Here is a 454,073-nt window from a genome sequence, read left to right as displayed (position 1 = left end):
GAGCCGCTGTGCCGCAGCGCGACCAACCGGGCGGGCAGCGGCTCCGGGACCGGGTCGCGCCGGGTGGCGCCGAGCGCGTACAGCTCGAACTGGTGCTCGGGGAGGCCCCGGGTCAGCCGATCGCACCAACCGCCTTCGGCACTCCTGGCAGTGGGGAAGGCACTCTCGGTGAGCAGAGCGATGCGCATGGAGACCTCCAGGGACGGTGCGATGCGGACAAGTGCGAGGCGGACGGCGGTGCGTGCGGGCACGGCCGTGGAGCCGGGCGGTGCCCGGCGGACGGCGCGGCATGGGGCCGCCGCCCGGCAGGCGGCGGTATGGCCGGGCCGGGGGCTCCCCCGAAGCAGGCCCCGACGTCTGTTCGGCCCGGCGAGACGAAACTACGACCGGGCACTGACAGTCAGTCGGCCGTACGGGCGGCTACCACCCGAAGGAGTGAAGCGGAGAAACCCCCCGCCTCCTGCGGCGTTACCGGCCCTCCGGCGCCGGGCGGTGACCCCGCCGCGCCTCGCTCGTTCCCCCTCAGGGACCTGACGCGGGCCGACCGGCCCGCCCTCCCGCTCCGGAGGTGCACCATGCCCGACCCGCTCCGACCGCGCGCCGCACTGCTCCTGCTGTGCGCGGGGCTGTGCCTCACCGCGCTGCTGGCCGGCTGCGCCGCGGGCGCGGGCGTGCGGACGCAGGGGCTGCGGACGCACGGGGTGTGGCGGAGCCGCCCGGTGCAGGGCGCGCCCGCCGCCCAGGGGAGGCCGTCGCCACGGGTGCTGCCCGCGCAGCCCGCGCCGGTGCGGATGCTGGCCGTGGCCTACGGCCCGGCACAGGCGCCCGCCACTGCCGCCCGGACCGCTCCGGCGGCGGTCCGCCGACCGGCCCCGGCACCGGGGCGCCCGGCGGCGCCGGTCGGTCGGCAGTCGGCCCGCCGGGCCCGGCAGCCGCGAGCCCCGCAGGCCGCGCCGGTCGACCCGCCCTCGGCGCGTCGCCTGCCGATCGGGTCTTCCGCGCCGCGACCCGCCGCGGTGGACGTCTGCCGGCTCGGCGCACGCTACGGCGGCTGGCCCGCAGGCAGCCCCGAGGCAGCCACCTGCCGCTCGGTCTACGGCTGAGGCGCTGCGGATGCGGCGCTACGGCTGAAGCGCTAGGGGTGCGGCGCGGCGGATGCGCGCTACGACTGCGCAGCTGCGGCACTGCGGCTGAGGCGCTGCGGCTGCCGCGCTCCGGGTGAGGCGACGCCTGCGCCGCTGCGCCTGCGGCGCTACGGCAGGCCCGCTACCGTGGGCTCGGCCGGAGCCGGGCCGGACGGCTCGGCGGCGACCGCCGTGCCGGCCACCAGCTCGCGGAAGGCCCCGGCCACCAGCTCCGGGTACTCCATCATCGCCACGTGCCCGGCCTCCGGCAGCACCATCAGCCGGGAGTCGCGGAACGCCTGGGAGGACCGCCGGGCCATCCGGTAGGAGACCAGCTTGTCGCGCAGCCCGTAGACCAGCAGCACCGGCGCGGTCACCTGCTCGGCCTGCCGCCACAGCGCCTGCGGGCCGCGCTCGGTGTACGCCCGGACGATGCCGCGCGCCGACCGCACCAGCACGTCCATGGAGTACGGCAGCGCCATCCGCCGCCGGTATTCGGCGGCCATCTCGGCCCGGCGCTGGGCGTCGATGGTGCCCGGGTCGCCGTAGCAGAGGTTCAGCAGCGCCTCGGTCTGCTGCTCCGCCGGGCGCCCGTCGGTGAGCCGCCCGAACAGGGCCGGGACGCCGGGCACGGCCAGCAGCGCGGTCGGCAGCGCCGAGGTCTGCGGCGGCACCTCCGGCAGGGCGGGCGAGACCAGCGTCAGCGTCCGCACCAGGTCCGGGCGGAGCGCGGCCAGCCTGGTGGCCACCGCGCCGCCGAGGGAGTTGCCGAAGAGGTGCACCGGGCCGCGCCCGGACAGCTCCAGGTAGTCGACCACGGCCCACATGTGCGCGGTGACCGAGAGGTCGCCGTCGTCGGGCGGCGGTGACTGGCCGAATCCCGGCAGGTCCAGGGCGTGGCCGTCGACGTCCCCGGCCAGCCGGTCCATCAGCAGCGTCCAGTTCTGGGACGAGCCGCCGAGGCCGTGGACGAACAGGGCCGGGGGCAGTCCGGGCCGCTCCGGCGGCATCGCCTCGACGGCCAGCGGGCAGCCGGGGACGGTCAGCCGCTGCGGTGCCCGGACGGGCTGGGGTGCTTCAGGCAGTCCGCTCATGCTCATGGGGTCGATGTTATGACCGCGCGGCCCGGGGAAGGTTCTTCTACGCTCGGAGCGCGAGCAGGTCGCCTGCTTCGTCCGCCGGATCCCGGGAGGTTGTACAGCCATGAGCGATCCCGAGTCGATCATCGAGGAAGCCGACGTACCCGAAGCCGCCGCGGAGCCCGGGGAGGTCGTCGAGGACGACCGGGGCGACGACGAACCGATCGACGAGGTCGAGCTGGAGGTCCCGGTCGCGGACGCGGTGGAGCAGCATCGGGTGGTGCGAATCGACGAGGACGAGTACCGCTGACCGCCTTTTGCCGGTTCTGCACCACTATGACGCGCTCTGCCCCGGCTCTCCTTGTGGACACCGCACAACACATCCCCGAGACTTTCTACCGGCGACCAGGAGTCCACGGGATTACCGACAAGTACGATGGCTCCGGAAGCACCACCCGCACGGCCTCGGCTGCGCGTGGCCTGGATCCGGGGGTGTCGCGGGGTGACCTGCAGTCAGCCGCCGGCCGTGGCCGCGTCTGCGCCGGAGCCCCACAACCGTGAGTGAGGAGCGCCGTGACGGCTATCCAGGACACGGACGAGCGCCCGCGCCCAGGCAAACCCACGACAGGCCGCCTGCCGCGGAGCGCGCGCCGCAACCAGCTGCTGGGGGCGGCGCAGGAGGTGTTCGTCGCCCAGGGCTACCACGCCGCGGCGATGGACGACATCGCCGAGCGTGCGGGTGTCAGCAAGCCTGTTCTCTACCAGCACTTCCCGGGGAAGCTCGAGCTGTACCTGGCCCTGCTGGACCGGCACTGCGAGGCCCTGGTCGACGCCATCCGCGCGGCGCTGGAGGCCACCACCGACAACAAGCTGCGGGTGCTGGCCACCACCGAGGCGTACTTCGCCTACGTGGCGGCCGAGTCCGGCGCCTTCCGGCTGGTCTTCGAGTCCGACCTGACCAACGAGGACGCGGTGCGCGAGCGCGTCGAGAAGGTCACCCGGGAGACCGCCACCCTGGTCAGCAAGGTGATCGCGGAGGACACCGACCTCCCCGAGGAGGAGGCCATGCTGCTGGCGGTCGGCGTCTGCGGGCTGTGCCAGATCACCGCGCGCTTCTGGCTGGCCCAGGGCGGCAGCATCCCCAGCGACGAGGCGGTCCGGCTGGTCTCCAGCCTGTCCTGGCGCGGGCTCAAGGGCTTCCCCATGCACGGCGGCGACCCCGCGGCAGGGCACTGACACCGTAAGGTGGGCCCGTACGGCGCGATCAGTCGCGCATGGATCACCAGCTACACGCCTTGAGGGGCCGGAGGGACGAAGCCGTGGAGGTCAAGATCGGCGTGCAGAACGCGGCTCGGGAGATCGTTCTCGAGAGCTCGCAGTCTGCGGAAGAGGTCGAGAACGCGGTCGCCGCGGCGCTCGAGGGCAGCTCCAAGCTGCTGAAGCTCGTCGACGAGCACGGGCGCAAGGTCCTGATCCCGGCCGAGCGCCTCGCCTACGTGGAGATCGGCGAGCAGGCCGCGCGCAAGGTCGGCTTCGGCGCGATCTGAGCTTCGGCTGCGCACACCGCCACGGCCCCGTACCCCCTCGCCGGGGGCGCGGGGCCGTCGCCGTACCCGACGCCCGCGCGAGTCGCCCCCGGGATACCCCCCGGGGGGTGGAATCCGGCCGGGCGGCAGCCGCGATCGCGCCGCACCGCATGAGCCGGGCCGACCCTGGGTACGTCCTGAGTGTTCGCCGAAGGCGGCTACCAGGCGGACCCGAGACGGGAGGAAGCAGCGCTCATGGCATGGGACTTCGTCACGTTCGCCCTGGTCGGACTGGTCGTCGGAGCGGGGGCGGCGATGCTGCTGCCCCGGCTGTTCCGGGCCCCGCGCACCCTGACGGTGCTGACCGGGGTGATCTCCGCGCTGCTCATCGGCGGGCTGACGAGGATCGTGCTGGGCGCGGACAGCCTGCTCGCCAGCTCGCTGGTCGCCCTGGTGGGCGCGGGCCTGCTGGTGTCCGTGCTGGCCCGGCCCGACCAGCGGTCGCACCCGCTGCACCGGGCGCCGAGGCGTCCGCACCACGCCTGACCTCCGACGACGACCGCCCGCCGGTCACACAGGTCAGCAAGGCGGTCAGGACGCCGGACACCCGGCTCAGGACGCCAGACCCAGCGCGGCCATGCGCTTGGTGTGCGCCTCGGTGATCCGGTTGAACATCTTGCCGACCTCGACCAGGTCGAAGCCGCGCACCTCGGTGCCGCCGATCAGCAGGTTCGACAGCGCGTCGCGCTCGGCGACCACCCGCTGTGCCTGGCTGAGCGCCTCGCCCATCAGCCGCCGGCCCCACAGCGCCAGCCGCCCGGCGATCCGCGGCTCGGCCTCAATCGCCTGGCGGACCTTCTCCACCGCGAATTCGGCATGGCCGGTGTCGGACATCACCGCCAGCACCAGCGAGCGGGTGTCGTCGTCCAGCCGGGCCGCAACCTCGCGGTAGAAGTCGGCCGCGATGGAGTCGCCCACATAGGCCTTGACCAGGCCCTCCGGCCAGTCGGCGGGGGCGGTCATGCGGTGGAAGGCGTCCAGCGGCTCGGCGAACGGCTGCATGGCCTCGGTGGCGTCGGCGCCGATCCCGACCAGCCGGTCGTGCAGCTGCTGGTAGTGGTGGAACTCGGCGGCGGCCATGCCCGCCAGCGCGGCCTTGTCCTCCAGCGACGGCGCCAGCTTGGCGTCCTCGGCGAGCCGTTCGAAGGCGCTCAGCTCGCCGTAGGCCAGGGCGCCGAGCAGGTCGAGGACGGCCGCGCGGTACTGCGGATCTGCGGCGCAGGTCTCCCAGTCGCCGATCGAGGGGTGCGCCTCCCCGGCGCGCCGGGCGTCCTTGCTGTGCTGCGGGGTCTCCATACGCGGCACCTTAGTCGGCCCGGACGGGGTTGCGGCCACCCGCCGCCGGGGCAGCGAATCCCCGCCGTGTATCGCACGTCACGTGTTCGATGAATCGCTTGACGGTATGGTGGTAGTGAGGACCGGCGTATACGCCTCCAGGCGCGCACCCGCTTCCTCACGCAGACGGATGCCCGGTCGGTGGAACGATCGGCTCCGACCGACCCAGCCCTTCCGATCCGGGGACGGACCACGAAGGGCCCGCAGTGGCCGAGCGAGGGCCGCCGCAGACCGCACCTACGCGGTCCCGCGCCGGGCCTCCCATCATTGGCCTCTCGCAGCGCCGCCCGAGCGTCCATGTGTGACATGGGACGACAGGGCCGGTGCGCGGGACGGCCCGCGAGGACGCCGGTCGCGGTCAGCGCGCCCGTACGTGCGACATGTACGGGTGCCCGGCCGCCCCCCGCCCGGCCGCCCACACCGGAAGAGGCATCGCCCTGACTACGTTCCGAGACCTCGGGATTCTTTCCGAGACCGCAGAAGCCCTCGAGGCTGTTGGTATCACTTCACCCTTCCCGATCCAGGAGATGACCCTCCCGGTGGCCCTGAGCGGCCACGACGTCATCGGCCAGGCCAAGACCGGCACCGGCAAGACCCTGGGCTTCGGACTTCCCATCATCGACCGGGTCCGGGTCGCCGCCGACGTGGACGCCGGCCGCTGCACCGCCGCCGAGCTGACCACCACCCCGCAGGCGCTGGTGGTCGTGCCGACCCGCGAGCTGTGCACCCAGGTCACCAACGACCTGCAGACTGCCGGCAAGGTCCGCAATGTGCGGGTCCTGGCCATCTACGGCGGCCGGGCCTACGAGCCGCAGGTCGAGGCGCTGCAGAAGGGCGTCGACGTGGTCGTCGGCACCCCCGGGCGGCTGCTCGACCTGGCCCGGCAGCACAAGCTGGACCTCTCCGCCGTCCGCATCCTGGTGCTGGACGAGGCGGACGAGATGCTCGACCTGGGCTTCCTGCCCGACGTCGAGAAGATCATGACCATGCTGCCGACGCGGCGCCAGGCCATGCTGTTCTCGGCCACCATGCCGGGCCAGGTCATCAGCCTCGCCCGCCGCTACATGAGCCAGCCGACGCACATCCGGGCCACCGCGCCGGACGACACCGGCGCCACCGTCGCCGCCGTCAAGCAGTTCGCGTTCCGCGCGCACTCGATGGACAAGGTGGAGACGGTCGCCCGCATCCTGCAGGCCGAGGGCCGCGGCCTGGCGATGATCTTCTGCCGGACCAAGCGCACCGCCGCCGACGTCTCCGACCAGCTCACCCAGCGCGGCTTCGCCGCCGGGGCGGTCCATGGCGACCTCGGCCAGGGCGCCCGCGAGCAGGCGCTGCGCGCCTTCCGCAACGGCAAGGTGGACGTGCTGGTCTGCACCGACGTCGCCGCCCGCGGCATCGACGTCGAGGGCGTGACCCACGTCATCAACTACCAGTGCCCCGAGGACGAGAAGACCTACCTGCACCGCATCGGCCGCACCGGCCGCGCGGGCGCCTCGGGCACCGCGGTCACCCTGGTGGACTGGGACGACGTCCCGCGCTGGGGCCTGATCAACAAGGCGCTGGAGCTGGGCCTGGCTGAGCCGGAGGAGACCTACTCCACCTCGCCGCACCTGTTCGAGCTGCTGAACATCGCCCCCGGCACCAAGGGCGTGCTGCCGCGCGCCGACCGCACCCGGGCGGGCCTGGGCGCGGAGCAGATCGAGGACCTGGGCGAGCCCGGCGGACGCGGCCCGCGCGGCCGTGGCGAGAGCCGCACCGAGGGCCGCGGTGACGGACGCCGTCCGGCCGCCGCCCCCGCGGCGCCCGCCGAGGAGCGTCCGCGCCGCGAGCGCCAGCGCCGCCGCACCCGGGGCGCGGGCGCCGAGGCCGCCGCCCCGGCCGTGGTCGAGGCATCGTCGGCGGAGGCCGCAACGGTCGAGACCGCCGTGATCGAGAACGCCGTGATCGAGACCGCTGTGGCCGAGGCCCCGGCGGCACCGCGTCGCCGCCGCCGTGCGGCGGAGCCGGCCGAGGCGGTCGAACCGCTGGTGGCCGCCGTGGAGGCCGCGCTCGCGCCGGTGGCCCTCACCGAGCCGGAGGCCGAGGCCCCCGCGCCGCGCCGCCGCCGCCGCGCTGCCAAGGCCGTGGAGGCCGTGGACACCGTGGACGCGCCGCTGACGGCCGCACCGGCCGCCGAGGCCGCCGCCGAAGCGCCCGTGGCCGAGAGGAACGCGCCGCGTCGCCGCCGCCGGGCCGCCGAGGCGGTCGTAGTGGTCGAGGCCACCGGCGTCGAGAGCGTCACCGTCGACAGCGTCGTCGCCGTCGAAAGTGCCGCTGTGGCCGAGCCGTCGGCCGAGTCGGAGGCTGCCGCGCCGCGTCGCCGCCGCCGCCCGGTCAAGGCCGCCGCGGAGGCCGTGGAGTCGGCCGCGGAGGCCGGCGCCGTCGAGCCCGCGCCGGTCGCCCCGGCCGAGCCGGAGGCCGAGGCCGCCGCACCGCGCCGCCGCCGTCGCGCCGTCAAGGCCGCCGAGTCCCCGGCCGCCGCCCCGGTCGAGGCCGTGGCCGCAGCCGCGCCGGTCGCCCCGGCCGAGCCGGAGGCCGAGGCCGCCGCGCCGCGCCGCCGTCGTCGGGCGGCCCGTCCGGAGGGGGCTGCGGCCGAGGCCGTGGCCGCCCCGGCGGAGGTTCCGGCGCCGCGTCGGCGCCCCGCGCCGGCGGCCAAGGCGTCCGTGCCCGCCCCGGCGGAGACCGAGGCCGCGCCGCGTCGGCTGCGCCGCAGCGAGCGGCTGGCCGCGGCGGCTGCCGCGCAGGCCGCCGCCGAGAGCGCGACCCGGCGCTGACCGGTAGGAACAGGCACGACGGCGGGGCCGGGCGGACAGCCCGGCCCCGCCGTCGTGTCGTTCCCGGGCCATCCGCCCGTCACGGCGGATGGTTAGGCTCGGCCCGCACCCCGCAGAACGCCGGAGGAGAACGCCCCGATGAGCACGCCGCCCTTCCTGACGCTGCCCGCCTCGGCCCGCAGTGTGCGGCTGACCACCGCCCGCGGCGGGTTCGCCGCGCTGCGCAGCAGCCCGTCCGCCGGCCCGGTCCGCGGGACCGCCCTGCTGCTGCCGGGGTTCACCGGCAGCAAGGAGGACTTCATCGCGCTGCTGGAGCCGCTGGCCGCGGCGGGCTTCGAGGTGGTCGCGGTCGACCAGCGCGGGCAGTACCAGACCGGCGGCCCGGACGAGGACGCCGCGTACACCCTGGGGGCGCTGGCGCTGGACCTGCGCGCGGTCACCGACGCGGTCGGCGGCGGGCGTCCGCTGCACCTGCTCGGCCACTCCTTCGGCGGGTACGTGGTCCGGGAGGCGCTGCTGCGGGCCGCCGCCGACAGCGACCGGCTGCCCTGGGACTCGCTGACGCTGATGAGCACCGGCCCGGGCGCGGTCTGCCCGGACGAGGCGGGCCGGGCCGAGCTGCTGGTCTCGGTGCTGCCGCCGGTGATGGAGCTGGAGGCGGTGTGGCAGGCCATGCGGCAGATGGAGCAGCAGGCGGGCACGCTGCCGGTGACCACCCCGGAGGTGACCGACTTCCTGCACCGGCGCTGGCTGGCCAACGTCCCGGCGGCGCTGCGGGTGACCGGGCGGCAGCTGACGGTCGAGCCGGACCGGGTGGAGGCGCTGGCCGGGGTGGCGCTGCCGAAGCTGGTGCTGTCCGGTGAGCGGGACTACGCCTGGCCGGTCGAGGAGCAGCAGAAGATGGCGCAGCGGCTGGGCGCGGGCTACGCGGCCGTCCCCGGCGCGGGCCACTCCCCCAACGCCGAGCAGCCCGCCCGCACCGCGGCGGAGCTGGTGGACTTCTGGCTGTCGGTCAGCTGACGCACCGCCACCCGCCGGGACGGTCGGAGTTGCGACCGGGACAGGTAAGTGGCGCGACAATAATCGTTAGCTTCGGTAATGTTCTCGGCGTCGGTATCCCTCTGCCCGGCAATCTTTTTCCCCCGCGTGCACCCCGTGTACCTCCCTCTCTCCCCTCGGGCCCGCCCGACACACCGGTTTTACCGCCGGGCAACGTCGACGAAGCAGCAGCGCCGCACAGTCGACGGTGGAGGAGCAGGCACGGGTGCGACGCCATGCACCGCCCACTCCTCGTAAGAGGTCAGGAAGGGAGAGGCCCATGCATTTCGAGGTCATGCGCCTGGACGCCGACGGCACCACGACGGACCCGCTGATCGCGGACGCGGAGACGGTCCGCGCCATGGTCGAGGACGCCGCCCTCACCGGCGAGCGTCTCTACATTCGCCCGCACGAGGTGTCGTGACCCCCTAGCGGGGCCCCGGCCGGCCCGGCCGGCACGCAGGACGGACACCACGGAGACACCACGGAGCGGTGGCAGGGCGGGACCTGACGGTCCCCCGGGCCGCCGCTCCTCGCGTTCCGCCCGCCCGCCGGGCCGTGAATCGAACGCCCCGCCGGGCGGGTGATCGTCCTTGACGCCGGGGTCGGGAGGGAGGACCGTGGTCGTCTATGAGGGGCGAGCCCAGTTGCCCAAGGTGCGGGGGCCGTGTCCGCGCCCCGGGCCTGTTCACCGATACGTGGCAGTGCGACGCGCACGGCGCGGTCCATCCGCTGCAGCCCGTCGTCCCGCCGAGCGTGCAGGCGCTGGGGGTGGCGGTCGCCCGGGCCGAGGTCCCGGTGTGGATGCCCTGGCCGCTGCCGGTCGGCTGGCTGTTCACCGGGATCGCGCACGCGGGTGACGACCTCTCCGGTGCCCGGGCCACCGCGGTGGCCTGCTCGGGGCCGGGGCCGCTGGGCGGTCCCGGGGAGCTGATCCTGGTGGCCGAGGAGATCGGCGTGGGCCTCGGCGCCCGCTTCGCCGGGCTGTCCGGGGCCGATCCGGGGGATTCGCTCGCCTTCGACCAGCCGCCGCACGCCAAGGTGCACGCCACCGGGCGCCCGACCGCGCTGTGGCACGTCCCGGACGTCCCGGACGACCGGGCCGTCTTCGTCGGCGAGGCGCGCGGGCTGTGGCTGTGGGCCGTGGTCTGGCCGGAGCGCTCGGGCCTGCTGATGTACGACGAGCTGGTGCTGACCGACCTGCGGGACGCCGGGGCCGAGCTGGACCTGATCCCCTGCGGGGCGCTCTCCCCCCGGCTGATCGGCTGACGCCGCCGCCCCCGGCTACGCTGCCGGGAGCAGCCGCCGACCCGAGGAGCCCCGCCCGTGCGCATCGACCTGCACACCCACAGTTCCGCCTCCGACGGCACGGACAGCCCGGCCGAGCTGGTGCGCAACGCCGCTGCCGCCGGGCTGGACGTGGTGGCGCTGACCGACCACGACACCGTCGCCGGTCATGCCGGGGCGGTCGCCGCGCTGTCCGGGCCGGAGCTGGCCGGGAGCGGGCTGACCCTGGTCACCGGCGCGGAGCTGTCGTGCGTGGTGGGCGGCATCTCGATGCACCTGCTGGCCTACCTCTTCGACCCGCAGGAGCCGGAGTTCGCCCGCGAGCGCGACCTGGTGCGCACCGACCGGTTCCGGCGGGCGGAGGCCATGGTCGAGCGCTGCCGGGAGTTGGGGGCGCCGATCACCTGGGAGCAGGTGCTGCGGATAGCGGGCGACGGCGCGGTCGGCCGCCCGCACGTGGCCAGCGCGCTGGTGGAGGCGGGGGTGGTGCCGGACGTGGACTCGGCGTTCACCGGGCAGTGGCTGGCCAACGGCGGCCGGGCGGACGTGCGCAAGCACGAGCTGGACCCGTTCGAGGCGGTCCGGCTGGTGCGGGCCGCGGGCGGGGTGCCGGTCTTCGCCCACCCGGGCGCGGTCAAGCGCGGGCGGACCGTCTCCGAGCAGGTCATCGCGGAGCTGGCGGCCTCGGGGCTGGGCGGGATCGAGGTGGACCACATCGACCACGACGGGCCGACCCGGGCCCGGCTGCGCGCCCTGGCCGCCGAGCTGGGGCTGCTGACCACCGGCTCCAGCGACTACCACGGCGAGCGCAAAACGGTGCGGCTGGGCGCGCACACCACCGCGCCCGAGGTGTACGAGGCGCTGGTCGACCAGGCGACCGGGGCCAAGCCCCGGAGCGCCTGACGCTGTATCCGGATTCGCCCGTCCTTAAACCCTATGAGCTGGTAATCTCTGCCGACTTCAGTGGGCCGTACCACGGCCGGACGCACTGGACATGCAGTCAGATCATCATCAGATGGGGGAAGATCAGTGGCGATTCGTCGTGCCAAGCAGAAGCAGCAGGTTATTGAGAAGCTCTCGCAGTCCGCACCTCCCGGGGAGACCTTCATCGCCTGCGTGCACGTCGAGACCGGCCCGAGCCCCTGGCTCAACGCCATCTTCGACGAGATCGGCCCGCTCGGGCTGATCGTCGCCTTCACCCGCAAGTTCTACTTCCTGACGCTGACCAACACCTCGGTCGTGGTCAACTCGGCCAGCCGCTGGACCAACCGGCCCGGCGAGGTGGTCGCCGTGTACCCCCGGCACGAGCTGCCGGTCAGCAAGGTGAACCGGGCGATGGTGTGGAGCAGGCTGCACCTGCACCTGCCGAACCGGCCCAAGCCGACCCGGCTGAACGTGCACCGCTACTGGCGCGACGAGCTGGACCAGCTGCTCGCCGTGCTGCCGCCGCACGCCTTCGCCGACGGCCGGATCCCGGCGCAGGCCCAGGCCGCCGCGCAGCAGGGCACCCGCGTCTGACCGGGGCTCAGTCGGCTCAGTCCAGCGGTACCGAGCGGCGCAGCGGATCCCGCAGGTCCGCTCCGTACCGCAGCCAGCGCTCCTGCAGTTCGGCCGCGCCGTGGACGCGCTTGTGCGCGGCCTCGTTGGGAGTCATCGGCAGCAGCGGCAGGAAGCGCACCGGCTCGGCGGGCTCGGGGAGGGCGACATCCTCCACCAGCCCGCCGGGCTCGGCGACCAGGAAGCCGGTGAAGGGCGCCCCGGTCCACACCGGGCCGCCCAGGTCCAGCGAGCCGCCCGGGGCCACGATCACGCCCTCGACCTGGGGCGAGGCCGCCAGCGTGGCCAGCGGGCGGAGCACCTCGTCGCGGCCGCCGCGCACGGTCAGCAGCAGCTCCGCGCGCGGCCCGCGGACCGGGTCGGCGACCAGCTCGTTGGGGTCGGCCATGGGGGCGGCGGACATGCCCAGGGTGGCGTAGCGGACCAGCCCGTCGCCGGTCAGGAAGCGCAGCACCGCGATCCGGTCCGCGCCGACGAAGGTGACCGAGGCGCGGGCGTCCGGCTCGCCGAAGGTGCTGACCAGTCGGGCTTCGACGGCGGCGAGGACTTCATCGGCGGACATGGTCCCCCACCCTACGACCTGTTGACGCCGGTCACGACCGGCGGTTGCCGCGGACGACCACGACCAGCCCGGCCAGGATGACCGCCACCGCCGGGTAGACCGCGACCGGCGGCAGCTGCCCCAGCCAGACGGCGGCGATCAGGGCCGCGCCGGGGGTCTCCAGCAGGATCGCGGTGGACACCATGGACGGTCCCAGGGTGCGCACCACCCGGTTGCTGAGCGAGTGGCCGAGGAACTGCGCGCAGGCGGTCAGCAGCACGATCTGCAGCCAGGCGGTGCCGCTGAAGCCGGTCAGCGCCGTACCCGAGGCCAGGCAGGCCACCAGCAGCAGCACCGCCGTGGTGGTGTAGCAGACGAAGGTGTACGCGGTGGTGCTGACGGTCCGCCGGACCTCGCTGCCGAGCAGGAAGTAGCCGGACGCGGCCACACCCGCGCCGAGCGCCAGGCCGTCCCCGGCCAGGTTGCGCGGCGAGAGCGAGAAGTCCACGCCGGTCAGCACCAGCACCCCGGCGAAGGCCAGGGCGGTGCCGATCCACACCGTGCGGGGCGCGCGGTGGCCGCGCAGCCGCAGGATCACCGTGGTCCACAGCGGGGTGGTGGTGCACAGCGCGGTGGAGGAGGCGATCGAGGTCATCCGCAGGCTGGGCAGCCACAGGGCGAAGTGCAGGGCCAGGAAGGCCCCGGCGGCCAGGGCCAGCAGCAGCGTCCGGCGGTCGGTGGTGACCAGTCGGCGCAGCTCCGGACGCTGGCGCAGCAGCGCGATCGGCGACAGCAGTCCGGTGGCGATGCAGTTCCGCCAGAAGGCGATGGCCAGCACCGGCGCGGCGGTGGCCGAGATCAGCGGGGCGGAGAAGGCGACGCCGGAGACGGCGAGGGCGAGCAGCAGGAAGTCGGTCCGGGGCACCGCCGACAGGTCCGGGTGGACGGCGGTCGCCTCGGACGTCACCGGGGCGGTGGCGGCGGCGGACGGCGGCATGGTGCTCCTCGACGGCGGCGGAGGCCCAGTAAGGGGCGTCTTGATGGTACGAGACTGACGATCACGGCGGGAAGATGGACCGAGGGGTGGACGCGTACGCTCAGCCCCATGACTGAGGTGAGCGCGGAGCGGCTGGACCGGGCCCTGGTGGAGGAGTCGGCCAAGAAGTCCGGCCTGGTCTGGGTGGGCGCCGGGGCGGGGCGGCCCGGCGGCGACCGGCCGGTCTGGCACATCTGGCACGACGGCGCGGTGGTGCTGGTCGGCGACGGCGCCGAGCAGCCGCTGCACGGCTGGGCGGCGGGCGACACGGTCACCGTGACCGTCCGCAGCAAGGACTCCTGGGGGCGGCTGGTGGCCTGGCCGGCCCGGGTGGAGGAGCTGGCGCCGCAGACCCCGGAATGGGCCGCGGCGGTGCAGGAGCTGAAGGCCAAGCGGCTGAACTCGCCGGACCACGACACGGTGGCCGAGCGCTGGGCCCGGGAGTCGCGGGTGCTGCGGCTGGTCCCGGCGGGCGGCACCAGCCAGCGGCCGGGGGCGCTGCCGGACGACGCGCACACGGCCGTCCCGGTGCAGACGCCCGCGACCACCCGCAAGCCGGTCCCGGCGGCCCTGCCGAAGCTGCTGTTCGGACGCGGGCGGCGGCGCCGGGGCGGGCAGCCGGGCGGCAGCTGACCGGGGGCGGCGAGCGTCCGGCGCGCGGGCCGGGGGCCGGTCGAACGTCCATGCGTGCGGCGCGGAGGCCGGGGCAGGAGTCCGGTGGGACCGCCGCCCGGCAGCCCCGCCGGTGCCCTGCGGGCCTGGCCGGGACCGACGGGCCGTGACACCGGTAGCCTGTGCGCATCCGGTCGTGCAGCGGAGCGGTCCGGAGCAGCCTCCACCTGGAAGGGCCACATGAGCGCAGCGTCCTCCCGCGTTTTCATCTCCCACCTGGCCGGGGTGCCCGTGTTCGACCCCAACGGCGACCAGGTGGGGCGGATCCGCGATCTGGTGGTCAACCTGCGCCTGGGCGGACGGCCGCCGCGGGTGGCGGGCTTCGTCGTCGAGGTGGTCAGCAAGCGCCGCGTGTTCCTGCCGATGAACCGGGTCACCAGCCTGGAGTCCGGCCAGGTGATCACCACCGGTGTGATCAACATGCGCCGCTTCGAGCAGCGCTCCAGCGAGACCCTGGTGCTGGGGGAACTGCTGGACCGCCGGGTCGAGTTCAACGCCGACGGCCCCGGCGGCGAGGCCGGTGAGATCGTCACGGTGCTGGACGTCGCCATGACCCAGACCCGCAACCGGGACTGGGAGATCGACAAGGTCTTCGTCGAGCGCGGCAAGCCCGGCCGGCTGCGCCGCAAGGGCGAGACGCTGACCGTGGACTGGTCCGCCGTCACCGGCTTCGCGCTGCGCGAGGAGGACCAGGGCGCGGCCAACCTGCTGGCCACCTTCGAACAGCTGCGCCCGGCCGACCTGGCCAACGTGCTGCACCACCTGTCGGCCAAGCGCCGCTCCGAGGTGGCCGCGGCGCTGGACGACGAGCGGCTGGCCGACGTCATGGAGGAGCTGCCCGAGGACGACCAGGTGTCGATCCTGGGCGCGCTGCACCAGGAGCGCGCCGCCGACGTGCTGGAGGCGATGGACCCGGACGACGCCGCCGACCTGCTCTCCGAGCTCCCGGAGAACGAGGCCGAGCGGCTGCTGCAGCTGATGGAGCCGGAGGAGGCCGCGCCGGTCCGGCGGCTGCTGAGCTACGCCGAGCACACCGCGGGCGGGCTGATGACCACCGAGCCGGTGGTGCTGGAGCCGGACGCGACCGTGGCCGAGGCGCTGGCGCGGGTGCGCAACGCCGACCTCAAGCCGGCCCAGGCCGCCCAGGTGTACGTCTGCCGCCAGCCGACCGAGACGCCCACCGGCCGGTACCTGGGCCTGGTGCACTTCCAGCGGCTGCTGCGGGAGCCCCCGTACACGCTGCTGGGGGCGATCGTCGACGGCGACCTGGACCCGCTGTCGCCCGGCACCGAGCTGCCCCGGATCACCAGCTACCTGGCGACCTACAACATGGTGGCCGCGCCGGTCGTGGACGACACCCAGCACCTGCTGGGCGCGGTCACCGTGGACGACGTGCTGGACCACATCCTGCCGGAGGACTGGCGCGAGTCCGCCCTGCACGGGGGCCTCGGCGACGAGCCCGACGACACCACCGAACGCAACGGCCCGGACCACCTGGACGACCGGGACGACACCAGCGACGACCGAGCCCAGGAGGTGGCCGCCGATGGCCAGTGACCGCCGCGACCGCGAGCAGCGGCAGCGCGAGGCCGTGTCCCCGCGCGCGCCCGAGCGGGAGGAGCGCCGCCGCAGCCGGCTGGACCAGCCCCAGCGCCGCCGCGCCCGGATGACGCTGCCCAACCCCGACTCGGAGGCGTTCGGCCAGCTGTCGGAGCGGATCGCCCGCTTCCTCGGCACCGGCCGGTTCCTGGTCTGGATGACCGTGGTGGTGCTGATCTGGGTGGGCTGGAACGTCCTGGTCCCGCCCGGTCTGCGGTTCGACTCCTACCCCTTCATCTTCCTGACCCTGGTGCTGTCGCTGCAGGCGTCCTACGCCGCCCCGCTGATCCTGCTGGCGCAGAACAGGCAGGACGACCGGGACAAGGTCAACATGGAGCAGGACCGGGCCCGGGGCGAGCGCAACGTCGCCGACACCGAGTACCTGACCCGCGAGGTCGCCGCGCTCCGGCAGGGCCTCGGCGAGGTCGCCACCCGCGACTTCCTGCGCTCGGAGCTGCAGAGCCTGATCAAGGAGCTGGAGAACCGCCCGCACGGCGAGCCCCAGGAGGAGCGCGTCGGCCGGCTCTGAGCCCGCCGGACGGCCGCGGGCGCGGCCGGCTGTGAGCCGCCCCACTCCGCGGACCGGTCGGTGCGCCCCGCGCCGCGCCGTACCATTCACTGCATGGCTTCTGACACGCAGACGACGGCACTGGAGGAGTCCGTACGCACGGCCCTCGGGACCGTGCAGGACCCGGAGATCCACCGGCCGATCACCGAGCTGGGCATGGTCAAGTCGGTCGAGATCGACGCGGCGGGCGCGGCCCGGGTCGCCGTCTACCTCACCGTCTCCGGCTGCCCGATGCGGGAGACCATCACCAGCCGGGTCACCGAGGCGGTCGCGGCGGTGCCCGGCATCACCTCGGTCGCGGTCGAGCTGGACGTGATGAGCACCGAGCAGCGCCAGGAGCTGGCCGCCATGCTGCGCGGCGGCAAGGCCGAGAAGGAGATCCCGTTCGCCCAGCCGGGCTCGCTGACCCGGGTCTACGCGGTCGCCTCCGGCAAGGGCGGGGTCGGCAAGTCATCCGTAACGGTGAATCTCGCCGCGGCGCTGGCCGCCGACGGCCTGAAGGTCGCCGTGGTGGACGCCGACATCTACGGCCACAGCGTGCCGCGGATGCTGGGGGTGGACGGGCGTCCGACCCAGGTCGAGAACATGATCATGCCGCCGTCGGCGCACGGCGTGAAGGTGATCTCCATCGGCATGTTCACCCCCGGCAACGCCCCGGTGGTGTGGCGCGGGCCGATGCTGCACCGCGCCCTCCAGCAGTTCCTCGGCGACGTCTACTGGGGCGATCTGGACGTGCTGCTGCTGGACCTGCCCCCGGGCACCGGCGACATCGCCATCTCGGTGGCGCAGCTGGTCCCCAACGCCGAGATACTCATCGTCACCACCCCGCAGCAGGCCGCGGCCGAGGTCGCCGAGCGGGCCGGGACGATCGCGCTGCAGACGCACCAGACCATCGTCGGCGTCATCGAGAACATGTCCGGCATGCCCTGCCCGCACTGCGGCGAGATGGTGGACGTCTTCGGCACCGGCGGCGGGCAGACCGTCTCCGAGGCGCTGACCAAGGCCACCGGGGCCCGGGTGCCGGTGCTCGGCAGCATCCCGATCGACGTGCGGCTGCGCCAGGGCGGCGACGAGGGCAAGCCGGTGGTGCTCAGCGACCCGGAGTCGCCCGCGGGTGCGGCGCTGCGCGGCATCGCCGGCAAGCTGTCCAACCGCCAGCGCGGGCTCTCCGGGCTGTCGCTGGGCATCACCCCGCGGAACAAGTTCTAGGAATATCCGACCATTGGTCGGCCGGTCGGCACCGGGCCGAATTCAGGAAACTGTCAGCCCGGATACCTACCGTGCTCTTACCGCACGGGTTACGGTGAGCGCCGAAAAGTAAGGAGACCGCGCGCAGTCAGCGGTCCACCCCCCGGAAGCGAGTCCCTCCCCCGATGACTTCTGCTCCGCACAACACCGCCGCCTCGACCGAGGGCCGCAGCTACACCGACCGGCTGGTCGCCCTGGAACGGGTCGGCTTCAAGCGGCTGCTGCCGACCCAGGCGCCGTACCGCTGGAACCTCCGCCGACTGCGGCTCGGCCGCGTCCTGGACGTCGGCTGCGGCCTCGGCCGCAACCTCGCCAACTGCGATCCCGGCAGCGTCGGCGTGGACCACAACGCCACCTCGGTGGCGACCGCCCGCTCGCGCGGGCTGAACGCCTTCACCTCGGACGAGTTCCCCGACTCGCCCGAGGCCCGGCCCGGCTCCTTCGACAGCCTGCTCTGCGCCCACGTGCTGGAGCACATGGACCCGCAGCTGGGCCGGGACGTGCTGACCTCCTACCTGCCGTACGTGCGGCCCGGGGGCTCGGTGGTGCTGATCACCCCGCAGGAGGCGGGCTACGCCTCGGACGCGACGCATGTGCACTTCATCGACTTCGACGGGCTGCGCGAGGTCGCCGCCGACGCCGGGATCGAGGTGCGGCGCAGCTACTCGTTCCCGTTCCCGCGCAGCGCCGGGAAGCTGTTCCGCTACAACGAGTTCGTCCTGGTCGGGGCGCTCACCGAGCAGCCCTGACCGTAGGCCGCCAGGTCGGTCACCGTGGTGAACCCCAGCGCGTAGGCGCTCACCCCGCGCCCGTAGGCGCCGAGGTGGACGCCGGGCGCCTCGCCCGCCAGCACCCAGCCGTACTCGGACTCCCGGTAGCGGAAGGGCTGCGGGATGCCGTTGACCGGCAGGGTGAGCGGTGACCAGCCGGGGCCGCGCAGGTCGTCGGCCAGCTCCCAGGCCAGCGCGGACTGCTGGTCCAGCCAGGCCCGGCGCATCTCCCGGCCGAGCGGCGCCTGGTGGGTGGCGGCCAGCAGGCCGGAGCCGGCCAGCCAGGCGGCGGAGGCCACCGAGGTGGCCTCCAGCATCCCGGTGCCGTCGCCGAGGCGGCGCGGGGGGCGGGCGCCCACGGTGACGACGACGGCGAAGCGCCGGTTCTCGCTCAGGTCGGGTGTGCCGGTCCGGCCGACGGAGCTGCCGCGGGGGAAACAGTCGCGGGTCGGCTCGTCACCGTGCCCGATGGAGCCGTAGTCGACCCGGCCGTCCGGATCGACGACGACCGGCGTCAGCCAGCGCCGGCCGCTCCAGCCGTCGTCCAGGCTGTACCAGGGAAACTCTGCCCGCAGATAGCCGTCGGCCAGGTCGGACGTGTCCGGCCCGGCCGACGTGGTGTGGCTGGTGGTGCCCATCCCGGCCCTCCTGTGCTGGCGTGGTGACGCTCAGCACAATAGCGGTCACAGGATCGGCCCGGCCGGACCGACGATCGTCTGATCAGGTCGCGTCGAGGTCGTACGGCGTGGCCTCGCCCGCGGCCAGGGGCGCGGCGACGGCGCCGGCCGGCTTGTCCAGCTGAACCTTGCCCAGCGGGTCGCGCTGGGCGGAGCGGACCGCGGCCGTGGCACTGGCCGCGTCCTTGGAGAAGCCGTTCTTCAGCTCCTGCAGCTCGCCGAGGCCGAAGTCGTCGCCGTGGGCCGCGAGCTGCTTGCGCACGAAGGTCTTCGGGTTCAGGTCCTCGAACTCGAAGTCCTTGAACTCCGGGCCCAGCTCCTTGCGGATGTCCGCCTTGGCGCTCTCGGAGAACTCGCGGATCTTGCGGATGAACCCCATCGCCTCCGAGACCAGCTTGGGGAGCTTGTCCGGACCGAAGATGACCACGGCCAGGATCACCAGCGCCACCAGCTTGATGGGGCCTATGTCGAAGAACACCGTGTAGCTCCCCTGGAAGATGAGAACGGCAGCCCGAGGGCACACCGAGCACCGTATCCGACCAGAGTAATCGCCCCAGGTGTCCGCGAGACCGTACGGCGGCGACGATATGGCCGTGAATTCCCCCGGCAGAGCTGGAGGAAGCACCGGAAAACGGTCACGCCACGCCGTCGGCGGGCGTCCCGCGCACCGCCCGCAGCCGCACCGGGACGACCAGCTCCGCGCCCGCCCGCTGCACCGTGAGCCGGGCCGGGGCGTCCGGGGCGCGCCCGCGTACCAGCGCCACCAGGTCGTCCGCGCTGCCCACCGGCGTCCCGTCGACGGCGGTGACCACGTCGCCGGGGTGCAGCCCGGCGACGGCCGCGGCGCTCCCCGGGGTGGTCCGCAGCACCCGGCCGCCGCCCTGGTAGCCGGTGTCCAGCAGCACGCCCAGCGCCGTCCGGGTGACGGGCACGCCGTCGATCAGCTGCTCGGCGACCCGCATGGCCTGGTCGATCGGGATGGCGAAGCCGATGCCGTCGCTCCCGGCCTCGTCGTCGGCGCCGTACGGGTCGGCCGCGTCGGGATCGGCCGAGCGGATGGCGGTGTTGACGCCGACGACCTCCCCGGCCGAGTCCAGCAGCGGGCCGCCGGAGTTGCCCGGGTTGATCGCCGCGTCGGTCTGCAGCGCGTCCAGGTAGGCCGGGCCGCCGGAGCCGGTGGCCGCCATGGTCACCGGCCGGTCCAGCGAGCTGACGATGCCCGAGGTGACGGTCGAGCGCAGGCCGAAGGGGTCGCCGATGGCCAGGACCGGATCGCCGACCCGCAGCCCGGCGGCCGAGCCCAGCGCGATCGGGCGCAGCCCGGTGACGCCGTCCACCTGGATCACCGCCAGGTCGGCCACCGGGTCGCGGCCGACCACGGCGGCCGCGTGCTGCTGGCCGCTGGTGAAGACCACGGTGATCCGCCCGGGCCGCCCGAGCGGGGCGACGACGTGGTTGTTGGTGAGGATGTGCCCCTTGCCGTCGAGCACCACGCCGGTGCCGGTGACGCTGTCGGAGCCGTCGCTGACATGCAGGTAGACCACGCCCGGCAGGGCGGCCTGGACGACGTCGGCGGTGCTGTCCGGGCCGAGGTGCCGACTGGCCCCGGGGACGGGCTGCAGGGTGATCCGGCCGCCCTGCTGCTGCCCCTGGACGACCGCGCCCACGCCGCCGCCCAGCAGCCCGGCGCAGACCACCACCGCCAGGGCCCCGAGAGCGGTCCTCAGCGCCGGGTGGCGCGCCGCGCCGGAGCCCCGGGCCCGCCCGGGCCCGGCGAACCCCCCGGGGCTGCTGCCGCGCCGCCCAGGGCCGTGCGGGGGCCGGCGTGCGGGGGGCCGGCGTGCGGGGGCTGGTGTCCGGCGCGGCGGCCGGGCGGCCCGGCGGCAGGGCGAAGCCGGGGCCGTGCCCGACCGGGCCGTCGGGGTGGCTCCAGCCCCGGGGGCCGATGCCGCCACGGCTGCCGCCGTCACGGCTGTGGCCGTCTCGATCTTCGCCGGACATTCGGACGCCGCCCTCCACCGCACCTGAGAGTGGGTCGATTCAACCAGGCCCGGGCCGTCCGGCCCACCACCGGCGGCGTCAGCGGGTCCGGCCGCCGACCAGCGGCAGGGTGGGTGACGAGGGGCTGGGCGTGGCCGTCGGCGACGCCGCGCCGTGCTGGGCGTCCAGGGCGTTGGCCAGGTCGGCGGCGCTGCCCGCGTTCAGCGGCGCGGCCACCATGCGGCTGTTGGTACGGCTGCCGAAGTCGGGGAACTGCCCGCCGCCGGCGGTGCTGGAGTCGGCGACCGGGGCGACGTTGCCGTAGGGCTCCTCCACCGGCGTGCCGGAGGCGGTCACACCGGTGACGGCGCTGCCCAGGGCCACCGCGGCGACCGAGAACGCCCCGGCCGCGGCGAAGGCGAAGCGGCGGCCACGGGCCAGCGAACCGGCCGTGGCACTGCGGACCGGCTCGGCCGGCCGGTCCGGTCTGCGCATCGGGTCGTCCATGGCGTCCATCCGGGCCGCGATCGGCCGAGGCCCACCGCGAAAGGGCATGGACCGCTCGGCTCGCGGGTCCACCCCGGGCACCGGGTGCTCGGCGCCCAGCGCGCCCCGGCCGAAGAGTCCGCTGCCGAAGACCGCGCCGCCGCTGCCCAGCGAGTTGCCGCCGAACACGCCGCGCACGATCTGGCCGCCTCCGCCGCCGCTCGGCGGGGCCCCGCGGTCCTCGTCGGACTCCATCGAGATCGCCATCAGCCGGGAGAGCAGCGGGCCGCTCGGGCCGGGTGCCGCCGCCGCCTGCAGCCTGCTCTTGAGCCGGCGCTCCTCCTCGGCCCGGGCGAGGCAGGCGGCGCAGGTCGCCAGGTGCGACAGCACCCGCTCGCGGGCGTCGTGGTCGAGTTCGCCGTCGACGAAGGCGGCCATCCGCTCGCCGAGGTGCTGATCGGCGGCGGGGACGCCGGGAGCCGTGCGGGTGACCCGCAGCTCCACGACGACCTCGGGCTGGCGGGCGCGACGAGGCCGCTCCGTCACGAGGACCGCCTCCGTTCCGTCAGCTCGTCGGCAGGCCCGGCGGCGCCGTTGGCGGTGGCCAGAGCGGTGCCCTGGGCGTCGTCGGCGGCGTCGGCGGACGCGCCGCGGCGCTCCCGGCCCTCGTGCGCGCCCGGCGCCCGGTGCTGCAGCGAGGCCCGCAGGTGGGCCCGGCCCCGGTGGATGCGGCTGCGGACGGTGCCCAGCTTCACGCCCAGGGTCGCGGCGATCTCCTCGTAGGAGAGGCCCTCGATGTCGCAGAGCACGACCGCCGCGCGGAACTCCGGCGCGAGGGTGTCCAGCGCCTGCTGCACGTCGGCGTCGAAGTGGGTGTCGTAGAAGTGCTGCGCCGGGGAGGGCTCGCGGCTGGGCAGCCGCTCGGCGGCGTCCTCGGCGAGCGCGTCGAAGCGGATCCGCTGCTTGCGGCGGACCATGTCCAGGAACAGGTTGGTGGTGATCCGGTGCAGCCAGCCCTCGAAGGTGCCGGGGGTGTAGGTGGACAGCGAGCGGAACACCCGGACGAAGACCTCCTGGGTGAGATCCTCGGCGTCGTGCTGGTTGCCCGTGAGTCTGTAGGCAAGCCGGTAGACCCGCGCGCTGTGCGTCTGGACGATCTCCTCCCAGCTGGGGGGAGTCCACGTCGGGGTAGCGCCGTCCTCGTCGAAGGAGGCGGTGTGCGTACTCTGCGCTTGCTCGGGCTGTGGCTCACTCATCACGGGCTTCGGCGTCAGGTCTGGCGCGTGGCCGCGAAAGTGCCGCGAACGGGCGCCCCCCTCGACCACACCTCCTCGATCGACTCTTCTGCCAAGCAGAGCCACCACCATAGCCGCCTCGCCCGTTAGTTCCGGATAAAAGCCAATCACCGTACAACCCCACCTGCGGCTATGCACACCGCGGGGGTTTCGCCCGGGGAGCCCCGGGCACCTTACCCATCCGTCACAACGGTCCACGGCCACGCCGGGTTCCGCCGCTACCCACTAACCTGTGGCCTGAAATGTCGACTCACGACGCGGCGGACACCGCGCAGGCAACGGACTAAGGGGCAGCCATCGCCGGCTACGGGCAGTCGGACGCGGGTCTCGCCGACGCCTATGCCCTGGAGGACGACGCACTGCACCTGGCCCGGGCCCAGTCGGATCTGGCCGCCGTACGGCCGGTCTCCCCCGGCAGCGGGGCGGCGCTGCGGCTGCTGGCCGCCGCCCTGGACGCCAAGGCCGTGGTCGAGATCGGCACCGGCGCGGGCGTGTCGGGGATCTGCCTGCTGCGCGGCATGCGCGCGGACGGGGTGCTGACCACCGTCGACATCCAACCCGGGCTGCAACGCCAGGCCCGGGAGGCGTTCACCGCGGCCGGATTCCCCTCCGGGCGCGCCCGCTGCATCCCCGGCCCGGCCCTGGACGTCCTGCCCCGGCTCGCGGACGGCCAGTACGACCTGGTGTTCTGCGACGGCGACCCGGCCGAGGGCCCGGAGTACCTCGCTGAATCGTTGCGCCTGCTGCGCCCGGGCGGGATGGTCTGCTTCGAGGGCGCGCTCAGCGCGCTGGACGCCGACTCCTACGACGACCGGGCGCACGCCGCGCGGGCACTGGTCAGCACGGTGCGGGAGCACCCGGGGCTGCTGAGCGTGCTGCTGCCGGTCGGCGACGGCCTGCTGTGCGCGCTGCGCCGGTGACGGCGGGCCGCGACGGCCCGGAAAACAAAACGAGTGCGGCCCTGGGCCCGCTCCCCGTCGAAGCGGGATGCGAGCCCAGAGCCACACTCGGTACGGCGTCTGCGCCCGTACCAGGACCCGGAGGGGGTCGTTCAGCCGAAAACCTTCTTCAGCGCATCGCCGAGCGCGTCGGCCTCGTCCGGGGTCAGTTCGACCACCAGCCGCCCGCCGCCTTCGAGCGGTACTCGCATGACGATGCCCCGCCCCTCCTTGGTCACCTCGAGCGGGCCGTCGCCCGTCCGCGGCTTCATGGCCGCCATGCTCGTTCCCCTTCCTGCGAACCTGCTTGCCGACGCACCCACGGCCCGTCCACCGCAGGTATCGAACGCATTGATCGGACCCCAGTATCCCGCATCGGGGCACCTGATGACCAACATCACTGCTCCCTCCCGCCCCAGAACACCCAGCACGGCCGTACCGGAGCGGTTTCCGACCGCTCCTCAGTTCCCTTTCGGCCGTTCCCCGCTCCACCCGCGGCGCCCTGTGCGCGCGGCGCACCCGGGCGTCCGCCCGGACTCTGACGTGGCCTACGTCACACCACCCCGCTCCCGGTCGATCCGTCATGCTGAGACCGGGACTACTGATCAGTAATAGGAGATGCGCATGGCCGACAGCGTTCTGTACGAGCTGACCGACGGGCTCGCCGTGGTCACCATCAACCGGCCGGAGGCGATGAACGCGCTGGACACGGCGACCAAGGTGGGGCTGCGGGACGCCATGGCCACCGCCAAGCAGGACCCGGAGGTCCGGGCGGTGCTGCTGACCGGCGCCGGGGACCGGGCCTTCTGCGTCGGCCAGGACCTCAAGGAGCACCTGGGCAAGCTGGTGGAGGCCCGGGAGGGCGGCGAGGGCGCGCTGACCACCGTCCGCGACCACTACAACCCGCTGGTCACCGCCATCGCCTCGATGCCCAAGCCGGTCGTGGCGGGCATCAACGGCGTGGCCGCGGGCGCCGGCGCGGGCCTGGCCTGGGCCTGCGACTTCCGGATCCTGGCCGACCACGGCGGCTTCAACACCTCCTTCGCCGGGGTGGCCCTCAGCGCCGACTCCGGGGCCTCGTGGACGCTGCCCCGGCTGGTCGGCCAGGCCAAGGCCGCCGAGCTGCTGATGTTCCCGCAGACCGTCCCGGCCGCCGACGCGCTGGCGCTGGGCCTGGCCCACCGGGTGGTCCCGTCCGCCGAACTGGCCGCCACCGCGCTGGCCTTCGCCCGCACCCTGGCCGAGGGCCCGACCGTGGCCTACGCCTCCATCAAGGAGTCGCTGGCCTACGGCACCTCGCACTCGCTGGTGGAGACCCTGGCCAAGGAGGACGAGCTGCAGACCCGGGCCGGGAAGTCGGCCGACCACTGGATCGCGGTGCAGGCGTTCCTCGCCAAGGAGAAGCCCCGCTACACCGGGGCCTGAGCCGCGCCGAGCCCGAGCCGCGCCCGGTCCGAGCCGGGCGCGAGCGCTCCGGCGCCTCAGACCGTGACGTGGCAGTCGGCCAGGTGGTCGTCGACCAGGCCGCACGCCTGCATCAGCGCATAGGCCGTGGTCGGGCCGACGAAACGCAGTCCGCGGCGCTTCAGCTCCTTCGACAGCGCCGTGGACTGCGGCGTCACCGCCGGGACGTCGGCCAGGGCGCGCGGGCGGCGGGCGGCGGCGCGGTCCGGGGCGAACGACCAGACCAGCTCGTCCAGGCCGCCGTCCAGCTCCAGCACGGCCCGGGCGTTGGCGATGGTCGCCGCCACCTTGGCCCGGTTGCGGATGATGCCCTCGTCCGCCAGCAGCCGCTCCACGTCGGCGTCGCCGAAGCCGGCCACCACCGCCGGGTCGAAGCCGGCGAACGCCCGGCGGAAGCCCTCGCGGCGGCGCAGGATGGTGATCCAGGACAGCCCGGACTGGAACGCCTCCAGGCTGATCCGCTCGTACAGCGCCCGCTCGCCGTGGACCGGGCGGCCCCACTCGTCGTCGTGGTAGGCCAGGTAGTCCTCGGCGGACAGCGCCCAGGGGCAGCGCAGCAGCCCGTCCGGACCGGCCAGTGCGGCGCTCACGCCTGCTCCGGGCCGGACTGCGGCTCCTGCGGCGGCGCGGCGGGCCCGGACGGCGAGGGCGCGGCGGGGGCGCTCGCGGGGGCCGTGCGCTCGTCCTGCGGGGCGTCCAGCGCGGCCGCCAGGGCGGTCTCCAGCTCGGCGATCCGCACGTCCCGGTGGGACAGCTCGGCGCCGAGCCGGTCCAGCACGTCGTCCACCTCGTCCATCCGGTAGCCGCGCAGGCCCATCGGGAAGCGCAGCCCGTCGACGTCGGCCCGGTTCAGCGGGCGGTCCAGCGGCAGCCGGGCGGACAGCCGGTCCCGCTCGGCCTCCGGCAGCGAGCCGCCGCCGCCCAGCGCGACCAGCGCGGCGGCGCCCACCACGAGCACGATCACGACGAGGATCAACCAGAACACAGCCCACCACTCCCAGCTCCCGGTGGGGGATCATGAGTACGCCCCACAGCAGTGAATCACCATCATGGCGTACGTACCTTGGAGGACGCATGGCTCTCGTACTCGGACCGCGGACTTTCGCCGCGGACGAGCCGGTCATCATGGCCATCGTGAACCGCACCCCGGACTCCTTCTTCGACCGGGGGGCGACCTTCGCCGACGACGCCGCCTTCGCCGCGGCCGAGCGGGCCGTGGCCGAGGGCGCGGCCATCCTGGACATCGGCGGGGTCAAGGCCGGGCCGGGCGAGGAGGTCGACACCGAGGAGGAGCTGCGCCGGACGGTGCCGTTCGTCGCCGAGCTGCGCAAGCGCCACCCCACCACGGTGATCAGCGTGGACACCTGGCGGCACGAGGTCGGCGAGGCCGTCTGCGAGGCCGGCGCGGACCTGCTGAACGACGCCTGGGGCGGGGTGGACCCTGTGCTGGCGGAGGTCGCCGGGCGGTACCGGGTCGGCATCGTCTGCACCCACGCGGGCGGCGCGGAGCCGCGTACCCGGCCGCACCGGGTCGGCTACCAGGACGTGATGGCGGACATCCTGGAGCGGACGCTGGCGCTGGCCGAGCGGGCGGTGTCGCTGGGGGTGCCCCGGGAGTCGGTGCTGATCGACCCCGGCCACGACTTCGGCAAGAACACCCGGCACTCGCTGGAGGCCACCCGCAGGCTGCCGGAGATGACGGGGACCGGCTGGCCGGTCCTGGTGTCGCTGTCCAACAAGGACTTCGTCGGCGAGACCCTGGACCGGCCGGTGGGCGAGCGGCTGCTGGGCACGCTGGCCACCACCGCGGTGTCGGCGTGGCTGGGCGCGCAGGTCTACCGGGTGCACCAGGTCGCCGAGACCAGGCAGGTGCTGGACATGGTCGCGTCGATCAAGGGCACCCGGCCGCCGGCGGTGGCCCGGCGCGGACTGGCCTGACCGCCGGGCCTCCTCACCGCCGGGCCGCCGGGGCTACTCGGGGTTGTGCGCGGGCTGGAGGTGGTGCTTGCCGTTGCGCCGGGCCGCCTCGGCGAGGATGTCCATGGCCTCCTCGACCGAGTCGGTGAGCCGGAACAGCTCCAGGTCGTTGGCGGACGCCTTGCCGTCGGCGACCAGGGTGTTCCTGATCCAGTCCACCAGCCCGGACCAGTAGTCCACGCCGAACAGGATCACCGGGAACCGGGTCACCTTGTGCGTCTGGACCAGGGTGAGCGCCTCGAACAGCTCGTCCAGGGTGCCGAAGCCGCCCGGCAGCACGATGAAGCCCTGGCTGTACTTGACGAACATGGTCTTGCGGACGAAGAAGTAGCGGAAGTTCAGCCCCAGGTCCACGTACTGGTTCAGGCCCTGCTCGAACGGCAGCTCGATGCCGAGACCCACCGAGATGCCGCCGGCCTCGTGCGCGCCGCGGTTGGCGGACTCCATGGCCCCGGGGCCGCCGCCGGTGATCACCGCGTACCCGGCGTCCACCAGGGCCCGGCCGATGCTCACCCCGGCCGCGTACTCCGCCGAGCCGACGGCGGTCCGCGCGGAGCCGAACACGCTGACCGCCGGGCCGAGTTCGGCCAGGGCGCCGAAGCCCTCGACGAACTCGGACTGGATGCGCATGACCCGCCACGGGTCGGTGTGCAGCCAGTCGGAGTCCTGTGCCGAGTCCAGCAGCCGCTGGTCGGTGGTCCCGGTGTCCACCTGGTCGCCGCGGAGCAGCACCGGGCCGCGCCGCTTCTCCGCCACCTTCCTCATGCCCGGCCGGATGGCCTCCGGGCTGTGGCCGTTCACCTTGTCGTCAGTCATACCTAGGGAGCGTACGACGGTCGGCGGCGGCCGGGTGGGATCTTTATCGCCGCAGCCAGTCGGCGATCCGCCGCTCGCACTCGGCGACGGCCGCCAGCGAGCAGTGCTCCTCCCGGGTGTGGGCCAGATTGGGGTCGCCCGGGCCGTAGTTGACGGCGGGCACGCCCAGCTCGGAGAAGCGGGCGACGTCGGTCCAGCCGAACTTGGGGTGCGGGGTGCCCCCGGTGGCGGCGATGAAGGCGGCGGCGGCCGGGTGGGCCAGGCCGGGCAGCGCACCCGGGGCGAAGTCGGTGACGGCGACGTCGAATCCGGCGAAGACCTCGCGCACGTGCGCCTCGGCGGACTGCCGGTCGCGGTCGGGCGCGAAGCGGTAGTTGACCGTGACGGTGCAGGCGTCCGGGATGACGTTGCCGGCCACGCCGCCCTCGATCCGGACCGCGTTCAGGCCCTCGTGGTACTCCAGGCCGTCGATGTCGACCAGCCGCGGCCGGTAGTCGGCCAGCCGCTGGAGCACCGGCGCGGCCTTGTGGATGGCGTTCTCGCCGAGCCAACTGCGGGCGGAGTGGGCGCGGTGGCCGCCGGTGGTGACCTCGGCCCGCATGGTGCCCTGGCAGCCGCCCTCGACCTGGGCGTTGCTGGGCTCCATCAGCACCGCGAAGTCGGCCGCCAGCCAGTCGGGGTGGTTGCGGGCGAGCCGGCCGAGGCCGTTGCGGGCCGCCTCGACCTCCTCGCAGTCGTAGAACACGAAGGTCAGGTCGCGGTTGGGGTCGGTGACGGTGGCGGCGATCCGCAGTTGGACGGCGACGCCGGCCTTCATGTCGGAGGTGCCGCAGCCGTACAGCAGGTCGCCCTCGACCTTGGAGGGCAGGTTCCCGGCGATCGGGACGGTGTCCAGGTGCCCGGCCAGCAGCACCCGCTCGGCGCGGCCCAGGCGGGTTCGGGCGACGACGGCGTCCCCGTCCCGGTCCACGGTGAGGTGCGGCAGTCCGCGCAGGGCCGTCTCCACGGCGTCGGCGAGGACCCGCTCGCCGCCGCTGACCGAGGGGATGTCGACGAGCAGGGCGGTGAGCTCCCCGCCGGACAGGGAGAGGTCCAGCTCGACGGCGGAGGAGGGGGCGTCGGTGGCGAGGCTTCGTGTCATGAGCAGCCAGCCTACGGCGGTCCGGGGCGGGTGTGTCGGACACGTGGCGAGCGGCACAGAACCGCCGGGCGCGACTCGCCCGTCCGAGTGGATAGGGTTCAGCGACTGCGACGCGGAAGGAGAGCCCGGTGGGTCTGACGGAGATGATGAGTTCCGGCGTCGACGCGCCGGTCCGCCGCCGCCGTCGCGCCCTGCTGGGCTGCCTGCCGCTGGTCCTGCTGCTGGTGCTGGCGGTGGGCATCGGCTTCTACCTGAGCGACCACCCCGACCTGGTGCCGGTGCCGATCGCCGAGGGCTGCACGGCCACCAGCCCGGACGGCATCGTCAACCTGGGCGTCCAGCAGACGGACAACGCCGGGACGATCTCCGCGGTCACGGTCGCCCGGAACCTGCCGGAGCAGGCCGCGACCATCGCGCTGGCGACGGCCATGCAGGAGTCCAAGCTGCAGAACCTCAGCGGCGGCGACCTGGACTCGATCGGGCTGTTCCAGCAGCGGCCCTCGCAGGGCTGGGGCCAGGCGTCGCAGATCGCCGACCCGGTGTACGCGACCGACCGGTTCCTGGACCGGCTGGTGGCCGTTCCCGGCTACACCGAGCTGCCGCTGACGGTGGCGGCGCAGGACGTCCAGCACAGCGGCTACCCGGACGCGTACGCCCAGCACGAGGCGGATGCGACGGTGCTGTCCGGGGCGCTGACCGGGCGCGTCCCGGAGGCGCTGACCTGCCAGGTGAACAGCGTGGGCACGGCGGCTTCGCCGGCGGCCGGGGCGGCGGCGGTGTCGCAGCGGCTGGCCAGGGAGTTCGGCTCGGTGGCGCGGACGAAGGTGCTGCCGCTGCCGGCCGACCCGGCCGCGGGCTCCCCGGCCTCGGCCTCGCCCTCGCCGTCCGCCGCGGTGGTGCAGGCGCAGCTGACGGTGCAGGCCCGGTCGGGGCTGACCGGCTCGGTGCAGCGCGGCTGGGCGGTGGCCTCCTGGGCGGTGGCGCACTGCCAGGACCTGCACATCGCCTCGGTGCGCTACGCGGGCCAGCAGTGGACCGCCTCGGAGTCCACCCAGGGGTGGCTGCCGCTGGTGGCGCCGAGCGGTTCGGCCTCGGCCCCGGTGCCCGGCTCCTCCGCTCAGGAGTCCGCAGATTCGGGTGTCAGTTCGTCGGCGGTGCTCATTTCGGTGGCCGCCGAATAGCCCTGCCGCGTCCCCCGTGCGGGTTATCCGGTACGGCTCGCGGTTGACGCTTCCGGGTGGCGCCGGGGCGGCCGGACGGCCGGACCCCGGAGTGGTCGGGAGAGCCGGACCGGCCTTGGAAAACGGGCGGAGAAACAGTTTTCCGGCGCGGACAGGGCGGCCCGTTTCCTGCTGGTTTGTCCTGAAAAAGATTATGCGATCTTTGGGAAGTCTTTACCTTGATCGGCCGCAACCTTCTTGCTCCTGGAGCGGTAATCACCACGTCCGCCCGGCGGACCGGTCCTGTTCCCACCTCCACCTAGGAGCTTCATGTCTCTCCCCCTCTCGCGCCGGATCGCCCAGGCCGCGTTCGTGGTCGCCGCCGGAGCGGTCCCGGCCGTGCTGGCAGGCTCGGCCTCGGCGGCCAGCATGCTGCCGGCCGTGCCCGACCTCGGTGCGGTCAGTCAGCCGGACGGCGGCAACCTGGGCGGCAACCTGCAGAACGCCACCCACCAGACCGGCCAGCTGGCCGGCGCCGGCGCCTCCAGCACGGTCGGCGCGGCGGTTCCCGCGGTCGCCGACGCGACCGGCGCCACGGCGTCCAAGGCCCTCCCGGCGACCGACGGCGTGGTGGGCGGCGCGACCCGGCAGCTGGGACAGGTCACCGGCAACCCGACCGGCTCCCTCGGCGGCGTGGGCGGCCTGACCCGCTCCATGCCCGCCCCGGCCGGCGTCTCCCTCCCGGCGGCGGCCCCCGCCGCCGCGCCCAGCAGCCCGCTGTCCTCGCTGCCGCTGGCCGGCAGCCTGCCGCTGAACCAGGTCGGCGGCCTCAGCGGCGCCGCCACCGGCGCGGCCCCGGCCCAGCGGCTCGGCGGCCTGCCCGGCCTGGGCGACACCTCCGGCCTGACCAACGGCCTCGGCGGCCTCGGCGGCCTGACCCACGGCCTGCCCGTCGGCGTCTGACACCCCGGCCGCCGCAGGGCGGCGGAACGCGGGTGGGGCCGGGAGCGACGTCCGCTCCCGGCCCCACCCGCGTCCGCGCCCGAGGGCGCCGCGTCAGCCGCCGAGCCGCTTGACCGCGGCCGCCACCCGCTCGTCGGTGGCGGTGAGGGCGACCCGGACGAAGTCCCGCCCGGCCTCGCCGTAGAACTCGCCCGGCGCCACCAGCACGCCGTGCCCGGCCAGGTCCGCGACCGTGTCCCAGCAGGGCTCGTCGCGGGTGGCCCACAGGTAGAGGCTGGCCTCGGAGTGCTCGATCCGGAAGCCGTAGCCCTCCAGCGCGCCGCGCAGCGCCTCGCGTCGGGCGGCGTAGCGGGAGCGCTGCTCGGCGACGTGCGCGGTGTCCCCGAGCGCGACCGCCGTGGCCGCCTGCACCGGCGCCGCCATCATCAGCCCGCTGTGCTTGCGCACCTGCAGCAGCTCACCCAGCACCTGCGGATCACCGGCCAGGAAGGCCGAGCGGTAGCCCGCCAGGTTGGAGCGCTTGGACAGCGAGTGCACCGCCACCAGGCCGCTGTAGTCGCCGTCGCAGACGTCCGGGTGCAGCACCGAGACCGGCTCCGCCTCCCAGCCCAGCTCCAGGTAGCACTCGTCGCTGACCAGCAGCACCCGGTGCTCGCGCGCCCAGGCGACGGTGCGCCGCAGCTCGGCCGCGCTCAGCACCCGGCCGGTCGGGTTGGACGGCGAGTTCAGCCACAGCAGCCGCAGCCCGTCCGGGTCCGCCTCCCAGGGCTCGTCGTAGACGGCGTGGTCCGCACCGGCCAGCCGCGCGCCGACCTCGTACGTCGGGTACGCCAGCCGCGGGTAGGCCACCCGGTCGCCCGGGCCCAGGCCCAGCTGCGCGGGCAGCGAGGCCACCAGTTCCTTGGAGCCGACCAGCGGCAGGACGTGCCGGTGGGTGATCCCGGTCGCGCCCAGCCGCCGCTCCACCCACGCCACCAGGGCGTCGCGCAGCTCGGCCGTGCCCCACACGGTCGGGTAGCCGGGGCTGTCGGCGGCGGCCGTCAGCGCCGCCTGGACCAGCTCCGGCACCGGGTCGACCGGCGTGCCGACGGAGAGGTCCACGATGCCGTCCGGATGCCCGGCGGCGGTGGCCTTGTACGGCTCCAACCGGTCCCAGGGGAACACCGGAAGCAGCTCGGAAACGCGGCGCGCCGCCCCTCCGGGGAGAGGCAGCGCGGCGGTGCGGTCGTGCGCGTCGTTCACGGAACGATCACTGGTTCTGCGGCGGCAGGGCCGCGATGAACGGGTGGTCCTTCTCGATCAGACCGAGCTTGGAGGCGCCACCGGGCGAGCCGAGGTCGTCGAAGAAGTCGACGTTCGCCTTGTAGTAGTCCTTCCACTCGTCCGGGGTGTCGTCCTCGTAGAAGATGGCCTCGACCGGGCAGACCGGCTCGCACGCCCCGCAGTCCACACACTCGTCGGGGTGGATGTACAAGGACCGCTGGCCCTCGTAGATGCAGTCGACAGGGCATTCCTCAATGCACGCCTTGTCCTTGACGTCGACACAAGGCTGCGCGATGACGTAGGTCACGCTGAACTTCCTCCTCGTAGGGGCTGGCATTCGCGCAGGGAAGCGCGGCGTCGTCGATGCCCGCCCCTAGTATCGCCGTTTCAGGGCGGCGAATGCACCGGAGGTGGCGGGTATGGCGGACAACACTATCGGACGTGGTCGGGCGGAGGTCCAGATCACCCGCGCTGACCTGGGCCGACGCGTGTCGGTCCGGCGGATCTCGGGGGTGTCGCAGGGGCGTCCGGTCTTCGCTGACGTGGTCGGGCTGCTCACATCATGGGACGAAGGGGTGCTCGTGGTGGTGGACCGCCACGACACGGCCGTGTCGATCGCGGAGGAGACCCTGGTCGCGGCCAGGGCGGTGCCGCCCGCGCCGGTCCGGCGCGGGCGCGGCGCGGTCGCCGCGCACCTGGCCGTCGACCCGGACGAGCTCCAGCGGATCGCCGGGCGCGGCTGGCCGGGCGCCGAGAGCGAACCGCTCGGCGGCTGGACCCTGCGGGCCGCCGGGGGCTTCACCAACCGCGCCAACTCGGTGCTCACCGCGGGCGACCCGGGGCTGCCGCTGGAGCAGGCACTGGACCGCGCCACCGCCTGGTACGCCGCCCGCGGGCTGCCGGCCGCGCTGCAGGTCCGGACCGACGACCCGTTGGACGCCGAGCTGGCGGCGCGCGGCTGGGGCGTCCGGGCCGCCGCGCTGACCCAGACCGCGCCGCTGGCCCCGCTGGTGGACGACGCCGCCGCGGCCGCCGCCGGGGTGCGGCTGGACCGGCAGCCGGGCCCGGCCTGGCTCTCCCGCTACCGGCGGGTCACCGGGCCCGACCTGGCGCCGACCGCGCTGGCGGTGCTCACCGGCGGGCCCTCGGTGTGGTTCGCCACCGTGCCCGGCGCCGAGGGCGAGCCGCCCGCCGCCATCGGACGCTGCGCGGTCGACGGCCGCTGGGCCGGGCTGGCCGCGCTGGAGGTCGCCCCCGGGCAGCGCCGCCGGGGGCTGGCCACCGCCGTCACCGCCGCGCTGGCCCGGGCCGCCGCCGACGAGGGCGCGGACCTGGTGTACCTCCAGGTGGAGCCGGACAACGCGGCCGCGATCGCACTGTACGAGCGGCTCGGCTTCCGCACCCACCACCGCTACCACTACCGGCGTCGGCCCGGGGCGTAACGGCCCCCGGGAGCCGTGTCCGGGGCCGATGCGTCCTCGGCGGGGCGTCCGCCGCATAGAATCCCCCGCGATGACCGAGGAGAGCAGGGAACGGTTCGCCGCCGAGGCGCGGGCGCAGTCGCCCGACCCGGTGCTGCTCTGCCTGCTCATGGGCTTCGAGGCGGATCTGGGCGGCGCCGACGCCGCCGGGTCGCTGGACGCCGGGATGGCCCCCAGCCTGAACGCCCTGGCCAAGCTGACCGCACTGGCCGCCGCCGACCTGGCCGCCGCAGGCTGCCTGCCCGGCCAGGCCGACCGCCCCGGCGGCGGGCCGCCGCCCGCGCAGGCCGCGGCGCTGCTGGCGGGCGCCCTGGCCGGCGCCGCCGACCTGCGCGGCGGGCCCGCCGCCTACCGGCGGCTGGAGTCCTCGCTGCTGCACCAGGTGCTGCGGACCGGCCGGGGCCTGCCGATCCTGCTGTCGGTGGTCTGGATCCACGTCGGCCGCAGCCTGGGCCTGCCGGTGTACGGGGTCGCCCTGCCCGGCCACTTCGTCGTCGGCGTCGGCGAGCCGGAGGGCGAGCACGTCCTGGTCGACCCGTTCCGCGGCGGCCGACCGCTGACCCGCGAGGACGCCGAGGCGCTGGTGGCCGAGGCGGGCTACCCGCTCGATCCGGAGATGCTGCGCCCGGCCGAGCCGGTGGACATAGCGCTGCGCGTGCTGACCAACATTCGCAGCTGGGCGGCGGCCCGCCCGGAGCACGCCCGCACCCAGCTGTGGGCCGCCGAGCTCTCGCTGCTGCTGCCCCGGCACCCGGCGCAGCTGCGGCTGGAGCGCGGCGAGCTGCTGGTGCGCACCGGCAGCTTCCTGGAGGGCGCGGCCGAGATGGAGTCCTACGCGACCATCCTGGACGCCTTCGACCCGGAGTCGGCGGCCCGGGTCCGGCTGGAGGCCCGGGCCGCCCGGCACCGGCTCAACTGACCCCCGGGGCCCGGGCCCGGCGCGGGAGGGCCTAGAGCCAGCCCTTCTCCCGGGCGATGCGGACCGCCTCGGTGCGGTTGCGGGCGGCGGTCTTCTGGATGGCCGCCGACAGGTAGTTGCGGACGGTGCCCTCGGACAGGTGCAGGGCCCGGGCGATGTCGTGGTTGGCGGAGCCGTCCGCCGCCGCGGCCAGCACGTCGCGCTCGCGCGAGGTCAGCGGGTTGGCGCCCTCGGCCAGTGCGGCGGCGGCCAGCGTCGGGTCGATCACCCGCTCGCCGCGCAGCACCCGGCGGATCGCCTCGGCCAGCTCGGACGCGGGCGCGTCCTTGACCAGGAAGGCGTCCGCCCCGGCCTCCATGGCCCGGCGCAGGTAGCCGGGGCGGCCGAAGGTGGTCACCATCACGATCCTGGTGGCGGGCCGCTCCCGGTGCAGCCGCGCGGCGGCCTCGATGCCGGTCAGCCCCGGCATCTCGATGTCCAGCACCGCGACCTGGACGTCCCCGGCCTGCGCCGCGGCCACCACCTCGTCGCCGCGCGACACCTGGGCCACCACGTCGATGTCGCCCTCCAGGCCGAGCAGGGCGGCGAGGGCTTCGCGGACCATGCCCTGGTCCTCGGCGAGAAGAATTCTGATCACGGGTGCACGGTACCGGCCAGCGGACCCCCGGCAGGAGCGGCCGCCGGGGCCCGCAGCGGCACCGAGGCCCGGACCCGGAAGCCCCGGCCGCGCGGCCCGGGCCCGGCCTCCAGCGCGCCCCCGGCCAGGGCCAGCCGCTCGACCAGCCCGTTCAGGCCGTTGCCGGGCTCGGCCCGGCGGACGCCGACGCCGTCGTCCAGCACCTCCAGCCGCAGCGAGCGGGAGCCGTCGTCCACCAGGAACTCGGCGATCCGGATGGTGCAGTTCCGGGCGCCGCTGTGGCGGATGATGTTGGTCACCGACTCGCGCAGCGCCCAGCCCAGCGCGCCCTCCTCGTCCGGGCCCAGGCCCGGGTGGCCGTCGGCGACGGCCGGGTCGGCGTCCACGGCGATGTCGGCGGCGGTCAGCGCGCTGCGGACGGCGGCGATCTCCACCGCCAGCTTGGGCCGCCGGTAGCCGCCGATGGCCTCGCGGACGTCGACCAGCGACTGCCGGCTGACCCTCTCGATGTCGGCGACCTGCGCCCGGGCGTCCTGGTAGCGCTCCTGGTCCAGGAAGCGCGAGGTCAGCTCGGACTTCAGGGTGATCAGCGAGAGCGAGTGGCCGAGCAGGTCGTGCAGGTCCCGGGCCATCCGCAGCCGCTCGTCGGAGGCGGCCAGGGCGGCCACGGCGGCCCTGGCCTCGCGCAGCTCCTGCATGGTCCGGATCATCCGCTGCAGGCCGGACATGGCCGCGCCGCCCAGGAAGGCGCTGAGGGCGGCGCTGGCGGTGGCGTAGACGCTGGGCGCCGGGCAGGTGGCCCCGACCACGATCAGGAAGCCGGTCACCGCCGCGACGCCGGGCAGGGCGTACTGGGGCAGCAGTGCGACGCCGGTGGCGATAGCGGTGTAGCTGAACAGCGTCAGCCAGTTGCTGCCCAGCAGGTAGCAGGCGGCGGTGGCGACCGCGAACATGCCGCCCAGCGTGCCCAGGTTGACCGGGTTCCAGGGGGTGTTCTGCCCGAGGGCCTGGCGGCGCAGCACCAGCGTCGCGTAGAGGCCGAGGAACACCGCCAGCAGCGTCCAGCCGGCGACCAGGACCGGTGCCGGGTGCCGGGTGCCGACCAGGTCGCCGATGGGGTAGGCCAGGTAGACCATCCACAGCGACATCCAGCACAGCTTCACCACCCGCTGGCGGTGGTTCTCCGGGGGCTGGCCCATCCGCAGCGCGCCCAGGTCCTTCAGGTCCATCGGGCCTCCTCCTCTCGGTACCGGCAGGACGGCGCCGCGGCCGCCGGGAGCGGTCGGCTCCCCGGCGGCGCGGCGGCCCCGGTCAGGACTCCCTGCGGTCCCGCTGGTACAGGAAGGCGGCGAGGGCGCCGAAGGCCAGGGCGTAGGCGAGCACTGCGGCAATTGTGCCGGTTCCCACCGACGCCCCGGTCTGGGCGACCCGGCCCAGCTGGTTGTAGAGCGCGACCGGCGTCCACTTGGCGACGTCGCCGAAGCTGCCGGTGATCTGGAAGTAGGTGCCGCCCAGCATCAGCAGCAGCATGTAGACGATCATGATGATCGGCTGGATGGAGTCCGGGGCGGCCGAGTAGCCCAGCGCCACGCCGAGGGCGGCGAAGACGAACCCGCCCAGCCACAGGGTGAGGCCCAGCAGCAGCCACTCGGAGGCGGCCAGCCGGACGCCCTCGGCGTAGCCGACCGCGAAGACCACCAGGATCGAGGGCAGGGTGGCGGCGGCGGTGGAGGCGATCTTGGCGACCACGTAGCCGTAGCCGGGCAGCGCCGTCAGCCGCAGCTGCCGGGCCCAGCCGCTCTTGCGCTCCAGCGCGATCCTGGTCGCGTTGGTGGTCATCGAGGCGGAGACGGTGCCCAGAGTGGCCATGGAGACCATGAAGTACGCCTTGACCGACACCCCGGCCAGCGAGTCGACCGTGCCGTAGGCGCCGATCATCACGGTGTACAGCACGGCCGGGAGGATCAGGGTGAAGACCAGGTAGCGGCGGTTGCGGAGGACCCTCAGGATCTCCAGCTTGATCAGGGTGGTCATCGCACGGTCTCCTTGCCGAACGCGGCGGCGGACTGGTCGGCGGCGTCCTGCTCGCCGGTGATGGTGATGAACGCCTGCTCCAGGCCCACGCCGGTGACCTCCAGGCCGCGCGGGTAGAACCCGGCGCGGTAGATCGCGGCGACGGTGGCGTCGGCGTCGTTGCTGTTGATCCGGACGGTGTGGCCGCTGACGTCCAGCGAGGTCAGCTCCGGCAGCCGGCGCAGCAGCTCCGGATCGCCGCCGTCCTGCGGGTGCAGGTCGAAGGAGATCTTGCGCAGCCCGGCCCGGGCCTTGATCTCCGCCGCCGTGCCGTCCGCGATCAGCCGGCCCTTGTGCACCACCAGCACCCGGTCGGCGATGGAGTCCGCCTCCTCCAGGTAGTGGGTGGCGAACAGGACCGTCCGGCCGGCGTCGGCCTGGGCCCGCATCACCGCCCAGAACGCCTGGCGGGCCGTCACGTCCATGCCGGTGGTGGGCTCGTCCAGGACGATCAGGTCGCTGTCCCCGGCGGTGGCCAGGGCGAAGCGGACGCGCTGCTCCTGGCCGCCGGACAGCCGGTCCACCATCCGGTCGGCCAGATCGGTGATCCCGGCGGTGCGCAGCACGTCGTCCACGGCGTAGCCGCGCGGGTGGATGTCGCAGGCGAAGGAGACCAGCTCGCGGACCTTGACGTCGGGCATCAGGCCGCCGCTCTGCAGCATGACGCCGACCCGGCCGTCCAGGATGGCCTGGCGCGGGGTGCCGCCGAACAGCGTGACACTGCCGGAGGTGGGCTCGCGCAGGCCCAGCAGCATGTCGATGCTGGTGGACTTGCCCGCGCCGTTGGGGCCCAGGAAGGCCACGGTCTCGCCCGGGTGCAGGGTCAGGCTGACGTCGTTGACGGCCTTGACCGCCCCGAAGTGCTTGCTCACGTTGCGGAAGGCCGCGACCTCCCCGGAGCCCCGGCCCCGGGTGCCGGCCCCCGTACGCGCTTCTGTGGACGTGCTCATCGCTGCTGCTGCTCCCTCGGTTCCGTCCTCGTCCTGCTGACAGTCACCACAGTGGCCCACCCGGCCGGGGCCGGGGCAGTGCCGCCGCTCCTGTGCCCGGCATGACGGATGTCATGGGTGATTGAGTGAACGTCGGATCACAGGGTGGTCGCTGCGGGGCTGCTGGGGCCCCTGGGCACAGGCGGGTGGACTAGCCTCTGCGGGTTCGCACCACATTCCGATGGGGGAAGAGACGATGGAACCGCTCGAAGCCGACGACCCGCGCCAGGCCGGTCCGTACACCCTGCTCGGTCGGCTGGGCGCGGGCGGCATGGGAGCGGTGTACCTGGGACGCTCGGCCGGCGGGCGGACCGTGGCGGTCAAGCTGGTGCGCCGGGAGTTCGCCGCCGACGAGGACTTCCGCGCCCGCTTCCGGCGCGAGGTCGAGGCCGCCCGCGCGGTCTCCGGCGCGTTCACCGCCTCGGTGGTGGACGCCGACACCGAGGCCGCCCTGCCCTGGCTGGCGACCACCTTCGTCCCCGGGGTGCCGCTGAGCGCGGCCGTCCGCCGGCACGGCGGCTTCGCCGAGCCGGTGCTGCGCGCGCTGGGCGTCGGCCTGGCCGAGGCGCTGCAGGAGATCCACCGGGCCGGGGTGATCCACCGCGACCTCAAGCCCGCCAATGTGATGCTCGCCGCCGACGGCCCGCACGTCATCGACTTCGGCATCAGCCGGGCCGTCGAGGGCGCCGCGCTGACCTCGACCGGCTTCGTCGTCGGCTCCCCCGGCTTCCTCTCCCCCGAGCAGGCGATGGGCAACCAGGTGGTGCCCGCCACCGACGTGTTCGCGCTCGGCGCGACCCTGGCCTTCGCCGCGCACGGCAACGGCCCCTTCGGTGACGGCCCGACACCCGCCCTGCTGTACCGGGTGGTCAGCCAGGAGCCGGACCTGTCGGCGGTACCGGAGGCGCTGCGCCCGGCCGTCCGCGCCTGCCTGGCCAAGGACCCGGCCAACCGGCCCACCCCGGCGCAGCTGGTGGCCGCGCTCAGCGAGAGCGCCCCCGACTTCACCGGCGGGTGGCTGCCGCCGGCCGTGCTGGCCGACATCGCCGCGGCCGGAGCGGTGCTGACCGGCACCGCCGCCGCCCCTGCCCCGGCCGCCGCCCCGGCGCAGGTCCCGCAGTCGGCGCCGCAGGGCTTCGGGCCGCCGACCCCGGCGCCGTTCCCGGCCCCGCAGTACCCGCACCCGCAGCAGGGCCGCCAGCCGCAGCAGGGCTACCCGACGCCGCCGCCGTTCGCCCCGCCGGCCTACCCGCCCGCGTACCCGCAGCAGCCCCAGCAGCACCCGCAGCAGCCGCAGTTCGGACCGGCCACGCCGCCGCTGCCGTTGACGCAGCCCGGCGGGGGCGGCTCCGGGCTGAGCCGCCGCGGGCTGCTGGGGCTGATCGGCGGCGGGGTGGTGGTGCTGGGCGGCGCGGCCACCGCGTTCGCGCTCAGCGGCAGCGGCGGCGGGAAGCCGACGCCCGCGCCCACCACCAGCGGCAGCGCCACCGGTACGCCCACCGCCGCGCCCAGTACCGGCGCGCCCGCGCCCACCGGCGGCCCCGGCACCGCTCCGGCCGGGCCGGTCACCCCGGTGACCGCCCCGGGCACCCTGGCCGGGCCCGCCGCCAAGGCGCTGTGGACGCAGGTGCTGAACGACACCGTGTGGAACCTGGCCGTCGGCTCCGGCACGGTCGTCGCGGTCTGCACCCAGTCCACCAAGGGGCTGAAGACCGCCGACGGCAGCTCGCAGTGGCGCGGCACCGCCGACAACGAGAGCGGCACCATCTCCACCATCCCGCTGATCGTCGGCGACACCGCCTACCTGGTCGGCAGCAACTCCGACGGCAACGAGGCGCTGCTGGTGGTGGATCTGGCCTCGGGCGACACCAAGTGGCAGGTGGTGCTGCACGAGGAGGGCTGGGAGCTGGAGGGCGCGTACGGGATCAGCGGCGGCAACCTGCTGATGACCGCCAACACCACGGTCGGCGTGGGCGTCAACGGCCTGTGGGCGGTGGACATCAGCACCCACCAGTCGGTGTACACCAGGACCGGCTCGTACATCGGCTCGCTGGTGGTGCCGCCGACCGGCAGCACCGTGGTCAGCTTCAACGAGATCGGCGACAACGGCGCGGTCAGCGGCATCGACGCCACCACCGGCGACCGGACCTGGACCGCGACGCCGCAGGGCGCGACCTTCGGCGGCACCGGCGCGGTCGACTCCTGCCTGGTCGACGGCGTCGTCTACACCGGCGGCAACGACGTCAACGCCTACCGGGTGGCCACCGGCGCGCCCGCCTGGCAGGGCGTCAGCTACAACCCGGACGACCTGGGCTACAACTCCCCGGTCGGCGACGGCCAGGGGCGCTGCTTCGTCACCGCCGACTCCACCCTGTACTGCTTCCGCCCCTCGGACGGCTCCAAGCTGTGGTCCACCTCCGGGGTGAACAGCTTCATCATCGACAAGCCGATGCTGACCGCCAACGGCATGGTCTACCTGGCGGACAGCAAGGGCGTGCTGTACGCGGTGGACGCCGCCACCGGCGCCTGCGCCTGGTCGTACACCAACCCGGCGGCCACCACCTCGGACAACCTGGCGCTGGCGGCCGACAGTTCGGGCGTCTACTACGGCGTCGGCACCCAGGTGGTCGCGCTGCCGGTGCGCTGACACGGGTGGCGGCGGCGGCCACCGGATGCCGGTGACCGCCCCACGGGCGTCCGTACGGGACGGCGTCCGGGCGGCTCAGCCGCGCAGCGAGCGGCGCAGGAAGTCCACCTGGAGCAGCAGCAGGTTCTCCGCGACCTCCTCCTGCGGGGTCATGTGGGTGACCCCGGACAGCGGCAGCACCTCGTGCGGGCGGCCCGCGGCCAGCAGCGCCGAGGACAGCCGCAGCGAGTGCGCGACCACCACATTGTCGTCGGCCAGGCCGTGGATCAGCTGGAGCGGGCGGCTCAGCTTGGCGGCGTCCTCGATCAGCGAGTTGGCCGCGTACACCTCCGGGCGGGCGGCCGGATCGCCCAGGTAGCGCTCCGTGTAGTGGGTGTCGTACAGCTCCCACTCGGTGACCGGGGCCCCGGCGACGGCGGCGTGGAAGACGTCCGGGCGGCGCAGCACGGCCAGCGCGGCCAGGTAGCCGCCGTAGGACCAGCCGCGGATGGCGACCCGGGCGAGGTCCAGCGGGTACTCCCCGGCCAGCGCCTGCAGGGCCTCGACCTGGTCGTCCAGGGTCGCCCCGGCGAAGTCGAAGGCGATGGACTTCTCCCAGGCCGGGCTGCGGCCCGGGGTGCCCCGGCCGTCGGCGACGACGACCGCGAAGCCCTGGTCGGCGAACCACTGCGAGGTCAGGTGCAGGTTGTGCAGGGCCAGCACCTGCCGGGCGTGCGGGCCGCCGTACGGGTTCATCAGCACCGGCAGCAGGCCGTCGCGCTCCCGGTCGTAGCCGGTGGGCAGCAGCACGGCGGCCGGGATGCGGCTGCGTCCGGCCAGGGTCAGCACCGGGCGGGCGGTGATCACCGGCGTCTCGGCGTAGGAGGCGATGACCGCGACCTCCTTGCCGTCGCGCAGCACCGCGGCCCGGGAGCCGGGCCGGTCCAGGGCGGCCGAGACCAGCACCGTGACCGACCCGGAGCGCACCGCGGTGTGGTGGCCGGGCTCGCCGGTGAAGCGGCTGACGCCCTCGTCGGAGACCCGGTACAGGTGCACCTCGCCGACCTCGGGGCGGTCGGCGGCCTCCCCGGCGGAGGCGCTGATCAGCACGTCGTCCGCGCCGACGTCCAGCACCGCGTGCACGTGCAGCCCGGCGGCGGTGAGCACCCGGGTGCCGACCACCAGGCTGCGGACCCCGGCCTCGTCGGAGATCCGCACCAGTCGGCCGCCGCCCGGGGTCCAGGCCGGGACGCCGCTGAAGAGGTCCAGCCAGACCGGGTCCTCCTCGGCGTGCAGCGGGGTGGTCACCCCGTTGGCCGGGTTGACCATCAGGAACAGCTGGCTGCGCTGGTCCCGGGCCTGCACCAGGATCACCGGGGAGCCCCCGGCGGACCAGTGCGCCCGGGCCAGGTACGGGTACGCCGCGCGGTCCCACTGGACGTCCACCCGGCCGCCGTCCAGGCCGAGCACGGCCAGCGTGACCTCGGCGTTGGGGGTGCCCGCGCGCGGGTAGGCCACCTCGGCGGCCGGGCGCTCCGGGTTGGCCGGGTCGGCGATCCACCAGCGCTGCACCGGGGAGTCGTCCACCCGGGCGGCCAGCAGCCGGTCGCCCTGCGGCGACCACCAGTAGCCCCGGTTGCGGTCCATCTCCTCCTGGGCGATGAACTCCGCCTGCCCCCAGCTCACCCCGGGCGCGTCGGGGACTGCCAGGGCCCGGTCGCCGGAGCCGTCGGCGGCGATCACCCGCAGCTCGCCGCCGGGGGTGGTGTAGGCGATCCGGCTGCCGTCCGGCGAGGGGCGCGGATCGAGCACCGGACCGGCGGCGGGCAGCTCACGGGCGGTGTCGCCGGGCAGCAGCCCGGCGGTGAACAGCCGCCCGGAGAGGGCGAACGCCGCCAGCCGGACGTCGCCGTCGGTGGCGTAGCCGACGACCCCGGAGGAGCTCTCCCGGCTGCGCTCGCGCCGGGCCCGCTCCTGCGGGGTCAGCTCCTCCCCGCCGCCGCCCAGCAGGGCGACCGGGTCGGCGGCGACTCGCTCGGATGGCTCACCCTGCTCCGGAAGGTCGAGCACCTGGAGCAGGTTCGCCCGTTCGGCTCCACCGCCCGAGCGCAGGAAGACCACTCGGCGGCCGTCCGGAGCGACGGTGAAGGAGCGGGGCGCGCCCAGCGTGAACCGCTGGGTGCGCGAGTGCTGGCGGGGGAACGAGATCTCCGTGGTCATCCTTCGACCCTAGCCCGGGTCCGAGCGGGCAGGAAGATCCATTCGAAACGCTTCACGCAATCCGCTCGCCCGTTCAGTCGCGTCCCCGGGAGTGGTGGCGGTCACCGAGCGTGCGCCGCGTACGCGCTGGGCGTGCGCCGACGCACCGGCCTATGCATGATGACCGGGAGTGACCCCGTGGTCACCGCCTGGGTATCGACCAACGCTGTTCCGAACCGGGCCCGCCCCGGCACCGATACCCGCCCCGCCCCTTCGGTCGGCCGTCCCAGCCGTACCGCTGCTGAGAGGTGAGTCGATGATTCTGCCGATTTCCGCCGCGTTCCTGATGCTCGTCGTCGTGGTCCTCCTGGTCCGGCGCTCCGGTCTGAAGATCTGGCACGCCCTCGCCTGTGCGCTGCTGGGCTTCTACCTGGCCTCCTCCTCGATCGCGCCGTCCATCCACACGCTGACGACCAACGTCGCGGGGATGCTCTCCGGCATCAAGCTCTGAAGCGTCAGCCGACAGTCACGGCACGTACGCTGAAGCCATGACTGCCCTGCCGCCCGGAACCCCCTCGGCCGCCCGCCGACTGCTGCTCGTCCACGCCCACCCGGACGACGAGTCGATCGGCAACGGGGCCACCATGGCCCGCTACGCGGCTGAGGGGGCTCACGTCACCCTCGTCACCTGCACGCTCGGTGAGGAGGGTGAGGTGATCGGCGCGGAGCTGGCGCACCTGGCGGCGGACCGGGACGACACCCTCGGCGGGCACCGCCGCGGCGAGCTGGCCGCGGCCATGCGCGAGCTGGGCGTCGCCGACCACCGGCTGCTGGGCGGCGCGGGGCGCTACCGGGACTCCGGGATGATGGGCGTCGACAGCAACAAGCGCCCGGACTGCTTCTGGCAGGCCGATCCGGACGAGGCGGCCGGGCACCTGGTGGCCGTGGTCCGCGAGGTCCGCCCGCAGGTCCTGGTGGCGTACGACCCGGACGGCGGCTACGGCCACCCCGACCACATCCAGGCCCACCGGGTCGCCATGCGGGCGCACGAGCTGGCCGCCGACCCGGCCTACCGGCCGGAGCTGGGCGAGGCCCACGAGGTGCCCAAGGTCTACTGGACCTGCCTGCCGCGCCCGCTGGTCGAGGCGGGCCTCGCGGAGCTGCGCGCGGCCGGGGCGGACTCCCCCTTCGCCGGTGTCGCCGCCGTCGGCGACCTGCCGGGCGTGGTCGAGGACGCCCAGGTGGACGCCGCCGTGGACGGCACCGCCCACGCCGGGCGCAAGAGCGCGGCGATGCGGGCGCACGCCACCCAGATCACGGTGGACGGCCGCTTCTTCGCGCTCTCCAACGGCCTGGGCCAGCCGCTGCCGGTCACCGAGTACTACCGTCTGGTGCACGGCCAGGCGGGGCCGCGCGACCAGGACGGCCGGGAGGACGACCTGTTCGCCGGGCTCGGCCGCGCGGCCGCGACCACGGCCCGGCAGGCCCCGGAGCGGGAGGAAGCCCGATGACGCACTCCGACAACAGCGTGGGCCGGGCCACCGTGCCCGGGCCGCGCTCGGCCTCCCCGCGCCCGCCCGCGCCGGCGTACCCGATGGGGACGCAGGGCCGGGGCGCCGCCTACGTGCTGCTGGCCGTGCTCGGCGTGGCCGTCGGTACGGCCGGGGTCTTCGTCCAGCCGCTGTGGTTCCCCGGCGGGCTGCTGCTGGCCCTGGCCGGGCTGGCCGCGCTGTGCTGCGGCGGCCGGGTGCTCACCGGCACCCGGGCGGGCGGGGCGCTGCCCGCGCTGGGCTGGTTCGCGGTGCTGCTGATCTCGCTGACCCAGCGTCCGGAGGGGGACTTCCTGCTCGTGGCGGATGCGGGTACCTACGTGTATCTGTTCGGTGGCATGATGCTGTGCGTGATCTGCGCCACCGCGCGCGGTCTCCCGCGATGGCTCCAGTCCGGCCCGCGTCGCTGATCCGATCGGCCGCGGGCGGCTGGAAAGCGGACGAACAGCTGATTTCGGCAGGCGGTCCAGGGCGGATGCGGGCCCAGTAAGGTAGTGCCCGCAGCGCGGGGGCGCACCATTTCGCCTAGGACGCACGATCCACGACCGCGCCCCGCCCCTCAGGCGGTGGAGCGAACCGGAGCAGAGCCAGTGAGCCGAGAAACTGACAACCCGTCGCCGACTCCGCCCCGCCCCAGCGGCGGCGCGTATCCGTCGGGGACGCCGCCCTACGGGATGCCCAGCGACCCTGCCTTCTCACGAGCCGGACAGCCGCAGCAGCAGGAGCCGGTCGCCGAGGAGCCGCGTACCGAGCAGACCCTGACCACGCGTATCCGGATCAACATCCCGGGCTCGCGGCCGATCCCGCCGGTGGTGGTGCGCAGCCCGCTGGGCGGCGACCGCCCGGAGGGCGAGGGCGGCGCCGAGGCCGAGGCCCCGGCGGAGCAGGGGGCCGTCCCGCCGCCGCTGCCCAAGCGCCGGCACCGGTCGGACGCGTCCGGCTCGCCGGTGCTCGGCGTGATGGAGGGCAGTGGCGCCGCGACCCCGCCCGACCTGCCGCCCGAGTGGCAGACCCAGGGCGGGCCGACGGCACCGGCCGCGCCGGGCGCACCGGGCGCACCGGCGGCGGACTCCGAGGCCACCCAGGAGACCTCGGGGACCTGGTTCGTGCCCCGGAAGAAGGGCCGCCCGGGGCAGGGCCCGCAGACCCCCCAGGACCCGGCGCAGCAGTCGCCGTTCGAACCGCCGTTCCAGGGCCAGGGCCAGGGCCAGGGCCAGAGCCAGGGCCCGGCGCAGCCGCAGGCCCCGGCGCAGCCGCCGGTGCAGCCGCAGGCCCCGGCGCAGTCGCCGTTCGAGCCCGCGCCGCAGCCGCCGTTCGAGCAGCCGTTCGAGCCGCAGTACCAGGCGCCCCAGGCGCCCTACGAGCCCACCTTCGAGCAGCCCCTGCCGCCGCAGCCACAGCCGCAGCAGCAGCCCGCGCCGCCGCAGCCGCCGTTCGACCAGCGGTTCGAGGCGCAGTTCGCCCCGCAGCCGGACGCCTTCCCGTTCGACGGGACCGGCTACCGGCCCCCGGCGGACCCCTTCGCCCACCAGCCGTTCACGCCCGCCGACCCGGAGCGCACCCAGCAGACCCCGCTGCCGCCGCAGCCCCCGCAGGCGGGGGCGCCCCAGTCGCCGGAGCGCACCCAGGCCTTCCCCCCGTTCCCGGGCTTCACCGGCGGCCTGGCCGCCGGCGCCGCCGCCGCGGCGGCCGCCGCCTCCGGCGCGCCCGCCCGGCCCGCCGAGGGCGACGCCTTCGAGGCCACGGCCGCGCTGCCGCTGTTCCGGGACGACCCCGCCGCTCCCCCGGCCGCCCCGGGCCGCGGCGCGCCCCAGGAGGCCCCGCGCCCGAACGGCCCGGCCAAGTCCGCCGCGGGCAGCCCGCGCGCGCCCAAGCCGCCCAGGCCGGCCGGCAAGAAGCCCGCCGCCCCCGCCGACGGGGCCGCCACCGGCACGCTCAGGATCCCGGTCGCCGCGCCGGTCGCCGCCGGCTACGCGGGCGGCACCGGCGGCGCCGGTGCCGCGCCGCGCAAGCCGGAGCCCGGCACGGCCGCCGAGACGGCCCCGGCCAAGGGCAAGCGGCCCGCCCGCGGCGGCCGCGCCCGCAAGCTCGCGGTGACCGGCATAGTCGTCATCGCCCTGGCCGGGGCGGTCGCCTACGGCGCGGGGCTGATGCTGAACCAGGCGGACGTGCCCAAGGGCACCACCGTGCTGGGCTACAACATCGGCGGCGACACCCGCGACAACGCCGTGAACACCCTCAACGGCACGGTGGGCAAGCTGGCCGCCGAGCCGCTGCGGCTGTCCGTCAACGGGAAGGCGGTGTCGCTGGCCCCGGCCATGGCGGGCCTGACCGTGGACACCACCGCCACCGAGCAGTTGGCCGCCCGGCACAGCTACAACCCGGTCACCGTGATCGAGTCGCTGTTCGGCGGCGCGCACCCGGTCTCCCCGGTGGTGGTGATCGACCAGGACAAGCTGCGCTACGCCCTGCAGCAGCTCTCCAGCGGCTCCGGCAGCGCCCACGAGGGCAGCGTCCACTTCGACGAGGACGGCACGGTGGTGACCGTGCTGCCGCAGTCCGGCCAGGGGCTGAACGTGGACGCGGCGGTGTCCGCCGTCCAGCAGGCGTACCGGGCCCGCTCCGACGGCGCGCCCGACTCCGTCGTCCAGCTGGCCCTGACCGCGGCCCAGCCCAAGGTGTCGGCCGCGGCGGTGCGCAACGCGGCGTCCACCATCGGCGCCTGGGCGATGAGCCACCGGTTCACCGTGAAGATCGGCGCGGATTCCGAGGAGTTCGGCCACAACACCTTCAGCAAGGCGCTGACGCTGCAGGCCGACGCCTCCGGCGCGATGGTCCCGGTCTTCGACCTGGGCAAGCTCAGCGCGGTGTACGGGCCCTCGTTCGCGGGCGCGCAGGTCGAGCACAACGGCGTCCTCGGCCCGGTCACCCCGCAGGACATCGCCTCGGCGCTGACCCAGCTGCTCAGCAAGCCCGGCGGCCCGACCAGCATCACCCTCGGCAGCGGCGGCTGACCGGCGCGGCACGCACGTGGGGCCCCGGGCGGATCGCCCGGGGCCCCCACGTGGTTCCGGCGGCCGAGACGCGCTCAGCCGCCGGAGTCAGCTCACTTCATCCAGCCGATCTTGGTGTAGTCGGTGGTGGCGAAGCCGAAGGCGCCCCAGTTGGCCAGCTTGGGGTTGGCGGCCTCGAGCTCCGGGCGCTGGTACAGCGGCAGGTTGACGGCCAGCTGCCACAGCTGGGCGTCGGCGGCGTTGATGTCCGAGATGTAGGCGGTGTGGTCGATCTCGGTACCGGCCTTGACCATCAGCTGGTCGATGGACGGGCTGCCGATGCGGGAGTAGTTCTGCCCGATGTTGCCCTTCACCGGCGACTGGAAGCTCGCCTGCGAGTTGGTCAGCGGGAAGAACGGGATGGCGCCGATGCCGCTGAAGATGGTCATGTCGAAGCTGCCGGCGGAGACGTCGTTGAAGAAGTCGTCCGTGGAGTCGACCTGGGTGTCCACCTTGATGCCGACGTTGCCGAGCATCGCGGTCATGGCCTGGGCCTCGGTGGTGGCCGTGGGCACGCCGGACGGGATGGCCAGGCGCAGCTCCAGGGTCTTGCCGCCCTTGGTCAGGTACTGGCCCGAGCCCTTGGTCCAGCCCGCGGCCTTGAGCAGCGCCGACGCCTTGGACGGGTCGAACGCGCCCAGACCGGCCGAGTTGTCCTGGTAGCCGGCGGCGTTGTTGACCAGGAAGTGGTTGTTCAGCGGCTTGATCGGCCAGGGCAGGCCGCTCAGGTCGGCCTCACCGATGGCCTGCCGGTTGATGGCGAGGAAGACCGCCTGGCGGACCTGCTCGTCGGAGAGCATCGGGCTGGCGCCGTTGAGCAGCAGCTGGCGCAGGTTGGGGCCACCGGCGACGCGGATGGAGGTGCCCTTGACCTGGACGGCCTGCTTGTAGGCGGAGACGTCCGGGCCGATGTCCTCGAGGTCGATCTCGCCCGAGGCGAAGGCGCCGGGCATGGCGCTGTCGTCCAGGGTACGGAAGTTGATGCTGTCCAGCACCGGCTTGGTGCCCCACCAGTTGGAGTCGCGGACGACCGTGACGACCTTGGTGGTGGCGTTCAGCGAGCCGAGCTTGAACGGGCCGGCGGTGACCGGGATCGCGTTCTGGTAGGCGGTGTTGAACTTGGCCGGGGTGTTCATCTCCTCGCCCGGGTACAGCAGCGAGAACAGGCTCTGCCAGTCGGCGAAGGGCTGCGAGTAGGTCACCACGGCCTGGGTCGGGCTGGTGCCCTGGACGACCGAGGAGATCTGCGAGTACCCGGCGCCACCGGCGATGGTGCTGTACTTCGGGTTGGTGCCGTTCTGGACCTGCCAGTTGACCTGGAAGTCCTTCCAGGTGATCGGCGTGCCGTCGGACCAGTGGGCCTTCGGGTTGATGTTGTAAGTGGTGACCTGCTTGCCGTTCACCAGCTGGTTGGTGACGCTGGTCAGGTAGTCCGGGTTGGGCGTGAGCTTGTTGTCCGCGGTGCTGATGAACAGGCTCGGCATCATCGACGCCATGGTCTGCTGGATCGACTCCTCGTTCTGCGAGGAGGCGTTCAGGTTGTTCCACTGGGTCGACCACTGGTCTTCGGGCCAGTTGAGCGTCCCGCCCTGCTTCAGAGACGAGACCGCCTGCGGGTTGATCTCATTGAGCGTCGCCACGGGGGCCGATGTCGGCTGGGACTTGGCCTTGCTGCCGCCGCTGCTGCTGCAGGCGGAGGCGCTCAGGACGAGACCGGCCGACAGCGCTGTGGCTGTGGCCATCTTGACGAAACGACGGGACATCGGGTCCTCCCCAGTAGGTGATTCGGTGTGAGGGTGCTTACGCCGTGCGGCCTCGGCCGCACGTGGATCAGACGGTCTCCAGCGCCCCTGCGTAGTGGCAGGCGGCGACATGGTCCGCAGCGATGACCGCGGATTCCGGGTCCTGTGTGCGGCAGCGCTCGGCCTCGCCTTCGGTGAGGCCGATGAACTTGGGGCACCGGGTGCGGAAGCGGCAGCCCGAGGGGACGTTGGCCGGGCTCGGCAGGTCCCCCTCCAGGATGATCCGCTGGCGCGCCCGCTCCTTGCGCGGGTCCGGGAGCGGGACCGCGGAGAGGAGTGCCTGGGTGTACGGGTGCGAGGCCCGCTCGAAGACGTCCTCGGCGTCGCCCGACTCGACGATCCGGCCGAGGTACATCACCGCGACCCGGTCGGCGATGTGACGGATCACCGAGAGGTCGTGGGCGACGAACAGGTAGCTGAGGCTCAGCTTGGCCTTCAGCTCGTCCAGCAGGTTGATCACACCGGCCTGGATGGACACGTCGAGGGCCGACACCGGCTCGTCCAGGACGATCAGCTTGGGCTCCAGGGCCAGGGCCCGGGCGATGCCGATGCGCTGGCGCTGGCCGCCGGAGAACTCCGAGGGGTAGCGCTCGGCGTGCTCGGGGAGCAGGCCGACCAGCTTCAGCAGCTCGGGGACGCGGGCCTGGACCCGGTCCTTGCTCCAGCCGTGCGTGCGCATCGGCTCGGCCAGGACGTCGCCGACCGGCATGCGGGCGTCCAGCGAGGCCATGGGGTCCTGGAAGACCACCTGGACGTCCCGGCGGATCTCCTTGCGGGCCTTGCCGCGCAGCGTCCGGGTCTCCTTGCCGAGCACGGTGACCGAGCCGACCTGCTTGGTGGGCAGCTCCAGGATCTCCAGCAGGGTGGTGGTCTTGCCGCAGCCCGACTCGCCGACGAGCGCGAAGGTCTCGCCCTCGCGGATGTCGAAGCTGAGGCCGTCGACCGCGCGGACGGTGCCGACGGTGCGCTTGAAGACCGAGCCCTTGAGCAGCGGGAAGTGCTTGGTGAGGTTGTCCACCCGGAGCACCTCGGGGCGGGCCGCGCGGTCGCCCTGGGCCTCCCAGGCGGGCAGCTCGGGGGTGGGGAACATGCCCTCGCGGGGGATGCCGTCCGAGGCGCCGATCCGGGCGGAGAGGTGGCAGGCGCTGGCCCGGTCGTCCGCGCCGCCGATGGACAGCAGCTGCGGCTCCTCGTGGGCGCAGCGGTCCACCGCGATCGGGCAGCGGGCCCGGAAGGGGCAGCCCACGGGCAGGTCCACCATGGACGGCGGGTTGCCCTCGACCGGCGTCAGCGCCTTGGAGGCGTCGCCGTCGAGCCGCGGGATGGCTCCGAGCAGGCCGATGGTGTACGGCATCTGCGGCTCGTAGAAGAGGTCCTCGGACAGCCCGGTCTCGACCGGCTTGCCGGCGTACATGACGGTCACCTTGTCGGCGACGCCGGCGACCACGCCGAGGTCGTGGGTGATCATCAGGATGGCCGCGCCGGTGACCTGCTGGGCCTTCTTCATGACCTCCAGCACCTGGGCCTGGATGGTCACGTCGAGGGCGGTGGTGGGCTCGTCGGCGATCAGGACCTTGGGGTCGTTGGCGATCGCCATGGCGATGACCGCGCGCTGGCGCATGCCGCCGGAGAACTCGTGCGGGAAGGCGTCGATCCGGCGGCGCGGGTCGGGGATGCCGACCAGGTCGAGGAGTTCCAGCGCCCGGTTGCGGGCGGCGGCCTTGTCCAGGTCCTGGTGGATCTGCAGGGCCTCGATCAGCTGGGCGCCGATGGAGAAGACCGGGGTGAGCGCGGACAGCGGGTCCTGGAAGACCATGCCGATGTCCTTGCCGCGGATCTTCGACATGGCACCGTCGGAGAGCCCGAGCAGCTCCCGGCCGTCGAGCTTGATCGAGCCGCGGACGTCGGCCCCGGTGGGCAGCAGGCCGAGCACGGCGGTGGCGGTGACGGACTTGCCGGAGCCGGACTCGCCGACGATCCCCATCGTCTCGCCGGCCCGCAGCGAGAAGTCGATCCCGCGGACCGCCTTGACCGGGCCTGCCTCGCTCGGGAAGGAGACGTACAGGTCACGGACCTCCAGAACGGGGGCGTCGGAGGTGGTGAGGGAGTGGTGGAGCGTCACGAGGCGAGTCCTTCCTCGGCACGAGCGGTGTTGCTGAGCAGATCGTTGGTGGCGGCCGGTTCGTCCCCGGTGAGGCTCTTGGCCTTCTTGGTCTTGGCCTTGGCGCTGACCGAGGTCGGGTCGAAGGCGTCCCGCAGGCCGTCGCCGATGAAGGCCACGCACAGGCCGAGCAGCACCAGGAAGCCGGCCGGGAAGAAGAACATCCACGGCGAGGTGGAGGCGTCCGGGGTGCCGTTGGAGATGAGCGTGCCCAGCGAGACGTCCGGGGGCTGCACACCGAAGCCGAAGTAGGACAGCGCGGTCTCCGACAGGACGATGGAGCCGACCTGGATGGTGGCGTCGATGATCAGGATCGAGGCCACGTTGGGCAGGATGTGCCGGAAGATGATCACCATCGACGGGACGCCCATGTAGCGGGCGGCCAGCACGAACTCACGGTCCTTCAGGGTCTGCGTCATGCTGCGGACCACGCGGGCGGTGATCATCCAGGCGAAGGCCGCCAGCACGATCACGTAGACCAGCCAGGTGGTCTTGGCGAACTCCGGCGACATCACGGCGATGAGCAGGAAGCTCGGGACGACCAGCATCAGGTCGAGGATCCACATCAGGATCCGGTCGGTCCAGCCGCCGAAGTAGCCGGCGGAGGCGCCGACCACGGCGGCGATCAGGGTGGTCAGCGGACCGCCGATCAGACCGATCACCAGGGACTTCTGCAGGCCGCGCATGGTCAGCGCGAGCAGGTCCTGGCCGGAGGGGGTGGTGCCGAACCAGTGGGTGGAGTTCGGGGCGGTGCCCAGGCTCATCCAGTCGTTCTGGGTGTACTTCCACTGCAGGAACATCGGCAGGATGTAGGCGCAGAACACCAGCGCGACGATGATGGCCACGCCGATCAGGGCGAGCCGGTTGCGGGCGAAGCGGCGCAGCACCAGCGAGCTGCGTCCACGGCTCTTGCGCGGCTCGGGCGCGGTGGCGGCCGCTGCGGGGGACAGGGCGGTCATCGGAAGGTCTCCTCGGTACGGGCGGTCAGGTCGGTCACGGCGGGCTTCAGGTACGGACCCGCGGATCGAGCGCCGCGTAGACGATGTCGGAGAGCAGTCCTGCGACCAGGACCAGGCCGGCGGTGAAGATGCTCACGGCGGCGACCGAGTTGATGTCGTTGGTGGTGATGGAGCTGACCAGCCACTCGCCCATGCCGTGCCAGCCGAAGATGTACTCCACGAAGGTGGCGCCGGTGAACAGCAGCACGACGTTGTAGACCAGCAGTGGCATGACCGGGATCACGGCGGTGCGCAGGCCGTGCCGGATGATCGCGGTGCGGCGCGGCAGGCCCTTGGCCCGGGCAGTGCGCAGGAAGTCGCTGCCGAGCACGTCCAGCATGGTGCTGCGCTGGTAGCGGCTGAAGATGGTGACCTGGATCAGCAGCAGCGTGATCGTCGGCAGGATCAGGTGTTCCATGTTGTTGAAGATGATGGCGACGGTGCCGTGCTCACGCGGGTCGTACATGCCCGTGTACTGGATGGGCGCGCCGAACTGGTCGTCCAGGTACTTCAGCGAGACCGCGACGACCGGGGTCGGGGTGGCGATCAGCGCGTAGGAGAGGACGGTGGAGACCCGGTCGGAGAGCTGGTACTGCCGCATCGCGTTCCAGGCGCCCATCAGCACGCCGAGGACGCAGGCCAGGATGGTCGAGATGAGCAGCAGCTCGGTGCTGACGAAGATGCGCTGGCCCATCTCGGTGGAGACCGGGCCGCCCTGGATCGTCTGCCGCAGGTTGCCGTGCAGCACCAGGCCGGTCAGCCAGTTCCAGTAGCGCTGGTAGATCGGCATCTGCGGGTCGACGTTGTAGCGCGCGAGGATCGCATAGACGGAGCTGAGCGACGGCTGCGGATGCTCGCTCAGGAAGTTCACCTTGGGTTCCAGCGTGACCGAGGCAAGGAAGTAGGTGCCACTGGCCGCGATGAACACCAGAACCAGATAGTTCATCAGGCGCCGCAGTAGAAATCGCCCCATACCGTGTTCCCTCGTCCGCTCGAGCGCGCCGATCCGTCACGAGTCGGCGCAGCATCCCAACCTGGCCTCCGCTCGCGTGTGGTTCGACGGCGGAGACGGGGTACCCCCGTTCCCGATGGCAAATCCACCGGAGCCCGCCAACCGGTAGGTCGGCTTGATCCCAAATCATGGCGGCCATTGGACGGCGTGACTACGGCTCATTGATGAAGTTTCAGTAACGCAGGTCCCCGGGCGGTGTTTGCTGGCATCTGAGATTCCAGCGAATCAACGCCGGACTGGCCCGTTTATGTCCGTGTTTGACCGTCCGTTATGTGGACACACTGACGCCCTAGAGCGGACAGAATACGATGCGTCACAGCCTCGCCGCGAAAGATTCCCTGCCCTGGCACCCCGACGAGTGGTGCCAGGCGGCGGGTTTTCCCGGCACTCGTCGAACAATGCACGGCCGAGTGGTGCCGGGACTCGCTATCCGGACCCGCACCGACCACCGGCCGCACGTGCACGTGTTTCCTTTTCGGTAATGGCCGAAACCGCTCGCATCACTTACCGGCCATGGAAATATCGGACACCGACACAGTGCGGGGTCGGATAGCCTGCGCAGACCTCGGCGGACCTCGGCGGACAGCACGGAGCGCCGCGCACCGGGGGGTGCGCGACGCTCCGTGATTAACCTGATGTGTTCGCGTCAGTAAAGACCGGCGTCAGGCGGCGCCGACGATATCCACGTCCTCGGCGAAGTGGCAGGCCGACTCGTGCGCGGCGGCCGTGGGCAGCCCCAGGAACACCTGCGGCACCGCCAGCAGCGGCTCCTGCTGCGCGCAGAGCTCCTGCGCCTTCCAGCACCGGGTGCGGAAGCGGCAGCCCGACGGCGGGTTGGCCGGCGAGGGGATGTCGCCGGAGAGGATGATCCGCTCCCGCCCCTCGCGCCCGGACGGATCCGGCACCGGCACCGCCGACAGCAGCGCCTGGGTGTACGGGTGCGTGGGGTGCTCGTAGATCTCCTCGTCGGAGCCGATCTCGACCATCTTGCCGAGGTACATCACCCCGACCCGGTCGGAAATGTGCCGGACGATGGAGAGGTCGTGCGCGATGAACATGTACGACAGGTTGAACTCGTCCTGCAGCCCGCCCAGCAGGTTCACCACCTGGGCCTGCACCGAGACGTCCAGCGCCGAGACCGGCTCGTCGCAGATGATGATCTCGGGCTTCAGCGCCAGCCCCCGGGCGATGCCGATGCGCTGGCGCTGCCCGCCGGAGAACTGGTGCGGGTAGCGGTTGATGTACTCGGGGTTGAGCCCGACCACGTCCAGCAGGTCCTGCACGGCCTTGCGGCGGTCGCCCTTGGGGGCCACCTCCGGGTGGATCTCGTACGGCTCGCCGATGATGTCGCCCACGGTCATCCGGGGGTTGAGCGAGGTGTACGGGTCCTGGAAGACCATCTGGATGTTGCGGCGGATCGTCTTCAGCGCCCGGCCGCTCACCCGGGAGATGTCCTCGCCCTTGTAGAGCACCTGGCCGGAGGTGGCCCGCTCCAGGTTCATCAGCACCTTGGCCAGGGTGGACTTGCCGCAGCCCGACTCGCCGACGATGCCCAGGGTCTCGCCCTGGTACAGGTCGAAGGAGACGCCGTCCACCGCCTTGACCGCGCCGACCTGCTTCTTGAAGACGATGCCCTGGGTCAGCGGGAAGTGCATCTTGAGGTCCCGGACCTGCAGCAGCGGCTCGCCGCGGGCCACCGACTGGTGCAGCGCCGCCTCGATCCGGGCTTCCGCGGGATCAGTGGTGTGGTCCTCAGCCATGGAGGACCTCCTTCCAGAAGTGGCAGGCGCTGCCGCGACCGGGCAGCTCGCGGCCGTCCTCCTCGGTGACCGGGTACAGCGGCGGGATCTCGGCGCTGCAGATCTCCTGCGCCCTCGGGCAGCGCGGGTTGAAGGCGCAGCCGGAGGGGATGCGCAGCAGGTTCGGCGGCAGGCCCTTGATGGCGAACAGCTCCTGGCCCTTCTGGTCCAGGCGCGGGATCGACCGCAGCAGGCCCTCGGTGTAGGGGTGCGCGGGCCGGGCGTACAGCTCGTGCACGGGGGCGGTCTCGACGATCCGCCCGGCGTACATCACGGCGATCTTGTCGGCGACGTCGGCGACCACGCCGAGGTCGTGGGTGATCAGGATCAGCCCCATGTTGTACTCGCGCTGGAGCTCCGCCAGCAGCTCCATCACCTGGGCCTGGACCGTGACGTCCAGCGCGGTGGTGGGCTCGTCGGCGATGATCAGGTCGGGCTCCAGCGCCAGCGCCATGGCGATCATGACGCGCTGGCGCATGCCGCCGGAGAACTGGTGCGGGTACTGGTTGACCCGCTCCCTGGCCCCGGGGATGCCGACCCGTTCCATCAGCTCGACGGCCTTGAGCTTGGCGTCCTTGCGGCTGGTGCCCTTGTGCACCCGGTACATCTCGCCGAGCTGGTTGCCGACGGTCAGCACCGGGTTCAGCGAGGACAGGGCGTCCTGGAACACCATGGCCATCTGCGAGCCGCGGATCCTGCGCCGCTCCTCCTTGCCGAGCTTCAGCAGGTCGCGGCCCTTGAACATGATCTCGCCGCCGGTGACGAACCCGGGCGGGCTGTCCAGGATGCCCATGACGGCCTGCGAGGAGACGGACTTGCCGGAGCCGGACTCGCCCAGGATGGCCAGCGTCTCACCGGCCCGGACGCTGTAGTTGACCCCGTTGACGGCCTTGGCCACGCCGTCCCGGGTGCGGAACTCCACGTGCAGGTCGCGGACCTGCAGCAGCGGGGCGTCCTGGGTGTCGGCTGTCATCTCGCGTGCGGAGACTGCAGTACTCACGTTTCCGCCTTTCTCAGCGAAGCTTGGGGTCGAGGGCTTCGCGCACCGCGTCGCCGAGCATGATGAAGGCCAGAACCGTGATGCTCAGGGCGGCCGCGGGGTAGAACAGCATGTGCGGGGCGTTCCGGAAGGAGCCCGAGGCGTTGGAGATGTCGATGCCCCAGGAGACCGCCGGCGGCTTCAGGCCGACGCCGAGGAAGCTCAGCGTCGCCTCCAGCGAGATGTACGTGCCCAGCATGATCGTGGCCACGACGATGATCGGGGCCACCGCGTTCGGCAGGATGTGCCGGACCATCAGCCGTCCGCTGCCGGCGCCCAGGGCCCGGGCGGCGGTCACGTAGTCCTGCTGCTTGGCGGTGATCACCGCGCCGCGCGCGATGCGCGCCACCTGCGGCCACCCGAACAGCGACAGGAACGCCACCAGCACCCACACCGAGCGGCTGGGCACGGCGGAGAGGAAGACGATCGCGCCGAGCAGCAGCGGGATGCCGAAGAAGATGTCGGTGATCCGCGACAGCAGCGCGTCCCACCAGCCGCCGTAGAAGCCGGCCAGGCCGCCGAGGACGGCGCCGAGCAGCACCGTGCCCAGGGTGGCGAAGACGCCGACGGTGATGGAGTCACGGGCGCCGTGGATCACCCGGGAGTACACGTCGCAGCCCTGGGTGTCGAAGCCGAACGGGTGGCCGGAGGCGGCGCCCTGCTGGGAGTTGGCCAGGTTGCAGGAGAGCGGGTTCACCGAGGTGAACAGGCTCGGGAAGATCGCCATGACGATCAGCACCAGGATCACCAGCGAGGAGACCCAGAAGATCCAGTTGCGGCGCAGGTCGCGCCAGGCGTCCTGCCACAGGCTGCGCGGCTTCTCCCGATCGGTGACGTCCGGGTCCTGCGAGGACTGCATCGGCGTGACGCGCAGGTCCTCCTCGTCGACCAGGGCGTGGGCCTCCATGGAGCCCACCCCCTGCCCGGCGTCGTTGCTGGGGAAGGCGCTGTACAGCTCGTTGCTGCTCGGGTGACCGGGCTGGGGGAACTCGGGCTGGTGCGGACCGGACGGGTTCTGGGACTGGTCAGACATACCGGATCCTCGGGTCCAGGACCGCGTAGAGCAGGTCGACGAGCAGGTTGGCGATCAGGTAGATGATCACCAGGATGGTCACGAAGCCGACCACGGTATCCGTGTTCTGCTGCTGGATGCCCTGGTAGAGGAAGTAACCGACACCTTGGATGTTGAAGATGTTCTCGGTGATCAGGGCGCCGCCCATGAGCGCGCCCAGGTCGGTGCCGAGGAAGGTGACCACCGGGATCAGCGAGTTGCGCAGCAGGTGGTTGACGACGACCCGGCGGTGCGGCAGGCCCTTGGCGACGGCGGTGCGCACGTAGTCGGCGCGGACGTTCTCGGCGACCGTGGTCCGGGTCAGCCGGGAGACGTAGGCCAGCGAGGTGGAGGCCAGCACCAGGCCCGGCACGATGAGCTCGTTCCAGGGGGCCCCGTAGGAGACCGAGGGGCTGATGATGTGCCATTTGACACCCAGCAGGTACTGCAGCACGAAGCCGATCACGAAGATCGGGATCGAGATGATCACCAGGGTGAACAGCAGCACGGAGGTGTCCACGAACCGGCCCCGGCGCATGCCGCTGAGCACGCCCAGGGTGATCCCGAAGATCATCTCGATCAGGAAGGCGACCGTGGTCAGCTTCAGCGTGGTCGGGAAGGCCGAGAACATCAGCTGGGTGACAGGGGTGCCGTTGAACGACGTGCCGAAGTCGCCCTGGAAGACGCCCGCCATGTAGTGCAGGTACTGCGCCCACAGCGGGCGGTCGAGCCAGAGCGAGTGCCGCAGCTGGTTGGCGACCGCAGGGTCCACGGCCTTGCCCTGGAACAGGGCGGCGATCGGGTCGCCCAGGCTGTAGACCATGTAGAAGATCAAGAACGTCGTCCCGATGAACACCGGGATCATCTGGAGCAGGCGTCGGATGACGTAGCGCCCCATGCGGCCTCCTGGAGTGGATGCGGGCGGCAGTCGGGGAGGAGGCCCCGCGGCTGCCGCCCGCCTTACGGTGAGCTGCTTACTTCTTGACGGCCCAGTAGACGGGGTTCTTGAAGCCGTCCATCTGCACGTTCGACACGTTCGACGAGTAGCCGGCCACGTTGTTCGAGTACCAGAGCGGGGCCACCGGCAGGTCCTTGGCCAGCTGCTGCTGGGCCTGCTGGAAGTCGGCGTTGGCGTCGGCCGTGCTGGGGGCCGCGTTGCCCTTGGTGATCAGGCCGTCGAAGGTGGCGTTGCTGTACTTCGAGTAGTTGTCCGGCGCGTTGGTCGTGTACAGCGGCTGCAGGAAGTCCACGGCCAGCGGGTAGTCCTGGCCCCAGCCGGTCCGGAACGGGCCGGACATCTGGAAGGCGCTCATCTTGTTCAGGTAGTCGTTGAACGTGGTGGTCGGCGCGCCCACGCAGGCCTTGGTGTTGCCCAGGACGTTGTTGATGCTGTTGCAGATGGCGTCGACCCAGGGGCCGTTGCCGCCGTCGGCGTTGTACGCGATGGTCATCGAGCCGCCCGGCACGCCGCCCGCGGCGTTGATCATCTGCTTGGCCTGGGTCGGGTTGTAGGTGCAGGCCGCGCCGCACAGACCGGCCTTGTAGCCGCCCTCGGCGCCCAGCGTCGGGGAGGTCCAGTCGGTGGCCGGGGTGACCGAGTTGAAGAGGATCTTCGAGGCCACGGCCTCGCGGTCGATCGCCTCGGAGACGCCCTTGCGCAGCTCTGCGCCGTTCGGGCCGTTCCACGCCTTGTCGTACATCGGGAAGGACAGCGTGACGTTGGCGCCGGTCGGCTCGTTGATGATCCGGCCGTCGAGGTCCGACTTCATGTTGGGCAGGTCGGTCGTGGGGATGGTGTCGTCCACGTCCAGCTTGCCCGACTGGAGGTCGGCGTAGGCCGAGGTCGGGTTGGTGTAGACGACCAGGTTGATGCCCTTGTTCATGGGCTTCTCGGTGCCCATGTACGTCGGGTCGGGCACCAGGCTGAGGTTGGCGCCGGCCGTGTAGCCGCCGCTGACCGTGTACGGGCCGTCGCCGACGGGGTTCTTCTCCCAGGCGGTCGGGTCCTTGAAGAACGCGGCGGGCAGCGGGTCGTAGGCCAGGAAGCCCAGGGTGCGCGGCCAGGTGGAGAACTTCGAGGTGAGCGCCACGGTGAAGGTGTTGTCGTCGACGACCTTCAGACCGGACATGGTCTTGGCGGTGGGGTTGCCCTTGGCCGGGGCGACCGCGTCGTAGCCCACGATCGAGGAGAAGTAGCTGGAGTTCAGCTGCTGGTTGCTGGAGAGCGCGGTGTAGTTCCAGGCGTCCACGTACGAGGAGGCGGTGACCGGGCTGCCGTCGCTGAACTTCCACCCCGGCTTCAGCTTCACCGTGAAGTTCTGCTGGTCGGTCGTGGTGATCGACGCGGCGTTCTGCATGATCGTCGCGTTGGTCTTGGGGTCGTAGGAGATCAGCCCGGTCAGGATGCTGGTGACGACCTTGCTGCCGTTGATCTCGGCGGTGTTGCCGGGGGTCAGCGGCTTCTGAGGAGTCCCCCAGATCGCCGAGACCACGCCGTTTCCGCCGGACCCCGCTGAACTGCTGCTGCTACTGCCGCAGGCGGTGGCCACAAGGGCGATGGCAGCCGCCCCGACGACGTACGTGGCTCGCTTGGCTCCACGCATATGAACGCGCCTCCTCAGACGTGCTGTGCATCGAACGAGCGCCGCGCTTCCGTCCCGGAAGACACGGCGCCGACCGGTGATCCGATCGTCACTTTTCCTACTATCGGTCACCGAGAGCGATGCTTATGGCCATATTAGATTTCGGTTTGATCACACGCCTGTGAGTGACGTCTCGCAACCCGGGCGTGTCCATGTGGGTGCAAGAGCGATGGAAACGGACACTCTTCTCCCGCACAGCACATGGTGTCACCGATATCCGTACACCTCAGGTCTGACACCCGTCCGACCTGCGACTACCCAACGTCACCCCCCTGGGCAGCAAAAAACCGCCGCCCGACCCCCCGGTCGGGGGTGTCGGGCGACGGTCGGCGGGGTCCGCGGGGCGGGTCAGCCCTTGTTGCGGCCCCGGTTGCGGCCACGGGTGGCGGCGTCCAGGACCACCTTGCGGATGCGCACGGTCTCCGGGGTGACCTCGATGCACTCGTCCTCGCGGCAGAACTCCAGCGACTGCTCCAGCGAGAGCTTGCGCGGCGGCACCAGGTTCTCGGTGGTGTCGGAGGAGGCCGCACGCATGTTGGTGAGCTTCTTCTCCTTGGTGATGTTGACGTCCATGTCGTCGGCGCGGGAGTTCTCGCCGACGATCATGCCCTCGTACACCTCGGTGGTGGGCTCCACGAAGAGCACACCGCGCTCCTGCAGGTTGATCATGGCGAACGGCGTCACGGCGCCGGCGCGGTCGGCCACCAGCGAGCCGTTGTTGCGGGTGCGCAGCTCGCCGAACCACGGCTCGTGGCCCTCGAACAGGCTGTGCGCGATGCCGGTGCCGCGGGTGTCGGTGAGGAACTCGGTACGGAAGCCGATCAGGCCGCGGGCCGGGACCACGAACTCCATCCGGACCCAGCCGGAGCCGTGGTTGGTCATGGTCTCCATGCGGCCCTTGCGGGTGGCCATCAGCTGGGTGATGGCGCCGAGGTACTCCTCGGGGCAGTCGATGGTCATCCGCTCGACCGGCTCGTGCAGCTTGCCGTTGATCTCCTTGGTGACCACCTGCGGCTTGCCGACGGTCAGCTCGAAGCCCTCCCGGCGCATGGTCTCCACCAGGATGGCCAGCGCCAGCTCGCCGCGGCCCTGGACCTCCCAGGCGTCCGGGCGCTCGGTCGGCAGCACCCGCAGCGAGACGTTGCCGATCAGCTCGCGGTCCAGCCGGTCCTTGACCAGGCGGGCGGTGACCTTGTGGCCCTTGCCGCCCTTGCCGACCAGCGGCGAGGTGTTGGTGCCGATGGTCATCGAGATGGCCGGCTCGTCCACCGTGATCAGCGGCAGCGCGATCGGGTTCTCCAGGTCGGCCAGGGTCTCGCCGATCATGATGTCCGGGATGCCGGCGATGGCGCAGATGTCACCGGGGCCGGCCCACTCGGCCGGCTTGCGGGTGAGCGCCTCGGTCATCAGCAGCTCGGTGATCTTGACCTGCTTGATCGAGCCGTCCCGCTGGATCCAGGCCACCTGCTGGCCCTTGCGGATCTCGCCCTCCTCGACCCGACACAGGGCGATGCGGCCGAGGAAGTTGTCCGCGTCCAGGTTGGTCACGTGCGCCTGGAGCGGCGCGCCCTCGGTGTAGGTCGGGGCCGGGACGTGGTCCAGGATGGTCGAGAAGAACGGCTCCAGGCTCTCGCTGTCGGCCGGGACGGTGCCGTTCTCCGGCTTGGTCAGCGAGGCCACGCCGTCCCGCGCGCAGGCGTAGACGATGGGGAACTCGATCTGCTCCTCGGTCGCGTCCAGGTCCAGGAACAGGTCGTAGGTCTCGTTGATGACCTCGTCGATCCGGGCGTCCGGGCGGTCCGTCTTGTTGATGCACAGGATGACCGGCAGGTTGGCGGTCAGCGCCTTGCGCAGCACGAAGCGGGTCTGCGGCAGCGGGCCCTCGGAGGCGTCGACCAGCAGCACGACGGCGTCGACCATGGACAGGCCGCGCTCGACCTCGCCGCCGAAGTCGGCGTGGCCGGGGGTGTCGATGATGTTGATGGTGATCACGTCGCCGCCACCCTTGGGGTGGTACTTGACGGCCGTGTTCTTGGCGAGAATGGTGATGCCCTTCTCGCGCTCCAGGTCGTTCGAGTCCATCATGCGCTCGTCGAGGTGCTGGTGAGCGGCGAAGGCACCCGCCTGCTTGAGCATGGCATCGACCAGGGTGGTCTTGCCATGGTCGACGTGGGCGACGATGGCGACGTTGCGGATGTCATTACGCGTGGGCATGCGGAGTACGGTTCTCCCGAATCGAGGGTCGTGGTATCCGCCGCCTCGGTCCGCCGGCTCTCCCGAGCCGTCAGCGCCACCTGCCGCCGGTCCACCTGCCGGGCACCACATGCCACGGCTTACCCCCATGGTACGGGGCCCGCCGCGTCGGCACCGACTCGGTCCACGGGCGCGCCCCTGCTCGGCGTCCCGCAGTGATGCAGGTCACACTCCGAGCAGGGGCGGCGCAGGCCGTTCCCGGCGGGCCCTCAGAGCCCGGAGGCGGAGGCCGCGGGGCGCCCGGCGCCGCCCGCCTGGGGGGCGGCCGGCAGCGCGGTGAAGCCGAGGTCCTGGAACCGGGGGGTGGCGAAGCCGAAGGCCCCGGCGTTGCTGACGGTGTCGCGGACCGCCACCAGCTGCGGGTGCTGGAACAGCGGGACGGACGGCGACTCCTGCCAGATCCGGGTGTCGGCCTCGTCGGTCAGCCGGGCGGCCGTGCCGCCGTCCAGCGCGGACTCGGCCCGGGCCAGCAGCTGGTCGATCTCGTCGGTGCCGGTGCCGGAGAGGTTCTCGCCCTCGTTCACCGTGCCGTCCGCGGCCACCGCCGGCTTGGCGAACAGCGGGACCTCGTCGGCGACCGGGAACCGCGAGGCCGGCCAGGTGAACAGGGCCAGGTCGTAGTCGCCGGAGGCGACGTGGTCGGAGAAGAAGGACGCCCCCGGCACCGCGTCGGTCACCACCGGCACGCCCAGCCCGGCGAGCCGGGCCGTGAGCAGCGCCGCGACCTGGGCGTCCACGGCCGATCCGGCCCGGGTGACCAGCTTCAGCGAGAGCGGCCGGCCGGCCTTGGTGCGGGCCGCCGTCGCGCCGCCGTGCGCCGGGGTGCGCCAGCCGTCGGTGTCCAGCAGGGCGGCGGCGCTGCCGGTGCCGGAGTCCAGGGCGTCGCTGTCGTCCTGGTAGCCCTGCTGGTCGGCCATGACCAGGTGGTTGCCGAGCGGCACGGCGGGCAGGCCCAGCGGCTTGAGCACGGCGTCGGCGAGCTGCTGCCGGTCCACCGCCTCGGCGACCGCCCGGCGCAGCTGCGGATCGGCCAGCGGGCCGCTGCCGCCGTTGAGGGTGAGCGCCAGGTAGGCGGGGGCGGAGGCGCGGTGCAGCGCGACTCCCGGGATCGACTGGACCTGGGTGTAGGTCTGCGACTCGGCGGAGAGGGCGGCGTCGGAGGCGGCCGAGGTGCTGATGCCGGTGCCGCCGTCCTCGACCGCGGTGCTGACGTCGGCGATGTCCAGCCGCCCGGCGCGCAGCGCGTCGGCGCGGGCGCCGGGGGCGACGGCGGTGAAGGCGATCGCGTCCAGCTTGGCCCGGTCGCCCCACCAGCGCGGGTTGCGGACCACGGTGACCGCGCCGGACTGCTCCCCCTTGAGGGTGAACGGCCCGGCGTCGGCGGCCAGCGCGGTGCGCGCGCCGTCGTTGAAGGCGGCCGGGGTGGACGTCACGGCGGCCGGGTAGAGCGGGCTGAACAGGCGCTTCCACGGGGCGTACGGTGTGCTGAAGGTCACCTGGACCTCGGTGCGCGAGGCTCCCTGGCGGACGCTGCTGATGCTGTCGTAGCCGTCGGTGCGGGCGGTCCGGTAGCCGGAGTCGCGGCCGCGCAGGGCCTGCCACTGGGCGGTGAAGTCGGCGGCGGACAGGGCCCTGCCGTTGCTCCACACCGCCTTGGGGTTGAGGTGGTAGACGACGGTCTGCGGCTTCCGGGAGGTGAGCTCGACCCCGGTGAGGTAGTCCGGGTCCGGGGTGGCGCGGGCGTGCGCGTCCAGGGTGAACAGGGTGGGCAGGACGGCCTGGTCGACCAGGGCGGTGGTGTCGGTGGCGTCCGGCTGGTAGTCGTTCAGCGTGGTCGGGACGGCGTCCACGGCCCAGCGCAGGGTGCCGCCGGTGACGATCCGGCCGCGGTCGGCGCTGACCAGGTCGGCCGAGGTCGGCGCGGGGCCGCCGCCCGAGCAGCCGGTGAGCGCGGTGGCCGCGAGCGCGGCCGCCAGCGCGCCCGCGGTGAGGGCGGACGTCCGGCGGCGGCGCCCGGTGGGCCTGCCGTGAGAGCTGCTGGACACAGGGACCTCCGCGCGCCGGGTGCGATCCGCACCTATGAGGGTTGTGATTCCCGCCCACTGAAGGACACCTCGCGGGCGCAGCAGCGCAGACACGGCCACCCGGATGCGGCGCATCACCCGTTCGGGGCAGCGGGAGCGCCCGGCGAGGGGCGCGCGGAGCGCGAGAAAACGCGCCAATCCTGTTCGCCCCCTTCCCAAGCTCCTGTGATCGGGGACACACTCGCTTCCGCGCAACATCCCTGACGCAGCATCAGAACCTTGATCGCCCGACCGCGCGGAGGTGAGCACAGCCATGCCCGCATCAGCGAGTCCCCTGGCCGAGGCCCGGAACCGGCTGGACGCACTGGACCGTGCCGTCCGGCTGGCCCAGCGACGGCTCGGCAGCGGCCTGGAGGTGCGCCGGGTCCGGGCCGACCTCGACCACCTGCGCGAGAGCCTCGCGCTGCTGTGCGAGTCCATCGCCAACGGTGCCGTGCCCGGCCCGGCGACGGAGGTGGTCGAGATCCCCGACACGCCGTACGACCCGGAGATGTGGCGCGGCATCGACGACGAGGGCATCGGCTGCCGCCACACCTAGCCGCACCCGGCCCCTCCCGGCCTCATCCGGCCCCGCCGGGGCGGCACCGGGAGACCCACCGACAGCAGTCGCAGGAGGACGAGGAAAGCGTGACCACCGAGATCCGGCCCCCGGACAGTCGACAACCGGCCGGGCGGGGCGTGCACGCCCCCGGCCGGGCCGCCATCGCCGCCCGCCACCTGCGCACCGACCGCTGGTGGGTGCCGCAACTGGCCACCGCGCTGGGCCTGCTGGCCTTCGTCGTGTACTCCACCTGGCGGGCCTTCTGGGGCCTGCACACCTCCTACGCGGCGCCGTACCTGTCGCCGTTCTACTCCCCCTGCCTGGCCGCGAACTGCCCGAAGATCCCGGACGGCGCCGACTGGGCGCTGTTCGGCAGCTGGTGGCGGATCTCCCCGGCGCTGCTGGTGCTGGTCTTCCCGCTGGGCTTCCGCGGCACCTGCTACTACTACCGCAAGGCGTACTACCGGTCGTTCTGGTCCTCTCCCCCGGCCTGCGCGGTGGCCGAGCCGCACGCCTCGTACAGCGGCGAGACCCGGTTCCCGCTGATCCTGCAGAACCTGCACCGGTACTTCTTCTACTTCGCGGTGCTGGTCGCCGGGGTGCTCAGCTACGACACCGTGCTGAGCTTCCGCAACGCCGCCGGGCAGTGGGGCCACGCCGGGCTGGGGACGCTGGTGTTCCTCGCCAACATCGTCCTGATCTGGGCGTACACGCTCTCCTGCCACTCCTGCCGGCACATCGTCGGCGGGCGGCTGAAGCACTTCTCCAAGCACCCGGTTCGCTACCGGCTGTGGAGCCTGGTCGGGCGGCTCAACGCCCGGCACATGCAGCTCGCCTGGGCGTCGCTGATCAGCGTCGGAGTCGCCGACCTCTATGTCTACCTGCTCGCCAGCGGCGCTTTCAGCGATCCGCGCTTCTTTTAAGTCACCAGTGAGGACGTCGAATGACCGAGGTGGAGCGCCACTCGTACGACGTGGTCGTCGTCGGCGCCGGAGGTGCGGGGCTGCGCGCGGCGATCGAGGCCCGCGAGCAGGGGATGCGCACGGCGATCATCTGCAAGTCGCTGTTCGGCAAGGCCCACACCGTGATGGCGGAGGGCGGCATCGCCGCCAGCATGGGGAACGTCAACTCCGACGACAACTGGCAGACGCACTTCCGCGACACCATGCGCGGCGGCAAGTTCCTGAACCACTGGCGGATGGCCGAGCTGCACGCCAAGGAGGCCCCGGACCGGGTCTGGGAGCTGGAGACCTGGGGCGCGCTGTTCGACCGCACCAAGGACGGCCGGATCTCGCAGCGCAACTTCGGCGGCCACGAGTACCCGCGCCTGGCCCACGTCGGCGACCGCACCGGCCTGGAGCTGATCCGCACCCTGCAGCAGAAGGTGGTGTCGCTCCAGCAGCAGGACTTCACCGAGTACGGCGACCACGAGGCCAGGATCCGGGTCTTCCAGGAGTACACCGTCACCCGGGTGCTGAAGGCGGTGGACTCCCGCGGCGGCGAGCGGGTCAGCGGGGTCTTCGGCTACCAGCGCGAGTCCGGTCGGTTCTTCACCATCGAGGCCCCGGCCGTGGTGCTGGCCACCGGCGGCATCGGCAAGTCCTTCAAGGTCACCTCCAACTCCTGGGAGTACACCGGGGACGGCCACGCGCTGGCGCTGCTGGCCGGGGCGACCCTGGTGAACATGGAGTTCGTGCAGTTCCACCCCACCGGGATGGTCTGGCCGCCCTCGGTCAAGGGCATCCTGGTCACCGAGTCGGTGCGCGGCGACGGCGGGGTGCTGCGCAACAGCGAGGGCAAGCGCTTCATGTTCGACTACATCCCGGACGTGTTCCGGGAGAAGTACGCCGAGACCGAGGCCGAGGGCGACCGCTGGTACACCGACCAGGCCGGCAACCGTCGCCCGCCGGAGCTGCTGCCCCGGGACGAGGTGGCCCGGGCCATCAACTCCGAGGTGAAGGCCGGGCGCGGCACCCCGCACGGCGGGGTCTATCTGGACGTCTCCACCCGGCTCCCGGCCGAGGAGATCCGCCGCCGGCTGCCCTCCATGCACCACCAGTTCAAGGAGCTGGCGGACGTCGACATCACCGCCGAGCCGATGGAGGTCGGCCCGACCTGCCACTACGTCATGGGCGGCGTGGAGGTGGACCCGGACACCGCCGCCTCACGGGTGCCCGGCCTGTACGCGGCCGGGGAGGTCGCCGGGGGCATGCACGGCTCCAACCGGCTGGGCGGCAACTCGCTCTCCGACCTGCTGGTCTTCGGCCGCCGGGCCGGGCTGCACGCCGCGCTGTACTCGGCGGCGCTGGCCGAGCGGCCCGCCCTGGACGAGGAGCAGATCACCGCCGCGGCGGCGGAGGCGGTCGCGCCGTTCGAGGGCTCCGGGGCGCAGGGCCCGGTGGAGAACCCGTACACGCTGCACCAGGAGCTGCAGCAGTCGATGAACGACCTGGTCGGCATCATCCGCCGGGAGGGCGAGATGGCCGAGGCGCTGCAACGGCTGGCCGAGCTGCGGGAGCGCGCCGACCGGGCGGTGGTCGAGGGCCACCGGCAGTTCAACCCCGGCTGGCACCTGGCGCTGGACCTGCGGAACATGCTGCTGGTCTCCGAGTGCGTCGCCCGCGCGGCGCTGGAGCGCACCGAGAGCCGGGGCGGGCACACCCGCGAGGACCACCCGGCCATGGACCACGAGTGGCGGCGGGTCAACCTGATCTGCTCGCTGGCGGAGAAGCCCGGCGCCGAGGCGCAGATCAGCGTCCAGCGCAAGGCCAACCCGCCGATCCGGGCGGACCTGCTGGACCTCTTCGGCCTGGACGAGCTGCGCAAGTACCTGACCGAGGCGGAGCTGCCGGCCACCGGCGTCCCCGCCCCGCGCGCGGCCTCCGCGCCCGACACCTCCACGGCCGGCGGCAGCGCTGCCGCCGACGCCCCGACGGGAGCCGACCAGTGAGCTACCAGGCCAACTTCCGCGTGTGGCGCGGCGACTCCTCCGGCGGCGGTCTGGAGGACTACACGGTCGAGGTCAACGAGGGTGAGGTGGTGCTGGACATCGTGCACCGGCTGCAGGCCACCCAGACGCCCGACCTGGCCGTCCGCTGGAACTGCAAGGCCGGCAAGTGCGGTTCGTGCAGCGCCGAGATCAACGGCAGGCCGCGGCTGATGTGCATGACCCGGATGTCCACGCTGCCGCCGGACGAGCCGGTCACCATCACGCCCATGCGGACCTTCCCGGTGCAGCGGGACCTGGTCACCGACGTCTCCTTCAACTACGCCAAGGCGCGCGAGGTCCCGGCGTTCGTGCCGCCGGAGGGGCTGGGCCCGGGCGAGTACCGGATGCAGCAGGCGGACGTGAACCGCTCGCAGGAGTTCCGCAAGTGCATCGAGTGCTTCCTGTGCCAGGACACCTGCCACGCGGTCCGGGACCACGAGGAGAACAAGGCGGCGTTCTCCGGCCCGCGCTTCCTGATGCGGATCGCCGAGCTGGACATGCACCCGCTGGACGCCGCCGAGGAGAACGGCCTGGACCGCAAGCGCACCGCGCAGGAGGAGCACGGCCTCGGCCTGTGCAACATCACCAAGTGCTGCACCGAGGTCTGCCCCGAGCACATCAGGATCACCGACAACGCGCTGATCCCGCTGAAGGAGCGCGCCGCCGACCGCAAGTACGACCCGCTGGTGTGGCTGGGCTCGAAGATCGGCCGCCGCCGCTGATCGCGGCCCGGGCGGCGCGCGCCCGGGGCGGAGCCGGTACGTCCGGCCCGGCCCCGGGCGGCTCAGCGCGCGGCGGGCAGCGGCAGTTCGAACCAGACCGTCTTGCCGGTCGGCGTCCGCCGCGAGCCCCAGCGGTCCGCGAGCATGCTGACCAGCTGCAGCCCGCGCCCGCCCTCGTCGGTGTCGCGGGCCCGGCGCTGGCGCGGCTGGGCGTAGCCGTTGTCCCACACCTCGCACACCAGCGTGGTGTCCCGCAGCAGCCGCAGCCGGATGTCGCCCCGGCCGTGCCGCAGCGCGTTCGTGGCCAGCTCGCTGACCAGCAGCTCGGTGGTGTCGATCAGGTCGTCCAGGCCGCGTGACAGCAGCCAGGCGCAGGCCAGTTCGCGGGCCCGGGCCACCGACGTCGGCTCCGAGGGCAGCATCCAGTCGCCGACGGCGTCGTCCGGCAGCGCGTGGACGCGGGCCATCAGCAGCGCGATGTCGTCCTCGCCGTGGTGCGGGTCGAGCGCGGTGAGCAGGTGGTCGCAGAGGTTCTCCAGCTGCCGCGGCGGCCCGGACAGGGTGGTCCGCAGCGCCGACAGGCCCTCCTCCAGCTGGTGCTTGCGGGACTCCACCAGGCCGTCGGTGTACAGGCCGAGCAGGGCGCCGTCCGGGATGTCGACGGTGACCTCCTCGAACGGCTCGCCGCCGACGCCCAGCGGCAGCCCCGGCGGGACGTCCAGCATCAGCGCGTCCTCGCCCGGATTGACCAGCACCGGCGGCAGGTGCCCGGCGTTGGCGAAGGTGCAGCGCCGGGTCACCGCGTCGTACACGGCGTAGACGCAGGTCGCCAGGTACAGCTCGTCCAGGCCGGAGTCCGGGTCGGAGTCCGGGCTGGTGCCGTCGCTCAGGCCGCGGGCGATCTCGTCCAGGGCGGTCAGCACCTCGGCCGGGTCCAGGTCGAGCATGGCCAGGGTGCGTACCGCGGAGCGCAGCTGACCCATCGCCACCGCCGCCCGCAGGCCCCGGCCCATGACGTCGCCGATGACCAGCGCGGTGCGGTTGCCGGGCAGCTGGATGACGTCGAACCAGTCGCCGCCGACCTCGGTGCCGCTGCTGCCGGGGCGGTAGCGGCAGGCGATCTCCAGGCCGGACGCGGCCGGGCTGCCCGGGGGCAGCAGGCTGCGCTGCAGGATCAGCGCCCGCTCGTGCTCGCGCCGGTAGAGCCGGGCGTTGTCGATGCACACCGCCGCGCGGGCGACCAGCTCGGTGGCGATGGCGACGTCCCGCGAGTCGAACGGCTCGCTGCCCTTGGTCCGCGAGAGCTGGACCAGGCCCAGCACGGTGTCCCGGGCCACCATGGGGACGATGACGGTGCCCTGGATCATCGGATCCGGGTCGGGGTTGCCCGGCGAGTTCAGCGTGACGCTCCGGCCGGTGCGCAGCGCCTTGGCGTACGGGGAGTACGGCGGGTAGCAGAACGCGCCGCCGACCTCCGCACGCGGCCCCGGCAGCACCGACTGCACGCCGGGCACCGGGTGGTAGCCGACGGTGCTGGCAGAGGCGACCCGGCGCAGCTCGCCCGCGCCGTCGGTGCGCACCGAGGGGTGGCTCGGGCCCAGGTCGGTGTCGGCCAGCACCCCGCTGTAGAGGTCCACCGTGGCGATGTCGCAGAAGCCCGGGACGGCCACGTCCAGCAGTTCCTTGGCGGTGACCTCCAGATCCAGGGTCGAACCGATGTGCGCCCCGGCCTCGTTGAGCAGCGCCAGGCTGCGGCGGGCGCTGGCGGCCTCGCGCTCGGCGCGCTGCCGCCCGGTGACGTCCACCACCTGGCCGGCCACGCCCATCGTCCGGTCGTTCGAACTCAGCAGCCGGTACAGCGAGATGGACCAGCGGCGGCGGCCCGGCTTGGACGGGACGGTGCCGTTGAAGCGCAGGTCGACGACGGGCTCACCGGTCTCCAGGACGGTGTGCAGGGCCTGCAGCAGCCGCTCCGCGTCCGGGCGCGGCAGCAGGTCGGCGGCGGTCAGGCCGTGCAGGTCGGCCGGGGTCACGCCGAGGCCCTCGGCGAAGCTCTCGTTGACGCGCTGGACGGTCAGCTCCCGGTCGAACAGCACGAAACCGGTGGGGGCCTGGCCGAAGACCGCCTCCGAGGCGGCCAGATCGGTCTCGATCCGGCGGAGCTTGCGCAGGTCGACGGCCATGCAGACGACGCCGCTGCGGCCGTCCTCGCCGCGGGCGGGCATCAGGTACAGCTCGGCGACGCCCTCGGTGCCGTCGCTGTCGCGGTAGGGGGCGGTGCCGACCCACTCCTGCCCGGCGAGGATCTCGGTCATCCGGTCGCGGCCGCGCCGCCACAGCTCGCGGGGGGCGAAGGTGGTCACCGGGTCGCAGCCCACCGCCTCCTCGGCGGGGACGTCGAAGAACTCCGCGGCACGGTCGCTCCACTGGCTGATCAGGCCGTCGGGACCGATGGCGAAGGCGGCGACGCGTATGTAGTCGTAGATCGACCCCGGCTCGCCGTGGCCCCACTCGGCCGGAACGGCCCGCGCCTCGGCGGCCGCCGCGGCGTCGGCCCCGGCTGCGGCGTCGGCGTCCGCTTCCGTCCGGGCGTCGGGCGCTTCGGCCCGCGCGCCGTCGGGTCCGGGCGCGGCGTCGGGTCCGGGCGTGGCGTCCGGTGCGGGCGCACCGCCCTCACCGTCCGGCCGCTGCCCCGGCTCGGGCGCGGGGCCCGAGCGCGGCTCGGGTACTGCCTCGTGCGCGGGAGCGGGCGCGGCCGGGTCGAGCGCCGGGCCCGTTCCGGTGCCCCATGACGCCCTGTGTGTCGGCATGTCACTCAACTGCCCGACTCCTCCAGCCTTCGGCACCTGGATGTCGCCTGCTCCGAGTATTCATCATCTCGGCGCGACCGCACACGTCCCAGGGGTACACAACATCAAATCGAGGTAATGAATTGCCGTTCCCACCTCGTCGGACCGCGCCGGACCTCCCGTCCCTCCCCATCGGTCGACGGCCGTCGGATTCGGAACCCTACGCCTCAACTTGCCGGAGCGGGAGGGGCGGACGGCAGGCTCTGCTCGAACCAGACCACCTTCCCGGCGCCCTCGACCCTGGTCCCCCACCGGTCGGCGAGGCTGTGCACCAGCTCCAGTCCGCGCCCGCCCTCGTCGGTCCGCGCCGCCTGCCGCTGCTGCGGCGGGTCCGGCAGCGGGTCGGAGACCTCGACCAGCAGCATCCGGTCCTTCAGCAGCCGCAGCCCGATCGGCGCCTGCGAGTAGCGGACGGCGTTGGTGACCAGCTCGCTGACGAGCAGCTCCGCCACGTCCGAGAGGTCCGGCACGCCCCAGCCGGTGAGGGTGGAGCGCACCAGCCGCCGGGCCCGGCTCGGCGCGGAGGGGTCGGCGGTCAGCGTCCACTGCGCCTGGTGGGCGGAGGCGGCGGGCTCGGCCCGGCCCAGGCGGGCCAGCAGCAGCGCCACGTCGTCCGGCTCCTGCCCGCGCTCCAGGGTGTCCAGGATGCGCTCGCAGGTGTCCTCGATGGTTTCGACCGGCTGGTCCAGCACGTCGCACAGGCGTTTGGTGCCGACGTCGATGTCCTCGGTGCGGGACTCCACCAGGCCGTCGGTGTAGAGCAGCAGCAGGGTGTTCTCGGGCACGGTCAGCGCGACCGACTCGAACGACACCCCGCCGACGCCCAGCGGGGTGCCCGAGGGCAGCTCCAGCAGCCGGGCCGGCTCGCCGGGGACGGCCAGGATCGGCGCGGTGTGGCCGGCCTTGGCCAGCGTCAGCTGCCGGGTCAGCGGGTCGTAGACGGCGTAGACGCAGGTGGCGATCAGCGCCTCGTCCGGCCCCTGGGCCAGGTCGTCGGCCAGGTCGTGGACGTGCTGCAGCACCGCCTCCGGCGGCAGGCCGAGCCCGGCCAGGGTGCGGACGGCGGTGCGCAGCCGGCCCATGGTCGCGGCGGCGCGCAGCCCGTGGCCCATGACGTCGCCGACGACCAGCGCGGTCCGGCCGTCCGGCAGCGGGACGACGTCGAACCAGTCGCCGCCGACCTCCGTGCCGCTGCTGCCCGGGATGTAGCGGTAGCCGACCTCGACGCCGGGCGGCCGGGGCACGGTCTGCGGCAGCAGGGTGCGCTGCAGCATCAGCGCGGCGGCGCGCTCGCGGGCGTACAGCCGGGCGTTGTCCAGCGAGGCGCCGGCCCGGTCGGCGATCTCGTCGGCGAAGGCCATCTCGTCCCGGTCGAAGCCCTCGCGCCGCCCGGCCCGGCACAGCAGCATGAAGCCGAGGACGATGCCGCGCGCCCGCAGCGGCACCACCAGCATCGAGTGCAGCCCCAGCTCGTAGGCGGCCTCCAGCCGGGGATCGTCGGCCTCGGTGCCCTCCTCCAGCGCCTCCAGCGAGTCCAGCAGCTCCGACACGCCGGTGCCCAGCACCCGGGCGAAGACGGTGCCCTCGGTCAGTGGCACCCGGTCGCCGAACCGGATCACCGCCTCGGCCACCGGATTGCGGGTGATCCCGCTGGCGCCCATCAGCAGCATCGGCATCACCTGCTGGTGCGGGTGCCGGGGCAGGTCGTCGCCGTCGCCGACGGCCTGCAGCAGCACCACGCCGGAGTAGTCGGCCAGGGTCGGCACCAGCGCGTCGGCCAGCTCCTGGGCGATCCGGCCGGCGTCCAGCAGATCGCCGATGCGCGCGCCCAGCTCGTTGAGCAGCGCCAGGCGGCGGCGGGCGTACTCGACCTTGGCGACCGCGCGGTAGCGGTCGGTGACGTCCATGATGGTACCGGTGATCCCGATGATCTGACCGGCGCGGTCGTGCAGCCGGGCGTAGGAGATCGAGCGGAAGCCCGGATTGAAGGGGTGCGGCCCGGCCACGGTCAGGTCCACCACCGGCTCGCCGGTCGCCATCACCTGCCGCTGGATGGCGGTGACCTCGTCGGCGGACGCCTCGGGCAGGGTCTCCCCGGCGGTGCGGCCGAGGTGGTCCTCCAGGGCGACCCCGTTCATCCGGGCCAGGGTCTCGTTCACCCGGACGTAGCGCAGCTCGCGGTCGAAGACGGCGATGCCCAGCGGCGACTGCTCGAACAGGGCGTCCTGCACCGCCAGGTCGTGCTCCACCGCCTGCAGCCGGGCCAGGTCGGCCAGCCGCACCAGCAGGAAGGTCATGCCGTCGCCGTCCACCAGCCGGGACAGCCGGGCGTCCAGCGTGATCAGACCGTCCCGGCTGTCGCGCAGCACCACCGAGCCGCGCCAGCCGCCGCCGCCCAGCACCTGGTCGACGATCTCCTGCATCCGGGGGCCCTGGGGGGCGTCGTCCGGCTCGGGAGCGGCCTCCGCGCCGGGGCCCTCCGGTGCGCCGGTGCCGCCGTCCGCTGCGGAGTCGGGGGCGGCGTCGGGGGCGGAGCGCTTCTCCCGACCGAAGAACTCGGCCAGCTTGCGGCCGATCAGCAGCTCACTGGGCCAGCCGAGCAGTTCCTCGGCGGCCGGGCTCCACAGCACGATCCGCCCGGTGGTGTCCAGGACGACGATGGCCACGCGGACGGCGTCCAGGATGCTGTCCGGCGCCGGATCGGCCCCCGGGGGCGATAGCTCGCGCTCCGGCTCCGGATATCCGCCCGCCGCCGGTGCGGATGCAGGAGCGGCCGGGAACGGGGCCGGGGGGCGGCTGCGGGCGCCGGGCGCGGGTGCGAACAGGTCGGGAACGGGCGGGACGCCGCCCGCTCTGCCGGGGCGCGCACGGTTCGCGGCACTGCGTCGCAGCCGCGCACGTGCAGCGGCGCTCGGCTTTCGGCGTGGCTCCCTCACGTATGTCCCCAGTCCCGGGTGATGGGCAGCTACTCGGAGTGAACAAGCACATACTCACATACCCGATCAAAGCTGCCCCTACCCTGGCGTAAAGGTCAAGTCGGGAGCAAGGCCGCCACGTACGGCAGGGCGAAACGGTCCTGGTCCAGCCAGTCCACGTCGGAGAGCTCGGCGGCGGTCAGCCAGCGCAGCTCGGAGTGGTCCTGAAGCGGCTCGGGAGTGCCGGAGAGCAGCTCCGCCGTCCAGATGTGCAGCTCCAGGCCGACCCGCACCGGCCAGGCCCCCGGAATCCGGGCCACCGCCCGGGCCCGCACGCCCAACTCCTCGTGCAGCTCCCGCTCCAGCGCCTGCGGCGGGGTCTCCCCCGGCTCGGCCTTGCCGCCAGGGAACTCCCAGCGCCCGGCGGTCTCGGCCGGGGCGCTGCGCCGCGCGGCCAGCACCCGGCCCCGGTGCAGCAGCGCGCCGCCCACCACGATCCTGCTCCCCGCGCCGACGACTGCCCCGCCGGTGTCGGTCCCGCCTGTATCCGTCACGGACAGCAGCCTAGGCCGGGCGGGACCGGCGCCGGGCCCGCCTCCATGGGGGCGAGGCGGGACCGGCACCGTTCGGACGCTATCGAGCCGAGGGCACCTGGCGGTTCCCGCGCCGTTTCGTTCCGGTGACAGCGCGCGGCTGTGGCATCGAACGCAAAGGTGATTCCGCCGATCCGGCGCGGCGACCGCCCCGAGCTGGTCGAATGGCAGCCATGACTGCCACTGCCCAACAGGACCGCGCCCGCCTCTTCCGCTCCCTGCACACCGCCTCGGCCCCGCTCGCCCTGGCCAACGCCTGGGACGCCGCCAGCGCCCGCCTCGCCCAGCAGGCAGGCGCGCCCGCCGTCGCCACCACCAGCGCCGGGGTCGCCTGGGCGCTGGGCTCGGCCGACGGCGACCGGATCGGCCGGCAGGACGCCGTCGCGCTGGTCGCCCGGGTGGCCTCGGTGGTGGACGTGCCGGTGACGGCGGACATCGAGAGCGGCTTCGGCGCCACCCCGGCCGAGCTCGCCGAGACCGTGACCGGCGTGATCGGCGCCGGTGCGGTGGGCATCAACCTGGAGGACTCGCGCCACGGCGACGGCGGCCCGCGGCTGCGGAACGCGGCCGAGCAGAGCGAGCGCATCGCCGCCGCCCGCGCGGCGGCCGAGGCCACCGGCGTTCCGCTGTTCATCAACGCCCGCGTCGACACCTACATCCGCGCCGCCGGGGAGCCGGAGACCCGGATGCAGGACGTGCTGACCCGCGCGGCCGCCTACCTGGCGGCGGGGGCGGACGGGATCTTCGTCCTCGGCGTGTCCGACCCGGCCACCATCGCCGGGCTCGCCGAGCTGATCACCGGTCCGTTGAACATCCTGGCCCGGCCCGGCCTGCCGAGCGTGGCCGAGCTCGGACGGCTCGGCGTGGCCCGGGTCAGCCTCGGCGACACCGTCGCCAAGGCCGCCTACACCCTCGGCTACCGCGCCGCCGCCGAGCTCGCCGCCCACGGCACCTACACCGTCCTGGCCGACGCCCTCGCCCACCCCGATCCGGTCGACCTCAACGCCCTGCTCCGCTGATCCACCCCCGGCCGATCAGGCCAGGTGGCACGTTCACGACAAAAATGAGCACGACCGTCCGTATACTTTTTCTCGGCCCTGTAGGGTGCTCGAAAAAGTATATGAACGGTCGTGCTGTGACCTCACGGCTCGATCGCCCTCCGTGCCCGACGCCCCGAAGGGACACCGATCGACGTCATGCCGAGCGAACAAGCACGTGGAGAAGCCGCCGACCCGTACTGCCTGCGGGTGGGCGAGGCGGCGGAGCTGCTGGCGGGCCACCCCTGGCGCCGCTTCGTCGTCCTGGGCGACAGCGTCGCCGAAGGGCTCGGGGACGCCGTACCGGGCTACCCCGACGAGCCGTGGGCGGACCGGATCGCCCGGGAGCTGACCCAGCAGCAGCCGGAGCTGGTCTTCCTGAACCTGGGCCGGAGCAACACCCTGGCCGCCGACGTCCGGGCCGGGCAGCTGGAGGCCGCCCTGGAGTTCGCCCCCGATCTGGCCCTGGTGACCTGCGGCGGCTACGACGTGCTGCGCCCGGCCTTCGACGCCGCCCGGGTGGAGGACGAGATCGAGGCCATCGTCTCGGCGCTGGCGGCCACGCAGTGCGACGTGATCACCGTGGGCATCTTCGACGGGTCGCGCTCGCCGCACATGCCCGAGCGCTTCCGCGCCGGGATGGAGCAGCGGCTGCAGGAGCTGGCAGCGGCCACCCTCCGGGTCTCCGACCGGCACGGCACCATCCACGTGGACCTGACCGGACATCCGACCGCCAGCAGCGCGGATATCTACAGCGCCGACGGCATCCATGGGAACCGGCGCTGCCACGCCATATCCGCAGCCGAAGCGATCCGCTCCCTCGGTGCGCGTCTGGCCGCCTCCGGAAAGGAGCTCGACCAATGACCGTCCACGACACCCGCACCCCGGACCTCGGCGCCGACCAGTCCGACGCCGCCGACCCCGCTCCCGCTCCCGCTCCCGCGATCGACCCCGCCTCCGACCCCGCGCTCGACGAGCGTGCCCCCTCCATCGCCGACCGGGCCGCCCTGTTCGGCGTGCTGACCGGCGGCTGGACCGCCCAGTGCCTCTACGCCCTGGCCAAGCTCGGCGTGCCGGACCTGCTCGCCGCCGGACCGCGCCCGGTCGAGGACCTCGCCGCCGAGTGCGGCGCGGACCGCCGCGCGCTGCGCCGGGTGCTGAACGCGGTGACGGCCGCGGGCCTGTTCCGCGAGACCGCGCCCGGGACGTTCGCGCTCACCCCGGTCACCCGGCTGCTCTGCCGGGACGCCACCCGCTCCAGCCGCCCCTCCGCGATCATGTTCGGCGAGGAGGTGTACCAGTCCTTCGGCGCGATCATGCACACCCTGCGCACCGGCGAGCCCGCGTTCGAGCAGCTCTACGGCAAGGGCTTCTACGACTACCTGGACGACGACCCGCAGCTGACCGCGGTGTTCTCGGCGGCGATGGGCAACGCCGCCGTGCCCGCCGCCCTGGCCGGCTGCGACCTCAGCGGCCTCGGCACGGTGGTCGACGTCGGCGGCGGCGACGGCGGCCTGCTCGGCAAGGTCCTCACCCGGCACCCCGCCGCCCGCGGCATCCTGGTGGACCTGCCCGAGGCGGTCGAGCAGGCCCGGGCCAAGCTGACGGCCGCCGGGCTCGACCAGCGGGTGACGGTCGCCCCCGGCAGCTTCTTCGACCCGCTGCCGACCGGCGGCGACGTCTACACGCTCTCCCGGGTGCTGCACAACTGGGACGACGAGCAGGCCGTCGCCATCCTGCGGCGGGTCCGCGAGGCCGTGCCCGACCACGGCCGACTGCTGGTGTTCGAACGCCTGGAGGGCCGGACGCCCGACCCGGCGCGGGCCGCCCAGGCGCAGCTCATCGATGTGCTGATGCTGGTCATGCTCGACGGCCGGGACCGGACCGAGGAGGAGTACCGGGGCCTGCTGGACGCCGCGGGCTTCGAGGTGCGGTCGGTGCGGGCCGCGCCGCTGCACTCGTCCAGCACCGAGAGCGTCCTCGAGGCGACGCCCAGATAGCCCGCTCGGCGGCCCGGGCGCAGACCGTCCGTCCGGGCCCCGCGTCCAGCTCTGAGCCCAGGCCCCGCGCCGGCCCGTCCCCGGCGCGGGGCCGCAGCGGGGACGCCCGCCCGCGCGCCCGCTGCGTCCGCCCCCGGCGTCCGCTCGTAGGGCCCCGGTTTCCCCGTCCAGTCCCACGGTCCCGTCGGCCCCGCCGTGCCGCGCGACCTGCTGCCAACGGAGGTCAGCCATGCCCAGCCACACTCCCGCTCCCCCGCCCGCGACGCCCGAACGGCTGCTGGTGGTGAGCGTCGGGCCGCGGGCCGAGTTCCACGACGTCGTGGAGACCGCGCTGGCCGCCGCCCAGCGTCCGGCCCCCGGCTCCGGCCTGCCGCCCGCGACCCATGAGGCCGACGAGGACCGTCAGCCGGACGCCTGGACGGAGACCGTGCGGCGGGCCCGCCGGTTCCTGGACCGCGCGCTGGTGGAGCAGGTGGAGCAGGTTCGGGCCGACTCCCTGGCGGAGGTGGCCGCGCTGCTGGGCAAGGCGGCCGCCGCCGAGCCGGGGCCGCACTGCCGCAAGGACACCCTGGCCCTGCTGCTGGTGGATGCGGCCCCGACCGGCGCCTCCGGCGGCGACGGCGCCGACTCCGTGGCGGAGGCGCTGGCCGAGCTGCGCACGGAGCTGCCGGAGGCGGTCACCGCCGACCTCTCCGCGTACACGGTCCACGTCTACGAGGAGCCCGACCCGGCCGTGCGGCTGGCCCGCCCGTACACCTCGCGGCAGCTGCCGACCGAGCCGTGGCTACTGGCCGCCGATGTGGTCCGGGCGCTCACCGACTTCGTCCAGATCCGGCACTCCGCCGCGTCCATGCGCTCCACGGCTCGGGCACCGCGGCTGATGGGGCAGGCGCTGCACGCCTTCCTGAGCGAGCGGGCCGGATCGTCCTGGGGCCTGCACTACTACACCGGTTCGCGGGTGTCCGGACTGATCAGCGAGCTGGAGCGGTCCGCCGAGGCGGCCGGGAACCCGGTGCTGCGCGGCCCGAGCGAGCACGCCCTGGCCTGCGGCGCGCTCGCCCGCTGGCAGCTCGACCGGACGCCGTTCCTGATCGTCGTCACCAACGGGATGATCGACGAGTTCAAGGGCACGCTGGCCAACCTGCGCGAGAGCCGGGCCAGGGGCTTCATCGTCTGCGCCGACTCCGAGCCGGACGCCTGGTTCCCGTTCCAGGGCACGGTGCACGTGGCCGAGGACTCCCGGGAGGTGCTGCGGGCTCGGCGGATCCGGCACCACTTCCTGGACGACACCGCGCGGCTGGACCAGGACCTCGCCGAGGCCTTCGCCTCCTACGAGGCGGACGAGGGCCCGGTGGTGCTGCTGGCCACCGCCGCCGCGCTGGACTTCCCCGCACCCGCGCCCGCATCCGCGCTCGCACCCGCGTCTTCGGCGACGACCGCCCCCGGCACGGGCGTCCGCCCCCGCCTCCAGGTCGACGAGTCGCAACTGACGCCGGTGCTGAGGATGCTGGAGCGTGAGCCGATCCGGTTCCTCTGGCAGTGCGGCCAGTTGGACGCCGAGGAGCGCGAACTCACTTACCGCATAGCCCGCTTGACCGGGGTGGCGCTGACCGACTCGCTGACCCGTCCCGGATCGGTCGCCCGCTACCACGACGGACGGCGGGTCGAGGAATACCTCGGCACCTTCGGCATGTACGGCACCTCCGCGCGCGTCCACGACTACCTGCACCTGGACGGGCGGCTGCGGTCCAAGCGGGACCAGTCGCTGCTGTTCCTCAAGAGCCGGATCGCCGAGGCGGCCACCCCCTTCGCGCCGCGCGCCCTCGAACGCTCGCTGCACATCGTCCAGGTCACCGACGAACCGGCGCACGCCGCGCCGTTCGCCGACCACCTGGTACTGGGCGACGCCCGCGACTTCCTGCGGGAGATCGCCGACCGCGTCCGACCCGAGCCCGAAGTGCTGGCGCTGCGCCGCACGGCGCTCGCCGCGACCGCCGACAGCCCCTCCGACCTGCTGCACCAGCTGCCGCTGCGGCCGATGAGCGTCAACTACTTCTTCCACCGGCTCGGCGAGCTGCTCGACGACCTGATTGTGCGTCAGGGATACCGCTACACCGGCCTGTTCGACGTCGGCCGGGGCGGCATCTCGGCCGTGCGCAACCTGCCGCGCACCGGCCCGGGCTTCTCCGGCTGGTACGGCCGGGCGTTGATGGGGGACGCCCTGCAGGCCGTGCCCGCCGTGGCGCTCACCCGCGAGGAGAACGTGCTGGCCTTCGTCGGCGACGGCGCGGCCTCGCTCGTCCCCGACATCCTGCCCACGCTGGTCCAGGAGTCCGTCCAGTACGGGCGGCGTCCGGCCGGAAACCTCAGCATCTTCCGGCTGGTGGACGGCGGCCACTCGATCATCCGCACCTACCGCGAGACCCAGTCCGGGGCCACCGCCGACCGCCAGACCCAGGTGCTGCACCTGCTCGACCCCGAGTGGCAGCGCAGCCACGGCCCGCTCACCCTCACCCACCGCCACCTCGATGACGTCCAACCGGAGCCCCTGCGCGACCAGTTGCTCCAGCCCGGCGCGGTCAACCTCTACTCGGTGCTGCTCGCCCACAACAACGAGGGCGACGGCATGAGCCCGGCCGCCGCCTTCGGCTGGCAACGCGACACCCTCCCCGAAGCCGCCTTCACCATCGCCCGCCGCACCCGCCCCCACACCTGACCCCGCCCGAAATCCAGCCCGCGGCCTGCCCGGCCGGCTCAGGCGGCGAAGACCAGTGCGCGGAAGGCGTTGCGGATGTCGGTGAGGGGCTGGCGGTCGCGGGTGAGGTAGACCTTGTTGGTGAGCAGCGCGGCCCAGCGGCGGCGGGTCGGGGAGACCCACATGCCGGTGCCGGTGAAGCCGTAGTGCACCCAGATGTCGTCGGCGGGCGCGGTGCCGGGGGCCGGGTGCCAGAACAGGCCGCGGGCGGGCTCCAGTTCGCCGGTGTGGACGGCGAAGGTCTCGGTGATCCAGGCGGGGCCGAAGCCGGGGTCGGCGCCGGAGGCGGTCGGGTCCAGCAGGTGCCGCAGGAAGCGGCCGAGGTCGCCCAGGTCGGTGAAGACCCCGGCCACGCCGCTGACGCCGCCCAGCAGCCGGGCGGAGGGGTCGTGGACGGTGCCGCGCAGGCGCACGCCGGTGACCGGGTCGCGCTCGGTGGGCGCGCAGCCGTCCGCGAGGTCGGCGGGCAGCGGGCCGAAGCGGGTGCGGTGCATGCCGAGCGGGGCCCAGATCCGCGCCGTGGCGGCCTGGTCGAGCGGCTGCCCGGCGAGGTGCTCGACCAGGTAGCCGAGGATGAGCGCGGCCCGGTCGGTGTACTCGACGGCCGTCCCGGGCGGCCGGTGCAGCTCGGCGTGGAGCACCCCGGCCCGGATCGCGGCGGGGTCGGTGCCGTACCGGGCCTCCAGTTGGGCCCGGGGCAGCACCCCGGCGGTGTGGGACAGCAACTGACGCGCGGTCACCGCGCCCAGCGCGGGCCCGGCCTCCGGCCAGTACGCCCCGAGCCGCGCGTCCACGTCGAGCAGCCCGTCCTGCCACAGCGCGCCCGCGCAGGCCCACACCGCGAGGATCTTGGTGAGACTGGCGACATCGAACAGGGTGTCCAAGCGCATCCCCCGCTCCGGCCGCTCCGGATCGGGCACCCCCACCACTCCCTGGTCACCCACCCCGTCCGCGGTGCCATGCCCCCACACCGCCCCGGGGTACACCTGCCCGATCACCCCACCGTCCAGCAACTCCCGGATCCGGCCCGCCCTGGCAGCCATGCTCTCCCCGTCCGACGCCCGATGGACCCGCCCCCGAGCCTAACGACGCCCCCCGACAAGCGCGATACACCGCACACCGCGCCGCGCGAGCCCGCTGCCCGGCCCCACCCAGGGATCAGCCCGCCGAGCGGCCGGTCGGCGGCCCGGCGGGCTGATCATCGGCGTCGTCAGACGTTGAAGCGGAACTCGACCACGTCGCCGTCCTGCATGATGTAGTCCTTGCCCTCGATGCGGGACTTGCCCTTGGCGCGGGCCTCGGGGATGGAGCCGCAGGCGACGAGGTCGTCGTAGGAGACGATCTCGGCCTTGATGAAGCCCTTCTGGAAGTCGGTGTGGATGACGCCGGCGGCCTCGGGGGCGGTGGCGCCCTTCTTGATGGTCCAGGCGCGGACCTCCTTGGGGCCAGCCGTGAGGTAGGTCTGCAGGCCGAGGGTCTCGAAGCCGACACGGCCGAGGGTGGCCATGCCGGCCTCCTCCTGGCCCATGGACTGGAGGAGTTCCAGGGCCTCGTCGTCGTCCATGCCGATCAGCTCGGACTCGATCTTGGCGTTCAGGAAGATGGCCTCGGCCGGGGCGACCAGGGTGCGCTGGGCCTGCTTGAAGTCCTCGTCCATCAGCTCGTCCTCGTCCACGTTGAAGACGTAGAGGAAGGGCTTGACGGTGAGCAGGTGCAGTTCGCGGACGGACTCCTTGTCGAAGCCTGCCTCGAAGAGGGTCTTGCCGGACTCCAGCACCTTCTGCGCGGCCTCGGCGGCCTTGAGCAGCGCCGCCGACTCCTTCTTGAGCCGGGACTCCTTCTGCAGCCGGGGGATGACCTTCTCGATGGACTGGAGGTCGGCCAGGATCAGCTCGGTGTTGATGGTCTCGATGTCGTCCTTGGGCGAGACCTTGCCGTCGACGTGGACCACGTCCGGGTCCTGGAAGGCGCGGATGACCTGGCAGATGGCGTCCGACTCGCGGATGTTGGCGAGGAACTTGTTGCCCAGGCCCTCGCCCTCGCTGGCGCCGCGCACGATGCCCGCGATGTCGACGAAGTCGACGGTGGCGGGGAGGATCCGCTGCGAGCCGAAGATCTCCGCGAGGACGGCGAGGCGCGCGTCCGGGACGCCGACGACGCCGACGTTGGGCTCGATGGTGGCGAACGGGTAGTTGGCTGCCAGCACGTCGTTCTTGGTCAGGGCGTTGAACAGCGTGGACTTGCCGACGTTCGGCAGACCGACGATTCCGATCGAAAGCGACATGTGGCGGGATCCTGGAGGGGAGGCGAGACGGGCGGACGGTTCCCCAGTCTACGGAGGTCCACCGGCGGCCCCGACCGCCAGGGATCGGCGCCGGGTGGCGGTCAAGCGGGTGACAGCGGACAATCCCCGGCGTGTCCGTCACCACGGGTGACGTTCATCCGACCGTACGTTGGTCCTGTGGAGCACCGACGCAGGTTTGACGAACGCCCCGCCGTGATGGCGGCCCCCGGCGTGCCCAGCCCGGCGCGCTCCCTGGAGCCCAGCCACGGCCACACCCCGGGAGCCCCCGGGCTGCGGGCCCGCGGCGACGGACGCCCGCAGCCGCGTCCCGGCGGCGGGCGGACACCGCACCGGCTGACCGCCGTCGGCGGCGCGGTGGTGACGCTCGGCGGCACGTTCGCCGGCGGCGCGCTCGACACCTGGCTGTTCGGCGGCTCGGGCGTGCTGATGGGCCTGGTCTACGTCGTGGTCTGCTTCCAGGTCGCGGTGCGGGTACGCCCGGTGGACCTGGCCGCCGCACCGATCAGCGGCCCGATCGCGTTCGCGGTCACGCTGGGCGTCCTGAACGGCCCGGCGAACGGCGGCGTGATCGGACGGCTGATCGGTCTGGCGACCTCCCTGGCGCTGCAGGCGGGCTGGCTGTTCACCGGGACGGCGGTCTCGGTGGTGATCGCCGTGGCCCGCCACGTGGCGCTGGGCCGCGCCCGCAAGCGGACGGCGTGAGCCGGACCGGACCTCAGCCCAGCTGGGCGGCGGCCATCGCCGCGCCGACGATGCCGGCGTCGTTCTGCAACTGGGCCGGCACGATCTCCGCGCGCAGCGGCTTCAGCAGCGGCAGGAACTTGTCGGCCTTGCGGCTCACCCCGCCGCCGATGATGATCAGCTGCGGCGAGAACAGGCCCTCCACCATGGCGAAGTAGTCGTCCAGCCGCTCCGCCCAGTGGTGCCAGCTCCAGTCGTGCTCCTCCTTGGCCGCCGAGGACGCGTGCTTCTCCGCGTCCTTGCCGTTCAGCTCCAGGTGGCCCAGCTCGGTGTTGGGGACGAGCACGCCGTCGCTGAACAGCGCGCTGCCGATGCCGGTGCCCAGAGTGAGCATCAGGACCACGCCCTTGCGTCCCTTGCCCGCGCCGTAGGCGACCTCCGCCATGCCGGCCGCGTCGGCGTCGTTCACCACCGCGACCGGCAGGCCGAGGGCGTCGGAGAAGCGGGAGCGGGCGTCCAGGCCGATCCAGCCCTTGTCGACGTTGGCCGCGGTGCGGGTGTGCCCGTCCACGATGACGCCGGGGAAGGTGATGCCCACCGGCCCCTTCCAGTCGAAGTGGGTGACGACCTTCCGCACCGCCTCGACCACGGAATCGGGTTCGGCCGGATGGGGGGTGAGCACCTTGAGCCGTTCCTGGGCGAGCTTTCCCTGATCGAGGTCGGCGGGCGCGCCCTTGATCCCGGAGCCGCCGATGTCCACGCCAAAGACGTTCACGTCCTGATACCCCTGTTCGTCGTTGAACCAGCTGTCGAACCAGCTACCGCCAACGTAGGGCCTACCCCGAGATCGCGCTTTACTTTCCTGCGGCCTCGGCGCGCAGGTCCCGGCGCAGCTCCTTGGGCAGCGAGAACTGCAGGTGCTCCTCGGTCGAACGGACCTGCTCGACGTCGTCGAAGCCGCGCTCGGCCAGCCACTCCAGCACGCCCTCGACCAGGATCTCCGGCACCGAGGCGCCGCTGGTCAGGCCGACCGTGGAGACGCCCTCCAGCCATGCCTCGTCGATCTCGTCGGCGAAGTCCACCAGGTGCGCGGCCTTGGCGCCGGCCTCCAGCGAGACCTCGACCAGCCTGACCGAGTTGGACGAGTTGCGCGAGCCGACGACGATGACCAGGTCGGCCTGGCCGGCGATCTGCTTGATGGCGACCTGCCGGTTCTGCGTGGCGTAGCAGATGTCGTCACTGGGCGGGCTGGTGAGCAGCGGGAAGCGCTGCTTGAGCGCGCCGACGGTGGCCATGGCCTCGTCCACCGAGAGGGTGGTCTGCGACAGCCACACCACCTTGGACTCGTCGCGGACCTGGACGTTGGCGACGTCCTCGGCGCCGTCCACCAGGTGGGTGCGCTCGGGCGCCTCGCCCATCGTCCCGACGACCTCCTCGTGGCCCTCGTGGCCGATCAGCAGGATGTCGTAGTCCTCCTCGGCGTAGCGCAGCGCCTCCTTGTGGACCTTGGTGACCAGCGGGCAGGTGGCGTCGATGGTCGCCAGCCTGCCGCGCTTCGCCTCGTCGTGGACGGAGGGGGCGACGCCGTGCGCGGAGAACACCACGATGGAGCCCTCGGGGACCTCTTCGGTCTCGTCGACGAAGATGGCGCCCTTCTTCTCCAGGGTCTGCACCACGTACTTGTTGTGGACGATCTCCTTGCGCACGTAGATCGGGGCCCCGTACTGCTCCAGGGCCTTTTCCACGGCGATGACGGCACGGTCGACACCGGCGCAGTAGCCGCGCGGCGCGGCGAGCAGGACACGGCGGGGAGCGGTAGCAGCAGGCATGTGCCCAGCCTACCGGCCGGGGCCGCGCACGCCCGGGGCCGCCGGGAGGAACCCGCGCGGCGCGGCCGCCGCGCGCGGGCGGATCAGCGGGCGGCCGGGGTGTCGCAGGCGGGGGCTACGCTCGGGCGTATGCCTCTGGACAGCTCCGCCGAAGCAGCGATCCCGGTCGGCCGGGTCTCCCGACTCATCGGCGGCTGGGTCAGCCGTCTGGGCGCGGTCTGGGTGGAGGGGCAGATCACCCAGCTGAGCCGGCGGCCCGGCGCGGGCGTGGTGTTCCTGACCCTGCGTGACCCCTCGGAGGACGTCTCGCTGGCGGTCACCTGCTACCGCGCGGTCTTCGATCCGGTGGCGGACCTGGTCGGCGAGGGCTCGCGGGTCGTCGTCCACGCCAAGCCGGAGTGGTACGGGCCGCGCGGGACGCTGTCGCTGCGCGCCGCCGAGATCCGGCTGGTCGGCCTGGGCGATCTGCTGGCCCGGCTGGAGCTGCTGAAGCGCACCCTCGGCGCGGAGGGGCTGTTCGCCGCCGAGCGCAAGCGTCCGCTGCCGTTCCTGCCGCAGTGCGTGGGGCTGGTCACCGGCCGGGCCTCGGCCGCCGAGCGGGACGTGCTGCAGAACGCCCGGCGGCGCTGGCCCGCCGTCCGCTTCGAGGTCCGCAACGTGCCGGTGCAGGGGGTGCGGGCGACGGCGGAGGTGATCGCGGCCGTGCAGGAGCTGGACGAGCACCCGGACGTGGACGTGATCATCGTCGCCCGGGGCGGCGGCAGCGTCGAGGACCTGCTGCCGTTCTCGGACGAGCGGCTGGTGCGGGCCATCGCGGCGGCCCGGACGCCGGTGGTCAGCGCCATCGGCCACGAGCCGGACCAGCCGCTCCTCGACTACGTCGCCGACCTGCGCGCCTCGACCCCGACCGACGCCGCCAAGCGGGTCGTCCCGGACGTCCGCGAGGAGCTGGCGCGGGTGCACGGGCTGCGCGACCGGGCCCGCCACGGCATCCGCCACCGGCTCGACCGGGAGCAGGGCGGCCTGGAGTCGCTGCGCAGCCGCCCGGTGCTGGCCGCTCCGCGGCGGATGGTGGACGAGCGCGCCGCCGAGGTGGCCGCGCTGCTGGAGCGCTCCCGGCGGACCCTGGACCACCGGCTGGACCGGGCCTCGGGCGAGCTGGCGCACACCCTGGCCCGGGTGGTCGCGCTCTCCCCGGCGGCGACGCTGCGCCGCGGCTACGCCGTGCTGCAGCGCGAGGACGGCGCGGTGGTGCGCGATCCGGTCCAGGTGGCCGCCGGGGAGGCGCTGCGGGCCCGGGTGGCCGAGGGCGGCTTCACGGTGACGGTGGCCGCCGACCCGGCGTAGCGGCGGGCGCGGCGCGGCCGGAGGCGGCCGGACGCGGCGGGGTTGTCAGCGGCCGCCCCTACGCTGGGTGCCATGACGAAAAAGCCGGACAGCGTGGTGGCCGCGTCGGCCGTGGACGACGCCCTGGGCTACGAGCAGGCGCGGGACGCGCTGCTGGAGGTGGTGCGCAAGCTGGAGACCGGCGGCACCTCGCTGGAGGAGTCGCTGGCGCTGTGGGAGCGCGGCGAGCAGCTGGCCAAGGTCTGCGAGCGCTGGCTGGACGGCGCCCGGGCCCGGCTGGACGCGGCGCTGGCGGAGGGCGAGGGCCCGGAGACGGCCGAGGAGGAGGACGCGTAGCCGGCACGCAGGAGGGCGGCACGTGACGTACATCACTCAATGGCGTACAGCTTTGGAAATAGTTGAAACTTCATCTAAGTTGAACGAGGCAAGCGGCACCAGCGCCGCTCCGGATTCCACTGAGGTGTACCCATGACTGTTGCAGACGCGCTCGTGCTCGACGCCGCCGCCCAGGACCTGCTTTTCCGCGAGGCCCGTACCGCAAACACCTTCACGGACGAGCCGGTGACCGACGAGCAGATCCAGGCCGTCTACGACCTGGTCAAGTACGCGCCGACCTCGATGAACATGTCGCCGCTGCGCGTCGTCCTGGTCCGCTCGGACGACGCCCGCGCCCGCCTGGTCTCGCACATGGCCGACGGCAACAAGGAGAAGACCGGCAAGGCCCCGCTGGTCGCCATCCTCGCCGCCGACCACGAGTTCCACGAGGAGCTGCCGAAGCTCTTCCCGCACTTCCCGCAGGCCAAGGACCTCTTCTTCGCGGAGCGCCCGGGCCGTGAGGCCGCCTCCACGCTGAACGCCACCCTTCAGGTCGCCTACTTCATCCTGGGCCTGCGCGCGGCCGGCCTGGCCGCCGGCCCGATGACCGGCTACAACGCCGACGCCATCAACAAGGACTTCTTCCCCGACGGCGACCACTCCGTGCTGGCCGTCGTCAACATCGGCAAGCCCGGCGAGAACGCCTGGTTCCCGCGCAGCCCCCGGCTGGAGTACGACGAGGTCGTCAGCACCGTCTGATCCGGCCCCGCTCCGCCCCGCGGACGCACAGTGCCCCGACCGGGACCACCCGGTCGGGGCACTGCCGTGTCCGCACGTGTTCGCGCTGCCGTGTCCGCGCTGCGGCGGCCGTAGCGGGCAGCCGGTCAGCTGCTCCTGAGCGTCGCGGCGAAGGCGTCCATGGCGGCGAAGGACTCGGTGCCGGTCACCACCGTCGTCACCTTCGGCGTCTGCAGCACCAGCGCGCGGTAGTCGCTGCCCTGGTAGTGGCTCCAGGTCACGCCGTCGATGGTGCTGACGCCGGCGACCTTCACGCCGCCGGTGGTGACACCGGCGATGAAGTCCGACGCACCGCCGTTGCTCTGCTGCACGGAGACGTACTGCCGGCTGGGGTCGATGTAGCCGAGCGTCCAGACCGCGGCGTGCGGGTCCGTGCCGTTGTAGTCCACCGCGGTGGCGGTCCAGCCCTTGGGCAGGCCGACCGGCGCCAGCACCGGATAGGGCGCGACACGCCGGGCCGAGGCCACCGACGAGCCGATGCCGCCCTCGACGGCGTGCACGCCGTTGCCGCCGGAGTGCGGGATGAAGTAGTAGATCACCAGGCCCGCCAGCATGACGGCGGCCAGGGAGAGCACCATGTCCCTGACCGACTTGGCGCCCATTCCCGGGCGCTTCTGGGTGGTGGTGGGGGCCGTCCCGGCCTGCGCTGCCGCGTTCTGAGTTGCCACGCGTCCATGGTGGCCCATGGCCCCTCCGCGCCCGGGCACCGGGGGGTACGTGCCGCGCGCCACAGACATTTCCGCAGGTGGAAGATACGATCACAGGACCCTCATCCGGCCGTCGTCGTACAGAGAGGTACGGGACCGATGACCGAGCACCACCAGCACCACCAGCACAACCTGCCTTCTTCCCTGGAGGTCGCTCCGGAGGCGCCTGACCGCAACCTCGCCCTCGAGCTGGTCCGCGTGACCGAGGCCGCCGCCATGGCGGCCGGTCGCTGGGTCGGCCGCGGCGACAAGAACGGCGCGGACGGCGCCGCCGTGCGCGCCATGCGCACCCTCGTCCACACCGTGTCGATGAACGGCGTCGTCGTCATCGGCGAGGGCGAGAAGGACGATGCGCCCATGCTCTTCAACGGGGAGCGGATCGGCGACGGCACCGGCCCCGAGTGCGACGTCGCCGTGGACCCGGTGGACGGCACCACGCTGACCGCCAAGGGCATGCCCAACGCCGTGGCCGTCCTGGCCGTGGCCGACCGGGGCACCATGTTCGACCCGAGCGCCGTCTTCTACATGGACAAGCTGGTCGCCGGAGCGGAGGCGGCCGGACAGGTCGACATCACCGCCCCGGTCGAGCACAACGTCCGCGCGGTCGCCCGGGCCAAGGGCTGCGCGCCCGAGGACGTCACCGTGGTCGTGCTGGACCGGCCCCGGCACGAGAAGCTGGCGGCGGAGATCCGCGCCACCGGCGCCCGGATCAAGTTCATCTCGGACGGCGACGTCGCCGGTGCGGTCATGGCGGTGCGCGAAGGCACCGGCGTGGACCTGCTGCTCGGCGTCGGCGGCACCCCCGAGGGCATCATCGCGGCCTGCGCCATCAAGTGCCTGGGCGGCGTGATCCAGGGCCGGCTGTGGCCCAAGGACGAGGCCGAGCGGCGCAAGGCGCTGGACGCCGGGCACGACCTGGACCGGGTCCTGCACACGGACGACCTGGTGAGCGGCGAGAACGTGTTCTTCGTGGCCACCGGCATCACCGACGGCGAGCTGCTGCGCGGGGTCCACTACAAGGCGGAGACCGCCACCACCAGCTCGCTGGTGATGCGCTCCAAGAGCGGGACGATCCGCCGGATCGAGAGCGAGCACAAGCTGTCGAAGCTGCGGGCGTACAGCGCCATCGACTTCGACCGCGCCCGCTAGCCGACCGGTCGGACGCCAGCCGACCGGTGGGACCGCCGCCGCCGGATGACGTGTGCGGAAACGTTCATGCCGGAACGTTCATGCCGAAACGTTCATCCTGCGGCGGCGACCTGGCTGCCGACCCGCGCCGCCTCCCGGAGCTCCTGCTCCCGGCGGCGGCGCCGGGCCAGCACCACCCGGCGCTCGGCGGCGGTCAGCCCGCCCCAGACGCCGTACGGCTCCGGCTGCAGCAGCGCGTGCTCCCTGCACTCCAGCAGCACCGGGCAGCGCCCGCACACCCGCTTCGCCTGCTCCTCGCGGGACAGCCGCGCCGCCGTGGGCTCCTTGGACGGCGCGAAGAACAGCCCCGCCTCGTCGCGGCGACAGGCCGCGTTCGAATGCCAGGGGGTGTCATCCGCAGAACCGGTTCGTACCGGGACGTGTGGACGGTTCGCGTCCAGACGGGCTTCTATCGGATGAAGCACAGCTCACTCCTGACGACAGGCCTGGGAGGGGTCCACACCGCCGTACGACCCAGCACTCCGCTGCCGCGCGGCGAGGCGATGTGAGCCAGGATCTACCCCGCCGACGAACCATCCATGCCTGACGCCCGCAATCCGATGAACGGACCGTCAGACCTTCTAATCCTCAAGGCGCTTGCGCAGCGCGGCCTTCAGCTTGCTCGGCCGCTTCTGCTTCGCCTCGACCCCGCCGAACACGCAGACCGACTTCACCGTCACCACCGGCCCGGCCGGATCGGTGCCCTCCTGCTGCTTGATGTCGGACCCGCCGAAGATGCCTATGCCGCCGCCGCGCAGGGTCACGTGCTCGGGCACCCTGATCTCCACCCCGCCGAACACCGCCGTGCAGTGGATCACCAGCTCCGGCTCGTCGAAGACCGCGTCGGACAGGTCGATCTCCACCCCGCCGAAGACCGCCACCGCCTTGATCCAGGCCCCGGCCCGGAACCGCCCGCGGCGCTCCGCCCCGCCGAAGACCGCGATCATCCGCGGGTCCTCCTGGCGCGCCGAAGGGTCCGCCTCCGGCGTCCGGAACACCGGCTTCGCCGGTGCCGGGGCCGCCGCCTGATGCACCTGGCCGTGCGTCGGCAGATCCCGGGTCAGCGGCACCAGCTCGCCCAGGGTCTTGGCCGCGTAGACCGAGTCCACCCGCTCCGAGTGCTCGTCGGCGGTCAGCCTGCCCTCCGCGTACGCCTCGCGCAGCGCCTCGGCCACCCGCTCGCGGTCGGCGTCGGAGGCCCTCAGCTCCAGTGCGGGGTCCGCGTACGGCTTCTTCAGGGGATCCGGAAGGGATGAGTTGTCCACAGCGTGAGGATAGTCACCCGGGTACTTGCCGGGACAGCCCCGGCCCGGGGCCCACGACCCGGCCCGGACTGCATACCCTGAACGGTGCGCGCCGACGACGACGCCCCCGCCCGACCCGTGAGGAATGCACTCATGCCCGACTTCGCCTACACCGACCTGCTCCCGCTCGGCGCGGACCCCACCCCGTACCGGCTGCTCACCACCGAGGGCGTGAGCACCTTCGAGGCGGGCGGGCGGCGCTTCCTGCAGGTCGAGCCGGAGGCCCTGCGGCTGCTGGCGGCCGAGGCGATGCACGACATCTCGCACCTGCTGCGCCCCGCGCACCTGCAGCAACTGCGCCGCATCCTGGACGACCCCGAGGCCAGCCCCAACGACCGCTTCGTCGCCCTGGACCTGCTGAAGAACGCCAACATCGCGGCCGGCGGCGTCCTGCCCATGTGCCAGGACACCGGCACCGCCATCGTCATGGGCAAGCGCGGCCAGAACGTCCTCACCTCCGGCGCGGACGAGTCGGCGCTCTCCCGGGGCATCTTCGACGCCTACACCAAGCTCAACCTGCGCTACTCGCAGATGGCCCCGCTGACCATGTGGGACGAGAAGAACACCGGCAGCAACCTGCCCGCCCAGGTCGAGCTGTACGCCACCGACGGCGACGCCTACAAGTTCCTGTTCATGGCCAAGGGCGGCGGCAGCGCCAACAAGTCGTACCTCTACCAGGAGACCAAGGCGATCCTCAACGAGGCGTCGATGATGGCCTTCCTGGAGGCCAAGATCCGCTCGCTGGGCACCGCCGCCTGCCCGCCGTACCACCTGGCCATCGTGGTCGGCGGCACCAGCGCCGAGTTCGCCCTGAAGACCGCCAAGTACGCCTCCGCGCACTACCTGGACACCCTGCCCACCGAGGGCTCCGCGAGCGGCCACGGCTTCCGCGACGTGGAGCTGGAGGCCCGCGTCCACGAGCTGACCCAGAAGATCGGCATCGGCGCGCAGTTCGGCGGCAAGTACTTCTGCCACGACGTCCGGGTGATCCGCCTGCCCCGGCACGGCGCCTCGCTGCCGGTCGCCATGGCCGTCTCCTGCTCCGCCGACCGGCAGGCGCTGGCCAAGATCACCGCCGAGGGCGTCTTCCTGGAGCAGCTGGAGACCGACCCGGCCAAGTACCTCCCGGAGACCACCGACGAGCACCTCGACGACAACGTCGTCCGGATCGACCTCAACCGGCCGATGTCCGAGGTCCGCAGCGAGCTGTCCAAGCACCCGGTCAAGACCCGACTCTCGCTCACCGGCACCCTGGTCGTCGCCCGCGACATCGCCCACGCCAAGATCAAGGAGCGGCTGGACGCGGGCGAGGGCATGCCGCAGTACCTCAAGGACCACCCGGTCTACTACGCCGGCCCGGCCAAGACCCCCGAGGGCTACGCCTCCGGCTCCTTCGGCCCCACCACGGCCGGGCGGATGGACTCCTACGTCGACCAGTTCCAGGCCGCCGGCGGCTCCATGGTGATGCTCGCCAAGGGCAACCGCTCGCAGCAGGTCACCGACGCCTGCGCCAAGCACGGCGGCTTCTACCTCGGCTCCATCGGCGGCCCGGCCGCCCGGCTGGCGCTGGACTGCATCCGCAAGGTCGAGGTGCTGGAGTACGCCGAGCTGGGCATGGAGGCGGTCTGGCGGATCGAGGTCGAGGACTTCCCGGCGTTCGTCGTCGTGGACGACAAGGGCAACGACTTCTTCGCCAACCCCGGCGACGACCAGCCGCTGATCACCCGCATCCCGGTCCGCGGCTGACCGCCCGCAGCCGACCGTCCCCGACTGACTGTCCCCGACGATGACCCTGCGCCCCGGCCTCGACCACGAGGGCTGCTTCCTGCGGGAGGGCTCACTGAGCCGCGTCCCCGCAGCGTTCGCCCCCGTGGTCGAGGCCGTCCGCGCCCGGATCACCGCCGCCTTCGGCCCGCCGGGCGGCCCCCGCCTGCACAGCGCCTACCTGTACGGCAGCATCCCGCGCGGCACCGCGATCCCCGGCGTCTCGGACCTGGATCTGCTGCTGGCGTTCCGTCAGGAGCCGTCCGAGGACGACAGGTCGGCCGTCCGGGCGCTGAACGCCGAGGTGGACGCGGCGTTCCCGCAGATCGACGGCGTCGGCACCCTCGCCTACGGCGTCGACACGCTGCTGAGCGAGCTGGAGCGCAACGACCTCGGCTGGTTCGTCTCCCGGCTGTGCACACCGCTGCTCGGCGACGACCTGTCCGACCGCCTGCCGCGCTACCGGCCCACCTCCCTGCTTGCCCGGGAGACCAACGGCGACCTCGCCGAATTCCTCCCCCGCTGGCGCGCCCGCGCCACCGCCCCCGACGCCACCGAGGCCGACCTGCTGGCCCTCTCCCGAGGGGCCTCCCGCAAGACCGTCCGCACCGGCTTCACCCTGGTCATGCCCCGCTGGAACGGCTGGACCAGCGACCTCTCCCGCTCCGCCGAGGTCTTCGCCCAGTACTACCCGGCCCGCGCCGCCCAGATGCACGCAGCCGCCCGCACCGCCCGCACCCCGTCCCCCGACCGCGCCGCCCTCGCCACCCTCACCGACGACCTAGGCCCCTGGCTCGCCACGGAATACACCACCCTCCACGGCACCAAGACCCCCCGGCCCTATCCGACCTGACCGGCTCAGAGCCGGAGCAGATAAACATGCACGGCGTAGAGCCCGCCCACCTCGGCCGCCTGCAGATGTCCCGCGACCGCCTGCCCGCCGTCCAGACCGCAGGTGACACGGATATTCGGAACACCGTCCACGATCTCTCCGTTGCCGGAGAGTTCGGCGAAGCGTCCCGAAGTGAACACGGCCTCGCGCGGGTGGTCGGCCCTCATGGTCGACACGGTGAAGGAGCACACGGCGCCGACCACGGAGACGACGGCCGCGTCGGCGATTCCCCGCTCGGCCACTGCGACGGTGAGCGCCTCGACCAGATCGCCCCTCTGAGCCAAGCTGATCAGCTCCACGCCCGCCCCCGTTCACGGCCGCTCGTGAGGCACGCGCTGCGCCCCATCCGCCCCGGTTTTGACTGTTCCCCGCACTGCCCCAGGCCAGAGCATAAGTGAACCCCCTTCTGCCGGTGCAGCGTTGTTCATTCCGGGGGACGGCTATAGGCGTCCAGGGTGGCCTTGGAGGTGGAGGTGTCCCGAAAGACCAGTTCCCAGGGTCCGGTGTTCACGTCGAAGTCCTTGCCGAAGCCGACCCACTTGCCGGACATGCGGCGCCCGGTCGGGTCCACCAGGAGCTGGACCGCGCCGTGGTAGCGCGCGCCCTGGTAGTAGCCGTTGGCTGCTGTCTGTTCGGTCCAGGTTCCGGTGACGACATTGAGGTCAACCGTCAGATCCAGCGACAGCGGGGAGTCCGCGTTGCTGGACGCTCCCGCCAGTGAGCGGCCGGTGAGGCGGTTCCCGTGCTGGTAGAGCACGACGTAGTGCCTGCCCTCGTAGCTGCCGTCTCGGCCGGACGAGAAGAACTCGTAGCGGCTGAGCCAGATGCCGTTGAAATTAAGGGAGTTGGGAAAGACCGCAGGCTGCGGGGAGGCAGCCGGGACAGGCGTGATGCCGTCCTCCCCCGGGGCCAGGTCATGGCCTCCGCTTCCGTCGCTGCTGACCCGCGCCATCGGTGCAGGCGGGGCGAAGCCGAGGGACTCCACCGGGAGGCCGGTCACGCCCTCAAGAGCCCGGGTGTAGACGGGGCGTGGGAAACGGCTGATGCCCGCCTCCCAGCGCTGCACCAGCCGCTTGGAGGCGTCGTTCGGCTGCCCGACCGACAGCCCCCAGTCCCTCAGTGCCTTGGCGAGATCGTCCTGGCTGAGGCGCAGGCTCACCCTGACTGCGCGCAGGGTGTCGTTCGGCGTCGTCATAGCATCCACCCTAGGGAACATCGGGCTCCTATGACACCGAATTGACGCCTTCGAGTGACGCCCAGCCGACGTCTCGCATGCCGTCGCACTGTCCGAATCCCGGCCTAGATCCTGATAGTCCGATATCGGATGGTTCGGCAAGGAGCATCGCATGGCAGAGACCGTGGACCGGACAGAGCAGCCAACCGAGTTGCACGGGACGGCGTCCCGTCTGTGGGCGCGGCATCGGGCGTCGGTGCCTCGGATCAGGCAGGAGCTAGTGACCGTGCTGCAGGTCTGCGGATACGGACAACTGGTGGAGACAGCCGCGCTGTTGACCACCGAGCTGGTGACCAACGCGGTGGTGCACGGCCGGGCTCCGGGGGGCGGGGGATCGGGGTGCGGTATGTGCTGTCGCAGGGGACGGTGCGGGTGGAGGTGTCGGACGCGTGCAGCGCGGTGCCGGTGGTTCGCGGGGCCGATGAGCCGGAAGTGGCCGACGGCGGGCGGGGGTTGGTGCTGGTGGAGGCGCTGGCGCAGGCGTGGGGGGTGGAGCTGCTGACGCACGGTATCGGGAAGACGGTGTGGTTCGAGCTGGTGGACCGGTGAGACGAGCCAGCCCTGTCAAAGGAAGTTGACGACCAGCCAGACGACGGACGTCACCAGGGCGAGCCCGGCGCAGACCATGCCGGTCACCAGCAGGACGGTGCCGACGAGGTCGATCGTGTCGGCGACGCCGTCGAAGACCCAGCCGAGGGCCAGGACGCCAAGTCCGAGCAGGGTCGCCAGCAGGAAGACCAAACCGGCTGCGAAGGCGGCCTTGGGGCCGTCGGGGATGTAGATCTGGTTCTCCGGGCCGCGCAGGACGGCGTAGGTGGCGCCGGTGCTGAGGCTGCCGTCCTGGTAGTAGGCGGGGTCGATGACGGTGTGGCCGTCGTCGGAGTCGTAGCGGCCCGAGCAGGTCGTGGTGTTGCCGCTGGTGTCGTCCTCGGTCACCTGACACCCGGTCACGGTGAAGCTGCCGGGCTGTCCGGACCAGCCGGCCTCGGAGAGGAAGTTGCGGACCGTCCACAGGCCGCCGAAGGCCGCCCCCGCCAGCAGCACCGCGACCCACAGCAGGGCGGCTGCGGCCCTGACGCGGTTTCCAGGCATCGTCGGCTCCCCCGTCGCCGGTCCCGTGCTCATGGCGTACGACGTTCGATGCGCACGCCGGAGTTCCCGCAGCGCGGGCCGACACGCCCGGCGGGCGCGCAGCGGGGGCAGGAGGGGAACAGAGGAGAGGCTGCTGTCGCTGTCGACACTGGAGGTATGGACCATGAGTGAGTTCCGGATCGAGCACGATTCGATGGGCGAGGTGCGGGTGCCCGCGCGGGCCAAGTGGGGGGCGCAGACGCAGCGCGCAGTGGAGAACTTCCCGATCTCCGGCCAGCGGCTGGAGTCCGCGCACATCGCCGCGCTGGCGCGGATCAAGGCGGCGGCGGCGACGGTGAACGCCGGACTCGGGGTGCTGGACAAGGCGACAGCGCAGGCCATCGCCGAGGCGGCCGAGGAGGTCGCCGAGGGCCGGTGGGACGCCGAGTTCCCGATCGACGTGTTCCAGACCGGCTCGGGCACCTCGTCCAACATGAACACCAACGAGGTGATCGCCGCGCTGGCGAGCGAGCGGTTGGGACGACCGGTCCATCCCAATGACGAGGTCAATGCCAGCCAGTCGTCGAATGACGTCTTCCCCAGCTCCATCCACATCGCCGCCACGGCAGCGGTCACCGGGGACCTCGTCCCCGCACTGGAGCACCTCGCGGCGGCGCTGGAGCGCAAGGCCGAGGAGTTCGCCACGACGGTGAAGTCGGGGCGGACGCATCTGATGGACGCCACGCCGGTCACCCTCGGACAGGAGTTCGGCGGGTACGCCGCGCAGGTCCGCTACGGCGTGGAGCGGCTGCGGGCGACGCTGCCCCGGGTCGCCGAACTGCCGCTGGGCGGAACCGCCGTGGGCACCGGCATCAACACCCCGCCCGGCTTCTCCGCCGCCGTCATCGCCGAGGTCGCCCGGGTCACCGGGCTGCCGCTGACGGAGGCCCGCAACCACTTCGAGGCGCAGGGCGCGCGGGACGCGCTGGTCGAGCTGAGCGGGCAGCTGCGGACCGTCGGCGTCGGCTTCACCAAGATCGCCAACGACCTGCGCTGGATGGGCTCCGGCCCGCGCACCGGCCTGGGCGAGATCAACCTGCCCGACCTGCAGCCGGGCTCCTCGATCATGCCGGGCAAGGTCAACCCGGTCATCCCGGAGGCCGTGGTGATGGTCGCCGCGCAGGTCACCGGCAATGACGCGGTGGTCGCGGCGGCGGGCGCGGCCGGCAACTTCGAGCTCAATGTGATGCTGCCGGTGATCGCCCGCAACCTGCTGGAGTCGATCCGGCTGCTGGCCAACGTCGCCCGGCTGCTCGCCGACCGGACCGTGGACGGCATCACCGCCAACACCGACCGGCTGCGCGAGTACGCCGAGTCCTCCCCCTCCGTGGTGACCCCGCTGAACCGCTGGATCGGCTACGAGGAGGCCGCCAAGACCGCCAAGCAGGCCCTGGCCGAGCGCAAGACCATCCGCCAGGTGGTCCTGGAGCGCGGCTACGTCGACCAGGGCAAGCTCACCGAGGAACAACTCGACGCCGCCCTGGACGTCCTGCGGATGACCCACCCATAGCCCGCCGTCGGCAACGGCCCCGGCCTGGAATCAGGCCGGGGCCGGGCGGAGCCGTAGGACAGCGGCGGCCGTCAGGCGGCGTGGAGGGCGGTGTCCATGGCGGCGGCGAGGCGGAGGTGGGGGAGGGCCTCGGCGGGGCGGCTCTGGCGCTGGAGGGTGCGGCCCAGCATGAAGTGGGCGTACGCCTCGACCGGGTCGCGCTCCAGGATGCGCCGCAGCTCGGCCTCCGCCCGGCCCAGCTGGGCGGAGTGGTAGTACGACCGGGCCAGCAGCAGCCGGGCGGCGGTGTTGGCCGGCTCCTGGGCGACGACCCCGACCAGGATCAGGGCGGCGTCGCTGTACGCCTTGGAGTCGAAGAACAGCTGGGCCCGGGCGTACTCCGCGGCGAGGGTGGGGCTGGAGGAGTGCATGTACACGTCCGGTTCCTCTCGTTGCGGCCGAAACTGCGGTGGATGGCATGGACAACCATCCGTGCGGTAGCGGCATTCCCGGGCCCGAACGCGCCGCAGCGGGACGCGCCGCAGCGGGGGCGCGGGCGGCGTCAGCGGGCGCGGCCGCGGGGCTTGAGCGGGACCGGGGGGAGCGGCGGGGCGAGCAGGCGGGCGCCCTGGTAGCCGTGGACCTCGCCGAAGGAGCCGGCGGACGGGCTGTTCCAGGCGTCGCGGGCCTCGGCGATCTCCTCGCCGGTGCGGGCCACGAAGTTCCAGAACATGACGATCTTCTCCTCGAAGGGCTCGCCGCCGAGCAGCAGCAGGCTGCTGTCGGTGACGGCGCGCAGCGGCAGCCCGGTGCGGCCGCAGCCGAGGTACAGCAGCGCGCCGGGCTCGACCCGGACGCCGTCGACGTCGGCGGCGCCCGCCATGGCCAGCACCGCGTACTCGAAGTCGGGGTCGAGCGGGAGCCGGGCCGAGGCGCCCTCGGCGAGGGTGAGGTCCGCGCCGACCAGCGGCGAGTAGGTGGCGCCGGGCGAGAGTGCGCCGTCCAGCTCGCCCAGGATGACGGTGGCGTGCAGGCCGGGGGCGGCGACCTCGGGCAGCACCGGGTGGTGCTCGAAGTGCGGCTCGGTGTGCCGGTGCTCGCCGGGGAGCGCGACCCACAGTTGCGCGCCGTGCAGCAGCGGGCCGTGGTCGCGCGGGGACTGCTCGGAGTGCGCGATGGCGCGGCCCGCCGTCATCAGCCCCAGCTCGCGCGGCCGGACAGTGGCCACGCTGCCGACGCTGTCGCGGTGCTGCACCTGGCCGTCGTGCAGCCAGCTGACGGTCTGCAGCCCGGTGTGCGGGTGCGGGGCCACCTGCATCCCGGGCTCGTCGGTGATGTCGTCCGGGCCGTAGTGGTCGACGAAGCACCAGGCGCCGATCATGCGGCGGCCGAGGTTCGGCAGCAGCCGGCGGACCACGGTGCTCTCACCGAGCGGGACCTGCTTGCCCGTCAGCAGCTCGTGCACCGGCGTGCCCGACACGTCCTGCCGCCCGCCGCAGACCCGCGCCTGCGGGGCGGTCTCAAGGTTGCTCATGGTCACGCACCCTATGCGAGCAGCACGGTGAGCCACCGCAGGCTCTCCAGCTCCCGGGCGCCGAGGACGACCGCTGCTCCCGGCCGGTCCTGGACGGTCTGCATGGCGTGCAGCACGTCGGCGAACGGTTGCACCCGGAGCGATTCGGCGACCTCCATGGCCTCGTCGTCCTCGCCCGCCTCGATCAGCCCGCCGAGGTCCCGGAGCATCGACCGGCAGCGGACGAACGCCTTGGCCCGTCCGCGTTCGAGGGACGGCCGGGCCAGTCCGAAAACCTCGATGGTGGCCTGCCCCTTGGGCGTCCGGGCCTGGTACTCCCCCGTGCGCAGGACGAGTTGGAGGTGCAGTGCGGGGTCCTCACTGGTCGGGTCGACCAGCAGGCAGTGGCCCTCCGCGTCCACCGGGAAGCGGTCGCGCTTGTGGTTGCTGTTGCAGTGGGTGCAGGCCAGCAGATGGTTCATCCAGGCGAACGCCTTGAGCGGGGCAAGGCTGAGCGGCTCGAAGTGGTCGATGGAGGATCCCTGGCTGTCGCCGCAGTACATGCAGCGCTGGACGCCCGGCGCCATGCCCTCCAGCACCTCTCGCAGTTGGCGTCGTAACACATCGGCGTTGGACCAGGCGCGACGGGCGCGGTCGCCGGACGCGCCCTGGCGGGAAAGGGCGGTGGTGCGAGCGGCCAAGCGGCGCTGCAACTCCCTTTCCAGAGGCGGACGCCGGAGCGGGATCACCGGCCGCGCGCCAGTCGGCCGGCCACCTCGTCGACCCGGGCGCTGAGGGAGCTGTTGAGTCTGCTGCTCAGCGCCTCGTACTCGGCGAGCTCGTCCCCGGAGGCGTCGCCGCTCAGCACCCGGCCCTCCAGATCGCCGATCCGACGGCGGGCGTCCTCGGCGACCGCCGAGTAGGGGGTCTCCAGGCCGAACAGCTCCGACATGATCGCGTCGTCGCCACTGCCGTAGACGACCCTTCGGTACAGCTCCTCGTCGACGACCTCGGGGGCGGTGCCGTCGGTGGCGGAGCCGAGGCGGATGAGGCCGCCGGGGTCGGCGGCCTGGCAGATGTAGGGGCTGTGGGTGGTGACGACGAACTGGACCCGGGGGAAGCGGGAGGTGAGCCAGTAGCCGATCCGCTGCTGCCAGGTGACGTGCAGGTGGGCGTCGACCTCGTCGATCAGGACGATGCCGGGGCGGACGACGGCGACGTGGCCGTCGTGGCGTCCGAACCAGGTGCCGGGGTCGTCCTGGGCCAGCTCCCAGACCAGGGAGACGGCGAGGGCCACGGCGGTGCGGACGCCCTGGCTCATCTCGGCGAGCGGGAACTCGCTGCCGTCGGCGGCCCGCACCGAGAGCCCGTCGGAGGAGACCCCGGCGACCTGGAGGCCGTCCGGGAGCAGGCCGTCGGCGAGCAGCGCGATGACCGCGTCCCTGGTCTCCTGCGCGCCGGTGTTGCCCTCCAGGCTGCGGTGGTCCAGGTCCACGAGCCAGGCGACGCCCTCGGTCAGGGCGGCGTCCTCGCTGAAGAGGCTGGTGAAGGCGCGGCCGTCCCGGCGGGCGTTCTCGGACATCCGGCGGAAGGGGCCGAAGCCCGAGACCGTGCCGAGCAGGGCGAACTCCCATTCGGGGTCGGAGAACGGGCCCGCCGGGGCGCCGTCGGCCGTCGGCGCCGACCCGGTGCGCTCCCAGACGACGTTCGGCCGGATCTGCTCCCGCCCGGGGGTCACCACCCAGGTGCAGGTGACGTCGATGTCGCCCTGCTCCGCGCAGGAGTCGATCCGGCCGCTGACGGTGGCGGCGGCGTCCCCGGTCCCGGCGAGGGTCAGCTCGATCCGGCCGGGGTCGGCCGAGCGCCAGGAGGGGAGGTCGGGGACGAGCGGGTACGCCTGGGCCGGGGAGAGCAGGGCGACGGCGACGGCCTGGAGCAGGCTGGTCTTGCCCGAGCTGTTGCGTCCGGCCAGGACGGTCCAGCCCGCGTGGCTGCCGTCCGGGCGGGTCAGCGTGAGATCCACCGCCCGCGAGCCCCGGAAACCCTTGATGCCGTCGATCCGTACACGCGACAGGTACACCTGCGCCACCTCCTGTCAGCAGACTAGCCGCACCGGCAGGGCCTGGAGGGCGTCGCGGAGGGCGGCGGCGAGGCGGTGGTACTCGGGGGTGCGGGCGGAGCCGGGGCGGTGGGTGAGGCCGATCCGGCGGCCGGGGGCGGGGGCGGCGAAGCGGGTGGTGGCGAGCCGGTCGGAGCGGCCGGTCTCGACCGCGACGGCGGCGGCCGGGAGCAGCGTCACGCCCAGACCCCCGGCGACCAGCTGCACCAGGGTGGGCAGCCCGGCGGCGCGGGTGCCGCCGGGGGCCTCCCGGCACAGCTCCAGGGCCTGGTCGCGCAGGCAGTGGCCCTCTTCGAGCAGCAGGACGTCCAGGTCCAGCAGCAGGTCGCGGGGGACGCCGGTGCGCCCGGCGAGCCCGTGGCCGGTCGGGGTGACCAGGACGAAGTCCTCGTCGTACAGCGGGATGTCGGTCATCCCGGGGCCGCCGGGGAGGGCCAGGACCAGGACGTCCAGCCTCCCGGAGCCGAGGCCGTCGAGCAGCCGGGCGGTGCGCTCCTCGTGGATGTGGAGTTCCAGCTCGGGGTAGCTGTCGCGGGCCAGCCGGAGCACGGTCGGCAGCAGGTAGGGGGCGACGGTGGGGATGACGCCCAGGTGCAGCGGGCCGGTGAAGGGCAGCCGGGACGCCTCGACCTCCTCGGTGAGGGCGTGCAGTCCGGCGAGCACGCCGCGCGCGTGGTCGGCGACGCGCTCCCCCAGCGGGGTGATGATGACCTTGCGGGTGGTGCGCTCGACCAGCTGCGCCCCCAGTCCGTCCTCCAGCGCGGCGACGGCCCCGGACAGGGCGGGCTGGCTCATTCCGATCGCGGCGGCGGCGTCGCGGAAGTGGCGGTGCTCCACGACCGCGACGAAGGCCCTGAGCTGGGCGGGCGTGGGAGTGCGGGCCTTGCTGATAACTTCCTCCGATCAATGGGATCCAGTGTAGCTATTTCACTGATCAGTACGCGATGTGTCACGGTAGGGCAGTCTGCGGCCCCTGGCGACCCCGGTGAGACCCGGACGAAACCCCTCAATCAGAACCAAGAAGGAGCGAACGTGCTCACCATCGGTGACAAGTTCCCCGCGTACGACCTGAACGCCTGCGTCGACCTCGACGCGGACCGGGCCTTCGCCCAGATCAACCACAAGTCCTACGAGGGCAAGTGGCGGATCGTCTTCTTCTGGCCGATGGACTTCACCTTCGTGTGTCCCACCGAGATCGCCGCCTTCGGCAAGCTGAACGAGGAGTTCGCCGACCGCGACGCGCAGGTCCTCGGCGTCTCCGGCGACTCCGAGTACGTGCACCACGCCTGGCGCAAGGACCACAAGGACCTGCGCGACCTGCCCTTCCCGATGCTCGCGGACGTCAAGCACGAGCTGATGCGGGAGTGCGGCGTCGAGGGCGAGGACGGCACCGCGCAGCGCGCCGTGTTCATCGTGGACCCCAACAACGAGATCCAGTTCGTCATGGTCACCGCCGGTTCCGTGGGCCGCAACCCCAAGGAGGTGCTGCGGGTGCTGGACGCGCTGCAGACCGACGAGCTGTGCCCGTGCAACTGGAACAAGGGCGAGACCACGCTCGACCCGGTCGCCCTGCTCGCGGGCGAGTGACGCGGTGGCTCTCGATGAACTCAAGGCCGCGCTGCCCGAGTACGCCAAGGACCTGAAGCTGAACCTCGGCTCGGTCGTCGGCAACTCCGACCTGCCGGCCCAGCAGCTCTGGGGCATGGTGCTGGCCTGCGCGATCGCCTCGCGCGGCGAGCGGGTGCTGGCTGAGCTGGAGCCGCAGGCCAGGGCGGAGCTGAGCCCGGAGGCGTACACCGCGGCCAAGTCCGCCGCCGCGATGATGGCCATGAACAACGTGTACTACCGCACGCTGCACCTGCTCTCCGACAAGGAGTACGGGACGCTGCGGGCCGGGCTGCGGATGAACGTCATCGGCAACCCGGGCGTGGAGAAGGTCGACTTCGAGCTGTGGTGCCTCGCGGTCTCCGCGATCAACGGCTGCGGCCAGTGCCTGGACTCGCACGAGCAGGTGCTGCGCAAGGCGGGCGTGGAGCGGGAGACCGTCCAGGCCGCGATCCGGATCGCCTCGGTGGTCCAGGCCGTCGCGGTGACGCTGGAGGCCGAGGGACGCCTGCCCGCGCAGGCGTAGCAGTAGCCGACAGCGCCGGGCCCAGGCCCCGACCCCCGGGAGTTCAGCTCTCCGGGGTCGGGGCCTCGCCCGTGTCGGCGGCGGTGGCGCGGGCCTCGGCCTGGGCGGTGAGCAGGGCGACCCGGACGTCCTCGCCCGCGCGCTGGCGGGCCTTGAGGTAGCCGACGGTGGTGTTGGTGACCGCGACCAGCGGGACGGCGACGATGGCGCCGCCGATGCCGCCGATGATCGAGCCGACCGTGACCGACAGCACCACCGCGATGGGGTGGACCCGCACCGCGCGGCCGAGGATCAGCGGCTGCAGCAGGTGCCCTTCGATCTGCTGCACGGCCAGCAGCACCACCAGCACCATCGCCGCGGTGAAGACGCTCTTGGTGACCAGCGCGATCAGCACCGCGATCGTCCCGGTGACCAGCGCGCCGACCAGCGGCACGAACGCGCCGAGGAAGATCAGCACGGAGACCGGCAGCGCCAGCGGCACCCCGAGCAGGAAGATGCCGATGCCGATGGAGACCGAGTCGATGAAGGCGACCAGGACGGTCCCGCGGACGTAGGCGCTCAGCGTGGACCAGGCCCGGGGGCCGGCGCCGGCCATGGCGATCCGGGCGGTGGGCGGGAACAGCTTCAGCAGCCAGCCCCAGATCCGGGCGCCGTCGTAGATCAGGAAGAAGGTGCAGAACGCGGCCAGGAACACCCCGGTCACGATCTCGATGACGATGCCGACGGTGGAGAAGCCGAAGGAGGTGATCTGGTCGCTGTTGGAGCCCACGGCGTTCTGCAACTGCTTGACGAACTGGTTGATCTGGGTGTCCGTCAGGTGCATGGGGCCGTGCGTCAGCCAGTCGTGGATCTGCGCGATGCCGGACTGGACCTTGGTGGTGACCTCGCCCAGGTTGGTGCTGACCTGCCAGCCGACGAACCAGCCGACCAGCCCTATCCCGATCAGGCCGCCGACGAAGGTGACCGCGGCGGCCAGGGCCCGGGGCAGGCCGAGGCGCTGCAGCCGGGAGACGGTGGGCTGCAGCAACGCGCTGATGAGCAGGGCCGCGACGAAGGCGAAGGCGACGATGCGCAGCGTCTGCACAACCTGGAACAGGACGTACAGGCCCGCGCCGACGATCAGCAGCCGCCAGATGATCTCGGCGGAGACCCGCAGGCTCCAGGGCACGGCCTCGCTGGGGCTGGTCGCCAGGGCCGGGAAGGCCGGGCCGCCGTGCGGATCGGAGAGCACGGGCGCGGGGTGCACCGGCGGCGGGTCGTTGCGGTGCTCGGCCTGGTGGATGTCGTGCTCGGCCGCCCGGCGGCCGCGCTCCAACCGCTCGGAGATCCGCCGCGCGGCGGAGGCCCCCCAGGCCCTGAGTCCCTCTCGCCCCTCGCCCGACATCGCCGTTCGCCCCTTCGCCCCGCCTCGGTGCTGCGCGTACTTCTCGCACCGAACGGTACCGGTAGGGGACGACCGCACCGGGGACGGCCCACCGCTTGGACGGCCCGGCGGCGACCCGGCCCGTCGGATTATCCGGTCATTATTATCGAAATCGGGTTTACCCCTCGGAACACGGGGGGACGACCACCCGTGAGGCCGCCCCGCACACAGCGGCCGTTCCGTGGGAGAGATAGGAAGCCCCCGATCGGACAGGGATCGGGGGCTTCCACACGTTTCCGGGCCGTGAGGCCGGGCACGAGATATTCAGTGACGGCAGTACCGGGCCGCCGTCACGGGCACCGGGCGTCCTGGTGAACCGGGCGCATCGGTACCGGATGTCCTAGTACCAGCTGTGCGCCTGCCAGAACGACCAGGCGCCGCACGGGCTGCCGTAGCGGGAGTCCATGTAGCTGAGGCCCCACTTTATCTGCGTGGCCGGGTTGGTCCGCCAGTCGGAGCCGGCCGAGGCCATCTTGTCCCCGGGCAGGGCCTGGACCAGGCCGTACGCGCCGGAGGCGGCATTGGTCGCGGTGTAGTTCCAGCCGCTCTCGCGCGTGACGATCTCGCTGAAGCAGCCGAACTGGGTGGCGTTTCCTATGATCGACTCGGCCAGGGCCTGCACCGTGCCGGGGGCGTAGGTCTGCGCCAGCTGGGTCCGGCTCGCCGCGGCGGCGTTGGCCGCGGCCTTGGCGTCCGCCTTGGCCTTGGCGATGGCGGCGGCCTTGGCGGCTGCTGCCTTCTCGGCGTTGGACTTGGCGGTCGCCGCGTGGGCGGCGGCGAGGCGGGCGGCCTGGTCCGCGGCCTTCTGCGCGGCGGCGGTGGCGTCCGCCTGCTGCGCGTTGGCCTGCAGGGCGAGGTTGTCGCTCACCGTCTGCGCCTCGGTGCCCGAGGGGACGTCGGCAAGGAGGGTGCTTCCTGCGACGTCGGTCGCCGAGGCGGCCGACGCTGGGGTTGCATGGGCAACGCCGACCACAGCTCCTACAGCAGTGACGGCGGTGGCGGAAGCCACAGCCACACCTCGAACCGAGATCCGGTTCACACGGTTTCCTTCCAGCGTCGTCCGTGTGGTGACCTCACGGACGAACCCTGCCCCTGGCGCTGGCCTCCCCCTGCACTGGTCACGGGAGACGCGGGCCCGTACGCCCCGGTGGGAACGGGACGCTGGTGGTTCTCGGGCGGCGTACGGCCTGTATGCCGTTTTCAGTTGTGGTGACTCGCACACACCGTCATCGACTCGATGACGCCGTTCACCCTTGCGGGTGCCCAATCACGCCGTACGCGGGGCCTGACAGAACCCACACCATGCCCGACGGGGACGCGCGGACGCAATTCTCAGTTGCGTGGCGAAGCTCACATGGCGTACGAGAGGGAAAGATGTGCGATTGCCCTACTGAAACATCGCTGGAATGGTTACGATCGGACAACTTTGCCTGCGCCCGGCGGTACAAGTCGCGTCATACCGCCGGAAATCGGGGCATCCCCGGCGACGGACGCGGAACTGCCGGTCCAGGCCGAACCAGGACCGGCAGCCGTTCCCGCGCACGTCAGCCGGGGATGTCCTCCAGCATCTCGGTCACCAGCGCCGCAATCGCCGAACGCTCCGAGCGCGTCAGGGTGATGTGCGCGAACAGCGGATGACCCTTGAGCTTCTCCACCACCGCGACCACCCCGTCGTACCGGCCCACCCGCAGGTTGTCGCGCTGCGCGACGTCGTGGGTGAGCACCACCCGGGAGCCCTGGCCGATTCTGGACAGCACCGTCAGCAGGACGTTGCGCTCCAGCGACTGGGCCTCGTCGACGATCACGAAGGCGTCGTGCAGCGAGCGGCCCCGGATGTGGGTGAGCGGCAGGACCTCCAGCATGCCCCGGGCCAGCACCTCCTCGATCACGTCCGGCGTGGTCACCGCGGAGAGGGTGTCGAAGACCGCCTGGGCCCAGGGGCTCATCTTCTCCGACTCGGAGCCGGGCAGGTAGCCCAGCTCCTGGCCGCCGACCGCGTAGAGCGGGCGGAAGACCATCACCTTGCGGTGCTGGCGGCGCTCCAGGACCGACTCCAGGCCCGCGCACAGCGCCAGCGCGGACTTTCCGGTGCCGGCCCGGCCACCCATCGAGATGATCCCGATCTCCGGGTCGAGCAGCAGATCCAGCGCGATCCGCTGCTCGGCGCTGCGGCCGCGCAGTCCGAAGACCTCCCGGTCGCCGCGCACCAGCCGCACCCGGCCGTCCGGGGTGACCCGGCCGAGCGCCTTGCCGCGCTCGGAGGTCAGCACCAGGCCGGTGTGCACCGGCAGGTCGCGGGCCTCGGGCAGGTCCACCCCGCCGCCGCCGTGGTCGGCACCGCCGAACAGGGAGTCCACCTGCTCGCCGGAGACCGCCAGCTCGGCCATCCCGGTCCAGCCGGAGGTGATGGCGAGCTCGGCGCGGTACTCCTCCGCGAGCAGCCCCACCGAGCTGGCCTTGACCCGCATCGGCAGGTCCTTGGAGACGACGGTGACGTCGTACCCCTCGGCCTGGAGGTTGCGGGCCACCGCCAGGATCCGGCTGTCGCTGTCCCCGAGGCGGTAGCCCGCCGGGAGCACGGACGGATCCGTGTGGTTCAGCTCGACCCGGATCGTGCCGCCGATCTCGCCCACCGGGATAGGGGCGTCGAGACGGCCGTACCGGATCCGGTAGTCGTCCAGCAGGCGCAGCGCCTGCCGGGCGAAGTAGCCGAGTTCCGGATGGTGCCGCTTGGCCTCCAGCTCGGTCACCACGACCACCGGGAGCACGACTTCGTGCTCCTCGAAGCGGGTCATGGCGACCGGGTCGGCCAGCAGCACGCTGGTGTCGAGGACGTACGTGCGCCGGTCATGCAAACTCCGGCGGCTCTTGGAGCTGACCACAGGGCCTCCCGGGCGGATGACCTGCTGTCATCCGCGGCTCACCGCTCCCTTGCGGCCCCGTTGGCCGAGGTCACGGTCTGCTCTGGGTATTCCCATGCGCCCCGGAACCCATGCCATCCGACCCGAACTGAAGCCTCATCATCATCAGCCGTTCAGACAAGCAGGCGATCGGCCCGCCGCAGGAGGGGTCGGCGACAGGTTTCAGCCACCGAAGCGGCGCTGCCGGGCCGCGTAGTCGCGCAGCGCGCGCAGGAAGTCGACCTTGCGGAAGGCGGGCCAGTAGGCCTCGCAGAAGTAGAACTCGGAGTGGGCGCTCTGCCAGAGCAGGAAGCCGGACAGCCGCTGCTCGCCGGAGGTGCGGATGACCAGGTCCGGGTCGGGCTGGCCGCTGGTGTAGAGGTGCCGGGCGATGTGCTCGACGTCGATCATCTCGGCCAGCTCCTCCACCGAGGTGCCCAGCGCGGCCTGTTCCTGCAGCAGCTTGCGGACGGCCTCGGCGATCTCGTGCCGACCGCCGTAGCCCACGGCCACGTTGACGACTATCCCGCTGCGGTGCGCGGTGGCCTCGTCGGCCGCCTTGAGCACCTCGGCGGTCTGCGGCGGCAGCAGGTCCAGCGCGCCCACCGGGTGCACCCGCCAGCGTCCGTCGGCCACCAGGTCGCGGACGGCCTGCTCGATGATGCCGAGCAACGGGACGACCTCCTCCTGCGGGCGGGTGAGGTTGTCGGTGGACAGCAGCCACAGCGTGACCACCTCCACGCCGGTCTCCTCGCACCAGCCGAGGAAGTCGGGGATCTTGTCGGCGCCGCTCTGGTGGCCGTCCACGGTGGACATCCCCGCGGCGCGGGCCCAGCGACGGTTGCCGTCGAGCATCACGCCGACGTGGCGGGGCACTCTGCTCCTGTCGAGGTGGGCTTCCACGCGCCGTCCGTAGAGGCCGTACGTCAGCTGCCGAAGCACCGGCGTACGTCGGATCACCGCGCCCAGATCCATGTTCCTACTCGCCCCTCTGCCTACTGCTCGCCCGAGGGCACACCCTACTCCCGGGGTATGAGAGACATGACAAGCAACTGGTCACGAGTATTGTTCACTGGACATACAAAAGTCGGACCAACCCGCTGTGAGAGGTGTGCCCCGATGATCCCAGCTCCGTACCGGGCCGCAGAGAACCGCTACGACGGCACGGCACAGGCCGGCGCCATGGCCTACCGCCGGACCGGGCGCAGCGGGCTGAAGCTGCCCGAGATCTCGCTCGGCCTGTGGCACAACTTCGGCGACGACAAGCCGCTGGAGACCCAGCGGGCGATCCTGCGCCGCGCCTTCGACCTCGGCGTCACGCACTTCGACCTGGCCAACAACTACGGCCCGCCGTACGGCGCGGCCGAGGCCAACTTCGGTCGGCACCTGGCCGCCGACTTCCGCCCGTACCGGGACGAGTTGGTCATCTCCACCAAGGCCGGGTACGACATGTGGCCCGGCCCGTACGGGGAGTGGGGCTCGCGCAAGTACCTCACCGCCAGCCTGGACCAGTCGCTGAGCCGGATGGGCCTGGACTACGTCGACATCTTCTACTCGCACCGCTTCGACCCGCAGACCCCGCTGGAGGAGACGATGGGGGCGCTCGCCTCCGCCGTCCAGCAGGGCAAGGCGCTGTACGTCGGCATCTCCTCCTACAGCGCGGAGAACACCCGCAAGGCCGCGGCCATCCTGCGCGGGCTCGGGGTGCCGCTGCTGATCCACCAGCCCTCCTACTCGATGCTGAACCGCTGGATCGAGGAGGACGGGCTGCTGGACGTCCTGGCCGAGGAGGGCGCGGGCTGCATCGGCTTCGCGCCGCTGGCCCAGGGCATGCTCACCGACCGCTACCTGCACGGCATCCCGGAGGGCTCGCGGGCCTCGCAGGGCAAGTCGCTGGATCCGGCGGCGCTGACCGAGCAGACCCTGTTCAAGCTGCGCGCCCTGAACGACATCGCGGCCAAGCGCGGCCAGTCGCTGGCGCAGCTGGCGCTGAAGTGGCTGCTGCGCGACGAGCGGATGACCTCGGCGCTGATCGGCGCCTCCTCGGTGGCGCAGCTGGAGGCCAACATCGCCTCGGTGCAGGGCGAGCCGCTGTCGGATGAGGAGCTGGCCGAGATCGACCGCTACGCGACCGACGCGGACATCAACATCTGGTCGGCGTCCAGCGAGGACTGAACAACCGGGCAGACCACCTACGGGAGATGGCTCCCGTAGGTGGTCTGTACCTTTTACTGGTGAACCTTTCGTCCCAAAACCCACTCTGACCTGCCCACTTGCAACCCTGTCAGAGAATTAAGAGGAGCTTAAGCAGCAGCAAGAACTCTTGACAGCTCTATTGGTCTAGGCCAACTTGTGGGGCAGGCTTCATCCGCTGTCTTCCCCCTCCCCCACATGAGGACAGGTCTATGAGATCCCCACGCCGTCTGGCCGGCACCGTCACCGCCTGTACCACCGCAGTCGGCCTCGGCCTCGCCGGGCTCGTCGCCTTCACCGGCGGGGCCAACGCCGCCACCAGCAGCAACCTGGTCGTCAACCCCGGCTTCGAGACCGGTGCGCTCACCAACTGGACCTGCGACGCCGGCACCGGCAGCGTCGTCAGCTCCCCGGTCCACTCCGGCTCGTACGCCCTGGCGGGTGCGGCGACCAGCAGTGACGACGCGCAGTGCAGCCAGACCATCAGCGTCCAGCCGAAGTCCACGTACGCGCTGAGCGCCTGGGTCCAGGGCAGCTACGTCTACCTGGGCACCAGCGGCGACGGCGGCACCGACGTCAGCACCTGGTCCAGCAACAGCGCCTGGAACCAGCTGAGCACGTCGTTCACCACCGGCGCGACCACCACCAGCGTCACCATCTACCTGCACGGCTGGTACGGCCAGGGCACCTACAACGCCGACGACGTGGCGCTGACCGGCGCCGCGGGCTCCAGCCCCAGCCCCTCCGCCCCGGCCTCGTCCTCCCCCACGCCGACGCCGACGCCCACCAAGTCGTCCAGCCCGACGCCCACCCCGACGCCGACGCCGACCAAGTCGTCCAGCCCGACGCCGACGCCCACGCCCACCCCGACCTCCCCGCCGAGCGGCGGCAGCGGCAAGCACTGGGTCACCGGCTACTGGCAGGACTTCGACAACGGCGCAACCGACCAGACCATCGCCGCCGTCAACCCGGCCTACAACATCATCGCGGTGGCCTTCGCCACGGCCGACTCGGCCAACGACGGCGGCATCACCTTCTCGCTGGACCCGACCCTGGTGAGCAAGCTCGGCGGCTACACCACCGCGCAGTTCGAGGCGGACATCGCGGCCAAGCACGCGGCCGGCGACAAGGTCGTGCTGTCGATCGGCGGCCAGGACGGCACCATCAGCGTCAGCAGCTCCACCGCCGCCACCAACTTCGCCAACAGCGCCTACGCGCTGATGCAGCAGTACGGCTTCGACGGCGTCGACATCGACCTGGAGAACGGGATCAACCCGACCTACATGTCGCAGGCGCTGGAGTCCCTGGCGTCCAAGGCCGGCTCGGGCTTCGTGCTGACGATGGCCCCGCAGACCATCGACATGCTGAGCGCGAGCTCGGACTACCTGGCCACCGCGCTGGACGTGAAGAACATCCTGACCATCGTCAACACCCAGTACTACAACTCGGGTTCGATGAACGGCTGTGACGGCGGCGTCTACTCCGAGGGCAGCGTCGACTTCATCACCTCGCTCGCCTGCACCGCCATCCAGGCGGGCCTGAGCCCGAACCAGGTCGGCATCGGCGTCCCGGCCTCGCCGAGCGCGGCCGGCAGCGGCTACGTCGCCCCGAGCGTCGTCGAGAACGCGCTCAACTGCCTGGCCAAGGGCGCCGACTGCGGCACCTACAAGCCGACCACCCTGTGGCCGACGATCGGTGGCGTGATGACCTGGTCCACCGCCTGGGACGCCAGCAACGGCAACCAGTTCGCGCTGAACGAGGGCGCCTTCGTCCACGCCATGCCGTAACCGGGCCCGGTTCGAACCGATCCGGCACCTGCACCTGTACCTGCACCGGGCCCGGCGTCCTCCGCACCGCGCGGGGGGCGCCGGGCCCGGCCGTGTCCGCACACACGCGCCGGGTTTCGTCCGGGGCCGGGTCAGGGCGCGGTGACCGCCAGGGCGTCGATCTCCACCAGCAGCCCGGCCGGCAGGCCGACGTAGACGGTGGTGCGGGCCGGGTAGCCGCCCTCCGGCAGGACCGTGCCGAACCAGGCGTCGTACACCTCGTTCAGCTCGGCGAAGTGCGCGGTGTCGGTGAGGTACACCCGCATCATGATGACATCGGCCCAGCCGGAGCCGCCGGCCTCCAGCACCGCCTGCACATTGCGCAGGGTCTGCTCGATCTGCTCGGCCAGGCCGGGCCCGACCGGCAGGCCGGTCGACGGCTCGAACCCGACCTGCCCGGCGACCTGCAGCAGACCGCCCTTGGCGACGCCCTGGGAGAATCGGGCCACGGGCACCGGGGCCCCCTCGGTACGGACGACATTCCTGCTCATGGATGGGGCTCCTTCGCATCGGCGGACTGTACGGACGCACGACGGTGCGGCAGGATATGCAATCACCGTTGCGCAGTACGCAATGATGCTGCACACGGCCGGCATACCGCACCTCGCCTCCCGGGAGCGTCATGGACACCGCAGCCCTCCAGCAGCTCGGCAGCACCGTCGTCGACTGGCGGTTCAAGGGGCTGCCGCCCCGGTACGAGGGCCGGACGGTCGCGGAGCTGACAGCGGCACGGGCCGACCTCTTCGCCGACGGCTTCACCACGCCGGTGCTGACGCTGGACTCCGAGGCGCTGCGGCACAACCTGGAGCTGATGGCACGCTGGACCGCCGAGCACGACCTGGCCTTCGCCCCGCACGGCAAGACCCCGATGGCCCCGCAGCTCTTCGAACGCCAACTGGCCCTCGGCGCCTGGGGCATCACCGCCGCCATGCCCGTCCACGTACGCATGTACCGGGCGTTCGGCGTGCAGCGGATCTTCCTGGCCAACCAGCTGCTGGACCCGGCCGCGCTGGCCTGGCTCTCCGCCGAGCTGGACGCCGACCCCTCGTTCCGCTTCGTCTGCTACGTGGACTCGCTCCGCGGCATCGAACTGATGGAGGACGCGCTCCAGCAGGCCGGGGCGCAGCGTCGGGTGGACGTCGTGGTCGAGCTGGGCGCGGACGGCGCCCGCACCGGCGCGCGCGGCGTCGAACAGGCCCTGGAGCTGGCCGCGGCCTCCGCCGCCTCGCAGCGGCTGCGCCTGGTCGGCGCCGCCGGGTACGAGGGCACCATCAGCGTCGCCGACGACAGCCGCGGCGAGGTCGTCCGGTGGCTGGCGCAGCTGGTGGAGCTGGCCCGCCGGGCCGACGCCGCCGGGCACTTCGCGGACGCCGACGAGATCATCGTCAGCGCGGGCGGCAGCGAGCACTTCGACCTGGTCGCCGCCGCGCTCACGGCCGAGGCGCTGCCGCTCGGCCGCCCGGTGCTGCGGCTGCTGCGCAGCGGCGCCTACATCACCCACGACCACCTGCACTACGCGCGGATCACCCCGCTGAAGTCCGCCGCCCCGCAACAGCAGCTGCGCCCGGCGCTGCGGCTGTGGGCGCAGGTGGTCTCCCGCCCCGAGCCGGGCCTGGCCCTGCTGAACGCCGGCAAGCGGGACCTCCCCTACGACCTGGGCATGCCGGTGCCGACCCTGGTCCGCACGGCCGACGGGGAGTTCCGCGAGGCCAAGGGGCTGGGCGTCACCAAACTGGCCGACCAGCACGCCTTCGTGGCCGTCGAGCCCGGCGCGGAGCTCGCGGTCGGCGACTGGGTCGCGCTGGGGCTGTCGCACCCCTGCACGGCCTTCGAGAAGTGGCAGCTGATCCCCGAGGTGCAGGCCGACGGCACGGTCGTCGACTACATCCGCACCTTCTTCTGATGCGGCCGCTCCCGCCGGAGCCCGCCGCGGACGCGGTGCTGCGCGGCGCGCTGGTCGCGGACGGCTCCGGCGGCGAGCCGTACCGCGCGGACGCGGTGGTCCGCGACGGCCGGATCGCCGGGATCCACCGCGAGGGCGACCCCGGCCCGCGCCCCGGCCGCCCCGGCGGCGGCATCGACGCCGACGGGCTGGTCCTGGCCCCCGGCTTCATCGACATGCACGCCCACTCCGACCTGGCCCTGCTGACCGACGCCGGGCACGAGGCCAAGGCCGCCCAGGGCGTCACGCTGGAGGTGCTCGGCCAGGACGGCCTGTCCTACGCCCCGGTGGACGACCGCACCCTGGCCGGGCTGCGCAGCCAGCTCGCGGGCTGGAACGGCGATCCGCAGGGCCTGGACTGGTCCTGGCGCAGCGTCGGCGAGTACCTCGACCGGCTCGACGCCGGCCCGCCGGGGCACGACGGCATGGCGGTCAACGCCGCCTACCTCGTCCCGCACGGGACGCTGCGGGCGCTGGTGCTGGGCTGGGAGGACCGCGCCGCCACCCCGGCCGAACTGCTGCGGATGCGGGAGCTGCTGGCGCAGGGGCTGGCCGAGGGCGCGGTCGGGATGTCCGCCGGGCTGACCTACTCCCCCGGCATGTACGCCGGGACGGACGAGCTGGTCGCGCTCTGCCGCACGGTCGCCGAGTACGGCGGCTACTTCTGCCCGCACCACCGCTCCTACGGCGCCGACGCCCTGGCCGCCTACGCCGAGACCGTCGACATCGCCCGCCGCTCGGGCTGCGCGCTGCACCTGGCCCACGCCACCATGAACTTCGAGACCAACCGGGGCCGGGCCGGGGAGCTGACCGCGCTGCTGGACGCCGCCGACGACGTCGACCTGACCCTGGACAGCTACCCCTACCTGCCCGGCTCCACCACCCTGGCCGCACTGCTGCCGGGCTGGGCCACGGCCGGCGGCCCGCAGCAGACCCTGCGGCGGCTGGCCGATCCGGCGGCCCGCGCGGCGATCCGGGAGGCGATGGAGGTGCACGGCTCGGACGGCTGCCACGGCGTCGTCGCCGACTGGACGACCGTGCAGGTCAGCGGCGTCCGGAAGGCGGAGCTGCGGTCGGCGGTGGGCCTGACCGTGGCCCAGCTGGCCGAGCGCGGCCGGGAGTCGGGCTTCGACGCGTTCGTCCGGCTGCTGCGGGAGGACGCCCTGGGCACGACCGTGCTCCAGCACGTCGGCCACGAGGAGAACGTCGTCACCCTGATGCGCCACCGCGCCCACACCGGCGGCAGCGACGGCCTGCTCACCGGCGACCGGCCGCACCCGCGCGCGTACGGGACCTTCCCGCGCTACCTCGGCCACTACGTGCGCGAGCGCGGGGTGCTGGGGCTGGCCGAGTGCGTCGAGCACCTCAGCGCCCGGCCCGCGCGGCGGCTGCGGCTGCCCGACCGGGGCCTGGTCCGCCCGGGCTACCGGGCCGACCTGGTGCTGTTCGACCCGCAGACGGTGGCCGCCGGCTCGACCTACGAGCGGCCCCGCACCACGCCCAGCGGCATCCCGTACGTGCTGGTCGGCGGCGTGCCGGTGATCGCGGACCACCGGCGCACCGGGGCGACGCCCGGGCGCGCCGTCCGGCGGACTACGCCGGGACCACGTCCAGATCGTGCACGCCGTGGGGCAGCTTCGGCACAGTGACCGACAGGACGTGCGTGGTCGGGTTCCACTTGGTCGTGCAGCTGCTGTTCAGCGTGATCTTGCCGCCGTTGGGGAAGTCGGTGGGCGGCAGGTACAGGTCGGTCGTCCCGGTCACCCCCGGCAGGTCGGTCCACTGGACGTTCAGGTCCAGCGTCGACTTGTCGTAGCCGAACGCCACCGGCTGTCCGGCGATGGCGCGCGGGTAGGCCGTGCCGAGGACCGGCGTCAGCTCGGTCGGCGCGCCCTTGGCGTCCCAGACCACGCCCGAGCCCGGATCGCTGGACCAGTACGCCTCTCCGATCATCATCTGGTCGACGAGCTGCTGCACCTTGTCGATGTAGAGGTGCGCATACGGGTCCGGGGCGTTGGCGCTCCAGGAGCCGAGCAGCACCGGTGCGTCCATCCGCTGCGCCGTGCGCTCCACCTGGATCTCCCAGGACGCCAACTCCCGGTCGGTCACGAAGGAGTTGCTGCCGGTGTAGCTGCCCTCGCTGTCCAGCGGCTCGGGGTAGAGCTGCGGCGCGTAGCCGATCCGGGCCGGGCCGGTGCGCGGATCGTCCAGCTTGGGCAGCGCGCCGGGCAGGCCCCAGTCGGTGGTCGCCGCCTCGGGCTCGACGAACAGCCAGTGGCTGCTGTCGACGGTGCGGATCGCGGTGATCGCGCGCTGGTAGAAGCGCGCCAGCGGGCCCGACTCGAAGGCCGGCCCCTGCAGCGAGCCGCCCCAGGGCTGGCCCATCAGGTCGTAGCCGATGACGGCGTCGTTCTTGGCGAAGTACGCGGCGACCTTGGTCCAGGCCGCGATGTACTGCTGCTGGTACTCGGGGTGGTCGGTGCGGGTGCCCCAGAACTCGTCGAAGGCGTGCACCACGCCGGGCTGGGTGTAGGTCAGGTCCCAGGGCTGCTGCGCCTTGACCGGCAGGCCGCCGCTGTCGGTGGCCCACGGCGGGGCGCCGCTGCCGCCGAACTGCGATCCGTACATGTTCTGCTGCATGTCGAGCAGCACGTGGTAGCCCTGCTGCTGGTACCAGGACACCCGCTGGGCGACCCGGGCCAGGTACGCCTGGTCGAACCGGCCCGGCTCCGGCTCGATCTGCTGCCAGCAAATCAGATAGCGCACGAAGTCCGTGCCGAGTTCCCGGTTTTCCTTCCCGACGTCGGATTGCGTGATCCAGGGCATTCCGTCGGCGGAGGTCATGGCACCGGCCGAGGTGTTCAGGCCGTAGAGGATCAGCGCCCGGCCCTGAGCGTCCGTGATGAACCGTTCCTGCCAGGGTCCGGATCCGGTCGAGGCCGGTCCCACGGCCGCCAGCAGCCCCGCGGCACAGGCGATCACCACCAGCCCGACAAGCCAACGCCGAAGCCGTCCCGCCATGCGCACCCCGCCCTAACCACCGTCACGCCCCGTGCTGATCTGGCTGATACTAGATCGTCGTGATCCTGCCGCCCACCCGGGTCATGTCCGGATTCTGTACCAGCATTCTGTGCCGGTGTCAGAATCAGCCTACAAACCGATGAGCCGCTGTCCAGCGCGGCCCCTCCGCCATTAGAGTCCGCGCATGGCCATGATCGAGCAGCTTTCACCACGCCTCCGCGATGCCCTCACCCGACGCGCCGTCCCTTACGCCGGCGGCGCGGCCACGCTGCTGATCACCCTGCTGATGGGCCTGGGCCCGCTCTGGCTGCACCTGACCACCAGCTACGGCTACCTGTTGATACCCGCGGCGCTGGGCGCGCCCACGCTGCTGCCGGGGCTTCGGCTGTCGCCGCTCGGCGACCAGAGCGGGGCGACGGTGGTCTGCGACGACTTCGCCGCGGTGGTCATGGTCGTCGTCGTCGCGGCGGTGCTCGGCCGGCACACCCGGATCTACCCCAACTCCAGCCGCCTGCACCGGCTGCTCACCGGCTGGGCCGGGCTGGTCCTGGCGGGCTTCGCGGCCGGGTTCTTCCGCGGCCTGGTCGTGGCCCGGCTGGTCGCGGGCGGCCCGCTGGCGTACTTCGGCTACCCGGCGCTGGGCGCCCTGTTCGGCGCGGTCTGGTCCCTGGCCCTGGGGTGGATACCCGGCACGGCGGCGGCCTTCGCCACCGACAGCATGCCGCTGTGGCACGCCGCCGCCCGCCGCTCGGCGGTGCTGCGCCGCCGGTTCCTGGTCCGCGTGTACGTCCCGGCGACGGTGGCGGCCGCCAAGGCCGGCCTGCGCGCCATCGCCGCCTGGCGCGCCTGGACCGAACGGCGCGCGGTGGCGGCGGCAGCACGGACCGCGGACGCGGGCGCGCTCGGCAGTGGCGCGGTCGGCACGGGCGCGGTCGGCGCGGGGGCGGTGCGTACGCGCGGGGCGGCCCTCGGGGCCGAGGCGCGGCGGATCGCAGTGCGGGCGGCGCGGGCCACGGCCGATGCGGCCGGGGAGGCTCTCTGGTGGGCGGAGGCGCGCTGGGACCGGCTGGTCGCGGCGCGGGTGCTGAGCCCGGACACCTGGCGCCGGTGGCTGCGCCGTGCGCGCCCGCGCGCCGTCGCCTTCGCGCGCGGGGCCGCGCTCCTGTGCGCCGACGGCTACGACTGGCTGCGGCCGTTCGTCGTCCGGGCGGCCCGCGCGTGCCGACGCCTGGGCGCTGCGGCGGCGCGGGAGGCCCGGGCGCTGCGCGGGATACGCCTCGGCGAGCTGCGCGGGGTGCGCAGCCTGAGCGACCTGCGGGCGCTGCGGGGCCCGCGTGGTGAAAAACACGAGGCGTCACGGATGACGACCCCGTAAAGTACCTCGACATGCAGGTGATCCAGTCCAGCAAGCTCGCCAATGTCTGCTACGACATCCGCGGCCCGATTCTCGACGAGGCCATGCGGCTCGAGGAGCAGGGCCACCGCATCCTGAAGCTGAACACCGGCAACCCGGCACCCTTCGGTTTCGAGGCGCCCCCGGAGATCCTGCAGGACATCCTCCGCAACCTGGCCACCGCCCACGGCTACGGCGACTCCAAGGGCCTTCTCGCCGCCCGCCGCGCGGTGGTGATGCACTATGAGGAACGCGGGCTGTCCGAGCTGAGCGTGGACGACGTCTTCATCGGCAACGGCGTCTCCGAGCTGATCCAGATGTCGATGCAGGCGCTGCTGGACGACGGCGACGAGGTGCTGGTGCCCGCGCCGGACTACCCGCTGTGGACGGCCTCGGTGAGCCTGGCCGGGGGCACCGCGGTGCACTACCGCTGCGACGAGCAGGCTGACTGGTTCCCCGATCTGGCCGACATCGAGGCCAAGGTCACCGACCGTACCCGCGGCATCGTGGTGATCAACCCGAACAACCCCACCGGCGCGGTCTACTCGGACGAGCTGCTGCAGGGGATCGCCGAGATCGCCCGCCGGCACAATCTGATCATCTACTCGGACGAGATCTACGACAAGATCCTCTACGACGACGCGACCCACACCTCCACCGCGTTGTTCGCCCCCGACCTGCTGTGCCTGACCTTCAACGGGCTCTCCAAGGCGTACCGGGTGGCCGGTTTCCGCTCCGGCTGGATGGTCCTCTCCGGCCCCAAGGAGCACGCCCGCAGCTACCTGGAGGGGCTGAACATCCTCGCCAGCATGCGGCTGTGCGCCAACATGCCCGCGCAGCACGCCATCGCGGCCGCGCTCGGCGGGCGCCAGTCCATCCAGGATCTGATCCTCCCCGGCGGGCGACTGCGGGAGCAGCGCGACACCGCCTGGCGGCTGCTGAACGAGATCCCCGGCGTCTCCTGCGTGAAGCCGCGCGGCGCGCTTTACGCCTTCCCCCGGCTGGACCCCAAGGTCTACCCGATCAAGGACGACGCCCAGCTGGTGCTTGACCTGCTCAAGCAGGAGCACATCTACGTGGTCCAGGGCACCGGCTTCAACTGGCCGGAGCCGGACCACTTCCGCCTGGTCACGCTGCCGCGCGCGGAGGACCTGGCCGACGCCGTCACCCGCATCGGCACCTTCCTGGACGGCTACGCCCAGCCCTAGCCGCAGCCGTGGGCCCCGGACCCCTCTCATGATCACACTGTGGAACAACTCGCAGTTTGGACAATGTCCAAGTTAGGATAGAGTCCCCTTCACTCGGAGCGCCCCAGGGGCGCTGCTTCCGGGACCTATGCCTGCAGAGGGCGAGATGTACGAACAGACCAGGACCACCGTCTCGGCGCAGCGGCGTCCGGCCGCCCGCGCTCACAACAGCAGCACCCCTGGCGCGCCCGGCACCACCGCCCGCACCGCCCTGCCGCACGGAGCACCGCTCAGCGGCCACCTCGCCGCGCTGGTCACCGCCACCGAGGCGATACGCGACGCGACCCCCGATCCGGCCCGGCGCGCCGAGCTGGACGCGGCGGCGCACGAGCTGGCCGACCGCCTCACCCAGCTGGCGCCCACCGGCGCACCGCTGCCGCACACCGCCGGCGCGCACGGCGGCAGATCCCTGGCCGCGGCGCACGAGCACGCGCACGCGCTGGCCGGGCGGCTGCTGGTGGTCGCGGCCGCGCAGCAGGACACGGTCACCGCGATGCTGGCGTGCCGCCGCATGGATGCCCACGCGGCGGCACGCTCGGCGCGCTAGCGCCCCCGGTACTGCAACCCTCAGCCCTCGGGCCCTCGGAGCCCCGGCCGATCCCGCCGGTACCCGGCGGTCAGCCGAGCCGCTCGACCAGGCTGCGGTACTCGTCCCACAGCTCCTTGGGCGTGTGCTCGCCGAAGAGGTCCAGGTGGTCGGGGATCAGGGCGGCCTCCTGGCGCCAGATCTCCGGGTCCACGCTGAGCAGCAGGGCCAGGTCGTCCTCGCTGATGTCGAGGCCGTCCAGGTCCAGCGCCTCACGGGTGGGCAGCACGCCGATGGGCGTGGTGACGCCGTCGGCCTGTCCCTGCAGGCGCTCGACGATCCACTTGAGCACGCGGCTGTTCTCGCCGAAGCCCGGCCAGACGAACTTGCCGTCGGCGTTCTTGCGGAACCAGTTGACGTAGTAGATCTTCGGCAGCTTGGCCGCGTCCGCCTGCCGGCCCAGCTTCACCCAGTGGGCGAAGTAGTCGCCCATGTTGTAGCCGCAGAACGGCAGCATGGCGAACGGGTCGCGGCGCAGCTCGCCGACGGTGCCCTCGGCGGCCGCGGTCTTCTCGCTGGCGACGTTGGCGCCGAGGAAGACGCCGTGCTGCCAGTCGAAGGACTCGGTGACCAACGGGACCGCGCTGGCGCGGCGTCCGCCGAAGAGGATCGCCGAGATCGGGACGCCGGCCGGGTCCTCCCACTCGGGGGCGATGATCGGGCACTGCGAGGCGGGGACGGTGAAGCGGGCGTTCGGGTGCGCCGCCGGGGTGCCCGACTCAGGCGTCCAGTCGTTGCCGCGCCAGTCGGTCAGGTGCGCCGGGGGCTCGGCGGTGAGGCCCTCCCACCACACGTCGCCGTCGTCGGTGAGGGCGACGTTGGTGAAGACCGTGTTGCCCCACATCGACTCGATGGCGTTGGCGTTGGTGTCCGCGCCGGTCCCGGGGGCGACTCCGAAGAAGCCGAATTCGGGGTTGATGGCGTAGAGCCGGCCGTCCGCGCCGAAGCGCATCCAGGCGATGTCGTCGCCGATGGTCTCCACCTTCCAGCCCGGGATGGTGGGCTGGAGCATGGCCAGGTTGGTCTTGCCGCAGGCGCTCGGGAAGGCCGCGGTGACGTACGTGGCCTCGCCGGCGGGCGGGGTCAGCTTCAGGATGAGCATGTGCTCGGCCAGCCAGCCCTCGTCGCGGGCCATGGTCGAGGCGATGCGCAGGGCGTAGCACTTCTTGCCCAGCAGCGCATTGCCGCCGTAGCCGGAGCCGTACGACCAGATCTCCCGGGTCTCCGGGTAGTGCGAGATGTACTTGGTGCTGTTGCAGGGCCACGGCACGTCCGCCTCGCCCTCGGCCAGCGGCGCGCCGAGGCTGTGCACGGCCTTGACGTAGTCGCCGTCCTCACCCAGGTGGTCCAGCACGGCCTGGCCCATCCGGGTCATGGTGCGCATGGAGACGGCGACGTAGGCGGAGTCGGTGATCTCGACGCCGCACGCGGCGAGGGGCGAGCCCACGGGGCCCATGCTGAAGGGCACGACGTACATGGTCCGGCCGCGCATGGAGCCGGCGAAGAGGCCGCTCCTGCCGTCCGCGCCGGTGAAGATGGCCCGCATCTCGGCGGGGGACTTCCAGTGGTTGGTGGGTCCTGCGTCCTGCTCCCGCTCGGAGCAGATGAACGTGCGGTCCTCGACCCGGGCGACGTCGCTCGGGTCGGATGCCGCGTAGTACGAGTTCGGGCGCTTCTCGGGGTTGAGCTTGCGGAAGGTCCCCTTGTCGACCAGCAGGTCGCACAGGCGCTGGTACTCGGCGTCAGAGCCGTCGCACCACTCGATCCTGTCCGGCTGGGTGAGCTCTGCGATCTCCTGGACCCAGGTCAGCAGCCGTTTGTGCTGCGTGGGCGCAGGGGTGCTCGGGGCAGAGTTCTCGTACGGCACGATCGCTCCGTTTCACGCCGAATCGTCCTTGATCCGGCGGCGGGGGTTGAGGGTCTTCGCAGCCTAACGCCGATGTCTGCAAACCGACATACCGCCCCTAGTGGCCTAACGGTGACCCAGGCCACACATCCTGCGGTCGGGGACGTGACTTGTCCGGAAATACAGGGCCCGAACCGGGTTCACACGTGATGATTCACACGCGGCCCTCACCTCCTACTGATAAGTAACCTACGGTTCCGTAGGTACGATGAGGGAATCCACCGCCGAGGAGGCCGCCTTGCCCGACCCCGCCAACGGCAGTACCGCCCTTTCTGCCGCAGTCCAGCCACTGAAGCCCAAGCTCCGCGGCTGGCTGCACGCGGGCATGTTCCCGGCCTCCGTGGCGGCCGGAATCGTCCTGATCTGCCTGGCCGACTCCACCCAGGCCCGAATCGCCTGCGCGGTCTACTCCGCCTCCGCCTGGATGCTCTTCGGCATCAGCGCCGTCTACCACCGCTTCACCTGGGGCCCGCGCGGCGAGGCGGTGCTGCGCAGGCTGGACCACAGCAACATCTTCCTGATCATCGCCGGCAGCTACACGCCGTTCACGATCCTGCTGCTCAGCGGCGGCCGACAGCAGCTGCTGCTGTGGCTGGTGTGGATCGGCGCGCTCGCCGGGATCGCCTTCCGGGTGTTCTGGGTCGGCGCGCCGCGCTGGCTCTACACCCCCTGCTACATCGCCCTCGGCTGGGCAGCCGTGTTCTTCCTGCCCGACTTCCTGCGCACCGGCGGCGTGGCCGTGGTGGTGCTGCTGGTCGTCGGCGGCCTGCTCTACAGCGCGGGCGGGGTCATCTACGGCCTGAAGCGGCCCAACCCGTCACCACGCTGGTTCGGCTTCCACGAGGTGTTCCACCTGTGCACGCTGGCCGCCTTCATCGTGCAGTACGTGGGCGTCTCGATCGTCGCCTACACGGCAGTCGCCTGACACCGCACCACCCCCTCCCGATCGCCTTCCGAGCGCCCTTCCCCGAACGGGGGAGGGCGCTTCTGCATGGAACCGATTGACAGCTCCTCCAAAATGGTAGTTACTGTCATTAGACAGAAACTACCACCAAGGAGCCTGCGATGACCTCCTCCTCCCACAGCATCGGCCGTACGGGTGGCACGGGCGGCACCACCACTGCCACCGCCACTGCCGCCGCCGGGACCGCCGCGGTCGCTCCCGTCCCACCGCCGACGCCGCCGACCGCCGGTCCGCCCGCCGTGCCACGGCGCTGGTGGGCCCTGGGCGCCATCTGCCTGAGCGTCCTCGTCCTCGGCTTCGACGGCACCATCCTCAACGTCGCCCTGCCCGACATGGCCGTCCAACTCCACGCGGGCACCAATCAGTTGCAGTGGATCGTGGACGCCTACCTGGTCGTCTTCGCCGCCGCCATGCTCCCGGCCGGGCTGCTCGGCGACCGCTTCGGCCGCCGTCGGCTGCTGATCGCCGGGCTCACCCTCTTCGGCGCGGCCTCGCTCGTCGGCACACTCACCGACTCCGCGGCCACGCTGATCGCGGTCCGCGCGGTGATGGGCCTGGGCGCGGCGTTCATCATGCCGCTGGGCATGTCGATCATCCCCAGCCTCTTCCCGCCGGCCGAGCGCGCCCGCGCGGTCGCGGTGATGACCGCCGGCATGGCCGTCGGCATGCCGCTCGGGCCGATACTCGGCGGCCTGCTGCTGACCCACTTCTGGTGGGGATCGATCTTCCTGATCAACATCCCACTGATCGCCGTCGGCATCGTCGCGCTGCTGCTGCTCGTCCCCGAGTCGCGCAACCCGGCCGTGCCTCGGGTGGACGCGCCCAGTGCCGTCCTCGGCGTCGGCGGCCTGGCGGCGCTCACCTACGGCATCATCCAGGGCCCCACCGACGGCTGGGGCAGCGCCCAGGTCGTCGGCAGCCTGGTCGCCGCCGTGCTGCTGCTCGCCGGGCTCGTCCTGCGCGAACGCACCCAGTCCGACCCCATGCTGGATCTCACCCTGCTGCGCAACCCGGTCTACCGCTGGAACACCCTGGCCACCGTACTGATCACCTTCGTGCTGATGGGCGCGCTGTTCGTGCTCCCGCAGTACCTCCAGTCGGTGCTCGGCTACAGCGCTCTCGGGACGGGTGTACGGCTGATGCCGCTGATGGGCGGCCTGCTGGTGGCGGCCCGCATCTCCGAGCGGCTGGTGGCCAGGTTCGCCGTCCGCGGCGTGGTCACCGGCGGGCTGCTGCTGGTCGCCGCCGCCATGTTCCTGGGCTCCCGCACCGGCCTCGGCGACGGCTACGGCTGGACCGCGCTCTGGCTCAGCATCCTGGGTCTGGGCATGGGCTTCACCATGGTGCCCGCCATGGGCGCGGCCATGGCCGTCCTGCCCGCCGAGCGCGCGGGCGTCGGCTCCGGGCTGCTCCAGACGCTGCGGCAGTGCGCCAGCGCCATCGGCGTCGCCCTGCTGGGCAGCCTGCTGCTCAGCAGCTACACCGACCGCCTGCACACCGGCGGGCTGTCCGCCGCCGCCGCGCACACCGCGCGCGGCTCCGTCTCCGCCGCCCAGGCCGTCGCCGAGCAGCTGCACGACACCGCCCTGGCCGCCTCGGCGCACAGCGCCTTCGTCCACGGCATGACGATGGTGCTGCTGATCTGCGGCATAGCGGCAGCGCTGTCCGCACTGCTGATAGCCGTCCGGATGCCCGGCGACACCGCGCACGACAGTCACGGCTCCGAGAGCGTCGCGCCGGGCGGGGGTGATCCCGGAGAATCGGTGGCATGACCTCCGCACCGTCGCCGCCCCCGGCAACCGATCTCGAAGAGTTCCTCGCCGCCCCGCTCGGTCTGCGCGAGCGCAAGAAGCTGAAGACCCGCCGGGCGATCCGCGCGGCGGCCTACCACCGCTTCGCCGCCCAGGGGTACGAGGGCACCACCGTCGACCAGATCGCCGCCGACGCCGAGGTCTCGCCGAGCACGTTCTTCCGGTACTTCCCCACCAAGGAAGACCTGGTCATCACCGACGACTACGACCCGATCATGGAGGCCGAGCTGCGGTCCCGGCCGGCCGGGGAGTCCATGCTGGAGTCCGCGCTGAGGGCCATGATCGAGCCGCTGCGCACGGTGCTGGCCCAGGAGCGGGACGACATGCTGCTGCGGATGCGTCTGCTGCGGGAGAACCCCGCCGTACGGGCCCGCAGCCTGGCGGAGTCGAAGCGCTCCCGGGACATGCTGCTGGGGATCTTCGCCGAGCGCACCGGCCGCCCGGTCACGGATCTCATCCTGCGCGCGCAGATCGCCGCGCTGGTCGCGGTCGCCGGTGAGACCGTCGAGTACTGGGCCGAGCGCGACGGCCAGGACGACCTGATCGAGCTGCTGCAACAGGCCCTCAAGGCCGTGGCCGCCGGCTTCGCCCAGTAGCCCGTCAGCTGTTCAGGCGCTCGGTCAGGGCCTCGGGGGTGGTGACCGGGGTGTCGCAGCTGAAGCGGCGGCAGACGTACGCGGTGGGCCGGCCGGAGAGCAGCGGCCGGTCCGCCAGCAGCGGCACGGCACCGCCGCCGTCCGGCTCGCCCACGGCCAGGACGGCGCCGGGGGCGGTGCTCCGCAGCGCGGCGCTGCGCAGTGCCGCGGTCGCCGGGTCGTCGGCCGGGCCGACCACGGCGATCTCGCGCGGCCCGTCGACCAGGGCCTCGGCCACGGCCAGGCCCCAGCCGATGAAGCGCGGGGCGCGCGAGCCCAGCGCGGTGACGATGCCGAGCGCCGCCTCGGCGGCCTCGCGGTGGCGGGCCGAGCCGGTCAGCGCGGCATAGCAGAGCAGGGCCCCGGCTGCCGCCGTCCAGCCGGAGGGCACGGCGTTGTCGGTGGGGTCCTGCGGGCGGCGGATCAGCTTCTCCGCGTCCACGGCGGTGTCGTACAGGCCGCCGGTGGCCGGGTCAGCGAAGTGGTCCAGGACGGCGTCCAGCAATCCTCCGGCGAGGGTGAGCCAGCGTGCCTCGCCGGTGGCCGAGTAGAGCGCGAGCAGACCCTCGGCGGTGTCGGCGTAGTCCTCCAGCACGCCCGGGTTGGTTCCGGCCCGGCCGTCGCGGGAGGTGCGCAGCAGCCGTCCCTGGTCCGTGAGGTGGACGGAGGCCAGCAGCTCCGCGGCGCGGACGGCGGCGTCCAGGTAGTCGGGCCGGTCCAGCAGGGCGCCGGTCTCGGCGAGCGCGGCGATCGCCAGCCCGTTCCAGGCCGCGACGATCTTGTCGTCGCGGGCCGGCCGGGGCCGCTCCGCGCGCGCCGCCAGCAGCCGCTCCCGGACGGAGGCGAACCAGCCCGGGTCCTCGCCCGCCGGGTCCTCCTCCGCAGGCAGCTGCAGGACGGACATGCCGCCCTCGAAGGTGCCGGCCGCGGTGACCGCGAACACGGCGGCGGCGCGGGCGCCGTCCTGCGCACCGAGGACGGCGTCGAGCTGCTCGGGCGTCCAGGCGTAGAAGACGCCCTCGTGGTTGTGACCGTCCGGGCCGGGGCTGTCGGCGTCCAGCGCGGAGGCGAAGCCGCCCTCGGGCGTCCGCAGTTCCGCCAGCAGGAAGTCGGCGGTCTCGGTGGCCACGCGCCGGGCCGTCCCGGAGCCGGTGGCCCGGAACAGGTGCAGGTACACCCGGAGCAGCAGCGCATTGTCGTACAGCATCTTCTCGAAGTGCGGCACCACCCAGTCGGCGTCGACCGAGTAGCGGGCGAAGCCGCCGCCGAGCTGGTCGTAGATGCCGCCGCGCGCCATCGCCTCGCAGGTGCGCTCGACCATCCGCAGCGCCGCCCCGGAGCCGGTGGCGGCATGGTGCCGCAGCAGGAACTCCAGCACCATGGACGGCGGGAACTTGGGCGCGCCGCCGAACCCGCCGCGCCGCTCGTCGAACTCGCTGTCGAGCACGGTGACGGCTTGGTGCAGCTCGGCCTCGGTGGGCGGCTGCTTTCCGGCCGCGCCGTACACGTCCCCGCGCGCGGCCAGGTCCGCGACGATCCGCGCGGACACCTCGGCCACCTCGTCCCGCCGCTCGGTCCACGCCGCGTGGACGCCCTCCAGCACCTGCCGGAACGAGGGCAGCCCGTGCCGCGGCGCGGGCGGGAAGTAGGTCCCGAAGTAGAACGGCTCACCGCCGGGCGTGAGGAACACCGTCATCGGCCACCCGCCCTGCCCGGTCGCCGCCTGCACCGCCTCCATGTAGACGGCATCGATGTCCGGCCGCTCCTCCCGGTCCACCTTGACCGGCAGGAACCGCTCATTGAGGTACTCCGCCAACCCGGCGTCCTCAAAGCTCTCGTGCGCCATCACATGGCACCAGTGGCACGCCGCATACCCGACGGAGAGCAGCACCGGCACCCCCCGCCGCTCCGCCTCCGCCATCGCCTCGGGGCCCCACGGCCACCAGTCGACCGGGTTGTCGGCATGCTGCTGGAGGTACGGAGACGTGGCGCCTGCGAGTCGATTGGGCATGCTCCATGGTCCCGCACGCTCAGGTACCCGACCAACCGACACGGGGAGATCGGGTGGCCCTCAGGCGGGACTGGGAATCGGGTTGGGCTCTGCCTGGCATGGTGAGTGGACGACCCAGTGCAGTGCCTCAGTTGGCGTCCGCCTCGGGTCGGGGCAGCTCGTCCAGGTCGAGGGTGTAGGTCCGCCCGTCGGCCAGCTCGATGGGCAGCTTGCCCGAGCCGTACGTGTGCGTGTGGGTCGCGATGTAACCGGAGCCGGTGGGCAGGGTGTGGACGACGACCTCCGCGGCGTACGGATCGACCACCACGTAGACCGGGATGCCGTAGCGGCCGTACTTCGCGGTGCAGTCGTCGTAGTCCTTGCGCGCGGAGGAGACCGACACCACCTCGGCGATCAGTAGCACGTCCTCGAAGCCGTAGCGCTTGCCTTGCCGCTGCGCGTCCTCCCGCAGGATCGCAAAGTCCGGGGCAGAGTTCTCGTCGGCCGGGAAGTCCAGGTAGACGTCGGAGGCGGTCTTCGCGTGCCGGCCGAGCGAGAGCGAGTCGATCTGCATCGACTTGATCGTGCTGGAGTGCTCGAAGCTCTGCGGAGTCATGACCACCTTCCCGTCGGTACCGAAGAAGATCACGTACCCAGCGGGGAACTCGGTGTGCATGACCGCGTCGACGCTCATCAACGGCTCCTTCCTGTCGCTTCTCAGGATATGGGGCCACGGTCCTGTACGGGGTCTACAACAAGGGTGCCGACTGGGGGGCGTCGGAGCGTTGCGGGCGCCCAGCTGATCGTCGACTCAGGTGTCCTCAGCCCCTGCGCCCGGTGATGGCCTCGCGGCTGAAGCAGTCGGTGAACGCTTCGGTTTCGGCGATCATCAGCGCCGGGCGGAGGTGACCAGGTCGAAGGAGGGTCAGGGTGACGGTGCGCTGCCGGTGCCGAGCCAGGGCGAGTCGAACTCGACACGCGCGGGCTCCAGCCCGTGCGGCCGGGTGGTGTAGAGGCGCAGGCGCAGCCCGTCCGGGTCGGGCACCACCAGCAGCCAGCCCACCAACCCCACGACCGGCGGGGAGTGGCGGACGCCCAGCGCGTCCAGGTGCACGATCCACGTGTCCACGGCAGCGCGGTCCGCGACGGCCAGGGTGAGGAAGTCGAAGCCGTTGAGAGCGGCGGCGGTCGCCGGGTCCAAGCGCAGTTCGAGACGGGTACCCAGGCCGGGGACGTCGAGGATGACGGCGAACAGCGTGCCGTCCGGACGGCGGTGGTCGAGCTCGGTCAGACGGCGCGCACCGAGCACGGCACCGTACCAACGGGCACTGCGCTCCAGGTCCGTAACGGGAAGTTTGATGTGGTGGATACCCTCATGGGCCGGGGTCTCGGAGGATTTCATCAGGCTGCCTTCGGGCTCAGTGCCGGGCGAGGACTCGGGGATCGGCGATCGGCTCGGCCGGCAGGTACGGGCGCAGCCGGTCCAGCACGTCGTGCGGGCTACTCGGTACGCCGGCTGCCGGGGCACTGGCAGTGGGTGGGCCTGTATGCCGACTAGTGATCGTGCTCGGCTCGGAAGACGGGCCAGCCGATCTCGGTGGTCCACTGGGTGGGGTCGGGGGTGTGGCGGGCATCGCGCAGGTAGTACTCGCGCAGGGGGCCGGCGACGCTGATCTCGTGCCGGGTGGTGTAGGCGCCCAGCTCGCCGTAGGTGAGATCGACGTCGGCCAGCGGACCGTGGTGGGTGATGACCGCCAGCTCCGCAGCCGGCACCACCAGGGACTCGACCCGGCCGATGGCACGCACGCTTCCCTGCACGGGCACGAAGACCGTGGCCCGGCCGTGATCGTCCTGGAAGATCTCGCTCGCGTACAGGCCGCCGCTGGGACCGGTCGCCTCCAACCGCTGGGCCTCCACCGCGGCATGCACCTCGGCCAGCGCCCCCTGCCACCACGGCAGCAGGTCGCCGCGGTCCACGGCGGCGCTGATGCCCACAGCAGGGCAGGCCGGTACCGTGCGGTGCTCGACGGGGGCCTCCGCGGGGCGCCGCAGCAGGTTGCGCAGGGAATCGACTGCGGAGCGGGTCCGGTCCAGCTCGATCTCCAGGCGGTCCAGATGACCGGCGATCAGCTCACCGCGCACGGTCGCATCCGGAGCGCCCAGGACGGCTCTGACGTCCGGGATGGGCATGTCGAGGTCGCGCAGGCGGCGGATGACCTGGGCGGTGGGGATCTGCTCGGCGGTGTAGTAGCGGTAGCCGGTGTCGGGGTCGACGCGGTCGGGCTCCAGCAGGCCGACCTGGTGGTAGTGGCGCAGCGTCTTGACGCTCAGGTGCGTCATGCGGGAGAAGTCCCCGACCGTCAGTGCCTGGCTCATGGCGCCAGTATCGGCCCTCCCCCTGCGGGAGGGACAACGCGCACCACCGGTGTTGACCCTCCCGCAGCAGGAGCGCCCAGCGTGGGGACCAGGCCGCCGAAGGGTGGCTGCACATCCGAACCTGGAGGTCCCCGCTCATGTCCGACACCACGCTGCTTCCGGTCCTGGCCGAGCACGTCCGCGCCGTCAACGACTTCGACGAGGACGCGATCCTCGCCACCTTCGCCGAGGACGCCTTCGTCAACGACGTGCGCCGCGAGTTCCGCGGGGCTGCGGCCATCCGCCGCTGGGTGGCCAAGGAGATCGTCGGGGACCGGGTCACCCTGGAGGTGACCGAGGTCCTGGACCACTACGGCGACCAGATCGTCCGCGCCCGCTACGACGGCCAGTACGACAAGACCAACCTGCACGGCGAACTGATCATGACCAACTACTTCACCGTCTGCGACGGAAAGATCACCTCGCTGATCATCGTCCGCAACGAACCCGCCTACTGACCCGCAGGTGCATGGCCGGGCCGCTTCACAGCCCTGCCCACCAGCACCGTGTCGATGCCGGTGACCGACAGCGGCGCGAGGTCCCGAGTGATGAACGTGTGCAGGGCTTCGAGGTCGCGCAGCCACACAGCGGCGCTCAGATTGGCCGACCCGGTCAGGGCGATCACCCCGTGCACGGCCGGATGGGCCGCCAAGGCACGCCCGGCGGCGTCCAGATGCGCGGGCGGGACCTGGAGGTAGAGGTTGGCATCGACCTCCAGTCCCAGGCGGCGAGGGTCCACGACAACCTGGGTGATCAGCGCGCGGTCGCGCAGCAGTGCGCCCAGGCGCCGCCGGACAGTGGACTCGGGATGGCCGGTGCGCGCAGCGAGAGCGGAGGCGGTGAGCCGTGCGTCGCCCTGAAGGGCATCCGCCAGATCCCGGTCGAACGGGCTCAGCTCTGCTGCGGATCTGCTCGGCGTCCCGGCAGGCGTGAGCTCGCCGCGTTCGGCCTCGGTCAGGGCGTCCAGCCGCCAGTCAGTGGCGTCCGCGTAGACATGCAGGACCGTCTGCGCGCTGACCGAGGTGATGGCGCTGGTGGCGGGCAATTGCCGGAACACCAGCCTGCCGCGCGGCCCGGCAGCGGCAGACAGGACCGCGGTGACCTCTTCGCCGCCGGCGGACATGTCGATGAACGCGATGTCGGGGCGGGCGGCCAGGGCGGCGGTGATGGTGTCGAGCTTGCCCCGCAGCACTTTGATGCGCAGCAGCATCGCCGAGCCCGGGCCTTCACGAGGCGGTACGGCGACCACCCGGACAGCACCGCCGGCCAGCAGCGCGGCCAGGCGCCGGCCGGCCAGGCGCGCACTCAGGCCAAGGACGCGAGCTGCGCGTTCGGCGGTCAGTCGGCCGTCGCACTGCAGGGCCGCGATCAGCCGCTGATCGAGCTCATCCAACACCTCTGACTCCACTGGATCCTTCACATGTGCAAGTTTCGCTCATTCCGGCACCCGCATCGGCCGATCACGCCCACGGGTTCGCCAAGGTTGAGGCATCAGCACCCGTGATCGGAGGACCCATGACCGACCCCGCACTCCTGCCCCCCGTGCTCCAGGCCGCCCGCATCCTGGGAACATGGCTCGCGCAGCAGGAACGCCCCCGGCCCGCCCGCACCATGGCCGAGTTCAAGGACGTCTTCGACGCCGTGGACACCCCCGCGGCAGCGCTGCTCCACCAGCACCTGGACCCACTCCTGCCCGGCGTCCCGTGGGCCGAGGACCTGTACGCGCGGCCGTTGCCCGCCGGTGAGCTGTGGGTGGTGGACGTGATGGACGGCGCCGTGCAGTACCTGCAGGGCCTGCCCCAGTGGAGCATCAGCATCACCTTGGTCCAGGACCGCGAGCCGGTGGCCACCGTCCTGCACAGCCCCCTACTGGGCGAGAGCTACACCGCGGCGCGCGGCCACGGCGCCCACCGCAACGGCGCACCGATCACCCCCTCGGACAAGCAGGACCCGGCGGTCGCCCTGCTGGCCACCAGCCAGCCGCCGTTCATCGCCGCGCAGCCCGAGGCGGCAACAGCGGCGGGACGCTCCTTGAGCGCGCTTCTGCCGCTCGTCGGCGCCGTCCGCAACCTCGGCCCCACCTCCTGGCAGATCGCGGACACCGCCGCAGGGCGCATCGACGCGTTCTGGCAGTACGGCCGCGACGACGAGAACCTCCTCGGCCCCACACTGATCGCCCGCGAAGCCGGCACCCTGGTCACCGACACCACAGGCACGCCCTGGCAGGCCGGTTCGGACAGCTTCCTCGCCGCCCCGCCCGCCCTCCACCAGCAGGTGCTCACCCTCATCGCCCCCCGCTGAGCCCCATGCGCAACCCTCGAGTTCCACGACCACGGAGGCAAGCCGTCGTGAGCGTTCAGGCCACGAACACCTTCCATGCCAAACCCAACCGTGCCGACGAACTCATCGCCGCTCTCCGTCAGGTGCTACCCGACACGCTCACGCATGACGGGTGCGAGGAGATCCGGTTGTGGCGTGACCAGGACGACCAGGACAGGGTGGTGTCCCTCACCCGCTGGGCCACCCGCCGGGACTACGAGGCATACCTCGAGTGGCGCGACGGCACGGGCGACACGGCGATGTTCCGAGAGATGCTGACCGAGGACATGGAGGTCCGCTTCCACGACGAAGTCTTCACCATGGATGCCTGACGACGGGCGAGGCGCGGCGAGCGGTGGGCCTGGCCTCGCCTGACCCGGGCGTCGGCTGGTCCGCAGCCGTCGCCGTCGCACCGGCGGCGGTTGCGGCTGCGGCTGCGGCTGCGGGGCGCGCCGTGCCGAGGATGACCGGGTCGTTGCCGAGGTCCGTCAGCAGCGCGTCCAGCTTGGCCCGGTCGACCGAGGACATCAGGAAGACGTGGGCGTAGCTGCGGCGGCTGGTCTCGTCGCCCGGGACGGTGAGGACGTCCTGGGAGGAGAGGGACCACTTGGCCACCAGCTCGGGGCCGGGCTTGCGGAACCGTACGGTGATGGCGCCCGGGGTGCGGGCCGGCCAGAGGTCGACGTCCTTCTCCAGCTCCAGCAGCCGCAGTTGCTGCTCCAGGTAGGCGGCCAGCTGCTGGGAGCGGCGGATCCGGTCCACCTGGTCCTGGTAGGAGTGGCGGGAGAGGTGGTCCCAGAGCACCAGCGGTGAGAAGCCGTTGCGGGAGCCCGCGAAGGTGGTGTCGGGCGCGCCGGTGTAGTCCGGCTGGGAGGGCGGCGCGACCTGGTACTTGACCTTGGTCATGTAGATGCCGCACGGCCAGGGCGCGCCCAGCCACTTGTGCCCGCTCATGGCGATGGAGGAGACCATGTCGAGCTCGCCGAAGTCCCGGGTGGGCAGGGTGAGGCCGAAGTCGAACTCCGGCAGCCCGGTCTCGGGGGCCCAGCCGAAGTCCGTGGCGTCGTCCGCACCGGCCATCCGCATGAACGGCGCATAGCCGGCCCCGAGGGCGCCGTCCACATGGATCCAGAAGCGTCGGCGCAGGTCGGTCGAGGGCTCGCCGGTCGCCCGGTCCCGGCCGTGGACGACCGGGCCCTGGATCAGCCCGTGCCGCTCGAAGATCGGCAGCAGGCGCTCGCAGACGCCGCGGACGTCGTCGTGGGCGCCCTTGAAGGTGCTGCCGAGGTTGAGGCTGACGAAGACCGGGTGGCCCTTGGCGGCGAAGAACTCCACCAGCGCCGCCAGGGCGTCGATGTCGATCTCGCCGGTGCCGTCCCAGGAGTGCCCCGAGGGGCCGCTGCGCGAGGGCACCTCGGCGGGCCAGTCGCGCGGCTCCCCCTGCGGCCCGACCAGCGGGCACTCGCCGGGGTACTGCTCGACGCCCACGGCGTGGAAGGTCTCGACGCCCAGCACGCAGACGGCCTTGGCGAAGGAGTAGTGGGTGTCCTCGGAGTAGAAGGCGACCGGGCGGCGGGCGTTGGGGCCATGCAGGCCAGGCAGCCCGGTCGGCACGGCCGGCTCGGCGGCCCGGCTGTCCGGGGCGCCCGCTCGGGGGCGGATCAGCGGTTTGCCGCTCAGGTAGTCGCGGGCGTTCCAGAGCGCGTACATGTTGCCCTCGGTGGAGCCCATGGAGAGCACGTAGCCCCAGTACGACTCGGGGTCGTCCGGGTGGTGCGGCCCCGCGGCGTGCCACAGGGCGGCGTAGTAGTCGAGCACGGCGCGCTCGACGGCCTTGGTGTTGGGCTTGTAGCCGCCGCTCTGGAACGGGTCGCCGAGGTTGTTGATGTTGTGCTGCATGAACCGGCCGAGGTCGAAGGCGCTGCCGCCCATCTCCTGGGTGGCCTGGAAGCCGAGCAGGTGGCGGCGCTTCCTGGTCAGGTACTCGTCCATGCGGTTGAGGGCGCGCAGCCGTTGCTCCTGGTCCAGCCCGCCCGCCGGTATGGCGAACTCGCGGGCGTCCGGCTCCAGCCCGGCGGGCCGGTCGTGGTCCGCGGGGGCGGGCAGGGTCTCGGTTCGGATCATGGCGGTCAGAATGGAACCTGTGGTGGCATGAGCGGAAGCTTTCCGCAGAAGATTCGGATTCTTCGCCCAATCCCTTGCACTTCATCGGTAAGGGCGGCAAGGCTGAGCCCTGTGCCGAACAATCCCTACGCCCGGCAGTCGCACCTCGACGACGTGGACCGGGCCATCCTGCGGATCCTCGCCGACAACGCCCGCACCCCGAACAACGCCGTCGCGGACGCGGTGGGCATCGCCCCCTCGACCTGCCTGGCGCGGATACGCGCGCTGCGCGAGCGCGGGGTGATCCGCGCGTTCCGGGCCGAGATCGCGCCCGCGGCGATCGGGCTGCCGCTGCAGGCGATGATTTCGGTCCGGCTCCGGGCGCACACCCGGGAGCAGAACGAGAGCTTCCGGGACACCGCACCCGACCTGCCCGGCGTCGTCGCCGTCTTCCACATGGCCGGCTCCGACGACTACCTCCTGCACGTCGCCCTCGCCCACCCGGACGCGCTGCGCGACTTCGTGGTCGACCACCTCACCACCCACCCGGCGGTGGCCCAGACCCGGACCAATCTGATCTTCGAGCAGATCGCCGGACGGCGGCAGCTGACGCCCTGACCGGGAGCGGGCCGGTCAGGCGGCGGTGCCGGCCTCGGCCTCGCGCAGGGTCTGGGACCACTTCTCCTCGACGTTGCCGAAGCGCCAGTACAGCAGCGCGCCCGCCCAGACCACGACGAAGAGTCCGACGATGACGAAGCCGACGTTGTTGAGGTCGATCCCGGCGATCCAGCCGAGCACCCCGGTGGTGATGTCCAGCTGCTGGGCGAGCAGGCCGAGCAGCTCCACTCCGCCGATGAGCACGGCCACGGCGACGCTGAGCGCGGTGATGGTGATGTTGTAGTACACCTTGCGCACCGGCTTGGAGAACGCCCAGTCGTAGGCGAAGTTCATGAACGAGCCGTCGATGGTGTCCAGCAGCGACATCCCGGCGGCGAACAGCACCGGCAGGCAGAGGATCGCGTACCAGGGCAGCGCGAACGCGGAGGCGCCGCCCGCCAGCACCAGCAGCGAGACCTCGGTGGCGGTGTCGAAGCCCAGCCCGAACAGCAGCCCGACCAGGTACATCTGCCAGGGCTTGGTGATGGTCCTCATCACCGGCCGCAGGATGCGGTTGATCAGGCCGCGGTTCTCCAGGTGCGCCTCCAGCTCGGCCTCGTCGTAGTCGCCGGTGCGCATCCGGCGGAACACCTTGACGATGCCCAGCAGCACCACCGTGTTGATCACCGCGATGATCATCAGGAAGACGCCGGAGACGCTGGTGCCGATGATCCCGGTGTAGTGCTGGAGCGCGGAGGAGCCGTTCTCGACCTGGCCCGCGAGGGCGCGAACGCCGAGGGAGAGCAGCACGCACAGCCCGAAGACCACCGAGGAGTGGCCGAGGGAGAACCAGAAGCCGACGGACAGCGGACGCTGCCTGTCGGCCATGAGCTTGCGGGTGGTGTTGTCGATGGCCGCGATGTGGTCGGCGTCGAAGGCGTGGCGCATGCCCAGGGTGTAGGCGGTGACGCCCATGCCGACGCCGAAGGCCTGCCCGCCGACGTGGTAGTGGGCCGGGCTGACGATGCCGATGAGCGTGTAGAAGCCGAGGACGTGCAGCGCGACGATGAACCCGGCCATGCCGCCCATCCGGGCCCACTCGCGGCGGCTCAGCGCCCCGCGTATCCGTGCGACGGTCCCCGCCATGGCATACCCCTCCCGCGTTCGTGACAACGTGGCCACGTTAGGGGGTGGCGATATGCAGTTGCAAGTGATACGCAATAGCGCCGGGGGCGCAGGGAAGCTCAAACTACTTGTCGGTGGGCTCCTCCGGCTCCTCCACGAAGTTCACGCGCCCCAGGGAGCGGTTCATCGCCTTGAGGATCCACCACGTGCCGATGCCCAGCACGGCGAAGACGATGAAGCCCAGGACGCCCGGGGTGACCTTGTTGTCGTCCAGGGCGAGCACGGTGAGGGCAGGGTGCTGCAGAGTCACGTTCATGCCCCTATGGTCCCCCCACCGCTCAGCGGCGGGGGGACCGGGGTGGGTGTGTCCGCCCGGCCCGCGACGAAGCGGCGGCCCGCCCCGGGGAACCCCCAGGTCCGGGCCGCCGCCAGGCGCTCAGGCCGGTCCGGCCGCCCGCCCGGCAAGACCCGGGGGAAGGCCCGGTGGAAGACAGGCGGAAGGCCCCGGTGGAAGTCCGGCGGAAGGCGCGCAGCAGACCCGGCGCAAGCCGTCAGGCCGGGACGATGTCCGCCGTCACGCCGGCGAACAGGTCGTCCTCCGGCAGGGTGGTGTCCACCAACGACCGCGCCAGCTCGTAGTCCTCCGTCGGCCACACCTCCCGCTGGATGTCCAGCGGGATGCGGAACCACGGCCCGTCCGGGTCGATCTGCGTGGCGTGCGCCAGCAGCGCCCGGTCCCGCACCTCGAAGTACTCGCCGCAGGGCACCCGGGTGGTGATCTCCCGCGCCTTGCGGCCCCGGTCCTCCCAGCGGGCGATCCACTCGGTGTACGGGGACTCCAGGCCGCGCGCCTTCATCGCCGCGTCCAGCGCGGTGATCCGCTCCAGCGAGATGCCCTGGTTGTAGTACACCTTCAGCGGCTGCCAGGGCTCGCCCGCGTCCGGGAACGCGTCCGGGTCGCCGGCCGCCTCGAACGCCGCCATGGAGATGGTGTGGGTCATGATGTGGTCCGGGTGCGGGTAGCCCCCGTTCTCGTCGTACGTGGTCATCACGTGCGGCCGGAACTCACGGATCAGCCGCACCAGCGCCTCGGTGGCCACCTCCACCGGCTGGAGCGCGAAGCACCCCTCCGGCAGCGGCGGCAGCGGGTCGCCCTCGGGCAGGCCGGAGTCGACGAACCCCAGCCATGCCTGCTTCACGCCCAGGATCTCGCGGGCCGCGTCCATCTCCTTGGCCCGCACCTCGTGGATGTTCTCCTCGATCCACGGATCCCCCTGCAGCTTCGGGTTGAGGATCGAGCCGCGCTCGCCCCCCGTGCACGTCGCCACCATGACATCGACGCCTCGGGCCGCGTACGAGGCCATGGTCGCCGCGCCCTTGCTGGACTCGTCGTCCGGGTGCGCGTGTACCGCCATCAGTCGCAACTGCTCAGTCAACGCCCCAAAGCCCTTCGTCGGTAATGCCTCCTTCTATAGTGACGGACGGAGCGGCGCGGATATTTCGCGGTCCCCTCGAAGGAGGCTTAAGTCCGATGAGTACGACAACCGAAGGCGCAGCCAGGCTGACGCCCCCCGCCGGACGCTACGGCACGGACCTGGCGGAGAAGGACCGGCGCCTACGCCGCTGGTACCAGGTGATCGCCGGGCTCGCCGTGGTGCTCATGGGCGTCCTGACCGCCGTCTACGTGATGCACTCCTCGGTCAGCGGCGAGGTGGAGGCGTTCCAGGTGGTCTCGCCCTCGAAGGTGCTGATCCACCTCCAGGTCACCAAGAACGCCGGCCAGGCCGGCAACTGCACAGTGCGCTCGCGCGACGCCAACGGCAACGAGGTCGGCCGGATCACCGTGACCATCCCCAAGGCCGCCAGCACCTACGACACCATCGTGGACCTCAGGACCAGCGGACTGGGCACCACCGGGGAGCTCGTCAGCTGCTCCTCCTGACCGCAGCCGGGCCGCAGGGCCGCAGGGCCGCGCTCCCGGACGCGTCCGTCAACTACCGTCCGCGTCCGTCCGCGACCGACGGTGACCCCCCTCCTCCGCCCGCGCCCGCGCCCGTTCCGCGCGCCGCCGCTCGCGTGGGCACTCCCCGAGCCGCCGGACATTGTTAGACTCGTGGTTTCGCCCCTTCCGGGGTACAGGTCCCCCGGATGCGGGCGTTGATTTGTATCCCACCCCTCTTCCCATGTACCTACGAGGAGCACCTGTGACCCAGACCAGCGAAAACGTCACCTGGCTCACCCAGGAGGCGTACGACCAGCTCCGCGCAGAGCTGGAGCACCTGTCGGGTCCTGCACGCGCCGAGATCACGCAGAAGATCGAGGCGGCCCGCGAGGAAGGCGATCTCAAGGAGAACGCCGGGTACCACGCGGCCCGCGAGGAGCAGGGCAAGATGGAGCTGCGCATCCGCCAGCTCAACCAGCTCCTGGAGCGCGCCCAGGTCGGCGCAGCCCCCGCCGACAACGGCGTGGTGGGCCCCGGCATGGTGGTCACCATCGCCTGGGACGGCGACGAGGACGACACCACCACCTTCCTGCTGGGCTCGCGCGAGGCAGCCTCCAGCGACCTGGAGACCTACTCGCCGCAGTCCCCGCTCGGCCGCGCGATCGACGCCCGCAAGATCGGCGAGACCGCCAGCTACGAGCTGCCGAACGGCCGCAAAGCGACGGTGAAGATCCTCTCCGCCAAGCCGCACCAGGGCTGACCGCCCCCACCACGCACCGAAGGGCCCCGCCCGCCGCCCACGCGGCCGCCGGGGCCCTTCGCCGTCCCGGACACTCAGTCGGCGACGGGGCCGTCGAGCCAGTCCTGGTCGATCACCAGGGTGGCACCGGCGTAGGTCTCGGTGACGTTGCCGCTCAGTTGGTGGATGCGGGCGTGGCCGGACCACAGGTCGTCAGTGAGGTAGCCGCTGCCGGCGGTGTCGGCCCTGCCGTCCCAGCGCGCGTACCAGAGGGCGTCCGGCAGGGGCGAGCATCCGGCCCGGGCGGCGGACATCATGTCGGCGATGCCGGAGTCCATGCTGGAGTAGAAGCCGGAGCGGTCGCCGAGGCTGTGGAGTTGGGCGGTCCAGCCGAGGGCGAAGTCGACCACGGCCTGCGCGCAGCCGGGGCTGTCCTGCGGGTACGCCTCCATGTCGGAGTAGACCGGGCTGCCCGCGCCGATGCCCAGGGCGTCGAGCCCGGCGACGGCCCGGGTGGCCTCGGCGCGGCCCTGGTCGACGGCGTGCACGGGGTCGATGTGCAGGGGCTTGCCGGGGTAGTCGCTGCAGGGGGCCTGCAGGCCGATGTCCAGCGGGACCACCTTCCACCCCATGGCCCGGACGCTGCCCACCCAGGCGCGGGTGAGCAGCGGATCGGCGCAGCGGTGCTGGTCGCCGCTGGTGAAGATGCCGATCGCGCGGTAGGGGGAGGCGGCTTTCCAGGCTGCCATGGCGGACAGCGGCGGCGCGGCGCAGGGGTCGAATCCGGCGCCGTGGTAGAGGGCGGGCGGATCGGCGTCGAGCCGGGCGAGCGCGGCCGGGTCCTCGGGCAGAACGGTGCGGGTGATCCGGTGGCCGGGCGCGAGCGGGTGGCCGCTGCCGTGGGCGGGGGTGCTGCCGACGGCGATCGGCAGGGCGAGGCAGGCGACTGCGGCGGCCAGGGATGCTCGGAGACGGGGCACGCGCCGCATTCTGCGACCGCCCGGGGCAGTGTCGGGGCCCTGCCACGCCGCCGGACGGTCGCGGCCACCCGTTCGGCGGAGCGCCCGCCGACGACGTGCGCACCCGCAGCCGTTCGGTACGACCGGCCCCCGGACGCGGCCGGGCGGGGGGGTCAGCCGACCGCAGAGCGGTACTTGCGGACGGAGAGCCAGGAGAACAGCGCCAGGATCAGCAGCGACCAGCCGATGGAGACGCCGATCGCGTGCTTCATCGGCCACTCCGTGGGACCGGGACCGGGCGGCAGGTTGCCGAACAGGTCGCGGACCGCCTGCACCGTGGCGCTGAACGGGTTCCAGTAGGCGACCGCCTGCAGCCAGCCCGGCATGGTGCTGACCGGCACGAACGCGTTGGACAGGAACGTCAGCGGGAACAGCCAGACCAGCCCGGCCGAGGTCGCCGCCTCCGGGCTGCGCACGGACAGCCCGATCAGCGCGCCGATCCAGGAGAAGGCGTAGCCGAGCAGGAGCAGCAGCAGGAAGCCGCAGAACGCCTCGAGCACGCTCTTGTGGATGCGCCAGCCGATGATGAACGCCACCAGCGCCAGCACCACCAGCGTCAGCGCGGTCTGCACCAGGTCGGCCATGGTCCGGCCGACCAGCACCGCCGAGCGGGCCATCGGCAGCGACCGGAAGCGGTCCACCAGGCCCTTGGTCATGTCCTCGGCGATACCGGCCGAGGCCCCGGCGACGGCGAAGGTGACCGTCTGCGCGAAGATCCCGGCCATCAGGTACTGCTTGTAGGCGTTGGGGTCGCTGTCCCCGGGGACCTTGATCGCTCCGCCCATGACGTACGTGAACAGCAGCACGAACATGACCGGCTGCATCATGCCGAAGACCACGATCTCGGGGATCCTGGTCATCCGGCGCAGGTTGCGCTTGGCGACGACCCAGGAGTCGCGCAGGCTCTGCAGGGCGCCGGTGTGCTGGGTGGGAACGGCGGCGCCGATCGCCCCGGTGGTCGCTGTCATCGCAGGTCCCTCGCCTTCGGGTCGTCCAGGGCCTCGGTGGCGTCCCGGTCATCGCGGACGGCGCCCTCGTCGCGGCCGGTCGCTTCGGTGGCCGGGCTGTTCTCGTCGTCGTCGCCCATGGTGGCGTGGCCGGTCAGGGCGAGGAAGACGTCGTCCAGGGTGGGGCGGCGCAGGCCGATGTCGTGGATGACGATGTCGCGGGCGTCCAGCTCGCGGATCACGTCGGCGAGCACCCGGGCGCCGCCGCTGACCGGGACGGTGATCCTGCGGGTGTGCTGCTCGACCGTCGGCTCGCCCTTGGCGTACGGGGTGAGCGCGGCGACGGCCTCGCCGAGGTCGCGCTGGTCCTGGACGACGACCTCCACCCGCTCGCCGCCGATCTGCGCCTTCAGCTGGTCGGCGGTGCCCCGGGCGATGACCCTGCCGTGGTCGACCACGGCGATGTCATGGGCGAGCCGGTCGGCCTCCTCCAGGTACTGGGTGGTGAGCAGCAGCGTGGTGCCCTGCGCCACCAGCGTCTCGATGACCTCCCACAGCGCCATCCGGTTGCGCGGGTCGAGCCCGGTGGTGGGCTCGTCCAGGAACATCACCGGGGGCCGGACGACCAGCGCGGCGGCCAGGTCGAGGCGGCGGCGCATGCCGCCGGAGTACGTCTTCGCGGTGCGGTTGGCGGCCTCGGAGAGGTTGAACCACTCCAGCAGCTCCAGCGCGCGGGCCTTCGCGTCGCGGGCGCTCATCTGGTACAGCTCGCCGACCATCTGCAGGTTCTCGCGGCCGGTGAGGTACTCGTCCACGGCGGCGTACTGACCGGACAGCCCGATCAGGCTGCGGACCTGGTGCGGATTCTTCAGGACGTCCACCCCGGCCACGACCGCGCGCCCGGAGTCGGGTCGCAGCAGCGTGGTGAGGACCCGGACGGTGGTGGTCTTGCCCGCGCCGTTGGGCCCGAGCAGGCCGAGGACGGTGCCCTCGGGGACGTCGAGGCTGACGCCGTCGAGGGCGCGTACGTCGCCGAAGGTCTTCACCAGTCCCTCGGCGGATATGGCTGCTGCAGCCATCTGCGGATCTCCCTGGAGGTGGGTGTGCTGATCGCCCGGTGGTACTCCAGCCTGGCCGTGCCGTGGCCGGACCGCGACCCGGCAACCACCGGGCCCACGCCCGCAGCCGCAGCCGCAGCCGGTTCGCTGCTTCGGAGGCGGAGGCGGAGGCGGAGGCCGTGGCGGTGGCCGTGCCGGTGCCGGGATCAGCTCTGGTGCAGGACCGTGTATCCCGAGGCGCGTAGCTCAGACACTACGGCGGCGCAGTGCTCCGGACCCTTGGTTTCCAGATGAAGGTCGACTTCGGCTTCGCCGAGGTCCAGCTTGGGGTCGATGCGGCCGTGGGCGACGTCCACCACATTGGCGTCGACCCGGCCGAGCGCGCCGAGCAGGGCGGCCAGCGCGCCCGGGCGGTCGGTGATCCGCAGCCGCAGCGACAGGTAGCGTCCGGCCGCCACCATGCCGTGCCGCAGCACGCGCTGCATCAGCAGCGGATCGATGTTGCCGCCGGACAGCACCGCCACTACCGGGCCCTCCAGCTCGGTCCCGTGTTCGAGCAGGGCGGCGACCGTGCTGGCCCCGGCGGGCTCGACCACCAGCTTGGCGCGCTCCAGGCAGATCAGCAGCGCCTGGGCGAGGGATGTCTCGCTGACGGTCAGCATGCCGTCCGCGAGCCGGTTGATGATCTCGAACGGGATATCACCCGGACGGCCCACCTGGATACCGTCCGCCATCGTCGAGAAGCCCTCCAGGCTGACCGGCCGCCCGGCCCGCAGCGAGGGCGGGTACGCGGCGGCCCCGGCGGCCTGCACGCCGATCACCCGGACGTCGGGACGCAGCGCCTTCACGGCGGTGGCGACCCCGGCCAGCAGGCCCCCGCCGCCGACGCCGACCAGGATCGTCCGCACCTCCGGGCACTGCTCCAGGATCTCCAGGCCGACCGTGCCCTGCCCGGCGACCACGTCCTCGTGGTCGAAGGGGTGGATGACGACCGCGCCGGTCGCGTCGGCGTAGTCCAGCGCGGCGTCCAGGGTCGCGTCGAAGTTCTCGCCGTGCAGCCGGACCTCCGCGCCGTAGTCGCGGGTCGCGGCCACCTTGGGCAGCGGCGCGCCCACCGGCATGAAGACGGTGGAGCGCACGCCCAGCGTGGTCGCGGCCAGGGCGACGCCCTGGGCGTGGTTCCCGGCGCTGGCGGCGACGACCCCGGCGGCGCGCTCCACCGGGCTGAGCCCGGCGATCCGGACGTACGCGCCGCGCAGCTTGAACGAACCGGTGCGCTGCAGGTTCTCGCACTTCAGCTGGACCGGAGCGCCGATCAGCGCCGAGAGGTGACGGCTGCCCTCCATCGGAGTGACCCGGGCGAGACCGGCAAGCATCTTGTGGGCGCCGCGTACGTCGTCCAGGGTGATCGGCCAAGAACTCATGGGTTCAGCCTAGGCCTTTGTGTGGATACCCTCGGAGGAGTTCAGCCGGAAGAAAGATCGCAACGACCATGAACACAGACGACAGCGGCCATCCCTCCGAGCAGGCAATTCGACCCGTGTCCGAACCCTCGGCATCCTCACCGTCCTCGGCATCCTCGTCGCCGTCGGACGAGGAGCTGTACGAGGCGATGCAGTACCAGGTCGCGCTGTTCGCCCGGCGGGCCGAGCGGGTGCGCATGGGCGGGATCGGCGAGCAGCACAACTCCATGGACCGGGCCGCCTACCTGCTGCTGAACCGTCTGGAGCGGGAAGGCCCGGTGGGCGTGAAAGCGCTGGCGCAGGCCATGGGCATCGACTCGTCCACGGTGACCCGGCAGGTCGCGCCGCTGGTCGAGAGCGCCCTGGTGGACCGGGTGCCCAACCCCAACGACGGCCGGGCGGTGCTGCTGGAGCTCTCCCCGGGCGGGCTGCAGCGGCTGCACGAGGTGCGGGCGTCGCGGCAGGCGCTGATGCGGGAGCTGGTCTCGACCTGGCCGCAGGCGGACCGGGAGCAGTTCTGTGCCCTGCTCACCCGCTTCAACGCGTCCATGCGCGACTTCAACCCGGCCATCGGCCTTGAGGGTTGACCGACCGTCAGCTCTGATCTGACGATCGGTCAACTCCCTTTGTCAATCGGTTCCAGGTCGGTCAGCCCAGCGCTTGGGCGAGGTCGGCGAGCAGGTCGCCGACCGACTCGATGCCGACCGAGAGCCGGACCAGATCGGCCGGGACCTCCAGCGGCGAACCGGCCACCGAGGCGTGCGTCATCCGCCCCGGGTGCTCGATCAGCGACTCCACACCGCCCAACGACTCGCCCAGCGTGAAGAGTTCAGCGCGGTTGCAGACCTGGACCGCCGCCTCCTCGCCGTCCTTGTGCCGGAACGAGACCATCCCGCCGAACGCCTTCATCTGCTTCGCCGCGATCTCGTGGCCCGCGTGCGAGGGCAGCCCCGGGTACAGCACCTCGGAGACCTTGGCGTGCCCGGCCAGGAAGTCGGCGACCCGGGCCGCGTTCTCGCTGTGCCGGTCCATCCGCACGCCCAGGGTCTTGATGCCGCGCATCACCAGCCACGCGTCGAAGGGGCCGGCCACCGCACCCATCGCGTTCTGGTGGTACGCCAGCTCATCGCCCAGCGTCACGTCCCCCGCCACCAGCGCGCCGCCGACGACGTCCGAGTGTCCGCCCATGTACTTGGTGGTCGAGTAGACGACGACGTCCGCGCCCAGGGCCAGCGGCTGCTGCAGGTAGGGGCTGGCGAAGGTGTTGTCGACGACCAGCAGCGCGCCGGACTCGTGCGCGATGTGGGCCACCGCGGACACATCGGTGATGCCGAGCAGCGGGTTGCTCGGCGTCTCCACCCAGATGACCTTGGTGTTGGGTCTCACCTGCGCGCGGACCGACTCGGGGTCGTGCGTGTTCGCCACGGACCACTCGACACCCCAGCGCGTCAGCACCTTGGCGAACAGCCGGAAGGTGCCGCCGTACGCGTCGTTCGGGATGACGATGTGGTCGCCCGGCTTGGTGACCGTCCTCAGCAGGCAGTCCTCGGCCGCGAGGCCCGAGGCGAACGCCAGGCCCCGGCGTCCGCCGTCCAGGGCGGCGAGGTTCTGCTCCAGTGCGGTACGCGTCGGGTTCGCGGAACGGCTGTACTCGTAACCGCCGCGCAGGCCGCCGACGCCGTCCTGCTTGTAGGTCGAGACCTGGTAGATGGGGGTGACCACGGCACCGGTCTGCGGGTCGGCCTCCTGGCCCGCATGGATGGCAAGGGTCTCGAAGGCGTAATGCTGCTCACTGCTGCTCATGAAACCCGAGGGTAGTCGGCAGGGCACACCCACCGCGATGAAGCACCGCGGCCACGTGTGCGCACGTCAGCCCCGCGCGCCCCGCGCCCCCGCCGCGAGCGCCCGGAGCGCCCGGAGCGCCCGGAGCGCCAAGGGGGCGTCCGAGGAAAGTAGTCTTCACACGCCCGCCCCCGCGCCGCCCCCCGCTCCCCCGCTCCGCGATCCAGCCGCCGCCCGCTCCCGATCCGACCGCCCCCCCTGCTCCCCGATCCGACCGCCCGCACCATGCCTCCCGGCAGAGAGCGCCGCCCCCACATGCGTACGATCCTCCGCGCCCTGCGGACCCTGGCCCTGCCCCTCGGCTTCTACCTGCTGACCGTCGGGCTGCTCGCGGGCATCCTCGCGCTGGTGCTGGCGGTCACCACCGGGCGGCATCCGCACAGCGCGCTCACCACCGCCGAAGCCTGGGCCATCGGCGCGGTCGTCGCGTTCCCGCTGCTCTACGGCCTGTACGCGGTGCGCGGCGGCAACCGGCGGCGTCCCGAGGGCCTGCGCGTCTCCCGCCAGGAGCAGCCGCGGCTGTGGCAGCTGGTCGAGCAGGCCGCCCGCGCGGCGGACGTCCGCGCGCCGCACGCGCTGTGGCTGACCGCCGGGAGCGGGGTGGCCGTCCGGCAGAGCTCCTGGCTGCTCGGCCTGGTTCCCGGCGCGCGCCGGGCGCGCATCGGTGTCCCGCAGCTGGTCGGCCTCACCGAGCAGCAGCTGGGCGCGCTGCTCGCGCACGAGCTCGGCCACGGCAGCCGCCAGGACACCCCGCTGCCCGGCCTGCTCCAGCGCAACCGCGCCACCCTGCGGCAGGTGCTGCGGCGCCACCAGCCCGACAGCTCCCCGGACGCAGGCCGCCGGTCCGGCCTCCTGGCCGAGCCGCCGTCCGGCTCGGCGCTGGACTTCAGCCTGAGCGGCCTCAACCTCAGCCTCGGGCCCGGCGCCGGGCCCAAGCGCTGGTTCGGTCGCAGCTACGCCGGCTACGCCCGGCTCTGCCTGCGCGCGACCGAGGCCGACGCCCGGCGCCAGGAGTTCGCCGCCGACCGGATCGCCGCGGGCTTCGCGGGCCGCGACACCGCCATCGCCGCGCTCCGCCGCAACCGCGCCCTGGACCATGCGTACCGCGCCTACCAGGACACCTACCTGCGGCTGGCCTGGGACGAGGGCGCCTGCCCGCCCGCCGATCAGGTCGTCCCGGCCTTCCGCGACCAGCTGCGCAGCCCCGACGGCCGCCGGTCCCTGGCCGCCCTGGAGAGCACCCCGCCCCGCGAACGCATCGGCGCCCACGACCCCCACCCGCCCACCGACCACCGCATCACCGCCCTCACCCGCCTCCCCGACAACGTCCAGCCTCCCGCAACCCCGGCTCCGGACACCGTCCCGGCCCCGGCTCCCGACCCCAACCCGACGCCGACCCGCGACACTGCCCCCGGCGCCGTCCCGCCCACGGACGACGACCCCGCCCCGGCGCCCGAGACCCTCCCGGCTTCATCTCCGGCGCCCGCCCCCGGCCCTGTCCCAGCCTCCGCCCCGGCCCCGGCCCCCGGCTTCGCCTCCGCCGAGGCTCTGCTCACGGACCCCGACCGGACCTGGACGCTGGTGGTCGCGGCCCTGCCCGGCGTCCGCGAGCGGCGACAACTGCCCTGGGACGAGCTGGCCGCCCTCGCCGGGCAGGCCGAGCTGGACGCCGCCGCGAGCGGCCTGCGGACCTCCCTCACCACCGTGCTGCGCCACCGACCGGCCGAGCTGCCGACCGTCCTGGACGCCATCGACGACGGCCGCTGGGCGGAGCTGGCCGACTGGATCCCGCGCACCGGCCCGGCGCGTACCGTCCCCATCGCCGTCGGCCGCTCGCTGAATCTGGCCACCGCCGCCGAGGGCCTGCACGCCCTGGCCCTCGCCGCGCTGGTCCGGCAGGGCAGGGCGCGCTGGTCCGTCGACTGGACGCGGGGCCGCGCCCTCACCCTGGACCCCGGCCTTGACGCGGACCTCGGTCCGGCCCTGGACGCCGCCGTCACCGACCCGCACGACACCGCGCTCCTGCGCCGCCTGCTGCGGCAGGAATCCCCGCCCGCCGTCGAGCGTTGAACCGGTCAGCCTCCCTGCACCCGCACCAGGACGGACTCACCATGATCTTCGGCAACCACACCTTCAAGAACCGCCTCCCCTCCGCCGACGAGGCCCTCGCCGGCCGCGCCGCCCCCGCCTTCTCCGTCCCGCTGGCCCACACCGTCCTCGGCCACCCGCTGGAGGGCCCGTACCCGGCCGATCTGGAGGTCGCCGACTTCGGCCTCGGCTGCTTCTGGGGCGCGGAGCGGAAGTTCTGGCAGGTCCCCGGCGTGTGGACGACCCTCGTCGGCTACCAGGGCGGCATCACCCCCAACCCGACGTATGACGAGGTGTGCAGCGGCGCTACCGGCCACACCGAAGCCGTCCGCGTGGTCTACGACCCGGCCCTGGTCTCCTACCAGGACCTGCTCAAGGTCTTCTGGGAGGCCCACGACCCGACCCAGGGCTTCCGCCAGGGCAACGACCGCGGCAGCCAGTACCGCTCCGCGATCTACACCCACTCCCCCGAGCAGGCCAAGGCCGCCACCGCCACCCGCGACGACTTCCAGGCCGTCCTGAAGCGCGTCGGCTACAGCGACATCACCACCGAAATCCTCCCGGCCGGCCCCTTCTACCCCGCCGAGCCCTACCACCAGCAGTACCTCGACAAGAACCCCGACGGCTACTGCGGCCTCGGCGGCACCGGCCAGTCCTGCCCCATCGGCGTCGCCACGACCGACGGCTGACGGCGACGTCCGATGCGAGCCGTGTGCAGCCGAGCAGGCCGGTCACGTGGCTACGCTCGGCTGCATGACTGACTTCGTGCAGGTGTCGACAGCGGTGGAGAGCCGTGAGGGAGCCGAGGCGCTGGCCCGGTCTGCGGTCGAAGGGCGGCTTGCGGCAGGAGCCCAGATCGTAGGCCCCGTGATCTCAGCCTTCTGGCATCTGGGCGAGTTCGGCACCGGCGAGGAGTGGCGGCTGACCCTCACCACACGCGCGGACCGCTACGCCGCGCTCGAGGCCCACCTGCGGGAGCATCACCCGTGGGACAACCCGGAGATCATCGCCGTACCGATCGTCGCTGGTTCGGCCGCATGCCTGGAGTGGATCAGCAACTCGACCGAACCGGAATCGGCGGTCTGATCCGTTAGGCCCGTGCCTTCTCCAGCACCTCGGCCACGTGCGGCAGCCCGCAGTGCGGCGACAGTTGTCGCAGGACCGGGGCAATGCGCTCGCGTGGGCGAACAGATGCCACTCCGGCGGAGAGGTCGAGCACGCGGCTGGTGACTGCGGCAGCCTGCTCGATCTCTCCTGCAGAGAGGTAGGAATCAGCAAGCCAGCATGAGTACAGGGCTTTGTCCCGCGCATGCGTGTCGTCGAATCCGGCAAGGACATGCTCCAACGCGGGCACTGCACGCAAGGGGCGGCGCAGTTCAGTCCAACAGCGGCCGGTCATGATCTGAAGTTCGTTGTGGTCCACCCAGGACACCCAGTCAGGCTGTGGCGTGCCGTCCAGCTCGGCGAGAGCAGCCTCGGCGACACCGAGGGCCCGCTCGGTCTCCGCAGCGTTGCCGTTGACAGCGTGAGCCCATGCAAGGCGTTCGTACGGCAGGGTGCGTACCCCTGCGGGCGCATCCGGACCCGCTGTATGGCATGACTCGGTCGCTGTCACGACTGCACTGCGCGGGTCAGCCCCGATGGTCTGGTAGGCAAGGAAGGCGAGCGCGTTGCCGGCGAGCGGGGCGTCTTCCGCTTGGCCAGCAGCCTTATGGCTTTCCTCGTAGAGCCCGCGAGCATCGGCTTGGTGGCCCGCGTCGAATGCAGCCCAACCCGCCTGCTGGGCCTGCTCGGCAAGGACGGACAACAGGGCCTTGCCAGTCGCCTCGGTGTAACTGCCGTCGCGGATCATGGCTTTGGTAGCTTGATACTCCCCCAGGTACACGCGGTAGGTGTCACCCCCGCCAAGGACGTCGTCCAGACGCCGCAGGCGTGCAGCGCGCTCCCGCAGTCGATCGGGCAACTCTGGTCCGATCCTGCAGCCGGAGTCGATGTGGGTGAGACCCGGGAGGCCGAGAACGAGACCGGCCCCTATCGCGGTCGTCTTGACGAAGTCCCTGCGCAACACGTTCTGATCTCCTGCTTGGTGAGCGGCGGTGATCCGTACTGGTGTTGCGGGGTACCCGCTGTGGACCTCCCAGGCGCGGGGGGCAAGCTGAAGCAGATGCCCAGGGATGCGTAGCGCGTCGGCGATCTGTGCAATCTTCTCAAAGGTCGTAATTGCACCAATGCCCTTGGCCAGGGCGCCGACTCGCTCAGGCTTGATGTCGCACTCGGCTGCGATCTTCGAGTAACTGATCTGACCCCATTTGCGGGCAAGGAAGAAGACCTTCCCGAAATCGTGCGCGGTGATCGCGGCACGCATATCGGTCCGGTCCAAGACATGCTGAGGTAACGCTGTCGGCGGATGGTAGTCAGTCATCCAATGTCCCCGCAACACCGTTCATCACAGTTTGTGCTCACCTCCTGACTCTGAGCATACCCATCATGGGTACCCCTTGGTGGGGAAGCAGCCGCCCCGCACCCCCAGCAATCTGGGTAACACGGCACCGGGATTCACCTGGTGCACGGGACAAGGATGGTGCGATCCATGGATACGTGGAGAACCGTAGGTGCGGCGCCTCCGGCGGTCGCGCGCTTCGCGGGCGGCGGGATGCTTCTGGACGATCCCGTTCGGTTCGGGACGCTCAGCCTTCCGACCGCTGGCCAATCGACGGCGCGGGCAGCGCGGGAATTCGTCCGGACCGCGCTGACCAACTGGGGGCTGGGCCGACTCTGCGACGACGTGCAGTTGTGCGTCTCAGAACTGGTGGGCAATGCCGTCCATCACAGCATCCCTGACAGCCGCACCAGGCCGCTCTCGTCTGACTGCACGGTCGTACTCACCCTGCGGGCTTGGCCCGGATGGCTGTTCGTCGATGTCGCGGACGAGGATTCCTCTCCCCCGACACTGCCTATCGGGGACACCTTTGGGCCCGACTTCGCCCAGGACCTGCCTGAGGCCCTGCTCCCGGATCACGGGCGTGGACTCCACATCGTCCATAGCCTCACGGACTACCTGTGGTGGGTTCCGCGCGACGAGGGCGGCAAGAGCGTCTTCTGCCGGTTCGACCTGTCCACGGCCGTGACCGCATGACGGCACAGAAAAGAGAGCCAATCGAGGATTCTCTTGCGCAGAACAGCCGTGTGGCGCTCCCATCTGAGGGGTGCATGCGGCGGCGGACCGACATGGACGAGCTTCTCCCCGTCTGCGGCAGCGAGTTCCCGGGCTACCCGGGGGTCTGTTGGTGTCAGCCCAACCTGCTGGAGCTGCCGCTCCCCAACGAAGTCGAGCTGTTCCGGCGGATCTTCGGGACCGAGCCCAATACACGCGGCGGGACTGAATGACGCCCGATCTCGGTCAAGGACGGGCTTCTGCCGCCTGACCTTGAATGACGGACGACGCTGCGGCAGGTGCCTGCGTCGGGCGTTACCCGCTCGGGCCCACACCCCTCTGATCTCCCGTGCCGGGCTGGCTGTGCCTCCCTGCGCGGGGAGGGCCCTGGTCCTGCCCGATCGGCGTCGCCACGACCGACGGGTGACGCTGCGGCTGGTTATTCGGCGAACGACAGGAGGCCGGCGGCGATCTGCGGAACCTCCAGCTTGCCGGTGACGACGTCAACGACGAACTGCTCCGCGATGTCCTCGTCCAGTGGCTCGCGGAGCAGGTGGCTGTTGAGGCCGAGGAACAGCCAGACGGCGTTCCATGCGAGTCGTTTGTTGCCGTCGATCAGGGCGTGATTGCGACCGAGGGACTCCATGAGCGCTGCGGCCTTCTCCCAGATCGCGGGGTAGGCGTCCTGCCCGAAGATGGTCGTCCTCGGGCGTGCTGCGGCCGAGGCGACCAATCCGGCGTCCCGGACCTGTTCCTCCCCGCCGACGACCCGCCGCGCCACCTCGAGCAGGTCGTCAATCGTCACGTAGTCGATCACTGGGCAAGCCGCTCGTTGAGACCCTCGCTGATGCGCAGGACACGATCGAGCACCTCAGTGCGGCGCTGCGCACGCGCGTTGACTGCGTTCATGAGCAGGTCGTGCACGTAATCCTGGAGACTGCGGCCCTCCAGCGCCGCCTGCGCACGAATCTGCTCGATCTCCGACTCCTCGAACCTGGCAGGGAGCATCTTCTTCGCCATGCAGCCGATGCTAGCAAGCGATAGCAGACGCTGTCAGCGGACTTTGAATGCGGTCCTGACCTGCACTTCTGCCACCGGCAACGCTTCGACGACAACTGCGAGGACGGCTGCCTCGGCGGCACCGGGTCGGCGGCGGGGCCGGCTCCACTCCCGTCCGAGTCCGGGGCAGGCCCGCAGCGGTGGGCCGTAATGGGACGCCGGAGGGGGGCGGCCGATTCGACCCGGGCTACGCCTCAGAGCTCGTGCAAGTTCCGTGATTGCGTGGACGGTTGGACAGCAGCCAGTCGGGGTGCATGGCGGGCAGGTACGGACCTCGTGATCATTGTGGTGACCCAGCCCGATGATCACGAGGTGTTCCATGCTTGCCGTTGTAAATTCTCTCGTCCCTGCCGTGCTGGTGAAGCTGGGCCCCTGGACGCCGGTCGGGTCGCTGACCTGCGCCCCTCCTTCGACTCGGGGCCCGACCCGCGCTCGCGGCGGGGCCGTTGGCACTCCCTGGCAGCGATCCTGCTGGTGTGCGCCTGCGCCTCGTCTCGGGCGCGAAGAGCATCGATGGGCTCGCCGAGTGGGGTGGATCACCAATGAGCGGGCGGCGCTCGCGCGCGGGTCCGGGGCTACTCCCGGGTGACCGCGTAGAGGGGTTCCGGGTCATCCGGTTCGGCGGCCTCCTCGGCTGCGCGCAGACGCGGCGTCACGACCTTTCCGGCAATGGCGAAGAGGGCGGCGAGGATGAGCACGCCCCGCAGTTGCGCCTCGTAGAGGATGTCGCCCTGGACGACGCGGAGCAGCGGATAGAGAGCGGCGGGCGCCAGGGCCAGCGCGGCGACGGCGGCGGGGCGGCGCAGGCGCTCTGTGGACAGCAGTGCGAGGCTGAGCGCCAGCCCGGAGACCAGGATTTGCCAGGAGTGCTGATCTAGGAGCACCCCGATCGCGCCTGCCAGTATGAAGGCGGCGGGTACGGCGGCGGCCCGTTTGGGCCCGTCTGCGGGCGTGAGCCCGAGCGGCGCGGCCAGTAGGAGCAGCGTGGAGAGCGCCGGACTGGCCAGGGGAAGCAAGGTGGCGGCCCACATCGGCCCGTCTCCGTGAGAGGTGGCGTAGTGCTCGGTCAGGACTGCGGCCACTGCTGCTGTCGCGCAGGCGGCGACGGCCAGCAGGCGTGCGGTCTGCCTGAGGCCGAATGACAGCGCCAGCAGGGCCAGCAGTGACAGGGTGGCGCCGGCGATCGTCGGCTCCAGCGCGAACTGCCGCTGCAACAGGTTCCAGGACAGCAGCGGGTGGAGCATCCGCAGGATCGTCACCACATTGGCCAGGCGCACGGCGGCATCCACAGCGACGGCCAGCGGCGCGGCCCAGGCCAGGATCTGTCCCAGGGGCCGGTCCGGACCGATCCGCAGGCGCAGCCGCAGGCCGTGTGCGGCCAGGGCCCCGGCCTCCGACAGCGTCGCCCACCGGCCGCCGCCCTGGGCGGCGTCGGTCGCCGTCGCGGCCAACTCGTCGCCGTGCATAGACCGGTAGTGCGCGGGGTAGACGCGCAGCGCGAGCCGCACCGCCCCTTTCAGCTTCGCGTTCACGCGGTCGCCTCCGTCGCCCGGGCCGTGGCCCGCCTTCCCGCGCCCATCCGGCGCTCCGCCTCCCGGGCCACTGCCTTTAGCCGTGCGGCCTCCGCCGCCAGAGCCTCGCGCCCCTGATCGGTGAGGGCGTACACGCGGCGCGCGCGGCCGTCGATGACCTCATCGCGTTCGACTCGGACGACGCCCTCCTGCAACAGCCGGTCCAGAGCGCCGTAGAGGGTCCCCGCGCGGAGCCGGACCCGCCCCCCGGAGATCTCGGCCACCTCCTGGATCAGCGCGTATCCGTGCCTGGGCTCGTCGGCGAGTGCGGTGAGCAGGAGAACCGTCGGCTCCTGCATCGCCCGCGCCGCACTTCTACTGTGAATCATGCGACCTATATATACCGTCCACCTGTATATAGGCACAAGGCGGTACCCGCCCACGACAGGTTCACCTGCGGCGATGGCTCCGATCCCGCGGCATCACCCCACGCATCGCACGCCGTGGCATCGAATCCTCCGAGCGCCTGACCTCTTAGGCCCGTGCCTTCTCCAGCACCTCGGCTACGTGCGGCGGCTCGCGGTGCGTCCAGGGCATGGACGAAGTGCTCGGTGCGGGTGCTTTCGGGCCGATGCGGGCGGGCGGGGGGTTCAGGCGCCGGTGGTGCCGTCGATGCCCTCGCGGAGGAAGTCGGCGTGGCCGTTGTGGCGGCCGTACTCCAGCAGTACGTGCACCATCACCATTCGCAGCGACACCGCTTCGTCCCACCTCGGCTGTCGGCCGGAGGCGTCCAGGGAGTCGGCCTGCTGCTCGATGCGGCGCGAGTTCTCGACCTCGGCCTGCCAGGCGGTGAACGCCTCGCGCCTGGTGGAGCGGCTGGCGTCGTAGGCCGCCTGGAAGTCGACCGTGTCGGACCAGACCAGGGGCGCGTCGTTGTCCTCGAACACCCGGCGAAACCAGGCGCGTTCCACCTCCGCCATGTGCCGCACCAGGCCGAGCAGGGACAGCGTCGACGGCGGCATCGACTGCTGCCGCAGCTGCTCGTCGGTGAGCCCGTCGCACTTCATGGCGAGGGTCGCGCGGTGGTAGTCGAGGAAGGCCCGCAGCATGTCGCGTTCGCTGCCGAAGCTGGGCGGTCCCGTGCGGTGATCGCCGGTCACTGGGGTGCTCCTGGTCCGGGACGGTGTCCCGGCCAGTATCCACCGCCGTCGGCTGCCGTTCGGAGCCGGTCCTCCAGAGCGCGGGGCCGTAGAGTGCGGGCCCGGGGGTGATCGCGCCGCTGTCCACGGGCCGGCGGCCGCCCTTCGAACTGACCTGCTGGAGGCGTGCGTTGCTGAGTGAGGACGAGATACTGGTCGAGGCCATCGGCTCGCTGAGCGGGGGGCTCGGTCGGCACGGGGCGCAGTTCGCGGCCAAGCGGCTGAAGAAGAACGTCCACGAGATCGAACTCCAGCTGCCGTCGGCCCTGCGGGGCGCGGTGGCGCAGGTGTACCGCGTGCTGCTCACGGCGGGCAGCCCGGTCGCCGAGCCGGTGGATCCGGACCCCGACGCGGATCCGCGGACGATACGTTTCCTCGTGGGCGCCGGGATGGGCGGCCTGAACCCGGTGCTGGTGACGGCGGTGCTGCGGAGCACGGGGGCGCAGACCACCGGCCTGCTGCTGCGCGCTGCCGCCAAGGAGGGCCTGATCAAGCAGCGGGCCGGGGAGAAGACCGCCGTGCGGATCGCCGCGCTGCTCGCGCAGTAGCCCGCAGTCCGTCAGTCCTACTGCCGGGGAGCGACGTTGTCCGCGTCGAAGTCGGGGACGTCGGCGGAGAGCAGGTGTTCGGCGCCGCCCTCGAGGATCTTGGCGGTCTCGGTGGAGCGGGGAAGCATGGTCTGCTCGTAGGCGCGGACGCCGTCGGCGACGGTGGCGGCGCCGGCCAGGGCGAGGGCGAGCTCGCAGGCGTCGAGCATGGCGAGGTTGACGCCGACGCCGAGCGGCGGCATGAGGTGGGCGGCGTCGCCGAGCAGGGTCACCGTCGGGTCGGGCTCCCAGGTGTGCGGGACCGGGAGGGCGAAGATCGGGCGGTCGATGTAGGGGCCCTCGTTGTCGGTGATCATCCGGCGCAGGCGCGGTGACCAGTGGGCGTACTCGTCCCGCAGGACGGCACGGATGTCCTGGGTGTCGGCGATGGTCAGGCCGCGCCTGCCGAGCCAGTCGGCCGGGACGCGCCGGATGATGTAGACGCGGATGTGGTTCCCGCTGTTGCGCTGGGCGAACAGGCCCCGGTCGCCGTCGGCCGCGGCGGCGCTGCCCTGGTCGACCAGGTCGGCGATGTCGGGGTGCCGCTTGTCGACGTCGGAGAACCGCGCCTCCAGGAAGCTCACCCCGGTGTGCGCGGGGCGGGCGGCGGAGATGGCCGGGCGCACCCGGGAGAAGGCGCCGTCGGCGCCGATGACCAGATCGGTCTCGACGGTGGTGCCGTCGGCGAAGTGCAGGTGGCGCGGCCCGTCGACGGGTCCGCTGACCCGCTCGAGGGCGCGGCCCCAGTGGACGGTTCCCGGCTGCAGCGAGTCCAGCAGCAGGGTACGCAGCAGGCCGCGGTCGATCTCCGGCTTGAAGCGCTCGTCGGGCTCGGGGACCTTGTGGAACGTCAGCGTGCCGGCGGAGTCCAGCTGGCGCATCTCCTGGCCTTCGGGGCGGGCCAGTTCGAAGAACGCGTCGAGCAGGCCGGCCTCGCGCAGGGCGATCTGGCCGTTGTCGGCGTGCAGGTCGAGGGTGCCGCCCTGGTTGCGGGAGTCGGGGCCCGGCTCACGGTCGTACACGGTGACCGCGAGGCCGCGCTGCTGGAGGATCCGGGCGCAGGTGAGGCCGCCGGGTCCGGCTCCGACGATGCTGATGCGGGCACGGGTGGGGGCTGGGGAGTTCATGGTGGTTCCCTTCGTGGGGCTCAGGCGAGGAGGAGGAGGAGGAGGGGGCACCGGGCGGATCCGCTCGGCGCCTGCCACTCCCATAAAAACAGACCGAGTAGAAAAGTGCAACGAGTCAACTTATTGAGAGGTTCGACTGTCGGATATGCTCAAGCCATGACCGTGCCCCCCGTCAGCCGCCGCGAGCGCAAGAAGGCCGCCACCCGGCAGGCGATCGCTGGCGCCGCACTCCAGCTCTTCCTGGAGCGCGGCTACGACCAGGTGAGCATCCGGGACATCGCCGACGCGGCCGACGTCTCCACCGCCACGGTGTTCAAGCACTTCACCGGCAAGGAGGCGCTGGTCTTCGACCAGGACGAGGACCGCGAGTCGGAGCTGATCGCCGCGGTGCGGCAGCGGCCCGCCGGTCAGGGCATCCTCGACGCCCTGCGCCGGCACGTCCTCGACACCTGGCTGCCGGTCGTGGAGCACCCGCAGGCGGCCGGCTTCACCAGCCTGGTGGAGTCCACTCCGGTGCTGCGCGCGTACGCCGAGCGCATGTGGACCCGGCACACCGACGCCCTCAGCGCGGCCCTCGCCGACGAACTCGGCGTGGACCACGACGACCTCGCCTGCGCGGCCCTCGCCCGGTTCGTCCTCGACATCCCCGGCATCGCCCGCAGCCGACCGGACCGCCGGGCCGCCGTCGAGGCCGTCTTCGCCATCCTGGCGCACGGCTGGGAGCCGCCGACCGGGGCGCGTACGCGGTAGCGCCGCCGGAGGCCGGAACTGACGTCACGTCATGGGACGCCCGCCGTGCCATGGCGTCCGGCGCACCCGAAAGCCACGGGTCGTGCAACCATCCGTGGACGGCCGACGTCCTCGTCCATGGCATTCCCTTTCCTCGGGATCGCCCGACGCAACGCACCAGCGCGCATCCCCACCGTGGGGAATATCACGGACGTCGGGTGATTCCGCAGTCGGCCATGCCCTGGAATGCACCGTGATCAAATCAAGCATTGGTCACGGACAGCGACACCAGGGGGCGGACGCCGGTGGGCCCGGCGCACCGGACCGGGGGCGGAGGGGTGGCGGCAGGGGCTCAGCCCCTCGCCCGTGCAGGTAAGAGAGCTTGAGCCGCGCCTTACGTCCACCGCTGGGCGCTCGGCGACACTGCGGGATCGACAGCCGTCGATCTGGTCACCGTGAGCGACTTTTGTTGCAGCAGAGGCCGGGACAGTAGTCTCCTCGGGTGACTCAGGTAAGTGCGCAACTAGAAGACGTGCGGGTGGGTAAGAGCACTCGTGCGACCACGGTGAGCGCACCGCGCGCCGCCGCCCGGCTGGGGTGGCTGGATGCGCTGCGCGGGTTCGCGGCCCTCGCCGTGGTGTTCCGGCACACCGGGGCGGTGCTCGTGCCCGCGCTCTACCAGGCCACTTCCGGCATCTGCGATGCGGGAACGTTTGGCGTCTATCTATTCTTCTTGGTCAGCGGATATATCGTGCCCGCATCTCTGGAGCGCAAGGGTGATCTGCGCGCCTTCTGGATCGGGCGCGGATTCCGGATCTACCCGGTGTTCCTGACGGTGCTGGCGCTCGGTCTGCTGGTCCCGCAACGGCTGGGCGTGGTGAGCGGCGGCTGGTTCAGCCATCCGCTGCAGACCGCGGCGGGCAACAGCGTGCTGCTGTCCGAGCTGCTCGGCACCGGCAACGGCCTGCAGGTCTCCTGGACGCTCTCCTACGAGATGGTCTTCTACTTCCTGGTCTCGGCGCTGTTCGCGCTGGGCCGGCACCGGCGCAGCGCGCCCATCTCCCTGGCCTTCGCCGTGCTGGCGGTGGTCGCCGGTGCGGCCGTGCCGACCAGGATGCTCAGCGACGGTCCGGCGGACACCCGGACGGTGCTGGCGGTGGTGCTGCTGGTGCTGGCCGCCGCCCTGGCCTGCGTGATGGCGGGCGGGCGGGCAGCCAGGCTGGGCGCGCTGACGCTGGGCCTGACCGGTCTGGTGCTGGTCTCGCTGAACAGCGGCATCACCGGCTTCGACTCGATGATGATCCTGGCGACCATGTTCGCCGGAACCGTGATCTACCGCGCCGAGCACGGGCAGATCAGGCGGTGGACCGCCGTGCTCTGCTGCGCGCTGGTGCTGACGGCGGGTCTGGTCTCCGGCGCGATGTACGACGGCCGGTTCTACACCACCACCTGGACCGGGGTGAGCGGCTACTGCGGCGCCATCGCCGGGGCCTGGCTGCTGTTCGGCTTCGGTCTGCTGATGCGCCGGCGGCGCTTTCCCCGGTTCCTCAGCTGGCTGGGCTCGATCAGCTACGCCGTCTATCTGGTGCACCTGCCGCTGTACATCTGCATGGAGTGGGCCTGGAATCGGGAGCATCTGCGGATGGCCGGGCCGCTGCACGAGCTGGCCCACGGCACGCTGTACGCCGCGCTGGTGCTGGCCACCGCCTACGCCGCGCACCGGCTGGTGGAGCTGCCCGGCCAGCGGCTGGGGCGGCGGGTGACCGCCTGGGCGGACGCCCGGACCGGGCCGCGCCGGGCAGGCGTCGCGGCGCCCGCGGCGGCGCTGCCGGAATCCGGCTGACGCTCCCCGAACACCGTTGGTGGGCGGTGGAGTTGGGTGGTCGGCGGTCGGGGTTGCGGGGGACGGGCTAGGCTTCGTGCGGTCGCGGTCGTGGAGCTGTGGAGGTGCCCGGAGTGTCCCAGGCAGAGGACTGGCTGAACCGAGCCTCGAAGGACTTCCAGGCCCCCACCGAGCTGCGGCCGGAGATTCCGCACCCGGCGCGTATATACGACTGGCTGCTCGGCGGAAAGGACCATTTTCCGTCCGACCGTGCGGCGGGCGAACGGCTGGTGGCGGCCGATCCGGCGATGCGCCGGGCCGCCCGGGCCAATCGGGCCTTCCTGCAGCGGGCGGTGCGGTACCTGGCGTCCGAGGGCGTGGACCAGTTCCTGGACATCGGCACCGGGATTCCCTCGGCGGGCAACACCCATGAGATCGCGCAGAGCGTCGACCCGCGCGCCCGGGTGATGTACGTGGACAACGATCCGGTGGTGCTGGCCCATGCGCGGGCGCTGATGGCCGGGCCCGGCCATGGCGAGACCCGGGTGCTGCAGGCGGACCTGCGCGAGCCCGGAGCGATCCTGGCCGCCCCGGACGTCCGCGCGCTGCTGGACTTCGGCCGCCCGGTCGCGCTGCTGCTGGTCGGCATCCTGCACTTCGTGCCCGACAGCGACGAGCCATACGCGATCGTCGCCGAACTCCTGGACGCCCTCGCGCCCGGCAGCCACCTGGTGCTGACCCACGGCACCGGCGACTTCATCGACCAGGACGCCGGGGAGCGGGCGGTCGCCGCCTACGCCAAGTCCAGCGCCCCGGTGACCGGTCGGAGCCGCGCCGAGGTGAGCCGGTTCCTGGACGGCCTGGAGCCGTTGCCGCCGGGCATCGTCACCGCCCCGCTGTGGCACCCGCAGGCGCCGACCACCCCGGAGGACGCCCGGCTGCCGATCTACGGCGTGGTCGCCCGCAAGCCCTGACCCCGTAGTCCGGCCGTGCCCCTGACCGGCTGTCAGCGGGCGGCGAGGCGGTAGACCGCACCGCCGAAGGCGACCCGGTCGCCGGGGCGGACGGCGACCGTGCCGATGATGCGGGAGCCGTTCACCTGGGTGCCGTTGGTGGAGCCCAGGTCGCGCAGCAGCCAGCGGTCGCCGGGCTCGCGGAGCAGCTCGGCGTGCACGCGGGAGACGGACGTGTGGCTGAGCCGCAGGTCGCAGCCCTCCAGGCGGCCTATGCGCAGCGGCGCGGAGTCCGTGGCCGGGAGCGTGATGGACGGCAGGCGCGGGTGCTGCCAGGCGTTCTGCAGCCGCAGTCCGAGGCTGGAGAGCGCCCGGACCGAGCCGACCAGCAGCCGGGCGAGGCCGCTGCGTTCGGGCAGGTCGGCGGTGACGGCGTCGAGCTCGGACCGGCCCCGCGCGTGCAGCACCAGGTCGATCCGGCGCAGGAAGGTCTCGTGCGACAGCCGCCCCTGGACGGAGTGGTCGCGCAGCAGCTCGATCGCCTGGTCCCGTTCCGCGTCGGACAGCCGCGCAACGTCGGTGAGGGGCTCTGGCGTCGTCATGGTGGTGATTGTCGGCCTTTGCTTCGGGTACGTCCAGGGGCGGTTCACGGACGGGACGGTCTCACGGGCGGGACGGCAGCGGCAGCGGGACGGCGGGCAGGCCGTCGATGCTGACCGGGTTGAACGGCTTGCCGGCGCAGTACGCGGCGAACTCCTCGTCGGTCTTGCGGGCGAGGAACTGGTGGTGGGTGTCGCGCTCCTGCTGGTAGTCCATCAGCGGGACGGCGTAGCCGCAGCTGTCGCTGACCTGCTCGGCGCGGACCAGGACGACGGCGCGCAGCCCCGGCCCGTCGGCGTCGCCGAAGCGGGCGACCAGGTCGGCGAAGCGGGGATCGTCGCGGAAGACGGGCTCGCCGTGGCCGTGCACCCGCAGGATCTTCGGCGGGCCGCTGAAGGCGCACCACATCAGCGTGATGCGGCCGTTCTCGCGCAGGTGGGCGACGGTCTCGGCATGGCTGCCGCCGAAGTCCAGGTAGGCGAGCGTGAGTTCGTCCAGGACGACGAGCGAGCCGGAGCGGCCCTTCGGCGAGAGGTTGACCCGGCCGTCCGGGGAGAGCGGCGCCGTGGCGACGAAGAAGACGGGCTGATCCTCGATGAACGAACGCAGCCGGTCGTTGATGAGTTCATATGTCTGGCCCATGGGCGCCATTGTCGCGCCCGGATCGGGACGGGGCCATGGCATCGTCCCCCGCTCGTCCCCGCTCATCCCCGGGGCCATCGCTCCTGTGACGATCCGATAATCTCGCGGCTTATCGGGAGGGACACCACATGGGCACACCGCCGCCGTCACCGGAATCACCTGACTCAGCAACATCCCCACAAGCACCGGAAGCGCCGGAAGCGCCGGAGGCAGCGGACGCGGGGGAGGTCGAGCTGGGCAGGACTCCCGAGGCCCCGGCGGCTCCCGAGGCGGCTGTCCGCGACCCGTGGGCCCCGCCGCAGCCGGGCGTGCAGCCGAGCCCGTACGCCGGTCCTTACCAGGGCCCGCAGCCGGGTCCGCCCCCGGGCCCGTACGCCGCACCGCCGTACCCCGGCCCGTATCCGGGCCCGTATCCGGGGCCCGGGCCGCAGGGCGGGCCGTGGGCGCCGCCGCCCGGGTACGGGTGGGCGCAGCCGGGCTTCCCGCCGCCGCCCGTCAGCCCGACCAACGGGCAGGCGATCGCCGCGTTCGTGCTCGGGTTGCTGGGCGTCGTCCCGGTGAGCGTGGTGCTGGGCATCGTCGCGCTGGTGCGGATCGGCCGCACCCGGCAGCGCGGCAAGGGGCTGGCCATCGCCGGGCTGGTGCTGTCCGGGCTGTGGGCCGTGCTCGGCGTCGGCGCGATCCTGCTCGGCCTGGCGTACGCCAGTGTCCACGCCACCACCGCGTCCGGGCCGATCAGCGTCGGCGGCAACGGCCAGCAGCCGCTGGGTTCGCTCAGTGCCGGGGACTGCTTCGACCTGCCCGCCAAGGGCTTCGACGGGTACGTGACCGTGGTCCCCTGCTCCCGGCCGCACGACCGGCAGGCGTTCGCGCAGGTGCCCGTCGAAGGCCCCTACACCGGGCTGGACGCGGACCGGGAGCAGACCCGGGAGGCGTGCATCGCGGCGATGGGGCGGCAGTTCACCGACCCGACCGGGCTCAACGGGACCGCCGCCCTGTACTACTACTACCCGGACCAGTCGGACTGGCAGAACGGCATCCCGCAGGGCACCTGCACGCTCATCGCCCCCTACAAGCTGCTGCAGCTCACCGGGGATCTGATGCAGAAGCCCGGCTCGTACACCATGCTGCAGACCTCGTACCTGAGGACCACCCGGCAGACGACGGTGCTGCGGCGCGAGGTCGTGGACGCCATCCCCAGCCAGTGGCGGACGACGCTGCCGCTGGCCACGCAGCTCGCCCAGGCGGACCGGACCGAGGCGCGGGCGCTGGCCGGCCAGAACTTCGGCGGGGTCTTCGTGGACCGGGAGGCGGCGAACCTGGCCAAGGACGACCTGGCCCAAGCCGCGCAGGCGGACCGGCTGGCGCAGGCGTCCTCGCAGGACCAGTGGACCTCGCAGGCCGCCGCCCTGGACTCGCCCACGCTGGCCACGGACCTGGCCATGGTGCGGATCAACCTGAACCTGCCCGACCAGTAGGCGTCACACCGCGCTGCCGGCCTTCCAGCTGGCCCAGTCCATGTTCCAGCCGTTGAGCCCGTTCGACGGGCTGACGGTCTGGTCGCCGGAGTTGACCACTTCGACCACGTCGCCGGTGATGGAGGTGTTGTAGAACTGCGCGGCCGGGGTGTCCGGGTCGTCCGCGCCCTGGGCGTCGTGCATGCCGACGCAGCCGTGGCTGGTGTTCTCGCTGCCGAAGACGTCCTCGCCGGACCAGTAGTTGCCGTGGACGAAGGTGCCGGAGGTGGTGAGCCGCTGGGCGTGCGGGACGTCCGCGATGTCGTACTCCCCGCCGAGGTTGACGGTCTCGGAGTTCATCCGGGTCTGCAGCAGCTTCTCCGAGATCACCATCTTGCCGGACCAGGTGGTGTGCAGCGGGCTGCCGCCGGAGATCGGCCAGCTCTGCGTGACCGCGCCGTCGCGGGTGACGGTGAGCCGGTGGGCGGCGAGGTCGGCGACGCTGGTCTGGCTGCGGCCGATAGTGAAGGCGACGTCCTTGGACTGGGTGCCGAAAACGCCCCTCGCGCCCTCGACGTCCTTCAGCCGCAGGCTGACCGTGACCCGGGTGCCGGGCGCCCAGTACTCCTGCGGGCGGAAGTCGAGCCGGTTGGCGCCGAACCAGTGGCCGACGATCTCGACCGGCGGCGTGGAGCTGACGGTGATGGCCTTCTGCACCGCCGCCTGATCGGTGATCGGCTGGTCGAAGGTGAGCGAGACCGGCATGCCGACGCCCACGGTGGTGCCGCTGTCGGGGGTGTAGGTGCCGAGGAAGGTCTTGGCGGGCTTGGCGGTGGTGAAGGCGACCTCCTTGACCGCCCGGACCTTGGCGGCGTCGGTGGCGACCGCCGAGACCTTGTAGGCGGTGCCGGAGCTGAGCCTGGTGGTGCTGGTCCAGCCGGTGCCGCCGGGGGCGAGCCGCCCGGCGACCGGGTGCCCGGCCCCGTCGGTGACGGTCACCGAGGTGAGCGTCCCGCCGGTGACGGCGACCCGGACCGGCTGGGTGAAGTCGGCCTGCAGCTCGCCCGCGCCCGGGGTGACGGTGACGACGGCCGCGGACGTCCGGGGCCCGGAGGGGTGCGACGATCCCCCGCTGCACCCCGCCACCAGGGCGACCGGTGCGGCCACCATCCCGGCCACCACCGCGCGCCGCCCGGGGGCGCCCCCGGCGGAAGGCGCGGGGTCGGCGTCGTTCTGCTGCTGTTCAGCCACCACTTCAACGCTCCCTCGGACGAACCGTGCCCACAGCTGATCCATGCCCGGCAGTTACATTTTTGCCTGAATCTGCCCCGTTCTGCCTCGTTACGCTAACCCGGAGGGGGCGGGTGGCCGCAAACCGGCCGCGACCAGGCCCCGGCGGGCGGGGACGGCGAAGGGCGGCCCCGATGGCCGGGACCGCCCCTGAACCTGTGCGGGCGTCAGTCCTGCTGCGCCGGTCGTGCTGCGGGAGTCCTGCCGATGGGTCAGTCCTGCTGCGGCTCGCCCTCTCCGTCGTAGAGGTCCCAGTCCTCGTTCTCGGGGTCGTAGTCCACGGGCTGCGACTCCCAGGTGGCCTCGGCGAGGTCGACGCCGGGGATGCCCGACAGCATCGCCACCGGGTCGACGAAGTGGGCGATGGACCCGGCCGGGTCGATCTCGATGGCCGCGATCGCCTCCGCCCGCTCCTCGTCCTCGAGGAACGCGTCGTCACGCACCTGCTCCAGGGCCGCTGCCGCCAGGGCCTTCTCATCGACGATCTCGGCGATGAGTTCGATCTGCAGCCGGATGTAGCGCGGCTCGCTGGTCTCACTAGTCATGGATCGACCCTATCCAACGCAGCCGAAGCTCATTAGCATCGTGCGGAACCACACCGCTACCGAGTTTCCTCCCGGGAGCCCCCTTTGGGCACGCGCCGTCCGCTCACCACCACCGCTGTCGCCGCCGGAATCGGCACCGTCATCGCCCTGACGCTCGGGCCGATGGCCTCCGCCGCGACCAGCACGGCGGAGCGGCACGACCTGCGCCCGGCCTCCGCCGCGGCCGCCCCGGCCGCGCAGAGCGCACGGACCGTTCCGGGTACCGTCAGCGGCGGCAGCGGCAGCGGCCTGTCGCTGGCCGACACCGGCGTGGACACCGTCCCGTACGCGGTCAGCGGCCTGGGCTCGCTGATCGTCGGCGTGGGCCTGGTCTGCGCCGCCCGCCGCTTCGCCTCCTGACGGACGCACCCGGCGCGTACCCGGCGCGGGCTTCACAGCCGCAGCGCCTCAGCCCCCACACACACCAGCAGGGCCGGTCCGCGAAGGACCGGCCCTGATGTCTCCGCCATGTTCCCCCACCCGGGAACGCGGAGCCTGGTGCCACGGGGCCGCCGCACCCCGGGCCAGGGGCCCAGGGGCGGGACGACGGCGGTCCCCGCGGGCGGACGCGGCCGGCCGGGTCAGGGCCGTCCGACGCGTCCTGTTGGTGACTGCGGTGTCCGGGAGCCGCTCCGGTCCGCCGCTGTCACCAAGCTCGGCTTCTTGCCGTTGACACCACAATGACGGTCGGTTGTTAACCGCGTGCTGCCGGTGCATGTCGTGGACGTACCGATGACCGGCCCGTCTGTGAACTCCGGGCACACGCGGCCGACCGCCGCCGGGCTCAGTGCACGCCGTGCTGCGCCATGAAGGCCAGCAGGTCCTGCCTGGTCACGATGCCCTGGGGCTTGCCGTCGACCAGCACCACGGCGGCGTCGGCGCGCTCCAGGACGGCCATCAGCCGGGTGATGGACTCGCCGGAGCCGACGACGGGCAGCGGCGCCGACATGTGGCCCTCGATCGGGTCGCCGAGCTCGAAGCGCTTGGCGAACAGGCCGTCCAGCAGGTCGCGCTCGACGATGGAACCGATGACCTCACCGGCCATGACGTCCGGGTGGCCCGCGCCGGGCGAGACCACGGGCAGCTGCGAGACGCCGTACTCGCGCAGGATCTGCACCGCCTCGCCGACCGACTCGCTGGGGTGCATGTGGACGAACTGCGGGATGCCCTCGTGCTCCAGGGCGTCCTTGCGGGCCAGGACGTCCCCGGCGACCGACTCCGGGCCGCCCTCGTCCAGGAAGCCGTAGTCCTGCATCCAGTCGTCGTTGAAGATCTTGGAGAGGTAGCCGCGGCCGGAGTCCGGCAGCAGCACCACGACCACGTCGTCCGGGCCGAGCCGCTCGGCCACCCGCAGCGCGGCGACCACGGCCATCCCGCAGGAGCCGCCGACCAGCAGGCCCTCCTCCTTGGCCAGGCGGCGGGTCATCTGGAAGGAGTCCTTGTCGGAGACCGGGACGATCTCGTCGGCCACCTCGCGGTCGTAGGCGGTCGGCCAGAAGTCCTCGCCGACGCCCTCGACCAGGTAGGGGCGGCCGGTGCCGCCGGAGTAGACGGAGCCCTCCGGGTCGGCGCCGATGACCTGCACCCGGCCCTGCGAGGCGTCCTTCAGGTAGCGGCCGGTGCCGGAGATGGTGCCGCCGGTGCCGACGCCCGCCACGAAGTGGGTGATCCGGCCGTCCGTCTGCTCCCACAGCTCGGGCCCGGTGGAGCCGTAGTGGCTGGCCGGGTTGTTCGGGTTGGAGTACTGGTCGGGCTTCCAGGCGCCCGGGGTCTCCCGGACCAGCCGGTCGCTGACGTTGTAGTACGAGTCGGGGTGCTCGGGGGCGACGGCGGTCGGGCAGACCACGACCTCGGCGCCGTAGGCCCGCAGCACGTTGATCTTGTCGGTGGACACCTTGTCGGGGCAGACGAAGATGCAGCGGTAGCCCTTCTGCTGGGCGACGATCGCCAGCCCCACCCCGGTGTTGCCCGAGGTCGGCTCGACGATCGTGCCGCCGGGCTTCAGCTCCCCCGACGCCTCTGCCGCTTCGATCATCCGCATGGCGATGCGGTCCTTCACCGACCCGCCGGGATTGAAGTACTCGACCTTGGCCAGGACGGTGGCACTGATTCCCTCGGTGACCTTGTTGAGTCGTACCAGAGGGGTGTTGCCGACCAGGTCGATGATCGAATCGTGATACCGCACGGGGTCTCCTCCGCGGTTAGCCGGAAATCTACGGGGCGCACGGTTTGTCGCCTCCGTGGGGATCAGCGTAATGGGGCAGACTCCCTGGGTAGGTACGACTCGGTAACGACAGCGTCGCAGCGCAGAGCCCCCGGAGCGGACAGCGCCACCGCCGGGGAGGGGGACCGCAGGCGACGGGAGAATGGGGTCGCTCATGTCGCGGGAACGGGTGGCACGACGTATCGCCGCTGCGGCGGCCTACGGCGGCGGCGGGATCGGACTGCTCGGGGTGGGCTTCGCCGGGCTGCTGCTGACCGAGGCCAAGCTGGCCGAGATCCAGCTGAACACCCTGCACGGCGAGCCCCCGCGCGCCGACGGCCTGTACGGGCGCGAGTTCGACGGCGGCGAGGAGCCGCCGGTGCGGATGGCGGTGCTCGGCGACTCCACCGCGGCCGGCTTCGGCGTCGACCGCGGCCGGGACACCCCCGGCGCGCTGCTGGCCGGGGGCATCGCGGCGATGGCCGAGCGCCCGGTCCGGCTGACCGTGGCGGCGGTGAACGGGGCCGCCTCGGACGACCTGGAACGCCAGCTGCTGCAGGCCCTGGAGGCCGAGCCGGAGCTGGACATCGCCCTGATCATGATCGGCGCCAACGACGTCACCAAGCGCACCAAGCTGGCGGACGCGGTGCGGATGCTCGGCGACACGGTACGGCGGCTGCGCGCCGCCGGGGCCGAGGTGATCGTCGGCACCTGCCCCGACCTGGGCACCATCCAGCCGGTGCGGCCGCCGCTGCGGACCGTCGCCCGGCGGGCCAGCCGGCAGCTGGCGGCGGCGCAGACCATCGCCGTGGTGGAGTCCGGCGGCCGCAGCGTCTCGCTGGGGGCGCTGCTGGGCCCGGAGTTCGACCACCGGCCGGAGATGTTCGCCGCGGACCGCTACCACCCCTCCGCGCAGGGCTACCAGACCGCCGCCATGGCGCTGCTGCCGTCGATGTGCGCGGCGCTGGGCGTCTGGCCGGAGGAGGAGCGCCCGGACGCGTTCCGCGGCGAGGGCCTGCTGCCGGTGACCCAGGCCGCCGCGCAGGCGGCCGGCCGCGGCGGCACCGAGGTGGCCGGGGCGGAGGTGCTGGGCGCCGACTCCGGGCCGCGCGGACGCTGGGCACTGCTGAAGAACCGGCGCAGGCGCACCCTGCCGACCGGGGCGGCCGGGGCAACGTCGGGGAATTCACACAGCACCGACGCTGACGCCGCAGCTACCGAGGGGTAATTTGGGCCGGAAGTCCGCCCGCCCGCCTGGAACCTGGAGTCCTCATGCCCGAAGCCGTCATCGTCAGTGCCGCCCGCTCGCCGATCGGCCGGGCGTTCAAGGGGTCGCTGAAGGACGTGCGTCCGGACGACCTGACCGCGCACATCGTCCAGGCGGCACTGGCCAAGGTCCCCGAGCTGGACCCGCGCGACATCGACGACCTGATGCTGGGCTGCGGCCTGCCCGGCGGCGAGCAGGGCTACAACCTGGGCCGGGTCGTCGCCGTTCAGCTGGGCATGGACCACCTGCCGGGCTGTACCGTCACCCGCTACTGCTCCTCCTCGCTGCAGACCACGCGGATGGCACTGCACGCGATCAAGGCGGGCGAGGGCGACGTCTTCATCTCGGCCGGCGTGGAGACCGTCTCCCGCAGCGTCAAGGGCTCCTCGGACGGCCTGCCGGACACCAAGAACCCGCTGTTCGCCGCGGCCGAGGAGCGCACCGCCGCCACCGCGGCGCTGACCGGCGCCCCGGTCTGGGAGGACCCGCGCCAGAGCGGGCTGGTGCCGGACGTCTACATCGCCATGGGCCAGACCGCGGAGAACCTGGCCAAGCTCAAGGGCATCAGCCGCCAGGAGCAGGACGAGTTCGGCGTGCGCTCGCAGAACCTCGCCGAGAAGGCCATCGCGGACGGCTTCTGGGCCCGCGAGATCACCCCGGTGACCACCCCCGACGGCACCGTCGTCAGCAAGGACGACGGCCCGCGCGCCGGGGTGACCCTGGAGGCCGTCTCCGGCCTCAAGCCGGTCTTCCGCCCGGACGGCAGCGTCAACGCGGGCAACTGCTGCCCGCTGAACGACGGCGCCGCCGCGCTGGTGGTCATGTCCGACACCAAGGCCCGGGAGCTGGGCCTGACGCCGCTGGCGCGGATCGTCTCCACCGGCGTGTCCGGGCTCTCCCCGGAGATCATGGGCTACGGGCCGGTCGAGGCGTCCAAGCAGGCGCTGCGCCGCGCGGGCCTGTCCATCGGCGACATCGACCTGGTCGAGATCAACGAGGCGTTCGCCGCGCAGGTCATCCCCTCGTACCGGGACCTGGGCATCGACCTGGACCGGCTGAACGTCAACGGCGGCGGTATCGCCGTCGGCCACCCCTTCGGCATGACCGGCGCGCGGATCACCACCACGCTGATCAACTCGCTCCAGTGGCACGACAAGCAGTTCGGCCTGGAGACCATGTGCGTCGGCGGCGGCCAGGGCATGGCCATGGTCATCGAGCGGCTCAGCTGAGCCCGGCGGCCCGTCCCGGTGCGCCGAAAGAGGCAGCCGTGACACGTTTGGGCTAGCGGCACGGGGGTAAAGTTCGGGTCACGTTTCTCACGTGGCCCGAACCTCTTTCTTTAGGCTTCCGGTACCTTTTATCGACCCCGGGTAATCAATCTCTCACCCTGCGTCGAATTTTTCCGGTCAGCTATTTCCGGAAATGTCGTACGTCACATACGACTCTCATCTTCGGCACTCCCGCTCCCTGCCCGGCTGCGGCACTGTTGGGACTGACCGCAGTTCGACCCTTCGCTAGGGGTGCCCCGTGACAGTCCTCCTCGTCGTCCTCGCTTCACTGCTGTTCGTCCTCGCCGCCGCGACCGCGATCGGCGCGCTCACCGCCGTCCGCATGATCCGGTCGTTGACCCGTGGTTTCGACGCGTCCGTGCGCGACGCCGTCGCCACCGCGCTGGCGGAGGACCGGGAGCGGGAGATGGCCGAGGCGCGGGCGTTCTGGGCCGAGCAGGAGGCCCGGGCCGCCGAGGACGCCGTCTCCCCGGAGGACGAGGCCGGTCTGGAGGGCCTGCTGGAGGGCGCCGACCTGGTGCTGCTGCCGGCCCCGCGCGGCTACGTCGACGACGAGGGCACCATGGACCCGGAGTTCGCCGACGCGCTGCGCAGCGCCCTGGAGGACCTGATCTCCGAGACCGACCCGGCCCGCGGCGGCCACGGCGGCACGGCCGGGGCCGGCGGCGGCTCGACCGGCGGCAGCAGCGGCAGCAGCACCGGCGGCGGCAGCGCCCCGACCGCGACCGGCTCCACCGCGATCCCGCGCCCGAGCCGCCCGCACCACCCCTCCGTGCCCGGCTTCGTGCCGCAGCCGGTGGCCACCCCGGAGTGGACCGATCTGCGGCTGCTGGAGCTGGTGGACGTCGGCATCGTGCTGCGGGACGTCCGCCCCGGCCCGATGGGCACCCTGGACGTCTACGTGTTCGAGGACGAGACCACGCTGTGCATCGCCCCCGGCGACCGGGCGGCCGGCGGGCGGATCATCGAGGCGATCACCGAGGGCGCCGAGGTGACCCTGCTGGGCTCCTCCCGGCTGCCGGGCGGCCACGCGCTCACCTTCGGCCTCGGCGACGACGAGACCGTCTACATCCTCGCGGACCGCGTGGTCGCCAGCCTCTGAGCGGTCCCGGCCACCAGCTCCAGCGCCTCCGCCAGCACCCGCGCGGCCTCGGAGCCTTCGCCGCCCCCGCTGTCCTCAGCGCCGTCGCCGCCGTCCCCGTCGCCGTCCGGGCGGGCGGTCGCGGCGGCGGCCAGGTCGTGTGCGGCCAGGGCGATCTGGTCGCCCACCACGAACACCCCGGCCTCGGGCATCTCCCGCACCGGCAGCCCCTCCAGCCGCTGGGCGGCGACGGCCAGCCGCCGCGCGAGGTCCAGGCCGACCGGCGCGAGCCGGGTGAGGCTGCTCTCCGGCATCGAGCGGAAACGGTCCGCGAGACGCTCGGCTGCGGCAAGGAAGGGCGAGGGATCGGGCATCTGCCGAGCGTATCCGGACACCAGGGATGAAGCGGACCCGACCCGGGTACGGAAGTGGCTACCCGGACAGTTGCCACAGCCCGACGACTGCGGCACAGTCGGTCCAAGGGGACCGGTGGCAGGCGGCTGTTCCCCCGCCCCGCGCCCGGCCCCCTCCGGCAGAACCACCCCCTGGAGGCGCCCAGTGTCCCTCATGTACTCCGCCGAGACCCACCAGAACCTGCTGTCCCGCATCCCCGCGGTGACCGGGCGCGAACTCAGCGCCTGGCTCCAGGCCGTGGACGAGGGCCCGAGCCTGCACCGCTGCGAGGAGAAGATCGACTGGCTGCGCGGGACCTACGGGATCTCGTACGGCTACGCCAAGGCCATCGTCCACGAGCACGACCTCCGCCGGGCCGCCGCCCGCATGTCGCAGGACTAGCCGCCGTACCGCCACGGCCGCACGAGGCCGCAAGGCCGTTCGCAGGAGCGGGGCTCGCCCCCGGCCTGCTCGGGGCTCCGGTCAGGGTCCGTTCAGGGCCCGGTCCGGGGCCCCGCGGCGCGTCCGCGCCCGCCGTCCACGTGCCACTGCCGGGCAGCGGCAGGTCACCGGGATGACCTGCCCATGCCACCTTCGTAGCAACACGTGTGCCCGGAGCCGGATTTGAACCGGCACGGCCTGGCGGCCAGCGAGGTTTAAGCTCGCCGTGTCTGCATTCCACCATCCGGGCCTGTCCGCACCCTGAGCCTAGCCGCCCACCACCCCCGATACTCCCGTACCCGTGGGGAAGTTGTCTCATTTCACAGCACTCTGACGCATCGTCGGCTCAGTTTGGCAAGTCGAGCACCGCTGCGGAGCGGGTACTGACGATCGGGGGACGTACCCCGGGAGCCGGTCAGGGTCGGCTCATCCCTGTGAAGGACCGGTGGCCACGCGCCGTTCGCCGCAAGGGAGGAGGCCCGACCGTCCGCCGGGTCGACTACGCGGCGTGATCGCGCCGCAAGGATGAGGGAGCGCGCGGCGTCCGGCCGCGACCTCCCCCTCCGCCTCCCTGCAGTCCACGTGACCACCTCCCTGCGCACCGACGCAGCCTCCTGGGCGTGGTCAACACCCTGGCCATGTCGGTGTTCGAGCGCAAGCGGGAGATCGGCATGCTGCGGGCGATCGGCCTGGACGGCGCGGCGTCAAGCGGATGGTCCGCTGGAGTCGGTGGTGATCGCGGCGTTCGGCGCGGTGCTGGGGATCGCCGTCGGCAGCTTCCTGGCCTGGGCGGCGGTCCGGCTGGACGTCCTGCAGAGCATTACGGCCGACTGACCCGGCGGGCGGTCAGCGCGGACCCCGGGAGTCCGCCCCGGGAACGCCAGTGCCCCGGCCCAGATCGATCTGGGCCGGGGCACTTACGGCAGCGGTGCCGGTATGAGCACCACGGGTGTGGTCCGGCGACGCTGCCGGGCATGGGGGACGGTCAGGCGGGGACCTTCTCGGAGGGCGCCTTGGCCTGGGCGACCGGCTTCGGGGCGGGGGCCGCCGCCTCGACGAAGGTCTCGCGGGGACGCTCCATCTCCACCAGGGAGACGGTCTCGCGCTTCAGGAACATCGCCAGCGTCCAGTCGGCGAAGACCCGGATCTTGCGGTTCATGGTCGGCACCCGGCTGCCGTGGTACAGGCGGTGGAACCACCAGGCCGGACGGCCCTTCAGCTTGTACTTGCCGAAGAGGATCGCCACGCCCTTGTGCAGCCCGAGACCGGCCACCGCACCCAGGTTGGCGTGCTTGTACTCCTTCTGCGGGAAGCCCCGCATGCCGGAGACCACGTTGTCGCCGAGCACCAGCGCCTGGCGGACGGCGTGCTGGGCGTTGGGCGGGCACCAGGCACCCTCGCCGACGGCCAGGTCCGGCACCTGGGCGTTGTCGCCCGCGGCCCAGACGTTGTCGAAGCCGGTGACCTGCAGGGTCGGGCCGGCGTCGACGTGGCCGCGCGGGCCGAGCGGCAGGCCGAAGTCGGCCAGCGCCGGGTTGGGCTTGACGCCCGCGGTCCAGATGATGGTGGAGGCGTCCACCTCGACGCCGTTCTTCAGGACGACGTGCTTGTCGACGCAGGAGTCCATCGAGGTCTCGATGTAGATCTCGATGCCGCGCTCTTCGAGCTTCTCCTTGGTCCACAGACCGAGGTCCGGGCCCATCTCGGGGAGGATGCGGTTGGCCGCCTCCACCACGATGAAGCGCATGTCCTCGCGCTTCACGTTGTGGTAGATCTTCGCGGCGTCGCGCGCCATGTCCTCCAGCTCCGCGATGGTCTCGATGCCCGCGAAGCCGCCGCCGATGCAGACGAAGGTGAGCGCCTGCTTGCGCACCTTCTCGTCGGTGGTGGAGTCGGCCTTGTCCAGCTGGGCGATCACGTGGTTGCGGAGGCTGATGGCCTCCTCGACCGACTTGATGCCGATGCCGTGCTCGGCCAGACCGGGGATCGGGAAGGTGCGGGAGACCGAGCCCAGCGCCACGACCAGGTAGTCGAAGGGCAGCTCGTACGAGTCGCCCGCGGCCGGGGCGATGGTCGCCACCTTGCGCACCTGGTCAACGGAGGTGACGTGGCCCGTCAACACCTCCGCGCCCTTCAGGGTGCTGCGCAGGGGTGCGACGAGGTTGCGAGGCGCGACACTGCCGGCCGCCGCCTCGGGAAGGAAGGGCAGATACGTCATGTAGGACCGCGGGTCGACGACCGTGACGGTCGCCTCCCCGTAGCGCATCTTCTTGAGGATGCGCATCGCGGCATACATGCCGACGTATCCACCGCCGACGATGAGAATGCGAGGACGCTCCGTGGTGCTCATATCCGAAAGTATCCAGCACCCCTCGGAGCGCTGATTGTGGGCCTGGTCACATACCTCTGGACACCCCCTGCTACACTACGCGCCCCGCACCCCACCCCCACCGGCCTGCCGCCGGGCCCCGGGCGGCCCGGCAGGAGAAACCGCAGCTCGCCGCCGGTATTGCGATTGTGCGCACAACTGTGCGCCCCTGCCTTGGATCCAGGCCCCCGGACCGGTCAGCACCCTTGAGTCCCACAATTCGGACGTACCGACCGGTTGGGCTACATCGGCACGGGCATTCTCATGTGAAGAAATTCACGAACTTTTCTCAGGAGGCCCGCGCGGCGACGCTCCAGGCGATGCCGTCGAGGATGTCATGCTCACTGACGACCAGCTCACGGGCCCCGGTGCGCTCCATCACGGCCAGCAGCACCAGCGCCCCGGCGCCGATCACGTCCACCCGTCCGGGGTGCATCACCGGGATCGCCGCGCGCTCCTCGGGCGAGGCCGCCAGCAGCATCCGGGTCACCTCCCGGACCCGCTCCAGCGGGATGCGGGAGTGGTGGATCGCGGCCGAGTCGTACGCGGACAGCTCCAGCGCGATGCCGGCCACCGTGGTCACCGTGCCGGCCAGCCCGACCAGGGTGGCCGCGCCGGTCAGCGGCACCGTCCGGGCCGCCAGGTCCAGCGCCCGGGCGATGTCGGCCCGCATGGCGTCGACGTCCCCGCCGTGACGCTCGGTCATCCGGACGCAGCCGATGTCCACCGAGCGGGCAGCCTGCACCCAGTCCGTGCCCAGCACGAACTCGGTGGAGCCGCCGCCCAGGTCGAACACCAGGTAGGGCGGGACCAGGTCGGCCGAGCCCTGGAGCTCCCGGGTGGCCCCGGCGAAGGACAGCTCGGCCTCCTCGTCCCCGGTGATCACCTCCGGCTCCACGCCCAGGATGTCGCGGACCCCGGCGGTGAACTCGTCCCGGTTCTCGGCATCCCGGGAGGCGCTGGTGGCGACGAACCGCAGCCGCTCGGCGCCGTGCCCGGCGATCACCGCGGCGTACTCGCGGCAGGCCGCGAAGGTCCGCTCCAGCGCCTCCGGCGCCAGCCGCCCGGTCCGGTCCACGCCCTGGCCCAGGCGGACGATGGTCATCCGGCGGTCCAGGTCGCGCAGCTCCCCGGTCTCCGGGTCGAGGTCGGCGACCAGCAGCCGGATGGAGTTGGTGCCGCAGTCGACCGCGGCCACGCGCTGGGAGGTCACTGCTGCTCCCCCTCGGCGGTCCCGGCCGCCCCGTCCGCGGCTTCCCCGGCGGTCCCGGCGCAGACGCAGGGGCCCTTGCGCCACCACTCCGGCAGCTTCTCCAGCGCCTCGTCGCCCAGCGGGTTCACCCCGGGCCCGGCCGCCAGCGAGTGCCCCACCAGGACGTGCAGGCACTTCACCCGGTCCGGCATGCCGCCGGCGCTGGGGAAGCCCTCCAGCACCTCGATCGCGTCGCGCCTGGCGATGTAGTCCTCGTGGGCGCGGCGGTAGCCGGCCGCCAGCTCCGGATCCTCGGCGAGGCGGGCGGTCTGCTCCTTCATCAGCCCGTCGGCCTCCAGCGTGCCGATGGCCGAGGCCGCGCGCGGGCAGGTCAGGTAGTACAGCGTCGGGAACGGCGAGCCGTCCTCCAGCCGCGGCGCCGTCTCCACGACGTCCGGCAGGCCGCAGGGGCAGCGGTGGGCGACCGCGCGGAGCCCACGCGGCACCCGGCCGAGCTGGGCCGCGATCGCGGCGACGTCCTGGTCGGACACGCCTGGGCTGGCGGGGGTCTGGGTCATGAGTGCGTTGCCTTCTTCAAGAGCTTCGGAGCTTCGGAGGTTCGGGGACTTCGGGGACTTCGGGGCTTCGGTGGCTTCGGGCCGTCAGTGCTGGGCCGAGTCGGCCCGGTTCAGCGACTCGAACATGTTGTCGTACCAGGGCTGGGTCACCGCGCCCGGCTGGGGGGCGACGCCCGCCGACGGTCCGGCCGCGGCGCCCGGATCCGGGTCGACGGCCGAGAACGGCGTCTCGCCGGGGAAGCCGTAGTGCAGCCGCTCGCGGGCCTGCGCCTCGACGTAGGCCGGGTCCTGCCAGCGGGCCTTCTCCCGGCGCAGGACCTCCACCTGCGCCTGCGCCTGCCGGGCCGCGGCCTGCTGCTGGGCGATCTGCGCGCGCTGGGCGATGAACTGACGGGTCGGGTAGGCCAGCACCGCGACCAGCGAGCAGAACACCAGCGCGAGCACGGCGGCGCGCCCGGTGATCCGCGGCCTGCGGCCGGTCGCCGCCCTGCCGCCGCCTTCCCTGCCGCTCACCCGTTCACCCTCCCGATCGACGCCCGTGCCCCGCCGTCCACCCTAGAGGGTGCGGACGGCGGGGCACGGGAACTGCGGGCTACCGGTCAGGCGGACGGCGTGAAGCGCGGGAAGGCGCCGCGGCCGGCGTACTCGGCGGCGTCGTCGAGGATCTCCTCGATGCGCAGCAGCTGGTTGTACTTGGCGACGCGGTCGGTCCGGGCCGGGGCGCCGGCCTTGATCTGGCCGCAGTTGGTGGCGACGGCGAGGTCGGCGATGGTGACGTCCTCGGTCTCGCCGGAGCGGTGCGACATCATGCAGCGGAAGCCGTTGCGCTGGGCCAGCTCGACCGCGTCCAGGGTCTCGGTCAGCGAACCGATCTGGTTGACCTTGACCAGCAGGGAGTTGGCGATGCCCTCCTTGATGCCGCGGGCCAGGCGGGTCGGGTTGGTGACGAACAGGTCGTCGCCGACCAGCTGCACCTTGTCGCCCAGCTTGCTGGTGATGACCTTCCAGCCGGCCCAGTCGTCCTCGAACAGCGGGTCCTCGATGGAGACCAGCGGGTAGGCCGCGACCAGCTCCTCGTAGTACTCGGTCATCTCGGCGGCCGAGCGGTCCTTGCCCTCGAACTGGTACAGGCCGTCCTTGTAGAACTCGGACGCGGCGACGTCCAGCGCGAGCGCGATGTCGCGGCCGGGGACGAAGCCGGCCTCCTTGATGGCCTCGACGATGAGGTCCAGGGCGGCGCGGTTGGATTCCAGGTTCGGCGCGAAGCCGCCCTCGTCGCCCAGGCCGGTGGACAGGCCGCGCTGCTTCAGCACCGACTTGAGCCGGTGGTACACCTCGGAGCCCCAGCGGAGGGCCTCGGAGAAGGACTCCGCGCCGATCGGAGCGATCATGAACTCCTGGATGTCCACGTTGGAGTCCGCGTGCGAGCCGCCGTTGAGGATGTTCATCATCGGCACCGGCAGGACGTGCGCGTTCGGGCCGCCCAGGTAGCGGAACAGCGGCAGGTCGCTGGCCTCGGCCGCGGCGTGGGCCACGGCGAGCGAGACGCCGAGGATGGCGTTGGCGCCCAGCGAGGACTTGTCCGGGGTGGCGTCGAGGTCGAGCATGGCCTGGTCGATCAGGCGCTGCTCGGTGGCGTCGTAGCCGACCAGCTCCGGGCCGATCTGCTCGATGACCGCGAGCACGGCCTTCTCCACGCCCTTGCCGCCGTAGCGGGAGCTATCGCCGTCGCGCAGCTCCAGGGCTTCGAACGCGCCGGTGGAGGCGCCGGACGGGACGGCCGCACGCCCGGTGCTGCCGTCGTCGAGGCCGACCTCGACCTCGACCGTGGGGTTGCCTCGTGAGTCGAGGATCTCCCGGGCTACGACGACGTCGATGGACGGCACAGATGTCTCCTAGGGATTGCTGGAGGAAAGCCTTCTCCCTGAGCCTAGCCGCACCCGAAGCTCCAGCCATCAGGACCCGGCGGTCGTCTCACCGGACGGATCCCCTACTCACCGGTAGTTCACCTGGCGGCGACCTTCCGGGAGCAGGGGAACCGGGCAACGGCCCTGCGGTCAGCCCACCTGGAGGTGCTGGCCGGGGTAGATCAGGTCCGGGTTGCCGCCGACCGTGGACTTGTTGTCCTGGTACAGCGCCTCCCAGCCACCGCTCAGGTGCGCGGCGGCGGCGATGCCGGAGAGGGTGTCGCCGGCGCGGACGGTGTAGTTGCCGTGGCCGATCGCGTGCACGGCCGGGGCGGCGGCGTGGGTGGTCGCCGGGGCGCTGTGGGTGGTGTGGGTGGTGTGGGTGGTGGTCGGCGCGGCGGCGTGGCTCGGCGCGCTGCTGTGCGCGGCCGGGGCACTGGCGTGGGTGGTCGGGGCGGTCTGCGCGCTGGTCTGCTGCGCGGAGGAGTCGCTGGAGCCGCCGGAGTTGGATCCGGAGCCGGAGCCGGAGCCGCCCGAGGCGGGCGTGGTGCTGACGTCCGCCGGAGCGCCGCCCGCGGTCAGTCCGGCCTGCGGGCCGCAGACCGGCCAGGCGCCCGGGCCCTGCGAGGCGAGCACCTTCTCGGCGACCGCGATCTGCTGGCCCTGGGTGGCCAGGTTGGCGGTCGGGGCGTACTGCTGGCCGCCGTAGGCGTCCCAGGTGGAGGCGGAGAACTGCAGGCCGCCGTAGTAGCCGTTGCCGGTGTCTATCGACCAGTTGCCGCTGCTCTCGCACTGGGCGACCGCGTCCCAGGTGGAGACCGAGGCGGCCGAGGCGGCGGTGGCGCCGATGAGCGGGAGGACGACGCCGGTGCCCGCGATCACGCCGGTGGCCACAAGGCGCTTGCCGGTGCTGGTGCTGGGCTTGCGGTGGCGTCCGTTGCCGGAAAGAAGCATGACAGGATCCCTCTCCGACGCCTGCGAGGTGAGCTGTCGGGTTCGGGCCGTGAGGTAGCCCGGACGCTGGCGCGTCTTCACCCCAAGCCGCAGCGCTGTGAGCTGCGGCGACTTACCTGGTTCCCCCGCTCCTGCCCATGACGAAGTTCGTGGCCGCCGCACGGCTGGACAGGACTCGGCGTCCCGCGAGGCGGTGTCCGCGTGGGCGGACATGTCCGGGCAGGCTAGGCAGATGTCCCCGGAAATCTCAAGCTTCCCAGGAACACCTCACACTCCGCTCACCCTCCGTGCCCCGGCCCTCACCCCCGCAGCCGTCCCGGCCGCGCCGGTGCACCGGATACGGTCGGGGCATGCCGGATCAGCCCTCCCCGCCCGCCGCACCCGCCCTGTTCACCTGGGAGTTCGCCGCCGACCCCTACCCCGCGTACGCCTGGCTGCGCCGGCACGAGCCGGTGCGCTGGACCACGCTGCCGAGCGGGGTGGAGGCATGGCTGGTGACCCGGTACGCCGACGCGCGGACCGCGCTGGCGCACCCGGGGCTCAGCAAGAACCCCGCGCACCACGCCGAGTCCACCGCGGCCCGGGGCAGGACCGGCATCCCCGGTGAGCGCAGCGCCAACCTGATGACGCACCTGCTGAACATCGACCCGCCGGACCACACCCGGCTGCGCCGACTGGTCTCCAAGGCGTTCACCCCGCGCACCGTCGCCTCCTTCGCGCCCCGGGTGCAGGAGCTGACCGACCGCTTCATCGACGGCTTCGCCGGGCGGGGCAGCGCGGACCTGATCCACGAGTTCGCCTTCCCGCTGCCCATCTACACCATCTGCGACCTGCTCGGGGTGCCTGCCCGGGACCAGGACGACTTCCGCGACTGGGCCGGGATGATGATCCGTCACGGCGGCGGCCCGCGCGGCGGCGTGGCCCGGTCGGTCAAGAAGATCCGCGGCTACCTCGCCGAGCTCATCCACCACAAGCGCGAGCACCCCGGCGACGACCTGATCTCCGGCCTGATCAAGGCGTCCGACCACGGCGAGCACCTCACCGAGAACGAGGCCGCCGCCATGTGCTTCGTGCTGCTGTTCGCCGGCTTCGAGACCACCGTCAACCTGATCGGCAACGGCGCGTACGCGCTGCTGCGCCACCCCGAGCAGCGGGCGCTGCTGCAGGAGTCGGTGCGGCGCGGCGAACGCGAGCTGCTGGCCACCGGCGTCGAGGAACTGCTGCGCTGGGACGGCCCGGTGGAGCTGGCCACCTGGCGCTACGCCACCGAGCCGCTGGAGCTGGGCGGCCGGTCCATCGCGGTCGGCGACCCGGTGCTGGTGGTGCTCGCCGCCGCCGACCGCGATCCGGAGCGCTTCGCCGACCCGGACCGGCTCGACCTCACCCGGCGCGACAACCAGCACCTGGGCTACGGCCACGGCATCCACTACTGCATCGGCGCCCCGCTGGCCCGGTTGGAGGGGCAGACGGCGCTGGCCTCGCTGCTGACCAGGCTGCCCGATCTGGCCCTGGCCGCCGACCCGGAGGAGCTGCGCTGGCGCGGCGGCCTGATCATGCGCGGGCTGCGGGAGCTGCCGGTCGCCTTCACCCCGAGCTGACGGCAGGTCGCGGAAGCGGCAGCTCGTGGAACCGGCAGCTCGTGGTGACGGCTTGAGCACTCCTTGACGTGGCCCGGAGGTTGGGCCGCGCCGGTGGCGGGCACTGTTGCGGTGGCGGTGGGTTGCCTACGATCACCGGCAGTGCGCGGGCCTGTGCGGTGGTCCGGCGGGAGGAGCAGGAAACATGCAGATCAGTGGATCGGTCGTGGTGGTGACCGGTGCGGCCGGCGGCATCGGCTCGGCGCTGGCGCGGCGGTTCGCCGCCGAGGGCGCGCGCGGGCTGCTGCTGGCGGATCTGGACGCGGGCCGGGTCGAGGATCTGGCGCTGGCTCTGGACCGTGAGGGATGTCACACGGTGGGCGTCGGCAGCGACGTGACCCGGGAGAGCGACGTCCGGGCGCTGGTGGAGACCGCCGAGAAGCACCTCGGCCCGGTCGACCTGTTCTGCAGCAATGCCGGGCTGGGCTCCGGCGCGGGCATCGAGGCGTCCAACGAGGTGTGGCAGGCGTGCTGGGACACCAACGTGATGGCGCACGTGTACGCGGCGCGGGCGGTGCTGCCCGGCATGCTGAAGCGCGGCCACGGCTACCTGCTGCACACCGCCTCCGCCGCCGGGCTGCTGCAGATGCCCGGCGACGCGGCGTACACCGCGACCAAGCACGCGGCGGTGGCCTTCGCCGAGTCGCTGGCGGTGGCCTACGGCGACCGGGGCATCAAGGTCAGCGCGCTGTGCCCGCAGGGCGTGCACAGCGGCATGACCACCCGTGAGGACGTCCGGGCGGTGCTGAGCGCGTTCGGCGAGATGCTGACCCCGGAACAGGTCGCCGACGCGGTCATCCAGGGGCTGGCCGAGGAGCGGTTCCTGATCCTGCCGCACCCGGAGGTCGCCTCGTACGAGCAGGGCCGGGCGGCCGACCGGGACGGCTGGCTGGCGGGCGTGCGCAACGCGGTCGAGCAGCTGGAGGCGACGCTCCAGCGGAGGCTCAACCTGGCCGAGCCCCCGCCCGTGCGCTAGCCGCCCGGCCGGTGCCGACCGCCGCCGAGCTGCGGCGGTCAGCCCGGGCTGACCGCCAGGACCGCTTCGGCGACGGCCTTGCGGCGGTCGCGCGGCTCGGCGGCGGTGTCCAGCATCTGCGGGGTCGGCAGCACCGCCGGGACGGGCACGGTGACGCCGTTGGCGGCGTAGCGGCGGATGTGCTCGCGGCACTGCTCGGCGCTGCCGTGCACGATCAGCGCGTCCACCACCTCGTCCGGGACGGACGCCGCCGCGCCCTTGCGGTCGCCCGCGGCCCAGGCGTCCCACATCGGCTTCAGCACCTCGTCCCGGCCCAGCCAGCGGTGGAACGCGGCGTAGGCGGGGACGGTCAGGTAGCCGGCGATCAGCCGGCGGCCCAGCGCGCGGGCGTGCCCGGCGTCGGTGGTCGGGCAGACGAAGATCCGGGCGCCCACGGTCTTCCCGGCTCCCCCGGCGGCGTGGAACTCCGCGACGGCGGTGGTGACGTCCTCGGCGGAGAGCCAGTTGAGGATGGTGCCGTCGGCCTCCCGGGCGGCCAGCCGCAGCATGCCCGGGCGCAGCGCGGCCAGCAGCACCGGCGGTACCGGTGCGGGCACCCGCTCCAGCCGGAAGCGCCGCACGGCGAAGGTCTCGTACTGCTCGTCCACGGGCTGCCCGGTGAACGCGGCCCGCAGGAACCGCAGCACGTCCCGGCTGCGCTGGTACGGCTGCTCGTGCGGGACGGCGTTCCAGTCCCGGACGATGACCGGCGAGGACGCGCCGACGCCCAGCGTGAAGCGGCCCGGGGCGGCCTCGGCCAGGGCGGCGGCCTGCATGGCGAGCAGCGCCGGGCCACGGGTGTGGACCGGCACGATGGCCGTGCCGAGGTTCAGCTGCGGGGCCCAGACCGAGGCCAGCGCCAGCGGCGTGAAAGCGTCCGCCCCGGCGGTCTCCATGGACCACAGGTCGGTGAAGCCGAGGTCGGGCAGGGCCTCGACCAGGCGCCGCTGGTCGGGCAGCGGGATGCCGTCCAGCGGGAAGGTGATGCCCCAGCGGGGAGCGTTCGGCGTGGTGGGGGTCGTCATGGCCCCGATGCCACCACGCCCGCGCCGCGCAGGCAAGACCGGCACGAAGCGTCAGCGGGCTCAGCGGGCTCAGCGGGCTCCGGTGTCGGCCGCGAGGGCGTCGCGGGAGAGCCGGTCGGCGCGGCGGGTGGTCTCCGGGAGGCGGTGGCGGGGGCGGCGCGCAGGGTGAGCGCACAGGCGTCGTCCAGGTCGATGAGGTGGCCGGTGGAGACGGTGACCGGTTTCACGCCGTCCTGGGTGCGCAGCACCCGGGCGACCAGCTCGCCCTCGTGCCGGACGTCGGAGGCGGCGCCGCGCCGGTCGCCGGGCTCCTCCCAGCTGCCGAGCAGCGGGGTCTTGGCGACGCCGAGCGTCGGCAGGCAGGTGAGCAGGCCGAGGTGGCAGGCGAGGCCGAAGCGGCGGGGGTGGGCCAGGCCCTGGCCGTCGCAGAGCAGGACGTCCGGTGCGACGGTGAGCCGCTTCAGCGCGGTGACCAGGATCGGCAGCTCCCGGAAGGCGAACAGCCCGGGGATGTAGGGGAATCCGGCGGTGCCGACGGCCGTGGCGCTGTCGACCACCTCCAGCGTGTCCGCGTCCAGGACGACCACGGCAGCGGCCACCCGGTCGGCGGCGGCGCCGTGGCCGCCGCCGTAGGCGACGTCCAGCCCGGCCAGGGTGCGCGGCGGGCGGCGGGCCGGATCGCCGGCGCGGACCAGCGGGCGCAGCTCCGCCTGCAACGCCAGCGCCTCGGCCTCGGTCCCCGGCCAGGGGTGGATCTGCTGAACCTCCATCAGCTTCCTTGCTCGACCTGCCGGATGGCGTCGCGGTAGCGGCGGGCTGCCGCGCGCAGCTCGAACTCCGGGTCGAGACCGGCTTGCTGGGCCTCGACGGCGAGGGCCAGCAGCCGGGCGCCGACGGCCTGCTCCGGCTCCGCCTCCGGCAGCGGGACGTCCAGCCCGGCCTTGGCGACGCGGGAGCGCAGCTTGGCGGCGAGCGCCAACGCGGGCTGCGCCAGCGGGACTCCGTCCACCACCGACTGGCGCTGCTTCTCCACCGCCTTCAACTGCTCCCAGTTGGCCTCGACATGCTCGGCCGTGAGCGCGTCGACGTCGCCGAAGACGTGCGGGTGACGGTACGTCAGCTTGTCGACGAGGGCGCCCGCGACGTCGTCGATGCCGAACGGCTCCTCGGCGTTCTCCTCGGCGATCCGGGCGTGGAAGAACACCTGCAGCAGGACGTCGCCCAACTCCTCGCGCAGGGCCTCGCGGTCGCCCTCCTCGATCGCCTCGACCAGCTCGAACGCCTCCTCGATCAGGTACTTGACCAGGGACTCGTGGGTCTGGTCGGCGTCCCAGGGGCAGCCGCCGGGCGAACGCAGCCGGTCCATGACCGCGACCAGGTCCAGCAGCCGGGCGCCGGGCAGGTCGTAGGAGCCGGGCAGCAGCTCGATCTCCGGCATCGGGTCGAGGCCGCCCTCGACCGCGAGCCGGGCCAGCGAGCCGGTCAGCCCCGGATCGCCGTCGGCGCCGCCGATCCACACCACCACCGTGCCCGGGGCGGCCGCCTCGGCGAGGGTCCGGCCGAGCGCGAACGGCTCCGCCGCCACCATCTCGACCGGGACGCCCGCCTGCCGGACGTACGGCAGCTGCGGGTGCTCCGGATCGCCGACCAGCACCTGGGAGGCCCCGCGCAGGGCCTCCCAGGCGGGCCAGGAGAGCAGCCCCGGGGCCACCCGGTGAGTGGTGCCGAGCAGCACCAGCCGCCCGGCCGCCGGGAGGGTGTCGTCGGGTGCGCCGCCTGCCGCGCGGCCGTCTGCGGTGTCGTTGTCTGCCACGGCTCCCAACTTACCCGTCGGGACGGCCCTAGCCCTTCGGCTTGGTCAGGTCGTACAGCGTGACCCCGCCGACGGTGGTGGCGGTGTAGTGGGCGGCGACCCAGCTCGCAATCGCGGAGGAGTCGCTGCTGCCGCTGCTGCCGGCCATGCCGACGCCGCCGCCGATGAAGTAGTGGATCTTCTTGGCGCGGACGTCGTCCTCGAACTGGGCCAGGCTGGGCGCGGGGTCGGTGCCGTTGAAGCCGCCGACGGCCATCACCGGATCGCCGGTGGCGAGTTGGTAGCCGGCGGCGTTCTGCGAGCCGATCCCGGCGGCGACCCAGGTGTATGCGTGCGCGTCGGCCTTGAGCAGCGCGGTGACGGCGCTGCCCGGGTCGGAGCCGTTGAGCAGCGACCCGGCCCCACCGCCTGCGGCCCGACGCCCTGCGGCCGCACCGCCCCCGGCGAAGCCGCCCGCGCCGGGGGCGGTGCCGGTGCCGGTGCCCGCGCTTGTCCCGCCGCCGGTGCCGGTACGCGCACCCGTCCCGCCGCCGGCACCGCCCGCGCCCGGGGCGCCCGTACCGCCGCCCGCGCCGCCGGGGAAGCCGCCGGTGCCGGTGCCCGCGCCGGTGGGCGGCTGGCCGGTGCCGCCGGTGCCGCCGCCGGGGAAGCCGCGTCCGGCCGCGCCCTTGCCCGCCCCGCCGGGGCGTCCGCCGCCGCCCGGGGCGCCGCCGAAGCCGCCGCCGGCGACCGTCGGGCCCGCGCTGGGCAGCGAGCCGCCGTGCGCGGTGCCGACCGTCTGCAGGGTGTACGCCGCCGGTCCGGCCAGCCCCGCCGCCAGCCCGGCCAGGGCCAGCAGTGCCGCCGTCCGCGAGGGCAGCCACCCGGCGGCGACCAATCCCAGCGCGGCCAGCAGGCCGACGGCCAGCACCGCGTACCGCAGCCACGGCAGCCAGTCCGGGCTGCGCTGCAACAGCAGGTAGGCGGTGACGGCGGTGGCGCCGACCGCCAGCGCCAGCGCGGCGGAGGCGAACCAGGAGCCGCGCCGGGCCCAGAGCAGCCCCGCGCCCATGCCGATGATCGCCGCGATATACGGGGCCAGGGCGATGTTGTAGTACGGGTGGAAGATCCCCTGCATCAGGCTGAAGGTGAGGAAGGTGGTGACCAGGGCCAGGCCCCAGAGCAGGAAGGCCGCCCGGGCCGGATCGGTGCGGGCCGCGCGGCGGGTCAGCCAGAGGCCGGCGGCCAGCAGCACCAGCGCGGCCGGGAGCAGCCAGGCGATCTGCCCGCCCATGTCCGAGCCGAACAGCCGGGTCAGCCCGGTCGCGCCCCACATGCTGCTGCCGCCCCCGGCGCCGCCGCCCCCGCCGACGCTGCCGGTCTCCGATCCGTCCAGCCGGCCGAAGCCGTTGTATCCGAAGGTCAGTTCCAGGAAGCTGTTGTTCTGGCTGCCGCCGACATACGGACGGTACTGGGCGGGGGTCAGCTCCACGACGGCGACCCACCAGCCGCCGGTGACCACCAGCACCACCAGGGCCAGGCCGAGTTGCCGCACCCGCCGCCACACCCCGGTGGGCGCGAGCAGGGCGTAGGTCAGGCCGAGCGCGGGCACGATCAGGAACGCCTGCAGGGTCTTGGTGAGGAAGGCCGTGCCGATGCAGGCGGCCGCCAGCAGCAGCCAGCCGGTGCGGGCCTGCTCCTGGGCCCGCAGGGTGGCGTACCCGGCGAGGGTGAGCAGCAGCGCCAGCAGCGCGTCCGGGTTGTTGAAGCGGAACATCAGGGCCGCGACCGGGGTCAGCGCCAGCGCCGCGCCCGCGATCAGCCCGGCGGCGGCGGAGAAGCGGCGGCGTACCGCGAGGTGGACCACGGCGACGGTGGCGACGCCCTCCAGTGCCTGCGGGACCAGGATGGCCCAGGAGTTGACGCCGAACAGCCGGGTGGAGACCTCCATCACCCACAGGGCGGCCGGGGGCTTGTCCACGGTGATGAAGTTGGAGGCGTCGGAGGAGCCGTAGAACAGCGCCTCCCAGCTCTTGGTCCCGGCCTGGACGGCCGCCGAGTAGAACTGGTTGGCCCAGCCGGAGGCGCTCAGATCCCACAGGTAGAGCACGCCGGTGACCAGCAGCAACGCCAGGAGGGCGGGCCGGGCCCAGCGCGGGTCGGCGGGGCGGACGGGGGCCGGCGCGGTCCCGTCCAGGATCGGATCGGGCAGGGTCGCGGTCATGTCGTGTCGGCGCCTTCTCACTGGGAGCGGGGTGGAGGCTCCCAATCTCGCGCCGGGCGCTGTCGCCGAGGTGTGCCGGAGCTGTGAACGCGGTGTCAGCTCACGGCCGTACGCCGACGCCCCCGGCGGCGGTCGCTGCGGCGGGCCGGGCGGCAGGATCGGCATCCGGCTCGGCGTCCGGCTCGGCCGTCGGCAGCCGGACGGTGAACACGGTGTTCCCGGGCTCGCTGGCGACCTCGACCATGCCCCGGTGCGAGCCGACCACGGCCGCGACGATGGCCAGGCCCAGGCCGGTGCTGCCGGCGGCGCGGGAGCGCGAGTGGTCGCCCCGGGCAAAGCGTTCGAACACGCTGGGCAGCAGCTCGGGCGGGATGCCGGGGCCGTCGTCGGTGATCCGCACCACGCAGCTGCCGTCGGCGGCGGTGACGGAGGCGGTCACCGTCGTCCCGGCCGGGGTGTGCTTGCCCGCGTTGGCCAGCAGGTTCACCAGGACCTGGTGCAGCCGGTGCGGATCGCCGCCGACGACGACCGGCCCGTCGGGCAGCTCGACCTTCCAGCGGTGGTCGGGCACGGCGGCGTGGGCGTCCCGGACGGCGTCCACGACCAGCGGCGGGACGTCCACCGGCTGCCGCTCCAGCGGGCGTCCGGCGTCGAGCCGGGCGAGCAGCAGCAGATCCTCCACCAGCCGGGTCATCCGCCCGGCCTCGGACTCGATCCGGCTGAGCGCGTAGGCGGTGTCCGGGGGGACGCTGTCGCGTCCGCGCCGGGTCAGCTCGGCGTAGCCGCCGATGGACGCGAGGGGGGTGCGCAGCTCGTGGCTGGCGTCGGCGACGAACTGCCGGACCCGGGTCTCGCTGGCGTGGCGCGCGGTCAGGGCGGCCGAGACGTGGTCGATCAGCCGGTTCAGCGAGGCGCCCACCTGCCCGGCCTCGGTGCGGGCGTCGGTGTCGGCCTCGGGCACCCGGACCAGCTCGGCGACCTCGCCCTGGTCCAGCGGCAGCCGGGAGATCCGGGCGGCGGTGGCGGCGACCCGGTCCAGCGGCCGCAGCGAGAGCCGGATAACGGCGGCGGTGGCCAGGGCGGCGCCGATCACGCCCAGCACGGTGATCACGGCCTCGATGGCGACCAGTTCGTTGACGGTGCTCTCCACCGACTGCAACGGCACGCCGACGTACAGCCGTTGGCCGTCCTGCAGCACCTGCGCCAGGACCATGTAGTCGCCCAGGCCGGGCAGGGCGACGGTGTGCAGGTCGGAGTCGGTCCGGACGGCGGTCAGCGCGGCCTGCTGAGCGGTGGTCAGCAGGGGCAGCTGGAAGGCGCTGTTGCGCTCGCTGACGCCGGAGGAGGTGACCTTGCCGAGGGCGTCGGTCTCGGCGGCGACCGTGCCGGGCAGCTGTCCGGGCGAGGTCAGGAAGGCCACGCCGCCGCGGTTCGGGTCGGGCGAGGGCAGCGCGGAGGAGTGCGGTCCGACCTGCGACCCGGACTGCGAGCCCGAGTGGGCGCCCGACTGCGGGCCGGTGTGCGGACCGGACTGCGGGCCGGCGCCGTACGGATCGACGGCGAAGTCGGCCGTGGACCGCAGCTGCGCCTGCAGGTTGCCGGTTAGGTGCGCCTTGAGCAGGACCGTCGTGGACAGCCCGATGACCCCGCCGAGCAGGCCCATCAGCACCGTCGTGGTCACCAGCAGCCGGGTCCGCAGGGACCAGCTGGCCCAGCGGCGAACCCAGCCGCGCCTCACCGGACCGGCGCCGTCGCGTCCGCGGGCTTGAGCACGTAACCGGCGCCGCGCATGGTGTGGATCATCGGCGCGCGTCCGGCGTCTATCTTGCGGCGCAGGTACGAGATGTACAGCTCGACGACGTTGCCCTGGCCGCCGAAGTCGTACGACCACACCCGGTCCAGGATCTGCGGCTTGCTGAGCACCCGGCGCGGGTTGCGCATCAGGAAGCGCAGCAGCTCGAACTCGGTGGCGGTGAGCCGGATGGCGTCCTCGCCGCGGAACACCTCGTGGCTGTCCTCGTCCAGCGTGAGGTCGCCGACGACCAGCACCGACTCGGAGCGGGCGGCGGCGGCGCCGGAGCGGCGCAGCAGTCCGCGCAGCCGGGCGACGACCTCCTCCAGGCTGAACGGCTTGGTCACGTAGTCGTCGCCGCCGGCCGTGAGCCCGGCGATGCGGTCCTCGACGGCGTCCTTGGCGGTGAGGAACAGCACCGGCACGTCGTGCTGGTCGGCGCGCAGGCGGCGCATCACCTCCAGGCCGCTGAGGTCGGGCAGCATGACGTCGAGGATGACGGCGTCGGGACGGAAGTCGCGGGCGGCCCGCAGCGCGGTCGCGCCGTCGCCCGCGGTCGTGGTCTTCCAGCCCTCGTAGCGCAGCGCCATCGAGAGCAGGTCGGCGAGCGGCGCTTCGTCGTCGACGACCAGCACGCGCACGGGGGAGCCGTCGGGGCGGCGGAGATCGGTGGCGGCCGCATCGGAAGCAGAGGGCGTCGAGGTCATGTAGGCACGGTGCCGAGCAAACATGAAAAACGAGTAAGCCTGCTCTGTGTTTGTCCTGTGGATTGCGTGGTGATCCAGTAAGTGATCAGGAGAATTCCGGATCCTTCGGACCTTTGCTCACAACAGGCCGAGGTCGCCGAGCTCCTTGTGCAGGTCCTCCCGGCCGGAGCCGCTGCCGCTGCCCGGCGCGGGCACCACAGCCCTGCCGCCGGAGGCCGAACCCGAGCCGGAACCGCCGCCGGAGCCCGTGACGGCGGCGGCGGGCGCCGCGGCCGGGGCTCCCGGGGCCGGTATCGCCGCAGCCGGGCGCCGGTCGCGCAGCAGCCATGCCCCGGCGACGCCGCCGACCAGCCCGCCCAGGTGCGCCAGCCAGCTCACCCCCGGCGTGCCCGGCAGCGCGATGGTGACCAGGTAGGCGAAGGAGGCGGCCATGACCAGGCCGATCAGGGTGTCGATCAGGTGCCGGTCGAAGATGCCGCGGAAGACCACGTAGCCGAAGTAGCCGAAGATCAGCCCGCTGGCGCCCACACCCAGGGTGTCGCCGCTCTGGAAGAACCACACGGCGAGGCCGCTGGTGAGGGCGACCAGCAGGGTCAGCCAGAGGAAGCGGACCACGCCCCGGTAGGCGGCCAGGAAGCCGAAGACGAACAGCGGACCGGAGTTGCCCTCGATGTGCTGCCAGCTGAAGTGCAGGAAGGGCGAGGTGAAGACCTCCGGCAGCCGGCCGACCCGCTGCGGGATCAGGCCGTACTCCTGGTCCAGCTGGTAGTGCCCGGCCCAGTTGGCGATCTGCAGCGCCCAGATGACGACCATGAAGGAGAACATGACGAAGAAGGCCTTGCGGGCCTCCGCGATCATCTCCTCGGCGGTCCCGGGCCCCGGGCTCCGCCACCCCTGCATTCCGCGCATGTCCGTGCACCCCCTCGGCTCCCACTCTATGACGCCGGGGGCCGCCCGCGTGACCCCCTTTCGGGGGGTCACGGCGCTAGAGCGCCCGGATGCCCCAGTGGTGGCTCACCCGTTCGCCGGGCTCCAGCCGGATCACGTCCTCGCCGGTGGCGAAGGCGTTCGGCGGGCAGCTCATCGGCTCGACCGCGACCCCGGCCCTGCGGTGCGCCCCCGGCAGCCCGTCCGCCGTGTACAGCTGCAGCCAGCCGATCTCCGGGCCCACCCACAGCTCCGCGCCGTGCGTGCCGTCCGCGCTGGTGAGCCTGGTCCGGGCGCGGCCGTCCGGGTCGCGGCGCAGCCCGGTGTAGGCGGTGTCCAGCCGGGTGTCGCCGATCGCCCGGGGCGCGCGGAAGTCGTACGGCGTGCCGTCGACACTCTCCCGCCCGGTCGGGATCATGCGGTCGTCCACCGGGATCCAGGTGTCGGCGGGCAGTTCCAGCAGCGCCTCGTCCACGCTGCCCCCGCCCATGCCCAGGGTCAGGTACGGGTGCGCGCCGATGCCGTACGGCGCGGCGGTGCGGCCGACGTTGCGGGCCGCGACCTCCACGCTCAGGCCGGACTCGTCCAGGCGGTAGCCGGCGGTGAGGTCCAGCAGGTGCGGGTAGCCGTGCATGGGGTAGAGCCGCAGCCCGAAGCGGACCGAGGCGGCGTCCTCGGCCATGACCCGCCACGGCAGCCAGCGGACGAACCCGTGGCTGGCGTTGTGCGTGGGCGGTTCGCTGATGTCGAGCTGGCGCTCCTCGCCGTCGAAGCGGTAGCGGCCGTCGCGGACCCGGTTGGGCCAGGGGATGAGCAACTGCCCTGCGCCGCCCGGCGGCTGCTGCTCCTGCTGGTACTTCACCACCAGCGGTCGGCCGCGGTGGCTCAGGGCGCGCAGGCCGGCGCCCACGCCGGTCAGCACCGCACGGTAGTCGCCGAACTCGATGACCTGCTGCGGCCCGGTCGGGGAGGGCACGTCGGCCGGCGGCGCGACCTCCGCCAGGGGGGTGCTGCGGGCGGCGACAGGGGGCGCCGCGGCGGCGTTCGCAGGTGTGGGATGCGCGGGCGGGAGGTTCGCGTCTGCCATGTGCTCATCGTCGCACGAACGTGCCAAGGAGGGCCGCCCCACCCGCTGTCGCGCGCCCCGGCACTGCTAGTCTTTCCCTCCATTTGACATGTGTTCGATCGGTGGGGGTCTACCGATCGCCGCCGCCCGCACCCTCGCAGGCGGCGTCCACGCAGACCGGGGGCAGGTTCGGGGGGATGGGGGCGTCCCACGACCGACCGGCGCAGAGGCAGGGGCAGGGGCACCGCGTTGGCAGCACGACATGTCCGGAAGAAATCGAAACTTTGGGCGGGATCCGCAGCGGCGCTCGCCGCGTCGGCGCTGGTGCTCGGCGCCGTGGCCGAGGCCGCGCCCGGCACGCGGGCGGTGGCGACCACAGTCGCCGCCGACGCCCACCCGTACACACTGCAGGCCGACTTCACGTCGGCGGCGGCCGAGTTCCACGTCCCGGTGAGCGTGCTGCTCGCGGTGTCGTACCAGGAGACGCTGTGGGAGTCCCACCAGGGGCACCCCAGCAGCACCGGCAACTTCAACGTCATGGGCCTGACCCAGGTGACCGCCTCCGAGGTGGTCCCGGCGACCACCGCGCAGAAGAAGGCCGACCTGAACGCCTGGGGTGACGGGCGCAAGCACCCGGCCCCCTCCGCCAAGGCCCTGGCCACGGTCGACACCGTGGACACCGCCGCTCCCGCGCTGCACACCCTGGACGCGGCGGCGGCGCTGGTCAAGGAGCCCGCCGCGCAGCTGCGCAGCAGCATGGAGCAGAGCGTGCGCGGCGGCGCGGCGCTGCTCGCCTCGTACGAGCGCAAGCTGGCCGGCTCGCTGCCCGCCGATCCGGGCGCGTGGTTCGGCGCCGTCGCCGAGTACGACCAGGCGCCGGACGCCGCCACCGCCGACCAGTTCGCGGGCCGGGTCTACGCGACCATGCGCAGCGGCGCCACCCGCACCACCGACGACGGCCAGACGGTGACCCTGGCGGCGGCGCCGTCGGTGCTGCCGCAGACCGGCCAGGTGCACGCGCTGGGCCTGCCCGGCAGCAGTGCCCCCGCCGCCGCGGCGGCCTGCCCGGACGTGCCCAAGGGCATGGCCTGCAGCTACGATTTCAGCCTGGTCAACCCGGACGGCTACGACGACGCCGACCGGCCCACCGACGGCGACGCCATCCGCTACATCATCCTCCACGACGCCGAGGGCTCGGCGTCCACGGCGGTCCAGACCATCGAGGACGGCCCCTACGCCGCGCACTTCGTGGTCGCCGCCAGCGGCGCCGTCACGCAGATGCTCCCGGTCAAGGACACCGGCATCCACGCCGACAACAAGACCGTCAACATGCACTCGATCGGCATCGAGAACGAGGGCTACGCGCTGACCCTGCCCAGCGGCGGCAGCAGCTGGTTCAGCGAGCAGGAGTACGAGTCCGCCGCGGCGCTGACCAAGTACCTGGCCGGGGTGTACGACATCCCGCTGGACCGGGACCACGTCATCGGGCACGACGACTCGCCGTACGCGATCACCAGCACCGTCGCCGAGCAGCACTTCGACCCGGGCGTCTACTGGGACTGGAGCAACTTCCTCGGCCTGGTCGGCGCTCCGCTCAGCGGCAACGGTCAGGCCGTGGTGGGCGGGACGGTCACCATAGCCCCGCCCTACACCAGCGCCAACGAGCCGCTGGTGACGGGCTGCCAGACGCTCGCGTACAAGCCGACCGCCTGCCCGGTGCAGCCGGCCAACTTCGTCTACCTGCGCACCTCGCCGTCGGCCTCGGCCCCGCTGATCACCGACTCGCTGCTGACGCAGTCCGGGATGACCCCCGGCACCACCGACGGCGCGGACGTCAGCGACAAGGCGGTGTACGGGCAGACCTTCGTGGTGGCCCAGCTGTCCGGCGACTGGACCGCCATCTGGTACGGCGGGCAGAAGGCGTGGTTCTACAACCCGGGCGGGGTGAACGCCTACGCCAACGCCTCCTCCACGCAGCTGGTGGTGACACCGGTCAGCGGCAAGACCTCCATACCGGTGTACGGCAGGGCCTACCCTGAGGCCAGCGCCTACCCGGCGGTGCTGCAGACCCCGGCGGAGCAGGCCAGCCTGCAGCTGACCATCACCCCGCTGGCGGACTACTCGATCCCGGCCGGCCAGGCGTACACCGCCGACGCCGAGGTCGCGGGCGACTACTACAGCTTCGAGGACATCAACCCGGGCGACGCCACCTGCTCCACTCCGAGCGACTGCGTCGAGGTCATCGGCAACACCCAGTACTACCCGATCCGCTACAACCACCGGCTCGCGTTCGTGATGGCCTCGGACGTCCAGGTGATAGCGCCGACGACGCCGCCGGTCGGGACGTACACCCCGGTCTCGCCGAGCCGGATCCTGGACACCCGGTACGGCACCGGCGCGCCCAAGGCGCCGGTCGGCGCGGGCAAGGCCGTCAGCCTGCAGATCGCCGGACAGCCCGGCGTGCCCGCCACCGGCGTCACCGCCGTCGTGCTGAACGTCACCGCGACCGACGCCACCGGCAGCGGCTTCGTCCAGGCGTACCCGGACGGGCAGGGCCGGCCGTCCGTGGGCTCGAACCTGAACTTCACCAAGGGCGAGACCATCCCCAACCTGGTGATCGTCCAGGTCGGCACCGACGGCAAGGTGGACCTCTACAACTCCGCCGGGACCACCGACCTGATCGCCGACGTCAACGGCTACTACACGGCCAACGGCAGCGGCTCCAAGCTGGTGCCGGTGGGCCCGAGCCGGATCCTGGACACCCGGTACGGCACCGGCGCGCCCAAGGCGCCGGTCGGCGCGGGCAAGGCCGTCAGCCTGCAGATCGCCGGACAGCCCGGCGTGCCCGCCACCGGCGTCACCGCCGTCGTGCTGAACGTCACCGCGACGGACACCACGGCCGGGGGCCACGTCTCGGTCTACCCGGACGGCTCCGCACTGCCCCCGGTGTCGAACCTGAACTTCACCCAGGGCGAGACCATCCCCAACCTGGTGATCGTCCAGGTCGGCACGGACGGCAAGGTGGACCTCTACAACTCCGCCGGGACCACCGACCTGATCGCCGACATCAGCGGCTACTACACCGCCGACGGCAGCGGCTCGGTGTTCCACACCGCCGGCCCGGTCCGGGTGATGGACACCCGCAGCGGGATCGGCGTGCGCACCGGCGCGGTCGGCCCGGGCGGCACGGTCACGCTGCAGGTCGGGGCACACAACGGGGTGCCGCTGAAGGCGACGGCGGTGGTGCTCAACGTCACCGTCACCGCCCCCACCGCCGGCGGCCACCTGACCGTCTACCCGGACGGCTCCGCGCAGCCCGCCGTGTCGAACCTGAACTTCACCCAGGGCGAGACCATCGCCAACCTGGTGGTTGTCCCGGTGGTCGACGGCAAGGTGGTCTTCGGCAACGCCTTCGGCGACACGCAGGTGATCGCGGACCTGATGGGCTACTACACGCAGTGACCGGGCGTGCCCGGTGACCCGCCGGGCCCGCTGATCCGCGGCCGCTCCGTTCCTCGTGGACGGGGCGGCCGCGGCGTTTGCCGATGTCACACCGGTGCGGTCTGGACAACAGCCCTACCGGCGATTAACTTAACGTTCGTTCGTCAGGTCAGCTTGGACTGCCATCCGAAAGGAGCGCCATCGTGCGCCGCACCGTATTCACCGAGGACCACGAGGCGTTCCGGGAGACCATCCGCGACTTCATCGCCAAGGAGGTCGTGCCGGTCTACCCCGAGTGGGAGAAGGACGGTCACGCCCCCAAGGACTTCTACCTCAAGCTCGGCGAGCTGGGGGTCTTCGGCATCGAGGTGCCGGAGGAGTTCGGCGGCGCCGGGATGCACGGCTTCAAGTACCAGGCGATCATCACCGAGGAGTGCGCCCGCGCGGGCGTCAGCTTCGGCGGCTCCGGTGTGCACACCGGCCTGTGTCTGCCGTACATCATGGAGTACGCCAACGACGAGCAGAAGAAGCGCTGGCTGCCCAAGTTCGTCTCCGGCGAGATGATGACCGCCATCGCCATGACCGAGCCCGGCACCGGCTCCGACCTGGCCGGCATGACCACCAACGCCAAGCTCTCCGAGGACGGCACCCACTACGTCCTCAACGGCGCCAAGACCTTCATCACCGGCGGCGTCCAGGCCGACCTGATGCTGGTGGTCTGCCGCACCTCCCCGGCCACCGCGGAGAACCGCCGCGCGGGCCTGTCCATCCTGTGCGTGGACACCACCTCCGAGGGCTACACCGTCGGCCGCAAGCTGGAGAAGATCGGCCTGCGCACCTCCGACACCGCCGAGCTGTCCTTCGTGGACGTCAAGGTGCCGGTGGAGAACCTCCTCGGCGAGGAGGGCAAGGGCTTCTTCTACCTGGCCCACAACCTGGTCCAGGAGCGTCTGGCCATCGCCGTCGGCGCGTACGCCGCCGCCCGCGCCGCCGTGGACATGGCCGTGGCCTACACCAAGGACCGCAAGGTCTTCGGCCAGAGCGTCGCCTCCTTCCAGAACACCAAGTTCGAGCTGGCCGGCTGCGAGGCCGAGGTGGACGCCGCGCAGGCCGTGGTGGACCGCGCCCTGGAGCAGTTCGAGACCGGCGACCTGACCGCGGCCGACGTCGCCAAGGCCAAGCTGTTCACCACCGAGGTCTGCTCCCGGGTCGTCGACAAGTGCCTTCAGCTGCACGGCGGCTACGGCTACATCCTGGAGTACCCGATCGCCCGCCTCTACACCGACAACCGGGTGTACCGCATCTACGGCGGCACCAGCGAGGTCATGAAGACGGTCATCGCCAAGTCGCTGGGCCTGTGACCACGACAGCCGACAGCACCTGATGCGCCCGCGCTCCCGACCACCGGGGGCGCGGGCGCAGCTGTATGCTCCGCCGCACCCGAGCAGCCCGCCGCACCCGAGCAGCCGTCCAGGAGTCGCCGTGAACCGCAGTGATCACCAGCCGCCGCCCGCACCGCTGTCGGCGCTGACCGCGCCCGGGGGGCCGTTCGCCACCGAGGAGCGGACCATCGGCGACCGCACCCTGCCGGTGTACGTGAACGGGCCGCAGGTGCTGCGCGAGCTGCTGGAGAGCACCCGCGCCCACGGCGACCGGCTGTTCCTGCGCAGCACGGACCGCTCGTACACCTACGCCCAGCTCTACGCCGCGGCCTCGGCCCTGGCCAACCGCTTCCTCGCGCCCGAACGCGCCGACGACGGCAGTGGCACCGTCGGCGGCGGGTACGGGCTGGTCAAGGGCGACCGGGTGGTCATCGCCATGCGCAACCACGCCGAGTGGCAGGTCGCGTTCTGGGCCACCCAGCTCGCCGGGCTGATCGCCGTCCCGATGAACGCCTGGTGGTCGGCCGAGGAGATGGCCCGTGCGCTGGCGCACTGCGCCCCCCGCGCACTGGTCGTGGACGGCGAGCGCGTCCCCCGCGTCCGGCCGTGGCGGCTGGCGCAGCCGCAGGCCGAGCAGCCCTGGCTGCTGACCGTGCGCCACGACGCCGCCGAGGGGCCGCGCAGTGAGCGCTTCGAGGACCTCCCGGCGACCGACCCGGCGGCCCCGGCCGCCGCCCCCGCCGTACCGGTCGACCCGGCCGACACCGCCACCCTGCTCTACACCTCGGGCACCACCGGCGACCCCAAGGGGGTCACCGCCAGTCAGCTCAACTACTGCGCGGCGGCCATGAATCCGCGCTACTTCGCGGTCTGCTCGGCGCTGGAGCGGGGCGAGTCGCCGACCGCGATCAGGCCGCAGACCTCGCTGATGACCTTCCCGTTCTTCCACGTCGCCTCGTTCGCGGTGGTCCTGGCCACCATGCTCGGCGGCGGGACGCTGCTGCTGATGCGCCGCTGGAACGCAGCCGAGGCGCTGGCGATCATCGAGGAGCAGCAGGCGACGACCTATGTCGGGGTGCCCGCGACCGCGCTGGAACTGCTGGCGGCGGCCGAGGGGGCAGGTTCGTCGCTGCCCAGCCTGGGCCTGGTCAACACCGGTGGCGCGGCGGCCCCGCCGGAGCTGCTGCGCCGGGTCGACCGGGTCTTCGGCGGCCGGGTCGACTCCCGCAACGGCTACGGGCTGACCGAGACCTGCGGCGCGGTCGTGGTCAACTACGGCGCGCGCTACCGCGAGCACCCCGACAGCATCGGCCGCCCCTCCCCCGCGACCCGGACGCGGATCGCCGGCCCGGACGGCGCACCGGCCGCCGACGGCGAGGTCGGCGAGCTGCAACTGCGCGGACAGGCCATCTTCCAGGGCTACTGGGACAACCCGCAGGCCACGGCGGACGCCTTCGCCGACGGCTGGTTCCGCACCGGCGATCTGGCGCTGGTGCGCGACGGCGAGGTCTACGTGGTGGACCGGCTCAAGGACGTGGTGATCCGGGGCGGGGAGAACGTCTACTGCGTCGAGGTGGAGGCGGTCCTGTTCGAGCACCCGGAGGTGGCCGACGCGGCGGTCCTGGGCGTCCCGCACCCGGTGCTCGGCGAGGAGGTGGCCGCGCTGGTCCAGCTGCGGCCCGGCTCGGCCGCCACCGCCGAGGAACTGCGCGCGCACGTGCGCGCCCGCCTGGCGGCCTTCAAGGCCCCCGCGCACATCCTGTTCCGCCCGGACGCGCTGCCCCGCAATGCCACCGGCAAGATCGTCAAGCGGTCGCTCCGGGCGGAGGTGGTGGCCGCCCTGGGCGGGTGACCGCGCCGCCGCCTGCCGCTGCTGCCTTGCCGCCGCTACTTGGTGACCGGGCCGATGGAGAGCGGGTTGATGCTCAGACCCGCGCAGTGCTGGTGGCTCCACGGCAGGAACAGCGCGGCCTTCTCGTTCGGCGGGTATATCCGCAGGCCCTGCGCGGTGGTGAGGTCGCACTGCTGCGGGGTGTATCCGGAGATGCCGTTGCTGTCATGCAGCACCGCGCTGGCCGTACCGCCCGGCTGCAGGGTCACGGTGGCGACGGTGCCGCCGCTGCGGGCCGCCGGGTTGCCCGACTGCACCCCGTTGGCGATGACGTAGGAGACGCCGGGGTAGCCGGCCATGGTGCAGGAGGTGCCGGACTTGTTGGTGAACACCAGCGTGGAGTAGTACTGCCCGGCGCCCACGCTCGGGTTCTCCTGGGCCACGCTCAGCTGGCTGCTGGTACAGGCGCCGCGCTGCACCGCGGCGCCCGCCGCCGAGCCACCGGTCGAACCGCCCGTCGAGCTGCCGGTCGTCGAACCCCCGGTCGAACCGCTGCCGGTCCCTGCGGTGGAGCCCGACCCGCCGGTGGAGCCCGACGTCCCGCTCCCGCCGACCGCGCCCGACGCCGCCCCGGCGGCCGAGGACGCGGAGGAGCCCCCGCTCGTGCCGCTGCTCCCGCCGGTGCTGCTGGTGCCGGAGCAGGCCGACAGCGCGAGCGCGGCGGTGGCGGTGCCCAGTGCCAGGACCGCCAGCCGGGAGCTCCCGGAGCGGGTCCGCGCGCGGTGGACGGTGGTGGTGTTCATGGCTGCCTCCCGATGGCGAGCACTCAGGTCGAGCGTCAGGAGAGGCATGCGAACGATGCCTCTGTTGTCAGCCTCCTGCCCCGGATCGCCCGTGTCACGGCCGGGTACCGAGCTGTGGCAGAACCGAGGCGAATTCCGGAAATATCCACGACCTGCGACGACGCACAGGTCGCACACAAACGGCCCGCGTCCAAGCCGGTGCCCTGCGAGTGTTGTCCCCGGGACACCGGTAGGACAAGCTGTTACAAGCGCTGGCTGGGCGTTCAGTTCACGTGTGGGAACAGTGGGGTGGCTGGCTGTGGCCGGGATTCGATTCGGACGGATCGCAGTCGTCGGGATGGTCCTGCTCACCACCGCCTGCGGCGCGCTCACCTCGGGCGTCCACACCGCCCCGGCCTTCCCCAGCGACCTGCCCTCGCTCGCCCCGACCCGTACCGCCGCCGCGCACCCCTCCGCGAGCGCCACGGCCATGCTCCCGCCGTCCGTGCTGCGCGCCGCCCCGCCGGTGGCCGGCCCGTGGAACCTGGTGTTCTCGGACGACTTCGACGGCGACCGGCTCGACGGCGACGACTGGGTCACCTGCTACGACTGGAACGACGACGGCTGCACCAACGCCGGCCACCGGGAGCTGGAGTGGTACCTCCCGGGCCAGGTCGCGGTGGCGAACGGCGCGCTCGACCTGTTCGCCGACAAGACCCCCACCTACGGCACCGACGGCAGGATGCACTCCTGGACCTCCGGCATGGCCTCCACCGGCCGCCAGTCCTGGTACGGGACGCCGCATTTCACCCTGGAGTACGGATATATAGCCGCCGCCATCCAGATACCCGCGCAGAAGGGCATGTTCCCCAGCTTCTGGATGATGCCCGCCGGCACCCGGACCACCCCGCCGGAGATCGACATCATGGAGGGCATCCAGTCCTCCACCCGGGTGCAGATGACCCTGCACTGGACCAACGCGCAGGGCAAGGACGTCCACTCCGCCGTCCAGTGGGGCCCGGAGCCCTACACCACCGGCTACCACGTCTTCGCGGTGGACTGGGAGAAGAACTCCATCACCTGGTACATCGACGGCGTGCCCCGCTACCGGGTGACCGACACCGCGCTGATCCCCCGGGTGCCGATGGAGCTGCTGCTCAACCTCGCCGTGGGCTTCCCCAAGTCCCCGCCCGTCGGCGTGGACTCCGCCGAGATGAAGGTCGACTGGGTCCGCGCCTGGCAGCACTGAACCGGCACCGGCAGCACTGACCCGGCAGCATGGCGGTGCGGGCACAATGGCCTTCATGGATCTAGGACTTCAGGACCGGGTGTACCTGCTCACCGCCGCCAGCCGCGGCCTCGGCTTCGCCACCGCGCGGGAACTGGTCGCCGACGGCGCCAGGGTCGTGCTCACCGGACGCTCGCAGGAGTCCGTCGACCGCGCCGTGGAGCAGCTCGGCGGCCCGGAGGCGGCGCTGGGCGTGGCCGCCGACAACGCCGACCCCGACACCGCCCAGCGGCTGGTCGACACCGCGCTGGAGCGCTTCGGGCGGCTCGACGGGCTGCTGATCAGCGCCGGCGGCCCCCCGGCCGGTTCGGTCACGGCGGTCACCGACGAGCAGTGGCGGGGCTCCTTCGAGAGCGTCTTCCTGGGCGCGGTCCGGCTTGCCCGTACGGTCGCGGCGGCGCTCGGCGAGGGCGGCAGCATCGGCTTCGTGCTCTCCGGCTCGGTCCGCGAGCCCATCGCCGCCCTGGGCATCTCCAACGGCCTGCGCCCCGGCCTGGCCATGGCCGCCAAGAGCCTGGCGGACGAGCTGGGCCCGCGCGGCATCCGGGTGCTGGGCCTGCTGCCCGCGCGGATCGAGACCGAGCGGGTGCGGGAGCTCGACTCCCTCTCCGACAACCCCGCCGTGGCCCGCGCCGCCTACGAGGCCCAGATCCCGCTCCGCCGCTACGGCCGCCCGGAGGAGTTCGGCCGTACCGCGGCCTTCCTCCTCTCCCCCGCCGCCTCCTACCTCACCGGCATCATGATCCCCGTCGACGGCGGCGCCCTCCACAGCCTGTAGCGGACCACCCACGCCGTCCGGGCCGGACTGGCAGGATGGGCAAGCCCGTAGTCGTCATCCGCAGGGGAGGACACGCACATGGGCCTGCTCGTCTGGCTGGGCGCCGCCTTCGGTGCGCTGTCCGGTCCGTTCCTGGCCCGGGCCTGCTGGAGCCTGTCCGTGCCGAGCGGCGAGCCGCGGCGCACCCGCTGCCAGGACTGCGGGGCGGCGCCGGCCGGGCTGCCGCGCGGACGCTGCTCCGGCTGCGGGCGCTGCCTCGGCCCGGCGGTGTGGTGGCTGTCGCTGTCGGCAGCGGCCGCCTGCGCGGTGTCCGCCCTGCGGGTCGGCCCGCATCCGGCGGTGATCGCCTACCTGGCGGCGGCCCCGGTGCTGACAGCCCTGGCCTGGATCGACGCCGGTGTGAAGCGGCTGCCCGACGTCCTCACCCTGCGGCTGTACCCGGTCCTACTGGCCGCGCTGCTGGCAGCACAGTTGACGGACCGTCACCACGGCTCGCTGCTGCGGGCGCTGGCCGCCATGGCGGCCCTGGCGGTGGGCTTCTACGCCCTGGCCCTGCTCAGCCCGGGGGCGTTGGGGCTCGGCGACGTGAAACTCGTCGGCCTCCTCGGCCTGCTCCTCGGCTGGCTGGGCTGGACCTCCGTGGCCGCCGGCGGCTTCCTGGCCTTCGCCACCGCCGCCCTCGCCTCCGTCGCCCTGCTCGCCACCCGCCGCGCGGGCCGCAAGGACACCATCCCCTTCGGCCCCTACCTCATCCTCGGCACCCTGCTCGCCCTCGCCCTCCACCCCTGACCAACCATCCAGGCCCCGCCCGGACCCGACCGGCGGCCGACAGTCGTCCCGCCGTGACAACCCCGGGCGCCGCCCGGCGCTCTCTAGAGGGTGAGGCCCCGTGACGGGGCCACGGAGAGGGGTTGCCGCAGTGAACGACGAGAGTCAGCTCGCCGAGTACATCGCCGCCCGGCACAGCATGCTCCGGCGCAGCGCCTACCTGCTGTGCGGCGACGCCCACCAGGCCGACGACCTGGTCCAGGCGACCCTGGTCAAAGTCGTCCTGGCCCGCCGCCGGCTGAAACAGATCGACAGCCTGGACGCCTACACCCGGCGGACGCTGCACAGCACCTTCATCAGCTCCCGCCGCCGGCTGTGGCGCCGGGAACACCCGTACGCGGACCTCCCCGACACCGCCGGAGCCGTCCCGGACGCCGACCTGGGCCTGGCCGTACGCCAGGCACTGCAGCAACTGCCGCCACGGCAGCGGGCGGTGGTGGTGCTGCGGTTCTGGGAGGACCTCAGCGTCCAGGCCACCGCCGACGTACTGAGCATCAGCGAGGGAACCGTCAAGAGCCACACCGCGCGTGCCATGGCCACGCTGCGCACCGCCCTCGGCCCGGCCCTGCGCGACGGGCTCCTGCCGGAACAGCTGGACCCCACCCACACGATCGGAGCGCTGTCATGAACGACGACCGGACCACCGCATCGGACGGCATCGGGCTCCCGCTCCACGGCCTGCTGACCCACGCGGTCAGCGGCCTCGCCGCGCCGACCGCCGACGTGACGGCCGCCGTCCTGGCCGAGGCCCGGGCGCGGCGGCGCAGGCGGCGGGCAGGGGCCGCGCTGGCGGGCACGGCCTGCGTCCTGGCGCTGGCGGCCGGGGTGTCCATGGGGCCGGACCTGCCGGGTTCGCACGGGAAGGGGACGGTCGCAGCCGCCGGACTGCAGGCCCAGCGGAACGCGTACTATCCGGTCGGCGCGCTGCTGCCGGGCGATGTGACCGGCCTGCGCCCGATGGTCTTCGCCACCCGCTCCCCGACCGGCCTGCCCCCGGGAACGGCGGTACCCGCCGACACCTCCACCCGCGGCACGTACTACACGTTCAGCCGCCACGGGAGCACGGGCTACCTGAGCGTGGTCACACACGACCCGTCCCGCAGCCGTGCCCCGGTGCCCTTCTCCACCGCCACGCACTGCACGACACCGCCTGTCGGCACGGTCGCGCGGGGCTCCGGCTGCCGGACGCTCCAACTGCCCGGCGGCGCAACCGCCCTGATCAGCACGCAGGCCCCGTCCGGGGCGACCGGCCCGAACACGGCGCCCTGGAACGGCCCCAGCATCACCGTGGCCGTCACCTACCCCGACACCCGCGTGGCGGTCATCACCGTCCTCTCGTCGTTCCACAGCCCGACGAAGGTCACCACCGCCCCGCTGCTCACCCAGGACGAGGTGCTGCACATGGCCGCCAGCCAGGACTGGTTCTCCCCGGCCTCGGTCAACTAGACGCCGTGGCGGGCGGGACGTAATTGCTCGGCACGCGCCGATGAAGATCGCTAGGCTCGTCCCGACCGTCCGGGCGTAGCGCAGAGGCAGGCGCGCCGCGCATTCAACGCGGAGACGTCGGTTCGAATCCGACCGTCCGGAGGGTCTTCTGGTCCGTAGCGCAGAGGCAGGCGCACCTGCATGGCATGCAGGACACGTCGGTTCGAATCCGACCGGACCACCTCGACAGGCAGCCGGCCGGCACAGGGGGCATGACACATGGGCAGCACCGACCCCGCCGGCCACGCGGACACCCTTCCGCCGAGCCCGGCCGAGGGCGGCGTGCCCGCCGGGGACGGCCCGCCCACCGATGCCGAGTTGGACGCCTTCGCGCGCACCGTCCGGCGCCTGCGCCGGCTCGACCCGAACCATCCGTTGCGGCTGCGCGCCGAGCGCACCGCCGAGTCCTTCGTCCGCGACGGCCGACAGGCCCGCCGCCGCACCCGGCGCCAAGCCGACGCGGCGGCCGACGCCGTCCTGGTCACCGCCACCGCCACCGGCGGCACGGACCGCCGCGAGGACGCGCCGCTGACGCCGCCGCCCACCGGCACCGCCGTCGGCGAGCTGCGCCGTCCACGCCGCTGCTACGTCTGCAAGACGACGTACCGGCAGGTCGACGGCTTCTACCATCAGCTCTGCCCCGGCTGCGCGGCCGACAACGCCACCCGCCGGGCCCTCTCCACCGATCTGCGCGGCCGCCAGGCCCTGCTCACCGGCGGCAGGGTGAAGATCGGGTTCCAGCTGGCGCTGATGCTGCTGCGCGACGGCGCCGAGCTCATCGTCACCTCCCGATTCCCGCACGACGCGGTCCGCCGGTTCCAGGCAGTGCCCGACAGCGCGCAGTGGCTGGACCGGCTGCGCGTGGTCGGCATCGACCTGCGCGACCCGCGCCAGGTGCTCGGCCTGTGCGAGCAACTGCGCTCCGAGCAGCAGCCGTTGGACATCCTGATCAACAACGCCGCGCAGACCGTCCGCCGACCGCCCGAGGCGTACGCACCGCTGACCGCCGCCGAGCGGGCTCCGCTGCCGCCGGGCGTACGGCAGTTGGTGCGGCACGCCCCCGGCTTCGGCCTCCCGGCCGCCCCGGGCACGGCCCCGGCCCCGGCCCCGGCACTGACCCCGGTCCCGGTCCCGGCACTCGGGACGTCAACGCCGTCCCTGCCGGTGCCCACCCTGCCGCGCGAGGTGGACGAGGCCGGGTTGCTCCCGGACACCGCCCCGGAGAACTCCTGGTCCGCACAGCTCGGCGGGCTGGACCCGGCCGAGATGCTGGAGACGCACTTCGTCAACGCCCTGGCCCCGGCCCTGCTGTGCGACCGGCTACTGCCGCTGCTGCTGGCCTCCCCGCACCCGAGCCGCTACATCGTCAACGTCACCGCCGTGGAAGGCAGGTTCGCCGTCCGCAACAAGACCGGACGCCACCCGCACACCAACATGGCCAAGGCCGCGCTCAACATGCTCACCCGCACCAGCGCCGCCGATCTGGCCGCGCTGGGCGTGCACATGTGCGCCGTCGACACCGGCTGGATCACCGACGAGAACCCGGCACCGCGCAAGGCCCGGATCGCCGACCGGGGTTTCCGCACCCCGCTGGACATCGTGGACGGCGCCGCCCGCGTGTACGACCCGATCGTGCGCGGCGAGGCCGGCCATCCGCTGGCAGGGGTGTTCCTCAAGGACTACCAGGAGGCTCCATGGTGACCGGCGACCCGGCATCCGCCGAGGCGGCGCACCCCTCTGCGGGCTTCCGTCCGCTGGCCGATCTGGAGCCGCTGCCGGCCTGGTTGCGGTCCGGTCGGCCCGTCGGCGAGCGCCTCGACTTCCCCACCGGCAGTGCCCTACCGGGCGGGCGGCTCGACCTGTGCAAGCAGCAACTCGGCCCGGAAGGGGCGTTGGTTGCCGCCGCGCTGCCGCCCCGGGCCGGTGACGGCTCCCCGGCGCCCGCCCGGCACCTGCTGCTGGGCACCGACGGGCTCGGCGACCGGGGCGCGGCGACCGTCACCGAGCACGTCCTCACCAGCGACGTGCACACACTCTATCTGGGCTGCAACGGCATCACCGGGACCGGCGCGTGCGACATCGCCCGGCGGCTGCGCGCCTCGCCGCAGGCGGAGCACCTCACCGGGTACAGCTCGCCTGATGGCGACGGGTGTGGCGTCTGCAGCTGCTCACAGTCCTTCCCCGTCCGGAGCGCGCAGGCGTCCCCGTGCCACGAGGCGGTCGAGTCGTCGCTGCTCTGCGGCCGCCCAGCGGTCCACCCGTTCCGGGTCGAGGGGGGCGCCGTGTCCGACGTGGATCTTCGTGGGACGCAGGGCCAGCATCTCGCGCAGGCTGGCCAGATTGCCGAGGCGGTCGTCGTGGAAGGGCGGGTTGGCGGGTCGCCCCTTGACCAGGCCCAGGAGCGGGGTGGCCACGAGGTCTCCGGCCACCAGGTCGCCGTTGTCGGTCAGGACGGAGACGGAGCCGGGCGTGTGGCCCGGGGTGGGCATGATGCGTGCCTCGACGCCGAAGTCCGCCAGGTGCGTCTCGCCTCGGATGAGCACGTTCGGGTCGAACGGTTCGGTGGTTTCGCGCACCCGGGAGGTGCGGGCGAAGAGGTGCCCGAACAGCCCGATGGGCAGGTAGGGCTCGCTCACCCGGCCCGCTCGGTAGATGCCCAGGTCGGCGACGTGTCCGGCGATCGGTGCGCCGGTGAGTCGGCTGAGCTCCGCGGCGGAGCCGAAGTGGTCGACGTGGCCGTGGGTGACGACGATCAGGCTGACGTCCTTGGGGTCCACACCGTGGGCGGCGACCTGGTCGTGGATCAGTTGGCCGCTGCCGGGCGTTCCGGCGTCGACGATGACCGGTCGCTTGCCGAGCAGCAGATAGGCGTTGACGACGTGCCGGCCGAGCACCGGTATGGCAATGACCTTGGTCGGTGGCATGGAGGAGCTCCTTGACGGGTGCGGGATGGGTGCCGGCCAACGGGCGCCCCGGGCCGGCCGCCCGGCCGGGCAACCGAGGAATCCCGGTGGTGGGGATCGCCGTGGCGGTGCCCGGGGCGGGTGCGGCGCGGTTCGAGCGCGAGGTCTACAGCTCGGTGTGGTTCGGACCGCCCGCGTTGGCGCGGTTGCCGAGGAGGATCCCGACGTACCGGGCGAGATCGCTCCACGAGTGGAGGACGAGGTTGGTCGGGTGACCGTCGCTGTCGGCGGCACCGGCTCCGACGATCGTCACGGGCCGGGTCGTACTGTTGTTGCTGACGGACACCCCGTAGCCGGACATGGCCGCCCAGTTGTTTTCGAGGTTCTGCTCCTGCGTCGGGAGACCGCCCCGCGAGTCGGGCGTGCCCAGGGCCTCCGACATGATCCCGTAGACATTGCTGAACCGCGCTGCTTCCGACGTCACCTGGATCAGGAGCATCAGGGAGCGGGCGGCGGGCTGTGAACTGGTGGCGAGGTTGCCGGATGTCGTGGTGGCGAGGCTGGCGACGGACGAGTAGACGTCGTTCATGGAGATCGGCATCGCACCACGGCCGCGTCCGGCGGCCGCGCTGAGGCCGTCGTAGTTGCTGTCGAACGGGAGCCTCTGGAACCCCCCGTGGAAACCCTGGGCAAGGGCGCCGCCGGTCACCAGGTCGACGGCGGCGGGACTCAGGTCGTTGAAGTAGAGCGTCTGGTTGTTCGCGTTCGTGAAGCCGAGCACGTAGAGGTTCTGCGGATCGATCCACAGCGTCAGGGGGAGCGGACTGGTGCCACCGGTCGCATTGATATCGGCCCGGATGATGCCGCCCGCGTTGCTCTGGGCGATGTACGTGCCGCCGCGGAAAGCATGGCCCGCAGCACTGCGCAGGCTGTTGATGAAGGCGCTGTAGCCAGCGGCGGCGCTGCTGCCCGGCCTGTTGTCGAGCTCCATGTAGATGTGGGCGACCTGTCCAGGGCCGACATCCGCTGCGGCTGGTCCGGCCGTTCCGATCATGGTGGCCAGAAGCACGGCGAAGGAAAGGATGACCACCTTCGCGGACCTGAGTCCGAAGGATCTCACTGCTGTTCTCCCTCTTGCTTGGGGGCTTCGGGTTCGGAGGGTCGCCGGGCCGGGTGCGCCCGGACTACGCCTCAAGGGACTTCGCGGCTTCGCGGATCACGTCGAGGACGAAGTCCGGGTGCGACAGCATGGGGACGTGGCTGCTGTCGACGTCGTAGGTCTTCGCTCCCATGCGCTCGGCGGCGAAGCGTTCCAGGTCGGGGTTCACGGTGCGGTCGTCGTTGGCGACGATGTACCAGCTCGGCTTGGTCTTCCAGGCGGTGCCGGGGACCTGCTGGTTGAACAGGTCCGCATCCGGCACGGCCCCGGTCGCCAGAACGAGTTTCTGCTCCGCTTCGGGCAGGTCGCCGGCGAAGTCCTGAATGCCTGATGCCTTGAGCCACAGGCGCCCGTCGGCGACCTCGATGTGTTCGAAGACGGGTGTGGCGGGGAACTGTTCCTGCTGCTGCTGGGAGGTCTCGGTCTCGTCCGGGCTGAGCGCGGCGATGTATACCAGCGCGCCGACACGGTCGTGGGTGCCCGCCTTGGTGATCAGGGTCCCTCCGTAGGAGTGCCCGACGAGCACGATCGGGCCCGGCATGTGGTTGAGCGTGAAGGTGACGCACGCTACGTCGCTCTCCAGCGAGTTGAGGCCGTGCTGCGTGGCGAATACCTCGTGCCCCTCGGCCTGGAGTGCGGGAATGAGCTTGTTGAAGCACGAGCCGTCGGCCCAGAGCCCGTGGACGAAGACGATGCTGGCCTTGCCTGCCATGAGATGCGCTCCTTTGTGGACAGTCAGTGGATGGGTTGGCCGCCGTACCGCTGCGCACCGAGGGCACGGGTGTCAGTCGATTCCCCTCCGGCGGCCTTCCGCCGAGCGGGGCGACCACTGTGCAGTGGTTGCGATCATGTGCGGGTGTGACCGGGGCCGGCAGCGTGAATCGAACGACCGCGCTCCCTACGCCGCGGATATCGCGGCGACGAACGAGCTGATGTGCGCGGCGACCTGGTCGGGTACCTCCAGCGGGGAGAGGTGGCCGGTGTGGTGCAGCTCGGTGAGGGTGGCGGTGGGGATCAGCGGCAGCAGGTGCTCCCGCAGGACCTGCGGCGGGTCGACCTGGTCGTGGCTGCCGGCCAGGACCAGCACGGGAACGCCGATGGTGCCGACGACGCCGGAGAAGTCCTCGACCAGGCCTTGGCGCGGCCAGGCCAGTCGGGCGTCCTCGGCCGGGCGCAGGCTGTCCTCGACGACCTGCTGCCGCAGCTCCTCGGGCAGAGCGCTGACGGTCAGCACCTGGTCGATGCCCTGTTCCACGCTCTCAGCGGTGTCGTAGGCATGCGACAGGACGTCCTGGAAGTGGGCGGTGATGCCCACCGGCGCGGGCGGCGCGGGTGCGACGAGCACGACGCCGCGCAGGCCGGAGGGCTGACGCGAGGCCAGGACCTGGGCTGTCTTGCCGCCCATGGAGTGGCCCACCACGACGTACTCGCTGCAGCCGAGCGCGTCGATGACGCTTTGCGCGTCGTCGGCGAGCTGCTCGATCCCGTAGGGGCCGGGGACCGCGGTGGACCGGCCCCACCCCCGGTGGTCGGTCGAGACGAACGCCTGCCCGGCATTGAGGTGTTCGATCACGGGCCGCCAGGTGCGGTGTGAGCCGCCCCAGTAGTGCAGAAAGACCAGGGCCGGTCCGCTGCCCTCACGTACGTGCCCGTACAGCCGACCGCCCTCGACCTCGAAGTAGCGCCCTATCGGCGTGTAACCAGTCATGTCGTTCTCCCGTCGGAATCCTGCGGCGGCGATTCGACGTCGCCACCGCGTCACGGCCCGCGTTCCGCCCGTCTCGGCCACGCCCCATCCTGCTGGGGTCCTCGTTGATCAACCACTGTCCTGATTGCCACCCTCCATAATTTTCGGGACAGCTTTCCCTCAAGCCGCACCATGCCCTTCGCCGACCGCACGGCCCTGGGCCAGCAAGGCGGAACGCCATCGGATGTGCGCCGATGCGGGGGCGTCGGATGGCTGGAGTACTACGGACGTAGGATTCCCGCCATGGCACCTCATCGCGTCGCGGTCCTGGCACTGCCCGCCGTGCTGCCCATCGACCTGGGCATCCCCACGCAGATCTTCAACCCCCGGCCCGGGACTCCCTACGAGATGACCGTCTGCGGCGTCACGCGCGGCAACGTGGTCACCAGCACCGGCTTCACCGTGGGTGTGAGCGCCGGACTGCCCGCGCTGGCGCGAGCGGACACCATCATCGTGCCGGGGTACTGGGACTACCGCCGTCCGCCCGCCCCCGAGGTCCTCGCGGCCCTCAAACTCGCCTACCGGCGCGGGGCGCGGATCGCCTCGATCTGCACGGGCGCGTTCACCCTGGCCGCCGCAGGACTTCTCAACGGCCGCACCGTGACGACGCACTGGGCCAGCGCCGACGACCTGGAGGACCTCCACCCGCAGGTGAGCGTGGACCGCAACGTCCTCTACATCGACGACGGACAGATACTGACCTCCGCCGGCGTGACCGCCGGGATCGACCTGTGCCTGTACCTCGTGCGCAAGGACCTGGGCGCGGCAGCCGCCAACGAGATCGCCCGCGAACTGGTCGCCGCACCGCACCGCGACGGCGGCCAGGCTCAGTACATCGCCCGGTCGCTGCCCGAGCCCACCGCGCACACCCTCTCGGCCACCCGCGACTGGGCCCTGCAGCATCTCGACGAGCCGCTCACCCTGGACATCCTCGCCCGTCACGCCCGCATCTCCACTCGCACGCTCGTGCGGATGTGGCGTCAGGAGACCGGCGCCACCCCGCACCAGTGGGTGCTGACCGCCCGCATCGACCACGCCCGTGAACTGCTCGAAGCCACCACCCTGAGCGTTGAGCAGATCGCCGACCAGACGGGCCTGGGCAGCAGCACCAACCTGCGGGCACGCTTCCGCGACCACCTCGGCACCACCCCCACCGCGTACCGGCGCATGTTCCGACGCTCCGGCGCGGACGACTGACCAGCATCGCGCCAACGGATCACCGCAGGGCTGCACCGGCGCCGCTCTGGCCGGCGTTGGGCAGGTCGGGTCATCGTCAGCGCACCCGGGGCTCGCGTCAGCCGCCGGACTTCGCCGCGGTGCTGCCGGCGGGTCGGTCCGCGCCCGTCGCCAGATGCGCCCGCACGAGCCACTGGCACTCCTCCAGGCCCCGCAGTTGGCCGATCAACAGATCCTCGGTCACGGGCTCGTTCATGCCTGACACGGTGACAGCTTCGCGCGTGCCCTCGATGACACGCGTGTACGAGGCGTCGAGGGCGCTCAAGTGGATGCTGGTGTCGGCGCGGCCGATGCCGTAGTCGTCCCACGGCCGCTCGGCGACCAGCGCGCCTGCGGTTCCCTGCGCGACTCCGCCAAGGGTGGCGATCCGCTCGGCGACGTCATCGGTCATCACACGCACCGCGTCCGCCTGCGCGTCCAGCAGCTCGTGGACAGCGATGAAGTTGGGGCCGACCAGGTTCCAGTGGGCGTGCTTGAGAGTCAGGTACAGGTCGTTCAGAGCGTGCAGGCGCCCCTGCAGCAGCCCGACCGGGGTCGAGGCGTGCCCCGGCGAAATGCCTTGGACGACGGATGCGGCAAGCTGTTGCGTGTTCATGGTCTCTCCTCGGATGAGGCGCCCTGGGCGGGTGGGCCAAGAGCCGGGTGGTCCGCCCGCGGGCGGTCCGCCGGTCCGGGGCGGATGTCGAGGATCAGCCTGCCCCGACGGTCTCCACGGGTCATCAGCCGATTGACTGCGGTTTGACTGGCGGTCGCAGCAACCCGACTTCGTCGGCCGCAGACGCCCTCCTCACCACACGGGACTGCCCTCGGCAGCCAGTGGCTCCAGGCCGTCCGCCCGCATCGGCAGTTCGGGTCGTCAGTTCTGCCTATGGATCTTCGTGTGCACCGCGGGAGAACCCTGGTTCGCTGGAGAACAAGGTTGAACGGGGCAGGCGGAAGAGGATGAGGCTGATGAGAACTCCGGTACATCTCGGCTCGCGCTCACAGGTGCCCCGAGTGCGGCATCCCGGATCCGGATCGCCGGATCGCGGTATCGCAACCAATCCCGGCGTGAGCCCATGACCATGACCCGAACCAACGATTGGGGACACGCGTCCGAGACCTGCTCTGCGGCCCCTGGCAGGAGTGTTGAGCCGGATTCCTCTCCCCCTGAACGCGGATTCTGCCTGTCCTGTGGCCACCCCCCAGGGCCGCCTGGGCCAACGGGGCACGACCAGGATCCGGCTGCCGTGCGCGCCCTCGTGGATGAGGTCGCGGCCCAGCTGCTCTTCCTGTATCCGGGCCTGCGGCGTGCCGCGCTGGAACTGGCGGCGGACGGTGAGGTACGCGGCGAGAACGCTGTGCGCCCCGCCGAGAACGCCACTGGTGGCCTGCGTACGGACGCGACGCTACCCGCGGACATCCGGCGTGGCCGCTCCAGGCTTGCCTCAGCAGCCGAGACTCAGCTCCAGAACGCCCTCGCGCTGCTCCACGAGGACGGGGACGTGTCGGCTGCCTACCGCATGCTGCTGCGGGCAGCCGAGGGCGTGCACGACGAGGGCGTCGGACGGGTCGGCGCCGAGGAGATCCTCTGGAGCCTCGTAGCGGCCTGCCAACTCAGTGCTCGGCCGGGGCACCGGGAGTCCCTCGAACGCTATATCGCCGACTCAGGCGCACTGTTCACGCCGAGTGTGCGGACTGACTTGCGCGGCGTCCTGGACCCGGCTGCCGCGCCCGGCTGGCTGCGCGGACAGATCGAGTCGCTCGACGGTCGGGCCGGACCGGCTGAGATCGTACGGATCGCCGGCGTGTCGGCCTTCTTCGGCAACCTGTCCGACAGTCGGCACGCCCTGCGCAGTATCGCGTGCACTGATCCCGTCGGCCGCTTCGGCGTGCCGGGCGTACAGGCCAGCATCCTGCTCGCCTTCGAGGCGTACCAGACCGGACAGTGGGACGAGGCCGATCGACTCGCCAGGACCACCGCGGACCAGTGCGCCGCCGAGGGCTACCAGTTGCTTCGCCGACAGGCGCAGACCGTCCTGGCAGTCGTGGCGGCCGGCCGCGGCGACGCCACGACGGCCCGGGCCATCGCCGACGAGATCGCAGGGTGGGCGGCGCCGCGAGGACTCACCTCCCTGCTCGTCGGCGCTCAGTACGCCTGCGTCCTGGCGGCTCTCGCCCAGTCGGACTTCCTCGGGGCATATCAGCAGGCTTCCAGGTTCACCCCGGCCGGGGACTTGGCCTCTGCCGAGCCGTTCGCCGCGTGGGCGCTGCTCGACTTCGTCGAAGCCGCGCTGCGCGCGGACCGACGCGAGGAAGCCGACGTGTATGCGCACGCCATCAGGCAGGCCAGCCTGATGGCGTCGTCGCCGCGCATGGCTTTGCTGTCCACCGCGGCAATGGCGATGACCGCGCCGGACGAAGAGGCGTCGGCCCTGTTCGAGCTGGCGCTGGCGGGCGAGGATGCCGGGCGGTGCCCGTTCGACCGGGCCCGGGTGCGCCTGCTGGCGGGCGAGCGCCTACGGCGCATGCGGGCGGTGGGCCAGGCGCGCGTCCACCTCGCCGCCGCCCACGACGACTTCCGCCGACTGGGCGCGCCGACCTGGGCACAACGTGCCGCTACAGGACTGCGTGCCGTCGGCCTGGTTCCGCCGGGCACGGACCTCGGCGGCCAGCAGCTCCTGACGGCGCGGGAACTCAAGATCGCGCGACTTGCGGCTGCGGGCCTGAGCAACAAGGAGATCGGCGACCGCCTGTTCATGTCGCACAGAACCGTCGCCAGCCACCTGTACCGGATGTTCCCGAGGCTGGGCATCACCTCCAGGGCGGCGCTCGGTACGATCCTGCAATCCGTTGAGGCTGAGGGCGAGTTCACGCTCGGGCCATGAGCGCCGTCGTCGCAGGTTCTTCGGCCCACACTGCGGTGCTCCAGCAGGCGCACACCAGTACCAGTGCCGACGCATTGCCGCAGGCCATCTCGTACGTGTCAGAATGAGGGCCTTGTCGCCACCTGTCACCTGATCACCGATGATGATCGTGGTCCAAGCCCCCTGGGGCGACTACCTCTTACGTGCTCGTGAGTCATCGGCTCCGGTCTGACCCGAGAACCCGTAAGCGGCAATTCGCCCACATGAAGAGCCCTCTAGGCCGGGACCGATCCGGACGCGCCTTGCGCCGACCTCGGATCCGCCCGGTACTCGCCCGTGATCCACATCCTGGCCACACACGGCATTGACCGCAGTTCACCTGCGACAATCCCCTGCAAGGGCTGCCAACTGGGGGTGGGTGCGATGGCGGAGACACCGGGCGGGTTCGCGATTGAGCTGCGGGAGCAGCGTAAGCGGGCAGGGATGACCCAGCAGGAGCTGGCGGATGCGGCCGGGGTGAGTCTGCGGACTGTCAGTGACCTTGAACGGGGCGTCGCCACCATCCCGCAGCGGGAGACGCTGCGGCTGCTGGGCAGCGCGTTGTCCCTGATCGGCGTTGAGCGGGCGCGGTTCGAGACCGCGGCGCGGGGCCGCCCGCTGGAGGCCGTGTCCGCAGCCGCCGCCCCGGCGGTGCGGTCTCTGCCGCGCGACGTGGCCTCGTTCACCGGGCGGCAGCGGGAACTCGGCCAGCTGACAAGCGCCGCCGTCACAGCGGGCGGTGTGGTGGGCATTCACGCGATCGGCGGGATGGCCGGAGTCGGCAAGACCACGCTCGCGGTCCATGCCGCGCACCGGCTGGCCGCCAACTTCCCGGACGGGCAGCTCTTCATCGACCTGCACGGCTACGACCCGCTGGCCGAGCCCGTCACCGCGCTGGACGCCCTGGGCCGGCTGCTGCCCTTGCTCGGGGTGCCGGCCCAGTCCGTTCCCGCCGGCGAGGCCGAGCGCTCCGCGCTGCTGCGCGACCGGCTCGCCGGCACCCGCACCCTGGTGGTGCTCGACAACGCCGCCGACACCGCGCAGGTGCGTCCGCTGCTGCCGGGCACCAGCAGCTGCCTGGTCATCGTCACCAGCCGACGGCGCCTGCCCGGACTCGACGACGCCACCCTCATCGATCTGAACGCGCTGCCGATCGAGGACGCCGTCGCGCTGCTGCGCCGCGTCGCGGGCCCCGGCCGCATCCACGCGTCGGACGAGCACCTGACCGAGCAGATCGCCGATCTGTGCGGCCGCATCCCCCTGGCCCTGCGCATCACCGCCACCCGCCTCAAGCACCGGAGCGCCCTCACCCTGGACGACCTCGCCCGGCAGCTGCGCGACGACCACCACAGACTCGACGCCCTGGCCGACGGGGACCGCAGCCTCACTGCGGCCTTCGAAGGCTCCTACCGCAGGCTCGAACCCGGCCTGCAGCGCCTCTTCCGGTTCCTGGGCCTCATACCCGGACAGGACTTCGACCCCTACGCTGCCGCGAACCTCCTGCAGAGCGACCACCGTACCGCCGCCCGCATGCTCGACACCCTCCTCGACCACAACCTCCTGATCCAGCACACCTCCGGCCGCTACCGCCTCCACGACCTCGTACGCGACTACGCCCGCACACTCACAACCGCCGACAACGGCGAGGCCGAAACAGCCATCGGCCACCTGTTCGACTACTACGAGCACGGCGCCCGCACGCTCAGCGACACCCCCGGCGACGGCTTCATCGTCAGCGACCGCCAACTGGACACGCCAGAACCCTTTGCAGCGCCCCAGTTCACGGCCCGCGACGAACGCCTCGCCTGGCTGCGCACCGAACGCGACAACATCACCGCCGCCGTCGCCCACGCGAGCACCCGCGGACGGCTGCTGCGCGCCGTCAACCTCACCGAGGCGCTGAACTTCACCCTCTTCGTCGACGGCCCCTGGGTCGACGGCATACGGCTGTTCCGGTCCGCCGCCGAGGCCGTCAAAGACCTCGACAACCCCGTCATGGAAGCTGACATCCTCGCCCGGCTGGCCCAGTTCCTCTTCCTGAACGGGGAGTACAGGGCCGCAGTGACCGTGCACCTCGAAGCCCTGCGGCTCTACGAGGATGCCGGACAGCGGCACTGCCAGGCGGTACAGCTGCGTTCGCTGTGCTGGGCGCACACGAACCTGGCCGAGCTTCCCGTGGCGACCGGCTTCGGAACGCGCGCGCTGGAGATCTTCCATGAAGTCGACGATCCCCCGGGGCAGGCCGCCGCCCTGCTGGCACTCGCGTTGGCAAGCGAGGGTGTCAACCCCTCGGCCAGCATCGCCCACCTCAAGAAATCCCTGACCATCAATCAGGCTCTCGGCCAACACTCGGTGGAAGCGCCCACTCTGGCCATCCTCGCCGCAGCGGAGACGACCATGGGCAGGTTCCACAAGGCACTCGCTCATTTCGAGCAGGCCCTGCCGTTGGTCAGGAGCATCGACTCGCTCCGCCTCTTCGAGGGGGTGGTGCTGCGCAGTTTGGCCCACTGCAGGCTCGAGGTCGGCGACCAGGGCAGCGCTGCCGACCTGGCCGAGGCCTCGCTCGCCTCGTTCCTCAGACACGGGGACGAGATCGGCGCGGCGCACGGTCGCCTGACTCTCGGGGTGGTCAGACAGGCCGCCGGGCGGCACACCGAGGCCCTTGAGATCATCGAGGCCAGCCTCGCGGCATTCCGCGAGGCCGCACGGCCCGAGTCGATCGGGGAAGCCCTCATCGCCCTCGCCCGCTCCCATCGCTGTGTGGGACACGTGACGACCGCCGAGGAACTGTGCCGCGAGGCGCTGGACCTGCACGAGCGGAGCGGACTGCGCGTCGGCCACGCCCTGACGCTGATCGAAGCAGGTGCTCTGGCCGCGCAGACCGGGAGCCACGACCAGGCCTTGGCCTCCTACGCTCAGGCCCTTGAAATCACCCGCCAACTCGGCACTCTGCCGGGCACAGCCGCGGCGTTGGACGGCCAGGCGGACTGCCTCTGGTCCCAAGGCCGGCGACCCGCCGCCCTCGACGCCCTGCGCGAAGCCGTCGGGATCTACCAGCAGATCGGCGCCGGCGCAGCACCCGAGGCCGCCGCGCGCCTCGCCGCGCGGGAACGAGAACACGCGGCGCAATAGCCCGGCGGCACCGGATCACCCGCCGCACCGCAGTGTGGCCAGCACTTCCGTCACGCCGCGGTGCGGCGGGTGCGCGGGAACTCGAAGCCCCTCCCAGGGCCACGCCGCGTCAGCTGCCGTGTACGGCCTCCAGGATGACCTTGGTGACGACGCCGGGGTTGCTGACCATGGACAGGTGCGGGGCCTTGACCTCGGTGATGTGGGCACCGGCGGCCTGGGCCATGGCGAGCTGCTCGGCCGGCGGGATGGCGTTGTCCGCGGTGCCGACGACCGCCCACGAGGGGATGGTCTTCCACGCCGGGACACCCGACGCCTCGGTGAGAGCCGCGGTGGTCAGCGGCCGCTGGACGGCGCCCAGCTGAGCTGCTTCCTTGGCGGGTAGGCCGTTGGCCATGCAACTGGCGAACGCGCTCTGCTTGATGTACGCGTCCTCCGCGCCCGCCGGGGCGCCCGGGTAGGGCACCAGGGTGAGGTTGGCGTCGTCGGTGACGCAGGATCCCGGGACGGTGGTCACCAGCTGCCCGATGGTCTGTCCCTCGTTGGGGGCGAACGCGTCGATGTAGACCAGAGCCTTGACGTTCGCGTCGCCGGTTGCGGCGTTGGTGATGACGGCGCCCCCGTAGGAGTGGCCGACGAGGATGACGGGGCCGGAGATGGTGTCGAGGAAGTCCCGGATCGAGGTGGCGTCGGTCGACAGCCCCTCCAGCGGGTTCGGCGGCACATAGACGGTGTACCCGTCGGCCTGCAGCCGGCTGACCACCGCCGACCAGCTCGAACTGTCGCCCCATGCACCGTGGACGAGGACGATGCTGGGCTTGACGGCGGTGTTCGCGGTGGCAACGGCCGCCGTGGGGCTGCTGCTCGTGCTGGCGAACGCGGTCTGGCTGGCCGGAACAGCGATCGCGGCAGCGGCCAGGGCGACGGCTATGGCCGTCACCCGCAGCTTCGGCCGAGTCGTCGACATGATGCGCATCAGTTGTCTCCTTGTCGTGTGCTGCTCTGCGAACCGCCCGGATTGGGCGGCGCAGGGTGTGCTAGCCGGCGTTGACGGCGACGACCTCAGCCGCCTTTTTGATCAGCTGCGCCGTCTCGTCGGGGTGGGAGACCATGACGACGTGGCTGGAGGTGACCTCCGCGGTGACCGCGTCCATGCGCCGGGCGAACAGGCGCTGAGCGTCCGCCGGGATGGCCTGGTCCTCGGTGGCGACCAGGTACCAGGAGGGCAGGTGCGTCCAGGCCGGGTCGCCCATCACGTCGCCGAAGGTGGACGCGGCCAGCGGCTGCTGAGCGGCGTGCATGACCCTGGCCCTGACCGGGTCGACGTCGGCGGCGAAGTGGTGGACGTAGTCGTCCTCCGGCAGCCAGCCCAGGCCCTGCTTGTCGATGAACTGGTGTGCCACAGCCGGGGGCACAGGGCCCTGCGACAGCAGCCCGCCCAGGGACTCACCCTGGTCGATCGCGAACGCGGCGACGTAGACCAGAGCCGCCGCATTCGGGGCGTCGGCGCCCAGCGCCGTGATGATCTGCCCCCCGTAGGAGTGGCCCACGACGACCGTCGGGCCGTCCTGCAACTCCAGAACCTGCCGCAGCCGAGCGACGTCGGCAGCCAGCGCGGTCATCGGGAACTGCGGCGCCGTCACGTGGTAGCCGTCGGCCTGCAGACGCTCGACGACACCGCTCCAGCAGGAACCGTCCGCCCACGCGCCGTGGACGAGGACGATGTTGGGTCGAACACTCATCTCCGTAAGTCCTCCCTGGTAGGAACCTTGTGATCCCCATGCTCGGGTGCTCCGCTACTGCGGCGGAATCCGCAGAATGACTGCGCTCGTCCGGCGAAGCGGGTGCAGTCAGACAGCTGATTCCTCTGCTGCGCGCGGCGGCCGGAGGACTGCTGAGCGCGCCTTGGGCACGCGAGGGGCTTGTCGCGCATGAGCCGCAGATCGCCCTGAAGACGTGCAGGGGCATGGCCTCCGAGAGCTTCTTCTCACCGACCGGCGAACGCGGCCCCGCCCGGCGACGGCGCGAGGAACACGCCCTCAGGGTCTGCCGGAGCTGCGCCGTGGTAGACCAGTGCGCCGCCTTCGCCGACAGAACCGGGCAGCCCTACGGTGTGTGGGGTGGCCTGACCGCGCGTCAGCGGGCGACAACACCTCGCGTCGCGGGTGCCACCTGAGTGCCTCCGCACCGACCACGTCGGCGTCGACTCCGACAGCCCTGGACCTGCATCCCCTTGACGACCACGGCACAGCGCGCACCCGGCGGCCTCGTCCTGCACGTGAGCGGAGAACTTGACCTCGACTCCGCTCCGACCCTCGAATCCGCCGCCACCGCCCACCTCGGCGCCTTGCCCTCGGTACTCACCCTCGACCTGAGCCGAATCGCCTTCATCGACTGCGCGGGACTCGCCGCCCTGCTGCGGATCAGTGTCCACGCCTCATACTCGCGCACCGCCCTGCTCCTGGGCCCGATCAGCCCATCCGTGGCCCGCCTCATCGCCCTGACCGGGGATCCCTTCCACACCTGACGGAGCCGCCCGACAGCCCCCGCGCCAGCGCCCCCTGGGGAGCGGCAAGCGTCCCGGCGCGAACCGAGCCCTCCTCGAAATCCTCCTCAGGAGAACACTGAGGCGGAGGACCATTCTGAAGGCACTGGCACAAACCGCCCCGGGTCACAGCATCCACACCGCGCTTCGACTCCGTGTACCCGCGCGGCCGCCGGGTCCTGCGACGCCGACCTGATCCGCGTCACCACCAGACAGCGACGTCGTGGCCGAGCATCCGCGCTGCTGGGCCCGCCATCAGACCCTGGCCCATCCCGACCACCAGCAGGCCGCCGACCAGAAGGTGAGCCGCGTCCTCTGCACCGACCGACGATTCTGGGTGGCCCGCTGCGCACCTGCGACGTGACCCGGTACAGCAGCCCGCGGCAGCGCTTGTGGCTGAAGTCCACCCGGATGCCCGCGGTGATCCACAGCGATCTGCCCGCTCCAGAAGCTCCAGCGGGGGGAGCCCGAGGCCATGCCTACAAAATGCGTACCGCACTCCCCGTGGGGCAACGGCCATGCCCAACTCCGTTGCCCGCCCCACATCAAGACTTCTGGCCAATGGACACCAACGGCGATACGCAGCAGGGCGTTCACCAGCATGTATCATCCACCGCCTGCATGATGTGACGATACGTCACCATCATCCGCCAGTCGCGCAGCGTCATGCGGGCGAAATCCGGGCGCGTCGCAGGCTCCGCGGCAAAGCCGCAGGTCAGCCCGTCGTACCGATAGACAGCAGCACCTCCGCCCAACAGATGCCCCGTATGAGTCCGTCGCCTTCAAGGGGCGACTCGACCAGCAACTACGCGCGTCAGAGACACGGGCGCGCCCAACCCCCGCCGATGCAGAATGAGCACCGCTCTTCGGGAGTCGCTGTCACACGGCTTCCACCAGTGCTTATGTACCCACAGAACGGACATGCCGGGCACTCTGAAGCGCCCGGCATGTCCGTTCTGTCATGAAATTTTGTCCTGCTTTGTGCCCCAGGCAGGATTCGAACCTGCGACACCGGCTTTAGGAGTTTTCCCCAGTCAAGCCGCTGACCTGCAACGATGCGGCGACATGATCACTGAGCTGCGAAAATCACTCTCGATGGATCTCGTCGTTGCCCATCATTTCTCATCCTCATACGGGCGAAATCCGGGCCGCTGGAGCCGTGTCGTGACAGTCCCCTGTGGCTTTCTGAGCTGCCGTATTGAGCCTACTGGTGAGCGGGGACACAGCAGGAACCCGGCGTCGGCGGCGGGTGCTCAACAGGTGACGTCGTCGAGTGTCTCTGCGATTGGGCGGACGGATCCCGGGCGGTGGGGTCAGCGGACGAAGACCGGTTTCCGGGGCGGGTCGAGCAGGACCGCCGGCGCGTCGTCGAAGCGGAGCGGTGCGGAGTAGACCGGGCCCGGCTGGACGGCCCCGGTCCGGAGCAGGTCGAGCACGACGGGCACGTTCGGCGTGATCTGCGCCAGGCCGGTGCATACGGTGATGCCGGCGGCGTACATGTCGAAGTACGGGAACGGCATGTCCGTGAAGTACACCGAGCGGATCGAGCAGGTCCCGCCCGGGGCGGTGGACCTCAGCGCGCAGGCCAGGCCGGCGGCGCTGCCGGAGGCGTCCACGGTGGCCTCGAAGACGCCCTCGACGCGCTCGGGGTGCCGGCCGCAGATCACGTGCGCGGCGCCGAGCCGGGTGGCGAGCGCCACGGCCTCCGGGTCCTTGTCGATGTACGTCACCTCACCCGCACCGAGGGCGACGGCGAACATCACCGCGAACAGCCCGAGGCTGGCGGTCCCGCCGACTATCAGCACCCTGGCGTCGGGGTGCTCGGCCATCGCGTCGCGTACGCCCTGGTAGGCGTCGGTGAGGTTGTCCGAGCAGGAGACGGCCGCCGCCGGATCCAGCCCGTCCGGCAGCGGCACCAGCGACGTCGCGGCGTAGGGGACTCGGACCAGTTCGTCGAACAGACCCCCGTGCGGACCGCCCAACGGGACGCCGTAGGCGGCCAGCGGCGGGGTGGCCGAGCAGTTCGCCGGTCGGCGGGCCAGACAGTGCACGCACGTACCGCAGCTCAGGTGCCACGGGATCACCACCCGGTCGCCGGGGCGCAGCCCGGCCGCGCCCGCGGCGTCGCCCACCGCCACGACCTCGCCGACGGCCTCGTGGCCGAGGGCGAACGGTCCGGGCATCGGGGTGCGCCCGGTGACGATGCGCCGGTCCAGGTCACAGGTGCTGGACACGATCGGGCGTACCAGCGCGTCGGTGTCGGCGGCCAGGACCGGCGTGGGGACCGATCGCCATCGCACCTGTCCCGGTTCGACGTAGAACAGGCTCCGGATCTCGGACATGGGTTCCTCTCGGTTGGCGGCCACTGCGTCAACTGCCTGCTGGGGTCGGGTCGTGGGCAAGGCGCGGGCTAGACCCGGGCGTGGGCGTCCAGCACGTGGGCGACGGCCTCGGTCACCTTCGCCGCGAAGGCGAGGTTCAGCCACTCGTCCGGCACGTGCATGTTCGAGTCCGCGCCGAGCGCCCCGGTGACCAGGAACTGCGCCCGGGGGTAGTGCTCTGCGAGCATCGTCATGAACGGCACACCGCCGCCGATGCCGACGCCCTGGTGCCGGCCGCCGAGCACTGCGTCGCCGACCGAGTCCAGTGCCTGGGTCAGCCACGGCGCCGGCGTCGGCGCGTTCCATCCGTCCTGTGCGAAGACGTCGTCGAGTTCCACCTGCGCGTGGTTCGGCACGTCCGTGGTCAGCGCCTGCTCCAACTCGGCCAGTGCGGCCCGGGAGTCGGCGGTCGGCGGGAGCCGGAAGCTCAGCTTGAGCGAGGTGGAGGCGCGCAGCACGTTGCCCGCGTCGGCCGGCTCCGGCAGCCCGGACGCGCCGGTCACCGCGAGCGCCGGCCGCCAGGTGCTGTTGAGGATCAGCTCGACGTCGTCCTCGGACTCCGGACGCACGCCGTCGGCCAACGGGTGCCGCCGCTTCGGCGCGCCGGGGTCGAACCGGGCCAAAGCCTCGGCCCCGGCCCGGCGTTCGGCCGGTATCTGCACGTTCATTGCCGGGAGCTTGATCCTGCCGGTCCCGGCGTCCTCGACCCGCTCCAGCAGCGCGCGCAGGACCCGGAACGAGCTGGGCACGATGCCGCCGGCCAGGCCCGAGTGCTGAGGCGAGGTCAGCACCGTGACCTTCACCGTGGCCTGCACGATCCCGCGCAGGCTGGTGGTCAGCCACAGCCGCTCGTAGTCGCCGCCGCCCGCGTCCAGGCAGACCACCAGCGAGACGTCGCCGAGCCGGCCCGCCAGGTGCTCCACGTACGCGGGCAGGTCCCGGCTCCCCGACTCCTCGCCGGTCTCCAGCAGCAGCACCGACCGGGCGTGCTCGCCGCCGGTCGCGTGCACGGCCTCGATCGCCAGCGCCGCCGCGTACCCCGCGTAGCCGTCGTCGACCGCGCCGCGGCCGTACAACCGGCAGCCGCGGACCATCGGCTGCCACGGATCGAGCCCTTCGGACCAATCGCCGGCCGCGGGTTGCTTGTCGAGGTGGCCGTAGAGGACGACCGTTCCCTGGGCGACCGCGCCCGGGGTCGCGGGCACATCGACCACCAACAGCGGTGAGCGGCCGTCCAGTTGGAGGATCTCCAAGCGGGCGCCCGGAAGCCCGCGAGCGGCGATCCAGTCCCGTACATGCTCAACGGCCCTGCGCAGGTGCCCGGTTTCGGCCCAGGAGGCGTCGAAGTCGGGTGAGAGAGCGGGGATCTTGATGTACTCGGCCAGACTCGGCAGCGCCGAGGCCATCCAGCCCGTTTCCACCACGCCATGCACGCTGCTGTGGTCCATGAGACTCTTCCTGTCGGGTTCGCCGCGACCGGGACGGTCGTGGCGGATGGTTTCAGTGGTCGTGGGTCCATGCGTCGGGTGCGTCGTCCAGTTCGATCCGCAGGATGCCGGTGATCCGGGCGACGGTCATGTAGTGCCCGACGAGGACGATGACGTTCACGAGTTGACGGTCCGTCAGCACTGCTCGGGCGGAGCCGAAGGTCTCGTCGGTGGTGTCGGTGCCGGCCACGCAGGCGTCCACGAACGTGAGCAGGGCGGCGACTTCGGCGTCGAGTCGGCCGAAGCGGCCGGACTCGATGTCGGAGATCTGCTGCTCGCTCCAGCCGGCCGCGCGGGCCTGGTCGAGGTGCTGGAAGCGTTCGTAGGCGCTGTAGCTCAGCGCCGCGACCCGCAGGATCGCGGCCTCCCGCCAGGCGGGGTCGAGGTCGGTCGCGCGCAGCGCGTTGGCGGACTCGGGCAGCAGCCCGGCCAGCCGGTCGTCGAGCAGCAGCACGGCCCGGGTGAGGTTGGACGGGAACCGGTTGTACTGGGCCTGCTGCGAGTCGTTGAGTGTCGCGCTGTCGGCGAGCGGTATCCGGCTCATCGGGTCACCTCGTTCAGGAAGGCGTCGATGTGGCCGGTGACCGTGTCCGGCCGTTCGATGGGGGACAGGTGGGCGGCGTCCGGGACGATCCGCAGACGCGCCCGGGGGATCGCCTCGCACAGGTGCCGGGCGCTGGACAGGGGAGAACTGGAGTCGTGCTCGCCCACCAGGACCAGCGTGGGCGCGGTGACCGCCGGGAGCCGCTCGGCGACGTCGAAGGCGGCGATCAGCTCCCACAGTGCCGCGTGCGTGTGCGGGTCGTCGTGGAGCAGCGTCTTGGTGGCGCGGTCCACCAGATGCGGCCGCCGCGCGAGGGTGTCGGGCATGAACCAGTGGGCGAACAGGCCCGGCAGGACCGCGGCCATGCCCTCGCGCCGGGCCGTGTCGGCGCGCTCGCGCATGGCGGCCTGGCCGCCGGGCGAGAAGTTGGCGGCGGTGTCGATCAGCACCAGGGAGCGGACGAGTTGCGGACGGTCCAAGGCGATCGACTGGGCGATCAGGCCGCCGACCGAGAGGCCGACGAGGTGCACCGGGCCGGCGTCCAGGTCGGTGATGGCCGCGCCGATCGCCGCCGACACGTGCTCGACGGTGATCTCCTCCGCCCGGCCCCGACTGCCTCCGTGTCCGGGCAGATCAAGGGCGACCACGTCGTGGTCGCGGCGCAGGGCGTCGAGTTGCGCGTCCCAGTAGGTCAGGTCGAGCCCGGCGGAGTGGAGCAGCACGACCGGCGTCCCACCTCTCGGTCCGGTGCGGATGGCGTTGACAGCGGTGGCGTCGGTCGCGGTGGCGTCAGTGGAGAACATGCATCCAGCGTCTGTCAGCGCAGCCATCATGTCCAACGATGAGTAATGATGGGATTGATCACCGTAGCTGATAAATTTCGGTCCGTGGACCTTCGCCGGCTCGAATCCCCATGCGGCACGGGTTCGCCGTGGCCGGGGGCCAGAAGCCGTAGGTCATCAAGAAGGCTCTGGCCACCGGGTATCCACCGGTCTCCCTGCGCTGCGGCCGTGGAGCGGTGACGCGGCAAGCGTTGCGGACGGTTGTGGACGCGGGCACCCCCGCGATCCGCAGGGACTGCGGGGCGGGCGGTCAGCCCCTGAGGTCGGCGATGAGACATTCGGCGACGGCGGCGGGTGACGGCATGGCGGCGATCTCGTCGCCGATGCGGGTGGCCGCGGCGGCGAAGGCCGGATCGGTCAGCACTGTACGCAGCGCGGCGGCTGCGGCTTCGGGAGCGTTCCCGCCCGGCGGCAGCGCCGTGCCCGCGCCGGCGGCGGCGACCCGGTCGGCCTGGACGAACTGGTCCGCCCCCTGCGGCAGGATGACCAGCGGGATGCCTCGGGCGAGCGCGCCCAGGGTGGTGCCCGCGCCGCCGTGGGTGACCACCGCCGAGACACCTTCGAGGAGTTGGGCCATGGGTGCGAACGGTGCGAAGTCGACCCGTCCCGGTGCGAGGTCGTAGTCGTCGGTCTTGCCGTCCACGCCGAGGGTGGCGATCAGATCGACGTCCAGGTCGGCCAGGGCGTGCAGCAGCGGGCCGACGACAGCCGGATCGGCGAAGTGGGTGCCGAAGGTGACGAGCACCCGCGGGCGGGCCGCGGCCGACGTGGAGGGGCTGGAAGCGGCCGCCTCGGCTCCCTGGTGCGGCTCGGGCCGGAGCGGGAGGTGCTCGGCGGCAGGCCGCACGCCGTCGAACTGCAGGCCGGGCGGGCAGGTGTCGAGCAGCCAGCGACCGGAGGGCACGGCGATGGGGGCGGGCAGGTCCCGGTCACGGTAGCGCGACGCCACGAGGGCGCGCATCGCCTCCAGGAAGGCCGGCGGCACAGCGGGGCCAAAGGCCAACGTGGCGACCGGGGTGCCGAGCGTCGCGGCGGCAAGCGGTCCGACGAAGTCGAACAGCTCACTCACGACCAGGTCGGGGGCCCAGGAGTCGACCGCGGCTATCGCCTCGGGTGCGGAGAGGTCGACGCGGGTGCCGGCGAAGAACTCCGCGACACCCTCAGGGGTGGGATCGGCCGCCGGGTCGGCGCCAGTACGCCGCGCCACCTCGGCGAACAGCACGTCGGGCAGGGGGCCTGCGGCGAGCGCCTCGAAGCCTTCGGCCTCGAGCAGCGGCGCCAGGCCGGCCGCGGTGAGGACTCCGACAGTGTGGCCCTGCCCCTGGAACGCGCGGGCCAGCGGGAACAACGGGAGAAGGTGCCCGAAGGCTGGCGTGCTGGAGAAAAGGATCTTCATGCCTATCAGAATAGCATCTACTCGATAGAATATGATTCTGATGAGAAGAAGTCGGTATGATGAAGTCGTGACAGCATCGATCCAGCATCGAGCCAGCCGCCGACAGGACAGCGCCGCCTACACCCGGGAGGCGATCCTGGCCGCGGCCTCCGAGTTGTTCTCCAGCCGCGGGTACACGGCGACCACGGTGAACGAAGTCGCCGCCAAGGCCCGGGTGGCCGTGGCCACCGTCTACACCAGCGTGGGCGGCAAGCCGACCTTGTTGCGCGCCCTCATCGAGAGAGGCGTCAACGAGCCCCGGACCACGGAGACTCTCACGGCGGTGGCCTCGGCCGACGATCCGCGCGAGGTCATCCGGCTGACCGCAGCCGGTACCCGGTACAGCAACGAGGCGAGCCGGGAGATGGTCGCGCTGATGCTCTCCACGGCCAACACCGTGCCGGAGATCGCCGAGGCAATGCGGGAGGCCGTCACCGCCTACCGGCAGGCATTGGGCGCGGTGGCCGGCAGGCTCGACGACCTGTCCGCCCTGCGCGGCGGCCTCGGCGTCGAGCGGGCCACCGACATGCTCTGGTACTTCTTCGGCCTGCACTCGTGGCGCCAACTGGTGGAGGACAACGGCTGGTCCTACGAGGACGCGCAGAGCTGGCTGGCCGAGTGCGCCGGGGCGGCACTACTGACCCCGGAACACGCCGCGACCAAGCCACCCCGCTGAACCCGGCGGCTTGCCGCCTACCTCACCGCGTCGGCGCCCGGGCGGCTGCTGACGCGTGCCAGTACGGCGGTCGCCAGGTCGCGGGCGGCGGGGCCGAGCTTCCGGGTCGTCGGCAGGACCAGGCTGACGTCGAAGTTCGGCGCGGGCAGCGGCCTGAGCACCGGGATTCCGATCGGCGACGGCGCGGAGGACGGCGCGATCAGCGCGATGCCCAGGCCCGCGCGGACCAGGTCCACGACGGTGGCGACGTCGCCCACCTCGATCTCGACCCGGCGCGCCAGGCCGAGCGAGGCGAACAGCCGGTCGGCACTGGCGCGGCTGCCCCACCCGGCGGGCACGTCCACGAACGGCTCGTCGGTCAGCTCCGCGAGCCGGACCTGCTTGCGTGCGGCGAGCTGGTGGTCCTGCGGGCACACCAGGATCATCCGCTCGGAGCGCAGCGGGACGAACTCGACCTGGCCGAGGGCCGGTTCGGCTGCCGACGCGGCGACAGCGAAGTCGAGTTCGTTGTCCAGAACCCCCTGCACCAGCCCCGCCGACCCGGCGGCGTGGGTGCGCGGTAGGAGCCGGACCTGCGGCCGCTCGCGGTGGAAGACGGCCAGGGCGTCCAGGAGTTCCGGGGCGGTCAGCGAGTGCATGATGCCGAACCGCACCGTGCCGCGCATCCCGCCAGCCGCGCCCTGCACCGCGCCCCGGGCCTGCTCGACGCTTTCCAGGATGTGCCGTGCGTCGGCCAGCAGCATCCGTCCGGCGTCGGTCAGATCGACCCGGCGGGTGGTCCGGGTGAACAGTTCGACGCCCAACTCCCGCTCCAGGGCCCGGATCGAGGTGGAGAGCCCGGACTGGACGAGATGCAACCGCTGAGCGGCCCGGGTGAAACTGCCGGTCTCGCCCACGGCGACGAAGGATTCGAGTTGGCGAAGGTCCACGGCCGGATTTTATCATCTACGGTGATCAATCCCATCATTACTCATCGTTGGACATGATGGCTGCGCTGACAGACGCGGGATGCATGCTCTCCACCACCGCGACCAACGCCACCGCTGTCAAGGCCATCCGCACCGGACCGAGAGGGGGGACGCCGGTCGTGCTGCTCCACTCCGCCGGGCTCGACCTGACCTGCTGGGATGCGCAACTCGACGCTCTGCGCCGCGATCTGGGGAAGCGATCGACAAGCGGCCTCCCTCGCCCACGCCCTCTGCACCCTGCGAAGGCCGGCCACCGCCCCAAGAGCCGCCACGCCGACCTGAGCCTCTACCAGATCATCCGCGAGCTGCAGTTGCTCCTCGCAACCTGGGCCGGCGCCTGCCCCACCTGCCACCGCGACATACCCACAGCCATGCGAACCCGACCAAGCCCTACTGGCTAGCCCCCGGTCTTCCCTCGGTTCCATCGTTCCAGGAGCAGGTCCAGCGCCTGTTGCGGGGCGTTCATGTGCCTGATCTGCTCGGCGGCCTTCCGGGCGGCCGAGAGGTAGGAGGTGTCGGCCAGTACTCGCCGGACGGCCTCGCCGATCTCTTCCGGCTTCGTCACAACGGCGGCGGCGCCAGCGGCTGCAGCGCGCTCGGCGTTGAGCGGTTGTTCGGCGACGGCTGGCAGCAGTACCGCCGGTAGGCCCCTGCTCAGTGGGGACAGCAGCGTGCCGGCCCCGGCTGCGGATACGACCAGGCTCACGCCTTCCAGCAATTGCGCGAGCGGAACGAAGCCCACCACGCAGACCCGTGTGCGATCCGTCTCGAAGGCGTCGGCCTTGTCCTGAGTACCGAGTGTGGCGACCACGTTGACGTCCGCGGTGGCCAGGGAATCGACGATGGCTCTGAGTACGTCCGGATCGTTCGCTGTCGTGCCGAGGGTGACCAGCACCAGGGGCAGGCCCTCACGGCCCGGGAAGCCAGGCACCGACCAGGGGACGCCGTCCTGGTGAAAAGGCCGGTGCTGGATGGTGATTCGGTCCGTGGACGGGGTCCAGTCGTCCGGCTGGAGAAGGTCGGGCCACATGTCGAGGTATGCCAGGCGGGGGGTGGGCACGAGGCCTCGTGCGGCCAAGCGCTCGGTGATCGCCTCGTCTCTGCTCTCCAAGAAGGGCAGGCCCGGCGCGAGCCCGAAGGAGTGGGTCGCCCACGGCACCTTGAGGTCCGCGGCGATCAGTGGCCCCAGGGCGTCCAACTCGTCCGCCACGACCAGATCCGGGCCGAAGTCCCGACCGCGCGCAAGCGCTTCGTCACCACTGAGATCCACGCGGACGCGAACGAAGAGCTCGGCCAGCATGGCCGGGGTGAGCCCGGTGTTCACATTGCGCATGGGCGGCGCCGTCCCGGCCGCCGCTGGGCCCATGAGCCGGCGGACGGTCTCGGCCCGCAGGGCGCCGAAGGGCGGCTCGGTGGTCAGCACCCGGAGCGGGCTGACCATCTGGCTCATGCTGGTGTGCGTGAGGATCGTAACGTCATGACCGGCGTGCCGGGCTGCTTGCGCCAAGGGAAGCAGGGGCAGCGTATGGCCGAAGTCGGGCGGCCCGGAGAACAGGATGCGCATGGGAATTCCTTCGAGTCGCGCTCAGGGGGAAGGGGTGCGTTGTCCGCATCGCTTGCCCCCTCGGGGCAGGTGCGGTTCGTCGGTGCGGGGGCAGGCGAGCGGCGTGGCCGGAACGGTCAGTAGCCCACGGTGAACCGCTGACGGTGGTGGGCCGGTCGCTCGATCTCGTTCACGACCGCGACCGCGAGATCCTGACGGGACAGTGAGCTCTTGCCGTTCTTGTCGACCACCGGATGCTCGGTGCCGGTGCGGAAAACCCCCGTCCTGCCGTCCGGACCCATCGGTCCGCAGTCCATCGGAGGGCTCAAGAACACCCAGTCCAACCCCGTCTCGGTCAGGATCTCCTGGTGGTAGTCACGTGCCGCGCGCACCCCGCTGCCGTACGGCTCCGGCGGCGTGAACGACTCGATCATCTGTATGCCGTCCTCGCTGTACAGGCTGCTGGCGCCTCCGATGACCAGCAGTCTTTCCACCCCGGCCGCCGCGGTGGCGCCCTGGATGCTCCGCGCCCCCAGGAGGTACTTCTCGTACAGACCCGGCTCGTGCCATCCCGGGTTGAAGGCGCTGACGACAGCATCGACGCCCCTCAGTGCTTCGCTCAGTGCGGCCGTGTCGTACACATCGGCCTGCACCGATGTGAGATGCCCGGCTGTTGCAACGGCTCCGGGCCTGCGCACGACGGCCCTGATGTCGTGCCCACGGGAGGCCAGTTCCTCAAGGATGAAGGTCCCCATGCCACCGGTGCTGCCAATAAGTGCGATCTGCATCTCTACGTCCTTGTCCCACCGGGCGTGGGCCCGGCGCTCTCGCCTGGTGGCCGTACGCATGACCGGCGTGCGGGGTGACCGGAGCCGGCAGGAACTCCACCTGGCCCAGCGGCCCCGGACGCGCATACTGTGTCAGTAACTGACACAGTATGCAGCATACATTGCCGCGAGCCTTGCTGTGTCAGTAACTGACGCTGACGGGCTCCCGGTCGCGGACTCGCGGCCGGACCTCAGCGGGCTGACGGCCGGTGCCGCCACGCGCCCGCCCGATGCGCACGCTTCTTCCTTCCGGGCGCCTGTGGGCAAGGCGGCCGGGACCCGCCGGAACCCCGGCGCCTACACCAACGCGGCGGCCTCAGCGCGGAAGTCCGCGAAGACCTCTTGCAGCTCGGTCGTCAGGTCGGCGGTGCCGTCCTGGGCCCAGCGTTCGTACGCGGTGCGGAACAAGGCGAGTGCAACCCCCGCCACCATCGCCGCACGATGCTCGTCGACACCCCGGGCGACCAGCCCTCGGGCCATCACGGTGGCCCACTCTGCGGCCCGGCTCATCTCCCGCTCGCGCAGTTCCGGATTCGCTTCCACCACCCGGGCCCGGCGCAGAATGCTGTCACGGCGGCAGTCGAAGTCACCGGCAATGACCGACAGGGCATGCTCCGCGGCGGGAAGCGCGGACATCCCAGCCGGAGCGGACGCCACCGCAGCCGCAGCGGTGTCCCGCAGGCGGGTTTCGTCCCCGAAAGCGGCTTCGAGCTTGTCGCGGAAATGACGGAAGAACGTGCGTTCCGTCACGCCCGCTGCGGAGGCGATCTCGGCCGCGGTCGTGTTCGCCAGGCCTTGGGCCTCGTACAGCTGCAACGCAGTCTCTTCCATCCGCAGTCGGATGCCGGGTACACGTCGCGCCATCCACCCAGCTTATGCCGTCAACGCACCTTCGCTGTTCCCGGATGAATACGAGAGCGGGTACCGGACCGGGCCCTCGACGTTTCGGCCGCACTCCTGCCGAGGGTCGGCGACGAACGGGCGCCGCCGGACGACCCTGAGACTGCTTCTGCTCGACCGGCTCGACCTCGAACAGCCCATCCCCACCACGCATACCGCTGTCATCCCGCACGAAAGATCACGAAACGCAGGCCGGTTGCCCGTTACTGGGACACGCTCCTGACTCGGCCAGGTGGCGGGCTTGTGTCCGGGTCTGGTCGTTCATGGGGAAGAAGCATTCGATGCGCAGTTCCTGGAGGGTCACGTCCTGTGGTGTGCCCAGGGTGGTGACGGTGGAGAAGTAGTCGAACCGGCGACCGGCGCGGACGTAGTGGACGGGCACGATCGGCAGCTGCGGGGTGGCAGGGTCCAGGGTTCGCAGTTCCTGGGGTACTCCGGGGTAGTCCAGCACCTCGTCGAGGATGCGCTGGGCGCGTTCGTCGGTGACACCGCCGAGTGCTTCCTTGCGGACACGTCGGATCAGGGCCTCGGCGACTTCGTGCCAGTTGGAGATATGCCGGCGGATTCCGTCGGGGTGGAACATGCGGCGCAGCACATTCGGTGGCCCGAGCGGGGTGGCTTCCTGCTCGTCGTTGAGGTAGGCGAAGAACCTGCGGGCGGCGGCGTTGGTGTGCTGGATGTCCCAGCTTCTGTCCATCACCAGGGCGGGGAAGGGTTCCTGCTGCGCCAGGATCGCATCAAGGGCGCCGCGCGCCGCGCTCAGTGCGGGCGCGTCCAGCGGGGACTCCTGGTACTGGGGGGAGAATCCTGCGCTGAGCAGCAGGGTGTTGCGTTCGCGCAGCGGTACATCGAGGACTTCGGCGAGTCTGAGGACCATGGCGCGGCTTGGACGGGCCCGGCCGGTCTCCAGGAAGCACAGGTGCCGGATGGAGACCGATGCCTGGGCGGCCAGCGTCAGCTGGCTCAGTCGCCGGGCGTTGCGCCAGTGCTTGAGCAGGGGGCCTATGTCAGACATCGCTCAAGTGTGCCCTGGTCCAGGCGTGCGCCTGCACCGGTCCTTCCAGCGGGGGCTGGGCGAGATTCGCAGCGTAGTTGGTCATCGTCGAGATCGCCGCACCGGTCACCACCTCGAACAACTGGGACTGGGTGAACCCGGCCGCGAGGAATGCTGCCACCTGTGTGTGGTGGAGGTGGCCGCGACTGGCGATGAGGGCCCTGGTGAGGCTGGAGAGAGCGGCTGTGCGCGGGTCGGCGGGCAGGTCCCCGCGGCGCAGGGCCTGGACGGTGTCGGGATCGACCCCGTCCGCCAGGGCTTCCAGCGAGTGGAAGGCCACGGCCCAGGCGCAGGTGTTGGCGACCGCATTGGACAGCAGCAGTACCTGCCGCTCGGCCGGACTGAACGTGCCGTTGCCGCGGAAGTGGCCGAACGCCGAGAGGAAGGTGTTCAGCAGCGTCGGGGAGTTGGCCATCAAACCGGCGCCGTTGGGCACGAACCCGAACGCGTCATTGAGGACCGCCAGCGCCTGCTGCGCTTCCTGGGGGGCGGAGTGAACGGTGTGGATCTGGAAATCGGTCATGGGTGCAAGTTTGCGGCGCCGCTGATGTCGAACCAATTCCCTGCCAGGTAAATGCGAGTGCTCGAACTGCCTGCCCAGGACCGGCCGCGTGGAGCACGCTGCGGACGGAGGTGAGGCGCTCGCGGCAGTCGGGGTCGGAGGTGATCGCCCTGCGACAGCTCAGGGGACCGGGTCTCGTCCTGCCCTGGAACAGCACGGCTGGCCGCAGACCAGATACCCACACGTGCGAAGTGGATCAGCGCGCTTCCGGGTTGCAGGCTTCCTGAACGATCCCCTCATGCCGCCGACGGACCTGGGGTGCCTTCCCGACTCTCGACGCCCTCCGGCATCGCCGCGCGCACCAATGGTGACGCCATCGCGAAGACACGCTGACGGTTGCTCTCCGTTTCGGCCGTCTCAGCTGTGCTGACGGCGACCGTGGTGACCTCGCCATAGGGCCTGCGCTGGTCCCGGCCGCGGGAGAGGATCTTCACAGACTCCACGTGGTGGTCGAGCCTCACGGTGGCACGGGAACCGAGGGCCCCGTCAAGGGTGTCGCCAAAGATCACCAAGCCCGCCATCTGAGTGCCGTGGCCGGCATTGTCGTATACGCCCTCGCCGTGGATGAACGTGTGGGCTCCGATGATGCACGCCCGCAGCAGCGGGTGCCCCTCGTCGATGCCCGTGTCCAGGAGGGCGACTGCGGGAGCGTCCGGGGCGGCGGGGGACACCCTGGCTGCCAGGTCGTGGACGAGGTCGGAGTGCAGGTCACGTGCTTCGCTGCTGTGCAGGTCCTCGGTGAAGTTGGATTTGCGAATCTCCGAGGCAGGCGTTCGTGCGCAGTACTCGGGCTTCCTCCAGCCAGAGGCTCCGGATGGTCGCCCGTTCAATCTGTTCGATGTTGGCGACCAGGGCATTGTTTTTCGGGTTGCCGCCACGGGTGTCCTCGGTGGACTGTTCGATCTTCTGGAACAGCTTCTGGACTGCCCCCTCCCGGATCCAGACCACAGCGTCCTGCGGCTGGGTCTCAGTCTCGGGGTGCACGCTCATCAGGGACAGGCCGGAACTGTCGCGCGCATCGAGATTGAGCTGGTGGCCCAGGGCCGCCGAATGGCACCCTTGACCTGCGGTTACACGCATCAACGGCAGAGGCAGGTCCAGCCTGCAACGATGGAGAACGAGCAGGGCTCTTCAGGAGTTGGTGTCACACGGCTTCCACCAGCGCTTATGTGCCCACAGAACGGATATGCCGGGCACTCCAGGGCGCCCGGCATATCCGTTCTGTCATGAAATTTTGCCCTGCCTTGTGCCCCAGGCAGGATTCGAACCTGCGACACCGGCTTTAGGAGAGCCGTGCTCTATCCCCTGAGCTACTGAGGCGGGCGGTTGGCTGCTGTGAGGCGGCCGAGGAACAGCGTACCCGGTCCGGGGCTGGGTCCGTGTGCAGGTTCGGCTGATCTTGTGTGGGCACGACGGACAGCCCGCAGCCGCTGTGGGGTGTGCGGGAACGCGGCGGCGGCTCGGCGGGGTCGGCCCGTTCGGGGGGCGAGGGGGCGCTGGGCGGCTGGGCTGGGCGGCTGCCGTGGGGTTCGGTGCGGGGGCGGGGACGGGTGGGTCTCAGGGGGTGGCGGAGTGGACGGCTGCTTCTACGGGGGTGTCGCCGCTGATGAGTTCCAGGGCGAGACCGGCGGTGGCCGGGGTCTGCAGCAGGTGGGCGATGACGGCGGCGACGTCCTGCCTCGGGACCGAGCCCACGCCGGTGTGCGGGGCCAGGGTGACGAGGCCGGTGCCGGGGGCATCCGTCAGGTGGCCCGGGCGAAGGATCGTCCAGTCCATGTGGGTGCGGGTGGCCAGGTCCTCGTCGGCGGCAGCCTTGGCGCGCAGGTAGGAGGCGAAGCCCGGGTCGGTGTCGGGCGACGGCTCGCGGTCGGCGCCCATGGAGGAGAGCTGGACGAGCCGCCGGATCCCCGCCCGTTCGGCGGCCTCGGCGAACAGCACCGCGCCGCCCTGGTCCACGGCCTGGGTGCGTCCGGCCCCGCCCCGGCCTCCGGCCCCGGCTGCGAAGACCGCAGCATCCGCGCCGGCCAACTGCGCCGCCAACTGGTCGACGCCGACCGACTCCAGGTCGCACAGGAGCGATTCGGCTCCGCAGGCGTGCAGGTCGTCGGCCTGCTCGGCGCTGCGGATCAGGCCGACGGGGGTGTCCCCGCGCTCGGCGAGGATCCTCTCCAGCAGCAGGGCGATCTGACCGTGTCCACCCGCGATGACGATGCGCATGTCCTCGACCCTAGGAGCGGTCGGCCCCGGGCGCGCGCGGTGGACGGTCGCCTTCGGCCAGTTGGGGGCGGGCGCGTGCCGCGCGGGGGTCGTGGCCCTGGGGGGTGGTGCGGGACGACGCGCCGTCAGGGCGGCGGGCGGCCCGGGGACGGAGGCGCGGACGGACGGCGGGGCTGGACGGCCGAGGGATTGGCGCGGCACAGGGTCCAGGCAGGTGGGGTGGGTCGGGTGATGGATGGCCCGGACGGCGGCGGCACGCGGGCGGCAGTAGGCGGCAGGCGGACGGGGTCAGGAGGGCTCACGGGTGGCGACGGGCCGGTGGGTCAGGAGGGCGGGTTGCCGGTGGTGCCTGAGGTGAAGGGCGTGACGGTCAGGAGGTTGCCGCAGAGCATGACCGCGCCCGGGATGACCAGTGCGGCCTTGTTGCCCGGCGGGTAGATGCGCAGGCTGGTGGAGGTGCCCTGACAGGTGGTGGCTCCGGCGTTGAGGGTGTGGATGGTGTCGCTGGCCGTCTGTCCCGGCGCGAGCTCCACCGGTGCGTACGTGTAGGTGTGGTCGAAGGTCGCGGGCGCGCCGAGCACGCCGCCCTGGGCGTCCAGCAGCGACAGGCCGGGGAATCCGCTCACCAAACAGCTCGTGCTGCCGTTGTTGGTGAGCAGCAGGTACCGGTACAGGTTGCCCGCGCCCGCGTCGCTGCCGCCGAGGGACGCTGTCAGCTGCGAGCTGGCGCACAGGGGGCCGTCGGCCCCGGTGCCGGAAACGGCCGAGGCCGAGGTGGAGGGGACGCTGGCGGGGGCCGCGCCGGAGCCTTCCGAGGGGTTCGCCGGAGCCGCGTCCGGGGACGGGGTCGGCGTGTTGAACGTGCTCGGCTGCTGGGTGGCGGCCGGTGTGTGCTGGACGGCGGGCGGGGTGGGGGTGGCGGAGGTGCTGTGCGGCACCAGCGCGGGCGGGGTGCCGCCGGTGGCGGTGACGGGCGGTGCGGCGTCCCAGAGGTGGCTGGGGACGCCGAGGAGGTACAGCGATCCGGCGACGACAGCGGCGACGGCTCCCCCGCCGACGGCGGCGCGGACCCGTCTGCGACGCGTGGCACGACGCCGGATGCGCTCGAACGAGCCAGCCGGCACGGGCAGCGGCTCGACGGGTGCCCCGAGCAGCGGCGCGACCGGATCCAGCCCGGGCGTCCACCCGCCGAGGTCGTACGGATCGGCCGGGAGGCCGGTCGAGCCGGGCGCGGCGGGGGTGCCCGGGACGGCTGGGAGGGCGGGTTTGGCGGGGGCGCCGGGGTTACCGGGGGCCCCAGAGGTGCCGGGCGCCACGGGGGTGCCGGTCGGCCCGGGGGCGGCGGGGGCGGCAGGCACACCCAGCGCGCCGGGCGCAGCCGGGTCAGCCGGGAGGCCGGGGGTGCCGGGCGCGGCGAGGTAAGCGGGGGCGGAGGGGTCAGCCGGGACGCCGGGGGCGGCGGGCGCGCCGGGGTCGGGGGCGGGGCCGCCTGCGGGCTGGTGTGGGGCGGGGGTGGGGTCGTCGGGGGGCGGGTTGTCGGGGTGTGCGGTCATGCCGACTCTCCCAGCTTGGCGCGCAGCAGTTCCCTGGCTGCGTGCAGATCGGCCTTCACCGTTCCCTCGTTCCGCCCCATCAGCGCGGACACCTCGCGCACGGGCAGGTCAGCGTAGTAGTACAGCAGGACGGGCGTGCGCAGCCGCGGAGGCAGTGACTGCACCAGCAGGCGCACGGACGGGTCGCCCGCGTCCGTGCGCTGCCGGTCGTTCACGAGTTCCTCCGTGGTGGCGCGCCGCACGGCCCGCCGTTCGCGCTCCATTTTGCGCCAGTGGTCGCGGACCAGGTTGGCCGCGGTGACGTACAGGAATCCGCGCGGCTCCTCGACCTTGGTCCAGCGCGCCCACAGCCGGGTGAACGCCTCGGAGGCGACCTCGTGGGCCGTGCCGTCGTCGTCGACCAGGCGGCGGCACCAGCCGGCCAGCCTCGGGTAGAGGGCGGCGAACAGCTCGGACGCCTCCCTCTCGTCGGACCGGATCGACCGGGGCACCGTGCTCCTCGTCTGTAAGGGGTCCGCCGCCGGTTCGGCGGGTCTCACTGGACGAGACGGTTCCGGCTGGTTCTCGGTTGCGACGCCCGAGTGCCTGTACGACTTCAACTCGCCGAGGCCAGGCCTGCGTAGACGATGGTGTTGTCCGGGTAGCCGCGACCGTCGGCCCCGCGCGGGCCCGCGCAGGTGATCAGCCGCAGCTCGGGGCGGTCGACGTTGCCGTAGACCGACTGCGTCGGGAAGTGCGCCTTGGAGACGGTCTGGACCGAGTCCACGGTGAACACCGCCGACGTACCGTCCTGGAGCACCAGGACCACGCGGTCGCCCGCGACCAGCCGGGCGAGGTGCAGGAAGACGCCGTCGCCGTACTGGCCGACCGTCACATGGCCGAGGATCACGGAGGGCCCGAGCTGCCCGGGTGTGGGCGAGTTCTGGTACCAGCCCGCGGGGGCGTTCCGCTCGATCGGCGGCACGCCGACCGTCCCGTCCGCAGCCAGCCCGACCGGGATGACGGGCGAGTCCACGCCGATCGCGGGGATCTCCAGCCGTACCGGAACGGACCGCGCCAGCGGTTTGGGCGCGGGCGCACCCGAGGGCGGGCCCGCAGGCGGTGCGACGGCCTGGGCCGGGGCGCCGACGGGGGCACCGGCGCCGGAGCTCCCGGAGGCGCAGCCGGAGAGCTGCGCCACCGCGAGGACCACCGCCAGCAGCGCGCCAGCAGCCGCCGACCGACGCCCGCGCCGACCCGCACCCCGGCCCCGATCCGGGCCCGGGCCCAAACCCGGCCCCGGGCCCGAACGCGAACCCGAACCCCGACGCGTCGGACTGCCGGACGTCAGGCCGTCGGCCGTCGGATCGCCCGCGGAACGGACACCGCCGCCGGGGCGGTCCGGCTCACTCCTGCTCCTGCTCGGCCGCAACAGTCAGCCCCGCGCCTGCGACCTGCGGCGCAGCATGAAGCCGGCGCCGCCGAGGAGCGCCGCGCCGATCGCGCAGGCACCGGCGATCAGGCCGGTCTCGTTGCTGGACCCGCCGATCGGCGGCACGCCGGTGTCGGGCGCGCCCGACGGCACGACGCCGACCTGGCCCGAGGCGGGGGAGGCGGAGGAGGCCGGGGCCGCGCCCGTCCCGCTGCCGGCACTGCTGGGCGTGGGCGTGGCCGGGGCGGCGGACGCCCCGGTCCCGCTCCCGGCTCCGCCACCGCTGCTCGGGGCGGGGGTCGGCGATCCCGAGGCCGCGCTGATGGGGGTGACGGTGGTGCCGCTGTTGGACGGGTTGCCGGTGGTGCCCGCCGCGAAGGGGCTGACGCTGAGCTGGTTGCCGCAGAGCATGACCTTGCCGGGGATGACCAGCGCGGCCTTGTTGGCCGGCGGGTAGATGCGCAGGCTGGTGGAGGTGCCCTGGCACGGGGTGGCGCCGGAGTTGAGGGTGTGGATGGTGTCGCTGACGGTCTGTCCGGGGCGGACGGCGACCGCCGTGTAGGAGATGTTGTGGTCGAAGACGGCGGGGGCGCCGATCTCCTTGCCGTGGGAGTCCAGCAGGGACAGGCCGGGGAATCCGGCGACGTCGCAGGTGGTGCCGCTGTGGTTGGTCAGCAGCAGGTAGCGGTACAGGTTGCCCGCGCCCGCGTCGCTGCCGCCGAGGGACGCCGTCAGCTGCGAGGTCGCGCACGCGGGCGTCTTCGCGGCGGAGGAGGCGGACGCGGGGGCGGCGGCCATGGCCGGGGCGGCGCCGAGCACCACAGCGGTGCAGGCCAGGGCCCCGGCGGCGAGGGTGGTTGTGCGCATGGGTAGCTCTCTCTCGTCGGGTCGGCCCGACCCGCTGGGGGCGTGGGCTGACCGTTGTTCAGATCGTGCGGAGAGACGACGCAGCGGCGGACCCGGTTGTAAAGGAATGGCAAAATGGCGCGAGACGTACGGCGCGCGGAGGGAGTTCGCGCGCCGCACGCCCCGGATCAGGACGGACTCGGCTCAGCCGGGGTCAGCCGAGGTAGACGATGCCCAGGAGGGTGAGCTGCCACAGTTGGCCGGGGGCGCCGGTGTCCGCTTGCAGGGTGGTGACCGGGTTGCCGCTGGAGTCGGTGACGGCGCTGGTGCCGAGGGTGGCGACCATGCCCGTGTTCTGCGAGTCGGCGACCTTGTAGAGGCCGTTGCCCGCGGGCTCCAGCACCCAGTGCTGGTTGCCGCCGCCGTTGCAGCCCCACTGCTCCAGCGCGGTTCCGGCGGCGGTGGAGGCGCCGGTGGCGTCCAGGCACATGTCGCGGTTGCCGCTGAAGTCCAGCTCGTAGCTGCCGCCCGGCTTGGCCTCGAAGACGAACGACTGGTTCAGCCCGCCGTCCGCCGGATAGGTGATCGCCTGGCGGCCGTTGGTGCTGTCGCCGTAGCTGCCGCCGCCGGAGAAGTCGAGGACCTGCCCGGTGGCGTGGTTGGTGAGCTGGAACCAGGCGCCGTCCTGCGGGGCGTCGTTGAACGGCTGGCCGGCCGTCAGCGGCTCGATGGTCGTGCCGTCGCCCTGGTCCAGGGTGCAGTACGCCTCCTGCTGGGAGGGGGCGGCGTAGAACTCGCCGAGGCAGGCGCCCTCGCCCTTGTAGCCGGCGACGCGCAGGTGGTACGACTGCCGGATCTCGTCCTCGCACAGGCCGAGGATGCCGATGGAGTAGTCGCAGCCGTTGCGGGTGAGCTCGCTGGTGTCGATCACGTCGCCGTTGGTGTACTCGTACGGCGAGGTGGTCATCTCGGCGCAGACCTCGTGGCCGTAGCTGACCCGGCGCTGGTCGAGGAAGCGCACGCCCGGTACGGCCTCGGCGGCGGTCCGCAGGGCGTCGTCCAGCTGCGGGACGACCCAGTTGTGGCCCCAGGCGAGGTCCTCCGGGAAGGCCGGGCAGCCGTCGGCGACCTTGGTGGCGTAGCTGTTGCTGCGGATGTCCGGGGTGATCGGGGTGAAGTAGGACTGCATGACCAGCTGGTAGGAGCCGTCGGCGTAGCCGGCGGTGCGCATGGTCTGCCGGACGTCGGTGAGCGCGGCCTCGATCTTCGGGATGACGGCCTTGGCGCGCGCGGTGATGGTCGCACTGCCGATGGTGTCGCGGCAGCCCTCGGACTGCGGGATCGGGAAGTACTGTCCGAGGCAGCTCTCCATGATGCCGCTGAAGTCGAAGTCGTCATTGGCGCCGATGGTGACCACGACCATCTTGACCTGGTACTGGGCGGCGGTCTGAGCGAGTTCGGCGTCCTGCTTGGGCTCGCCGAAGTCGCCGCTGCCGGAGCCGGTGATCTTGGCCAGGGTGGGATCGCTCACCAGATCGCCGGTCTGCGCGCCGGAACAGGCGAGGTCGACGTCGGTGACCCCGGACAGGCCGGTGTCGAAGATCTCCGACGAGGTGCTGCGGTGGCAGAAGTTGGTGGGCCCGTCGGTTCCGGCGACGTAGCCGTCGTCGGTGTCGGTGCCCGCGCCTTCGCCCGAGATGGCGCTGTCGCCCAGCGCGACGATGGCCGGCGTACGGGCGGCTGCGCTGGTCGTCGTGGCGGTGCTGCCGGTGGCAACGGTCGGCGTGCTGGCGAGGGCCGGGGCCCCGGTGAGGCCGAACGCCCCGATGAGGGCGGCCGCGGTGAGCACGGCGGCCCGCCCTAGTACGGATCTGGTCACGCATGGCTCCTGGTGAGGCGGGGGGACCGCCGGGTGGATGGACCAGGCGGTGCGGAGCGGTGGCACTGCGTCGATCGGCCTCAGATGCTAGGTACCAGTGGGTAACAAAACAAGAGCCATGCTCATGTTTTCTGTCCGTGCCCCAGCGCCGGGACGCCGGGCCCGGACGGCAGGTCCGGGGACGCGGAGGCGCCACCCCGCGCGTACCGCAGCCGCCGTACAGCCCGGCTACCGTCCCCGGACGACGTCCGGAGCAGCGCGGGGGCCGTACCGTTGCGGGATGGACGGGATCGGAGCGGCGCAGGCGCAGGCGCCCGAGCAGACGCCCCAGCAGCGGCAGGCACGGACGCGGGCATGGGCGCGGTAGACGCGGTGCGGCGGCAGACCGCCCGGCGAACCACCCTGGCCGACCGCCTCGGCGTGCTGCTGCTGTTCGTGCTGTCGGTGGCGGCGTCGGCGATGTCCGCCCGGCCCTCCCGGCACGCCCTGCCCACCTTGGGCTCGATCCACCCCGCCACCGTCGTCGTCGCGGCCATCGCCTGCGGCGTGCTGACGGCCCAGTGCCGTCGGCCCCGGGCCACCGTGGCCGTCACCGTCGGCTGTGCCATCGCCTACACGCTGCTCGGCTACGGCCTGGAGCCGGTGCTGCTGTCACCGGTGCTGGCCGCCCTCTGCGGTCTGGCACTGCACACCGATCGGCGCACCGCCTGGATGGGCGCGACCGCCGCCGCCGTCGTCCTGGTGGCCTCGCAGATGGTCCTCGCGCCCGGATCGTGGCTGGAGCCGCAGAAGCTCAGCGTGGTCGCCTGGACCGGCATGGCGGCGGCGGCCGGGGACGCCGTCCGCTCGCGCCGCGCCTACATCGCCGCGATCAAGGAGCGCGCCGAGCGGGCCGAGCGCACCCGCGAGGAGGAGGCCCGCCGCCGGGTCGCCGAGGACCGCATCCGGATCGCCCGCGAGCTGCACGACGTCGTCGCCCACCACATCGCGCTGATCAACGCCCAGGCCGGGGTGGCCGTCCACCTCGCCGACGAGATCCCGGCGCCGGTGCGCGCGGCCCTGGAGCACATCCGCGACTCCAGCCACGACGCCCTGCAGGAGCTCAAGGCCACCGTCGGCCTGCTACGCCAGTCCGAGGACCCGAGCGCGCCGCTGGAGCCCGCGCCCGGCCTGGACCAGCTGCCCGAGCTGCTCGCCTCCTTCGCCCGGGCCGGGCTGCACGTCACGCTGGAGCAGGTCGGCGGGGTACGGCCGCTGCCGCCCGCCGTCGACCTGACCGCGTACCGGATCGTCCAGGAGTCGCTGACCAACGTGAGCAAGCACGCCGCCGTACCGACCGCCCGGCTCCAGCTGTACTTCGACGCCGACCGGCTGGCGATCCGGATCGAGGACGACGGCCGCACCGCGCCGCTGCGCAGCTACCCCGGCCACGGCCACGGCACCGGGCACGGGCTGACCGGCATGCGCGAGCGCGCGGCCGTCGTCGGCGGCACGCTGACCGCCGGACGCGACCCCTGGGGCGGCTTCCGGGTCGCCGCCGACCTCCCGCTGCGCCCGGGCGGCCTCCAGACCCCGGACACAACGAACACAACGGACGCCCTCGACGCACCGGACACACCGGACACCCCGGCCCCGATCGAGGCCGACCCGAGCGGCACCACCCCCACCGCCCAGCCCGCCCGGCCCGCCGGCGCGCTGCGGGGGGCCGGGGCATGACGACCGTACGCGTGCTGCTCGCCGACGATCAGGCGCTGCTGCGCGGCACCTTCCGGATGCTGATCGACTCCACCCCCGACATGGAGGTCGTCGGCGAGGCCGCCAACGGACGCGAGGCGGTCGACCTCGCCACCGCGCTCGCCGCCGGCTCCGGCGTGGACGTCCTGCTCATGGACATCCGCATGCCGGATCTGGACGGCCTCGCCGCCACCCGGCTGATCTGCGCGGACGAGAAGCTGGCCGGGGTGCGGGTGCTGATCCTGACCACCTTCGAGTTCGACGAGTACGTCGCCGAGGCGCTGCGCGCCGGGGCCAGCGGCTTCCTCGGCAAGGGCATGCGCCCGGAGGAGCTGCTGGACGCGGTGCGCACGGTGGCGGCCGGAGACTCACTGCTCTCCCCCACCGCCACCCGCAGCCTGATCACCCGCTTCCTCTCCCAGCCGGAGCGCCCCGCCGCCGCCGACCCGGGCCGACTGGACGTGCTGACGCCGCGCGAGCGGGACGTCATGGGCCTGGTCGCGCTCGGGCTGTCCAACGACGAGATCGCGGTCCGGCTGTTCCTCAGCCCGCTGACGGTGAAGACCCATGTGAACCGGGCCATGGCCAAGCTCGGCGCCCGCGACCGGGCGCAGCTGGTGGTCGCCGCCTACCAGTGCGGCCTGGTCCGGCCCGGCACCGGCTGACCCGATCAGCCCCGGGTCGCACGCGTACCGCCAGCAGCGGGATGAGGCCCGCGCCCGGGTGTACTGCGGCCGCAGTAGGCGGACCGATGCGGCAGGGGGACGCGCCGGGTCGCCGGGTCGGGCAAGGTGATCCCATGAACGGATTCCCGCGATGATCGTAGCCAGCAACCTGACCAAGCGGTACGGCGACAAGACCGCCGTGGACGACCTGTCGTTCACCATCAAGCCCGGCATCGTCACCGGCTTCCTCGGCCCCAACGGCGCGGGCAAGTCGACCACCATGCGCATGATCATGGGCTTGGACGCGCCCACCTCGGGCAGCGTCACCGTCAACGGCAAGCCCTACAACCAGCATGCCGCGCCGCTGCACGAGGTCGGCGCGCTGCTGGAGGCCAAGGCCATCCACACCGGCCGCAGCGCCCGCAACCACCTGCTGGCGCTGGCCGCCACCACCGGCATCGGCGCCCGCCGGGTGGACGAGGTCATCGACCTGGTCGGCCTGCGCGAGGTCGCGCGCAAGCGGGCCGGCGGGTTCTCGCTCGGCATGGGCCAGCGGCTCGGCATCGCCTCCGCGCTGCTCGGCGACCCGGCCACGGTGCTGCTGGACGAGCCGGTCAACGGCCTCGACCCCGAGGGCATCCTGTGGATCCGCAACCTGCTCAAGGGGCTGGCGTCCGAGGGCCGCACGGTCTTCGTCTCCTCGCACCTGATGAGCGAGATGGCGCTGACCGCCGAGCACCTGATCGTGGTCGGGCGCGGCAGGCCCATCGCGGACACCTCCGTGGAGGAGTTCACCCGCAGTGCCTCGCGCAACGTGGTGCGGGTCCGCTCGCCGCACGCCGACCGGCTGGCGGGGCTGCTGGTCGGCCCGGATGTCGCGGTGGAGAGCGCCGAGCCGGGCACGCTCGAGGTCACCGGCCTGGAGAGCGACCGCATCGGCACGATCGCGGCCGAGCACGGCATCACCCTGTTCGAGCTCGCGCCGCAGCAGGCCTCCCTGGAGGAGGCGTTCATGGAACTCACCCGGGACGCCGTCGAGTACCACGCCAGCACCACGGTCGCCGGTTCGGGCGAGTCGGCCGGCACCGGAAGGATCACCGCATGAGCACCACCGCCACCGAACTCCCCCAGGCCGCCCCGGCCCGGGTCCAGGAGGGGAAGGTCACCCAGCTGCGGGTGATCAACTCCGAGTGGATCAAGCTGCGGACGCTGCGCTCCACCCCGATCACGCTGCTGGTGGCCGTGCTCCTCATGGTCGCCCTGGGCCCGCTGCTCACCTGGGCCAACGCCGCCCACTCCGGCGGTGGTCCGGGCGACCATGGCGCCCCCATCGTCAACGGCGCCGAACTGAGCCTCTTCCCGTACCACTTCGCCCAGCTCGCCATCGGCGTCCTCGGCGTGCTGATGGTCACCGGCGAGTACAGCACCGGAATGATCCGGGCCAGCCTTTCGGCCGTCCCCAAGCGGCTGCCCGTCCTGTGGGCCAAGGCCGTGGTCTACGCCGTGGTCGTCCTGGTGCTGATGACCATTGCCTCGCTGGTCGCGTTCTACAGCGGCCAGGCCATCCTGTCGCACTACAGCCGATCCGTGACGCTGTCCGAACCCGGTGTCGCCCGGGTCGTCTTGGGGACCGGCCTGTACCTGGCCGTCGTCGGCCTGCTCGGTGTGGCCCTCGGCGCGCTGATCCGGAACGGCGCGGGTGCCATCTCCACCCTGGTCGGCCTGCTGCTGGTGATCCCGATCCTTTCCAACCTGCTGCCCTCGAGCTGGGCCCCGCACATCGTGCCCTACCTGCCCAGCAATGCCGGCGGCGCGCTGCTCAACGTCGTCCCAGACCCGACGTTGATGTCGCCGTGGGGCGGCTTCGCGCTGTTCGTCGGCTACGCCGTGGTGCTGCTGGCCGTCGCCGGCGTGCTGCTCAAGCGCCGCGACGCCTGACCGGCCGTACCGCGACGGCAATGACGCTGCGCCCCACCGGAGTTGTCCGGTGGGGCGCAGTGCTGTCGGCGGCTGGCGCCGCTGGGTGCCGAGGGTCAGAAACGGCCGGCGAAGGTGGGGGTGTAGTCGCTGATCGTGTCGATCTTGACGCCCGCGCTGGGGTTGGCGGCCTCGACGTACGAGCCGTTGCCGATGTAGATGGCGACGTGGTACGCACCGGCGGCGGTGCCGTCGCTGGACCAGAACAGCAGGTCGCCGGGCTGGAGGGCGTTCATGGACACCGGCGTGGCGGCGGCGGCCTGGTCCTCGCTGGTGCGCGGGATGGAGATCCCGGCCTGGGCCAGCGCGGCCTGGGTCAGGCCCGAGCAGTCCCAGGCGTCGGGGCCGGTGGCGCCGTAGACGTACGCCTTGCCGACCTGCGCCTGAGCGAAGGCGATCGCCGCCGCCATGCCGCTGCTGGAGCTGGGCGCGGTGGTCGTGGCCGAGTCGCCGGAGGTCGAGCCCGAGGCGGAGCCGGAGCCGGCGCCGGAGTTGGACGACGCGGAGGAGCCGGTCGAGGAACCGGCGCTGGTCGCGGCGTTGTAGGCGGCCTGGGCGGCGGCCGAGGCGGCGGTGTTGGCGTCGCTGGAGCCGGTGCCCGAGCCCGAGCCGGTGGCCGAACCGGAGGTGCTGGTCGTGCTGGCCGGGGTGCTGGGCGCGGGGGCGGCCGGGGCGCTGGTGTGCGACGCGACGACGGTGCCGTCGAGGACCAGGTGCTCGCCGGGGTAGATCAGGTCCGGGCCCTGGGTCAGCGTGGAGCGGTTGAGCGCGTACAGACGCTCCCAGCCCCCCGAGACGTGGTGCTTCTGCGCGATGGTGGAGAGCCAGTCACCGGCGACGACGGTGTACCCGGCGGGCGCGGCGGCGCGGCGGGGGGTGCCGGCGGAGGTGGGCGCGGCGGCCACGGCGGGCGCGGGGGTGGTGCTGGCGGCGCTGGCGGAGGAGGACGGGGCGGCCATGGCGCTGGTGGCGCCGGCCAGCGGGACGGCCATGCCGACGACGCTGGCGATTCCGGCGCCGGCGAGCAGGCGCTGGGTGGCGGTACGGCGGGCAGGAACGGCGCGGTGGCGGCCGCGGCTGGACAGCAGCATGGTGAAGTTTTCCTCTCCCACGCCTGCGAGGTGAGCTGTCGGATTCGGGCTGGAGTTGCCCGGCCGTGCGTGCACGGCTTCACCCCTAGCCGCGATGCTGGAATCGCGGCGACTTACCTGGTTCCCCCGCCCCTGCCGTGGTGTCGGTACTCGTGTGCCAACGCCTCCGCCGGCAGGACTCGGCGTTTCGGAAGAGTTGGTTCCGCATAAGTGCGAACAGGATGCACGCTAGGCAGATGAGGCTTGAAACTACAAGTCCGTGTGACCTCGGTCACTGAATGCAGCACGTGCGGACGGCATCTCCAGGCCCAGATGCCAGGCCCCCGGACCCCGCATAGTGTCGTACTTGTCCATATTTGAACGGATCGGAGATCCGGCCATGGCACGTACGACCGCAGAATCCACCACCGGCGACCAGGCCACCGGCAACAGCCGCCGATGGTGGGTGTTGGTGGTGATCGGCCTGGCCCAGCTGATGGTCGTTCTCGATGCGACGATCGTGAACATCGCCCTCCCCTCCGCCCAGCGGGAACTCGGCTTCACCGACGCCAACCGGCAGTGGGTGGTCACCGCCTACGCCCTGGCCTTCGGCAGCCTGCTGCTGCTGGGCGGGCGCATCGCCGACCTCGTCGGACGCAAGCGGGTGTTCCTCATCGGCCTGATCGGTTTCTCGGTCGCCTCCGCGATCGGCGGCGCCTCGCCCAACTTCGCCGTGCTGGTCTCCGCCCGCGCCCTCCAGGGCTGCTTCGGCGCCCTGCTCGCCCCGGCCGCGCTGTCCCTGCTCACCACCACCTTCAGCGACGGCAAGGAGCGCGCCAAGGCGTTCGGCATCTACGGCGCTATCGCCGGCACCGGCGGCGCCGTCGGCCTGCTGCTGGGCGGCGTGCTCACCGAGTACCTGAACTGGCGCTGGTGCCTGTACGTCAACCTGATCCTGGCGGTCATCGCCTTCACCGGCGGCATCCGGCTGCTGCGCGCGGGCAAGCCCGCCAACCCGCCGAGGCTGGACATCCCGGGCACGGTCATCGTCTCGCTGGGCCTGTTCTGCCTGGTCTACGGCTTCTCCAACGCCGAGTCGCACCCCTGGAGCACCGTCGCCACCTGGGGCTTCCTGCTCGCCGGTGTGATTCTCATCGCCGTCTTCGCCTGGTGGCAGGGCCGCACCCCGCACCCGCTGCTGCCGCCGCGGGTGGTGCTCAACCGGTTCCGGGCCGCGTCCTTCCTGGCGATGTTCATCTCCGGCGCGGGCATGTTCGGCGTCTTCCTGTTCCTGACGTACTACCTCCAGCAGTCGCTGGGCTACTCCCCGGTGATGACCGGGATGGCCTTCCTGCCGATGATCGGCATGCTGATCATCACCTCGGTCACCGCGCAGAACTCCCTCGTCCCGAGGATCGGTCCACGACCGATCGTGCCGGTGGGCATGCTGCTCGGCGCGGGCGCGATGACCTGGATGACCGCGCTCGACCTGCACAGCAGCTACGCGGCCAATGTGCTGCCGCCGCTGCTGGTGCTCGGCGCCGGCATCGGCCTGATCTTCGCCCCGGCGATGTCCACGGCCACGGCCCGGGTCGAGCCCCGCGACGCGGGCGTGGCCTCCGCCTGCGTCAACACCAGCCAGCAGGTGGGCGGCTCGATCGGCACCTCGCTGCTGAACACCCTGGCCACCAGCGCCGCCACCGCCTACCTCGTCGGCAGGCACCACACCCCCGCCGTGCTGGCCCAGGCGCAGCTGCACAGCTACTCGACGGCGTACTGGTGGTCCGCCGGGTTCTTCCTGTTCGGCATGGTCCTGTGCGGCCTGCTCTACCCCTCCGGCAGGCCGGCCGCCGCCCCCGAGCAGGCGGACGCCGAGGCGGCCCCGGTGCACATGTGACCTCCCCGGCACCGGCGCGGCCCCCGGTCCACGTGCACCGGGGGCCGCGCCGGGCCAGGCGGGTTCAGATACGGGTCAGACGCGGGTCAGCCGGGCCCCGTACGAGGGCTCGGCCAGCGCCGACCGCAGCGTGACCGGAATCCGCTGGGCGCTGGCGCCCGTGCCGACCACCAGGTAGGCCACCGCCTGACCGGCCTTCCCGGTGCGCGGCACGGCGCCGCCCACGGCCTCCAGCGACACCGGGACGGTCGTCCCGGCCCAGCCGATGACGTTGACGTCCTTGGAGACGACCAGCGGCGTGTGGCCGCCCTCGCCGTCGTCCACGTACCCGACCACCTGGCCCTTGCTCACCAGGATCTGCGACTGCAGCACGTTCTCCGCGCTCACCAGCAGCTTCTTGCTGGTCGCCATCGCGTTGTCGAGGATGCCGAACGACGCGCTCAGCGCGGGCTGGCCCAGCGTCACGCCGAGGACCGTCTGCGTGGTGCCGCCGACGGTCGTCCGGGCCGCCCACATCAGGCAGCCCAGCGCCGCCGAGTCCGAACCGGTCTTGACGCCGATGACGCCGTCCTGGCCGATCAGGGTGTTGGTGTTGTACGTCAGCGGGTTCTGCGGCGGCGAGAACGAGGTGGTGCTGACGATCTCCCGGAACACCGGCGTCTCGATCGCCACCTTGGCCAGCTTCAGCTGGTCGTCGGCGGTGCTCTTGGTGGTGTCCTGGAGGCCGCTGGGGTCCGTGTACGTGGTCTGGTTCATGCCCAGCGCGGCGGCCTCCTGCTGCATCTTGACGACGAAGGCGGCGTCGGTGCCCGCGTCCCAACGGCCCAGCAGCCGGGCCACGTTGTTGGCCGAGGGGATCAGCAGCATCTGCAGCGCCTGGTACTCGCTGATGCGCTCGCCCTTGGTGACCTTCATGACGGACTCGCCGTCCTTGGTCCCGTTGGTGTAGTCGTCCTGCGCCTGCTGGTCCACGGTGATCAGCGGGCCCTGCTGGCCGACGGTCAGCGGGTGGTCCTTGAGGACCAGGTGCGCGGTCATCACCTTGGTGACGCTGGCGATCGGCACCGGCTTCTCCGCGCCGCTGTTGCCCAGCATGCCCAGGCCGTCGACCTCCACGGCGGACTGCCCGCTGCCCGGCCAGGCGAGGGTGGGCGTCGCCCCGGCGAAGGTGTAGCTCGACGCCGCCGTCAGCCGCAGGCGCGGCGCGGGCAGCGGACGCAGCAGCTGCACCACCGCGAGGATCACCAGCAGCAGGGCCAGCAGCACGCCCCACAGCCGGAAGCGCTGGAGCGCGCGGCGCAGCGGGGTCATCGGGCGGCTGCTGAGGGTGGCCAGTATCTCCAGCGCCTCGGAGGTGGTCTCCGGCACGGACTCCCCGCCGTCGGCGGGGCCCGCCGGCGCGGGGGCCACGGGCGTGGGGGCCACGGGCGTGGCGGGCTGGGACGACTGCCGACGCAGCGCACGGGTGGCCTGGTCCGCCGACGCCGCCGCTGCGGTCGCGGTCGCGGTCGGCAGGGCGGTGGTCGGCGCGTCAGCCGGACGCCCCCCGGGACCGACCGTCGGCAGCAGCGCAGTCCGCTTCTCGGCGGCAGACGGTAGCAGCGCCGTAGCCGCATCCTCGTCCCCCGGCCCGCCTGCGGCGGCAGCAGCGGGCGCGGCCTTGTCAGCGGCAGGGGCAGCGCTGGGCGCGGCCTGGTCTGCGGCAGGGGTACGCGGGTCGCCGGTCGCCTTCCGCGCGGCAGCGGCGGCGGGCGCGGCACCGGGCTCGGCCGGGGTACGCGGGTCGGCGGCGGGCCGGGCGGGCGCCTCGGCACCGGTCCGCAGCTCCGTGGTGCGGGTGTCCCCACTCTGGCCGGAATTCGCCCCGGCAGGCGTACGCGGGTCCACCGCAGCCGGTACCGACGCCCCGTCCTCAGGGCCGCCAGCAGAAGCACCGCGGGAGTCGTCAGCGGCACCAGCCTCGCCAGCGCCAGCAGCCTGCGAGGCAGCACCCTCGCGGTCCTCGGCTTGGCCGGAATCAGCCTCACGCTCGGCAGCGGCGGCGCGCGCGGCGGTACCGGCCTCAGCGGACGGCTCGGCGCCGGGCGCGGCGGCTGCGGTGCCCTCGCTGTCCTCGGCCTGGCCGGAATCAGCCTCAACGGAGGCGGAGCGCGCGTCGCCATCGAGTTCGGGAGCGGCAGCGGACTGCGAAGCGGTGCCGTCACCGTCTCCCACCTGGCCCGAGTCGACCTCACTCGCGGCGGAGCCAGCGCGCGCGGCGGTAGCGGCCTCAGCGGACGGCTCGGCGCCGGGCGCGGCGGCTGCGGAGGCGTCGTCGTCCTCGGCTTGGCTGGAATCAGCCTCGCGCTCGGCGGGGCCGGTAGGCGCGGCGCCGTCGCGCGCGGCGGCGGCGGGCTGCGAGGCGTTGTTCTCGCTGCCGTCGGCTTGGCTGGAACCGGCTTCGCGGTCGGCGGCGGGGGCGTTCTCCGGGGCCTCGGTGGCGGCTTCGGCGGTGGGGGTGGGCTGGGGGGCGATGGTGCCGTTGGGGGCGGGGTCGGCGGGGTGGTTGCGGGGGTCGGGGGCGGGGCGCGGAGCGCCGTTGCGGGGGGCGGGGCGCTCCGCGGTGCGGGATCCGCCGTCCCGGGCGGCCGCGGCGGCGCCGACGCCGGCCAGCTCCGGTTCGCGCGCGTCCTCGCGGACGTCCTCGGCGGCGTCGTCCGGTTCGTCCGGGCCCGCTGAGGCGTCGGCGCCGCCCGCGGCGGCCTTCGGCTCGCGGTGATCCGCGCGATCCGCGCGATCCGCGTCGTCCCGTGTGTCCGGGAGGACCGTCACCTCCTGGTCCCCGTCCGCGTCGCCGTTCCGTTCCACCCTGCCGGGGGACTCGCCCACGTATCCCAACCTCCTCGCGTGTCCGGTGGGCGCCCGAGATCGACGCTCCGGCACCAGTTTCCTTCACGGCCGCGAAAACCCTGGCACGCGGTGCCCTCCACCGGCGATTCCTCGGTGTTGACGCCCCCTCCAGTGCCAGACGTGGGGTTCATCCGGGCGGTTCCAGAGATCACGGTGTCGTGTCACTCTCCAGGCACTCTCGACAGCAGGGTGTGAGAGGCGTCACGCTGTCTTCATCCACGCGGGGAGGCTTGGATGGGCAAGAGCCGCAGAACAATTCCCGAGGAACTGTTGTTGCTCGCACTGGACCCGACGACCGGGACCACCGCGCAACCGCAGACCCTTGACCTCGGGCTGGCCGGAGCGCAGCTCGTCGAGCTGGCCATGGCCGGACGCATAGTCCCGGACGGGGACCGGATCGCCGTGGTCAATCCACGGCCGACCGGTGACCCGACACTGGACCACGCCCTGGAACTGCTGCGCAGACGTGGCAGTGCGGTGCGTGCCGTGCACTGGATCGGTGGGCCCCGGCTGGGGCTGCGCCAGACGTACCTCGCGCACCTGGAGCGGTGCGAGATGGTGCGGGCGGTGCCGGGCCAGGTGTGCGGAGTGCTGCCGACGACGCGGTACCAGGCGTCGGACGACTGCACGAACAACGCCATCAAGGAACGGCTGGACACGGCCATCCGGACCGGGATCCCCCCGGACCCCCGGACGGCCGCGCTGGCCGCCCTCGCCCACGCCGTGGGCCTGGGTAAGCATCTCTATCCGGGTAACGAGGGCCGTTCCTCCAGGTCACGGCTGCGTGACCTGATCAGGTACGACCCCCTGGGCGGAATGGTCGCGCACGCCGTGATGGACGTGCAGAACGGCCTACCCGCCGCGCAGGTCCGGGGTGGCGCGCCCGCCCCGGCCAGGACGGCCGCGCGACCGGCGGGGCGGTCCCCCGCCCTGCCCGGCATGGCGCGCGCCGCGGCCCGCTGACGGCCGCTGCCCGCCGACTCGCACCGAACCCGACCGCCGTCCGTCCCGCGACCACCCTCGCGGGACGGACGGCGGTCGGTCGTGTGCGCCCTCTCCGCCCCCGGCCACCTGCGCGGTCAGCCACCCCCGCGCGCGTACCGGGCCGCGCGCCCGCTCTTTCCGGTTGCTCCGCCCCATCCCTGCCGATTGCCCCACGCGGAGGCGGGTCCGAGTGGCATCCTGCTGAGCGAAAGGCATACCAACGAATACCGAACATCACCCCACCAGCAGAGCCGGAGGACCCGTTGTCGTCCGCCAGCATCAATCCGACCGTCCGCCGCCGCAGGCTGGGCGCGAAACTGCGCGAGCTGCGCGAGGAGCAGCACCTCACCGCTGAGGACGTCGCCCAGCAGCTGCTCGTCTCGCAGTCGAAGATCAGCCGGCTGGAGAACGGCCGCCGCAGCATCAGCCAGCGGGACGTCCGCGACCTCTGCCGGGTCTACTCGGTGACGGACGAGAAGCTGATCGACGCGCTGATGGCCATGGCCCGGGAGTCCCGTCAGCGGGGCTGGTGGCACGCCTTCGGCGACGTCCCGTACAGCGTCTACATCGGCCTGGAGGCGGACGCCGTCTCCGCCAGGAACTACGAGTCGCTGTTCGTCCCCGGCATGCTGCAGACCCGCGAGTACGCCGCCGCCGTCATCGCCGGTATCCAGCCGGAGGCCGCCCCGGCGCAGAACGAGAAGCGGACCGAGATCCGCATGCGGCGGCAGGAGGTCATGCACGCCCCGGACAAGCCGCTGCGGATGTGGGCGGTGCTGGACGAGGCGGTGCTGCACCGCGAGGTCGGCGGACCGCAGGTGATGCGCGAGCAGTTGGAGCACCTGATCGCGCTGAGCCAGGAGCCGCACATCACGGTCCAGGTGCTGCCGTACTCCGTCGGCGCGCATCCGGGGATGAGCGGGACCTTCTCGATCCTGGAGTTCGAGGACGAGGCCGACGCCACCATCGTCTACCTGGAGGGCGTCACCAGCGACCTCTACCTGGAGAAGGAGGCGGACGTGAAGACCTACTCGACGCTGTACGAGCACCTGCGCGCCCAGGCCCTGAATCCGGACCAGACACGGGACTTGATCGACCGCATCGCCAAGGACTTCGCCCGCTGAGGGCGGGCAGGGTAGCGCAGGATTGGTGACGGCGCGGCAACTCCGGCCCGATTGGGCCCTCTTGGGCGAGTACCTGGGCCCGAAATCGCTGATTCACAGCTTTCGGGGCAACACTGGTAACAGATCGCCCAACAGAGCACCCCCAGCGAAACCGGAGTGAGCCTTCATGGACCAGAACATCCTCTCCGCCGACACCGCCCTGGCCTGGCGCAAGTCCTCCTACTCGGGCAACGGCAACTGCGTCGAGGTCGCGGTGCCCGAGGCCGGTATGGCCGTCCGTGACTCCAAGGACCCGAAGGGTCCGGCGCTGCACTTCACCGCCGACGCGTGGGCGTCCTTCATCGCCGAGGTCGCCGGCGGCGCCTTCGAGCTTCGCTGACCGGGTCTCCCGTGGCCGTGGCCCCCTCGCCGATCCGCAGGGGGCTTCGGCGGTCGGCCGGTCGCGGGGTCAGCGGAGCCGGTCGACGTAGGCGTCGGTGCCGGGCAGGGTCGGTACGAACGGCGCCACCAGCTCCACCCGCGCGCCCGGCACGGCTGCGGCGACCTCGGCGTCCAAGCCGGTGAAGGCGGGCCAGCAGGCGCGCGGGTCCTCCTGCAGGAACCAGAGCAGGGTGAGCCGGTTGTCCACCCCCTCGACCTGCTTGACGTAGGTCATCCGGTCGCCGGGCAGGGGCAGCGGCCGGAACAGCACGCACAGGGCGGCCGGGCTGCCGGGCCGCAGCTTGGCCGGGAGGTGCCGGTCCAGCAGCCAGTCGACCAGCCGCTCGCGCCCGGCGGCGTCCTCGGCGTCGACGACCTGGAGCACCAGCCCGGCGTAGGGGTGGTCCAGGGCGTGGATGTCGCGCGGCCCGGCGGCGCCGTCGCGGTAGGCGGCGGCGACCCGCTGCTGGAACGCGGTGAAGACGTGGGTGCGGTCGCGGTAGACCCGGCCGTCCCGGTTGAGCCGCTTGTTGATGCCGACGGTCCAGCGCATGTGGTCGTCCTGGCGGCCCTCGTTGATCCAGTAGACGGAGAGGTAGCAGCCGGCCGTGACCGGTTCGGCGACCGCCGACTTCTCCGGGTAGCGCAGCAGTTGCAGATCGCGGGTGGCGACCCAGCGGCGGCCGGCGAACATCCAGGGCATGGCCATCGCCCCGGCGTAGAAGTGGTCGTCCTCGTACCAGCGGTTGTAGCCGTACTCGTGGCCCGGGTGCGGTTCGACCATGGTGATCAGGGCGCTGCCGACAGCCACCGAGTAGGGCCCCCGGGAGGCCAGTGCGGTGTACTGGTCGAGGTCCCCCGCGGGCGGCTGCCGGTCGCCCGCCTGCCGTTCGCCTGTCGGCCGGTCCTCTGTCTGCCGTTCGCCCGCCTGCAGCCGGTCGTCGTCCGCCATCTGCTGGCCTCCCGCTTCGCTCGCGTGTGCACCGAGAACTGACGGTAAGTCAGATGCATGGCTCTGGCAAACCCCGCCCCGGAGAAATAAGCTGACGTGCCGTCAGCTATCTGGGAGGTGTCAGCCATGCCGCTGCTCGATGGTCGTACGGTCGTGGTGTCCGGGGTGGGCCCCGGGCTGGGCCAGCAGGTCGCCGTCCGGGCGGCGCGCGAGGGGGCCCGGGTGGTGCTGGGGGCCCGCACCGAGGAGAACCTGGCCAAGGCCGCCGCCGAGGTGGAGGCGGAGCACCCCGGGCAGGTCGCCTGGCGCTGCACCGACATCGCCGAGGACGACGCCTGCACCGCGCTGGCCGCGCTGGCCGTGGAGCGCTTCGGCCGCATCGACGCGGTCGTCCATGTCGCCGCCATGGACAGCTACTTCGGCGGCCTGGCCGACGCCGACTTCGCCGCCTGGCGGCGGGTGCTGGACGTCAACCTGATCGGCACCCTGCAGCTCACCCGGGCCTGCCTGCCCGCGCTGCGCGAGCGCGGCGGCTCGGTGGTGATCATCGGGACGCAGTCCGCGGTGGCCGCGCCCAGCCAGGTGCGGCAGGCGGCGTACGCGGCCTCCAAGGGCGCGCTCACCTCCGCCATGTACTCGCTGGCGCGGGAGCTGGGGCCGGAGCGGATCCGGGTCAACACCGTGCTCCCGGGCTGGATGTGGGGCCCGGCGGTGGAGATGTACGTCCGCTGGACCTCCGGCACCGAGGGCGTCCCCGAGGAGGAGGTGAAGGCCCGGCTCACCGAGCGGATGGCGCTGCCCGAGCTGGCGACCGACGGCGATGTCGCCGAGGCCGCGCTGTTCTTCGCCTCGGACCGGGCCCGGGCCATCACCGGCCAGTCGCTGCTGGTCAACGCCGGTGAGCTGATGCACTGAGCGCCGGCGCGGCTACTCCAGCACCGGCAGCAGCTCCGGCAGGTGCCCGTCCGAGGCCAGGGCGGCGGCCCGGCGCTCCTCGTGGACCGGGGCGTAGGTGGTGGTGCGCTGCGCGGACGGACGCCCGGCCTTGGCGGCGATCGCCTCCAGCCCCCGGATGGACTCGTAACTGCCGTACGCGGAGCCCGCCATGCGGGAGATGGTCTCCTCCATCAGGGTGCCGCCCAGGTCGTTGGCGCCGGAGCGGAGCATCTCGGCCGCGCCGTCCGCGCCCAGCTTCACCCAGCTGGTCTGGATGTTGGGGATGCGCCCGTGCAGCAGCAGCCGGGCCATGGCGGTGACCGCGCGGTTGTCGCGCAGCGTCGGGCCTGGGCGGGCGATCCCGGCGAGGTAGACCGGGGCGTTGGTGTGGATGAACGGCAGCGTCACGAACTCGGTGAAGCCGCCGGTGCGTTCCTGGATCTCGGCGAGCAGCCGCAGGTGCCCGAGCCAGTGGCGGGGCTGGTCCACATGCCCGTACATCATCGTGGACGACGAGCGCAGGCCCAGCTCGTGCGCGGTGGAGACCACCTCGACCCAGGTGGCGGCGGGCAGCTTGCCCTTGGTGAGGATCCAGCGGACCTCGTCGTCCAGGATCTCGGCGGCGGTGCCGGGGATGGAGTCCAGCCCGGCCTCCTTGGCCTGCTGCAGCCAGTCGCGCAGCGAGAGCCCGGTCCTGGTCGCGCCGTTGACCACCTCCATCGGCGAGAAGGCGTGCACATGGATGCCGGGCACCCGGGCCTTGACCGCCCGGGCGATGTCGAAGTAGGCGGTGCCGGGCAGGTCCGGGTGGATGCCGCCCTGCATGCAGACCTCGGTGGCGCCGACGTCCCACGCCTGCGCGGCGCGGTCGGCGACCTGTTGCAGCGAGAGGGTGTAGGCGTCGGCGTCGGTGCGGCGCTGGGCGAACGCGCAGAAGCGGCAGCCGGTGTAGCAGACGTTGGTGAAGTTGATGTTCCTGGTGACGCAGTAGGTGACGGTGTCGCCGACGGTGTCGCGGCGGACCGCGTCGGCGATGGCGCACAGCGCGTCCAGGGCCGGGCCGTCCGCGTGGAACAGCGCCAGCGCCTGTGCATCGGTCAGCCGGCGCGGGTCGTCGGCGGCCACGGCCAGGGCCTCGCGGACGTCGCCGTCCAGCCGGGCCGGGGCGGGGCCGTCCGCGGCCTGCTCGGCGGCCTGCTCGCGCAGCGACTCCCAGTCGCCGTAGACCTCGTCGAAGTCCTCGCGGCGGTCGCCGGTGCGGCCCTCGGTGTCCACCGCGGTGTGCAGGTCGGTGCGGCCGCTGGGCACGAACACCTCGTCCGGCTCCTGCCAGGGCAGGCCGACCGGCAGCACGTCCGGGCGGGCCAGGCCGGTCTGCGGATCGGCCAGGGCCCGGACGTGCGGCAGCACCCGCGGATCGAGCCAGGGCTCGCCGCGCCGGACGTACTCGGGGTAGACGGTGAGCCGCTCGCGCAGCTCGAAGCCGCCCGCCGCGGTGCGCGCCGCGAGGTCGTCGATGTGCGGCCAGGGACGCTCGGGGTTGACGTGGTCCGGCGTCAGCGGGGAGACGCCGCCCCAGTCGTCGATGCCGGACGAGATGATCAGCTCGTACTCGGCGTCCACCAGGTTCGGCGGGGCCTGGATGCGGGCCGAGGGGCCGAGCAGCACCCGGGCGACGGCGATGGTCGCGGCCAGCTCCTCCAGCTCGGCGTCGGGCATGGCCCGCATGGCGGTGTCGGGTTTGGCGCGGAAGTTCTGGATGATCACCTCCTGCAGCCCGTGGTACTGCCGGGAGATCCGCCGCAGCGCGAACAGTGCGTCCGCGCGCTCCTCGTGGGTCTCGCCGATGCCGATCAGGATGCCGCTGGTGAACGGCACATTGGAGCGCCCGGCGTCCTCCAGCACCCGCAGCCGGACGGCCGGCTCCTTGTCCGGCGAGCCGTGGTGCGGGCCGCCGGGCTCGGACCACAGCCGGGTGGCGGTGGTCTCCAGCATCATCCCCATGGAGGGCGCGACCGGCTTCAGCCGCTGGAAGTCGGTCCAGCCCAGCACGCCCGGGTTGAGGTGCGGCAGCAGCCCGGTCTCCTCCAGCACCCGCACCGACATGGCCCGGACGTACGCCAGGGTGTCGTCGTAGCCGTGGGCGTCGAGCCACTCGCGGGCCTCGGGCCAGCGGTCCTCGGGGCGGTCGCCGAGGGTGAACAGCGCCTCCTTGCAGCCGAGGGCCGCGCCCTCGCGGGCGATGGCGAGCACCTCGTCCGGCGAGAGGTAGAGGCCGTGGCCCTCGCGCTTGAGCTTGCCGGGGACGGTGACGAAGGTGCAGTAGTGGCAGCGGTCCCGGCACAGCCGGGTGAGCGGGATGAACACCTTCTTGGAGTAGGTGATCACCCCGGGCCGCCCGGCGGTCTCCAGCCCGGCGTCCCGGATGCGCGCGGCGGTGCCGCACAGGTCGCGCAGGTCCGCGCCGCGCGCCCGGAGCAGGACGGCGGCCTCGCCGGCGTCCAGCGCGACGCCCTCGCGGGCCCGGTGCAGGGCCCGCCGCATGGCGTTGGCGGTGGGCGCGGCCTGGGCCGCGGCAGCGGCTGCGAGGGACGTGGCGGGGGCGGGCTGCGCCGACTGATCCTTCATGGCCTGAACCTTACGCGGATCATCTACCGGCCGTGAGCCCGAGACCGGCCGCGACCCCGAGACCGGCCGCGACCCTGAGACCGGCCGCGACCCTGAGACCGACTCGGGGTCGCATGCGACGAGAGGCGGAGGGCAGGTGCTTCCGTGGGGCGACCCCGGACCGCTTCCGGTGGGCGTCTAATGGAGTGAGCGTGCTGGATGCCGGACTTCGGAGGGACAGGCCATGGGGAACAGCAGTGGGAGCGACCCGGAGCAGGGCGGGGCCGGGGGTGACCTGCCGGGCGCGGCGGCCGCGCCCGAGCGGCCCCGGGGGCGGCGCGGACGGGTGCTGGTGCCGGCGGCGATCGCCGGGGCGGCCGCGGCGGCGCTGATCGCCGTGCCGGTGTTCGCGGCCAGTTCGGACCTGCCGTCGGTCACCGCACAGCAGTTGCTGGCGAAGATGCTCGCCTCCCGGGTGCAGACCTTCTCCGGGACGGTACAGAGCAGCGTGGATCTGGGGCTGCCCTCGCAGCTGGTGAGCGCGCTCCCGTCGGCGCTGGCGAGCGCGGGCGGCTCGGCGCCGGGCCGGGCGTCCGGCTCCGGTTCCGCCTCTGCTTCGGCGCAGGCGCAGGCGCAGGGCGAGGCGCAGGCGGAGCAGGAGCTGGCCTCGCTGCTCTCCGGGACGCACCTGTTCACCGTGGCGGCGGACGGACCGACCCGGCAGCGCGTGGTCTCCACCGACCAGGGCGCGGCCTTCTCCCTGGTCCGCAACGGCAGTTCGGCCTGGGCGTACGACGCTCGGAACCGCACCGCCACGCACCTGACCGGGATCGGCGCGGGCTCCGCAACGCCGTCCGCGCACCCCTCGCTGGACCCGCAGCAGGCGGCGGCCGACGCGTTGAAGGCACTCGGTTCGTCCACGACGGTTTCGGTCGCCGGGCAGTCGAAGGTGGCCGGGCAGTCCGTGTACGAGCTGAGTGTCCGGCCGAAGGGCTCGGGCTCGACGGTCGGCGAGGTCAGGATCGCGGTGGACGCGGCCAACGGAATGCCGCTGGAGGTGCGGGTGCTGCCGTCGGACGGCAGCGACCCGATCCTGGACGTCGCCTTCAGCACCGTCTCGTTCGCGCACCAGAGCGCGTCCGACTACGGCTTCACCCCGCCGAGCGGGGCGACGGTGGTGCAGCAGGCACTCCCGGCGCAGCCGCCGCAGGGCTCGCAGCCGGGCCGCACGCCGTGGCAGCGGCCGTCCGGCGCGGCCTCGCTGCCGCACGGCGGCGCGGGCGCGCCCGCGGTGAGCACCACCGGCAGCGGCTGGAGCACGGTCTGGGTGGTGAAGCCGTCCGCGCAGCCGGCCGGGAGCAGTGCGGCCGGGAGTGGCAGCGCCGGAGGCAGCGAGGCCGGGGCGATGAGCGCGCTGAAGGAGTTCGGCAAGCCGGTCGCGGGCGGCACATTGGTCTCGACCAAGTTGGTGAACGTGCTGGTCACCGCCGATGGCACGGTGTACGCGGGTGCGGTGACCCCGTCGGTGCTGGAGGCGGACGCCGCGAGGTAGGCCGAGCGGCGCCGAGGGCGGCCGGTGGAGGTGTCGAACGGGGTGATATCCGACACGTCCACCGGCCGCCGGTCGTTTCCGTGACCATTCGCGGCGATCTCGTGCGATCCGTCCCTGGCCTGTAGAAACACCACCCCGAGTGGTGGCAATTCCATTTCTCCGGTGCGCCGCATTGTTGCCCAACCGTGTCTCGCAGAGCGAATGCCGGCTTGACGGAAACCCCTGCTGACCTGTCAGATGATGCTCATTCATCCGAGCGTGTGACGGACAATTCATGCCGGGTCCAGCGGACTCCTCCCTCAGTTCCCGGACCGGGCGACGGCATGGACGGACCAGGTGCTGCCTGCGCGGGGGCAGCACGACGCGCTCGCCGCACAACAGGGAGACCTCACACACCATGACCATCAGTCGCCGCACGTTCCTCGCCGCCGCGGGCGCCACCGCAGGGGCCGGTCTGCTCTCCGCGTGCGGCAGCGGCACCAAGGCGACCACCGGCCTGAACGGCGCGGCCACCTCGCTCCAGGTCTTCTCCTGGTGGACGGCGGGCGGCGAGCTCCAGGCCCTGGACGCGCTCAAGGCCAACTTCAACCTGCACAACCCGAACATCCAGTTCGTCAACGAGGCGGTGGCCGGCGGCGCCGGCACCAACGCCAAGGCGCTGCTGGCGAAGCGGCTGGCCGCGGGGCAGCCGCCGGACACCTTCCAGGCCCAGGCCGGGGAGATGGTCGGCGACTACATCACCGCCGGGCAGTTGGAGGACGTCACCTTCCTGTACCAGCAGAACGGGTGGGACAAGACCTTCAACCAGGATGTGCTGAAGCTGATCCAGCGCAACGGCCGGTACTACTCGGTGCCGGTGGACATCCACCACATCAACGTGCTCTGGTCCAACCGGCGGCTCTGCGACAAGCTCTCCATACCCACCGGCCCGAAGACCATCCCGGAGTTCATCGACGCCCTGGGCAAGGCCCACGACGCCGGGCACATCCCGCTGGCCATCTCCCGCGACCCCTCCGAGTCCTGGCAGCTCCAGCACGTGATGGAGGCCATGCTGATCGGCACGCTGGGCGCGGCCGGTTGGTCGGCGCTGTGGCACCCCGGCGCCGACTGGAGCTCCGCCAAGGTCACCCAGGCGCTGGACTACTTCCACCAGGTGATGCAGCACGCGCCGGGCACCGGCGGGAACATGTCCTGGGACCAGGTCAGTGCGCAGGTCGCCAAGGGCCAGGCGGCCTACCAGATCATGGGCGACTGGACCGAGGCGAGCTTCACCGTCACCTTCAACCTGCAGCCGCACATCGACTACGACTGGGCCCCCTCCCCCGGCACCGCGGGCATCTTCGACTTCGCGTCGGACTGCTTCACGCTGCCCAAGGGCGCCAAGCACCGGGACGCGACCATCGCCTGGCTCACCGAGTGCGGCAGCCAGGAGGGGCAGGACTCGTTCACCACGGTGAAGGGGGCGATCCCGCCGCGCGCCCATGTCGGCACGCAGGAGCGCACCCTGTTCGACACCTACCTGCAGTGGTCGCTGGACGAGTGGACCAAGGACACCATCGTCGGTTCGCTCACCCACGGCGTGATGGCGCCGGGGGCGTGGAACAACGACATCCTCACCGCCATCGGCGGCTATCTGACCGACCCGGACACCGGCAAGCTGCAGAGCGCCCTGGTGCAGGCCGCGACCAAGCACTTCTCGGCGGTCTGACGGTACGTCAGCATTACTGCCCCGCCGGGGCTGCCGCCGCCACCACGAGTCGTCCGACCGAGGCGGCGGCGGCCTCGCGGACCCCTGCGGGCATCGCCTCGTCGGTGACCAGGGTGTCCACGGCGGCCAGCGGGGCGTACGAACTGAGGCTGACCATGCCCCACTTGCTGTGGTCGGCCAGCACCACCACCCGCGAGGCGCACTCCATCAGCGCCCGATTGGTCTCGGACTCGGCCAGGTTGGGGGTGGTCAGCCCGGCCTCCGGGTCGATCCCGTGGCAGCCCATGAACAGCAGGTCGACGTGCAGGTCGTGCAGGGCCAGCGCGGCGATCGGCCCGACCAGGGCGTCCGAGGGGTGCGCACCCCCCCGGTGAGCACGACCGTGGGCCCGGTCCGGCCCGGACGCCGGGCCTCCTCGAAGACGTCGGCGACCCGCACCGAGTTGGTGACCACGGTCAGCCGCTGGATGCGCAGCAGGTGCCGGGCGAGCGCGTGCGTGGTCGTCCCGGCCGACAGCGCGACGGCGGTGCCCGGGCGCACCAGCGCGGCCGCCGCCTGGGCTATCTCGTCCTTGGCCTCGGGCTCCCACTCGGCCTTGGCCTCGAAGCCGGGCTCGACGCTGCCGGCCGTGCCGGAGAGCAGCGCGCCGCCGTGGACCTTCTCCACCAGGCCCTGGCGGGCCAGGTCGGAGAGGTCCCGACGGATCGTCATGTCGGAGACGCCGAAGCGCTCCGCCAACTCCCCGACCCGGACGCTGCCGACCCGCCGGATCTCGGCCAGGATCACCGACTGCCGCCGCTTCGCCAGCATGACATCCCCCTTGCCGCCAGGATCGTGCATAGTTCGACACGGTTCAACGTATTCAAACATGAACGCGCATATCACATGCCCCGGCGGGAGGGACTGTCAAGGGGGCCCGCACAGTCCGCAGCCGGACGGCTACCGGCCGCCCGCCACCACGCCCGCCACTACGTCCGCCACCACGCAGCTGACGTTGTCCGGGCCGCCCGCCCGGTTGGCCAGGGCCACCAGCTCGCGGACGGCCTGCGCCGGGTCGGCGGCCCCGGCCACCACCCCGGCCACCTCGGCGTCCGGCACCACCGCCGACAGGCCGTCGGAGCACAGCAGGTAGCGGTCCCCGGCCCGGACGGCATGCAGCCGCAGCTGCGGCGCGACCTCCGCGCCGCCGGTCAACGCCCGCAGCAGCAACGCCCGTTGGGGGTGGACGCTCGCCTCCTCCGGGCTGATCCGGCCCTCGTCCAGCAGGGACTGCACCAGCGTGTGGTCGTGCGTGATCCGGAACAGCTCGCCGTCGCGCAGCACGTACGCCCGGGAGTCGCCGATGTGGACCAGGGCCAGCTCTGATCCGGTCCACAGCATGGCGGTCAGCGTCGTCCCCGCCTCGGCCGCCTCCGTCTCCGGCGCCTCCCCGGCGGCGGTCGGGACGCCCGTCGGGGCGGCGGCGCGGCGTACGGCCCGGTTGGCCTGCTCGACGGCGTCCTGCAGCACGTTCAGCAGATCGCCCGCCGGGACGCCCCCCTCCTCCAGCCGCTTCAGCGCGTCGATGGCGGCGGCGCTGGCGGGCGCGCCGCCCGGGCCGAAGCCGTCCGCGACGGCCAGCAGCCGCGAACCGGCGTAGGCCGCGTCCTGGTTGCTCGCGCGCACCAGGCCGGTGTCGGAGAGGGAGGCGTAGCGGAGGGTCAGCGGTTCGGTGGTGTCCGGCACGGCAGGGTCCTTCCAGGACAGATGGTCGACGAGGAAGGAGGCCAGGTCGCGGCGGGCGGCCGTGTCGGCCTCGATCTGCGCCCAGTAGGCACGCACCTCGCCCGCCGCCTCGTCCGGCCGCGCGTCGCAGACCCGCTGGATCCGGGCCAGCGGCATGCCCAGCCGGCGCAGCCAGGCCACCAGCCGGGCCCGCTCCAACTGCTCGGGGGCGTAGAGCCGGTAGCCGGTCAGCGGATCGACCCGGGCCGGCTTCAGCAGGCCGAGATCGTCGTACAGGCGCAGCGCCTTCGGCGACAGCCGCGACGCCGAGGCGAAGGCCCCGATCGTCAGCAGGTCCATGGGCGCGCCCCTCTCCTCGTCCCGGGCCCGTCGCCCGGTCCTGTGCATGCTGCGGCTTCCCCCGGGGACAAGGTCAACCTGCTCCGGACGCCCGGCCGGAGCGGTCAGGAGTTGAGCCCCTCCACCACCGGCGCGCCCTCGTCCTGCGCGGCGACGACGCCCGGCGCGGTGCGGGCGGCCGGGCGCGCCGGACCCCGGGCCTGCCGGGCCTGGCGCAGCGCGTCCCAGGTGAGCAGCGTCAGCGCGGCCCAGACCAGGGCGAAGCCGGCCCACGCCTGCCCGGACATGTGCTCGTGGTCCACCACGATGCCCACCGCGAACTGGAACACCGGCGCCAGGTACTGCAGCAGCCCCAGCGTGGTCAGCGGCACCCGGATCGCGGCGGCGCCGAACGCCAGCAGCGGCAGCGCGGTGACCACCCCGCACAGCACCAGCAGGACGTTGTGCCCCCAGCCGTAGGAGCCGGGGACGGTCCGCCCGAGCGTCCCGGTGCCGGTCGCCGCCAGGTAGGCCAGGTAGCCGACGGCGGGCAGGAACTGGAACGCGGTCTCCCCCGCGAGGCTCTCCACCCCGCTCAGGCCGACCTTCTTCTTGATCAGCCCGTAGACCCCGAAGGAGAACGCCAACGACAGCGCCAGCCACGGCAGATGGCCGTAGCCGACGGTCAGCACCGCCACCGCCAGCGCGCCGACCCCGACCGCCGCCCACTGCACCGCGCGCAACCGCTCCCGGTACACGGCGACGCCGAAGGCGATGGTCACCAGGGGGTTGATGAAGTAGCCCAGCGAGGTCTGCACCACCTGGTTGCTGTTCACTCCCCAGATGTACATGCCCCAGTTGACGGAGATGGCCGCCGCCGCCCCGGCGATCAGCGCCACCCGCCGCGGCTGCCGCAGCAGCGGGCGTATCCACCCCCAGTGCCGCTGCCAGGCCAGCACGGCCGCCACCGCCACCAGCGACCACACCATCCGGTTGGCCAGGATCTCCCCGGCCGTGCTGGGCTTCAGCAGCGGCCAGTACAGCGGGAACAACCCCCAGGCCCCGTACGCGGCCACCCCCAGCCAGAAGCCCTTCCGCTCGTCCTGCATGATCCGCACCCTCCCGCCGCGCGCACTCCGTCTGTCCCCAGGACGGTACGGGCAGACCACCTCCGCTGTCATGCCCGTCAACCACGATTGCCCATGACGTCCTCACCGCCTCGGAGGGGCGTCGCCGTGACCGGCATCAGTCCGGGGCGGAGGTGGAGCGGTGGAGGGCTCGGGCGGAGTGGAGGGTGAGGGCGAGCAGGGCGGTGTTGCGGAGCAGCAGGACCAGCTCGGCGAGGGCGCCGCCGTGCAGCAGCGGCAGCCACAGGACGGGGTAGACCAGGGTGGTCAGGGCGGTGACCGGGAGCAGGGCCAGGGCGGTCCGGCGCTGGCTGCTGTCGCGGAAGGCCAGGCAGACCGCGCCCAGGCCGAGCAGCCAGACCAGGTACTGCGGGCTGATCACCCGGCTGGTGGTGACGAAGACCAGCATCGCGGTCAGCGCCGCGTCCGCCGCCGTGGCGGGGTGCCAGACCCGGGCGCGCAGCCGCCACCACAGCAGCCAGCCGAAGCCCGCGACGGTGAGCAGCAGCACCGCCGTGGCCAGGCCGTGCACATGGGGACCGCCGATCTGGAACGAGCCGTAGCGGTAGCCGACGGTGCCGCGGTAGCCGAGGCGGCGGGCGACCAGCAGCAGGCTGCCGGGCAGCGACTCGATCTCCAGGCCCCGGGCGCCCTGCTCGCCGAGGAAGCCGAGCGCGTGCCGAAAGGCGAGCGCCACGGCCCCGGCCGCGACCGCCGCGCTGAGGGCGGCGGAGACCCAGGAGCGGCGGGTGGCCCGGCCGCGCGGGGCGCCGATCAGCGCCAGCACCGGCCACGCCTTGATCAGCGCGCCGAGGGCGGCCAGCGTCCCGGCCGCCGCCGGGCGGCGGTCCAGCAGCAGCACCGCGCCGACGGCCAGCGCCGTGACGGCGACGTCGAAGCGGATGTAGGGCAGTTGCAGCAGCAGCGGCAGGCCGAGGACCCACAGCCACAGGCCGTGGCTGCTGCGCCCGGGCCCCCGGGAGGCGCGGTGCAGCAGCGCGGCCACCGCCGCGTCGCAGCCCAGCATCAGCAGCGCGAAGGCGGAGGCGTACGGCAGGAAGGGCAGCGCCCGGGGGGCGAGGAAGACCAGCCCGGCGACGGGCGGGTACTGCCACTGCGAGTCGTGCAACGGGAAGTGGCCGTGCGCCAGCTCGGCGGCCCACTTGGGGTAGAGGGCGTGCACCTCGTCGGTGGCGCCGCCGGCCCCGGCCAGGGCCACGCCGACCAGCACCAGCCGGGTGCACAGCCACCACAGCAGCGGGGAGCGCGGCAGCCGCCGCCACCGGGCGCCGGAGGAGTCGGCGGGCTGCGCCGGGGTCGCCGCCGCCGGACCGTCGGTGGCTTCGGGACTCAGCACGGGACTTCCTCAGGACGGACGACAGGCGGCGGGCAACGGGTCAGCGGGCAACAACATAGCCGCCGCCCCGGGTGCGGGGGCGGCGGCCGGTGCTGCGGCCGGGCTCGGCCCGGCTAGCGGGCGCCCGCCGGGACCGGCGCCTCGGCGACCGGGGGCTGCTCCTTGATGACGACGTCGAACGGCACGATGGTGGCGACGACGTTGGGCAGCTTGCCGACGGCGCGGGCGATGTGGTCGGCGGTGCGCCGGTGCAGCAGCCGCCCCAGGACGGGCGAGTAGTTGCGCTCCGGGATCAGCAGGGTGATCTGGCTCTTCTTGTCGGCCGTGTTGCGGGTGATCAGCTCCAGCAGCGCGCGGGTGATCCGGCGGTCCGGGCACTGGACGATCTCCAGCGGGAGGTCGCCGACGCCGGCGTCGATCCACTGGGCGGCCAGCTTCTCCGCCTCCAGGCTGTCGATCATGAAGTGCACGGCGCGGATCTCGGCCGGGCGCAGCGAGCGGGCGTAGCTGATGGCCTTGAGTGCGGCCAGGTCGACCCGGTCCACCAGGATGTACATGACCTGGCGGCGGTACTGGGCCTGGGTGGTGTCGGAGGTGGCGGCGGCCAGCGCGGAGGCTTCGTCCCGGTAGCGGCGGTTGACCTTGATCAGCGCCCAGACGCCGATCGGGAAGACCACCACGACCACCCAGGCGCCCTCGGTGAACTTGGTGACCGCGAAGATCCCGACGACGACGGCGGAGAGCGCGGCGGCGGCGGCGTTGATGGCGATCTTCAGCGCCCGCTTGGGCTCGTCCGGGCGGTCGATGAAGTGCTTGACCAGGCCGGTGCCGGCCATGAAGAAGCCGGTGAAGACGCCGATCGCGTACAGGCCGAGCAGGTGGTCCAGGTCGGCGTCGGTGACGACGAGCAGCACCAGCGAGACGCCGGTGAGGGTGAGGATGCCGCTGGAGAAGGCGAGCCGGTGCCCGCGCCGGGTGAGCTGGCGCGGCAGGAAGGAGTCCTCGGCGACGAAGCTGGCCAGGAACGGGAAGCCGTTGAAGGAGGTGTTGGCGCCGGTGTAGAGGATCAGCGCGGTCGACAGCTGCAGGAAGACCAGCCCGGCCTGGCCGAACCAGGTGCTGCCGAAGACCAGGCTGCCCTCCTGCGAGAGCACCGAGGGGCTGCCGTCGGTGAACGGGATGGCGTGGGTGATGTAGGCCAGGGTGGAGACGCCCAGCACCAGGGTGCCCAGCGTCAGCGACATGGCCACCAGGGTCTTGCGGGCGTTGATGCCCTGCGGGTTGCGGAAGGCGCTGACGCCGTTGGAGATGGCCTCGAGGCCGGTGAGCGAGGTGCCTCCGTTGGCGAACGCCTTCAGCACCAGCCCGATCGAGGCACCCATCAGCAGTTGGTTGCTGGTGCCGTGGATGCCGAGCTTGATGGCCCCGGCGGCGTGCACGTCGGCGTGCGGCAGGTCCCCGATGATCAGCCGGACGATGGCGACCACGAAGAGCAGGCCCATGGCGGCGATGAAGAGGTAGGCGGGGGCGGCGAACGCCTTGCCGGCCTCGCGGATGCCGCGCAGGTTGCCCCAGCACAGCAGCAGCACGATGACGACCGAGATGGCCAGCTGGTAGTGGTCGACCCAGTTGTACTTGGCGCCGCCGAGCAGGTGCACCAGCGAGAGCAGGGCAACCGTGCCGGCGGCGGTCTGCACGGCGACGGTGACGATGTAGTCGATCAGCAGGGCGACGGCGGCGATCTGGGCGACCCGGGGGCCGAAGTTCTCCCGGGCGACGACGTACGAGCCGCCGGCGCGGGTGTAGACCATGACGACCTGCCGGTACGACAGGGTCAGCAGGGTCAGCACGCACAGGACGATGCCGGTGATCGGCATCAGCAGGCTGAAGGCCGACATGCCGATGACGCCGACCATCTGCACCAGCATGGCCTCGGAGCCGTACGCCGAGGAGGAGATGCAGTCGGAGGCGAGCACGCCGAGGGCGACCGGATTGGAGAGCTTCTCGTGCTGGAGCTCCTCGGTGACCAGCGGCTTGCCGAGCAGTCGCTTCTTCACCCGGTAGCCGAGGCTCTCCGGAAGACCGCCGTCGTCGGCGCCGCCCGGGGGTACCGCTGGGGCGCTGGAGCCGGCGCTGGTGCGACTGTCCATGACGGGTGTTCCGATCCGGGATCGATGGTTGCTGCTGCTTCAACAACGCGCACCCAGGCAGGTGCACTCGTGCATGAATACTCTTGCCTCAACGGACATACTGGACATTCTTGGCTGCCGATCGGATTTTGTTACGGATCTTAGCGACTTTTTGACGCACAAAGGCATACATACATTCGTATACATGGGCGAACTAGGGCATAGTCCCCCCAGGTCGCCCGACTCCGGACGCACCTCGCCCCGGCCCCCTCCAAGGGGGCCGGGGCGAGGGAGCGCGCCGGTGGCGGGGCCGGTCGGCGGGCCGGTCCGGCGGGTCAGTCCACCGTCCAGGTGTCGCTGCCGGTGAGCAGTGCGGCCAGGTCGCCCTCGCCGCGCTCGGCGACGGCGGCGTCCAGCTGGTCCGCCATCAGCGTGTCGTAGACCGGGCGGCGGACGCTGCGCAGCACCCCGATCGGGGTGTGGTGCAGGGTGTCGGGGTCGGCCAGCCGGGTGAGCGCGAAGGCGGTGCCCGGGTTGGCCGCGTGGGCGTCGTGGACCAGGACCTCGGCGGCGTTGGCGTCGGTGACCGGGCCGGTGGTGAGCTCGCCGGCCGGGTCGCGGAAGACGCCCTGGCCGCCGCCGGGGCCGAAGCGCACCGGCTGCCCGTGCTCCAGCCGGATCAGCGCGTCCTCGCGGGTCTCCGGCTCCTTGAGCGCGTCGAAGGCGCCGTCGTTGAAGATGTTGCAGTTCTGGTAGATCTCGACCAGCGCGGTGCCCTCGTGCTCGGCGGCGGCGCGCAGCACCGACTGCAGGTGCTTGCGGTCGGAGTCGATGGTGCGGGCGACGAAGGTGGCCTCCGCGCCCAGGGCCAGCGAGAGCGGGTTGAAGGGGGCGTCCAGCGAGCCCATCGGGGTGGACTTGGTGATCTTCCCGGTCTCGCTGGTGGGCGAGTACTGACCCTTGGTCAGCCCGTAGATCCGGTTGTTGAACAGCAGGATCTTGAGGTTGACGTTCCGCCGCAGCGCGTGGATCAGGTGGTTGCCGCCGATGGACAGGGCGTCGCCGTCGCCGGTGACCACCCACACCGACAGGTCGCGCCGCGAGGTCGCCAGGCCGGTGGCGATGGCCGGGGCGCGGCCGTGGATGGAGTGCATGCCGTAGGTGTTCAGGTAGTACGGGAACCGGGAGGAGCAGCCGATGCCGGAGATGAAACAGATGTTCTCCCGGGCCAGCCCCAGCTCGGGCAGGAACGACTGGACGGCGGCCAGGATGGCGTAGTCCCCGCAGCCGGGGCACCAGCGGACCTCCTGGTCGGACTTGAAGTCCTTCATCGCCTGCGGCGCGGCGGCCTTGGGCACCAGCCCCAGCGAGGGGTAGCCGGCGGCGGCGTCAGGCATGGTCGTCCTCCAGCTGGTCGGTGATGGCGGCGGCGAGCTGCTCGGCCTTGAACGGCAGGCCGGTGACCTGGTTGACCGAGCGCGCGTCCACCAGGTAGCGGGCGCGGACCAGGTGGGCCAGCTGACCCAGGTTCATCTCCGGCACCAGCACCCGGTCGTAGCCGGCCAGCAGCTCGCCCAGGTTGGCCGGGAAGGGGTTGAGGTGGCGCAGGTGGGCCTGGGCCACCCGGCCGCCGGCGGCGCGCACCCGGCGCACCGCGGCGGCGATCGGCCCGTAGGTCGAGCCCCAGCCCAGCACCAGCAGCCGGGCGGCGTGCGAGGGGTCGTCCACCTCGAGGTCGGGCACCGTGACGCCGTCCACCTTGGCCTGCCGGGTGCGGACCATGTGCTCGTGGTTGGCCGGGTCGTAGGAGATGTTGCCGGTGCCGTCCTGCTTCTCGATCCCGCCGATCCGGTGCTCCAGGCCGGGGGTGCCGGGCACCGCCCAGGGCCGGGCGAGGGTCTGCGGATCGCGCAGGTACGGCCAGAACGAGCCGTCCGGGCGGTTCGGGGCGGTGGTGAACGCGGTCCGCAGGTCCGGCAGTTCGCCGGGCTCGGGGATGCGCCAGGGCTCGGAGCCGTTGGCCAGGTAGCCGTCGGAGAGCAGGAACACCGGGGTGCGGTAGGTCAGCGCGATCCGGGCCGCCTCCAGGGCCGCGCCGAAGCACTCGGCGGCGGTGGCCGGGGCCACGATCGGCACCGGGGCCTCGCCGTTGCGGCCGTACATGGCCTGCAGCAGGTCGGCCTGCTCGGTCTTGGTGGGCAGCCCGGTCGAGGGCCCGCCGCGCTGGATGTCCACCACCACCAGCGGCAGCTCCAGCGAGACCGCCAGGCCGATGGTCTCCGACTTCAGCGCCACCCCCGGCCCGGAGGTGGTGGTCACCCCCAGCGCCCCGCCGAAGGCCGCGCCCAGCGCCGCGCCGATCCCGGCGATCTCGTCCTCGGCCTGGAAGGTGCGCACGCCGAAGTTCTTGTGCTTGGACAGCTCGTGCAGGATGTCCGAGGCCGGGGTGATCGGGTAGGAGCCCAGGAACAGCGGCAGCCCGGACTGCCGGGCGGCGGCCACCAGGCCGTAGGCCAGCGCCAGGTTGCCGGAGATGTTGCGGTAGCGGCCGGGCGCGAAGGCGGCGGTGGCCGGGGCGACCTCGTAGGAGACGGCGAAGTCCTCGGTGGTCTCGCCGTAGTTCCAGCCCGCCTTGAACGCGGTGACGTTGGCCTCGGCGATGTCCGGGCGCTTGGCGAACTTGGCCCGCAGGAACCTTTCGGTGCCCTCGGTGGGCCGGTGGTACATCCACGACAGCAGGCCCAGCGCGAACATGTTCTTGGCCCGCTCGGCGTCCTTGCGGGCCAGCCCGGAGTCCTTCAGCGCCTCCAGCGTCAGCGTGGTCAGCGGCACCGGGTGGACCGCGTACCCGGCCAGCGAGCCGTCGTCCAGCGGATCGGCCGGGTAGCCGACCTTGGCCAGCGCCCGCTTGGTGAACTCGTCGGTGTTGACGATGATCTCCGCGCCGCGCGGCACGTCGCCCAGGTTGGCCTTGAGCGCGGCCGGGTTCATCGCCACCAGCACGTCCGGCGCGTCGCCGGGGGTGAGGATGTCGTGGTCGGCGAAGTGCAGCTGGAACGAGGAGACGCCCGGCAGGGTGCCTGCGGGGGCGCGGATCTCGGCCGGGAAGTTGGGCAGGGTGGAGAGGTCGTTGCCGAAGCCGGCGGTCTCGGTGGTGAACCGGTCCCCGGTCAGCTGCATGCCGTCGCCCGAGTCCCCGGCGAACCTGATCACCACCCGGTCCAGCCGACGGACCCGCTTGCCCTGGCCGGGCTCGGCGGCGGGGCCCTCGGCGGCGGCGGGCGCGCCGCCGCCGGGCGGCGATCCGGGCAACGGCTCGTCGGTCTGCGTCGGCACGTGGACCTGGCTGGTCACTGCAGGGACCTCCCTCGACACCACCCGGGCGCGAGCCGTGTGCCCACGTCCGCTTCTGTGCACCGCTCGCATCCTATGCCGGTAAGGGTCGCCTTCGGCGGACCTTCGCGGCACGTCTCCGCGCCTCCGCCGCAACACTACTGACGCGCTGTCAGTGCTCTAGGAGTTGAGGTAGGTGAGCACCGCCAGCACCCGGCGGTGGTCCTCGGAGCTCTGCGCCAGGCCCAGCTTCATGAAGATGTTGCTGACGTGCTTCTCCACCGCGCCGTCGGAGACCACCAGCTGCCGGGCGACGGCCGCGTTGGTGCGCCCCTCCGCCATCAGGCCCAGTACCTCGCGCTCCCGGGGGGTCAGGCCGTCCAGCACGTCGTGCCGGCGGCTGCGGCCGAGCAGCTGGGCGACCACCTCCGGATCCAGCGCGGTGCCGCCCCCGGCGACCCGGCGCACCGCCTCGACGAAGTCGCTGACGTCCGCGACCCGGTCCTTCAGCAGGTAGCCGACGCCGCGGGTGGAGCCGGAGAGCAGCTCCGAGGCGTAGCGCTCCTCGACGTACTGCGACAGCACCAGCGTGCCCACTCCGGGGTGGCGCCGACGCAGCTCGACGCAGGCGCGGACGCCCTCGTCGGTGTGGGTGGGCGGCATCCGCACGTCGGCGACGACGACGTCCGGCAGGGCCCCGCGGGCGGCGAGCTCGTCCAGCAGGGCCAGCAGCGCCTCGCCGTCCCCGACCCCGGCCGCGACCTCCAGCCCCCGGTCGGTCAGCAGCCGGGTGAGGCCGTCCCGCAGCAGTACCGAATCCTCGGCTATGACGACGCGCACGCCCGTTCTCCCCTGATCAGTCGGCGGCCGTCCGGTCCGCCGGCCCCAGTCTGGCCGATCACGGGCCCGGCGGCATCCGGCCGCGGGGGGACGCCGCCCCCGTCACATGGTGCGCAGGGCCACCGCGTCGCAGAGCCCCTCGAGGGCGGCCTTGGCGGCGCAGTCCGGCAGGGGGGCCAGCAGCTCGCGGGCGGCCTCGGCGTAGCGCAGGGTGGCCTCGCGGGCCCGGGTCAGCGCCGGGTGGGCGCGCAGCAGCAGCAGCGCCTCGGCGTGCCGGGCGTCGGCGTCGGGCAGGGCCGGGTCGAAGCCGGTGTCCAGCAGTTCGCGCAGCCGCAGGTCGCCGGGGACGGCGGGGTCGGGCTCGGAGGCGCGCAGCAGCAGCACCGGCAGCGTGGGCACGCCCTCGCGCAGGTCGGTGCCGGGGGTCTTGCCGGACTCCTGGCTGTCGCTGGCGACGTCGAGGACGTCGTCGGCGAGCTGGAAGGCGAGGCCGATGCGCTCGCCGTACTCGGTGAGGATGTCCACCACGTGGGCGTCCGCGCCGGAGAGCAGCGCGCCGAAGCGGTTGGAGACGGCGATCAGCGAGCCGGTCTTGCCGGAGAGGACGTCCAGGTAGTGCTGGACCGGGTCCTCGCCGGGGCGGGGGCCGACGGTCTCCTGGATCTGGCCGGTGACCAGCCGCTCGAACGCCTCGGCCTGCAGCCGGACGGCCTCCGGGCCGAGCGCGGCGAGGATCTTGGAGGCACGGGCGAAGAGGAAGTCCCCGGTGAGGATGGCGACGGAGTTGTCCCAGCGGGCGTTGGCGCTGATCGTTCCGCGCCGCATCAGGCCCTCGTCCATGACGTCGTCGTGGTAGAGCGTCGCCAGGTGGGTCAGCTCGACGACGACGGCGGCGGGGATGACGCCGGGCGCGTTGGGGTCGCCGAACTGCGCGGCGAGCAGGACGAGCAGCGGGCGGAAGCGCTTGCCCCCGGCTTCCATGAGGTGCTTCGCGGCGACTGTGATGAAGGGCACATCACTCTTGGTAGCGTCACCGAGCGCCTCTTCGACGGCGGCCAGTCCGAGTTGGACGTCCGCTTCCAGTGCCTGGTCCTGCACGCTCAGCTTGAAGGGCCCCACGACGGTCACCGGGAACTCTCCTGTCGCTAGTCGGTCGCACGGCTTCGGTCCTGAGCCGCTGCTGCCATCCTGAGCAGCGTATCCGGTCAGGAGATGATCATTGCTCCGGCCCGACGTGGCAAGTACCACGTCGGGCCGCTCTGAGCCTTGCTTTTCGGGCTGTCCTCACGGGTTTCACTGGTGTTCCAGTGGTCGGCGGCGGGTCAGTGGACGAAGAACGACGCCTGGCCGGCCAGGTGCAGGAAGTACTGCGGCAGGATGCCGAGCACCAGGGTCACCACGACCCCCAGGGCGATGGCGGTGCCGGTGAAGACGCTGGGGACGGCCACGGTGGGCCCGTCGGGCCGGGGGTCGGAGAAGAACATCAGCACGATGACCCTGATGTAGAAGAACGCCGCCACCGCCGAGGAGAGCACACCGACGATCACCAGCGGCGTGGCGCCCCCGGCCGCGGCGGCCTGGAAGACCGCGAACTTCCCGGCGAAGCCGCTGGTGAGCGGGATTCCGGCGAAGGCCAGCAGGAACAGCGCGAAGACCGCGGCGACCAGCGGCGAGCGCCGCCCGAGCCCGGCCCAGCGGGACAGGTGGGTGGCCTCGCCGCCCGCGTCCCGGACCAGGGTGACCACCGCGAACGCGCCCAGCGTGACGAAGGAGTACGCGCCCAGGTAGAACAGCACGGCCGAGATCCCGGCCTTGTCCATGGCGATCACACCGGTGAGGATGAAGCCGGCGTGGGCGATCGAGGAGTAGGCGAGCAGCCGCTTCACATCGGTCTGGGTGACCGCGATGATCGAGCCGACGACCATGGTGAGGATCGCCACCGCCCACATCACCGGACGGAAGTCCCAGGTGAGGCCGGGGAAGGCGACGTACAGCAGGCGCAGCAGCGCGCCGAACGCGGCGACCTTGGTGGCGGCCGCCATGAAGCCGGTGACCGGGGTCGGGGCGCCCTGGTAGACGTCCGGGGTCCAGGAGTGGAACGGCACCGCGCCGACCTTGAACAGCAGGCCGACGCCGAGCATGGCCAGGCCGATCAGCAGCAGCGCGTCATTGCCGGTGGTGTTGGCCAGGGCCGGGGTGACCGGCGTCTCGGTGCCGGAGACGACGGCGGCGATCCCGCTGAGCGAGACGGTACCGGCGTAGCCGTAGACCAGCGCCAGGCCGAACAGGAAGAAGGCCGAGGAGAACGCGCCGAGCAGGAAGTACTTGACCGCGGCCTCCTGCGAGAGCAGCCGCCGACGGCGGGCCAGCGCGCACAGCAGGTAGAGCGGCAGCGAGAAGACCTCCAGCGCCACGAACATGGTCAGCAGGTCGCCCGCGGCGGGGAAGAGCAGCATCCCGACCACGGCGAACATGGTCAGCGGGAAGACCTCGGTGGTGGCGAAGCCGGAGCGCACCGCGGACTTCTCGGCGTCGCTGCCGGGCACCGCGGCGGCCTGCGGGGCGAAGGCGTCGACCGGCGCGCCGGTCCAGCCGGGCCGCCAGAAGCCGCGGCCGGGGGTGCGCGGGCTCTCCAGCCGACGCTCGGCGAAGCCGAGGACGGCGACCACGGAGATCAGCACGATGGTGCCCTGCAGGAACAGCGCGGGCCCGTCGACCGCGACCGCGCCCATGGCCGCCAGGTGCGCCTTGGGGCCGGCGTAGCCGTCGGCGGCCAGGGCGACGATGGCGGCGAAGGCGGCGGCCAGCCCGGCCAGGGCGATGGTGATCTGGGTCCAGTAGCGGGCCCGCCGGGGCACGAACGCCTCGGCCAGGATGCCCAGCGCGGCCGCGCCGAAGACCACCAGCATCGGGGAGAGCTGGGCGTACTCGATGTGGGGGGTGGGGATGGTGGCGTTGCTGGAAGGGTCGGCGAGCGTCCACAGGCTGTGGACGGCGCTCTGGGCGGCGGTCACTGGCCACCTCCGGTCGTGGTCTGGGTCGCGGCGGTGACGGCGACCGGGTGCGGGGGCGCGGGGTCGGTCCGCTGGACGCTGGAGAGGGTGTGGCCGACGGCCGGGTCGATGATGTCGGTGATCGGCTTCGGGTAGACGCCGAGCACCAGCAGCAGCGCGATCAGCGGGGTGACCACCACCAGTTCGCGCAGGTGGAGATCGCGCATGCCCTGCACCGCGGCCTTCACCGGGCCGGTCATGGTGCGCTGGTAGAGCACCAGCACGTACAGCGCGGCCAGCACGATGCCGACGGTGGCGATGATCCCGATCACCGGGTAGCGGGTGAAGGTGCCGACCAGCACCAGGAACTCGCTGACGAACGGCGCCAGGCCGGGCAGTGACAGCGTCGCCAGGCCGCCCACCAGGAACGCCCCGGCCAGCACCGGTGCGACCTTCTGCACGCCGCCGTAGTCGCCGATGAGCCGGCTGCCCCGGCGGGACATCAGGAACCCGGCGACCAGCAGCAGCAGCGCGGTGGAGACGCCGTGGTTGACCATGTACAGCGTCGCGCCGGACTGGCTCTGGGTGGTCATGGCGAAGATGCCCATGATGATGAAGCCGAAGTGGGAGATGGACGCGAACGCGATCAGCCGCTTGATGTCCTTCTGGCCGACCGCCAGCAGCGCCCCGTAGACGATCCCGATCAGTGCCAGGACCAGGATCGCCGGGGCGAAGGTCTTGGACGCCTGCGGGAACAGCTCCAGGCAGAAGCGCAGCATGGCGTAGGTGCCGACCTTGTCGACCACCGCCGTGATCAGCACCGCGACCCCCGGCGTCGCCTCGCCCATGGCGTTGGGCAGCCAGGTGTGCAGCGGCCACAACGGGGCCTTGACCGCGAAGGCGAACATGAAGCCGAGGAACAGGGCGTTCTCCGCGACCGGGGAGAAGTGCAGCCGGCCCGAGGCCAGCGCCTGGCTGATGGTGCTCAGGTCGAAGGTGCCGTGGCCGCCCGCGCCGATGCCCTGCTGGGCGGTGATCACGTACAGCCCGATGACGGCGGCCAGCATGACCAGCCCGCCGAGGAGGTTGTACAGCAGGAACTTGACCGCGGCGTAGGAGCGCTGGCGGGCGTCCTCGCCCTCGGTGCGGTCGCCGTAGCCGCCGATCAGGAAGTACATCGGGATCAGCATGGCTTCGAAGAAGACGTAGAACAGGAAGACGTCGGTGGCCTCGAAGGAGAGCACCACCATCGCCTCCACCGCCAGGATCAGGGCGAAGAAGCCCTGGGTGCGGCGGCTGCGCTCGAAGGTGCCGGAGTCGTTGGCCACCGGGTCGGCGTCGTGCCAGGAGGCCAGCATCACGAACGGCACCAGCGCGGCGGTGAGCAGGATCAGGACGACGGCGATGCCGTCCACGCCCAGGGTGTAGCCGATGCCGAAGGTCGAGATCCAGGAGTGCGACTCGGTGAACTGGTAGTGCGCGCCCCCGGGCTTGAAGCGCACCGCCATGACGACGGCCAGCGCCAGCGTCAGCAGCGACAGCGCCAGCGGGATGCCCTTGTTGAGGTCGCGCCTCCTGGCACTGGTGGCGGCCGGGAGGGCGGCGGTGAGGATCGCGCCGGCGGCCGGGAGGGCGGCCGTGACGGTCAGCAGCGGGAAGGAACTCACATCGACCTCATCAGGAGAGTCGTGGCGACCAGCACCAGCGCGCCGCCGAACATCGACATGGCGTAGGAGCGGACGTAGCCGTTCTGCAGCTTGCGGGCCCGGCCGGAGACCCCGCCGACGAGCGCGGCGACGCCGTTGACGACGCCGTCCAGGCCCTTGGCGTCCAGGTAGACCAGGAACCGGGTGAGGTGCTCGCCGCCGCCGACCAGGACGACATGGTTGAAGTCGTCCTGCAGCAGGTCGCGGCGGGCGGCGCGGGTGAGCAGCGAGCCCAGCGGCGGGACGGCCGGGACCGGCTTGCGGCCGTACATCATCCAGGCGACGGCCGCGCCCGCGGCGATGATCACCAGGGTGATCAGCGAGACGGTGAGCGAGCCCAGCGGGGAGTTGCCCTCCTCGTGGCCGGTGACCGGGGTCAGCCAGTTCACGAAGCAGTTGTTGACGGCGAACAGGCCGCCCGCGAAGACCGAGCCGAAGGCCAGCACCACCATCGGGATGCCCATGATCTTCGGGGACTCGTGCGGGTGCGGCTCGTGGCCCTCGGCGTCCGGCACCCAGCGCTTCTCGCCGAAGAAGGTCATCAGCATCACCCGGGTCATGTAGAACGCGGTGACGCCGGCGCCGACCAGGGCGGCGGTGCCGAGGATCCAGCCCTCGGTGCCGCCCTTGGCGAAGGCCGCCTCGATGATCTTGTCCTTGGAGAAGTAGCCGGACAGGAACGGGAAGCCGATGATGGCCAGGTAGCCCAGGCCGAAGGTGACGAAGGTCAGCGGCATGTACTTGCGCAGGCCGCCGTACTTGCGCATGTCCACCTCGTCGTTCATGCCGTGCATGACCGAGCCGGCGCCGAGGAACAGCCCGGCCTTGAAGAAGCCGTGGGTGACCAGGTGCATGATGGCGAAGACGTAGCCGATCGGGCCGAGCCCGGCCGCCATCACCATGTAGCCGATCTGCGACATGGTCGAACCGGCCAGCGCCTTCTTGATGTCGTCCTTGGCGCAACCGACGACCGCACCGAAGATCAGCGTCACCGCGCCCACGCACACCGTGGCCAGCTGCGCGGTCGGCGCCAGGTTGAAGATCGCGCTGGAGCGGGTGATCAGGTAGACGCCGGCGGTGACCATGGTCGCCGCGTGGATCAGCGCCGACACCGGGGTCGGGCCCTCCATGGCGTCGCCCAGCCAGGACTGCAGCGGCACCTGCGCCGACTTGCCGCAGGCGGCCAGCAGCAGCATCAGCCCGATGCCGGTCAGCGTGGCCTTGGAGGCCGTCCCGGCGTGCGGGAAGACCTGCGCGAAGGTGAAGCTGCCGAAGGTGCTGAACATCAGCATGACGGCGATCGACAGGCCCATGTCGCCGACCCGGTTCACCAGGAACGCCTTCTTGGCGGCGGTGGCGGCGCTCGGCTTGTGCTGCCAGAAGCCGATCAGCAGGTACGAGGCGAGCCCGACGCCCTCCCAACCCACGTACAGCAGAAGGTAGTTGTCGGCGAGGACCAGCAGCAGCATGGCCGCCAGGAAGAGGTTCAGGTAGCCGAAGAAGCGGCGGCGACGCTCGTCGTGCGCCATGTAGCCCACCGAGTACAGGTGGATCAGCGAGCCGACGCCGGTGATCAGCAGCACGAACACGACCGACAGCTGGTCGAGTTGGAAGCCCACCGGCGCCCGGAAGGAGCCCACCGGCACCCAGGTGAACAGGGTGGTGTGCTCCGCCCGGGCGGCCACCGGCTGCCCGAGCATGTGGAAGAACAGCACGAGCCCCACGGCGAACGACGCGGTGGAGGCGAGGACGCCCAGCCAGTGGCCGAAGGCGTCCAGGCGGCGTCCGCCCAGCAGGAGCACGGCGGCTCCGGCCAGGGGCACCGCGACCAGTACGGGGATGAGATTGTCCACGGTCAGTCAGCCTCCGCCGCTACAGCTTCATGAGGTTGGTGTCGTCGACCGAGGCCGAGTGACGGGTGCGGAAGACGCTCACGATGATCGCCAGGCCGACGACGACCTCGGCCGCGGCGACCACCATGGTGAAGAAGGCGATGATCTGGCCGTCCAGGTTGCCGTGCAGCCGGGAGAAGGTGACCAGGGCCAGGTTGGAGGCGTTGAGCATCAGCTCCACGCACATGAACAGCACGATGGCGTTGCGCCGCACCAGGACGCCGACGGCGCCGATGGTGAACAGCAGCGCGGCCAGGTAGAGGTAGTTGACGGGGTTCATTCGGACGACTCCTCTGCCTGCTCGGGTGCGGCCGGTGTCGGCGCGGGCTTCGCCAGTTCGGCGGAGCGGCGCGGTTCGGGCGTCCTGCGGTCGAGCCAGTCGGCGGTGCCGGTCTCCAGCTCGTCCATCCGCCGCAGCATCTCGCCGCTGACGTCCCGCATCTGGCCGCGGGCCCGCAGCGTCGGGTTGACCGACAGCTCGGAGACCGTGCCGTCGGGCAGCAGCCCGGGGATGTCCACGGCGTTGTGCCGGGCGTACACGCCGGGCGCGGGCAGCGGGGTGATCTGCTGCCCGAGCCGGACCCGCTGCTCGGCCAGCTCGCGCTGCGACTGCCGGACCTCGGTGTGCTCGCGGTGGGTCAGCACCATCGCGCCGATGGCGGCGGTGATCAGCAGCGCGCCGGTGACCTCGAACGCCCAGACGTACTGGGTGAAGATCAGCCGGGCCAGGCCCTGGACGTTGCCGCCGGAGTTGGCCGACGACAGGCCGCTGAAGGTGCGCAGGTGGGCGTTGGCGATACCGGCGATCAGCAGCACCCCGAAGCCCAGGCCGCCCAGGACCGCGGCCCAGCGCTGGCCCCGGAGCGGCTCCTTGACCGCGTCCTCGGCGGTGACGCCGACCAGCATCACCACGAACAGGAAGAGCATCATGATCGCGCCGGTGTAGACGACGATCTGCACGACGCCCAGGAACACCGCGCCCTGGGCCATGTAGCAGACGGCCAGCGCCAGCATGGTCGCCGCCAGGCACAGGGCCGAGTGCACCGCCTTGCGGCAGAGCACCATCCCCAGCGCCCCGGCGACGGCCACCACGGCCAGCACCCAGAACTGCACGGCCTCACCGGTGGAGGCGGCCCCGGTCAGCGGGGTGGCGAGGTAGGTCATACCGGCACCTCCCCGTTCTGCTCGGCCGGACCGTCGGCGGCGTCCGCGCCCTCGGCGCCCTCGGGCGTCTCGCCCTTGCTGACGGCGGTCTGCCGGACGGTGCCGGGGGCGGCCTCGGTGACCGCGCCCCGGTAGTAGTCGCCCTCGTCCATGCCGGGGAAGATCGAGTGCGGGGACTCGACCATGCCCTCGGTCAGGCCGGCCAGCAGCTGCTCCTTGGTGTAGATCAGCGATTCGCGGCTGCTGTCGGCCAGTTCGTACTCGTTGGTCATCGTCAGCGCCCGGGTGGGGCACGCCTCGATGCACAGGCCGCAGAGGATGCAGCGGGCGTAGTTGATCTGGTAGACGCGGCCGTAGCGCTCGCCCGGGGAGTAGCGCTCCTCCTCGGTGTTGTCGGCGCCCTCCACGTAGATGGCGTCGGCCGGGCAGGCCCAGGCGCACAGCTCGCAGCCGATGCACTTCTCCAGCCCGTCCGGGTGCCGGTTCAGCTGGTGGCGGCCGTGGAACCGGGGCGCGGTGGGCTTCTTGTACTCCGGGTACTGCTCGGTGAGCCGCTTCTTGAACATGGCCGAGAAGGTCACGCCGAAGCCGGCGGCGGGGCCCAACATGTCAGGCATCGTCGTCTCCTCCCTTCAGTGCTGCTGCGTTGACGGTCTGCGGGGTCCGGGAGCGCCGGCGCGGGGTGGGCGGCAGCTCCTGGCCCGGCAGCGGGGGCACCGGGAAACCGCCCGCGAGCGGGTCGAACGCGGCCGGGGCCTCCGGCTCCGGCTGCCTGCGGCTGCGCACCATGTCCCACAGCACCGACAGCAGCACCACCACCAGGACCGCCCCGAGGACGACCAGGATGACGTTGGTGTAGTCGACGCCGCGGTTGCGCAGCGCGCGCACGGTGGCGACCATCACCAGCCACACCAGCGAGACCGGGATCAGGATCTTCCAGCCCAGCTTCATGAACTGGTCGTAGCGCAGCCGGGGCAGGGTGCCGCGGAGCCAGATGAAGAAGAACAGCAGCAGCTGGATCTTGACGATGATCCACACCAGCGGCCACCAGCCGTGGTTGGCGCCCGCCCAGAACGCGGTGACCGGCCAGGGGGCGCGCCAGCCGCCGAGGAACAGGGTGCTGGCGACGGCCGAGACGGTGACCATGTTGATGTACTCGGCAAGCATGAACATGGCGAACTTCAGCGAGGAGTACTCGGTGTTGAAGCCGCCGACCAGCTCGCCCTCGGCCTCGGGCAGGTCGAACGGGGCCCGGTTGGTCTCGCCGACCATGGAGACGATGTAGACGATGAAGCTGACCGGCAGCAGGCAGGCGAACCAGGTGTGCTGCTGGGCGGCGACGATGCCGGAGGTGGACATCGTCCCGGCGTCCAGGAAGACCGCGGCGAAGGACAGGCCCATGGCGATCTCGTAGGAGACCATCTGCGCGGCCGACCGCAGGCCGCCGAGCAGCGGGTAGGTCGAGCCGGACGCCCAACCGGCCAGGACGATGCCGTAGATGCCGATCGAGGCGACCGCCAGGATGTAGATCATGGCCACCGGGAAGTCGGTGAGCTGCATGGTCGTCCGGGTGCCGAAGATCGAGATCTGGTGGTCGGCCGGGCCGAAGGGGATGACCGCGATGGCCATGAACGCCGGGATGGCGCAGATGACCGGGGCCAGGACGTAGACCACCTTGTCGGAGGCGGTGACGACCAGGTCCTCCTTGAGGGCCAGCTTCACGCCGTCGGCCAGGCTCTGCAGCATGCCCCAGGGGCCGTGCCGGTTGGGGCCGATCCGCAGCTGCATCCAGGCGACCACCTTGCGCTCCCAGACGATCGCCACCAGCACGGTGACCAGCAGGAACACAAAGCAGAACAGCGCCTTGACGATGACCAGCCACCAGGGGTCGGTGCCGAACACCGACAGGTCCTCGGTGGCGGCGAGGAGCACTCCGTGCGGGGCCATCAGTTACCCCCTCCATGGGTGGTGGCGGCGTTCCCGGCGGCCGGGGCCGCGCCGGGCGCGTCCGGGGCCTCGGGCAGGGCGGCCTGGGCCAGGCCGACGACCCGGCCGGGGAGCAGGCCCAGCGCGCGGGCCGCGCCGCCGGGCGTGGAGTTGAGCGGGAGCCACACCACCCGGTCGGGCAGGTCCGGGGTGATCTGCAGCGGCAGGGTGAGGCTGCCGCCGGGCCCGGAGACCGACAGCGGCGCGCCGTCGGCGATGCCGACCTCGGCGGCGGTCGCGGGCGACAGCCGGGCCACGGCCGGGTGCCTGGTCCCGGCCAGGGCCTGGTCGCCCTGCTGCAGCGAGCCGTGGTCGAGCAGCTGCCGCCAGCCGCCGAGGACGGCCTCGCCGGCGCCGGGGCGCGGCAGCGGGCGGGCCTGCTCGCTCGGGGCGTCCGGGCGCTCGCCGCGCCAGCCGCCGAGGGCGTCCAGCTCGCGGCGGGCGGCGGCGAGGTCCGGCAGGCCGAGGTGGCGGTCGAGGGCGTCCGCGAGCATGTGCAGCACCCGCAGATCGCTGCCGAGGTGGCGGCGGCTCATCTGGTCGGCCTTGATGGCCGGCTCGAACAGCCGGACCCTCCCCTCCCAGTCGAGGAAGGTCCCGGCCTTCTCGGCGACGGCGGCCACCGGGAAGACCACGTCGGCCCGCTCGGTGACGGCGCTGGGCCTCAGCTCCAGGCTGACCAGGAAGCCGACCCGGTCCAGGGCGGCCTCGGCGGCGGCCGGGTCGGGCAGGTCCGCGGTGTCCACGCCGCCGACCACCAGCGCCTCCAGGTCGCCGTTGGCGGCGGCGGTGAGGATGCCGTCGGTGTCGCGGCCGAAGCGGGCCGGGATCTGCGCGATGTTCCAGGCGGCGGCGGTCTGCTCGCGGGCGGTGGGGTCGGTCACCGGGCGCCCGCCGGGCAGCAGGCCCGGCAGCGCCCCGGCCTCGACCGCGCCGCGCTCGCCCGCCCGGCGTGGGATCCACGCCAGCCGGGCGCCGGTGGCGCGGGCCAGCCGGACCGCGGCGCTGAGCGCGCCCGGGGTGCCCGCCAGCCGCTCGCCGAGCAGCAGCACCGCGCCGGGGCGGCGCAGCTCCTCGGCGGCGCGCCCGGCGTCGCCGTCCAGCGGATCGCCCTCGGCCAGGGCCTCCAGCCACTCGGTCTCGGTGCCGGGGGCGGCCGGGAGCAGCGCGCCGCCGAGCTTGCCCAGGCCGCGCGAGCGGTGGGTGGCGATCGCGTAGACCTTCAGGCCCTTGGTCCGGGCGGCCTTGCGGAGCCGCAGGAAGACGATCGGCGACTCCTCCTCCGGCTCGAAGCCGACCAGCAGTGCGGCCGGGGCGGCCTCCAGCAGGGCGTAGCTGACGCCGGTGCCGTCCAGGTCCACGCCGCGTCCGGCGACGGCGGCGGCCAGGAAGTCGGCCTCCTCGCCGCTGTGCACCCGGGCCCGGAAGTCGACGTCGTTGGTGCCGAGCGCGACCCGTGCGAACTTGGCGTAGGCGTAGGCGTCCTCGACCGTGGAGCGGCCGCCGACCAGCACCGCTGCCTTGCCGTGCGCGGCGGCCAGCCCGGCGGCGGCCGCGGCCAGCGCCTCGGGCCAGGAGGCCGGGACCAGGGCGCCGCTGCCGTCCCGGACCAGCGGGGTGGTCAGCCGGTCGGGGGCCTGGGCGTAGCGGAAGCCGAAGCGGCCCTTGTCGCAGGACCACTCCTCGTTCACCGCCGGGTCGTCCCCGGCCAGGCGGCGCAGCACCTTGCCGCGCCGGTGGTCGGTGCGCACCGCGCAGCCCGAGGAGCAGTGCTCGCACACGCCCGGCGAGGAGACCAGGTCGAACGGGCGGGAGCGGAACCGGTAGGCGGCCGAGGTCAGCGCGCCCACCGGGCAGATCTGGATGGTGTTGCCGGAGAAGTAGGAGCGAAACTCGTCGCCCTCCCCGATGCCGACCTGCTCCAGCGCGCCGCGCTCCAGCAGTTCGATGAAGGGGTCGCCGGCGATCTGCTCGCTGAAGCGGGTGCAGCGGGCGCACAGCACGCAGCGCTCGCGGTCCAGCAGCACCTGGGTGGAGATCGGCAGCGGCTTCTCGTAGGTGCGCTTGACGCCCTCGAAGCGGCTCTCGGCCTGCCCGTGCGACAGCGCCTGGTTCTGCAGCGGGCACTCGCCGCCCTTGTCGCAGACCGGGCAGTCCAGCGGGTGGTTGATCAGCAGCAGCTCCATCACGCCGTGCTGCGCCTTCTCCGCCACCGGCGAGCTGACCTGGGTGCGGACGACCATGCCGTCGGTGACGGTCATGGTGCACGACGCGACCGGCTTGCGCTGGCCCTCGACCTCGACGATGCACTGGCGGCAGGCCCCGACCGGGTCCAGCAGCGGGTGGTCGCAGAAGCGCGGGATCTGCACGCCGATCATCTCGGCTGCGCGGATGATCAGCGTGCCCTTGGGAACCTGCACCTGGACGCCGTCGATGGTGACGGCGAGCAGGTCCTCGGCGGCGGGGGTCTGCGGCGGCGGGGCGGCACCCGCGCCGGGAGCCTGTGAGGTGACGGTCACGCGTGCACCTCCTTCTCCTGGGCGGTCTGGTGGGTGGAGGCGGCTGAGCCGCCGCGGGGGCGGCCGTCCGCCCAGACCGTGGCGGCGGCCGGGTCGAACGGGCAGCGGCCCTGGTCGAGGTGGGCCTGGTACTCCTCGCGGAAGTACTGCAGCGAGGAGAAGATGGGGCTGGCGGCGCCGTCGCCGAGGGCGCAGAACGACTTGCCGTTGATGTTGTCGGCGATGTCGTTGAGCTTCTCCAGGTCGCCGGGGACGCCCTGTCCGGCCTCGATCCGGCGCAGCAGCTGGACCAGCCAGTAGGTGCCCTCGCGGCAGGGGGTGCACTTGCCGCAGGACTCGTGCGCGTAGAACTCGGTCCAGCGGGTGACCGCGCGGACCACGCAGGTGGTCTCGTCGAAGACCTGGAGGGCCTTGGTGCCGAGCATGGAGCCGGCGGCGCCGACGCCCTCGTAGTCGAGCGGCACGTCCAGGTGCTCGTCGGTGAACATCGGGGTGGAGGAGCCGCCCGGGGTCCAGAACTTGAGCCGGTGGCCGGCCCGGACGCCGCCGCTGACCTCCAGCAGCTGGCGCAGCGTGACGCCGAGCGGGGCCTCGTACTGGCCGGGGTTGGTGACGTGCCCGGACAGCGAGTACAGGGTGAAGCCGGGGGACTTCTCGCTGCCCATGGAGCGGAACCAGTCCTTGCCGCGGTGCAGGATGCTGGGCACGGAGGCGATGGACTCGACGTTGTTGACCACGGTCGGGCAGGCGTACAGGCCGGCGATGGCGGGGAACGGCGGGCGCAGCCGGGGCTGTCCGCGCCTGCCCTCCAGCGAGTCCAGCAGCGCGGTCTCCTCGCCGCAGATGTAGGCGCCCGCTCCGGCGTGGACGGTGATGTCCAGGTCGAAGCCGGAGCCGAGGACGTCCTGGCCGAGGAAGCCGGCGGCGTACGCCTCGGCGACGGCGGCGTGCAGCCGCCGCAGCACCGGCACGGTCTCGCCGCGCAGGTAGATGAAGGCGTGCGCGCAGCGGATCGCGTAGCTGGCGATGACCATGCCCTCGATCAGCGCGTGCGGGTTGGCGAACAGCAGCGGGATGTCCTTGCAGGTGCCCGGCTCGGACTCGTCGGCGTTGACGACCAGGTAGTGCGGCTTGTCGTCGCCCTGCGGGATGAACTGCCACTTCATGCCGGTGGGGAAGCCGGCGCCGCCGCGGCCGCGCAGTCCGGCGTCCTTGACCAGGGCGATGACGTCGTCCGGGGGCATCGCCAGGGCGGCGCGCAGGCCCTGGTAGCCGTCGTGGGCGCGGTAGGTCTCCAGCGTCCAGGGGCGGTCCTCGTCCCAAGTGGCGGACAGGACCGGGGAGAGCAGCTTCTCCGGGGACTCGGCGGTCATTCGGCCGCCCCTTCCTGGTCGTCGGAGCCCGCGGCGTCGGAGCCCGCAGTGTCGGGGCCGGTGGCGTCCGGGACCGGTCCGGCGGGGTGGGCCGGGTCGGAGGCGGAGGTGTCCGCCGGGGGTTCGGCGTCGTGGGCGCTGGGGGTGCGGGCCGGGCCGGGCGCGGAGGCGTCGGCGGGGGCGTCGGCGGGAGCGTCCGCCGGGGGCTGCCCGTCGCGCGGCGGCTTCTCGTGCCGGGGGGCGACCACCCGGGTGGCACCGCCCGCGCCGGACAGGGTCTCGCCGCGCGCGAGCCGCAGCCCGGCCAGGGTGGCCGCGCCGCCCGCGCCGGACTCGTCCACCGCGCCGGGGCGCTCGTCGGGGAACCCGGCGAGGATGCGCGCGGTGTCCTTGAAGCTGCACAGCCGCGCGCCACGGGTGGGGCGCACCTGCTCGCCGCGGCCCGCGCGCAGCTCGTCGACCAGCTGCTTGGCGCTCTCCGGGGTCTGGTCGTCGAAGAACTCCCAGTTCACCATGACCACCGGGGCGTAGTCGCAGGCGGCGTTGCACTCGATGTGCTCCAGCGAGACCCGGCCGTCCTCGGTGGTCTCGTTGTTGCCGATGCCGAGGTGCTGCTGGAGTTCGGCGAAGATCTGGTCGCCGCCGAGGACGGCGCACAGCGTGTTGGTGCACACGCCGACGTGGTACTCCCCGGCCGGGCGCCGCCGGTACATGGTGTAGAAGGTGGCGACGGCGGTCACCTCGGCCGTGGTCAGGCCCAACTGCTCGGCGCAGTACCGGATGCCGGTGCGGCTGACGTAGCCCTCCTCGGCCTGCACCAGGTGCAGCAGCGGCAGCAGCGCCGAGCGGCTCTGCGGGTAGCGGTCGATCAGCTCCTGGGCGTCCTGGTCCAGCCGGGCCCGGGCCGCTGCCGGGTACGCCGGCGCGGGCAGTTCGGGCAGCCCCAGCATCGTCGGGGCGGTGCTCTCTTCGGTGGTCACCGGTCCACGCCTCCCATCACGGGGTCGATCCCGGCCACGGCGACGATGACGTCCGCGACCTGGCCGCCCTCGCACATCGCCGCCATGGACTGCAGGTTGGTGAAGCTGGGGTCGCGGAAGTGCACCCGGTAGGGGCGGGTGCCGCCGTCGCTGACGACGTGCACGCCGAGCTCGCCCTTGGGCGACTCCACGGCCTCGTACGCCTGGCCGGGGGGGACCCGGAAGCCTTCGGTGACCAGCTTGAAGTGGTGGATCAGGGCTTCCATCGACTCGCCCATGATCTTCCTGATGTGGTCCAGCGAGTTGCCCATGCCGTCCGGGCCCAGCGACAGCTGCGCGGGCCAGGCGATCTTCTTGTCGGCGACCATGACCCGGCCGGAGCCGCCGCGCAGCCGGTCCAGGCACTGCTCGACGATCCGCAGCGACTGCTCCATCTCCGCCAGCCGGATCAGGAAGCGCCCGTAGGAGTCGCAGCTGTCGGCGACCGGCACCTCGAAGTCGTACTGCTCGTAGCCGCAGTACGGCTGGGACTTGCGCAGGTCGTGCGGCAGGCCGGTGGAGCGCAGGATCGGGCCGGTGGCGCCGAGCGCCATGCATCCGGCGAGGTCCAGGTAGCCGACGTCGACCAGGCGGGCCTTGAAGACCGGGTTGTTGGTGGCGAGCTTGTCGTACTCGGGCATCCGCGAGCGCAGGGTCTTGATGCCCTCGCGGATCTGGTCCAGCGCGCCCGGCGGGAGGTCCTGCGCCAGGCCGCCGGGGCGGACGTAGGCGTGGTTCATCCGCAGGCCGGTGACCAGTTCGAAGATGTCGAGGATGATCTCGCGGTCGCGGAAGCCGTAGATCATCAGCGTGGTGGAGCCGATCTCCATGCCGCCGGTGGCCAGGCAGACCAGGTGCGAGGAGATCCGGTTGAGCTCCATCATCAGCACCCGGATGACGCTGGCCCGCTCGGGGACGTCCTCGGTGATGCCGAGCAGCCGCTCGACCGCGAGGCAGTAGGCGGTCTCGTTGAACAGCGGAGTCAGGTAGTCCATGCGGGTCACGAAGGTCGTGCCCTGGGTCCAGTTCCGGAACTCCATGTTCTTCTCGATGCCGGTGTGCAGGTAGCCGATCCCGCACCGGGCCTCGGTGACGGTCTCGCCGTCGATCTCCAGGATCAGCCGCAGCACGCCGTGCGTGGACGGGTGCTGCGGGCCCATGTTGACGATGATCCGCTCGTCGTCGGCCTTGGCCGCGGCGGTGACCACCTCGTCCCAGTCGCCGCCGGTGACCGTGTAGACCCGGCCCTCGGTGGTCTCCCGGCCGGGCGCCTCGGCCTGGCCCGTTCCGTGTGTAGCAGCCATCAGTTGTACGACCTCCGCTGGTCGGGAGCCGGAATCTGCGCGCCCTTGTACTCGACGGGGATGCCGCCGAGGGGGTAGTCCTTGCGCTGCGGGTGGCCCAGCCAGTCGTCCGGCATCATGATCCGCGTCAGCGCCGAGTGTCCGTCGAAGACGATGCCGAAAAAGTCGTAGGTCTCGCGCTCGTGCCAGTCGTTGGTCGGGTAGACGTCGAACGTCGACGGGATGTGCGGGTCGGCGTCGGGGGCGGTGGTCTCCACCCGGATCAGCCGGTTGTGGGTGATCGAGCGCAGGTGGTAGACGGCGTGCAGCTCCCGGCCCTTCTCGCCGGGGTAGTGCACGCCGCTGACGCCGGTGCACAGCTCGAAGCGCAGCGCGGGGTCGTCCCGCAGGGTGCGCATCACCTGCGGCAGGTGTTCGCGCTCGATGTGGAAGGTGATCTCGCCGCGGTCCACGACGGTCTTGTCGATCACCTCGCCGACCGCCAGGCCCTGTTCCTCCAGGGCGCCCTCCAGCTCGTCGGCGACCTCGTCGAACCAGTCGCCGCCGTAGGGGCGGGGGGTGGCGCCGGGCAGGACGATCGGGCTGACCAGCCGGCCGTAGCCGGAGGTGTCGCCGCTGCCGCCGCCGACTCCGGCGTCGCCGCCGAACATGCCGTGGCGGACGCCGACGATCTCCAGCTCGGTGCCCTCGCGCGGGGTGGGCACGCCGCTGTCCTGGTTGCCTGCTGTGGTGCTGTCGTCGCTCACCGGAGCAGCCCCTTCATCTCGCTGGTGGGGACCGCCTTCAGCGCCTGCTCCTCGGCCTCCGCCTCGGCCCGGACGCGCTGGGCGCCGAGCTTCTCGTGGCGGATCTGCTCGTGCAGCTTGAGGATCGCGTCCATCAGCATCTCCGGGCGCGGGGGGCACCCGGGGAGGTAGATGTCGACCGGGATGACGTGGTCGACGCCCTGGACGATCGCGTAGTTGTTGAACATCCCGCCCGAGGAGGCGCAGACGCCCATGGAGATGACCCACTTGGGGTTGGCCATCTGGTCGTAGACCTGCCGCACCACCGGGGCCATCTTCTGGCTGACCCGCCCGGCGACGATCATCAGGTCGGCCTGGCGCGGCGAGCCCCGGAACACCTCCATGCCGAAGCGGGCGAGGTCGTAGCGGCCTGCGCCGGTCGTCATCATCTCGATGGCGCAGCAGGCCAGTCCGAAGGTGGCCGGGAAGAGCGAACTCTTCCTGACCCACCCGGCTGCCTGCTCGACCGAGGTGAGCAGGAAGCCGCTGGGCAGCTTCTCCTCAATACCCATCTGGTGTCCTCTCAGCTCTCGGCGGTCCGCGGGTCTCCGCAGGTCAGTCCCACTCCAGCCCCCCGCGCCGCCACACGTACGCGTACGCGACGAAGACGGTGGCGATGAAGAGCACCATCTCGACCAGGCCGAAGATCCCCAGGGCGTCGAAGGTGACGGCCCACGGGTAGAGGAAGACGATCTCGATGTCGAAGACGATGAAGAGCATCGCCGTCAGGTAGTACTTGATGGGGAAGCGGCCGCCCCCCACGGGCTGCGGAGTGGGCTCGATGCCGCACTCGTAGGCGTCCAACTTGGCGCGGTTGTACCGCTTGGGGCCGGTCAGCGCGGCCATCGCCACGGAGCCGACCGCGAAGGCGGCCGCGAGGGCGCCAAGTACCAGAATCGGCGCATATGCGTTCATTACCGAACGACCTCCCAGGCAGTTGCGGCGGCGCCTGTCCCTGTCAGTTACTGCGGGTCCTTACTGCTTGCGGGCGTGATCCGCTCATGTGAGGCGGTTCACAAGCTCCCAAGACGGCTGCATCCTATGCCCGTTCATATGTGATCTGCGACACGGGCGTCAGCCCCTTCAATGTGATCTACGCCACCTGACGAATGATCAAGAAGTAATGAAGGGGCAAAATCAGCCACCACCCGTGTGCTTTCGTTCACAAGGGGTAGCAGAACACCCTGTTCCTGCTGGTGAAACGTGTGCGCGCTACCAGATGTGCCTGATCCACGGCAACTTTTGCCGATCCCGACTGGCCGTGCTAGAGAAACACCCCCCGCCCGGGTGGCCTGCCCTGCGGGCGGTTGACGCGACGGCGTGCGAACGCCGTTCCGCGGCGCCCGGGCATGACGAAGGGGGCGCCGCACACTGCGGCGCCCCCTCGGTCGTGTCCTTCCGGCAGCCCTCAGGCGCGGGGCGCCACCTTGGCCAGGCCGTTGATGATCCGGTCCATCGCGTCGCCGCCCTGCGGGTCGGTGAGGTTGGCCAGCAGCTTCAGCACGAAGCGCATCAGCATCGGGTGGGTGAGGCCGTGCTGCGCCGCCATCCGCATCACCAGCGGGTTGCCGATGGCCTTCACGAAGGCCCGGCCGAGCGAGTAGTAGCCGCCGTAGACCTCCTTGAGGATCTTCGGGTACGCCTCCAGCGCCCGCTCCCGGCCGAGATCGGTCTGCCGGGCCAGCGCCTGGACGATGACGCCCGCCGCGATCTGCCCGGATTCCATCGCATAGGCGATGCCCTCGCCGTTGAACGGGTTGACCATCCCGCCCGCGTCGCCGACCAGCAGGAAGCCCCGGGTGTAGTGCGGCTGCCGGTTGAACGCCATCGGCAGCGCCGCGCCCCGGATCGGCTCGGTCATGTTCTCCGGGGTGTAGCCCCACTCCTCGGGCATGCCCGCGCACCACACCTTGAGCAGCTCGCGGTAGTCGATGTCCTTGAAGGCGGCGGTGGTGTTCAGCAGTCCGAGGCCGACGTTGCTGGTGCCGTCGCCCATGCCGAAGATCCAGCCGTAGCCGGGCAGCAGCTTCTCCTGGCCGCCGCGCCGGTCCCACAGCTCCAGCCAGGACTCCAGGTAGTCGTCGTTGCTGCGGGGCGAGGTGAAGTAGGTGCGGTAGGCGACGCCCATCGGCCGGTCCTCGCGCCGGTGCAGGCCCATGGCCAGCGACAGCCGGGTGGAGTTGCCGTCGGCGGCGACCACCAGCGGCGCCCGGAACTCCACCTCGCGGCGGTCCTTGGCGGCGCCCTCGCCGATCCTGGCGGTGACGCCGACCACCCGGCCGGTGCGCTCGTCCAGCACCGGGCCGGTGACGGTGCACTGCTCGTGCAGCTTGGCCCCGGCCTTCTCGGCCTGCCGGGCCAGCAGTTCGTCGAAGTCGGCGCGCTTGCGGACCAGGCCGTAGTCGGGGAAGCTCGCCAGCTCGGGCCAGTCCAGCTCCAGCCGGACGCCGCCGCCGATGATCCGCAGGCCCTTGTTGCGCAGCCAGCCGGCCTCCTCGGAGATGTCGATGCCCATGTCCACCAGCTGCTTGGTGGCGCGCGGGGTCAGGCCGTCGCCGCAGACCTTCTCGCGCGGGAACTGCGACTTCTCCAGCAGCAGCACGTCCAGGCCCGCCCGGGCCAGGTGGTAGGCGGTGGCCGCGCCCGCAGGGCCCGCCCCGACCACGATCACATCGGCCTCAGCCTCGACGGTTGCGGTCTGCTGCGTCACCTGCGACACCCTGGACTCCTGCTGCTCTCGTCGGAAGGCCCTTGGGGGCCACTGCGCAGTCTAGGAGATGCGCCTACCCTGAACCGGATCCACCACCGGCAGCCGCGTCAGTTCACGAGGGGACCGCATGCACATCGGCGTCATGGGACACCGGGGCCTGTCCGACATCACCGAGATGCTGGTCCGGGGCGAGCTGTGGCGGCTGGTCACCGGCTACCAGACCTACGGCCTGGTCGGCGTCAGCCCGCTGGGCGAGGGGCCGGAGACCTGGTTCGCCGAGGCCGTGCTGGAGCACGGCGGCGCGCTGGAGGTCCTCGGCGACCCGGAGCGCCCCTCCCCCGGGCTGATGCGCCGGGCCCGGGCCGTCCACCGGCTCGCCCCCGGCCTGGACCGGACGGCCGCGCTGCTGGGCCTGGTGGACGAGCTGGTCGCGGTCTGGGACGGCGAGCCCGGCGGCGCGGTCGCCGACGCGGTCGCCCGGGCCCGCGCCGCCGGCCTGTACGTGCACACGGTCTGGCCCGAGGGCTCGGGCCGGGCCTGAGCCGGCTCCTACGTCCGGACGCCCCGGTGCAGCGCCACGATGCCGCCGGTCAGGTTCCGCCAGGCGACGGCGGACCAGCCGGCGGCCTGCAGCCGGGCGGCCAGGGCCGGTTGGTCGGGCCAGGCCCGGATGGAGTCGGCGAGGTAGACGTACGCGTCGGGGTTGCTGCTGACGGCGGTGGCGACCGGCGGCAGCGCCCGCATCAGGTACTCGGTGTAGACGGTGCGGAACGGCGTCCAGGTGGGGTGGCTGAACTCGCAGATCACGACCCGGCCGCCGGGCTTGGTGACCCGCAGCAGCTCGCGCAGGGCCGCGTCCGTGTCCTGGACGTTGCGCAGCCCGAAGGAGATGGTGACGGCGTCGAACACGGCGTCGGCGAAGGGCAGCCGGGTGGCGTCCCCGGCCGTCAGCGGCAGTTCCGGGTGGCGGCGCTTGCCCTCGCGGAGCATGCCGAGGGAGAAGTCGCAGGGCACGACGGTGGCTCCGGCCTCGGCGAAGGGCAGCGAGGAGGTGGCGGTGCCGGCGGCCAGGTCGAGCACGTACTCGCCGGGCCGGGCGTCCACCGCGCGGGCGACGGCCCGCCGCCAGAGCCGGGTCTGGCCCAGCGAGAGGACGTCGTTGGTGAGGTCGTACTTGGCCGCCACGTCGTCGAACATGGAGGCGACTTCGTGCGGCTGCTTGTCCAGGGAGGCTCGGGTCACGCTCACATTGTTCACCTTCGGTAGGGCGACGGTGCGACCGGTCAGGCCCGGCGGTGGACCAGGCGGCCCGCGAGGACGGTGGCGACGCAGCTGCCGTCCGCCGCGAACACCGCCAGGTCGGCCCGGGCGCCGACCTCCAGCACCGGCGATCGGTCGGACACGGCCAGGCCGTTGCGGTGCGCGGCGGCGCGCAGCACCGGATCAGCCAGCTGGTCCGGCTGGGCGGCGGTCGCACCGAGGCGCAGCAGGGCGTGCACGCGCTCGCGCGCGCTGGGCGCGGGCGGCAGCGGCCCCCGGTGCAGCAGGCCGGGGCCGATCACGCCCTGCCACTGCCGCACCCGCGCCTGCGGGTACGCCTGCTCCAGCTGCCCGGCCGGGCCGAGGGCGACGACGCGGTCGCCCTCGACGGCCACCGCGAGGCCGGGGGTGGCGTGGATGGTGAGCACGGCGGTCAGTCGGCCGCGTTGAGGAGCTTCAACTCGGGGTGCGCGGTGCCGCCGGCGATGGCGGTGGAGGCGATGTGGGAGACGACGCGGTCGTCGACCGGGTCGTTGGCCGGGTCGTCGTGGATGACCAGGTGCTCGTAGGTGGTGGCGCGCTGCGCGGGGACGCGTCCGGCCGAGCGGATCAGGTTGATCAGCTCCATCCGGTTGGAGCGGTGCTTGGCCCCGGCGGAGGAGACGACGTTCTCCTCCAGCATGACCGAGCCCAGGTCGTCCGCGCCGTAGTGCAGCGTGAGCTGCCCCATCTCCTTGCCGACCGTCAGCCAGGAGCCCTGGATGTGCGCGACGTTGTCGAGGAACAGCCGGGCGACGGCGATCAGCCGCAGGTACTCGAACAGGGTGGCCTGGGTGCGGCCCTTGAGGTGGTTGTTCTCGGGCTGGTACGTGTACGGGATGAAGGCGCGGAAGCCGCCGGTGCGGTCCTGCACGTCCCGGATCATGCGCAGGTGCTCGATCCGCTCGGCGTTGGTCTCGCCGGTGCCCATGAGCATGGTGGAGGTGGATTCGACGCCCAGCCCGTGGGCGATCTCCATGATCTCCAGCCAGCGCTCGCCGGACTCCTTGAGCGGCGCGATGGCCTTGCGGGGGCGCGCGGGCAGCAGCTCCGCGCCGGCGCCGGCGAAGGAGTCGAGCCCGGCGGCGTGGATCCGGCGGATGGCCTCCTCGGCGGTGACGCCGGAGATCCGCGACATGTGCTCGATCTCGGAGGCGCCCAGCGAGTGGATGACCAGCTGCGGGTAGTCCTTCTTGATGGCGGAGAAGGCCCGCTCGTAGTACTCCACCCCGTAGTCCGGGTGGTGCCCGCCCTGGAACATGATCTGCGTGCCGCCCAGCTCGACGGTCTCCGCGCAGCGGCGCAGGATCTCGTCCAGATCGCGCGACCAGCCCTTGGCGGTGTCCTTGGGGGCGGCGTAGAAGGCGCAGAACTTGCAGGCGGTGACGCAGACGTTGGTGTAGTTGATGTTCCGCTCGATGATGTACGTCGCAATGTGCTCGGTACCGGCGTAGCGGCGGCGTCGGGCGGCGTCGGCGGCGGCACCGAGGGCGTGCAGGGGGGCGTGCCGGTAGACGTCGAGCGCCTCCTCCGGCGTGATCCTGCCCCCGGCGGCGGCACGGTCGAGGACAGCCTGCAGATCCGTCTCGTGGGGCAGGGCGGTCTCAAGCACCTCGGCGTCCTCTCATCTCGGCTCTGTCTACCGCGTGGACGTAGACGCTGCTCAGACTACGCCAGTGCCCCCGGCCGTCCGGCCCCGACCGTCCGCCGCCGTGCCCGCCGCCGGAGGTGTCAGCCGAGGAGGTCGGCGACCAGCGCCGGGGGCTCCAGCAGCCGGACGTGCTCGGTGCTCGCGCCGATGCGCGCGGCGAACTCGCGCACCCCAGCCAGCTGGCGCTCGCCGAAGGAGAAGTCCAGCGCCTCCGCGTAGTAACGGCGCAGCAGCTCGGCGTCGAAGGACTCCCAGCGGGCGGCCTGCTCGGCGACCTTGTCGACCTCCTCCATGGAGAGGTCCCGCGACTCCAGGAAGGCCCGGTGCACCTCGTGCACGGCCTCGGGCTCGCGCTCCAGGAAGTCCCGGCGGGCGGCCCAGACCGCGAAGACGAAGGGCAGGCCGGTCCACTGCTTCCACATGTCGCCGAGGTCGTGCACGGCCAGCCCGAGCCGGGGGGCCTCGTGCAGCGAGGCGCGCAGCGCGGCGTCGCCGATCAGGACGGCCGCCTCGGCCTCCTGCATCATCAGCGACAGGTCGGGCGGGCAGGTGTAGTAGTCCGGCTGCACGCCGTACTGCTCGGCGAGGAGCAGCTGGGCCAGCCGCACCGAGGTGCGGCTGGTGGAGCCGAGGGCGACCCGGCGGCCGTCGAGCTGCTCCAGCGGGACCTGGCTGACGATCACGCAGGACAGCACCGGGCCGTCGCTGCCGACGGCGATGTCCGGCATGACGACCAGCTGGTCGGCGTTGCGCAGGTACTCGACGCAGGTGATCGGCGAGATGTCGAGGCGGCCGTCGACCAGGGCGTCGCTGAGCCGCTCGGGGGTGTCCTTGGTGAGGTCCAGGTCCAGCAGCGCGCCGGTGCGGGCCAGGCCCCAGTAGATGGGCAGGCAGTTGAGGAACTGGATGTGGCCGACCCGGGGTCGCCGGGGTCCACGGTCGTCGCCTCGGTGGGGCCCTTGGTCCGGGCCGTCGTGCGGTGCGGGGTCGAGCTCGGCAGGAATGTCCACATCCAGCACAGTAGCCCCGTGCGGGCCCGGTCCAGGCTCTGGATCATCCCTGGCCGGGCGGGAACCCTCGTGCTAGGGTTTCCGCAGTTGCAGTTTGATTTCCCATGCAGTACTCAAGCCTGCGGAGCATGTGACCGCGGGCTTGTGTAGTTTTCAGAGCTTTGTCACACGAAGTACCTGAAGGCGGGGCGATCAGCGCAGCGGACCGGGCGTCACGAGGTGTGGCGTCCATTACGTCCCTCGCAAGGAGAACGGTTATGGCGACCGGAACCGTCAAGTGGTTCAACGCCGAAAAGGGCTTCGGCTTCATCGCCCAGGACGGCGGCGGCCCCGACGTCTTCGTCCACTACTCCGCCATCAACGCGAACGGCTTCCGCTCGCTGGAGGAGAACCAGCCGGTGGAGTTCGACGTCACGCAGGGCCCGAAGGGCCCCCAGGCGGAGAACGTCACCGCGATCTGAATCCCAACACTGATGAACCGCCCCTGATCCCTTCCGATCAGGTCGCCTGAGTCTCCGGTGGCTCGTCCAGCACCGCCCCAAGAGGGCCCGCGTCGCAGTACGGACGACGGGCCCTCTGCCTTTGGCCCCCTCTGTCTCAGCCGGTGCGTCCGGCGAGCAGCAGCCGGCCGCGCAGCGCCACCTCGATCTCGAACCGGGCGTCCGGCTCGACCAGGGCCGCGCCGAACAGCGCGTCGATCTGCCGCATCCGCTGACGGACCGTCTGCGGGTGCAGCCCCAGCCGCTGGGCGACCTCGGGCGCGCTGCCCCGGCAGGTCTCCAGCCAGGCCAGCAGCGTCTCCTCCAGCCGTTGCCGACGCTTGGGCGGCATGCCGTCGAGGGGCCCCAGCCGGCGCTCGGCCAGCAGCCGGACCAGATCCTCGTCGGCGAGCAGCAGCACCGACGCCAACTGCCGGTCGCAGTGCACCACTCCGGGCTCGGCGTCGGCGGGCAGCCGGGCGGCCACGGTGCGGGCCCAGCGCAGCGACTGCGCGGCCCGCCCGACCGGGACGGCCGGGCCGACGACCACGGTGCGCCCGGCCAGCGCCCGGGCCAGCCGGTCGGCGCGGCCGAGGGCGTCCGGGTCGGCCAGGAACAGGCAGGGCTCGGGGCCGTCGAGGGCGGCCACGGCGGAGGGCAGCGCCCGCAGCAGCCGCGCGGCGGCGGAACCGGCCGGGCCGGGCGTCTCCGGGTGGGAGCCGCCGGGCAGCAGCGCGACGCCGGCGATACGTTCCGGCACGGCCCAGCGCCCGGCGTTGGCGGCCTCGTTCAGCCGCTGCTCGGTGCCGCCCGCAGCCAGCACCCGGACCAGGCGCTCCCGGTTCCGCAGCAGGTCCGCGACCGGGTCCACCCGGGCGGCGCCGTCGCGGGCGCGGGCCTGGGCATAGCCCTCGACGGAGGCCGCGGCCATCTCGTCCACGTGCACGAAGATGGCGTCGGCCAGCAGCGTCATCGCGGCGGGTGGCATGCCCGCCTGCCTGGCCGCCTGGGCGTAGCGCCGCCAGGCGATGCGCGCGCCGAGCCGGTAGGCGGCCTGCAACGCATCGAGGCTGCGGCCCTCGCGCCACTCGCCGCGCCCCAGCGAGCGGTAGACCCGCAGCGCATCCTCGGGCGCGGCCCGGTCGTCCGCGATCAGTTCCGCGAACTGGGCCAGCGCGCGGGCCGCGCCGCGCTGGATTCCGGCGCCGAACCGGCCGTCCAGGGGTCGGGCGTACTCGGGTATCCGGCGGCGTATCTCGCGTACGATCTCGGGCCCGAGCCGGGTGTTCTCGGCCGCCGCGACGGCGGCGAAGCCCGCCGGCAGCACCGCCCACGGCCGGTCCCGCAGGGCGCACTCGGGCGCCTCCCTCGGTACGAGCACATTCCCCCGCGTCAATGCGGCCAATCGATCTCCTTCGCCGGTCCGGAACGCCCGCGCGAATGACGTCGTGCCATTGCCATCAATGACTGGCACATTCCGGAAATGAAGATCCCCCCAGCGAAAAAACCCGCGCAGAATTACGTCGCAATCGTTTAATCCCGATGCTTGGGTGGCAGTATCTTCCGCTCATAAGTGTCATGTCAACGCAGAAAAGCGGACCGTGATCACCCGCTTGTCAGGTGTCCGGCCCGCGTGTCGCCCGTCGGCGGGCGGTCTCCGGGGCGGCGACTGCACCCGCCGCCCCGGCTCTGTCCGCTGTCCGCGGTCCCGTCCGCGGTCTGCGGTCTGCGGCTCAGTAGGAGGGCGCGGCGCAGACCGCAGTCACGGTCAGGGTGTACGACTTGCTGTTGCCGTAGCTGTTCTGCGTCGAGCCGTACCAGCCGGTGCCGTCCGGGGTCGGGCTGGACGCCATCACGAACACCCCGGCCGTGGTGTTGGTGGAGACGCCGCCGGTGACGACCTGCTCCCCGCTCGGGCAGTGCGCGGTCGCCTTGGCGAAGTCCGTGCGGTTGGTGGTCATCGTCGCGGTCACGATGTGCGTGGCACCGTAGGCCCGGGTCGCGGCCTGGCTGGTGCCGGCCGTGGCGGCGGTTCCGGCAGCGGCGACCAGGGCGGTGACGGCGATGACGCCGAACGTCTTCCGCATGGCGTGGGATCCTTCCCTAGGGGTACGGCAGTGACCTCGCCGACGCTAGGGCTCCGCCGCACGCCGCATGCGGGATCGCGGTGGTGCCACACCGGGCATTCGCCCATACGGCAGCAGGGGGTCGCGCTGAGTGGGGGTTCGGCGTGCATCCGCCCGATGCACGCCGAACTCCGGCCTCAGGCAGGCGGATCGTCCCGCCCCGGCCGCCACTCCACGCGGACCGGCCCGCGCGCCGAGCGGTGGTAGCGGACATGCGCGGTCTCCGACGCGTGCGCGGCGATCCACCGGTCCACCGCCTCGGAGCTGCGCAGTTCCCCGGAGACCTGCGCGCACCTCGGACCGTCCGGATCGCCCGGGTCGCGCTCGCTCATACAGACCCCCTCGTACGCCGAGGGGCGGGAAGGGTCCGGGACGACACGGTAGGCGTTCATGCGTGCACCCCCTCCAGATGCCGGCGCAGGCGGACGCGGGCGTCCGTGGCTGCGGAGTGGTCGAAGACGTCCAGGGCGGAGTTCTCTGCGGCCGTGAAGTCCGCGCACTCCGCGCACCCGGGCACGGGCTGCGGCGGCGGAGGCGGAAAGTGCTGGAACTCGTCGGTGGCCCGACTGCGCCTCACAGCAGCCCCGTCCGACTCGCGGCATTCAACTCGCCAACGCGGTTGGACAGTTCTTCCCGCGAGTCCGCAATCCGCAGGTCCCCGAGCCTGGCGCACCACTCCAACCCGCCCCCCGGCGGCCGCAGTTGCACCTTCCCGCAGCGGAAGTCCATCACCCGCCCCACCCGGCCGGACCCCGCGTCCAGCACCAGCGCTCCCCGAGGGGGCCGCACATTTCCCCTTACAGCATCCGTCATCCTGCCGTGCCTTTCTCTGACATCTTCAGCACCGCTGGCATTGACGGTGCGTCATCCTAGGATTGCGATGCCCAGGCGCTCGGGAAAGAGCCGCTGTGGGACAGACAACTCTGTCCCTATCGCTTTGAACGTCAGTTCGCACCCAGCGAAGGAGTGGCCGATGGCTCGCCGCAGTGAACAATCCGACCTGGTGGAGACGCCAGGCGCAGTGTTCGGCCTGCTTCTGCGAACCATCCGCGAGTCCACATCCCTCACCGCAGATGCGCTGGCGGAGCGCATCCAGTTCGACAGGTCATACGTCACCCATGTTGAGGCGGATCGACGCAAACCATCGCTCGCATTCGTGACAGCATGCGACCAGGAATTGCACACCGGCGGCACCCTTGCGACGCTCTACGCACGGATCGACTGGCGAGTCCGGGCACTGGGCAGAAGGCCCGACTGGTTTGATCGCTACCTGCTGCTTGAGTCCGAGGCAGTCACCCTTCGTGAGTGGGATCCCTACAACGTATCGGGACTGCTCCAGACCGAAGCACACATGCGCGCTCTGTTCACCAGACGCGGCCACGCCGCCAAGCGCATCGAGGAGCTCATCGAGATCCGCCTGAACCGACAGAGACGGCTCTACGGGCCCAGCGCCCTAAGGTTGTCCGTGCTCATGGACGAGGGCGTACTGCGGCGCCAAGTGGGCGGGCTTCAGACCATGGTGGAACAGCTCACCCATCTGCTCAGAATGTCCCAACTGCCCAATGTCGTGATCCAAGTTGTGCCACTCTTTCCCCGACCCGCAGTTCCCCCGGGCACTCTTATGGCGCTCCTGAACCTTGCCGACGGCGAGCAGTGGTTCTACTCCGAGGCGCTCAGCGCAGCTTTCTTCGTCGATGCTCCCTCGGAAGTCCTAGACCACGCCCACATCTATCAGCAGACGGCGGGCTGTGCGCTGTCTGTATCCGAGTCGCGGAAGCTGATCCGTGACATCCTGAGAGAAATGATCAACATGCGAAGCCCGATCAGGTACAGCGATCTGAAAATCTTCAAGTCCTCCTACTCTGCTGACGCAGAGGGAAACTGCGTCGGGGTGTCCCGTACACACCTGCCACAGGGCATAGTCCCCATCGTGGACACGACCCTCGGCGACGCGAGCCCCATCCTGTCGGTCTCAACGGACGCGTTCCGCGCGTTCGTGGCGGCGGTGAAGGCCGGCGAGTTTCCCACGGCCTGAGCGGCGCCCCCTGGGGGCCTTCGCGTCCCCAGGGCCCGCCCGTCCACCGACCCGGCTCGGGTGACGCCCGGCCGGGGCCACCCGCCTCGATGACGTCCATTCGGTCGCCCTCGGCAGGTCGACCTCCAGCATGTCCCAACTCCCTTACAGGGCAACCCGTCAGGCGGCGACGGGCCCGGCCTGAGGCTCCCTGGAGCGGGCTCGACTTTTGACGCGGACATTGCAAGTATGGACAAATGTCGCCTCACTCAGACAGGCTCCAGCAGCTGGCCGACCGGGACCGCATCACGATCTACCTCGCCGAGCACCGGCACTACCCGGACGGATGGGCGGTGACGCTGGTCGAGGGGTGGCCCTCGGGACGGGACGACGCAGCCAGGATGCCGCTGAACGCGACCTATCCCATGCCGTACCTGAGCAGCCGCACCGAACAGCCGCGCGTCGGCGAGGTGTTGGCGTACTTCCTGGATCTGGCCGCTCAGGCCGAGGGCCGGGACCGCAACCCGCAGCTACCGCTGCGGCTGCTGTCCGCCGCCCGCGACGACATGCGGCAGCTGCTCGGCGAGCGGTACGCCGAGTACCTCCAGGCCGCCGGCCGGAGCAGCAGCGGCAGCGCGGTCAGAAGGTGAGGACGGCGCGGGCCACCCGGGCGTGGTGGGTGTCGTCGGCGGCGCGCTCGAAGTCGTCCACCGGATACACAGCGGTGACGAGTTCGTCCAGCAGCAGCTGCCCGGAGCGGTAGAGCCCGGCATAGCGGGCGATGTCGTCCTGCGGGCGGGAGGAGCCGTAGCGGCAGCCCAGGATGGACTTGTCCAGGAAGAGTTCGGCCGGGCGGAACGACGCCTCGGCGGTGACCGGGACCATGCCGAGCAGCACGGCCTGTCCGTGCCGGTCGAGCAGGTCGACGGCCTGGCGGATCAGGCCGGTGTGGCCGACGCACTCGAAGGCGTGGTCCACGCCGTGCGGCAGCAGCGCGCGGACGGCGTCGACGGTGGAGGCCGCCGCGCGGGCGTCCACGAAGTCGGTGGCGCCGAAGGTCCGTGCCAGCGGCTCCTTGGCGGCGACCGCGTCCACGGCGATGATCCTGGACGCCCCGGCGATCCGCGCGCCCTGGATCACGTTGAGGCCGATGCCGCCGCAGCCGATGACGGCGACGCTGTCGCCCATCCGGATCCGGGCCCGGTTCAGCGCCGCGCCGACCCCGGTGACCACGCTGCACCCGATGAGCGCGGCCGAGGTGAACGGGATCTCCGGATCGATCCGCACCGCCTGCACGGCCTTGACCACGGTGCGTTCGGCGAAGACCGAGGCGGAGGCGAAGTTGTGGATCGGGGTGCGCGGCTCCGAGGCGCGGGTGAAGGGCTTGCCGGGGTAGCCGATGGCCTTGCGGCACATGGTCGGCCGCCCGCGCCCGCACTCGGCGCAGGTGCCGCAGTTGGCGATGGTGGACAGCGCCACGTGGTCCCCGGGGACGACATGGGTGACGCCGGGGCCGACGGCCTCGACCGTGCCCGCGCCCTCGTGGCCGAGCACGACCGGCACCGGGAAGGGGATGGTGCCGTCGATCACCGAGAGGTCGCTGTGGCACAGCCCGGCGGCGGCGATCCGCACCAGCACCTCACCCGGCTCGGGGGCGCGGACCGCGAGATCGTCCACCACCTGAGCCGACTTGCCGTCGAAGATGACGCCTTTCATGGTGACTCCTCAGTTGTCGGCGCGATGTGACGCTACGTCAGTTAGGACTGCCAGACCAGGGACTGGAGTTCGCTGTAGGCGTGCAGCGCATGGGAGCCGCAGTCGCGGTTGACGCCGCTCTGCTTGAAGCCGCCGAAGGGGGCCTCGCCGTGGCGCTGGGCGGTGTTGATGCCGACGCTGCCGCTGCGCAGCCGCCCGGCGAGGGCGTAGGCGCGGGCGGTGTCGCGGGAGAAGACGTAGTCGTACAGGCCGTAGTCGGTGGAGTTGGCCAGCGCCACCGCCTCCTCCTCGTCGTCGAAGGGCAGCACGACGACGACCGGGCCGAAGACCTCCTCGCGGGCGACGGCCATCTGCGGGGTGGCGTCGGCGAGCAGGGTCGGAGCGACGTAGAAGCCGGTGTCGGGCAGGGCCGGCGCGTCCGGCGCGTGCTCCTTGCGGGTGCCGCCGGTGACCAGGCGCGCGCCGTCGGCGAGCGCCCCGGCGATGTACGCCTCGACCCGGTCCCGGTGGACGGCGCTGATCACCGGGCCGACGACGGTGCCGGGCAGCCGCGGGTCGCCGACCGGCAGCGCCGAGGCGAAGCGGGCCAGCCCGGCGACGACCTCGTCGTAGCGGGAGCGGTGGACCAGGGCGCGGGTGGGCGCGGTGCAGATCTGCCCGGAGTGGAACGCCCAGGTGGAGCCGATGGCGGCGACGGCGGCGTCCGCGTCGGCGTCCGCGAGGACGATGCCCGCGCCCTTGCCGCCCAGCTCCAGCAGCAGGCGCTTCATGGTCGCGCCGCCGTCGGCGGCGATGCGGCGGCCGACGGCGGTCGAGCCGGTGAAGCTGATCATGTCGACGTCCGGGGAGGCGACCAGGGCCGCGCCCGGCGCCGCGCCGGAGCCGGTGACGATGTTGAGGATGCCGGGGGGCGCACCGGCCTCCTCGAAGACCTCGCCGAGCCGCAGGCAGGTCAGCGGGTCCTGCGGGGCCGGCTTGGCGACCACGGTGTTGCCCATGGCCAGCGCGGGCGCGAGCTTGCCGGCGAGGTTCACGATCGGGAAGTTGTAGGAGGTGACGCAGCCGACCACGCCCACCGGTCGGCGCGCGGTGACGGCGCTGGTCAGCCCGCCGGGGCGAGCGCCGAGGGCGGCACCGGCTGCGGCGCGAGCGGGGCCAGCACCGGCTCCAGCGCGCCCCGGGCGTAGCGGCGGAAGCGCTCCGCGACCACCGGCAGCTGCATGGACGACGCCACCCGGATCGTCGCCCCGGTCTCGGCCTGGAGCAGCGGCACCCACTCCTCGGCGTGCGCCAGCACCGCGTCGGCGATCCGGTCCAGCACGGCGGCGCGCTCGGCCGGGCTGGTGCGGGACCAGCCGTCCTGGGCCCGGCGGGCGGCGGCGACGGCGTCCGCGACGTCGGCGGCGGACGCCTCGGGGGCGTGGCCGACGACCTGTTCGGTGGCGGGGTCGACCACGGCGTAGCTGCCGTCGCCGCCCTCGCGCCAGGCGCCGTCGATGTAGAGCCGGTGGGCTGTGCTTGCCATGACTGTCCCTCACATGAGCTGTGGCGAAGGCGGGTTCAGGGGCGCTGCGGCCGGGCCGGGCGCGGTTCGCGGGGCAGGCCGAGGACGCGCTCGGCGATCAGGTTGCGCTGGATCTGGTCGCTGCCGCCGTAGACGGTGTCCGCGCGGGAGAACAGCATCCGCTGCTGAGCCTCCGTCACCGCATAGACATCGGAGTGCAGGTGGCCGGGCACGGTGGCGCCCTCCGGCCCGAGGACGCGGACGGCCAGCTCGCCCAGGCGCTGGTGCCAGCCGCCCCAGAGCAGCTTGGCCACGGCCGCCGAGCCCGGCTCGGCCGTGCCCAGGGTCCGCAGCGCGTTGCAGCGCATGGTGTGCAGCTCGGCCCACTGCCGGGTGAGCCGCTCGCGGACGACCGGGTCGTCGGCCGCGCCGGTGCGGGCCGCCTCGGCGAGCACGGTGTCGAGCTCGCGGGCGAAGCCGATCTGGCGGCCGAGCATGCCCGCGCCGCGCTCGAAGGAGAGCAGGGTCATCGCCACCCGCCAGCCGTCGCCGGGGCGGCCGACCACGTGGTCGGCGCGGGCACCGTCGAAGAAGACCTCGCTGAAGTCGCAGTGGCCGTCCAACTGCCGGATCGGGCGCACCTCGACCCGGCCCGGCTGGTCCATGGGCAGCAGCAGCAGGCTCAGGCCGTGGTGCCGGTGCGAGCCGGGCTCGGTGCGGGCCAGCACGAAGCAGCGGTGGGCCCACTGGGAGAGCGAGGTCCAGGTCTTCTGGCCGTCGACGCGCCAGCCGTCGCCGTCCGGCGCGGCGGTGGTGCGGACCGAGGCCAGGTCGGAGCCGGCGCCGGGCTCGCTGTAGCCCTGGCACCAGATCTCCTCGCCGCTGGCGATCCCGGGCAGGAAGCGCTGCTGCTGGGCTGGGCTGCCGTGGCGCAGCAGGGTGGGCGCGAGCAGGTGCTCGCCGACGACGCCGAGCGAGGCCGGGGCCTGGGCCCGGGCGTACTCCTCGGCCCAGACGACCTGCCGGGTGAGCGTGCCCTCGGCCCAGCCGAGGCCGATCCAGCCGCCCGCGCCCAGCTCCCGCTCCCACTCCAGCCGGCGCCGATGGCCGGGCGGCTCGCCGCCGGTGGTGGGGCGCAGGTCGGCGAAGGGCGCGCCGGGGGCCTCGAGCCGCTCCGCCAGCCACTGCCGGGCCCGCGCGCGGAACGCCTCGTCGTCGGTGCTGAAGGAGAAGTCCATCTCCGGGCCGGTCCCTTCCTGCGGTCCGCGCGCCCGTCAGGCGTTCGGACGCTGCTTCGCGGCGGCGGCCTTCGCCATCGCGTCGAGCTGGGCGAGCATCGGCATGGGATCGCTGCCGATCGCGCCGGGCAGGGCCTCGGCGATGCGCTCGGGCGTCCAGGCCCCGCCCTCGGCGTACATGGCGCGCAGCTCGCGCGGCTGGGCCCAGACGGCGATCTTGGGCCCGGCGACGGTGTAGACCTGCCCGGTGATCCCGGCGGCCCGGTCCGAGAGCAGGTAGACGACGAGGGCGGCGACGTCCTCGGGCTCGCCGATCTCGGTCAGCTCCATGGGCACCCCGGCGGACATCCGGGTGCGGGCGACCGGCGCGACGCCGTTGGCGGTGACGCCGTACTTGTGCAGGCCGAGGGCGGCGCTGCGGACCAGCGAGATGACGCCGCCCTTGGCCGCGCTGTAGTTGGCCTGGCTGACGCTGCCGGTGTGGTTGCCGCTGGTGAAGCCGACGAGGGTGCCGCTGCCCTGGGCGCGCATCAGTGCGGCGGCGGCGCGGAAGACGGTGAAGGTGCCCTTGAGGTGGGTGTCGACCACGCCGTCCCACTCCTGCTCGGACATGTTGAACAGCATCCGTTCGCGCAGGATCCCGGCGACGCAGACGGCCGCGTCCAGGCGTCCCCAGGTGTCGACGGCGGTGCGGACGACGCGCGCGCCGCCGGCCATGGTGGAGACGTCGTCGGCGACGGCGACGGCGGCCCCGCCGAGCGCCTCGATCTCCTTGACCACGGCGGCGGCGACCTCGCTGCTCGGATCCGTGCCGTCGGCGGAGACGCCGTAGTCGTTGACGACCACGCGGGCGCCCTCGGCGGCGCAGCCGAGGGCGACCGCGCGGCCGATGCCCCGGCCCGCGCCGGTCACCGCGATCACCTTGCCCTGCAGGAACTCGCCCACGCCGTACCCCTCCCCAACTATCTGACGGACCGTTAGATTCTAGGAGGGCGGTCGGGAGGGGCACCAGACCTGAGGCATCGTCAGATTTGTCGGGCAGGACCGAGATCCGGGAGGGCGCCGTGCCGGCACCCGCAGACTTCGAGGCATTCCGGGAGATCGCCGAGCAGGTCAACAACTGGGGCCGCTGGGGCGACGACGACGAGATCGGCACGCTCAACCTGATCACCCCGGAAGGCGTCCGGGAGGCGGCGGCCACCGTCCGCAGCGGCCGCCGCCTCTCGCTGGCGCTGCCCTTGCAGCAGCAGGGCGTGCAGAGCGGCCTGATCCCCGGCCGGACCAACCCGCTGCACACCATGACCGCGCTGAACTGGGAGATGTTCGGCCCGGGCGCTGTCGCCACCAGCGACGACACGGTGACCATGGGGCTCCAGGCGGCCACCCACTGGGATGGCCTCGGCCACGTCAGCCACGGCAACCGGATCTACAACAACCGCCCGGCCGACGCCGCCCTCACCGCGCACGAGGGCGCCCTGCGCAGCGGCATCGAGAAGCCCGGGCCGGTGCTCGGGCGCGGCGTGCTGCTGGACGTCGCCCGGGCGCGCGGCGTCGGACGACTGCCGCCCGGCCACGTGGTCACCCCGGACGACCTGGACGCCGCGCAGGAGCTGGCGCGGACCCGGGTGCGGGCCGGGGACATCGTGCTGGTGCGCACCGGCCAGATCCAGCTCTACCTCGGCGGCGACCGGGAGGCGTACGCCTTCCCCTCCCCCGGGCTGTCGCTGCACACCCCGGCCTGGTTCCACGCCCGGGACGTGGCCGCCGTCGCCGACGACACGCTCACCTTCGAGGTCTTCCCGCCCGAGATCGACGGCCTGTTCCTGCCGGTGCACGCGCTGGACCTGGTGGAGATGGGCATGATGCAGGGCCAGAACTGGAACCTGGAGGCGCTGGCGGCGGACTGCGCCGAGGACGGGCGCTACGCCTTCCTGCTCTCCGCGCCGCCGGAGCCGTTCACCGGGGGCGTGGGGGCACCGGTCGTCCCGGTGGCGGTCAAGTAGGGCCGCCCGCCCTGACAGAAAGACCGGGTAGCGGGACACCGCACAGCGCTGCACGCACTGCTCGGAACCCCGCCACCCGGCCTCGACGCCGCGAACCCCCCGGGGCTCCACCCTGTTTCGCGCCGGATCGACCTGCCCTCGCCAAGGACACGCTCCCACGACCGACGGCCGTACGCGCCCTCAACGTCCCCTCGCAACAGGCCGACGGCTCCAAGAGTGATCAGCCGGACACGCCACGTCAATGGCTGATCCGTGATTCGGATTGGTTGCGTGCGCTTTCGGTCGGCTCGCGGACGATCCGCTGACCGGAATTCACCCCTGGGTGCGAACTGTTCACGGGGGCCGCCGAATGCCCGGCGCGGGCGGCCCGGGACCGGCTCACGGCGGCGGCCGCAGCCCGCCGCAGCCCGGCGGCGGAGATCGGCGCCGGGCCCGGACACCCAACGTCGCCGCAGGTCAACGGGGGGTTGCTGCGTCAACGAAGGACGTCGGCGGCGGCTGCCCGGGGCGAGCGGCGGCCGGGCCCGGCGCTCGCCCGGTCACACCCGCCCCACCCGTCCGGCACGCCGCAGCAACCCCGCCGGGCCGCCGCCGGGGCGCGATCCGGGGCCGACCGGGACCGCTTGGGGTTATCAGGGCGTTTTCTCGGCGAGACCGAATTGTGGCCGGGAATACCGGCGCCGTGGTATGCGGCGACGGACACGGGAAATCGTCACGATAGGGACATTGACGCCAATTTCCCGAGTGATGCGCGCAATCGGCCTGTTCCGCGCCATTCACGCGGAGGCGGCGGCTGCGACGGTCGGGGGCTCAGCCCACTAGCAGCCGGTGCAGGTCAAGCGCGGCGGCGTCACCGGGGGCACCGGCGGGGGCACCGGCCTGGCCGGGCTCGATCTCGCACCACACGCGCTTGCCCGCGCCGTCCGGGTACCAGCCCCAGCGGTCGGTCAGGCAGTCCACCATCTCCAGGCCGCGCCCGCTGGTCGCCTCGCTGGCCGTGCTCCGGCGCTGCGGCGGCTGGTCGCTGGCGTCGGCGACCTCGACCCGCACCGGGCGCCGGTCGGCGTCCGCGCCGACCGGGAAGACCAGCCGCAGCACGGCCGGTGAGCCGGTGTGCACCACCGCGTTGGTCACCAGTTCGGAGACCACCAGCACCAGGGTCTCGGCGAGCGGCGCATCGAGGTCCACCCCGCACCCCTGCAGGCGCAACCGCGTCCATCTGCGGGCCCGCCCGACCTCGGCCGGATCGGCCTGTACGGCAATCTGCACCTGAAGCACCTGCACCGCTCACACCACCCGTACTTGCGGGATCAGTTGTGCCCGGGAGAGGGCGTGGGGCCGACGAGGACACCGACAGCGCCGACGCCGCTTCTCCACGGAACTGACCCAGGATGATTCGCCCACGCCAACCAAGGCAAGCGCTTCGGGCATATTCCACCGAGGAGGCGGTCCGGGGGTGCATACTGCCCCCGAGGGCCTCCACCATGCCGTCGTCACGGTCCCCGGCAGGGGCGGGCGGGCGTCATGGCGCGCGGGGTGACAGCCCGCGCGGGAGGACGCCAGCGTCCCCGCTGCCGGTGATCCGGCTTCCGATCCGTCCGCACTCGTGGAGCGTAACCGAACCGTTCGCGGATCAGCGGCAACCTGCTGACGTCCCGGCAAAACCACCCTTCCTACAAGTGTCCACAGCCCCTTCACACCAGACCCCCCGCCAGCAGCCGCCCGGCCAGGGCCTCGGCGCACTCCACCGGACCGGCGAAGCCCTGCTGCCCCACCCAGGCCCGCTTCAGCAGCAGGTGCACATCGGCCTCCCAGGTGAAGCCCATGCCGCCGTGCACCTGGAGGCAGTCGCGCGCGCCGCACACCGCCGCCTCGTCCGCCAGCAGCTTCGCCCCGGCGGCCTCGGCCAGGGCGTCGTCCGACCCGGGGCCGTCCGGCGGCCCGCCCGCGCGCCCGCCCGCGTCCAGGAGGACGGCGGCGGCGCGGACGGCGGCCCGGGCCGGCTCCAACCGGGCCGGCAGCTGCGCGCAGAGGTGCTGCACGGCCTGGAACGCCCCGATCGGCTGCCCGAACTGCTCGCGCTGCCGGGCGTACGCCACCGCCGAGTCCAGCGCCCGCCCGGCCAGGCCCAGCTGGAACGCGGCCGTCAGCAGCGTGCCCTCGGCCCAGACCCGCCCGGCGTCCGCGCCCGGCACCGGAACCCCGTGCGGCGGCGAGCCGGTGAGCTCCCACAGCGGGGTCAGCGGATCGACCGAGCGCACCGGCCGCAGCAGGCCGGACAGCCCGGCCGGATCGACCGCGCGCAGCTCACCGGCGTCCGCGTCCAGCACCAGCAGCAGCTCCAGCGCGGACGCCTGCGCGACCAGCAGCGGCCCGCGCCCGTGCGGCAGCCGCACCAGCGCCGCCACCGGCCCGGGCGCGGCCGACGCTCCCACGGCCGAGCCTCCCGGGGCTGACGCTCCCACGGCCGAGGCGAGTTCGGCGGCGACCAGCGGGCCGGGCAGCAGCGCGCGGCCCAACTCCTCGAAGACCAGCACCGCCTCGGCCAGCCCCAGGCCCAACCCCCGGCCGCCTCCGGCACCCGCAGCGAGAACACGCCCGCCGCGCGCAGCTCGGCCCACAGCGCCGGGTCGAAGGCCCCGCCGGCGTCCACGGCCGCGCGCAGCCGGGCCCGGTCGAAGCGGCCCGCCAGCAGCGCGGCGATGCCCGCGCGCAGATCGCGCTGGTCCTGCGTCAGCCGGAAGTCCATCAGCCGCCCCCGACCGTCGTCCGAGGCTTCGGCAGGCCGAGCACCCGCTGCGCCACGATGGTCCGCTGGATCTGCGAGGTGCCTGCGGCGATGGTGTACGCCAGGCCCTGGAGCCGCTGCGGAACCCAATCGCCGTCGGCACCGGCTCCGGCCCCGGCATCGGGCAGGAGCAGCGCGGCCGGGCCGAGCACCTCCGCCGCGAGGTCGTACAGCTGCTGCCGGGCCTCGGAGAAGCGCAGTTTGAACACCGAGGCCCCGGCTCCGGGCACGCTGCCCGGCCCGGCCGCCGCCGCCTGCGAGACGTTCCACTGCACCAGCCGCCACAGCGCGGTGAACTCCCCCGCCAGCGCGCCGATCCGGCGGCGCAGCCCGGCGTCCTGCCAGGCGCCCTCGGCATCGGCCAGCCGCGCCAGCCGGGCCAGCGCCCGGCGGCCGGCCACCACCTCGCCCGCGAACGCCGTGCCGCGCTCGAACGACAGCGTCACCATGGTCACCCGCCAGCCGTCGTTCTCGGCGCCGACGCGGTTGCCGACCGGGACGCGCACCTCGTCCAGGAAGAGTTCGGCGAACTCGGTCGTCCCGGCCAGGGTGCGCAGCGGGCGGACGGTCACCCCGGGCGCGTCCATGGGCAGCACCAGCCAGCTGATGCCCCGGTGCCGGGGGGCGTCCGGGTCGGTGCGGACCAGCAGCTCGCACCAGTCGGCGGCCTCGGCGTGGGAGGTCCAGATCTTGCTGCCGCTGACCACGTAGGCGTCGCCGTCGCGGACCGCCCGGGTGCGCAGCGCGGCCAGGTCGGAGCCGGCGCCGGGCTCGCTGAAGCCCTGGCACCAGACCTCCTCGCCGCGCAGGATCGGCGGCAGGTGGCGGCGGCGCTGCTCGGGGGTGCCCTCGGCGGCGAGGGTCGGCCCGGCGTGCAGCAGGCCGACGAAGTTGGCGCCGACGTAGGGGGCTCCGGCGCGCTCGGTCTCCTCCAGGAAGATCAGGTGCTCGACCGGGCCCGCCCCCCGGCCGCCCGCCTCGGCGGGCCAGTGCACCCCGGCGTATCCGGCGTCGTACAGCCTGCGCTGCCAGCCGGTGTCGTAGGCGCGGCGGGCGGGCCAGTCGGCCGGGTCGGGCGGCGGCGGCAGCTCCGGCAGGGTCTTGCCGAGCCACGCGCGCAGCCCGCGCCGGAACGCCGCCTCGGCGGGCGTGTCGCTCAGCTCCACGGCGGTGCCTCCTTGGCGTCGCTCGGCATGTACGGTCGCGGCGGCCGGGGTCAGGGCCGCAGCGGGCGTCCGCAGGCGTCCAGGTGGCGGTCGAGGTCCAGGCCGAGCATCCGGATGGCGTTGCCGCGCATGATCTTGTAGACGACGTCCGGCGGCAGCCCCGCGACGTGCTCCCGGGCGACGGCCTCGGTGTCCGGCCAGGTCGAGTCGACGTGCGGGTAGTCGGTCTCGAAGGTGACGTTGTCCACGCCGACCGTGTCCAGCGAGGCGACGCCGTGCCGGTCGCGGAAGAAGCAGGCGAAGATCTGACGGTAGTAGTAGCTGGACGGCGGCTCGGGGACGATGTCCCGCACCCCGCCCCAGGCCCGGTGCTCCCGCCAGACGTCGTCGGCGCGCTCCAGCGCGTACGGGATCCAGCCCATCTGCCCCTCGCTGTAGGCGAGGGTGAGGCTCGGGAAGCGCACCAGCACGCCGGAGAAGAGGAAGTCGGTCATCGACGCCATGGCGTTGTTGAAGCTGAGCGTGGCCTGCACGGCGGGCGGCGCGTCCGGGGAGGCGGCGGGCATCTGCGAGGAGGAGCCGATGTGCATGCAGACGACCGTGCCGGTGGCCTGGCACTCGGCGAAGAACGGATCCCAGTAGCCGCTGTGGATGCTGGGCAGGCCCAGGTAGGTGGGGATCTCGCTGAAGCAGACCGCCCGGACCCCGCGCGCGGCGTTGCGGCGGATCTCGGCGGCGGCCAACTCCACGTCCCACAGCGGGATCAGGCAGAGCGGGATGAGCCGCCCGCCGCTGTCGCCGCACCACTCCTCGACCATCCAGTCGTTGTAGGCGCGGACGCAGGCCAGGGCCACCTCCTTGTCGTGCGCCTCGGCGAAGGTCTGGCCGCAGAAGCGCGGGAAGGTCGGGAAGCACAGCGAGGCTTCGACGTGGTTGCCCTGCATGTCGTCCAGCCGGGCCTTGGGATCCCAGCAGCCCCGGCGCATCTCCTCGCGGGTGATGCCCTCGAGGGTCATCTCGTCCCGGTCGAAGCCGACGGCGGCGATGTTGCGCTTGTACGGGAACTGCAGGTCCTCGTAGATCCACCAGTCGGTGGGCGGCCCGGCCGGGTCCATGGTGATCCGGTACCTGCCGCCGACGTAGGCGAGTTCGCCGATCCCCGCGCGCAGCGGCTTCGGTCCCCGGTCACGGTATCTGACGGGCAGCCAGGTCTCGAAGAGGTGCGCGGGTTCGATCACGTGGTCGTCGACGCTGACCACCATGGGCAGGTCCATCGGGACTCCCTCCAGGTCCGGCTGCCCGAACCCTTTACCTGACGCTCCGTCAGATTCAGACTAGTGAGCCGGGGAACGGGCGGCAAGCGCCCGGCCGGGCGAGCGCGCGGAAAGGCGGCACCGTGGCCGTACCACTGGACGAGCTGCTGCGGCCGGGCCGGGCCGCGCTGGTGACCTGCGAGTGCCAGAACGGCGTGCTCGGCGAGCCGGCGGTCTTCCCGGCCCTGGCCGAGGCCGCCCGGAAGGCCGAACTCGTCCAGCACATCGGCCGGTTGACCGCTGCGGCCCGGGCCGCCGGGGCGCCGGTGCTGCACTGCACCGCGCTGCGCCGGGCGGACGGTCGCGGCGCGGGCGGCAATGCCCGGCTGTTCGCGGCGGCGGCCCGGGCGGCCGTCCCCCTGACGCCGGGCTCGGACGCCGCCGCACTGCACCCCGGGATCGGCGCGGACCCGGCCGACCTGGTGCTGCCGCGCCTGCACGGCCTCGGCCCGTTCCAGGACACCGGCCTGGCCACCGTGCTGCGCAACCTCGGCGCGCGGACCGTGGTCTGCGTCGGGGTGTCGCTCAATGTGGCGCTGCTGGAGCTGGTGCTGGGCGCGGTGGGCGCGGGCTTCCGGGCGGTGGTCGTCCGGGACGCGGTGGCCGGCACCCCGCCCGAGTACGCCGAAGCGGTGCTGCGGCACACCCTGGCCCTGACCGCGACCCTCGCCGACACCGCCGCCGTCGCCGACTGCTGGGCAGCGCAGGCGTCTTGAGGACCGCACAGGCAACTCAGCAGTCATGCGAAAGATCTGACGTTGCGTCATAGCGAAGGAGGCCGGGCATGGGCGCCGATCCGGGGCAGGGCGGGGAGAGCCGGACGCTCGCGGGCGCGCGGACGCTCTGGGAGCTGCTGGAGCGCCGGGCGGCGCTGACCCCGGATGCCCCCATGCTGATCCAGGAGCGGGAGGCCGCCGCCGAGGGGCAGCCGCTGGACCGCACCCTCAGCTTCCGCGAGGTCCGCGACCGGGCCGAGCGCGTCGCCGCCGGGCTGCGGCGGGAGTACGGCGTCGGCGACGGCACCCCGGTCGCCTGGCAGCTGCCCACCCGGATCGAGACCGTGGTGGTCTCGCTGGCGCTCTCCCGGCTGGGCGCGGTGCAGACCCCGGTCATCGCCCTCTACCGGGGCGCCGAGGTCGGGCACATCCTGCGCGAGTCCGGCGCCCGGCTGTTCCTGGTCCCCGGGGTGTGGCGCGGCTTCGACTACCCGGGGCTCGCCGCGCAGCTGGGCGCCCAACTGCCGGTGCCGCCAAGGGTGCTGACCGCCTACGCCGAGGCCGACCTGCCCGTCGGCGACCCGGCCGAGCTGCCGCCCCCGCCCCGGACCGACCTGGCCGACGCCCGCACGCCGGTCCGCTGGGTCTACTACACCTCCGGCACCACCTCCGCGCCCAAGGGCGCCCGGCACACCGACCGCACCCTGATCGCCGGCGGCGTGGGCCTGGGCGAGGCGCTGCGGATGGGCCCGGGCGACGTCGGCTCGATCGCCTTCCCCTACGCCCACATCGGCGGCCCCGACTACCTGGTCACCATGCTGGTGCACGGCTTCCCGGCGCTGCTGGCGGAGGTGTTCGCGCTGCCCGGCGTGCTCCCCGCCTACCGGCGCAACCGGGTCACCATGGCGGGCGGCAGCACCGCCTTCTACGCCGCCTTCCTGGCCGAGCAGCGCAGGCTGCCGCCGGGGGAACGGCTGCTGCCCGGCCTGCGGATCATCTCCGGCGGCGGCGCGCCCCGGCCGCCGGAGATGTACCGCGAGGTCGCCGAGGAGCTGGGGTGCGTCCTGGCGCACGGCTACGGGATGACCGAGGCCCCGGCCATCTGCATGGGCTCACCCGGGGACACCCCCGAGCAGCTGGCGCACACCGAGGGCCGCCCGGTGGCCGGGGCCGAGCTGCGGGTGGTCCGGCCGGACGGCGCCGAGGCCGCCACCGACGAGGTCGGCGAGGTGTGGCTGCGCGGCCCGATGGTCTGCCGCGGCTACACCGACCCCGAGCTGACCGCCCGGGCATTCGCCCCCGGCGACTGGTTCCGCACCGGCGACCTGGGCCGGATCCGGGCCGACGGCCATGTGGTGCTCACCGGGCGGCTCAAGGACCTGATCATCCGCAAGGGCGAGAACATCGCCCCGCAGGAGATCGAGGACCTCATCTACCAGGACCCCCGGGTCGGCGCGGTCGCCGTGGTCGGCCTGCCGGACCCGGTCCGCGGCGAGCGGGTGTGCGCCGTGGTGGAGCGCCGCCCCGGCCAGGAGCCGCCGACGCTGGCCGACCTCGCCACACGGCTGCGCGCGGCCGGGCTCATGGCGCAGAAGATTCCCGAGCAACTGGAGATCGTGGACGCACTCCCGCGCAACGAAACACTCCGCAAGGTGCTCAAGCACGAGCTGCGGGAGCTGTTCGCGCACCTGCCGTGGACCGATCCGGGGGCGTTGGGGTGATCCCCGCCATACGGCCATTCCAGCGTCATCCATTGGTATGAAAAACCCGATGATCTCCCAGGTAACCTCAAGGTAAGCTCGCCTCCCGGAATCGCCCCGCACGGCTGTGATGCTGTCGGAGGTCGCAACCTGGCGGCCCTGAACTGCGTCCTCACCTGCGGATTCCGTCCGGCCTCCGCCCACCTGGCGGCAGCAGTCGACGGCGGGAGAATCCGGAAGGGTCACCGATGAGTCTCACAGGAGCGCCGTTCTTCGTGCTCACCATCGCGCTGGTGGTGGCGGCCGTCGTCGGCATGGTTGCGATCTGGAACCGCATACCCGGGCCCCCGGCGGTCCGGTTCACCGGACGGATCGGGATGACGCTGCTCAGCCAGGCCGCAGCCGTGCTGATGGTGCTGGTGTACGTCAACAACAGCATGGGCCCGTTCTACGACAGCTGGGGCGACCTGTTCGGCAACGACGCCACCGTGCAGCTCACCGGCGGCAACGGCGCGGCGGGCAGCACCGGCGCGGTCGTCGGCGGGGGCGGCGGGAACACGGCCGCGACCGACGCCGCCGAGAAGCTGACCTTCACCACCTACACCAAGGGCGTGCTGAAGACCAAGGCCGTCGGCCCGCTGTCGCGCATCCAGGGCAGCCTGTACGTCTGGGTGCCCCCGCAGTACAACCAGCCGCAGTACGCCCACACGAACTTCCCGGTGGTCGAGCTGCTGCCCGGCACCCCCGGCACCCCGCAGGCGTGGTTCGGCACCATGAAGGCCCACACCGAGCTGGAGCGGCTCATGGCCGAGGGCAAGGCCAAGCCGATGATCCTGGTCTCGGCCACGCTCAACATGTTCGGCGGCGGCAACGACTCCGGCTGCGCCAACCTGCCCGGCAGCTACCAGACCGCGACCTGGCTGGCCAAGGACGTCCCGGCGCTGGTCAAGAAGAACTTCCGGGCCTCGACCGACGCCAGGCAGTGGGCGATCATGGGCTACTCGGCCGGCGGCTACTGCTCGGCCAACCTCACCGTCCAGTACCCCGGCTCCTTCCACGCGGCCGTGACCATGTCCGGCTACAACGCGCCCGACGCGGCGATCGTCCTGAAGAACCCGGCGCTGGCCGCCGCCAACAACCCGTACCTGCTGCTGAAGAAGGCCAGGCAGCAGCCGGACATCGTGCTGCTGGCGGCCGGTTCGCTGCAGGACCCGGGCACGGTGCCGGACGCCCGGGCCCTGGTCGGCGCGCTGAAGCACCCCGGTCCGAGCAAGGTGATGGTGCTCGACAAGGGCGACCACACCACCGCGGTGTTCCAGACCATGCTGCCCGAGTCGCTGGTCTGGCTGTCCCAGCAGATCACCGCCTGAGCCGGGCCGCGCCGTCACCGCCCGGGCCGGGCCGGTCAGTCCCGGGCCACCGGGAACACCTCGCGCACCACGCGCTCGGCGGCGTGCCCGTCGTCCCAGGGGCAGAAGCGCTTGCGGAAGGCGGCCCGCAGCTCCGCCGCCTCCGGGCCCGCCGCCGAGCCGTCCGCCAGCACCCGCGCCAACTCCTCCGGCTCGGTGGTGAACAGGCCCGGCGGCTCGGCCCGCAGGTCGAAGTAGACCCCGCGGATGCGCTGGTACTCCGCCCAGTCCGGGGCGAAGACCACCACCGGCCGGTCCAGCACCGCATAGTCGAACATCGACGAGGAGTAGTCGGTGACCAGGACGTCGGCCGCCAGGTACAGGTCCTCCACCGCCGGGTGGGCGGAGACGTCGATCACCTGCCCGGCGCCCGCGCCCAGATCCCGGCCGCCGTCCGCGTAGAAGTAGTGGGTGCGGACCAGCAGCGTGAACTGCGGGCCCAGCGCCTGCGCCAGCGCGGCCAGGTCCAGCGCCGGCACGTAACCCGCGTGCTGCTCCCGGTGGGTGGGCGCGTACAGCACCACCGTCTGCCCCTCGGGAACGCCCAGGCTCTCCCGGACCGCCGCGCCCTGCTCCGGACCGGCCTGCGCCAGGCGGTCGTTGCGCGGATAGCCGGTCTCCAGCACCCGGTACCGGCCCGGGTAGGCGCTGCCGAACGCCTCGGTGGAGTGCGGGTTGGGCGACACCAGGTAGTCCCAGCGGGCCACGTGCTCCAGCATCCGCTCGAAGTCCATGTCGCCGCCCGCCTCCGGGCGCTCCCGCAGGTCGAGCCCGAGCAGCTTCAGCGGCGTCCCGTGCTGCGTCTGCACGTGCACCGAGCCCGGCCGCTTGGTCATGGTGTGCGGAAAGTTGACGTTGTTGACCAGGTACTTGGCGGTGGCCATGGCCTTGAGGTAGCCCGGCGTGTTGGCGATCACGTACGGGACGCCCGGCGGCAGCGCGGCCGCCTGCGCCCGGGTCTCCACCACCCACACCCCGCGCACGCCCGGCGCCAGCTCCCGGGCCTTCTCGTAGATTGCGGCCGGGTTGCAGGCGTAGCCCCGGTACCAGTACGCGGCGTAGACCGCGAGCTCTTCGTCCATCGGCCGCCGCCGGTACGCCTCGTACAGCCCGCGCCGCCCGGCCCCGCGGACGGCCTTGCGGGCGCCCCGGCGGCCCCCGTCCAGCCCCTGCCGCAGGGCGCGCTTCACCGTGCGCGGCAGCGCCTGGAGCGGCCGCAGCTGCTGGTACGCGCCCCAGGCGTCCCGCTCCACCAGCCGGTACTGCACGCCGCGCAGCCCGCCCGGGTGCGCGTAGCCCGCCGGGCGGTGCCGGCGGAAGTGGTCGGACGCGCGGTGGAAGAAGTCGCCGCGCAGCTCCTCCGGGACCAGCCCGGGGCTGTCCAGGATGGTGACCGCCTGCTTGACCGTCCGGTCGAAGACCAGCCGGCGCAGCGCCTCCGGGGTCTGCGGGCGCCGGTTCAGGAACGCGAACACCGCGTCGTACTGGGCGAAGGCGTCCGCGTGCCGGGCCGAGGCGGTGTTGGTGATCGCGCCCTCGCGCTGCCGCCGGTAGAAGTAGACGTCCTGGTCCAGGTAGCTGAGCCGCTCGGCGGCGACCAGCAGCGGATAGGTGACCGAGATGTCCTCGTAGTAGCCGTCGCCGAAGCGGACGCCCAGGCCGAGCAGGAACTCCCGGCGGACCACCTTGTTCCAGGCCGACAGGATCATCTGCAGCAGGCCCGGCCGCTCGGCCAGGGTGAACGCCTCGGGAACGCCCTCGATCAGCCGCCGCCAGGTGTCCGGCTCGGTGCTGCCGTCGGGGTAGACCCGGGCGAAGCCGGTGATCAGCACATCCGGCCGGACGGCGGCCAGCCGCTCGGCGACGGCCTCCACCGCGCCGTCCGCGAGCCAGTCGTCGCTGTCGACGAACCAGACGTACCCGCCGGTCGCCGCGGCCAGACCGGCCTCGCGGGCGCCGCCCAGGCCCCGGTTCTCGGCGAGGTGCAGCACGGTCAGCCGGGGATCGCGGGCGGCGTACTCGTCCAGGATCGCGCCGCTGCCGTCCGGCGAGGCGTCGTCCACCGCCACGACCTGCAGCCGCACCCGCTCCGGGGCGTCCGCCGCGAGGACGGAGTCCAGGCAGCGCGGCAGGTAGTCCGCGACGCCGTACACGGGCAGGACGATGCTGAGCTCCACTGCGTTCACGGTCCCCGAGCCTACTGGTCGGCCGGAACGCTCAGGCCGGGCGGGCCAGCGGCGGGGCCACCGCGGAGGGCACGTCGGGGTAGATGTCGAAGAGGCGGCGGATGCCCAGCGCGGTGAACACCCGGTGCACATGCCCGCCGCCCGCGCCGTGCGGACCCGACGGGGGCGGCGCGACCGCCGGGGCGCTCGGCGGCAGCACCAGCCGCAGCTCGCCGGAGCAGGAGCGCAGCAGCCGCCGGGCCGCGATCAGCACGCCCACCCCGCTGGAGTCGCAGAAGCGCACCGCGGCCAGGTCCAGCACCACCCGGCGGCGGCCCTCGGCGACCATCCGGTGCACCTCCGCCCGGATCTGCCCGCCCGTCACCAGGTCGATCTCACCAGCGACCCGCAGCACCGCCCAGCCCTGGAACCCCTCGGAACTCATCGTCAGTGTCGTCACGCTCTGCCGCGATTCTCGCTTGTCGGAACAGGACCGGTCGGGAACCGTCACGAACCGCCGTGACGTCCGATCAGGTTACCGGCGCAGTTCGGACAAGTGGATGCGCGGTCACCTGACCGGGCGATACATTCGCACCCACGGCACGCGCAGCGGATGCTCCCGGGGAGGGTGATGCGCCATGGCCACGCCTGCCCCGCTGCGCTGGGACCGGCAGATCCAGCGCCGCCTCGAACGCGGCGAGGAGTCCGCCCTCGGCGAACTCTACGACCAGTTCGCCCCGTTGGTGCACGGCCTGGCCCAGCGCGTGCTCAACGACACCCACGCCGCCGAGCAGGTCACCCGGGACGTCTTCGCCCACGTCTGGGAGCACCCCGACGAGTTCGATCCGGCCTGCGGCTCCATGCGCTCCTGGATCGGGACGCTGACCCACCGGCGCGCCGTCGAACGCCTGCGCGGCGCCCAGGGCGAGGGCGACGAGCCGCAGCCCGACAGCCGCCCGATCGAGCCCGCCTGCCTGGAGGAGGAGGTCGTGGCCCAGGCCACCGCCGCCCACGTCCAGTCCGTGGTCGCCTCGCTGCCGCAGGCGCTGCAGGAGGTGCTGCTGCTCACCTGCCTCGGCGGCCGCACCTACCAGCAGGCCGCCCAGGAGCTCGGCGTCGGCGCCGCCACCGCCAAGCACCGGATGCGGCTCGGCCTGCAACTGCTGGCCGCCGCGCTCTCGACCGGGTCCGCGCCGTGACCGCCCCCGACGCCGGCCCCGACCCGGGCGCCCCGGCGGCCGACCACGAGACGCTGCGCGGGCTGATCGGCGCCTGGGCCCTGGACGCCTGCACCCCGCGCGAGGCCGCCGGGGTGGAACGGCACCTGGCCGGCTGCCCGGCCTGCGCCGAGGAGGCCGTACGGCTGCGGGACGCCGCGGGCTGGCTCTCCACCGACGACCCGCTGGACCCGGCCCCGGCGCTGCGCGGCTCCGTCATCGCCTGGGCGCTGACCCGCCGCCCCGCAACCGTCCCGGTGCCCGACTACAGCGCGGCCTACGCCGCCGAGACCGCCCGGCTGGACGCGCTCCTGCGCGACCTCGGCGACCTGGACTGGCAGGAGTCCGCGGAGCTGCGCTGGCACGGCGGCGCGGAACGGCTGAGCCCCGCCGAGGTGCTGTGCCACCTCGCCGCCGTGGACGGCCTGCTCGCGGTCGCCCTCGGCCTGCCCGACCCGACGTCCGGCAGCGACCTGGTGGAACGCACCGAGCGGCTGAGCGCGGAGCTGCGGCACCGCTCGCCGGAGGCGATACGCGCCCTGTGGCGGGCGCAGACCCGGGCCCTGGTGGAGACCGCGGCGCTCGCCGAGGCCGGTGCGGAGGCCGCCGGGGGCGACACCACCGGCGACACCGAGGTGGACTACGGCCTGTTCCGGGCCCCGCTGCGGGAGGCATTCCTGGACCGGGCCTTCGAGTGCTGGATCCACGCGGTGGACATCGCCGAGGCCGTCGGCTACCCCTACGGGCCGCCGCGCGGCGTGCACCTGCGGCGGTTGATCGGGGTCGCGGCCCGGGCGCTGCCCACGGCCCTGGCCGCACTGCGCGGCGCGGGCCAGGCCACGGCCGCCCCCGGGCCGGACGAGGCGCGCGGCCACCGCGCGGTGAAGCTGGTCATCGAGGGCCGGGGCGAGAGCGAGTGGCTGATCCCGCTGGAGCCGGACGCCCCGCCCCCGCCGCCCGGCACGCCGCCGGTGGCCACCCTGGCGCTGGACGGCGTCGAGTTCTGCTTCCTGGCGGCGGCCCGGCGCGATCCGGACCGGCTCCCCTGCGGCATCACCGGCGACCGCGCCACCGCCCACGACGTCCTGCACGCCACCCGCCTGCTCTCCCGCCCCTGAGCCGGGGCACCCGGGCAGCCCGGCGGGGCGCGGTCAGGCGAAGACGACGGTGCGGGTGCCGTTGAGCAGGACGCGGTGCTCGGCGTGCCACTTGACCGCGCGGGCCAGCGCCTGGCACTCGGCGTCCCGGCCCAGCGCCACCAACCCCTCGGGCGAGACGTCGTGGCTGACCCGGACCACCTCCTGCTCGATGATCGGGCCCTCGTCCAGCCGCGCGGTGACGTAGTGCGCCGTCGCGCCGATCAGCTTCACGCCCCGGGCGTGCGCCTGGTGGTACGGCTTGGCGCCCTTGAAGCTCGGCAGGAACGAGTGGTGGATGTTGATCGCCCGCCCGGCGAGGGCCTGGCACAGCTCGTCCGAGAGCACCTGCATGTAGCGGGCCAGGACCACCAGGTCCACCTGCTCCCGCTTGATGATCTCCAGCAGCGCGGCCTCGGCCTCGGGCTTGGTGTCCGGGGTCACCGGGATGTGGTGGAACGGCACGCCGTACGACGCGGCCAGGTCCTGGAAGTCGGTGTGGTTGGACGCCACCCCGACGACGTCCACCGGCAGCGCCCCGCTGCTCGCCCGGAACAGCAGGTCGTTCAGGCAGTGGCCGAACTTGCTGACCAGCAGCAGCACCCGGGTGCGCTCCGCCGAGGGGTGGATCTGCCAGTCCATCCGGAAGGCGTCGCCGGTGGCGGCGAAGCTCGCGTGCAGCTTCTCCAGGGTGACCGGCGCCTCGGCGGAGAAGTGCACCCGCATGAAGAACAGCCCCGAGTCGCCGTCGCCGAACTGCTGGCTGTCGACGATGTTGCAGCCCGTCCGGAACAGGTAGCTGGACACGGCGTGGACGATGCCCTGCTTGTCGGGGCAGGACAGGGTCAGTACGTACTGGTCCGGGCCGGGCTGCTGCTGTGCCACCGGGGGTGTCCTCTCGGTCCTCGCATGTCAGAGGGACCAGGGTGCCACAGCGGGCGGGTGCCGGGTCCGCGCGTCTCACCCGGCGGCCGCCCCGGTCGCGGCGCGCCCGCGCCGGGCCTCAGGCGCTGGTGCGCAGCAGGATGCCGAGCACCGCCAGCGAGCGCGGCGGCAGCTCCGGGTCCTCGCCGTCGTTGGCGCTGAGCAGCGCGTGGGCGTCGCGGCAGGCCCGCACCGCCTCCGGCCAGGCGTGGTGCTGCAGGTAGGCGCTGGAGGGGGCGTCCGGGCCGACCTGGTGCAGGATCCGCAGCACCCGCAGGACCGCCGCGTCGACCAGCCCGGCCTCGGCGGCGTCCCGGAATATCGAGCCGACGTACTTCTCGGCGGACCAGCGGTCCAGCCAGGTGTCCTCGACCAGGCGGTAGACGGCGTCGGTGACGTCGCCGTACCCGTCCCGGCCGAGGACCCAGCACTCCTGCTGGAACGCGGGGTCGCCGAGCATGTGCAGGGCTGAACGGACGCGGGCCCGCCAGCGCCACCAGGGGATGTCAGTGAGCGGCATAGCGCCCATGCTGGCGGAACGGGTGCCCGTTCGAGAAGACCTGGAGGGAGCCTGCTGCAAACCGCGCGGTGAATCCTGCATGAGGGTCGATACTACGTTCCCGCACGAAGGCCGCCCGCCCGGGCGTGACGCTCAGAGCTGGCTCCCGGAGCGCTTGGGCATGCCGGTCGCCCCGGCGATCACGTTCCACAGCCGGGACGCCTTGGCCTTGGCGGTCGTCGCGGTGCCGCTGGCGGCGTCGCCCTCGGCCAGCTGGCCGCCGCCCTTGGGCTTGTGCGTGTGGGCGCAGCTCTCCTTGGACGCGGAGGCCCAGGCGGCATAGTGCGAGTCCGCGTCGGCGGACGCCTGCCAGCCCTGGCGCAGCGCGCTCACCAGCTCGGTCCCGTCGGTGAGCTTGTCGGTCTGCAGCAGGTCGAGCTGCTGGACGAGCTGCTTGCGCAGCCCGGCCGCGGTGGTCAGGTCCTGCCGGGACTGGTCCAGGCTCTGGCAGTCCTTGATGTTGCCGACGGCGGCGATCACGGCCGAGCGGCCGTTGGCGGCGGTGGCGAGCAGATCGGACAGGGCCTGCGCCTGCACCGTCGCCTGGCTCGCCCCGGCGGCGGCCGAGCCCGAGGGCGCGACGCTGCTGGACGCCGTGGTGCCGGTCTTGGTGCCGCTGCCGCCGCCGGCGGCCAGGGCTGCGGCGCCCACGCCGACGACGGCGCAGGCGGCGATGGCGGCCAGGGCGATGGCGCGGTTGGAGAAGCGCCCCCGCAGCGAGCCCCCCGAGCCGCCCGAGCCCGCGCCGGGGCCGGGCCGACCGCCCTGCTGTCCGCCGCCGTACCCGCCTGCCGCCGGCCCGCCGCCGTACCCGGGCTGGTGGCCGCCGTAGGAGGGCTGGGCCTGCTGCCCGTACGGCGGCTGCTGGGCGTAGCCGGGCTGGTCGTAGCCCTGCTGGTCGTAGCCCTGCGGCTGGTGGCCCTGCTGCTGGCCGGGCTGCTGCTGGTAGCCCTGGTCGTAGCCCTGCGGCTGCTGGTAGCCGTAGCCGGTCTGCTGCGGCTGCCACTGGCCGACCGCGGTCGGGGCCGGATCGGCGGGCGCGGCCGGGAACGGCGGCAGGAACTGGGTGGACGCCTCGGCGACCGGCGCCCCGGCCATCGGGCCGACCGTCGGCGCCACGCCGGTGGCCTCGCCGAAGTACTCCGGCTGACCGGTGCTCTCGGTGGCCTGGCCCAGACCCGGGCCCTGGCCCATGCCCGGGCCCTGCTCCTGCCAGGGCTGCGGCAGCGGCTCGCGCGAGGAGTACAGCACCTCACCGGCGATCGTTCCGCCGGTGGCCGCCCGGCCCGGGTCCACGGGCTCGGGGCGGAACAGGTCGTCCGGGGTCAACTCATCGAAGTTGGGGCGGCGGTGGTTCAACGCGATTCCTCACTTCCGCCCGGCTCGGGCGGCACTGCCCCCGCATCGGCGCGGGACCACTGATCACGACAGCGGCCCACGCTACCGGTTCATCCTCACGAGTGGCCACGACCCCAGTGGATTGACCGATTCCGCTCCCTCCGCGGCTCAGGCCGCCGCCTCGGCCAGCGTCCGCGCCTGGAACTCGCGTACCGCCCGCTGTTCACGGTAGGGCTCCAGCCTCCGCCGGAAGTCATCCAGGTACTCCGCTCCGCGCGCCGAGCGCAGCCCCGACATCAGCTCGACCGCGAGCGCGCCCGTCTCGCACGCCTGTTCCAGGTCACGCAGCTGCAACTGGGCCGTCGCCAGCAGCACCAGATCCACCGCGCGCCTGCGCACCCGCGTCTCCGGGTGGGTCTTCAGAGCCTCCTCGGCGTACCGGGCGGACTGCCGGGGCTGCTCCAAGTCCCGGTGGCAGTGCGCCAGTTCGTCGGCCAGGTAGGCCCGGTCGAAGTGGCCGATCCAGTCCGGGTCCTCCTCCGGACAGCTGTGCTCCATGGCCTCGGCCGCCCGGGCGGCCACCGACTCGCAGGAGCGGACGTCGCCCAGCAGCGCGTGCCCGCGCGCCTCGGCGACGTAGAACAGCGACATGGCCGTGGGCGTGGCCGAGCCGCGCGCGCCCTCCTGGGCCGCACGGGCCAGTTGGGCGATCTCCCGGGGGTTGCCGAGGCTGGCCGCGAGGTGGCTCATCGAGGCCGCCAGCACATAGGCCCCGTAGGCGCGGTCGCCCGCTGCCTGGGCCAGCCGCAGCGCCTGGATGTAGTACCGCTGGGCCAGCCCGGGTTGGCCGGTGTCGATGGCCATGTACCCGGCCAGCTCGGTGAGTCGGGCCACCGCCGCGAACAACCTCCGCCCGGTGTCCTCCCGGTAGGAGCCCGCGAGCAGCCCGGACACCACGCTGTTGAGGTAGTGCACCACGACCGGGCGCACATGCCCGCTGCCGAAGCGGTGGTCCAGCTCGACCAGCATGGCGGTGGTCGCGTGCACCGCCTCGACGTCCGCCGGGCCCACCCGGGCACCGGAGTTGCGGGCCACCTGCGGGTCGGCGCCGGTGATCAGCCAGTCCCGGCTCGGCTCCACCAGCGCGGACGCCGCCACCGAGGCCCCGGTGAGGAAGTCGCGGCGGCCGACGTCGCTGCGCCACAGTTCGCACACCTGCTCCACCGCGCCGGCCAGGCTGGCCGAGAAGTGCAGGCCGATGCTGGACGAGAGGTTCTTGCCGTCGGCCATGCCGATCTCGTCGACGGTCACCGGGCGTCCCAGCTTGCGTCCGATGGCCTCGGCGATCACCGCCGGGGCCTGTCCGCGGGGCTGCTGGCCGCGCAGCCAGCGGGCCACCGAGGTCTTGTCGTAGCGCAGGTCCAGCCCGTGCTCGGCCCCGCAGAGGTTGACCCTGCGGGCGAGCCCCGCGTTGGAGCACCCGGCCTCCTGGATCAGCGACTGGAGCCGTTCATTGGGCTGTCGTGCGACCAGTGGTCTGGCGGCCATTGAGGATGCCTCCCCCTCGAACGTGCCCGGCACCACGCGGGGAGCAGGCCGCTACACGCGTGAATCCCTCGTAGTGCCATGGCAATTGAGACAATCTATCCAGGGTAGCGATCCGCCCCGGTGAAGGGATACCCGCCGCACGGCCCGGCACCCCGTGTGCGCCCCCGTCCATGCACCGACGCGCCCCCTGTGGCCGATTTTGCCGATCACCCGTAACCCGCCCCGCCGCCGCCAGTTGTGCACGGCGTGGAAGACACCCTGGGAGCCACCCGGCCGGCCGGCCCGGTGCAGCAAGCCGCTCGTGACCTGCTCGTCGACGCGGCGGTGCGGTACGCCGAAGAACGACACTGGGAGGTCTCTCCGGGGACCTGGCTGATCGAGGACGACGGCCCGCTGCGCTGCTCCTGCGGCGACGCCGGATGCCCCGCGCCCGGCGCGCACCCGGCCACCCGGGACTGGGCCCGCAAGGCCAGCGCCGGGCCCGGCGTGGTCCGCCGGTGGTGGACGGACAACCCGCTCGCCTCGGTGCTGCTGCCGACCGGCCGCACCTTCGACGCCATCGACGTCCCGGAGATCGCCGGATGCCTGGCGCTGGCCCGGATGGAGCGGATGGGCCTGCAGCTGGGCCCGGTGCTGGCGGTTCCCGGGGACGGCCCGGGCGGGCCGGGGCGCGGGCGGCGGCTGGTGTTCCTGGTGCTGCCGGGCTCGCTGCCCAAGCTGCCGGAGCTGCTGCGCCGGCTCGGCTGGGGCCCCGGGCGGCTGGACCTGGTCGGGCACGGCGAGGGCGACTGGGTGATCGCGCCGCCGACCCGGGTGGGCGTGCACGGCTTCGCCCAGTGGGCCCGGGAGCCCACCGCGCTCAACCGCTGGCTGCCGGAGGCGACCGAGCTGATCAACCCCATCGCCTACGCCTGCGGCCGGGAGGCCCCGCTGTCCTCCTCGGTGCCGCTCTCGCCGTCGCTCTCCGCCGCCGCGCCGATGCCCGCCGCGGTGCAGTAGGGCGCCCTGTGCAGGCCCGGTCCGGCTTTCCGACAGGAGCCGGACCGGGCCGTCGCTCTGCCCGTCGGGCCGTCGTGCGAAAAGTGTGATCACTACCCGCGCGGACGAGTGGAAAAGCCCCACGTTCGAGTGACAGCGCTCAAGGATTGGCCGCTCCGGCCGAGGGGAGAAATCCGGACGTAAGCGTCCACGGCAGGGGCCACGAAGGGAGACGGCAGGCAGGGGGAAGCACCCGGAGGGGAAGCCGGGGCCGGGGTGCGGGGGAGACGGAACCGGGGGACGGGTGTGGACCAGGTGCTCGGGGAAAAGTCCCGGTCCACACCCGACCACCGGAGCGGCCAGGTCGGGCCCGATCAGGTGGTGGCGACGAAGACGTGCGCCGCGATGTCCTTGTCCAGCTCGGCCGCCTCGCCGCCGCTGCTGACCAGCACGCCGCCCGGGGAGGAGGTCACGCTGACCACCGCGCCCGGCTGCACGCCGGCCCGCCGCAGCGTGTACATCAGCTGGGCGTCGGTCTGGATCGGCTCGCCGATCCGCCGCACCACCACGTTCCTGCCCTCGGCGCCGGAGGCCAGGCCGTCCAGGCTGACGACGACCTCGTCGTCGCCCTCGCCGGGGGCCTCGCCGAGCTCCTCCAGACCGGGGATGGGGTTGCCGTACGGGGATTCGGTCGGGTGGCGCAGCAGTTCGAGCACGCGCCGCTCCACGGCCTCGCTCATCACGTGCTCCCAGCGGCAGGCCTCGGCGTGGACCTGCTCCCACTCCAGGCCGATGACGTCCACCAGCAGGCACTCCGCGATGCGGTGCTTGCGCATGACGCGGATGGCCAGCTTGCGGCCGGACTCGGTGAGCTCCAGGTGTCGGTCGTCGGCGACCTGGAGCAGGCCGTCGCGCTCCATCCGGGCCACCGTCTGGCTCACGGTGGGCCCGCTCTGCTCCAGGCGCTCCGCGATCCGGGCGCGCATGGGCATGACGCCCTCTTCCTCCAACTCGAAGATGGTGCGCAAGTACATCTCAGTCGTGTCGATCAGGTGACCTGACATCGCCGCGGGCTCCGTTCCTCGTCGTCCAGCGTCGTCGCAGTGCAAGTCTGACGCATACCGCCGACATTCCCGGCCGCTGCGGCTCGGGGCACGGTTGACAGCGGCCCTCCCAGGCAGCACCGTGCCTCGGGTGCACGGCTCGGCCGCACCAGGGGCCAATCGTCATGCCAACCATCCCACAGGCACCCATAGCCACCCGTACTTCGACACCGAAAGCGAGCGCACCTTCGATGAGCGATCTGGCCGGGCAGTACATCGACGCAGCGATCTCCCTGTTGCAGCGGGTCCGCGACGAGGAGGCCGAGCCGATCGGGCGCGCGGCCGAGGCCCTGGCCCGGACGGTGCGCGAGGGCGGCCGGATCTTCGCCTTCGGCGCCGGGCACTCCTCGCTCGCCGCCCAGGACGTCGTCTACCGGGCCGGCGGCCTGGTGGTGATGAACCTGCTCGCCGTCCCCGGCGTGACCGGCGTGGACGTCATCCCGGCGCACCTGGGCAGCGCCCTGGAGCGGGTGCCCGGCCTGGCCAGCACCACCCTGGACGCGGGCCCGGCCCGCAGCGGCGACCTGCTGTTCGTGATCTCGCTCTCCGGACGCCAGGTGATGCCGGTGGAGCTGGCCATGCACGCCCGCGAGCGCGGCCTGACCGTGATCGGGGTGACCTCGCTGGCGTACCCGGCGGCGGTCAGCTCCGGGCACCCCTCCGGGACGTACCTGAAGGACCAGTGCGACATCGTCCTGGACAACAAGATCGCGGTCGGCGACGGCGAACTGACCGCCCCCGGCGCCGACACCACCTTCGGCCCGGCGTCCACCATCACCACCGTCGCGCTGATGCAGGCGGTGGTGGCCACCGCCGTCGGCCGACTCGCCGACGAGGGCCTCAACCCGCCGCTGTTCCGCTCCGGCAACGTCGACGGCGGCATGGCCTGGAACGCCAAGCTGATGGCCGACCACCGCGAGCGGATCTTCTACAGCTTCTGAGCAGTCACGCCTGGTGGCCGGTCTGCGCGGCCAGGTCCACCGCGACCGCCACCCGGGCGGCGACGTCCTCGGCGTAGGCGGTGTCCGCCCGGTCGAAGCGGTGCCGGCTGGGGCCGCGCAGGAAGGTCAGCACGCCCACCGTCCGGCCCCGGCTGCGCAGCGGGGTGCACAGCGCGTGGACCGTCCCGGCGGGCCAGCAGCGCAGCGCCGCCCACTCGGGCGCCCGCGGCAGGCCGGTGTCGGACAGCGCCACCGTGCTCCCCTGCTGCGCCGCCCGGCGCGCGGGGTGGACCTCGCCGTAGCGGACCGGGATGCCGGTCGGCTCCAGGGCCGCACCGGCGTCGTCGCCGAGGCCGCCGACCGGCGACACCGCCGCCCGCACCAGGCCGCCGTCGCCGTCCGCGCCGCCACCCGCCGAACCGTCCGCACCGTCCGCGCCGTCCGAACCGTCCGGGCCGTCCCCGGGCTGGAGCAGGTCCAGCAGGGCCTGGTCGGCGAAACCGGCCAGGACGTAGTCCAGGTAGCCGACCGCGCCCTCCATCGGGTCCTCGCACTCGGCCGCCGCCTGCCCGGCCCGGCGCAGCTGCGAGGCGCGGAAGCGCAGCACCGTGCCCTCCTGCTCGGCCTGCTCGTGCAGCGTGACGTCCTCGAAGAACCAGGCCACGCCGAGCGGCACCGGCTCCTCGCCGAGCGGGGAGCCCAGCCGGACGAACTCGCTGCGCCAGCAGCGGCGGCGGCCCGGATCGGCCCGCAGCGCGGCCCACAGCTTGACCCCGCTGAGCGGCTTGCCGGTCGCCAGCACGTGCTGCAGCGCGGCCTCCAGCTCCTGCACGCCGTCGCCCAGGACCTCCCCCAGCGGGTGGCCGAGCAGGGCGGTGCGGTCGCAGTCCAGCCAGCGCGCGGCGGACTCGCCGACGGCCGCCGGGCGCAGGTCGGCGTCGACCAGCACCACCCCGGTCGGGGCCTCGTCCAGCATGGCCTCGGCCAGGCCCAGCGAGCGTTCCAGCTCGACCTGCGCACCGGCCTCGGAGAAGGCGAAGTAGAGCCCCAGCGGGCTGCCGTCCGCCGCGGTGACCCGGTGCGCCTGGGCGCGCACCAGCACCCGGCGGCCGTCCCGGGTCAGCAGCGCGAACTCGTGCACCCGGCCGCCGGGCGGCTCGCCGGGGGCGTCCCCCGCTCCGGCCAGCAGCTGGGCGCGGACGGACTCGGCGTCGCCGGGGCGCAGCGCCCAGCCGTCGAGCCCGCTGCGGCCCACCGCCTCGGCGGCGGTCCAGCCGAGCAGCCGGGTCGCCTCGCGGTTCCAGTGCGTGAGCACGCCGTCGACGTCCATCGCGGCGAGGCCGACCTCCATGCCGTCGAGCAGGACGGCGAGCAGCCGGGTGTCCGCGTCGACGCGTACCACCGGTCCTTGGGCGTCCACAGCGCGCACCTCCTGGCGGTTCCGAGCCGTGCGGGTTCCGAGCCGTAGGCCATTCAACTCGCACACCAAGCCGGTTACAGCGATTTCCGTCAAAAATCCCCCGGAGGGGAGCCGGGGTGTGCAGGCCGCGACAAAAGTCGTTGCCCCCGGGCGAGGGGCGTGCCTACAGTGGCGGCACACGCGAAAGGAGGTGATCCGGAGTATGAGTTTCTCTGGGACCAGTGAGGTGGCTGCTGCCTAGCAGCCCAATCAGTTCTTCGGACTGTGTGGCAATCCACAGCTAGCCACCCGGCCCCCGGGCCCGCCGGCCGTCCTCCGGCGCCCGTCCTGCGCGGACGGGAGACAGCCCGGGGGCTGTCCCTTTTCCCCGCCGTCGCGTCACACTGGTCGTGGACGTACGCGACGACACGAGGGGGATGTCGATGGTCCGCAAGGAACCGCCCGGCAATCGGGAGCGGCAGCTCTTACCCGAGCCCTTCTGGACTGCGGACGAGGCCTCGCTGGCCGGCCAAGGGCTGGCACTGCGCTGGTACATCGGCCAGATATCGATGCTGCTCCTCGCCGCCGTGGTGGGCGTCTTCACCATCCACGCCAAGGGGCTGAACCTCGCCCCGGCGCTGTCGGTGCTGGCCTTCGTCGGCGCCTGGTACTTCTGGGACCGGCTGCGCTCGGAGAACCCGCAGGCCCGCTGGTACGAGGGCCGCGCGGCGGCCGAGTCGGTGAAGACCCTGGCCTGGAAGTACGTGGTGCGGGCCCGGCCGTTCGCGGGCCCGGCCGAGTCGCCGGAGGCCGACAGCGCCTACGAGCTGCAGATGGGCGAGGTGTTCCAGGCGTTCCGGGACAGCCCGGTGATCCCGCCCGACTCCCGGCCCGCGATCACCGACGAGATGCGGCGGCTGCGGGCCACCCCGCTGACCGTGCGCCGGGACCTCTACCTGCAGGAGCGCGTGCGCGCGCAGCGGACCTGGTACCTGTCCCGGGCCGACATGTGCGACAACGAGACGGCCAAGTGGCAGCTGGTGTCCATCGCCGCGATCATCGTCGGCGGCGGCTTCGCGGTGCTGCAGATCTTCAACGTGGTGCCCTGGCACGTGCTGGGCATGTTCACCACCGTCGCCGCCTCGGTCACCGCCTGGACCCAGCTCAAGCAGTTCGGCCCGCTGGCCTCGGCCTACCGCCTGGCCGGTACCGAACTCGACCTGATAGAGGTCCAGTTGAGCCGCCTCGACCCGGCCTCGGCGGACGCCGAGGAGTCCTGGTCCCGGCTGGCCCGGGACGCCGAGGACGCCGTCTCCCGCGAGCACACCATCTGGCGGGCCCGGCGCGACCGCCGGGTCTGAGCCCCGGCCCGGAGGAGGGCACCCGAGGCACACGGGCGCACCGGACACGCAGGCGCACCAGGCACCGAACGGCACGGAACCACCCACCCAACGGGAGGAAACCGCGTGACGACACGGCTCGTCAAAGCAGCCGACGGACGGGCGATCGCAGCGGAGAGCTGGGGCGATCCCGAAGGCGTGCCGGTGTTCCTGCTCCACGGCACCCCCGGCAGCAGGCTCGGCCAGGCCCCGCGCAGCCCGGTGCTGAACTGGCTCGGCATCCACCTGATCACCTTCGACCGGCCCGGGTACGGCGACTCCGACCGCCGCCCGGGCCGCCGGATCGCCGACGCGGCCGAGGACGTCGCCACCGTCGCCGACGACCTCGGGCTGACCCGGTTCGCCGTGGTCGGCCGCTCCGGCGGCGCGCCGCACGCCCTGGCCTGCGCCGCGCTGCTGCCCGAGCGGGTCACCCGGGTCGCCGCGCTGATCAGCCTGGCCCCCCGGGACGCGCCCGGCCTGGACTGGTACGCGGGCATGGCCGAGTCCAACGTCCGCGCCTACACCGCCGACGACAAGCGCGGCAGCTCCGGCATCGCCGCGACGCTCCAGCTGCGCTCCCGGGACATCCGGGCGGACCCGTCCCGGCTGATCGCCGAACTGCGCCGGGAGCTCACCGAGTCGGACCGGCGGATCGTCGCCGACCCGATGCTGCGGCAGATGCTGGAGCTGAACTACAGCGAGGCGCTGCGGCACGACGCCGGGGGCTGGATCGACGACGCGCTGGCGTTCCGGCGGCAGTGGGGCTTCGACCCGGCCGACATCCGCCGCCCGGTGCTGCTCTGGCACGGCCAGGACGACACCTTCTCGCCGGTCGAGCACACCCGCTGGCTCGCCGACCGGATACCGGGCGCCAAGATGGTGCTGGAGCCGGGTGCGGCGCACTTCGCGGCGTTCCGGATCATGCCCGGCATCCTGCGCTGGGCGGCGCACTGACGGCACGCCGAGCCCGTCCGACCCGGTGCTGTGCGGTCGGGCCGGACGCGGCGCGCAGCGCGCCGGGCGCTACACCGGCTGCAGCTCCAGGTCCCGGTTGATCCGGCGCCAGGCCCGGCAGGACTGGGTGGTCGGGTGCTCCTCGCCGAACTGCCGCACCATCTCCTCCAGCACCGGCGTGCGCAGCTCCTGCGCCTCCGCCCGCCGCCCGGACTCGCGCAGCGTCACGGCCAGGTTGGCCCGGGCCACCACGGTGTCCGGGTGCAGGTCGGTGTAGTTGTGCGAGAGCCCGGCGATGGCCTCGCCGAGCAGTTCCTCGGACAGTTCGAAGGCGCCCTGCTCGCCGTAGCCGTTGCCCAGGTTGACCATGGCGATCAGCGAGTAGTGGTGCATCGAGCCGAGCACCTCGCGCAGCTCGGCCAGGGTGCGCTCGCCGAGCTCCACCGCGTCGTCCACCGCGCCACTGCCGCGCAGGTAGATGCCCAGGTTGTTGGCGCAGGCCAGGGTGAACGGGTGGCGCGGGCCGAGGGAACCCAGGTAGCCCTGGTAGACCTCCTGGGCGGCGTCCCGGGCCGCCTCCTTGTCGCCGGAGGCGCTGAAGTCCGCGGCCAGGTTCAGCGCGCAGGCCAGCGCGTCCGGGAAGTTGGCGCCGTAGCGCTCCAGGTAGCGGTCGTAGGTCTCGCGGGTGATCTTGCGGGCCTCCTGCTGGCGCCCGGCCTTGCGCAGCGCCACCGCGAGGCTCTTGGCGTAGCGCAGCGTCGGCAGGTCCACGCCGGGCACGGCCGAGTACTCGACCTGGAACTCCTGCAGCAGTTCCACCGATCCGGCGAAGTCGCCCAGCGAGCGCAGGTCCTCCGCCAGCGCCGCCTTGGTGGTCAGCGTGTACGGGTGCAGCGGGCCCAGCACGCTGGAGCGGCGGTCCAGGTTGCCCCGGTCGAGGTCCCTGGCCTCCCGGTACTGGCCGGTGAAGCGGTAGTCGATGGCCAGGTTGTGGGCCAGCGCCATGGTGCGCGCGTGCTCCTCGCCGAACATCTCCTTGAACTTGTCGTAGGTCTCCAGGTCCAGATCCAGGGCCTCCTGGAAGCGGCCCAGTGCCCGCAGGTCGGCGCCGATGGAGCCGGCCGTCATCAGCGTGTACGGGTGGTCCGGGGAGAGCACCTGCTGCTGCCGCTCGCGGGTGTCCTGGTCGTACAGCAGGGCCTCCTCGAACCGGCCCTGGGTGCGCAGCACGTTGGCCAGCTGGAAGCGCAGCAGCAGGGTCTGCCGGTCGCGCTCGCCCAGCTTGGTGATCCACAGCTCGTGCAGCCGGCGGCCGAGGTCCTCGCCGGCCTCCAGCTCGCCGCGCTTCCACAGGTAGCGGACGCGGTCGATCAGCAGCTGCCGGGTGTCGGGCTCGTCGCACTCCTCGGCCAGCGAGGGGCCCAGGTGCGGCCAGATGCGTTCGAACGGCGGCCAGTTCTCCGGGTCGTCCATGTCGTCGACCAGCGGGCGGGCGCCGACCAGGATGCGGTGCACCTCGTGCATGGTGCGGTCGCGCTCCTCCGGTTCGAGCTCGGAGCGGATGACGGCCTGGACCATGCGGTGGATCTGGAAGGTGTTGCTGCCGGCGTCGACCTTGGCCAGGCCGTACCGGCCGATCGCCTGGATCACCTTGCCCAGCATGAACTTGTCCTGGAGGTCCGGGTCGTAGGCGACCAGGGTCCGGATCATCTGGTCGCTGTAGAACAGGCTCATCGAGATCGGGTCGGCCGAGAAGAACGCGCACAGCTGCAGCAGCCGGGCAGCGGCCGGGGACTGCTCGCGCAGCCGGGCGATGGAGACGTTCCAGGTGGCGCCGAAGACCGAGGGGTAGTCGGCGACCTGGGTGGCGGCCAGCGCCACCGGGGCCTCCTGCTGGAGGGCGGCGACGTAGGTGGAGACCGGGGTGCCGGTGGTCTCCAGCCAGGCGGCGGCGATCTCCACCGCCAGCGGCAGGTCGCCGACGGCCTCGGCGACCTGGTTGGCGTCGTGCCGGCTGAGGCCCTGGGCGCGGCGGCACAGGTGCTCGATGGACTCGCCGCGGGTGAAGACGTCCACCTCCAGCGTGACCGCCTGCCCGGACCACGCCTGGTTCCGCGAGGTCACCAGCACGTGGCCGGGGCCGCCGGGGAAGAAGCGCTCGATCTTGGCCGGGTCGTCGGCGTTGTCGAAGATCAGCAGCCAGCGGTCGATCCTGCCGCCCCGGCGCAGCGCCTCCTTGGCGGCCTCGGCCGCCTCCGCGACGTTGTCGCCGACCTGCAGCTCCAGCCGCCGGGCCAGCTCGGCCAGGGCCAGGACGACCTGGTCGGACTGCTCGGCCTCGATCCACCACACCAGGTCGTAGTCGGCCATGAAGCGGTGCGCGTACTCCAGCGCCACCTGGGTCTTGCCGACGCCGCCGAGCCCGTACAGGGTCTGCGGGGTGGGCAGCACCACCGCGGCGGTGCCGCCACGCAGCTGGTCGCGCAGCTGCTCCAGCACGGCCGAGCGGCCGGTGAAGGCGGGGTTGCGCAGCCGGACGTTCCAGATGGCCGGGCGGGTGGCCGGGAACCGGGGCAGGTCCCCGGCGATGGGCTCCAGGTCGGCGTCGGCGCGGCCGAGGGCGCGCAGCAGCGCGGCGATGGCCGGGGCCTCGTCCAGCCGGACCAGGTCGACCGCGTTGCGGTTGCTGAACGGCGTGGTCAGCCGGACGTCCCCGACCCGGACCGGGATCAGCTCGCGCCGGCCGCCGGTGGGGTCGGCGCCGGTCACCGACTCCCAGACGGCCTGGGCCTGCGGGGAGCGCACGTACGCCGGGGAGAGCACGGCGACGGTGCGGGCGGCCGCGTCCACGCCGCGTTCGGCCTCGCTGCGCGGGTCCGCGCCGACCTCGCGCGGCACCACCCGGACCCCGGCCCGGCTGAGCACCGACTCGATCCAGTCGGCCCACATCCGGTCCTCGGGCGCGTACGACAGGAACACGTCGGTGGGGACGGCCGGGCGGCGGCGGGTGAAGGAGTCGATGTAGCGCTGCCGGACGTCCTCGGGCATGGCCGGCAGCCCGGCGACCCGGTTGTCGGTGATGGCGGCGGTGAGCCGCTCGCAGGCGGCCAGCATGGAGGTGGGCGAGCCGGGCTTGTCGCCGAAGGTCGCCAGGATCTCCTCGTAGGCGTAGAACGGCCGGTAGGGGATCTCCACCGAGCCCCAGTAGCGCAGCAGTTCGGCCTCGTCCAGGCCCGCCGGGAGCCCGTTGAAGCGGCTGCGGGCCAGCGCCCGGCCGGCGTCGGCCTTTTCCTTCTCGCCGTCGTCGATGCGCATGGGCACCGGCATGATGGTGATGCCGCGGTTGCGGTAGCGGTCGGCGATGTGCTGGGCGATGGCGGAGGCGCCCTCGATGCTCTGCCCGCTGAGGGTGAAGCAGACGACCAGGGTGTCCGGCATCTCGACGGTGCAGATCTCGGCGATGTCGGACAGGCCGGTGCGGCTGTCGATCAGCACGTAGTCGTAGTGGCGGCGCATGTCCTCGCGCATCGCCTCGAAGAAGCGGGCGCCGTTGAGGTCCTCGTAGAAGCGGTCCCAGTTGACGCTGGCGACGGCGGTGGCGTAGTCGCTGTTGGTGAGCCCGGCGGAGAGGAAGTCCAGGCTGCCGGTGCCCGGGAACAGCGGCCAGTTCAGCGAGACGGCGTGCGGCCGGACCCGGGCGAACTCCCGGTGCCAGTCGGGGGCGCGGTCCAGCCCGCGCATGGCCTCCTCGCGGTACTCCTGGATCAGGTCGATCACGCCGGTGCTGGCGCCGGGCACGGCCGGGTCCAGGAACGGGTGGAAGAACCGGGCCAGCCCGGGGGCCTCCAGGTCCCAGTCGACGGTGAGCACCCGGAAGCCGTTGGAGGCCAGGATCCAGGCGGTGTTGGCGAGCGCCATGGTGCGGCCGGTGCCGCCCTTGTAGGAGTAGAAGGTGATGATCTGCCCGTCCCGGTCGCCCCCCGGGGGCCGGCTGTCCGCCGCCGGTGCCGCCGTTGTCCGGATGTCCGTCATCAGGTCCCCTCCGCCGGGTCCGCCTCGCCGCTGCCAGGGTGTGCGCTGCCGTTCCAGGTGTCCTGCTGCTCGTGACCGGTGGGGCCGCGCGGCGGCCTGTCCCCCTTGGCGGTGCCGCCGGTGAGGGCCTCCCGCAGATTGGGCCGGGGGCGGCTCGCCTCCTCGGCCGGGGGCTGCGGCCGGGTGCGGTCGACAAAGCCCGACATGGCCCGGAACGCGGCCACCGGCAGTTCCCGATCGAAGGCCGACAGCGTGGGCAGGCCGTCCTGCACGCCGCGGAAGGTGGGCCGCAGCTCGCCGCGGCTGCGGCTGAGGGTCTCGTCGGCCAGGCCGCCCAGGTCGGGACCGGCCGCGCGGCAGTCGGGGTCGTCCTCGGCCCACGGCTCCAGGATGCTGATCCAGCTGGGGTTGCGCTCGTCGAACCGTTTCACCAGCGCCTGCCGGGCCGGGTCGAGCAGGGCCCAGCGGTCCAGCAGCAGCACCCCGGGCGCGCTGGGCTCCTCGCCGCCCCCGGCGTCGCCCCCGGCGTCCGCGCCGTCCTCGCCGTCCGCCGCGGTGCCGGCCGCGCCGTCGGCGCCGGGCTCGCCGGGCGGGCCGAGTAACTTCTCCGCCTCGTCCTCGAACAGGTGGACGCTGGTGTGGAAGTTGAGCTTGCTGACCACCCCCTGCGCGTGCCGGACCAGCGACAGGTCGCTCTCCCGCCGGTAGGGCTGCCAGTCCAGCGCTGAGGAGCCGTACGCGTGCGCCGCCCGCCCCGGCGGCAGCTTCCGCACGTCGCAGGCGAGCACCGAGATCCGCAGCTGGCGGGCGGGCTCGGGCGGCTCGAAGGCGCTCTGCAGGGTCAGGAAGTCGTCGGTGGTGCCCGGTTCGATGTACACCGACTCGGCGACCTGGACGATGCGGTGCGCCAGCCGGTGCACCGCCAGCTCGTACGACTGCCGGAAGTAGCCCAGCTTGCTCAGCGCCAGCATGCCCTCGTTGAGGTAGTCCGTGCCGAAGTCGCTGTGGTTGAACTGCAGGCTGCTGGCGACCGAGGGCAGGTTCTCCCGGGGCACCCGCACCCACCAGACCGGGACGATGCCGGTGTGGTGGTCGCCGCCGTACCGGGAGACCACCCGGCGGGTGGCGAAGCCGCGCCACTCCTGGCCGCAGGGCTCGCTGCGGAAGTAGCGGGGCGAGTACAGCGGCACGAACACCCGGCAGCGCGCCAGCGCCTCGGACAGCCGGCCGACCCAGCCCTCGCCCAGGTGCATGCCGCGGTCCATGAAGCCGACCGGGACGCCTTCGGGGTGCGGTGTGATCTCCATGATCGCTTCACAGAGGTCGTCGTAGAGACGGTGCACCCAGAGGTTCGGATCGTGCCCTGACGAACCCGTTCCCGGAGTGTGCGCATAGCTCAGGAAGAAGTACGGCCGGGCATTCTCGCCCAGTCTTCCCGGGTCAGTCACTCGCGCCACCCCCGTGGACCATCACGCCTTGTCGCACCCATTCGAACCCGCGGGCAGAATGTCCGTCAACCAGGCGTGCTTCATCGGATTCTGACGGGCGGTGACCTAAAAGAGCGCCCGGTTCGAAGGATCGGACAGCCATCCTCTCGCCGCATCCACCGCCTCCACCACCGGAACGCGAAAACATTCCGCCGCGCCCAGCAGTCCGCGCCCGAACTCGACCCTGGCCCGGACCGCCGCGCCCAGCCGCGGGAAGTGCCGGTCGTCCAGGTCCAGCCCGGTGAACTCCAGCCAGCGGCGGGCGCCGCCGGCGTCGCGGACCGCGCAGCCGTAGCGGCGCAGCGGACGCCAGTCGACCTGGTACTCGGCGAGATGGTAGGCGGTGCACAGCCAGTCCGGAAGGCCCGCCAGCAGCACCGAGCCGCCCAGCTTGTAGAGCCGCCCCAGCGGCGACTCCTCGCCCAGGTGGCACTCCGGCCGGTGGTCGCGGGTGATCTCCTCGGCGTCCGGGCCGACCGCCGTGAACGAGGTCTGCGGGTGGGCGCTGCGCAGGGCGCCGTCCAGGGTGCGGATCTCCTCGGAGAGCCGGCCGACCGTCGGCGAGCACGGCGTGCTCCGCGGGTCGAAGGCGGGCAGCGACGCCCGGTAGCGCTGCACCGACGCCGGGTCCAGGCCCGCCGTCGCCGCCCGGAACTGCCGGGAGGTGTCGGAGTTCTCCGGCGTGGCCGCGTACGCCACCAGCGTCCCGGTGGGGCCCAGCGCCCGGCGCAGCGCGGCGGCCACGGCCGCCGATCCGCCCCGGACCGGGCCGATGCCGCGCAGCGACGCCTGGACCATGAGCGTGTCGCCCGGGCGCACGCCCAGCGCGGCCAGGTCGGAGACCAGCTCCGCCTCGGTGCGCTCCGCCCCGGCGTCCGGCCCGGCGCCTGCCCCGGCATCGGTGGTGGCGTCGTGGGTGGCATCTGTCATGGCAGCCTCCCGGCTCAGAGCCGTGCCGTGCCCGCGCCGGTCCGGGCCGACCAGTCCGCCCTGGTCGCCTCCAGCGAGCGCTGCGCCGCGATCAGAGCACCGCTCTCGACCGACTCGTCCAGCCAGGGTGCCACCCGATCGCGCAGGCCGACAGCGAAGCGCAGACCCAGGGGCGTCAGCGAGCCGGAATCGGCCAGGGTCTGCGCCGCCTCGGCGGTGCAGCTGCGCCAGTAGGCGAAGTTGAACGCCGCCTGCCGGGCCGCCTCGGCGTCCACGCCGCTCCCGGCCCCGGCCTGCGAGCACAGCACCGCGCGCCAGAACTCGACCACCGCCAGGTGCGCGTACGTCCCCTGCAGCAGCATCTCCAGCGGGCGCGGGTCCGGCCGCCAGGGGGCGTAGAACAGCCGGTCGTCCTGCGGGTCGTACAGGTCGTGGAAGTCCAGCACCGCCCCCAGCTTCACGTGCTGGAACTCGTGCACCAGCAGTTGCGCCAGCAGCTGCTGCCCGGCGGCGCCGGGGCCGCCCGGGCGGGCGATGCCGACCGCGCCGAACGCCTGCCGGGCGGCGGCGCTGACCTCCCGGCCGTCCGTTCCCGGACGCAGCGGGGTGACCGTGGCCAGCCCGGCGGCCAGCCCGGGGGCGTAGCCGGGCAGCTCGGCCGTGACGAAGCGCCAGGCGCCGGCCAGGGCGCCCTCCCAGGCGGCGAACGCGCCGGAGTCCAGCCGGTCCTGCACCGGCCACTGGTGGCTGTCGCGCTGCGGGTCGGTGTCCTCCAGCGCGACCGTCCACGGCCCGAGGGCGCCGGAGGCCGGGGCGGTGATCCGGCGCAGCGGCTGCCAGCGGCCGTCGGCCTCGGCCCAGCGCACCCGCAGCCCGGACTCCCCGCCGGTACCGGCCGCGCGGACGGTGAAGCCGCCCTCGGCGGCCCGGACGACGGCCTCGGAGCAGCCGGGCAGCCGCAGCACACCGAGGCCGGGCAGCCGCAGCAGGCCCGCCCGCACCGGGACGGCCACCGGCTCGGCCAGGCCCGCCCGCAGCGCGGCGGCGGCGGCCAGCTCGGCCAGCCCGCCCAGGTCGGCGGCGGGGCCGGGCTCGCCGGTGAGGCAGCGGACGGCCCAGGTGCGGGTGTACGGGTGGCCGAGGACGGCGTCCAGGGCCTGCGCCCCGGCGGCGTCGGCGTCGAGCGCGGTGAGCAGCTCCCAGGCGGCCCGGGCCGAGCGGTCCGGGTCGGCGGCCTGGTGCCAGACCCGGCCGAGCAGCGTCCGGGCGATGTCCAGCTGCTCGGCGGCGAGCAGCCGGACGGTCTCCGCGCCGCCGTAGCCGGAGGCGAGTTCGGCGAGCTGGTCCCCGGTGAGCAGGGATCCGGCGGCCGCGGGCGCGGCGGCGGGGTCAGCAGTGGCGGTGGCGCGTTCGTGCACGGTGCGGGCGTCCAGGTGGGTGATGAGTTTCATCAGGTCGGGGCAGAAGACCGAGGGGTTGTCGAAGCCGCTGCCCTCGCGGTAGCGGTGGGCGTACAGCCCGCCGCCGCAGGAGCGCACCACCGGGCAGGAGCGGCACTGCCCGCTGAGACCGGCCAGGCCCTGCTGGCGGTCGATCATGCCGGGGTGCCGGGCGGCGGCGTCGAAGGAGTCGGCGAAGACGTCGAAGCCGGTGGCGGGGGCGCCGTCGAAGGCGGTCTTCAGCGAGTCCGCCTGCTCCAGGGTGCCGTCGGTCTCGATGACCACCAGATCGGCCGGGTCCAGCCCCAGCGACTCGGTCAGGCTGCTGCGCCCGCTCAGGGTGCGCAGCACCGAGTCGAAGATCCGCACCGGGACCGGGCGGCGCTGCGACTCCCAGCGGTCGAAGACGGTCAGCAGCCAGTCGGCGTACGGCTCGGGGCGGCCGTCGGGCCGGGGCGGCGGCTGCTCCCAGGTGGCATGCGGCAGCAGGAAGTCGATGCGCGGCGGTTCCAGCTCCAGCAGCGCGTCGTAGACGGCCACCGGGTCGTTGGCCACGTCGATGGTGCACAGCAGACCGGCGTACAGGTGCCGGTAGCGCGGCTCACGCAGCAGGGTGACGGCCTTGATCACCTGCGGGTGGGAGCTGCGTCCGTCGGCGTAGCGGCGGTGCCGGTCGTTGGCGGCGCGGTCGCCGTCGAGGGAGATGCCGACCTTGATGCCGTACTCGGCGAAGAGGTCGCAGAAGCGTTCGTCCAGCAGCACGCCGTTGGTGTGGATGCGCAGGTCGAGGGCGCAGACCCCGGATAAGGCCCGGTTCAGTTCGGCAGCGGCCCGGCGGAGCCCCACCAGGCCGGCCAGCAGGGGCTCCCCGCCGTGCAGGACGACATGGACGGTGCCCAGCCCGTGGGCGCGGGCGTGTTCGGCGATCCGCTCGGCGGTGCGGGTCAGCACCTCGCCGGAGGACGCTTTCGGCCGGCCGCGCCAACTCGTGTCGGCGTGCTCGTAGATGTAGCAGTGATCACAAGCAAGATCGCAACGGCTGTGCATTTTCAGCACGAATTGCCGAAAAGGCACCACGGGTCTGTCCATGACCTGGCTTTCAGCGGACTTTCAGCGGAGGGGCCGCGGTGCTGCGCGCCGTCAGATCGAGGACTGGAACGCGGCCACCTCGGCCCGCTGCCGGTCGGACGAGGGCAGCACCCGGCCGAGCAGCGGAGCTGACGCAGAGTCACCGCTCTGGGCAGCCTGGGCCAGTGACACCCGGACGCGGTCGGCGGCGGGGGCGGCGTCGGTCTTCGGGAGAACGGGAGCAGCGATGTTCATGGCGACCCAATCGTGGGTAGGGGGAGCACGGAAGCAGGTTCGGTATCGCTTTTCGTTGCGATCATGTTCTCGCCAGTTGTTCTCCGCACCCGGAAGCCTCTCCGGGCACCCGCGTGTCAAAGATCCACGCGCGCGCAACCGCTACCCATGACGAAGGCTCATCCTAGCGATCCCGGAAGGCCCCGCGCTCCACTATCGGGCCGGAAACATCGCCACATTCTCCCCACGCGAATGCCCGGACCAGCCCAAACTCGGCGCGCCGGGTTCGCGGTGGTTTGGCGCGTCCCTCATCCTTTCAGGCGATATGGGTGGGCCGGACGGAGCAGCGCCTGACCGGGGCTCCACGGCAGCCCGACCGATCCTCGGTCAGGGCTGGAGCCGGGTGACGCTCCACCCCGCGCCGTCCTGCTCGCGCCGGTAGCGCAACCGGTCGTGCAGCCGGTTCTCCCGGCCCTGCCAGAACTCGACGGCGTCCGGTGACACGCGGTAACCGCCCCAGAACGGCGGGGTCGGCACCGGTTCGCCGCCCTCCTGCTCCGGGTAGCGGCGCTCCAGCTCGGCGTAGCGCCGCTCCAGCTCCTCCCGGGAGCCGACCGGCCGGGACTGCTCGCTGGCCCAGGCGCCCAGCTGGGAGCCGTGCGGGCGGCTGTGGAAGTACGCCTCGGTCTCCTCCCGGGGGACGCGCTCGGCCCGCCCGGTGACGATCACCTGCCGGGCCATCGGGTGCCACAGGAACAGCAGCGCGATCGCCGGGTTGGCCGCCAGCTCGCCGCCCTTGCGCGAGTCGTAGTTGCTGAAGAAGACGAAGCCGCGCCGGTCGTAGCCCTTCAGCAGCACCGTCCGGGCGCTGGGCCGGCCCTCGGCGTCGACGGTGCAGACGGTCATGGCGTTGGGCTCGTCCACGCCCACCCGGACCGCCTCGGCCAGCCAGCCGGCGAACTGCGCCATGGGCTCCTCGGCGAGGTCGTCCTCGGTGAGGCCGACCGCGCTGTACTGGCGGCGCATCCCGGCCACGTCCACCACGGGCAGGTCCGGGTGGGCCCGGACGGCGGCGGCCGGGGGCGGCGGGCTCAGCGGAGGCGGGCCGATCGGTTCGGCGGGCGCGGAGGGCGCTTCGGGGGCGTGTTCCGATGGGTGCACATCCACCATCATCCACCGCCGGCCGGGGCAGCCCCGCAGGCCCCGCCAGGACGCTCCGGGAACCCCCGCGGAAAGCTCCGCGCATGTCAGCGGGGCCTGCCCCTGACAGAATCTCGACGTCAAGAGATAGGGTGTCGTGGCACCCGGGCGGAGCCGTGCGACGGATCACCGTCGTGGGCTCTGGCGCAATGCACCCAGTGCCTGCCACCCTGACACTGCGTGCCACACGCTGACCGCACCACCACCCGCGCCACCGTGGCGCCGCGCGACCGCGCGGAGCTTGCAGACACGACCGACGACTTGGCCACACCACAGTCACCGACGTCGACCAGAGGAGCCGCCTTTATGTCCGACTTCGTACCCGGGCTCGAAGGAGTCGTAGCGTTCGAGACCGAGATCGCCGAACCCGACAAGGAAGGCGGCTCGCTGCGTTACCGCGGCGTCGACATCGAGGAGCTCGTCGGTCACGTCTCCTTCGGCAACACCTGGGGTCTGCTCGTCGACGGCAAGTTCAACCCCGGGCTGCCGGCCGCCGAGCCCTTCCCGCTGCCGATCCACTCCGGCGACATCCGCGTCGACGTCCAGTCCGCGCTGGCCATGCTCGCCCCCGCCTGGGGCCTCAAGCCGCTCCTGGACATCACCCCCGAGCAGGCCCGGGACGACCTCGCCCGCGCCGCCGTCATGGCCCTGTCGTACGTGGCCCAGTCCGCGCGCGGCCAGGGCCTGCCGATGGTCCCGCAGAGCGAGATCGACAAGGCCCAGACCATCGTCGAGCGGTTCATGATCCGCTGGCGCGGCGAGCCCGACCCCAAGCACGTCAAGGCCGTCGACGCCTACTGGACGTCCGCCGCCGAGCACGGCATGAACGCCTCCACCTTCACCGCCCGCGTCATCGCCTCCACCGGCGCCGACGTGGCCGCCGCGCTCTCCGGCGCGGTCGGCGCCATGTCCGGCCCGCTGCACGGCGGCGCGCCCTCCCGGGTGCTCGGCATGATCGAGGAGATCGAGCGCACCGGCGACGCCACCGCGTTCGTCAAGGGCGCCCTCGACAAGGGCGAGCGGCTCATGGGCTTCGGCCACCGCGTCTACCGCGCCGAGGACCCGCGCGCCCGCGTGCTGCGCCGTACCGCGCAGGAGCTGGGCGCCCCCCGGTACGAGGTCGCCGCCGCGCTGGAGAAGGCCGCGCTGGAGGAGCTGCACGCCCGCCGCCCCGACCGCGTCCTGGCCACCAACGTGGAGTTCTGGGCCGCGATCGTGCTGGACTTCGCCGAGGTCCCCGCGCACATGTTCACCTCGATGTTCACCTGCGCCCGCACCGCCGGGTGGAGCGCGCACATCCTGGAGCAGAAGCGCACCGGGCGCCTGGTCCGCCCGTCCGCCCGCTACATCGGCCCGGGCACCCGCAGCCCGCACGAGGTCGCCGGCTTCGACGACACCGCGCGCTGAATTCCCTGAACAGGGGCGCGGGGAACTGCGCTGCCGACCGTGCACTCCGCAGCGGGCCGGTCGCGCAGCTCCCCCGCCCCCGCCCGCGCCCCCGGGGAGCAACGGGGGTCGGCCGGTCACCCGAAGGTGTCTCATTCACCGGACCCGGCCCCTCGGGGAACGGGGCAGCGACTACGCTGCCGTCTGTGGCTCAGATCCAGATCCCCGCTGACATCAGGCCCGTAGACGGCCGTTTCGGCGCAGGCCCGTCCAAGGTGCGTCCCGAGGCGCTCAGCGCCCTCGCTGCGACCGGCACCTCCCTCCTCGGCACCTCCCACCGCCAGGCCCCGGTGAAGAACCTGGTCAAGCGCGTGCGTGAGGGCGTGAGCAGCCTCTTCTCCCTCCCCGAGGGGTACGAGGTGGTGCTCGGCAACGGCGGCTCGACCGCCTTCTGGGACATCGCCGCCTTCGGCCTGGTGCGGGAGAAGTCCCAGCACCTGAGCTTCGGCGAGTTCTCGTCCAAGTTCGCGTCCTCCACCAAGGCCGCGCCCTGGCTGGCCGACCCGTCGGTGGTGAAGTCGGAGCCCGGCACCCACCCGCTGCCGGTCGCCGAGGCCGGGGTGGACGTCTACGCGCTCACCCACAACGAGACCTCCACCGGCGTGGCCATGCCGATCCGGCGCGTGGCCGGGGCCGACGAGGGCTCGCTGGTGCTGGTGGACGCCACCTCCGGCGCGGGCGGCCTGCCGGTCGACATCACCGAGACCGACGTCTACTACTTCGCCCCGCAGAAGTGCTTCGCCTCCGACGGCGGCCTGTGGATCGGCGTCTTCTCCCCCGCCGCGCTCGCCCGGGCGGCCGAGATCGCCGGCTCCGGCCGGTACATCCCGCCGTTCTTCGACCTGCCGACGGCCATCGACAACTCGTCGAAGGACCAGACGTACAACACGCCGGCGCTGGCCACCCTGTTCCTGCTGGCCGAGCAGCTGGACTGGCTGAACGGCAACGGCGGCCTGGAGTGGTCGGTGGCGCGCACCGCCGACTCCTCCTCGCGGCTGTACGGCTGGGCCGAGAAGTCCGCGTACGCCACCCCGTTCGTCGCCGAGCCGGCGGAGCGCTCGCAGGTCATCGGCACCATCGACTTCGCCGACACCATCGACGCCGCCGCCGTCGCCAAGGCGCTGCGGGCCAACGGCATCGTGGACACCGAGCCCTATCGCAAGCTGGGCCGCAACCAGCTGCGGGTGGCCATGTTCCCGTCCGTGGAGCCGGCCGACGTCGAGGCGCTGACCGCCTGCATCGACCACGTCATCGGGCAGCTCTGACCCACCCGGACACGCGCGAGGGGCCCGGCCGAGTGCATCGGCCGGGCCCCTCGCGTCCGTGCGCCCGGGGCGGTCCGGGCGGGCGGTCCGGTCAGTGGGCGATCGCGCTGACGACGACCGCCAGCAGCAGCAGCACCAGCGCGCCGCTGACGATCCTGGTACGGGTCTTGGGGTTCACGGTGCTGAGCCTATCCGTCGCCTCGCTGGGGCCCTGACCGGGTCAGGCGCTCTGGTCGGCGCGCAGGGCGTCGTCGATGGCGTCCTCGGCGGCGGCGTCGGCGGCGAAGCGGGACTTCATGCTCCGCGGACGGGCCTGGCGCTTCTGGATGGTGTCGGTGATCTGCGCGGACATCGCGTCCCGCTGCTTGCTGAGCACCACGTAGCTCAGCGGCGCGGAGACGATGCCGGCGAGCAGCAGCAGCAGGAACACCCCGGAGACGCCGGCCGTGACCGGCAGGATGCCGAAGTGGGCCAGCACCAGCGCGATCACGAAGCAGGCACCGAAGATGCTGGTCCGCATGGAGGTGTAGCGGAGGGTGGCGTGCGACTTGGTCACGGCGCTGTCTTCTCTTTCCCGAGTTTCCGAGTACTTCACCCGACGTCCAGTACAGCACGCGCGGCGGGGGGATCTTCACCGAGGGGTGGCCCGGCGGGTCAGCGCAGGTCGAGCCACATGGTGACGTCGTCGTACTCCTCGCCCGGGGCGACCCGGATGGCGCCGGGAACCCGGCCGACCTCCTTGTAGCCGGAGCGGGCGTAGAAGGTCTCCAGGTCGCGGCCGCCGCGCAGGGTCAGCCGCAGCCCGCTCAGCCCCCAGGCGCGCGCCAGCCGCTCGGCCTCGGCCAGCAGCTCCGCGCCGTAGCCCCGGCCCTGGTGCTCCGGCGCGACCATGACCCGCTTGAGCAGCTGCCAGTGCGCCATCAGGTCGAAGCGCTGGTCCTCGAAGAACAGCACGGCGGCCAAGCCGCCGGTGGCCGGGTCGCGGCCGGTCAGCAGCCGGTCCGGGCCGTCGGCGACGCCCGCGAACTGCTTGTCGGCGGTGGGCCGCACCTGCGCGGCGGTGACCGGCGGCACGAAGCCGACCGCGCCGTCCGCGTTGGAGACGTCGGTCCACAGGGTGGTGATCTCGTCCCGCAGCCCGGGGGTGAGCTGCGGGTCGAGCGTGAAGATCAGGGCCACGGAACCGCCTCAGAAGCGCATCAGCTGCGGGGTCTCCCGGCGGTCGGCGTCCGGGCCGTCGTACTCGCGGATGATCTCGTAGCGGGTGTTGCGCTCGACCGGGCGGAAGCCGGCGTCGCGGATCAGGTCCAGCAGGTCCTCGCGGCTGAGCTTGTTGGGCGTGCCGAAGCCGTCCGCGTCATGGGTGATCTTGTACTCGACGACCGAGCCGTCCATGTCGTCCGCGCCGTGGTTGAGCATCAGCTGCGCGCCGTCCAGTCCGTGCATCACCCAGAACACCTTGACGTGCGGCACGTTGTCGAACAGCAGCCGGGAGACGGCGAAGGTCCGGATCATGTCCGCGCCGGTGGCCATGGTCGTCCGGGCCTGCAGCCGGTTGCGGACCACGCCGTCCTTGGAGTCGTGGAAGTCGTGCTGGTAGCGCAGCGGGATGAAGACCTGGAACCCGCCGGTCTCGTCCTGCAGCTCGCGCAGCCGCAGCACGTGGTCCACCCGGTGCCGGGGCTCCTCGATGTGGCCGTAGAGCATGGTCGCCGGGGTCTTCAGCCCCTTGGAGTGCGCCAGCCGGTGGATCCGCGACCAGTCCTCCCAGTGGGTGTCGTGGTCGACGATGTGCTGCCGGACCTCCCAGTCGAAGATCTCCGCGCCGCCGCCGGTCAGCGACTCCAGCCCGGCGTCGATCAGCTCGTCCAGGATGTCGCTCGCGGACAGGCCGGAGATCTTCTCGAACCAGTGGATCTCGGTGGCGGTGAAGCACTTCAGCGCCACATCGGGCAGCGCCTTCTTCAACTCCCGCAGCGAGCGCGGGTAGTAGCGCCACGGCAGGGTCGGGTGCAGGCCGTTGACGATGTGCAGCTCGGTGAGCTGGTCGTTCTCCATGGCCTTGGCCAGCCGCACGGCCTCCTCGATGCGCATGGTGTACGCGTCCTTCTCGCCCGGCTTGCGCTGGAACGAGCAGTACGCGCAGGAGGCGCTGCACACGTTGGTCATGTTGAGGTGGCGGTTGACGTTGAAGTGGACGACGTCGCCGTTCTTCCGCGTCCGCACGTGGTGCGCGAGCCCGCCCAGCCAGGCCAGGTCGTCCGTCTCGTAGAGGGCGACGCCGTCCTCGCGGGACAACCGCTCCCCGGCGTAGACCTTCGCCTCCAGCTCACGCTTGAGTCCTGCGTCCATCCGCCCTCAGCCCTTCCCTGCCTGTGCCGCAACGCCTGTCCTGCAACGCCTGTCCTGCCTCGCCGGTGCTGCGGCGATCCCGATGAGCCTACGCCCTCGGCCAGGCCAGCAGCTCACCGAGCAGCGAGGGCTCGACGTTGCCGCCGCTGACGACCGCCGCCACGCTGCGCCCGTGCGGCAGCTCGTCGGCGTGGTGCAGGTAGGCGGCGGTGGCCACCGCCCCGGCCGGTTCGGCCACGATCCGGGCGCGCCGGGCCAGCACCCCGACCGTGTCGCGGATCTCGTCCTCGGTGACGGTGATGATGTCGTCCACGTACGCCTGCACGTGCTCCCACGGCAGCACCCCCAGCGAGGTGGTGCGCAGCCCGTCGGCGATGGTGCGCTGGGTCAGCTCGAACGGCCAGATCCGGCGCTCGCCGCTGCGGAAGCTCTCGGTTGCGTCGGCCGCCAGCTCCGGCTCGACGCCGACCACCCGCACCCCGGGCATGCTGAGCTTGAGCGCCGCCGCGACCCCGCTGATCAGCCCGCCGCCGCTGACCGGCACCAGCACGGTGCGCAGGTCCAGGTCGAGCGCGGTGGCGTCGTCGGCGATCTCCAGCCCGACGGTGCCCTGCCCGGCGACGATCCACGGGTCGTCGTAGGGCGGCACCCACACGTAGCCGTGCTCGGCGACCAGCTCGGCCGGGGTGGTGTCGCGCACGCCCATCGGCACCAGGACCACCTCGGCGCCGAAGGAGCGGGTGTTCTCGACCTTCACCGCGGGCGAGTTGTCCGGCATCACGATGACGGCCTTGATGCCCATCGCCCGGGCGGCGTAGGCCACCGCCTGCGCGTGGTTGCCGCTGGACTGGGCCACGACGCCGCGGGCCCGCTCCTCGGCGGTGAGCACCGACAGCCGGTTGTAGGCGCCGCGGATCTTGAACGCCCCGGTGGGCTGGAGGTTCTCCGGCTTCAGGTGCAGCGTGCGCCCGCCGTGCCCGGCCCAGGGGCAGGGCATCAGCGGGGTGCGGACGGCCGCGCCCAGGATGCGCTTCTGTGCGTCCCGCAGATCGTCCAGGGTCACCAGGGCCACGGGGGCTACGCCTTCCGCTCGGTCAGTACGTCGGTGTCGGGGAGCTCGGTCGCCCGGTTCTCCCACTTGGTGGAGAGCACCACGGTGGTCCTGGTCCGGGCCACGCCCTTGGTGCCGGAGAGCCGCTTCACGATCGATTCCAGGCCGTCCACGTCCGGCATCCGGACCTTGAGCATGTAGGAGTCGTCGCCCGCGATGAACCAGCAGTCCTCGACCTCGGTCAGGTCGTGCAGCCGGTGGGCGACGTCGTCGTGGTCGGCGGCGTCGGAGAGCTGAAGGCCGATCAGGGCGGTCACGCCCAGGCCCAGCGAGGCCGGGTTCACCGTCGCCCGGTAGCCGGTGATGATCCCGGCCTGCTCCAGGCGGTTGATGCGGTCGGTGACGCTGGGGCCGGACAGTCCGACCAGTCGTCCCAGCTCCGCGTACGAGGCGCGGCCGTTCTCGCGCAGTGCCTGGATGAGCTGCCTGTCCACCGCGTCCATGTGAAAAACCTGGGCCTTCCGATCGTTGGGGGAACCCACCGACACTATCTGGATCGAAAGCGTCCAGAGCTGTGGGCCCTGCCATCCCAATGACGATACCTGCCCGACGTGACCTGCCTCACTCCGCCCTCGGTCCGGGCGCGGTCGGCGGCCCGGCCGGGGCCTCGGTCAGGGCTCCGCCCAACTCGCCCTGCCAGCGCCGGTAGAGGCCGTGCGGCACCCCGGCGGCGTCCAGCACCCGGCCGGCCACGAAGTCCACCAGCTGCTGGGCGCTGCGGGTTCCGGCGTAGAAGCCCGGCGCGGCGGGCAGCACCACCGCCCCGGCGTCGTCCAGCGCGACCAGCTGCCGCAGGGTCTGCCCGCTCAGCGGGGTCTCCCGGACGCACACCACCAGCGGCCGCCGCTCCTTGAGCGTGACGCTCGCCGCGCGTTGCAGCAGGTCCTTGGACAGGCCCAGGGCGATCCCGGCGACGGAGGCGGTGCTGCACGGCACCACCAGCATCCCCTTGACCGGGTAGGAGCCGCTGGAGGGCCCGGCGGCGAGATCGCCGGCCGGCCAGTGGCGGATCCCGTCCAGCGGGCCCACCTGCGGCTGGTCGGCGTCCAGCGGCCGTTCCAGCCACTCCCGCAGGTCCTGCTGCCAGTGGGCGTCGCGGAAGGCGATCCCGGTCTCGTCCAGCACGGTCAGCCGGGCCGCCCGGCTGACCACCAGGTCCACGGACTCCCCGGCGGCCAGCAGGCCCCGCAGCACGGCCGCCGCGTAGGGCGTCCCGGACGCCCCGGACACTCCGACGACCCACGGCCGCCGCACACTCGCTCCGCTCGACTCCACGCCCCGACCCTACCCGCGCCCCCGGCCCAACCGGCGTTCCGGCCCTGGTCAGGCCGGGATGGCGGCGGGGACGTGGCGGACGGCGGAGGCGCGGAAGGCCAGCGCCAGCGTGCGGGTCAGCATCATCCCGACGGCCATCAGCAGCAGCCCGTCGGTCAGCGCGGCGGAGGTGATGTGGTGCGTCGCCATCCAGGTGCCGAGCTGGGTCGGGAACCAGTGGACGGAGCCGTACGAGAACGCCATCCGGGCGCCGATCACGCCGATCCACAGGAAGGCGTAGCCCCATCCGGCCCGGCTGACCGGCCGTCCGGTGCGCGGGCTGCGGTAGACCCGGGTCAGCGCCACCGCCGCCGCGCCGCACACCAGCCCGGCCACGGTCAGGCCGATCTCCAGCGCCAGCCCGGCGCCCTGGGTGGTGAGGCCCTTGATGAACAGCGGCACGATCACACCCGCCGTCAGCAGCGGCCGCAGGATGCGGAACGCGCCGATCTTGCGGTGCGGGCCGGCGTCGGCCTCCAGGATCGCAAAGAGGACGACGACGTTGATGAGCATGGCCTGGGTGAGAGCAGACATGGGATCACAGCCTCGGATCGGTTGGGGGGTGCCGGCGGTCGTTCGCTCCGGCCCCTTCAGACTCCGCGACGGCGGGGGCCCCGGGCGTCGCCGCCCGCGGTGACCGGCGGGGTGATCCGGCCGCCGCCCGGGGTGGTCCCTGGTACTACGCCGGGGCCGCGCGCGGCGGCAGGGTCACCCCGCCGGTCACCGTGCGCGGTGACGTGCCGGGGGTGGCCCCGCTCCTAGCGTGGACGGCATCGACGCAGGTGGCCGTGGCCGCCTGAGGCCCACCAGCTCTCACCGAGGAGTCCCGATGAACGGCGTCCTGGAAGTCCTGCTGGCGATCGCGGTCGTCGTCTGGGTGATCGTGCGGCAGCTCATGGGCGAGCCGCTGCGGGGCAAGAAGCTGATCGTGCTGCCGCTGGTGCTGACCGGCGTCGGCGTGCTGTCGCTGACCAAGCACGGCGTCCACCCCGGCGCGGCCGACATCGTCTGCCTGGCGGTCGGCACGGCGATCGCGGTGGCCATCGGCCTGGGCCAGGGACGCTCGATGCGGCTGGAGGCCCGGGACGGGGTGCTGTGGGGCCGGATGCCGGCCCGGGGCCTGCTGTGGTGGGTGGCGCTGATCGGCTCCCGGCTGCTGATGACGGCGGTGGCGCACGGCATGGACGCCAAGGTCGCCGCCTCCACCGCGCCGCTGCTGATGGTGCTGGGCGCCAACCGGGTCGGCCAGGCGCTGGCGATCGCCCCCCGGGCGATGCGCGGCCCGGTGCCGTTCGCCCCGGAGAAGGACGGCTCCACCTTCCCGTCCGGCTCCGGCGGCCTGCGCTCCGGCCTGCTCTCCTCCGGCCTGCTCTCCTCCGGCCTGCTCTCCTCCGGCCTGCTCTCCTCCGGCCTGCTCTCCTCCGGCCGCCTGGCCGACCGGTTCGCCGACCGCTCCGGCAGCCGGATCGGCGGTCGGGTCGGCAGCCGCCCGGGCAGCCGCTCCGGCGACGGATTCACCGAGTGCTTCGCCGAGCGCGCCGCCGACGTCCGCCGGTCCGCCCGGCCCGACGGTCCGGCCTTCGGCGACGACGACGCGCCCACCGCCCCGTACGCCCGGCGCCCGGTCCCGGCCGCCCGGCCGGAGCGCGACCGCGACCAGCGGCGCGCGGCCCGCCGCGACCGCCGGGGCGGACGCCGGTGACCGGGCCGGCCCCCCGGGCGGCCACCGCGCCCCGGCCCGGCACCCGGACCGCCCCGACCGCCCCGACCACGTCCGGGACCGGGACCGGCGCCGGGGCGGTCGCGGCGGTCCGGCCGCAGGTCAGCGCGCTGACGCCGGACCCCGACCACCCGGCGGCGGCGCCCGCCCGGCCGGACGGCGACGACCGGGCGCCCGGGGCCCCGTATCGTGGGTCTGTGCTGCGTACGGTGACCTGGCTGATCCGGGCCGTCGCGTTCGTGCTGATCGGCATCGACACCTTCGTCCAGGCGTCGGCCTCGGACCGGACGGCGCTGGTCGTCACGGCGGTCGGCTACGCCCTGAGCGGGGTGGCCCTGGCCGGGTGGGGCCTGCTGGACCACCGGGTCGGCGCCGAGGCCGCCCGGGCGTCCCGGCTGCTGCCGTTCCTGCTCGCCGCCATGGCCGTGGCCAGCGGCTTCGCCAGCGCCTACGCGCACGGCTCCTCGCTGCCCGGGCTGGCGATGATCGCGGTCATCGCCGCGGGCAGCGAGACCCCCCTGGCCACCGGCTGGACGGTGGCCGCCTGCGGGGTGCTGGCCATCGAGGCCGGCGCGCTGGTCACCGGCGCCGGGCGCGGCGTCATCCTGGGCTATCCGCTGCTGGTGCTGGTGGCCCTGCTGGCCGGGCACAACCGGGGGGCCTACCGGGTCCGGGCCGACCAGAACGCCGTCCTGCTGGCCAAGTCCGAACAGCTGCGCACCGAGCAGCGGCGGGCGGCGGTCCTGGACGAGCGGGCCCGGATCGCCCGCGAGATCCACGACGTCCTGGCGCACTCGCTGGGCGCGCTGAACATCCAGATCCAGACCGCCCGCGCGCTGCTCGCCCACGACGAGCCCGGGCGTGCGGACGACATCCTGGCCACCGCGCAGCGGCTGAGCACCGAGGGCCTGGTCGAGACCCGGCGCGCGGTGCAGGCGCTGCGCACCGACGTCCCGCCGCTGCCCGAGGCGCTGACGGCGATGGCCGAGAGCCACCGTCAGCAGCACCACAGCCCGGTCGACCTCACCGTGGACGGGTCCGCCGGGCCGCTGCCGCCCGAGCAGATCCTGTGCCTGGTGCGGACCGCCCAGGAAGCCCTGACCAACGCCGCCAAACACGCCCCCGGCCGGCCCGTCGCGCTGGCCCTGCACTACGAGGACCACGACGTGACCCTGACCGTCAGCAACCCGCTGGGCGACGCCCGCCCGGGCGCCCCCGCCTTCGCCACCGTCAACGGCGGCTACGGGCTGACCGGCATGCGCGAGCGCCTGCTGCTGATCGGCGGCACGCTGACCGCCGGCCCCCAGGACGACCGGTGGACCGTCACCGCCCGGGCCCCGCGGTGAACCGCCCGGACGCGCCGCTGCGGATCGTGGTCGCCGACGACCAGGCCAGCATCCGCGAGGCGCTGGCGCTGATGCTGGACCTGCGCGACGACATCCAGGTCGTCGGCACCGCCGCCGACGGGCAGCAGGCCCTGGAGCAGGTCGCCGAGCACCGCCCGGACGCCGTCCTGCTGGACCTGCACATGCCGGTCATGGACGGCACCGAGGCCACCCGCCGGCTCACCGCGGACTTCCCGCAGGTGGCGGTCGTGGTGCTGACCACCTACGCGGACGACAGCTCGGTCCTGGACACGCTGCGCGCGGGCGCCCGCGCCTACCTGACCAAGGACGCCGAGTCCGCGCACATCGCCCGGACCCTGCACAGCGCCGCAGGCGGCTACACCGTGCTGGACCCGAAGGTCCAGGCCGTGGTGCTGGCGTCCGGCCCCGCCCCGGACCGGGCGGACCAGGCCGCGTCCGCCGCTCCCGGTCCCGGCGAGCCGCCGCAGCCGCTGCCGGACGGCCTGACCCCGCGCGAGGCCGAGATCCTCACCCTGCTGGCGCGCGGGCACAGCAACGCCGAGATCGCGGCCGAGCTGTTCCTCAGCGGCAACACGGTGAAGACCCACATCAACCGGGTCTTCACCAAGACCGGCTCCCGCGACCGCGTCGCCGCCGCCCACTACGCCCGCCGCCACCACCTGGACTGACCCGGCTCGGCCGCCTGTGACGGGCGGGTCAGACGCCGAGCCCGCGCAGCACCAGGTCCAGCAGCGCGAAGGCGAAGAGGGAGACCCCGACGAAGCCGTTGACCTGGAAGAACGCCCGGTTCAGCCGGGACAGGTCGCCGGGCTTCACGATGGAGTGCTCGTAGACGAAGGCCGCGCTGACCACCGCCAGCCCCATCCAGAAGGCCCAGCCGGCGTCGGTCAGCACCGCGTACCAGCCCAGCAGCGCCACGGTGACCACGTGCGCGGCCCGCGCACCGTACAGCGCCGCGTCCACGCCGAACCGGGCCGGCACCGAGCGGACGCCGTCGGCCCGGTCCGCCGCGACGTCCTGGCAGCCGAAGATCAGGTCGAAGCCGCCGATCCACACGCCCACCGCCAGCCCCAGCACCACCGCGTCCCAGGACCAGCTGCCGGTCACCGCCAGCCAGGCCCCGATCGGCCCCATCGCCTGCGCCAGGCCGAGGATCGCGTGCGGGAAGTCGGTGAAGCGCTTGCCGTACGGGTAGACCACCATCGGGACCACCGCGATCGGCGCCAGCGCCAGGCACAGCGGGTTCAGCAGCGCGGCCGCGCCGAGGAACACCACCAGCGCGACGGCCGAGCCCGCGTACGCGGTGCGCAGCGTCACTGCTCCGGTGACCAGCTCGCGCCCGGCGGTGCGCGGGTTCCGGGCGTCGATCTCGCGGTCGATGATCCGGTTGGCGGCCATGGCGAATGTGCGCAGGCCGACCATGGCGACCGTCACCAGCAGCAGTTGCAGCCAGTGCACATGCCCGTTGACCAGGAACATCGCGGTCAGCGCGGAGATGTAGGCGAACGGCAGCGCGAAGACCGAGTGCTCGATCATCACCAGCCGCAGGAACGCCCTGGTCCTGCCCGTCGAGGGGGCGTCGTAGGCGATGGCGCTCACAGTCCGTACTCCTTCCAGCGGGCTGTCACCCGTTTGGCTGTGTCCGGGTCGGACTCGATCATCTCCGGCCAGCCGCCGTCGCGGGTGTAGCCCTCCTCGGGGAGCTTGCGGGTGGCGTCAATACCCGCCTTGCCGCCCCAGAACTGCTGGTAGGAGGCGTGGTCCAGGTGGTCCACCGGGCCCTCCACCACCGACAGGTCGCGGCTGTAGTCCACGTTCCCCAGCGCCCGCCAGGCCACCTCCTGGTAGTCGTGGACGTCGCAGTCGGCGTCCACCACCACGATCAGCTTGGACAGCGACATCATGTGCGCGCCCCAGATGGCGTGCATCACCTTCTGCGCGTGCTTGGGGTACTTCTTGTCGATCGAGACGATCACGCAGTTGTGGAAGCCGCCGGCCTCGGGCAGGTCGTAGTCGACGATGTCCGGGACGATGATCTTCAGCAGCGGCAGGAAGAAGCGCTCGGTGAACTTGCCCAGCGGGCCGTCCTCCGTCGGCGGCCGGCCCACCACGATGGACTGCAGCAGCGGGCGGCGGCGCATCGTCACGCAGTCGATGGTCAGCGCCGGGAACGGCTCCTGCGGGGTGTAGAAGCCGGTGTGGTCGCCGAACGGGCCCTCCGGCAGCATCTGCCCAGGCTCCAGCCAGCCCTCCAGCACCACCTCGGCGTCGGCCGGGACCTGCAGCGGGACCGTCCGGCAGTCCACCATCCGCACCCGCTCACCGGCCACGAAGCCCGCGAACATGTACTCGTCGATGTCGCCGGGCAGCGGCGCGGTCGCCGCGTACGTCACCACCGGCGGGCAGCCGAAGGCGATCGCCACCGGCAGCCGCTCGCCGCGCCGCTCGGCCACCGCGTAGTGGTTGCGGCTGTCCTTGTGGATCTGCCAGTGCATGCCGATGGTGCGCCGGTCGTGCCGCTGCAAGCGGTACAGCCCGAGATTGCGGACGCCGCTGTCCGGGTCCTTGGTGTGGGTCAGCCCCAGGTTGAAGAACGAGCCGCCGTCCCCCGGCCAGGTGAACAGCGCGGGCAGCTGCTCCAGGTCCACCTCGTCCCCGGTCAGCACCACCTCCTGCACCGGCGCGTCGCCCTGCTTCACCTTGCGCGGCGGCACGTGCGTCATCCCGGCCAGCTTGCCGAACGCCTCGCGGACGCCGGTGAAGCCGTGCGGCAGCTCGGGCTTCAGCAGCCCGGCGATCTTCTCGGCGATCTCCTCCGCGCCCTTCAGGCCCAGCGCCTTGGCCAGCCGCCGCTCGGTGCCGAAGACGTTCATCGCCAGCGGCATCGAGGCGCCCTTGACGTCCTCGAACAGCAGCGCCGGGCCCTTGGCCTTCTGCACCCGGTCGACGATCTCACCGATCTCCAGGTACGGGTCCACCTCCACCGTGATCCGCTTGAGGTCGCCCTCGCGTTCCAGTGCCCGTAGAAAGGACCGAAGATCGTCGTATGCCATGCCTGTCAGTATCCGCCACTCGGTAGGCTGCCCCGTAACGGCACCCCGGGGCACCCCGGCTGGGCGCCGCCGCGTCCGCCGCTACGTACGAAACGTACGCCCGGACGCCGGGCAGAGCCGTCGTTCCGACCGTTTACCGGATGCGGGCGCACCCCGACACTGACCCTATGACCGCCGCCCCCACCGAGATCTCCGCGTACGGCGACCACGTCCTCGCCGTCGAACCCACCGGCGCCGAACCCGTCCCCGACGAGGCCCGGCACGGCCGGCCGCTCAGCCTGCTGTGGACCTGGACCTCCCCCAACATGGAGTTCGCCACCGTCTTCGTGGGCGTGCTCGCCGTCGGCGTCTTCGGCCTCGGCTTCTGGTCCGCCGTCCTGGCCATCGTCCTCGGCACCGCCCTCGGCGCCGTGGCCCACGCCTTCCTCGGGCTCAGCGGGCCGCGCTTCGGCGTGCCGCAGATGGTCGCCGGGCGCTCCGCCTTCGGCTTCGTCGGCAACATGCTGCCGTCCGTGCTGAACGCGGTCACCGCAGGCATCGGCTGGTTCGCGGTCAACAGCGTCAGCGCCGCGTACGCGCTGAACACGCTGCTCGGCTGGCCGCTGCTGCTGTGCCTGTTCATCGTGGTGATCCTCCAGGTCACGCTGGCCTACCTGGGCCACAACTTCATCCAGAGCGCCGAGCGGTACGCCTTCCCGGCGCTGACGCTGGTGTTCCTGGTCGCCGCCGGGGTCATCCTCAGCAAGTCCCACATCGGCGCGGCCGACGGCTCCCACGCCTTCCCCGGCGCCTTCCTGCTCACCGTCGGCGCGACCTTCGGCTACGCCGCCGGCTGGACCCCGTACGGCTCCGACTACACCCGCTACCTGCCGCGCACCGCGCCCAGGTGGGCGGTGGCGCTGTGGCCGGGCCTCGGCGTGCTGCTCTCCTGCGTGCTGCTGGAGATCGTCGGCGCGGCCTCGGCGACCGTGCTGATCCCGGCCAAGGTCGCCGCAACCCTCTCCCCCACCGCCGCGTTCACCTACGCCCTGCCCACCTGGCTGGCCGATCTCACCCTGCTGGCGATCGCCGTCGGCGGCATCGCCGCCAACGCGCTGAACATCTACTCCGGCTCGCTGTCCTTCCTGGCCACCGGCATCAAGCTGCCCGCGTTCCTGCGCCGCTCCTGGGTCTCGGTGGCGTTCGGCGTCCTCGGCACCGCCCTGGCCTGGTCCGGGCTGAGCGACTCCGCCACCAAGTACAACAACTTCCTGCTGGTCATCACCTACTGGATCGGCCCCTGGCTGGCCGTCACGTTCGTCGACCGCTACCTGCGCCGCAAGGAGTCCGACAGCTCGATCGCCGCGCTGCTCCAGTCCACCGCGCACCGCAACTGGTCCGCCCCCATCGCCATGGCGCTGGGCACCGCCCTCGGCGTCTGGCTCTTCTCCAACCAGACCGAGTACGTCGGCCTGGTCGCCAAGCACGTCCCCGCCATCGGCGACATCGCCTTCGAAACCGGCTTCGTCCTCGCCGCCCTCCTCTACCTGTCCCTCCGCCTCCTCCCCGCCCTACGCACCACCCCCACCCCCGCCACCGAACCCGCCACCGAACCGGCCACCGCCTGAACTCCCCGGCGGCCAACCGACGGTGACGCCGCCGCCCGCTTGAACGGCTCGATGCGCTGTGCGCTGAGGTGGTCAGGGTTGGGCGCGGAGGAGGCGGTGGGCGCAGGTGGCGAGGAGGAGTTCGGTGTGGGAGTCGGGGGCGGTGACGGGGAGGCCGAGGAGGGATTCGATGCGGTCCAGGCGCTGGTAGAGGGACTGGCGGCCGACGTGGAGCAGGGCGGCGGTGCGGGTGGGGCTGCAGCCGTTGCGGAGGTGGACCTCCAGGGTGCGGACCAGGTCGCTGGGGTGGGCGGCCTCCCACTCCAGCAGCGGGCCCAGGGCCCGGCTGACCAGGTGGGCGAGCCGGTCGCGGGAGGCGGGGGTGAGGCCGTCGCCGGTCAGTTGGCGTTCCAGCGCCAGCGCGCGGGAGGAGGTGACCAGGGCGCCGCTGCGGGGGGCGGGTTCGGCCGGGGGGACGGTCAGGGCCAGGCCGAGGGCGGTCCTGGCCTCGCGCAGCGACTCGCCCCAGCGGCTCCAGGCCGCGTCGGCGGGGCAGGCCGGGCCCAGTGCCAGCGTGTATCCGGCGGGCGGGCCGGCGGTCAGCGCCGCCTGGGCGGCCCGGACGGCGTCCTGCGCCCCGGCCGGGACGGCGAGCAGCGCGGCGAGGCCGCCCGTGACCGGCGCGCGCAGCAGCTCGGCGTCCAGGGCGAGGGCGGCGCGGTCGAGGGCGGCGTCCGCGCCGGTGCCGGTCGCGGCGACGCCGAGCAGCCGGTGGGTGCGGTCGGGCCGGAAGTCCAGGGCGCGCGCCCGGGCCAGCACCTCCGGCTGGCTGCGGGCGGTGCCTTCGGCCAGATCGGCGAGGAGCGCGGCGGCGCGGCCGTCGCGGTCGGCGGCGGGGTAGGGCCGGTCGGTCAGCGACTGGGTGACGATGGCGGTGTTGGCGGCCTCGGCGATCCGGATGAACGGGACGACCGCGCGCAGCGCCACCAGCGGCAGGCCCCGGCGGCGGCTCTCGTCCAGCAGTTCGTACGGCATCTCGGTGAGCGAGCGGCCCAGCTCGACGGCGACCCCGGCGACGCCGCGCTCGGCCAGCTCGCGGACGTAGTGGCGGCGGGCCCCGGCGTCCGCGCCGGCCAGGCCGAGGCCGGTGGTGAGCAGCAGCTCGCCGCCGGAGAGCAGCGGTCCTATCTCGTAGATCTCGCTGGAGTGCACCCAGCGCACGGGCCGGTCCAGCTCCTGTTCGCCGCAGAGGATCTCGGGCGCGGCGGCGCCGAGGACGTCGAAGGAGAGGATCTCGCGGAGGGTGAGTGCGGCCATGGCGGGGGCTCCCGGGGCGGGGACGGCGGTGGCGGTAGCGGGACGCGGGCCCGGCGAGGCCGGGGCGGAGCGGGGTCGGCGGAGCGGGGCGGGCGGAGCAGGCGGAGCGGGCGGAGCAGGACGCGGACGGCCGGGTGGGGGTTGGCGGGGCGGGACGCGGGCCCCGGCGAGGCGGGGGCGGAGCGGAGCTGGGTCGGCCGGGTGGGGCGCGGACGGCCGGGGTGGGGACCGCCGGGGGGACGGGGTGTCGGGGGGTGGGACGGCTGGAGCGTACTTTCCGCACGTTGCCCCGGTGTTTCCGGGCGGGGAAAGTGGGTGGCATGACCGACTTTGCGAAACTCTTGGGGACTGCCGTCGAGGAGGCCAGGCTCGGGCTGGCGGAGGGCGGCATCCCGATCGGGGCGGCGCTGTTCGGCCCGGAGGGCGAACTGCTGGGGCGCGGGCACAACCGCCGGGTGCAGGACGACGACCCGTCCATGCACGCCGAGACGGCGGCGTTCCGGGCCGCCGGGCGGCTGCGCGGCTACGCCCGGACGACCATGGTGACGACGCTGTCGCCGTGCTGGTACTGCTCGGGCCTGGTCCGGCAGTTCGGCATCGGCCGGGTGGTGGTGGGCGAGGCGGAGACCTTCCACGGCGGGCACGAGTGGCTGGCGCAGCACGGCGTGGAGGTCGTCGTCCTGAACGACCCGGAGTGCACGGCGCTGATGCGGGAGTTCATCGCGGACCGGCCGGAGCTGTGGTTCGAGGACATCGGCGAGTGAACGCGCCTGCCGGTCAAGGGTGCTGACTGTTCATCACCATGTGACCGACCGTCAGCTGACGGTCGGTCACATGGCACCTGTGGTCAGCTGTGGCCGAGTTCCTCGGCCGGGTCGGTCTCGGTGACCGAGCCGCTGTCGGGGTCCGGGTGCAGCGGCATCGGCTCGACGGTGAACTCGTCCAGGACCGGCGGAGCGGGCTGCTGCGGGGCAGGCACCACGGCCGCCTCGGAGTGGCCGCCGCAGCCGTAGTCGAGGGCGACCACGCGTCCGTCGGCCGGGCCGAACTCGTTGGCGCAGATGCCGAAGCTCTGGCTGAGGGTTCCGGCGATCGGCACCAGGAAGCCGCAGGAGGAGCAGTGGGCGGGGGCCGCCTGCGCCATCGGGGTGTGCGCACCGAAGTCCTTCTCCCAGCGGTCGGCCGCCAGGTGCAGGCCCAGCCGGGAGAGCACGCGGGCCCGGCCGAGGCCGAGCTCCTCGGCGACAGCGGCGATGGCCCCCCGGGAGGTCGGCGCGGCCAGCGGCTCGCCGTCCGCACCGGTCCCGGCGGCTCCAGCTTCGGCGACTCGAGAGCCTGCGGCTCCGGCCTCAGCCGCCTCAGCGGCCTCCTCGGCTGCCGCGACGCCCCCCACCAGGGCCTCGGCGTCGGCGACCAGCGCCGAATTGGGGGCGGGCTCGTCCGCACCGCTCCAGCCGGGCTCCAGCCGCAGGTCGTCCTCGTCGGTCGGCAGCAGGTCGCCGGGGCCCATGTCGCCGGGGCGCAGCCGCTCGCTCCAGGGCACCCACTGCGGCGCGACCATCGCGTCCGGGCCCGGGAGCAGGACGGTCTCGTCCAGCGTCACCAGCTTGCTCCGCGAGGCGCGGGTCACGGTCACGGCCCAGCGCCAGCCCCGGTACGCCCACTCGCGGGTCGCAAAGAAGTGCGTGACGACCCGCTCACCCTCAGCGTCCGTGCCCAGGTGCTCGCCGACAGCCGCCTCGCCGGCAGCCTCAACGGCGGCGGCCCTGGCAAATTCGACGGCCTCGGCACACAGCCGGTCGGGGGTACGGCTTCGCGTCGTCGCAGCACTCATCACAGGATCGATTCTCTCCCAAGACTTGGTCCCGGATTGCCACCGGCTCCCAGTGGCATGGCGCGGGATGCCTGCCGGATGGTGTTTGACCGTCCATTCTGCGGGACGAACGGGGCGCGACCGACCAGCAGACACAGGGCACGCTACCGGTTGGCCCGCCACGCCGGACAGTACCTCTTTCCCGTGGCGCGTGGTCACCGGACCGGCCACGAGCCGATTCGGGTGCCGAAAACGCGCGTGACGGGGCGTCCGATCAGGCAGGATGGGAGGGTGGCCGACGCAGGGCCGCCGGAGGACGCCGCCGGCGGCACGGACAGCCCCTCCCCGTCCGGACCGGCGGGAGGAGAGGGGCGGGCGACCGTTGCCGATCCGGGGGGCGAGGGCGGGGGCGGCGCGCTGCCGCCGTTCACCCCGGCCAGGTCGCGCTCGCGCCGCGCCCGGCTGCTGCGCAGCCTGCACCGGGGCGCGTCAGCGACCGCCGCCGGCACCGGCCAGGCGGTGGGGGCGACCGGGCGGCGGATCCGCCGGGCCACCTCGGCCGAGGGCGCGGGCGAGTCCGGGCTGGCCAAGCTGATCGAGCTGCACGCGGTGAACTCCGCGGGCGACATGATGGTGACGGTGGCGCTGGCGTCCACCATCTTCTTCTCGGTGCCGACCGGCGAGGCCCGGGGCCGGGTCGCGCTGTACCTGCTGATCACCATGGCGCCGTTCGTGCTGCTGGCCCCGGTCATCGGCCCGCTGCTGGACCGGCTGCCCAGTGGGCGGCGCAGCGCCATGGCGATGTCGATGCTGGCCCGGGCCGCGATCGCGTGGATGATGACCAGCTCGGTCACCGGCGGAGCGCTCACCATCTACCCGGAGGCGCTGGGGGTGCTGGTGGCCTCCAAGGCGTACGGGGTGGTGCGCAGCGTGGTGGTGCCCCGGCTGCTGCCCCGGCGGGTGACGCTGGTGAAGGCCAACTCCCGGGTGACGCTGGCCGGGCTGATCGCCACCGCCGTCGCGGGCGGGATCGGCGGCGCGCTGCACCTGATCGGCCCGGAGTGGCCGCTGCGCGGGGCCTTCCTGGTGTACCTGGCCGGGGCGGTGCTGGCGTTCCACCTGCCGCACAAGGTGGACGTGGCCAAGGACGAGCAGCGCGCGCTGCTGCACGCCACCCAGGCCGACACGGACGCCCGCGCGCGGGCAGCCGAAGCGGTCGCGTTCGGGAAAGCCGGGCAAGCCGGGGCGGGCGGGGCAACCGGGGCAACCGGAGCGGCCGGGGACGAGCGCGGATCGGGCGGCGACGCCGCCGCCGGGCCCGGTGAGCCGAAGCTGCGGCTGCGCTCGGTCGGGCCGTCCGTGGTGCTGGCGCTGGGGGCCGAGGGCACGCTGCGCGGTCTGTCCGGGTTCCTGACCTTCTTCCTGGCGTTCCTGCTGCGGGAGCACCCGGTCGGCGGGCTCAAGTCCACGGTCGCGCTGGGGCTGGTGGTGGGCGCGCTCGGGCTGGGCAACACCCTGGGGACGGCGCTCGGCTCCTGGCTGCGGGCGGCCCGGGGACCTGAGATGCTCATCACATTCCTGCTGGCCGTGGCGACCGCCTCGGCCCTCGCGGCGGCCCTCGCGTACGGCGTACTGACCATCACCCTGCTCGCCGGGGTCGCCGGGGTGACCCAGTCGCTGGGCAAGGTGGCCCTGGACTCGCTGATCCAGCGGGACGTCCCGGAACGCGTCCGGACCTCGGCTTTCGCCCGTTCGGAGACGTTGATGCAGCTCACCTGGGTGATCGGCGGCGGGATCGGGATCGTGCTGCCGCTGGTCGGCCAGATCGGGGCGGGCGTGGCGGCGGGGATCCTGGCACTGTCGCTGCTGCTGACGACGCGGGGCCTGATCCGGCTGCCGCGCCCCGGGCGGCGGGTCGCGGCCGCCCCCGACGTGGCTTGATCGCCGACGACAGGTAGCCTCAGCACCATGAGTATCAACCGCGCTGTCCTCGCCCTCGGAGCCGTCGCCGTCGTGGGCGTCGCCACCGTCGGTGCCTCCGTCGCTGTCGCCAACAGCAAGGGCAAGCCCGTGCCCAACGCCGCTGTGCTGACCGGTTCGACGTGGACCCAGTTCAAGCCGCTCTGCTACAACGCCGGCAAGCCGCTGACCGCCAAGCAGCAGGCCGCCTGCACGGCCCTCGTGCAGAAGCAGCTGTCGAGCCCGAGCGCGCTGAAGACGATCACGATCGCCAACACCAACAGCACGTTCTCGATCAACCTGGACCAGCTCGCGGCCAACAAGGGCTGGACCGCCGGCGGCCAGAACGGCCAGCTGGTCCCGGTGACCAAGCACGCGTACGCCGGTCCGCTGTCGGTGACGCCGGTGCTGACCTCGACCTCGCAGAGCACCGGCGCGGCCTCGCTGGCCGACAACGGCCCGGTGCTGATCATCGAGGGCCAGCGCTCGTCGACCTCGCCCAACGCCCCGGTCTACGGCGAGTGGCTGTTCCAGCTGAAGGTCAAGGGCTCCTGACCCGGTGACCTCGGCCGCACCCCGACTGCTCGTCGTCACCGCCGTCGCTCCCGAAGCGGCGGCGGTGCTTCGTGGCGTCGGGGCGGCGCTGCCGGACGCCGAGCCGACGCAGGCCCGGCTGCCCGGCGGCCACCTGCTGCACCGGCACGGCCCGGTGGACGTGCTCGCCGCCGGGGTCGGCCCGGCAGCGGCGGCGGCCGGTACGGCGACCGCCCTGGCCGTGGACGGCTACGCGCTGGTCGTCTCCGCCGGGATCTGCGGGGGCTTCGCCCCGGCCGCTCCGCTGGGCTGCGCGGTGGTCGCGGACGCGATCGTCGCCGCCGACCTGGGCGCCCAGACCCCGGACGGCTTCGCCAGCGTCACCGAGCTGGGCTTCGGCCGGGTCCGCCACGAGACGGCGCACGCCGGGGCGGTCGCCCGGGCCCTGCGCGCGGCGGGCCTGCCCACGGCGGTCGGGGCGGTGCTCACCGTCTCCACCGTGACCGGCAGCGCGGAACGCGCCGCCGAGCTGACGGCCGGGCACCCCGGCGCGGTCGGCGAGGCGATGGAGGGCTTCGGCGTCGCCGAGGCCGCCGCCGCGCACGGCACCCCGGTGCTGGAGCTGCGCGCCGTCTCCAACGCGGTCGGCCCGCGCGACCGGGCGGCGTGGCGCATCGGCGACGCCTTCGCCACCCTGGAACGGGCCTTCGCCGCACTGCCGTACCGGGACCTGCCGTACCGGGACCTGCCGTACCGGAACCTGCCGTACCCGGACCTGTCCCAGCAGGCACAGCCGTCCCAGGCGCACCCGCGCGGGGGCCCGCAGACCGCACCGTCCCACGACGCACCTCCGGGAGGGACCGCATGACGACCCGCCTCAGCACGGCCTACTCGCCCTGCCCCAATGACACCTTCGTCTTCCACGCCTGGGCCCACGGCCTGGTCCCCGGCGACCTCGCGCCCGAGGTGACCTTCGCCGACATCGACGTCACCAACGGCCTGGCCGAGCGCGGCGAGCTGGACGTGCTGAAGATCTCGTACGCGGCGCTGCCGTACGTCCTGGACGAGTACGCGCTGCTGCCCTGCGGTGGCGCGCTGGGGCGCGGCTGCGGCCCGCTGGTCCTCACCGGCCCGGACGCCCCGGCCGACCCCGCCGCGCTGGCCGGGAAGACCGTCGCCGTGCCCAGCGAGCGCAGCACCGCCTACCTGCTGTTCCGGCTGTGGGCGGCGCAGGCGGTGCCCGGCGGGCTGGGCGAGATCGTGGTGCTGCCGTTCCACGAGATCATGCCCGCCGTCCGGGACGGCAAGGTCGACGCCGGGCTGGTCATCCACGAGGCCCGCTTCACCTACCAGCAGTACGGGCTGCGGTCGCTGGCCGACATGGGCGAGGCGTGGGAGGCGGCGACCGGCCTGCCGATCCCGCTGGGGGCGATCATCGCCCGGCGCTCGCTCGGCCCGGAGCGGCTGCGCGGGCTGGCCGAGGCGATCCGCGCCAGCGTCGCCCACGCCTGGGCGCACCCGGCGGACAGCAGGGAGTACGTGCTGGCCCACGCCCAGGAGATGGACCCGGCCGTCGCCGACCAGCACATCGCGCTGTATGTGAACGACTTCACGGCCGATCTCGGCCCGGACGGCTATGCGGCCGTCCACGGGCTGCTGGACCGCGCGGCGGCGGCGGGCCTGGTGCCCGCGACGGCGCCGGGGGCGCTGGACTTCCCGGGCGCGGCGGCGGGCTGACCGGCCCGACGGCCGCGTGCGGCCCCGGCGGCGCTCGAGGCGCCGGGGGCCGCACGGCTGTGACCGGGGGCGGTCGCCCGGCCTGGTCGGACGCCCGGCCTGGTCGGACGCCCGGCGGCGTCAGACGTCCAGCTGGTCGGCGACCGCGCGCAGCACCGTGGCGAGCTGGTGTCCCTGCTGCTTCTCCGGGTACCGGCCGTGCTGCAGGCCCGGCAGGATCTTCTCCAGCGTGGTGGTGAGGTCCTGGACGATGGGGGCCAGCTCGTCCGGCTTGCGGCGGTTGGCGGCGGCCAGCGAGGGGGCGTCCTCCAGCAGCGTCACGGACAGCGCCTGGTCGCCCCGGTGCCCGGCGACCACGCCGAACTCCACCCGCTGACCGGGCTTGAGCGCCTCGACGCCGCTCGGCAGCGCCTTGGAGTGCACGAAGACGTCGCCGCCGTCGTCGCGGGAGAGGAAGCCGAAGCCCTTCTCGGCGTTGAACCACTTGACCTTGCCCGTGGGCATCGGGGACCTCGTCGCTGGTGAGTCGGGGAGAGCGGAAAAGGAGGAGCGGGGACGTACGGGACTGCGGGCACTGCGGGACTGCGGGGGCGCTGCGCCTCGCCGGACGGCCGCCTCAGCGGGGCGTCAGGTGGTTCACAGCCGGGCCATTGTCCCAGGCCGGCAGCGGGGTGATCGAACGATTTCCCCCGGAGGGAGCCCCGGCTCCGAGGGGGCGCCGGGATGAGCGGTGCGCCGGAGCCGTCTCGCCGCTGTCATGGTGCACCCCCGATCGGTCTGCGGTGGGGGCAGGCGCCGCCGTGTAGTGGTGCCGTCCCCGTGTGTGACGTGCATACCCGTGCCACGTGACGGCGTAACCCTCGAACGGGGCGGACCGGGCGGGAACGGCGGTGCGGCGGACGTATCGTGGTGCTGTGACTACCGAAACTCCCCAGCCCGGCGACGCCCTGGTCCGGGTCGGCGCGATCCTCTTCCTGATCGGCGCCGTGGCCACCGTCGTCACGGTGGCGCCGCTGTTCCTGCACCTGACCAGGCTGCCGACGCCGGCCTACTTCGTCTGCATGGTCATGCCGCTGGGCTTCGCCGTCGCGCTGGTCGGGCTGCTGAAGTCGGCGCGGAGCCAGCGCCGGGGCCCGGTCCGCACCGGCCAGGCGAGCTAGCCGCCACCGCCGCCCGGGTCGGCCGGTTCGGGCCGCTCGGCTCGGCCCGGTCAGGCGGTCGGGCCGGTACAGGCGGTCGGCCCGGTCAGGCGGTCTGCCGCAGGTGGTCGGCCAGCCAGGCGGGGAAGGCGGTGAGGTCGGCCAGGACGATGTCGGCCCCGGCCGCGTCCAGCGCCGCGGCGTCGTACGGGCCGGTGGCGACGCCGACGGCCACGGCCGAGGCGGCCTGGGCGCCCTGGATGTCGCCGAGGTGGTCGCCGACGTAGATCGCGGCCCCCTCCTCCCGCAGCCGCAGGCCCTTGTCCGGGCCGAAGACGGTCCCGTGCAGCGCCTCGACCTCCAGCTCCAGCGCGTCCAGGTTGAGCCGGGCGTTGGGCGCGTACTTGCCGGTGACCACCACCGACCGGCCGCCGTGGGCGCGGACCGCCGCCAGCGCCTCGTACGCGCCGGGCAGGGCGGTGCAGCCGGCGACCGCGTGCTCGGCGTAGATGGCGCGGTACCGGTCGGACGCCGCCTGGACCGCGTCGGCCGGGAACCAGTTGGCCATCTCCAGCTCGACCGGCGGCCCGAGCCGGCTGACCACCAGGTCCGAGTCGATGGACACGCCCGTCTCGGCGGCCAGCAGGTCGTAGGCGGTCTTGATGCCCGGACGCGAGTCGATCAGGGTCATGTCGAGGTCGAAGCCGACGGTGAAGTGCGCGGTTTCCTTCATGTCGGCCACTCTAGAGGGCCGGACAATCGGGATATATCACCTATATGCCATCGTCCGGAGCCGCCGTCGGCCGGGCGGTGCGCATGCACACGGTCCGGATTCGCCCTGTCACAGCACTTGTGACGTACGTCACCCGTGGTCACCATGGCAGGATGCCGACCACAGCAGAGCAGGCAGCGCAGACAGCAGCGGCCACCCCCGCGCCGTGGGCGAGGAGCGGCCGCAAGGCGGCCATCGCCCAGGGGTTCGACCTGGTCGCCCACGAGTACGGCACGGGCAGCGGCGGCTTCTTCACCACCCTCGGCACCCGGCTGGCGGCCGCCGCCGGGCTGCGCCGCGGCGACCGGGTGCTGGACCTCGGCTGCGGCCGGGGTGCGGTGCTGTTCGCGGCGGCCGAGGCCGTCGGCCCGGACGGCTACGCGGCCGGGATCGACCTCTCCCCCGCCATGGTCCACGCCACCGCCGACGAGGCGGCCCGGCGCGGACTGCGCAATGTCGCGGTCCGGGTCGGCGACGCCGAGGACCCGGGCTTCCCCGCGCACTCCTTCGAGGCGGTGCTGGCCGGGCTGATGATGTTCATCACACCGGACCCGGACGCCGCCCTCGCCGCCGTACGCCGGGTGCTGGTGCCCGGCGGGCGGTTCGCCATGAGCACCTTCGGCCCGGCCGAGCCCGGCTGGGCCGAGGCCCTGGACGCCGCCCTGGCCTTCCAGGACCCGCCCCCGGCAGGCGCACCGACCACGGTCAAGGGCGGAAACGGCCGGTTCGACACCGTCGACGGCATCACCGGCACCCTCGCCGCGGCAGGCTTCACCGAGGTCGCCACGGTCGAGGGCGAGCACGTGGCCCGGATCGACGCCGACCAGTGGTGGGCCTCGGCCTGGGCCTCCGGCCGCCGCGCCGCCCTGGAGCGCATCCCGGCCGACCGCCGCGAGGAGGCCCGCCGGGCCGCCTTCGCCGTGGTCGAACGGCTGTACGTGGACGGCGTGCTGACCCGCCGCACCACCGTCCGCATCACCACCGCGACCGGCCCCGCGACGGCCGAACCCGTTGCTAGCGGCGGCGGTTGATCTGCCAGGCGAGGAAGGCCGCGGAGACGCCCGAGGCCAGCCGCAGCCACAGCGCGACGGCCGTGTGCAGCGCGGCGGTGAACGCGGCATGAGTCTCCGGGTGCCCCGGCCGCCCGTGCGCCTGCGAGTACAGGTTGAAGCCGAAGACCGCCGCGAGCGCCAGCGGCAGCCACAACCCGGCCGTGCGGCCGATGCGTTGGCCCAGCCGCCGGGAGGTGTAGGCGAGGAACCAGCCGAAGACGGCGACGTACCACAGGCCCAGCGCGGTCGCGGCGAGCAGCACCAGCACGGCCAGGCTCTCCACCAGCGGCAGCGGCCCGCGCGGCACCGCCTGCACCAGCACCGGCGGTGCGGCCTGCGGGACGACCGGCGGCGCGGACCGCCGCAGCCGGAGCAACCGGCGCGCGGACAGCACCGCCGGGCCCGGCACGGCCTGCCCGGTCCCGGCCGGGCCCGGCTCCTCGGGCTCCTCCCGCTCCTCGGCCTCCGCCGCCTGCGCGGCCTGCTCGTCGGCGACGGTCCCGCCGGGGTACTGCCGCTGCGCGGGGATGCGCGCCGCCCGCTCGTCCGCGCCCGGGTCGAGAAAGTCGGGCTCGTAGACCGCCCGCCAGCCGGGCAGCTCACCGCTGGAGGCGGCGATGGACTCGCTGACGGGGCGTCCGGCCGGCTCCTCGTGCGCCGTCCGCCACCAGTCGTCCGGCCCGGAGCCGGCGTCCGCTCCGCCCGGTCCGGCCCCGGAGGAGCCGCCCGGCACCGGCACCGAGGGCCCCTCGGTGCGGCCCCACAGCCGCCCGCCGCGCTTCGCCAGCCCGACGGCCTCCATCGACGCGGGCACCCCGGCAGCCGACCCGCCGCCGGGCGGGGCGCCCGCGTCGTCCGCCGCCTGCGGCACGCCGCCGTGCACCGCCTGCCGGACGACGTCGGCGGGCGTGCCGATGTCCGACAGGATCCGGCGCACCGCCGCCTGCTCGGTCCGCTGCGACCCGGCCGGGGCGCTCCCGCGCTGCCCGTCGATGGCCTGCCGCAGCCCGGTGACCAGCCGCGCCCGCTCGGCCGCGGTCAGCGAGGTGGCCTGGGCCAGGTCGCCGACCCGGCTCAGGTAGTCGTAGACGATCTGGTCGCTCTCGATACCCATACGACGACTGCCCTCCCCCTCCGGCGCCCGGCTGCCGAGGAACCCCGGAAGCTCCCAGAAGCTTAGGGCGGCCTGCTGGTTGTCAGCGTGCGTACCCGGAGATCCCCGCGGCTACGCCCGCCGCACCCGAACGCGCCCCCGCCCCGGCAGCGGCCCGCCACCGCCCCGGCCGCGCCCCGGCCCGCGCGTCCCGGCCCGCGCGTCCCGACCCGCGCCGCCGGGCCCCGCCGCCGACCCCCGCCGACCCGCCGTCGGCCGCCCGCGGCGCGGGCCCGGTCCCGCGGGCTGTGCCCCCCGCCACCGCGAGCGGCTAGCCTGGATCGGATGAGCAGCCGAAGAAACGGTAAGTCCGGCAGCACCGCCGCGCCGCGCACCCTCGCGGAGGAGCTGCGCGCCCGGCCGGACGACGGCCTGACCGCGCTGCTCCGCTCCCGGCCGGACCTGCTGCACCCGGTGCCCGGCGACCTGACCCAGCTGTCGACCCGGCTCTCCACCAAGGCGTCGGTGGTCCGCGCCCTGGAGCGGCTCGACCGCTTCACCCTGCAGACCGCCGAGGCCCTGGCCGTCGCCCCGGACGACTGCCCCCGGGCGACCCTGGTCGGCCTCCTCGGCGGCGCCGATCCGGACGCCGCGCTGGCCGCGCTGCGCACCCAGGCCCTGGTCTGGGGCCCGGACCAGGGCCTGCGGCTGGTCCGCACCGTCCGCGACGTGCTCGCGCCCGCCGGTGGCACCCCCGGGCCGACCGGCCTCGGGCCGACCTTCGCCGAGGCGTCCGCCGGGCTCTCCCCCGGGCGGCTGCAGGACATGCTGGCCGACGCCGGGCTCCCGGCCACCCACGACCCGGTCAGCGCGGTCGCCGCGCTCACTGCCCTGTGGGCCGACCACGCCCGCGCCGAGGCGCTGCTGGCCGGAGCCGTCCCCGGCGTCAAGGACGTGCTGCGGCGGCTGATGTGGGGGCCGCCGTACGGCGGCGCCCAGCCCCGGGCCGTCCGCGCCGCCGAGGCCCGCACCCCGGTCGAGTGGCTGCAGGCGCGCGGCGTTCTGCTCCCGGCCGGGCCGGAGAACGTGGTGCTGCCCCGCGAGGTGGCGCTGCACCTGCGCGGCGGGCGGGCGCACCAGCACGTCGAGGCCAGGCCGCCGGCGGTGGAAGCGGTCGCCGTCCACGACCCGGCGCAGACCGACCGGGCGGCGGCGGCGCGGGCGTTCACCGCCGTCCGCACCGTCGAGGAGGCGCTGGACCTGTGGAGCACCGACGCCCCGGCGGTGCTGCGCACCGGCGGCCTCGGCGTCCGCGAGCTGCGCCGCACCGCGACCGCGCTGGACCTGCCGGAGCCGGAGACCGCGTTCTGGCTGGAGCTGGCCTTCGGCGCCGGGCTGCTGGCCAGCGGCGAGGCCCAGGGCGCGCGGGCCGAGGCGTCCCAGACCAGGACCGCCGCCGACGCCTGGACCGACCGCTGGATGCCCACCCCGCTGTACGACGAGTGGCTGCGCCGGCGGGTCGCGGAACGCTGGCTGCTGCTGGTCGGCAGCTGGCTGGCCGGCACCCGGGTGGCCGCGCTCGCGGGCACCAAGGACGCCAAGGACAAGGTGCTGTCGGCCCTCGGCGAAGGCCTGGACCGGGCCATCGCGCCCGAGGTGCGCCGGGCCGTCCTGCTGCGGCTGGCCGAGCTGGCCCCCGGTTCGGCCGCCGACCGGGCCTCGCTGCTGGCCCGGATCCAGTGGCAGAGCCCGCTGCGCGGCGGCGCGACCCGGGACCGGCTGGTCGGCTGGACCCTCACCGAGGCCGAGCAGCTGGGCCTGACCGGGCGCGGCGCGGCGGCCTCCTACGCGGCGCTGCTGCTGGACGCGGTACCGGCGGGCGGCGATCCGGCCGCCGAACGCGCGGCCGACGAACGGGTGGTGGCCGCGCTGGCGCCGCTGCTGCCCGAGCCGCTGGACCACGTCATCCTGCAACCCGATCTGACCGCCATCGCGCCCGGCCCGCTGCACACCCCGCTGGCGCAGACCCTGGCCGTCGCCGCCGACATCGAGTCCAAGGGCGGCGCGACCGTCTACCGCTTCACCCCGGAGTCGGTGCGCCGGGCCCTGGACGCCGGGCGCAGCGCCGACGAGCTGCACGCCTTCCTGGCGCGGCACTCGCAGACGCCGGTGCCGCAGCCGCTGAGCTACCTGATCGACGACGTGGCCCGGCGGCACGGCCGGCTGCGGGTCGGCGCGGCCTCGGCGTACCTGCGCTGCGACGACGACGCGCTGCTGAGCGAGCTGCTGGCGGACCGCCGGGCGGCCTCGCTGCGGCTGCGCAGGCTGGCGCCGACGGTGCTGGCGGCGCAGGCCGACCCGGGGTCGGTGCTGGCCCAGCTGCGGGCGATGGGCTACGCCCCGGCGGCGGAGTCGCCCGACGGCGACGTGCTGATCTCGCGTCCGGACGCGAGGCGCACGCCCCCGCGCAGCGCGCCCGCGCCGGTGCCGGACGGTCCGCCGCCGGTTTCGGAGGCGATGCTGGGCGCGGCGGTGAAGGCGGTCCGCGCGGGCGACCGGGCGGCGACGGCGGTGCGCCGGGAGCCCGAGCACCCCCCGTCGGAGCTGCCGCGCACGGCGGCGGCGGAGACCCTGGCCGCGTTGCAGACGGCGGTGCTGACCGGCGAGCGGGTCTGGATCGGCTATGTGAACGCGGAGGGCTCGGCCAGCCAGCAGGTGGTGGAGCCGGTGCGGGTGGCGGGCGGTTTCGTCACCGCCTACGACCAGCTGCGCGAGGAGATGCGGACGTTCAGCCTGCACCGGATCACCGGGGTGGCGGAGTTGGCCGAGGATTCATAGGAAGCCCCTGTGCCCGGCCTGTGCGCAGGTGCAACCGTCCGGGGGCGGCCCGGCGTCCCTGCTGGTGCCCGCGTCACCACGCGCCCCGTGGGCCGCACGCCCCGGGGAGCACCGCCCGCCGGGGCCGCCGCGTCCGTCAGGGACGCCGCGCCCCACCGGCCGGGGTGACCGCCGTCACGTCCACGCCAGCCACCCAGCTCGGAGCGCTCCACCATGCGTCTGCACCGCACCCGTCGCCGCCTCGCGGCCCCGTCGTCGGCACCAGCCGCACCGCAGCCGGCCCCGGCCGCCGGGCCGCACGCCGCCGGACCGCTCCCGGCCCCCGCGCGGCGCGGGCGGCTGGCGCCGGGCCTGACCGCGGCCCTCGCGCTGGCGCTGGCGCTGCCCCTGGCGGCCTGCGGCTCCTCCGCGCACAGCAGCGCGACCGGCCCCGCCGTCCCGCCCGTCGGCACCGCCGCCACCGCGCCCCCGGCCCCGCCGACGCCGTCGCCGTCCAGCACCGCCGTCTCGCTGCCGACCGGCCCGAAGGCGGCGCTCACCGTCGCCGAGCACACGTCCGTCGGCCCGATCTACGTGACCACCCTGCACGGCGCCAAGTCGGGCGTGGCGGGCAAGGTCTGGGTGTGGCTGCCGCCGCAGTACGACGATCCGAAGTACGCCCATGACGGGTTCCCGGTGGTGACCCTGTACGCGGGCGGCTCCAGTGCGGGCTACAACACCTGGACCGACCAGCGGCAGCTGCCGATCCAGGCCGAGGACGTGGCCCTGGCCAAGCAGGGCAAGGCCCACCCCTTCATCATGATCATGCCGATCCAGAACTTCCACGACGACGACGCCCGGCTGCTGGACTGCAGCGACATACCCGGCCACCAGAAGATGGCCACCTGGATGGGCGAGGACGTCCCCGACTTCGTCCGCGCCAACTTCCGCACCCTGACCAGCCGCAACGGCTGGGGCGTGATGGGCGCCTCCACCGGCGGCCTGTGCAGCGCCAAGCTGGCCCTGCAGTTCCCGCAGACCTTCAGCGCGGCCGTCCCGATCGACGGCTACTTCCTGCCCGACTCGCTCTACTGGCGCGGCCACGCGGCGGAGCTGAAGGCCAACACCCCGCAGCTGATGGTGGCCAGGTCCACCGCCGACGTCTCCATGCTGGTCACCGCGGGCGGCGCGGAGCCCTACGAGCAGTCCGTGGTCAAGGCGTTCGTCAACGCCGCCAGGACCTCGCCCTCGGTCCACCTCACCTACTACGTCCTCCCCCACGCCGACCACCTCACCTCCGACTTCAAGCGCCTCATCCCGATGAGCCTGGAATACCTCACCCAGCACCTCGCACCCCCCACCGCCGGCTGACCCCGACCGCAGTCCGTCCCGGCGCCGCTGTCGGCAGGCCACGATAGGTTCGACAGTGGAGCGGCGGGCAGGTCCGCCACCCGCACGACGAAGGAGCAGGCCATGCCCGATCCTGTCGATCCGGCGGTGTACGCGCGCATGCGCGCCATCGCGCAGGAGCTGTGGCCGCTGGCCGACCACCTCGACGGCTTCTGGGGCGTCGAGATCGGCGCCTCCGGGCCCTTCGTCATGATGAGCCCGGTGGGTCGGCACGAGGCGATCACCTATCGCGTCGTGCGGCAGCTGGAGGAGCAGATCCCCCGCACCCACCCCGGCACGGACGTCATCGCCCAGTCCGGCACGGAGATCGAGGACCCGTCCATCGGCCGGATGCGCCGACCCGACGCCGTGGTCGTCCCGCTGCACGTCCTGGACGACTCCGAGGGAACCGTCGACGCCGGAAAGATCCACGCGGTGGTCGAGGTGGTGTCGAAGAACAACCCGGACAACGACTACGTCGAGAAGGTCGCCGACTACCCGGCCATGGGCATCCCGCTGTACCTGCTGGTGGACCCGCGCAAGGGCGTCGTCTTCACCTACCAGGACATCCTGCCCGGCTCCAACGGTCCCCGGTACGACCGGATCAGCGAGTACGCCTTCGGCGACACCGTTCCCTTCGGCCCCTGGCTCATCGACACCGCCGGCTTCAAGCGCTACTCGGCCTGACCGGCCGTCAGGCGTGGAGGTGGGTGAGGACGGTGCGGGCGGCGTGGCGCAGGGCCTCTCGTGCCTCCTCGGTGTGGTCGAGCGTCTCGAAGCCGTGGTGGGCGCCCGGTACCTCGACCAGGTCGAGGGCCGGGCCCCGGCCGTCCCGGGCGGTCTCGGCGGCGGCGGCCAGGAACTCCTGCTGGGTGGCCGCGATCTCCGGGCGCTCGCGCTCCACCCGGGTCAGCACCACCGGCAGCCGCCCCGCCGTGCGCAGCGCCGCCGCCGGGCGGAAGCGGTCGCCGACGAAGCCCCAGTTCGGCAGCGGCGCCAGCAGCGGGTAGGTCGCGGCCAGGCAGCGCAGCCACGGCGGGGGCGCGGCCAGCCACCCCGCCGACAGCAGGGCGCCGCCGGAGAAGAACCACAGCGCCACCCGGTCCGGGTCCACCCGCGGATCGGCCCGCACCAGCTCGACCGCGGCGGCGACGTCCGCCTCGGCGCGCCCGAAGTCGCCCAGGCCGTGCAGCCGGTGGTCCACGGTCGCGGCCAGCACGCCCTCGCCCGCCAGGTAGCGGCCGTAGCCGACGAAGACCGACCAGTCGCGCGGCGTCGGCCGCCCGTCGGCGGGCACCGGGCCGCCGTGCACCAGCACCACCGCCGGACGCGGACCGTCGGCGTCCGGCGGGTAGAGGTCCACCCGCCCCACCCGCTCCCGCTCCCGCGCGGGCACCTCCAGCAGGAACGCCCGGGCGTCCGCCGCCGGCCCGGCGCTCCCGGCGGCCAGCCGGCGCCCCTCGCCCGCCGCGGCCCGCAGCAGCACCCCGGCCAGCTCGTCCGGGGCGGAGAGCATCGGCCAGTGGCCGGTGTCGATGTCGAAGAACCCCACCCGGGGGTCGGCCAGCGCCTGGAACTGCGGGTTCCCCAGCGCCAGCAGGGACTGCACCAGCTCGGTGCTGGAGCCGTTGGCGGTGCAGAACACCCCGCTCGTCGGCACCCCGGCCGCCGCCCCGGTCAGCCGCAGCGGCTGGTCGAAGGTGCCCAGCGGCTGCGGCGCGGCGCGCTCGGCCAGCAGCGCCAGCGCCTGCGCCGGGACGCCGGCCGTGCTGCCCCACAGCGCCCACTCCTCGGCCGAGGGCGCGGGGATGCGCAGGCCGTCGCCGGACGTCGCGGCCCGGGCGCGCAACCAGTCGCGGACGCCCTGGTCCGGCAGCAGGTCGAGGACGGAGTCGCCGTCCCGGGGCATGCCCGCGTCCAGGTGGACGATCCGGGCGATCCGCTCCGGGCGCCGGTCGGCCGCGCCCAGCGCCGGGTGGATGCCGTAGCCGTGGCCGACCAGCACCACCTGGGCGGCGGGCACCGCGTCGATCAGCCGCACCAGGTCCTCCACGTGCGTCTCCAGGTCGATCCGCGCCCCGGCCTCCGGGCCGGCGGCCGCCCCGGCGGGCTCGGCGGGCTCGGCGCGGCCCGGCCCCAGCCCGGTCAGCTCCGCCGGATACGCCTCGGCCCCGGCCGCCCGCAGCCGCGCGGCCACCCCGCCCCACACCCACGCCCCGGTGTAGGCCTCCGACACCAGCACCAACGCCGCCATGACCGCCTCCTCGTACGCTCGCGTCCCCACGGGCGGCCGTACCGGACGCCCGCCGTCGCCGGTACCGTAGGAACTCCCCCTGAGGGAGGTTCAAGCCGTGCCGACCGAGGCCATGTGGAGCATCGGCGAACTCGCCGAACACGCGGGCGTCACCGTCAAGACCGTCCGCTTCTACTCGGACAGCGGCCTGCTGCCCGAAGCCTCCCGCAGCGCCGGCGGCCACCGCCGCTACGGCCCGGAGGCGCTGGACCGGCTGCGCCTGATCCGCTCGCTGCGCGCCCTGGACCTGCCGGTGCCCGAGGTGGGCCGGGCGCTGGAGCAGTTGCTGGAGCGGGACGCCGCGCTGGAAGACGTCATCGCCGGACACCTGCGCGAGCTGGGCACCAGGATGACCGCCCTGCGCTGGCGCGAGGCCGCCCTGCGGCTGCTGCAGGACTCCGCCCCGCAGGAGCGCGCCGACCGGCTGCGGCTGATCGGATCCGTCACCACCCCGCCCGACACCACCGCGCTCGCCCGCTTCTGGCGGCGCTGGCTGCCGCCGCGGCTCCCGGCCCGGCTGGTCGCCGCCATCGTCGACCAGGCAGTTCCGCAGCCGCCGGACGATCCGACCCCGGCGCAGGTCCTGGCCTTCGCCAGGCTGCACGCCTTCGTCTCCGGCGACTGCCGGGGCACCGACCGGGGCCAGCCCGCGGCGCACCGGGCCGGGCCGGGCTTTCGCCCGGCCGTGCTCTACGACGGCCTGCGCGAGGCGCACCAACTGGCCTCGGCGGAGCTGGTGGCGCAGCGCCCGCCGCGCCCGGGCGGGGCGCTGGACTGCTTCGTCGCCGCCTACGCGGGGGCGCACGGCTCCCCGGACACCCCCGACTTCCGCCGCGGGCTCAGCCGCAGGCTCGCGGCCGACCCCCGGATCCACCGCTACTGGCAGCTCGCCGCCGAACTGACCGGCCCCGGCGTACCGACCCTCGGGGCCAACGACACCTGGCTCTGCGCCGCCCTGGACGCCCAGGTCGCCGCGGATCAGCCCGCTGCCACCGCGCCCGACCCCGACTCCGACTCCACACCCGCGCCCGCGCCCGCGCCCGCGCCGTAGCCGGACAGGCCGGCGTCGAGCAGGCGGGCGGCACGGCGGACATCCGCGGTGACCGCCTCGCGGAGCCGGTCCGGGGTGCGGGCGGCGTCCAGGTGGGCGCGCAGGGCGCGGAACTGGACCGGCCACAGGCCCAGCAGCGCGGTCGCGGCGATCTGCGGCTCCGGGTCGTCCGGGCCGACGCCCGCCCGCTCGGCCAGGGCCTGGGCGGCGGCGGCGACCAGCCGGTCGGTCATGTCGCGCTGGTGCGCGCGCAGCGAGGCGGTGCTGTGGATCAGCGCGCCGAAGCGCTGGACGGCGGCGACGGCCCGGGCGCGGTCGTCCTGCGCCTCCAGCCAGGACGCCATGGCGTCCAGCTCCTCGGCCAGGATGCCCAGCGCCGCCGCGACCGGCGACAGGTCGGGCCTGGCCAGATCGGTCCGCAGGGCGGCCATGGTGGCGTCGGGGTGGTCCAGGACCAGCGACTCCTTGGTCGGGAAGTAGTTGAACACCGTCTTCTCGGAGACCCCACACGCCTCGGCGATCTCCGACACCCGCACGGCGTCGAAGCCGCGCTCCACGAACATCTCCGTGGCCGTGTCGGACAGCTGGCGCCGCATCAGCCGCTTCTTGCGCTCCCGCAGCCCCTCGGCGCCGTCGGCCTCGCCCCGGCGGGCGCGCATCGCCCCCCAGTCCACTGTCCGCGCACTCATGCCGTCAGGATAGTCCAGCCGCCACATCCTTTCTGTCGCAGTAAAATTCCACGCACGCCGGGCCGGACGTGCCCGTTCAGGCAGTTGACACTGCCCTTGCACCCCTGGCGCCGCCCTCCCCCCGTCCGATAGTCAGGAAGGGTTGTGTTCCGGCGGCAGAAAGACCCCCTCCATGCGCGCGCAAGACACCGTCCGGACGCACGGCAGCGGGCTCGGCAGTGAGTACGCCGGACGCACCCCGCTCCGCACCCCGGCCGGCGGCCCGTCGGCGGTCGGCGGCGCGGCCCTGTCGCCGCAGTACCTCCTGGCGCTGCAACGCGCCGCGGGCAACGCCGCCACCGTCCAGCTGCTCCGCGGCGCCGGACAGCCCGGGGCCCAGGAGCGGCACCAGCACGGCGCCGGATGCGGCCACCAGCCGAGCGGGCCCCAGGCGTCCGGCCGGCCCCCGGTCCAGCGCTCCACCGTGCACGACGTGCTGCGCGGCGGCGGCCGCCCGCTGGACGACGCCACCCGCACCGACATGGAGGCCCGGCTCGGCGCGGACTTCTCCGACGTCCGGCTGCACACCGGCACCACCGCGCAGCGCTCCGCCGCCGAGGTCGGCGCCCGCGCCTACACCTCCGGCAACCACGTCGTCATCGGCGACGGCGGAGCCGACAAGCACACCCTCGCTCACGAACTCACCCACGTCATCCAGCAGCGCCAGGGCCCGGTGGCGGGCACCGACAACGGCAACGGCCTGAACGTCTCCGACCCCTCGGACCGGTTCGAGCGCGAGGCGGAGGCCAACGCCACCCGGGCGCTGTCCGGTCCGGTCCGGCAGCCGGCGCAGCAGGAGAGCCGTGCGGAGCGGGCCGAGGGCGGCGGGGCGGGCCCGGTGCAGCGCGCGCTGCCGACGATCCAGCGGGCGCGGCTGTCCAGCGGCTCGATCGCCTTCACCAACGTCTCCATGAAGTACCCGCAGTACAGCGACAAGGCCCAACGCATCCTCCAGTTGCTCACCTCGCACAGCGCCATCACGCAGTACATCAACGGGCGCAGGTGCGACATCACCCTGGAGAAGCGCGCCCTGGAGACCCCTGCCGACGTGACCGACAAGGGCGCCGACGGGGTCGACGTCAAGCTCGCCGCCTACTACTTCGAGCAGTACGACATCGGCTACATCGCCGGAATGCTCTGCCACGAGTTCGGCATCCACCCGCTGGCGGAGGCCAAGCCGGGCCTGGCCGGGGAGGAGGAGGGCTTCAAGGGCATGCCCTTCCCGGTGCCGGGCCTGGAGAGCGAGCAGCGGGAGCCGGACGGGTTCGCCTCGATGAACTCGGCCACCGCCAAGCAGTCCGACCACGTCCTCGGCGCGATCCCGGGCGCCCCGCGCTTCACGGTCTACCGCGACGTCACGCTGGAGATGGCCGACCTGCTGCTGCGGGACGTCCACGACCAGCAGCCGAACGCCCACGAGCAGGACGTCCGGGACCTGCTCGACTGCTTCCTGATGGACATCGCCTCCATCGCCGCCACCAACGACGACCGCAAGCGCGGCGCCCCCGTGATCGGCAACAGCGAGGGCGAGAGCGTGCGCGGTGACATCGCGCGGGTCTACAACGCCTACAAGCAGCGGCTGCTGGCCGAGCTCTCGCCGGAGCGGCAGCAGCGCATCGCGCCGCTGTTCCCGCAGGACAAGACCCCGGCGGGGGTCAAGTCGGACTTCCAGGCGCTCATGACGCGCATCGCCAAGGGCGCGCTCTGGGCCTGGAGCATCGACAACAGCAACGGGTAGGCCCGTCCGCCGCCGGGGGCGCGAGCCCACCTCGTCCCGCATCCGGGCATGCCGCTGAGAACGGCGCGCGGGTGCGGGATACTGGAGGGTCTGCCCCCTTTGCCTGGCGTTCCGGAGGACCCGCACGTGAACGATGGACCGCTGATCGTCCAATCCGACAAGACGCTCCTGCTGGAGACCAGCCACCCCAAGGCGGGCGACTGCCGACGGGCGATCGCGCCGTTCGCGGAGCTGGAACGCGCACCCGAGCACGTGCACACCTACCGGGTGACGCCGCTGGGCCTGTGGAACGCCCGGGCCGCCGGGCACGACGCCGAGCAGGTGGTGGACGCGCTGGTGACGTACTCGCGCTACCCCGTGCCGCACGCGCTGCTGGTGGACATCGCCGACACCATGGACCGCTACGGGCGGCTGACGCTGTCCAAGCACCCGGTGCACGGGCTGGTGCTGACGTCGACGGACCGGCCGGTGCTGGAGGAGGTGCTGCGGTCCAAGAAGATCGTCCCGCTGGTGGGCCAGCGGCTCGACCCGGACACCGTCGCCGTGCACCCCTCCGAGCGCGGCCAGATCAAGCAGGTGCTGCTGAAGCTCGGCTGGCCCGCCGAGGACCTGGCCGGGTACGTCGACGGCGAGGCGCACCCGATCGAGCTGGAGCAGGACGGCTGGCAGCTGCGGCCCTACCAGCAGCAGGCCGTGGAGGGGTTCTGGCACGGCGGCTCGGGCGTCGTGGTGCTGCCCTGCGGGGCGGGCAAGACGCTGGTCGGGGCGGCGGCGATGGCCACCGCCAAGGCCACCACGCTGATCCTGGTGACCAACACCGTCTCCGCCCGGCAGTGGAAGCACGAGCTGGTCAAGCGCACCTCGCTGACCGAGGACGAGATCGGCGAGTACAGCGGCACCCGCAAGGAGATCCGCCCGGTCACCATCGCCACCTACCAGGTGATGACCACCAAGCGGAAGGGCGTCTACGCGCACCTGGAGCTGTTCGACTCCCGGGACTGGGGCCTGGTCGTCTACGACGAGGTGCACCTGCTGCCCGCGCCGATCTTCCGCTTCACCGCCGACCTCCAGGCCCGGCGGCGGCTGGGGCTGACCGCGACCCTGGTGCGCGAGGACGGCCGCGAGGGCGACGTCTTCTCGCTGATCGGCCCCAAGCGCTTCGACGCGCCCTGGAAGGAGATCGAGGCCCAGGGCTACATCGCGCCCGCCGACTGCTGCGAGGTCCGGGTCACCCTCACCGACAGCGAGCGCCTCGCCTACGCCACGGCCGAGCCCGAGGAGCGCTACCGCTTCTGCGCGACCACCGCCACCAAGCGCCGGGTCACGCAGGCGCTGGTGGAGAAGCACCGGGGCACCCCGACGCTGGTCATCGGCCAGTACATCGACCAGCTGGACGAGCTGGGCGAGGCGCTGGACGCCCCGGTGATCAAGGGCGAGACCACCAACCCGCAGCGGGAGAAGCTGTTCGACGCCTTCCGCAACGGCGAGATCAGCGTGCTGGTGGTGTCCAAGGTCGCCAACTTCTCCATCGACCTGCCCGAGGCCACCGTCGCCATCCAGGTCTCCGGCACCTTCGGCTCCCGGCAGGAGGAGGCGCAGCGCCTGGGCCGGGTGCTCCGCCCCAAGGCGGACGGGCACACGGCGCACTTCTACTCGGTGGTCGCCCGGGACACCATCGACCAGGACTTCGCCGCGCACCGGCAGCGGTTCCTGGCCGAGCAGGGGTACGCCTACCGCATCATCGACGCGGACGACGTGCTCCAGGCGGACTGAGGGCGGGCGGCACCGGCGGCGGCACCGGTCTCAGCCGGCGAAGGAGACGACCGGGTCGACCGTGATGAAGGAGCCCGAGCCGTCGGTGGCCGGCAGCGTGCCCTGGTTCCACGCCAGGGTGGCCTGGTGGGTCTCGTTCGGCGGGGTGATCACCATGGTGTAGACCCGGATGCCGCTGCCGCCGGTGTTGTTCACCGTGTAGTCGATGTCGAACAGGGCGCTGGCGCCGGGGGCCAGCGTCACCGGCCGCGGGGTCTTCCCGCTGCGCGGCACGGAGAAGGTCCCGGCGTTGCTTCGCAGGTCGACGCCGGGGAAGCCGTCCATGACGCATCCGGCGGGGCCCTTGTTGGTGAGCTTGACGACCTCGGCGGCGGTGGTGTCGCCGACGGACTGCGGGCCGCTGTCGGGGCCTATGCCGAAGCGCAGCTGGGCGGTGGTGCAGCGGGCCGCGGCGCCGGTGCCGGAACCGCCGCCGGAGCCGGACGAGCCGGTGGAGCCGCCGGTGCCGCTGGTCCCGCCGGTTCCACCGCCCGTACCGGCCGACGCCGTACCGCCGCCGCTGCCGCTGCCGCCCGTGGAGCCGGGACCGGACGTCGAGCCCGAGCCCGAGCCGGAGCCGGAGCCCGATCCGGAGCCCGAGCCGGTGGCGGAGCCCGCGCCGGTGGCCGTGCCGGAGGCCGACACCGACACCGCGCCGCCCGCCGCCGTGGTCGATCCGCTCGCGCTGCCACTGCACGCGCTCAGCGCGAGGCCCCCGAGCAGAGCCGCCGTCGCCACCATCGCCACTCGCTGAACACGCATCAGTTCCCCTAGGACGCTCGGCCCCCGGCCGGTGCCGGGGTTCACGATCAGTTTCAGAACCGATCACGAGCCGGAGCGATCAACGGTTTCCGCAGTGACATGGCTGTGACACGTCTGTGAAGTTGTGCGCGGGGCCGCCCGGTCAGTCCTTGACGCCCTCGTCACCGAGGACGACCACGCGGACCGCGGTGACCAGGAAGACCCCCGCGCCGCGCACGGCCGTGCGCAGCGGGTGACGGTTGCCGTCGTGGGGTTGCCGGGTGCTGCCGCTGCCGCCCCGGGCACCTCCCGGGGCCGCGGCTGTGGGGTTGATCTGCGAGGTAGCCATACCTCCACGGTAGTTTTCCGACGCGCGTTCGTGCGTCGCCCGGACGGCCGATACGCGGGCGTAGCGTCGCTCATCCCCGGGACGTAGGCCCCTCACCCGCGCCTCGGGGATCACCCCGACCGCGCCGCGACCCGCCCGCGGCCCGCCGTAGACCGACAGCGGCCCGCCCGCCGGAAACCGGTTCGCGTCCCGGTCGCCGCGGGTCTAGCATGTCCGGTCTGCCGCCTTCCCCTCCGCGCAGAACGGATGCCGGGGTCGGGGAGTGCGCCGACCGGTCGGAACCGGGCGGCTCTCCAACTCCATCGAAGACCCATGGACCGTTGCGCGCCCGGCACCCCCGGCGCCGCGCAACCGGGAAGGCTCCCCCCTTGTCCACGCACACCGACGCGCCGACGGACACCGACAGCAACCCCCTGGACCGCGAACGCGCCCACCTCGCCTCCTCCCGCTCCGCGCTGCGCGCCATGCGCGCCGACGTGGAGTCGCTGGACCTCTCCGACGTCACCGGGAACTGGGTGAACGCCGCGATCCTGCAGCGCGAGATGGCCGACCGGATCAAGGCCCTGGCCGACCTGGCGCACACCCCGCTGTTCTTCGGTCGGCTCGACTACCTGCACGCCCCCGGCCTGGAGCTGGCCGAGGGGGCCACCGGAGAGCAGTTCTACATCGGGCGGCGGCACGTCCACGACGCCGACGGCGACCCCATGGTCATCGACTGGCGCGCGCCGGTCTCCCAGCCGTTCTACCGCGCCAGCCGCAAGGACCCGCTGGACGTCGCCCTGCGCCGGCGCTTCGGCTACACCGGCGGCGAGCTGACCGCGTACGAGGACGAGCACCTGACCGACCCGGCCGAGACGGACACCACCAGCGCGCTGCTGGCCGCCGAGATCGAGCGGCCCCGCGTCGGCCCCATGCGCGACATCGTCGCCACCATCCAGCCCGAGCAGGACGAGATCGTCCGCGCCGACATCCACGGCAGCGTCTGCGTCCAGGGGGCGCCCGGCACCGGCAAGACCGCCGTGGGCCTGCACCGCGTCGCCTACCTGCTGTACGCGCACCGGGAGCGGCTGGCCCGCACCGGCACCCTGGTCATCGGGCCGAACCGGTCCTTCCTGCACTACATCGAGCAGGTGCTGCCGGCCCTGGGCGAGCTGGACGTGGCCCAGGCCACGGTGGAGGAGCTGGTCGCGCACGTGCCGGTGACCGGCGCCGACCCGGCCCGCTCGGCCGTGGTCAAGGGCGACGCCCGGATGGCACAGGTGCTGCACCGGGCCGTCCGCTCCGGCATCCGGCTGCCCACCGAGCCCTGCGTCGTCATCCGCGGCTCCCGCCGCTGGCGGGTTCCGGCGTACGAGCTGGAGGAGATCGTCCGCGAGCTGATGGACCGGGACATCCGCTACGGCGCGGCGCTGGCCGCGCTGCCGCAGCGGATCGCGCACGCGGTGCTGGTGAAGATGGAGAACGGCGGCGAGGCCCCGGACGACCGGGTGCAGGACGCGGTGGCCCGCAACGCCGCGGTCAAGGCCGCCGTCAAGGCGATCTGGCCGGTGGTGGACCCGGTCAAGCTGGTGTTCCGGCTGCTCACCGACGCCGAGTTCCTCGCCGGGTGCGCCGAGGGCGTGCTCAGCGCCGAGGAGCAGCAGGCGGTGCTGTGGGCCAAGGCGCCGCGCAGCGCCAGGTCCGCGCCGTGGTCGCTGGCGGACGCCGTGCTGGTGGACGAGGCCCGCGACCTGGTGGAGCGCACCCACTCGCTCGGGCACGTGGTGCTGGACGAGGCGCAGGACCTCTCGCCGATGCAGTACCGGGCGGTGGGCCGCCGCTGCACCACCGGATCGGCGACCGTCCTCGGCGACATCGCCCAGGGCACCACCCCGTGGGCCACCGCGACCTGGGCCGAGGCGCTGCTGCACCTGGGCAAGCCGGGTTCCCGGGTGGAGGCGCTCAGCAAGACCTTCCGGGTGCCCAGCGAGGTGATCCGCTACGCCTCGCGGCTGCTGCCGGGCATCGCGCCGGACCTGGCCCCGGCCGAGTCGGTCCGCGAGTCGCGGGGCGCGCTGAGCGTCCGCCCGGTCGCGGCCGTGGGCGAGGACGGCGCGGGCGGGCCGGAGGCGGTGCTGGACGCCTGCCGCGAGGCGCTCGGCAACGAGGGGTCGATCGGCCTGATCGCCGCCGACGCCCGGGTGCCGGAGCTGGCCGCCGCCCTGGACGCGGCCGGGATCGGCTACCTGGAGCCGGGCACCGAGACCTCCGCCGAGGCCCGGCTGACGCTGGTGCCCGCCTCGCTGGCGAAGGGCCTGGAGTACGACTACGTCGTCCTGGACGAACCGGCCGCGATCGTGGACGGCGAGCCCGACGCCCGTACCGGGCTGCGCCGCCTCTACGTGTGCCTGACCCGTCCCGTCTCCGGCCTCACCGTCCTGCACGCCCGCCCCCTGCCGGAGGCGCTGGCCTCGGCCTGACCCCGGCGGGCGCGGGCGCGGCTGCGGGCGGCGCTAGGCGGCGGCGTCGACCTCGGCGTCGACCAGGCGGCGCCACTGCTGGACCAGGCCGGTGTCGACCGGGGTGTCCCAGCCGCCGCCGCGGACCATCCCGCCGACGTGGAAGCCCTCCACGCCCAGCGCGCGCAACCCGGCGACCTGGTGCGCCTTCAGGCCGCCGCCGACCAGGATCTGCGGGCCGTAGCCGGGCTGGCCCGAGCAGGCGGTCTCGCTGGCCAGCACATCCAGGCCGCAGGCCACGCCCTTGGGCGAGCCGGCGGTGAGCACGGTGTCCAGGCCGGGCAGCCCGTCGATCGCGGCCCGGACAGCGGCGCGGTCGGCGGCGCTGTCCAGCGCGCGGTGGAAGGTCCAGCGGCAGCCGGGGATGGCGGACAGCACGGTGCGCACCGCCTCCAGGTCCACGCCGCCGTCGGGGGTGAGGAAGCCCAGGACGAACTCCTCGGCGCCCTCGGCGCGCAGCCGCTCGGCGGTGGTGCACAGACCGTCCAGGTCGCGCGGCTGGAAGCCGTCCCGGTCGCGCAGCATGACCCGCAGCGGCAGGTGCACGGCCGCCCTGATCCGGGCGAACTCCTCGACCGAGGGGGTGAGCCCGTCCGCCGCCATGTCCCCGGCCAGCTCCAGCCGGTCCGCGCCTCCGGCCGCCGCAGCCACCGCATCCTCCGCGGAGGTGGCGATCACCTCGAAGATTGCACGGTTACCCACATGACACCCTTTCTCTTCGCGCACCCGGGTTGTCCCTGATCAGGTGCGTGCAATCGCTGACGGCTGTCAGTCCCGGCGTCACGAGAACGACAACAGGTCTAGTCCACTGGGCCAGAGTAGGCGGTGCGGGGCGTCCACCGCATCCCGGTCGCCCGGGGAACACCGGGGAACATCCGCACCGGGGCCCCACAATGGCTGCATGGCACCCCACACGCACCCCGCCGACGAGCCCGCCGCCGCCCTGCTGGAGCAGTGGACCCCGCTGCTGGAGCGGGTCCGCGGCGGCACCGGCCCGGAGCCCTCGGCCTACGGCGAGCAGCTGCTGCGGCGCTGGTCGGAGCCGCAGCGGCGGTACCACACGGTGCACCACCTGGCGGCGGTGCTGGCCGCCGTCGACTCGCTGGAGGCGGCGGCAGCGGCGGCGGGCGGCACCGGCGCGGACGCCGACGCGGTGCGGCTGGCCTGCTGGTTCCACGACGCGGTGTACGCGCCCGACCGCACCGAGAACGAGGAGCGCAGCGCCCGGCTGGCCGAGCGGGTGCTGGCGGAGCTGGGCGTGGCGCAGCCGCTGGCGGCGGAGACCGCGCGGCTGGTACGACTGACGGTCGATCACGACCCGGCCCCGGGGGACGCCAACGGCGCGCTGCTGTGCGACGCGGATCTGGCGGTGCTGGGCGGCGACGCCGAGGCGTACGCGGCCTATGCGGCGGCCGTCCGCGAGGAGTACGCCTTCGTCCCGGACGACGCCTTCCGCGCCGGCCGGGCGGCGGTGCTGCGGCAGCTGCTGGCGCTGCCCGCGCTGTTCCGCACCCCGGCCGCCGCCGACGCCTACGAGGCCCGGGCGCGCGCCAACCTGGCCGCGGAGCTGGCGGCGCTGGACGCCTGAGCAGCGGCGGCGCGGACGCCGGGCCGTGGCGCCTGGGCTCAGCGTGGGGGGTGCTTGCGGCGGCGCAGGCCGGCCGCGGTGATCCGGGCGACCAGCTCCCGGCTGGCGACCGGCTGGGCCCCGGCTGCCAGCGCCCGGGCGTAGAGGCGCTCGGGCAGGTCGTAGTGGTCGCGTTCGAAGCCGCGCTCGGGGACGTCCAGCCGGCGCGCGAAGGCGTGCAGTTCGTCGTAGGAAACGTCGCTGACCAGGTGCGACCAGAGCCGGCCGTGTCCGGGCCAGGTGGGCGGGTCGATCAGGATCACGGGCCCAGCTCCCCGACCGGCGCGATCACGAGCCCCTCCTTCTCGCAGACCCAGCGCGGGTCGGGCCCCAGCTCCGGATCGACGCTGAGCGCCTGCGGTTCGCCCTCGCTGGTGCAGGAGCCGCACAGCGGCCAGCGGCCGTAGCTGTCGAGCAGCGCGTCCTGGACGTCCTGCGCGATCAGGCCGAGGACGAAATCCGCGCCGTCCGGCCACTGCTCGACCCACCAGCGGCGCTGGGAGACGGCGTCCTCCAGCAGGGAGACCACGGCCGCGTCGGCGACGTCCCGGGAGTGCAGGTCGTGCAGTACCCCGGCGCGGGCGGCGTGCAGTACGGCTTCGAGTCGGTCGGCGTCCATCCGCCCATTGTCCCAAACCCGCGGCGTCCCGAACCCGCGGCGGTGGAACGCCGCGAGGCGGCTCCTCCGGCAGCGGACTGCTGTCGGGGGAACCGCCTCGCGCAGGTGCGTCAGGCCCTGCTGATCCGGGCCGGCCTCGCGGCCGGCGGGCGGATCAGAAGTCCATGTCGCCGCCGGGCATGCCGCCGCCGGCCGGGGCCGCGGCCTTCTCCGGCTTGTCGGCGATGACGGCCTCGGTGGTGAGGAACAGCGCGGCGATGGAGGCCGCGTTCTGCAGGGCGGAGCGGGTGACCTTGGCCGGGTCGATGATGCCCGCGGCGACCAGGTCGACGTACTCGCCGGTGGCAGCGTTCAGGCCGTGGCCGGCCGGAAGGTTGCGCACCTTCTCCACCACGACGCCGCCCTCGAGGCCGGCGTTGAAGGCGATCTGCTTGATCGGGGCCTCAAGGGCGACCTTGACGATGTTGGCGCCGGTGGCCTCGTCGCCCTCCAGCTCCAGCTTGTCGAAGATGACCCCGGCCTGCAGCAGCGCAACGCCACCACCGGCGACGATGCCCTCCTCGACGGCGGCCTTCGCGTTGCGGACGGCGTCCTCGATGCGGTGCTTGCGCTCCTTGAGCTCGACCTCGGTCGCAGCGCCGGCCTTGATCACGGCCACGCCGCCCGCGAGCTTCGCCAGGCGCTCCTGGAGCTTCTCGCGGTCGTAGTCGGAGTCGCTGTTGTCGATCTCGGCGCGGATCTGGTTGACGCGCCCGGCGACCTGGTCGCTCTCGCCCGCACCGTCGACGATGGTGGTCTCGTCCTTGGTGATGACGACCTTGCGGGCGCGGCCCAGCAGCTCCAGACCGGCGTTCTCCAGCTTGAGGCCGACCTCCTCGGAGATGACCGTGCCGCCGGTGAGGATGGCGATGTCGCCGAGCATGGCCTTGCGGCGGTCGCCGAAGCCCGGGGCCTTGACGGCGACGGACTTGAAGGTGCCGCGGATCTTGTTGACGACCAGGGTCGACAGGGCCTCGCCCTCGACGTCCTCGGCGATGATCAGCAGCGGCTTGCCGGACTGCATGACCTTCTCCAGGATCGGGAGCAGGTCCTTGACCCCGCCGATCTTGGAGTTGGCGATCAGGATGTACGGGTCGTCGAAGGACGTCTCCATACGCTCCAGGTCGGTGGCGAAGTACGCCGAGATGAAGCCCTTGTCGAAGCGCATGCCCTCGGTGAGCTCGAGCTCCAGACCGAAGGTCTGCGACTCCTCGACGGTGATGACGCCTTCCTTGCCGACCTTGTCCATCGCCTCGGCGATGAGCTCGCCGATCTGCGGGTCGGCGGCGGAGATGGAGGCGGTGGAGGCGATCTGCTCCTTGGTCTCCACGTCCTTGGCCAGCTCCAGGAGCTGGGCGGAGACGGCCTCGACGGCCTTCTCGATGCCGCGCTTGAGGGCCATCGGGTTGGCGCCGGCGGCGACGTTGCGCAGGCCCTCGCGCACGAGCGCCTGGGCCAGGACGGTGGCGGTGGTGGTGCCGTCGCCCGCGACGTCGTCGGTCTTCTTGGCGACCTCCTTGACGAGCTCGGCACCGATCTTCTCGTACGGGTCCTCGAGCTCGATCTCCTTGGCGATGGAGACACCGTCGTTGGTGATCGTGGGGGCGCCCCACTTCTTCTCAAGGACGACGTTGCGGCCCTTGGGGCCGAGCGTGACCTTGACAGCGTCGGCGAGCTGGTTCATCCCGCGCTCAAGGCCGCGACGAGCTTCCTCGTCGAACGCAATGATCTTGGCCATGGAAGTGGTCCTCCCGGACAGGGTGGCTGCGTGTGGACCGCGCTGGCGCCCGCGACGGACGGACCCGGCCGACGACGGTTCCTTCCCGCCGCGCCCGGGGCCTCACCTACCCGGCCCGTTGTCACTCTCTACCTCAGAGTGCTAACGCCAATGATTAGCACTCGACCCCCTAGAGTGCAAGCGGCCCGAAGGGCCACGTTGGAGGGGCGGTGGTCGGGCGACGGGTGGGCGCAAGCAGATGAGGTGGGAACCCGGCCACAACGGACGCCAGGCCCGTACCCCTGGGGGGTACGGGCCTGGTGAAAGACCTGCGTCACTGCTCCGTCCGGAACGAGGCTCGGCCGGTCATGTCCTGTCAGCGATCACCCGACAGGTCACACCACGCGGACCATGTCCGCCTGCGGACCCTTCTGACCCTGCGAGATCTCGAACTCGACTCGCTGGCCCTCTTCGAGCGACCGGTACCCGTCCATCTGGATCGCGCTGTAGTGGACGAACACGTCCGCACCACCGTCGACCGCGATGAAGCCGTACCCCTTCTCCGCGTTGAACCACTTGACGGTGCCCTGAGCCATTCCAAACTCCCCTATTACTGGCCCTTTCACGGTCCGCACTCCGCGGACCGGGCCGAGCCGCCACGCGGTGCGCGGCGCTCCAACCGACGCTGAATGTATCCACTCCGATGCCCTCTGCAACAGGGCAAAAGGGAGGCAATTCTTGGGGCGCGTCAAGGGGCAAGAGCGGATTAACGCGAACAAAACAACGCAATTCGGCCCGGACATAGCGGACCACTGAGACAAATCGTCGCGTAAATTCTGACGCGGGCGCTCCGCCGGGCGGCTGGCCGAATCTCAACCATCGGGGCACGGGGGTCAGGGCGGGCGGCGGGCACTGCGGGTGACAGGCGCGAAAGAGGGTTTGAAGCGGGCACCGGCGGTACCGGACCGGGGCGGCGACCGAGGGCTCCGACCCGCACGGGCAGCCGGAACACGTGGATCCGCTCCGACTCCGAAGCAGCTACCAGAGGCCACTCTACCTCTGCGCGGACGCTTTCCCGGCCACTGCGGACAGCCCCGGGCGCGCTGCTTCGGACGCCGCCGCGGAAGCCGTCGGGCGCGGTGCCGGAATCCCCGCATTCGGCCCGGATTCGGCCCCGGAATCCACCGGCGCCGGGAGCGATTGCGACGCGATTCGGTTGCGCTCGGTATTCGTCGCGGCGTAAAACCACCGGTCCGGAAAGCCACCCGCAGGCCCGGCATTGCATTCCCGCACCCCCGGCCCCGCCGGCCACGGACGGCCCGGGGCGGCCCCGAACGCCCACTGCGGCGCCGAATGCACGAAGGCGGCGGGCGCGGCCCCCGCAGGGGTACCGCGCCCGCCGCCCGTGGGCGCCGAGGAGGCCGGTGCAGTCGGTCGGCAGCCGGTCAGCAGCCGCCGGCGACGGCCGGGATGATCGAGACGCCCGCGCCGTCCGGCGTGGCGGTCTCCAGGCCGTCGGCGAAGCGCACGTCGTCCTCGTTGACGTAGACGTTCACGAAGCGGCGCAGCTTGCCGCCGTCGTCCAGGATGCGGTCGCTGATGCCCGCGTGGTTGGCCTCCAGGTCGGCGATGACGGCGGCGAGGGTGGCGCCCTCGGCCTTCACCTCGGCCGCGCCGCCGGTGTAGGTGCGCAGGATCGTCGGGATGCGGACGGAGACACTCATGCGAGGCCAGCCTCTCGGAACGAGTCAAGGGTCGGGCGGATGGTCGCGGACAGGCCGGTGGTCGGCTCCACCGCGTCCAGGGTCTTCAGGCCGTCACCGGTGTTCAGGACGACGGTCTCGGCGGCCGGGTCGAGCAGGCCGTTCTTGATGAGCTTCTGCAGCACGCCCACGGTGACGCCGCCCGCGGTCTCCGCGAAGATGCCCTCGGTGCGGGCCAGCAGCTTGATGGCGTCGACCACCTGCTCGTCGTTGACGTCCTCGACCGCGCCGCCGGTGCGGCTGCAGATGTCCAGCACGTAGGGGCCGTCCGCCGGGTTGCCGATGGCCAGGGACTTGGCGATGGTGTCCGGCTTCTGCGGGCGGATCACGTCGCGCCCGGCCTTGAAGGCGACCGACACCGGCGAGCAGCCCTCGGCCTGGGCGCCGAAGATCTTGTACGGCTTGTCCTCGACCAGGCCGAGGGCGATCAGCTCCTTCAGCCCCTTGTCGATCTTGGTGAGCTGCGAGCCCGAGGCGATCGGGATGACGATCTGGTCCGGCAGCCGCCAGCCCAGCTGCTCGCAGATCTCGTACGCCAGGGTCTTGGAACCCTCGCCGTAGTACGGCCGCAGGTTGACGTTGACGAAGCCCCAGCCCTCGCCGGCCGGGTCGCCGATCAGCTCCGAGCAGAAGCGGTTCACGTCGTCGTAGTTGCCCTCGATGCCGACCAGCTCGCCGCCGTACACCGCGGCCATGACCACCTTGCCCTGCTCCAGGTCGTGCGGGATGAACACGCAGGAGCGCAGCCCGGTGCGGGCGGCGGCCGCGCCGACCGCCCCGGCCAGGTTGCCGGTGGAGGAGCAGGAGAGGGTGGTGAAGCCGAAGGTGCGGGCAGCCTCGACGGCGATCGCCACCACCCGGTCCTTGAACGAGTGGGTGGGGTTGCCGGAGTCGTCCTTGACGTACAGGCCGCCGGTGACGCCCAGCTCGCGGGCCAGGTTGTCGGCCTTGACCAGCTTGGTCCAGCCGGGGTTCAGGTTGGGGCGGTCGGCCACGTCGGCGGCGACCGGCAGCAGCGGGGCGTAGCGCCAGATGTTGGCCGGGCCGGCCTCGATCCGGGCGCGCAGCGCCTCGGGATCGCCGACGGGCAGGTCGTAGGCCACTTCGAGCGGGCCGAAACACTGGGTACAGGCGAAGTCCGGTGCGAGCGGGGTGCGGGCGCCGCACTCCCGACAGGACAGCGCCACGGCGGGGCCGAAGGCCTCCGGTGCGACGGGCGGTGTGACGGACGTAACAGCAGTGACTGCCATGGTGGCGAGGCCCTCTCTCCTCATCTTCCCCGGGGCGTGTCTCGCCACGGGACGGAATTGGCACCTTCCCCACCAGGGCCGCAGGCCGGCTGGCAGGAGGGTTGCCGGGACTTCGACGGGCCGTTCCCTCAGTCCCTCTGGATGAGCTCTATGGCGTCCGCGCGCGACCTGTCGGTCAGCGCCGGTTCGCATTTGTGCGTAAGACTGGGCACCCCCGCTGCAATGGGCGTGCCGTGTCCTCCAAGACTGTAACCGAAGCGCCGCGCGCGGACGGCAGTCGTCCGCGAGGCGAGACGGGACGCCCCGCTGCGCCGGACGCCGCCACCGCGGGGCAACTACGGAGCCACTACCGAGGAGTGCTGTGCTTGACGAGGTCGCGGACTGGCTGGGCCGCCGCTCCTGGACGGCGGCCGACCGGCCGCTGCCGCAGCTGCTGGACGCCAAGCGCGCCACCGGGGCCACGGTCAGCGTGGTGCTGCCGGCCCTGGACGAGGAGGCCACCGTCGGCGCCATCGTCGCCGCCATCCGCCGTGACCTGATGGACGCCGCGCCGCTGGTCGACGAACTGGTGGTGGTCGACTCCGGCTCCACCGACGGCACCGCGCGAGTCGCGGCGGAGGCCGGGGCCCGGGTGGTGCACCGGGACGCCATCCTGCCGCGGCTCCCGGCCGAGCCCGGCAAGGGCGAGGTGCTGTGGCGCTCGCTGCTGGCCACCCGGGGCGACATCGTCTGCTTCATCGACGCCGACCTGCGCGAGTTCTCCTCGGCCTTCGTCTCCGGCATCGTCGGCCCGCTGCTCACCGACCCCGGGGTGGCCTTCGTGAAGGCCATGTACGACCGGCCGCTGGACACCGAGACGGTCTCCATCCCGGCCGGCGGGGGCAGGGTCACCGAGCTGGTCGCCCGCCCGCTGCTGAACCTGCACTGGCCCCGGCTGGCCGGCTTCGTCCAGCCGCTCGGCGGCGAGTACGCGGCGCGGCGCTCGCTGCTGGAGCGGCTGCCCTTCGCCACCGGCTACGGGGTGGAGCTGGGCCTGCTGGTGGACGCCCTGGAACTGGCCGGACTGGACGCCCTGGCGCAGGTCGACGTGGGCGTGCGGCACCACCGGCACCAGGACGCGCAGGCCCTGGGCCGGATGGCGGCCACCATCTACCGCACCGCCCTGGACCGGCTGGCCCGCAGCGACCGGCTCAAGCCCAGCGACGACCTGGTCAGCCCGTACCTCACCCAGTTCACCCGAACGCCCACCGGCTTCGCCCCCCTGACCGTGCCGATACCGGGCACCGACCGGCCTCCCGTGGTCAGCCTGCCCGAATACCGGGTTTGACCCTGCTCCGCTGCGGCAAGGCTCTCAACCATGGTCAACGCAAGCCCCGCCCGGATCCTGCTCGCCTCCAACCGGGGGCCCGTCTCGTACACGGTCGAGGACGACGGGACGCTCACCCCGCGCCGGGGCGGCGGGGGCCTGGTCTCCGGGCTGTCCGCGATCGGCGACGAGATCGAGTCGGTGTGGGTCTGCGCCGCCCTGACCGAGGGCGACCGCGCCGCCACCCGGCAGGGGGTCACCGACCCCTCCGTACGCATGCTGGACATCGACCCGGGCACCTTCGCCCGGGCCTACAACGGCGTCGCCAACTCCACCCTCTGGTTCGTCCACCACCTGATCTACAACACGCCGACGACTCCGGTCTTCGGGGCCTCCTTCCGCCGCGAGTGGGCCTCCTACCAGGCGTACAACACGGCCTTCGCCGAGGCGCTGGCCGAGGCTGCCGCGCCCGGGGCCACCGTGCTCGTCCAGGACTACCACCTGTCACTGACACCCCGGCTGCTCCGCGAGCTGCGGCCGGACCTGCGGATCGGGCACTTCTCGCACACGCCCTGGGCGCCGCCGGACTACTACCGGCTGCTGCCGGACGACGTGGCGGCCGAGGTGCTGACCGGCATCCTCGGCGCGGACCGGGCCGGGTTCCTCACCCGCCGCTGGGCCGACGCCTTCGCCGACTGCTGCGAGCACGTCCTCGGCGCGGAGGTGGACCGCAGCGGCGACGCCCCGGTCGTCACGCACCAGGGCCGCACCACCCACCTGGGCGTGCACCCGCTCGGCGCCGACGGCGACTTCCTGCGCGAGCGCGCGCACCGGCCCGACGTGGACGCCCGGCTGGCCGCGCTGCGCGAGGCGGTCGGGGACCGGCGCACCGTCGTCCGGGTGGACCGCACCGAGCTGTCCAAGAACATCGTGCGCGGCCTGCACGCCTACCGGCACCTGCTGCGGACCCGCCCGGAGTGGCTGGACCGGGTGGTCCACATCGCCTTCGCCTACCCCTCGCGGCACGACCTGCCGGAGTACCGCGAGTACACCGCCTCGGTGCTGCGCACCGCGCAGGAGATCAACGACGAGCTGGGCACGCCGACCTGGCAGCCGGTGATGCTGCACGTCGACGACGACTTCCCGAGGTCGCTGGCCGCCTACCGGCTGGCCGACGTGGCCCTGGTCAACCCGATCCGGGACGGCATGAACCTGGTCGCCAAGGAGATCCCGGTGGTCTCCGACGACGGCTGCGCGCTGGTGCTCTCCCGCGAGGCCGGCGCCTTCGCCGAGCTCGGCGAGGACGCCGTCACGGTCAACCCGTACGACGTGATCGAGACCGCCGAGGCCCTGCACACCGCGCTGACCATGGACCGCGACGAGCGCGCGGCCCGCTGCAAGCGGCTGGCCGAGGCGGCCACCGCGGTGCCGCCGAGCACCTGGTTCCTGGACCAGTACCGGGCGCTGTCGTCCTAGCCCGGCCGGGCCGGGCGGCTCAGCGGGAGGTGTCGATGCCCAGCTGGCGCAGCCGGGGCAGGTTGGCCGCCTCGACCCGGCGCGCCTCGCGGCGGACGGACCGGCGGAAGTCGTGCTGCCGGGTGCCGTTGTAGACGTTGTCGAACATGGCGGCGGGCGCGAAGTGCAGCAGCGCGTCCCCCAGCGGGTAGGAGCGGCGGGCGTCCGGACGGCCGAGGACCGCCCAGGACCAGTGCACGGCGGCCAGCGACAGCTCCACGTCCGGGCTGGGCTTGCCCTCGCGGGCGAGCCGGAACAGCTCCTCGCGCCCGTCGAAGCCCAGCGCCGCCCAGCGCTTGCGGGACTCGTCCCGTACCCAGCGTGCCTCGGGCATGCCGGCCCTCCCAGCTCTCCGTCGCGTGTGGCGGCCGCCCGGTGGCGCGGCCCCCCTTACGGTACGGCCCCGCGCCGGGCGGCCCCCGGCCGGGGCTTCGGCCGGGCCGGGGGCGGGGCTTCAGAGCGCGTCGGCGAGGGCGGTGAGCAGCGCGGCGACGCCGTCCGGGCCGGGGACGACCAGGTCGGCCCGGTCGGCGAGGGCCGCCACCGGGGGCTCGCCGGTGGCGGGGGCGCTGCAGACCAGCAGCCCCGGCAGGCCGGAGGCGTCGGAGCCGCCGCTGCCGTCCAAGCTCACCGAGCCGTCGCGCAGCGCCTCGACCGCGCCGTAGGCGGCCAGATCGCCCAGGTCGTCCCCGGCGAACAGCACGCTCCCGGCCTTGTGCTCGCGCAGGAAGGCGGTCAGGGCGACGCCCTTGTCCATCCCCGGCGGGCGCAGCTCCAGCACCATCCGGCCGGGTTCGACGGCCAGCCGGTGCCGCTCGGCCAGGGTGCGCAGCGGCGCGTCCAGGGCGAGCAGCGCGGCCTCCGGGTCGGCGGTGCGGCGGGTGTGCACGGCGATGGCGTGGCCCTTGTCCTCCACCCAGGTGCCCTCGGGCACCGGCAGCGCGGCCAGGTCGGCGCGCAGCGCGGCCACGCCGGGATGCTCCTCGGGGGCGCGCAGCTCGCCGGTGGCGGCGTCCCAGCGCTCCAGGCCGTAGTGGCCGAGGACGGTCAGGTGCTCCAGGCCGGGGACGCCGGCGAAGCCGCCGAGCCGGACCGCCTCCTCGGTGGGGCGGCCGGTGACCACGGCCACGGCGGCGAGCCGGGGGGCGAGCCGGGCCAGTGCGGGCACCACCGCCGGGTGGGCGTGGGCGCGGCGGGGGTCGGCGACGATCGGCGCGAGCGTCCCGTCGAAGTCGAGGGCGACCACGGCGCGGGCCGGGTCGTCCAGGAGCGCGGCGAGCCCGGCGGCTCCGGCAGCGGTTCGCGGTTCGGGAAGGGCCATGCCCCGACTCTACGGTCAGCGGCGGGCCCGGCGCTGCTCCCGCAGCCTGCGCAGCCGGTGGACCAGCACGGGATCATGGGCCAGCGCCGCCGAGCGGTCCAGCAGTCCGTTGAGCAGCTGGTAGTAGCGGGCCGGGGCCAGGCCCAGCTGCTCGCGGATGGCGGCCTCCTTGGCGCCGGGGGCACGCCAGTAGCGGGCCTCCAGGGCGAGCACCGCGCGATCGCGGTCGGTCAGTTCGTCCTCCACCCCTGCTCCCCCTCTCTCTGCTGCCTCGCGTCTCTGACGCCTGGCGGCCGGTGTGACGATACGACCTGTCATCCTGCCCCAGGGGTACGACACACAGTGCCTCTGCCCCTCCGGCCCCGGGTGAGACTAGCGTCAGCCCCATGACCAGCATCAGCAGCTTCGCCGTACACATCCCGGACGCCGACCTGGAGCCGGACCCGCTCGACCCGGAGCAGATCGTCGAGGGCTCGCCGGAGGTGTCCGGCGCCGTCCTGTGGGAGTCCGAGGACGGCAAGCAGATCCGGGGGATCTGGCAGATCACGCCGGGCGTGGTCACCGACACCGAGGCCGATGAACTGTTCGTGGTGGTCAGCGGCCGGGCCACGATCGCCGTCGACGGCGGCGACACCTTCGACGTCGGCCCGGGCGACGCCTGCGTGCTGCGCGAGGGCGACCGCACCACCTGGACGGTGCACGAGACGCTGCGCAAGGCGTACCACATCACCCTGCCGTAGCCGGCGGACGAGAAGGCAACGAGAAGCAACGAGGCAGGGCGCCCCCGGACCGCGGGGGCGCCCTGCCTCGTTCGCTGGTGGTGTCGCGGTCCGGGGCCGCTACTTGACCGAGCCGGCGGTCAGGCCGGAGACGACCTTGCCCTCGATCAGCGCGAACAGGATGATCACCGGGATGGTGGCGATCACCGAGCCGGCGAACAGGTGGCCCCAGTCGGTGGAGTACTGGCTGACGTAGGTGGAGATCTTCACCGTCAGCGGAGCGCCGTTCTGGTTGGTGGTCATCAGCGTCAGCGCGACGATGAACTCGTTCCAGGCGGCGATGAAGGTGAAGATCAGCGCGGTGACGATGCCGGGCATCGACAGCGGGATGATGACCCGGAACAGCGCGCCGATGCGGGTGCAGCCGTCGACGATGGCCGCCTCCTCGATCTCCTTGGGGATCGCGCTGAAGTAGGCGTTCAGGATCCAGATGGCGAAGGCCATGTTGAAGCCCGCGTTGACCAGGATCAGCGCCCAGACCGAGTTGGTCATGTTCAGCTGCAGGAACTCGCGGTAGATGCCGACGATCATCGCGGTGGGCTGGAACATCTGGGTGACCAGCACCAGCAGCAGGAACAGGCCCCGGCCGCGGAACTTCCGCCGGGCGGTGTAGTACGCGGCGGGGATCGCCACCAGCAGCACCAGCGCGGTGGCGCCGAAGGCGATCTCCAGGCTCACCCCCAGGTTGGTGCCCAGCCCGGTGGACCAGATGTTGGTGAAGTTGGAGAAGGTGATGCTGGTCGGCAGCAGGTCGCGGTCGGCCATCTGGTGGGCCGGGCGCAGCGCCGTGATCACCATTTCCAGGTACGGCAGCAGGAAGAACACGCCGATGAGGTAGGCGGCGGCGCAGGTGACGACGGTCCGCAGCCGGGGCGGCTTGCGCTGGGTCAGGACGGGCCGGGCCTTGGGCGCCGCGTGGGCGCGTACGGTGTCGGTGGCCATTTGTCAGTCCTCCGCGGAGTTCCACTTGGACGCCCGCAGGAACAGCAGGACGATCACGATGATGAAGCCGAAGTTGACCACCGACATCGCAGCGGCCTCACCAATGCTCGACTGCTGGGTGGTGTACATGAAGATGGTGGTGGTGGCGTCCGAGCTGTTGGCGTTGCCGCCGTTCATCTCGTAGATGATCGGGAACGAGTTGAAGACGTTCATCACGTTGATCAGGCAGGCCACCAGCAGCGCCGGGCGCAGCAGCGGCAGGGTCACCGACCAGTAGGTGCGGAACACCGAGGCGCCGTCGAGCTTGGCCGCCTCGTACACCTCGCTGGGCACCGCCTGCAGGCCGGCCAGCAGGGCGTAGGTGGTGAACGGAACCGAGACGAAGACCGCGACGAAGATCTCCCAGCAGAACGCGGGCACCTGCTCGGAGAGCCAGTTGGTGCTGTTGAACTGCTTGACCAGGCCCAGGTCGTGGGCGAGCACGGTGAGCGCGCCGTTGTTGGGGTCGAGCATCCAGCGGAAGACGATGGCGGTCATCACGACCGACGCCGCCCAGGGGGCGATCAGGGCCCAGCGGGCGACCTTGCGGCCGGGGAACTGCTTGTTGAACAGCTGCGCGACACCGAGGGAGGTCACCATGGTGATCGTGACGACGGCCACCACCCAGATCACGGTGCGGATCAGCACCCCGTCCAGGACCGGCTCGTCGAAGAGCTTGGTGAAGTTGGTCCAACCCGCCGAGCCGTGGTCGAAGCCCATCGAGTCGAAGCTCTGCCGCGAGGTCTGGAACATCGCTATGACCGGCCAGATCACCACGAACAGGATCAGTGCGGTCGCGGGAGCCACCCAGGGCACCGGCTCCAGGGCTCTGGCCAGGCGGCGCAGCCGGCCGTCCGACCGTCGCCGGCCCCGCGGCTTGCCACCCGGCCCGGACACCGACTCCAACGCGTGGGCGTCAGTCGTTTGCGTCATGGTCTTCTCCATCGGTGCGCGCCCGCGGCCGGTGCGGCATGATCACCGCACCGGCCGCAGGCGCTGCGGGTGGTGTTAGTTGCTGCTGTTGGCGAAGGTCTGCAGCTGGCCCAGGACGCCCGAGGCGGCGCTGGGGCTGTTCACAGCCGCGCCGATGGTGTTCTGGATCTTGGCCAGGACCGGGGTCCAGTTGGCGTTGGTCGGGTACTGGACGGCGTTGGGGACGGCGGCCAGGAAGCCGGCGTCGACCGGGTTGCTCGCGGACAGCGCGGCCGAGGCCGAGGTGGTGGCGGGCAGCAGGTCGTACTCGTTGTCGAACTGCTCCTGGTACTTGTCCTGGTAGGCGAAGTCCAGGAACGCCTTGATCTGCGCGGCGTGGCCACCGGTCTTGAAGGCGGTGATGTCGTCGTGCACGGCCAGGGCCGAGGTGAGCGGGGCGGACTTGCCGGGCATGGCGACCACGCCGTAGTCCGCGCTCTGCAGCTTGCCGGCGGCCTGGATGATCGGGATCAGCGCGCCGGAGCCGCCGACCATGCCGACCGTGCCGTTGGCGAAGTCCTGCCAGGCGACCTTGCGGTCCTGGGTGGCCGGACCGGCCTCGGTGTCGCCCGCCTTGACCAGGCCGGCCATGAACTGGAAGGTGGCGATGTTGTTGGCCGAGTTGATGGCGTACTTGCCGGTGCCGTCGGTGTAGTTGCCGTCGTTGCCCAGCATCCACATCAGCGACTCGCCCTGGGCCTCCTCGGGGCCGAGCGGCATGTCGTAGCCGATGTTGCCGCCGGGCAGCGCCTTGATCGCGGCGGCGTCGCTCTGCAGCTGCGCCCAGGTCGTCGGCGGCTGGATCTTGGCCTGCGCGAACAGCTTCTTGTTGTAGAACATGGCGCGGGCGCTGGTGGTGAACGGGGCGCCGTAGGCGACGCCGTTGGTCTCCTCCTGCTTCTCGAAGACCGGGATCAGGTTGGTGACCGTGGTCGACGACATGACGTCGCTCAGCGGGTAGAGCAGGTTGTCGGCGGCGAACTCCTGCGGCGCGTCGCCCTCGAGGATGTCCGGGTACTGCTTGGCCTGGAACATCGCCGTGGTCTTGGCCTGCCAGTCGGTCCAGGCGATGGTCTGCACGTGGACGATGATGCTCGGGTTGGCCTTGTGGAAGGCGTCCGCGATGCCCTGCCAGTAGGTCTGGGAGCTGTTCGAGGTACCGGCCGTGCCGTAGTCGGCGGCGAGCAGGTTGATGGTGGTGACGCCGCCGGAGGCGGACTTGGAGCTACCCGAGCTGGAGCTTCCACAAGCCGTCAGGGCCATGGCGCCGGCGACACCGAGTGCAGAGAGAGCGAGCATACGACGCTTCAACGAAACTACCGCCTTCGCAGATGCGAACCAGGTCCTGGCCTGGTTCGAATATGAGTCCAAGGTCGGCAGTTGAGACCGGCGGTGTGAGGGACCACCCGCTCGGACCGGAAGACCTGCCGTCCCCGTTGTGTCGGCCAGTCTCTCTTCGGGCCGCACAAGAGGTCTACACCATTTACCGAATAGCTGAACTTCGTTGCATCCTGTGCAACGACATTCCGGACAAACCACCTTTATTTCCATCAGTCGACTGGGGGCGGCAGCGCGTCAGATACCGTTCCGTGACCATTGTCCCGATCCCGTGCCGGAATTTTCTCGAACCCCCTTGCGGAATCGGTACGGCTTTCACCTGCACTTCCTCTTGGTCTAGACCACAGAGCCCACGACTGGGGCATCCGCGCAGCTCAAGGCAGCGGCAACCATTCGCTACCCTCCGTCACGGATGCGCTCCGCAGTCGCCCAGTACCGCCGGGGAGTCATCCCGAGCACACTTGGACCAGACCAATTCAATAACTGGACTAGACCTCTACTCCCTCGGAAAGGGAGACTGTCCCCCGTGAAGCACGTGATCGCACTCGATGTCGGCGGGACCGGCATGAAAGCCGCCCTGGTCGCCCAGGACGGCGCACTCCTGCATGTGGAGCGCCGGCCGACCGGCCGGGAGCGCGGAACCGACGCCGTCGTCTCCGGCATCCTCGGCTTCGCCGCCGACCTCCGCGACGAGGGCCTGCGCCGCTACGGCACCCCCGCCCTCGCGGCCGGCGTCGCCGTGCCCGGGACGATCGACGAGGAGAACGGCATCGCCGTCTTCTCCGCCAACCTCGGCTGGCGCGACCTGCCGCTGCGCCGGCTGCTCAGCGAACGCCTGGCCGACACCGGGCAGCCGCTGCCGGTGGCGCTCGGACACGACGTCCGCACCGGGGCGTTCGCCGAGGCCAGGATCGGGGCGGCCCGGGGCATCGACCGCTTCCTGTTCATGGCGCTGGGCACCGGCATCGCCGGCGGCATCGGCATCGACGGCCGGATCGAGTCCGGGGCGCACGGCAACGGCGGGGAGATCGGCCACGTGGTCGTGCGTCCCGGCGGCGCGCCGTGCGGTTGCGGCGCCCGCGGCTGCCTGGAGACCATCGCCTCCGCCGCCGCCGTCTCCCGTGCCTGGGCGGAGGCCGTCGGGGATCCGCAGGCCGACGCGGCCGCCTGCGCGGTGGCCGTCGAGGCCGGGGACCAACGCGCGGCCGAGGTCTGGGCGGACGCCGTCGCGGCGCTCGCCGACGGGATCGTCATGGCGCAGAGCCTGCTCGACCCGCGGACAGTGATCATCGGTGGCGGGCTCGCCGAGGCAGGCGAGACCCTGTTCACCCCCCTGCGCGAAGCGGTCGCGGAACGGATCACGTTCCAGGTGCCGCCCGCGCTCGTACCGGCGATGCTCAAAGACACCGCCGCTTGCCTGGGCGCAGGGCTGCTCGCCTGGGATCTGCTCTCACTGGAGGTGACCGCGTGAGCAACGCGGACCGCACTGTGCTGGCCGGGGCCAGGCTCGTTCTGCCCACCGGCGTGGTCGACCACGGACGGCTGGTCGTCGAGGACGGCCGGATCGCCGAGGCGGCGGCAGCCCCCGACGACGGCCCGGACGGCCCGGCCGGGTCCGGCGGCGTGCCGCCGCTGGATCTCAGCGGCTACACCGTCGCCCCCGGCTTCGTGGACCTGCACGTCCACGGCGGCGGCGGCGCCTCCTACGCCTCCGGCATCGCCGAGGAGGCGCTGACGGCGGCCCGCACCCACCTGGAGCACGGCACCACCACCACCATGGCCAGCACGGTCACCGGCGAGATCGACGAGATCTGCCGACAGGCCTCGGTACTCAGCGAGTTGGTCGAGGACGGGGTGCTGGCGGGCATCCACTTCGAGGGCCCCTTCATCAGCATCAACCGCTGCGGCGCGCACCAGCCCGACCTGCTGCGCGACCCCGACCCGGCGCTGGTGCGGAAGTTGGTGGACGCCGCCCGCGGCAGCGCCCGGATGCTCACCCTGGCACCGGAGTTGGAGGGCGGCATCGAATCCATCCGGCTACTGCGGGAGTTGGGCGTGATCGCGGCGATCGGCCACACCGACGCCAACTACGACAAGACGCTGGCCGGCATCGAGGCGGGCGCGACCGTCGCCACCCACCTGTTCAACGCCATGCCCGCGATCGGCCACCGCGCGCCGGGCCCGATCGTGGCGCTGCTGGAGGACGAGCGGATCACCGTCGAACTGGTCGGCGACGGCGTCCACTTGCACCCCGCGGTGATCGACCTGGCCATGGCCGGCGCGGGCCTGGACCGGGTGGCGCTGATCACCGACGCCATGTCGGCGGCCGGGTTCGGCGACGGCCTCTACCCGCTCGGCCCGCTCCAGGTCCGGGTGCAGGACGGCGTCGCCCGGCTGGTCGAGGGCGGCTCGATCGCGGGCAGCACGCTCACCCTGGACGTGGCCTTCCGACGCGCCGTCACCGTCAACGGCCTGACACCCGAGCGCGCCGCCCAGGTGCTCTCGCTCAACCCGGCCCGACTGCTCGGCATCGCCGACCGGGTGGGCTCGTTGGAGCCCGGCAAGAACGCCGACCTGGTCGTCCTGGACGACGCCTACCAGCTGGTCGCGGTCATGCGCCGGGGCGAGTGGATCGTCGGCGCGGACCGCTTCGCCCACCTGGCGAGCGTCTGACACCGCCGGACTGACGGAACGACAGCGCCCGGCCCGCCACCGTGAGATGGCGCGCCGGGCGCTGTGGTCTGCCCCTGCGGCTACGACCAGGGCGGGGTGCTCGGGCTGACGGTGACCGCGAACTGGTCCACGTTGACGCCCGCGCTGCCGCTGCCGTAGCTCAGCTCGATGCTGTTGCTGCCCGCGTTCAGCGGGACCGAGGCGTAGGAGCGCTGCCAGGCCTGGTCCCAGTTGTTGCTCCCGGCCCAGTTCTCCAGGTTTATCGTGTTGCTCATGGCCTTGCCGTTGATGGTCAGCGTGAACGGCGTCGTGCTGGAGGCCCCGGCGTTGGCGTAGTGCACCCAGAATGTGTAGGAGCCGGCGCTGGGCACCGTGACGTTGTTCCAGGTGATGCTCATGCCCGCGGAGGTCAGCGGGACGAACTTGCCGTCGGTGGAGGCCCCGCCGGTGTGGTTGTCGGCGGTGACCGCGCCGCCGCCCAGGGTCATCGAAGCCGAGTCCACGTCGGTCTTGCCGGGCGGAGCCGCCGGGGCCGGGGCCGAGGCGCTGGCGCTGACCGAGGCCGGGGCGCTGCTGGAGACGGAGGGGCTGGAGCCGGAGCCGGCGGTGTCGGACTTGGCGCCGCCGCTGTTGACCACGGCCACGCCGATGCCGATGGCCACGGCCAGCACCACGCCGATCGCACCGAAGGTCACCGCGCGGTTGCTGCCGCCCCCACTGCCGCCGCCGGAGCGGCTCGCGGCGCGGCCGCCACCGGCGGGCGGCAGCTGCGAGGTGGGCTGCTGGCCCGGGTAGGGCTGGCCGGGCTGGCCCTGCTGCGGGAAGGGCTGGGTGTACTGCTGCTGGTACTGCGGCGCCGGCGGCCCCTGCTGCGGCCGGGGCTGGCCGTACTGGGTGCGGCCGACCTGGGTCGCCTGCTGGTACGACGTCCGCGGCACACCGGGCTGCGGCGCGGCGTTCCGGGCGGCGTCCTCGCCCTCCTGGCCGCGGTAGAGGTAGGCAAACGGGTCGTCGTCCTCGGGCACGCCGTTGTCCTCGGCTGTCATCGAGTCGTCAACTCCCCTGATGTCTTGTCCCTCCGCTCCGACACGACGGGAGGGAGAAGGTCAACGTACATGATCGGTTCAGGGCGAAGCACCCTCGCGCGCGCCGGAAGGCGGACACGCCCGTACTCGGAACACTACCCCGTACGAGTGACGTCCCCGTACGAGCGGGTGCGGTCCGCAGCGCCCGGACGGGCCCCCGCGATCACCCCGCGCGACGGTGGGACCGCCCGCCAGCAGGGCCGTTCCCGTTGGCGTTGGAGCGCGACCGCTTCTCCACGTACATACGTTCGTCGGCGGTGTGCAGGACCTCGTCGATGGACATGCCGCAGCCCGCCCAGCCGATGCCGAGGCTCACCCCGACCCGGACCGCCCGGCTGTCCACCCGCATCGGCGGGGTGATCGCGTTCCGCAACCGCCCGGCCAGGTCCCGGGCCTCCTCCCGGCCGACGCCGTCGGCGAGGACGACGAACTCGTCGCCGCCCAGCCGGGCCACCGTGTCGCCCTCCCGGACGACGTGCTGCAGCCGCCGGGCCACCTCGATCAGCACCGCGTCCCCGGCGCTGTGGCCGAAGCGGTCGTTGATCGACTTGAAGCCGTCCAGGTCGCAGAAGACCACCGCCAGGCCGCGCCCGCCGCGTCCGTCCGGGTCCGCCGCGGCGGCGTCGTCCGGCAGGACCGCGTGGACGTGCTCGAAGCCGCCGTCGTAGCCGCCGTACAGGCTCTCGTAGCTGGTCATGCCGTAGCTGTGGGTGTCGCCGGGCTGCCCGGGCGGACAGGAGCCGTCGTCGTCGGCCGAGCGGTCGCACAGCCGGCGCCGCAGCCGGCTGCGCAGCTCGGCCGCGTTGGGCAGCCCGGTCAGCGCGTCATGGCTGGCCCGGTGGGCCAGCTGCAGCTCGTGCCGCTTGCGGTCCTCGATGTCCTCGACGTGGGTGAGCAGGAAGCGGGTGCCCTCGGAGGTGTCCGCGACCACCGAGTTGCGCAGGTTGACCCACAGGTAGCCGCCGTCGCGCCGGGCCAGCCGCACCTCCGCCCGGCCGTTCTCGGCGGACACCCGGCGCAGCCGGTCCTCGTCCTCGGGGTGGACCAGGTCGGCGAAGCTGTGCCGCTGCAACGAGGCCCGCGGTCGGCCGAGCAGTCGGCACAGGGCGTCGTTGACCCGGGTGAGCTTGCCGCTGCTGACCCCGTGCAGCTCGGTGATGGCCATCCCACTGGGCGCGTACTCGAACGCCTGTCTGAAGCTCTCCTCGCTGGCCCGCAGGGTCTGCTGCTCCCGCTCGAAGCGGACCAGGGCCCGCTGCATCTCGGCGCGCAGCCGGGCGTTGCCGATGGCGATCCCGGCCTGCTGGCTGAACATCGCCAGCGCCTCGCGGCCCCAGGCCCCCGGGCGTCTGCCGTTGCGCGGCCGGTCCACCGAGAGCACGCCGAGCAGCTCGCCGCCGAGGCTGTACATCGGGGCGAACAGGCAGTCGTCGGGATGCCAGGCGTCGGCGTCCGGGGGCGGCGCGGCATGGGCGCCGCGCAGGCCGCCGGTCCAGCTCGGGATGTCCACGGCACTGGCCCAGGCGCGCTCCTGCGGCACGAAGACCAGCGGGCCCCAGCACTCGCCGACGTTGAGCAGCCGGTCCCAGGACTCCCGGGAGCCGATCCGGCCGAGCAGCCCGGCGATGGACTCGTCGGAGCCGCCGGTCTCGTCCAACTCCCAGACGGCGGCGACGACCAGGTCGCCGTCGGGGCGGACCAGGTTGACGGCGGCGGCCTCGTAGCCGAGGCCGGTGACGGCCCCCTCGACCACGGCCTGGAGGGTTCCGGCAAGGCTGCGGGCTGCGTTGAGGTCGGCGACGATGCGGTGCAGGCTTCGCAGGGTTGTGAGACGGACGTACGGCTCCGACTCGGTTTCCATCACGCGCTCCCTCCGTGACAGCGGCGCTTCGGGCCCACCCCCGGAGGCTCCCTGCGGGTTCCCGTCATTCTGATCGTCCGATTGCCAAACAAACTGAATCACAGGGAGCACACCAACCGGCACTCTGGGTCAGCAAATGAACGCCACTTGTGACCCAACTCACACAACTGTCCACTCCCGATAAGCAGTTCATCCTGGGCAAAACCCACCAATAGCCACAGCGGCCTCCCCTACTCTCTCGGTCGCGGACGACAAGAACTGAAGGGACAAGCCCGCCAGCAGGTCCCAAACGTTCACTCTTGGGGGTGGTCGACCGCCACCGACCCGCACGGATGGACCGGTGACCCCCATACTCGAACACAGAAGCTCCGACTAGGACCTCTGTCCCACACCGTGATACGTCCCTGGGCCGATGCGGTGGACGAGCCACCGAAGATACGGTGCTCGGGTGTACAACGCGATGACGACCCCTGCTGCTGACCACTCCGCCGACCCGGCCGCCGGCACGGCCGCCGCCCCGGGCCCGGGCGAGGTCGGCCCGGAGGAGTTCCGCGCCGCCCTCGGACAGCTGGCCTCCGGGGTGGTGCTGCTGACCGCGCACGACCCGGAGGAGGGCGCCCGGGGCGAGGACATCGGGATGACCGCCACGGCGTTCCTGTCGGTCTCCCTGGAGCCGCCGCTGGTACTGGTCTCGGTGCGCGAGGACTCCCGGATGGAGGAGACGCTCTCCCGCGTCGACCACTGGGCGGTCTCGGTGCTGGCCGCCGAACAGCGGGTCACCGCCGCCCGGTTCGCCATGAAGGGCCGGGTCAGCGACCGGCTGCTGTTCGCCGAGCTGCCGCACGAGCGCGGCGCGGCGAGCGGGGCGCCGCTGGCCACCGGCGCGCTGGCGACCGTGGAGTGCCGCACCGAGCAGCGGATACCCGCCGGGGACCACGTGCTGCTGATCGGCCGGGTGCTCTCCGCCCGGATCGCCGGCCCGGAGAACGGGCCGCTGATGCACTTCCGCGGCCAGTACCGGCAGTTGGACTAGCCGAAGCGGCGGGTCGGCCGAAGCGGCGGACTAGTCGAAGTGGCCCTGGCGGCCGCGCTTGACGTCCGCCCGGCGCTTCTTGTCGGTGAGCCTGCGCTCCACCACGCCCCGGCTGGGACGGGTCGCCCTGCGGCTCCTCGGGGGCGGCGCCACGGCCTCGCTCAGCAGCGCCGACAGCCGCACCGCCGCCGCCTCCCGGTTGCGCCACTGCGACCGGTGCTCGGAGGCCCGGACCACCAGGACCCCGCCGTCCGTCAGCCGCCCGGCCAGCCGCTCCAGGGCGCGCTCCTTCCACACCGGGGGCAGCGCCGCGGAGCCGGCGAGGTCGTACCGCAGCTCGACCTGGCTGTCGCTGGTGTTCACATGCTGGCCGCCGGGGCCGGAGGAGCGCGAGAAACGCCACTGCAGCTCGGCGTCGGGCAGGACGACCGAGCCGCGGACGCGGACGGGTGGGGACATGTCCCCCATGATCCCGTCCGGCGCGGGCCCGCGCCAGGCAATAACCGCACCGGACCGGCGCGGGGGCGGCCCGGAACCGTGGGACCATCGACCCGTGATCGAGTTCGGCTACTCCCTGTCCAACCGCTTCCCCGACCCCCCGCAGTTCGACTACCGCAGCGCCGGCGTGCGCGCCCTGCGGCACGACCTCTTCTGCGGCGACGTCTACCTGGAGGCCGACGGCCTGGACCTGTCCACGGCCTGGGGCTGGGTGCCGGTGCTGGACTTCGCCTGGGCGGTGTGCGACATCGTCGAGCGGATCGACCGCGACCCCTCCGGCCGCCGCGGCTCCGCCCTGCAGACCGCCGAGCTGGACTTCACCGAGTCGGCCGACCTGATGCGCTTCAGCCGCCGCTTCAACTGGGTGGAGATCCGCGCCGACTGGGCCGAGCAGCCGCCGCTCACCGTCCGCCACAGCGAACTGCGGCGCGAGGCACGGGACTTCCTCCAGGACGTGCTGGCCGACCTGGCCGACCTGCACGAGGGCCTGGCCGACAACCCGGCGGTCTGGGAGCTGCAGTCCCGCTTCCCCCGGGTGCCCTAGACGAGCGCGGCGGTGTCGCGCCCCAGGACCAGGGCCGGTCCGGGGTGGTCGATCTCGTGGAAGCCCAGCCGGTCGTAGAAGGCCCGGGCGCCGGTGTTGCGCCGGGCCATGCCCAGGTGCACCCGCTCCGCCCCGGCGGCCCGCAGCGCGGCCAGGAAGGTGTCCATCAGCGCCCGCCCGGCGCCCCGGCCCTGCGCCTGCGGCAGCAGGTCGATGTGCAGGTGGGCGGGGTAGCGGTCGGCGAGGCCGTCCGCCAGCATCCACTCCGGGTGGTGCAGCTCGCGCACCCGCTCGGCGTCCGGGCCCTCGCCGCTGCCCTCGGGGTACTGCCCGGCGACCAGCGGCAGCCAGGCGCGCCGGTAGTCGGCGACGTAGCGCCGGGTGTCGGCGGTGCCGATGACGTAGCCCAGCGGCCGCTCCGCGTCCGGACCGTCGGCCAGCACGAAGGCCAGCTCGGGGGCGAGCTGCAGGTAGGGGCCGGTGAAGATGGCGGGCAGGATTCCCGGATCGCGGTAGAGCCCGGTCGCGTCCGCCCCGGCGTCCCCGGTGCGGACGCAGATGTCGTACAGCGCCTCCCGGTCGGCGGGTCGGTAGGGGCGGATCGTCGGCATCCCGCCAGCCTGGCACAGCGGACGGGACGCCGGTAGCCGCCGGTCAGCCGTTGGGGCGCAGTTGTTCGGCCGGGATCAGCGCGAAGGCGGTGGCCCCGTCGATGCTCTCGCGCAGGATGTCGGCGTGGCCGGCGTGCCGGGCCACCTCCTCGACCAGGTGCATCATGATCCAGCGGGCCGAGCGCCGCGCGTCCCGGGGGAACCACGGCGCGTCCGGCAGCGGGACGCTGGTGTCCAGGCCGGGCAGGGCGCCGACGATCTCGGCGGTCTCGGCCTCGACCCGGTCGTAGAAGGCCAGGACCGACTCCACGCTCTCGCCCGGCTCCAGCCGGAAGGAGTCGCCCCAGCTGGACTGCTCCCGGGGCCGCAGCGGGGGGCGTCCGGCGAGGATGGTCCTGACCCAGTTGGACTCCGTCTCGGCCACGTGCTTGACCAGGCCGATGACGCTCAGCTCGCTGACGGTGGGGCGGGCGGCGGCCTGCTCGGCGGTGAGGCCGCCGACCGCGCGACGGAGCGCGCCGCGCTGCGCGGCCAGGAAGCCGAGCAGTGCGTCGCGCTCGTCGGTCTCTGCTGCTACCACGGTGGGCATCGGGGATACCTTTCTGCAGGTGCTGCTTGCTGCTGGTATCCCCCACGCTAGGCGGCATGTAGGTCGGATCAGGTCCTAGTCAGCGGGGTGGCGGGAGCCGGCTCAGGAACACCCGGAAGGCGGTCGGATCGACCCTGGTCACCCCGGAGAACGGGTAGTCCATCTCCTTGATCAGGATCAGTGAGGCCACCACCAGCGCCCCCAGGCTCAGCACCATCAGCCCGTGGGCCAGCGAGTTGGACAGCCCGAAGAGGAAGGTGAAGCCGACCGTCAGCACCGCGCCGGCGATCAGCGCCACCCACAGGATCGGCGGCACCGAGTCCTGCACCTGGTTCAGCCGCTCGCGCCGGGCCGAGGCCAGGTTCTCCACGTCGGTGACCGCGTGGTCGTACAGCACCTGCTGCTGCAGGGTGGCCGGCTGGTACGCGAGCACCGAGTTGCGGATGTCGTAGACCAGCTGGGTGGCCTGCGGGCTGCTCCGGTGCCGGCTCATCAACGGCCACTCGGTGGTCTCGACGGTGTTGGCGTAGTCGAGGGTCTGGTGCTCGATCTGGGCCCCCAGCGGGAGCGGCAGCGAGCGGGAGATCCAGTAGACCCCGGCCAGGGAGTCCGCCTCGTTGAACGTCGTCTGCTGGGCGGCGCCGACGTTTCCCCAGACGGAGATGACGACGAAGCCCAGCAGCACGGCGTACAGCACGCCCACACCGGCGAAGATGAAGCCGGCCACCTCGTTCTGCCGCTCGCGGCGGTGGTGCGGAACGAAGCGCTCGACCAGCCTGAGCGCCAGGGCGATGGCCGCCATGGAGCCGACGAAGATGACGACGTCAGTCCAGCTCACGTGGGCGCTCCGGTTCAGTCGCGGGGGTGGGCGACTTCGACGTTCTCCAGCACGCCGAGGGCGTCCGGCACCAGCACCGCCGCCGAGAAGTAGGTGCTGACCAGGTACTGGATGACGGCCTTCTCGTTGATGCCCATGAACCGCACGGACAGGCCCGGCTCGTACTCGTCCGGCAGTCCGGTCTGGTGCAGCCCGACCACGCCCTGGTTGTCCTCGCCGGTGCGCAGCACCAGGATGGAGCTGGTGTGGCCGCCGTTGACCGGGATCTTGCTGCACGGGAAGATCGGCACCCCGCGCCAGGAGGGGATGCGGTGCCCCTCGACGTCCACCGAGTCCGGGTACAGGCCGCGCTTGTTGCACTCCCGGCCGAAGGCGGCGATGGCCCGCGGGTGGGCCAGGAACAGCCGTGAGCCGCGCCGGCGGGAGAGCAGCTCGTCCATGTCGTCCGGGGTGGGCGGGCCGCCGTGGGTCTGGATGCGCTGTTCGTGGTCGGCGTTGGCGAGCAGCCCGAAGTCCGGGCTGTTGATCAGCTCGTGCTCCTGACGCTCCCTCAGTGCCTCTACGGTGAGCTTGAGTTGCTGTTCGATCTGGTTCATCGGGTGGTTGTAGAGGTCGGCGACCCGGGTGTGCACCTGGAGCACGGTCTGGGCGACGCTCAACTCGTACTCCCGTGGCGAGAGTTCGTAGTCGACGAAGCTGCCGGGCAGCTCCGGCTCGCCCTCGTGGCCGGCCGCCAGCGGGATCTCGGCCTGGCCGTGCCGATCCTGCGCCTGGGCGGCGGTGGCCAGGTAGGAGTCCACCTGGGCACGCAACGCCTCGGAGCGGCCCGCGAGTTCGGTGAAGGCCGCGCGCGGCAGCACCAGCAGTGTCCCGGAGGTGGCCGCCTTGGCGGTGTAGTCCCAGCTGGCGCCGTCCTCGGTGAGGGCTTCGTCGCCGAAGTGGTCGCCGTTGGCGAGGGTGCCGAGGACAGCCTCGTGGTCGCCGAACTTGCCGTCGCCGATCTTGCGGATCTTGCCGTGGGCGACGACCAGCACATGGTCGACCGGGGCGCCGCGCTCGGCGACGACCTCGCCCGGCTCGAACTCGCGCTGACTGAAGCGTGCGGCGAGTTCGGTGAGCAGCACCTGGTCGTCCAGGCCGCGCAGGACCGGGAGTTCGGCGAGCGTCGGCGGGACGATCCGGACCTCGGAACCGGTCTGCGCGAAGCTGAGGCGTCCTCGGCCGGTGGCGTAGGTGAGGCGCCGGTTGACGCGGTAGGTGCCGCCGGTGACCTGGACCCAGGGCAGCATCTTCAGCAGCCAGCGCGAAGTGATGCCCTGCATCTGCGGCGGCGTCTTGGTCGTCGTCGCCAGGTTCTTTGCTGCGGCAGTGCCGAGTGCGGTCTGCTCTTCAGTCATCTCTAGCTGTCTCCCCAGAAGCTGGTGTGACCTGCGCTCCCAGAGTGACGGCTGGCGGAGGCGCCCGGCCATTCCCCGATCGAGTGAGCATGGTCCACACGCGATCGGGGTAGCCGGTCCTGCCGCTCGGATATGCCGCTGATATATCAGGCTATGTCGGACAGTTTTTCTGATGCCGCGTCAGTTATTGATCGCGGCAAGGAGGGTGGGCCAGGCGGCCGAGTCGGGGTCGATCAGCGCGAAGTGCTCCAGCGCCGGCAGCTCCACCAGCTCCACCGGATCGCCCGCACGCCCGGCCCGGGCCGCGTAGTCCCGGCTGACCTCCGGCGGCACGGTCACGTCCTCCACGCCGTGCAGCAGCGTCACCGGCACGCCCAGCGGCAGCAGCGCCGCCGGATCAGCCAGCGCGTAGCGGTCGGGGAGCTCCGCCGCGCCGCCGCCGAGCAGCCCGGCCGCCGCGCCGTCGTCCAGGCCCAGGGCGTCGCAGAGCGCCAGCGAGACGCAGCCCGCCAGCGGGACCACGCGGTCGGGGCGCCGACCGGTGCGCCAGGGCGAGCCCTCGGGCAGCCGGTGCCGTCCCGCCGCCCACAGCGCCAGGTGGCCCCCGGCCGAGTGGCCGACCAGCACCGTGCGCTCCGGCCGCAGGCCGTGCCGGGCGCAGATGCCGTCCGGGGCCTGCGGGTCCAGGGCGTCGGTGAAGGCCGCGACGTCGTCGAAGGTGCCGGGCCAGCCGCCGCCCGGGGAGTCCATCCGGCGGTACTCCGGCACCGCCACCGCGAAGCCCGCCCGGGCCAGGGCGTCGGCCAGCGGCCCGGTGTGGGTGCGGTCGTAGGCAGCCCGCCAGAAGCCGCCGTGCACCAGCACCACCAGCGTCCGCGCCGGGGCGTCCGGCAGCCGCAGGTCCACCACCTGCTCGGGCAGCGGCCCGTACGCGGTGGTCAGGTCGGGCGGCGGCGCGGTCCGGGTGAGGATCTCTCGGCTCATGGGTCGGCTCCCTCGGAGGTCGGGTACGGCGGACGGATCAGGCAGTCGGACGGGTCGGGCGGGCAGGCGGGCCGTCAGGCGGGCTCGACCGGGCGCCACAGCACCGGACTGGACAGGATCATGGTGCTGGACGGCAGCCCGTACTCGGCCAGCCGGTCGATCAGCCCCTCGAACTCCGCCATCGACTCGACCGCCACCATCAGCACGCAGCAGGCCGCGCCGGTCACCCGGTGCAGCTGCAGCACCTCCGGCCACTCCCGGACGCCCGGGTCGCGCAGCACGCAGCGCGGCCCGTGGCACTGCACCTGCACCAGCGCGCTCACCGGGCGTCCGGCCCGGACCAGGTCCACCTGCGCGTGGTAGCCGGTCAGCACGCCCGCCGCCTCCAGCCGTCGCACCCGCTCGGCGACCGCGGGCGCGGACAGGTTGACCCGGCGGGAGAGCTCGTTGAAGGACAGCCGGGCGTCCTGCTGCAGCTCGGCCAGCAGCCTGCGGTCCACCGCGTCCATCACTCCGCCTTCCGTTCGCCAAGCCATCGGGCACCTCTGCCTTGTGCATGGTAGGCGCGGAGCCCGAAGTGGCACCCGGCGGCCATTCAGCGCAGGCTCGGATCAACGCAGAATATGGGGGCGAGACCGCGGACACCGAAGGAGCACCGCCCATGCCGGGACCGACAGCAGCAGCCGTACAGCCCAAGGTCGACTTCGGCGAACCCACCACCCCGTACGCCGCCTACGCGGGCATCGACACCCTGCACTCGCTGCTGCAGCCGCGCAGCAAGGAGCCGGCCGAGAACTCGTTCATCGTCGCCACCCAGGTCATGGAGCTGCTGTTCGGCCTGCTGCGGCACGAGTGGACCGCGGCCCAGCAGGCGATGCGGGTGGACGACCTGCCGGCCGCCACCGCCGCCCTGCGCCGCGGGCTCGGCGTGCAGGACGTGCTGGTGTCCTCCTGGGACCTGCTGGCCACGATGACCCCGGTCGAGTTCAGCGCCTTCCGCCCGTACCTGGGCGAGGCCAGCGGCTTCCAGTCGTACACCTACCTGCACCTGGAGTTCCTGCTCGGCAACAAGAGCGAGCGGCTGCTCAAGCTGTACGCGGGCAGCCCGCGGATCCACGCCGAGCTGTCCGAGACGCTGAACTCCCCCAGCCTGTACGACGACGCCGAGGGCGTGCTGCGCCGGGCCGGGGCCGAGGACTGGGTGAGCGTCTACAGCGATCCGGCCCACCGCGAGCTGGCGCTGCTCGGCGAGCTGCTGCTGGACGTCGCCGAGCGGGTCACCCGCTGGCGGCAGCGGCACCTGATCGCGGTGAAGCGGGCCATGGGCGCCAAGCCCGGCACCGGCGGCTCCAGCGGCATCAGCTGGCTCAGCAAGGCCGCCGAGCAGGACGTCTTCCCGGAGATCTGGGCGGCCCGCAATGTCCTCTGACACCCTGCCGCAGCCGTCCCGCACCATCTCCCGCGCGGACGCGCTCGCCCTGGACGCCGCCGACCCGCTGCGCGGCCTGCGCTCCCGCTTCACCCTGCCCGACGGCGTGCTCTACCTGGACGGCAACTCGCTGGGCGCGCTGCCCGCGCACACCCCGGACCGGATCGCCGGGATGGTCGCCCGCGAGTGGGGCGAGGGCCTGATCCGCAGCTGGAACGAGGCCGGCTGGTACGACCTGCCGCGCGGCCTCGGCGAGCGGATCGCGCCGCTGGTCGGCGCCGCCACCGGCCAGGTCGTCGTCTGCGACTCGACCTCGGTCAACCTGTTCAAGGTGCTCACCGCCGCGCTGCGGCTGCGGCCGGACCGCCGGGTGATCGTCTCCGAGCTGGGCAGCTTCCCGACCGACCTGTACCTCACCGAGGGCGTCACCGGCGGCTTCGGCGGCGGTCCCGCCGAGGGCGACGGCTCCGCCGAGGGCGGCGGCTACCGGCGGCGGCTGCTGGGCCGCGACAGCGACCGGCTGGAGGAGCTGATCGGCGAGGACACCGCCGTCGTCCTGCTCTCGCACGTGGACTACCGGACCGGCGCGCTCCAGGACATGGCCGCCGTCACCGAGCTGGCCCACCGGCACGGCGCGCTGATCGTCTGGGACCTGTGCCACTCAGCCGGTGCGCTGCCGGTCCGCCTGGACGCCTGCGGGGCCGACTTCGCCGTCGGCTGCAGCTACAAGTACCTCAACGGCGGCCCCGGCGCGCCCGCCTTCCTCTACGCCGCCGCCCGCCACCTCGAGGACTCCCGGCAGCCGCTGACCGGCTGGTTCGGCCACGCCGAGCCGTTCGCCTTCGAAGCCGGCTACCGCCCGGCCGAGGGCATCGGCCGCTTCCTCACCGGCACCCCGCCGCTGCTCAGCCTCGCCGGGCTGGAAGCCGCCCTGGACATCTGGGACGACGTCGACCTGGACGCCCTGCGCGCCAAGAGCCTCGCGCTGACCTCGCTGTTCCTGGAGCTCACCGCACCGCTCGGGCTGGAGTCGGCCACCCCGGCCGAGCCGGACCGGCGCGGCAGCCAGGTCTCGCTGCGGCACCCGCAGGCGTACCCGGTGATGCAGGCGCTGATCGCCCGCGGCGTCATCGGCGACTACCGGGCCCCGGACGTGCTGCGCTTCGGCTTCACCCCGCTCTACCTCTCCCACGCCGACGTCTGGGACGCCGCCGAGGCGCTGCGCCAGGTGCTCGACAGCGGCGAGTGGCGCGAGGCCCGCTTCGCCGCTGCGGCCGGGGCGGTCACCTGAGCGGCGACATCAGTAAAAACCGGATACACCCCTGTCGCGCGGCGGGGGGCGCTGCCACAATGTCGCCATGCCCCGCCGCTCCGCTGCCGCCACCCGCGGCTCCTCCGCCCCGGCCCGCTCCCGGCGCACCGCCGGCCTCGTCCTCATCCTGATCTCGGCCTGCGCCTTCGGCGGCTCCGGCACCGCGGCCAAACCGCTGATGGAGGCCGGGCTCTCGGCCCTGGACGTGGTCTGGCTGCGCGCCGCCGGGGCCACCCTGGTCCTGCTGCCGGTGCTGATCAAGCACCGCGACCTGCCGCGCCGCCGCCCCGGGCTGCTGATCGGCTTCGGGCTGTTCGCGGTGGCCGGCTGCCAGGGGCTGTCCTTCGCCTCGCTGGCGCTGATCCCGGTCGGCGTGGCGCTGCTCATCGAGTACCTCGGACCGCCGCTGCTGCTGGGCTACGTCCGCTTCGTCCAGCGCCGCCGGGTCAGCCGCCAGGCGGCGCTGGGCGCGCTGCTCGCGCTGATCGGCCTGGGCTGCGTGGTGCAGGTCTGGGACGGCTTCGGCGGGCTCAACCCCTGGGGCGTGCTGCTGGGACTGGGCGCGGCCTTCTGCCAGGTCGGCTACTTCGTGCTGGCCGAGGGCGTCGGCCACGGCTCGGACGCCGCGCGGGAGCCGGTGAGCCCGATCGCCCTGAGCGCCTGGGGACTGCTGGTCGGCACCCTGGTCTTCTCCGCCGTGGCCCGGCCCTGGGACATCCGCTGGTCGGTGTTCGGCCACGACGTGGCCATGGGCGGACGCCAGGTGCCCGCGCTGCTGCTGCTCGGCTGGGTGATCGTCATCGCCACCGTCGTCGCCTACCTGACCGGCACCGCCGCGGTGAGCCGGCTCTCCGCGCCGGTCGCCGGGGTGATCGCCTCGCTGGAGGCGGTCGTCGGCACCGTCCTCGCCTGGGTGCTGCTGGGCGAGCACCTGGACGGCCCGCAGATCCTCGGCGGGCTGCTGGTGCTCACCGGCGCCTGCGTGGCGCAGACCACGCCGATCGGGGCCACCGCCGAGGGCAGCCACACCCTGGCCGTCGGCCCGGCGCTGACCGAGCCGGTCCTGGCCGAGGCCGCACTGTCCGAGGCAACCCCGTCCGACGCAGCCCCGGCCGATGCGAGCCCGGCCGACGCGGTGCGGCCGGGGGCGCCCCGGAGCCGGCCGGTCTAGCGGCGGCGGGCCGGGGAGGTCGGCGCGGCGTGGAAGTCGTCCGGATCGTCCGGCAGCCGGCAGATGTGCTGGATCCACAGCCCGGCCGCCATCACCGCGATCCCGGCCGCCACCGCCAGCGCCGCGGTCACCACCTGGCCGTGCCGCCCGGGCACCGAATCCCACATGCTCGACAGGAACACGCCCATCCCGCCGTAGACGCCGGTGACCAGCGCCGCCACCAGGGCGCTGGCCTGGCCGAGGACGACCGCCCGGGCCGCCGACAGCGGATCGACGCCCTTGGCGCCCGGGGCGCGCTCGCGCTGCGCCCGCAGCCGCGAACGCAGCGAGACCGCGGCCGCCACCAGCACCACCGCGATGATCGCCAGCACGATCGGGGCGGCGGCGGGCACGCCGGGCAGCGTCCCCACCGAGTTCCACAGCCGGGAACCCCCCCACGACAGCAGACCGGTGACCAGCGTGATCGCCATCAGCACGACCGGGCGTAGCGGCTTCAACACGTCTCCCTCAAGGAACCGGCTCGGAACCGCCCCTACTGGGGCAGGTGCAGCTCGATGTCGTCGCGGCGGGTGACGCCCGCCTCGCCGACCGCGGCCAGCAGGTCGGCGACCGGGCCGTGGCCGACCAGCTGCGCCTGCGGATCCGCGTCCAGCCACGGGGCCAGCACGAAGGCGCGCTCGTGGGCGCGCGGATGCGGCAGCGTCAGCTCGGCCCGGTCCAGCACGACGCCCTCGTAGCTGAGGATGTCGACGTCCAGGGTGCGGGCGCCCCAGCGCTCCTCGCGGACCCGCCCGAAGGCGTCCTCGACGGCGTTGGCACGCTCCAGCAGCGACTGCGGCGGCAGGGTGGTGCGCAGCACCAGGACCGCGTTCAGGTACCTGGGCTGGTTCTCCGGGCCGCCGACGCCCTCGGTCTCGTAGACCGCCGAGACGGCCTTGATCCGCACGCCGGGGGTGTCCTCCAGCGCGTCGACCGCCCCCTGGAGCGTGGCCAGCCGGTTGCCGAGGTTGCTGCCCAGCGCGATGACCGCGTCCCGGGGGTTGCTCAGCGTGACGTCGGCCGAGTCGACCTGCTGCTCGACCTCGGGGGAGACGGGCGTGGTGGTGGGGTCGCTGCTCATTCGCGGCTCCGTACGATGGTGATGGTCACGTCGTCGAACGGCACGGTGATCGGGGCGTCGGGCTTGTGCACCGTCACCTCGACCTCCTGTACCGCCTCGTGCTTCAGGCACTGGTCGGCGATGCGCTGGGCCAGGGTCTCGATCAGGTCGACCGGCTCGCCCTGGACGATGGCGACGACCTCCTCCGAGACGACGCCGTAGTGGGCCGTGCGGGCCAGGTCGTCCCCGCGGGCGGCGGGCCTGGTGTCGACGCCCAGCACGATGTCCACCACGAAGGTCTGTCCCTGCTCCCGCTCGCGCGGGAAAACCCCATGGTGGCCGCGGGCACGCAGGCCCTTCACCGCGACACGGTCCAGCAATCGAATCACTCCCACTGTCCGAGCGCCTCGCCTGTGCAGGACAGGAAGGAGCGGGGCAGGCCACGTTGCCTGCCTGAACCAAAGTACCCCCGGGTACCGACAGCCCCCGCCGCGCGGGTGGCCGCCGCAGGGTGAACGTGCCTCCCGGGCCGGGAATTCCCTCCGCTGCCGCAACCGCCCCCGGGGCCCGGCTACTCGTCCGCCCCGCTGGTCAGCACCGGTGAGCCGTGGTGCGACCAGAGCCTCCAGCCGGTGCCGGTACGGCGGAAGAGGTTGCTGGAGACCACCTTGCCGCCGACCAGCGGGCCCAGCTCGCCCTCCTCCTCGGACTCGCCGCCGGAGAGGATGTTCTCGGTGCACGTGACAAGTGCCACATCGCCCAGCACCTCCACCTCGACGTCGGTGAGGAAGAACTGGATGTACTCGGTGTGGGCCATGATCAGCGCGTAGGAGCGCAGCACCGAGGCCCGGCCGCGCAGCACCGGCCAGCCGGGGTGGACGCAGACCGCGCCGCGGACGTCGTCGGCGTCCGCGCCGGAGACCCACACGTCCGTGAGCGCGTCCAGGTCGCCGGCCTCCAGCGCGGCGTACAGGGCCGCGTTGGCGGCCTCCACCTCGGCCCGGGCGTCCGCCTCGGCCGGGGAGGCGCCGCCGGCCGCGCCGGTCCCGCCTCCGGCGGTCATCCGCGCGCCCCGCGCAGCGCGGCCTCGACCCGCACCGCGTCGGCGGTGGCCGGGACCTCGTGCACCCGCACCGCCCAGGCGCCCTGGGCCGCCGCCAACGCGGAGACCGCCGCGGTGGCGGCGTCGCGGGCGCGGGCCGGGCGCAGCTCGCCGGTGGTCCGGTCGGCCAGCAGGGTGCCCAGGAAGCGCTTGCGGGAGGCGGCGACCAGCACCGGGCGGCCGAGCCTGCTCCAGGCGTCGAGCCTGGCCAGCAGCGCCCAGTCGTCCTCACGGCCCTTGGCGAACCCCAGCCCCGGGTCCACGATCACCTGGGCGGGGTCGACCCCGCCGGACACCACCGCGTCCATCTGGCGCTCCACTTCGTCGATGACCTCGCCCACTACATCCCCATAGGTGGCCAGGTCATCCATGGAGGCCGACTGTCCGCGCCAGTGCATCACCACGAACGGGACGCCGGTGCGGGCCGCGACCGGCACCATCAGCGGGTCGGCCCGGCCGCCGCTGACGTCGTTGATGATCCGGGCCCCGGCCCCGACCGCGGCCTCGGCGACCGCCGCCCGCATGGTGTCCACGCTGACGGTCACGCCCTGGGCGGCCAGCTGCCGGACCACCGGCAGCACCCGGCGCAGCTCCTCCTCGGCGGTGACCCGGACCGCGCCGGGCCGGGTGGACTCCCCGCCGACGTCGACCACGTCCGCGCCCTGGGCGACCAGCTCCAGCCCGTGGGCGACGGCCAGCCCGGGGTCGAGCCACAGCCCGCCGTCGGAGAAGGAGTCCGGGGTGACGTTGACGATGCCCATCACCCCGCAGCGTCCCCAGTCCTCGACACCGGGCAGCGGGCTCTTGTACGCGTTCATGGAGTCATTGTGGCTGGCGCTTGGCCGGGGCGGGGCCCGCGTCCTTGCCCCGGGCGGCGCCCTGGCCGGGAATCCGGGGGGCGCCCCGGCCGGAGTCCCCGGCGGCGGGCTGCCCGGTCGGCTGCCCGGCGGGCCGCTGGTCCGGCGTCGCGTCCGACTGCTGGTCCGGCTGGGCGTCCGCCTGCCCGGCGGCCTGGGCCGGGATCTGCGCGCTGACCGGCTCGGCGGCGGCCGCGGCCGGGCGACGGCCGAACCGGCGCAGGCTCCGGGGCAGCTCCATCACGATGAACGCCTCGGCCTGCAGCGCCGACAGCCCGATCCTGGGCAGGTCGCGGGCGGTCGGGTAGACCAGGAACCGGGGCTCCCAGATCGGACGGAACTTGGCATTGAACTTGTACAGCGACTCGATCTGGAACCAGCGCGAGAGGAACACCAGCAGCCCGCGCCAGGCCCGCAGCACCGGCCCGGCGCCGATGCGCTCGCCGCGCGCCAGCGCCGAGCGGAACATGGCGAAGTTCAGCGACACCCGCGCCACCCCCAGCGAGGGGCAGGCCTGCAGGGCCTTGACGATCAGCAGCTCGTTCAGCCCCGGGTCGGCGTCGCGGTCCCGGCGCATCAGCTCCAGCGAGATGCCGTCCCGGCCCCAGGGCACGAAGTGCAGCACGGCGCGGATGTCGCTGGTGCCGGGCGCGGCGCCCTCGGGCAGCTTGTGCGCGGTGATGACGACGCAGCCCTCGTCGGCCGGGTCGCCGAAGCGGCCCAGCGCCATGGAGAAGCCGCGCTCGGTCTCGGTGCCGCGCCAGGCGTCGGCGGCGTAGCGGATCTGGTCGCGCTCGGCCTCGGTCAGCTCGTCCACCCGGCGCACCCGGCACTCGTAGCCCGCGCGCTCGATCCGCTTCACCATCTGGCGGACGTTGCGCATGGCGCGGCCCTCCAGGGTGAAGTCCTCGACCTCGACGATGGCCTCGTCGCCGATCTCCAGGGCGTCCAGACCGGCCTCGCGGGTCCACACCTCGCCGCCGACCTCGCTGCAGCCCATGACGGCCGGCACCCAGGCGTAGCGGTGGGCCTCCTCCATGAACCGCTTGATGGCCCCCGGCCACGCCTCGACGTCGCCGATCGGGTCGCCGGAGGCGAGCATCACGCCGGAGACCACCCGGTAGGCGATGGCGGCCTTGCCGCTGGGCGAGAAGATGACGCTCTTGTCCCGGCGCAGCGCGAAGTAGCCCAGCGAGTCGCGCGCGCCGTGCTTCGCCAGCAGCTCCCGGACCTGGCCCTCCTCCTCGCGGCTGAGCTCGGCGATGGGCTTGGACGGCTTGGTGGCCAGCCACAGCGTGCTGACCGCGGTGAGCAGCCCGAGCGCGGCCAGCGAGTAGTAGACCAGGTCGCTGACGTGCTGCGAGCGGTAGTGGATGGGCCCGCCGATGCCGATCAGGCCCCAGAACACCTGCCAGAAGCGGTCGACGAAGCTGGGGTCGCCCAGCGTCCGCTCGTGCGAGCTGACGATGATCAGGCCCAGGCCGAAGCTGAAGACCCCCATGCCGATCAGGTTCCACAGCGCCCGCCAGCGGGTGCGCGGGTCGGACAGGGCGTAGAACTCGCGGCGGTTGACGATCAGCACCGCGAAGGCGACCAGCGCCACCACGGCCGTGCCGATGTGGTGCCAGCGCAGGATCTCCAGCGCCGCGCCCACCGGCAGCAGCACCACGACCGCCTTCCAGGCCCGCTGCTTCCGCCGGCGCAGGGCGTGCGCGAGCATGATCAGCAGGATGCCGACGACCAGCGAGGCGGCCGTCGCCAGCGTGTTCACCCCTGGGAGGAACCTGGCAAGCTCGCGGACCCGGGTGTCCTTGAAGTGCGGCTCGACGGCTCCGGCGATGTCGACCAACCCGATCAGGGCGGTGGCGTAGCCCATGGCGGCGGGCACCCAGGGGCGGGAGGCCCGGGTGACGTCGGGCAGCTGAAGGCCCTTGCGACTAGGGGATTCGGCGGGCTGGGCGTCGTTCATAGGGCACCAGGGTAGGGCCTTCGTTCATGACTTCGGTCAGACCGAAGTAGGAGAGCACCATCCTTAGGCATGAGTTCTGTCCTGCGGGATAACGTTTTGCTAAATCCCAGCAACTTCCCAGGCATGCTGAAACGTCTAGACATCCGCATGCCAATCAACGTTCGCCTCGGGAAGTGGACCCATGGGACTCACCAGCCACAAACTGCAGACACTCGTCGCGGTGTTCGCGGTCGTCTGTTTTGCAGCCACGGTCTGGCTGTGGCCCAGGCTCGCCCGCGGCGGCTGGCTCGCGCTGCTCGGCCGGATAGGCATGCTGCTGGCCAGTCAGCTGCTGACCCTGGCGGCGATAGGTCTGGCGGCCAACAACTGGGGCGGGTTCTACAGCTCCTGGGGGGACCTGCTCGGCACCGACCAGGGCGGCACCGCGACCATCACCAACGGCGTCCAGCCGGCCTCGGCGCAGCGGCCCGGCGTCCCCGGGGTGCGGGTGCTGGGCAGCAAGCCGGTGGCGCTGATGCTGCCCGGCTCCTCGGGCGGCGGCGGCACCCTGCAGAAGGTCGTGATCGACGGCTCGGGCACCCGGCTCTCCGAGCCCGCGTACGTCTACCTGCCCCCGCAGTACAAGGACCCTGCGTACGCCCACCACCTGTTCCCGGTGATCCTGGTCTTCACCGGCTACCCGGGCACCCCGGAGAACCTGATCACCCGGATGAAGTACCCGACCATAGCGGCGCAGGCGATCCACCAGAACCAGCTGCAGCCGACGGTGCTGGTGCTGATGCGCCCCTCCGTGCAGATGCCCCGGGACACCGAGTGCCAGGACGTCCCCGGCGGCCCGCAGGCGGAGACCTTCTTCACCCGGGACCTGCACCAGGCCATGGCCGCCCGCTACCGGGTCGGCACCGCCGGCTCCGGCTGGGGCGTCATCGGCGACTCCACCGGCGGCTACTGCGCGCTCAAGCTCACCATGCGGCACCCCGAGGCGTTCGCGGCGGCGGCCTCGCTCTCCGGCTACTACAAGGCCGCCGAGGACGACACCACCGGAAACCTGTTCGGCGGAAGCCAGGAGCTGCGGAACCAGAACGACCTGATGTGGCGTCTGAAGAACCTGCCCGCGCCTTCCGTGTCGGTGCTGGTCGCCAGCAGCCGGAAGGGGGAGTTCGACTACAAAGCCACCGAGCAGTTCGTCGCGGCGGTGAAGGAGCCCATGCAGGTCTCCTCGCTGATACTTCCCAGCGGCGGACACAACTTCGACACCTGGAACCGGGAGACCCCGCAGGCGCTGCGCTGGCTGGGAGCCAAGCTCCACGCCGCGTCCGCACCCGCTCCCGCACCCGCTCCCCCGGCCCCCGGGCCGTCCGGATCCTCACCGTCCACAAATGGTTCGTCCACCCCAGTGATCAAACCATGATGAGGGTCGTCAACCATGTCATGAGGGTTCACCCCAGCAGGAAGCGGTACTTTCCACCCGGATCGGCCCGTCTCTGAGCTGGACGCGAGTCAGCGGCGGCCGGCGACACGCAGGCCAGGCGGTCGGCCACCGGCGGGAGTCGGGGGCGGATCGCGGTGAGAATACGGATCGACCCCGGCCGGCCGGCTGGAATCAGGAGCAACGTCCATGGATCTGACGAGCAGTACGCTGCTGGACGCGGTCATCGCACTCACGGTGGTCAGCGTCGCCCTCACCGTCTGGCTCTGGCCACGGCTCGCCCGGCGCGGCGTCCTGTGGATCCTGGCCAGGCTCGGCATGATCCTCATGTCGCAGCTCTCGCTGGTCCTGGTCGTCGCCCTGATGATCAACTCCTACGGCGACTTCTACCCGACCTGGGACGACCTGGTCGGCGGCGGCAACAACCAGCAGGTCGCCTTCGGCCAGACCACCGGCGCGGACAACGGCAACACCGCCGTCAGCGCGGGGAGCCACGGCCTGATAACGACCGACACACCGGGTGACCTGAACCGCTGGCACGACCTGCCCAGCGGTCCGGCCGACCAGGTCGGCCAGGTCTCCTCGGTGCACATCCACGGCGTGCGCACCAAGATCAGCGACCACGCCTACGTCTTCCTGCCGCCGCAGTACTTCCAGCCGGCCTACGCGCACACCGACTTCCCGGTGATCACGGCCTACACCGGCTTCCCCGGCGAGATCGAGACCCTGCTCGACCACCTGAAGACGATTCAGCAGTTCTCCTCGCTGGAGCAGTCGGGCCAGATCCAGCCGACCATCCTGGTGCTGATCTCACAGAACGTCACCATGCCCCGGGACAACGACTGTGTGAACATCCCGCACGGCCCCCAGGTCGAGACCTTCCTGACCAGCGACTACCAGACCGCCATGCACGCCACCTACCGGGTGGCCGCCGACCCGCGTGCCTGGGGCCTGGAGGGCTACTCCGAGGGCGGCACCTGCGCCCTGGAGATCGCCATGCGCTACCCCAAGCTGTACTCCGTGGTGGGCGACCTCGGCGGGGACTACGCGGACACCGAGGACGCCCAGACCGGCAACCTCTTCGGCGCCAAGGGCACCCCGGCCCGCACCCAGCTGATGAACCAGTACAACGTCGAGTGGCGGCTGAAGCACCTGCCCGTGCCGCCGGTCCAGGTGCTGGTGGCGACGACCACCAAGGAGTTCGACTACAAGGCCACCGAGCAGTTCCTGAGGGCGGTGAAGGCCCCCATGTCGGCCACCCCGCTGCTGCTGAGGCTCGGCGGCCACAACTTCACCACCTGGGCCCAGGAGCAGGGCCCGACCATGGTCTGGATGAGCCAGCACATGTCCCCGCCGGTGGCCGAGACCCCGCCCCCGGCCACGCCCCGGGCGGTGCCGCCGCCCGCCACCCGCTCGCTGCCGCCGGCTGCGGGCGGCGCGCACGCCGGCCCCGGCAAGCACACCCCGCCGGCCGCGCCGGGCCGGGACTGACCGGTACCGGACGCACACCACGCGAGGAGGGGCCGCCCCAGCGGGCGGCCCCTCCGTCGTTTCCCGGCCCCTCCGTCGTTTCCCGGCCCCTCCGTCGTTCCCCGGTCTGCCGGAACCGGCTCCGGCGCGGCGGTCAGTGACCGATGATCAGGCTCATCGCCTCGGAGCGGGTCGCCGCGTCGCGCAGCTGGCCGCGCACGGCCGAGGTCAGCGTCTTGGCGCCGGGCTTGCGGATGCCCCGGACCGACATGCACATGTGCTCGGCCTCGATGACGACGATCACGCCGCGGGCGTCCAGGATCCGCATCAGCGAGTCGGCCACCTGGGTGGTCAGCCGCTCCTGGACCTGCGGGCGGCGGGCGAAGACGTCCACCAGCCGGGCGAGCTTGGACAGGCCGGTGATCTTGCCGTTGGCAGCCGGGATGTAGCCCACGTGGGCCACGCCGTGGAACGGCAGCAGGTGGTGCTCGCAGCAGGAGACCAGCTCGATGTCCTTGACCAGGACCATCTCGTCGTGACCCAGGTCGAAGGTGGTCGTCAGGACGTCCTCCGGCTCCTGGAAGAGACCGGCGAATATCTCCTGGTAGGCGCGGGCCACCCGGCCCGGGGTCTCCCGCAGGCCCTCGCGGTCCGGATCCTCGCCCACCGCCAGCAGCAGCTCCCTGACCGCGTTCTCGGCGCGCTTCTGGTCGAAGTCCCTCACGGCACGGGTGGAACCGTCGATGGTCACCGGGTCGGTCATGGGTGGTCCTCATTTCTGCAGCGGATCGGGCCGGCCGCGACAGCCGGCCGCGACAGGCCGGATGCCGCCGCCCAAGGCTAGAACCTCGGGGCGACGGCATCCATTCCAGGACAATGCGGGCGGGCGTCAGCCGTCCGTGGGCTCCTGCGGCAGCTTGACGATGTCCACCGGAGGCGGCGTCATCAGCTGGGCGCCGTTGGTCAGCGCCAGTTCCTTGGGCGACTGCACCGGCGGCCGGGTGGACGGGGTGCGGCGGGCCGAACCGGTCCAGGCCGGACGGGCGGGGCGCTTCACGATCGGAGCGAAGATCTGCGCGATCTGCTCCTTGTTCAGCGTCTCCTTCTCCAGCAGCTCCAGGACCAGGTTGTCCAGCACGTCCCGGTTCTCGACCAGGATCTCCCACGCCTCGTTGTGGGCGTTCTCGATCAGCTTCTTGACCTCCTCGTCCACCAGCCCGGCGACCTCTTCCGAGTAGTCGCGCTGGTGGCCCATCTCGCGGCCCAGGAAGGGCTCGGAGTTGTCGGTCCCGAACTTGATCGCGCCCAGGCGCTCGGTCATGCCGTACTGGGTGACCATGGCCCGCGCGGTGGCAGTGGCCTTCTCGATGTCGTTGGACGCGCCGGTGGTCGGGTCGTGGAAGACCAGCTCCTCCGCCGCGCGCCCGCCCATCATGTAGGCGAGCTGGTCGAGCATCTCGTTGCGGGTGGTCGAGTACTTGTCCTCGTCCGGCAGGACCATGGTGTAGCCCAGGGCCCGGCCGCGGGAGAGGATGGTGACCTTGTGCACCGGGTCGCTGTTCGGAGAGGCCGCCGCGACCAGGGCGTGTCCGCCCTCGTGGTACGCGGTGATCTTCTTCTCCTTCTCCGACATGATCCGGGTGCGCTTCTGCGGACCGGCGACCACGCGGTCGATGGCCTCGTCCAGCGTGCCGTTGTCGATCAGCTTCTTGTCGCTCCGGGCGGTGAGCAGCGCCGCCTCGTTGAGGACGTTCGCCAGGTCCGCACCGGTGAAGCCGGGGGTGCGGCGGGCGACGACCATGAGGTCGACGTCCGGGGCGACCGGCTTGCCCTTCTGGTGCACCTTGAGGATGTCGTGCCGGCCGGTGAGGTCGGGACGGTCCACCGCGATCTGCCGGTCGAAGCGGCCCGGGCGCAGCAGCGCCGGGTCGAGGATGTCGGGACGGTTGGTCGCCGCGATCAGGATCACGCCGCCCTTCACGTCGAAGCCGTCCATCTCGACCAGCAGCTGGTTCAGGGTCTGCTCGCGCTCGTCGTGCCCGCCGCCGAGGCCGGCGCCACGGTGGCGGCCGACCGCGTCGATCTCGTCCACGAAGACGATGGCCGGGGCGTTGGCCTTGGCCTGCTCGAAGAGGTCGCGGACGCGGCTGGCGCCGACACCCACGAACATCTCCACGAAGTCGGAGCCGGAGATCGAGTAGAACGGCACCCCGGCCTCGCCCGCGACGGCGCGCGCCAGCAGGGTCTTGCCGGTCCCGGGCGGGCCGTAGAGCAGCACACCCTTGGGGATCTTGGCGCCGACGGCCTGGAACTTGGCCGGCTCCTGGAGGAACTCCTTGATCTCGTGGAGCTCCTCGACCGCCTCGTCGGCGCCCGCGACGTCCGCGAAGGTCGTCTTGGGCGTGTCCTTGGTGATCAGCTTGGCCTTGGACTTCCCGAACTGCATGACGCGCGAGCCGCCGCCCTGCATCTGGTTCATCAGGAAGAGGAAGACCACCACGATCAGGACGAACGGCAGCAGCGAAAGCAGGATGCTGACGAAGGCGTTCTGCTTGTCCTGGCTGACGGTGTAGCTGGTGACGTCACCGCTCTTGACCTGGCTCTGCAGGTTGTCGGCGAGCGTCGCCGCGTAGGTGTCGTTGACGTACGGCGCCTGGATCTGCGAGGTGCCGTCGAAGGTCTTGCCGTCCTTCAGCTGGACCTTGATCATCTGACTGTCGCCAGTCGTGATCTGGACTGCCTTGGCGTTGCCGTCGTTGATCTGCGCGACGACTGCGCTGGTGTCCTCGGTCTTGTAACCGGCCGAGGACGACACCACGGTCATCAGCACGAAGACAGCGGCAACCGCCAGCAGGACCCAAATCACCGGCGCACGGAAGTATCGCTTCACGTCCATCCATGCGGGGCGACATGAGCCGCCCCGTCCCTCCTGCCACTGTGCGGCATCTCACGGCCCGCGGGCCGTGGATGCGTCCTATGTCTGACCTCGACCGGTTGGTCATCCACTGTCAACAGCACACAGTGGACTATTGGACGGTACCGCAGCCATTCTCCATGCGAGTGGTGCGGTACGAGTGCCAAACGGGCCTTCCCCGGGTCCAACGGAGGGAACCTGTGTCCTGTTCCCGCCCGGTCGGCCCTTTTGCCGCCGCCATCAGCGCCGACGGCCCGGCGGGCGCTCAGCCGCCGTACACGTGCGGCGCGAGCGTCCCGACGAACGGCAGGTTGCGGTACTTCTCCGCGTAGTCGAGACCGTAACCCACGACGAACTCGTTGGCGATGTCGAAACCGACGTACTTGACGTCGATGGAGACCTTGGCGGCGTCCGGCTTGCGCAGCAGAGCGCAGACCTCCAGCGAGGCCGGGCCGCGCGACTGCAGGTTGCTGAGCAGCCAGGACAGGGTCAGACCGGAGTCGATGATGTCCTCGACGATGAGCACGTCGCGGCCGCTGATGTCGGTGTCCAGGTCCTTGAGGATGCGGACCACGCCCGAGGAGCGGGTGCCCATCCCGTAGGAGGACACCGCCATCCAGTCCATGGTGAGCGGGCTGTGCAGGGCTCTGGCGAGGTCGGCCATGACCATCACGGCGCCCTTGAGCACGCCGACGATCAGCAGGTCCTTGCCGGCGTAGTCGCGGTCGATCTGTGCCGCCAGTTCGACCAGCTTGGCGTCGATCTCGTCCTTGCTGATGAGCACCTTCGCAAGGTCGGTGCCCATGTCGTTCTCGTCCACCCGCGGTACTTCCTCAAGTGCTGGGGATCCGGTGTCTGCGGTCCAACCTTGCCACACCCGCTCCGGGGCTACGGACGGCGGAAGGCCAGGTGGCCGGAGCGGCGGCGCAGCTCCACGGCACCGGGCAGGTGCAGCGGACCCTGGCCGTGCCAGTCGGTGACGAGGTGGTCCATGGCCTCGACATGGCGGGCGAAGAGGTCCCCGGCGGGGCTGCCGGCCCGGATCGCCGCCCGGCGCAGCACCCGGCGGCGGACGGCGGGCGGCACCTCGGCCAGTCGGCGGGCGTCCAGGCCGTGCTCGCCGGCGGCCTCGGCCTCGACCTGCGCGGCCCAGGCGTCCAAGGCGTCGGCATCGTCGCGGAACAGCCGGGCGGTGCGGGCCAGGGCCTCGACCACCCCGCCGCCGAGGTGCTTCTCCAGCACCGGCAGGACCTCGTGCCGGACCCGGGCGCGGGTGTAGGCGGGGTCGGTGTTGTGCGGGTCGTCCCAGACCGGCAGGTCCAGGACGGCGCAGGCCTGGCGGGTGGTGGAGCGGTCCAGGTCGAGGAAGGGGCGGCGGTAGCGGCCGGTGGCGGCGGCCATCCCGGACAGCGAGCGCGGGCCCGAGCCCCGGGCCAGGCCCAGCAGCACGGTCTCGGCCTGGTCGTCGCGGGTGTGGCCGAGCAGGATGACCCGGGCGCCGTGGCGTTCGGCGGCGCTGTCCAGGGCGGCGTAGCGGGCGTCGCGGGCGGCGGCCTCGGGGCCTCCGGCCCGGCCGACCTTGACGCCGAGGGCGTCCACCGGGTCCAGGCCGAGGGCGCGCAGCCGGGCGGCGACCTCGACGGCGCGGGCGGTGGAGCCCTGCTGCAGTCCGTGGTCGACGGTGACGGCTCCGGCCCGCAGGCCCATCCGGGCGGCTTCGAAGGCGGTGGCGGCGGCCAGGGCCATGGAGTCGGCGCCGCCGCTGCAGGCCACCAGGACGAGCGGGGCGTCCGGTGCGGGGCGGGGGCGGGGTGTCCGGCGCTTGGCGTGCTCCGGGTCGACGTCGCCGACCGGGTGGAACAGCGGCGGGGCGGGGGCCGGTGCGGGGGCCGGGACGGTCGGGGCGTTCTGGGCGCTCGGGGCGGGGGCGGGGCGGCCGCCGGCGCCGGGGGCGGCAGGGCCGGGGGCGCCGCTGAAGGTGTCGGGGATGTGGGCGGCGACATCGTTCAGCACCCGGCGTACTGCCAGGCGTATCGCGGCCACTGCGGGATGCGGACCCATGGTTGATCACTCCTCGGGTCGAGCCGGGGGACGGAGGGTTGCCGAATCGTCTCACAGAGTGATCGGCATATCACGAATCGTGGCGACGGGATCGTAAGCAGATCGTCGCAGAAGTCTTCCGTGCCACACGCCGGTCTGGTTCCCGGATGTCCCCGGTTCCGCTCGGAAGGATGAATGGAGGAACGTTCCTGCAGGCCGAGGGGCGCTGCGCGGGCGCGCCGGAGGGGCCTGTGGAGGCCGTCCGGCCGCGCGCCGCATGCCCGCGCGCCCGCATGCCCGCGCGCTCATGGGCTCCGCTGCGTCACTTGTGGATGCGGGCCACCCACGCCGACGGGTTGTGGATCTCCTCCTTGGTGGGGAGGGTGTTCGGCGAGGTCCAGACCCGGTTGAAGCCGTCCATGCCGACCGAGTCGACCACCGCGCGGACGAAGACCGCGCCGTCCTGGTACTGCCGCAGTTTGGCGTCCAGGCCCAGCAGCCGGCGCAGCAGCTGGTCCAGCCGCCCCGCGCCCTTGGCCCGGCGCTGCTGGAATTTCTCCCGGATCTCCGCCACCGAGGGCACGACCTGCGGGCCGACGCCGTCCATCACCACGTCCGCGTGGCCCTCCAGCAGCGACATCACCGCGGTCAGCCGCCCCAGCACGGCGCGCTGGGCGGGCGTCTGCACGACGTCCATCAGGCTGCCGGTGCCGCCGCCGCTGTCCGCACCGCTCTCGTCCGGGCCGGACGCCCCGGCGCCGACGCCGGGCAGCGAGCCCAGCGCCTCGCGCAGCCGCTCCAGCAGCGTGGTCGGGTCGATGTCGGTCTCGGCCAGGAACGCCTGGATCTCCGCCTCGATGTGGTCGCGCAGCCAGGGCACGGCGGTGAACTGGGTGCGGTGGGTCTCCTCGTGCAGGCACACCCACAGCCGGAAGTCGTGCGGGTCCACCTCCAGCTCGCGCTCGACCTGGACGATGTTGGGGGCCACCAGCAGCAGCCGCCCGGGCGCGGCCGGGTGCGCGTCGTCCAGCGAGGACAGGTCGGCCGGGATCTCCGCCGGGGCGAAGGTCTCGTACTGGCCGAGGACCCGGGAGGACATGAACGCCAGCAGCATCCCCACCTCCAGGCCGGTGACCTTGCCGCCGACGACGCCCAGCGCGGCGCTGCCGGGCAGCTCGGAGCGGCGGGCCTGCATCCGGTCGGTGAGCGGGGTGATGATCGTGCGGAATCCGGCCACATTGGCCCTGATCCAGCCCGGCCGGTCCACCACCAGCACCGGCGTGCCCCCGGTCGGGGAGCCCATCCCGGTGAACTCGCGGACGTGCCGCTCCGAGGAGGCGGCGTGCCGCCGCAGCTCGGCCACGGCCGCACCGGCCTCCTCGCGGCTCACCTCGGGGCCGGGACGCACCAGCCGGGTCGCGGTGGACACCGCGAGACTCCAGTCGACCATGTCTGCCATGTCCGCTCTCACTCCTCCGGAGGGGTATTCCGACTGTGGCTCTGTTCCTCCGGAGAGGCAGGGGAGTTCGCCCGTGTCCGCTCTGGTCCGCCAGTGGCTGTACACCTGCCACCGTACGTGTTCCTGCCCACTAGCGGCAGCCGCATGCGGCGACGCGCCCGGCGAGCGCGTCCAGGTCGCTGCGGGCCGTGGCCGCCGGGCCGCCGCCGTTGGCCATGAAGGCGAAGGCCAGCAGCCTGCCGTCACGGTCCACCACCAGCCCGGCGAGGGTGTTGGCGGCCGACAGCGTCCCGGTCTTGGCGCGGACCACGCCCAGCCCGGAGCTGCTGTCGAAGCCCTCGACGTCCGGGCCCAGGGTGCCGGTGAAGCCGGCCACCGGCAGCCCGAGCACGATCGGGCGCAGCTCGGGGTGGGCGGGTGAGGCGTCCAGCGCCAGCAGCTGGGTGAGCACGTCGGCCGGGACGGCGTCCCGGGTGTCCAGGCCGCTGCTGTCGTACAGCCGGGTACCGCCCAGCTGTATGCCGAGGCCGCGCAGGGTCTGCAGCACGGCGGTGACCCCGCCGGTGAAGGTGGCGGGCTGTCCGGCGGCCAGCGCCACCTGGTGGCCCAGGGTCTCGGCGATGTCGTTGTCGCTGTCGGTCAGCATCCGCTCGACGATCTCGGTCAGCGGCTGGGACTGCACCTCGGCCAGCGGGACGGCGGCGGTGGCCGACGGAGCGGTGGCCGGGGCGGCGGCGTCCTCGGCAGAGGCGGTGGCCGGGGCGGTGGCGGTCGGGAGCGTGGTGAGGGCGGGCGAGCCCTGGACGGTGACGCCCCGGGCGGTGAGCAGGGCGGCGAAGTCGCCGGCGGCGGTCGCCGCCGGGTCGGCGTAGCGCGGGGCGTCCTCGGTGCTGGACGGGTCCAGCCGGCCCTCGTCCACGGTCAGCGCCTGCACCAGGGCGATGTTGTCGTTGACGCCGATCGGGTGCAGCGGGCTGCCGGTGAACAGCGCGGTGTCGTACCCGAGCCTGACCGTGCTCGCGCCCTCGGCCTTCAGCGCGGCGGCGGTGCGGTCGGCCAGCGTGGCCAGGCTGGCCTGCGGGTCGCTGCCGCCGGTGGCGGCCGCGGTCAGGGTCGGATCGCCGCCGCCGACCAGGACGATCCGGCCGGGCCCGGTGCTCACCACCCGGGTGGTGAAGCGGTGCCCGGGGCCGAGCAGGGTGAGCGCGGCGGTCGCCGTGGCGATCTTGTTGGTGGAGGCCGGCGTCTGCGGGGCGGTGCCGCCGTACGCGTACAGGCTGCGTCCGGTGGCGACGTCCGTCACCGAGGCGGTGACCTGGCCGAGCGCCGGTGCGCCCAGGTAGCCGCCGAGGGCGGTGGACAGCCCGGCGCCGGTCGGCAGCGGAGCGGCGGCGTCCACCGCGCCCACGGCCGGGGCGAGCACCTGCGGCACCGGCTGCCAACTGGGCGCGGGCACGGCCCTGAGCTGCGGCTTCGACGCCCGGGCGGCGTCCTGGCCCGGGGATCCGGCGGTGCGCCCGGGGCGGCGCTCGGCCGTCCGCTGGCCGCCCTGCCAGGGCCCGGCGGCGGCGATGCTGCTCGCGGCCAGCGCCAGCCCGAGGCCGCCGGCCACCAGCACGACGGTCCGCGTCGGCGCCAGCGCGTAGCCCCGGGCGGCCCGCCCCCACCACGTAGTACCCATCCGGACCTGCCCCTTTCCCGAGCACTCCACGACGTAGGAGACACTATTGGCTGCAAACGACTTTCTTTGGAGGAGCCTTGGAGTTCGACGTCACGATCGAGATTCCGAAGGGTTCGCGGAACAAGTACGAGGTCGACCACGAGACTGGTCGCATCTTCCTTGACCGGATGCTCTTCACCTCGACCCGCTACCCCGCCGACTACGGCTTCGTCGAGGGCACCCTCGGCGAGGACGGCGACCCGCTGGACGCCCTGGTCATCCTCGAAGAGCCGACCTTCCCCGGCTGCCTGATCAAGTGCCGGGCCATCGGCATGTTCCACATGACCGACGAGGCGGGCGGCGACGACAAGCTGCTCTGCGTGCCCGCGTCGGACCCGCGCTGGGAGCACCTGCGGGACATCCACCACGTGTCGGAGTTCGACCGCCTGGAGATCCAGCACTTCTTCGAGGTCTACAAGGACCTGGAGCCCGGCAAGTCGGTCGAGGGCGCGCACTGGGTCGGCCGCGCGGAGGCCGAGGAGGAGATCGTGAACTCGGTCAACCGCCTCAAGGAGTCCGGACACGCGCACTGACGCGCCGTCCGCACGCACCCGTCGACGCCGCCCCGGGGCCCACCAGGCTCCCGCGGGCGGCGTCTGTCGTCCGCCGGACCGGGATCAGCCGGACTGCCCCGGCCCGGCGCCGGTGGTCGGGCCGCTGAGGGCCGGGCCGCTGAGGGCCGGGCGTCGTCCGTCGGGCCGCCGGTGCGCAGGCTGCGGCCCCGGCGCAGTCGGCCGGGGACGCCGGTGAACGCCAGGTCCAGCCCCAGCCCCTCCCGCTCGGCGTGGATGTGCAGGTGCGGCTCGGTGCTGTGGCCCGAGTTGCCGACCTCGCCCAGCAGCTGACCGGCCGTGACCCGCTCGCCGACGGCCACCCGGACGCTGCCCGGCCGCAGGTGCGCCAGGTGGACGGTCTCCTGCCCGGTGTCGATGACGACGCAGTTGCCGTACGGCGGGCCGAACCTTGGCTCGCCCGGCGCCTGGTCGGGTATGCCGTCCACGGCCCGCACCACCAGCCCGTCGCAGGGGGCCAGCAGGGCGCTGCCGTACGCGGCGTAGGCCTCCGGAACATCGGCGGCGAACCGTCCGGCGGACCGTGTGCGGAAGCCGACCGGCCCCAGCCGGACGAGGTCCAGCGCGCCGCGCTGCTCGGCCACGGTGGCATGGTGGTTGATCCCGGGCCCGCCGCCCTGCACCACGTACCAGCGGCCGGTGGCGAAGGGGAATCGCAGCGGCGCGGACAGCGGCGCACCCCAGCGGTGGCGGCGCGCCCGCACCAGCCGGACGAGGGCGACGGCCAGTGCGGCCCCCAGCGCCACCGGCAGCACCGCCGCGCCGCCCCAGCGCGGGCCGGGCAGCTCCGGCAGGCGGCAGGCCGAGACCGCCGCCAGCAGCGCCCCGGCCTGGAACGGGCGCCGGATCCACCACGGCACGGAGGCGGCGGCCCCGTACCCCTCGAAGCCGACCAGCGCGAGGGCCGCGCAGAGCGCCCAGGACGCCCAGCCGTCGGCGCTGCCGCTGGTCCAGCAGCCGGTGACGACGGCCGCCAGGGCGGCGAGCGGCAGCAGCAGTCCCCACCAGGACGGGCCCCGGGGCCGCGCCCGGTGCCGGGCGGGGGCCGGGCCGCCGATCAGGAAACCGGCCAGGGTGCCGTCGGCGGCGGTCACCCCCCAGGCCAGCGCCGTCCCCCGGGGGCCGCGCAGCACCAGCCCGGCGGCGGTGGACTCCACCCCGGTGACCTCGCCGACCTGCTCCCTGGTCGCCTCTATGACCTGCTGGAACCGCTCCTCCCCCAGCGCGGCGGCCACCGTCGGCGCCCACCGGGCGCGCTCCTCCACCGGCGCGGCCAGCAGGCGCCGCAACGCCCGCCCGACCTCGGCCTCCGCCGCCGCCGTCTCCGGCGCCCGGCCCTCCCCCGCTGCCTCCGGCGCCCCCGCTGCCTCGCCGAGGCCGTGCAGATCCCTCATGCGTCCCCCCGTGGACCGCGGCCGTCCTTGTACGACCTGTCAGCGATCCTGCCACAGGCCACTGACAACGGGTCAGGGGCGGGCGTAGAAGCTGGGTGCGCCCATGATCCAGAGGCTGGCGACCTTGACGACGTCGCCGGTGCGGGGGGCCTCGATGATGCGGTCGTCGCCGATGTAGAGGGCGACGTGGTAGATGCCCTGCGGGGTGCCGTCGTGGGACCAGAAGACCAGGTCGCCGGGGCGGAGCCGGCTGTAGCCGATCGGGTGGGAGCGGGCGTACTGGTCGGCGGCGAAGTGCGGCAGGGCCACCCCGGCGCGCTGCCAGGCACGCATGGTCAGGCCCGAGCAGTCGAAGTCGGCCGGACCGGCCGCGCCCCAGACGTACGGCAGGCCGAGCTGGGCGCGGGCATAGCGGACGGCGGCGGCCGGATCGGGCGGGGCGGCGGCCGGGGCCGGACCCGACACGGCGTCAGAGCCGCTGTCGGCGGGGGCGGTCGCATCGGGGGCGGAGCCCGGGGCCGCGTCCGATCCCGAGCCTGATCCGGAGCCCGAGCCGGGGTCTGATCCGGGGTCTGATCCGGGGTCCGGGACGGCGGGGTCGGTGGCTGGGTCCAGGGCGGCGGGGTCCGTGCCGGGGTCGGGGCCGGTCGGCGCGGTGGCGTCGGCGGCCTGCTCCTCGTCGGCGGCCTGCTGCTGGGCGGCGGCCTGCTGCCGGGCCTGCTCGTGGCGGGCGGCCAGCTCCACCGAGGTCTGCTCGGCCTCGGCGAGCTGGGCCAGCAGCGTCGCCTGCCGGGCCTGGAGCGCCTGCACCTGGGTCTGCTGGGCGGCGAGCCGGGCCTCGACCTGCTGCCGGGCCTGCTGGACGGCGGCCGTGGCCAGCCGGGCCGCGGCGGCGGCGCGGGCGGCGGCGGCCGCGGTCCCGGCGGCCCTGGCGGCGGTGCCGGTGGCGCTGTCCACCGCGATCCGGGCCCGGCCGGCCACGGCCCGCTCCACCTCCCGCTGGACGTCCGCGGCCTGGGCGTCCCGCGCCCGCAGCACGCCGTCGAAGCCGGCCAGGCCGGGCGGCACGCCCATCCGGTACTGCTCCGCCGCCAGCTCCCCGGCAGCGATATGGGCGGTCTGGCGTCCGGCCTCGGCCTTGGCGGCGGCGGCCGTGGCGGCGATGGCGGCCTGCTCGGCGAGGTCCTGCCGGACGGTCGCGCCGTCGTACTGCTCCACGGCCTGGTCGGCCTGGATGTCGAGTGCCTGCTCGGCGCTCTGGGCGGCGCTGAGCTGCTGCTCGACGGTGGCGGCCTCGGCGGCCTGCCCCTGCGCGGCCTGCTGGGCGGCCTGGACCTCGCCCGCGCCCGGCGCCGGATCGTCCGCCGTGGCGGTCCCGGTCAGCGGCAGGGCGGCCAGGGCGACCACGAGCGCGGCACAGGCCAGGGGACGGGCCGCGCTGCGGAGCGGCATGCGGTGGAGCACTCGACGACCCTCCGGTTCGCTGACGGACTCCTCCGAGTCTGTCCGGGGCCGGGCGGGTGCGCACCACGAGGCAGCCGGATGAGTGACGGTGCGTCAGCTACGGCTGCGGCGGCTGCCCCCCGCGCCCCGGCTGCGGCCCGCGGCGACGGTACGGCGGCGGGCGGCGGCCTCGCGGCGGCGGGCCGCGGCGGTGGTCGCCTGCGGGTGCGGATGAGCGTGCGGCACCGGCGCCGCGCGCCGGGCGGCAGCCGCGGCACCGGCCGCCGCCCGGCGCGCGGCCAGCCGGTTCAGCCGGGTGAGGCTGCGCAGCCGCTGCTCGTCCGGCGGCAGGTAGCTGCGGAAGTCCCCCGCGTAGCGCGGGGCGGCGAGCCGCTCGGCCATGCGCTCGGCGAGCTGGTGGGCGCGGGTGGGGCGGGCGCCGGGCGGGGTGGGCTTGCCCGCGATGGCGTCGAACAGCCACTGCCGGGCGTGGTCGGTGCGCCGGTGGAAGCGGGCCTCGCGGCGGCGGGCGCGGGCGTACTTGCGCGGGCTGCGGGTGTAGCGCCAGCGGGCCCAGGGGCTGTACGGGCGGGCCAGCCGCAGCGCGGCGATCCAGGAGACGCCCGGCACCATGATCCCCAGGATGCCGCTCCAGAACTTCCCCTTGAGGAAGGTGACCACCGTGCACAGGGCGTTGAAGCTGATCAGGCCGATCAGCAGCCAGTGCACCCGGTCGCCCGGGGTGAGGCCCAGCGGCAGGTAGCCGACCAGCAGCAGCCCGGTGAGCAGGATGCCGACGATCACCGCGTCCACGGACTTGCGCCCCTGCTCGCTCCAGTAGACGTCCTCCAGGTGCAGCAGCAGCGCGAACTCGTCCAGGGCCAGGCCGCAGCCGATGCCGAAGACCAGCCCGAAGACGTCGATCCAGGGGTGCGTCCCGTCGGTGGCGAACGTGCCGATGCCGCCGACCAGCAGGAAGAACATGCCGAAGACGACATGGTGGATGTGCAGGCCGCCGGGGGTGACGTTGCCGGGCCACCAGCGCACCCCGCGCCGGATCATTCGCACGCTGAAGCGGATGAACAGGAAGGAGCAGATGAAGCCCAGCAGGAGCAGCAGCAGCGGCTGCTTGCCCGGGTCCAGGATGTGGTGGACGTAGTACTCGCCGAAGTGGAAGCGGCGGTGCGGAAGCGCGTTCATCGGCCCCGCCCTCAGAAGCCGCGGGTGCGCTTGGCCGCGCTGCGGACGACGGTCGGGCCGGTGCCCTGCGGCACCTTCAGGAACAGCCGTGCGACCTCGCCGCCGAGGTTCACCCCGACGGCCAGCGCCAGCGCCAGCGCGGCGGCGCGGGAGACCGCCAGCAGGCCGGTCAGCGGCTCGCCCCGGGCCAGCGAGAGCAGCCCGAGGTAGATGGCCGAGCCCGGCAGCAGCGGTCCGAGCGCGGCGGTGACGTACGGCAGCGAGGAGGCGTAGCGATAGCGCGAGGCGAGCTGGCCGAAGAGGCCGACCATCCCGGCGGCCACGCCGGTGGCGAGGATCGGCGACACATGGCCCTGGACGGTCAGCACGCCGTACACCGACCAGCCCACCCCGCCGAGCAGGGTCACCATCGGCAGCACCCGGCGGGAGGTCTGCAGCAGCACGGCGAAGAACAGCGTCAGCGCCATGGCGGCGGGCAGTTGCAGCGCGGGGAACGGGTGGGTGGCCAGGCTCTGCTCGGGGTGCAGGTCGGCGCCGAACTTGACGCCCACGTAGAGCACCAGCAGCACGCCCAGGATGATGCCGACGACCAGGTAGAGGACCTCCAGCAGCCGGGCGGCGGCGGTGATGTAGAAGCCGGTGAGGCCGTCGGCCACGGCCGCGACCAGGGCCCGGCCGGGCAGCAGCGCGTACAGCCCACCGGTGATCAGCACCGATCCGCGCAGCCCGCTCTCGCCCAGGGTGAGCACCACGCCGAGCGCGGCGGCGGGCATGGCCGCGACCACGAACTGGTAGAACTCCGGCAGCCCCTTGTGCGCCACCGCCCAGGCCAGCCGGTCGCCGAGCGTGGCCGCGAAGAAGGCGCTGACGAAGACCAGCATCGCCTTGGGGTCCGCGACGCCGCCGACCAGCAGCGTCGCTGCGCCCGCCAGCAGCCCGGTGGCCAGCGACAGCAGCCAGCCCGGGTAGGGGTGCCGGTTGCGCCGGATCGCGGCCAGCCGCCGGTAGGCGTCCTCCACGCTGGCCTGCTCCCCGGTGATGTCCGCGACCAGCCGGTAGACGGACGCCAGCCGGGTGTAGTCCGAGCCGCGGCGGCGCACCACCCGGGTCGAGGTCACCGGCGGCTCGGTCAGCGAGGGCTGGTACGAGATGGAGATCAGCGTGAAGGTGACCTGCGGTTCGCAGCGGTCCAGGCCGTAGGCGTGGGTGACGCCCAGCATGGCCGCCTCGACGTCCTCGGCGCTCTCGCCGCTGGCGAGCAGCAGCTCGCCGATGCGCAGGGTGAGGTCCAGGATGCGCGGGACGTTGCGCCCGACCTCGGCCTGTTCGGGGGCGTGCGAGCGCTCGAACGCGGGCCGCTCGGACATCGGGGTGCGCAGCAGGGTGCGCATCCGGTCCGGCCAGGGGGCGTCGCCGGGCGCGCCTATGCGCAGCTGCGCGAGGGAGATGCCGGCCGGGGGCGTGTAGCCGTAGGCGGCCCAGTCGTCGGCACCGGGGGTGGGCGGGGCGGTCGCGGCACTCGGGGCGGGCGCGGCCGTGGGGGCGGTCGGGTCAGGCGTTTCGGGGCCGAGCAGGCCGGGGGTGACCGTCAGGGCAGGCCCGGCGGGGGCGGGGGCTCCGGGCGGCTGCGGCGCCGGGGACGCCGGTGGTACGGACGCGGGCGGTTCGGACGCCCGGGGCTCGGACGCGCGGGGCTCGGACGCCCGGGGTCCAGAGGCGCGGGGGCCGGACGGCCGGGGTTCGGGGGCGGGCGCGGCGGGGGGCGCGGGGTGCGGCCTGTCCCGCTCCGCCCGCTGCGGGCGAACCCGACGACCTGGCCTTCTGCCCTGGGGCACCCGCTACTCCTCGCCGCACCTGCTGCCGTACCGCACTGCCTGCCGCACCGTCTCCGGCACCACCTTGCCCGATCGCGGCGGGCGGCGCACGACCGGACCCCGCGCCCCCCGGTCAACCGGCGATTGACGCCTGCGCCGGGCGGGACAAAGCGTCACCGAAGGGATGGTGACTCCTATGGGGGATATTTACCAATCGAGATGGAACTTTGTCGACTTGTTGGTGAATGCTGGGGCAGCGACGTCGGTCCGTTTCCCGACGGCCGGGGATGGCCAGCCCCGCCCGTCACCAGCACCGCATCATCCACTCAGACAGGAGACCTCGTGTCCCGTTTGCGCATCTTCACGGCCTTCGCCGCGTTGGCGGCCTGTATGTGCCTGGGCATCGGCACAGCGTCGGCGGTGACCGGCGCCTCCGCAGCGACCGACCACTCCAACGGCAGCGTCGTCAGCGTCTACGACTCGGGCAACTTCGGCGGCGCGGTGAACGGCAACGCCAATGCCGGGCGCCAGTCGGCGACGGGCGGCGGCGCGTCCAACGCCGACAACAGCGCCGGGATCTCCGGCAACGGCGGCGGGATCGGCAGCGGTCAGTCCAATAGCAACCGGCTGGCGTCCGAGCTGTACTACTAGGCACGGCAGCCGCTGGACCACGGCCGCGCCAGACAGCCGGGCCGTCGGGATTTCCGCCGCGCCACCCCGCCCTACCAGCGCCAGGGCGGGTCGGCAGGCAGGCTGGAAAGGGTCAACCCGACAGCACGGCAGCACAGCGGCCCGGCCGGCCAGGGGCACAGCAGCACAGCAGGCGGTCAGCGGGGGTCGGCAGCAGATGGGGCTGCCGGCCCCCGCTGCCGCGTGCGGCCCGGCGAGGTCGGCGCGGCCGGGCCCGGCCCGGCGTCAGTCCTGGTGACGGACCACCACGAAGGCGTCCAGCACGGGGTCGTAGTGGTCGTGGTGCGGCAGACCGGTGGTCGTGGACTCCTCCCAGGCACGGTGTGCGGCCCGGTGAGCGGGTCCGTCCCCCGGGTACACCGCGACCACCTCCCCGCCCTGGGGCGGACAGAGGCGACAGGCGGCAGTGGCGACAGCGCCGGCGAGTGTGGCGGACATGACGTATCTCCCCTTCGTGTGTCGAGCCGGACGAGCGCGGCCCCTGACTCCAGGAGTCGCACTGCGTCTACCCGCAGACACGCACAGTACCTACCGGCACTGACAACCCGACAGCAATGCTGGTCAGGTCGCCGCAACAGCCCCCGTCCGAGCCAGTCGGCGCCCGGAGAGGCCCGCCGGGCCGGCCTCCCGGCGGCGGTCAGTGGACCAGGACGGCGACCGTGTTCGACGTCCGGTCGACCACCCGGTGCCGGGGGTTGACCACCGCCACCAGCTGCGCCCGGAACTGCAGTTCGCCGCGGTGCCCGGCCCGGACGGCCAGCCGCACCGAGCTGTGCTGGACGCAGCCGAGCTGCGCCCAGGCGCCCGCGCCGCTGCGCTCGTCCACGCACAGCTGGATCGGGGTGCCGCCGAAGTCGTCGCTGTCGCCCGAGGCGGAGACCTCCACCGAGCGGCCGACGGTGACGACGCGGCTGCCCACGCCGACCGCTATGGCCGACTTGGCGGAGGCCGGTCCTGCCCCCAGCCCGACCACGGCGGCGGCGACGGCCGCGACGGCCGCCGCGGAACCGATTCTGCGCGCGATCCGACCGGAGCCGGTCCGCTCCGTGGCGGCGGTCCGGCCCGCGGTCCCCTGTGCGGTCCTGTGCGCGGCGGTGTTCATCTGGCTGCCCCCTGGCGGCTCGACCTGCTCTGTGATGCGCCCGACGCGGACCCGCCCTGCGTGGAGACGCCCTCCATACTGTAGGGACATCTGCTTACCCGACGGGGTTGCAGCGCTGACGGACAGATGTTGTGAACGAGCTATCACGTCCCGGTGCCCCGCCGACGACGAAACGGCCGCGCCCTGACGAACGTTCGTTCAACCCGGCGGGCTTCCGCCGCCGTCCCGGGGCCCACGACGATGCGACCGATGCCATCCTGTCACTCCGCGCGGCCGTCGCCCGGGCTAGAATCCGAACGATCGATCAGTCCCCGAGCAAGGACAACCATGCGACCTGCCGGACAGAACGCTCTGCTGGAGGCCGCCCGCGAGGAGTTCTCCACCCGCGGCTTCGGAAGCGCCTCCATCCGCGACATCGCGCAGCGCGCCGGAATGAGCCTCTCGGCGATGTACCACTACTACTCGGGCAAGCAGGAGCTGCTGCACGCCATCCTGGACGAGGGCCTGGACACCTACTTCGCCGCCTGCGCCGCCGCCCTGGAGCAGGTCGGCGAGGAGCCCGCGGACCGGCTCTCGGCGGTGGTGGCCGCCACCACCCGGTTCCGCGCCGAGCACCTGGCCCGCAGCAACATCCTGCTCACCGAGGAGCGCAGCCTGGACCCGGAGCGCCTGGCCCGCTACAGCGCGCGCCACGCCGAGGCCACCAACCTGTTCCGGCACGCCATCGACGCCGGGGTGGCGTCCGGGGTGTTCCTCACGCCCTACCCGGACGAGGCCCGCCGCACGGTGATCGCCATGTGCAACGCCGTCGCCCAGTGGTTCCGCCCGGACGGCGAGATCGGCCTGGACGAGCTGGTGGACCGCCATGTGGCGCTGGCCCTGACCGTCGTCGAGTACCGCCCGCAGCGCTCCTGGTCCGGGCGGCCCTGACCCGCGGCCCTACTCGGCCGAGCCCTGCTCCTGCTCCTGGACCTCGCGCCGGATCTCGTCCATGTCCAGCCCCCGGGCCTGCTTGATCAGGTCCTCCAGGGCCGGGGCGGGCAGGGCGCCCGGCTGCGAGAAGACCACCGTGCGGTCGCGGATGATCATCAGGGTGGGGATGGAGCGGATCTCGAAGGCCGCCGCCAGCTCCGCCTGCGCCTCGGTGTCCACCTTGCCGAACACCAGGTCGGGGTTGTCCTCGGCGGCCTTCTCGTAGACCGGGGCGAACTGCCGGCAGGGCCCGCACCAGGACGCCCAGAAGTCGATCAGAACGAAGCCGTTCTGCTCGACGGTCTCGTTGAAGTTGTCCTTGGTGAGCTGAAGCGTGCTCATGCTGGGCAGACCTGCTTTCGGCTGGACGACATGCCTCAAGCATGCAACCGGCGGCGGCGGACCGCTATTCCCCCGGCTGCTCCCCCAGCTCCAGCGCGGCCGACAGGCCCTCCGGCCCGGTGCCCACCTTGCGGTGCGCGGAGGCCAACAGCGCGCTGGCCACGCCCACGCTGACGCCCAGCCGGTCGGCGATCTGCTCGATCGGCACCCGCTGCGCCGCGAGCACCGCCGCCTGCCGCTCCTCCCGGTTCAGCACCCGCGCGGCGACCGCGTGCAGCCGGTGCGGGCTGGCGCCGGACGCCACCAGTTCGGCCCGGCCGCGCGCGGCCAGGGCGTCCGCGCCGCACTGCGCGGCCAGCTCGACGCCCTGCTCCAGCGGGGCGATGGCCTCCCGGGGACGGCTGACCCGGCGCAGCGCCGCGCCCTGGTCGACCAGCGCCAGCGCGTACTCGTACGCCGCCGGGGACTTGCCGAGCCGGTCCACGGCCTGCCGCAGCAGGTCGGGGGCATCGGCCGGATCGGCCACCGCGGCGCACAGCCGCAGGGCGCTGCCCACGGCCGAGTTGGTGCCGGTGCGCCGGGCGTCGGCGAGGCCCTGGGCGGCCAGCTCCCGGGCGCGCTCCGGCTGCTCCTGGGCGATGGCCGCGGCCAGGTGGCCGGCCCAGGGAGCCCAGACCGAGTTGTGCCAGCCGCGCTGCTCCAGCGCCTCCCCGGTGGCGCGCAGCTCCTCGGCTGCCTCGTCGCGCCGACCCTGGGCCAGCAGCAGCCGGGCGTGCAGGGTCGGGGCGTCGGGCAGCACCATCACCGGCGGGTAGGGCGCCTCGAAGTGGTACTCGGCGGCCAGCTCCAGGGCCTGGTCGGTGCGGCCGCGGGCGAGCAGGGTGTCGATCAGCACGCCGACGATGTCCCACTGCAGCGGGGTGTTCCGGCCCAGCCGGTCGGATCGGCGCAGGGTGGTCCGCAGCAGCGCCTCGGCCTCGACCAGGCGGCCCCAGCGTTGCAGCACCAAGCCGCCGAGGAAGCTGACGAACGCCTGGTGGCCGCCGCTCCAACCGGCCAGCTCGATGCTCCTGGCGCCCTCGTTGGAGAGCCGGGAGGCCAGGTCGAGCCGGTCGTTGTAGACGTAGGTCAGGCCCAGCAGGATGGGGATCTCGAATCCCCAGGTGGTGTTGGTCCACCCGAGGCCGTCGATCAGCCGGCCGTTCTCGAAGGCGTGCTCGGCCAGGGCGAGCGCCTCGGCGGAGTCGGCGCCGCGCATCACCAGGTCCCACGCCTGGACCACCTTGACGGCGCGCGGGCCGGCGTCGGCGGTGCCGTGCAGGTCGGCCGAGAGCTGGCCGGAGAGTTCCGCGAGCCGCTCGGAGCACTCGGCTCCGTCCGAGGCGTCGCGCAGGAAGGCGCGCCACATGTAGTAGGCGGCCTGCAGCCGGATCCGGCCGGGCCCCTGCGGGGTGCGGTTGATCTCGTCGGCGGTGACCTCGGCGGCCTCGACCATGCGGTTGGAGTGGGCCAGGGCCTGGCCGAGCCGCAGCGTGGCCTCCTCGCGGCGCTCCGGGCTCAGCCCGGGGACGGCGGTCAGCGCCTGGCGCAGGTGGTTGATGGTCGCCTGCGGGTCGGTGAGCAGCGCGGAGCGCCCCAGCTCGAACAGGACGTCGGCGCGGTCCTCCTCGGCCGGCGGCTCGGACAGGGCACGCTCCAAGCAGCGCCGGGCGGCGTCCGGGGCGCCCATCGCCATGTGCTCGATGGCGGCCTCGCGGAGCTGGCGGACGACCTCCAGGTCGTCCTCGGGGTAGATCTCCAGCAGGTGCCGGGAGGCGATGGCCATGCTCTGCCCGGCCGCGATGACCTCGGCGGCGGCCTTGCCGTGCAGCGAGGTGCGGATCGAGGAGAGCAGCATGGTCTGGTAGACGGCGGTGCCGATGGTCGGGTGGACGAACTCCAGCACGGTCCGGCCGCGGGCGTCGTGGTCGACCCGCAGGATGCGCTCCTCGCACAGCCGCTCGACGGCGGTGCGCTGGGCGGCCGGGGTGAGCACGGCCATCCGCCCGGCGATGTCCGGGTCGATCTCGGTGTCCAGCACCGCCGCCGCGTAGGCGAACCGGGTGGTGTCGGGGCCGAGGGCCTCCAGCCGCCGGGAGATGCCGAGCCCGCGCCCGGCGGCGACCAGGCCGCGCAGCTCGGAGACGTTCTCGTCCACCGGCTGCAGCTTGCGGTCCTTCATCTTGGAGATGAGCGCGACCACGTCGAACGGGTTGCCGCCGGTGATGGACCAGGACTCGCGGCAGAAGAGGTCGTCGGCGTCGGCGGCCAGCTCCTTGCGGATCAGGTTCTCCACCGAGTTCGGTCCGAGGGTGCGCAGTTGCAGCTGGACGCCGAGCCGGGCGTCCGGGCCGCTGCCGGAGCCGTTCTCGCCGAGGGCCAGCAGCGGGCGGGCGCTGTCCTTCAGCTCCTCGGGCCGGAAGGCCAGCGCCAGCAGCACCGGCAGCCCGGGCAGCCGCCCGCTGAACCCGACCAGCCAGTCCAGCGACTCCCGGTCGGCCCAGTGCAGATCGTCGACGATCACCACCAGCGGGCCGCGCCGGACCGCGAGTTGGGTGAGCAGCCAGTCCAGGGCCTGGTTGACGCCCTGGGGTTGCGGCTCGGCCTGGACGGTCTGCATCGCGGAGGCGGGGACCAGGCCCAGCGCCGGGGCGGCGACGTCGTACCAGGACTCCAGCAGCTCCCGGGTCTCCGCCTCGCCGAGGCCCACGAGGAACGGTTGCAGCAGCTGGCGGACCACGTGGAACGGGGACTTCTGCTGCTGCTCGCCGCCCCTGGCGGAGAGGATCAGGCAGGCATCGCTGCGGGCGGAGGCGCTGCGGCGCAGTTCGCCGACGATGGCGGTCTTGCCCAGCCCGGCGGCGCCGCTGTACAGGAGCACCCGGCCGAGGTTGGTGTCGCTGGCCCGGAAGCCCTCGCAGAGCCGGGTCAGCGCCCGCTCGGCCTGCTCGGTGAGTTCGGCCCGCTCGTACAGGCCGCCCTCGTCCGCTCCGCGCCCGTACACTCCGTGATCGGTCACTTTTCGCTCCCAGTCAGCAGTCCTTGTACGCTCCCGAGGCTATCCACTCCGACACCTGTGGACATACCTTTTGACGGCGTATCAGCAGACTTTCGGGGTACGTCGGTGCCAGCGGGTCGGATGAGGGGTCGACAGCTCCGTGACCTCGGCAACTGACCGATTGCAGACTGCTTGAAAGTGGCACTTTCTAGTAGCGTCATGACTACGTGAGACCGACTGTGAGAGGAGATGCAACCCAATCGTGGAGCTGAACCTCCCGTTCCCCAGGCGCACCAGCGCTCACCGCGCCTCAGCCAGGACCCACAACCTCGACTGGCTTCAGTCGCACGGCATGCTCACCGGTGACGAGGCGATCGAACTCTACTCCCACTGGGACATACCGGACCTGGCCGCGCGCAGCTTCCCCGACCTCGACGCGGACGAACTCGGCCTCGCCACCGACCTCTTCAGCTTCTACTTCCTCTTCGACGACCAGTTCGACAGCGAGTTGGGACTGCGCCCGGCCGACGTCGTCAAGGCCTGCGCCCCGCTGGTGGACATCGTCCACGGGGACCACAAGAACGGCCCCGAGTCGCCGATCACCTCCTCCTTCGCCGACCTGTGGCGGCGCAGCTCCGAGGGCATGTCCTCGCGCTGGCGCGCCCGCGCGGCCAGCAACTGGGAGTGGTACTTCTCGGCGCACCCCAGTGAGGCGATGGGGCGGCTGCGCGCCGCCGAGGATGCCATGCACGTCCCGGACCGCTCCTCCTACCTGATGCTGCGCCGGGGAGCGGACGGCACCGAGACCGTGCTGGACATGATCGAGCGCTTCGCCGCCGAGGTGCCGCCGGCCGCCTTCCACAGCCCGCAGCTCCGGCTGATGCGCCAACTCGCTGCCGATGCACCCGCGTTCAGCAACGACGTGTACTCCTACGACAAGGAGGCACCGCGCGGCGACGTGTACAACCTGGTGGTGATCCTGCAGCACCAGCGGCAGTGCGGACGCGCCGAGGCCAGCGCCGCCGTCCTCGCCGAGGCCCAGTGGATGATCGACCAGTATCTGCAACTCGCGGTGGAGATTCCAGAGTTGTGCGACCGGCTGGAGCTCTCCCGGCACGAACGGCAGGCCGTCGAGCGGTACGCGGACGGCCTGGCCGCCTGGATGGGCGGCTACTTCGACTGGGAGGCCCGCACCGCCCGCTACCAGCCGCAGGGCTCACCGCCGGTGGACCAGCCCGGTCACCTGGAGCCCCTGCTCACCGCACGGGAGACCCGCTCCCCCAACTCGTCCAAGTAGTCCAACAGTTCGGGTGGCTCGACCACCTCGAACCCACAGCCCAGCATCGCCAGCCGGAAGGCCAGCCACTCCAGCGAGTCCACCCGGGTGGTCATCCGGCAGCTGTGCGCGTCGATCGGCTCCAGCTCGCACTCGGTATCGCGCAGCCGCCCTTCCAGCTCCGCCGCCGGCGCGTGCAGCACGGCGACGGCGCGCCAACCGGTCCGCAGCCCCGTCAACTGCCCCGCGACGTACGCCGCAGCGTCGCCGCCCGGCAGTTCGCGCGGGGCTGCGCGGGCGCCGGTGAGCGCGGGCGCGGTGATCCGGTCCACCCGGAACAACCGCCAGTCGGCGCGGTCGTCGTCGTACGCGACCAGGTACCAGCGGCGTCCGGCGGCGACCAGCCGGTGCGGCTCCACCAGCCGCCGGGTCTGGCTGCCGTCGGCGGCGCGGTAGCCGAAGCGCAGCCGCTCCTGCGCCGCCACCCCCGAGGCCAGCACCGTCAGCGCCTCCGGATCCACCGTGGGCCCCGGCCACGGCGCGGTGGAGACCATGGCGGCGCTGATCGCCCCCACCCGCTGCCGCAGCCGCGAGGGCAGCACCTGCTGCAGCTTGGCCAGCGCCCGCACCGAGGCCTCCTCGATGCCGTCCACCGTCCGGCCCGCCGCCGTGCGCAGCCCGACCGCGATGGCGACCGCCTCGTCGTCGTCCAGCAGCAGCGGCGGCATGGCCTTGCCCGCGACCAGCCGGTAGCCGCCGACCGGGCCCATGGTCGCCTCGACCGGGTAGCCCAGCTCGCGCAGCCGGTCGATGTCCCGGCGGATGGTGCGCGGGCTGACCGACAGCCGCGCGGCCAGCTCGCTGCCCGGCCACTCGCGCGGCGTCTGCAGCAGCGAGAGCAGGGTCAGCAGCCGGGCCGGGGTGTCGGTCATGCGCCCATCCTCGCGCGCGGCGGCGGCAGACCCGGGCTCAGGGCGCGGAGTTCGGCCGGTTGGCGTAGATCTGGAACATCTGCGCCGGGGTCTCCGGCGGGCTGTTCCAGGTCGCTGTGGGCAGGCCCAGCTTGTTCTCGGTCTTGTCGGGGCTGACCTTGACGCACTGGGACGTCCCGCCGTTCTGCGAGAACGTGTTGTTCAGCGCGGCGGCGGTGTCGACCGGCGCCGGAGCCGGCTTGGAGTTCGGGAAGGCCGTCCCGCTGGTCCAGTCCGCGCCGATGACCAGCTTGAGGCCGCTCGCGGCGCCCTGTTTGACGTCCGCCGCCGGGAGCCCCAGCACCTTGGCCGTGGCCTGCGCCTGGGCGGCCTGCCCCGGGCCGTACGTCAGCGACGTGCTGGCCGGGGAGCCGGAGTCGTCGTAGGCGGCGGTGCCGGAGCTGAAGCCGTCGCTGATCAGGGCGGCGGCGATCTGCCCGGCCCGCCCGGGGACGTGCCCGGACTGCCCAGGGAGGCTGGCGCCGTTGTAGACGGCCACCGCGATCCCGGAGAGCGGCACCGAGGGCGCGGCACCGGTCGTCGCCGCGGCCCTCCCGGCGGCGCTTCCGGCGGCGCTGCCCGCGCCGCTGCTGCCGCCGCTCGCGGTGGTCAGCGACTGGTCGTTCCTGATGGCGTTGAACAGCACCGGCGCCTGCGGCCCCTCGGTGACATGGAAGTCGTGCTGGTCGTCGACGTTCTGCATGGTGGCGAAGGTGATCCGGTCCGCCGGGACCTTGTTCAACTGCTGCGCCAGGCTGATGAGTTTGAGCGGGGTGTTCAGATCCGGGCTGACCGTCAGCGACTTGGTGGCGGCGTTGGCTATGGAGTACATCGCCGGGACGTCGCTGACGGTGCCCGCACTCTTCAACTTGTTGATCATGTCGGTGAAGAAGGTGTGGGTGGCACCGGTCCGGCCGACGTTGTCGCTGCCGTCGCCGAAGGAGTCACGGGTGCGCAGGAACTGCAGCGCCGACAGCCCCTGCAGGGTGTGCGTGCCCGCGGTCAGCTTGAGCCCGGAGTTGATGTCGTACATGTTGCTGCTGACGCAGACCTTCACCCCGCCCAGGGCGTTGGACAGGTTGACCACGCCGCCGAAGTCGACCATGGCGAAGTCGTCCACGGTGATGCCGGTCAGCTTGTGCACGGCCATGGCGGTGCACGAAGGACCGTACTGCAGCGTCTGGTTGATCTGCTTGTAGCGCGGGCCGACGCTGGTGCCGTTGCCCGGATCGGTGCAGGCCGGGAGGTTGGTGATGAGGTCGCGCGGGATGCTCATCACGGTGATGTTGCTGCGGTCGGCCGAGAGGTGGACCAGCATCTCCACATCCGCGTTGGCGCCCTGGCCGCCCTGCGCACAGGCCCCGCCGAGGTCGCAGTCGGCCTTGGTGTCCCGGGTGTCCGAGCCGATCAGCAGGACGTTCAACGGGGTCTGGCCGAACTTGTTGGGTATCTCCACCCCCACCGCGTCCTTGCGGTCGGTACCGGTGTAGAGCTGCCCGGTCTTGATGTTGCCGGCCAGGTGGAGGTACAGGTACGTCACCCCGCCCCCGGCGACCACCAGCACCCCGGCGGTGGTCAGTCCCACGATCTTCAGCACCCGGCGCCGCCCGCCCGACCGGCTGCGCCGCAGCGCCGCCCGGCCGCCCGGCTCCCCCGGTGTGCCGGAGGCCCCCGGTGCGCCGCGCTGCCCCGGTATGCCGCCGCCCGCGTCCGTCGGGTCGCCCGGGCCGTCGGAGCCGCCCTTGACCGCCGCCCGCCGCCCGCTCACGCGCGCCCCCGGCGGACGACGGCTTCAGATCCGGAAAACGCTCGCATGGTCACAACCTCCACAGGTCGCCGCCCGGGGGGACGGCGGTTCCGGCCGCCGGTCCACTCGTCCGGCACGGCACTGGGACAGCAGTACGACAGTCGTGCATAGACCTCTGACGTGCTGCGGCTGTGCGGGGTTGCAGACCGTGCTCACCTTTGACTCTGGGTGCCCGCCCGGCTACCCGCGGCGTCCTGCGGGGTGCCCGGCTGTCCGTCCTGCGGGGTGCCCTGCGGCGCGCCCTGGCTGCCGACGCCCGGGTCGTAGCCGGCGGTCAGCGGGTCGCGGTGGCCGTGCTGGAACCTGCCGTGGTGCATCGGCACCGCGTTGGGGTCGCTGAAGAGGTCGCTGACGCTGACGATCAGCCCGCCGTAGGCGATGTTGACCGAGATCAGCACCGCCAGCGCGGTGGCGGCGTAGCTGCCGACCAGCAGCCCGGCCCGGGCCAGCACCCGCACCGGGCGCGGCCCGCGGACCCTGTTCCACAGCAGCAGCGCCGCACAGGTGGCCAGGACGGCGAGCGCGACGGTCCACACCTGGGTGGCGGTGCCGGTCAGCTGCATGGGGGTTCCTCGGGAGGCTCGGGGCGGGCGGGGGCGGTACCTGCTGCCGCTGCCATCAGGTGGGGCCGGTCAGCCGCTGCGAGAGCCAGGTGAAGGCGGTGGGCAGCATCTTCTCCCAGGCGCTCTGGTTGTGCCCGCCGCCCAGCGGGGCGGTGAACGATTGCACCTCGGTGGCGCGGGCCAGCGGGTTGGCGGCCGCCACCGAGACCATCTGGGCCGGTTCGGACGCCGGATCGACCCGGTCCTGGGCGCTGGCGGTCATCAGCAGCGAGACCGCCGGGGTACGGGTGTGGCCGACCAGCCACAGCGGGCTGTTGTCGCGGTCCAGCCGCTGGTCGGCCGTCAGCTCCACCGAGTCCGGGGTGTAGTAGCCGGAGAGGGAGACCGCCGCCCGGTAGCGGTCCGGGTGCTGCAGCACCAGCTTGGCGGCGCAGAAACCGCCGGTGGAGTAGCCCATCAGCCCCCAGCCGGAGGCGGCGGGCTCGGCCCGGAGGCTGTCCACCACCATCGCCCTGACGTCCTGGGTGAGCCAGGTGTCGACCTTGGCGTCGCCGGGGACGTCGCTGCACTCCTCGTTGTCGTCGGGCGTGGTGTGGCCGGGCACCGGGGTGACCTCGGGCACCACCAGGATGTACGGGTGCACCCCGCCGTTCTGCTCGGCGGCCTCCAGGTGGGCGACCACGTTCATCGGGCCCATCCAGCCCTGCGGCGAGCCCCAGACGCCGTGCAGCAGCTCCAGCACCGGGAACTGCCGGTGCGGGTCGGCCGCGTACTGCGGCGGCGTCCACACGTACACCTGGGAGGTGATCCCGGAGGCGGCGCCGGTCAGCGTGGTGACCCGGAAGCCGTCGGGGGCGGCCCGGAACTCGCGCAGCCCGGACGCGGACGCGGACGCGGCTCCGCTCCGGTTGCGGCTGCTGCTGCCGGTGCCGTCGCCGGTGCCGCTGCCGCTGCCGTTGCCGCTGCCGCTGAGCAGGACCGCCTTCGGGGTGACGCCGCCGTCCAGGGACACCTGCCCGCGCTGGCCGGCGAAGACCCCGCCACGGGTGCTCTCGTTGCCCAGCAGGTCCTGCCAGGTGACGATCAGTCCGCCGCTGGCGATGTTGATCCACACCAGGACGGCGGCGGTGGCCGCCAGCTGTCCGCCGACCAGCAGCACCGCCCGGCCGGCCAGCCGCAGCGCGCGCGGCCCGCGCAGCCGGTTCCACAGCAGCGGTGTCGCCAGCGCCATGACGCACGCCAGCGCGATCGTCAGCAGCTGGCACGAGTTGCTGATCGGGCTCATCGGACCCGCCTCTCTGCGCCCGTTATGCGCGGAGAAAGGCTAGTCCTCCCGACTCCTCCCCCCACGCAGGCGCGGAAACGTGTCTTCACCCCGCCCGTCCCGCTGACCCGCCGTCACCCGTACGGCGCAGGCGTCCGGCCGCCCGCCCGCGACGCCCCCGCCCCGCCGTGCCCGGCGCGGCCCGTCCCTCCCGCCCGGCTCCGGTCGTGCGCCCAGGCGTCCCCCCGCCTTAAATGGACACCGGGGGGCACAGGGCACGACACCGGACGGCGAAGGCAGAGGTGACCGCATGGCGACCGACGACAGCGGCCGCCCGCCGCACCGCACCGCCCGGACCCGGCAGCCGCCCTGGTGGGACCAGGGCGAGGAGCCCGACTACCGGGCCACCCTGGCCAACGAGCGCACCTTCCTGGCCTGGACCCGCACCGCCCTGGCCCTGCTCGCCGGGGCGCTGGCCGTGCTCCAGCTGATCCACGTCGCCCCGTTCGCGCTGCGCCTGGCCCTCGCCTGCTACCTCATCGCGCTCTCGACGACCACCGCCCTCATCGGCTACCACCAGTGGCGCACCCGCCAGCAGCGCATGCGCCACCGCAGCCCCCTCGGCCACCGCCCCGTGCAGGCCGTCCTCGTCCTGGCCTTCCTCCTCCTCGCCGCCCTGGTCACCGCAGTGGCCGCCTACAGCCCCGCGTGACCGCCGCTGCCGTCCGGTGCGTTCACGAGGGTGACTGGCCGGCCTGGGCGCGGCCTATCAGGTAGGCGGCCTGGACCCGGCTCTGGACGCCGTAGGCCGCGATGTGGGAGCGGCAGGTGCGGACGGAGAGGTTCATCCGCCGGGCGATGGCGTCGTCGCTCACGCCCTCGATCAGCAGGCGCATGATGCTCTCCTGGACCAGGTTGAGCTTCTTGCCCGACTCCTGCCCCTGGTAGCCCGGCTGGTACGGGCTGGCGCGGGCCCAGTCCCTTTCGAAGGCCTCGACCAGGAATCCCGCCAGGGCGGGATGCCGGACCAGGACGGCGTGCCCGCAATCCTGGGAGGCAGAAAGAATGCGACCTTCCGGTCGAATATCCTCAGCCGGCTCGGGAATTCGTCCATCGTGCAGACATCCGCGCCCAGTTGAGTCGCAGCGGTCACGTATTGCCAGGAGCTGTTCGGGGTTCGGATCTCGTTGTCGTGATGGTTGCTGGTAGAACTCGGGTGTGGCGCGTTTTGATGTGACGGATGCCGAGTGGATGTTGATCGAGCCTCTTCTGCCGGTGGCGGCTACGCGGCCGTTGCCTCGGCGGGTGCGGGACCAGTTCAACGGGGTGATCTGGCGTTTTCGTACCGGGTCGGGCTGGCGTGATGTCCCGGAGAGGTACGGGCCCTGGTCCACGGTCTACTCCCGGTTCAACAGCTGGGCCAGGGCCGGGGTGTTCCAGGGGTTGATGGACGCGTTGATCGCGGAGGCGGCCGGGCGGGGGGTGGTCGGCCTGGAACTGGTGAGCGTGGACTCCACGGTCGTGCGCGCGCACCAGGACTCAGCCGGGCTGGCCGTCGCCGGGGAGACCCTGGATGCCCTCGAACAGGCATTGACCGAGGAAAAGGGGGCTCCGCTTGCGGTCCAGCCACCGGTGTGGCGGGTGGTGCACCGCAGGCCGCAGCGGACGCGGCCGCCGCAGAACAGGCGGGTGCGGATCGTGCCGCGGCGCGGCGTCGCCGCAAAGCCCGTGCGAAGGCTGCCGGACTCGGCCGGTCCCGGGGCGGACTGAGCTGCAAGATCCATGCCGCGGTCGACTCCGCCGGGCTGCCGCTGGCCTTCGTCCTGACGCCCGGTCAGGCGGCGGACTGCCCGCAGTTCCGGACCGTGCTGGAGAAGATCAGGGTCCCGGGGCCGGTCGGCCGCCCGCGTACCCGCCCGGACGCGGTCGCCGCCGACAAGACACCCCATGCGGTTATCGGGTCAAGCCGCTGTGGCGAGGGTGTCTTTCGCGCGGAGGGCGAAGGCTGCGCTTTCATCGTAGGTCTGACGGGTGGCCAGGCAGTGGTGGAGCTGACCGATCATGCGGTTGAACAGGTTCCGAAGGGCCGAGTGGTAGCCGTCTCCGGCTTCTCGTCGTCGGTTGTAGTGGGCATGGGCGCCGGGTGAGGCCGTGAGGGCGGCGAAGGCCCAGTGTCGACCGGTGGCGGCCAGTCGGCTGTTCTTGATCCGACGGTGGATGACGCGTCGGCTCTTGCCTGATTCCCGGGTGACCGGAGCGCTCCCTGCGTAGGCTTTCAGGTCGCCTGCCTGGGCAAACCGGGTCCGATCGTCGCCGATCTCGGCCAGCATCCGGGCACCTGTGAGGACGCCCAGACCCGGGAAGCTCATGATGATCTCGGCGTCGGGATGCTGCAAGAACAGTTCCTCAGTGTCCCGGGCCAGGTCCTCGCAGGCCCGGCATGCAGCGTCGAGCTGGGCGAGCAGGGCCAGTGTCTGGCGCCCCATCGCGGTTTCCACCAGCGGCGGCTGCCGCAGCCAGGTGCGCTGGAACACCTCGAACAGTCGGGCGGCCTCGATGTCGAGCCGGCGTTGGCGGCCAGCTGCTCTGATGACAGTTCTCAGCCTGCTCCGTGACAGCAGGCTGGCCTGGGCCGTGGTCGGGGCGACGGCAAGGATCGCGCGGGCCTCACGGCAGAGCAGGTGCTCGCGTTTGTCGGCGAACGCCTGGAGGATCGCGGGGTAGTACTCGCGCAGATGGGAGCGCAGGCGGTTGTGTGCGCGGGTACGGTCCCAGACTGCGTCCTGCTGGGCTCGGGCGGGCACGGCGATCGCTCTGACCAGTTCAGAGTCGCCGGGCAGGGCCCGGTGCAGCTCGGCATCGGTCCGCAGGATGTTGGCCAGGACGACCGCGTCCTGGTGGTCGGACTTCTTGCGCGAGACCGTGTGGCGGTCGCGATAGCGGGCGACAGCCATTGGGTTGATCGCGTAGACCTTGCGCCCGCAGGCGCGTAGGCAGGCCACCAGCAGTCCGCGCGAGGTCTCGATCGCGATCGGGATCAGTGCGTCCGGCCCATCGCCATGCTCGCCCAGGAACTGGAGGAGTTCCTGGAAGCCCGCGGCGTCGTCAGTGATTCTCAGACGCCGTTTTCGTACCGAACTTGATCGGCTGTTTTCGCAGGTCAGGTATGACGTTGTCGTAGCTGCGGAAGGGTTGAGCCGTCGGGGTTTCTCGTCGGTGGAGGTGCTGGGTGGCGTCGGTCGTGGGTCTGCTGGAAGCTCGGGAACTGGCCGCGCGGGAGCGCGTGGAGGGATTGCGGGAGGCGGCGGACCGGATCCTGGCGGAGCTTGCCGCAGCGGAGACGGACTGGCAGGGCTGGGTGGTCGCCCGGCAGCGGGTCGGCGAGGTCCTGACCGACCTGCCGGAGCCGGAGCCGCGGGCAGCAGTGGTCAAGCCGGTGCCAACGGGCCAACCGTCGGCACCAGTGGCCGCCTCGCAGGCGGTGGCACCTTCAGCAGGGCCAGCTCGTCGGGGCTCGATCGTGCCGGTGTGGCGGCCCGGGTTGAAGTCGGACGTACTCGCGCTCGACTACCAGCGCATTCTTGCCCTGCTGGTCGCGAGGGCGGCGCAGGGCCAGGGGGTGATGTCGTGTCAGGAGCTCGCGGCCGGGCTGGGACTGGAGCTGACGTCGGCGAATGTCGAGGGCCGGGTGCGGTCACGGGTCAAGCGGTTGGCGGACCGGGGCTGGCTGGCCGAGCCGGTCCCGGGCGCCTTCACCCTCGCTGCCGGGACAGCCGCCGACTCATGAGCATGGTCATCGACCACAGCACCATGGCCTCGTGGACTTCGGGCAGGGCCTCGTAGTCGCGCACCAGGCGGCGCGAGCGCATCAGCCAGCTCAAGCTCCTCTCCACCACCCAGCGCCTCGGCAGTACCACGAAGCCTGAGGCGTCCTCGCTTCGCTTGACGATCTGCAGGGTGACCCGCAGTTTCTCTGAGGCCCAGGTCACCAGCCGACCGGCATAGCCGCCGTCGGCCCACACCAGCGTGATCTTCCGGTAGCGGTCGCGCACCCGCTCCAGCAGCGGCTGGGCGGCGTCGCGGTCCTGGACGCTCGCGGCGGTGACCATCACGGCCAGCAGCAGCCCGAGGCTGTCGACGACGATGTGCCGCTTGCGCCCGCCCACCCGCTTTCCGCCGTCCCAGCCGGAGGTGGAACGCGGAACACTGGGCGCGGCCCGCAGCGACTGCGCGTCGATGACGGCGGCGGTCGGCTCCGGGTCGCGGCCAGCATCCGCACGCACCAGCGCGCGCAGCCGGTCGTGGAGTTCGGCCAGCAGGCCCCTCAGGCGCCAGCGGCGCGCGAACGCGTAGACCCGGCCCCAGGCCGGGAAGTCGGCCGGCACGGACCGCCAGGTGATGCCGCCCGCGACCAGGTAGCGCACGGCGTCCAACATCTGCCGGTGGCAGTAGCCCTCCGGCTGCCCGCCCCTGCCGTTCAACCACGCCGGGACCGGGAACGCCTCGCGCACCACGGCCCACTCCGCGTCGGTCATGTCCGAGGGGTATTTCGGTCGCCTGTCCGGTCGGTCGCCCGCGTTCCCGAACCTGTGCGCGAGGCAGTCACACGACCGGGCAACCGAGTTGGACCCCACGGGCACCGAAAGGGAAGACTGCAGCACAGGGCCTCCTGATTGCTCTGGACTCGATACCCACGAGCTGTGCAGGAGGCCCTACTTGCATGCCTCGACTACCGAAAGTTCATCTCACCGAGTCGACGCAATCGAACTCGCGATCACCATGACCGGTACGAAGACGGCTTCTCAGCCGCCCCAGCAGCCGGGCGTCGGCGTCGACCAAGGCCACGTCGTGGTGGTCCTCGGCCCAGTCGATTCCGAAGGTCACATCCAATTTGCTGGCTCCCTTCGCGTGTTCGCCCCGTCGACGTCGAGCCGCGGCAGGACCACCGGCCACCTAATAGAAGCGCTCGTGGGCGCACCACCCCATCAGCCGTTCGTGGTCCCAGCCCCACGCAGGGCCCTCGCTCTTGTGAAGGGTTCCAGGGCCCCGGCAGCTACGGGAGGTGACCCTGCGCATGGCTCGAACCACGGCACACTACGACGAACGGACAGCTCTGGGCAGGGGCCGGACCCGCGTCCCTCTTGTCGTAGCACTCCAGGCACCGCTTACATGCAGACGTCTCAGCCGGCCCCTGCCAGGACGACCCTGAGGGGCGCCCTACGCGCCTATTAGGCCTACCACTCCGCCGACCACCTCTCCTGGCTACGCGCACGCGGAATCGTCCCACGCATTGCCAGGCCGGGCATCGAGACCTCCCACCCGCCTCCGTCGCCATCGCTGGAAGATCGAACGGACCATTGCCTGGACCTTCGGCTACCGACGCCTCACCATCCGATACGAACGCGAGAGCAGTCACTTCCTCGCCTTCCTCGGCCTCGCCGCCGCACTGACCTGCTACAAGAAGCTGGCGAAAGCCTCCACATGAGACTCACTCTTAAGAGCGCATTCCGAGAAAATTGAATACGACCTCCCGAGCCAGCGAAATAACTTCACCCTGCGACAGTACCGGAGCACCGTATTTCTTACCCCGAACAAGCTCTACGAATTCAGGGTCGAGACGAAGATGATACCGACTTAGATAATAAGGGAGGTCCAAACGCCAGATCCACACTCCATCAGAAAGCACAGATGAACAGCCCGCGATATACCCATCACGAGAAATAACATCCTGGCCAGCCTCCATGATGTCGATCAGCGGGATCCCTCGCTCCAGGTAGCTGATCAATTCCGACTCATCTGGGTACGGCTCATCGGCTATCGCATCCCGGATACTCCCGTGATACAGGCCAGGCTTACCAGGCTCAAGCTCAGCATAGAAGCCAACGTGAGATACCACTACGATCATCCTCCCTGAGGATAGAGCCACTGCCAGAAACCTTCGTTGTCTATGATCGGGGTCTGGCCTGGCCCCAGGGCTGGAATTGTACCAACTCGATCACTAGGCGCCAGAACTAGGACACCGAGTTCATCCGCTATCTGTTGCCCAACACCGGAGACCCCAGAGTGGCAGACCATGAGTCGACATGCCTGGCCTTCCACATAATTCGGATTGGAGCGAACGCTTCGACAAGCTGGCCACCATTTGTCAATTCCCCATCCAGGGATACGAAGCCGTCGCGAGTCCCGTGGGCCACCACGTCATGCAGACCCTCATTAGCCACATTGTTAAAGTTGTTCATTGTTTGCGTGTTACTACCGACAGCAGTACCGGTCGGACCATGGGGTACGACATGGCCTCCGGGCGTGTAGTTATCAGCCGAACCATCTGGACCATCGCAGTTGTGGACCAAGATCGGGAAGCTGCCCGCCACGACATAGTACGTGTGGCCTGCGGTCGCTCGCTACCTGCGTTTTCCCTGTTCAGCGGCTATATAACGGTCTGTCGAGGTGTGCCGATGTGCGCCGGTGTGCGTGGTTGTTGCCGTCACTACTGCCGTCAGAGGTCTAGTCCGCGGGGGAAGAGTGAACCGCCGCGCCGTCTATCCATCGATTGACATCCGAGCTACTGTGGATGTCATGACTGCGGCCTACGAGGACATGCCCTTCAGCGAGCTTCTCCACCATCCCGCCGCGACTACGCGTCGGCTCGACGCCGTCCGCGCGCTGCGGCTGCGTAGACGCGACGCGGAAGACCTGGCCCTGATGCGCGTCGACCAAATGGAGCGCGACACCACCGTCGTGGACTTCACCTCCCGCCTGCTCGCCGGGC

At 72.7% G+C, this 454,073-nt stretch carries 410 protein-coding genes, 4 tRNA genes, 8 pseudogenes and 3 riboswitches (2 of these 425 running past the window's edge); of the genes and pseudogenes, 166 read left to right on the top strand and 256 right to left on the bottom strand.

Annotated features, from left to right (window positions below):
- A protein-coding gene (locus tag GXW83_RS05035; RefSeq protein ID WP_182441696.1) for a DUF3492 domain-containing protein crosses the window boundary here: on the bottom strand, positions 1-188 show its 5' end (the start). It extends 1,420 nt beyond the left edge of the window; the window shows 188 of its 1,608 coding nt (coding positions 1-188); it begins with the start codon at positions 186-188; the stop codon falls past the left edge of the window.
- 387 nt (positions 189-575) lie between these two features.
- Between GXW83_RS05035 and GXW83_RS05030 the strand changes: the two genes are divergently transcribed.
- Complete coding sequence (locus tag GXW83_RS05030; protein WP_182441695.1) at positions 576-1,103, top strand: hypothetical protein; 528 nt, start codon at positions 576-578, stop codon at positions 1,101-1,103.
- Positions 1,104-1,252: 149 nt separating this feature from the next.
- Here GXW83_RS05030 and GXW83_RS05025 read toward each other — a convergent pair whose 3' ends face one another.
- Entirely contained in the window at positions 1,253-2,224 is a 972-nt protein-coding gene (locus tag GXW83_RS05025) for an alpha/beta fold hydrolase (RefSeq protein WP_182441694.1), read from the bottom strand.
- A 103-nt stretch (positions 2,225-2,327) separates the two neighbouring features.
- Here GXW83_RS05025 and GXW83_RS05020 point away from each other — a divergent pair, with 103 nt between their 5' ends.
- From GXW83_RS05020 to GXW83_RS05005, 4 genes are all read left to right on the top strand, one after another.
- Entirely contained in the window at positions 2,328-2,513 is a 186-nt protein-coding gene (locus tag GXW83_RS05020; RefSeq protein WP_182441693.1) for a hypothetical protein, read from the top strand.
- A 263-nt stretch (positions 2,514-2,776) separates the two neighbouring features.
- Positions 2,777-3,439 (top strand): TetR/AcrR family transcriptional regulator, encoded by a 663-nt coding sequence (locus GXW83_RS05015; protein ID WP_182441692.1) that lies wholly within the window; start codon positions 2,777-2,779, stop codon positions 3,437-3,439.
- A gap of 83 nt (positions 3,440-3,522) precedes the next feature.
- Positions 3,523-3,750: a DUF3107 domain-containing protein gene (locus GXW83_RS05010; protein ID WP_182441691.1), complete on the top strand. Its 228-nt coding sequence runs from the start codon at positions 3,523-3,525 to the stop codon at positions 3,748-3,750.
- A gap of 234 nt (positions 3,751-3,984) precedes the next feature.
- Positions 3,985-4,275, top strand: coding sequence for a hypothetical protein (locus tag GXW83_RS05005; protein WP_182441690.1), 291 nt, complete (start codon positions 3,985-3,987; stop codon positions 4,273-4,275).
- Between the two features lie 66 nt (positions 4,276-4,341).
- Here the strand turns inward: GXW83_RS05005 and GXW83_RS05000 are convergent, their stop codons facing one another.
- The gene (locus tag GXW83_RS05000) at positions 4,342-5,085 is read right to left on the bottom strand and encodes a ferritin-like fold-containing protein (RefSeq protein ID WP_182441689.1); all 744 of its coding nucleotides are present in this window, start codon (positions 5,083-5,085) and stop codon (positions 4,342-4,344) included.
- A 419-nt stretch (positions 5,086-5,504) separates the two neighbouring features.
- On the opposite strand from GXW83_RS05000, the gene GXW83_RS04995 reads away from it, so the two are divergent.
- From GXW83_RS04995 to GXW83_RS04970, 6 genes are all read left to right on the top strand, one after another.
- Positions 5,505-7,937: a DEAD/DEAH box helicase gene (locus GXW83_RS04995; RefSeq protein ID WP_182447090.1), complete on the top strand. Its 2,433-nt coding sequence runs from the start codon at positions 5,505-5,507 to the stop codon at positions 7,935-7,937.
- Between the two features lie 138 nt (positions 7,938-8,075).
- On the top strand, positions 8,076-8,957 hold the full coding sequence (locus GXW83_RS04990; protein ID WP_182441688.1) for an alpha/beta fold hydrolase: 882 nt from the start codon (positions 8,076-8,078) through the stop codon (positions 8,955-8,957).
- A gap of 298 nt (positions 8,958-9,255) precedes the next feature.
- Positions 9,256-9,399, top strand: a complete 144-nt coding sequence (locus tag GXW83_RS04985) for a hypothetical protein (RefSeq protein WP_182441687.1) — start codon at positions 9,256-9,258, stop codon at positions 9,397-9,399.
- 206 nt (positions 9,400-9,605) lie between these two features.
- Complete coding sequence (locus tag GXW83_RS04980; protein ID WP_182441686.1) at positions 9,606-10,244, top strand: DUF6758 family protein; 639 nt, start codon at positions 9,606-9,608, stop codon at positions 10,242-10,244.
- Positions 10,245-10,301: 57 nt separating this feature from the next.
- Positions 10,302-11,165: a PHP domain-containing protein gene (locus GXW83_RS04975; protein ID WP_182441685.1), complete on the top strand. Its 864-nt coding sequence runs from the start codon at positions 10,302-10,304 to the stop codon at positions 11,163-11,165.
- Positions 11,166-11,291: 126 nt separating this feature from the next.
- Positions 11,292-11,780 carry a hypothetical protein gene (locus tag GXW83_RS04970; protein ID WP_182441684.1) on the top strand — a complete coding sequence of 163 codons (489 nt, stop codon included), beginning with the start codon at positions 11,292-11,294 and terminating at the stop codon, positions 11,778-11,780.
- 16 nt (positions 11,781-11,796) lie between these two features.
- On the opposite strand, the gene GXW83_RS04965 is transcribed toward GXW83_RS04970, so the two are convergent.
- Together GXW83_RS04965 and GXW83_RS04960 are read right to left on the bottom strand one after the other, a co-directional pair.
- Positions 11,797-12,381, bottom strand: a complete 585-nt coding sequence (locus tag GXW83_RS04965) for a suppressor of fused domain protein (protein ID WP_182441683.1) — start codon at positions 12,379-12,381, stop codon at positions 11,797-11,799.
- A gap of 31 nt (positions 12,382-12,412) precedes the next feature.
- The gene (locus tag GXW83_RS04960; protein ID WP_182441682.1) at positions 12,413-13,357 is read right to left on the bottom strand and encodes a DMT family transporter; all 945 of its coding nucleotides are present in this window, start codon (positions 13,355-13,357) and stop codon (positions 12,413-12,415) included.
- 108 nt (positions 13,358-13,465) lie between these two features.
- On the opposite strand from GXW83_RS04960, the gene GXW83_RS04955 reads away from it, so the two are divergent.
- The 5 genes from GXW83_RS04955 to GXW83_RS04935 all read left to right on the top strand — a co-directional run bounded on the left by GXW83_RS04955 (position 13,466) and on the right by GXW83_RS04935 (position 18,232).
- Complete coding sequence (locus tag GXW83_RS04955) at positions 13,466-14,029, top strand: hypothetical protein (RefSeq protein WP_182441681.1); 564 nt, start codon at positions 13,466-13,468, stop codon at positions 14,027-14,029.
- Positions 14,030-14,248: 219 nt separating this feature from the next.
- Complete coding sequence (locus GXW83_RS04950) at positions 14,249-15,625, top strand: magnesium transporter MgtE N-terminal domain-containing protein (RefSeq protein WP_182441680.1); 1,377 nt, start codon at positions 14,249-14,251, stop codon at positions 15,623-15,625.
- Positions 15,615-16,196: a DUF1003 domain-containing protein gene (locus GXW83_RS04945; RefSeq protein ID WP_182441679.1), complete on the top strand. Its 582-nt coding sequence runs from the start codon at positions 15,615-15,617 to the stop codon at positions 16,194-16,196. The genes GXW83_RS04950 and GXW83_RS04945 overlap by 11 nt, the downstream gene beginning before the upstream one ends.
- A 93-nt stretch (positions 16,197-16,289) precedes the next feature.
- The gene (locus GXW83_RS04940) at positions 16,290-17,444 is read left to right on the top strand and encodes an Mrp/NBP35 family ATP-binding protein (RefSeq protein ID WP_182441678.1); all 1,155 of its coding nucleotides are present in this window, start codon (positions 16,290-16,292) and stop codon (positions 17,442-17,444) included.
- A gap of 164 nt (positions 17,445-17,608) precedes the next feature.
- On the top strand, positions 17,609-18,232 hold the full coding sequence (locus GXW83_RS04935) for a bifunctional 2-polyprenyl-6-hydroxyphenol methylase/3-demethylubiquinol 3-O-methyltransferase UbiG (protein WP_182441677.1): 624 nt from the start codon (positions 17,609-17,611) through the stop codon (positions 18,230-18,232).
- Here the strand turns inward: GXW83_RS04935 and GXW83_RS04930 are convergent.
- The 5 genes from GXW83_RS04930 to sigE form a co-directional block, all read right to left on the bottom strand.
- Positions 18,187-18,891 carry a hypothetical protein gene (locus tag GXW83_RS04930; RefSeq protein ID WP_182441676.1) on the bottom strand — a complete coding sequence of 235 codons (705 nt, stop codon included), beginning with the start codon at positions 18,889-18,891 and terminating at the stop codon, positions 18,187-18,189. The two genes, GXW83_RS04935 and GXW83_RS04930, sit on opposite strands and share 46 nt — an antisense overlap.
- A gap of 82 nt (positions 18,892-18,973) precedes the next feature.
- Positions 18,974-19,408, bottom strand: coding sequence for a sec-independent translocase (locus GXW83_RS04925; RefSeq protein WP_182441675.1), 435 nt, complete (start codon positions 19,406-19,408; stop codon positions 18,974-18,976).
- A gap of 157 nt (positions 19,409-19,565) precedes the next feature.
- Positions 19,566-20,630, bottom strand: a complete 1,065-nt coding sequence (locus tag GXW83_RS04920; protein ID WP_182441674.1) for a S1C family serine protease — start codon at positions 20,628-20,630, stop codon at positions 19,566-19,568.
- 379 nt (positions 20,631-21,009) lie between these two features.
- A complete protein-coding gene (locus tag GXW83_RS04915) occupies positions 21,010-21,942 on the bottom strand; it encodes an anti-sigma factor (RefSeq protein WP_182441673.1) in 933 nt (310 codons plus the stop codon).
- Entirely contained in the window at positions 21,939-22,652 is a 714-nt protein-coding gene (gene sigE, locus GXW83_RS04910; RefSeq protein WP_370466556.1) for an RNA polymerase sigma factor SigE, read from the bottom strand. Before sigE ends, GXW83_RS04915 begins: the two co-directional genes overlap by 4 nt.
- Positions 22,653-22,987: 335 nt before the next feature.
- Here sigE and GXW83_RS04905 point away from each other — a divergent pair, with 335 nt between their 5' ends.
- The gene (locus GXW83_RS04905) at positions 22,988-23,611 is read left to right on the top strand and encodes an O-methyltransferase (RefSeq protein ID WP_182447089.1); all 624 of its coding nucleotides are present in this window, start codon (positions 22,988-22,990) and stop codon (positions 23,609-23,611) included.
- A gap of 131 nt (positions 23,612-23,742) precedes the next feature.
- Here GXW83_RS04905 and GXW83_RS04900 read toward each other — a convergent pair whose 3' ends face one another.
- Entirely contained in the window at positions 23,743-23,910 is a 168-nt protein-coding gene (locus GXW83_RS04900) for a DUF3117 domain-containing protein (RefSeq protein WP_152645929.1), read from the bottom strand.
- 343 nt (positions 23,911-24,253) lie between these two features.
- On the opposite strand from GXW83_RS04900, the gene GXW83_RS04895 reads away from it, so the two are divergent.
- A complete protein-coding gene (locus GXW83_RS04895; RefSeq protein WP_182441672.1) occupies positions 24,254-25,054 on the top strand; it encodes an enoyl-CoA hydratase-related protein in 801 nt (266 codons plus the stop codon).
- 56 nt (positions 25,055-25,110) lie between these two features.
- On the opposite strand, the gene GXW83_RS33820 is transcribed toward GXW83_RS04895, so the two are convergent.
- Positions 25,111-25,683: a DNA-3-methyladenine glycosylase I gene (locus tag GXW83_RS33820; RefSeq protein WP_225446762.1), complete on the bottom strand. Its 573-nt coding sequence runs from the start codon at positions 25,681-25,683 to the stop codon at positions 25,111-25,113.
- Positions 25,680-26,078 (bottom strand): DivIVA domain-containing protein, encoded by a 399-nt coding sequence (locus tag GXW83_RS33815; RefSeq protein ID WP_225446761.1) that lies wholly within the window; start codon positions 26,076-26,078, stop codon positions 25,680-25,682. The genes GXW83_RS33820 and GXW83_RS33815 overlap by 4 nt, the downstream gene beginning before the upstream one ends.
- Before the next feature lie 89 nt (positions 26,079-26,167).
- On the opposite strand from GXW83_RS33815, the gene folP (GXW83_RS04885) reads away from it, so the two are divergent.
- Entirely contained in the window at positions 26,168-27,031 is an 864-nt protein-coding gene (gene folP, locus GXW83_RS04885) for a dihydropteroate synthase (protein ID WP_182441670.1), read from the top strand.
- A gap of 33 nt (positions 27,032-27,064) precedes the next feature.
- Here folP (GXW83_RS04885) and GXW83_RS04880 read toward each other — a convergent pair whose 3' ends face one another.
- Positions 27,065-27,835 (bottom strand): TIGR00730 family Rossman fold protein, encoded by a 771-nt coding sequence (locus GXW83_RS04880; protein WP_182447088.1) that lies wholly within the window; start codon positions 27,833-27,835, stop codon positions 27,065-27,067.
- A gap of 94 nt (positions 27,836-27,929) precedes the next feature.
- Positions 27,930-29,027, bottom strand: a complete 1,098-nt coding sequence (dapE, locus tag GXW83_RS04875; protein WP_182441669.1) for a succinyl-diaminopimelate desuccinylase — start codon at positions 29,025-29,027, stop codon at positions 27,930-27,932.
- A 128-nt stretch (positions 29,028-29,155) separates the two neighbouring features.
- Here dapE and GXW83_RS04870 point away from each other — a divergent pair, with 128 nt between their 5' ends.
- Both GXW83_RS04870 and GXW83_RS04865 read left to right on the top strand, forming a co-directional pair.
- Positions 29,156-30,208 (top strand): hypothetical protein, encoded by a 1,053-nt coding sequence (locus GXW83_RS04870; RefSeq protein WP_182441668.1) that lies wholly within the window; start codon positions 29,156-29,158, stop codon positions 30,206-30,208.
- A gap of 309 nt (positions 30,209-30,517) precedes the next feature.
- Positions 30,518-31,150, top strand: coding sequence for an ATP-binding protein (locus tag GXW83_RS04865; protein WP_182441667.1), 633 nt, complete (start codon positions 30,518-30,520; stop codon positions 31,148-31,150).
- Positions 31,151-31,243: 93 nt separating this feature from the next.
- Here the strand turns inward: GXW83_RS04865 and dapC are convergent, their stop codons facing one another.
- Both dapC and fdxA read right to left on the bottom strand, forming a co-directional pair.
- Positions 31,244-32,362, bottom strand: coding sequence for a succinyldiaminopimelate transaminase (dapC, locus tag GXW83_RS04860; RefSeq protein WP_225447435.1), 1,119 nt, complete (start codon positions 32,360-32,362; stop codon positions 31,244-31,246).
- A gap of 37 nt (positions 32,363-32,399) precedes the next feature.
- A complete protein-coding gene (gene fdxA, locus GXW83_RS04855; RefSeq protein ID WP_034088644.1) occupies positions 32,400-32,720 on the bottom strand; it encodes a ferredoxin in 321 nt (106 codons plus the stop codon).
- A gap of 112 nt (positions 32,721-32,832) precedes the next feature.
- On the opposite strand from fdxA, the gene GXW83_RS04850 reads away from it, so the two are divergent.
- Entirely contained in the window at positions 32,833-33,855 is a 1,023-nt protein-coding gene (locus tag GXW83_RS04850; RefSeq protein ID WP_182441666.1) for a GNAT family N-acetyltransferase, read from the top strand.
- A gap of 70 nt (positions 33,856-33,925) precedes the next feature.
- Complete coding sequence (locus GXW83_RS04845; protein WP_182441665.1) at positions 33,926-34,813, top strand: transglutaminase-like domain-containing protein; 888 nt, start codon at positions 33,926-33,928, stop codon at positions 34,811-34,813.
- 31 nt (positions 34,814-34,844) lie between these two features.
- Here GXW83_RS04845 and GXW83_RS04840 read toward each other — a convergent pair whose 3' ends face one another.
- From GXW83_RS04840 to GXW83_RS04825, 4 genes are all read right to left on the bottom strand, one after another.
- A complete protein-coding gene (locus GXW83_RS04840) occupies positions 34,845-35,450 on the bottom strand; it encodes a response regulator transcription factor (protein ID WP_182441664.1) in 606 nt (201 codons plus the stop codon).
- The gene (locus GXW83_RS04835; protein WP_182441663.1) at positions 35,447-36,679 is read right to left on the bottom strand and encodes a histidine kinase; all 1,233 of its coding nucleotides are present in this window, start codon (positions 36,677-36,679) and stop codon (positions 35,447-35,449) included. The genes GXW83_RS04840 and GXW83_RS04835 overlap by 4 nt, the downstream gene beginning before the upstream one ends.
- A gap of 82 nt (positions 36,680-36,761) precedes the next feature.
- The gene (locus GXW83_RS04830; RefSeq protein ID WP_182441662.1) at positions 36,762-37,484 is read right to left on the bottom strand and encodes an ABC transporter permease; all 723 of its coding nucleotides are present in this window, start codon (positions 37,482-37,484) and stop codon (positions 36,762-36,764) included.
- Positions 37,481-38,473, bottom strand: a complete 993-nt coding sequence (locus GXW83_RS04825) for an ABC transporter ATP-binding protein (protein ID WP_182441661.1) — start codon at positions 38,471-38,473, stop codon at positions 37,481-37,483. Before GXW83_RS04825 ends, GXW83_RS04830 begins: the two co-directional genes overlap by 4 nt.
- A 235-nt stretch (positions 38,474-38,708) precedes the next feature.
- Between GXW83_RS04825 and GXW83_RS04820 the strand changes: the two genes are divergently transcribed.
- Positions 38,709-41,159, top strand: coding sequence for a serine/threonine-protein kinase (locus tag GXW83_RS04820; RefSeq protein WP_182441660.1), 2,451 nt, complete (start codon positions 38,709-38,711; stop codon positions 41,157-41,159).
- 75 nt (positions 41,160-41,234) lie between these two features.
- On the opposite strand, the gene GXW83_RS04815 is transcribed toward GXW83_RS04820, so the two are convergent.
- Positions 41,235-43,358: a S9 family peptidase gene (locus GXW83_RS04815; RefSeq protein WP_182441659.1), complete on the bottom strand. Its 2,124-nt coding sequence runs from the start codon at positions 43,356-43,358 to the stop codon at positions 41,235-41,237.
- 295 nt (positions 43,359-43,653) lie between these two features.
- Here GXW83_RS04815 and GXW83_RS04810 point away from each other — a divergent pair, with 295 nt between their 5' ends.
- From GXW83_RS04810 to GXW83_RS04795, 4 genes are all read left to right on the top strand, one after another.
- Positions 43,654-43,848 (top strand): hypothetical protein, encoded by a 195-nt coding sequence (locus GXW83_RS04810; protein WP_182441658.1) that lies wholly within the window; start codon positions 43,654-43,656, stop codon positions 43,846-43,848.
- 37 nt (positions 43,849-43,885) lie between these two features.
- Positions 43,886-44,848, top strand: a complete 963-nt coding sequence (gene mshB, locus GXW83_RS04805) for an N-acetyl-1-D-myo-inositol-2-amino-2-deoxy-alpha-D-glucopyranoside deacetylase (protein ID WP_182441657.1) — start codon at positions 43,886-43,888, stop codon at positions 44,846-44,848.
- Positions 44,845-45,297: a DUF6113 family protein gene (locus GXW83_RS04800; RefSeq protein WP_225446760.1), complete on the top strand. Its 453-nt coding sequence runs from the start codon at positions 44,845-44,847 to the stop codon at positions 45,295-45,297. Before mshB ends, GXW83_RS04800 begins: the two co-directional genes overlap by 4 nt.
- A 264-nt stretch (positions 45,298-45,561) precedes the next feature.
- Positions 45,562-47,901 carry a hypothetical protein gene (locus tag GXW83_RS04795; RefSeq protein ID WP_182441656.1) on the top strand — a complete coding sequence of 780 codons (2,340 nt, stop codon included), beginning with the start codon at positions 45,562-45,564 and terminating at the stop codon, positions 47,899-47,901.
- Between the two features lie 92 nt (positions 47,902-47,993).
- On the opposite strand, the gene GXW83_RS04790 is transcribed toward GXW83_RS04795, so the two are convergent.
- From GXW83_RS04790 to GXW83_RS04740, 11 genes are all read right to left on the bottom strand, one after another.
- Positions 47,994-49,703, bottom strand: coding sequence for an ABC transporter family substrate-binding protein (locus GXW83_RS04790; RefSeq protein WP_182441655.1), 1,710 nt, complete (start codon positions 49,701-49,703; stop codon positions 47,994-47,996).
- A 67-nt stretch (positions 49,704-49,770) separates the two neighbouring features.
- Positions 49,771-51,864, bottom strand: a complete 2,094-nt coding sequence (locus tag GXW83_RS04785; protein ID WP_182441654.1) for an ABC transporter ATP-binding protein — start codon at positions 51,862-51,864, stop codon at positions 49,771-49,773.
- Complete coding sequence (locus GXW83_RS04780) at positions 51,861-52,862, bottom strand: ABC transporter permease (protein ID WP_182441653.1); 1,002 nt, start codon at positions 52,860-52,862, stop codon at positions 51,861-51,863. Before GXW83_RS04780 ends, GXW83_RS04785 begins: the two co-directional genes overlap by 4 nt.
- A 46-nt stretch (positions 52,863-52,908) precedes the next feature.
- On the bottom strand, positions 52,909-53,847 hold the full coding sequence (locus tag GXW83_RS04775) for an ABC transporter permease (protein WP_225446759.1): 939 nt from the start codon (positions 53,845-53,847) through the stop codon (positions 52,909-52,911).
- A 728-nt stretch (positions 53,848-54,575) separates the two neighbouring features.
- Positions 54,576-55,673 (bottom strand): ABC transporter ATP-binding protein, encoded by a 1,098-nt coding sequence (locus tag GXW83_RS04770; RefSeq protein ID WP_182441651.1) that lies wholly within the window; start codon positions 55,671-55,673, stop codon positions 54,576-54,578.
- The gene (locus GXW83_RS04765) at positions 55,666-56,685 is read right to left on the bottom strand and encodes an ABC transporter ATP-binding protein (protein WP_182447085.1); all 1,020 of its coding nucleotides are present in this window, start codon (positions 56,683-56,685) and stop codon (positions 55,666-55,668) included. Before GXW83_RS04765 ends, GXW83_RS04770 begins: the two co-directional genes overlap by 8 nt.
- A 40-nt stretch (positions 56,686-56,725) precedes the next feature.
- On the bottom strand, positions 56,726-57,784 hold the full coding sequence (locus GXW83_RS04760) for an ABC transporter permease (RefSeq protein WP_225446758.1): 1,059 nt from the start codon (positions 57,782-57,784) through the stop codon (positions 56,726-56,728).
- A complete protein-coding gene (locus tag GXW83_RS04755; RefSeq protein WP_182441650.1) occupies positions 57,777-58,700 on the bottom strand; it encodes an ABC transporter permease in 924 nt (307 codons plus the stop codon). The genes GXW83_RS04760 and GXW83_RS04755 overlap by 8 nt, the downstream gene beginning before the upstream one ends.
- A gap of 76 nt (positions 58,701-58,776) precedes the next feature.
- Positions 58,777-60,405, bottom strand: coding sequence for an ABC transporter substrate-binding protein (locus GXW83_RS04750; protein WP_182441649.1), 1,629 nt, complete (start codon positions 60,403-60,405; stop codon positions 58,777-58,779).
- Positions 60,406-60,792: 387 nt separating this feature from the next.
- Complete coding sequence (gene typA / locus GXW83_RS04745; protein ID WP_182441648.1) at positions 60,793-62,658, bottom strand: translational GTPase TypA; 1,866 nt, start codon at positions 62,656-62,658, stop codon at positions 60,793-60,795.
- 248 nt (positions 62,659-62,906) lie between these two features.
- Positions 62,907-64,742: an ABC transporter family substrate-binding protein gene (locus tag GXW83_RS04740; RefSeq protein WP_225446757.1), complete on the bottom strand. Its 1,836-nt coding sequence runs from the start codon at positions 64,740-64,742 to the stop codon at positions 62,907-62,909.
- Between the two features lie 292 nt (positions 64,743-65,034).
- Here GXW83_RS04740 and GXW83_RS04735 point away from each other — a divergent pair, with 292 nt between their 5' ends.
- The 4 genes from GXW83_RS04735 (at position 65,035) to GXW83_RS04720 (ending at position 69,033) form a co-directional block, all read left to right on the top strand.
- Positions 65,035-65,319: a hypothetical protein gene (locus GXW83_RS04735; protein ID WP_182441647.1), complete on the top strand. Its 285-nt coding sequence runs from the start codon at positions 65,035-65,037 to the stop codon at positions 65,317-65,319.
- A gap of 89 nt (positions 65,320-65,408) precedes the next feature.
- The gene (locus GXW83_RS04730; RefSeq protein WP_225446756.1) at positions 65,409-66,245 is read left to right on the top strand and encodes a hypothetical protein; all 837 of its coding nucleotides are present in this window, start codon (positions 65,409-65,411) and stop codon (positions 66,243-66,245) included.
- 20 nt (positions 66,246-66,265) lie between these two features.
- A complete protein-coding gene (locus GXW83_RS04725; protein WP_182441646.1) occupies positions 66,266-68,272 on the top strand; it encodes a fumarate reductase/succinate dehydrogenase flavoprotein subunit in 2,007 nt (668 codons plus the stop codon).
- A complete protein-coding gene (locus GXW83_RS04720) occupies positions 68,269-69,033 on the top strand; it encodes a succinate dehydrogenase/fumarate reductase iron-sulfur subunit (RefSeq protein WP_182441645.1) in 765 nt (254 codons plus the stop codon). Before GXW83_RS04725 ends, GXW83_RS04720 begins: the two co-directional genes overlap by 4 nt.
- 62 nt (positions 69,034-69,095) lie before the next feature.
- Here GXW83_RS04720 and GXW83_RS04715 read toward each other — a convergent pair whose 3' ends face one another.
- The 3 genes from GXW83_RS04715 to GXW83_RS04705 form a co-directional block, all read right to left on the bottom strand.
- Positions 69,096-71,843, bottom strand: a complete 2,748-nt coding sequence (locus GXW83_RS04715) for a SpoIIE family protein phosphatase (protein ID WP_182441644.1) — start codon at positions 71,841-71,843, stop codon at positions 69,096-69,098.
- Positions 71,844-72,049: 206 nt separating this feature from the next.
- A complete protein-coding gene (locus GXW83_RS04710; RefSeq protein ID WP_370466859.1) occupies positions 72,050-74,563 on the bottom strand; it encodes a SpoIIE family protein phosphatase in 2,514 nt (837 codons plus the stop codon).
- Between the two features lie 350 nt (positions 74,564-74,913).
- Positions 74,914-75,351: a (deoxy)nucleoside triphosphate pyrophosphohydrolase gene (locus GXW83_RS04705; protein WP_225446754.1), complete on the bottom strand. Its 438-nt coding sequence runs from the start codon at positions 75,349-75,351 to the stop codon at positions 74,914-74,916.
- Positions 75,352-75,563: 212 nt separating this feature from the next.
- On the opposite strand from GXW83_RS04705, the gene GXW83_RS04700 reads away from it, so the two are divergent.
- From GXW83_RS04700 to GXW83_RS04685, 4 genes are all read left to right on the top strand, one after another.
- Positions 75,564-76,409: an isocitrate lyase/phosphoenolpyruvate mutase family protein gene (locus tag GXW83_RS04700; protein ID WP_182441643.1), complete on the top strand. Its 846-nt coding sequence runs from the start codon at positions 75,564-75,566 to the stop codon at positions 76,407-76,409.
- 177 nt (positions 76,410-76,586) lie between these two features.
- A complete protein-coding gene (locus tag GXW83_RS04695; RefSeq protein WP_182441642.1) occupies positions 76,587-77,291 on the top strand; it encodes an SGNH/GDSL hydrolase family protein in 705 nt (234 codons plus the stop codon).
- On the top strand, positions 77,288-78,427 hold the full coding sequence (locus tag GXW83_RS04690) for a methyltransferase (RefSeq protein ID WP_182441641.1): 1,140 nt from the start codon (positions 77,288-77,290) through the stop codon (positions 78,425-78,427). Before GXW83_RS04695 ends, GXW83_RS04690 begins: the two co-directional genes overlap by 4 nt.
- Positions 78,428-78,656: 229 nt before the next feature.
- Positions 78,657-81,143 carry a hypothetical protein gene (locus tag GXW83_RS04685; RefSeq protein ID WP_182441640.1) on the top strand — a complete coding sequence of 829 codons (2,487 nt, stop codon included), beginning with the start codon at positions 78,657-78,659 and terminating at the stop codon, positions 81,141-81,143.
- A gap of 38 nt (positions 81,144-81,181) precedes the next feature.
- Here the strand turns inward: GXW83_RS04685 and GXW83_RS04680 are convergent, their stop codons facing one another.
- On the bottom strand, positions 81,182-82,225 hold the full coding sequence (locus tag GXW83_RS04680; protein WP_182441639.1) for a serine hydrolase: 1,044 nt from the start codon (positions 82,223-82,225) through the stop codon (positions 81,182-81,184).
- Positions 82,226-82,392: 167 nt separating this feature from the next.
- Positions 82,393-83,466 (bottom strand): redox-regulated ATPase YchF, encoded by a 1,074-nt coding sequence (gene ychF, locus GXW83_RS04675; RefSeq protein ID WP_182441638.1) that lies wholly within the window; start codon positions 83,464-83,466, stop codon positions 82,393-82,395.
- Positions 83,467-83,643: 177 nt separating this feature from the next.
- Here ychF and GXW83_RS04670 point away from each other — a divergent pair, with 177 nt between their 5' ends.
- Entirely contained in the window at positions 83,644-84,189 is a 546-nt protein-coding gene (locus tag GXW83_RS04670) for a DUF6542 domain-containing protein (protein WP_182441637.1), read from the top strand.
- A gap of 13 nt (positions 84,190-84,202) precedes the next feature.
- Here the strand turns inward: GXW83_RS04670 and ppgK are convergent, their stop codons facing one another.
- Positions 84,203-84,943 carry a polyphosphate--glucose phosphotransferase gene (gene ppgK, locus GXW83_RS04665; RefSeq protein ID WP_182441636.1) on the bottom strand — a complete coding sequence of 247 codons (741 nt, stop codon included), beginning with the start codon at positions 84,941-84,943 and terminating at the stop codon, positions 84,203-84,205.
- A gap of 79 nt (positions 84,944-85,022) precedes the next feature.
- On the bottom strand, positions 85,023-85,997 hold the full coding sequence (locus GXW83_RS04660; protein ID WP_182441635.1) for a 4-hydroxy-3-methylbut-2-enyl diphosphate reductase: 975 nt from the start codon (positions 85,995-85,997) through the stop codon (positions 85,023-85,025).
- Between the two features lie 129 nt (positions 85,998-86,126).
- Between GXW83_RS04660 and xseA the strand changes: the two genes are divergently transcribed.
- The 3 genes from xseA (at position 86,127) to GXW83_RS04645 (ending at position 88,418) form a co-directional block, all read left to right on the top strand.
- Entirely contained in the window at positions 86,127-87,344 is a 1,218-nt protein-coding gene (xseA, locus tag GXW83_RS04655) for an exodeoxyribonuclease VII large subunit (protein ID WP_182441634.1), read from the top strand.
- A 72-nt stretch (positions 87,345-87,416) separates the two neighbouring features.
- Complete coding sequence (locus GXW83_RS04650; protein WP_182441633.1) at positions 87,417-87,680, top strand: exodeoxyribonuclease VII small subunit; 264 nt, start codon at positions 87,417-87,419, stop codon at positions 87,678-87,680.
- A 132-nt stretch (positions 87,681-87,812) separates the two neighbouring features.
- On the top strand, positions 87,813-88,418 hold the full coding sequence (locus GXW83_RS04645) for a malonic semialdehyde reductase (RefSeq protein WP_182441632.1): 606 nt from the start codon (positions 87,813-87,815) through the stop codon (positions 88,416-88,418).
- 125 nt (positions 88,419-88,543) lie between these two features.
- On the opposite strand, the gene GXW83_RS04640 is transcribed toward GXW83_RS04645, so the two are convergent.
- Positions 88,544-89,125 (bottom strand): DUF4245 domain-containing protein, encoded by a 582-nt coding sequence (locus GXW83_RS04640; protein WP_182441631.1) that lies wholly within the window; start codon positions 89,123-89,125, stop codon positions 88,544-88,546.
- Between the two features lie 138 nt (positions 89,126-89,263).
- Between GXW83_RS04640 and glpX the strand changes: the two genes are divergently transcribed.
- The gene (glpX, locus tag GXW83_RS04635; protein ID WP_182441630.1) at positions 89,264-90,313 is read left to right on the top strand and encodes a class II fructose-bisphosphatase; all 1,050 of its coding nucleotides are present in this window, start codon (positions 89,264-89,266) and stop codon (positions 90,311-90,313) included.
- Between the two features lie 92 nt (positions 90,314-90,405).
- Here glpX and GXW83_RS04630 read toward each other — a convergent pair whose 3' ends face one another.
- On the bottom strand, positions 90,406-90,777 hold the full coding sequence (locus GXW83_RS04630) for a WhiB family transcriptional regulator (protein ID WP_370466554.1): 372 nt from the start codon (positions 90,775-90,777) through the stop codon (positions 90,406-90,408).
- A gap of 156 nt (positions 90,778-90,933) precedes the next feature.
- Positions 90,934-91,617 (bottom strand): DUF1707 domain-containing protein, encoded by a 684-nt coding sequence (locus GXW83_RS04625; RefSeq protein WP_182441629.1) that lies wholly within the window; start codon positions 91,615-91,617, stop codon positions 90,934-90,936.
- 132 nt (positions 91,618-91,749) lie between these two features.
- Here GXW83_RS04625 and GXW83_RS04620 point away from each other — a divergent pair, with 132 nt between their 5' ends.
- Both GXW83_RS04620 and GXW83_RS04615 read left to right on the top strand, forming a co-directional pair.
- Positions 91,750-93,402: a fumarate hydratase gene (locus tag GXW83_RS04620; protein WP_182441628.1), complete on the top strand. Its 1,653-nt coding sequence runs from the start codon at positions 91,750-91,752 to the stop codon at positions 93,400-93,402.
- Positions 93,403-93,442: 40 nt separating this feature from the next.
- The gene (locus tag GXW83_RS04615) at positions 93,443-94,273 is read left to right on the top strand and encodes a nucleotidyltransferase domain-containing protein (protein WP_182441627.1); all 831 of its coding nucleotides are present in this window, start codon (positions 93,443-93,445) and stop codon (positions 94,271-94,273) included.
- Between the two features lie 5 nt (positions 94,274-94,278).
- On the opposite strand, the gene GXW83_RS04610 is transcribed toward GXW83_RS04615, so the two are convergent.
- Positions 94,279-94,611 (bottom strand): PCC domain-containing protein, encoded by a 333-nt coding sequence (locus GXW83_RS04610; RefSeq protein ID WP_182441626.1) that lies wholly within the window; start codon positions 94,609-94,611, stop codon positions 94,279-94,281.
- Between the two features lie 125 nt (positions 94,612-94,736).
- Complete coding sequence (locus tag GXW83_RS04605; protein ID WP_182441625.1) at positions 94,737-95,507, bottom strand: RodZ family helix-turn-helix domain-containing protein; 771 nt, start codon at positions 95,505-95,507, stop codon at positions 94,737-94,739.
- A gap of 387 nt (positions 95,508-95,894) precedes the next feature.
- Here GXW83_RS04605 and GXW83_RS04600 point away from each other — a divergent pair, with 387 nt between their 5' ends.
- Positions 95,895-96,095, top strand: a complete 201-nt coding sequence (locus GXW83_RS04600) for an ATP-binding protein (RefSeq protein ID WP_182441624.1) — start codon at positions 95,895-95,897, stop codon at positions 96,093-96,095.
- 15 nt (positions 96,096-96,110) lie between these two features.
- On the opposite strand, the gene GXW83_RS04595 is transcribed toward GXW83_RS04600, so the two are convergent.
- Complete coding sequence (locus GXW83_RS04595; protein WP_182441623.1) at positions 96,111-96,638, bottom strand: hypothetical protein; 528 nt, start codon at positions 96,636-96,638, stop codon at positions 96,111-96,113.
- Between the two features lie 163 nt (positions 96,639-96,801).
- On the opposite strand from GXW83_RS04595, the gene GXW83_RS04590 reads away from it, so the two are divergent.
- The gene (locus GXW83_RS04590; protein ID WP_182441622.1) at positions 96,802-98,187 is read left to right on the top strand and encodes an aspartate ammonia-lyase; all 1,386 of its coding nucleotides are present in this window, start codon (positions 96,802-96,804) and stop codon (positions 98,185-98,187) included.
- Between the two features lie 71 nt (positions 98,188-98,258).
- On the opposite strand, the gene GXW83_RS04585 is transcribed toward GXW83_RS04590, so the two are convergent.
- From GXW83_RS04585 to GXW83_RS04565, 5 genes are all read right to left on the bottom strand, one after another.
- Positions 98,259-98,597: a tetratricopeptide repeat protein gene (locus GXW83_RS04585; RefSeq protein WP_182447078.1), complete on the bottom strand. Its 339-nt coding sequence runs from the start codon at positions 98,595-98,597 to the stop codon at positions 98,259-98,261.
- A 131-nt stretch (positions 98,598-98,728) separates the two neighbouring features.
- Entirely contained in the window at positions 98,729-99,700 is a 972-nt protein-coding gene (locus tag GXW83_RS04580) for a pirin family protein (protein ID WP_182441621.1), read from the bottom strand.
- 11 nt (positions 99,701-99,711) lie between these two features.
- On the bottom strand, positions 99,712-100,380 hold the full coding sequence (locus GXW83_RS04575) for an HNH endonuclease (RefSeq protein ID WP_225446753.1): 669 nt from the start codon (positions 100,378-100,380) through the stop codon (positions 99,712-99,714).
- 44 nt (positions 100,381-100,424) lie between these two features.
- Entirely contained in the window at positions 100,425-101,759 is a 1,335-nt protein-coding gene (locus GXW83_RS04570) for an AAA family ATPase (RefSeq protein ID WP_182441620.1), read from the bottom strand.
- A 15-nt stretch (positions 101,760-101,774) separates the two neighbouring features.
- A complete protein-coding gene (locus tag GXW83_RS04565; RefSeq protein ID WP_182447076.1) occupies positions 101,775-102,689 on the bottom strand; it encodes a LysR substrate-binding domain-containing protein in 915 nt (304 codons plus the stop codon).
- A gap of 141 nt (positions 102,690-102,830) precedes the next feature.
- Here GXW83_RS04565 and GXW83_RS04560 point away from each other — a divergent pair, with 141 nt between their 5' ends.
- Together GXW83_RS04560 and GXW83_RS04555 are read left to right on the top strand one after the other, a co-directional pair.
- On the top strand, positions 102,831-103,385 hold the full coding sequence (locus tag GXW83_RS04560) for a peroxiredoxin (RefSeq protein WP_182441619.1): 555 nt from the start codon (positions 102,831-102,833) through the stop codon (positions 103,383-103,385).
- Between the two features lie 4 nt (positions 103,386-103,389).
- Positions 103,390-103,929, top strand: a complete 540-nt coding sequence (locus GXW83_RS04555) for an alkyl hydroperoxide reductase (RefSeq protein WP_182441618.1) — start codon at positions 103,390-103,392, stop codon at positions 103,927-103,929.
- A 43-nt stretch (positions 103,930-103,972) separates the two neighbouring features.
- Here GXW83_RS04555 and GXW83_RS04550 read toward each other — a convergent pair whose 3' ends face one another.
- The 4 genes from GXW83_RS04550 to GXW83_RS04535 all read right to left on the bottom strand — a co-directional run bounded on the left by GXW83_RS04550 (position 103,973) and on the right by GXW83_RS04535 (position 109,227).
- On the bottom strand, positions 103,973-105,313 hold the full coding sequence (locus GXW83_RS04550) for an AI-2E family transporter (RefSeq protein ID WP_182441617.1): 1,341 nt from the start codon (positions 105,311-105,313) through the stop codon (positions 103,973-103,975).
- Between the two features lie 379 nt (positions 105,314-105,692).
- The gene (locus tag GXW83_RS04545) at positions 105,693-106,220 is read right to left on the bottom strand and encodes a transglycosylase SLT domain-containing protein (protein ID WP_370466553.1); all 528 of its coding nucleotides are present in this window, start codon (positions 106,218-106,220) and stop codon (positions 105,693-105,695) included.
- A 676-nt stretch (positions 106,221-106,896) separates the two neighbouring features.
- Positions 106,897-108,234 (bottom strand): PhoH family protein, encoded by a 1,338-nt coding sequence (locus tag GXW83_RS04540; protein WP_225446752.1) that lies wholly within the window; start codon positions 108,232-108,234, stop codon positions 106,897-106,899.
- 201 nt (positions 108,235-108,435) lie between these two features.
- Positions 108,436-109,227, bottom strand: a complete 792-nt coding sequence (locus GXW83_RS04535; RefSeq protein ID WP_182441615.1) for an isoprenyl transferase — start codon at positions 109,225-109,227, stop codon at positions 108,436-108,438.
- A gap of 144 nt (positions 109,228-109,371) precedes the next feature.
- On the opposite strand from GXW83_RS04535, the gene mgrA reads away from it, so the two are divergent.
- Positions 109,372-110,427, top strand: a complete 1,056-nt coding sequence (gene mgrA, locus GXW83_RS04530; protein ID WP_304940949.1) for an L-glyceraldehyde 3-phosphate reductase — start codon at positions 109,372-109,374, stop codon at positions 110,425-110,427.
- A gap of 230 nt (positions 110,428-110,657) precedes the next feature.
- A complete protein-coding gene (locus GXW83_RS04525; protein ID WP_182441614.1) occupies positions 110,658-112,232 on the top strand; it encodes a chitinase in 1,575 nt (524 codons plus the stop codon).
- Positions 112,233-112,363: 131 nt separating this feature from the next.
- On the opposite strand, the gene GXW83_RS04520 is transcribed toward GXW83_RS04525, so the two are convergent.
- Positions 112,364-112,762, bottom strand: a complete 399-nt coding sequence (locus GXW83_RS04520; protein WP_182441613.1) for a RidA family protein — start codon at positions 112,760-112,762, stop codon at positions 112,364-112,366.
- A gap of 131 nt (positions 112,763-112,893) precedes the next feature.
- Here GXW83_RS04520 and GXW83_RS04515 point away from each other — a divergent pair, with 131 nt between their 5' ends.
- Positions 112,894-114,174 (top strand): alanine racemase, encoded by a 1,281-nt coding sequence (locus GXW83_RS04515; RefSeq protein ID WP_182441612.1) that lies wholly within the window; start codon positions 112,894-112,896, stop codon positions 114,172-114,174.
- Positions 114,174-115,862 (top strand): amidohydrolase family protein, encoded by a 1,689-nt coding sequence (locus tag GXW83_RS04510; protein WP_182441611.1) that lies wholly within the window; start codon positions 114,174-114,176, stop codon positions 115,860-115,862. The genes GXW83_RS04515 and GXW83_RS04510 overlap by 1 nt, the downstream gene beginning before the upstream one ends.
- Here GXW83_RS04510 and GXW83_RS04505 read toward each other — a convergent pair.
- Complete coding sequence (locus tag GXW83_RS04505) at positions 115,807-117,234, bottom strand: cellulase family glycosylhydrolase (protein WP_182441610.1); 1,428 nt, start codon at positions 117,232-117,234, stop codon at positions 115,807-115,809. The genes GXW83_RS04510 and GXW83_RS04505 overlap by 56 nt on opposite strands.
- 184 nt (positions 117,235-117,418) lie before the next feature.
- Here GXW83_RS04505 and GXW83_RS04500 point away from each other — a divergent pair, with 184 nt between their 5' ends.
- From GXW83_RS04500 to GXW83_RS04490, 3 genes are all read left to right on the top strand, one after another.
- Positions 117,419-118,609, top strand: coding sequence for a hypothetical protein (locus GXW83_RS04500; protein ID WP_182441609.1), 1,191 nt, complete (start codon positions 117,419-117,421; stop codon positions 118,607-118,609).
- A gap of 11 nt (positions 118,610-118,620) precedes the next feature.
- Positions 118,621-119,835 (top strand): pyridoxal phosphate-dependent aminotransferase, encoded by a 1,215-nt coding sequence (locus GXW83_RS04495; protein WP_182441608.1) that lies wholly within the window; start codon positions 118,621-118,623, stop codon positions 119,833-119,835.
- A 127-nt stretch (positions 119,836-119,962) separates the two neighbouring features.
- Entirely contained in the window at positions 119,963-120,421 is a 459-nt protein-coding gene (locus GXW83_RS04490; RefSeq protein WP_182441607.1) for a hypothetical protein, read from the top strand.
- Positions 120,422-120,491: 70 nt separating this feature from the next.
- On the opposite strand, the gene GXW83_RS04485 is transcribed toward GXW83_RS04490, so the two are convergent.
- The gene (locus tag GXW83_RS04485; protein WP_182441606.1) at positions 120,492-122,327 is read right to left on the bottom strand and encodes a phosphoenolpyruvate carboxykinase (GTP); all 1,836 of its coding nucleotides are present in this window, start codon (positions 122,325-122,327) and stop codon (positions 120,492-120,494) included.
- 247 nt (positions 122,328-122,574) lie between these two features.
- Here GXW83_RS04485 and GXW83_RS04480 point away from each other — a divergent pair, with 247 nt between their 5' ends.
- From GXW83_RS04480 to GXW83_RS04470, 3 genes are all read left to right on the top strand, one after another.
- Complete coding sequence (locus GXW83_RS04480) at positions 122,575-123,291, top strand: hemolysin III family protein (protein WP_182441605.1); 717 nt, start codon at positions 122,575-122,577, stop codon at positions 123,289-123,291.
- A 140-nt stretch (positions 123,292-123,431) separates the two neighbouring features.
- Positions 123,432-125,102: an MFS transporter gene (locus tag GXW83_RS04475; protein WP_182441604.1), complete on the top strand. Its 1,671-nt coding sequence runs from the start codon at positions 123,432-123,434 to the stop codon at positions 125,100-125,102.
- Positions 125,099-125,737, top strand: a complete 639-nt coding sequence (locus tag GXW83_RS04470; protein WP_182441603.1) for a TetR family transcriptional regulator — start codon at positions 125,099-125,101, stop codon at positions 125,735-125,737. The genes GXW83_RS04475 and GXW83_RS04470 overlap by 4 nt, the downstream gene beginning before the upstream one ends.
- 4 nt (positions 125,738-125,741) lie before the next feature.
- Here the strand turns inward: GXW83_RS04470 and GXW83_RS04465 are convergent, their stop codons facing one another.
- From GXW83_RS04465 to GXW83_RS04450, 4 genes are all read right to left on the bottom strand, one after another.
- A complete protein-coding gene (locus tag GXW83_RS04465; protein ID WP_182441602.1) occupies positions 125,742-127,787 on the bottom strand; it encodes a thioredoxin domain-containing protein in 2,046 nt (681 codons plus the stop codon).
- Between the two features lie 127 nt (positions 127,788-127,914).
- A complete protein-coding gene (locus tag GXW83_RS04460) occupies positions 127,915-128,460 on the bottom strand; it encodes a Uma2 family endonuclease (protein ID WP_182441601.1) in 546 nt (181 codons plus the stop codon).
- A 231-nt stretch (positions 128,461-128,691) separates the two neighbouring features.
- Positions 128,692-129,168 carry a VOC family protein gene (locus GXW83_RS04455; RefSeq protein WP_182441600.1) on the bottom strand — a complete coding sequence of 159 codons (477 nt, stop codon included), beginning with the start codon at positions 129,166-129,168 and terminating at the stop codon, positions 128,692-128,694.
- A 152-nt stretch (positions 129,169-129,320) separates the two neighbouring features.
- Positions 129,321-130,142 (bottom strand): MerR family transcriptional regulator, encoded by an 822-nt coding sequence (locus GXW83_RS04450; RefSeq protein WP_182441599.1) that lies wholly within the window; start codon positions 130,140-130,142, stop codon positions 129,321-129,323.
- Positions 130,143-130,279: 137 nt separating this feature from the next.
- Here GXW83_RS04450 and GXW83_RS04445 point away from each other — a divergent pair, with 137 nt between their 5' ends.
- Entirely contained in the window at positions 130,280-130,639 is a 360-nt protein-coding gene (locus tag GXW83_RS04445; RefSeq protein ID WP_182441598.1) for a nuclear transport factor 2 family protein, read from the top strand.
- On the opposite strand, the gene GXW83_RS04440 is transcribed toward GXW83_RS04445, so the two are convergent.
- Positions 130,633-131,601 (bottom strand): Lrp/AsnC family transcriptional regulator, encoded by a 969-nt coding sequence (locus tag GXW83_RS04440; protein ID WP_182441597.1) that lies wholly within the window; start codon positions 131,599-131,601, stop codon positions 130,633-130,635. The genes GXW83_RS04445 and GXW83_RS04440 overlap by 7 nt on opposite strands.
- A 95-nt stretch (positions 131,602-131,696) precedes the next feature.
- On the opposite strand from GXW83_RS04440, the gene GXW83_RS04435 reads away from it, so the two are divergent.
- Together GXW83_RS04435 and GXW83_RS04430 are read left to right on the top strand one after the other, a co-directional pair.
- Positions 131,697-132,482 (top strand): inositol monophosphatase family protein, encoded by a 786-nt coding sequence (locus GXW83_RS04435; RefSeq protein ID WP_182441596.1) that lies wholly within the window; start codon positions 131,697-131,699, stop codon positions 132,480-132,482.
- Between the two features lie 47 nt (positions 132,483-132,529).
- A complete protein-coding gene (locus GXW83_RS04430) occupies positions 132,530-132,832 on the top strand; it encodes a putative quinol monooxygenase (protein ID WP_182441595.1) in 303 nt (100 codons plus the stop codon).
- Here GXW83_RS04430 and GXW83_RS04425 read toward each other — a convergent pair.
- Positions 132,816-134,624 (bottom strand): histidine decarboxylase, encoded by a 1,809-nt coding sequence (locus GXW83_RS04425; RefSeq protein ID WP_182441594.1) that lies wholly within the window; start codon positions 134,622-134,624, stop codon positions 132,816-132,818. The two genes, GXW83_RS04430 and GXW83_RS04425, sit on opposite strands and share 17 nt — an antisense overlap.
- A gap of 111 nt (positions 134,625-134,735) precedes the next feature.
- Here GXW83_RS04425 and GXW83_RS04420 point away from each other — a divergent pair, with 111 nt between their 5' ends.
- Positions 134,736-135,221, top strand: a complete 486-nt coding sequence (locus tag GXW83_RS04420) for an Lrp/AsnC family transcriptional regulator (protein WP_225446751.1) — start codon at positions 134,736-134,738, stop codon at positions 135,219-135,221.
- 15 nt (positions 135,222-135,236) lie between these two features.
- Here GXW83_RS04420 and GXW83_RS04415 read toward each other — a convergent pair whose 3' ends face one another.
- The 3 genes from GXW83_RS04415 to mca all read right to left on the bottom strand — a co-directional run bounded on the left by GXW83_RS04415 (position 135,237) and on the right by mca (position 137,761).
- Positions 135,237-136,346: a HoxN/HupN/NixA family nickel/cobalt transporter gene (locus GXW83_RS04415; RefSeq protein WP_182441592.1), complete on the bottom strand. Its 1,110-nt coding sequence runs from the start codon at positions 136,344-136,346 to the stop codon at positions 135,237-135,239.
- 103 nt (positions 136,347-136,449) lie between these two features.
- Positions 136,450-136,641 (bottom strand): hypothetical protein, encoded by a 192-nt coding sequence (locus tag GXW83_RS04410; RefSeq protein ID WP_182441591.1) that lies wholly within the window; start codon positions 136,639-136,641, stop codon positions 136,450-136,452.
- Positions 136,642-136,876: 235 nt separating this feature from the next.
- Entirely contained in the window at positions 136,877-137,761 is an 885-nt protein-coding gene (gene mca / locus GXW83_RS04405) for a mycothiol conjugate amidase Mca (RefSeq protein ID WP_182441590.1), read from the bottom strand.
- A gap of 95 nt (positions 137,762-137,856) precedes the next feature.
- Here mca and GXW83_RS04400 point away from each other — a divergent pair, with 95 nt between their 5' ends.
- Positions 137,857-138,267 carry a DUF4307 domain-containing protein gene (locus tag GXW83_RS04400; RefSeq protein ID WP_182441589.1) on the top strand — a complete coding sequence of 137 codons (411 nt, stop codon included), beginning with the start codon at positions 137,857-137,859 and terminating at the stop codon, positions 138,265-138,267.
- A gap of 262 nt (positions 138,268-138,529) precedes the next feature.
- On the top strand, positions 138,530-139,027 hold the full coding sequence (greA, locus tag GXW83_RS04395; RefSeq protein WP_182441588.1) for a transcription elongation factor GreA: 498 nt from the start codon (positions 138,530-138,532) through the stop codon (positions 139,025-139,027).
- Positions 139,028-139,101: 74 nt separating this feature from the next.
- Here the strand turns inward: greA and GXW83_RS04390 are convergent, their stop codons facing one another.
- The 4 genes from GXW83_RS04390 to ilvA form a co-directional block, all read right to left on the bottom strand.
- Complete coding sequence (locus tag GXW83_RS04390; protein ID WP_182441587.1) at positions 139,102-139,986, bottom strand: DUF1906 domain-containing protein; 885 nt, start codon at positions 139,984-139,986, stop codon at positions 139,102-139,104.
- A gap of 152 nt (positions 139,987-140,138) precedes the next feature.
- On the bottom strand, positions 140,139-140,993 hold the full coding sequence (locus GXW83_RS04385; protein ID WP_182441586.1) for an ABC transporter permease: 855 nt from the start codon (positions 140,991-140,993) through the stop codon (positions 140,139-140,141).
- Complete coding sequence (locus tag GXW83_RS04380; RefSeq protein WP_182441585.1) at positions 140,990-142,051, bottom strand: ATP-binding cassette domain-containing protein; 1,062 nt, start codon at positions 142,049-142,051, stop codon at positions 140,990-140,992. The genes GXW83_RS04385 and GXW83_RS04380 overlap by 4 nt, the downstream gene beginning before the upstream one ends.
- Before the next feature lie 185 nt (positions 142,052-142,236).
- Positions 142,237-143,454, bottom strand: coding sequence for a threonine ammonia-lyase (ilvA, locus tag GXW83_RS04375; protein ID WP_182441584.1), 1,218 nt, complete (start codon positions 143,452-143,454; stop codon positions 142,237-142,239).
- A gap of 107 nt (positions 143,455-143,561) precedes the next feature.
- On the opposite strand from ilvA, the gene GXW83_RS04370 reads away from it, so the two are divergent.
- Positions 143,562-144,080, top strand: coding sequence for a MarR family winged helix-turn-helix transcriptional regulator (locus GXW83_RS04370; RefSeq protein WP_370466858.1), 519 nt, complete (start codon positions 143,562-143,564; stop codon positions 144,078-144,080).
- 61 nt (positions 144,081-144,141) lie between these two features.
- Here GXW83_RS04370 and GXW83_RS04365 read toward each other — a convergent pair whose 3' ends face one another.
- Positions 144,142-145,296: a cystathionine gamma-synthase gene (locus GXW83_RS04365; RefSeq protein ID WP_182441582.1), complete on the bottom strand. Its 1,155-nt coding sequence runs from the start codon at positions 145,294-145,296 to the stop codon at positions 144,142-144,144.
- 294 nt (positions 145,297-145,590) lie between these two features.
- Here GXW83_RS04365 and GXW83_RS04360 point away from each other — a divergent pair, with 294 nt between their 5' ends.
- From GXW83_RS04360 to cutA, 3 genes are all read left to right on the top strand, one after another.
- Entirely contained in the window at positions 145,591-147,405 is a 1,815-nt protein-coding gene (locus tag GXW83_RS04360; RefSeq protein ID WP_182441581.1) for a M48 family metallopeptidase, read from the top strand.
- A gap of 41 nt (positions 147,406-147,446) precedes the next feature.
- Positions 147,447-148,112, top strand: a complete 666-nt coding sequence (gene msrA, locus GXW83_RS04355; RefSeq protein ID WP_182441580.1) for a peptide-methionine (S)-S-oxide reductase MsrA — start codon at positions 147,447-147,449, stop codon at positions 148,110-148,112.
- A gap of 64 nt (positions 148,113-148,176) precedes the next feature.
- On the top strand, positions 148,177-148,509 hold the full coding sequence (cutA, locus tag GXW83_RS04350; RefSeq protein WP_182441579.1) for a divalent-cation tolerance protein CutA: 333 nt from the start codon (positions 148,177-148,179) through the stop codon (positions 148,507-148,509).
- 4 nt (positions 148,510-148,513) lie between these two features.
- On the opposite strand, the gene GXW83_RS04345 is transcribed toward cutA, so the two are convergent.
- The gene (locus tag GXW83_RS04345) at positions 148,514-149,845 is read right to left on the bottom strand and encodes an XRE family transcriptional regulator (protein ID WP_182441578.1); all 1,332 of its coding nucleotides are present in this window, start codon (positions 149,843-149,845) and stop codon (positions 148,514-148,516) included.
- A 168-nt stretch (positions 149,846-150,013) separates the two neighbouring features.
- Between GXW83_RS04345 and GXW83_RS04340 the strand changes: the two genes are divergently transcribed.
- The gene (locus GXW83_RS04340; protein WP_182441577.1) at positions 150,014-150,559 is read left to right on the top strand and encodes an ATP-binding protein; all 546 of its coding nucleotides are present in this window, start codon (positions 150,014-150,016) and stop codon (positions 150,557-150,559) included.
- A 457-nt stretch (positions 150,560-151,016) separates the two neighbouring features.
- Here the strand turns inward: GXW83_RS04340 and GXW83_RS04335 are convergent, their stop codons facing one another.
- The 5 genes from GXW83_RS04335 to GXW83_RS04315 all read right to left on the bottom strand — a co-directional run bounded on the left by GXW83_RS04335 (position 151,017) and on the right by GXW83_RS04315 (position 154,307).
- Positions 151,017-151,391, bottom strand: a complete 375-nt coding sequence (locus tag GXW83_RS04335) for a type II toxin-antitoxin system death-on-curing family toxin (protein WP_182447073.1) — start codon at positions 151,389-151,391, stop codon at positions 151,017-151,019.
- Positions 151,391-151,597, bottom strand: a complete 207-nt coding sequence (locus GXW83_RS04330; RefSeq protein ID WP_182441576.1) for a hypothetical protein — start codon at positions 151,595-151,597, stop codon at positions 151,391-151,393. The genes GXW83_RS04335 and GXW83_RS04330 overlap by 1 nt, the downstream gene beginning before the upstream one ends.
- 614 nt (positions 151,598-152,211) lie before the next feature.
- Entirely contained in the window at positions 152,212-153,168 is a 957-nt protein-coding gene (locus GXW83_RS04325) for a hypothetical protein (RefSeq protein WP_182441575.1), read from the bottom strand.
- The gene (locus GXW83_RS04320) at positions 153,165-153,506 is read right to left on the bottom strand and encodes a PadR family transcriptional regulator (protein WP_182447072.1); all 342 of its coding nucleotides are present in this window, start codon (positions 153,504-153,506) and stop codon (positions 153,165-153,167) included. The genes GXW83_RS04325 and GXW83_RS04320 overlap by 4 nt, the downstream gene beginning before the upstream one ends.
- A 291-nt stretch (positions 153,507-153,797) precedes the next feature.
- The gene (locus GXW83_RS04315) at positions 153,798-154,307 is read right to left on the bottom strand and encodes a DinB family protein (protein WP_182441574.1); all 510 of its coding nucleotides are present in this window, start codon (positions 154,305-154,307) and stop codon (positions 153,798-153,800) included.
- A gap of 170 nt (positions 154,308-154,477) precedes the next feature.
- Here GXW83_RS04315 and GXW83_RS04310 point away from each other — a divergent pair, with 170 nt between their 5' ends.
- Entirely contained in the window at positions 154,478-154,894 is a 417-nt protein-coding gene (locus tag GXW83_RS04310; protein WP_182441573.1) for a hypothetical protein, read from the top strand.
- Between the two features lie 17 nt (positions 154,895-154,911).
- Here the strand turns inward: GXW83_RS04310 and GXW83_RS04305 are convergent, their stop codons facing one another.
- Complete coding sequence (locus GXW83_RS04305) at positions 154,912-156,060, bottom strand: NAD(P)/FAD-dependent oxidoreductase (protein WP_182441572.1); 1,149 nt, start codon at positions 156,058-156,060, stop codon at positions 154,912-154,914.
- A gap of 156 nt (positions 156,061-156,216) precedes the next feature.
- Here GXW83_RS04305 and GXW83_RS04300 point away from each other — a divergent pair, with 156 nt between their 5' ends.
- From GXW83_RS04300 to GXW83_RS04290, 3 genes are all read left to right on the top strand, one after another.
- The gene (locus tag GXW83_RS04300) at positions 156,217-156,810 is read left to right on the top strand and encodes a TetR/AcrR family transcriptional regulator (RefSeq protein ID WP_182441571.1); all 594 of its coding nucleotides are present in this window, start codon (positions 156,217-156,219) and stop codon (positions 156,808-156,810) included.
- Positions 156,811-157,327: 517 nt separating this feature from the next.
- Complete coding sequence (locus GXW83_RS04295) at positions 157,328-158,632, top strand: acyltransferase (protein ID WP_182441570.1); 1,305 nt, start codon at positions 157,328-157,330, stop codon at positions 158,630-158,632.
- A 113-nt stretch (positions 158,633-158,745) separates the two neighbouring features.
- A complete protein-coding gene (locus tag GXW83_RS04290; protein ID WP_182441569.1) occupies positions 158,746-159,585 on the top strand; it encodes an SAM-dependent methyltransferase in 840 nt (279 codons plus the stop codon).
- Positions 159,586-159,617: 32 nt separating this feature from the next.
- Here the strand turns inward: GXW83_RS04290 and GXW83_RS04285 are convergent, their stop codons facing one another.
- Positions 159,618-160,166, bottom strand: a complete 549-nt coding sequence (locus GXW83_RS04285; protein WP_182441568.1) for a DUF1707 and FHA domain-containing protein — start codon at positions 160,164-160,166, stop codon at positions 159,618-159,620.
- Positions 160,167-160,227: 61 nt separating this feature from the next.
- Positions 160,228-160,806 (bottom strand): pyridoxamine 5'-phosphate oxidase family protein, encoded by a 579-nt coding sequence (locus GXW83_RS04280; protein ID WP_182441567.1) that lies wholly within the window; start codon positions 160,804-160,806, stop codon positions 160,228-160,230.
- A gap of 308 nt (positions 160,807-161,114) precedes the next feature.
- Here GXW83_RS04280 and GXW83_RS04275 point away from each other — a divergent pair, with 308 nt between their 5' ends.
- A complete protein-coding gene (locus tag GXW83_RS04275) occupies positions 161,115-162,284 on the top strand; it encodes a DUF4190 domain-containing protein (RefSeq protein ID WP_182441566.1) in 1,170 nt (389 codons plus the stop codon).
- Between the two features lie 3 nt (positions 162,285-162,287).
- Here GXW83_RS04275 and GXW83_RS04270 read toward each other — a convergent pair whose 3' ends face one another.
- Positions 162,288-163,514: an Ig-like domain-containing protein gene (locus tag GXW83_RS04270; RefSeq protein WP_225446750.1), complete on the bottom strand. Its 1,227-nt coding sequence runs from the start codon at positions 163,512-163,514 to the stop codon at positions 162,288-162,290.
- A gap of 251 nt (positions 163,515-163,765) precedes the next feature.
- Positions 163,766-164,098 carry a hypothetical protein gene (locus tag GXW83_RS04265; RefSeq protein ID WP_182441565.1) on the bottom strand — a complete coding sequence of 111 codons (333 nt, stop codon included), beginning with the start codon at positions 164,096-164,098 and terminating at the stop codon, positions 163,766-163,768.
- Between the two features lie 84 nt (positions 164,099-164,182).
- Between GXW83_RS04265 and GXW83_RS04260 the strand changes: the two genes are divergently transcribed.
- Positions 164,183-164,497 carry a hypothetical protein gene (locus tag GXW83_RS04260; protein WP_182441564.1) on the top strand — a complete coding sequence of 105 codons (315 nt, stop codon included), beginning with the start codon at positions 164,183-164,185 and terminating at the stop codon, positions 164,495-164,497.
- Between the two features lie 424 nt (positions 164,498-164,921).
- Here GXW83_RS04260 and GXW83_RS04255 read toward each other — a convergent pair whose 3' ends face one another.
- Positions 164,922-166,322, bottom strand: coding sequence for a cystathionine beta-synthase (locus GXW83_RS04255; protein ID WP_182441563.1), 1,401 nt, complete (start codon positions 166,320-166,322; stop codon positions 164,922-164,924).
- A 193-nt stretch (positions 166,323-166,515) separates the two neighbouring features.
- On the opposite strand from GXW83_RS04255, the gene GXW83_RS04250 reads away from it, so the two are divergent.
- The 3 genes from GXW83_RS04250 (at position 166,516) to GXW83_RS04240 (ending at position 169,998) form a co-directional block, all read left to right on the top strand.
- Complete coding sequence (locus tag GXW83_RS04250; RefSeq protein WP_225446749.1) at positions 166,516-167,568, top strand: SGNH/GDSL hydrolase family protein; 1,053 nt, start codon at positions 166,516-166,518, stop codon at positions 167,566-167,568.
- A 44-nt stretch (positions 167,569-167,612) separates the two neighbouring features.
- Complete coding sequence (locus GXW83_RS04245) at positions 167,613-168,836, top strand: acetyl-CoA C-acetyltransferase (RefSeq protein ID WP_182441561.1); 1,224 nt, start codon at positions 167,613-167,615, stop codon at positions 168,834-168,836.
- A 298-nt stretch (positions 168,837-169,134) separates the two neighbouring features.
- A complete protein-coding gene (locus GXW83_RS04240) occupies positions 169,135-169,998 on the top strand; it encodes a hypothetical protein (RefSeq protein ID WP_182441560.1) in 864 nt (287 codons plus the stop codon).
- Here GXW83_RS04240 and GXW83_RS04235 read toward each other — a convergent pair.
- Positions 169,962-170,351: a hypothetical protein gene (locus GXW83_RS04235; protein ID WP_182441559.1), complete on the bottom strand. Its 390-nt coding sequence runs from the start codon at positions 170,349-170,351 to the stop codon at positions 169,962-169,964. The two genes, GXW83_RS04240 and GXW83_RS04235, sit on opposite strands and share 37 nt — an antisense overlap.
- 193 nt (positions 170,352-170,544) lie before the next feature.
- On the opposite strand from GXW83_RS04235, the gene GXW83_RS04230 reads away from it, so the two are divergent.
- The gene (locus GXW83_RS04230; protein ID WP_370466856.1) at positions 170,545-170,772 is read left to right on the top strand and encodes a DUF4287 domain-containing protein; all 228 of its coding nucleotides are present in this window, start codon (positions 170,545-170,547) and stop codon (positions 170,770-170,772) included.
- Between the two features lie 207 nt (positions 170,773-170,979).
- Here GXW83_RS04230 and GXW83_RS04225 read toward each other — a convergent pair.
- A tRNA-Leu gene (locus GXW83_RS04225) sits at positions 170,980-171,061 on the bottom strand.
- 358 nt (positions 171,062-171,419) lie between these two features.
- On the opposite strand from GXW83_RS04225, the pseudogene GXW83_RS04220 reads away from it, so the two are divergent.
- A pseudogene (locus GXW83_RS04220) lies at positions 171,420-171,606 on the top strand (FtsX-like permease family protein); the annotation flags it as partial.
- Between the two features lie 190 nt (positions 171,607-171,796).
- Here GXW83_RS04220 and GXW83_RS04215 read toward each other — a convergent pair.
- From GXW83_RS04215 to GXW83_RS04190, 6 genes are all read right to left on the bottom strand, one after another.
- Positions 171,797-173,161, bottom strand: coding sequence for an NAD(P)/FAD-dependent oxidoreductase (locus tag GXW83_RS04215; protein ID WP_182441557.1), 1,365 nt, complete (start codon positions 173,159-173,161; stop codon positions 171,797-171,799).
- Positions 173,162-173,468: 307 nt separating this feature from the next.
- Positions 173,469-174,392, bottom strand: coding sequence for a Ppx/GppA phosphatase family protein (locus tag GXW83_RS04210; RefSeq protein WP_182441556.1), 924 nt, complete (start codon positions 174,390-174,392; stop codon positions 173,469-173,471).
- Positions 174,389-174,949, bottom strand: a complete 561-nt coding sequence (locus GXW83_RS04205) for a DUF501 domain-containing protein (protein ID WP_182441555.1) — start codon at positions 174,947-174,949, stop codon at positions 174,389-174,391. The genes GXW83_RS04210 and GXW83_RS04205 overlap by 4 nt, the downstream gene beginning before the upstream one ends.
- 84 nt (positions 174,950-175,033) lie before the next feature.
- Complete coding sequence (locus GXW83_RS04200) at positions 175,034-175,462, bottom strand: septum formation initiator family protein (protein ID WP_182441554.1); 429 nt, start codon at positions 175,460-175,462, stop codon at positions 175,034-175,036.
- A gap of 86 nt (positions 175,463-175,548) precedes the next feature.
- A complete protein-coding gene (gene eno / locus GXW83_RS04195) occupies positions 175,549-176,835 on the bottom strand; it encodes a phosphopyruvate hydratase (protein WP_182441553.1) in 1,287 nt (428 codons plus the stop codon).
- Between the two features lie 171 nt (positions 176,836-177,006).
- The gene (locus GXW83_RS04190; protein WP_182441552.1) at positions 177,007-177,810 is read right to left on the bottom strand and encodes a transglycosylase family protein; all 804 of its coding nucleotides are present in this window, start codon (positions 177,808-177,810) and stop codon (positions 177,007-177,009) included.
- Between the two features lie 3 nt (positions 177,811-177,813).
- Positions 177,814-177,963, bottom strand: a riboswitch (cyclic di-AMP (ydaO/yuaA leader).
- 197 nt (positions 177,964-178,160) lie between these two features.
- Between GXW83_RS04190 and GXW83_RS04185 the strand changes: the two genes are divergently transcribed.
- Positions 178,161-179,408, top strand: a complete 1,248-nt coding sequence (locus GXW83_RS04185; protein ID WP_182441551.1) for a cytochrome P450 — start codon at positions 178,161-178,163, stop codon at positions 179,406-179,408.
- 184 nt (positions 179,409-179,592) lie between these two features.
- Positions 179,593-180,423, top strand: coding sequence for an SDR family oxidoreductase (locus GXW83_RS04180; protein ID WP_182441550.1), 831 nt, complete (start codon positions 179,593-179,595; stop codon positions 180,421-180,423).
- A 38-nt stretch (positions 180,424-180,461) separates the two neighbouring features.
- Here the strand turns inward: GXW83_RS04180 and GXW83_RS04175 are convergent, their stop codons facing one another.
- The 8 genes and pseudogenes from GXW83_RS04175 to GXW83_RS04140 all read right to left on the bottom strand — a co-directional run bounded on the left by GXW83_RS04175 (position 180,462) and on the right by GXW83_RS04140 (position 190,016).
- Positions 180,462-181,487 carry an LLM class F420-dependent oxidoreductase gene (locus GXW83_RS04175; protein WP_225446748.1) on the bottom strand — a complete coding sequence of 342 codons (1,026 nt, stop codon included), beginning with the start codon at positions 181,485-181,487 and terminating at the stop codon, positions 180,462-180,464.
- Between the two features lie 69 nt (positions 181,488-181,556).
- Positions 181,557-182,257 (bottom strand): annotated as a pseudogene (locus GXW83_RS04170) (endonuclease V).
- Positions 182,257-183,300, bottom strand: coding sequence for a MazG family protein (locus GXW83_RS04165; protein ID WP_182441549.1), 1,044 nt, complete (start codon positions 183,298-183,300; stop codon positions 182,257-182,259). The pseudogene GXW83_RS04170 and the gene GXW83_RS04165 overlap by 1 nt, the downstream one beginning before the upstream one ends.
- Before the next feature lie 28 nt (positions 183,301-183,328).
- Positions 183,329-185,503 (bottom strand): glycosyltransferase family 39 protein, encoded by a 2,175-nt coding sequence (locus GXW83_RS04160; RefSeq protein WP_225446747.1) that lies wholly within the window; start codon positions 185,501-185,503, stop codon positions 183,329-183,331.
- Between the two features lie 100 nt (positions 185,504-185,603).
- Positions 185,604-187,184 (bottom strand): cell wall metabolism sensor histidine kinase WalK, encoded by a 1,581-nt coding sequence (locus GXW83_RS04155; RefSeq protein WP_225446746.1) that lies wholly within the window; start codon positions 187,182-187,184, stop codon positions 185,604-185,606.
- Positions 187,185-187,237: 53 nt separating this feature from the next.
- Positions 187,238-188,002, bottom strand: coding sequence for a response regulator transcription factor (locus tag GXW83_RS04150; RefSeq protein WP_182441547.1), 765 nt, complete (start codon positions 188,000-188,002; stop codon positions 187,238-187,240).
- 117 nt (positions 188,003-188,119) lie between these two features.
- Positions 188,120-188,911 (bottom strand): rhomboid family intramembrane serine protease, encoded by a 792-nt coding sequence (locus tag GXW83_RS04145; RefSeq protein ID WP_225446745.1) that lies wholly within the window; start codon positions 188,909-188,911, stop codon positions 188,120-188,122.
- 76 nt (positions 188,912-188,987) lie between these two features.
- Complete coding sequence (locus GXW83_RS04140; RefSeq protein WP_182441546.1) at positions 188,988-190,016, bottom strand: aldose 1-epimerase family protein; 1,029 nt, start codon at positions 190,014-190,016, stop codon at positions 188,988-188,990.
- A 303-nt stretch (positions 190,017-190,319) separates the two neighbouring features.
- Here GXW83_RS04140 and GXW83_RS04135 point away from each other — a divergent pair, with 303 nt between their 5' ends.
- The 3 genes from GXW83_RS04135 (at position 190,320) to GXW83_RS04125 (ending at position 196,670) form a co-directional block, all read left to right on the top strand.
- On the top strand, positions 190,320-193,457 hold the full coding sequence (locus GXW83_RS04135; protein ID WP_182441545.1) for an N-acetylmuramoyl-L-alanine amidase: 3,138 nt from the start codon (positions 190,320-190,322) through the stop codon (positions 193,455-193,457).
- 182 nt (positions 193,458-193,639) lie between these two features.
- The gene (locus tag GXW83_RS04130; RefSeq protein WP_182441544.1) at positions 193,640-194,797 is read left to right on the top strand and encodes an acyl-CoA dehydrogenase family protein; all 1,158 of its coding nucleotides are present in this window, start codon (positions 193,640-193,642) and stop codon (positions 194,795-194,797) included.
- 121 nt (positions 194,798-194,918) lie between these two features.
- The gene (locus GXW83_RS04125) at positions 194,919-196,670 is read left to right on the top strand and encodes a class I adenylate-forming enzyme family protein (RefSeq protein WP_225446744.1); all 1,752 of its coding nucleotides are present in this window, start codon (positions 194,919-194,921) and stop codon (positions 196,668-196,670) included.
- Between the two features lie 35 nt (positions 196,671-196,705).
- Here the strand turns inward: GXW83_RS04125 and GXW83_RS04120 are convergent, their stop codons facing one another.
- A complete protein-coding gene (locus tag GXW83_RS04120) occupies positions 196,706-197,452 on the bottom strand; it encodes a DUF4232 domain-containing protein (RefSeq protein WP_182441542.1) in 747 nt (248 codons plus the stop codon).
- A 298-nt stretch (positions 197,453-197,750) separates the two neighbouring features.
- Here GXW83_RS04120 and GXW83_RS04115 point away from each other — a divergent pair, with 298 nt between their 5' ends.
- The 8 genes from GXW83_RS04115 (at position 197,751) to GXW83_RS04080 (ending at position 203,511) form a co-directional block, all read left to right on the top strand.
- Complete coding sequence (locus GXW83_RS04115) at positions 197,751-198,680, top strand: family 16 glycosylhydrolase (RefSeq protein ID WP_182441541.1); 930 nt, start codon at positions 197,751-197,753, stop codon at positions 198,678-198,680.
- 55 nt (positions 198,681-198,735) lie between these two features.
- Entirely contained in the window at positions 198,736-199,497 is a 762-nt protein-coding gene (locus GXW83_RS04110) for an SDR family oxidoreductase (protein WP_182441540.1), read from the top strand.
- Between the two features lie 78 nt (positions 199,498-199,575).
- The gene (locus GXW83_RS04105; RefSeq protein ID WP_182441539.1) at positions 199,576-200,286 is read left to right on the top strand and encodes a prepilin peptidase; all 711 of its coding nucleotides are present in this window, start codon (positions 199,576-199,578) and stop codon (positions 200,284-200,286) included.
- A gap of 130 nt (positions 200,287-200,416) precedes the next feature.
- Complete coding sequence (locus GXW83_RS04100) at positions 200,417-200,953, top strand: SigE family RNA polymerase sigma factor (protein WP_225446743.1); 537 nt, start codon at positions 200,417-200,419, stop codon at positions 200,951-200,953.
- Complete coding sequence (locus GXW83_RS04095; RefSeq protein ID WP_182441538.1) at positions 200,950-201,771, top strand: hypothetical protein; 822 nt, start codon at positions 200,950-200,952, stop codon at positions 201,769-201,771. The genes GXW83_RS04100 and GXW83_RS04095 overlap by 4 nt, the downstream gene beginning before the upstream one ends.
- Before the next feature lie 69 nt (positions 201,772-201,840).
- Positions 201,841-201,912 (top strand) — tRNA-Glu (locus tag GXW83_RS04090).
- A gap of 8 nt (positions 201,913-201,920) precedes the next feature.
- Positions 201,921-201,992 (top strand) — tRNA-Ala (locus GXW83_RS04085).
- A gap of 37 nt (positions 201,993-202,029) precedes the next feature.
- Positions 202,030-203,511 carry an SDR family NAD(P)-dependent oxidoreductase gene (locus GXW83_RS04080; RefSeq protein ID WP_182441537.1) on the top strand — a complete coding sequence of 494 codons (1,482 nt, stop codon included), beginning with the start codon at positions 202,030-202,032 and terminating at the stop codon, positions 203,509-203,511.
- 137 nt (positions 203,512-203,648) lie between these two features.
- Here GXW83_RS04080 and GXW83_RS04075 read toward each other — a convergent pair whose 3' ends face one another.
- The 5 genes from GXW83_RS04075 to GXW83_RS04055 all read right to left on the bottom strand — a co-directional run bounded on the left by GXW83_RS04075 (position 203,649) and on the right by GXW83_RS04055 (position 207,580).
- Entirely contained in the window at positions 203,649-203,840 is a 192-nt protein-coding gene (locus GXW83_RS04075) for a hypothetical protein (RefSeq protein ID WP_182441536.1), read from the bottom strand.
- A 138-nt stretch (positions 203,841-203,978) separates the two neighbouring features.
- Complete coding sequence (locus tag GXW83_RS04070) at positions 203,979-204,734, bottom strand: MBL fold metallo-hydrolase (RefSeq protein ID WP_182441535.1); 756 nt, start codon at positions 204,732-204,734, stop codon at positions 203,979-203,981.
- Positions 204,735-204,879: 145 nt separating this feature from the next.
- A complete protein-coding gene (locus tag GXW83_RS04065; RefSeq protein WP_182441534.1) occupies positions 204,880-205,803 on the bottom strand; it encodes a ribosome-inactivating family protein in 924 nt (307 codons plus the stop codon).
- A gap of 94 nt (positions 205,804-205,897) precedes the next feature.
- Positions 205,898-206,584 carry an alpha/beta fold hydrolase gene (locus GXW83_RS04060; protein WP_182441533.1) on the bottom strand — a complete coding sequence of 229 codons (687 nt, stop codon included), beginning with the start codon at positions 206,582-206,584 and terminating at the stop codon, positions 205,898-205,900.
- 186 nt (positions 206,585-206,770) lie between these two features.
- Entirely contained in the window at positions 206,771-207,580 is an 810-nt protein-coding gene (locus GXW83_RS04055) for an alpha/beta fold hydrolase (RefSeq protein WP_182441532.1), read from the bottom strand.
- A 282-nt stretch (positions 207,581-207,862) separates the two neighbouring features.
- Between GXW83_RS04055 and GXW83_RS04050 the strand changes: the two genes are divergently transcribed.
- The gene (locus GXW83_RS04050) at positions 207,863-208,816 is read left to right on the top strand and encodes a GlxA family transcriptional regulator (protein ID WP_182441531.1); all 954 of its coding nucleotides are present in this window, start codon (positions 207,863-207,865) and stop codon (positions 208,814-208,816) included.
- A gap of 97 nt (positions 208,817-208,913) precedes the next feature.
- Here GXW83_RS04050 and GXW83_RS04045 read toward each other — a convergent pair whose 3' ends face one another.
- Entirely contained in the window at positions 208,914-209,450 is a 537-nt protein-coding gene (locus tag GXW83_RS04045; RefSeq protein WP_182441530.1) for a Dps family protein, read from the bottom strand.
- Between the two features lie 634 nt (positions 209,451-210,084).
- Between GXW83_RS04045 and GXW83_RS04040 the strand changes: the two genes are divergently transcribed.
- Positions 210,085-211,722 (top strand): LuxR family transcriptional regulator, encoded by a 1,638-nt coding sequence (locus tag GXW83_RS04040; protein ID WP_182441529.1) that lies wholly within the window; start codon positions 210,085-210,087, stop codon positions 211,720-211,722.
- Positions 211,723-212,124: 402 nt separating this feature from the next.
- Positions 212,125-214,872, top strand: coding sequence for a tetratricopeptide repeat protein (locus GXW83_RS04035; protein ID WP_225446742.1), 2,748 nt, complete (start codon positions 212,125-212,127; stop codon positions 214,870-214,872).
- Between the two features lie 109 nt (positions 214,873-214,981).
- Here the strand turns inward: GXW83_RS04035 and GXW83_RS04030 are convergent, their stop codons facing one another.
- Entirely contained in the window at positions 214,982-215,845 is an 864-nt protein-coding gene (locus GXW83_RS04030) for an alpha/beta fold hydrolase (protein ID WP_225446741.1), read from the bottom strand.
- A gap of 61 nt (positions 215,846-215,906) precedes the next feature.
- Positions 215,907-216,611 carry an alpha/beta fold hydrolase gene (locus tag GXW83_RS04025; RefSeq protein WP_182441527.1) on the bottom strand — a complete coding sequence of 235 codons (705 nt, stop codon included), beginning with the start codon at positions 216,609-216,611 and terminating at the stop codon, positions 215,907-215,909.
- Between the two features lie 224 nt (positions 216,612-216,835).
- Between GXW83_RS04025 and GXW83_RS04020 the strand changes: the two genes are divergently transcribed.
- Complete coding sequence (locus GXW83_RS04020; RefSeq protein WP_182441526.1) at positions 216,836-217,045, top strand: WhiB family transcriptional regulator; 210 nt, start codon at positions 216,836-216,838, stop codon at positions 217,043-217,045.
- On the top strand, positions 217,046-217,396 hold the full coding sequence (locus tag GXW83_RS04015) for an STAS domain-containing protein (protein ID WP_225446740.1): 351 nt from the start codon (positions 217,046-217,048) through the stop codon (positions 217,394-217,396).
- A gap of 1,331 nt (positions 217,397-218,727) precedes the next feature.
- On the opposite strand, the gene GXW83_RS04010 is transcribed toward GXW83_RS04015, so the two are convergent.
- From GXW83_RS04010 to GXW83_RS03990, 5 genes are all read right to left on the bottom strand, one after another.
- Positions 218,728-219,756 carry a zinc-binding dehydrogenase gene (locus tag GXW83_RS04010; RefSeq protein ID WP_182441524.1) on the bottom strand — a complete coding sequence of 343 codons (1,029 nt, stop codon included), beginning with the start codon at positions 219,754-219,756 and terminating at the stop codon, positions 218,728-218,730.
- A 68-nt stretch (positions 219,757-219,824) separates the two neighbouring features.
- Complete coding sequence (locus GXW83_RS04005) at positions 219,825-221,243, bottom strand: M20/M25/M40 family metallo-hydrolase (protein WP_182441523.1); 1,419 nt, start codon at positions 221,241-221,243, stop codon at positions 219,825-219,827.
- A gap of 52 nt (positions 221,244-221,295) precedes the next feature.
- Positions 221,296-221,826: a carboxymuconolactone decarboxylase family protein gene (locus GXW83_RS04000; protein ID WP_182441522.1), complete on the bottom strand. Its 531-nt coding sequence runs from the start codon at positions 221,824-221,826 to the stop codon at positions 221,296-221,298.
- Positions 221,823-222,629, bottom strand: coding sequence for an alpha/beta fold hydrolase (locus tag GXW83_RS03995; RefSeq protein WP_182441521.1), 807 nt, complete (start codon positions 222,627-222,629; stop codon positions 221,823-221,825). Before GXW83_RS03995 ends, GXW83_RS04000 begins: the two co-directional genes overlap by 4 nt.
- A gap of 289 nt (positions 222,630-222,918) precedes the next feature.
- Positions 222,919-224,064, bottom strand: a complete 1,146-nt coding sequence (locus GXW83_RS03990) for a glycosyltransferase (protein WP_182441520.1) — start codon at positions 224,062-224,064, stop codon at positions 222,919-222,921.
- Between the two features lie 67 nt (positions 224,065-224,131).
- Between GXW83_RS03990 and GXW83_RS03985 the strand changes: the two genes are divergently transcribed.
- On the top strand, positions 224,132-224,779 hold the full coding sequence (locus GXW83_RS03985) for a TetR/AcrR family transcriptional regulator (RefSeq protein WP_182441519.1): 648 nt from the start codon (positions 224,132-224,134) through the stop codon (positions 224,777-224,779).
- A 17-nt stretch (positions 224,780-224,796) separates the two neighbouring features.
- Here the strand turns inward: GXW83_RS03985 and GXW83_RS03980 are convergent, their stop codons facing one another.
- The 15 genes from GXW83_RS03980 to GXW83_RS03910 all read right to left on the bottom strand — a co-directional run bounded on the left by GXW83_RS03980 (position 224,797) and on the right by GXW83_RS03910 (position 238,539).
- Positions 224,797-225,708, bottom strand: a complete 912-nt coding sequence (locus tag GXW83_RS03980) for a LysR family transcriptional regulator (RefSeq protein WP_182441518.1) — start codon at positions 225,706-225,708, stop codon at positions 224,797-224,799.
- 436 nt (positions 225,709-226,144) lie between these two features.
- Positions 226,145-227,311, bottom strand: coding sequence for a glycosyltransferase (locus tag GXW83_RS03975; protein WP_182441517.1), 1,167 nt, complete (start codon positions 227,309-227,311; stop codon positions 226,145-226,147).
- Between the two features lie 116 nt (positions 227,312-227,427).
- On the bottom strand, positions 227,428-228,078 hold the full coding sequence (locus tag GXW83_RS03970; RefSeq protein ID WP_182441516.1) for an NAD(P)-dependent oxidoreductase: 651 nt from the start codon (positions 228,076-228,078) through the stop codon (positions 227,428-227,430).
- 336 nt (positions 228,079-228,414) lie between these two features.
- A complete protein-coding gene (locus tag GXW83_RS03965) occupies positions 228,415-228,981 on the bottom strand; it encodes a TetR/AcrR family transcriptional regulator (protein ID WP_182441515.1) in 567 nt (188 codons plus the stop codon).
- A 214-nt stretch (positions 228,982-229,195) separates the two neighbouring features.
- Positions 229,196-230,032, bottom strand: a complete 837-nt coding sequence (locus GXW83_RS03960) for a helix-turn-helix domain-containing protein (RefSeq protein ID WP_182441514.1) — start codon at positions 230,030-230,032, stop codon at positions 229,196-229,198.
- Entirely contained in the window at positions 230,025-230,594 is a 570-nt protein-coding gene (locus GXW83_RS03955) for a carboxymuconolactone decarboxylase family protein (protein WP_182441513.1), read from the bottom strand. The genes GXW83_RS03960 and GXW83_RS03955 overlap by 8 nt, the downstream gene beginning before the upstream one ends.
- A gap of 275 nt (positions 230,595-230,869) precedes the next feature.
- Positions 230,870-231,304 (bottom strand): S8 family serine peptidase, encoded by a 435-nt coding sequence (locus GXW83_RS03950; RefSeq protein ID WP_182441512.1) that lies wholly within the window; start codon positions 231,302-231,304, stop codon positions 230,870-230,872.
- Between the two features lie 37 nt (positions 231,305-231,341).
- Positions 231,342-231,713: a hypothetical protein gene (locus GXW83_RS03945; RefSeq protein ID WP_182441511.1), complete on the bottom strand. Its 372-nt coding sequence runs from the start codon at positions 231,711-231,713 to the stop codon at positions 231,342-231,344.
- Positions 231,714-231,880: 167 nt separating this feature from the next.
- A tRNA-Arg gene (locus tag GXW83_RS03940) sits at positions 231,881-231,953 on the bottom strand.
- Positions 231,954-232,190: 237 nt separating this feature from the next.
- The gene (locus GXW83_RS03935) at positions 232,191-232,850 is read right to left on the bottom strand and encodes an NAD(P)H-binding protein (protein WP_182441510.1); all 660 of its coding nucleotides are present in this window, start codon (positions 232,848-232,850) and stop codon (positions 232,191-232,193) included.
- Between the two features lie 323 nt (positions 232,851-233,173).
- On the bottom strand, positions 233,174-234,403 hold the full coding sequence (locus GXW83_RS34780; RefSeq protein WP_182441509.1) for a DUF4232 domain-containing protein: 1,230 nt from the start codon (positions 234,401-234,403) through the stop codon (positions 233,174-233,176).
- A complete protein-coding gene (locus GXW83_RS03925; RefSeq protein ID WP_225446739.1) occupies positions 234,400-234,894 on the bottom strand; it encodes an RNA polymerase sigma factor in 495 nt (164 codons plus the stop codon). The genes GXW83_RS34780 and GXW83_RS03925 overlap by 4 nt, the downstream gene beginning before the upstream one ends.
- Before the next feature lie 104 nt (positions 234,895-234,998).
- A complete protein-coding gene (locus tag GXW83_RS03920; protein WP_225446738.1) occupies positions 234,999-235,595 on the bottom strand; it encodes a class F sortase in 597 nt (198 codons plus the stop codon).
- A 222-nt stretch (positions 235,596-235,817) separates the two neighbouring features.
- Complete coding sequence (locus tag GXW83_RS03915; protein WP_182441508.1) at positions 235,818-236,681, bottom strand: DUF4232 domain-containing protein; 864 nt, start codon at positions 236,679-236,681, stop codon at positions 235,818-235,820.
- Positions 236,682-236,874: 193 nt separating this feature from the next.
- Positions 236,875-238,539, bottom strand: coding sequence for an RICIN domain-containing protein (locus GXW83_RS03910; RefSeq protein WP_182441507.1), 1,665 nt, complete (start codon positions 238,537-238,539; stop codon positions 236,875-236,877).
- 354 nt (positions 238,540-238,893) lie between these two features.
- Between GXW83_RS03910 and GXW83_RS03905 the strand changes: the two genes are divergently transcribed.
- From GXW83_RS03905 to GXW83_RS03890, 4 genes are all read left to right on the top strand, one after another.
- Positions 238,894-240,255 (top strand): sensor histidine kinase, encoded by a 1,362-nt coding sequence (locus GXW83_RS03905; protein WP_182441506.1) that lies wholly within the window; start codon positions 238,894-238,896, stop codon positions 240,253-240,255.
- Positions 240,252-240,938 carry a response regulator transcription factor gene (locus tag GXW83_RS03900; RefSeq protein ID WP_182441505.1) on the top strand — a complete coding sequence of 229 codons (687 nt, stop codon included), beginning with the start codon at positions 240,252-240,254 and terminating at the stop codon, positions 240,936-240,938. The genes GXW83_RS03905 and GXW83_RS03900 overlap by 4 nt, the downstream gene beginning before the upstream one ends.
- Before the next feature lie 151 nt (positions 240,939-241,089).
- Complete coding sequence (locus GXW83_RS03895; protein ID WP_182441504.1) at positions 241,090-242,043, top strand: ATP-binding cassette domain-containing protein; 954 nt, start codon at positions 241,090-241,092, stop codon at positions 242,041-242,043.
- Positions 242,040-242,876, top strand: coding sequence for an ABC transporter permease (locus tag GXW83_RS03890; protein ID WP_182441503.1), 837 nt, complete (start codon positions 242,040-242,042; stop codon positions 242,874-242,876). The genes GXW83_RS03895 and GXW83_RS03890 overlap by 4 nt, the downstream gene beginning before the upstream one ends.
- A 95-nt stretch (positions 242,877-242,971) precedes the next feature.
- On the opposite strand, the gene GXW83_RS35035 is transcribed toward GXW83_RS03890, so the two are convergent.
- The gene (locus tag GXW83_RS35035; RefSeq protein WP_182441502.1) at positions 242,972-244,027 is read right to left on the bottom strand and encodes a LysM peptidoglycan-binding domain-containing C40 family peptidase; all 1,056 of its coding nucleotides are present in this window, start codon (positions 244,025-244,027) and stop codon (positions 242,972-242,974) included.
- A riboswitch (cyclic di-AMP (ydaO/yuaA leader) is annotated at positions 244,012-244,201 on the bottom strand. (Overlaps the previous gene by 16 nt.)
- Positions 244,202-244,385: 184 nt before the next feature.
- Here GXW83_RS35035 and GXW83_RS03880 point away from each other — a divergent pair.
- On the top strand, positions 244,386-245,882 hold the full coding sequence (locus tag GXW83_RS03880) for an MFS transporter (protein ID WP_182441501.1): 1,497 nt from the start codon (positions 244,386-244,388) through the stop codon (positions 245,880-245,882).
- Between the two features lie 75 nt (positions 245,883-245,957).
- Here GXW83_RS03880 and GXW83_RS34775 read toward each other — a convergent pair whose 3' ends face one another.
- Positions 245,958-248,750, bottom strand: coding sequence for a hypothetical protein (locus tag GXW83_RS34775; protein ID WP_182441500.1), 2,793 nt, complete (start codon positions 248,748-248,750; stop codon positions 245,958-245,960).
- 255 nt (positions 248,751-249,005) lie between these two features.
- Between GXW83_RS34775 and GXW83_RS03870 the strand changes: the two genes are divergently transcribed.
- The 3 genes from GXW83_RS03870 to GXW83_RS03860 all read left to right on the top strand — a co-directional run bounded on the left by GXW83_RS03870 (position 249,006) and on the right by GXW83_RS03860 (position 251,258).
- Positions 249,006-249,734 carry a GPP34 family phosphoprotein gene (locus GXW83_RS03870; RefSeq protein ID WP_182441499.1) on the top strand — a complete coding sequence of 243 codons (729 nt, stop codon included), beginning with the start codon at positions 249,006-249,008 and terminating at the stop codon, positions 249,732-249,734.
- 284 nt (positions 249,735-250,018) lie between these two features.
- Positions 250,019-250,879 carry a helix-turn-helix transcriptional regulator gene (locus GXW83_RS03865; RefSeq protein ID WP_182441498.1) on the top strand — a complete coding sequence of 287 codons (861 nt, stop codon included), beginning with the start codon at positions 250,019-250,021 and terminating at the stop codon, positions 250,877-250,879.
- Positions 250,880-251,045: 166 nt separating this feature from the next.
- The gene (locus GXW83_RS03860) at positions 251,046-251,258 is read left to right on the top strand and encodes a DUF397 domain-containing protein (RefSeq protein ID WP_182441497.1); all 213 of its coding nucleotides are present in this window, start codon (positions 251,046-251,048) and stop codon (positions 251,256-251,258) included.
- A 69-nt stretch (positions 251,259-251,327) separates the two neighbouring features.
- On the opposite strand, the gene GXW83_RS03855 is transcribed toward GXW83_RS03860, so the two are convergent.
- A complete protein-coding gene (locus tag GXW83_RS03855; RefSeq protein ID WP_370466549.1) occupies positions 251,328-252,251 on the bottom strand; it encodes a hypothetical protein in 924 nt (307 codons plus the stop codon).
- 126 nt (positions 252,252-252,377) lie between these two features.
- Here GXW83_RS03855 and GXW83_RS03850 point away from each other — a divergent pair, with 126 nt between their 5' ends.
- A complete protein-coding gene (locus GXW83_RS03850; protein ID WP_182441496.1) occupies positions 252,378-253,166 on the top strand; it encodes an SDR family oxidoreductase in 789 nt (262 codons plus the stop codon).
- Positions 253,167-253,178: 12 nt separating this feature from the next.
- Here GXW83_RS03850 and GXW83_RS03845 read toward each other — a convergent pair whose 3' ends face one another.
- The gene (locus GXW83_RS03845; protein ID WP_182441495.1) at positions 253,179-255,815 is read right to left on the bottom strand and encodes a bifunctional FO biosynthesis protein CofGH; all 2,637 of its coding nucleotides are present in this window, start codon (positions 255,813-255,815) and stop codon (positions 253,179-253,181) included.
- Positions 255,816-256,038: 223 nt separating this feature from the next.
- Here GXW83_RS03845 and GXW83_RS35030 point away from each other — a divergent pair, with 223 nt between their 5' ends.
- Together GXW83_RS35030 and GXW83_RS03835 are read left to right on the top strand one after the other, a co-directional pair.
- Positions 256,039-257,346, top strand: coding sequence for a DUF2092 domain-containing protein (locus GXW83_RS35030; protein WP_182441494.1), 1,308 nt, complete (start codon positions 256,039-256,041; stop codon positions 257,344-257,346).
- 397 nt (positions 257,347-257,743) lie between these two features.
- Positions 257,744-259,054 carry an ABC transporter substrate-binding protein gene (locus GXW83_RS03835; protein ID WP_182441493.1) on the top strand — a complete coding sequence of 437 codons (1,311 nt, stop codon included), beginning with the start codon at positions 257,744-257,746 and terminating at the stop codon, positions 259,052-259,054.
- A 13-nt stretch (positions 259,055-259,067) separates the two neighbouring features.
- On the opposite strand, the pseudogene GXW83_RS03830 reads toward GXW83_RS03835, so the two are convergent.
- From GXW83_RS03830 to GXW83_RS03715, 24 genes and pseudogenes are all read right to left on the bottom strand, one after another.
- A pseudogene (locus tag GXW83_RS03830) lies at positions 259,068-259,864 on the bottom strand (DeoR/GlpR family DNA-binding transcription regulator).
- A gap of 129 nt (positions 259,865-259,993) precedes the next feature.
- The gene (locus GXW83_RS03825; protein WP_182441492.1) at positions 259,994-261,118 is read right to left on the bottom strand and encodes a MerR family transcriptional regulator; all 1,125 of its coding nucleotides are present in this window, start codon (positions 261,116-261,118) and stop codon (positions 259,994-259,996) included.
- 104 nt (positions 261,119-261,222) lie between these two features.
- Positions 261,223-262,206, bottom strand: a complete 984-nt coding sequence (gene rarD / locus GXW83_RS03820; RefSeq protein ID WP_182441491.1) for an EamA family transporter RarD — start codon at positions 262,204-262,206, stop codon at positions 261,223-261,225.
- A 136-nt stretch (positions 262,207-262,342) separates the two neighbouring features.
- On the bottom strand, positions 262,343-263,581 hold the full coding sequence (locus GXW83_RS03815; protein WP_225446737.1) for a glycosyltransferase 87 family protein: 1,239 nt from the start codon (positions 263,579-263,581) through the stop codon (positions 262,343-262,345).
- Positions 263,582-263,694: 113 nt separating this feature from the next.
- On the bottom strand, positions 263,695-265,731 hold the full coding sequence (locus tag GXW83_RS03810) for an APC family permease (RefSeq protein WP_182441490.1): 2,037 nt from the start codon (positions 265,729-265,731) through the stop codon (positions 263,695-263,697).
- Between the two features lie 314 nt (positions 265,732-266,045).
- Positions 266,046-267,107, bottom strand: a complete 1,062-nt coding sequence (locus GXW83_RS03805; protein WP_182441489.1) for a 2-oxoacid:ferredoxin oxidoreductase subunit beta — start codon at positions 267,105-267,107, stop codon at positions 266,046-266,048.
- A complete protein-coding gene (locus GXW83_RS03800) occupies positions 267,100-269,064 on the bottom strand; it encodes a 2-oxoacid:acceptor oxidoreductase subunit alpha (RefSeq protein ID WP_182441488.1) in 1,965 nt (654 codons plus the stop codon). Before GXW83_RS03800 ends, GXW83_RS03805 begins: the two co-directional genes overlap by 8 nt.
- A 159-nt stretch (positions 269,065-269,223) precedes the next feature.
- Positions 269,224-269,883 (bottom strand): response regulator transcription factor, encoded by a 660-nt coding sequence (locus GXW83_RS03795; RefSeq protein ID WP_182441487.1) that lies wholly within the window; start codon positions 269,881-269,883, stop codon positions 269,224-269,226.
- Between the two features lie 102 nt (positions 269,884-269,985).
- Positions 269,986-271,011 (bottom strand): polyprenyl synthetase family protein, encoded by a 1,026-nt coding sequence (locus GXW83_RS03790; RefSeq protein ID WP_182441486.1) that lies wholly within the window; start codon positions 271,009-271,011, stop codon positions 269,986-269,988.
- Positions 271,012-271,205: 194 nt separating this feature from the next.
- Positions 271,206-272,897: an NADH-quinone oxidoreductase subunit NuoN gene (gene nuoN, locus GXW83_RS03785; RefSeq protein WP_182441485.1), complete on the bottom strand. Its 1,692-nt coding sequence runs from the start codon at positions 272,895-272,897 to the stop codon at positions 271,206-271,208.
- A complete protein-coding gene (locus GXW83_RS03780; RefSeq protein ID WP_182441484.1) occupies positions 272,894-274,543 on the bottom strand; it encodes an NADH-quinone oxidoreductase subunit M in 1,650 nt (549 codons plus the stop codon). The genes nuoN and GXW83_RS03780 overlap by 4 nt, the downstream gene beginning before the upstream one ends.
- On the bottom strand, positions 274,540-276,435 hold the full coding sequence (gene nuoL / locus GXW83_RS03775) for an NADH-quinone oxidoreductase subunit L (protein ID WP_182441483.1): 1,896 nt from the start codon (positions 276,433-276,435) through the stop codon (positions 274,540-274,542). Before nuoL ends, GXW83_RS03780 begins: the two co-directional genes overlap by 4 nt.
- 19 nt (positions 276,436-276,454) lie before the next feature.
- Positions 276,455-276,754, bottom strand: a complete 300-nt coding sequence (gene nuoK / locus GXW83_RS03770; protein ID WP_182441482.1) for an NADH-quinone oxidoreductase subunit NuoK — start codon at positions 276,752-276,754, stop codon at positions 276,455-276,457.
- Positions 276,751-277,638 (bottom strand): NADH-quinone oxidoreductase subunit J, encoded by an 888-nt coding sequence (locus tag GXW83_RS03765; protein ID WP_182441481.1) that lies wholly within the window; start codon positions 277,636-277,638, stop codon positions 276,751-276,753. The genes nuoK and GXW83_RS03765 overlap by 4 nt, the downstream gene beginning before the upstream one ends.
- Positions 277,635-278,255: an NADH-quinone oxidoreductase subunit NuoI gene (gene nuoI, locus GXW83_RS03760; RefSeq protein WP_182441480.1), complete on the bottom strand. Its 621-nt coding sequence runs from the start codon at positions 278,253-278,255 to the stop codon at positions 277,635-277,637. Before nuoI ends, GXW83_RS03765 begins: the two co-directional genes overlap by 4 nt.
- On the bottom strand, positions 278,248-279,585 hold the full coding sequence (gene nuoH / locus GXW83_RS03755; RefSeq protein WP_182441479.1) for an NADH-quinone oxidoreductase subunit NuoH: 1,338 nt from the start codon (positions 279,583-279,585) through the stop codon (positions 278,248-278,250). The genes nuoI and nuoH overlap by 8 nt, the downstream gene beginning before the upstream one ends.
- A complete protein-coding gene (locus GXW83_RS03750) occupies positions 279,585-282,143 on the bottom strand; it encodes an NADH-quinone oxidoreductase subunit G (protein WP_182441478.1) in 2,559 nt (852 codons plus the stop codon). Before GXW83_RS03750 ends, nuoH begins: the two co-directional genes overlap by 1 nt.
- Positions 282,140-283,516 (bottom strand): NADH-quinone oxidoreductase subunit NuoF, encoded by a 1,377-nt coding sequence (nuoF, locus tag GXW83_RS03745; RefSeq protein WP_182441477.1) that lies wholly within the window; start codon positions 283,514-283,516, stop codon positions 282,140-282,142. Before nuoF ends, GXW83_RS03750 begins: the two co-directional genes overlap by 4 nt.
- Positions 283,513-284,466, bottom strand: coding sequence for an NADH-quinone oxidoreductase subunit NuoE (gene nuoE / locus GXW83_RS03740; RefSeq protein ID WP_182447061.1), 954 nt, complete (start codon positions 284,464-284,466; stop codon positions 283,513-283,515). The genes nuoF and nuoE overlap by 4 nt, the downstream gene beginning before the upstream one ends.
- A 26-nt stretch (positions 284,467-284,492) precedes the next feature.
- Positions 284,493-285,839, bottom strand: coding sequence for an NADH-quinone oxidoreductase subunit D (locus GXW83_RS03735; RefSeq protein ID WP_182441476.1), 1,347 nt, complete (start codon positions 285,837-285,839; stop codon positions 284,493-284,495).
- Positions 285,839-286,585, bottom strand: a complete 747-nt coding sequence (locus GXW83_RS03730; RefSeq protein ID WP_182441475.1) for an NADH-quinone oxidoreductase subunit C — start codon at positions 286,583-286,585, stop codon at positions 285,839-285,841. The genes GXW83_RS03735 and GXW83_RS03730 overlap by 1 nt, the downstream gene beginning before the upstream one ends.
- Positions 286,582-287,136 (bottom strand): NADH-quinone oxidoreductase subunit B family protein, encoded by a 555-nt coding sequence (locus GXW83_RS03725; RefSeq protein WP_182441474.1) that lies wholly within the window; start codon positions 287,134-287,136, stop codon positions 286,582-286,584. Before GXW83_RS03725 ends, GXW83_RS03730 begins: the two co-directional genes overlap by 4 nt.
- Before the next feature lie 43 nt (positions 287,137-287,179).
- Positions 287,180-287,539: an NADH-quinone oxidoreductase subunit A gene (locus GXW83_RS03720; RefSeq protein WP_182441473.1), complete on the bottom strand. Its 360-nt coding sequence runs from the start codon at positions 287,537-287,539 to the stop codon at positions 287,180-287,182.
- Positions 287,540-288,032: 493 nt separating this feature from the next.
- Positions 288,033-289,334, bottom strand: a complete 1,302-nt coding sequence (locus GXW83_RS03715) for a geranylgeranyl reductase family protein (protein WP_182447060.1) — start codon at positions 289,332-289,334, stop codon at positions 288,033-288,035.
- 127 nt (positions 289,335-289,461) lie between these two features.
- Between GXW83_RS03715 and GXW83_RS03710 the strand changes: the two genes are divergently transcribed.
- Entirely contained in the window at positions 289,462-289,875 is a 414-nt protein-coding gene (locus GXW83_RS03710) for a hypothetical protein (RefSeq protein ID WP_182441472.1), read from the top strand.
- Between the two features lie 8 nt (positions 289,876-289,883).
- Here the strand turns inward: GXW83_RS03710 and GXW83_RS03705 are convergent, their stop codons facing one another.
- From GXW83_RS03705 to GXW83_RS03690, 4 genes are all read right to left on the bottom strand, one after another.
- Positions 289,884-290,576 (bottom strand): demethylmenaquinone methyltransferase, encoded by a 693-nt coding sequence (locus GXW83_RS03705; protein ID WP_182447059.1) that lies wholly within the window; start codon positions 290,574-290,576, stop codon positions 289,884-289,886.
- A 41-nt stretch (positions 290,577-290,617) separates the two neighbouring features.
- Complete coding sequence (locus tag GXW83_RS03700; protein WP_182441471.1) at positions 290,618-291,022, bottom strand: hypothetical protein; 405 nt, start codon at positions 291,020-291,022, stop codon at positions 290,618-290,620.
- A 5-nt stretch (positions 291,023-291,027) separates the two neighbouring features.
- Positions 291,028-292,230 carry a cyclic dehypoxanthinyl futalosine synthase gene (mqnC, locus tag GXW83_RS03695; protein ID WP_182447058.1) on the bottom strand — a complete coding sequence of 401 codons (1,203 nt, stop codon included), beginning with the start codon at positions 292,228-292,230 and terminating at the stop codon, positions 291,028-291,030.
- A 134-nt stretch (positions 292,231-292,364) separates the two neighbouring features.
- The gene (locus GXW83_RS03690; RefSeq protein ID WP_182447057.1) at positions 292,365-293,288 is read right to left on the bottom strand and encodes a menaquinone biosynthesis protein; all 924 of its coding nucleotides are present in this window, start codon (positions 293,286-293,288) and stop codon (positions 292,365-292,367) included.
- A gap of 263 nt (positions 293,289-293,551) precedes the next feature.
- On the opposite strand from GXW83_RS03690, the gene GXW83_RS03685 reads away from it, so the two are divergent.
- Entirely contained in the window at positions 293,552-293,755 is a 204-nt protein-coding gene (locus GXW83_RS03685; RefSeq protein ID WP_182441470.1) for a cold-shock protein, read from the top strand.
- Positions 293,756-293,891: 136 nt separating this feature from the next.
- Here the strand turns inward: GXW83_RS03685 and GXW83_RS35025 are convergent, their stop codons facing one another.
- The 4 genes from GXW83_RS35025 to GXW83_RS03665 all read right to left on the bottom strand — a co-directional run bounded on the left by GXW83_RS35025 (position 293,892) and on the right by GXW83_RS03665 (position 296,476).
- Complete coding sequence (locus GXW83_RS35025; RefSeq protein WP_182441469.1) at positions 293,892-295,154, bottom strand: helix-turn-helix domain-containing protein; 1,263 nt, start codon at positions 295,152-295,154, stop codon at positions 293,892-293,894.
- Between the two features lie 352 nt (positions 295,155-295,506).
- Positions 295,507-295,860 (bottom strand): hypothetical protein, encoded by a 354-nt coding sequence (locus GXW83_RS03675; RefSeq protein ID WP_182441468.1) that lies wholly within the window; start codon positions 295,858-295,860, stop codon positions 295,507-295,509.
- Between the two features lie 176 nt (positions 295,861-296,036).
- Entirely contained in the window at positions 296,037-296,231 is a 195-nt protein-coding gene (locus tag GXW83_RS03670) for a hypothetical protein (protein ID WP_182441467.1), read from the bottom strand.
- A 56-nt stretch (positions 296,232-296,287) separates the two neighbouring features.
- On the bottom strand, positions 296,288-296,476 hold the full coding sequence (locus GXW83_RS03665; RefSeq protein WP_182441466.1) for a hypothetical protein: 189 nt from the start codon (positions 296,474-296,476) through the stop codon (positions 296,288-296,290).
- A gap of 396 nt (positions 296,477-296,872) precedes the next feature.
- Here GXW83_RS03665 and GXW83_RS03660 point away from each other — a divergent pair, with 396 nt between their 5' ends.
- Positions 296,873-297,934, top strand: a complete 1,062-nt coding sequence (locus GXW83_RS03660) for a Scr1 family TA system antitoxin-like transcriptional regulator (protein WP_182441465.1) — start codon at positions 296,873-296,875, stop codon at positions 297,932-297,934.
- A 236-nt stretch (positions 297,935-298,170) separates the two neighbouring features.
- On the top strand, positions 298,171-298,563 hold the full coding sequence (locus GXW83_RS03655; RefSeq protein WP_182441464.1) for a hypothetical protein: 393 nt from the start codon (positions 298,171-298,173) through the stop codon (positions 298,561-298,563).
- Here GXW83_RS03655 and GXW83_RS03650 read toward each other — a convergent pair.
- The 4 genes and pseudogenes from GXW83_RS03650 to GXW83_RS03635 all read right to left on the bottom strand — a co-directional run bounded on the left by GXW83_RS03650 (position 298,553) and on the right by GXW83_RS03635 (position 303,316).
- Positions 298,553-299,629 carry a Zn-dependent alcohol dehydrogenase gene (locus tag GXW83_RS03650; RefSeq protein WP_182441463.1) on the bottom strand — a complete coding sequence of 359 codons (1,077 nt, stop codon included), beginning with the start codon at positions 299,627-299,629 and terminating at the stop codon, positions 298,553-298,555. The genes GXW83_RS03655 and GXW83_RS03650 overlap by 11 nt on opposite strands.
- Positions 299,630-299,670: 41 nt before the next feature.
- A pseudogene (locus tag GXW83_RS03645) lies at positions 299,671-301,154 on the bottom strand (aldehyde dehydrogenase family protein).
- 35 nt (positions 301,155-301,189) lie between these two features.
- On the bottom strand, positions 301,190-302,371 hold the full coding sequence (locus GXW83_RS03640) for an acyl-CoA dehydrogenase family protein (protein WP_182441462.1): 1,182 nt from the start codon (positions 302,369-302,371) through the stop codon (positions 301,190-301,192).
- A gap of 36 nt (positions 302,372-302,407) precedes the next feature.
- Positions 302,408-303,316: an SDR family oxidoreductase gene (locus GXW83_RS03635; protein ID WP_182441461.1), complete on the bottom strand. Its 909-nt coding sequence runs from the start codon at positions 303,314-303,316 to the stop codon at positions 302,408-302,410.
- A 119-nt stretch (positions 303,317-303,435) separates the two neighbouring features.
- Between GXW83_RS03635 and GXW83_RS03630 the strand changes: the two genes are divergently transcribed.
- Complete coding sequence (locus tag GXW83_RS03630) at positions 303,436-304,374, top strand: cyclase family protein (protein ID WP_182441460.1); 939 nt, start codon at positions 303,436-303,438, stop codon at positions 304,372-304,374.
- An 810-nt stretch (positions 304,375-305,184) separates the two neighbouring features.
- Here the strand turns inward: GXW83_RS03630 and GXW83_RS03625 are convergent.
- The 4 genes and pseudogenes from GXW83_RS03625 to GXW83_RS03610 form a co-directional block, all read right to left on the bottom strand.
- Positions 305,185-305,658 (bottom strand): ATP-binding protein, encoded by a 474-nt coding sequence (locus tag GXW83_RS03625; protein ID WP_182441459.1) that lies wholly within the window; start codon positions 305,656-305,658, stop codon positions 305,185-305,187.
- Positions 305,659-306,068: 410 nt separating this feature from the next.
- Positions 306,069-307,123, bottom strand: a pseudogene (locus GXW83_RS03620) (acyl-CoA dehydrogenase family protein).
- Positions 307,123-308,328 (bottom strand): acyl-CoA dehydrogenase family protein, encoded by a 1,206-nt coding sequence (locus GXW83_RS03615; protein WP_182441458.1) that lies wholly within the window; start codon positions 308,326-308,328, stop codon positions 307,123-307,125. Before GXW83_RS03615 ends, GXW83_RS03620 begins: the two are co-directional and overlap by 1 nt.
- A 50-nt stretch (positions 308,329-308,378) precedes the next feature.
- A complete protein-coding gene (locus GXW83_RS03610; protein ID WP_182441457.1) occupies positions 308,379-309,602 on the bottom strand; it encodes an amidohydrolase family protein in 1,224 nt (407 codons plus the stop codon).
- Positions 309,603-309,724: 122 nt separating this feature from the next.
- On the opposite strand from GXW83_RS03610, the gene GXW83_RS03605 reads away from it, so the two are divergent.
- The 3 genes from GXW83_RS03605 to GXW83_RS03595 all read left to right on the top strand — a co-directional run bounded on the left by GXW83_RS03605 (position 309,725) and on the right by GXW83_RS03595 (position 313,427).
- Complete coding sequence (locus tag GXW83_RS03605; RefSeq protein WP_182441456.1) at positions 309,725-310,357, top strand: cysteine hydrolase family protein; 633 nt, start codon at positions 309,725-309,727, stop codon at positions 310,355-310,357.
- A 68-nt stretch (positions 310,358-310,425) separates the two neighbouring features.
- Positions 310,426-312,078, top strand: a complete 1,653-nt coding sequence (locus GXW83_RS03600; protein WP_182441455.1) for a class I adenylate-forming enzyme family protein — start codon at positions 310,426-310,428, stop codon at positions 312,076-312,078.
- Between the two features lie 227 nt (positions 312,079-312,305).
- Positions 312,306-313,427 (top strand): esterase family protein, encoded by a 1,122-nt coding sequence (locus GXW83_RS03595; RefSeq protein ID WP_182441454.1) that lies wholly within the window; start codon positions 312,306-312,308, stop codon positions 313,425-313,427.
- 35 nt (positions 313,428-313,462) lie between these two features.
- Here the strand turns inward: GXW83_RS03595 and GXW83_RS03590 are convergent, their stop codons facing one another.
- Together GXW83_RS03590 and GXW83_RS03585 are read right to left on the bottom strand one after the other, a co-directional pair.
- Entirely contained in the window at positions 313,463-315,652 is a 2,190-nt protein-coding gene (locus GXW83_RS03590; RefSeq protein ID WP_225446736.1) for a bifunctional glycosyltransferase family 2 protein/CDP-glycerol:glycerophosphate glycerophosphotransferase, read from the bottom strand.
- 31 nt (positions 315,653-315,683) lie between these two features.
- Positions 315,684-316,076 (bottom strand): STAS domain-containing protein, encoded by a 393-nt coding sequence (locus tag GXW83_RS03585; protein ID WP_182447056.1) that lies wholly within the window; start codon positions 316,074-316,076, stop codon positions 315,684-315,686.
- A gap of 193 nt (positions 316,077-316,269) precedes the next feature.
- Between GXW83_RS03585 and GXW83_RS03580 the strand changes: the two genes are divergently transcribed.
- Positions 316,270-316,830, top strand: a complete 561-nt coding sequence (locus tag GXW83_RS03580) for a sigma-70 family RNA polymerase sigma factor (RefSeq protein ID WP_182441452.1) — start codon at positions 316,270-316,272, stop codon at positions 316,828-316,830.
- Positions 316,827-317,966, top strand: a complete 1,140-nt coding sequence (locus GXW83_RS03575; protein ID WP_182441451.1) for a zf-HC2 domain-containing protein — start codon at positions 316,827-316,829, stop codon at positions 317,964-317,966. Before GXW83_RS03580 ends, GXW83_RS03575 begins: the two co-directional genes overlap by 4 nt.
- 33 nt (positions 317,967-317,999) lie before the next feature.
- Here the strand turns inward: GXW83_RS03575 and purU are convergent, their stop codons facing one another.
- From purU to GXW83_RS03555, 4 genes are all read right to left on the bottom strand, one after another.
- Entirely contained in the window at positions 318,000-318,869 is an 870-nt protein-coding gene (gene purU, locus GXW83_RS03570; protein WP_182441450.1) for a formyltetrahydrofolate deformylase, read from the bottom strand.
- Positions 318,870-318,987: 118 nt separating this feature from the next.
- Positions 318,988-319,509, bottom strand: coding sequence for a hypothetical protein (locus GXW83_RS03565; RefSeq protein ID WP_182441449.1), 522 nt, complete (start codon positions 319,507-319,509; stop codon positions 318,988-318,990).
- Between the two features lie 51 nt (positions 319,510-319,560).
- Complete coding sequence (locus tag GXW83_RS03560; RefSeq protein ID WP_182441448.1) at positions 319,561-320,826, bottom strand: hypothetical protein; 1,266 nt, start codon at positions 320,824-320,826, stop codon at positions 319,561-319,563.
- A 147-nt stretch (positions 320,827-320,973) separates the two neighbouring features.
- On the bottom strand, positions 320,974-322,353 hold the full coding sequence (locus tag GXW83_RS03555; RefSeq protein WP_182441447.1) for a transcriptional regulator: 1,380 nt from the start codon (positions 322,351-322,353) through the stop codon (positions 320,974-320,976).
- A 246-nt stretch (positions 322,354-322,599) separates the two neighbouring features.
- Between GXW83_RS03555 and GXW83_RS03550 the strand changes: the two genes are divergently transcribed.
- Positions 322,600-323,352: a bifunctional DNA primase/polymerase gene (locus tag GXW83_RS03550; RefSeq protein ID WP_182441446.1), complete on the top strand. Its 753-nt coding sequence runs from the start codon at positions 322,600-322,602 to the stop codon at positions 323,350-323,352.
- 353 nt (positions 323,353-323,705) lie between these two features.
- On the opposite strand, the gene GXW83_RS03545 is transcribed toward GXW83_RS03550, so the two are convergent.
- The gene (locus GXW83_RS03545; protein WP_182441445.1) at positions 323,706-324,395 is read right to left on the bottom strand and encodes a metal-dependent transcriptional regulator; all 690 of its coding nucleotides are present in this window, start codon (positions 324,393-324,395) and stop codon (positions 323,706-323,708) included.
- A 230-nt stretch (positions 324,396-324,625) separates the two neighbouring features.
- Between GXW83_RS03545 and GXW83_RS03540 the strand changes: the two genes are divergently transcribed.
- Complete coding sequence (locus GXW83_RS03540; RefSeq protein WP_182441444.1) at positions 324,626-325,375, top strand: SIS domain-containing protein; 750 nt, start codon at positions 324,626-324,628, stop codon at positions 325,373-325,375.
- Between the two features lie 4 nt (positions 325,376-325,379).
- Here the strand turns inward: GXW83_RS03540 and GXW83_RS03535 are convergent, their stop codons facing one another.
- Entirely contained in the window at positions 325,380-326,795 is a 1,416-nt protein-coding gene (locus GXW83_RS03535) for a PAS domain-containing protein (protein WP_225446734.1), read from the bottom strand.
- A 422-nt stretch (positions 326,796-327,217) separates the two neighbouring features.
- Between GXW83_RS03535 and GXW83_RS03530 the strand changes: the two genes are divergently transcribed.
- Together GXW83_RS03530 and GXW83_RS03525 are read left to right on the top strand one after the other, a co-directional pair.
- Positions 327,218-328,135 carry a DUF4231 domain-containing protein gene (locus GXW83_RS03530; RefSeq protein ID WP_182441443.1) on the top strand — a complete coding sequence of 306 codons (918 nt, stop codon included), beginning with the start codon at positions 327,218-327,220 and terminating at the stop codon, positions 328,133-328,135.
- A gap of 105 nt (positions 328,136-328,240) precedes the next feature.
- Positions 328,241-329,110, top strand: coding sequence for an alpha/beta fold hydrolase (locus GXW83_RS03525; RefSeq protein ID WP_182441442.1), 870 nt, complete (start codon positions 328,241-328,243; stop codon positions 329,108-329,110).
- Between the two features lie 69 nt (positions 329,111-329,179).
- On the opposite strand, the gene fxsT is transcribed toward GXW83_RS03525, so the two are convergent.
- From fxsT to pdxH, 6 genes are all read right to left on the bottom strand, one after another.
- Positions 329,180-333,142, bottom strand: coding sequence for an FxSxx-COOH system tetratricopeptide repeat protein (gene fxsT, locus GXW83_RS03520; RefSeq protein ID WP_182441441.1), 3,963 nt, complete (start codon positions 333,140-333,142; stop codon positions 329,180-329,182).
- Positions 333,142-334,590: a TIR-like protein FxsC gene (locus GXW83_RS03515; RefSeq protein ID WP_182441440.1), complete on the bottom strand. Its 1,449-nt coding sequence runs from the start codon at positions 334,588-334,590 to the stop codon at positions 333,142-333,144. The genes fxsT and GXW83_RS03515 overlap by 1 nt, the downstream gene beginning before the upstream one ends.
- Positions 334,591-334,695: 105 nt before the next feature.
- Positions 334,696-335,559 (bottom strand): aminoglycoside N(3)-acetyltransferase, encoded by an 864-nt coding sequence (locus tag GXW83_RS03510; RefSeq protein WP_182441439.1) that lies wholly within the window; start codon positions 335,557-335,559, stop codon positions 334,696-334,698.
- A 14-nt stretch (positions 335,560-335,573) separates the two neighbouring features.
- Entirely contained in the window at positions 335,574-338,087 is a 2,514-nt protein-coding gene (locus tag GXW83_RS03505) for an FxsB family cyclophane-forming radical SAM/SPASM peptide maturase (RefSeq protein WP_225446733.1), read from the bottom strand.
- Between the two features lie 51 nt (positions 338,088-338,138).
- Positions 338,139-338,321 carry a hypothetical protein gene (locus GXW83_RS03500; RefSeq protein ID WP_182441437.1) on the bottom strand — a complete coding sequence of 61 codons (183 nt, stop codon included), beginning with the start codon at positions 338,319-338,321 and terminating at the stop codon, positions 338,139-338,141.
- 366 nt (positions 338,322-338,687) lie between these two features.
- Entirely contained in the window at positions 338,688-339,326 is a 639-nt protein-coding gene (gene pdxH / locus GXW83_RS03495; RefSeq protein WP_182447054.1) for a pyridoxamine 5'-phosphate oxidase, read from the bottom strand.
- Positions 339,327-339,806: 480 nt separating this feature from the next.
- Here pdxH and GXW83_RS03490 point away from each other — a divergent pair, with 480 nt between their 5' ends.
- Positions 339,807-340,907: a citrate synthase 2 gene (locus GXW83_RS03490; RefSeq protein ID WP_182441436.1), complete on the top strand. Its 1,101-nt coding sequence runs from the start codon at positions 339,807-339,809 to the stop codon at positions 340,905-340,907.
- A 185-nt stretch (positions 340,908-341,092) separates the two neighbouring features.
- Positions 341,093-342,211, top strand: coding sequence for a phosphoserine transaminase (gene serC / locus GXW83_RS03485; RefSeq protein WP_182441435.1), 1,119 nt, complete (start codon positions 341,093-341,095; stop codon positions 342,209-342,211).
- Between the two features lie 220 nt (positions 342,212-342,431).
- On the opposite strand, the gene GXW83_RS03480 is transcribed toward serC, so the two are convergent.
- The 7 genes from GXW83_RS03480 to GXW83_RS03450 all read right to left on the bottom strand — a co-directional run bounded on the left by GXW83_RS03480 (position 342,432) and on the right by GXW83_RS03450 (position 347,522).
- Positions 342,432-342,767, bottom strand: a complete 336-nt coding sequence (locus tag GXW83_RS03480; RefSeq protein ID WP_225446732.1) for a DUF4229 domain-containing protein — start codon at positions 342,765-342,767, stop codon at positions 342,432-342,434.
- 98 nt (positions 342,768-342,865) lie between these two features.
- Positions 342,866-343,390 carry a GNAT family N-acetyltransferase gene (locus tag GXW83_RS03475; RefSeq protein ID WP_182441434.1) on the bottom strand — a complete coding sequence of 175 codons (525 nt, stop codon included), beginning with the start codon at positions 343,388-343,390 and terminating at the stop codon, positions 342,866-342,868.
- 9 nt (positions 343,391-343,399) lie between these two features.
- A complete protein-coding gene (gene mqnE, locus GXW83_RS03470; RefSeq protein ID WP_182441433.1) occupies positions 343,400-344,563 on the bottom strand; it encodes an aminofutalosine synthase MqnE in 1,164 nt (387 codons plus the stop codon).
- Positions 344,564-344,651: 88 nt separating this feature from the next.
- The gene (locus GXW83_RS03465) at positions 344,652-345,635 is read right to left on the bottom strand and encodes a threonine/serine dehydratase (RefSeq protein WP_182441432.1); all 984 of its coding nucleotides are present in this window, start codon (positions 345,633-345,635) and stop codon (positions 344,652-344,654) included.
- 5 nt (positions 345,636-345,640) lie between these two features.
- Positions 345,641-346,117 (bottom strand): Lrp/AsnC family transcriptional regulator, encoded by a 477-nt coding sequence (locus tag GXW83_RS03460; RefSeq protein ID WP_182441431.1) that lies wholly within the window; start codon positions 346,115-346,117, stop codon positions 345,641-345,643.
- Positions 346,118-346,235: 118 nt separating this feature from the next.
- Complete coding sequence (locus GXW83_RS03455) at positions 346,236-346,949, bottom strand: UbiX family flavin prenyltransferase (protein WP_225446731.1); 714 nt, start codon at positions 346,947-346,949, stop codon at positions 346,236-346,238.
- Between the two features lie 48 nt (positions 346,950-346,997).
- The gene (locus tag GXW83_RS03450) at positions 346,998-347,522 is read right to left on the bottom strand and encodes a hypothetical protein (RefSeq protein WP_182441430.1); all 525 of its coding nucleotides are present in this window, start codon (positions 347,520-347,522) and stop codon (positions 346,998-347,000) included.
- 295 nt (positions 347,523-347,817) lie between these two features.
- Here GXW83_RS03450 and GXW83_RS03445 point away from each other — a divergent pair, with 295 nt between their 5' ends.
- The 3 genes from GXW83_RS03445 to GXW83_RS03435 are packed head-to-tail and all read left to right on the top strand — an operon-like array spanning position 347,818 to position 350,743.
- Complete coding sequence (locus GXW83_RS03445; protein WP_182441429.1) at positions 347,818-348,690, top strand: hypothetical protein; 873 nt, start codon at positions 347,818-347,820, stop codon at positions 348,688-348,690.
- The gene (locus GXW83_RS35020; protein WP_182441428.1) at positions 348,687-350,054 is read left to right on the top strand and encodes a sensor histidine kinase; all 1,368 of its coding nucleotides are present in this window, start codon (positions 348,687-348,689) and stop codon (positions 350,052-350,054) included. Before GXW83_RS03445 ends, GXW83_RS35020 begins: the two co-directional genes overlap by 4 nt.
- Positions 350,024-350,743 (top strand): response regulator transcription factor, encoded by a 720-nt coding sequence (locus tag GXW83_RS03435; protein WP_225446730.1) that lies wholly within the window; start codon positions 350,024-350,026, stop codon positions 350,741-350,743. Before GXW83_RS35020 ends, GXW83_RS03435 begins: the two co-directional genes overlap by 31 nt.
- A 28-nt stretch (positions 350,744-350,771) precedes the next feature.
- On the opposite strand, the gene mqnP is transcribed toward GXW83_RS03435, so the two are convergent.
- Together mqnP and GXW83_RS03425 are read right to left on the bottom strand one after the other, a co-directional pair.
- The gene (mqnP, locus tag GXW83_RS03430; RefSeq protein ID WP_225446729.1) at positions 350,772-351,674 is read right to left on the bottom strand and encodes a menaquinone biosynthesis prenyltransferase MqnP; all 903 of its coding nucleotides are present in this window, start codon (positions 351,672-351,674) and stop codon (positions 350,772-350,774) included.
- Positions 351,671-353,128: a menaquinone biosynthesis decarboxylase gene (locus GXW83_RS03425; RefSeq protein WP_182441427.1), complete on the bottom strand. Its 1,458-nt coding sequence runs from the start codon at positions 353,126-353,128 to the stop codon at positions 351,671-351,673. The genes mqnP and GXW83_RS03425 overlap by 4 nt, the downstream gene beginning before the upstream one ends.
- 167 nt (positions 353,129-353,295) lie before the next feature.
- Between GXW83_RS03425 and GXW83_RS03420 the strand changes: the two genes are divergently transcribed.
- Complete coding sequence (locus GXW83_RS03420; protein WP_182441426.1) at positions 353,296-354,735, top strand: cytosine permease; 1,440 nt, start codon at positions 353,296-353,298, stop codon at positions 354,733-354,735.
- Positions 354,736-354,807: 72 nt separating this feature from the next.
- On the opposite strand, the gene GXW83_RS03415 is transcribed toward GXW83_RS03420, so the two are convergent.
- A complete protein-coding gene (locus tag GXW83_RS03415) occupies positions 354,808-356,031 on the bottom strand; it encodes a PucR family transcriptional regulator (protein WP_182441425.1) in 1,224 nt (407 codons plus the stop codon).
- A gap of 320 nt (positions 356,032-356,351) precedes the next feature.
- Here GXW83_RS03415 and GXW83_RS03410 point away from each other — a divergent pair, with 320 nt between their 5' ends.
- Positions 356,352-356,795, top strand: coding sequence for a nucleoside deaminase (locus GXW83_RS03410; RefSeq protein WP_182441424.1), 444 nt, complete (start codon positions 356,352-356,354; stop codon positions 356,793-356,795).
- Between the two features lie 83 nt (positions 356,796-356,878).
- On the opposite strand, the gene GXW83_RS03405 is transcribed toward GXW83_RS03410, so the two are convergent.
- The gene (locus tag GXW83_RS03405; RefSeq protein ID WP_182441423.1) at positions 356,879-357,865 is read right to left on the bottom strand and encodes a DUF3027 domain-containing protein; all 987 of its coding nucleotides are present in this window, start codon (positions 357,863-357,865) and stop codon (positions 356,879-356,881) included.
- 444 nt (positions 357,866-358,309) lie between these two features.
- Between GXW83_RS03405 and GXW83_RS03400 the strand changes: the two genes are divergently transcribed.
- Genes GXW83_RS03400 through GXW83_RS03385 form a run of 4 tightly spaced genes read left to right on the top strand, consistent with a single transcriptional unit; the run spans position 358,310 to position 362,074 of the window.
- Entirely contained in the window at positions 358,310-359,785 is a 1,476-nt protein-coding gene (locus tag GXW83_RS03400; protein ID WP_370466855.1) for an MFS transporter, read from the top strand.
- A gap of 27 nt (positions 359,786-359,812) precedes the next feature.
- Entirely contained in the window at positions 359,813-360,358 is a 546-nt protein-coding gene (locus tag GXW83_RS03395; RefSeq protein WP_182441422.1) for a hypothetical protein, read from the top strand.
- A 4-nt stretch (positions 360,359-360,362) separates the two neighbouring features.
- Complete coding sequence (locus tag GXW83_RS03390; protein ID WP_182441421.1) at positions 360,363-361,205, top strand: futalosine hydrolase; 843 nt, start codon at positions 360,363-360,365, stop codon at positions 361,203-361,205.
- Positions 361,202-362,074, top strand: coding sequence for a 1,4-dihydroxy-6-naphthoate synthase (locus GXW83_RS03385; protein ID WP_182441420.1), 873 nt, complete (start codon positions 361,202-361,204; stop codon positions 362,072-362,074). Before GXW83_RS03390 ends, GXW83_RS03385 begins: the two co-directional genes overlap by 4 nt.
- 120 nt (positions 362,075-362,194) lie before the next feature.
- Here the strand turns inward: GXW83_RS03385 and GXW83_RS35015 are convergent, their stop codons facing one another.
- Entirely contained in the window at positions 362,195-362,578 is a 384-nt protein-coding gene (locus tag GXW83_RS35015; RefSeq protein ID WP_182441419.1) for a cold-shock protein, read from the bottom strand.
- 410 nt (positions 362,579-362,988) lie between these two features.
- Between GXW83_RS35015 and GXW83_RS03375 the strand changes: the two genes are divergently transcribed.
- A complete protein-coding gene (locus GXW83_RS03375) occupies positions 362,989-363,234 on the top strand; it encodes a hypothetical protein (RefSeq protein WP_182441418.1) in 246 nt (81 codons plus the stop codon).
- Between the two features lie 85 nt (positions 363,235-363,319).
- On the opposite strand, the gene GXW83_RS03370 is transcribed toward GXW83_RS03375, so the two are convergent.
- On the bottom strand, positions 363,320-363,946 hold the full coding sequence (locus GXW83_RS03370; protein WP_225446728.1) for an HAD family hydrolase: 627 nt from the start codon (positions 363,944-363,946) through the stop codon (positions 363,320-363,322).
- Positions 363,947-364,098: 152 nt separating this feature from the next.
- Between GXW83_RS03370 and GXW83_RS03365 the strand changes: the two genes are divergently transcribed.
- On the top strand, positions 364,099-365,016 hold the full coding sequence (locus GXW83_RS03365) for a class I SAM-dependent methyltransferase (protein ID WP_182441417.1): 918 nt from the start codon (positions 364,099-364,101) through the stop codon (positions 365,014-365,016).
- On the opposite strand, the gene GXW83_RS03360 is transcribed toward GXW83_RS03365, so the two are convergent.
- Complete coding sequence (locus GXW83_RS03360) at positions 365,000-366,151, bottom strand: hypothetical protein (RefSeq protein WP_182441416.1); 1,152 nt, start codon at positions 366,149-366,151, stop codon at positions 365,000-365,002. The genes GXW83_RS03365 and GXW83_RS03360 overlap by 17 nt on opposite strands.
- 324 nt (positions 366,152-366,475) lie before the next feature.
- On the opposite strand from GXW83_RS03360, the gene GXW83_RS03355 reads away from it, so the two are divergent.
- The 3 genes from GXW83_RS03355 to GXW83_RS03345 all read left to right on the top strand — a co-directional run bounded on the left by GXW83_RS03355 (position 366,476) and on the right by GXW83_RS03345 (position 371,023).
- Positions 366,476-368,968, top strand: a complete 2,493-nt coding sequence (locus GXW83_RS03355; RefSeq protein ID WP_182441415.1) for a helicase-associated domain-containing protein — start codon at positions 366,476-366,478, stop codon at positions 368,966-368,968.
- Between the two features lie 213 nt (positions 368,969-369,181).
- Entirely contained in the window at positions 369,182-370,318 is a 1,137-nt protein-coding gene (locus GXW83_RS03350) for an esterase family protein (protein ID WP_182441414.1), read from the top strand.
- Between the two features lie 102 nt (positions 370,319-370,420).
- Positions 370,421-371,023 carry a Uma2 family endonuclease gene (locus GXW83_RS03345; RefSeq protein WP_225446727.1) on the top strand — a complete coding sequence of 201 codons (603 nt, stop codon included), beginning with the start codon at positions 370,421-370,423 and terminating at the stop codon, positions 371,021-371,023.
- A 7-nt stretch (positions 371,024-371,030) separates the two neighbouring features.
- Here GXW83_RS03345 and GXW83_RS03340 read toward each other — a convergent pair whose 3' ends face one another.
- Positions 371,031-372,590 carry an alpha/beta hydrolase gene (locus GXW83_RS03340; RefSeq protein ID WP_182441413.1) on the bottom strand — a complete coding sequence of 520 codons (1,560 nt, stop codon included), beginning with the start codon at positions 372,588-372,590 and terminating at the stop codon, positions 371,031-371,033.
- A gap of 97 nt (positions 372,591-372,687) precedes the next feature.
- On the opposite strand from GXW83_RS03340, the gene GXW83_RS03335 reads away from it, so the two are divergent.
- On the top strand, positions 372,688-373,680 hold the full coding sequence (locus GXW83_RS03335) for a MerR family transcriptional regulator (RefSeq protein WP_370466547.1): 993 nt from the start codon (positions 372,688-372,690) through the stop codon (positions 373,678-373,680).
- Here the strand turns inward: GXW83_RS03335 and GXW83_RS03330 are convergent.
- Complete coding sequence (locus tag GXW83_RS03330) at positions 373,608-374,369, bottom strand: TetR family transcriptional regulator (protein ID WP_182441412.1); 762 nt, start codon at positions 374,367-374,369, stop codon at positions 373,608-373,610. The genes GXW83_RS03335 and GXW83_RS03330 overlap by 73 nt on opposite strands.
- Positions 374,370-374,541: 172 nt before the next feature.
- Between GXW83_RS03330 and GXW83_RS33765 the strand changes: the two genes are divergently transcribed.
- The gene (locus tag GXW83_RS33765) at positions 374,542-376,146 is read left to right on the top strand and encodes a DUF4157 domain-containing protein (RefSeq protein WP_225446726.1); all 1,605 of its coding nucleotides are present in this window, start codon (positions 374,542-374,544) and stop codon (positions 376,144-376,146) included.
- Between the two features lie 126 nt (positions 376,147-376,272).
- Positions 376,273-377,919 carry a DNA repair helicase XPB gene (locus tag GXW83_RS03320; protein ID WP_182441411.1) on the top strand — a complete coding sequence of 549 codons (1,647 nt, stop codon included), beginning with the start codon at positions 376,273-376,275 and terminating at the stop codon, positions 377,917-377,919.
- Positions 377,920-377,949: 30 nt separating this feature from the next.
- Here the strand turns inward: GXW83_RS03320 and GXW83_RS03315 are convergent, their stop codons facing one another.
- Together GXW83_RS03315 and GXW83_RS03310 are read right to left on the bottom strand one after the other, a co-directional pair.
- Positions 377,950-378,720, bottom strand: a complete 771-nt coding sequence (locus tag GXW83_RS03315) for a DUF4232 domain-containing protein (RefSeq protein WP_182441410.1) — start codon at positions 378,718-378,720, stop codon at positions 377,950-377,952.
- Positions 378,721-378,862: 142 nt separating this feature from the next.
- Positions 378,863-379,048 (bottom strand): hypothetical protein, encoded by a 186-nt coding sequence (locus GXW83_RS03310; protein ID WP_182441409.1) that lies wholly within the window; start codon positions 379,046-379,048, stop codon positions 378,863-378,865.
- A gap of 368 nt (positions 379,049-379,416) precedes the next feature.
- Here GXW83_RS03310 and GXW83_RS03305 point away from each other — a divergent pair, with 368 nt between their 5' ends.
- Positions 379,417-381,507 carry an AAA family ATPase gene (locus GXW83_RS03305; RefSeq protein ID WP_225446725.1) on the top strand — a complete coding sequence of 697 codons (2,091 nt, stop codon included), beginning with the start codon at positions 379,417-379,419 and terminating at the stop codon, positions 381,505-381,507.
- A gap of 33 nt (positions 381,508-381,540) precedes the next feature.
- Here GXW83_RS03305 and GXW83_RS03300 read toward each other — a convergent pair whose 3' ends face one another.
- The gene (locus GXW83_RS03300; protein WP_182441408.1) at positions 381,541-382,248 is read right to left on the bottom strand and encodes a copper homeostasis protein CutC; all 708 of its coding nucleotides are present in this window, start codon (positions 382,246-382,248) and stop codon (positions 381,541-381,543) included.
- A gap of 199 nt (positions 382,249-382,447) precedes the next feature.
- On the opposite strand from GXW83_RS03300, the gene GXW83_RS03295 reads away from it, so the two are divergent.
- Positions 382,448-383,134 carry a hypothetical protein gene (locus GXW83_RS03295; RefSeq protein WP_182441407.1) on the top strand — a complete coding sequence of 229 codons (687 nt, stop codon included), beginning with the start codon at positions 382,448-382,450 and terminating at the stop codon, positions 383,132-383,134.
- A 38-nt stretch (positions 383,135-383,172) separates the two neighbouring features.
- Here GXW83_RS03295 and GXW83_RS03290 read toward each other — a convergent pair whose 3' ends face one another.
- The 6 genes from GXW83_RS03290 to thrC all read right to left on the bottom strand — a co-directional run bounded on the left by GXW83_RS03290 (position 383,173) and on the right by thrC (position 388,585).
- Positions 383,173-383,436, bottom strand: coding sequence for a DUF4031 domain-containing protein (locus tag GXW83_RS03290; protein WP_182441406.1), 264 nt, complete (start codon positions 383,434-383,436; stop codon positions 383,173-383,175).
- Positions 383,433-383,792, bottom strand: coding sequence for a hypothetical protein (locus GXW83_RS03285; protein WP_182441405.1), 360 nt, complete (start codon positions 383,790-383,792; stop codon positions 383,433-383,435). Before GXW83_RS03285 ends, GXW83_RS03290 begins: the two co-directional genes overlap by 4 nt.
- 154 nt (positions 383,793-383,946) lie before the next feature.
- Positions 383,947-385,569, bottom strand: coding sequence for a chaperonin GroEL (groL, locus tag GXW83_RS03280; RefSeq protein WP_182441404.1), 1,623 nt, complete (start codon positions 385,567-385,569; stop codon positions 383,947-383,949).
- 374 nt (positions 385,570-385,943) lie between these two features.
- Positions 385,944-386,144 carry a cold-shock protein gene (locus GXW83_RS03275; RefSeq protein ID WP_030255564.1) on the bottom strand — a complete coding sequence of 67 codons (201 nt, stop codon included), beginning with the start codon at positions 386,142-386,144 and terminating at the stop codon, positions 385,944-385,946.
- Positions 386,145-386,993: 849 nt separating this feature from the next.
- Positions 386,994-387,272, bottom strand: a complete 279-nt coding sequence (locus tag GXW83_RS03270) for a MoaD/ThiS family protein (RefSeq protein WP_182441403.1) — start codon at positions 387,270-387,272, stop codon at positions 386,994-386,996.
- Entirely contained in the window at positions 387,269-388,585 is a 1,317-nt protein-coding gene (gene thrC, locus GXW83_RS03265) for a threonine synthase (RefSeq protein WP_182441402.1), read from the bottom strand. Before thrC ends, GXW83_RS03270 begins: the two co-directional genes overlap by 4 nt.
- Positions 388,579-388,709: riboswitch (SAM riboswitch) on the bottom strand. Its footprint overlaps the gene before it by 7 nt.
- Before the next feature lie 213 nt (positions 388,710-388,922).
- Between thrC and GXW83_RS03260 the strand changes: the two genes are divergently transcribed.
- Positions 388,923-389,888 (top strand): glucosyl-3-phosphoglycerate synthase, encoded by a 966-nt coding sequence (locus tag GXW83_RS03260; protein WP_182441401.1) that lies wholly within the window; start codon positions 388,923-388,925, stop codon positions 389,886-389,888.
- Positions 389,889-389,918: 30 nt separating this feature from the next.
- Entirely contained in the window at positions 389,919-391,343 is a 1,425-nt protein-coding gene (locus GXW83_RS03255; protein WP_182441400.1) for a trehalose-6-phosphate synthase, read from the top strand.
- Between the two features lie 19 nt (positions 391,344-391,362).
- Here GXW83_RS03255 and GXW83_RS03250 read toward each other — a convergent pair whose 3' ends face one another.
- The 3 genes from GXW83_RS03250 to GXW83_RS03240 form a co-directional block, all read right to left on the bottom strand.
- Positions 391,363-391,716 carry a hypothetical protein gene (locus GXW83_RS03250; RefSeq protein ID WP_182441399.1) on the bottom strand — a complete coding sequence of 118 codons (354 nt, stop codon included), beginning with the start codon at positions 391,714-391,716 and terminating at the stop codon, positions 391,363-391,365.
- Between the two features lie 120 nt (positions 391,717-391,836).
- Positions 391,837-392,703 (bottom strand): trehalose-phosphatase, encoded by an 867-nt coding sequence (gene otsB, locus GXW83_RS03245; protein WP_182441398.1) that lies wholly within the window; start codon positions 392,701-392,703, stop codon positions 391,837-391,839.
- Between the two features lie 15 nt (positions 392,704-392,718).
- Positions 392,719-392,949 (bottom strand): DUF3263 domain-containing protein, encoded by a 231-nt coding sequence (locus GXW83_RS03240; protein WP_370466546.1) that lies wholly within the window; start codon positions 392,947-392,949, stop codon positions 392,719-392,721.
- 140 nt (positions 392,950-393,089) lie between these two features.
- Here GXW83_RS03240 and GXW83_RS03235 point away from each other — a divergent pair, with 140 nt between their 5' ends.
- Positions 393,090-393,443: a cupin domain-containing protein gene (locus tag GXW83_RS03235; RefSeq protein ID WP_182441396.1), complete on the top strand. Its 354-nt coding sequence runs from the start codon at positions 393,090-393,092 to the stop codon at positions 393,441-393,443.
- Between the two features lie 99 nt (positions 393,444-393,542).
- On the opposite strand, the gene GXW83_RS03230 is transcribed toward GXW83_RS03235, so the two are convergent.
- The 3 genes from GXW83_RS03230 to GXW83_RS03220 all read right to left on the bottom strand — a co-directional run bounded on the left by GXW83_RS03230 (position 393,543) and on the right by GXW83_RS03220 (position 396,734).
- Positions 393,543-394,424: a carbohydrate ABC transporter permease gene (locus GXW83_RS03230; RefSeq protein WP_182441395.1), complete on the bottom strand. Its 882-nt coding sequence runs from the start codon at positions 394,422-394,424 to the stop codon at positions 393,543-393,545.
- Between the two features lie 3 nt (positions 394,425-394,427).
- Entirely contained in the window at positions 394,428-395,396 is a 969-nt protein-coding gene (locus GXW83_RS03225; protein WP_182441394.1) for a carbohydrate ABC transporter permease, read from the bottom strand.
- A 75-nt stretch (positions 395,397-395,471) separates the two neighbouring features.
- On the bottom strand, positions 395,472-396,734 hold the full coding sequence (locus GXW83_RS03220) for an ABC transporter substrate-binding protein (protein ID WP_182441393.1): 1,263 nt from the start codon (positions 396,732-396,734) through the stop codon (positions 395,472-395,474).
- Between the two features lie 565 nt (positions 396,735-397,299).
- On the opposite strand from GXW83_RS03220, the gene GXW83_RS03215 reads away from it, so the two are divergent.
- On the top strand, positions 397,300-398,244 hold the full coding sequence (locus tag GXW83_RS03215) for an ROK family protein (RefSeq protein WP_182441392.1): 945 nt from the start codon (positions 397,300-397,302) through the stop codon (positions 398,242-398,244).
- The gene (nagA, locus tag GXW83_RS03210; RefSeq protein WP_182441391.1) at positions 398,241-399,446 is read left to right on the top strand and encodes an N-acetylglucosamine-6-phosphate deacetylase; all 1,206 of its coding nucleotides are present in this window, start codon (positions 398,241-398,243) and stop codon (positions 399,444-399,446) included. Before GXW83_RS03215 ends, nagA begins: the two co-directional genes overlap by 4 nt.
- A gap of 80 nt (positions 399,447-399,526) precedes the next feature.
- Here the strand turns inward: nagA and GXW83_RS03205 are convergent, their stop codons facing one another.
- Positions 399,527-400,492, bottom strand: coding sequence for a carbohydrate-binding protein (locus tag GXW83_RS03205; RefSeq protein ID WP_182441390.1), 966 nt, complete (start codon positions 400,490-400,492; stop codon positions 399,527-399,529).
- A gap of 202 nt (positions 400,493-400,694) precedes the next feature.
- The gene (locus GXW83_RS03200) at positions 400,695-402,392 is read right to left on the bottom strand and encodes a sensor domain-containing diguanylate cyclase (RefSeq protein WP_182441389.1); all 1,698 of its coding nucleotides are present in this window, start codon (positions 402,390-402,392) and stop codon (positions 400,695-400,697) included.
- A gap of 460 nt (positions 402,393-402,852) precedes the next feature.
- Here GXW83_RS03200 and GXW83_RS03195 point away from each other — a divergent pair, with 460 nt between their 5' ends.
- Positions 402,853-403,425 carry a flavin reductase family protein gene (locus tag GXW83_RS03195; RefSeq protein ID WP_182447044.1) on the top strand — a complete coding sequence of 191 codons (573 nt, stop codon included), beginning with the start codon at positions 402,853-402,855 and terminating at the stop codon, positions 403,423-403,425.
- Positions 403,426-403,455: 30 nt separating this feature from the next.
- On the opposite strand, the gene arfB is transcribed toward GXW83_RS03195, so the two are convergent.
- Positions 403,456-403,884, bottom strand: a complete 429-nt coding sequence (gene arfB / locus GXW83_RS03190) for an alternative ribosome rescue aminoacyl-tRNA hydrolase ArfB (RefSeq protein WP_182441388.1) — start codon at positions 403,882-403,884, stop codon at positions 403,456-403,458.
- 94 nt (positions 403,885-403,978) lie between these two features.
- On the opposite strand from arfB, the gene GXW83_RS03185 reads away from it, so the two are divergent.
- Complete coding sequence (locus GXW83_RS03185) at positions 403,979-404,467, top strand: hypothetical protein (RefSeq protein ID WP_182441387.1); 489 nt, start codon at positions 403,979-403,981, stop codon at positions 404,465-404,467.
- On the opposite strand, the gene GXW83_RS03180 is transcribed toward GXW83_RS03185, so the two are convergent.
- The 6 genes from GXW83_RS03180 to GXW83_RS03155 form a co-directional block, all read right to left on the bottom strand.
- Positions 404,464-405,078, bottom strand: coding sequence for an N-acetyltransferase (locus tag GXW83_RS03180; RefSeq protein WP_182441386.1), 615 nt, complete (start codon positions 405,076-405,078; stop codon positions 404,464-404,466). The two genes, GXW83_RS03185 and GXW83_RS03180, sit on opposite strands and share 4 nt — an antisense overlap.
- A 43-nt stretch (positions 405,079-405,121) precedes the next feature.
- Entirely contained in the window at positions 405,122-405,667 is a 546-nt protein-coding gene (locus GXW83_RS03175) for a DinB family protein (RefSeq protein ID WP_182441385.1), read from the bottom strand.
- A gap of 79 nt (positions 405,668-405,746) precedes the next feature.
- Positions 405,747-406,505 (bottom strand): DUF4239 domain-containing protein, encoded by a 759-nt coding sequence (locus GXW83_RS03170; RefSeq protein WP_225446723.1) that lies wholly within the window; start codon positions 406,503-406,505, stop codon positions 405,747-405,749.
- Positions 406,506-406,519: 14 nt separating this feature from the next.
- Positions 406,520-407,902 (bottom strand): family 2B encapsulin nanocompartment shell protein, encoded by a 1,383-nt coding sequence (locus GXW83_RS03165; RefSeq protein ID WP_182441384.1) that lies wholly within the window; start codon positions 407,900-407,902, stop codon positions 406,520-406,522.
- A 180-nt stretch (positions 407,903-408,082) separates the two neighbouring features.
- Complete coding sequence (locus GXW83_RS03160; protein ID WP_182441383.1) at positions 408,083-408,886, bottom strand: alpha/beta hydrolase; 804 nt, start codon at positions 408,884-408,886, stop codon at positions 408,083-408,085.
- Positions 408,887-408,960: 74 nt separating this feature from the next.
- On the bottom strand, positions 408,961-409,422 hold the full coding sequence (locus GXW83_RS03155; protein ID WP_225446722.1) for an Lrp/AsnC family transcriptional regulator: 462 nt from the start codon (positions 409,420-409,422) through the stop codon (positions 408,961-408,963).
- 125 nt (positions 409,423-409,547) lie between these two features.
- Here GXW83_RS03155 and GXW83_RS03150 point away from each other — a divergent pair, with 125 nt between their 5' ends.
- The 3 genes from GXW83_RS03150 (at position 409,548) to GXW83_RS03140 (ending at position 412,798) form a co-directional block, all read left to right on the top strand.
- Positions 409,548-410,315, top strand: a complete 768-nt coding sequence (locus tag GXW83_RS03150; protein ID WP_182441382.1) for a tryptophan 2,3-dioxygenase — start codon at positions 409,548-409,550, stop codon at positions 410,313-410,315.
- Positions 410,305-411,606 (top strand): kynureninase, encoded by a 1,302-nt coding sequence (kynU, locus tag GXW83_RS03145; RefSeq protein ID WP_182441381.1) that lies wholly within the window; start codon positions 410,305-410,307, stop codon positions 411,604-411,606. Before GXW83_RS03150 ends, kynU begins: the two co-directional genes overlap by 11 nt.
- A gap of 67 nt (positions 411,607-411,673) precedes the next feature.
- Complete coding sequence (locus GXW83_RS03140; RefSeq protein ID WP_182441380.1) at positions 411,674-412,798, top strand: DMT family transporter; 1,125 nt, start codon at positions 411,674-411,676, stop codon at positions 412,796-412,798.
- Here the strand turns inward: GXW83_RS03140 and GXW83_RS03135 are convergent.
- The 6 genes from GXW83_RS03135 to GXW83_RS03110 all read right to left on the bottom strand — a co-directional run bounded on the left by GXW83_RS03135 (position 412,795) and on the right by GXW83_RS03110 (position 417,825).
- Positions 412,795-413,295: a DUF3180 domain-containing protein gene (locus GXW83_RS03135; protein ID WP_182441379.1), complete on the bottom strand. Its 501-nt coding sequence runs from the start codon at positions 413,293-413,295 to the stop codon at positions 412,795-412,797. The genes GXW83_RS03140 and GXW83_RS03135 overlap by 4 nt on opposite strands.
- Positions 413,296-413,330: 35 nt before the next feature.
- A complete protein-coding gene (folK, locus tag GXW83_RS03130; RefSeq protein ID WP_182441378.1) occupies positions 413,331-413,918 on the bottom strand; it encodes a 2-amino-4-hydroxy-6-hydroxymethyldihydropteridine diphosphokinase in 588 nt (195 codons plus the stop codon).
- Positions 413,915-414,274, bottom strand: coding sequence for a dihydroneopterin aldolase (folB, locus tag GXW83_RS03125; protein WP_182447041.1), 360 nt, complete (start codon positions 414,272-414,274; stop codon positions 413,915-413,917). Before folB ends, folK begins: the two co-directional genes overlap by 4 nt.
- 194 nt (positions 414,275-414,468) lie before the next feature.
- Complete coding sequence (locus GXW83_RS03120; RefSeq protein ID WP_182441377.1) at positions 414,469-414,960, bottom strand: nuclear transport factor 2 family protein; 492 nt, start codon at positions 414,958-414,960, stop codon at positions 414,469-414,471.
- Positions 414,957-415,817: a dihydropteroate synthase gene (folP, locus tag GXW83_RS03115; protein WP_225446721.1), complete on the bottom strand. Its 861-nt coding sequence runs from the start codon at positions 415,815-415,817 to the stop codon at positions 414,957-414,959. Before folP (GXW83_RS03115) ends, GXW83_RS03120 begins: the two co-directional genes overlap by 4 nt.
- 4 nt (positions 415,818-415,821) lie before the next feature.
- Positions 415,822-417,825: a phosphatidylglycerol lysyltransferase domain-containing protein gene (locus GXW83_RS03110; RefSeq protein WP_182441376.1), complete on the bottom strand. Its 2,004-nt coding sequence runs from the start codon at positions 417,823-417,825 to the stop codon at positions 415,822-415,824.
- Positions 417,826-418,006: 181 nt separating this feature from the next.
- Between GXW83_RS03110 and GXW83_RS03105 the strand changes: the two genes are divergently transcribed.
- Together GXW83_RS03105 and GXW83_RS03100 are read left to right on the top strand one after the other, a co-directional pair.
- Positions 418,007-419,236: an esterase family protein gene (locus GXW83_RS03105; RefSeq protein ID WP_182441375.1), complete on the top strand. Its 1,230-nt coding sequence runs from the start codon at positions 418,007-418,009 to the stop codon at positions 419,234-419,236.
- A gap of 207 nt (positions 419,237-419,443) precedes the next feature.
- Positions 419,444-420,745 (top strand): esterase family protein, encoded by a 1,302-nt coding sequence (locus GXW83_RS03100; RefSeq protein WP_182441374.1) that lies wholly within the window; start codon positions 419,444-419,446, stop codon positions 420,743-420,745.
- A gap of 133 nt (positions 420,746-420,878) precedes the next feature.
- Here the strand turns inward: GXW83_RS03100 and folE are convergent, their stop codons facing one another.
- From folE to dacB, 6 genes are all read right to left on the bottom strand, one after another.
- Positions 420,879-421,487, bottom strand: coding sequence for a GTP cyclohydrolase I FolE (folE, locus tag GXW83_RS03095; protein WP_182441373.1), 609 nt, complete (start codon positions 421,485-421,487; stop codon positions 420,879-420,881).
- Between the two features lie 126 nt (positions 421,488-421,613).
- A complete protein-coding gene (gene ftsH / locus GXW83_RS03090; RefSeq protein WP_182441372.1) occupies positions 421,614-423,620 on the bottom strand; it encodes an ATP-dependent zinc metalloprotease FtsH in 2,007 nt (668 codons plus the stop codon).
- A gap of 283 nt (positions 423,621-423,903) precedes the next feature.
- Entirely contained in the window at positions 423,904-424,443 is a 540-nt protein-coding gene (gene hpt, locus GXW83_RS03085; RefSeq protein ID WP_225447424.1) for a hypoxanthine phosphoribosyltransferase, read from the bottom strand.
- A gap of 83 nt (positions 424,444-424,526) precedes the next feature.
- Complete coding sequence (gene tilS, locus GXW83_RS03080) at positions 424,527-425,699, bottom strand: tRNA lysidine(34) synthetase TilS (protein ID WP_182441370.1); 1,173 nt, start codon at positions 425,697-425,699, stop codon at positions 424,527-424,529.
- A 301-nt stretch (positions 425,700-426,000) separates the two neighbouring features.
- Positions 426,001-427,137 carry a zinc-dependent metalloprotease gene (locus GXW83_RS03075; protein ID WP_182441369.1) on the bottom strand — a complete coding sequence of 379 codons (1,137 nt, stop codon included), beginning with the start codon at positions 427,135-427,137 and terminating at the stop codon, positions 426,001-426,003.
- A 130-nt stretch (positions 427,138-427,267) separates the two neighbouring features.
- Complete coding sequence (dacB, locus tag GXW83_RS03070) at positions 427,268-428,818, bottom strand: D-alanyl-D-alanine carboxypeptidase/D-alanyl-D-alanine-endopeptidase (RefSeq protein ID WP_182441368.1); 1,551 nt, start codon at positions 428,816-428,818, stop codon at positions 427,268-427,270.
- A 77-nt stretch (positions 428,819-428,895) separates the two neighbouring features.
- Between dacB and GXW83_RS03065 the strand changes: the two genes are divergently transcribed.
- Positions 428,896-429,390: an inorganic diphosphatase gene (locus tag GXW83_RS03065; RefSeq protein ID WP_182441367.1), complete on the top strand. Its 495-nt coding sequence runs from the start codon at positions 428,896-428,898 to the stop codon at positions 429,388-429,390.
- A gap of 248 nt (positions 429,391-429,638) precedes the next feature.
- On the opposite strand, the pseudogene GXW83_RS33760 reads toward GXW83_RS03065, so the two are convergent.
- The 4 genes and pseudogenes from GXW83_RS33760 to GXW83_RS03050 form a co-directional block, all read right to left on the bottom strand.
- A pseudogene (locus tag GXW83_RS33760) lies at positions 429,639-430,823 on the bottom strand (M23 family metallopeptidase); the annotation flags it as partial.
- A 72-nt stretch (positions 430,824-430,895) separates the two neighbouring features.
- Positions 430,896-432,275, bottom strand: a complete 1,380-nt coding sequence (locus GXW83_RS03060; protein ID WP_182441366.1) for a C40 family peptidase — start codon at positions 432,273-432,275, stop codon at positions 430,896-430,898.
- A gap of 105 nt (positions 432,276-432,380) precedes the next feature.
- A complete protein-coding gene (locus GXW83_RS03055; RefSeq protein WP_225446720.1) occupies positions 432,381-433,466 on the bottom strand; it encodes a hypothetical protein in 1,086 nt (361 codons plus the stop codon).
- An 11-nt stretch (positions 433,467-433,477) separates the two neighbouring features.
- Positions 433,478-435,301: a threonine/serine exporter ThrE family protein gene (locus tag GXW83_RS03050; protein WP_225446719.1), complete on the bottom strand. Its 1,824-nt coding sequence runs from the start codon at positions 435,299-435,301 to the stop codon at positions 433,478-433,480.
- A gap of 321 nt (positions 435,302-435,622) precedes the next feature.
- Here GXW83_RS03050 and GXW83_RS03045 point away from each other — a divergent pair, with 321 nt between their 5' ends.
- Entirely contained in the window at positions 435,623-435,931 is a 309-nt protein-coding gene (locus GXW83_RS03045; RefSeq protein ID WP_225446718.1) for a hypothetical protein, read from the top strand.
- A 264-nt stretch (positions 435,932-436,195) separates the two neighbouring features.
- On the opposite strand, the gene GXW83_RS03040 is transcribed toward GXW83_RS03045, so the two are convergent.
- Positions 436,196-436,408 carry a hypothetical protein gene (locus tag GXW83_RS03040; protein WP_182441365.1) on the bottom strand — a complete coding sequence of 71 codons (213 nt, stop codon included), beginning with the start codon at positions 436,406-436,408 and terminating at the stop codon, positions 436,196-436,198.
- A gap of 199 nt (positions 436,409-436,607) precedes the next feature.
- Complete coding sequence (locus GXW83_RS03035) at positions 436,608-437,072, bottom strand: hypothetical protein (protein WP_182441364.1); 465 nt, start codon at positions 437,070-437,072, stop codon at positions 436,608-436,610.
- Positions 437,073-437,399: 327 nt separating this feature from the next.
- On the opposite strand from GXW83_RS03035, the gene GXW83_RS03030 reads away from it, so the two are divergent.
- A complete protein-coding gene (locus tag GXW83_RS03030; protein WP_182441363.1) occupies positions 437,400-438,002 on the top strand; it encodes a TetR/AcrR family transcriptional regulator in 603 nt (200 codons plus the stop codon).
- 9 nt (positions 438,003-438,011) lie between these two features.
- Here the strand turns inward: GXW83_RS03030 and trxA are convergent, their stop codons facing one another.
- Positions 438,012-438,386, bottom strand: coding sequence for a thioredoxin (gene trxA, locus GXW83_RS03025; RefSeq protein ID WP_182441362.1), 375 nt, complete (start codon positions 438,384-438,386; stop codon positions 438,012-438,014).
- A 64-nt stretch (positions 438,387-438,450) separates the two neighbouring features.
- Complete coding sequence (locus tag GXW83_RS03020) at positions 438,451-441,444, bottom strand: AAA family ATPase (RefSeq protein WP_225446717.1); 2,994 nt, start codon at positions 441,442-441,444, stop codon at positions 438,451-438,453.
- Positions 441,445-441,685: 241 nt separating this feature from the next.
- Between GXW83_RS03020 and GXW83_RS03015 the strand changes: the two genes are divergently transcribed.
- Complete coding sequence (locus tag GXW83_RS03015; RefSeq protein WP_182441360.1) at positions 441,686-442,720, top strand: terpene cyclase; 1,035 nt, start codon at positions 441,686-441,688, stop codon at positions 442,718-442,720.
- On the opposite strand, the gene GXW83_RS03010 is transcribed toward GXW83_RS03015, so the two are convergent.
- The 4 genes from GXW83_RS03010 to GXW83_RS02995 form a co-directional block, all read right to left on the bottom strand.
- Positions 442,663-443,631: a YafY family protein gene (locus GXW83_RS03010; RefSeq protein ID WP_182441358.1), complete on the bottom strand. Its 969-nt coding sequence runs from the start codon at positions 443,629-443,631 to the stop codon at positions 442,663-442,665. The two genes, GXW83_RS03015 and GXW83_RS03010, sit on opposite strands and share 58 nt — an antisense overlap.
- A 37-nt stretch (positions 443,632-443,668) precedes the next feature.
- Positions 443,669-445,438, bottom strand: coding sequence for an LCP family protein (locus GXW83_RS03005; RefSeq protein ID WP_225446716.1), 1,770 nt, complete (start codon positions 445,436-445,438; stop codon positions 443,669-443,671).
- 191 nt (positions 445,439-445,629) lie between these two features.
- Positions 445,630-446,040, bottom strand: a complete 411-nt coding sequence (locus tag GXW83_RS03000; protein ID WP_182441357.1) for a hypothetical protein — start codon at positions 446,038-446,040, stop codon at positions 445,630-445,632.
- Between the two features lie 55 nt (positions 446,041-446,095).
- Positions 446,096-447,325: an esterase family protein gene (locus tag GXW83_RS02995; protein WP_182441355.1), complete on the bottom strand. Its 1,230-nt coding sequence runs from the start codon at positions 447,323-447,325 to the stop codon at positions 446,096-446,098.
- Positions 447,326-447,614: 289 nt separating this feature from the next.
- Here GXW83_RS02995 and GXW83_RS02990 point away from each other — a divergent pair, with 289 nt between their 5' ends.
- The gene (locus GXW83_RS02990; protein WP_182441354.1) at positions 447,615-448,016 is read left to right on the top strand and encodes a YidH family protein; all 402 of its coding nucleotides are present in this window, start codon (positions 447,615-447,617) and stop codon (positions 448,014-448,016) included.
- A 22-nt stretch (positions 448,017-448,038) separates the two neighbouring features.
- Here GXW83_RS02990 and GXW83_RS02985 read toward each other — a convergent pair whose 3' ends face one another.
- On the bottom strand, positions 448,039-448,200 hold the full coding sequence (locus tag GXW83_RS02985) for a hypothetical protein (RefSeq protein WP_182441351.1): 162 nt from the start codon (positions 448,198-448,200) through the stop codon (positions 448,039-448,041).
- A gap of 322 nt (positions 448,201-448,522) precedes the next feature.
- Here GXW83_RS02985 and GXW83_RS02980 point away from each other — a divergent pair, with 322 nt between their 5' ends.
- Together GXW83_RS02980 and GXW83_RS33755 are read left to right on the top strand one after the other, a co-directional pair.
- Positions 448,523-449,074, top strand: a complete 552-nt coding sequence (locus tag GXW83_RS02980; protein ID WP_182441350.1) for an IS5 family transposase — start codon at positions 448,523-448,525, stop codon at positions 449,072-449,074.
- Positions 449,044-449,244: pseudogene (locus tag GXW83_RS33755) on the top strand (transposase); the annotation flags it as partial. The gene GXW83_RS02980 and the pseudogene GXW83_RS33755, both read left to right, overlap by 31 nt.
- A gap of 21 nt (positions 449,245-449,265) precedes the next feature.
- Here GXW83_RS33755 and GXW83_RS02975 read toward each other — a convergent pair.
- Entirely contained in the window at positions 449,266-450,468 is a 1,203-nt protein-coding gene (locus GXW83_RS02975) for an IS110 family transposase (protein WP_225447423.1), read from the bottom strand.
- 65 nt (positions 450,469-450,533) lie between these two features.
- Here GXW83_RS02975 and GXW83_RS02970 point away from each other — a divergent pair, with 65 nt between their 5' ends.
- On the top strand, positions 450,534-451,091 hold the full coding sequence (locus GXW83_RS02970) for a hypothetical protein (RefSeq protein WP_182441349.1): 558 nt from the start codon (positions 450,534-450,536) through the stop codon (positions 451,089-451,091).
- On the opposite strand, the gene GXW83_RS02965 is transcribed toward GXW83_RS02970, so the two are convergent.
- A complete protein-coding gene (locus tag GXW83_RS02965) occupies positions 451,057-451,839 on the bottom strand; it encodes an IS5 family transposase (RefSeq protein ID WP_182441347.1) in 783 nt (260 codons plus the stop codon). The two genes, GXW83_RS02970 and GXW83_RS02965, sit on opposite strands and share 35 nt — an antisense overlap.
- Positions 451,840-452,044: 205 nt before the next feature.
- Positions 452,045-452,194 carry a hypothetical protein gene (locus GXW83_RS02960; protein ID WP_182447737.1) on the bottom strand — a complete coding sequence of 50 codons (150 nt, stop codon included), beginning with the start codon at positions 452,192-452,194 and terminating at the stop codon, positions 452,045-452,047.
- 375 nt (positions 452,195-452,569) lie between these two features.
- Between GXW83_RS02960 and GXW83_RS02955 the strand changes: the two are divergent.
- Positions 452,570-452,789 (top strand): annotated as a pseudogene (locus GXW83_RS02955) (transposase); the annotation flags it as partial.
- 9 nt (positions 452,790-452,798) lie between these two features.
- Here GXW83_RS02955 and GXW83_RS02950 read toward each other — a convergent pair.
- On the bottom strand, positions 452,799-453,209 hold the full coding sequence (locus GXW83_RS02950) for a hypothetical protein (RefSeq protein ID WP_182441343.1): 411 nt from the start codon (positions 453,207-453,209) through the stop codon (positions 452,799-452,801).
- Between the two features lie 671 nt (positions 453,210-453,880).
- Here GXW83_RS02950 and GXW83_RS02945 point away from each other — a divergent pair.
- Positions 453,881-454,073 carry the start of a hypothetical protein gene (locus tag GXW83_RS02945; protein ID WP_225446715.1) on the top strand. 281 nt of this gene lie beyond the right edge of the window, so only the first 193 of its 474 coding nucleotides appear in the window; it begins with the start codon at positions 453,881-453,883; the stop codon falls past the right edge of the window.

This window comes from Streptacidiphilus sp. PB12-B1b (assembly GCF_014084125.1).
GTDB lineage: Bacteria > Actinomycetota > Actinomycetes > Streptomycetales > Streptomycetaceae > Streptacidiphilus.
This window is presented reverse-complemented; position numbering and strand designations above follow the sequence as displayed.

What these genes read in the sequence shown, in the direction of transcription:
- GXW83_RS05030 (WP_182441695.1), top strand. Translation starts at nt 576, where the DNA reads ATGCCCGACCCGCTCCGACCGCGCGCCGCACTGCTCCTGCTGTGCGCG.
- GXW83_RS05025 (WP_182441694.1), bottom strand. Translation starts at nt 2,224, where the DNA reads ATGAGCATGAGCGGACTGCCTGAAGCACCCCAGCCCGTCCGGGCACCG.
- GXW83_RS05020 (WP_182441693.1), top strand. Translation starts at nt 2,328, where the DNA reads ATGAGCGATCCCGAGTCGATCATCGAGGAAGCCGACGTACCCGAAGCC.
- GXW83_RS05005 (WP_182441690.1), top strand. Translation starts at nt 3,985, where the DNA reads ATGGCATGGGACTTCGTCACGTTCGCCCTGGTCGGACTGGTCGTCGGA.
- GXW83_RS05000 (WP_182441689.1), bottom strand. Translation starts at nt 5,085, where the DNA reads ATGGAGACCCCGCAGCACAGCAAGGACGCCCGGCGCGCCGGGGAGGCG.
- GXW83_RS04995 (WP_182447090.1), top strand. Translation starts at nt 5,505, where the DNA reads ATGTACGGGTGCCCGGCCGCCCCCCGCCCGGCCGCCCACACCGGAAGA.
- GXW83_RS04990 (WP_182441688.1), top strand. Translation starts at nt 8,076, where the DNA reads ATGAGCACGCCGCCCTTCCTGACGCTGCCCGCCTCGGCCCGCAGTGTG.
- GXW83_RS04985 (WP_182441687.1), top strand. Translation starts at nt 9,256, where the DNA reads ATGCATTTCGAGGTCATGCGCCTGGACGCCGACGGCACCACGACGGAC.
- GXW83_RS04980 (WP_182441686.1), top strand. Translation starts at nt 9,606, where the DNA reads ATGAGGGGCGAGCCCAGTTGCCCAAGGTGCGGGGGCCGTGTCCGCGCC.
- GXW83_RS04965 (WP_182441683.1), bottom strand. Translation starts at nt 12,381, where the DNA reads ATGTCCGCCGATGAAGTCCTCGCCGCCGTCGAAGCCCGACTGGTCAGC.
- GXW83_RS04960 (WP_182441682.1), bottom strand. Translation starts at nt 13,357, where the DNA reads ATGCCGCCGTCCGCCGCCGCCACCGCCCCGGTGACGTCCGAGGCGACC.
- GXW83_RS04955 (WP_182441681.1), top strand. Translation starts at nt 13,466, where the DNA reads ATGACTGAGGTGAGCGCGGAGCGGCTGGACCGGGCCCTGGTGGAGGAG.
- GXW83_RS04950 (WP_182441680.1), top strand. Translation starts at nt 14,249, where the DNA reads ATGAGCGCAGCGTCCTCCCGCGTTTTCATCTCCCACCTGGCCGGGGTG.
- GXW83_RS04945 (WP_182441679.1), top strand. Translation starts at nt 15,615, where the DNA reads ATGGCCAGTGACCGCCGCGACCGCGAGCAGCGGCAGCGCGAGGCCGTG.
- GXW83_RS04940 (WP_182441678.1), top strand. Translation starts at nt 16,290, where the DNA reads ATGGCTTCTGACACGCAGACGACGGCACTGGAGGAGTCCGTACGCACG.
- GXW83_RS04935 (WP_182441677.1), top strand. Translation starts at nt 17,609, where the DNA reads ATGACTTCTGCTCCGCACAACACCGCCGCCTCGACCGAGGGCCGCAGC.
- GXW83_RS04930 (WP_182441676.1), bottom strand. Translation starts at nt 18,891, where the DNA reads ATGGGCACCACCAGCCACACCACGTCGGCCGGGCCGGACACGTCCGAC.
- sigE (WP_370466556.1), bottom strand. Translation starts at nt 22,652, where the DNA reads ATGAGTGAGCCACAGCCCGAGCAAGCGCAGAGTACGCACACCGCCTCC.
- GXW83_RS04900 (WP_152645929.1), bottom strand. Translation starts at nt 23,910, where the DNA reads ATGGCGGCCATGAAGCCGCGGACGGGCGACGGCCCGCTCGAGGTGACC.
- GXW83_RS04895 (WP_182441672.1), top strand. Translation starts at nt 24,254, where the DNA reads ATGGCCGACAGCGTTCTGTACGAGCTGACCGACGGGCTCGCCGTGGTC.
- folP (WP_182441670.1), top strand. Translation starts at nt 26,168, where the DNA reads ATGGCTCTCGTACTCGGACCGCGGACTTTCGCCGCGGACGAGCCGGTC.
- GXW83_RS04880 (WP_182447088.1), bottom strand. Translation starts at nt 27,835, where the DNA reads ATGAGGAAGGTGGCGGAGAAGCGGCGCGGCCCGGTGCTGCTCCGCGGC.
- dapE (WP_182441669.1), bottom strand. Translation starts at nt 29,027, where the DNA reads ATGACACGAAGCCTCGCCACCGACGCCCCCTCCTCCGCCGTCGAGCTG.
- GXW83_RS04865 (WP_182441667.1), top strand. Translation starts at nt 30,518, where the DNA reads ATGTCTCTCCCCCTCTCGCGCCGGATCGCCCAGGCCGCGTTCGTGGTC.
- GXW83_RS04850 (WP_182441666.1), top strand. Translation starts at nt 32,833, where the DNA reads ATGGCGGACAACACTATCGGACGTGGTCGGGCGGAGGTCCAGATCACC.
- GXW83_RS04845 (WP_182441665.1), top strand. Translation starts at nt 33,926, where the DNA reads ATGACCGAGGAGAGCAGGGAACGGTTCGCCGCCGAGGCGCGGGCGCAG.
- GXW83_RS04835 (WP_182441663.1), bottom strand. Translation starts at nt 36,679, where the DNA reads ATGGACCTGAAGGACCTGGGCGCGCTGCGGATGGGCCAGCCCCCGGAG.
- GXW83_RS04830 (WP_182441662.1), bottom strand. Translation starts at nt 37,484, where the DNA reads ATGACCACCCTGATCAAGCTGGAGATCCTGAGGGTCCTCCGCAACCGC.
- GXW83_RS04825 (WP_182441661.1), bottom strand. Translation starts at nt 38,473, where the DNA reads ATGAGCACGTCCACAGAAGCGCGTACGGGGGCCGGCACCCGGGGCCGG.
- GXW83_RS04820 (WP_182441660.1), top strand. Translation starts at nt 38,709, where the DNA reads ATGGAACCGCTCGAAGCCGACGACCCGCGCCAGGCCGGTCCGTACACC.
- GXW83_RS04815 (WP_182441659.1), bottom strand. Translation starts at nt 43,358, where the DNA reads ATGACCACGGAGATCTCGTTCCCCCGCCAGCACTCGCGCACCCAGCGG.
- GXW83_RS04810 (WP_182441658.1), top strand. Translation starts at nt 43,654, where the DNA reads ATGATTCTGCCGATTTCCGCCGCGTTCCTGATGCTCGTCGTCGTGGTC.
- mshB (WP_182441657.1), top strand. Translation starts at nt 43,886, where the DNA reads ATGACTGCCCTGCCGCCCGGAACCCCCTCGGCCGCCCGCCGACTGCTG.
- GXW83_RS04800 (WP_225446760.1), top strand. Translation starts at nt 44,845, where the DNA reads ATGACGCACTCCGACAACAGCGTGGGCCGGGCCACCGTGCCCGGGCCG.
- GXW83_RS04795 (WP_182441656.1), top strand. Translation starts at nt 45,562, where the DNA reads ATGCCCAGCGACCCTGCCTTCTCACGAGCCGGACAGCCGCAGCAGCAG.
- GXW83_RS04790 (WP_182441655.1), bottom strand. Translation starts at nt 49,703, where the DNA reads ATGTCCCGTCGTTTCGTCAAGATGGCCACAGCCACAGCGCTGTCGGCC.
- GXW83_RS04780 (WP_182441653.1), bottom strand. Translation starts at nt 52,862, where the DNA reads ATGACCGCCCTGTCCCCCGCAGCGGCCGCCACCGCGCCCGAGCCGCGC.
- GXW83_RS04775 (WP_225446759.1), bottom strand. Translation starts at nt 53,847, where the DNA reads ATGAACTATCTGGTTCTGGTGTTCATCGCGGCCAGTGGCACCTACTTC.
- GXW83_RS04770 (WP_182441651.1), bottom strand. Translation starts at nt 55,673, where the DNA reads ATGGCTGAGGACCACACCACTGATCCCGCGGAAGCCCGGATCGAGGCG.
- GXW83_RS04765 (WP_182447085.1), bottom strand. Translation starts at nt 56,685, where the DNA reads ATGACAGCCGACACCCAGGACGCCCCGCTGCTGCAGGTCCGCGACCTG.
- GXW83_RS04760 (WP_225446758.1), bottom strand. Translation starts at nt 57,784, where the DNA reads ATGTCTGACCAGTCCCAGAACCCGTCCGGTCCGCACCAGCCCGAGTTC.
- GXW83_RS04755 (WP_182441650.1), bottom strand. Translation starts at nt 58,700, where the DNA reads ATGGGGCGCTACGTCATCCGACGCCTGCTCCAGATGATCCCGGTGTTC.
- GXW83_RS04750 (WP_182441649.1), bottom strand. Translation starts at nt 60,405, where the DNA reads ATGCGTGGAGCCAAGCGAGCCACGTACGTCGTCGGGGCGGCTGCCATC.
- typA (WP_182441648.1), bottom strand. Translation starts at nt 62,658, where the DNA reads ATGCCCACGCGTAATGACATCCGCAACGTCGCCATCGTCGCCCACGTC.
- GXW83_RS04735 (WP_182441647.1), top strand. Translation starts at nt 65,035, where the DNA reads ATGCCCGCATCAGCGAGTCCCCTGGCCGAGGCCCGGAACCGGCTGGAC.
- GXW83_RS04725 (WP_182441646.1), top strand. Translation starts at nt 66,266, where the DNA reads ATGACCGAGGTGGAGCGCCACTCGTACGACGTGGTCGTCGTCGGCGCC.
- GXW83_RS04715 (WP_182441644.1), bottom strand. Translation starts at nt 71,843, where the DNA reads ATGCCGACACACAGGGCGTCATGGGGCACCGGAACGGGCCCGGCGCTC.
- GXW83_RS04700 (WP_182441643.1), top strand. Translation starts at nt 75,564, where the DNA reads ATGACTGCCACTGCCCAACAGGACCGCGCCCGCCTCTTCCGCTCCCTG.
- GXW83_RS04695 (WP_182441642.1), top strand. Translation starts at nt 76,587, where the DNA reads ATGCCGAGCGAACAAGCACGTGGAGAAGCCGCCGACCCGTACTGCCTG.
- GXW83_RS04690 (WP_182441641.1), top strand. Translation starts at nt 77,288, where the DNA reads ATGACCGTCCACGACACCCGCACCCCGGACCTCGGCGCCGACCAGTCC.
- GXW83_RS04685 (WP_182441640.1), top strand. Translation starts at nt 78,657, where the DNA reads ATGCCCAGCCACACTCCCGCTCCCCCGCCCGCGACGCCCGAACGGCTG.
- GXW83_RS04680 (WP_182441639.1), bottom strand. Translation starts at nt 82,225, where the DNA reads ATGGCTGCCAGGGCGGGCCGGATCCGGGAGTTGCTGGACGGTGGGGTG.
- ychF (WP_182441638.1), bottom strand. Translation starts at nt 83,466, where the DNA reads ATGTCGCTTTCGATCGGAATCGTCGGTCTGCCGAACGTCGGCAAGTCC.
- GXW83_RS04660 (WP_182441635.1), bottom strand. Translation starts at nt 85,997, where the DNA reads ATGCCTGCTGCTACCGCTCCCCGCCGTGTCCTGCTCGCCGCGCCGCGC.
- xseA (WP_182441634.1), top strand. Translation starts at nt 86,127, where the DNA reads ATGCCTCTGGACAGCTCCGCCGAAGCAGCGATCCCGGTCGGCCGGGTC.
- GXW83_RS04650 (WP_182441633.1), top strand. Translation starts at nt 87,417, where the DNA reads ATGACGAAAAAGCCGGACAGCGTGGTGGCCGCGTCGGCCGTGGACGAC.
- GXW83_RS04645 (WP_182441632.1), top strand. Translation starts at nt 87,813, where the DNA reads ATGACTGTTGCAGACGCGCTCGTGCTCGACGCCGCCGCCCAGGACCTG.
- glpX (WP_182441630.1), top strand. Translation starts at nt 89,264, where the DNA reads ATGACCGAGCACCACCAGCACCACCAGCACAACCTGCCTTCTTCCCTG.
- GXW83_RS04620 (WP_182441628.1), top strand. Translation starts at nt 91,750, where the DNA reads ATGCCCGACTTCGCCTACACCGACCTGCTCCCGCTCGGCGCGGACCCC.
- GXW83_RS04615 (WP_182441627.1), top strand. Translation starts at nt 93,443, where the DNA reads ATGACCCTGCGCCCCGGCCTCGACCACGAGGGCTGCTTCCTGCGGGAG.
- GXW83_RS04605 (WP_182441625.1), bottom strand. Translation starts at nt 95,507, where the DNA reads ATGACGACGCCGAACGACACCCTGCGCGCAGTCAGGGTGAGCCTGCGC.
- GXW83_RS04595 (WP_182441623.1), bottom strand. Translation starts at nt 96,638, where the DNA reads ATGCCTGGAAACCGCGTCAGGGCCGCAGCCGCCCTGCTGTGGGTCGCG.
- GXW83_RS04590 (WP_182441622.1), top strand. Translation starts at nt 96,802, where the DNA reads ATGAGTGAGTTCCGGATCGAGCACGATTCGATGGGCGAGGTGCGGGTG.
- GXW83_RS04585 (WP_182447078.1), bottom strand. Translation starts at nt 98,597, where the DNA reads ATGCACTCCTCCAGCCCCACCCTCGCCGCGGAGTACGCCCGGGCCCAG.
- GXW83_RS04580 (WP_182441621.1), bottom strand. Translation starts at nt 99,700, where the DNA reads ATGAGCAACCTTGAGACCGCCCCGCAGGCGCGGGTCTGCGGCGGGCGG.
- GXW83_RS04550 (WP_182441617.1), bottom strand. Translation starts at nt 105,313, where the DNA reads ATGTCGGGCGAGGGGCGAGAGGGACTCAGGGCCTGGGGGGCCTCCGCC.
- GXW83_RS04535 (WP_182441615.1), bottom strand. Translation starts at nt 109,227, where the DNA reads ATGGATCTGGGCGCGGTGATCCGACGTACGCCGGTGCTTCGGCAGCTG.
- mgrA (WP_304940949.1), top strand. Translation starts at nt 109,372, where the DNA reads ATGATCCCAGCTCCGTACCGGGCCGCAGAGAACCGCTACGACGGCACG.
- GXW83_RS04525 (WP_182441614.1), top strand. Translation starts at nt 110,658, where the DNA reads ATGAGATCCCCACGCCGTCTGGCCGGCACCGTCACCGCCTGTACCACC.
- GXW83_RS04520 (WP_182441613.1), bottom strand. Translation starts at nt 112,762, where the DNA reads ATGAGCAGGAATGTCGTCCGTACCGAGGGGGCCCCGGTGCCCGTGGCC.
- GXW83_RS04515 (WP_182441612.1), top strand. Translation starts at nt 112,894, where the DNA reads ATGGACACCGCAGCCCTCCAGCAGCTCGGCAGCACCGTCGTCGACTGG.
- GXW83_RS04510 (WP_182441611.1), top strand. Translation starts at nt 114,174, where the DNA reads ATGCGGCCGCTCCCGCCGGAGCCCGCCGCGGACGCGGTGCTGCGCGGC.
- GXW83_RS04505 (WP_182441610.1), bottom strand. Translation starts at nt 117,234, where the DNA reads ATGGCGGGACGGCTTCGGCGTTGGCTTGTCGGGCTGGTGGTGATCGCC.
- GXW83_RS04500 (WP_182441609.1), top strand. Translation starts at nt 117,419, where the DNA reads ATGGCCATGATCGAGCAGCTTTCACCACGCCTCCGCGATGCCCTCACC.
- GXW83_RS04495 (WP_182441608.1), top strand. Translation starts at nt 118,621, where the DNA reads ATGCAGGTGATCCAGTCCAGCAAGCTCGCCAATGTCTGCTACGACATC.
- GXW83_RS04490 (WP_182441607.1), top strand. Translation starts at nt 119,963, where the DNA reads ATGCCTGCAGAGGGCGAGATGTACGAACAGACCAGGACCACCGTCTCG.
- GXW83_RS04480 (WP_182441605.1), top strand. Translation starts at nt 122,575, where the DNA reads ATGAGGGAATCCACCGCCGAGGAGGCCGCCTTGCCCGACCCCGCCAAC.
- GXW83_RS04475 (WP_182441604.1), top strand. Translation starts at nt 123,432, where the DNA reads ATGACCTCCTCCTCCCACAGCATCGGCCGTACGGGTGGCACGGGCGGC.
- GXW83_RS04470 (WP_182441603.1), top strand. Translation starts at nt 125,099, where the DNA reads ATGACCTCCGCACCGTCGCCGCCCCCGGCAACCGATCTCGAAGAGTTC.
- GXW83_RS04465 (WP_182441602.1), bottom strand. Translation starts at nt 127,787, where the DNA reads ATGCCCAATCGACTCGCAGGCGCCACGTCTCCGTACCTCCAGCAGCAT.
- GXW83_RS04460 (WP_182441601.1), bottom strand. Translation starts at nt 128,460, where the DNA reads ATGAGCGTCGACGCGGTCATGCACACCGAGTTCCCCGCTGGGTACGTG.
- GXW83_RS04455 (WP_182441600.1), bottom strand. Translation starts at nt 129,168, where the DNA reads ATGAAATCCTCCGAGACCCCGGCCCATGAGGGTATCCACCACATCAAA.
- GXW83_RS04450 (WP_182441599.1), bottom strand. Translation starts at nt 130,142, where the DNA reads ATGAGCCAGGCACTGACGGTCGGGGACTTCTCCCGCATGACGCACCTG.
- GXW83_RS04445 (WP_182441598.1), top strand. Translation starts at nt 130,280, where the DNA reads ATGTCCGACACCACGCTGCTTCCGGTCCTGGCCGAGCACGTCCGCGCC.
- GXW83_RS04435 (WP_182441596.1), top strand. Translation starts at nt 131,697, where the DNA reads ATGACCGACCCCGCACTCCTGCCCCCCGTGCTCCAGGCCGCCCGCATC.
- GXW83_RS04425 (WP_182441594.1), bottom strand. Translation starts at nt 134,624, where the DNA reads ATGATCCGAACCGAGACCCTGCCCGCCCCCGCGGACCACGACCGGCCC.
- GXW83_RS04415 (WP_182441592.1), bottom strand. Translation starts at nt 136,346, where the DNA reads ATGGCGGGGACCGTCGCACGGATACGCGGGGCGCTGAGCCGCCGCGAG.
- GXW83_RS04410 (WP_182441591.1), bottom strand. Translation starts at nt 136,641, where the DNA reads ATGAACGTGACTCTGCAGCACCCTGCCCTCACCGTGCTCGCCCTGGAC.
- GXW83_RS04400 (WP_182441589.1), top strand. Translation starts at nt 137,857, where the DNA reads ATGAGTACGACAACCGAAGGCGCAGCCAGGCTGACGCCCCCCGCCGGA.
- GXW83_RS04385 (WP_182441586.1), bottom strand. Translation starts at nt 140,993, where the DNA reads ATGACAGCGACCACCGGGGCGATCGGCGCCGCCGTTCCCACCCAGCAC.
- GXW83_RS04380 (WP_182441585.1), bottom strand. Translation starts at nt 142,051, where the DNA reads ATGGCTGCAGCAGCCATATCCGCCGAGGGACTGGTGAAGACCTTCGGC.
- ilvA (WP_182441584.1), bottom strand. Translation starts at nt 143,454, where the DNA reads ATGAGTTCTTGGCCGATCACCCTGGACGACGTACGCGGCGCCCACAAG.
- GXW83_RS04365 (WP_182441582.1), bottom strand. Translation starts at nt 145,296, where the DNA reads ATGAGCAGCAGTGAGCAGCATTACGCCTTCGAGACCCTTGCCATCCAT.
- GXW83_RS04360 (WP_182441581.1), top strand. Translation starts at nt 145,591, where the DNA reads ATGCGTACGATCCTCCGCGCCCTGCGGACCCTGGCCCTGCCCCTCGGC.
- msrA (WP_182441580.1), top strand. Translation starts at nt 147,447, where the DNA reads ATGATCTTCGGCAACCACACCTTCAAGAACCGCCTCCCCTCCGCCGAC.
- cutA (WP_182441579.1), top strand. Translation starts at nt 148,177, where the DNA reads ATGACTGACTTCGTGCAGGTGTCGACAGCGGTGGAGAGCCGTGAGGGA.
- GXW83_RS04345 (WP_182441578.1), bottom strand. Translation starts at nt 149,845, where the DNA reads ATGACTGACTACCATCCGCCGACAGCGTTACCTCAGCATGTCTTGGAC.
- GXW83_RS04340 (WP_182441577.1), top strand. Translation starts at nt 150,014, where the DNA reads ATGGATACGTGGAGAACCGTAGGTGCGGCGCCTCCGGCGGTCGCGCGC.
- GXW83_RS04330 (WP_182441576.1), bottom strand. Translation starts at nt 151,597, where the DNA reads ATGGCGAAGAAGATGCTCCCTGCCAGGTTCGAGGAGTCGGAGATCGAG.
- GXW83_RS04320 (WP_182447072.1), bottom strand. Translation starts at nt 153,506, where the DNA reads ATGCAGGAGCCGACGGTTCTCCTGCTCACCGCACTCGCCGACGAGCCC.
- GXW83_RS04305 (WP_182441572.1), bottom strand. Translation starts at nt 156,060, where the DNA reads ATGAACTCCCCAGCCCCCACCCGTGCCCGCATCAGCATCGTCGGAGCC.
- GXW83_RS04300 (WP_182441571.1), top strand. Translation starts at nt 156,217, where the DNA reads ATGACCGTGCCCCCCGTCAGCCGCCGCGAGCGCAAGAAGGCCGCCACC.
- GXW83_RS04285 (WP_182441568.1), bottom strand. Translation starts at nt 160,166, where the DNA reads ATGACGACGCCAGAGCCCCTCACCGACGTTGCGCGGCTGTCCGACGCG.
- GXW83_RS04280 (WP_182441567.1), bottom strand. Translation starts at nt 160,806, where the DNA reads ATGGGCCAGACATATGAACTCATCAACGACCGGCTGCGTTCGTTCATC.
- GXW83_RS04265 (WP_182441565.1), bottom strand. Translation starts at nt 164,098, where the DNA reads ATGACTAGTGAGACCAGCGAGCCGCGCTACATCCGGCTGCAGATCGAA.
- GXW83_RS04250 (WP_225446749.1), top strand. Translation starts at nt 166,516, where the DNA reads ATGTCGCGGGAACGGGTGGCACGACGTATCGCCGCTGCGGCGGCCTAC.
- GXW83_RS04245 (WP_182441561.1), top strand. Translation starts at nt 167,613, where the DNA reads ATGCCCGAAGCCGTCATCGTCAGTGCCGCCCGCTCGCCGATCGGCCGG.
- GXW83_RS04235 (WP_182441559.1), bottom strand. Translation starts at nt 170,351, where the DNA reads ATGCCCGATCCCTCGCCCTTCCTTGCCGCAGCCGAGCGTCTCGCGGAC.
- GXW83_RS04230 (WP_370466856.1), top strand. Translation starts at nt 170,545, where the DNA reads ATGTACTCCGCCGAGACCCACCAGAACCTGCTGTCCCGCATCCCCGCG.
- GXW83_RS04215 (WP_182441557.1), bottom strand. Translation starts at nt 173,161, where the DNA reads ATGAGCACCACGGAGCGTCCTCGCATTCTCATCGTCGGCGGTGGATAC.
- GXW83_RS04205 (WP_182441555.1), bottom strand. Translation starts at nt 174,949, where the DNA reads ATGACCCAGACCCCCGCCAGCCCAGGCGTGTCCGACCAGGACGTCGCC.
- GXW83_RS04190 (WP_182441552.1), bottom strand. Translation starts at nt 177,810, where the DNA reads ATGCTTCTTTCCGGCAACGGACGCCACCGCAAGCCCAGCACCAGCACC.
- GXW83_RS04185 (WP_182441551.1), top strand. Translation starts at nt 178,161, where the DNA reads ATGCCGGATCAGCCCTCCCCGCCCGCCGCACCCGCCCTGTTCACCTGG.
- GXW83_RS04180 (WP_182441550.1), top strand. Translation starts at nt 179,593, where the DNA reads ATGCAGATCAGTGGATCGGTCGTGGTGGTGACCGGTGCGGCCGGCGGC.
- GXW83_RS04175 (WP_225446748.1), bottom strand. Translation starts at nt 181,487, where the DNA reads ATGACGACCCCCACCACGCCGAACGCTCCCCGCTGGGGCATCACCTTC.
- GXW83_RS04160 (WP_225446747.1), bottom strand. Translation starts at nt 185,503, where the DNA reads ATGACCGCGACCCTGCCCGATCCGATCCTGGACGGGACCGCGCCGGCC.
- GXW83_RS04150 (WP_182441547.1), bottom strand. Translation starts at nt 188,002, where the DNA reads ATGACCTCGACGCCCTCTGCTTCCGATGCGGCCGCCACCGATCTCCGC.
- GXW83_RS04145 (WP_225446745.1), bottom strand. Translation starts at nt 188,911, where the DNA reads ATGCGCGGAATGCAGGGGTGGCGGAGCCCGGGGCCCGGGACCGCCGAG.
- GXW83_RS04140 (WP_182441546.1), bottom strand. Translation starts at nt 190,016, where the DNA reads ATGGCAGACGCGAACCTCCCGCCCGCGCATCCCACACCTGCGAACGCC.
- GXW83_RS04120 (WP_182441542.1), bottom strand. Translation starts at nt 197,452, where the DNA reads ATGAACACCACCACCGTCCACCGCGCGCGGACCCGCTCCGGGAGCTCC.
- GXW83_RS04110 (WP_182441540.1), top strand. Translation starts at nt 198,736, where the DNA reads ATGGATCTAGGACTTCAGGACCGGGTGTACCTGCTCACCGCCGCCAGC.
- GXW83_RS04105 (WP_182441539.1), top strand. Translation starts at nt 199,576, where the DNA reads ATGGGCCTGCTCGTCTGGCTGGGCGCCGCCTTCGGTGCGCTGTCCGGT.
- GXW83_RS04095 (WP_182441538.1), top strand. Translation starts at nt 200,950, where the DNA reads ATGAACGACGACCGGACCACCGCATCGGACGGCATCGGGCTCCCGCTC.
- GXW83_RS04080 (WP_182441537.1), top strand. Translation starts at nt 202,030, where the DNA reads ATGGGCAGCACCGACCCCGCCGGCCACGCGGACACCCTTCCGCCGAGC.
- GXW83_RS04070 (WP_182441535.1), bottom strand. Translation starts at nt 204,734, where the DNA reads ATGCCACCGACCAAGGTCATTGCCATACCGGTGCTCGGCCGGCACGTC.
- GXW83_RS04060 (WP_182441533.1), bottom strand. Translation starts at nt 206,584, where the DNA reads ATGGCAGGCAAGGCCAGCATCGTCTTCGTCCACGGGCTCTGGGCCGAC.
- GXW83_RS04055 (WP_182441532.1), bottom strand. Translation starts at nt 207,580, where the DNA reads ATGACTGGTTACACGCCGATAGGGCGCTACTTCGAGGTCGAGGGCGGT.
- GXW83_RS04050 (WP_182441531.1), top strand. Translation starts at nt 207,863, where the DNA reads ATGGCACCTCATCGCGTCGCGGTCCTGGCACTGCCCGCCGTGCTGCCC.
- GXW83_RS04045 (WP_182441530.1), bottom strand. Translation starts at nt 209,450, where the DNA reads ATGAACACGCAACAGCTTGCCGCATCCGTCGTCCAAGGCATTTCGCCG.
- GXW83_RS04035 (WP_225446742.1), top strand. Translation starts at nt 212,125, where the DNA reads ATGGCGGAGACACCGGGCGGGTTCGCGATTGAGCTGCGGGAGCAGCGT.
- GXW83_RS04030 (WP_225446741.1), bottom strand. Translation starts at nt 215,845, where the DNA reads ATGCGCATCATGTCGACGACTCGGCCGAAGCTGCGGGTGACGGCCATA.
- GXW83_RS04025 (WP_182441527.1), bottom strand. Translation starts at nt 216,611, where the DNA reads ATGAGTGTTCGACCCAACATCGTCCTCGTCCACGGCGCGTGGGCGGAC.
- GXW83_RS04020 (WP_182441526.1), top strand. Translation starts at nt 216,836, where the DNA reads ATGGCCTCCGAGAGCTTCTTCTCACCGACCGGCGAACGCGGCCCCGCC.
- GXW83_RS04010 (WP_182441524.1), bottom strand. Translation starts at nt 219,756, where the DNA reads ATGTCCGAGATCCGGAGCCTGTTCTACGTCGAACCGGGACAGGTGCGA.
- GXW83_RS04005 (WP_182441523.1), bottom strand. Translation starts at nt 221,243, where the DNA reads ATGGACCACAGCAGCGTGCATGGCGTGGTGGAAACGGGCTGGATGGCC.
- GXW83_RS04000 (WP_182441522.1), bottom strand. Translation starts at nt 221,826, where the DNA reads ATGAGCCGGATACCGCTCGCCGACAGCGCGACACTCAACGACTCGCAG.
- GXW83_RS03995 (WP_182441521.1), bottom strand. Translation starts at nt 222,629, where the DNA reads ATGTTCTCCACTGACGCCACCGCGACCGACGCCACCGCTGTCAACGCC.
- GXW83_RS03990 (WP_182441520.1), bottom strand. Translation starts at nt 224,064, where the DNA reads ATGAAGATCCTTTTCTCCAGCACGCCAGCCTTCGGGCACCTTCTCCCG.
- GXW83_RS03975 (WP_182441517.1), bottom strand. Translation starts at nt 227,311, where the DNA reads ATGCGCATCCTGTTCTCCGGGCCGCCCGACTTCGGCCATACGCTGCCC.
- GXW83_RS03970 (WP_182441516.1), bottom strand. Translation starts at nt 228,078, where the DNA reads ATGCAGATCGCACTTATTGGCAGCACCGGTGGCATGGGGACCTTCATC.
- GXW83_RS03965 (WP_182441515.1), bottom strand. Translation starts at nt 228,981, where the DNA reads ATGGCGCGACGTGTACCCGGCATCCGACTGCGGATGGAAGAGACTGCG.
- GXW83_RS03960 (WP_182441514.1), bottom strand. Translation starts at nt 230,032, where the DNA reads ATGTCTGACATAGGCCCCCTGCTCAAGCACTGGCGCAACGCCCGGCGA.
- GXW83_RS03955 (WP_182441513.1), bottom strand. Translation starts at nt 230,594, where the DNA reads ATGACCGATTTCCAGATCCACACCGTTCACTCCGCCCCCCAGGAAGCG.
- GXW83_RS03945 (WP_182441511.1), bottom strand. Translation starts at nt 231,713, where the DNA reads ATGCGTGTAACCGCAGGTCAAGGGTGCCATTCGGCGGCCCTGGGCCAC.
- GXW83_RS03935 (WP_182441510.1), bottom strand. Translation starts at nt 232,850, where the DNA reads ATGCGCATCGTCATCGCGGGTGGACACGGTCAGATCGCCCTGCTGCTG.
- GXW83_RS34780 (WP_182441509.1), bottom strand. Translation starts at nt 234,403, where the DNA reads ATGACCGCACACCCCGACAACCCGCCCCCCGACGACCCCACCCCCGCC.
- GXW83_RS03915 (WP_182441508.1), bottom strand. Translation starts at nt 236,681, where the DNA reads ATGCGCACAACCACCCTCGCCGCCGGGGCCCTGGCCTGCACCGCTGTG.
- GXW83_RS03905 (WP_182441506.1), top strand. Translation starts at nt 238,894, where the DNA reads ATGGGCGCGGTAGACGCGGTGCGGCGGCAGACCGCCCGGCGAACCACC.
- GXW83_RS03900 (WP_182441505.1), top strand. Translation starts at nt 240,252, where the DNA reads ATGACGACCGTACGCGTGCTGCTCGCCGACGATCAGGCGCTGCTGCGC.
- GXW83_RS03895 (WP_182441504.1), top strand. Translation starts at nt 241,090, where the DNA reads ATGATCGTAGCCAGCAACCTGACCAAGCGGTACGGCGACAAGACCGCC.
- GXW83_RS03890 (WP_182441503.1), top strand. Translation starts at nt 242,040, where the DNA reads ATGAGCACCACCGCCACCGAACTCCCCCAGGCCGCCCCGGCCCGGGTC.
- GXW83_RS03880 (WP_182441501.1), top strand. Translation starts at nt 244,386, where the DNA reads ATGGCACGTACGACCGCAGAATCCACCACCGGCGACCAGGCCACCGGC.
- GXW83_RS03870 (WP_182441499.1), top strand. Translation starts at nt 249,006, where the DNA reads ATGGGCAAGAGCCGCAGAACAATTCCCGAGGAACTGTTGTTGCTCGCA.
- GXW83_RS03860 (WP_182441497.1), top strand. Translation starts at nt 251,046, where the DNA reads ATGGACCAGAACATCCTCTCCGCCGACACCGCCCTGGCCTGGCGCAAG.
- GXW83_RS03855 (WP_370466549.1), bottom strand. Translation starts at nt 252,251, where the DNA reads ATGGCGGACGACGACCGGCTGCAGGCGGGCGAACGGCAGACAGAGGAC.
- GXW83_RS03850 (WP_182441496.1), top strand. Translation starts at nt 252,378, where the DNA reads ATGCCGCTGCTCGATGGTCGTACGGTCGTGGTGTCCGGGGTGGGCCCC.
- GXW83_RS03845 (WP_182441495.1), bottom strand. Translation starts at nt 255,815, where the DNA reads ATGAAGGATCAGTCGGCGCAGCCCGCCCCCGCCACGTCCCTCGCAGCC.
- GXW83_RS35030 (WP_182441494.1), top strand. Translation starts at nt 256,039, where the DNA reads ATGGGGAACAGCAGTGGGAGCGACCCGGAGCAGGGCGGGGCCGGGGGT.
- GXW83_RS03835 (WP_182441493.1), top strand. Translation starts at nt 257,744, where the DNA reads ATGACCATCAGTCGCCGCACGTTCCTCGCCGCCGCGGGCGCCACCGCA.
- GXW83_RS03825 (WP_182441492.1), bottom strand. Translation starts at nt 261,118, where the DNA reads ATGGACCTGCTGACGATCGGGGCCTTCGCCTCGGCGTCGCGGCTGTCG.
- rarD (WP_182441491.1), bottom strand. Translation starts at nt 262,206, where the DNA reads ATGCAGGACGAGCGGAAGGGCTTCTGGCTGGGGGTGGCCGCGTACGGG.
- GXW83_RS03810 (WP_182441490.1), bottom strand. Translation starts at nt 265,731, where the DNA reads ATGGACAGTCGCACCAGCGCCGGCTCCAGCGCCCCAGCGGTACCCCCG.
- GXW83_RS03805 (WP_182441489.1), bottom strand. Translation starts at nt 267,107, where the DNA reads ATGCCTGACGCCGCCGCCGGCTACCCCTCGCTGGGGCTGGTGCCCAAG.
- nuoK (WP_182441482.1), bottom strand. Translation starts at nt 276,754, where the DNA reads ATGAACCCCGTCAACTACCTCTACCTGGCCGCGCTGCTGTTCACCATC.
- GXW83_RS03765 (WP_182441481.1), bottom strand. Translation starts at nt 277,638, where the DNA reads ATGACCTACCTCGCCACCCCGCTGACCGGGGCCGCCTCCACCGGTGAG.
- nuoI (WP_182441480.1), bottom strand. Translation starts at nt 278,255, where the DNA reads ATGCCTGACATGTTGGGCCCCGCCGCCGGCTTCGGCGTGACCTTCTCG.
- nuoH (WP_182441479.1), bottom strand. Translation starts at nt 279,585, where the DNA reads ATGGCCCCGCACGGAGTGCTCCTCGCCGCCACCGAGGACCTGTCGGTG.
- nuoF (WP_182441477.1), bottom strand. Translation starts at nt 283,516, where the DNA reads ATGACCGCCGAGTCCCCGGAGAAGCTGCTCTCCCCGGTCCTGTCCGCC.
- nuoE (WP_182447061.1), bottom strand. Translation starts at nt 284,466, where the DNA reads ATGCTGGGGCTGCCCGAACTGCCCGCGCCGGCGTACCCGGCAGCGGCC.
- GXW83_RS03735 (WP_182441476.1), bottom strand. Translation starts at nt 285,839, where the DNA reads ATGGCTGCTACACACGGAACGGGCCAGGCCGAGGCGCCCGGCCGGGAG.
- GXW83_RS03725 (WP_182441474.1), bottom strand. Translation starts at nt 287,136, where the DNA reads ATGGGTATTGAGGAGAAGCTGCCCAGCGGCTTCCTGCTCACCTCGGTC.
- GXW83_RS03720 (WP_182441473.1), bottom strand. Translation starts at nt 287,539, where the DNA reads ATGAACGCATATGCGCCGATTCTGGTACTTGGCGCCCTCGCGGCCGCC.
- GXW83_RS03710 (WP_182441472.1), top strand. Translation starts at nt 289,462, where the DNA reads ATGCACATCGGCGTCATGGGACACCGGGGCCTGTCCGACATCACCGAG.
- GXW83_RS03685 (WP_182441470.1), top strand. Translation starts at nt 293,552, where the DNA reads ATGGCGACCGGAACCGTCAAGTGGTTCAACGCCGAAAAGGGCTTCGGC.
- GXW83_RS03675 (WP_182441468.1), bottom strand. Translation starts at nt 295,860, where the DNA reads ATGCGGAAGACGTTCGGCGTCATCGCCGTCACCGCCCTGGTCGCCGCT.
- GXW83_RS03670 (WP_182441467.1), bottom strand. Translation starts at nt 296,231, where the DNA reads ATGAGCGAGCGCGACCCGGGCGATCCGGACGGTCCGAGGTGCGCGCAG.
- GXW83_RS03660 (WP_182441465.1), top strand. Translation starts at nt 296,873, where the DNA reads ATGGCTCGCCGCAGTGAACAATCCGACCTGGTGGAGACGCCAGGCGCA.
- GXW83_RS03655 (WP_182441464.1), top strand. Translation starts at nt 298,171, where the DNA reads ATGTCGCCTCACTCAGACAGGCTCCAGCAGCTGGCCGACCGGGACCGC.
- GXW83_RS03650 (WP_182441463.1), bottom strand. Translation starts at nt 299,629, where the DNA reads ATGAAAGGCGTCATCTTCGACGGCAAGTCGGCTCAGGTGGTGGACGAT.
- GXW83_RS03640 (WP_182441462.1), bottom strand. Translation starts at nt 302,371, where the DNA reads ATGGACTTCTCCTTCAGCACCGACGACGAGGCGTTCCGCGCGCGGGCC.
- GXW83_RS03610 (WP_182441457.1), bottom strand. Translation starts at nt 309,602, where the DNA reads ATGGACCTGCCCATGGTGGTCAGCGTCGACGACCACGTGATCGAACCC.
- GXW83_RS03600 (WP_182441455.1), top strand. Translation starts at nt 310,426, where the DNA reads ATGGGCGCCGATCCGGGGCAGGGCGGGGAGAGCCGGACGCTCGCGGGC.
- GXW83_RS03595 (WP_182441454.1), top strand. Translation starts at nt 312,306, where the DNA reads ATGAGTCTCACAGGAGCGCCGTTCTTCGTGCTCACCATCGCGCTGGTG.
- GXW83_RS03585 (WP_182447056.1), bottom strand. Translation starts at nt 316,076, where the DNA reads ATGAGTTCCGAGGGGTTCCAGGGCTGGGCGGTGCTGCGGGTCGCTGGT.
- GXW83_RS03580 (WP_182441452.1), top strand. Translation starts at nt 316,270, where the DNA reads ATGGCCACGCCTGCCCCGCTGCGCTGGGACCGGCAGATCCAGCGCCGC.
- GXW83_RS03565 (WP_182441449.1), bottom strand. Translation starts at nt 319,509, where the DNA reads ATGCAGGATTCACCGCGCGGTTTGCAGCAGGCTCCCTCCAGGTCTTCT.
- GXW83_RS03555 (WP_182441447.1), bottom strand. Translation starts at nt 322,353, where the DNA reads ATGGCCGCCAGACCACTGGTCGCACGACAGCCCAATGAACGGCTCCAG.
- GXW83_RS03545 (WP_182441445.1), bottom strand. Translation starts at nt 324,395, where the DNA reads ATGTCAGGTCACCTGATCGACACGACTGAGATGTACTTGCGCACCATC.
- GXW83_RS03540 (WP_182441444.1), top strand. Translation starts at nt 324,626, where the DNA reads ATGAGCGATCTGGCCGGGCAGTACATCGACGCAGCGATCTCCCTGTTG.
- GXW83_RS03530 (WP_182441443.1), top strand. Translation starts at nt 327,218, where the DNA reads ATGGTCCGCAAGGAACCGCCCGGCAATCGGGAGCGGCAGCTCTTACCC.
- fxsT (WP_182441441.1), bottom strand. Translation starts at nt 333,142, where the DNA reads ATGACGGACATCCGGACAACGGCGGCACCGGCGGCGGACAGCCGGCCC.
- GXW83_RS03510 (WP_182441439.1), bottom strand. Translation starts at nt 335,559, where the DNA reads ATGACAGATGCCACCCACGACGCCACCACCGATGCCGGGGCAGGCGCC.
- GXW83_RS03505 (WP_225446733.1), bottom strand. Translation starts at nt 338,087, where the DNA reads ATGGACAGACCCGTGGTGCCTTTTCGGCAATTCGTGCTGAAAATGCAC.
- GXW83_RS03500 (WP_182441437.1), bottom strand. Translation starts at nt 338,321, where the DNA reads ATGAACATCGCTGCTCCCGTTCTCCCGAAGACCGACGCCGCCCCCGCC.
- pdxH (WP_182447054.1), bottom strand. Translation starts at nt 339,326, where the DNA reads ATGCGCCGCCAGTACAGCGCGGTCGGCCTCACCGAGGACGACCTCGCC.
- GXW83_RS03490 (WP_182441436.1), top strand. Translation starts at nt 339,807, where the DNA reads ATGTCCGACTTCGTACCCGGGCTCGAAGGAGTCGTAGCGTTCGAGACC.
- mqnE (WP_182441433.1), bottom strand. Translation starts at nt 344,563, where the DNA reads ATGGACGCAGGACTCAAGCGTGAGCTGGAGGCGAAGGTCTACGCCGGG.
- GXW83_RS03460 (WP_182441431.1), bottom strand. Translation starts at nt 346,117, where the DNA reads ATGGACGCGGTGGACAGGCAGCTCATCCAGGCACTGCGCGAGAACGGC.
- GXW83_RS03450 (WP_182441430.1), bottom strand. Translation starts at nt 347,522, where the DNA reads ATGTCTGCTCTCACCCAGGCCATGCTCATCAACGTCGTCGTCCTCTTT.
- GXW83_RS03445 (WP_182441429.1), top strand. Translation starts at nt 347,818, where the DNA reads ATGAACGGCGTCCTGGAAGTCCTGCTGGCGATCGCGGTCGTCGTCTGG.
- GXW83_RS03425 (WP_182441427.1), bottom strand. Translation starts at nt 353,128, where the DNA reads ATGGCATACGACGATCTTCGGTCCTTTCTACGGGCACTGGAACGCGAG.
- GXW83_RS03420 (WP_182441426.1), top strand. Translation starts at nt 353,296, where the DNA reads ATGACCGCCGCCCCCACCGAGATCTCCGCGTACGGCGACCACGTCCTC.
- GXW83_RS03415 (WP_182441425.1), bottom strand. Translation starts at nt 356,031, where the DNA reads ATGGCCGCACTCACCCTCCGCGAGATCCTCTCCTTCGACGTCCTCGGC.
- GXW83_RS03410 (WP_182441424.1), top strand. Translation starts at nt 356,352, where the DNA reads ATGACCGACTTTGCGAAACTCTTGGGGACTGCCGTCGAGGAGGCCAGG.
- GXW83_RS03405 (WP_182441423.1), bottom strand. Translation starts at nt 357,865, where the DNA reads ATGAGTGCTGCGACGACGCGAAGCCGTACCCCCGACCGGCTGTGTGCC.
- GXW83_RS03395 (WP_182441422.1), top strand. Translation starts at nt 359,813, where the DNA reads ATGAGTATCAACCGCGCTGTCCTCGCCCTCGGAGCCGTCGCCGTCGTG.
- GXW83_RS03385 (WP_182441420.1), top strand. Translation starts at nt 361,202, where the DNA reads ATGACGACCCGCCTCAGCACGGCCTACTCGCCCTGCCCCAATGACACC.
- GXW83_RS35015 (WP_182441419.1), bottom strand. Translation starts at nt 362,578, where the DNA reads ATGCCCACGGGCAAGGTCAAGTGGTTCAACGCCGAGAAGGGCTTCGGC.
- GXW83_RS03370 (WP_225446728.1), bottom strand. Translation starts at nt 363,946, where the DNA reads ATGAAGGAAACCGCGCACTTCACCGTCGGCTTCGACCTCGACATGACC.
- GXW83_RS03365 (WP_182441417.1), top strand. Translation starts at nt 364,099, where the DNA reads ATGCCGACCACAGCAGAGCAGGCAGCGCAGACAGCAGCGGCCACCCCC.
- GXW83_RS03360 (WP_182441416.1), bottom strand. Translation starts at nt 366,151, where the DNA reads ATGGGTATCGAGAGCGACCAGATCGTCTACGACTACCTGAGCCGGGTC.
- GXW83_RS03355 (WP_182441415.1), top strand. Translation starts at nt 366,476, where the DNA reads ATGAGCAGCCGAAGAAACGGTAAGTCCGGCAGCACCGCCGCGCCGCGC.
- GXW83_RS03350 (WP_182441414.1), top strand. Translation starts at nt 369,182, where the DNA reads ATGCGTCTGCACCGCACCCGTCGCCGCCTCGCGGCCCCGTCGTCGGCA.
- GXW83_RS03345 (WP_225446727.1), top strand. Translation starts at nt 370,421, where the DNA reads ATGCCCGATCCTGTCGATCCGGCGGTGTACGCGCGCATGCGCGCCATC.
- GXW83_RS03340 (WP_182441413.1), bottom strand. Translation starts at nt 372,590, where the DNA reads ATGGCGGCGTTGGTGCTGGTGTCGGAGGCCTACACCGGGGCGTGGGTG.
- GXW83_RS03330 (WP_182441412.1), bottom strand. Translation starts at nt 374,369, where the DNA reads ATGAGTGCGCGGACAGTGGACTGGGGGGCGATGCGCGCCCGCCGGGGC.
- GXW83_RS33765 (WP_225446726.1), top strand. Translation starts at nt 374,542, where the DNA reads ATGCGCGCGCAAGACACCGTCCGGACGCACGGCAGCGGGCTCGGCAGT.
- GXW83_RS03315 (WP_182441410.1), bottom strand. Translation starts at nt 378,720, where the DNA reads ATGCGTGTTCAGCGAGTGGCGATGGTGGCGACGGCGGCTCTGCTCGGG.
- GXW83_RS03310 (WP_182441409.1), bottom strand. Translation starts at nt 379,048, where the DNA reads ATGGCTACCTCGCAGATCAACCCCACAGCCGCGGCCCCGGGAGGTGCC.
- GXW83_RS03295 (WP_182441407.1), top strand. Translation starts at nt 382,448, where the DNA reads ATGGCACCCCACACGCACCCCGCCGACGAGCCCGCCGCCGCCCTGCTG.
- GXW83_RS03285 (WP_182441405.1), bottom strand. Translation starts at nt 383,792, where the DNA reads ATGGACGCCGACCGACTCGAAGCCGTACTGCACGCCGCCCGCGCCGGG.
- groL (WP_182441404.1), bottom strand. Translation starts at nt 385,569, where the DNA reads ATGGCCAAGATCATTGCGTTCGACGAGGAAGCTCGTCGCGGCCTTGAG.
- GXW83_RS03275 (WP_030255564.1), bottom strand. Translation starts at nt 386,144, where the DNA reads ATGGCTCAGGGCACCGTCAAGTGGTTCAACGCGGAGAAGGGGTACGGC.
- GXW83_RS03270 (WP_182441403.1), bottom strand. Translation starts at nt 387,272, where the DNA reads ATGAGTGTCTCCGTCCGCATCCCGACGATCCTGCGCACCTACACCGGC.
- thrC (WP_182441402.1), bottom strand. Translation starts at nt 388,585, where the DNA reads ATGAGGAGAGAGGGCCTCGCCACCATGGCAGTCACTGCTGTTACGTCC.
- GXW83_RS03255 (WP_182441400.1), top strand. Translation starts at nt 389,919, where the DNA reads ATGGTCAACGCAAGCCCCGCCCGGATCCTGCTCGCCTCCAACCGGGGG.
- GXW83_RS03250 (WP_182441399.1), bottom strand. Translation starts at nt 391,716, where the DNA reads ATGCCCGAGGCACGCTGGGTACGGGACGAGTCCCGCAAGCGCTGGGCG.
- otsB (WP_182441398.1), bottom strand. Translation starts at nt 392,703, where the DNA reads ATGGCCCTTCCCGAACCGCGAACCGCTGCCGGAGCCGCCGGGCTCGCC.
- GXW83_RS03235 (WP_182441396.1), top strand. Translation starts at nt 393,090, where the DNA reads ATGACCAGCATCAGCAGCTTCGCCGTACACATCCCGGACGCCGACCTG.
- GXW83_RS03230 (WP_182441395.1), bottom strand. Translation starts at nt 394,424, where the DNA reads ATGGCCACCGACACCGTACGCGCCCACGCGGCGCCCAAGGCCCGGCCC.
- GXW83_RS03225 (WP_182441394.1), bottom strand. Translation starts at nt 395,396, where the DNA reads ATGACGCAAACGACTGACGCCCACGCGTTGGAGTCGGTGTCCGGGCCG.
- GXW83_RS03220 (WP_182441393.1), bottom strand. Translation starts at nt 396,734, where the DNA reads ATGCTCGCTCTCTCTGCACTCGGTGTCGCCGGCGCCATGGCCCTGACG.
- GXW83_RS03205 (WP_182441390.1), bottom strand. Translation starts at nt 400,492, where the DNA reads ATGACAGCCGAGGACAACGGCGTGCCCGAGGACGACGACCCGTTTGCC.
- GXW83_RS03200 (WP_182441389.1), bottom strand. Translation starts at nt 402,392, where the DNA reads ATGGAAACCGAGTCGGAGCCGTACGTCCGTCTCACAACCCTGCGAAGC.
- GXW83_RS03195 (WP_182447044.1), top strand. Translation starts at nt 402,853, where the DNA reads ATGACGACCCCTGCTGCTGACCACTCCGCCGACCCGGCCGCCGGCACG.
- arfB (WP_182441388.1), bottom strand. Translation starts at nt 403,884, where the DNA reads ATGTCCCCACCCGTCCGCGTCCGCGGCTCGGTCGTCCTGCCCGACGCC.
- GXW83_RS03180 (WP_182441386.1), bottom strand. Translation starts at nt 405,078, where the DNA reads ATGCCGACGATCCGCCCCTACCGACCCGCCGACCGGGAGGCGCTGTAC.
- GXW83_RS03175 (WP_182441385.1), bottom strand. Translation starts at nt 405,667, where the DNA reads ATGCCCACCGTGGTAGCAGCAGAGACCGACGAGCGCGACGCACTGCTC.
- GXW83_RS03165 (WP_182441384.1), bottom strand. Translation starts at nt 407,902, where the DNA reads ATGACTGAAGAGCAGACCGCACTCGGCACTGCCGCAGCAAAGAACCTG.
- GXW83_RS03160 (WP_182441383.1), bottom strand. Translation starts at nt 408,886, where the DNA reads ATGAGCCGAGAGATCCTCACCCGGACCGCGCCGCCGCCCGACCTGACC.
- GXW83_RS03155 (WP_225446722.1), bottom strand. Translation starts at nt 409,422, where the DNA reads ATGGCTTGGCGAACGGAAGGCGGAGTGATGGACGCGGTGGACCGCAGG.
- GXW83_RS03150 (WP_182441382.1), top strand. Translation starts at nt 409,548, where the DNA reads ATGCCGGGACCGACAGCAGCAGCCGTACAGCCCAAGGTCGACTTCGGC.
- kynU (WP_182441381.1), top strand. Translation starts at nt 410,305, where the DNA reads ATGTCCTCTGACACCCTGCCGCAGCCGTCCCGCACCATCTCCCGCGCG.
- GXW83_RS03140 (WP_182441380.1), top strand. Translation starts at nt 411,674, where the DNA reads ATGCCCCGCCGCTCCGCTGCCGCCACCCGCGGCTCCTCCGCCCCGGCC.
- folK (WP_182441378.1), bottom strand. Translation starts at nt 413,918, where the DNA reads ATGAGCAGCGACCCCACCACCACGCCCGTCTCCCCCGAGGTCGAGCAG.
- GXW83_RS03120 (WP_182441377.1), bottom strand. Translation starts at nt 414,960, where the DNA reads ATGACCGCCGGAGGCGGGACCGGCGCGGCCGGCGGCGCCTCCCCGGCC.
- folP (WP_225446721.1), bottom strand. Translation starts at nt 415,817, where the DNA reads ATGAACGCGTACAAGAGCCCGCTGCCCGGTGTCGAGGACTGGGGACGC.
- GXW83_RS03110 (WP_182441376.1), bottom strand. Translation starts at nt 417,825, where the DNA reads ATGAACGACGCCCAGCCCGCCGAATCCCCTAGTCGCAAGGGCCTTCAG.
- GXW83_RS03105 (WP_182441375.1), top strand. Translation starts at nt 418,007, where the DNA reads ATGGGACTCACCAGCCACAAACTGCAGACACTCGTCGCGGTGTTCGCG.
- GXW83_RS03100 (WP_182441374.1), top strand. Translation starts at nt 419,444, where the DNA reads ATGGATCTGACGAGCAGTACGCTGCTGGACGCGGTCATCGCACTCACG.
- folE (WP_182441373.1), bottom strand. Translation starts at nt 421,487, where the DNA reads ATGACCGACCCGGTGACCATCGACGGTTCCACCCGTGCCGTGAGGGAC.
- ftsH (WP_182441372.1), bottom strand. Translation starts at nt 423,620, where the DNA reads ATGGACGTGAAGCGATACTTCCGTGCGCCGGTGATTTGGGTCCTGCTG.
- hpt (WP_225447424.1), bottom strand. Translation starts at nt 424,443, where the DNA reads ATGGGCACCGACCTTGCGAAGGTGCTCATCAGCAAGGACGAGATCGAC.
- tilS (WP_182441370.1), bottom strand. Translation starts at nt 425,699, where the DNA reads ATGGGTCCGCATCCCGCAGTGGCCGCGATACGCCTGGCAGTACGCCGG.
- GXW83_RS03075 (WP_182441369.1), bottom strand. Translation starts at nt 427,137, where the DNA reads ATGGCAGACATGGTCGACTGGAGTCTCGCGGTGTCCACCGCGACCCGG.
- dacB (WP_182441368.1), bottom strand. Translation starts at nt 428,818, where the DNA reads ATGGGTACTACGTGGTGGGGGCGGGCCGCCCGGGGCTACGCGCTGGCG.
- GXW83_RS03060 (WP_182441366.1), bottom strand. Translation starts at nt 432,275, where the DNA reads ATGCCGCTCCGCAGCGCGGCCCGTCCCCTGGCCTGTGCCGCGCTCGTG.
- GXW83_RS03055 (WP_225446720.1), bottom strand. Translation starts at nt 433,466, where the DNA reads ATGAACGCGCTTCCGCACCGCCGCTTCCACTTCGGCGAGTACTACGTC.
- GXW83_RS03040 (WP_182441365.1), bottom strand. Translation starts at nt 436,408, where the DNA reads ATGTCCGCCACACTCGCCGGCGCTGTCGCCACTGCCGCCTGTCGCCTC.
- GXW83_RS03035 (WP_182441364.1), bottom strand. Translation starts at nt 437,072, where the DNA reads ATGAACACCGCCGCGCACAGGACCGCACAGGGGACCGCGGGCCGGACC.
- GXW83_RS03030 (WP_182441363.1), top strand. Translation starts at nt 437,400, where the DNA reads ATGCGACCTGCCGGACAGAACGCTCTGCTGGAGGCCGCCCGCGAGGAG.
- trxA (WP_182441362.1), bottom strand. Translation starts at nt 438,386, where the DNA reads ATGAGCACGCTTCAGCTCACCAAGGACAACTTCAACGAGACCGTCGAG.
- GXW83_RS03010 (WP_182441358.1), bottom strand. Translation starts at nt 443,631, where the DNA reads ATGACCGACACCCCGGCCCGGCTGCTGACCCTGCTCTCGCTGCTGCAG.
- GXW83_RS03000 (WP_182441357.1), bottom strand. Translation starts at nt 446,040, where the DNA reads ATGCAGCTGACCGGCACCGCCACCCAGGTGTGGACCGTCGCGCTCGCC.
- GXW83_RS02995 (WP_182441355.1), bottom strand. Translation starts at nt 447,325, where the DNA reads ATGAGCCCGATCAGCAACTCGTGCCAGCTGCTGACGATCGCGCTGGCG.
- GXW83_RS02990 (WP_182441354.1), top strand. Translation starts at nt 447,615, where the DNA reads ATGGCGACCGACGACAGCGGCCGCCCGCCGCACCGCACCGCCCGGACC.
- GXW83_RS02985 (WP_182441351.1), bottom strand. Translation starts at nt 448,200, where the DNA reads ATGCGCCTGCTGATCGAGGGCGTGAGCGACGACGCCATCGCCCGGCGG.
- GXW83_RS02965 (WP_182441347.1), bottom strand. Translation starts at nt 451,839, where the DNA reads ATGACCGACGCGGAGTGGGCCGTGGTGCGCGAGGCGTTCCCGGTCCCG.
- GXW83_RS02950 (WP_182441343.1), bottom strand. Translation starts at nt 453,209, where the DNA reads ATGATCGTAGTGGTATCTCACGTTGGCTTCTATGCTGAGCTTGAGCCT.